Origin of the sequence: Thermococcus aciditolerans (assembly GCF_008152015.1) — an archaeon.
Lineage (GTDB): Archaea > Methanobacteriota_B > Thermococci > Thermococcales > Thermococcaceae > Thermococcus > Thermococcus celericrescens.
In genome coordinates this window covers 1,756,703-2,165,038 of the sequence record NZ_CP041932.1, presented here as the reverse complement: position 1 = coordinate 2,165,038, position 408,336 = coordinate 1,756,703, and the positions used below count along the sequence as shown (strand labels likewise).

General features: G+C 55.3%; 434 protein-coding genes, 8 tRNA genes, 3 rRNA genes, 1 other RNA gene and 13 pseudogenes (1 of these 459 running past the window's edge). 241 read left to right on the top strand and 218 right to left on the bottom strand.

Going from position 1 to position 408,336, the window contains the following annotated elements:
- Positions 1–64 precede the first annotated feature (64 nt).
- From FPV09_RS12070 to FPV09_RS11870, 3 genes are all read left to right on the top strand, one after another.
- Positions 65–214, top strand: coding sequence for a hypothetical protein (locus FPV09_RS12070; protein ID WP_167889536.1), 150 nt, complete (start codon positions 65–67; stop codon positions 212–214).
- A 193-nt stretch (positions 215–407) separates the two neighbouring features.
- On the top strand, positions 408–557 hold the full coding sequence (locus FPV09_RS12065; RefSeq protein ID WP_167903534.1) for a hypothetical protein: 150 nt from the start codon (positions 408–410) through the stop codon (positions 555–557).
- 242 nt (positions 558–799) lie between these two features.
- Positions 800–985: a hypothetical protein gene (locus FPV09_RS11870; RefSeq protein WP_148883550.1), complete on the top strand. Its 186-nt coding sequence runs from the start codon at positions 800–802 to the stop codon at positions 983–985.
- Positions 986–1,101: 116 nt separating this feature from the next.
- On the opposite strand, the gene FPV09_RS11865 is transcribed toward FPV09_RS11870, so the two are convergent.
- The 3 genes from FPV09_RS11865 to FPV09_RS11855 all read right to left on the bottom strand — a co-directional run bounded on the left by FPV09_RS11865 (position 1,102) and on the right by FPV09_RS11855 (position 5,337).
- Complete coding sequence (locus FPV09_RS11865; protein ID WP_148883549.1) at positions 1,102–3,489, bottom strand: CDC48 family AAA ATPase; 2,388 nt, start codon at positions 3,487–3,489, stop codon at positions 1,102–1,104.
- A gap of 113 nt (positions 3,490–3,602) precedes the next feature.
- Positions 3,603–4,088, bottom strand: coding sequence for an Hsp20/alpha crystallin family protein (locus FPV09_RS11860; RefSeq protein ID WP_148883548.1), 486 nt, complete (start codon positions 4,086–4,088; stop codon positions 3,603–3,605).
- A 364-nt stretch (positions 4,089–4,452) separates the two neighbouring features.
- A complete protein-coding gene (locus tag FPV09_RS11855) occupies positions 4,453–5,337 on the bottom strand; it encodes an MBL fold metallo-hydrolase (RefSeq protein ID WP_148883547.1) in 885 nt (294 codons plus the stop codon).
- Between the two features lie 64 nt (positions 5,338–5,401).
- On the opposite strand from FPV09_RS11855, the gene FPV09_RS11850 reads away from it, so the two are divergent.
- The 8 genes from FPV09_RS11850 to rpl18a all read left to right on the top strand — a co-directional run bounded on the left by FPV09_RS11850 (position 5,402) and on the right by rpl18a (position 12,432).
- Entirely contained in the window at positions 5,402–6,340 is a 939-nt protein-coding gene (locus FPV09_RS11850) for an ABC transporter ATP-binding protein (protein WP_148883546.1), read from the top strand.
- Positions 6,337–7,152, top strand: a complete 816-nt coding sequence (locus tag FPV09_RS11845; protein WP_148883545.1) for an ABC transporter permease — start codon at positions 6,337–6,339, stop codon at positions 7,150–7,152. The genes FPV09_RS11850 and FPV09_RS11845 overlap by 4 nt, the downstream gene beginning before the upstream one ends.
- Before the next feature lie 87 nt (positions 7,153–7,239).
- Positions 7,240–8,928 (top strand): acyl-CoA mutase large subunit family protein, encoded by a 1,689-nt coding sequence (locus tag FPV09_RS11840; protein ID WP_148883876.1) that lies wholly within the window; start codon positions 7,240–7,242, stop codon positions 8,926–8,928.
- Positions 8,929–8,999: 71 nt separating this feature from the next.
- Positions 9,000–10,940, top strand: a complete 1,941-nt coding sequence (locus tag FPV09_RS11835) for a CGP-CTERM sorting domain-containing protein (protein WP_148883544.1) — start codon at positions 9,000–9,002, stop codon at positions 10,938–10,940.
- A gap of 94 nt (positions 10,941–11,034) precedes the next feature.
- Positions 11,035–11,190, top strand: a complete 156-nt coding sequence (locus tag FPV09_RS11830; RefSeq protein WP_014013574.1) for a 50S ribosomal protein L39e — start codon at positions 11,035–11,037, stop codon at positions 11,188–11,190.
- A 10-nt stretch (positions 11,191–11,200) separates the two neighbouring features.
- The gene (locus FPV09_RS11825) at positions 11,201–11,470 is read left to right on the top strand and encodes a 50S ribosomal protein L31e (RefSeq protein ID WP_148883543.1); all 270 of its coding nucleotides are present in this window, start codon (positions 11,201–11,203) and stop codon (positions 11,468–11,470) included.
- Positions 11,471–11,497: 27 nt separating this feature from the next.
- Positions 11,498–12,184 (top strand): translation initiation factor IF-6, encoded by a 687-nt coding sequence (locus FPV09_RS11820; RefSeq protein WP_148883542.1) that lies wholly within the window; start codon positions 11,498–11,500, stop codon positions 12,182–12,184.
- A gap of 17 nt (positions 12,185–12,201) precedes the next feature.
- Complete coding sequence (gene rpl18a, locus FPV09_RS11815) at positions 12,202–12,432, top strand: 50S ribosomal protein L18Ae (protein WP_014013577.1); 231 nt, start codon at positions 12,202–12,204, stop codon at positions 12,430–12,432.
- A 77-nt stretch (positions 12,433–12,509) separates the two neighbouring features.
- Here the strand turns inward: rpl18a and FPV09_RS11810 are convergent, their stop codons facing one another.
- The gene (locus FPV09_RS11810; protein WP_148883875.1) at positions 12,510–13,115 is read right to left on the bottom strand and encodes a DUF7411 family protein; all 606 of its coding nucleotides are present in this window, start codon (positions 13,113–13,115) and stop codon (positions 12,510–12,512) included.
- Between the two features lie 87 nt (positions 13,116–13,202).
- On the opposite strand from FPV09_RS11810, the gene FPV09_RS11805 reads away from it, so the two are divergent.
- The 8 genes from FPV09_RS11805 (at position 13,203) to FPV09_RS11770 (ending at position 17,523) form a co-directional block, all read left to right on the top strand.
- Positions 13,203–13,457, top strand: a complete 255-nt coding sequence (locus FPV09_RS11805; RefSeq protein WP_246112353.1) for an AbrB/MazE/SpoVT family DNA-binding domain-containing protein — start codon at positions 13,203–13,205, stop codon at positions 13,455–13,457.
- Positions 13,454–13,852, top strand: a complete 399-nt coding sequence (locus FPV09_RS11800) for a type II toxin-antitoxin system VapC family toxin (protein WP_148883541.1) — start codon at positions 13,454–13,456, stop codon at positions 13,850–13,852. The genes FPV09_RS11805 and FPV09_RS11800 overlap by 4 nt, the downstream gene beginning before the upstream one ends.
- A 62-nt stretch (positions 13,853–13,914) precedes the next feature.
- Complete coding sequence (locus tag FPV09_RS11795) at positions 13,915–14,331, top strand: YhbY family RNA-binding protein (RefSeq protein WP_148883540.1); 417 nt, start codon at positions 13,915–13,917, stop codon at positions 14,329–14,331.
- A 3-nt stretch (positions 14,332–14,334) separates the two neighbouring features.
- Positions 14,335–14,787, top strand: coding sequence for a 30S ribosomal protein S19e (locus FPV09_RS11790; protein ID WP_148883539.1), 453 nt, complete (start codon positions 14,335–14,337; stop codon positions 14,785–14,787).
- 126 nt (positions 14,788–14,913) lie between these two features.
- Entirely contained in the window at positions 14,914–15,891 is a 978-nt protein-coding gene (locus tag FPV09_RS11785; protein ID WP_148883538.1) for a hypothetical protein, read from the top strand.
- 59 nt (positions 15,892–15,950) lie between these two features.
- A complete protein-coding gene (locus FPV09_RS11780; RefSeq protein WP_014013581.1) occupies positions 15,951–16,289 on the top strand; it encodes a DNA-binding protein in 339 nt (112 codons plus the stop codon).
- A 17-nt stretch (positions 16,290–16,306) separates the two neighbouring features.
- Positions 16,307–16,585 (top strand): hypothetical protein, encoded by a 279-nt coding sequence (locus tag FPV09_RS11775; RefSeq protein ID WP_058938945.1) that lies wholly within the window; start codon positions 16,307–16,309, stop codon positions 16,583–16,585.
- Between the two features lie 38 nt (positions 16,586–16,623).
- On the top strand, positions 16,624–17,523 hold the full coding sequence (locus tag FPV09_RS11770) for a transcription initiation factor IIB (protein WP_014013583.1): 900 nt from the start codon (positions 16,624–16,626) through the stop codon (positions 17,521–17,523).
- 14 nt (positions 17,524–17,537) lie between these two features.
- Here FPV09_RS11770 and fen read toward each other — a convergent pair whose 3' ends face one another.
- The gene (gene fen / locus FPV09_RS11765; protein WP_148883537.1) at positions 17,538–18,563 is read right to left on the bottom strand and encodes a flap endonuclease-1; all 1,026 of its coding nucleotides are present in this window, start codon (positions 18,561–18,563) and stop codon (positions 17,538–17,540) included.
- A 48-nt stretch (positions 18,564–18,611) separates the two neighbouring features.
- Positions 18,612–19,100, bottom strand: coding sequence for a phosphate-starvation-inducible PsiE family protein (locus FPV09_RS11760; RefSeq protein WP_148883536.1), 489 nt, complete (start codon positions 19,098–19,100; stop codon positions 18,612–18,614).
- Positions 19,101–19,218: 118 nt separating this feature from the next.
- Here FPV09_RS11760 and FPV09_RS11755 point away from each other — a divergent pair, with 118 nt between their 5' ends.
- The 5 genes from FPV09_RS11755 (at position 19,219) to FPV09_RS11735 (ending at position 23,836) form a co-directional block, all read left to right on the top strand.
- On the top strand, positions 19,219–20,529 hold the full coding sequence (locus FPV09_RS11755) for an RNA-guided endonuclease InsQ/TnpB family protein (RefSeq protein WP_148883535.1): 1,311 nt from the start codon (positions 19,219–19,221) through the stop codon (positions 20,527–20,529).
- 217 nt (positions 20,530–20,746) lie between these two features.
- Positions 20,747–22,141, top strand: coding sequence for an acetate--CoA ligase alpha subunit (gene acs / locus FPV09_RS11750; RefSeq protein ID WP_139681176.1), 1,395 nt, complete (start codon positions 20,747–20,749; stop codon positions 22,139–22,141).
- Between the two features lie 78 nt (positions 22,142–22,219).
- Positions 22,220–22,741: a hypothetical protein gene (locus tag FPV09_RS11745; protein ID WP_148883534.1), complete on the top strand. Its 522-nt coding sequence runs from the start codon at positions 22,220–22,222 to the stop codon at positions 22,739–22,741.
- Positions 22,675–23,088, top strand: a complete 414-nt coding sequence (locus tag FPV09_RS11740) for a hypothetical protein (RefSeq protein WP_148883533.1) — start codon at positions 22,675–22,677, stop codon at positions 23,086–23,088. The genes FPV09_RS11745 and FPV09_RS11740 overlap by 67 nt, the downstream gene beginning before the upstream one ends.
- Before the next feature lie 40 nt (positions 23,089–23,128).
- On the top strand, positions 23,129–23,836 hold the full coding sequence (locus FPV09_RS11735) for a metallophosphoesterase family protein (protein ID WP_148883532.1): 708 nt from the start codon (positions 23,129–23,131) through the stop codon (positions 23,834–23,836).
- A gap of 11 nt (positions 23,837–23,847) precedes the next feature.
- On the opposite strand, the gene FPV09_RS11730 is transcribed toward FPV09_RS11735, so the two are convergent.
- The 3 genes from FPV09_RS11730 to FPV09_RS11720 form a co-directional block, all read right to left on the bottom strand.
- Positions 23,848–24,168, bottom strand: coding sequence for a PRC-barrel domain-containing protein (locus FPV09_RS11730; protein ID WP_148883531.1), 321 nt, complete (start codon positions 24,166–24,168; stop codon positions 23,848–23,850).
- A gap of 77 nt (positions 24,169–24,245) precedes the next feature.
- Complete coding sequence (locus FPV09_RS11725) at positions 24,246–26,759, bottom strand: CDC48 family AAA ATPase (protein WP_148883530.1); 2,514 nt, start codon at positions 26,757–26,759, stop codon at positions 24,246–24,248.
- Positions 26,756–27,523, bottom strand: a complete 768-nt coding sequence (locus tag FPV09_RS11720) for a hypothetical protein (RefSeq protein ID WP_148883529.1) — start codon at positions 27,521–27,523, stop codon at positions 26,756–26,758. The genes FPV09_RS11725 and FPV09_RS11720 overlap by 4 nt, the downstream gene beginning before the upstream one ends.
- Positions 27,524–27,653: 130 nt before the next feature.
- Here FPV09_RS11720 and FPV09_RS12060 point away from each other — a divergent pair, with 130 nt between their 5' ends.
- The 3 genes from FPV09_RS12060 (at position 27,654) to serS (ending at position 30,514) form a co-directional block, all read left to right on the top strand.
- Complete coding sequence (locus FPV09_RS12060; protein ID WP_168194771.1) at positions 27,654–27,806, top strand: hypothetical protein; 153 nt, start codon at positions 27,654–27,656, stop codon at positions 27,804–27,806.
- A 64-nt stretch (positions 27,807–27,870) separates the two neighbouring features.
- Entirely contained in the window at positions 27,871–29,073 is a 1,203-nt protein-coding gene (locus tag FPV09_RS11715; RefSeq protein WP_148883528.1) for a molybdenum cofactor synthesis domain-containing protein, read from the top strand.
- A 73-nt stretch (positions 29,074–29,146) separates the two neighbouring features.
- A complete protein-coding gene (gene serS / locus FPV09_RS11710) occupies positions 29,147–30,514 on the top strand; it encodes a serine--tRNA ligase (RefSeq protein ID WP_148883527.1) in 1,368 nt (455 codons plus the stop codon).
- 69 nt (positions 30,515–30,583) lie between these two features.
- Here the strand turns inward: serS and FPV09_RS11705 are convergent, their stop codons facing one another.
- The 3 genes from FPV09_RS11705 to FPV09_RS11700 are packed head-to-tail and all read right to left on the bottom strand — an operon-like array spanning position 30,584 to position 31,941.
- Positions 30,584–31,030, bottom strand: a complete 447-nt coding sequence (locus tag FPV09_RS11705) for a type II toxin-antitoxin system VapC family toxin (protein ID WP_246112273.1) — start codon at positions 31,028–31,030, stop codon at positions 30,584–30,586.
- Positions 31,023–31,193 (bottom strand): hypothetical protein, encoded by a 171-nt coding sequence (locus FPV09_RS12055; RefSeq protein WP_168194770.1) that lies wholly within the window; start codon positions 31,191–31,193, stop codon positions 31,023–31,025. Before FPV09_RS12055 ends, FPV09_RS11705 begins: the two co-directional genes overlap by 8 nt.
- Positions 31,194–31,236: 43 nt before the next feature.
- A complete protein-coding gene (locus FPV09_RS11700; protein WP_148883525.1) occupies positions 31,237–31,941 on the bottom strand; it encodes a nucleotidyltransferase domain-containing protein in 705 nt (234 codons plus the stop codon).
- 81 nt (positions 31,942–32,022) lie between these two features.
- Here FPV09_RS11700 and FPV09_RS11695 point away from each other — a divergent pair, with 81 nt between their 5' ends.
- Positions 32,023–32,445, top strand: a complete 423-nt coding sequence (locus FPV09_RS11695) for a hypothetical protein (RefSeq protein WP_058938562.1) — start codon at positions 32,023–32,025, stop codon at positions 32,443–32,445.
- Positions 32,446–32,460: 15 nt separating this feature from the next.
- On the opposite strand, the gene FPV09_RS11690 is transcribed toward FPV09_RS11695, so the two are convergent.
- The 7 genes from FPV09_RS11690 to FPV09_RS11660 all read right to left on the bottom strand — a co-directional run bounded on the left by FPV09_RS11690 (position 32,461) and on the right by FPV09_RS11660 (position 39,747).
- Positions 32,461–33,633, bottom strand: a complete 1,173-nt coding sequence (locus FPV09_RS11690) for a hypothetical protein (protein WP_148883524.1) — start codon at positions 33,631–33,633, stop codon at positions 32,461–32,463.
- Positions 33,634–33,717: 84 nt separating this feature from the next.
- Positions 33,718–34,737 carry an L-threonylcarbamoyladenylate synthase gene (locus FPV09_RS11685; protein WP_148883523.1) on the bottom strand — a complete coding sequence of 340 codons (1,020 nt, stop codon included), beginning with the start codon at positions 34,735–34,737 and terminating at the stop codon, positions 33,718–33,720.
- A 44-nt stretch (positions 34,738–34,781) separates the two neighbouring features.
- Positions 34,782–35,819 (bottom strand): glycosyltransferase family 4 protein, encoded by a 1,038-nt coding sequence (locus tag FPV09_RS11680; RefSeq protein ID WP_168194769.1) that lies wholly within the window; start codon positions 35,817–35,819, stop codon positions 34,782–34,784.
- A 38-nt stretch (positions 35,820–35,857) separates the two neighbouring features.
- The gene (locus FPV09_RS11675; RefSeq protein WP_148883522.1) at positions 35,858–37,066 is read right to left on the bottom strand and encodes a hypothetical protein; all 1,209 of its coding nucleotides are present in this window, start codon (positions 37,064–37,066) and stop codon (positions 35,858–35,860) included.
- 142 nt (positions 37,067–37,208) lie between these two features.
- Positions 37,209–38,651 (bottom strand): asparagine synthase (glutamine-hydrolyzing), encoded by a 1,443-nt coding sequence (gene asnB, locus FPV09_RS11670; protein WP_148883521.1) that lies wholly within the window; start codon positions 38,649–38,651, stop codon positions 37,209–37,211.
- Between the two features lie 176 nt (positions 38,652–38,827).
- A complete protein-coding gene (locus tag FPV09_RS11665; protein WP_148883520.1) occupies positions 38,828–39,397 on the bottom strand; it encodes an ASCH domain-containing protein in 570 nt (189 codons plus the stop codon).
- Positions 39,398–39,402: 5 nt separating this feature from the next.
- Complete coding sequence (locus FPV09_RS11660) at positions 39,403–39,747, bottom strand: ASCH domain-containing protein (RefSeq protein WP_058938569.1); 345 nt, start codon at positions 39,745–39,747, stop codon at positions 39,403–39,405.
- A 90-nt stretch (positions 39,748–39,837) separates the two neighbouring features.
- On the opposite strand from FPV09_RS11660, the gene FPV09_RS11655 reads away from it, so the two are divergent.
- Positions 39,838–40,005: a class III signal peptide-containing protein gene (locus FPV09_RS11655; RefSeq protein WP_083500618.1), complete on the top strand. Its 168-nt coding sequence runs from the start codon at positions 39,838–39,840 to the stop codon at positions 40,003–40,005.
- A 9-nt stretch (positions 40,006–40,014) separates the two neighbouring features.
- Positions 40,015–41,229 carry an A24 family peptidase C-terminal domain-containing protein gene (locus tag FPV09_RS11650; RefSeq protein WP_148883519.1) on the top strand — a complete coding sequence of 405 codons (1,215 nt, stop codon included), beginning with the start codon at positions 40,015–40,017 and terminating at the stop codon, positions 41,227–41,229.
- Positions 41,230–41,385: 156 nt separating this feature from the next.
- Here FPV09_RS11650 and FPV09_RS11645 read toward each other — a convergent pair whose 3' ends face one another.
- The 15 genes and pseudogenes from FPV09_RS11645 to FPV09_RS11575 form a co-directional block, all read right to left on the bottom strand.
- Positions 41,386–42,015, bottom strand: a complete 630-nt coding sequence (locus FPV09_RS11645) for an HAD-IB family phosphatase (protein WP_148883518.1) — start codon at positions 42,013–42,015, stop codon at positions 41,386–41,388.
- A 39-nt stretch (positions 42,016–42,054) separates the two neighbouring features.
- Complete coding sequence (locus tag FPV09_RS11640) at positions 42,055–42,708, bottom strand: protein-L-isoaspartate(D-aspartate) O-methyltransferase (protein ID WP_148883517.1); 654 nt, start codon at positions 42,706–42,708, stop codon at positions 42,055–42,057.
- 46 nt (positions 42,709–42,754) lie between these two features.
- A complete protein-coding gene (locus FPV09_RS11635) occupies positions 42,755–44,689 on the bottom strand; it encodes a CARDB domain-containing protein (protein ID WP_148883516.1) in 1,935 nt (644 codons plus the stop codon).
- A complete protein-coding gene (flaJ, locus tag FPV09_RS11630) occupies positions 44,686–46,416 on the bottom strand; it encodes an archaellar assembly protein FlaJ (RefSeq protein WP_148883515.1) in 1,731 nt (576 codons plus the stop codon). Before flaJ ends, FPV09_RS11635 begins: the two co-directional genes overlap by 4 nt.
- 12 nt (positions 46,417–46,428) lie before the next feature.
- Positions 46,429–48,066: a type II/IV secretion system ATPase subunit gene (locus FPV09_RS11625; protein ID WP_148883514.1), complete on the bottom strand. Its 1,638-nt coding sequence runs from the start codon at positions 48,064–48,066 to the stop codon at positions 46,429–46,431.
- 1 nt (position 48,067) lies between these two features.
- Positions 48,068–48,766, bottom strand: a complete 699-nt coding sequence (locus FPV09_RS11620; RefSeq protein WP_148883872.1) for an ATPase domain-containing protein — start codon at positions 48,764–48,766, stop codon at positions 48,068–48,070.
- Positions 48,767–48,820: 54 nt separating this feature from the next.
- A complete protein-coding gene (locus FPV09_RS11615) occupies positions 48,821–49,303 on the bottom strand; it encodes a flagellar protein G (RefSeq protein WP_148883513.1) in 483 nt (160 codons plus the stop codon).
- Complete coding sequence (locus tag FPV09_RS11610; protein WP_148883512.1) at positions 49,303–49,827, bottom strand: flagella; 525 nt, start codon at positions 49,825–49,827, stop codon at positions 49,303–49,305. The genes FPV09_RS11615 and FPV09_RS11610 overlap by 1 nt, the downstream gene beginning before the upstream one ends.
- A 27-nt stretch (positions 49,828–49,854) precedes the next feature.
- Complete coding sequence (locus tag FPV09_RS11605) at positions 49,855–51,201, bottom strand: FlaD/FlaE family flagellar protein (protein ID WP_210411134.1); 1,347 nt, start codon at positions 51,199–51,201, stop codon at positions 49,855–49,857.
- A 3-nt stretch (positions 51,202–51,204) separates the two neighbouring features.
- Positions 51,205–51,684 (bottom strand): flagella accessory protein C, encoded by a 480-nt coding sequence (locus tag FPV09_RS11600; RefSeq protein WP_148883511.1) that lies wholly within the window; start codon positions 51,682–51,684, stop codon positions 51,205–51,207.
- 13 nt (positions 51,685–51,697) lie between these two features.
- Positions 51,698–52,486: a flagellin gene (locus FPV09_RS11595; protein WP_148883510.1), complete on the bottom strand. Its 789-nt coding sequence runs from the start codon at positions 52,484–52,486 to the stop codon at positions 51,698–51,700.
- 9 nt (positions 52,487–52,495) lie between these two features.
- A complete protein-coding gene (locus FPV09_RS11590; RefSeq protein WP_058939668.1) occupies positions 52,496–53,161 on the bottom strand; it encodes a flagellin in 666 nt (221 codons plus the stop codon).
- Positions 53,162–53,209: 48 nt separating this feature from the next.
- Positions 53,210–53,932: a flagellin gene (locus FPV09_RS11585; protein ID WP_148883509.1), complete on the bottom strand. Its 723-nt coding sequence runs from the start codon at positions 53,930–53,932 to the stop codon at positions 53,210–53,212.
- Positions 53,933–54,702: 770 nt separating this feature from the next.
- Positions 54,703–55,012 (bottom strand): annotated as a pseudogene (locus FPV09_RS12305) (archaellin/type IV pilin N-terminal domain-containing protein); the annotation flags it as partial.
- A 37-nt stretch (positions 55,013–55,049) separates the two neighbouring features.
- Positions 55,050–55,817 carry a flagellin gene (locus FPV09_RS11575; RefSeq protein ID WP_148883507.1) on the bottom strand — a complete coding sequence of 256 codons (768 nt, stop codon included), beginning with the start codon at positions 55,815–55,817 and terminating at the stop codon, positions 55,050–55,052.
- A 174-nt stretch (positions 55,818–55,991) separates the two neighbouring features.
- Between FPV09_RS11575 and FPV09_RS11570 the strand changes: the two genes are divergently transcribed.
- Entirely contained in the window at positions 55,992–59,561 is a 3,570-nt protein-coding gene (locus FPV09_RS11570) for a CARDB domain-containing protein (RefSeq protein ID WP_246112351.1), read from the top strand.
- An 89-nt stretch (positions 59,562–59,650) separates the two neighbouring features.
- Here FPV09_RS11570 and FPV09_RS11565 read toward each other — a convergent pair whose 3' ends face one another.
- A complete protein-coding gene (locus FPV09_RS11565) occupies positions 59,651–60,604 on the bottom strand; it encodes a class I SAM-dependent methyltransferase (RefSeq protein ID WP_148883505.1) in 954 nt (317 codons plus the stop codon).
- 11 nt (positions 60,605–60,615) lie between these two features.
- Positions 60,616–60,945: a helix-turn-helix domain-containing protein gene (locus FPV09_RS11560; protein WP_058939671.1), complete on the bottom strand. Its 330-nt coding sequence runs from the start codon at positions 60,943–60,945 to the stop codon at positions 60,616–60,618.
- A 378-nt stretch (positions 60,946–61,323) separates the two neighbouring features.
- Between FPV09_RS11560 and FPV09_RS11555 the strand changes: the two genes are divergently transcribed.
- Positions 61,324–62,403 carry a hypothetical protein gene (locus FPV09_RS11555; RefSeq protein WP_148883504.1) on the top strand — a complete coding sequence of 360 codons (1,080 nt, stop codon included), beginning with the start codon at positions 61,324–61,326 and terminating at the stop codon, positions 62,401–62,403.
- A 9-nt stretch (positions 62,404–62,412) separates the two neighbouring features.
- On the opposite strand, the gene FPV09_RS11550 is transcribed toward FPV09_RS11555, so the two are convergent.
- Positions 62,413–62,853 carry a chemotaxis protein CheW gene (locus FPV09_RS11550; RefSeq protein WP_139681210.1) on the bottom strand — a complete coding sequence of 147 codons (441 nt, stop codon included), beginning with the start codon at positions 62,851–62,853 and terminating at the stop codon, positions 62,413–62,415.
- A 5-nt stretch (positions 62,854–62,858) separates the two neighbouring features.
- On the bottom strand, positions 62,859–64,085 hold the full coding sequence (locus FPV09_RS11545) for a methyl-accepting chemotaxis protein (RefSeq protein WP_246112272.1): 1,227 nt from the start codon (positions 64,083–64,085) through the stop codon (positions 62,859–62,861).
- A 242-nt stretch (positions 64,086–64,327) separates the two neighbouring features.
- Here FPV09_RS11545 and FPV09_RS11540 point away from each other — a divergent pair, with 242 nt between their 5' ends.
- The 10 genes from FPV09_RS11540 to FPV09_RS11495 are packed head-to-tail and all read left to right on the top strand — an operon-like array spanning position 64,328 to position 74,897.
- Positions 64,328–65,191 (top strand): CheR family methyltransferase, encoded by an 864-nt coding sequence (locus FPV09_RS11540; RefSeq protein WP_148883503.1) that lies wholly within the window; start codon positions 64,328–64,330, stop codon positions 65,189–65,191.
- Positions 65,166–65,528 carry a response regulator gene (locus FPV09_RS11535; protein ID WP_148883502.1) on the top strand — a complete coding sequence of 121 codons (363 nt, stop codon included), beginning with the start codon at positions 65,166–65,168 and terminating at the stop codon, positions 65,526–65,528. Before FPV09_RS11540 ends, FPV09_RS11535 begins: the two co-directional genes overlap by 26 nt.
- Positions 65,529–65,540: 12 nt before the next feature.
- Complete coding sequence (locus tag FPV09_RS11530; protein ID WP_148883501.1) at positions 65,541–66,653, top strand: protein-glutamate methylesterase/protein-glutamine glutaminase; 1,113 nt, start codon at positions 65,541–65,543, stop codon at positions 66,651–66,653.
- Positions 66,625–68,955: a chemotaxis protein CheW gene (locus tag FPV09_RS11525; RefSeq protein ID WP_148883500.1), complete on the top strand. Its 2,331-nt coding sequence runs from the start codon at positions 66,625–66,627 to the stop codon at positions 68,953–68,955. Before FPV09_RS11530 ends, FPV09_RS11525 begins: the two co-directional genes overlap by 29 nt.
- Positions 68,945–69,577 carry a chemotaxis protein CheC gene (locus FPV09_RS11520; RefSeq protein ID WP_148883499.1) on the top strand — a complete coding sequence of 211 codons (633 nt, stop codon included), beginning with the start codon at positions 68,945–68,947 and terminating at the stop codon, positions 69,575–69,577. The genes FPV09_RS11525 and FPV09_RS11520 overlap by 11 nt, the downstream gene beginning before the upstream one ends.
- Positions 69,574–70,281, top strand: coding sequence for a chemotaxis protein CheC (locus FPV09_RS11515; protein WP_148883498.1), 708 nt, complete (start codon positions 69,574–69,576; stop codon positions 70,279–70,281). Before FPV09_RS11520 ends, FPV09_RS11515 begins: the two co-directional genes overlap by 4 nt.
- Positions 70,282–70,284: 3 nt before the next feature.
- Positions 70,285–70,773, top strand: coding sequence for a chemotaxis protein CheD (locus tag FPV09_RS11510; protein ID WP_148883497.1), 489 nt, complete (start codon positions 70,285–70,287; stop codon positions 70,771–70,773).
- A 30-nt stretch (positions 70,774–70,803) separates the two neighbouring features.
- Positions 70,804–73,047 carry a methyl-accepting chemotaxis protein gene (locus FPV09_RS11505; protein ID WP_148883496.1) on the top strand — a complete coding sequence of 748 codons (2,244 nt, stop codon included), beginning with the start codon at positions 70,804–70,806 and terminating at the stop codon, positions 73,045–73,047.
- Positions 73,048–73,094: 47 nt separating this feature from the next.
- Positions 73,095–73,847 carry a hypothetical protein gene (locus tag FPV09_RS11500; protein WP_148883495.1) on the top strand — a complete coding sequence of 251 codons (753 nt, stop codon included), beginning with the start codon at positions 73,095–73,097 and terminating at the stop codon, positions 73,845–73,847.
- A gap of 24 nt (positions 73,848–73,871) precedes the next feature.
- Positions 73,872–74,897 (top strand): CheF family chemotaxis protein, encoded by a 1,026-nt coding sequence (locus FPV09_RS11495; RefSeq protein ID WP_058938775.1) that lies wholly within the window; start codon positions 73,872–73,874, stop codon positions 74,895–74,897.
- Between the two features lie 17 nt (positions 74,898–74,914).
- Here the strand turns inward: FPV09_RS11495 and FPV09_RS11490 are convergent, their stop codons facing one another.
- Positions 74,915–76,195 (bottom strand): CGP-CTERM sorting domain-containing protein, encoded by a 1,281-nt coding sequence (locus FPV09_RS11490; RefSeq protein ID WP_148883494.1) that lies wholly within the window; start codon positions 76,193–76,195, stop codon positions 74,915–74,917.
- A gap of 70 nt (positions 76,196–76,265) precedes the next feature.
- Here FPV09_RS11490 and FPV09_RS11485 point away from each other — a divergent pair, with 70 nt between their 5' ends.
- Positions 76,266–77,012, top strand: a complete 747-nt coding sequence (locus FPV09_RS11485; protein WP_148883493.1) for a PH0542 domain-containing protein — start codon at positions 76,266–76,268, stop codon at positions 77,010–77,012.
- Here the strand turns inward: FPV09_RS11485 and FPV09_RS11480 are convergent.
- Together FPV09_RS11480 and rrf are read right to left on the bottom strand one after the other, a co-directional pair.
- Entirely contained in the window at positions 76,977–78,020 is a 1,044-nt protein-coding gene (locus FPV09_RS11480) for a hypothetical protein (RefSeq protein WP_246112350.1), read from the bottom strand. The genes FPV09_RS11485 and FPV09_RS11480 overlap by 36 nt on opposite strands.
- Positions 78,021–78,103: 83 nt before the next feature.
- A 5S ribosomal RNA gene (gene rrf / locus FPV09_RS11475) occupies positions 78,104–78,225 on the bottom strand.
- A 55-nt stretch (positions 78,226–78,280) separates the two neighbouring features.
- Between rrf and FPV09_RS11470 the strand changes: the two genes are divergently transcribed.
- Together FPV09_RS11470 and FPV09_RS11465 are read left to right on the top strand one after the other, a co-directional pair.
- Positions 78,281–79,816 carry a hypothetical protein gene (locus FPV09_RS11470; protein WP_148883492.1) on the top strand — a complete coding sequence of 512 codons (1,536 nt, stop codon included), beginning with the start codon at positions 78,281–78,283 and terminating at the stop codon, positions 79,814–79,816.
- 4 nt (positions 79,817–79,820) lie between these two features.
- Entirely contained in the window at positions 79,821–80,195 is a 375-nt protein-coding gene (locus FPV09_RS11465; RefSeq protein ID WP_148883491.1) for a ribonuclease P protein component 4, read from the top strand.
- 48 nt (positions 80,196–80,243) lie between these two features.
- On the opposite strand, the gene FPV09_RS11460 is transcribed toward FPV09_RS11465, so the two are convergent.
- Positions 80,244–81,404: a cell wall-binding repeat-containing protein gene (locus tag FPV09_RS11460; protein ID WP_148883490.1), complete on the bottom strand. Its 1,161-nt coding sequence runs from the start codon at positions 81,402–81,404 to the stop codon at positions 80,244–80,246.
- Positions 81,405–81,633: 229 nt separating this feature from the next.
- Positions 81,634–82,203, bottom strand: a complete 570-nt coding sequence (locus tag FPV09_RS11455; protein ID WP_058938768.1) for a cyclase family protein — start codon at positions 82,201–82,203, stop codon at positions 81,634–81,636.
- A gap of 142 nt (positions 82,204–82,345) precedes the next feature.
- Here FPV09_RS11455 and FPV09_RS11450 point away from each other — a divergent pair, with 142 nt between their 5' ends.
- Both FPV09_RS11450 and tsaA read left to right on the top strand, forming a co-directional pair.
- Entirely contained in the window at positions 82,346–83,611 is a 1,266-nt protein-coding gene (locus tag FPV09_RS11450) for an adenosylhomocysteinase (protein ID WP_148883868.1), read from the top strand.
- A 29-nt stretch (positions 83,612–83,640) separates the two neighbouring features.
- On the top strand, positions 83,641–84,312 hold the full coding sequence (gene tsaA, locus FPV09_RS11445) for a tRNA (N6-threonylcarbamoyladenosine(37)-N6)-methyltransferase TrmO (RefSeq protein WP_148883867.1): 672 nt from the start codon (positions 83,641–83,643) through the stop codon (positions 84,310–84,312).
- Here tsaA and wtpC read toward each other — a convergent pair.
- From wtpC to FPV09_RS11420, 5 genes are all read right to left on the bottom strand, one after another.
- On the bottom strand, positions 84,284–85,318 hold the full coding sequence (gene wtpC / locus FPV09_RS11440) for a tungstate ABC transporter ATP-binding protein WtpC (RefSeq protein ID WP_148883489.1): 1,035 nt from the start codon (positions 85,316–85,318) through the stop codon (positions 84,284–84,286). The two genes, tsaA and wtpC, sit on opposite strands and share 29 nt — an antisense overlap.
- Entirely contained in the window at positions 85,311–86,063 is a 753-nt protein-coding gene (gene wtpB / locus FPV09_RS11435) for a tungstate ABC transporter permease WtpB (protein WP_058938764.1), read from the bottom strand. The genes wtpC and wtpB overlap by 8 nt, the downstream gene beginning before the upstream one ends.
- A 40-nt stretch (positions 86,064–86,103) precedes the next feature.
- Positions 86,104–87,141, bottom strand: a complete 1,038-nt coding sequence (gene wtpA / locus FPV09_RS11430) for a tungstate ABC transporter substrate-binding protein WtpA (RefSeq protein WP_148883866.1) — start codon at positions 87,139–87,141, stop codon at positions 86,104–86,106.
- A gap of 66 nt (positions 87,142–87,207) precedes the next feature.
- Complete coding sequence (locus tag FPV09_RS11425) at positions 87,208–87,765, bottom strand: HD domain-containing protein (protein WP_148883488.1); 558 nt, start codon at positions 87,763–87,765, stop codon at positions 87,208–87,210.
- A gap of 2 nt (positions 87,766–87,767) precedes the next feature.
- Positions 87,768–88,082: a hypothetical protein gene (locus tag FPV09_RS11420; protein ID WP_058938761.1), complete on the bottom strand. Its 315-nt coding sequence runs from the start codon at positions 88,080–88,082 to the stop codon at positions 87,768–87,770.
- Positions 88,083–88,131: 49 nt separating this feature from the next.
- Here FPV09_RS11420 and FPV09_RS11415 point away from each other — a divergent pair, with 49 nt between their 5' ends.
- Complete coding sequence (locus FPV09_RS11415) at positions 88,132–88,689, top strand: Era-like GTP-binding protein (RefSeq protein ID WP_148883487.1); 558 nt, start codon at positions 88,132–88,134, stop codon at positions 88,687–88,689.
- Positions 88,690–88,696: 7 nt separating this feature from the next.
- Here FPV09_RS11415 and FPV09_RS11410 read toward each other — a convergent pair whose 3' ends face one another.
- Genes FPV09_RS11410 through FPV09_RS11400 form a run of 3 tightly spaced genes read right to left on the bottom strand, consistent with a single transcriptional unit; the run spans position 88,697 to position 90,673 of the window.
- Positions 88,697–89,119 (bottom strand): secondary thiamine-phosphate synthase enzyme YjbQ, encoded by a 423-nt coding sequence (locus FPV09_RS11410; RefSeq protein WP_148883486.1) that lies wholly within the window; start codon positions 89,117–89,119, stop codon positions 88,697–88,699.
- Positions 89,120–89,123: 4 nt separating this feature from the next.
- Positions 89,124–89,411, bottom strand: coding sequence for a hypothetical protein (locus FPV09_RS11405; protein WP_148883485.1), 288 nt, complete (start codon positions 89,409–89,411; stop codon positions 89,124–89,126).
- Positions 89,390–90,673, bottom strand: a complete 1,284-nt coding sequence (locus FPV09_RS11400) for a prenyltransferase (RefSeq protein WP_148883484.1) — start codon at positions 90,671–90,673, stop codon at positions 89,390–89,392. The genes FPV09_RS11405 and FPV09_RS11400 overlap by 22 nt, the downstream gene beginning before the upstream one ends.
- Positions 90,674–90,792: 119 nt before the next feature.
- Between FPV09_RS11400 and FPV09_RS11395 the strand changes: the two genes are divergently transcribed.
- Positions 90,793–91,893 carry a TRM11 family SAM-dependent methyltransferase gene (locus tag FPV09_RS11395; protein WP_148883483.1) on the top strand — a complete coding sequence of 367 codons (1,101 nt, stop codon included), beginning with the start codon at positions 90,793–90,795 and terminating at the stop codon, positions 91,891–91,893.
- Here the strand turns inward: FPV09_RS11395 and FPV09_RS11390 are convergent.
- The gene (locus FPV09_RS11390; protein WP_148883482.1) at positions 91,890–92,318 is read right to left on the bottom strand and encodes a CoA-binding protein; all 429 of its coding nucleotides are present in this window, start codon (positions 92,316–92,318) and stop codon (positions 91,890–91,892) included. The genes FPV09_RS11395 and FPV09_RS11390 overlap by 4 nt on opposite strands.
- A gap of 67 nt (positions 92,319–92,385) precedes the next feature.
- Between FPV09_RS11390 and FPV09_RS11385 the strand changes: the two genes are divergently transcribed.
- Positions 92,386–92,823, top strand: a complete 438-nt coding sequence (locus tag FPV09_RS11385; protein ID WP_148883481.1) for a hypothetical protein — start codon at positions 92,386–92,388, stop codon at positions 92,821–92,823.
- On the opposite strand, the gene FPV09_RS11380 is transcribed toward FPV09_RS11385, so the two are convergent.
- Together FPV09_RS11380 and FPV09_RS11375 are read right to left on the bottom strand one after the other, a co-directional pair.
- On the bottom strand, positions 92,795–93,190 hold the full coding sequence (locus FPV09_RS11380; protein WP_342781715.1) for an NfeD family protein: 396 nt from the start codon (positions 93,188–93,190) through the stop codon (positions 92,795–92,797). The genes FPV09_RS11385 and FPV09_RS11380 overlap by 29 nt on opposite strands.
- 2 nt (positions 93,191–93,192) lie before the next feature.
- Positions 93,193–93,843 carry a M48 family metallopeptidase gene (locus tag FPV09_RS11375; RefSeq protein WP_148883480.1) on the bottom strand — a complete coding sequence of 217 codons (651 nt, stop codon included), beginning with the start codon at positions 93,841–93,843 and terminating at the stop codon, positions 93,193–93,195.
- 38 nt (positions 93,844–93,881) lie between these two features.
- Here FPV09_RS11375 and FPV09_RS11370 point away from each other — a divergent pair.
- Positions 93,882–94,058 (top strand): annotated as a pseudogene (locus FPV09_RS11370) (radical SAM protein); the annotation flags it as partial.
- Positions 94,059–94,092: 34 nt separating this feature from the next.
- Here the strand turns inward: FPV09_RS11370 and FPV09_RS11365 are convergent.
- On the bottom strand, positions 94,093–95,409 hold the full coding sequence (locus FPV09_RS11365; RefSeq protein ID WP_148883479.1) for an RNA-guided endonuclease InsQ/TnpB family protein: 1,317 nt from the start codon (positions 95,407–95,409) through the stop codon (positions 94,093–94,095).
- Between the two features lie 78 nt (positions 95,410–95,487).
- Here FPV09_RS11365 and FPV09_RS11360 point away from each other — a divergent pair.
- Positions 95,488–96,099: pseudogene (locus FPV09_RS11360) on the top strand (radical SAM protein); the annotation flags it as partial.
- A gap of 3 nt (positions 96,100–96,102) precedes the next feature.
- Here the strand turns inward: FPV09_RS11360 and FPV09_RS11355 are convergent.
- Entirely contained in the window at positions 96,103–97,425 is a 1,323-nt protein-coding gene (locus FPV09_RS11355) for a glycerate kinase type-2 family protein (RefSeq protein WP_148883478.1), read from the bottom strand.
- A gap of 29 nt (positions 97,426–97,454) precedes the next feature.
- On the bottom strand, positions 97,455–97,874 hold the full coding sequence (locus FPV09_RS11350; RefSeq protein WP_058938749.1) for a DUF371 domain-containing protein: 420 nt from the start codon (positions 97,872–97,874) through the stop codon (positions 97,455–97,457).
- Between the two features lie 108 nt (positions 97,875–97,982).
- Here FPV09_RS11350 and FPV09_RS11345 point away from each other — a divergent pair, with 108 nt between their 5' ends.
- Positions 97,983–98,186: a 30S ribosomal protein S17e gene (locus FPV09_RS11345; protein WP_058938779.1), complete on the top strand. Its 204-nt coding sequence runs from the start codon at positions 97,983–97,985 to the stop codon at positions 98,184–98,186.
- 59 nt (positions 98,187–98,245) lie between these two features.
- Here the strand turns inward: FPV09_RS11345 and FPV09_RS11340 are convergent, their stop codons facing one another.
- The 3 genes from FPV09_RS11340 to rbcL form a co-directional block, all read right to left on the bottom strand.
- Positions 98,246–98,842: an ArsR/SmtB family transcription factor gene (locus FPV09_RS11340; RefSeq protein WP_148883477.1), complete on the bottom strand. Its 597-nt coding sequence runs from the start codon at positions 98,840–98,842 to the stop codon at positions 98,246–98,248.
- An 81-nt stretch (positions 98,843–98,923) separates the two neighbouring features.
- Positions 98,924–99,505: a thymidine kinase gene (locus FPV09_RS11335; protein ID WP_148883476.1), complete on the bottom strand. Its 582-nt coding sequence runs from the start codon at positions 99,503–99,505 to the stop codon at positions 98,924–98,926.
- A 97-nt stretch (positions 99,506–99,602) separates the two neighbouring features.
- The gene (rbcL, locus tag FPV09_RS11330) at positions 99,603–100,937 is read right to left on the bottom strand and encodes a type III ribulose-bisphosphate carboxylase (RefSeq protein WP_148883475.1); all 1,335 of its coding nucleotides are present in this window, start codon (positions 100,935–100,937) and stop codon (positions 99,603–99,605) included.
- A 391-nt stretch (positions 100,938–101,328) separates the two neighbouring features.
- Between rbcL and hpkB the strand changes: the two genes are divergently transcribed.
- Positions 101,329–101,532 carry an archaeal histone HpkB gene (gene hpkB / locus FPV09_RS11325; RefSeq protein ID WP_014013473.1) on the top strand — a complete coding sequence of 68 codons (204 nt, stop codon included), beginning with the start codon at positions 101,329–101,331 and terminating at the stop codon, positions 101,530–101,532.
- Between the two features lie 46 nt (positions 101,533–101,578).
- On the opposite strand, the gene FPV09_RS11320 is transcribed toward hpkB, so the two are convergent.
- The 3 genes from FPV09_RS11320 to FPV09_RS11310 are packed head-to-tail and all read right to left on the bottom strand — an operon-like array spanning position 101,579 to position 103,321.
- Positions 101,579–102,073 carry a YfcE family phosphodiesterase gene (locus tag FPV09_RS11320; RefSeq protein WP_148883474.1) on the bottom strand — a complete coding sequence of 165 codons (495 nt, stop codon included), beginning with the start codon at positions 102,071–102,073 and terminating at the stop codon, positions 101,579–101,581.
- A 9-nt stretch (positions 102,074–102,082) separates the two neighbouring features.
- Positions 102,083–102,994, bottom strand: a complete 912-nt coding sequence (locus FPV09_RS11315) for a transcription initiation factor IIB (protein WP_058938745.1) — start codon at positions 102,992–102,994, stop codon at positions 102,083–102,085.
- A gap of 6 nt (positions 102,995–103,000) precedes the next feature.
- On the bottom strand, positions 103,001–103,321 hold the full coding sequence (locus FPV09_RS11310; RefSeq protein WP_058938744.1) for a Gar1/Naf1 family protein: 321 nt from the start codon (positions 103,319–103,321) through the stop codon (positions 103,001–103,003).
- Positions 103,322–103,443: 122 nt separating this feature from the next.
- Between FPV09_RS11310 and FPV09_RS11305 the strand changes: the two genes are divergently transcribed.
- The 3 genes from FPV09_RS11305 to FPV09_RS11295 all read left to right on the top strand — a co-directional run bounded on the left by FPV09_RS11305 (position 103,444) and on the right by FPV09_RS11295 (position 105,266).
- Positions 103,444–104,274 carry a carbohydrate kinase family protein gene (locus FPV09_RS11305; RefSeq protein ID WP_148883473.1) on the top strand — a complete coding sequence of 277 codons (831 nt, stop codon included), beginning with the start codon at positions 103,444–103,446 and terminating at the stop codon, positions 104,272–104,274.
- Between the two features lie 121 nt (positions 104,275–104,395).
- Positions 104,396–104,905 (top strand): NUDIX domain-containing protein, encoded by a 510-nt coding sequence (locus FPV09_RS11300; RefSeq protein WP_148883472.1) that lies wholly within the window; start codon positions 104,396–104,398, stop codon positions 104,903–104,905.
- Positions 104,906–104,909: 4 nt separating this feature from the next.
- Positions 104,910–105,266: an Mth938-like domain-containing protein gene (locus FPV09_RS11295; protein ID WP_148883471.1), complete on the top strand. Its 357-nt coding sequence runs from the start codon at positions 104,910–104,912 to the stop codon at positions 105,264–105,266.
- Here the strand turns inward: FPV09_RS11295 and FPV09_RS11290 are convergent.
- Positions 105,256–106,698, bottom strand: a complete 1,443-nt coding sequence (locus FPV09_RS11290) for a hypothetical protein (RefSeq protein WP_148883470.1) — start codon at positions 106,696–106,698, stop codon at positions 105,256–105,258. The genes FPV09_RS11295 and FPV09_RS11290 overlap by 11 nt on opposite strands.
- Positions 106,699–106,707: 9 nt before the next feature.
- Positions 106,708–107,469: an ABC transporter ATP-binding protein gene (locus FPV09_RS11285; protein ID WP_148883469.1), complete on the bottom strand. Its 762-nt coding sequence runs from the start codon at positions 107,467–107,469 to the stop codon at positions 106,708–106,710.
- Positions 107,470–107,638: 169 nt separating this feature from the next.
- On the opposite strand from FPV09_RS11285, the gene FPV09_RS11280 reads away from it, so the two are divergent.
- Together FPV09_RS11280 and FPV09_RS11275 are read left to right on the top strand one after the other, a co-directional pair.
- Positions 107,639–110,149 (top strand): hypothetical protein, encoded by a 2,511-nt coding sequence (locus FPV09_RS11280; RefSeq protein WP_148883468.1) that lies wholly within the window; start codon positions 107,639–107,641, stop codon positions 110,147–110,149.
- Between the two features lie 86 nt (positions 110,150–110,235).
- The gene (locus FPV09_RS11275) at positions 110,236–111,153 is read left to right on the top strand and encodes a hypothetical protein (RefSeq protein WP_148883467.1); all 918 of its coding nucleotides are present in this window, start codon (positions 110,236–110,238) and stop codon (positions 111,151–111,153) included.
- A gap of 6 nt (positions 111,154–111,159) precedes the next feature.
- Here FPV09_RS11275 and FPV09_RS11270 read toward each other — a convergent pair whose 3' ends face one another.
- On the bottom strand, positions 111,160–111,834 hold the full coding sequence (locus tag FPV09_RS11270; RefSeq protein WP_148883864.1) for a diphthine--ammonia ligase: 675 nt from the start codon (positions 111,832–111,834) through the stop codon (positions 111,160–111,162).
- 60 nt (positions 111,835–111,894) lie between these two features.
- Between FPV09_RS11270 and FPV09_RS11265 the strand changes: the two genes are divergently transcribed.
- From FPV09_RS11265 to FPV09_RS11235, 7 genes are all read left to right on the top strand, one after another.
- Positions 111,895–113,589, top strand: a complete 1,695-nt coding sequence (locus tag FPV09_RS11265; protein ID WP_148883466.1) for a prenyltransferase/squalene oxidase repeat-containing protein — start codon at positions 111,895–111,897, stop codon at positions 113,587–113,589.
- Between the two features lie 3 nt (positions 113,590–113,592).
- The gene (locus FPV09_RS11260) at positions 113,593–114,336 is read left to right on the top strand and encodes an MBL fold metallo-hydrolase (RefSeq protein WP_148883465.1); all 744 of its coding nucleotides are present in this window, start codon (positions 113,593–113,595) and stop codon (positions 114,334–114,336) included.
- A gap of 77 nt (positions 114,337–114,413) precedes the next feature.
- A complete protein-coding gene (locus FPV09_RS11255) occupies positions 114,414–115,562 on the top strand; it encodes an inositol-3-phosphate synthase (protein WP_148883464.1) in 1,149 nt (382 codons plus the stop codon).
- Positions 115,563–115,629: 67 nt separating this feature from the next.
- Positions 115,630–116,232, top strand: a complete 603-nt coding sequence (locus tag FPV09_RS11250) for a DUF4443 domain-containing protein (protein ID WP_148883463.1) — start codon at positions 115,630–115,632, stop codon at positions 116,230–116,232.
- Positions 116,233–116,236: 4 nt separating this feature from the next.
- On the top strand, positions 116,237–116,884 hold the full coding sequence (gene pyrF, locus FPV09_RS11245) for an orotidine-5'-phosphate decarboxylase (protein WP_148883462.1): 648 nt from the start codon (positions 116,237–116,239) through the stop codon (positions 116,882–116,884).
- 2 nt (positions 116,885–116,886) lie between these two features.
- The gene (locus FPV09_RS11240) at positions 116,887–117,405 is read left to right on the top strand and encodes an RNA-binding protein (protein WP_148883461.1); all 519 of its coding nucleotides are present in this window, start codon (positions 116,887–116,889) and stop codon (positions 117,403–117,405) included.
- A 1-nt stretch (position 117,406) separates the two neighbouring features.
- A complete protein-coding gene (locus tag FPV09_RS11235) occupies positions 117,407–117,865 on the top strand; it encodes an adenylyltransferase/cytidyltransferase family protein (protein ID WP_148883460.1) in 459 nt (152 codons plus the stop codon).
- Between the two features lie 133 nt (positions 117,866–117,998).
- Here FPV09_RS11235 and FPV09_RS11230 read toward each other — a convergent pair whose 3' ends face one another.
- The 4 genes from FPV09_RS11230 to FPV09_RS11215 form a co-directional block, all read right to left on the bottom strand.
- On the bottom strand, positions 117,999–118,343 hold the full coding sequence (locus FPV09_RS11230) for a CopG family transcriptional regulator (RefSeq protein ID WP_210411132.1): 345 nt from the start codon (positions 118,341–118,343) through the stop codon (positions 117,999–118,001).
- Complete coding sequence (locus tag FPV09_RS11225; RefSeq protein ID WP_058938729.1) at positions 118,330–119,100, bottom strand: ParA family protein; 771 nt, start codon at positions 119,098–119,100, stop codon at positions 118,330–118,332. The genes FPV09_RS11230 and FPV09_RS11225 overlap by 14 nt, the downstream gene beginning before the upstream one ends.
- Positions 119,101–119,135: 35 nt before the next feature.
- Entirely contained in the window at positions 119,136–120,389 is a 1,254-nt protein-coding gene (ftsZ, locus tag FPV09_RS11220) for a cell division protein FtsZ (RefSeq protein WP_058938728.1), read from the bottom strand.
- Positions 120,390–120,454: 65 nt separating this feature from the next.
- Positions 120,455–120,646 carry a ribbon-helix-helix domain-containing protein gene (locus tag FPV09_RS11215; protein WP_058938727.1) on the bottom strand — a complete coding sequence of 64 codons (192 nt, stop codon included), beginning with the start codon at positions 120,644–120,646 and terminating at the stop codon, positions 120,455–120,457.
- 209 nt (positions 120,647–120,855) lie between these two features.
- Here FPV09_RS11215 and cgi121 point away from each other — a divergent pair, with 209 nt between their 5' ends.
- The 5 genes from cgi121 (at position 120,856) to FPV09_RS11190 (ending at position 124,335) form a co-directional block, all read left to right on the top strand.
- Positions 120,856–121,263: a KEOPS complex subunit Cgi121 gene (gene cgi121 / locus FPV09_RS11210; RefSeq protein WP_148883458.1), complete on the top strand. Its 408-nt coding sequence runs from the start codon at positions 120,856–120,858 to the stop codon at positions 121,261–121,263.
- A gap of 85 nt (positions 121,264–121,348) precedes the next feature.
- Positions 121,349–122,527 (top strand): pyridoxal phosphate-dependent aminotransferase, encoded by a 1,179-nt coding sequence (locus FPV09_RS11205; RefSeq protein WP_148883457.1) that lies wholly within the window; start codon positions 121,349–121,351, stop codon positions 122,525–122,527.
- A gap of 10 nt (positions 122,528–122,537) precedes the next feature.
- On the top strand, positions 122,538–122,801 hold the full coding sequence (locus FPV09_RS11200; RefSeq protein WP_058938724.1) for a TMEM165/GDT1 family protein: 264 nt from the start codon (positions 122,538–122,540) through the stop codon (positions 122,799–122,801).
- A gap of 12 nt (positions 122,802–122,813) precedes the next feature.
- A complete protein-coding gene (locus FPV09_RS11195; protein WP_148883456.1) occupies positions 122,814–124,016 on the top strand; it encodes an MFS transporter in 1,203 nt (400 codons plus the stop codon).
- Positions 124,006–124,335 carry a hypothetical protein gene (locus FPV09_RS11190; protein WP_058938722.1) on the top strand — a complete coding sequence of 110 codons (330 nt, stop codon included), beginning with the start codon at positions 124,006–124,008 and terminating at the stop codon, positions 124,333–124,335. The genes FPV09_RS11195 and FPV09_RS11190 overlap by 11 nt, the downstream gene beginning before the upstream one ends.
- 272 nt (positions 124,336–124,607) lie before the next feature.
- Here FPV09_RS11190 and FPV09_RS11185 read toward each other — a convergent pair.
- Positions 124,608–124,695 (bottom strand) — tRNA-Leu (locus tag FPV09_RS11185).
- Positions 124,696–124,796: 101 nt separating this feature from the next.
- On the opposite strand from FPV09_RS11185, the gene FPV09_RS11180 reads away from it, so the two are divergent.
- From FPV09_RS11180 to FPV09_RS11155, 6 genes are read left to right on the top strand one after another with little or no spacing between them, the layout of a single operon-like run.
- Positions 124,797–125,177, top strand: a complete 381-nt coding sequence (locus FPV09_RS11180) for a DUF2178 domain-containing protein (RefSeq protein WP_148883455.1) — start codon at positions 124,797–124,799, stop codon at positions 125,175–125,177.
- Positions 125,178–125,546: a DUF2178 domain-containing protein gene (locus FPV09_RS11175; protein WP_148883454.1), complete on the top strand. Its 369-nt coding sequence runs from the start codon at positions 125,178–125,180 to the stop codon at positions 125,544–125,546.
- Positions 125,547–125,756: a helix-turn-helix transcriptional regulator gene (locus tag FPV09_RS11170; protein ID WP_148883453.1), complete on the top strand. Its 210-nt coding sequence runs from the start codon at positions 125,547–125,549 to the stop codon at positions 125,754–125,756.
- Positions 125,746–126,114: a hypothetical protein gene (locus tag FPV09_RS11165; protein ID WP_058938718.1), complete on the top strand. Its 369-nt coding sequence runs from the start codon at positions 125,746–125,748 to the stop codon at positions 126,112–126,114. Before FPV09_RS11170 ends, FPV09_RS11165 begins: the two co-directional genes overlap by 11 nt.
- Entirely contained in the window at positions 126,101–126,859 is a 759-nt protein-coding gene (locus FPV09_RS11160) for an ABC transporter ATP-binding protein (RefSeq protein WP_148883452.1), read from the top strand. The genes FPV09_RS11165 and FPV09_RS11160 overlap by 14 nt, the downstream gene beginning before the upstream one ends.
- On the top strand, positions 126,856–128,142 hold the full coding sequence (locus tag FPV09_RS11155; RefSeq protein WP_148883451.1) for an ABC transporter permease: 1,287 nt from the start codon (positions 126,856–126,858) through the stop codon (positions 128,140–128,142). The genes FPV09_RS11160 and FPV09_RS11155 overlap by 4 nt, the downstream gene beginning before the upstream one ends.
- 53 nt (positions 128,143–128,195) lie before the next feature.
- Here the strand turns inward: FPV09_RS11155 and FPV09_RS11150 are convergent, their stop codons facing one another.
- On the bottom strand, positions 128,196–128,609 hold the full coding sequence (locus tag FPV09_RS11150; protein ID WP_058938715.1) for an RNA-binding domain-containing protein: 414 nt from the start codon (positions 128,607–128,609) through the stop codon (positions 128,196–128,198).
- A 72-nt stretch (positions 128,610–128,681) separates the two neighbouring features.
- Between FPV09_RS11150 and FPV09_RS11145 the strand changes: the two genes are divergently transcribed.
- On the top strand, positions 128,682–129,491 hold the full coding sequence (locus FPV09_RS11145) for a ZIP family metal transporter (protein ID WP_148883450.1): 810 nt from the start codon (positions 128,682–128,684) through the stop codon (positions 129,489–129,491).
- Here FPV09_RS11145 and FPV09_RS11140 read toward each other — a convergent pair.
- The 4 genes and pseudogenes from FPV09_RS11140 to FPV09_RS12260 form a co-directional block, all read right to left on the bottom strand.
- Positions 129,477–130,034, bottom strand: a complete 558-nt coding sequence (locus FPV09_RS11140; protein ID WP_148883863.1) for a dephospho-CoA kinase — start codon at positions 130,032–130,034, stop codon at positions 129,477–129,479. The genes FPV09_RS11145 and FPV09_RS11140 overlap by 15 nt on opposite strands.
- Positions 130,035–130,079: 45 nt before the next feature.
- Positions 130,080–131,267, bottom strand: a pseudogene (locus FPV09_RS12270) (helix-hairpin-helix domain-containing protein); the annotation flags it as partial.
- Positions 131,268–131,447: 180 nt separating this feature from the next.
- Positions 131,448–132,131, bottom strand: a pseudogene (locus FPV09_RS12265) (LAGLIDADG family homing endonuclease); the annotation flags it as partial.
- A 324-nt stretch (positions 132,132–132,455) separates the two neighbouring features.
- Positions 132,456–133,469 (bottom strand): annotated as a pseudogene (locus tag FPV09_RS12260) (DEAD/DEAH box helicase); the annotation flags it as partial.
- A gap of 72 nt (positions 133,470–133,541) precedes the next feature.
- On the opposite strand from FPV09_RS12260, the gene FPV09_RS11125 reads away from it, so the two are divergent.
- On the top strand, positions 133,542–134,105 hold the full coding sequence (locus FPV09_RS11125; protein WP_148883449.1) for a globin family protein: 564 nt from the start codon (positions 133,542–133,544) through the stop codon (positions 134,103–134,105).
- 5 nt (positions 134,106–134,110) lie between these two features.
- Here FPV09_RS11125 and FPV09_RS11120 read toward each other — a convergent pair whose 3' ends face one another.
- The 5 genes from FPV09_RS11120 to FPV09_RS11100 all read right to left on the bottom strand — a co-directional run bounded on the left by FPV09_RS11120 (position 134,111) and on the right by FPV09_RS11100 (position 140,539).
- Entirely contained in the window at positions 134,111–135,091 is a 981-nt protein-coding gene (locus FPV09_RS11120) for an ABC transporter ATP-binding protein (protein ID WP_148883448.1), read from the bottom strand.
- A gap of 9 nt (positions 135,092–135,100) precedes the next feature.
- Positions 135,101–136,081: an ABC transporter ATP-binding protein gene (locus FPV09_RS11115; RefSeq protein WP_148883447.1), complete on the bottom strand. Its 981-nt coding sequence runs from the start codon at positions 136,079–136,081 to the stop codon at positions 135,101–135,103.
- Positions 136,074–137,252 carry an ABC transporter permease gene (locus FPV09_RS11110; RefSeq protein WP_148883446.1) on the bottom strand — a complete coding sequence of 393 codons (1,179 nt, stop codon included), beginning with the start codon at positions 137,250–137,252 and terminating at the stop codon, positions 136,074–136,076. The genes FPV09_RS11115 and FPV09_RS11110 overlap by 8 nt, the downstream gene beginning before the upstream one ends.
- A gap of 15 nt (positions 137,253–137,267) precedes the next feature.
- Complete coding sequence (locus tag FPV09_RS11105) at positions 137,268–138,269, bottom strand: ABC transporter permease (RefSeq protein WP_148883445.1); 1,002 nt, start codon at positions 138,267–138,269, stop codon at positions 137,268–137,270.
- An 80-nt stretch (positions 138,270–138,349) separates the two neighbouring features.
- Positions 138,350–140,539 (bottom strand): ABC transporter substrate-binding protein, encoded by a 2,190-nt coding sequence (locus tag FPV09_RS11100; protein ID WP_148883444.1) that lies wholly within the window; start codon positions 140,537–140,539, stop codon positions 138,350–138,352.
- A gap of 226 nt (positions 140,540–140,765) precedes the next feature.
- Here FPV09_RS11100 and FPV09_RS11095 point away from each other — a divergent pair, with 226 nt between their 5' ends.
- Positions 140,766–141,011, top strand: a complete 246-nt coding sequence (locus FPV09_RS11095; protein WP_014789277.1) for an Lrp/AsnC family transcriptional regulator — start codon at positions 140,766–140,768, stop codon at positions 141,009–141,011.
- Here the strand turns inward: FPV09_RS11095 and FPV09_RS11090 are convergent, their stop codons facing one another.
- Complete coding sequence (locus FPV09_RS11090) at positions 141,012–141,359, bottom strand: signal recognition particle protein Srp19 (RefSeq protein WP_058938710.1); 348 nt, start codon at positions 141,357–141,359, stop codon at positions 141,012–141,014. It lies immediately after the preceding gene.
- A 48-nt stretch (positions 141,360–141,407) separates the two neighbouring features.
- Here FPV09_RS11090 and FPV09_RS11085 point away from each other — a divergent pair, with 48 nt between their 5' ends.
- Positions 141,408–142,055, top strand: a complete 648-nt coding sequence (locus FPV09_RS11085; protein WP_245610418.1) for a DUF257 family protein — start codon at positions 141,408–141,410, stop codon at positions 142,053–142,055.
- Positions 142,036–142,797: a tRNA (adenine-N1)-methyltransferase gene (locus FPV09_RS11080; protein ID WP_148883861.1), complete on the top strand. Its 762-nt coding sequence runs from the start codon at positions 142,036–142,038 to the stop codon at positions 142,795–142,797. Before FPV09_RS11085 ends, FPV09_RS11080 begins: the two co-directional genes overlap by 20 nt.
- Here the strand turns inward: FPV09_RS11080 and FPV09_RS11075 are convergent.
- On the bottom strand, positions 142,784–143,008 hold the full coding sequence (locus FPV09_RS11075) for a hypothetical protein (RefSeq protein WP_148883443.1): 225 nt from the start codon (positions 143,006–143,008) through the stop codon (positions 142,784–142,786). The two genes, FPV09_RS11080 and FPV09_RS11075, sit on opposite strands and share 14 nt — an antisense overlap.
- A 202-nt stretch (positions 143,009–143,210) precedes the next feature.
- Here FPV09_RS11075 and FPV09_RS11070 point away from each other — a divergent pair, with 202 nt between their 5' ends.
- Entirely contained in the window at positions 143,211–144,044 is an 834-nt protein-coding gene (locus FPV09_RS11070) for a sulfide/dihydroorotate dehydrogenase-like FAD/NAD-binding protein (protein WP_246112349.1), read from the top strand.
- Positions 144,044–145,486: an NADPH-dependent glutamate synthase gene (gltA, locus tag FPV09_RS11065; protein ID WP_148883441.1), complete on the top strand. Its 1,443-nt coding sequence runs from the start codon at positions 144,044–144,046 to the stop codon at positions 145,484–145,486. Before FPV09_RS11070 ends, gltA (FPV09_RS11065) begins: the two co-directional genes overlap by 1 nt.
- A gap of 256 nt (positions 145,487–145,742) precedes the next feature.
- Here the strand turns inward: gltA (FPV09_RS11065) and FPV09_RS11060 are convergent, their stop codons facing one another.
- On the bottom strand, positions 145,743–146,084 hold the full coding sequence (locus tag FPV09_RS11060) for a DUF7132 family protein (RefSeq protein WP_139681345.1): 342 nt from the start codon (positions 146,082–146,084) through the stop codon (positions 145,743–145,745).
- A 46-nt stretch (positions 146,085–146,130) separates the two neighbouring features.
- Positions 146,131–146,535, bottom strand: coding sequence for a glycine cleavage system protein GcvH (gcvH, locus tag FPV09_RS11055; protein WP_148883860.1), 405 nt, complete (start codon positions 146,533–146,535; stop codon positions 146,131–146,133).
- 195 nt (positions 146,536–146,730) lie between these two features.
- On the opposite strand from gcvH, the gene FPV09_RS11050 reads away from it, so the two are divergent.
- The 8 genes from FPV09_RS11050 to FPV09_RS11015 are packed head-to-tail and all read left to right on the top strand — an operon-like array spanning position 146,731 to position 150,521.
- Positions 146,731–147,336: a Na+/H+ antiporter subunit E gene (locus FPV09_RS11050; RefSeq protein ID WP_148883440.1), complete on the top strand. Its 606-nt coding sequence runs from the start codon at positions 146,731–146,733 to the stop codon at positions 147,334–147,336.
- Positions 147,312–147,584: a monovalent cation/H+ antiporter complex subunit F gene (locus FPV09_RS11045; protein WP_058938702.1), complete on the top strand. Its 273-nt coding sequence runs from the start codon at positions 147,312–147,314 to the stop codon at positions 147,582–147,584. The genes FPV09_RS11050 and FPV09_RS11045 overlap by 25 nt, the downstream gene beginning before the upstream one ends.
- The gene (gene mnhG, locus FPV09_RS11040) at positions 147,577–147,891 is read left to right on the top strand and encodes a monovalent cation/H(+) antiporter subunit G (protein WP_058938701.1); all 315 of its coding nucleotides are present in this window, start codon (positions 147,577–147,579) and stop codon (positions 147,889–147,891) included. The genes FPV09_RS11045 and mnhG overlap by 8 nt, the downstream gene beginning before the upstream one ends.
- The gene (locus FPV09_RS11035) at positions 147,872–148,102 is read left to right on the top strand and encodes a hydrogenase subunit MbhD domain-containing protein (protein ID WP_148883439.1); all 231 of its coding nucleotides are present in this window, start codon (positions 147,872–147,874) and stop codon (positions 148,100–148,102) included. Before mnhG ends, FPV09_RS11035 begins: the two co-directional genes overlap by 20 nt.
- Positions 148,099–148,341 carry a hypothetical protein gene (locus FPV09_RS11030; RefSeq protein WP_148883438.1) on the top strand — a complete coding sequence of 81 codons (243 nt, stop codon included), beginning with the start codon at positions 148,099–148,101 and terminating at the stop codon, positions 148,339–148,341. Before FPV09_RS11035 ends, FPV09_RS11030 begins: the two co-directional genes overlap by 4 nt.
- Entirely contained in the window at positions 148,338–148,739 is a 402-nt protein-coding gene (locus FPV09_RS11025) for a Na(+)/H(+) antiporter subunit B (protein ID WP_148883437.1), read from the top strand. Before FPV09_RS11030 ends, FPV09_RS11025 begins: the two co-directional genes overlap by 4 nt.
- Complete coding sequence (locus FPV09_RS11020) at positions 148,732–149,022, top strand: cation:proton antiporter subunit C (protein ID WP_058938698.1); 291 nt, start codon at positions 148,732–148,734, stop codon at positions 149,020–149,022. The genes FPV09_RS11025 and FPV09_RS11020 overlap by 8 nt, the downstream gene beginning before the upstream one ends.
- The gene (locus FPV09_RS11015) at positions 149,019–150,521 is read left to right on the top strand and encodes a proton-conducting transporter transmembrane domain-containing protein (RefSeq protein WP_148883436.1); all 1,503 of its coding nucleotides are present in this window, start codon (positions 149,019–149,021) and stop codon (positions 150,519–150,521) included. The genes FPV09_RS11020 and FPV09_RS11015 overlap by 4 nt, the downstream gene beginning before the upstream one ends.
- Here FPV09_RS11015 and FPV09_RS11010 read toward each other — a convergent pair.
- Positions 150,504–150,911 (bottom strand): ACT domain-containing protein, encoded by a 408-nt coding sequence (locus FPV09_RS11010; protein ID WP_148883435.1) that lies wholly within the window; start codon positions 150,909–150,911, stop codon positions 150,504–150,506. The genes FPV09_RS11015 and FPV09_RS11010 overlap by 18 nt on opposite strands.
- 61 nt (positions 150,912–150,972) lie before the next feature.
- Here FPV09_RS11010 and FPV09_RS11005 point away from each other — a divergent pair, with 61 nt between their 5' ends.
- Positions 150,973–152,121 (top strand): cation:proton antiporter, encoded by a 1,149-nt coding sequence (locus FPV09_RS11005; RefSeq protein ID WP_168194768.1) that lies wholly within the window; start codon positions 150,973–150,975, stop codon positions 152,119–152,121.
- Between the two features lie 166 nt (positions 152,122–152,287).
- Positions 152,288–152,761 (top strand): pyruvoyl-dependent arginine decarboxylase, encoded by a 474-nt coding sequence (locus FPV09_RS11000; RefSeq protein WP_148883433.1) that lies wholly within the window; start codon positions 152,288–152,290, stop codon positions 152,759–152,761.
- Positions 152,762–152,770: 9 nt separating this feature from the next.
- Here FPV09_RS11000 and FPV09_RS10995 read toward each other — a convergent pair whose 3' ends face one another.
- Positions 152,771–152,962, bottom strand: a complete 192-nt coding sequence (locus FPV09_RS10995) for a hypothetical protein (RefSeq protein WP_210411130.1) — start codon at positions 152,960–152,962, stop codon at positions 152,771–152,773.
- Positions 152,963–153,154: 192 nt separating this feature from the next.
- On the opposite strand from FPV09_RS10995, the pseudogene FPV09_RS10990 reads away from it, so the two are divergent.
- The 10 genes and pseudogenes from FPV09_RS10990 to FPV09_RS10950 form a co-directional block, all read left to right on the top strand.
- A pseudogene (locus tag FPV09_RS10990) lies at positions 153,155–153,241 on the top strand (IS607 family transposase); the annotation flags it as partial.
- On the top strand, positions 153,238–153,636 hold the full coding sequence (locus FPV09_RS12200) for a hypothetical protein (RefSeq protein ID WP_246112270.1): 399 nt from the start codon (positions 153,238–153,240) through the stop codon (positions 153,634–153,636). The pseudogene FPV09_RS10990 and the gene FPV09_RS12200, both read left to right, overlap by 4 nt.
- Positions 153,636–154,643, top strand: coding sequence for a transposase (locus FPV09_RS10985; RefSeq protein WP_246112269.1), 1,008 nt, complete (start codon positions 153,636–153,638; stop codon positions 154,641–154,643). Before FPV09_RS12200 ends, FPV09_RS10985 begins: the two co-directional genes overlap by 1 nt.
- 40 nt (positions 154,644–154,683) lie before the next feature.
- Positions 154,684–155,550: a polyamine aminopropyltransferase gene (speE, locus tag FPV09_RS10980; protein ID WP_148883859.1), complete on the top strand. Its 867-nt coding sequence runs from the start codon at positions 154,684–154,686 to the stop codon at positions 155,548–155,550.
- Positions 155,551–155,582: 32 nt separating this feature from the next.
- Entirely contained in the window at positions 155,583–156,368 is a 786-nt protein-coding gene (locus FPV09_RS10975; protein WP_148883432.1) for a UbiA prenyltransferase family protein, read from the top strand.
- On the top strand, positions 156,369–157,511 hold the full coding sequence (locus FPV09_RS10970; protein ID WP_148883431.1) for a glycosyltransferase family 4 protein: 1,143 nt from the start codon (positions 156,369–156,371) through the stop codon (positions 157,509–157,511).
- A 9-nt stretch (positions 157,512–157,520) separates the two neighbouring features.
- Positions 157,521–158,234 carry a creatininase family protein gene (locus FPV09_RS10965; protein WP_148883858.1) on the top strand — a complete coding sequence of 238 codons (714 nt, stop codon included), beginning with the start codon at positions 157,521–157,523 and terminating at the stop codon, positions 158,232–158,234.
- The gene (locus tag FPV09_RS10960) at positions 158,231–158,887 is read left to right on the top strand and encodes a hypothetical protein (RefSeq protein WP_148883430.1); all 657 of its coding nucleotides are present in this window, start codon (positions 158,231–158,233) and stop codon (positions 158,885–158,887) included. Before FPV09_RS10965 ends, FPV09_RS10960 begins: the two co-directional genes overlap by 4 nt.
- A gap of 40 nt (positions 158,888–158,927) precedes the next feature.
- Positions 158,928–159,740 carry a hypothetical protein gene (locus FPV09_RS10955; protein ID WP_148883857.1) on the top strand — a complete coding sequence of 271 codons (813 nt, stop codon included), beginning with the start codon at positions 158,928–158,930 and terminating at the stop codon, positions 159,738–159,740.
- A 64-nt stretch (positions 159,741–159,804) separates the two neighbouring features.
- Positions 159,805–159,957, top strand: coding sequence for a DUF7128 family protein (locus FPV09_RS10950; protein WP_240703224.1), 153 nt, complete (start codon positions 159,805–159,807; stop codon positions 159,955–159,957).
- A 153-nt stretch (positions 159,958–160,110) separates the two neighbouring features.
- Here FPV09_RS10950 and FPV09_RS10945 read toward each other — a convergent pair.
- The 3 genes and pseudogenes from FPV09_RS10945 to FPV09_RS10935 form a co-directional block, all read right to left on the bottom strand.
- Positions 160,111–161,419, bottom strand: a pseudogene (locus FPV09_RS10945) (RNA-guided endonuclease InsQ/TnpB family protein).
- Between the two features lie 113 nt (positions 161,420–161,532).
- A complete protein-coding gene (locus tag FPV09_RS10940; protein WP_148883429.1) occupies positions 161,533–162,537 on the bottom strand; it encodes a cell wall-binding repeat-containing protein in 1,005 nt (334 codons plus the stop codon).
- A 45-nt stretch (positions 162,538–162,582) separates the two neighbouring features.
- Positions 162,583–163,257 carry a metal-dependent hydrolase gene (locus FPV09_RS10935; protein ID WP_148883428.1) on the bottom strand — a complete coding sequence of 225 codons (675 nt, stop codon included), beginning with the start codon at positions 163,255–163,257 and terminating at the stop codon, positions 162,583–162,585.
- Positions 163,258–163,494: 237 nt separating this feature from the next.
- Here FPV09_RS10935 and FPV09_RS10930 point away from each other — a divergent pair, with 237 nt between their 5' ends.
- The 4 genes from FPV09_RS10930 to FPV09_RS10915 all read left to right on the top strand — a co-directional run bounded on the left by FPV09_RS10930 (position 163,495) and on the right by FPV09_RS10915 (position 169,056).
- Positions 163,495–164,979 (top strand): sodium/proline symporter, encoded by a 1,485-nt coding sequence (locus FPV09_RS10930; protein WP_246112268.1) that lies wholly within the window; start codon positions 163,495–163,497, stop codon positions 164,977–164,979.
- A 134-nt stretch (positions 164,980–165,113) separates the two neighbouring features.
- The gene (locus tag FPV09_RS10925) at positions 165,114–166,493 is read left to right on the top strand and encodes an acetate--CoA ligase family protein (protein WP_148883855.1); all 1,380 of its coding nucleotides are present in this window, start codon (positions 165,114–165,116) and stop codon (positions 166,491–166,493) included.
- Positions 166,494–166,504: 11 nt separating this feature from the next.
- Positions 166,505–168,451: an indolepyruvate ferredoxin oxidoreductase subunit alpha gene (gene iorA, locus FPV09_RS10920; protein WP_148883427.1), complete on the top strand. Its 1,947-nt coding sequence runs from the start codon at positions 166,505–166,507 to the stop codon at positions 168,449–168,451.
- On the top strand, positions 168,448–169,056 hold the full coding sequence (locus FPV09_RS10915) for an indolepyruvate oxidoreductase subunit beta (protein ID WP_148883426.1): 609 nt from the start codon (positions 168,448–168,450) through the stop codon (positions 169,054–169,056). Before iorA ends, FPV09_RS10915 begins: the two co-directional genes overlap by 4 nt.
- A gap of 214 nt (positions 169,057–169,270) precedes the next feature.
- On the opposite strand, the gene FPV09_RS10910 is transcribed toward FPV09_RS10915, so the two are convergent.
- On the bottom strand, positions 169,271–169,843 hold the full coding sequence (locus FPV09_RS10910) for a TATA-box-binding protein (protein ID WP_048152114.1): 573 nt from the start codon (positions 169,841–169,843) through the stop codon (positions 169,271–169,273).
- A gap of 202 nt (positions 169,844–170,045) precedes the next feature.
- Here FPV09_RS10910 and FPV09_RS10905 point away from each other — a divergent pair, with 202 nt between their 5' ends.
- A complete protein-coding gene (locus FPV09_RS10905) occupies positions 170,046–170,468 on the top strand; it encodes a DUF356 domain-containing protein (RefSeq protein ID WP_148883425.1) in 423 nt (140 codons plus the stop codon).
- A gap of 1 nt (position 170,469) precedes the next feature.
- Here FPV09_RS10905 and FPV09_RS10900 read toward each other — a convergent pair whose 3' ends face one another.
- Positions 170,470–171,015, bottom strand: a complete 546-nt coding sequence (locus FPV09_RS10900) for a multiprotein bridging factor aMBF1 (RefSeq protein WP_148883424.1) — start codon at positions 171,013–171,015, stop codon at positions 170,470–170,472.
- 70 nt (positions 171,016–171,085) lie between these two features.
- On the opposite strand from FPV09_RS10900, the gene FPV09_RS10895 reads away from it, so the two are divergent.
- Together FPV09_RS10895 and FPV09_RS10890 are read left to right on the top strand one after the other, a co-directional pair.
- Entirely contained in the window at positions 171,086–171,586 is a 501-nt protein-coding gene (locus FPV09_RS10895; protein ID WP_148883423.1) for a GNAT family N-acetyltransferase, read from the top strand.
- Positions 171,587–171,603: 17 nt separating this feature from the next.
- Positions 171,604–171,897 (top strand): hypothetical protein, encoded by a 294-nt coding sequence (locus FPV09_RS10890; protein ID WP_148883422.1) that lies wholly within the window; start codon positions 171,604–171,606, stop codon positions 171,895–171,897.
- Between the two features lies 1 nt (position 171,898).
- Here FPV09_RS10890 and FPV09_RS10885 read toward each other — a convergent pair whose 3' ends face one another.
- The 7 genes from FPV09_RS10885 to FPV09_RS10855 all read right to left on the bottom strand — a co-directional run bounded on the left by FPV09_RS10885 (position 171,899) and on the right by FPV09_RS10855 (position 177,984).
- The gene (locus tag FPV09_RS10885; protein ID WP_148883421.1) at positions 171,899–172,753 is read right to left on the bottom strand and encodes a DMT family transporter; all 855 of its coding nucleotides are present in this window, start codon (positions 172,751–172,753) and stop codon (positions 171,899–171,901) included.
- Between the two features lie 63 nt (positions 172,754–172,816).
- On the bottom strand, positions 172,817–173,221 hold the full coding sequence (locus FPV09_RS10880; protein ID WP_148883420.1) for a Zn-ribbon domain-containing OB-fold protein: 405 nt from the start codon (positions 173,219–173,221) through the stop codon (positions 172,817–172,819).
- A gap of 1 nt (position 173,222) precedes the next feature.
- Positions 173,223–174,383, bottom strand: coding sequence for a thiolase domain-containing protein (locus FPV09_RS10875; RefSeq protein ID WP_148883419.1), 1,161 nt, complete (start codon positions 174,381–174,383; stop codon positions 173,223–173,225).
- Positions 174,384–174,393: 10 nt separating this feature from the next.
- Positions 174,394–175,446 carry a hydroxymethylglutaryl-CoA synthase gene (locus tag FPV09_RS10870; protein WP_148883418.1) on the bottom strand — a complete coding sequence of 351 codons (1,053 nt, stop codon included), beginning with the start codon at positions 175,444–175,446 and terminating at the stop codon, positions 174,394–174,396.
- Positions 175,447–175,557: 111 nt separating this feature from the next.
- Positions 175,558–176,001 (bottom strand): hypothetical protein, encoded by a 444-nt coding sequence (locus FPV09_RS10865; RefSeq protein WP_148883417.1) that lies wholly within the window; start codon positions 175,999–176,001, stop codon positions 175,558–175,560.
- A gap of 19 nt (positions 176,002–176,020) precedes the next feature.
- A complete protein-coding gene (locus tag FPV09_RS10860) occupies positions 176,021–176,701 on the bottom strand; it encodes a fibrillarin-like rRNA/tRNA 2'-O-methyltransferase (protein ID WP_148883416.1) in 681 nt (226 codons plus the stop codon).
- 5 nt (positions 176,702–176,706) lie between these two features.
- Positions 176,707–177,984 (bottom strand): C/D box methylation guide ribonucleoprotein complex aNOP56 subunit, encoded by a 1,278-nt coding sequence (locus tag FPV09_RS10855; protein ID WP_148883854.1) that lies wholly within the window; start codon positions 177,982–177,984, stop codon positions 176,707–176,709.
- Between the two features lie 284 nt (positions 177,985–178,268).
- Between FPV09_RS10855 and FPV09_RS10850 the strand changes: the two genes are divergently transcribed.
- On the top strand, positions 178,269–179,555 hold the full coding sequence (locus tag FPV09_RS10850; protein WP_148883415.1) for a cysteine peptidase family C39 domain-containing protein: 1,287 nt from the start codon (positions 178,269–178,271) through the stop codon (positions 179,553–179,555).
- Complete coding sequence (locus tag FPV09_RS10845; RefSeq protein ID WP_148883414.1) at positions 179,555–180,397, top strand: hypothetical protein; 843 nt, start codon at positions 179,555–179,557, stop codon at positions 180,395–180,397. The genes FPV09_RS10850 and FPV09_RS10845 overlap by 1 nt, the downstream gene beginning before the upstream one ends.
- A gap of 59 nt (positions 180,398–180,456) precedes the next feature.
- Here FPV09_RS10845 and FPV09_RS10840 read toward each other — a convergent pair whose 3' ends face one another.
- A complete protein-coding gene (locus FPV09_RS10840) occupies positions 180,457–181,425 on the bottom strand; it encodes a ribose 1,5-bisphosphate isomerase (RefSeq protein WP_139681838.1) in 969 nt (322 codons plus the stop codon).
- Between the two features lie 238 nt (positions 181,426–181,663).
- Here FPV09_RS10840 and FPV09_RS10835 point away from each other — a divergent pair, with 238 nt between their 5' ends.
- Together FPV09_RS10835 and FPV09_RS10830 are read left to right on the top strand one after the other, a co-directional pair.
- The gene (locus FPV09_RS10835; RefSeq protein ID WP_148883853.1) at positions 181,664–182,920 is read left to right on the top strand and encodes an aminotransferase-like domain-containing protein; all 1,257 of its coding nucleotides are present in this window, start codon (positions 181,664–181,666) and stop codon (positions 182,918–182,920) included.
- Positions 182,921–182,986: 66 nt separating this feature from the next.
- Positions 182,987–183,874, top strand: coding sequence for a gamma-glutamyl-gamma-aminobutyrate hydrolase family protein (locus tag FPV09_RS10830; protein ID WP_148883851.1), 888 nt, complete (start codon positions 182,987–182,989; stop codon positions 183,872–183,874).
- On the opposite strand, the pseudogene FPV09_RS10825 reads toward FPV09_RS10830, so the two are convergent.
- A pseudogene (locus FPV09_RS10825) lies at positions 183,801–184,642 on the bottom strand (radical SAM protein). The gene FPV09_RS10830 and the pseudogene FPV09_RS10825 overlap by 74 nt on opposite strands.
- A gap of 59 nt (positions 184,643–184,701) precedes the next feature.
- Here FPV09_RS10825 and FPV09_RS10820 point away from each other — a divergent pair.
- The 4 genes from FPV09_RS10820 (at position 184,702) to FPV09_RS10805 (ending at position 187,156) form a co-directional block, all read left to right on the top strand.
- Positions 184,702–185,118, top strand: a complete 417-nt coding sequence (locus FPV09_RS10820; protein ID WP_148883852.1) for an OsmC family protein — start codon at positions 184,702–184,704, stop codon at positions 185,116–185,118.
- 40 nt (positions 185,119–185,158) lie between these two features.
- Positions 185,159–185,800 carry a neutral amino acid NAAT transporter SnatA gene (snatA, locus tag FPV09_RS10815; RefSeq protein ID WP_148883413.1) on the top strand — a complete coding sequence of 214 codons (642 nt, stop codon included), beginning with the start codon at positions 185,159–185,161 and terminating at the stop codon, positions 185,798–185,800.
- A gap of 171 nt (positions 185,801–185,971) precedes the next feature.
- Positions 185,972–186,826, top strand: a complete 855-nt coding sequence (locus tag FPV09_RS10810; protein ID WP_148883412.1) for a hypothetical protein — start codon at positions 185,972–185,974, stop codon at positions 186,824–186,826.
- A 48-nt stretch (positions 186,827–186,874) separates the two neighbouring features.
- Positions 186,875–187,156, top strand: a complete 282-nt coding sequence (locus FPV09_RS10805) for a family 4A encapsulin nanocompartment shell protein (protein WP_148883411.1) — start codon at positions 186,875–186,877, stop codon at positions 187,154–187,156.
- On the opposite strand, the gene FPV09_RS10800 is transcribed toward FPV09_RS10805, so the two are convergent.
- From FPV09_RS10800 to FPV09_RS10775, 6 genes are all read right to left on the bottom strand, one after another.
- Positions 187,140–188,066, bottom strand: a complete 927-nt coding sequence (locus FPV09_RS10800; RefSeq protein WP_148883410.1) for a triphosphoribosyl-dephospho-CoA synthase — start codon at positions 188,064–188,066, stop codon at positions 187,140–187,142. The two genes, FPV09_RS10805 and FPV09_RS10800, sit on opposite strands and share 17 nt — an antisense overlap.
- Positions 188,067–188,294, bottom strand: coding sequence for a hypothetical protein (locus tag FPV09_RS10795; RefSeq protein ID WP_148883409.1), 228 nt, complete (start codon positions 188,292–188,294; stop codon positions 188,067–188,069).
- A gap of 1 nt (position 188,295) precedes the next feature.
- Positions 188,296–188,733, bottom strand: a complete 438-nt coding sequence (locus tag FPV09_RS10790; RefSeq protein ID WP_342781739.1) for a PspC domain-containing protein — start codon at positions 188,731–188,733, stop codon at positions 188,296–188,298.
- Positions 188,734–188,767: 34 nt separating this feature from the next.
- On the bottom strand, positions 188,768–189,487 hold the full coding sequence (locus FPV09_RS10785; RefSeq protein ID WP_148883407.1) for a DUF4097 family beta strand repeat-containing protein: 720 nt from the start codon (positions 189,485–189,487) through the stop codon (positions 188,768–188,770).
- 77 nt (positions 189,488–189,564) lie between these two features.
- On the bottom strand, positions 189,565–190,065 hold the full coding sequence (gene pfpI / locus FPV09_RS10780; RefSeq protein WP_148883406.1) for a deglycase PfpI: 501 nt from the start codon (positions 190,063–190,065) through the stop codon (positions 189,565–189,567).
- A gap of 74 nt (positions 190,066–190,139) precedes the next feature.
- Entirely contained in the window at positions 190,140–190,592 is a 453-nt protein-coding gene (locus tag FPV09_RS10775) for an Lrp/AsnC family transcriptional regulator (protein ID WP_148883850.1), read from the bottom strand.
- 119 nt (positions 190,593–190,711) lie between these two features.
- Here FPV09_RS10775 and FPV09_RS10770 point away from each other — a divergent pair, with 119 nt between their 5' ends.
- A complete protein-coding gene (locus tag FPV09_RS10770; RefSeq protein ID WP_148883405.1) occupies positions 190,712–191,878 on the top strand; it encodes an OBG GTPase family GTP-binding protein in 1,167 nt (388 codons plus the stop codon).
- Here FPV09_RS10770 and FPV09_RS10765 read toward each other — a convergent pair.
- Entirely contained in the window at positions 191,875–192,360 is a 486-nt protein-coding gene (locus FPV09_RS10765; RefSeq protein WP_148883404.1) for a hypothetical protein, read from the bottom strand. The two genes, FPV09_RS10770 and FPV09_RS10765, sit on opposite strands and share 4 nt — an antisense overlap.
- Positions 192,361–192,540: 180 nt before the next feature.
- Between FPV09_RS10765 and FPV09_RS10760 the strand changes: the two genes are divergently transcribed.
- The 5 genes and pseudogenes from FPV09_RS10760 to FPV09_RS12095 form a co-directional block, all read left to right on the top strand.
- On the top strand, positions 192,541–192,720 hold the full coding sequence (locus FPV09_RS10760; protein WP_148883403.1) for a hypothetical protein: 180 nt from the start codon (positions 192,541–192,543) through the stop codon (positions 192,718–192,720).
- Positions 192,717–194,336 carry a sodium/proline symporter gene (locus FPV09_RS10755; RefSeq protein WP_148883402.1) on the top strand — a complete coding sequence of 540 codons (1,620 nt, stop codon included), beginning with the start codon at positions 192,717–192,719 and terminating at the stop codon, positions 194,334–194,336. Before FPV09_RS10760 ends, FPV09_RS10755 begins: the two co-directional genes overlap by 4 nt.
- Before the next feature lie 148 nt (positions 194,337–194,484).
- Positions 194,485–195,972 (top strand): FAD-dependent oxidoreductase, encoded by a 1,488-nt coding sequence (locus FPV09_RS10750; protein WP_148883401.1) that lies wholly within the window; start codon positions 194,485–194,487, stop codon positions 195,970–195,972.
- Between the two features lies 1 nt (position 195,973).
- Positions 195,974–197,134 carry an NAD(P)/FAD-dependent oxidoreductase gene (locus FPV09_RS10745; RefSeq protein ID WP_148883400.1) on the top strand — a complete coding sequence of 387 codons (1,161 nt, stop codon included), beginning with the start codon at positions 195,974–195,976 and terminating at the stop codon, positions 197,132–197,134.
- Between the two features lie 34 nt (positions 197,135–197,168).
- Positions 197,169–197,656 (top strand): annotated as a pseudogene (locus FPV09_RS12095) (family 4 glycosyl hydrolase); the annotation flags it as partial.
- On the opposite strand, the gene FPV09_RS10735 reads toward FPV09_RS12095, so the two are convergent.
- The 14 genes from FPV09_RS10735 to FPV09_RS10670 all read right to left on the bottom strand — a co-directional run bounded on the left by FPV09_RS10735 (position 197,653) and on the right by FPV09_RS10670 (position 211,937).
- The gene (locus FPV09_RS10735) at positions 197,653–198,906 is read right to left on the bottom strand and encodes a glycoside hydrolase family 1 protein (protein WP_148883398.1); all 1,254 of its coding nucleotides are present in this window, start codon (positions 198,904–198,906) and stop codon (positions 197,653–197,655) included. The pseudogene FPV09_RS12095 and the gene FPV09_RS10735 overlap by 4 nt on opposite strands.
- Positions 198,907–198,908: 2 nt before the next feature.
- Positions 198,909–200,183 carry a C69 family dipeptidase gene (locus tag FPV09_RS10730; RefSeq protein ID WP_148883397.1) on the bottom strand — a complete coding sequence of 425 codons (1,275 nt, stop codon included), beginning with the start codon at positions 200,181–200,183 and terminating at the stop codon, positions 198,909–198,911.
- Positions 200,184–200,233: 50 nt separating this feature from the next.
- Positions 200,234–200,743: an RNA 2'-phosphotransferase gene (locus tag FPV09_RS10725; protein WP_148883396.1), complete on the bottom strand. Its 510-nt coding sequence runs from the start codon at positions 200,741–200,743 to the stop codon at positions 200,234–200,236.
- A 65-nt stretch (positions 200,744–200,808) separates the two neighbouring features.
- Positions 200,809–202,554, bottom strand: a complete 1,746-nt coding sequence (locus tag FPV09_RS10720; RefSeq protein WP_148883849.1) for an endonuclease/exonuclease/phosphatase family protein — start codon at positions 202,552–202,554, stop codon at positions 200,809–200,811.
- Between the two features lie 152 nt (positions 202,555–202,706).
- Positions 202,707–202,964, bottom strand: a complete 258-nt coding sequence (locus tag FPV09_RS10715) for a hypothetical protein (RefSeq protein ID WP_210411128.1) — start codon at positions 202,962–202,964, stop codon at positions 202,707–202,709.
- On the bottom strand, positions 202,965–204,284 hold the full coding sequence (locus FPV09_RS10710) for an NAD(P)/FAD-dependent oxidoreductase (RefSeq protein ID WP_148883848.1): 1,320 nt from the start codon (positions 204,282–204,284) through the stop codon (positions 202,965–202,967).
- A 58-nt stretch (positions 204,285–204,342) separates the two neighbouring features.
- Complete coding sequence (locus FPV09_RS10705) at positions 204,343–207,033, bottom strand: potassium channel family protein (protein WP_148883394.1); 2,691 nt, start codon at positions 207,031–207,033, stop codon at positions 204,343–204,345.
- An 18-nt stretch (positions 207,034–207,051) separates the two neighbouring features.
- Positions 207,052–207,519 carry a putative toxin-antitoxin system toxin component, PIN family gene (locus tag FPV09_RS10700; RefSeq protein ID WP_148883393.1) on the bottom strand — a complete coding sequence of 156 codons (468 nt, stop codon included), beginning with the start codon at positions 207,517–207,519 and terminating at the stop codon, positions 207,052–207,054.
- Positions 207,495–207,761, bottom strand: a complete 267-nt coding sequence (locus FPV09_RS10695) for a ribbon-helix-helix domain-containing protein (RefSeq protein ID WP_148883392.1) — start codon at positions 207,759–207,761, stop codon at positions 207,495–207,497. The genes FPV09_RS10700 and FPV09_RS10695 overlap by 25 nt, the downstream gene beginning before the upstream one ends.
- 51 nt (positions 207,762–207,812) lie before the next feature.
- Positions 207,813–208,490, bottom strand: coding sequence for a UMP kinase (pyrH, locus tag FPV09_RS10690; protein ID WP_148883847.1), 678 nt, complete (start codon positions 208,488–208,490; stop codon positions 207,813–207,815).
- 73 nt (positions 208,491–208,563) lie between these two features.
- Positions 208,564–209,730, bottom strand: a complete 1,167-nt coding sequence (locus FPV09_RS10685; protein ID WP_148883846.1) for an NAD(P)/FAD-dependent oxidoreductase — start codon at positions 209,728–209,730, stop codon at positions 208,564–208,566.
- Complete coding sequence (locus tag FPV09_RS10680) at positions 209,723–209,995, bottom strand: (2Fe-2S)-binding protein (RefSeq protein ID WP_148883391.1); 273 nt, start codon at positions 209,993–209,995, stop codon at positions 209,723–209,725. Before FPV09_RS10680 ends, FPV09_RS10685 begins: the two co-directional genes overlap by 8 nt.
- Positions 209,996–210,000: 5 nt before the next feature.
- Positions 210,001–210,504, bottom strand: coding sequence for a 4Fe-4S dicluster domain-containing protein (locus tag FPV09_RS10675; RefSeq protein ID WP_148883390.1), 504 nt, complete (start codon positions 210,502–210,504; stop codon positions 210,001–210,003).
- On the bottom strand, positions 210,501–211,937 hold the full coding sequence (locus FPV09_RS10670) for an FAD-dependent oxidoreductase (protein WP_148883389.1): 1,437 nt from the start codon (positions 211,935–211,937) through the stop codon (positions 210,501–210,503). Before FPV09_RS10670 ends, FPV09_RS10675 begins: the two co-directional genes overlap by 4 nt.
- A 124-nt stretch (positions 211,938–212,061) precedes the next feature.
- Here FPV09_RS10670 and ffs point away from each other — a divergent pair.
- The 7 genes from ffs to FPV09_RS12030 all read left to right on the top strand — a co-directional run bounded on the left by ffs (position 212,062) and on the right by FPV09_RS12030 (position 214,884).
- Positions 212,062–212,375, top strand: an RNA gene (gene ffs / locus FPV09_RS10665) — signal recognition particle sRNA.
- Positions 212,376–212,437: 62 nt separating this feature from the next.
- A complete protein-coding gene (locus tag FPV09_RS10660; protein WP_148883388.1) occupies positions 212,438–213,343 on the top strand; it encodes a dihydroorotate dehydrogenase in 906 nt (301 codons plus the stop codon).
- Between the two features lie 2 nt (positions 213,344–213,345).
- Positions 213,346–213,492, top strand: coding sequence for a hypothetical protein (locus tag FPV09_RS12035; protein WP_168194767.1), 147 nt, complete (start codon positions 213,346–213,348; stop codon positions 213,490–213,492).
- Between the two features lie 5 nt (positions 213,493–213,497).
- Positions 213,498–214,217: a 7-cyano-7-deazaguanine synthase QueC gene (queC, locus tag FPV09_RS10655; protein ID WP_148883845.1), complete on the top strand. Its 720-nt coding sequence runs from the start codon at positions 213,498–213,500 to the stop codon at positions 214,215–214,217.
- An 89-nt stretch (positions 214,218–214,306) separates the two neighbouring features.
- Positions 214,307–214,383, top strand: a tRNA-Phe gene (locus FPV09_RS10650).
- Positions 214,384–214,393: 10 nt separating this feature from the next.
- A tRNA-Gly gene (locus FPV09_RS10645) sits at positions 214,394–214,471 on the top strand.
- A gap of 266 nt (positions 214,472–214,737) precedes the next feature.
- Positions 214,738–214,884: a hypothetical protein gene (locus tag FPV09_RS12030; protein WP_168194766.1), complete on the top strand. Its 147-nt coding sequence runs from the start codon at positions 214,738–214,740 to the stop codon at positions 214,882–214,884.
- A 984-nt stretch (positions 214,885–215,868) separates the two neighbouring features.
- Here the strand turns inward: FPV09_RS12030 and FPV09_RS10640 are convergent.
- A tRNA-Val gene (locus FPV09_RS10640) sits at positions 215,869–215,946 on the bottom strand.
- A gap of 42 nt (positions 215,947–215,988) precedes the next feature.
- Positions 215,989–216,783, bottom strand: a complete 795-nt coding sequence (gene dph5 / locus FPV09_RS10635) for a diphthine synthase (protein WP_148883844.1) — start codon at positions 216,781–216,783, stop codon at positions 215,989–215,991.
- Between the two features lie 103 nt (positions 216,784–216,886).
- Between dph5 and FPV09_RS10630 the strand changes: the two genes are divergently transcribed.
- Complete coding sequence (locus tag FPV09_RS10630) at positions 216,887–217,618, top strand: helix-turn-helix domain-containing protein (protein WP_058938382.1); 732 nt, start codon at positions 216,887–216,889, stop codon at positions 217,616–217,618.
- 2 nt (positions 217,619–217,620) lie between these two features.
- On the opposite strand, the gene FPV09_RS10625 is transcribed toward FPV09_RS10630, so the two are convergent.
- Positions 217,621–218,406 carry a 4-phosphopantoate--beta-alanine ligase gene (locus FPV09_RS10625; RefSeq protein ID WP_148883387.1) on the bottom strand — a complete coding sequence of 262 codons (786 nt, stop codon included), beginning with the start codon at positions 218,404–218,406 and terminating at the stop codon, positions 217,621–217,623.
- Between the two features lie 179 nt (positions 218,407–218,585).
- Here FPV09_RS10625 and FPV09_RS10620 point away from each other — a divergent pair, with 179 nt between their 5' ends.
- Together FPV09_RS10620 and gltA (FPV09_RS10615) are read left to right on the top strand one after the other, a co-directional pair.
- Positions 218,586–219,428, top strand: coding sequence for a sulfide/dihydroorotate dehydrogenase-like FAD/NAD-binding protein (locus FPV09_RS10620; protein WP_148883386.1), 843 nt, complete (start codon positions 218,586–218,588; stop codon positions 219,426–219,428).
- The gene (gene gltA, locus FPV09_RS10615; protein ID WP_148883385.1) at positions 219,429–220,865 is read left to right on the top strand and encodes an NADPH-dependent glutamate synthase; all 1,437 of its coding nucleotides are present in this window, start codon (positions 219,429–219,431) and stop codon (positions 220,863–220,865) included. It begins immediately after the preceding gene.
- 13 nt (positions 220,866–220,878) lie between these two features.
- On the opposite strand, the gene FPV09_RS10610 is transcribed toward gltA (FPV09_RS10615), so the two are convergent.
- The gene (locus FPV09_RS10610; protein WP_148883384.1) at positions 220,879–221,343 is read right to left on the bottom strand and encodes a hypothetical protein; all 465 of its coding nucleotides are present in this window, start codon (positions 221,341–221,343) and stop codon (positions 220,879–220,881) included.
- 388 nt (positions 221,344–221,731) lie between these two features.
- On the opposite strand from FPV09_RS10610, the gene FPV09_RS10605 reads away from it, so the two are divergent.
- Both FPV09_RS10605 and FPV09_RS10600 read left to right on the top strand, forming a co-directional pair.
- Entirely contained in the window at positions 221,732–222,250 is a 519-nt protein-coding gene (locus FPV09_RS10605) for a hypothetical protein (RefSeq protein ID WP_148883383.1), read from the top strand.
- Between the two features lie 92 nt (positions 222,251–222,342).
- A complete protein-coding gene (locus tag FPV09_RS10600; protein ID WP_148883382.1) occupies positions 222,343–222,702 on the top strand; it encodes a hypothetical protein in 360 nt (119 codons plus the stop codon).
- Between the two features lie 47 nt (positions 222,703–222,749).
- Here FPV09_RS10600 and FPV09_RS10595 read toward each other — a convergent pair whose 3' ends face one another.
- Positions 222,750–223,172, bottom strand: coding sequence for a hypothetical protein (locus tag FPV09_RS10595; RefSeq protein ID WP_148883381.1), 423 nt, complete (start codon positions 223,170–223,172; stop codon positions 222,750–222,752).
- Positions 223,173–223,333: 161 nt separating this feature from the next.
- On the opposite strand from FPV09_RS10595, the gene FPV09_RS10590 reads away from it, so the two are divergent.
- Both FPV09_RS10590 and FPV09_RS10585 read left to right on the top strand, forming a co-directional pair.
- Positions 223,334–223,882 (top strand): site-specific integrase, encoded by a 549-nt coding sequence (locus FPV09_RS10590; protein ID WP_148883380.1) that lies wholly within the window; start codon positions 223,334–223,336, stop codon positions 223,880–223,882.
- A gap of 281 nt (positions 223,883–224,163) precedes the next feature.
- Positions 224,164–225,435, top strand: coding sequence for an AAA family ATPase (locus FPV09_RS10585; RefSeq protein ID WP_148883379.1), 1,272 nt, complete (start codon positions 224,164–224,166; stop codon positions 225,433–225,435).
- A gap of 147 nt (positions 225,436–225,582) precedes the next feature.
- Here FPV09_RS10585 and FPV09_RS12025 read toward each other — a convergent pair whose 3' ends face one another.
- The 6 genes and pseudogenes from FPV09_RS12025 to FPV09_RS10560 all read right to left on the bottom strand — a co-directional run bounded on the left by FPV09_RS12025 (position 225,583) and on the right by FPV09_RS10560 (position 229,207).
- Positions 225,583–225,759, bottom strand: a complete 177-nt coding sequence (locus FPV09_RS12025) for a hypothetical protein (protein ID WP_168194765.1) — start codon at positions 225,757–225,759, stop codon at positions 225,583–225,585.
- Between the two features lie 94 nt (positions 225,760–225,853).
- Positions 225,854–226,938, bottom strand: a pseudogene (locus FPV09_RS10580) (RNA-guided endonuclease InsQ/TnpB family protein).
- Between the two features lie 219 nt (positions 226,939–227,157).
- Complete coding sequence (locus FPV09_RS10575; protein ID WP_148883378.1) at positions 227,158–227,487, bottom strand: hypothetical protein; 330 nt, start codon at positions 227,485–227,487, stop codon at positions 227,158–227,160.
- Between the two features lie 66 nt (positions 227,488–227,553).
- A complete protein-coding gene (locus FPV09_RS10570) occupies positions 227,554–228,105 on the bottom strand; it encodes a hypothetical protein (protein ID WP_148883377.1) in 552 nt (183 codons plus the stop codon).
- 48 nt (positions 228,106–228,153) lie between these two features.
- On the bottom strand, positions 228,154–228,522 hold the full coding sequence (locus FPV09_RS10565; protein ID WP_148883376.1) for a DUF302 domain-containing protein: 369 nt from the start codon (positions 228,520–228,522) through the stop codon (positions 228,154–228,156).
- 223 nt (positions 228,523–228,745) lie between these two features.
- Positions 228,746–229,207, bottom strand: coding sequence for a hypothetical protein (locus FPV09_RS10560; RefSeq protein ID WP_148883375.1), 462 nt, complete (start codon positions 229,205–229,207; stop codon positions 228,746–228,748).
- Positions 229,208–229,410: 203 nt separating this feature from the next.
- On the opposite strand from FPV09_RS10560, the gene FPV09_RS10555 reads away from it, so the two are divergent.
- The 13 genes from FPV09_RS10555 to FPV09_RS10495 all read left to right on the top strand — a co-directional run bounded on the left by FPV09_RS10555 (position 229,411) and on the right by FPV09_RS10495 (position 246,053).
- Positions 229,411–232,212 (top strand): minichromosome maintenance protein MCM, encoded by a 2,802-nt coding sequence (locus FPV09_RS10555; RefSeq protein ID WP_148883374.1) that lies wholly within the window; start codon positions 229,411–229,413, stop codon positions 232,210–232,212.
- A gap of 466 nt (positions 232,213–232,678) precedes the next feature.
- A complete protein-coding gene (locus tag FPV09_RS10550) occupies positions 232,679–233,125 on the top strand; it encodes a hypothetical protein (RefSeq protein WP_148883373.1) in 447 nt (148 codons plus the stop codon).
- Positions 233,126–233,300: 175 nt separating this feature from the next.
- Positions 233,301–233,735, top strand: a complete 435-nt coding sequence (locus FPV09_RS10545; protein ID WP_148883372.1) for a hypothetical protein — start codon at positions 233,301–233,303, stop codon at positions 233,733–233,735.
- An 81-nt stretch (positions 233,736–233,816) separates the two neighbouring features.
- Positions 233,817–235,676: an HsdM family class I SAM-dependent methyltransferase gene (locus FPV09_RS10540; RefSeq protein ID WP_148883371.1), complete on the top strand. Its 1,860-nt coding sequence runs from the start codon at positions 233,817–233,819 to the stop codon at positions 235,674–235,676.
- Complete coding sequence (locus FPV09_RS10535; RefSeq protein ID WP_148883370.1) at positions 235,669–236,988, top strand: restriction endonuclease subunit S; 1,320 nt, start codon at positions 235,669–235,671, stop codon at positions 236,986–236,988. Before FPV09_RS10540 ends, FPV09_RS10535 begins: the two co-directional genes overlap by 8 nt.
- Positions 236,989–237,017: 29 nt before the next feature.
- Complete coding sequence (locus FPV09_RS10530; RefSeq protein WP_246112267.1) at positions 237,018–238,166, top strand: AAA family ATPase; 1,149 nt, start codon at positions 237,018–237,020, stop codon at positions 238,164–238,166.
- A gap of 573 nt (positions 238,167–238,739) precedes the next feature.
- Complete coding sequence (locus tag FPV09_RS10525; RefSeq protein ID WP_148883369.1) at positions 238,740–239,681, top strand: MarR family transcriptional regulator; 942 nt, start codon at positions 238,740–238,742, stop codon at positions 239,679–239,681.
- Positions 239,656–240,414, top strand: a complete 759-nt coding sequence (locus FPV09_RS10520; RefSeq protein WP_246112266.1) for a hypothetical protein — start codon at positions 239,656–239,658, stop codon at positions 240,412–240,414. Before FPV09_RS10525 ends, FPV09_RS10520 begins: the two co-directional genes overlap by 26 nt.
- Positions 240,398–243,724, top strand: coding sequence for a type I restriction endonuclease subunit R (locus FPV09_RS10515; RefSeq protein ID WP_148883367.1), 3,327 nt, complete (start codon positions 240,398–240,400; stop codon positions 243,722–243,724). Before FPV09_RS10520 ends, FPV09_RS10515 begins: the two co-directional genes overlap by 17 nt.
- Positions 243,705–244,022, top strand: a complete 318-nt coding sequence (locus FPV09_RS10510; protein ID WP_168194764.1) for a M48 metallopeptidase family protein — start codon at positions 243,705–243,707, stop codon at positions 244,020–244,022. Before FPV09_RS10515 ends, FPV09_RS10510 begins: the two co-directional genes overlap by 20 nt.
- 9 nt (positions 244,023–244,031) lie before the next feature.
- The gene (locus FPV09_RS10505; protein WP_148883365.1) at positions 244,032–244,580 is read left to right on the top strand and encodes a hypothetical protein; all 549 of its coding nucleotides are present in this window, start codon (positions 244,032–244,034) and stop codon (positions 244,578–244,580) included.
- Entirely contained in the window at positions 244,531–245,625 is a 1,095-nt protein-coding gene (locus tag FPV09_RS10500) for a transglutaminase domain-containing protein (protein WP_168194763.1), read from the top strand. Before FPV09_RS10505 ends, FPV09_RS10500 begins: the two co-directional genes overlap by 50 nt.
- Positions 245,622–246,053 (top strand): EVE domain-containing protein, encoded by a 432-nt coding sequence (locus FPV09_RS10495; RefSeq protein WP_148883363.1) that lies wholly within the window; start codon positions 245,622–245,624, stop codon positions 246,051–246,053. The genes FPV09_RS10500 and FPV09_RS10495 overlap by 4 nt, the downstream gene beginning before the upstream one ends.
- 42 nt (positions 246,054–246,095) lie before the next feature.
- Here FPV09_RS10495 and FPV09_RS10490 read toward each other — a convergent pair whose 3' ends face one another.
- Both FPV09_RS10490 and FPV09_RS12195 read right to left on the bottom strand, forming a co-directional pair.
- Positions 246,096–246,596 carry a putative toxin-antitoxin system toxin component, PIN family gene (locus FPV09_RS10490; protein WP_246112348.1) on the bottom strand — a complete coding sequence of 167 codons (501 nt, stop codon included), beginning with the start codon at positions 246,594–246,596 and terminating at the stop codon, positions 246,096–246,098.
- Positions 246,511–246,915: a hypothetical protein gene (locus tag FPV09_RS12195; protein WP_246112265.1), complete on the bottom strand. Its 405-nt coding sequence runs from the start codon at positions 246,913–246,915 to the stop codon at positions 246,511–246,513. Before FPV09_RS12195 ends, FPV09_RS10490 begins: the two co-directional genes overlap by 86 nt.
- 652 nt (positions 246,916–247,567) lie before the next feature.
- Between FPV09_RS12195 and FPV09_RS10485 the strand changes: the two genes are divergently transcribed.
- Positions 247,568–247,957 carry a hypothetical protein gene (locus FPV09_RS10485; protein WP_148883361.1) on the top strand — a complete coding sequence of 130 codons (390 nt, stop codon included), beginning with the start codon at positions 247,568–247,570 and terminating at the stop codon, positions 247,955–247,957.
- A 92-nt stretch (positions 247,958–248,049) separates the two neighbouring features.
- Here the strand turns inward: FPV09_RS10485 and FPV09_RS10480 are convergent, their stop codons facing one another.
- The 4 genes from FPV09_RS10480 to FPV09_RS10465 all read right to left on the bottom strand — a co-directional run bounded on the left by FPV09_RS10480 (position 248,050) and on the right by FPV09_RS10465 (position 254,500).
- Positions 248,050–249,402, bottom strand: coding sequence for a site-specific integrase (locus FPV09_RS10480; RefSeq protein ID WP_148883360.1), 1,353 nt, complete (start codon positions 249,400–249,402; stop codon positions 248,050–248,052).
- Between the two features lie 294 nt (positions 249,403–249,696).
- The gene (locus FPV09_RS10475; protein WP_148883359.1) at positions 249,697–250,497 is read right to left on the bottom strand and encodes a TrmB family transcriptional regulator; all 801 of its coding nucleotides are present in this window, start codon (positions 250,495–250,497) and stop codon (positions 249,697–249,699) included.
- Positions 250,498–250,600: 103 nt separating this feature from the next.
- Complete coding sequence (locus tag FPV09_RS10470; RefSeq protein ID WP_210411126.1) at positions 250,601–251,968, bottom strand: MFS transporter; 1,368 nt, start codon at positions 251,966–251,968, stop codon at positions 250,601–250,603.
- Between the two features lie 6 nt (positions 251,969–251,974).
- Complete coding sequence (locus FPV09_RS10465; RefSeq protein ID WP_148883358.1) at positions 251,975–254,500, bottom strand: PEP/pyruvate-binding domain-containing protein; 2,526 nt, start codon at positions 254,498–254,500, stop codon at positions 251,975–251,977.
- 228 nt (positions 254,501–254,728) lie between these two features.
- Here FPV09_RS10465 and FPV09_RS10460 point away from each other — a divergent pair, with 228 nt between their 5' ends.
- On the top strand, positions 254,729–255,628 hold the full coding sequence (locus FPV09_RS10460; RefSeq protein ID WP_148883357.1) for an MBL fold metallo-hydrolase: 900 nt from the start codon (positions 254,729–254,731) through the stop codon (positions 255,626–255,628).
- Between the two features lie 516 nt (positions 255,629–256,144).
- On the opposite strand, the gene FPV09_RS10455 is transcribed toward FPV09_RS10460, so the two are convergent.
- The 4 genes from FPV09_RS10455 to FPV09_RS10440 all read right to left on the bottom strand — a co-directional run bounded on the left by FPV09_RS10455 (position 256,145) and on the right by FPV09_RS10440 (position 260,602).
- Positions 256,145–256,936 carry an SDR family NAD(P)-dependent oxidoreductase gene (locus FPV09_RS10455; protein WP_148883356.1) on the bottom strand — a complete coding sequence of 264 codons (792 nt, stop codon included), beginning with the start codon at positions 256,934–256,936 and terminating at the stop codon, positions 256,145–256,147.
- Between the two features lie 46 nt (positions 256,937–256,982).
- A complete protein-coding gene (locus FPV09_RS10450) occupies positions 256,983–257,546 on the bottom strand; it encodes a TetR/AcrR family transcriptional regulator (RefSeq protein WP_148883355.1) in 564 nt (187 codons plus the stop codon).
- Between the two features lie 163 nt (positions 257,547–257,709).
- Complete coding sequence (locus FPV09_RS10445) at positions 257,710–260,148, bottom strand: efflux RND transporter permease subunit (protein WP_148883354.1); 2,439 nt, start codon at positions 260,146–260,148, stop codon at positions 257,710–257,712.
- Position 260,149: 1 nt separating this feature from the next.
- A complete protein-coding gene (locus FPV09_RS10440) occupies positions 260,150–260,602 on the bottom strand; it encodes a flavodoxin family protein (RefSeq protein WP_148883353.1) in 453 nt (150 codons plus the stop codon).
- Positions 260,603–260,697: 95 nt separating this feature from the next.
- Here FPV09_RS10440 and FPV09_RS10435 point away from each other — a divergent pair, with 95 nt between their 5' ends.
- Positions 260,698–261,870, top strand: a complete 1,173-nt coding sequence (locus FPV09_RS10435; RefSeq protein ID WP_148883842.1) for a nicotinate phosphoribosyltransferase — start codon at positions 260,698–260,700, stop codon at positions 261,868–261,870.
- A gap of 68 nt (positions 261,871–261,938) precedes the next feature.
- Here FPV09_RS10435 and FPV09_RS10430 read toward each other — a convergent pair whose 3' ends face one another.
- From FPV09_RS10430 to FPV09_RS10420, 3 genes are all read right to left on the bottom strand, one after another.
- On the bottom strand, positions 261,939–262,142 hold the full coding sequence (locus FPV09_RS10430; RefSeq protein ID WP_058938348.1) for a ferredoxin: 204 nt from the start codon (positions 262,140–262,142) through the stop codon (positions 261,939–261,941).
- Between the two features lie 131 nt (positions 262,143–262,273).
- The gene (locus FPV09_RS10425) at positions 262,274–262,804 is read right to left on the bottom strand and encodes a metal-sulfur cluster assembly factor (RefSeq protein WP_058938347.1); all 531 of its coding nucleotides are present in this window, start codon (positions 262,802–262,804) and stop codon (positions 262,274–262,276) included.
- Between the two features lie 63 nt (positions 262,805–262,867).
- On the bottom strand, positions 262,868–263,608 hold the full coding sequence (locus FPV09_RS10420) for an ATPase (protein WP_148883352.1): 741 nt from the start codon (positions 263,606–263,608) through the stop codon (positions 262,868–262,870).
- 109 nt (positions 263,609–263,717) lie between these two features.
- Between FPV09_RS10420 and bpsA the strand changes: the two genes are divergently transcribed.
- On the top strand, positions 263,718–264,773 hold the full coding sequence (gene bpsA / locus FPV09_RS10415) for a N(4)-bis(aminopropyl)spermidine synthase (RefSeq protein WP_148883351.1): 1,056 nt from the start codon (positions 263,718–263,720) through the stop codon (positions 264,771–264,773).
- A gap of 17 nt (positions 264,774–264,790) precedes the next feature.
- Here bpsA and FPV09_RS10410 read toward each other — a convergent pair whose 3' ends face one another.
- The 5 genes from FPV09_RS10410 to FPV09_RS10390 all read right to left on the bottom strand — a co-directional run bounded on the left by FPV09_RS10410 (position 264,791) and on the right by FPV09_RS10390 (position 272,910).
- Positions 264,791–266,560 carry a prenyltransferase/squalene oxidase repeat-containing protein gene (locus FPV09_RS10410; protein ID WP_148883841.1) on the bottom strand — a complete coding sequence of 590 codons (1,770 nt, stop codon included), beginning with the start codon at positions 266,558–266,560 and terminating at the stop codon, positions 264,791–264,793.
- A gap of 42 nt (positions 266,561–266,602) precedes the next feature.
- On the bottom strand, positions 266,603–268,570 hold the full coding sequence (locus FPV09_RS10405) for a S8 family serine peptidase (RefSeq protein ID WP_148883350.1): 1,968 nt from the start codon (positions 268,568–268,570) through the stop codon (positions 266,603–266,605).
- Positions 268,571–268,869: 299 nt separating this feature from the next.
- Entirely contained in the window at positions 268,870–270,687 is a 1,818-nt protein-coding gene (locus FPV09_RS10400; protein WP_148883349.1) for an aldehyde ferredoxin oxidoreductase family protein, read from the bottom strand.
- Positions 270,688–270,850: 163 nt separating this feature from the next.
- On the bottom strand, positions 270,851–271,975 hold the full coding sequence (locus tag FPV09_RS10395; RefSeq protein WP_148883840.1) for a tungsten cofactor oxidoreductase radical SAM maturase: 1,125 nt from the start codon (positions 271,973–271,975) through the stop codon (positions 270,851–270,853).
- Between the two features lie 857 nt (positions 271,976–272,832).
- A tRNA-Arg gene (locus FPV09_RS10390) sits at positions 272,833–272,910 on the bottom strand.
- A gap of 138 nt (positions 272,911–273,048) precedes the next feature.
- On the opposite strand from FPV09_RS10390, the gene FPV09_RS10385 reads away from it, so the two are divergent.
- The 3 genes from FPV09_RS10385 to FPV09_RS10375 are packed head-to-tail and all read left to right on the top strand — an operon-like array spanning position 273,049 to position 274,745.
- Positions 273,049–273,414: a BlaI/MecI/CopY family transcriptional regulator gene (locus tag FPV09_RS10385; RefSeq protein ID WP_148883348.1), complete on the top strand. Its 366-nt coding sequence runs from the start codon at positions 273,049–273,051 to the stop codon at positions 273,412–273,414.
- Between the two features lie 5 nt (positions 273,415–273,419).
- Positions 273,420–274,202 carry a M48 family metallopeptidase gene (locus FPV09_RS10380; RefSeq protein ID WP_148883839.1) on the top strand — a complete coding sequence of 261 codons (783 nt, stop codon included), beginning with the start codon at positions 273,420–273,422 and terminating at the stop codon, positions 274,200–274,202.
- 6 nt (positions 274,203–274,208) lie between these two features.
- Entirely contained in the window at positions 274,209–274,745 is a 537-nt protein-coding gene (locus FPV09_RS10375; protein ID WP_058939592.1) for a deoxycytidylate deaminase, read from the top strand.
- Here FPV09_RS10375 and FPV09_RS10370 read toward each other — a convergent pair.
- Positions 274,742–275,107 (bottom strand): DUF2304 domain-containing protein, encoded by a 366-nt coding sequence (locus FPV09_RS10370; protein ID WP_148883838.1) that lies wholly within the window; start codon positions 275,105–275,107, stop codon positions 274,742–274,744. The two genes, FPV09_RS10375 and FPV09_RS10370, sit on opposite strands and share 4 nt — an antisense overlap.
- A 5-nt stretch (positions 275,108–275,112) precedes the next feature.
- Positions 275,113–276,435, bottom strand: a complete 1,323-nt coding sequence (locus tag FPV09_RS10365) for a glycosyltransferase (RefSeq protein WP_148883347.1) — start codon at positions 276,433–276,435, stop codon at positions 275,113–275,115.
- A 57-nt stretch (positions 276,436–276,492) separates the two neighbouring features.
- Here FPV09_RS10365 and FPV09_RS10360 point away from each other — a divergent pair, with 57 nt between their 5' ends.
- Positions 276,493–277,401, top strand: coding sequence for an MraY family glycosyltransferase (locus FPV09_RS10360; RefSeq protein ID WP_148883346.1), 909 nt, complete (start codon positions 276,493–276,495; stop codon positions 277,399–277,401).
- Here FPV09_RS10360 and cas6 read toward each other — a convergent pair.
- The gene (cas6, locus tag FPV09_RS10355; protein WP_148883345.1) at positions 277,358–278,107 is read right to left on the bottom strand and encodes a CRISPR-associated endoribonuclease Cas6; all 750 of its coding nucleotides are present in this window, start codon (positions 278,105–278,107) and stop codon (positions 277,358–277,360) included. The genes FPV09_RS10360 and cas6 overlap by 44 nt on opposite strands.
- Positions 278,108–278,324: 217 nt before the next feature.
- Here cas6 and FPV09_RS10350 point away from each other — a divergent pair, with 217 nt between their 5' ends.
- On the top strand, positions 278,325–279,521 hold the full coding sequence (locus FPV09_RS10350; protein ID WP_058939597.1) for a proteasome-activating nucleotidase: 1,197 nt from the start codon (positions 278,325–278,327) through the stop codon (positions 279,519–279,521).
- Here the strand turns inward: FPV09_RS10350 and FPV09_RS10345 are convergent.
- The gene (locus FPV09_RS10345) at positions 279,508–280,641 is read right to left on the bottom strand and encodes an MFS transporter (protein WP_148883344.1); all 1,134 of its coding nucleotides are present in this window, start codon (positions 280,639–280,641) and stop codon (positions 279,508–279,510) included. The genes FPV09_RS10350 and FPV09_RS10345 overlap by 14 nt on opposite strands.
- 83 nt (positions 280,642–280,724) lie before the next feature.
- On the opposite strand from FPV09_RS10345, the gene FPV09_RS10340 reads away from it, so the two are divergent.
- From FPV09_RS10340 to FPV09_RS10330, 3 genes are read left to right on the top strand one after another with little or no spacing between them, the layout of a single operon-like run.
- Positions 280,725–281,276, top strand: a complete 552-nt coding sequence (locus tag FPV09_RS10340; RefSeq protein ID WP_148883837.1) for a hypothetical protein — start codon at positions 280,725–280,727, stop codon at positions 281,274–281,276.
- Between the two features lie 42 nt (positions 281,277–281,318).
- Positions 281,319–282,248 (top strand): serine/threonine-protein kinase RIO2, encoded by a 930-nt coding sequence (locus FPV09_RS10335; protein ID WP_148883343.1) that lies wholly within the window; start codon positions 281,319–281,321, stop codon positions 282,246–282,248.
- Positions 282,248–282,739, top strand: coding sequence for a hypothetical protein (locus FPV09_RS10330; protein WP_148883342.1), 492 nt, complete (start codon positions 282,248–282,250; stop codon positions 282,737–282,739). Before FPV09_RS10335 ends, FPV09_RS10330 begins: the two co-directional genes overlap by 1 nt.
- Here FPV09_RS10330 and FPV09_RS10325 read toward each other — a convergent pair.
- The 4 genes from FPV09_RS10325 to FPV09_RS10310 form a co-directional block, all read right to left on the bottom strand.
- Entirely contained in the window at positions 282,729–283,676 is a 948-nt protein-coding gene (locus FPV09_RS10325; RefSeq protein ID WP_148883341.1) for a radical SAM protein, read from the bottom strand. The two genes, FPV09_RS10330 and FPV09_RS10325, sit on opposite strands and share 11 nt — an antisense overlap.
- Positions 283,673–284,848, bottom strand: a complete 1,176-nt coding sequence (locus tag FPV09_RS10320) for an MFS transporter (RefSeq protein ID WP_148883340.1) — start codon at positions 284,846–284,848, stop codon at positions 283,673–283,675. Before FPV09_RS10320 ends, FPV09_RS10325 begins: the two co-directional genes overlap by 4 nt.
- A 3-nt stretch (positions 284,849–284,851) precedes the next feature.
- A complete protein-coding gene (locus FPV09_RS10315; RefSeq protein ID WP_148883836.1) occupies positions 284,852–285,772 on the bottom strand; it encodes an isoaspartyl peptidase/L-asparaginase family protein in 921 nt (306 codons plus the stop codon).
- 66 nt (positions 285,773–285,838) lie between these two features.
- Positions 285,839–286,753: a phosphate signaling complex PhoU family protein gene (locus tag FPV09_RS10310; RefSeq protein WP_058939604.1), complete on the bottom strand. Its 915-nt coding sequence runs from the start codon at positions 286,751–286,753 to the stop codon at positions 285,839–285,841.
- 88 nt (positions 286,754–286,841) lie between these two features.
- Here FPV09_RS10310 and FPV09_RS10305 point away from each other — a divergent pair, with 88 nt between their 5' ends.
- Positions 286,842–288,008, top strand: coding sequence for an MFS transporter (locus tag FPV09_RS10305; protein WP_148883339.1), 1,167 nt, complete (start codon positions 286,842–286,844; stop codon positions 288,006–288,008).
- 9 nt (positions 288,009–288,017) lie between these two features.
- Here FPV09_RS10305 and FPV09_RS10300 read toward each other — a convergent pair whose 3' ends face one another.
- Complete coding sequence (locus FPV09_RS10300; protein ID WP_148883835.1) at positions 288,018–288,602, bottom strand: indolepyruvate oxidoreductase subunit beta; 585 nt, start codon at positions 288,600–288,602, stop codon at positions 288,018–288,020.
- Between the two features lie 123 nt (positions 288,603–288,725).
- Here FPV09_RS10300 and FPV09_RS10295 point away from each other — a divergent pair, with 123 nt between their 5' ends.
- Positions 288,726–289,412, top strand: a complete 687-nt coding sequence (locus tag FPV09_RS10295) for a class I SAM-dependent methyltransferase (RefSeq protein ID WP_148883338.1) — start codon at positions 288,726–288,728, stop codon at positions 289,410–289,412.
- Positions 289,413–289,414: 2 nt separating this feature from the next.
- Here FPV09_RS10295 and lysS read toward each other — a convergent pair whose 3' ends face one another.
- On the bottom strand, positions 289,415–290,995 hold the full coding sequence (gene lysS, locus FPV09_RS10290) for a lysine--tRNA ligase (RefSeq protein ID WP_148883834.1): 1,581 nt from the start codon (positions 290,993–290,995) through the stop codon (positions 289,415–289,417).
- Between the two features lie 131 nt (positions 290,996–291,126).
- Here lysS and FPV09_RS10285 point away from each other — a divergent pair, with 131 nt between their 5' ends.
- Together FPV09_RS10285 and FPV09_RS10280 are read left to right on the top strand one after the other, a co-directional pair.
- Positions 291,127–292,011 carry a PhoI gene (locus tag FPV09_RS10285; protein WP_148883337.1) on the top strand — a complete coding sequence of 295 codons (885 nt, stop codon included), beginning with the start codon at positions 291,127–291,129 and terminating at the stop codon, positions 292,009–292,011.
- A 32-nt stretch (positions 292,012–292,043) separates the two neighbouring features.
- Complete coding sequence (locus tag FPV09_RS10280) at positions 292,044–292,655, top strand: diacylglycerol/polyprenol kinase family protein (protein ID WP_148883833.1); 612 nt, start codon at positions 292,044–292,046, stop codon at positions 292,653–292,655.
- On the opposite strand, the gene FPV09_RS10275 is transcribed toward FPV09_RS10280, so the two are convergent.
- From FPV09_RS10275 to FPV09_RS10235, 9 genes are all read right to left on the bottom strand, one after another.
- Positions 292,649–293,215, bottom strand: coding sequence for a DUF366 family protein (locus FPV09_RS10275; RefSeq protein ID WP_148883336.1), 567 nt, complete (start codon positions 293,213–293,215; stop codon positions 292,649–292,651). The two genes, FPV09_RS10280 and FPV09_RS10275, sit on opposite strands and share 7 nt — an antisense overlap.
- 4 nt (positions 293,216–293,219) lie before the next feature.
- Positions 293,220–293,696, bottom strand: coding sequence for a magnesium-dependent phosphatase-1 (locus tag FPV09_RS10270; protein ID WP_148883335.1), 477 nt, complete (start codon positions 293,694–293,696; stop codon positions 293,220–293,222).
- A gap of 165 nt (positions 293,697–293,861) precedes the next feature.
- Positions 293,862–296,890 (bottom strand): 23S ribosomal RNA (locus tag FPV09_RS10265).
- Positions 296,891–297,010: 120 nt separating this feature from the next.
- A tRNA-Ala gene (locus tag FPV09_RS10260) sits at positions 297,011–297,087 on the bottom strand.
- Positions 297,088–297,140: 53 nt separating this feature from the next.
- Positions 297,141–298,626 (bottom strand): 16S ribosomal RNA (locus FPV09_RS10255).
- The 16S and 23S rRNA genes sit together here with 1 tRNA gene alongside, the layout of an rRNA operon.
- A 378-nt stretch (positions 298,627–299,004) precedes the next feature.
- Positions 299,005–299,232, bottom strand: coding sequence for a hypothetical protein (locus FPV09_RS10250; protein WP_148883334.1), 228 nt, complete (start codon positions 299,230–299,232; stop codon positions 299,005–299,007).
- A gap of 37 nt (positions 299,233–299,269) precedes the next feature.
- Positions 299,270–299,497, bottom strand: a complete 228-nt coding sequence (locus FPV09_RS10245) for a hypothetical protein (protein WP_148883333.1) — start codon at positions 299,495–299,497, stop codon at positions 299,270–299,272.
- A gap of 59 nt (positions 299,498–299,556) precedes the next feature.
- Entirely contained in the window at positions 299,557–300,396 is an 840-nt protein-coding gene (locus FPV09_RS10240; protein ID WP_148883832.1) for a ribose-phosphate diphosphokinase, read from the bottom strand.
- 56 nt (positions 300,397–300,452) lie between these two features.
- Positions 300,453–301,157: a DUF1614 domain-containing protein gene (locus FPV09_RS10235; RefSeq protein ID WP_148883332.1), complete on the bottom strand. Its 705-nt coding sequence runs from the start codon at positions 301,155–301,157 to the stop codon at positions 300,453–300,455.
- Positions 301,158–301,355: 198 nt separating this feature from the next.
- Here FPV09_RS10235 and FPV09_RS10230 point away from each other — a divergent pair, with 198 nt between their 5' ends.
- Together FPV09_RS10230 and radB are read left to right on the top strand one after the other, a co-directional pair.
- On the top strand, positions 301,356–301,991 hold the full coding sequence (locus FPV09_RS10230) for an MBL fold metallo-hydrolase (protein WP_148883331.1): 636 nt from the start codon (positions 301,356–301,358) through the stop codon (positions 301,989–301,991).
- 11 nt (positions 301,992–302,002) lie between these two features.
- On the top strand, positions 302,003–302,683 hold the full coding sequence (gene radB, locus FPV09_RS10225; protein WP_148883330.1) for a DNA repair and recombination protein RadB: 681 nt from the start codon (positions 302,003–302,005) through the stop codon (positions 302,681–302,683).
- Positions 302,684–302,688: 5 nt separating this feature from the next.
- Here the strand turns inward: radB and FPV09_RS10220 are convergent, their stop codons facing one another.
- On the bottom strand, positions 302,689–304,104 hold the full coding sequence (locus tag FPV09_RS10220) for a DUF402 domain-containing protein (protein ID WP_148883329.1): 1,416 nt from the start codon (positions 304,102–304,104) through the stop codon (positions 302,689–302,691).
- Positions 304,070–304,813: a hypothetical protein gene (locus FPV09_RS10215; RefSeq protein ID WP_148883328.1), complete on the bottom strand. Its 744-nt coding sequence runs from the start codon at positions 304,811–304,813 to the stop codon at positions 304,070–304,072. Before FPV09_RS10215 ends, FPV09_RS10220 begins: the two co-directional genes overlap by 35 nt.
- A 139-nt stretch (positions 304,814–304,952) precedes the next feature.
- Between FPV09_RS10215 and moaA the strand changes: the two genes are divergently transcribed.
- The 3 genes from moaA to taw22 are packed head-to-tail and all read left to right on the top strand — an operon-like array spanning position 304,953 to position 307,814.
- Complete coding sequence (gene moaA / locus FPV09_RS10210; protein ID WP_210411188.1) at positions 304,953–305,876, top strand: GTP 3',8-cyclase MoaA; 924 nt, start codon at positions 304,953–304,955, stop codon at positions 305,874–305,876.
- A gap of 47 nt (positions 305,877–305,923) precedes the next feature.
- Positions 305,924–306,832, top strand: coding sequence for a DUF835 domain-containing protein (locus tag FPV09_RS10205; RefSeq protein WP_148883327.1), 909 nt, complete (start codon positions 305,924–305,926; stop codon positions 306,830–306,832).
- Positions 306,798–307,814, top strand: a complete 1,017-nt coding sequence (taw22, locus tag FPV09_RS10200) for a tRNA (guanine(37)-N1)/4-demethylwyosine(37)-methyltransferase Taw22 (RefSeq protein ID WP_148883326.1) — start codon at positions 306,798–306,800, stop codon at positions 307,812–307,814. Before FPV09_RS10205 ends, taw22 begins: the two co-directional genes overlap by 35 nt.
- 9 nt (positions 307,815–307,823) lie before the next feature.
- Here taw22 and FPV09_RS10195 read toward each other — a convergent pair whose 3' ends face one another.
- Together FPV09_RS10195 and FPV09_RS10190 are read right to left on the bottom strand one after the other, a co-directional pair.
- Positions 307,824–309,308: a replication factor C large subunit gene (locus tag FPV09_RS10195; protein WP_148883325.1), complete on the bottom strand. Its 1,485-nt coding sequence runs from the start codon at positions 309,306–309,308 to the stop codon at positions 307,824–307,826.
- Between the two features lie 5 nt (positions 309,309–309,313).
- Positions 309,314–312,118, bottom strand: coding sequence for an AAA family ATPase (locus tag FPV09_RS10190; protein ID WP_148883324.1), 2,805 nt, complete (start codon positions 312,116–312,118; stop codon positions 309,314–309,316).
- Between the two features lie 138 nt (positions 312,119–312,256).
- Here FPV09_RS10190 and FPV09_RS10185 point away from each other — a divergent pair, with 138 nt between their 5' ends.
- Positions 312,257–313,444: a glycine C-acetyltransferase gene (locus FPV09_RS10185; protein WP_148883830.1), complete on the top strand. Its 1,188-nt coding sequence runs from the start codon at positions 312,257–312,259 to the stop codon at positions 313,442–313,444.
- Between the two features lie 21 nt (positions 313,445–313,465).
- Here the strand turns inward: FPV09_RS10185 and endA are convergent, their stop codons facing one another.
- Together endA and rimI are read right to left on the bottom strand one after the other, a co-directional pair.
- Positions 313,466–313,981 carry a tRNA-intron lyase gene (gene endA / locus FPV09_RS10180; RefSeq protein WP_148883323.1) on the bottom strand — a complete coding sequence of 172 codons (516 nt, stop codon included), beginning with the start codon at positions 313,979–313,981 and terminating at the stop codon, positions 313,466–313,468.
- A complete protein-coding gene (rimI, locus tag FPV09_RS10175) occupies positions 313,978–314,481 on the bottom strand; it encodes a ribosomal protein S18-alanine N-acetyltransferase (protein ID WP_148883322.1) in 504 nt (167 codons plus the stop codon). Before rimI ends, endA begins: the two co-directional genes overlap by 4 nt.
- An 82-nt stretch (positions 314,482–314,563) precedes the next feature.
- On the opposite strand from rimI, the gene FPV09_RS10170 reads away from it, so the two are divergent.
- The 6 genes from FPV09_RS10170 (at position 314,564) to thrC (ending at position 320,975) form a co-directional block, all read left to right on the top strand.
- Positions 314,564–315,577, top strand: a complete 1,014-nt coding sequence (locus FPV09_RS10170; RefSeq protein WP_148883321.1) for a FecCD family ABC transporter permease — start codon at positions 314,564–314,566, stop codon at positions 315,575–315,577.
- Between the two features lie 2 nt (positions 315,578–315,579).
- Complete coding sequence (locus FPV09_RS10165; protein ID WP_148883829.1) at positions 315,580–316,299, top strand: ABC transporter ATP-binding protein; 720 nt, start codon at positions 315,580–315,582, stop codon at positions 316,297–316,299.
- Between the two features lie 141 nt (positions 316,300–316,440).
- On the top strand, positions 316,441–317,889 hold the full coding sequence (locus tag FPV09_RS10160) for a hypothetical protein (RefSeq protein WP_246112264.1): 1,449 nt from the start codon (positions 316,441–316,443) through the stop codon (positions 317,887–317,889).
- 196 nt (positions 317,890–318,085) lie between these two features.
- Positions 318,086–318,688, top strand: a complete 603-nt coding sequence (psmB, locus tag FPV09_RS10155) for an archaeal proteasome endopeptidase complex subunit beta (protein ID WP_148883320.1) — start codon at positions 318,086–318,088, stop codon at positions 318,686–318,688.
- A gap of 54 nt (positions 318,689–318,742) precedes the next feature.
- A complete protein-coding gene (locus tag FPV09_RS10150) occupies positions 318,743–319,834 on the top strand; it encodes an eCIS core domain-containing protein (protein WP_148883319.1) in 1,092 nt (363 codons plus the stop codon).
- Between the two features lies 1 nt (position 319,835).
- On the top strand, positions 319,836–320,975 hold the full coding sequence (gene thrC / locus FPV09_RS10145; RefSeq protein WP_148883318.1) for a threonine synthase: 1,140 nt from the start codon (positions 319,836–319,838) through the stop codon (positions 320,973–320,975).
- Here thrC and FPV09_RS10140 read toward each other — a convergent pair.
- Complete coding sequence (locus FPV09_RS10140; RefSeq protein WP_148883317.1) at positions 320,959–321,240, bottom strand: hypothetical protein; 282 nt, start codon at positions 321,238–321,240, stop codon at positions 320,959–320,961. The genes thrC and FPV09_RS10140 overlap by 17 nt on opposite strands.
- Before the next feature lie 125 nt (positions 321,241–321,365).
- On the opposite strand from FPV09_RS10140, the gene FPV09_RS10135 reads away from it, so the two are divergent.
- Complete coding sequence (locus FPV09_RS10135) at positions 321,366–322,151, top strand: DODA-type extradiol aromatic ring-opening family dioxygenase (RefSeq protein ID WP_148883316.1); 786 nt, start codon at positions 321,366–321,368, stop codon at positions 322,149–322,151.
- Position 322,152: 1 nt separating this feature from the next.
- Here FPV09_RS10135 and FPV09_RS10130 read toward each other — a convergent pair.
- Positions 322,153–322,607 (bottom strand): annotated as a pseudogene (locus FPV09_RS10130) (alanyl-tRNA editing protein).
- 246 nt (positions 322,608–322,853) lie between these two features.
- Between FPV09_RS10130 and FPV09_RS10125 the strand changes: the two are divergent.
- Both FPV09_RS10125 and FPV09_RS10120 read left to right on the top strand, forming a co-directional pair.
- Complete coding sequence (locus FPV09_RS10125; RefSeq protein WP_148883315.1) at positions 322,854–324,197, top strand: cyclic 2,3-diphosphoglycerate synthase; 1,344 nt, start codon at positions 322,854–322,856, stop codon at positions 324,195–324,197.
- A 38-nt stretch (positions 324,198–324,235) separates the two neighbouring features.
- Positions 324,236–324,742, top strand: coding sequence for a magnesium-dependent phosphatase-1 (locus FPV09_RS10120; RefSeq protein WP_148883314.1), 507 nt, complete (start codon positions 324,236–324,238; stop codon positions 324,740–324,742).
- Between the two features lie 16 nt (positions 324,743–324,758).
- Here the strand turns inward: FPV09_RS10120 and FPV09_RS10115 are convergent, their stop codons facing one another.
- Together FPV09_RS10115 and FPV09_RS10110 are read right to left on the bottom strand one after the other, a co-directional pair.
- Entirely contained in the window at positions 324,759–325,517 is a 759-nt protein-coding gene (locus tag FPV09_RS10115; RefSeq protein ID WP_168194762.1) for a GNAT family N-acetyltransferase, read from the bottom strand.
- A gap of 57 nt (positions 325,518–325,574) precedes the next feature.
- A complete protein-coding gene (locus FPV09_RS10110; protein ID WP_168194761.1) occupies positions 325,575–326,444 on the bottom strand; it encodes a GH12 family glycosyl hydrolase domain-containing protein in 870 nt (289 codons plus the stop codon).
- 131 nt (positions 326,445–326,575) lie between these two features.
- Here FPV09_RS10110 and FPV09_RS10105 point away from each other — a divergent pair, with 131 nt between their 5' ends.
- The 12 genes and pseudogenes from FPV09_RS10105 to FPV09_RS10050 all read left to right on the top strand — a co-directional run bounded on the left by FPV09_RS10105 (position 326,576) and on the right by FPV09_RS10050 (position 335,157).
- Positions 326,576–326,761, top strand: coding sequence for a hypothetical protein (locus tag FPV09_RS10105; protein ID WP_148883311.1), 186 nt, complete (start codon positions 326,576–326,578; stop codon positions 326,759–326,761).
- Positions 326,762–326,776: 15 nt separating this feature from the next.
- A pseudogene (locus FPV09_RS10100) lies at positions 326,777–327,427 on the top strand (DUF6544 family protein); the annotation flags it as partial.
- An 89-nt stretch (positions 327,428–327,516) separates the two neighbouring features.
- Positions 327,517–328,260, top strand: a complete 744-nt coding sequence (locus FPV09_RS10095; RefSeq protein WP_148883309.1) for a CPBP family glutamic-type intramembrane protease — start codon at positions 327,517–327,519, stop codon at positions 328,258–328,260.
- A 629-nt stretch (positions 328,261–328,889) separates the two neighbouring features.
- Positions 328,890–329,147 carry a hypothetical protein gene (locus FPV09_RS10090; RefSeq protein ID WP_394343823.1) on the top strand — a complete coding sequence of 86 codons (258 nt, stop codon included), beginning with the start codon at positions 328,890–328,892 and terminating at the stop codon, positions 329,145–329,147.
- The gene (locus tag FPV09_RS10085; RefSeq protein ID WP_148883307.1) at positions 329,144–330,385 is read left to right on the top strand and encodes an MFS transporter; all 1,242 of its coding nucleotides are present in this window, start codon (positions 329,144–329,146) and stop codon (positions 330,383–330,385) included. The genes FPV09_RS10090 and FPV09_RS10085 overlap by 4 nt, the downstream gene beginning before the upstream one ends.
- Positions 330,386–330,493: 108 nt before the next feature.
- Entirely contained in the window at positions 330,494–330,691 is a 198-nt protein-coding gene (locus FPV09_RS10080; RefSeq protein ID WP_148883306.1) for a hypothetical protein, read from the top strand.
- Complete coding sequence (locus FPV09_RS10075) at positions 330,681–330,929, top strand: hypothetical protein (protein WP_148883305.1); 249 nt, start codon at positions 330,681–330,683, stop codon at positions 330,927–330,929. Before FPV09_RS10080 ends, FPV09_RS10075 begins: the two co-directional genes overlap by 11 nt.
- Before the next feature lie 46 nt (positions 330,930–330,975).
- Complete coding sequence (locus FPV09_RS10070) at positions 330,976–331,755, top strand: nucleotidyltransferase domain-containing protein (protein WP_246112263.1); 780 nt, start codon at positions 330,976–330,978, stop codon at positions 331,753–331,755.
- A 71-nt stretch (positions 331,756–331,826) separates the two neighbouring features.
- Positions 331,827–332,132, top strand: coding sequence for a DUF3795 domain-containing protein (locus FPV09_RS10065; RefSeq protein ID WP_148883304.1), 306 nt, complete (start codon positions 331,827–331,829; stop codon positions 332,130–332,132).
- A 33-nt stretch (positions 332,133–332,165) separates the two neighbouring features.
- Positions 332,166–332,954: a class I SAM-dependent methyltransferase gene (locus tag FPV09_RS10060; protein WP_168194759.1), complete on the top strand. Its 789-nt coding sequence runs from the start codon at positions 332,166–332,168 to the stop codon at positions 332,952–332,954.
- A 127-nt stretch (positions 332,955–333,081) separates the two neighbouring features.
- Positions 333,082–333,834: a hypothetical protein gene (locus FPV09_RS10055; RefSeq protein ID WP_148883302.1), complete on the top strand. Its 753-nt coding sequence runs from the start codon at positions 333,082–333,084 to the stop codon at positions 333,832–333,834.
- 573 nt (positions 333,835–334,407) lie between these two features.
- A complete protein-coding gene (locus FPV09_RS10050; protein WP_168194758.1) occupies positions 334,408–335,157 on the top strand; it encodes a class I SAM-dependent DNA methyltransferase in 750 nt (249 codons plus the stop codon).
- A 41-nt stretch (positions 335,158–335,198) separates the two neighbouring features.
- Here FPV09_RS10050 and FPV09_RS10045 read toward each other — a convergent pair whose 3' ends face one another.
- Positions 335,199–335,954: an MBL fold metallo-hydrolase gene (locus FPV09_RS10045; RefSeq protein WP_148883300.1), complete on the bottom strand. Its 756-nt coding sequence runs from the start codon at positions 335,952–335,954 to the stop codon at positions 335,199–335,201.
- Positions 335,955–336,269: 315 nt separating this feature from the next.
- On the opposite strand from FPV09_RS10045, the gene FPV09_RS10040 reads away from it, so the two are divergent.
- On the top strand, positions 336,270–336,683 hold the full coding sequence (locus FPV09_RS10040; RefSeq protein ID WP_148883299.1) for a hypothetical protein: 414 nt from the start codon (positions 336,270–336,272) through the stop codon (positions 336,681–336,683).
- 322 nt (positions 336,684–337,005) lie between these two features.
- The gene (locus tag FPV09_RS10035; RefSeq protein ID WP_148883298.1) at positions 337,006–338,133 is read left to right on the top strand and encodes a hypothetical protein; all 1,128 of its coding nucleotides are present in this window, start codon (positions 337,006–337,008) and stop codon (positions 338,131–338,133) included.
- A 75-nt stretch (positions 338,134–338,208) separates the two neighbouring features.
- Here the strand turns inward: FPV09_RS10035 and FPV09_RS10030 are convergent, their stop codons facing one another.
- The 3 genes from FPV09_RS10030 to FPV09_RS10020 are packed head-to-tail and all read right to left on the bottom strand — an operon-like array spanning position 338,209 to position 339,786.
- Positions 338,209–338,622, bottom strand: coding sequence for a secondary thiamine-phosphate synthase enzyme YjbQ (locus FPV09_RS10030; RefSeq protein WP_148883297.1), 414 nt, complete (start codon positions 338,620–338,622; stop codon positions 338,209–338,211).
- Positions 338,573–338,899: a VanZ family protein gene (locus FPV09_RS10025; protein ID WP_148883296.1), complete on the bottom strand. Its 327-nt coding sequence runs from the start codon at positions 338,897–338,899 to the stop codon at positions 338,573–338,575. The genes FPV09_RS10030 and FPV09_RS10025 overlap by 50 nt, the downstream gene beginning before the upstream one ends.
- Entirely contained in the window at positions 338,896–339,786 is an 891-nt protein-coding gene (locus tag FPV09_RS10020; protein ID WP_148883295.1) for a thiamine-phosphate synthase family protein, read from the bottom strand. The genes FPV09_RS10025 and FPV09_RS10020 overlap by 4 nt, the downstream gene beginning before the upstream one ends.
- 119 nt (positions 339,787–339,905) lie before the next feature.
- On the opposite strand from FPV09_RS10020, the gene pyrB reads away from it, so the two are divergent.
- The 3 genes from pyrB to FPV09_RS10005 are packed head-to-tail and all read left to right on the top strand — an operon-like array spanning position 339,906 to position 342,581.
- Complete coding sequence (gene pyrB, locus FPV09_RS10015) at positions 339,906–340,841, top strand: aspartate carbamoyltransferase (protein WP_148883294.1); 936 nt, start codon at positions 339,906–339,908, stop codon at positions 340,839–340,841.
- Complete coding sequence (gene pyrI, locus FPV09_RS10010) at positions 340,842–341,297, top strand: aspartate carbamoyltransferase regulatory subunit (RefSeq protein ID WP_058938801.1); 456 nt, start codon at positions 340,842–340,844, stop codon at positions 341,295–341,297.
- Between the two features lie 54 nt (positions 341,298–341,351).
- Entirely contained in the window at positions 341,352–342,581 is a 1,230-nt protein-coding gene (locus tag FPV09_RS10005) for a D-glucuronyl C5-epimerase family protein (RefSeq protein WP_148883293.1), read from the top strand.
- Here FPV09_RS10005 and FPV09_RS10000 read toward each other — a convergent pair.
- Complete coding sequence (locus tag FPV09_RS10000; protein ID WP_246112347.1) at positions 342,552–343,148, bottom strand: ECF transporter S component; 597 nt, start codon at positions 343,146–343,148, stop codon at positions 342,552–342,554. The two genes, FPV09_RS10005 and FPV09_RS10000, sit on opposite strands and share 30 nt — an antisense overlap.
- 108 nt (positions 343,149–343,256) lie before the next feature.
- Between FPV09_RS10000 and FPV09_RS09995 the strand changes: the two genes are divergently transcribed.
- From FPV09_RS09995 to FPV09_RS09970, 6 genes are read left to right on the top strand one after another with little or no spacing between them, the layout of a single operon-like run.
- Positions 343,257–344,057 (top strand): hypothetical protein, encoded by an 801-nt coding sequence (locus tag FPV09_RS09995; RefSeq protein WP_148883292.1) that lies wholly within the window; start codon positions 343,257–343,259, stop codon positions 344,055–344,057.
- Complete coding sequence (locus FPV09_RS09990) at positions 344,054–344,632, top strand: AAA family ATPase (protein WP_058938810.1); 579 nt, start codon at positions 344,054–344,056, stop codon at positions 344,630–344,632. The genes FPV09_RS09995 and FPV09_RS09990 overlap by 4 nt, the downstream gene beginning before the upstream one ends.
- A 33-nt stretch (positions 344,633–344,665) precedes the next feature.
- Complete coding sequence (locus FPV09_RS09985; RefSeq protein ID WP_148883291.1) at positions 344,666–344,863, top strand: antitoxin family protein; 198 nt, start codon at positions 344,666–344,668, stop codon at positions 344,861–344,863.
- Positions 344,850–345,311 carry a type II toxin-antitoxin system VapC family toxin gene (locus FPV09_RS09980; RefSeq protein WP_148883290.1) on the top strand — a complete coding sequence of 154 codons (462 nt, stop codon included), beginning with the start codon at positions 344,850–344,852 and terminating at the stop codon, positions 345,309–345,311. The genes FPV09_RS09985 and FPV09_RS09980 overlap by 14 nt, the downstream gene beginning before the upstream one ends.
- Positions 345,312–345,314: 3 nt before the next feature.
- A complete protein-coding gene (locus FPV09_RS09975; protein ID WP_148883289.1) occupies positions 345,315–345,911 on the top strand; it encodes a hypothetical protein in 597 nt (198 codons plus the stop codon).
- Positions 345,908–346,474, top strand: coding sequence for a metal-dependent hydrolase (locus FPV09_RS09970; protein ID WP_148883288.1), 567 nt, complete (start codon positions 345,908–345,910; stop codon positions 346,472–346,474). The genes FPV09_RS09975 and FPV09_RS09970 overlap by 4 nt, the downstream gene beginning before the upstream one ends.
- Positions 346,475–346,491: 17 nt before the next feature.
- Here the strand turns inward: FPV09_RS09970 and FPV09_RS09965 are convergent, their stop codons facing one another.
- Together FPV09_RS09965 and glmM are read right to left on the bottom strand one after the other, a co-directional pair.
- A complete protein-coding gene (locus FPV09_RS09965) occupies positions 346,492–347,571 on the bottom strand; it encodes a hypothetical protein (protein ID WP_148883287.1) in 1,080 nt (359 codons plus the stop codon).
- A gap of 50 nt (positions 347,572–347,621) precedes the next feature.
- A complete protein-coding gene (glmM, locus tag FPV09_RS09960) occupies positions 347,622–348,971 on the bottom strand; it encodes a phosphoglucosamine mutase (protein WP_148883286.1) in 1,350 nt (449 codons plus the stop codon).
- Between the two features lie 52 nt (positions 348,972–349,023).
- On the opposite strand from glmM, the gene FPV09_RS09955 reads away from it, so the two are divergent.
- Complete coding sequence (locus FPV09_RS09955; RefSeq protein ID WP_168194756.1) at positions 349,024–349,443, top strand: hypothetical protein; 420 nt, start codon at positions 349,024–349,026, stop codon at positions 349,441–349,443.
- 13 nt (positions 349,444–349,456) lie between these two features.
- On the opposite strand, the gene FPV09_RS09950 is transcribed toward FPV09_RS09955, so the two are convergent.
- The 4 genes from FPV09_RS09950 to FPV09_RS09935 form a co-directional block, all read right to left on the bottom strand.
- Positions 349,457–349,843: a hypothetical protein gene (locus FPV09_RS09950; RefSeq protein WP_148883284.1), complete on the bottom strand. Its 387-nt coding sequence runs from the start codon at positions 349,841–349,843 to the stop codon at positions 349,457–349,459.
- Positions 349,844–349,847: 4 nt separating this feature from the next.
- The gene (locus FPV09_RS09945) at positions 349,848–350,525 is read right to left on the bottom strand and encodes a hypothetical protein (protein ID WP_148883283.1); all 678 of its coding nucleotides are present in this window, start codon (positions 350,523–350,525) and stop codon (positions 349,848–349,850) included.
- The gene (locus FPV09_RS09940; protein ID WP_148883282.1) at positions 350,522–352,057 is read right to left on the bottom strand and encodes a hypothetical protein; all 1,536 of its coding nucleotides are present in this window, start codon (positions 352,055–352,057) and stop codon (positions 350,522–350,524) included. Before FPV09_RS09940 ends, FPV09_RS09945 begins: the two co-directional genes overlap by 4 nt.
- A gap of 176 nt (positions 352,058–352,233) precedes the next feature.
- On the bottom strand, positions 352,234–353,016 hold the full coding sequence (locus FPV09_RS09935) for a BtpA/SgcQ family protein (protein ID WP_148883281.1): 783 nt from the start codon (positions 353,014–353,016) through the stop codon (positions 352,234–352,236).
- A gap of 114 nt (positions 353,017–353,130) precedes the next feature.
- Here FPV09_RS09935 and FPV09_RS09930 point away from each other — a divergent pair, with 114 nt between their 5' ends.
- The 6 genes from FPV09_RS09930 to FPV09_RS09905 are packed head-to-tail and all read left to right on the top strand — an operon-like array spanning position 353,131 to position 361,005.
- Positions 353,131–356,352, top strand: coding sequence for a transglutaminase domain-containing protein (locus FPV09_RS09930; protein ID WP_148883280.1), 3,222 nt, complete (start codon positions 353,131–353,133; stop codon positions 356,350–356,352).
- On the top strand, positions 356,345–357,337 hold the full coding sequence (locus FPV09_RS09925; protein WP_148883279.1) for a hypothetical protein: 993 nt from the start codon (positions 356,345–356,347) through the stop codon (positions 357,335–357,337). The genes FPV09_RS09930 and FPV09_RS09925 overlap by 8 nt, the downstream gene beginning before the upstream one ends.
- Complete coding sequence (locus FPV09_RS09920) at positions 357,334–358,308, top strand: AAA family ATPase (protein WP_148883278.1); 975 nt, start codon at positions 357,334–357,336, stop codon at positions 358,306–358,308. The genes FPV09_RS09925 and FPV09_RS09920 overlap by 4 nt, the downstream gene beginning before the upstream one ends.
- Positions 358,305–359,558 (top strand): DUF58 domain-containing protein, encoded by a 1,254-nt coding sequence (locus tag FPV09_RS09915; RefSeq protein WP_148883277.1) that lies wholly within the window; start codon positions 358,305–358,307, stop codon positions 359,556–359,558. Before FPV09_RS09920 ends, FPV09_RS09915 begins: the two co-directional genes overlap by 4 nt.
- Positions 359,555–360,421, top strand: a complete 867-nt coding sequence (locus tag FPV09_RS09910; RefSeq protein ID WP_148883276.1) for a hypothetical protein — start codon at positions 359,555–359,557, stop codon at positions 360,419–360,421. The genes FPV09_RS09915 and FPV09_RS09910 overlap by 4 nt, the downstream gene beginning before the upstream one ends.
- 5 nt (positions 360,422–360,426) lie before the next feature.
- Positions 360,427–361,005: a PH domain-containing protein gene (locus FPV09_RS09905; protein WP_210411186.1), complete on the top strand. Its 579-nt coding sequence runs from the start codon at positions 360,427–360,429 to the stop codon at positions 361,003–361,005.
- Here the strand turns inward: FPV09_RS09905 and FPV09_RS09900 are convergent.
- The 5 genes from FPV09_RS09900 to FPV09_RS09880 all read right to left on the bottom strand — a co-directional run bounded on the left by FPV09_RS09900 (position 361,002) and on the right by FPV09_RS09880 (position 367,210).
- On the bottom strand, positions 361,002–363,170 hold the full coding sequence (locus FPV09_RS09900; protein WP_148883274.1) for an alpha-amylase family glycosyl hydrolase: 2,169 nt from the start codon (positions 363,168–363,170) through the stop codon (positions 361,002–361,004). The genes FPV09_RS09905 and FPV09_RS09900 overlap by 4 nt on opposite strands.
- Positions 363,171–363,215: 45 nt before the next feature.
- Positions 363,216–363,878, bottom strand: a complete 663-nt coding sequence (locus FPV09_RS09895) for a DUF257 family protein (RefSeq protein ID WP_148883273.1) — start codon at positions 363,876–363,878, stop codon at positions 363,216–363,218.
- A gap of 64 nt (positions 363,879–363,942) precedes the next feature.
- Positions 363,943–365,232, bottom strand: a complete 1,290-nt coding sequence (locus FPV09_RS09890) for a TldD/PmbA family protein (protein ID WP_148883272.1) — start codon at positions 365,230–365,232, stop codon at positions 363,943–363,945.
- A gap of 46 nt (positions 365,233–365,278) precedes the next feature.
- On the bottom strand, positions 365,279–365,776 hold the full coding sequence (locus tag FPV09_RS09885) for a ferritin-like domain-containing protein (RefSeq protein WP_168194755.1): 498 nt from the start codon (positions 365,774–365,776) through the stop codon (positions 365,279–365,281).
- Between the two features lie 72 nt (positions 365,777–365,848).
- Positions 365,849–367,210, bottom strand: a complete 1,362-nt coding sequence (locus tag FPV09_RS09880) for a TldD/PmbA family protein (RefSeq protein WP_148883270.1) — start codon at positions 367,208–367,210, stop codon at positions 365,849–365,851.
- A 94-nt stretch (positions 367,211–367,304) separates the two neighbouring features.
- Here FPV09_RS09880 and FPV09_RS09875 point away from each other — a divergent pair, with 94 nt between their 5' ends.
- Together FPV09_RS09875 and FPV09_RS09870 are read left to right on the top strand one after the other, a co-directional pair.
- On the top strand, positions 367,305–367,814 hold the full coding sequence (locus FPV09_RS09875) for a winged helix-turn-helix transcriptional regulator (protein WP_058939789.1): 510 nt from the start codon (positions 367,305–367,307) through the stop codon (positions 367,812–367,814).
- Complete coding sequence (locus FPV09_RS09870) at positions 367,811–368,065, top strand: hypothetical protein (protein WP_148883269.1); 255 nt, start codon at positions 367,811–367,813, stop codon at positions 368,063–368,065. The genes FPV09_RS09875 and FPV09_RS09870 overlap by 4 nt, the downstream gene beginning before the upstream one ends.
- Here the strand turns inward: FPV09_RS09870 and FPV09_RS09865 are convergent.
- Genes FPV09_RS09865 through FPV09_RS09855 form a run of 3 tightly spaced genes read right to left on the bottom strand, consistent with a single transcriptional unit; the run spans position 368,062 to position 370,367 of the window.
- Positions 368,062–368,511, bottom strand: coding sequence for a universal stress protein (locus tag FPV09_RS09865; RefSeq protein ID WP_058939791.1), 450 nt, complete (start codon positions 368,509–368,511; stop codon positions 368,062–368,064). The two genes, FPV09_RS09870 and FPV09_RS09865, sit on opposite strands and share 4 nt — an antisense overlap.
- Positions 368,512–368,515: 4 nt before the next feature.
- Positions 368,516–369,802 carry an ArsB/NhaD family transporter gene (locus FPV09_RS09860; RefSeq protein WP_148883268.1) on the bottom strand — a complete coding sequence of 429 codons (1,287 nt, stop codon included), beginning with the start codon at positions 369,800–369,802 and terminating at the stop codon, positions 368,516–368,518.
- A gap of 13 nt (positions 369,803–369,815) precedes the next feature.
- A complete protein-coding gene (locus FPV09_RS09855; protein WP_058939802.1) occupies positions 369,816–370,367 on the bottom strand; it encodes a universal stress protein in 552 nt (183 codons plus the stop codon).
- Between the two features lie 175 nt (positions 370,368–370,542).
- Between FPV09_RS09855 and FPV09_RS09850 the strand changes: the two genes are divergently transcribed.
- Positions 370,543–372,480: a S16 family serine protease gene (locus FPV09_RS09850; RefSeq protein WP_148883267.1), complete on the top strand. Its 1,938-nt coding sequence runs from the start codon at positions 370,543–370,545 to the stop codon at positions 372,478–372,480.
- Positions 372,481–372,503: 23 nt separating this feature from the next.
- Here FPV09_RS09850 and FPV09_RS09845 read toward each other — a convergent pair whose 3' ends face one another.
- Together FPV09_RS09845 and FPV09_RS09840 are read right to left on the bottom strand one after the other, a co-directional pair.
- Positions 372,504–373,610 carry a M20 family metallopeptidase gene (locus tag FPV09_RS09845; RefSeq protein ID WP_148883266.1) on the bottom strand — a complete coding sequence of 369 codons (1,107 nt, stop codon included), beginning with the start codon at positions 373,608–373,610 and terminating at the stop codon, positions 372,504–372,506.
- 277 nt (positions 373,611–373,887) lie between these two features.
- Positions 373,888–373,965 (bottom strand) — tRNA-Ala (locus FPV09_RS09840).
- A gap of 139 nt (positions 373,966–374,104) precedes the next feature.
- Here FPV09_RS09840 and FPV09_RS09835 point away from each other — a divergent pair.
- Complete coding sequence (locus FPV09_RS09835) at positions 374,105–375,391, top strand: NAD(P)-dependent malic enzyme (RefSeq protein ID WP_148883265.1); 1,287 nt, start codon at positions 374,105–374,107, stop codon at positions 375,389–375,391.
- On the opposite strand, the gene FPV09_RS09830 is transcribed toward FPV09_RS09835, so the two are convergent.
- The 6 genes from FPV09_RS09830 to FPV09_RS09805 form a co-directional block, all read right to left on the bottom strand.
- Positions 375,363–375,887 (bottom strand): FumA C-terminus/TtdB family hydratase beta subunit, encoded by a 525-nt coding sequence (locus FPV09_RS09830; RefSeq protein ID WP_148883264.1) that lies wholly within the window; start codon positions 375,885–375,887, stop codon positions 375,363–375,365. The genes FPV09_RS09835 and FPV09_RS09830 overlap by 29 nt on opposite strands.
- Positions 375,878–376,732, bottom strand: coding sequence for a fumarate hydratase (locus FPV09_RS09825; RefSeq protein WP_148883263.1), 855 nt, complete (start codon positions 376,730–376,732; stop codon positions 375,878–375,880). The genes FPV09_RS09830 and FPV09_RS09825 overlap by 10 nt, the downstream gene beginning before the upstream one ends.
- Positions 376,733–376,766: 34 nt before the next feature.
- Positions 376,767–378,044 carry an ATP-binding protein gene (locus tag FPV09_RS09820; RefSeq protein WP_148883262.1) on the bottom strand — a complete coding sequence of 426 codons (1,278 nt, stop codon included), beginning with the start codon at positions 378,042–378,044 and terminating at the stop codon, positions 376,767–376,769.
- A 160-nt stretch (positions 378,045–378,204) separates the two neighbouring features.
- A complete protein-coding gene (locus FPV09_RS09815) occupies positions 378,205–379,119 on the bottom strand; it encodes a hydroxyacid dehydrogenase (protein ID WP_148883825.1) in 915 nt (304 codons plus the stop codon).
- 13 nt (positions 379,120–379,132) lie between these two features.
- A complete protein-coding gene (locus FPV09_RS09810; protein ID WP_148883261.1) occupies positions 379,133–379,780 on the bottom strand; it encodes a TIGR00153 family protein in 648 nt (215 codons plus the stop codon).
- A 16-nt stretch (positions 379,781–379,796) separates the two neighbouring features.
- Complete coding sequence (locus tag FPV09_RS09805; protein WP_148883260.1) at positions 379,797–380,711, bottom strand: 2-dehydropantoate 2-reductase; 915 nt, start codon at positions 380,709–380,711, stop codon at positions 379,797–379,799.
- A gap of 53 nt (positions 380,712–380,764) precedes the next feature.
- On the opposite strand from FPV09_RS09805, the gene otg reads away from it, so the two are divergent.
- Both otg and FPV09_RS09795 read left to right on the top strand, forming a co-directional pair.
- A complete protein-coding gene (gene otg / locus FPV09_RS09800) occupies positions 380,765–381,301 on the top strand; it encodes a methylated-DNA--protein-cysteine methyltransferase (RefSeq protein WP_148883259.1) in 537 nt (178 codons plus the stop codon).
- Positions 381,277–382,305 carry a tetratricopeptide repeat protein gene (locus FPV09_RS09795; RefSeq protein ID WP_148883258.1) on the top strand — a complete coding sequence of 343 codons (1,029 nt, stop codon included), beginning with the start codon at positions 381,277–381,279 and terminating at the stop codon, positions 382,303–382,305. The genes otg and FPV09_RS09795 overlap by 25 nt, the downstream gene beginning before the upstream one ends.
- 7 nt (positions 382,306–382,312) lie before the next feature.
- Here FPV09_RS09795 and FPV09_RS09790 read toward each other — a convergent pair whose 3' ends face one another.
- A complete protein-coding gene (locus FPV09_RS09790; RefSeq protein WP_246112262.1) occupies positions 382,313–382,525 on the bottom strand; it encodes a hypothetical protein in 213 nt (70 codons plus the stop codon).
- A 58-nt stretch (positions 382,526–382,583) separates the two neighbouring features.
- On the opposite strand from FPV09_RS09790, the gene FPV09_RS09785 reads away from it, so the two are divergent.
- Positions 382,584–382,919 carry a nascent polypeptide-associated complex protein gene (locus FPV09_RS09785; RefSeq protein ID WP_058939900.1) on the top strand — a complete coding sequence of 112 codons (336 nt, stop codon included), beginning with the start codon at positions 382,584–382,586 and terminating at the stop codon, positions 382,917–382,919.
- A 39-nt stretch (positions 382,920–382,958) separates the two neighbouring features.
- Here the strand turns inward: FPV09_RS09785 and FPV09_RS09780 are convergent, their stop codons facing one another.
- Together FPV09_RS09780 and FPV09_RS09775 are read right to left on the bottom strand one after the other, a co-directional pair.
- Entirely contained in the window at positions 382,959–383,330 is a 372-nt protein-coding gene (locus FPV09_RS09780) for a carboxymuconolactone decarboxylase family protein (RefSeq protein WP_245610478.1), read from the bottom strand.
- A 54-nt stretch (positions 383,331–383,384) separates the two neighbouring features.
- Positions 383,385–384,923, bottom strand: a complete 1,539-nt coding sequence (locus tag FPV09_RS09775) for a hypothetical protein (protein ID WP_246112346.1) — start codon at positions 384,921–384,923, stop codon at positions 383,385–383,387.
- A 161-nt stretch (positions 384,924–385,084) separates the two neighbouring features.
- Between FPV09_RS09775 and hflX the strand changes: the two genes are divergently transcribed.
- Positions 385,085–386,395 (top strand): GTPase HflX, encoded by a 1,311-nt coding sequence (gene hflX, locus FPV09_RS09770; protein WP_148883257.1) that lies wholly within the window; start codon positions 385,085–385,087, stop codon positions 386,393–386,395.
- Here the strand turns inward: hflX and FPV09_RS09765 are convergent.
- Positions 386,351–387,313, bottom strand: a complete 963-nt coding sequence (locus FPV09_RS09765; RefSeq protein WP_148883256.1) for an inorganic phosphate transporter — start codon at positions 387,311–387,313, stop codon at positions 386,351–386,353. The two genes, hflX and FPV09_RS09765, sit on opposite strands and share 45 nt — an antisense overlap.
- Positions 387,314–387,536: 223 nt before the next feature.
- Here FPV09_RS09765 and FPV09_RS09760 point away from each other — a divergent pair, with 223 nt between their 5' ends.
- From FPV09_RS09760 to FPV09_RS09695, 14 genes are all read left to right on the top strand, one after another.
- On the top strand, positions 387,537–388,094 hold the full coding sequence (locus FPV09_RS09760) for a pyruvate/ketoisovalerate ferredoxin oxidoreductase subunit gamma (protein WP_058939904.1): 558 nt from the start codon (positions 387,537–387,539) through the stop codon (positions 388,092–388,094).
- Positions 388,095–388,136: 42 nt separating this feature from the next.
- Positions 388,137–388,454: a 3-methyl-2-oxobutanoate dehydrogenase subunit delta gene (locus FPV09_RS09755; protein ID WP_058939905.1), complete on the top strand. Its 318-nt coding sequence runs from the start codon at positions 388,137–388,139 to the stop codon at positions 388,452–388,454.
- Between the two features lie 10 nt (positions 388,455–388,464).
- Positions 388,465–389,652, top strand: a complete 1,188-nt coding sequence (porA, locus tag FPV09_RS09750; protein ID WP_058939906.1) for a pyruvate ferredoxin oxidoreductase — start codon at positions 388,465–388,467, stop codon at positions 389,650–389,652.
- Between the two features lie 5 nt (positions 389,653–389,657).
- Positions 389,658–390,593, top strand: coding sequence for a 3-methyl-2-oxobutanoate dehydrogenase subunit beta (locus FPV09_RS09745; protein ID WP_148883255.1), 936 nt, complete (start codon positions 389,658–389,660; stop codon positions 390,591–390,593).
- Between the two features lie 61 nt (positions 390,594–390,654).
- Entirely contained in the window at positions 390,655–390,972 is a 318-nt protein-coding gene (porD, locus tag FPV09_RS09740) for a pyruvate synthase subunit PorD (protein WP_058939969.1), read from the top strand.
- 11 nt (positions 390,973–390,983) lie between these two features.
- The gene (gene porA / locus FPV09_RS09735; RefSeq protein ID WP_148883254.1) at positions 390,984–392,168 is read left to right on the top strand and encodes a pyruvate synthase subunit PorA; all 1,185 of its coding nucleotides are present in this window, start codon (positions 390,984–390,986) and stop codon (positions 392,166–392,168) included.
- A 10-nt stretch (positions 392,169–392,178) separates the two neighbouring features.
- Positions 392,179–393,174 (top strand): pyruvate synthase subunit PorB, encoded by a 996-nt coding sequence (porB, locus tag FPV09_RS09730; RefSeq protein WP_148883822.1) that lies wholly within the window; start codon positions 392,179–392,181, stop codon positions 393,172–393,174.
- Positions 393,175–393,287: 113 nt separating this feature from the next.
- Positions 393,288–393,869, top strand: a complete 582-nt coding sequence (gene mobA / locus FPV09_RS09725; protein ID WP_148883253.1) for a molybdenum cofactor guanylyltransferase MobA — start codon at positions 393,288–393,290, stop codon at positions 393,867–393,869.
- A gap of 107 nt (positions 393,870–393,976) precedes the next feature.
- A complete protein-coding gene (locus FPV09_RS09720; RefSeq protein ID WP_148883252.1) occupies positions 393,977–394,681 on the top strand; it encodes an FmdE family protein in 705 nt (234 codons plus the stop codon).
- Positions 394,682–394,694: 13 nt separating this feature from the next.
- A complete protein-coding gene (locus tag FPV09_RS09715) occupies positions 394,695–395,822 on the top strand; it encodes an iron ABC transporter substrate-binding protein (protein WP_148883821.1) in 1,128 nt (375 codons plus the stop codon).
- 5 nt (positions 395,823–395,827) lie between these two features.
- Positions 395,828–396,862 carry a FecCD family ABC transporter permease gene (locus tag FPV09_RS09710; RefSeq protein ID WP_148883251.1) on the top strand — a complete coding sequence of 345 codons (1,035 nt, stop codon included), beginning with the start codon at positions 395,828–395,830 and terminating at the stop codon, positions 396,860–396,862.
- Positions 396,859–397,623: an ABC transporter ATP-binding protein gene (locus tag FPV09_RS09705; protein WP_148883250.1), complete on the top strand. Its 765-nt coding sequence runs from the start codon at positions 396,859–396,861 to the stop codon at positions 397,621–397,623. The genes FPV09_RS09710 and FPV09_RS09705 overlap by 4 nt, the downstream gene beginning before the upstream one ends.
- 84 nt (positions 397,624–397,707) lie before the next feature.
- A complete protein-coding gene (locus tag FPV09_RS09700) occupies positions 397,708–398,613 on the top strand; it encodes an Mrp/NBP35 family ATP-binding protein (protein WP_148883249.1) in 906 nt (301 codons plus the stop codon).
- 84 nt (positions 398,614–398,697) lie between these two features.
- Complete coding sequence (locus FPV09_RS09695; protein WP_148883248.1) at positions 398,698–400,065, top strand: hypothetical protein; 1,368 nt, start codon at positions 398,698–398,700, stop codon at positions 400,063–400,065.
- Here the strand turns inward: FPV09_RS09695 and FPV09_RS09690 are convergent.
- The 4 genes from FPV09_RS09690 to FPV09_RS09675 all read right to left on the bottom strand — a co-directional run bounded on the left by FPV09_RS09690 (position 400,049) and on the right by FPV09_RS09675 (position 402,869).
- Complete coding sequence (locus tag FPV09_RS09690; RefSeq protein ID WP_148883247.1) at positions 400,049–400,783, bottom strand: DUF2110 family protein; 735 nt, start codon at positions 400,781–400,783, stop codon at positions 400,049–400,051. The two genes, FPV09_RS09695 and FPV09_RS09690, sit on opposite strands and share 17 nt — an antisense overlap.
- 36 nt (positions 400,784–400,819) lie before the next feature.
- Positions 400,820–401,356, bottom strand: coding sequence for a transcription factor E (gene tfe / locus FPV09_RS09685; protein WP_058939939.1), 537 nt, complete (start codon positions 401,354–401,356; stop codon positions 400,820–400,822).
- Positions 401,357–401,498: 142 nt separating this feature from the next.
- Positions 401,499–401,786, bottom strand: coding sequence for a hypothetical protein (locus FPV09_RS09680; RefSeq protein WP_058939940.1), 288 nt, complete (start codon positions 401,784–401,786; stop codon positions 401,499–401,501).
- 159 nt (positions 401,787–401,945) lie between these two features.
- Positions 401,946–402,869: an ADP-dependent ribose-1-phosphate kinase gene (locus tag FPV09_RS09675; RefSeq protein WP_246112261.1), complete on the bottom strand. Its 924-nt coding sequence runs from the start codon at positions 402,867–402,869 to the stop codon at positions 401,946–401,948.
- A 77-nt stretch (positions 402,870–402,946) separates the two neighbouring features.
- On the opposite strand from FPV09_RS09675, the gene FPV09_RS09670 reads away from it, so the two are divergent.
- Entirely contained in the window at positions 402,947–403,540 is a 594-nt protein-coding gene (locus FPV09_RS09670; RefSeq protein ID WP_148883246.1) for a regulator of amino acid metabolism, contains ACT domain protein, read from the top strand.
- Here FPV09_RS09670 and FPV09_RS09665 read toward each other — a convergent pair.
- The gene (locus FPV09_RS09665; protein ID WP_148883245.1) at positions 403,530–403,805 is read right to left on the bottom strand and encodes an acylphosphatase; all 276 of its coding nucleotides are present in this window, start codon (positions 403,803–403,805) and stop codon (positions 403,530–403,532) included. The genes FPV09_RS09670 and FPV09_RS09665 overlap by 11 nt on opposite strands.
- A 70-nt stretch (positions 403,806–403,875) precedes the next feature.
- Between FPV09_RS09665 and cutA the strand changes: the two genes are divergently transcribed.
- On the top strand, positions 403,876–404,187 hold the full coding sequence (gene cutA, locus FPV09_RS09660; RefSeq protein ID WP_058939944.1) for a divalent-cation tolerance protein CutA: 312 nt from the start codon (positions 403,876–403,878) through the stop codon (positions 404,185–404,187).
- Positions 404,184–404,771: an endonuclease dU gene (locus FPV09_RS09655; RefSeq protein ID WP_148883244.1), complete on the top strand. Its 588-nt coding sequence runs from the start codon at positions 404,184–404,186 to the stop codon at positions 404,769–404,771. Before cutA ends, FPV09_RS09655 begins: the two co-directional genes overlap by 4 nt.
- 91 nt (positions 404,772–404,862) lie before the next feature.
- Here the strand turns inward: FPV09_RS09655 and FPV09_RS09650 are convergent, their stop codons facing one another.
- Positions 404,863–405,699 carry a universal stress protein gene (locus tag FPV09_RS09650; RefSeq protein ID WP_058939946.1) on the bottom strand — a complete coding sequence of 279 codons (837 nt, stop codon included), beginning with the start codon at positions 405,697–405,699 and terminating at the stop codon, positions 404,863–404,865.
- 102 nt (positions 405,700–405,801) lie between these two features.
- Between FPV09_RS09650 and gcvT the strand changes: the two genes are divergently transcribed.
- The 3 genes from gcvT to FPV09_RS09635 all read left to right on the top strand — a co-directional run bounded on the left by gcvT (position 405,802) and on the right by FPV09_RS09635 (position 408,078).
- Positions 405,802–406,998, top strand: coding sequence for a glycine cleavage system aminomethyltransferase GcvT (gene gcvT, locus FPV09_RS09645; protein WP_148883819.1), 1,197 nt, complete (start codon positions 405,802–405,804; stop codon positions 406,996–406,998).
- A 131-nt stretch (positions 406,999–407,129) separates the two neighbouring features.
- The gene (locus FPV09_RS09640) at positions 407,130–407,960 is read left to right on the top strand and encodes a DMT family transporter (RefSeq protein ID WP_148883243.1); all 831 of its coding nucleotides are present in this window, start codon (positions 407,130–407,132) and stop codon (positions 407,958–407,960) included.
- A gap of 40 nt (positions 407,961–408,000) precedes the next feature.
- Positions 408,001–408,078 (top strand) — tRNA-Gly (locus FPV09_RS09635).
- 21 nt (positions 408,079–408,099) lie between these two features.
- Here the strand turns inward: FPV09_RS09635 and FPV09_RS09630 are convergent.
- A protein-coding gene (locus FPV09_RS09630) for a class I SAM-dependent methyltransferase (protein WP_148883242.1) crosses the window boundary here: on the bottom strand, positions 408,100–408,336 show its final stretch. It continues 363 nt past the right edge of the window; the window shows 237 of its 600 coding nt (coding positions 364–600); its start codon lies off the right edge, out of view; the stop codon is at positions 408,100–408,102.

Below are 408,336 nucleotides of genomic sequence, written 5' to 3'. Positions count from 1 at the left end.
GATTAAAATTCCCCCGTTAGACTTATAAAGCTTGGAGATGTGACGAAGTTCTGCCGGTGATACGATGAAATGGGCCCTTACCCTCCACGGTGGGGAAAACCACGGCGAAACAATAATCCTTCACGCCGACAGCGCCGATGAAGCCAGGAGGATGGCGGTAAGGGAAATGAAGCGGAAGGACGCAAGGGTCTTCGAGCTGGAGAAGATCGAGTGATTCTTCTTCCCCAAATTATTCTTTTTGGCATTCTCCGCGGCGGAGCGACACTTGTGACTATCGTGACAATATTGTACATCGATGCCTATTTTGGTCTGGACTGTTGTGTACTTTGATGTTAAAATCGGTGCAACAATGTTTTTAAATCCTCCTGATTTTTCTATCACTCGCAGTGATATACTGGGGTGATGGCATGCTCGTGAGAATTGTCTACTACATGAACAACACCCTCCCCAAAGAGAGGATAGTCGTCACCAATGACATAAAGAAGGCGGAAAGGATAGCGAGGGAAGACATGGAAAAGCTTCGCGCGAGGGGCTACGAGCTCGAGTGGGTCGCTTAGCCTTCCCTTTGCTTCCCCTCCCTTGACGTTTATCGACGACTCCCTGACGTCGCAACTGTAGATTGTTCCTTCTAAAGGCTGACCTCCTCCCCGCCCTAAAGGGCGAGGGTTCCAGCGAGTTAACCCCTCGCCGGCGGGCGGTTCGGTTCGCGGACCCATTACTTACTCCCGTTGCCGGTTTCGGTTCAGTCCGCAGGCCGGGTCTTCGGCCCGTTACCCCTATCACAAAGCGGTTCGGGGTTATGGTTCAAAGGCCACCACTCAGAGTTTTCAACCGCTCGAAGGCGGTTCTTGAAAGGACGCCCTACGGCGTCAACCCTCCAACGCTGGAGGGTAACGTGAAACCCTTTGGAGAGGGGGTTGTTTTACAGTGGCCTCTTCGAGGCCTTATTACGCTGGCAGGACTTAAAAGGGTTTCGGTGATTTAAGGCTCATTGGGCAGTTTACTGCATCCCCACCATAAAAGGCGAGACTTTCAAAAGAAAAATGTAATGTGGGGCATCCGCCCCGACCCCGCGCGAACGTTCGTTCGCTGGTCGCGCTGTCACCCACGTGACTGTTTGAACTGCTCCTGTATCCTCCTGTAGTACTCCATGGTCTCCTCGCCCACGCTCGGGCCTATCTTCTTCATGGCCTCCTCGAAGTCCTTCATCGTTACCTTGACCCTCCCCCGTATCTCGTCGGCCTTCATGCCCGGCCTTATTACGCCTTCCTGCAGTCCCCTGCGCATGGCAAGCATCGCTGCTTCTCTGACCACTGCCTCGATGTCCGCTCCGGTGTAGCCCTCCGTCCTCTTCGCCAGCTCCTCCAGCTTGACGTCCTCTGCGAGCGGCACGTTCCTGGTGTGCACCTTGAATATCTCCAGTCTGGCCTTCTCGTCCGGTGCTGGAACGAGTATGAGTCTGTCGAACCTGCCGGGCCTGAGCAGAGCCGGGTCTATGATGTCCGGCCTGTTCGTTGCAGCTATAACGACCACTCCACTGTTCTCCTGGATTCCGTCCATCTCGGTGAGGAGCTGGTTGATGAGCCTGTCGGTGACGTGGTTGACATCAGTTCCCCTGCGCGGAGCAATGGCGTCAATCTCGTCTATGAATATGACCGTTGGCGCAGCCTGGCGAGCCTTCCTGAATATCTCCCTGATGTTCTTCTCGCTCTCACCGACCCACTTGCTCAGCACCTCGGGACCCTTGATGGCGATGAAGTTCGCTTCACTCTCGTTCGCTACAGCCTTTGCTAGGAGGGTCTTACCGGTTCCGGGCGGACCGTAGAGGAGTATTCCCTTCGGCGGGGTTATGCCGAGCCCGAGGAAGGCCTCCGGATACTTGAGCGGCCACTCAACGGCCTCGCGGAGCTCCTCCTTCACGCTCTCAAGGCCACCTATGTCGTCCCAGTGGACATTCGGAACCTCCAGGAGCACCTCCCTCAGCGCCGACGGCTCGACCATCTTGAGGGCCTCGTAGAAGTCCTTCCTGGTGACCCTGAGCTCCTCAAGGACCTCCTTGGGTATGTGCTCGGCCTCGAAGTCAATCTTGCCCTCCTTGATGAGCCTCCTCAGAGCGGCCATCGCCGCCTCTCTCGCCAGTGCCGCCAGATCGGCACCAACGAATCCGTGGGTGACTTCAGCCAGCTCCTCCAGCAGGGCATCGATGAGCCTGGCCTTGACCTCGTCGTAGAGCTTCTCGTCTATGCCCCTGAGTATCTCCGGAATCTCCTCATCCTTCGCTCCTTTGACCTTCATTAGAGCCCTCTCGGCGCTCTCGCGGTAGGCGTCGTTCCTCTCCAGCTCCTCGAGTATCTCCATGACCCTGCCCTTTCTGAACTCGGGCTCGATGGGCATTCCCCTGGTGTGTATCTGGAGTATCTCCTTCCTGCCGGCCTTGTCGGGAACACCGACCTCAAGCTCGCGGTCGAACCTTCCGGGTCTCCTAAGGGCCGGGTCGATGGCGTCTGGCCTGTTGGTTGCACCTATGACTATGACCTTTCCGCGGCTCTTGAGACCGTCCATCAGGGTCAGGAGCTGGCTCACAACCCTCTTCTCGACCTCGCCGTGGGTCTCCTCTCTCTTCGGGGCGATTGCATCAATCTCGTCGATGAAGATTATCGCCGGCGCGTTCTCTTCCGCCTCCTTGAAGACCTCTCTAAGGCGCTCCTCGCTCTCGCCGTAGTACTTGCTCATTATCTCGGGTCCGTTGATGGCTATGAAGTGCGCGTTGGCTTCGTTTGCCACAGCCTTGGCGAGGAGGGTCTTACCCGTTCCGGGCGGGCCGTAGAGCAGGACACCCTTGGGCGGTTCAATGCCGAGCTTCTCGAATATCTCCGGGTGCTTGAGCGGGAGCTCTATCATCTCCCTGACCTTCTGGATGACGTCCTTGAGGCCGCCGATATCCTCGTAGGTCACCCCTAGAGCGGCAGTCTTGGAGACCTCCTTGACCGGCTTCTCGCTGACCGTGAACTCGGTGAACTCGGTTATCTGGACTATTCCCGCTGGGGTCGTAGCGGTGACCACGAAGGTTAGCTCCTGGCCGAGGATGCCGACCTTGATGTAGTCGCCTCTAACGACGGGCCTGCCAACGAGCCTGCTGTGGAACCACTCAACGAAGTCGTGGCCGAAGCGTATGGGCTCTGTCGGGGCCACGATAACCTTCTTCGCCTCTTTGACCTCAGCCCTCCTCACAGTAACCTCGTCACCGAGGCCGACACCGGAGTTTTTCCTTATGGTTCCGTCCATTCTTATGATGCCCAGACCCTCGTCCTCTGGATAGGCCGGCCAGACAACGGCAGCGGTGTTCTTGGTTCCGATTATCTCGATGATATCACCGCTCTGGACTCCAATATCGCGCATTGACTTGCGGTCTATTCTTGCTATTCCCCTTCCAACGTCCCTCTGGTAAGCAGAGGCGACCTTAAGCTTAACTTCCCTCTTTTCGGTCATCTTTCACCACCTCCAAACTTCTCATGACCGATGATCGTGAGTTGTCTGATTTTACCGGGTTGCAGGGGCAAAGCCACGTCGGGTTTGAGTGGCAAATGGAAATAACGAAAGGGTTACTCAATCTTGACTTCGAAGCCCTCTCCCTCCTCCTTCTTGGGGGCCTTCTTGGGTATCTCTATCTCGAGGACGCCGTTGTTGTAGCGGGCCTTGGTCTTCTCCGGGATGACCTCCTCCGGCAGTCTGATGACCCTCCTGTAACCGCTGTAGTAGCGCTCGATCCTTATGGCTCCCTCGGTTTCAAGCTCCTTCTCGCGCTTCACCTGGGCCTCGAGATAGACGGTGTCCCCCGTAACGCGGAGCTTGATGTCCTCCTTGCGCACTCCCGGCAGTTCAACCGTTATGACGAATCTATCTCCCCTGTCGAAGATGTCCACGAAGGGCTCGCGCCAGGTCTCGCTGACGAACTCGTAGCGCTCGGGCTCCCGGGTGCTCCAGAGCCGCGGTCCATGGAAGACGTCCCTAAAGATGGCGTCGATCTCCTCCTGTATCTCCCTCATCAGGTCAAAGGGGTCCCAGTAGCGGTCCCTCCTCCAGACCATACTCCCACCCCCTCAACCTTTTGGTTACCACTAGTAACTAAAAGGAAGAAGTTTAAAAAGTTTTGTGTTCATAAATGGACATTAAAGAAGAGCCAGAGACATAGCGGGGATGTGGAAAAACTACAACATTATATGGACTGTGATTGGAAGAAGTACAAAGAGGGAGGGGGGAAGCTTGGGGCACCACCCCCTTCGTTCTTTCTTGAGGGAGACCTCAAGCTTCCGGGCAGCGGGCGTTCCTACCAGGGCCCGCAACGCTGCTACGTACAAACTTAAATGTTGGTCGTCCACTTCTCCTGCACTGTAATGTAGGTGTAGGATATATATTAATCTTTCGCGTTCTTTATTGTACATGCAACAACGATTAAAAAGTTTGGTTAAAAAATTTCCAGCACCCCGAGAATGTTGTGGTGGATTCGATAGCCGTTGATTCATATCCAATCCCATTAAGAATCCTTGCAAACTCCTCGGCGAAGCCGTAAACTGTGAAAACCCTCTCCGGGTTTACCCTTTCCACGATCCTCATCAGCTCCCAGAAGTCGGCGTGGTTGCTGAGCTTGAGGGTTCCAAAACCGGAAACCGTCAGCTCCCAGGGCGAGAGGGAGTTCTCAACCTTGGGCGAGCGGTAGGAACGGAGGAGGACTTCACCGTCGGCTGAGATGTTGCCGAAGGAAAGGCCGAACTTCGAATAAACGCGCGCCACTTTAACCATCTCCCGCGAGGCCTTGACGGTGTAGCCGTGAAGGTCGAGTATCTTCATGACTTCCTGGGCTTTCCCCATCTGGTTGACGTAAAGAACCGGTTTTTTGCCCCTCTCCAGCGCCTCCTCGACGAAGGCGATTAGCTTTTTCTCGGCTTCCCGCGGCGTTGGAAACGTGAAGTGCGGAACGCCAAAGGTGGCCTCGATTATCAGAAAGTCCGCCCTCGGGAAGCGGCTCTTCTCGGCCGTTCTGAGCTTGAACCACTTGGTGTCGCCGGTGTAGAACAGCGTCCCGTTTTCGAGCCACAGCTTTATTCCGGCCGAGCCGAGCATATGGCCGGCTGGATAGAGCTTCGCCTTGAAATCGCCGAGGTAGAAGGTCTTTCCGAACTCGATTTCCCTGTAGAAGCCGCCCTTTCGGAGGTGGCTGAGGAACTTGGTCGCCTTGGTGGAGTAGATAACCTCACCGCTGACGAAGTGGTCCGTGTGGGCGTGGCTCTGGAAGGCAAAGCGGGCCGAGCTGTCGAGGCCGACGTTACCTATTATCATTAAATGAATATACGCTCCCGAAACACTTATTTATCTTCGTTTCGACATTCCTCTGGGTGTTGAGATGTCCACTTACATCATCGAGACTGAGAAGCTCACCAAATTCTTCGGCAGGATGAACGTTGTGTACCATCTCAACCTTAAGGTTCCCAAAGGTGCAGTCTACGGCTTTCTCGGCCCCAACGGCGCCGGAAAGACCACCACAATAAAGATGCTTACCGGAGCTCTGAAGCCGACCTACGGCGAGATAAGGATTTTTGGCCTCGATATGCCGGGTGAGAGGGTTGAAATAATGCGGAAGGTCGGCTACATGCCCGAGAAGCCCCTTGCCTATGAGGACATGACGATTTTCGAGTTCCTGACCTATATGGGCCGTCTCTTAGGTCTTCCCAAGGAGGAGGCCGTGAAGCAGGCGAGGGAGCTGATGGCCTACACCGGAGTTGGAAAGCTGGCCTTCAACAGGATACGGGAGCTCTCAAGCGGTCAGAGGCAGAGGGTTACCTTTGCCATGGCCCTCCTTGGAAACCCTGAGCTTCTAATCCTCGACGAGCCGACGAGCAACCTCGACCCCCTCGGGAGAATGGAATTCATCGGCAGGGTTTTGGAGCTGGCCAAGGCTGGAAAGACCATCTTCATAAGCTCACACATAGTCAGCGAGATAGAGAGGATGTGCAACCACGTCGGCCTGATCAAGGACGGCCAGCTCATCGAACAGGGGCGCGTTAGAGACCTGGTGAATGTTGAGGGGACAGATTACGACGTTGTTGTCTCGGACAACGCAAAGCTCCTGGAGTTTCTGAAGGATAAAGTCTACGTCAGGGAGGCCTGGGAAGAGGAGGGAATCCTCCGAGTGAAGCTCGACGAGAGGTTCGCGGAGCGGTTCTTCGTTGAGCTACCTGCCTTTCTGGCCAAAGAGGGACTCGCCCTCAAGCTCTTCAAGTCCCACACGAGTCCGCTGGAGAGGATCCTGATGAAGCGCTTCAACGTGGGGTGGAAGGAATGAGCGATAACGGCATGAAGCCCTTCCAGAGCGCCCTCTGGGTGGTCTTTGAGAGCGAGTTCAGGAGATTGATCCGCTCAAGGAAGCTCAAGGTCCTCTTCCTCGTTACGTTCTTTCCTGCGTTCATATACCTTCTCAGCCCAAACGCATCGGGAACCGGCATTGATGCTATGCTCAAGGCGTTTCAGGCTCTCATGCTTGATCTGGTCCCCAACTACTGGCTGGGTATAATCGGCCAGCTCATCGCGATAATCCTCATGAGCGACCTCCTCGCGGGTGAGATAGACCGGGGAACGATAAGGGTACTGCTTGCGAGGCCGGTGAGGCTCAGCGAGGTTGTAGCCGCGAAGTTTTTCGCTGGACTCGGCGCCCTTGCGATTCTCTTTGGAGTTCCCTACACCGTTATCTGGCTCTACAACCCCCTCGTTTACGATACCGGTGCGAACGGACTCTGGAAAGGCCTGCCCGACTTTCTCCTTGCCCTGGGAGCGACGCTCCTCGTTCTGGCCGCCCTCGGCGCCCTGGCGATGCTGGTTTCGGTCATCATAACGCGCCCGCTCTACGCCTCGCTGGCGACCTTTGGGATAGTCTTTCTCCTTCAGTTCCTCCTGCCCCAGATTCCCTACGTCAAAAACCCGGAGCGCTACACCCTCGGCTATCAGGCGGTGGTTCTGCTGAAGGCCGGGTTCGATAAGGTTGACCTGGGCGCCTTCATCGGGAACTCCGCCTACACCACCGTTTTCTTCGGCGCCGTTGGGGCCATCTTCCTGGCCGTTGCCTGGGCGGTGCTCGTAGGCCGCGACTTCCCCGACTGATGGATAATTTATCCGATGTCAAGCACAACCTTTAGTTATGTAAAAGCTTTTTATAGGCCGGCGCCCAAATAGGGGCAGGTGGTAGGCATGACTTTCGATAAGGAGAAGCTCGCGAAGATTGGGGAGGAGGAAAAGCGCTGGGACGAAACGACGGTTAAAAAGTTCATTGAGAAGAGGCCCGAGAGAAAGGAGAAGTTCATGACCGACGACGGTTTTGAAATAAAGCGCACCTACACTCCCGCTGACCTCGGTGAGGACTGGGATTACCTCGAAAAGCTCGGCTTCCCCGGTGAGTACCCGTTCACCCGCGGAGTTTATGCAACCATGTACCGCGGCCGCTTCTGGACGATGAGGCAGTACGCCGGTTTCGGAACCGCTGAGGAGTCCAACAGGCGCTACAAGTACCTCCTCGAGCAGGGACAGACCGGTCTCAGTGTTGCCTTCGACCTGCCGACCCAGATAGGCTACGACTCCGACCACCCGATGAGCGAGGGTGAAGTTGGAAAGGTCGGTGTCGCCATTGACTCCCTCTGGGACATGCGCGTCCTCTTCGACGGAATCCCGCTCGACAAGGTCTCAACCTCGATGACCATCAACTCGACCGCCGCTAACCTCCTCGCCATGTACATCCTCGTCGCCGAGGAGCAGGGTGTTGCCCAGAACCAGCTCCGTGGAACGGTCCAGAACGACATCCTCAAGGAGTACATAGCTAGAGGAACCTACATCTTCCCGCCGCAGCCGAGCATGAGGCTCACGACCGACATCATAATGTACTGCGCCGAGAACGTCCCCAAGTGGAACCCAATCTCGATAAGCGGCTATCACATCCGCGAGGCCGGAGCCAACGCCGTCCAGGAGGTAGCGTTCACCTTGGCGGACGGTATTGAGTACGTCAAGGCTGTCATAGACAGGGGTATGGACGTTGACAAGTTCGCCGGAAGGCTGAGCTTCTTCTTCAACGCCCACAACAACTTCCTTGAGGAGATTGCCAAGTTCAGGGCCGCCAGAAGGCTCTGGGCCTACATAATGAAGGAGTGGTTCAACGCCAAGAACCCGCGCTCAATGCTCCTGCGCTTCCACACCCAGACGGCCGGTTCCACCTTGACGGCCCAGCAGCCGGAGAACAACATAGTCAGGGTTGCCATTCAAGCCCTCGCAGCGGTTCTCGGAGGAACTCAGTCCCTGCACACCAACTCCTACGACGAGGCTCTGAGCCTTCCGACCGAGAAGAGCGTCAGGATAGCCCTCAGAACCCAGCAGATTATCGCCTACGAGAGCGGCGTTGTGGACACGATAGACCCGCTCGGAGGCAGCTACTACATCGAGTGGCTCACCGACCACATCTACGAAGAGGCCCTCAAGTACATCGAGAAGATTCAGAAGATGGGCGGCATGATGCGGGCCATAGAGCGCGGCTACATCCAGAAGGAGATAGCGGAGAGCGCTTACAAGTACCAGAGGGAGGTCGAGGAGAAGAAGCGCATCATCGTCGGTGTGAACGAGTTCATCGTCGACGAGCCGCTCGACGTCGAGATACTCAAGGTCGACCCGAGCATCAGGGAGAAGCAGATCGAGAGGCTCAGGAAGCTCAGGAGTGAGAGGGACAGCAAGAAGGTTGAAGAAGCCCTCGACAGGCTCAGGAAGGCGGCCGAAACCGACGACGAGAACCTCATGCCCTACATCATCGAGGCCCACAGGCACCTCGCGACCCTTGGAGAGGTCACCGACGTCCTGCGCGAGGTTTGGGGCGAGTACAGGGCGCCGCTGATATTCTGACGCATCGTTTCATTTTCTTCTTCCATTCCAAAACGTTTTTAATTCCATGCGATAGTTAAATCGGTGGTGGTATGAGAACCTCCCGTTTCCTTGTCCTTCTGCTCCTCATCGGTGCCATTCTCCCCCAGCAGGTTATTGCCGAACCTGCACCCGGGTATCGGTTTCCAGACCATCCGGTTATGATGCGCCTCAGCGTCGCCAGCAACGGAAGTTTCGCCCTCATTGGGATTACTGTGTCCGAGTACGGAAAACTGCCCGACTATATGTGCCCAATAGACTCTCCCGACGCTTACATCGGCTGCCGCGAGCTCTCCGGAAGGGAATATATCCTCTTCGAAGTCGGTGACGGCGTGAAGTACGTTAATGTCACGGACTCGTTGGCGAGGTTCAACTTCACCGTCCTTTCAGTTGCTCCCCTCGGGAGGGAGTGGTTCCTCATCGGTGTCCGCCACCTTTCCCCCTGCGAGTTCGACGTCTGCACCAACGTAAGCTACACCGTCATGGAGTACCTCCCGGAGGAGGAACGGATTGGGAGGCCCGTTCGCCTTTCTCAAATTGACTCGGACGTTCTCTTCAACCTGCCCGATGCCATGGCTGTGAGCGGGACACTCTCCAACGGCTCGTTGGTCTTCTCCTTCCCCTACGCCAACGAAACATATTCCGTTCCGGTTGAGGCCTTTGAGAAGTACCTCCGCCTTCTGAACTTCAGCGACTCCAGCGGCCTGAATGCGGAGAGCCTGCTGAAGCTCTTCCGGGCGGTACCCTTCCGCGGAGGAATCATCCTCTACCTTCCAAGCTACGGGCTTGAGGCCTACACTCCAGAGCCATACTCCGTCAGGGAATATCTCCTCATCGGGAACTGGTCCAGCGTTTACTTCCCCCACATGTGGGTTGGGCACTCCGGTTTCGTCTGCTCCCCCAATAACGCCAGCGCGACGCCCTTGACGGGACGGCTCTTCCCGCCTTTGCTGTACTACCACAACGGAAAGCTCAGCCCCCTTCTGAACCTCTCGGTTGAGACCTATGTCTGGGCCTCCGACGGTTCCGGTGAGGCGTTTACCTGTGCTCAGCCAGTTCTGAAGCTTCCAAACGGAACCATCGCGCGGGTTGGGGGAAACTCTTCCGTTCCTGAGCTGGAACTCCCCCCAGATGAAAGCAGGGTCTATATCTCCATCGTCCGCACCGTACCCCATTACTCCCCCGAAAACTTCACTTTCGTGGATCTCTGCGTTAACAGAGAGGAAATCCTCCATGCTGGGCTTGGTGAGTCATCGGTGTCCTTCCTCCAGACACCGTTTCCAGGGCTGTTCCTCAACGTCAATGGCTCGTGGGTGTACGGGAGGCTGAGCAGTGGAGGATTCAGAAACTTCTGCATCTATTACTGGGGACCAGCTTTCAACGAAACCTTCGTCTACGACCCCGTTGGGAGGATTCTCCACCCCATTGAAGTGAGCACGTTGGGGCGTGATTCCTCCCATGAGTTCCGTGCGTGGAAGGCCAACCGGAGCGCCGTTAGTTTCATAACGCCCTCCCTCGACATCTCCAGGATCCCTCTGGAAAACCTCTCTCGGTGTGTCCCCTCTTCAAAAACTGCGTCAATGCTCCGCGGGGTTAAAGTGGGGGAGGGGATACTCTTTTATTACCCATTCTACGTTACGGGAATCGCGCTCGAGGGGCACGGCTGGGCAACCGTCTGGGGCGACTACTCCTCAAACGCCCCTACCACACTCGACGGTACCTGCCTGGCATTCTACTACTCAGACGGCAGAATAACTTCCGCTCTGAAGGCCGAGACCGCCGTTGTAACGGTGCCAGTCGGGAACTGGAGCGTTAAACTCGGCATTCCGTATATTGATACGGGCAACGCCCTCAACGTCTCCCCGGAGCTCCCGGAGGAAAGCACGCCCACTCAGACCCTGCCAGGGGAAGAGGGTTCGGGCGTTTGCGGTCCGGCCGCGATAATCGGGTTCTCGGTAATCCCCCTCCTCCTGATGAGAAAACGCCGGGGATAGCTCCGGGTGGAAAACCTTAAAACCCCACGAAAAAGCTTAAAAAAGGATAGCCAAAGCATCAACAGGCATCATGATAATCCCGGGAGGTGTAGTTATGGCGAGAAACAAGCCGCTTGCGAAGAAGCTCAGACTTGCCAAGGCCGCCAAGCAGAACAGGCGCATTCCGGTCTGGGTCATCGTCAAGACCAACAGGAAGGTCATGACCCACCCGAAGAGAAGGATGTGGAGGAGAACTAAGCTCAAGGAGTGAGGTGATTTAGATGATCAAGCCCGGAGAGGAAGTCATATTCGTCGTTCCCATCAAGAAGATAAAGAAGCGCGTTCCGCGCTGGAAGAGGGCCCCGAGAGCTGCCAAGTTCGTCCGCGAGTGGATAGCCAGGCACGCCAAGGCCGACGAGGTCGTCATCGGCACCGACGTCAACGAGAAGCTCTGGGAGAGGGGCGCCCAGAAGCCGCCCAACAAGCTCCGCGTTAAGGTCGTTGTCGAAGAGGAAGAGGGCAAGAGGATTGCCAAGGTCTCCCTCGCCTGATTACTTTTAATTTAACGAGGTGACGAGATGCACATAGAAAGGCTCGATTTTGAGAACTCTCCATACCTGGGCGTTTACGGCACTGCCACCGACAGGCTAGCCCTTATCAGGGAGGGCCTCGGCGAGAAGAAGCTCGAGGTTCTCAGGGAGGTTCTCAAGGTTCCGCTCATTGAAACGAGCATAATGAAGTCGCGCATAGTGGGTATATTCGCGGCCGGAAACTCCAACGCAATGATCGTCCCCTGGTACGCGTGGGACGCCGAGCTGGAGAGGATAAACGGCCAGCTCAGAGAGCACGGGATTGACACCGAGATAGTCCCGTTCCAGAGCACCCTCACCGCCTTCGGCAACCTCATCCTCGCCAACGACAGGGCGGCGCTGGTGAGTGCAAAGTTCAGCCGCGAGGAGGCCAAGAGGCTCGAGGACCTACTCGGCGTCGAGGTCGAGAGGGGCATGATAGGTGACTTCCACGCCGTGGGAAGCGTTGGAGTGGTCACCAACAGGGGCGGACTCGTTCACCCCGAAGCGACCGACGAGGAGCTCGAGTGGCTCCGCGACCTGTTCAAGGTTGACATATACGTCGGAACGGCCAACATGGGCGTTCCCTTCGTTGGCTCCTGCATGCTGGCGAACTCTCACGGTGTCGTCGTTGGGCACCTGACCACCGGACCCGAGATAGTGAAGATTGAAGAAGCCTTGGGCTTCCTTGACTGATGATGGAGGTGTGAGCTATGGAGGTTAAGGTCTTCCGCGTTAAGGGCGTTTTCGAGAGGAACGGAAAGAGGGAGAGGTTCACCAGGGAATACCGCGGCCTCAAGGCCGAGGACGTCGTTGAGATACTCTACTCCGAGGTCGGCAGCAAGCACCGCGTTCCGAGGAACAAGATATGGATCGAGAGCGTCGAGGAGATAAAGCCCGAAGAGGCCGAGAACCCGATAGTCAGAAAGCTCAGCGGGCTCTGATTTCCTTTTCTCTTCTCCCCAGTCCGAACTCAATCCGGGGATTTCTTCGCGGGAGATTTTGGAAAAAAGATAGGGAATTAGGTCTCCCGCCCCCTCCAGCCGAGAACCCTCGACTGATAGTGCCTCTTTGGGAATATCTCCAGCGGGTCGATTCCCCTCTCGCGTAGCAGGTGTCTCAGCTCGACTTCGTAGTCGGCCTTCTCCAGTTCTTCGCTCTCCCTGATTTCAACGACGAAGAGCCTCTCGGTCAGCTCGCGTATCGTCTTGTAGCCGAGTCCTAGGAGAGGTCTTATGTACGCCACGTTGAAGCGGTCCTCCAGCGAGCGGGCCTTCGGCAGGTCAAGGAAAGGAACCCTGTCATCCCTCCTCGTTCCGTCGCTCACGCGCTCGACTTCCGGCATTGAAGCCACCGCCTCGAGGGCCCTCTCGTGGATGAACTGAATCGCGTTGTTCGGATGGCCGTCTTTGATTGCCATATCCGCCGCCCTCTCCAGAATCTCCCTCGGCAGATAGACGACCTGGTGCTCGAAGCCCAGCCTCTCTGCCGTTTCTCTGGCGAAGCTCCAGTTGTCGAGGAGGCCGAAGCTGACGGTTACCAATCTCACCTCGTAGCCGAGTCTGGTTAGAATCCACGCGCTCAGGCTTGAGTCCTTGCCGCCGGAGTAGAGATGATGGACTTTCATGGGGATCCCCATTTTGAGTGCCTAGAGTGCCTTATTAACCTCACCCCGAAAGGGTTATTAGATTGGATGTGTAATACTCTTTTGGTGATGGTAATGCCAGTTGTGACGAAGAAATACCAGGTGACAATCCCCAAGGAGGTGCGGGAGGCGCTGGGAATAAAGGCCGGGGACGAGGTGGTTTTCGTCAGAACCCGCGAGGGTTACGTGATAAAGCCCCTGGATGAGTTCCTTAAGGAAATGGCCGAACTGACGGCAGATATAGAGGAAACAGTCGAAGAGGTCAGGCAGGGACTTGCAAGGGGCATAGAGCGCTCTCTCAGCGAGCTGGAGGGAGGGAAATGAAGGTCGTCCTGGACACAAACGCCTTCAACAACTGGAAGTTCCTCAAGTGGCTGAAGTCTTCAAACCTTGAACCGGTGATAAACACGGTGGTTTACACCGAATACCTCTACCACACCGTAAAAAAGGTGGGGAACTTTCAAATTGCCCTGGAAAACTTTGAAACGCTCCTTTGGACTGTGGGGGTTGATGTCGTTTCCTTTGACGTGGAATCCGCCAGGTTTTCTGCTAAAAGTGCCCTTGGTCGCTGGGACTTCTCCAAAAACGCGAGGGACTACATGATAGGTGCCCTGGCGCTGAAACTCAACGCCCCACTAATTACTTACAACAAGAAGCACTTCGGATGGCTTCCTGAGGTCTTCACACCGGAGGAGGCCATGGAACGCTTCGGCAAATAGCTTTAAAAGGCCAACTTTTATAAGGCCTTCAGCAAACCGCGAGAGGCTTAGAGGTGAGAGAGATGGAGAAACGCTTACCGGGTAAGGTGAGACGCGCCGTGCGGGCGAGATACTACGATATCCCTCCACGGGCGTGGATAGGTAAGAGGGGACTTGATGAGGGGGTAATAGAGGAGATAAACACCCAGCTCGAGAAGGACGGCATCCTCAAGGTTGAGATAAGGAAGGGCGCCCTTATCAACACTGGACTCGACAGGCAGGCCCTGGCCAGAAAAGTCGCGGAGATGACCGACAGCGAACTCATCGACGTGCGCGGCAAAAGGTTTATATTGTTCAAACCGAGGGAAGGTTGGGAAAAGTATTTAAGGAAGCTCCAGAGAAAGGAGCTTTCGAAGGAAAAGCGGGAAGAGAAGCCCGTTAAGAAAGTCAGGCTCGATATCGCTCAATTCAGGAGGAAATTCAAGAAGGGGAGGGATTGAAGGATGGCGACTGTTTACGACGTTCCCGGTGATTTGCTCGTTGAGAGGGTTGCGCAGAAGCTCAAGGAGATAGAGGCTATAAAGCCGCCCGAGTGGGCCCCGTTCGTCAAGACCAGCAGGCACAAGGAGAGAATCCCGGAGCAGGACGACTGGTGGTACTACAGGGTCGCCAGCGTCTTCAGGAAGGTCTACGTCGACGGCCCGGTCGGCATCGAGAGGCTCAGGACCTGGTACGGCGGCAGGAAGAACCGCGGCCACGCTCCGGAGCACTTCTACAAGGCCGGAGGAAGCATCATAAGGAAGGCCCTCCAGCAGCTCGAGGCTGCCGGCTTTGTCCAGAAGGTTCCGGGCGAGGGAAGGACCGTCACCCCGCAGGGACAGAGCTTCCTCGACAAGATCGCCACCGAGCTCAAGAAGGAGCTTGAGGAGCAGATCCCCGAGCTCAAGAAGTACTGAGCTCGGCCTTTTTTCAAACCTCTGTCCCTTCTGCCGGCTTTCTATGCCAGGAAATGTTTTTTAGGGCCGCCTCAAATTTTTCTATGGGTTCCGGTTGATACTCCAAACGCTACCTCAGGTGAGAATATGCCACTGAGAAAAACCCTCACTGTCTTTGTTGTGATGTATCTGCTCATCCTCCCTCTTGCGAGTGCCGGAGAGTTCCGTCTGGGCTCCATAACGGTTATTTCCAACGGCGAGGATGCTTTCCTGTTGGCCACCTGGTGGCTCTATGACCATCAGTGCCAGTGCCCGGGAACCGAGCCGTGCTGTTCCCCCTCACCGGTCTCCGTGTGGATTGACATTTATCACTTCAACGGCACCTCCCTGAGCTACGTTGGGAGATTAGGATACGCCGAGGACTTGCCGGTTGCCTTCGTATCTTCGGGTTCCTCCAGCCTGCCCCCCAACGCCTGGCTCGTCTTCAACGGCACCCATCTGTTCTGGTTCATGCCTGGAGAGAAATGCGTTCGCACGCTGGGTGAACTCCACCCGGGTTTCGGAAGCGTGAGGCTCAGTCCACCGGACGTTTACGTCATCCACCGCAACGGGACGTTCGAGGTTTACCGCGTTACCGAATCTTCCTTCTTCATGGTAAACGAACCTGCCAAGGAGCACGTTTCTTACGTTCCACCCAGGTTCAGCGTCAGTATCTCCAGTCAAAGCCTCGTGGTTGAGGGTAACGGAGAGCGGTACGAGATACCCATCGTGGAGCTGGAGGAATACTACTCCCGTCAGGATATCGAGCATCTCGCCGCAGTTCCGGTCGCCGGCGGAGTGCTCATCTACTACGTTCCCGGTCACCACTTAGACAACAGCTCGACTCCCATTGAGAACCCCTCCGAAGTTCCATTGCTCTTCTATCGCGGCGGGAGTCTCACGGTGTATACATTCATAGAACCCGCTCATACGTGGCCGTCAGCCTCCTGGCCCGGGCGGGTCAGTTTCAGCTATCCCCAATGTTCTGACGGCTCTGAACCCTCTGGAGACTTCACAACAGCGGTGTGGCTCGCCGTGGCAATCCTCGGGGCGGCGGTTCTCATCCGGACCCTGGGGAGAAAGTGAAGCCCTGAAACGCAAAGCCTTTTAACCCCCTCCCCAATCTTAACCCGGAGGTGAGGGCCATGGCTGAGGACATAGAGGAAATCAGGAAGCGCAAACTCATGGAACTCCAGAAGAAGTACCTTGAACAGCAAAAGGCCCAGGAGGAGGCTTTGAGGCAGGAGATGGAGCTTGAGGCCCAGCTCGATGCCATAATGCGGAGAATCCTTACCCCCGAGGCCAGGGAGAGGCTCGGCAGGGTTAAGCTCGTCAAGCCAGAGCTTGCGAGACAGGTTGAGCTCGTTCTGGTTCAGCTCTACCAGGCGGGCCAGATAAGGGAGCCCATCGACGACGCCAAGCTCAAGAGGATTCTGGCCCAGATAGACGAGAGAACGCGCAGGGACTACACGATTAAGTGGTGAGCCCGGAAGGTGACCCAATGGACGCCAAGCAGATAGTGGAGATCCTTGACGAAAAGGGAGAGGTTAGTCTGGACACCTGGAAGGCCGTCTCGGTGAAGAAGAACAAGGACGGGACGGTCGATCTTCTCTACCGCAACCTCCACGTTGGGACCGACGACGACCCCGTTTTCCTCTGGATTTACGCGAATATCGTTGAGGAGGACTGGGACGTCCGGGTTCTGGAGAGGATAACCTTCAAGCGCGAGGACCTCGCCTGGTTACTCCGCTACGTGGTTAAAAAAGGCGAAGGTTTATAAGGGCTATATAAAATAGCCGGCCGGTTGGGGGTGTTGGAGTGAGCAATCGTAGGGTTTGCCCGGTCTGCGGCTCGACGGAGTTCATATACGACCCGGGTAGGGGCGAGATAATCTGTAAGGTTTGCGGTTACGTTATTGAGGAGAACGTCGTTGATACGGGACCGGAGTGGCGCGCTTTTGACGCCAGTCAGAGGGAGAAGCGTGCCCGCGTTGGAGCCCCGGAGAGTATTCTCCTTCACGACAAGGGACTCTCAACCGACATCGGCATCGACAGGAACCTCTCCGGACTGATGCGTGAGAAGATGTACAGGCTCAGGAAGTGGCAGAGCCGCCTCCGCGTCAGCGACGCCGCCGAGCGTAACCTCGCGTTCGCACTGAGCGAGCTGGATAGAATCGCCTCCCAGCTGAAGCTCCCGAGGCACGTGGAGGAGGAGGCCGCGAGGCTCTACCGTGAGGCCGTGAGAAAAGGGCTTATAAGGGGTCGTTCAATTGAAAGCGTAATAGCGGCATGCGTTTACGCATCCTGCAGGCTTTTGAAGGTTCCGAGAACCCTCGACGAGATAGCCGACATCTCCCGCGTTGACAAGAAGGAGATAGGAAGGAGCTTCCGCTTCATAGCCAGGAACCTGAACCTGACCCCCAAGAAGCTCTTCGTCAAGCCGACGGATTACGTCAACAAGTTCGCCGACGAACTCGGCATGAGCGAACGTGTCAGAAGAAGGGCCATCGCGATACTGGAGGAGGCCTACGACCGCGGACTCACAAGCGGAAAGAGCCCGGCCGGCCTGGTCGCGGCTGCACTCTACATCGCCGGCCTGCTGGAGGACGAGAAGAGAACCCAGCGCGAGGTGGCCGAGGTAGCGCGCGTCACAGAGGTCACCGTCAGGAACCGTTACAAGGAGCTCGTGGACAAGCTCAACCTGAAGATTCCGGTTTGAGGAAAAGAAAAGGGTCAGCGCTTCCCGAACCAGCTTTCCAGTGTCGCCTGCTTTCCCGCCTTTACCGCCTTTTTCAGCCTCTCAAGCCCGTTCTTCACCCTCTCCTCGCTGAAGTCGTGCTCGTCGCAGAGGAACTTGAGGATTCCCTCTTCGTCCGGTTCGCGCCACTTGAGCTCGTATTCGTCCGTGGCCGGCGGGTTCAGGAAGAACTCCTTTATCGCGTAGAGGTCAACCTCACTGTCCTTGTTGTACTTCTTCAGCGGGTCTTTGCTGAGCTTGACTATCGTGAGGGCCTTCTTAGGCCCGATGCCCTTTATCCCGCCAGGGTTGTAGTCCGTGCCCACCAGTATGGCCATCTCTATGAGCTTCTCCCTGTCTATGCCGAGCTCCTTGAGAACCTCCTCCAGAACTATCAGCTCCGGCCTGACCTCAACGTAGACGTTCTTCCCTGGGAGCTTTCTCCGGCCGGTTATCGTGACGTTCCTCACCAGCCTGGGCGCACCGAAGAGGAGCGAATCGTAGTCCTGACTGGCCGAGGCGTAGACCTTCTTTCTGGCGGCCATGTATGCCGCCTGGGCCTCACCCTCGCTCGGCGCCTGGATCACGGGGATCCCCATCAGTTCAAGGAGCCTCTTGGCGTCGTTTATGAGCCCTTCGTTTACCCTGGTTGCACGCATCGCGTACTTCTTGGCCTCCTCAAGGTCGCCGCGCTCCAGGGCCTCGTACCACTTCTCCTCGGCCTCTTCTCTAGCCTCGCGGCGTTTCTCTATCTCCTTCTTCTTGAACTCCGGCGGTTTTCCGTCGAACACGTACGCGGGCTTTATTCCTGCCTCCATGAGGTTGATGTTCCGGTAGAAGAGGCCGCTGAGGTGGGAGGTTATCCTTCCGCGGGAGTCCATGAGCGGCGTTCCATCGCGCTGTCTTATGGTCGATAGGAACTGGTATATGGCGTTGAACGCGTCTATGGCCACCTTTCTCCCGTAGAGGTTCTCCAGCTCTATCTCCTTCCTCGGAACGAGCTCGCCTATCTGTACGCCCATACAATCACCCCTTGGAGAAAGAAAGTCATGGGCCTATTTAGGGTTTGTCTATTCCCCGGCCTCACCCAGGGTCTTTGTGAGGTCGTCAACGTCCTTCTCAGTAATGCCTTGTTCGATGAGGAACCGGTTGTAGCTGTCCTCCCGCTGCCTTTCCCGCGTGTACACCCAGCCCATCGCGGCTATAAGAGCTGCCATTCCAAGGAGCACCTGCCAGCCGAGTTCCGTGAGGTCGAGTGTTATGAGGAGTTCCTTCACGAGCGCCAGCACGCCTATCTCCACGACGTTCTTCATCGGGACGTGGTGGTAGATGATGTACATGACGATTATCTCGAAGATTTCTAGGAATATCAGGATGAGAACTATGCCCTGGAGAGCCTCCTCCGGAGCAAAATTGATGAGCGAATTTACCGCGAGATCCCATATCATTCTGACGACGTAGAGCATGGTCAGGGTGCCCAGGGCTATCACGACGAAGTCGAAGAGAACGCTCAACAGGCGGAGGGCTCTGCGCTCTATCCTGTTTCCAAAAGTCCGCACGTTACTTTTTTCTCTCGAAAGTCTCGCTCTTTAGGACGGAGATGCAGTAAACAACCCAACCACCTCTGAACAGAAAGCGACACTCTTTTAAAGCCTAAGAACAATACCATACTTTGAAATGAAGCGAACGGTAACACTAAAACTCCACCCCTCAAAAGAGCACGAGAAAATCCTCCACGAGTTAGCCGACGCTGGAGCCAAAGCCTGGAACCGAGTGAATTATCTAAGACGACAACAATACTTCCAAGAGCAAATCGTGGACTTCAATAAAACCGAGAAAACCGTTTATGATGAATTCAAAAGGGGAATAGGCTCCGCCACAGTCCAACAAATAGCCAGAAAAAACGCGGAAGCCTGGCGGAGTTTCTTTTCCCTCCTTCGAAAAAAGCGGAACGGAGAACTCCCCGACTGGCTTAAACCAAAACCACCAAACTACCTCAAAGAAGACGGGAAGAGGAAACCAATAATCATCCTCCGCAACGACCAGTACAAAATCGAAGGGAACAAACTCATCCTCAAGGGCCTTGGCAAGTTCAAACGCTTGGAAGTTCAATTCAAGGGTAGAATACACCTGAAGGGCAAGCAAGGGAGGTTAGAAATCCAATACAACCCCGTAAAGCGGAAGTGGTACGCTTACATCAGCTTCACAGTTGAGAAAAAACTTGAGAGTGAAGAGTGGGTAAACGTTCCAAGACAACCGAAAGGGAACCTCTCAGCGGGAATTGATTTGGGAGTGAACAACTTGATGGCCGTCTACCCCGAGAACGGAGAAAGCTTCCTCGTGAACGGGAGGCCACTCAAGAGCATTGACTTCTACTGGCGGAAGAAGATTGCCGATTACCAATCCAAACTCAACAAGAGCGGAGCGAAAACGAGTAAAAAACTCAGGAGAATGCACGATAAGGCCAAACTTCAGGCGAAGAACTACATTAACTCCGCAGTCAGACAAACGGTTAAGAGGCTCTACGAACTCGGCGTTTCGAGGATTGTTGTAGGTTATCCGAAGGGGATAGCGAGGAATTCTGATAAGGGGAAGAAACAAAACTTCATCCTCTCCCACGTCTGGCGGTTCAATCACGTTATCAAACGTTTAACCGAGGTTGCCGAGGAGTATGGTATTAAGGTTTTGGTTGTTGGTGAGGCTTTCACTTCCAAGACCTGCCCTGTCTGCGGGAAGCCTCATGAAGGGGCGAGGTTTGTTAGAGGATTGTTTAAGTGTCCCGCAACGGGGCTTGTGTTTAATGCGGACCTTGTTGGAGCGTTTAACATTTTGAAAAAAGCAGTAGAAACCATAACCCCGAACTTGGGTGGTTTGTATGCCCAGGGGAGGGGTAACGGGGAGAAGGCCCTCCCCGAGGGGCTGAAAGCCCGTTTTGAATTGGGCTTCAATGAAGCCCCTCAAACCTCCCCGTCATTGGCGAGGGGTTGAACCCTTCAGGGCGGGGAGGAGGTCAGCACCTGGGCCATATATTTGGACGAGGAACCTAATAAGTATTTCGAGGTTCCCGTGGGTTCTGAATCAACGGTGTCCAACCTCTGGTTCTTTAACGTCCGTCGAGTTTCCTATCGTCAAAAAGAGAGGAGAAAAGTTATAACCGCTTTTACGGACGGGAAAATGTGACTCTCATCGGAGTGAGGTGATTGAGATGGACAGGAACCTTGAGGCACTTTTCAGACCGAAGAGCATCGCCGTTATCGGCGCTTCGGAGAAGCCGGGCAAGATTGGCTACGCTGTTATGAAGAACCTCGTTGAGTACGGCTACGAGGGCAAGATATACCCGGTCAACGTTAAGGGTGTTGAGATAGAGATAAACGGGAAGAAGTTCCAGTCGTACAAGAGCATCCTCGACGTTCCGGACGAGGTTGACATGGCCGTCATAATCGTCCCGGCCAAGTTCGTCCCGCAGGTCGTTGAGGAGTGCGGCCAGAAGGGTGTTAAGGTTCTCCCGATCATCAGCTCGGGCTTCGGCGAGCTCGGTGAGGAGGGCAAGAAGGTCGAGAGGCAGATAGTCGAGACCGCCCACAAGTACGGCATGAGGATCCTCGGCCCGAACATCTTCGGCGTCGTCTACACCCCGGACAAGCTCAACGCCACCTTCGGCCCGACCGACGTCATGCCGGGCAACCTGGCCCTCATCAGCCAGAGCGGTGCGCTGGGAATAGCCCTCATGGGCTGGACCATCCTCGAGAAGGTCGGCCTCTCGGCCGTCGTCAGCGTCGGAAACAAGAGCGACATAGATGACGCCGACCTTCTCGAGTTCTTCAAGGAGGACGACAACACCAAGGCCATCCTCATCTACATGGAGGGCGTCAAGGACGGAAGGCGCTTCATGGAAGTTGCCAGGGAGGTCAGCATGGAGAAACCGATTATTATCATCAAGGCCGGAAGGAGCGAGCGCGGTGCCAAAGCAGCTGCTTCCCACACCGGTTCGCTCGCCGGCGCTGACAGCATCTACACCGCCGCCTTCAAGCAGAGCGGCGTTCTCAGGGCGCTCACCATCGGAGAGGCCTTTGACTGGGCCAGGACTCTGAGCAACCTCCCGGAGCCGGAGGGGGAGAACGTCGTCATCCTCACCAACGGTGGTGGAATAGGAGTTATGGCCACCGATGCCGCCGAGGAGGAGGGACTGCACCTCTACGACGACCTCGAGGAGCTCAAGGTCTTTGCCAACCACATGCCGCCCTTCGGAAGCTACAAGAACCCGGTTGACCTCACCGGTATGGCCGGCGCGGAGAGCTACGAGGGCGCGGTCAGGGACGCCCTTGCGAACCCGAACATGCACGCCGTGGCTGTGCTCTACTGCCAGACTGCCGTGCTTGACCCGCGCGACCTGGCTAAGATCGTCATCCGCGAGTACAACGAGAGCGGCAGGAAGAAGCCCCTCGTCGTTGCAATCGTCGGCGGCATAGAGGCCAAGGAAGCCATCGACATGCTCAACGAGGAGGGCATTCCGGCCTATCCGGAGCCGGAGAGGGCCATCAAGTCCCTCGCGGCCCTCTACAAGTGGAGCAACTGGAAGGCCAGGCAGAGGAAGGAGTGATTTCCTTCTTCTCCTCTGTTCAAATTTTACGCCGAAAAGTTTTTGGGAACTTTGTCCAATTCTGGAACGGCGGGTACCATGAAACGTCCCATGTTGATACTGGGTGTTGTTCTGGTTATCATCGGAGGCCTGTTCATCGCGAGGGATTACGGCTCCCGCCCCGCATGCACCTGCGCCACGTTGCTTCCTATCCCCAACGTCGAAGTCGGGGTCATGAACGTGTCCAACGGGGGCGAGGTGAACGGTTACATTCTGGCGTTTGGGGCGTCCATGGATTCGTCCGGAGTCACCGTTACGGATCTTGAAACGGGACGCACCGTATATTACCGGAAAGAAGGCGAGCTCTACGTTCCGGCCGATCCGCCCCTGCCATTCAGGCGCTTTCGGGTGAATGGCCTCGGAAACGTGACGGTCGAGGTTCACTGGCAGAACCCACTCACCACCGTGGTTCTGGACACGCCCGAGTTCAAACCGGTTCCTGGGGGTTTTGAGTACGTCCAGACCTTTGAGTACCCCTCTGGTCCGGCCCCCACATGGAGATACACGACCCGAGGGGAGTCATTAGGATATCCCCGAACGGAACGTCCGAGATCATCCTGACCGATGAGTCCCTGAGGGTGACTTCCATCAATAAGACTCTCCTCGGCACTCCGCGGCTTCTGAAGCTCGTGTACTCCCCGGAAGAGCCCTCGAAGCTGTGGCTGGATGGCTACGTGGAAATCGACGGAAGAAAGGTGGGCTACACCTACGGCATCCCCACGGGAAGGGATGAGCCGGTGCGGGTGGAGAGGGGCTTCAGATTCTCCTCGATGCTCCGCTATGCCCGCTATCCCTTTGAAAACGAAACCGGGGAATGCACGGTAACACACAGCATCGGGCCCGAGGGGCCGCTCTTTCTCTTCATCGGTCTTCTCTTGATCCTCGCGGGCGTTCTCTGGAAGGGCTAAACCTTTTCAACTTTTCATTCCATTGGTTTCAGGTGGTCCCATGCTCATCGCCCTCATCTCAGACATCCACTCCAACCTGGAGGCCCTGAAGGCTGTCTGGCGGGAGGTAAGGCGTGCCGACGCCGTTCTCTGCATGGGCGACCTGGTCGGCTACGGGGCTTCGCCAAACGAGGTCGTTGAGTTCGTGAGGGAGCGGATGGAGAAAAGAACCTTTCTCTGCGTCCGCGGCAACCACGACAACGCTATAGCCTTCGGGGCAGAGTGGGGCTTCAACCCCTACGCGCGGCAGGCGGTTCGCTGGCATCAGAGAATCATGACCGTGGAAAACTTCGAATTTCTCAGAAGACTCCCCGTGAGGCAGCTCTTTACGGACGACGCTGGGCGGAGTTACCTCCTCATCCACGGCTCCCCGAGGGCCCCGCTGGACGAGTACCTCTTTCCATGGCTCCAGGATGAGGAATTCAAAGCGGTTCTGAGCTACGTCCGTCAGGATGACCTCCTGGTCGGCCACACCCACGTGCCCATGCTGAAGGTGCTGGGGGGCAGGAGAATCATCAACCCCGGCGGCGTCGGCCAGCCCAGGGACGGAGACTGGAGGGCGGCATATGCGCTGATAGATACCGACGAGAAGCCGCCAGATAACGTTGAGTTCCGCAGGGTGGAGTACGACGTTCAGGAAGCGGCGAGAAAGATACTTGATGCCGGCCTGCCCCGCTTCCTGGCGGAGAGGCTGTACGATGGGTATTGAAAAGGAGGGAATCACCGTCCGAGGCCAGAGGATCCCCCTGAGACCTTCACGGAGGAAGGCGGCCTCCTGAGCTTGGATTTGACGGCGAGTTTGCTCGAGTCGATGATTATGACCTCGCCGATGCTCTTAACGGCGCTGACGGGAATGAGGAGCAGACCCTCGTGATCCGTGACGAATTCGCTGGTGTCGAGGTCCTCATCCGGCTCGGCCACTATCACGAGTATGTCCCCGGTCTCCTCGTCAAAGCTGAGGTCGTAGACCCAGCCGAGCCTTACACCGGTGTCGGTTATCAGTTCCACGTCCCTAAGCTTGGAAGCCATTATCTTGACCATTTTCGCCACCCCTCGGTTTAATCGTGTAAGTTCTTGGGCACCAACGTATAAAACCTTTTCCAAAAAAAGGAGGGAAATCAGAAGGTGTAGTAGTCGGGTCCCTCCGTTTTCTTTCCAGTCCTCTTCTTCCTGTTCTCGTCGAAGTTCTGGTAGTACTCGACCATGTAGGGCGTTATGCTCGGGCGTACCTTCTTGAGGGCCGCCTCGAAGTCCTTCCTGGAAACCCTGAGCCTCTCAAGGAACTCCTCGCTCTCCTCCTCGACGACCTCCGCCGGCATCTCCCTCATTATCCTGCGCATCGCCAGCAGGGCCGCTTCTCTCACGAGGGCCTCTATGTCCGCACCGCTGTATCCCTCGGTCTTCTTTGCGAGCTCCCTGAGGTTGACGTCCCCTGCCAGGGGTACGCGCTTCGTGTGGACCCTGAGTATCTCCAGCCTAGCTTTCTCGTCCGGCGCTGGAACGAGTATGAGCCTGTCGAACCTGCCGGGTCTCAGCAGAGCTGGGTCGAGGATGTCCGGCCTGTTCGTTGCGGCTATAACAACCACGCCGCTGTTGCGCTCTATGCCGTCCATCTCGGTGAGGAGCTGGTTGATGAGCCTGTCCGTAACGCGGTCGCCCTCCATGCCCCTGGCGGGGGCTATCGCGTCAATCTCGTCTATGAATATCACCGTCGGAGCCGCCTGCCTGGCCTTCCTGAATATCTCCCTCACGCGCTTCTCGCTCTCGCCCACCCACTTGCTGAGAACCTCCGGACCGCGGATGCCGATGAAGTTGGCCTCGCTCTCCGTCGCCACGGCCTTAGCTAGGAGCGTCTTACCTGTTCCGGGCGGGCCGTAGAGGAGCACACCCCTCGGCGGTTCAATGCCGAGCCTCTGGAACGCCTTGGGATATTTCATCGGCCACTCGACCGCCTCTTTGAGCTCCTGCTTTACCTCCTCGAGGCCGCCTATATCCTCCCAGCGGACGTTTGGCATCTCGATTAGCACTTCCCTGAGCGCGCTTGGGTCCACCATCTTGAGGGCCTCGTAGAAGTCCGCCTTCCTCACACGGAGTTCCTGGAGAACCTCTGGGGGTATCTTCTCGTGCTCGGGACTTATCTTGCCCTCGTTTATGAGCCTCCTGAGGACGACCATTGCGGCCTCCCTGGCGAGGGCGGCGAGGTCGGCGCCGACGAAGCCGTGCGTCTTCTCCGCGATTCTCTCGAGCATCCTGTCGATGAGCCTGGTTCTGACCTCAGGGTAAACCTCGCTCGCGCTCTTCAGAATCTCCTTCACCTCGTCGCTGCTCCTGGCCCCCTCAACGCGCTCCACCAGCTTTTTAAGAACCTCCTCGTCAAAGGCTTTCTTTTTGAGGAGCTCCTTCAGGACCCTGAGGACGGTCTCCCTGTCGTAATCTGGCTCGAGGGGCATTCCCCTCGTGTGTATCTGGAGTATCTCCTTCCTGCCCTTCTTGTCGGGAACCCCCACCTCTATCTCCCTGTCGAAGCGTCCGGGCCTTCTGAGGGCTGGATCCAGGGCATCCGGCCTGTTGGTAGCTGCTATGACTATGACCTTCCCGCGTCCCTTCAGGCCGTCCATCAGAGTAAGCAGCTGGCTGACAACGCGTTTTTCAACCTCCCCAACGACCTCCTCTCTCTTGGGAGCTATCGCGTCAATCTCATCGATGAATATGATGCTGGGGGCGTTCTCTTCGGCCTCCTTGAATATCTCCCTCAAACGCTCCTCGCTCTCACCGTAGAATTTGCTCATGACCTCGGGGCCGTTGATGGCTATGAAGTGCGCGTTGGCCTCGTTGGCAACGGCCTTGGCCAGGAGAGTCTTACCTGTTCCAGGCGGGCCGTAGAGCAGAACACCCTTCGGCGGTTCAATTCCAAGGCGCTCAAAGAGCTCCGGGTGCTTGAGCGGAAGCTCCACCATCTCGCGTATCTTTTGGATGGCGTCGTTCAGGCCGCCGATGTCCTCGTAGGTGACCTCTGGGATGGCCTCCTCGCGCACCTCAACCGCCTGCGGGAGGACCTCAACCTCGGTGTTGTAAGTTATCTGGACGACGCCCTTGGGGTTGGTGCTGACCACCACGAACTTCAGCTCCCCGAACCCGAGAGGCATTGTCTCGAAGAGCCCCCTGAGCAGCTCGTCAAAGGGCGAGCCGCCGTAGTAGGTCTCCCCCCTGCTGCTGGCGACCACCAGGTCTCCCTTCACCACGGGCCTTCCCAGGAGGTTCTGCTTCACCATATCGCCGGGTATCTGGATGAAAACGCCCTTCTGGGCCGGGGCGAGGGTGACCTTCTTTGCCTCCTGCACCTCGGCCTTCGCTACCGTCACGTAGTCGCCTATGCTGACCCCGGCGTTCCTCCTGATGTAGCCGTCCATTCTGATGATGTCGAGTCCCCTGTCGTCCGGGTGGGGGTTGGCCACTATCGCGGCGGTTGTGCGGTCACCTATCAGCTCCACGATGTCACCCGGCTCCACTCCAAGCTGCTTCTGGAACTTCCTATCGAACCGGACTATTCCTCTGCCAACATCCCTCTTCAGGGCCTCTGCAACGCGGAGCTTAATCTTCTCGTACCTCTCCTCATCCTTACCGAAGATCATCTTGACCGCCTCCTCCTCTTCTGCCTGTCTATCGCCTCATCCAGCGTCAAGTTGCCCAGCGCAACTTCACGAGCCAGTCTGGAGGATATCGTGATGTTCCCGCTCAGCTCGCGGCTCCGCCTCTTTATATCCTCTATCTCGCGCTTTGTCGGCTCCTTAACGTCGAGCAGCTCGCCTATGGGAACTTCCTTCCCCTCGCGCAGGCCTATGTTTATGGCCGCCACGATGTCCTGCACCTGGGACACCTCTATGCCGCCCACCTTGGGGGTGGTCCTCGACTCATTCACGACGATGAGGGGATAATCGTAGCCGAGCACGTCCGCGAGGGCCTTGAGCATGAGCACCCTCTGCCTCTTGGCGCCGTGGCCGATTTTGATTTTAGCACCGGGGTACTTATCCAGCAGGTCGAGGATTATTCCAACGTCGCGCGGGCTCTTCAGGTGGTGAACCTCGAGCACACGGTTATCTGCGACGACGCTCAGTCCCGGCCTTTCCCCAGGGTCTATGGCGATGTAAATCCTCTTAAACCTCTCCCTGCCTTCGAGCTTCGCCAGGAGTTCGTCTATGAAGTTCTCGTCCCTAACAACGACTTTTACAGGAAACCTGACCCTCCCGTAGTCCCGTTCACCCGTCAGGACCACCTCAACGTCGAAGGGTATCTCCTCACCCACCTGAAGGCTGTGGAAGGGTATGCCGTACTCCTTCAACACTTTGGTGGCGGTGTAGTAAACGCGGGCGTCGCTCGTTACGATGGCTACTCTCATGATTTCTACTTGGCCTCATCAATTAAAAACCTTTCTAACCGGCCGAATCACAGAATTTGGCCACGAAATGCTTTAAATTGGTAGAAAAAAGTTTATAAGCCATTATCGGGAGATAGAAACGGGGATCGGGATGCAGCCTCCTAAGAAAAAGAAGAAGGTCGAGGAGTTCGAAGGGGAAGAGCTTTTCGAGGAAGAGGAGGAGTGGGAGCTGGAGGAGGACGAGCTTGAGGACTGGGAGGAAGAGTGGGAGGAGGAAGACTGGGAAGAGGATGAGGAATGGTGAGTTAAACGTTTTCTTTTACGCAACCCATTTATAGAACGGTGCTCTCTTTTCTCCAGGTGATAGAATGGCGTTCCTGAAGGTCATCCCCCTGGAAAAGGCCCTCGAGGTCATAAACTCATTCCCGCTGGAGCCAAAAATCGAAAGCGTCCCCCTGAGCGAAGCCCTGGGCGGGGTTCTGGCGGAGGATGTGGCCTCCCCCGTGGACGTCCCTCCCTTCGACAGGGCCACCGTCGACGGTTATGCAGTTCGCGCGGAAGACACCTTCATGGCGGGCGAGAGCGAGCCGGTGAGGCTGAAGGTCGTTGGGGAGATAAACGCAGGAGACACTCCGACGGTGGAGCTCAAGCCCGGTGAGAGCGTTTACATCTCCACGGGCGCACCCCTGCCCAGGAATGCCGATGCGGTGGTACAGTTCGAGGACGTGGACAGGGAAGGGGAAGAGGTCATTATCTACAAGCCGGCCTACCCCGGCCTCGGCGTCATGAAGGCCGGAGCCGACATCCCGAAGGGGAAGGTCCTTCTCAAACGTGGAACCCGGCTGACCTTCAAGGACACCGCACTTCTCTCGGCGGTCGGCTTCTCGGAAGTCAAAGTCTTCAGGAAGCCCAGGGTTGCCGTGATAAGCACAGGAAACGAAGTGGTTCTCCCAGGGACTGAGCTGAGGTACGGTCAGATATACGACATAAACGGCCGCGCCATAGCGGACGCGGTTAGGGAGCTCGGTGGCGAGGCCGTTTTCCTGGGAATAGCCAGGGACGACCGCGAGAGCCTCAAGGCGCTCATCGAGAAGGGAATCGAGTGCTGCGACATCGTACTCCTCAGCGGCGGTGCGAGCGGTGGAATAAGGGACCTGACCAGTTCGATAATCGAGGAGCTCGGCGAAGTGAAGATTCACGGCATAGCGATTCAGCCGGGTAAGCCGACGATAATCGGCCTGATCAACGGAAAGCCAGTCTTTGGTCTGCCCGGCTACCCGACCAGCTGTCTCACCAACTTCACCCTGCTCGTTGCACCGCTCCTGAGGAGGCTCCTCAGAAGAGAGAGCGAAGTCAGAAAGGTTAGGAAGAAGCTCGCCCACAAGGTCTTCTCCGTCAAAGGCAGGCGTCAGTTCCTCCCGGTCAGGATAGAGGGCGAAAAGGCGGTGCCTATACTCAAGGGAAGCGGAGCGGTCACGAGCTTCGTAGATGCCGACGGCTTCATCGAGGTTCCAGAGAACGTCGAGATACTGGAGGCTGGCGAGGAGGTTGAGGTCACGTTCTTTGGCTGAGCTGACACGACGCCGGCTGGCTCATCAAAACCTTTTTTAAACTCCTTCACCTTCTTTCCCCAGGTGGAAGACTATGCTGGACATAAAGCTCATCCGTGAAAATCCCGATATCGTCAGGGGCGACCTCATAAAGCGCGGGGAGATAGAGAAGCTCAAGTGGATAGACGAGATTCTGGAGCTCGATGCCAGATGGCGCGATAACCTGAAGAGGATAAACGCCCTCAGGAAGGAGCGCAACCAGTTGGCGGTTCAGATAGGCAAGCGCAAGAAGGCGGGCGAACCGATAGACGACCTCCTGGCAAGGAGCAACGAGATAGTGAAGCAGATTGAGGAGCTCGAGAAAGAAGTCGAGGAGCTGAGGAAGAGGATAGACTACTACCTCTGGCGCCTCCCGAACATCACCCACGAGAGCGTTCCCGTCGGCAAGGACGACACCGAGAACGTCCCCATCAGATTCTGGGGTAAGGCTCGCGTCTGGGAGGGCTTCCTCGAGAGCTTTAAGGAGGGGAGCCTCGGAAAGATGGAGTACGAGGTTCTCGACTGGAGGCCGAGGCTTCACGTGGACATGCTCGAGCTCCTAAAGGGCGCGGACATTGAGAGGGCCGCGAAGGTCAGCGGTGCGCGCTTTTACTATCTCATGAACGAGCTGGTCATCCTCGACCTGGCACTCCTCCGCTTTGCCCTCGACAAGCTCATCGAGAAGGGCTTCGTCCCCGTCATACCGCCCTACATGGTGCGCCGCTTTGTTGAGGAGGGCGTCACGAGCTTCGGCGACTTCGAGGACGTCATCTACAAGGTGGAGGGCGAGGACCTTTACCTCGTCCCGACCGCCGAGCACCCGCTGGCCGGGATGCACGCCAACGAGATAATCGAGGGCAAAGACCTGCCGCTCCTCTACGCCGGCGTGAGCCCCTGCTTCCGCAAGGAGGCTGGAACGGCGGGCAAGGACACGAAGGGAATCTTCCGCGTTCACCAGTTCCACAAGGTCGAGCAGTTCGTTTACGCGAGGCCCGAGGAGAGCTGGGAGTGGCACGAGAAGCTCATAGCCAACGCAGAGGAGATATTCCGGGAGCTTGAGATTCCCTACAGGGTCGTGAACATCTGCACCGGCGATCTGGGCTATGTCGCCGCCAAGAAGTACGACATCGAGGCATGGATGGCGGGCCAGGGCAAGTTCAGGGAGGTTGTTTCGGCGAGCAACTGCACCGAGTGGCAGGCGAGAAGGCTGAACATCCGCTACCGCGACAAGACCCACGAGAAGCCCAAGTTCGTCCACACGCTCAACTCGACGGCCATAGCCACCTCGAGGGCAATCGTTGCCATCCTCGAGAACTTCCAGACCGAGGAGGGCGTCGTGAAGCTCCCAAAGGCCCTCTGGAAGTACACGGGCTTCAAGGAGATTCTGCCTGCTCACATGAAAGAGAAGTGCTGCGGGGAGTGAGCCTTCCGTTTTTCCTTCTCCCTGTTCTTGTACCGTACACAGTACAGGGGTTGTACTGTGTGCTGTCCATTAGAGGTTCAACAGTTCCTCCTTTGAAGACACAATCAAAAGGTTCTCTTTCTGGCCCATTTCGGCAAAGTCTTCGTCGAGGGTTATTATCCCATCGAGGTTGTAGAAGATGGCCGTTGCGCCGATGATAGCATCGTTGGGAAGAAGGCCGTATTTTCCAATCAGCTTTTTGGACAGGGAGAAGACGAACTCATTTGTTTCAAGGAATCTGAAGAGTGAGAGAAGTTCGTAAACTGGCTCTTTTTGAACCGCCCTGACCAATTCTGGTTTTTTCTTCAGCGTTCTGAAACTTTTGCCGGTTTTAAGCTTCAGGTATATGAAAATAACTTCGGACACAACGGTTTCGTTTATATATCCTGTCACGCTCTCTTCGATAAGGGCCTCAAGGATGCCTGTGGCCTTGGAATTCCCTTTTAAATGCTCAACGAAAACCGTCGAATCAACCATAAAGCTCCTCATAAATTTCCACCTTGAGGTCTCTCGCGGATTTCTCCGTTTTTAGTATCCCTGCGGTCTTTTTTAAAATCTCCCTCCGTTTCTCGAGTTTCTGAAGGTAGGCCCTAACCTTTTTCTCAAACTCCTTTGGGACCCTCACGTTAACGGTCTCCACGTTCTCACCGTATCAATCTTCTCGCCGAACAATATAAGGGTTGCTAAACCCCTCCCCGCTCCCGCACCTTTCTCCTGACGTTCGGGTCGCGGTCGGCTATCACCTTCAGCGCTTCCTCGAAGCTCATCCAGTCGGGAACTTCCTCGTTGATGTAGATCCCGGTTCTTCCTATCGCGTCCCTCCTCGTCAGAACGTGGACGCGCTCGGTGACGATGTCCACACTAACTCCGAGGATTCTGGCGACCTCGCTCTCCCGCCCAGCGACTTCCCTCTCGATGTGTCCCCTCTCGGTGGGGACTATGAGTATCAGCTTCTTATTGACGCCTGGGACGCGCTCCTTCGTTTTCACGCCCCACAAATCAACCGCCCCGCCCCACCGGTAGAACTCAAGCTCCCTGTCGGTGGGGTCGATTAACGGGAATGTGACGGTTGTTTCGTCGTCTATCTCGATGACCCCCTTGATGAGGTGCCACGGAGTTGCCATGACTATCTTCCTCTGCCCCACGAGCCCCTCAAGGGCGAGTTCGATAAGGTAGCTCGGCACCCTGTAGGGTATGAAGATGTCCACGTCGCTGTCCTGCCTGACGTCCCCCCTGGCGACGCTGCCGTAGAGAAGGGGATCGAACTGGCTAAGCCTCTCCATTATCTTTAGCGCTCTCTCCCTCTTCTCCTGGAGGTAGCGCCATCTCTTTGGGGAATAGACCACTTCCCGTTCATCCCATATCCTGACGACTTTTTCCCTCGGCATCTGAGGGAGTTCGGGGGAAAGTTTAAAGCCCTACCGATAGCGTTTTATACAAACCCATCGACTTCGAGGTGGTGAAAGAAAATGCCAGTGCTCGGGTTCAACATAACCAAGGTTGAAATGAAGAAGGTTTCCTTTTCCGTCCCAGCCGGCCAGATTGAGGTCAGGCTCTCGCCGAAGATTGAGGAGATTCGCCTCGGTGAGATCAGGACCCCAACCGGTAAGCTGAACGGCATAGAAATCCTCTTCAGATACGAGATAGAGTACAACCCCAAGATCGCCGACGGTGCGATCGATGGCGTCATACTCTACCTTCCTCCGCGGAAGGAGAAGATGGACGAGATACTCAACCTCTGGGAGGATGAGAAGAAGATAGACCCCATAACCTTCGCGGAGGTCGTCAACTTCATAACCAAAGAAGTCTCCCCGATGCTGATGCTTCTCGCGAAGGAGATGCGCCTGCCGTACCACGTACCCCTCCCGAGGGTCGAGGTCAAGTCATCCTAATCTCTTTTAATTCTCTCAGAGTGAGCGATAGACTCCCTCGGCCTCATGGATTTTTTCCAGAACCTCAACGAGTCCCTCCCTCTTCATGGCGTTCTCTCCGAGTTCCAGGGCTTTCGTGTGTTTTCCCCTGTCGGTGTAGTACTCTATGTTCTCGATGTCCTCCAGCACATCCACGCGGCTGTTTAGAGCAGCGAACTGCTTGAGTGCGGCGAGCCTCACCCGCACCCTGAACTCCATACCGCTCCCCGTCTCGAGGGCGCTCTTGTACGTCCCCATGGCATCGTCAAGCTTCCCTATCCCCATGAGAGCCTCGGTCAGCTCCACGAGCTTTTCCGTCGCCATCTCATCGTTGCCCTTTGAGCGGTGGGCACTTATCACCTGGTACAGTATTCTGGCGGCGTTGAGGCCGATGAGCTTGGCCCTGTTGAAGTTCCTCGCCAGCATGTACGCGTACTGGGCCTTGACGAGGCAGGTGGTGGTGCCGTCCAGGTCACCGTCGGAGTAGGCTATCTTGCTTGCCCTCTCAAAGTTCTTTGCAGCGGTGTCCATCATCTCAATGAAATGGATGTCGTAGCCAAACAGCGCTCGTATAAAGGCCGCGAGGCGGTAGAACGCTTCCGCCGCCCTTTCGATATCCCCGCTTTCCAGCCTGCTTTCCGCGACCTGGCCGTAGAGGGTTATCATTGTCTCGGCTATCCTCTTGTACGCCTCGATGTTGTCCACCAGCTTGTAGTACCTGTAGGCGGACTCGTACGCCTTTATTGCCATCTCTATATCATCATTGTCCTGATAGGACGCCCCAAGGTCCTCGTAGATTCCGGCGAACTCCTCAGCGTACCTTGTCAGGCCCCTGCGATCGTCCAGGGTCGCGAATATCTCAAGGACACTGAAGCAGTACTCATCGAGAAGGTCGACGTCAACCTCGGGTCTGGATATCTCACCGTCTATAAGGTCGAGGTATAGGTAGGCGCTCTTCAGAAGAGAGGGCCGGGCCTTTTCAACCGACTTCGTTCTCTCCAGAAGAACGTAACCGAGGTATTTGTACAGCCTGGCCGCGTCCTCACTCATTCCAGCCTCCTCATAACCCTTCGCGGCCCGCAGCATAAGTTTGAGCCCCTCTTTCACCTGACCGCCGTTGATTTTTTTGATGGCGAGCTGTTCGAGGTCCTCTGGCCCTTCCAGCCCCATGCTACCCACCAAATTTCTCACCCCATATGATTCAAGTCCCTGACGGTTGCCTAAATCTTGACCCTCCAGATATTTAAGCGTTGTCTATGCCCAGACTATTCTGTACCCTGCTGCCTTTCTCAGTCTGTTCATCACCGCGAATCCCAGTCCCCTCTCCTCGATTCCCTCCGCGATTATGACGTCCACACCGCGTTTATCCAGCTCCCTGAGCGCCCTGAAGAGGTTCCTCGCCACTTCCTCCTCGGTACTCCCCAGGTGGAAGAACTCGTCCGCGTCGTACTCCTCCGTGGCCATCACTCCAACAGTGAGGCCGTCCGCGCGGTACTCGTGCACCAGCTCGGTTATCTTACGCCTCACGTTCTCCCTCTTTCCCTCGACCACTATAACCTGGGCGTTCGGCGAGTAGTGCTTGTACTTCATCCCGGGGGAGCGGGCGACGTCCACGAGCTTGCCCCTGACCGCCGGATGTATCTCTACCCCTCCGATGACCTTCTCGATCTCTTCCAGTGGAAGACCGCCGGGCCTCAGCAGGGTCGGCCTCTCCGAGCTGAGGTCTATCACCGTTGATTCAACACCTATCTTGGTCTCACCGCCGTCGATTATGCACTCTATCCTCCCGTAGAAGTCGTCTATGACGTGCTCCGCCAGGGTGGGGCTCGGCTTTCCGCTTATGTTCGCCGAGGGTGCTGCCACTGGAGTGCTCGCCCTTATAAGCGCGAGGGCTATCGGGTGCGCAGGCATTCTGACGGCCACGGTGTCGAGGCCGCCGGTGGTGACGTCCGGGACGTTCCCATTCCTTGGCAGGACCATCGTCAGGGGGCCCGGCCAGAACCTCTCGGCGAGGAGCCTTGCTTCGCGGGGAACGTCCCTCGCGAGCCGCCCCAGATCGCTGAAGTCCGCTATGTGAACGATGAGCGGGTTGTCCGCCGGCCTGCCCTTGGCCTCGAATATCCTCCTCACGGCCCGGGCGTTCAGGGCATCTGCACCGAGGCCGTAAACGGTCTCGGTCGGGAACGCGACCAGCTTCCCCTCCAGTATGAACCTGGCGGCTATCTTTATGCCCCTCTCATCGACTCCGTCTCGCATGTTGATTACCACCGTCATGCTCTCACCCCTCAGCCTTCACGGAGTCGGGGCCGTTAAAAACGTTACCCAATCACTGAGGAGTACACCCCCTCGATTCTCGCCGCGACGGCCTCCCACGAGTAGAGCGCCGCGACCCTTCTCGCAACGGCCCCGGCTTTCCGGTTCTTTTTCGGTTCGGTGAGAACCTTTACGGCCTCAACGAGCTCATCGAACGTCTCGAAGGTGAGTCCGTTCTTTCCCGCTCTGATTAGCTCGGGAATCGCGCTCACGCGCCTTCCCACCGCCGGGACGCCCAGGCTGTTGGCCTCTATGATGACGAGGCCAAAGCCCTCCCTCCTGGAGGGCAGGACGAGGAGAACGCTCTCCGACAGGATCCTCCCGACGTCTCCTCTGTGCCCCAAGAACCTCACGTTTCCGGGTGCACTCGCTTCCAGACTCCTCCTGAGCGGGCCGTCACCCACCACAAGGAATTCCCTCTCTGGAAGCGCCCTCGCCAGCTCTATGAAAGTCCCAGGGCTTTTGTATTCGCGGAGGGCGCCGATGAACGTGATGTACCTCCTCCCGTTCCCCGGTTCCCCGGCCCCTTCGAGTTCACGCACCCCGTTGGGTATGACGCTCACCCTTCCCGCCCCGAGGGCCAGCGCCTTCCTTGCCAGCCAGTGGCTGACCGCTATTACCGCGTCCGCCTCGGCGAGGGTTTTTTTCACGTAAAACCTTCCGAGGGCCAGCTTTGCCGTGTGCTCCAGGTCGCTTCCGTGGGCCGTGACGACGAGGGGAAGGCCGGTTTTCTCCTTCGCGAGAACGCCCGCGAAGCTGGTCGTTCCAACAAAGTGGGCGTGGATCAAATCGAACCCCAGTTCCCTGTGGAGCCGGACGATTTTCCTGGAACCCAGAAAGGCGAAGCTCGTCCCCCTCAGTCCGTAAACCTGCGGAACCTTAACCTGGTGGACGAACTCCCGCTCGAACTCCCTCGGCTCAACTGGCCCGTAGGTCAGGACGTGAACCTCGTGGCGTTTTCTGAGCTCCCTCACGAGGCTCTCGAGGTGGTTGGCAACGCCACCGGCGTGGGGGGGATAGTGACCGACCATTAGAATCCTCATTTTGACCGGGAAGAATGGAGAAGAGGCGTTAAAAAGACTTATGGTCTGCCCCTGTCCCGTCCCTCGGAGCGGGGTGGATGGGGCACGCCGTGCTTCCAGACGGTTTTTTCTGCCAGCATCTCCTTTATACGGGGTATGAGATCGTTGATTACCTCGGAGTAATCCCCCCTCTGGAGGGCATCCTCCGCCTGCTGGAGCAGGTTTTCTATCTCATCCACATCGTAGCCCTTTGTCCTGAGGACGTTTACCATGACCTCAAGCTGTGAAAGCCTTCTCTGGAGCCTCACCTCCGCCGAGCCCTGGTACACGGTCCTTATTTCCACGTACGTCCTCGCTATCACAAAATCCGCCTCTCCCCCCGCACGTATGGCCAGCAGGTATGCTCTGGAGTAGTCGCCCGCGTTGTACGCACTCCACGCCTCCTCTAGCAGGCCCCTGGCGGCTTCGAGCTTTCTTCTGGCGGCGGGTATCTGGAGGCCGTCGAGCAGCTTCTCCGCCCTGTCCGTCTTGTTCTGGACTGCCGTGAGAACCTCGAGGGTGTCCCTTGGCCCCGGCGAGGTCGCTTTCTCTTCGGTGCCTATGTCGTTCCCGAAGCGCTCCCTGGCAAATCCCAGAACCTTCCCCTGGTTCAGGGGAAACAGGGGCCCTCCCCCGTCAGACGTCGTCATGTACACGACTCCCCTCAGCCCGCTGAACTTTGCCAGCGCCTCAAGTGTCTCGTTGGTTTTCCCTTCGTCCGTCAGGATGAGGATGGGCCTTCCATGCGTCCCGGAGGGCCCGATTTTAACCGTCCTGGTGTACTCCCTCAGCGCGAGTCCGTCCCTGCCGTTGGCGATTACCACGGTCTCGATGCCCTCGAAAGCCTCCGGAAACTCCTTCTTCAGTCCCTCTATCACGGCCAGATTTGTCTCGTACCTCGTCTCCCCGTACCAGCGCTCATAGGGGATTCCGAAGTCGTCCAGATCGCCCGTGTAGTCCTCGGGGATTGCGACGGGTCCGCCGATTATTATCACCCTCCCCGGCTCCTCGCTGAGAATCTCCGCGCTGATCTCCGGACTGTACGTTCCCCAGGGACTTACGATAACCCTGGCATCCAGCAGGGCGGCCACGCTGTACGCCAGCGCCGCGTCAGCCTCGTTGTCCGTCACGAGGATAACGATGCCGGGGTCCGCGGCGCTCCCCCCTGGGAGGGCGGCCAGGATGAAGATGAGTCCAATGAAAATGACGGCAGGTTTTTTCAGCTCCACGTTCTCTCACCGGCTTACTGTTGGAAAAGGACCTATTTAAGCCTTTTTCACGAAACCGTTCGGCAGCGTTAGCCCCGCTGGCAGGAAAAAACGTGGAGGTGCCCCATTTGGGGCGGGACTATTAAAGAACGTTCAGGAACGTTTATTCCCGTTTAAAAATCTCCCTGAAGACTTTCTCCGCGTATTCCCTCAGTCCCAGACCCTCACTCTTTGCGAGTTTCTCCAGGAGCTTCTGGGAACCGCTGCCGTACTGGGCGGCTTTCTTCTCCCTCATGGCGATCTCCTTCGGCAGACCCAGCTCCAGCGCCGCTTTCCTCAGAACGGCCTTCCTCACACCCCTGGATATCTTCGCATCGAGCGGTGTGTTAATTGCCGCGGAGACGACGGACAGGCTCAGGAAGGGGAAGCGCCCCTCCACCGAGTTCAACATGGCTATCTTGTCGTCCCTGGCAAGGTTCCTCTCACCCAATCCCTTCAAATCTTCCTCCATAAGCTCGGGCCTCTCCAGGTACTTCGCGTAGCCGCCGAAGAGCTCGTCGGCCCCCTGGCCGCTCAGGAGAACCCTGACACCGTCATCCCTCGCGAGCCCAGTGGCGAAGTACAGGGGTATCCCGATGGCCAGATTCATGGGGTTCGGCTCCTCTATCGCGAAGGCAACCCTTGGAACCGCTTCCCTCACATCGTCCAGGTCGAAAACGTACTCCCTGAGCTTCAGGCCGAGCCTGTCCGCGGCCCTTCTGGCCCATTCGATGTCGGGGCTTCCCTCCACCCCCGCGGTATAGAGGACGACGTCGGAGTACTCCGAGGCGATGAGAGCAACGAGGGAGCTGTCCAGTCCCCCGGAGAAGAGAACCCCTGTTTTCTTTCCCACCCTGTGGCGGACGGAGCAGGTCAGGGCCCTGCCGATGGCCTTAACCGCCCTCCCGGGGTCGAGGGGCTTCCTCCTCAGCTCTTCCAGCTGGAGGGCTTTCCTAACTTCAACGCCCTCCCGCGAGATTGTGACCAGCTCACCGGGCCCCACCGGAATGGCCTCCTGCCCGATGGCCCACAGCACCTTTTTCTCGCTCGCGAAGAATCCCTCCGGGGAGCGGTACAGCGGTCTTACACCCAATGGGTCGCGGAAGAGGTGAATCCTCTCCCCGTCGGAGAAGGCCACGGCGTAGTCCCCCTCCATCATCAGCATCGCCTTCCGAACCGCCCCGAAGGCGTCCAGCCCGCGGTCGAGGAAGAACTCGATGAGCCTGAGGATTACCTCGCTGTCCACGTCCGTCTCGAAGGATACCCCCCTTCCCTCCAGCCACGCCCTCAGCTCGCGGTGGTTGTATATCTCGCCGTTGTGGATGAGGGCCAGCTCATTGACGAAGGGCTGGGTAAAGCCCAAGGAGCCAGTCATGGCGAGCCTGCACTGTATGAGACCTATCTTCCCGTCGGGCATTTCGGGAACCTTTGAGAAGTCGCTCGATTTCAGTACGCCCTCGTCCGTCCAGACGCCGAAGCTGTCCTCTCCCCTATGCTTTCCGGCGTTTATCATGACGATGAACCTGTCCCTGAGATTTGAACCGAGTCCACCCGCCACAAGGCACATGCTCTCCCACCGCTGAAAGTTGGTCGTCGTTAAGAAAAGACTTCCCGCTTTCGAGGTGGGATAGTGATAGGAAGCGGCCGGAAATTCTGAACATCCGTCCAAATTTGTGCCGGATGGCTGAACCATGGGCTCCGGGACGTCACAGGGAGAAAAATCCGGAGGGCAGCTCACGGGCATCAGAGCTTTGGCCCCATGATGCCCCTCCTTTTCAGCTCTTTGTAAGCCCTCCTGAGGGCGTCCCTAATCAGATACCTCTTGTTCATGCCCCCCAGCCGGTGGGCGGCCTTTCTGAGACTTCCCGCCTGGAGGAAGAGTTCGAGGAGCTCTCTGTCTTCTTCGGAGAGGTCAAGATGTTTGAGGGCCTTCTCGGCTATCTCCACCGGGAGGTTGCCCTCGTAGGCGTAATCCGAGCTCATGACCGGCTTATCGAACTTCTCCACGAGACGGAAGACTATAACGTGAGCGATGGAGTCGTCGTCCACGTGTTTGTAATGGCTTTTGAGGGCCCTTATAAGCTCCTCCCTGCTCGAAAAACCGTCCCGAAAAGCGTCCTCGTCGGTAAGCTCGCCAACCGTTTTACTCTCAACCCTCTCGATAACCGCCTTCCCTATCGCGTAGCCGCCCGAGTGCAGGAGAACTTCATCTCCGGGCTCCAGATTCGGCCTCCTGCCGAGCCTCACCGTTGCCCTCTTCCTTCCGCTCAGTATCGCCTCGGCGTAGCGTCCGTCGAACTCCAAGTGGTGCACCGGGATCACCGCCCGCTTTTCTCACCCACGAGCTTGAACCTTATGGCGATGACGCCGTAGCGGTTCTCCTTCCACTTTGGGTACATGCCGTGGAACCGCTTCACCGCCCTCTCAAAGCTCGGCTCATCCGGAAAGATCTTCTTTATGGGCTCTTCCCTCAGAACCTGACGGAACGTCTCGTATTCCTTCACGCCCGTGATCACGGCGGGAACCTGATCGTTGAAGATTATCTTGTCGCCGGGCTTCATTCCCCGGAACTGGGGGTAGGCAACCCTAACCTCTATCCTCTTCTCGCCGGACTTTATGTAGTCCAGGTATTCCTCGCGAACCCTCAACCTGTACACTCTCATCTTCATCACGACCCAGATTCCATTTCCCGTTTAAAAGGCTGATGGAAACTTTTAAATCCTTTAGCGCCGAATTAAAGTCAGGTGTAAACGATGAGGCACAGGGGGCAGGGAGCGCTGGAGTACCTTTTCATGCTGGCTGCTGTTCTGATACTGGTCACGATGGCAATCCGGGTCATCATGAGTAGCGTCCACGATCTCAACAGTGCGGTCTCCAACTACACCAAGGAGGTTCGGAAGCAGATACTCGAAGACCTGTGAGGTGAAATCATGGAGACGGTCCCCCTGATTCTGGGTCTTTTAGCGGGAGTACTGACCTCTTACACCGATATTAAGACGGGGTTCATCTTCGACAACCACGCTTTTCCAACCCTCACTCTCATTGGACGTCTCCTCGGGTGGGAGGAAGAGGAGGAAGAGGAGAGCGAGCTTCCCACCTGGCTTGGCAAGATCGTGATTCCGGCCGCCGAAGTCGGCGTCCTGTACTATCTGTACCTGGGAATACAGGCCCATGATGGCCTGCTGGCCGCCTCCGGATTCATCGGACTGATACTGGGCTTTATCCTCGGTCTTTTGCTCTACTACATCGGGGCCTGGGCCAGCGGTGATGTGGTCCTTCTGGCGGCGTTCTCCGCCCTTCTGCCCCTCGCCCCAGCCGCCGCGGATGTCGTCCCCCCCTACGGAACGACGTACCCCCTGTACCCCCTGGCAGTGCTTTTCAACAGCATCCTGGCGGTGTTTCCCTTCATATTCATATACTCCCTGGCCGTCCTCGTGCTCAGGAAGAGGTTTCACGCCCTGAGGGAGGTCTTCGTGGGAGGACTGCGCACTACCGTTGAGTTCACCCTGTGGATAGTTGCCGTCATAACCGTTCAGGCAATCATGGGAAGCGCCGGAATCTCAAGTCCTATAACCGGAATCCTCGTGGCGCTCGTCCTGCTGCCCGTCTTTATGAGGCTCCGCCACCTCGGCAACGCCGCCGGCATTCTGTCCCTAGGATACCTCATGTACCTGGATCCAACGGTCGCACTCTTAACCTCCGGGAGGGTTTTTGTCCTTGTCTACCTCCTAAAGGTGCTCCTCTCCACCGTCAAGTTCATGCGCCTGGAGGTGCTGATGGAAGAGGTCCCCGTGGAGGAGTTGAACGAGTGGGACATACTCGGTGAGGTCATCCACGAGATTAACGGTGAGGTAATGCGGGACAGGGAGGACGGTCTTGAACGCATTAAGCGCACCCTAGTCTCATGGGACCCGGGATCGCTGAAGCCCAAGCGGGGACGGATCATAGCTTCCCCCACAGCGGAGGGGCTCAGAAAAGAGCAGATAGAAGAGCTCAAGCGCCTCGTGGAGGAGGAAAGGCTTGAGAACTCCTTCCTCAGGAAAAAATCAATGCCCTTCGCCCCGGCGCTTTTCATAGGGTTCCTGATGGCGTACTTCTGGGGGGACATCTTCTGGTGGCTTGTACTCAAGGTGGCGGGGCTGTGAGAAAAGGATTTAAAACCGTCGTCGAAGTTTTATCCGGCCCGGCGTCCGCCCACCCCGCGGAGGAGTGAGGCGGGGATTCCGGCCGGGCCGACAGGGGAATGAGGAGCTTTTGCTTTGCTGATACCGCCCCTGCGGGCGGCGTGATGAACACGCCCTTCACTGACCCCGCTCCAGCCCCGCTATTATCTCCATCACCTCGTGGAGGCTCTCAACGTTGTGGTCGCCTTCCACCCCCTCGTGGGGGTTTATCGCTATGCTGACGTCGGCTTCTTTAAACATGCTCAGGTCGTTGTATCCATCACCGACCGCTATTGTTACCTCGGGTTCAAGCTCAGCCTTCAGCTCCCGGAGTATGGTCCCCTTGCTCTTGAAGTCGACGGTGGGGTTGACCTCCCCGGTAACGACGCCGTTCTCGTCGAATATCAGCTCGTTGGCGAAGACGTAGTCAACCCCGAGCTCCTTCGCTATCCTTCCGGCGAGGCATATGAGACCGCTGCTGAGTATCGCTATCCTGAAGTCGTTCTCCCGGAGAAACCCGATGAGCTCCTTCGCTCCCTCCATGTACTCAACCGAGTTCGCCCATTCCATGATCTCCTCCCCCGTGTGACCTCTCCAGAGGGAGGCGTCGAGTTCGGCCCACTTCACGTAGTCTATTTTTCCCGCAAAGAAGAGCTCGGCGTATTCCTTCCCCTTCTCCCAGGTTCCAAAGCGCTTGTGAAGTTCAACCCAGCTGGAGATGGATTTGACTAGGGTTCCCTCGAGGTCAAAGGCTATGAGCTTAACCATCGTACCACCTGAAAAGAGAGCGAGGAGAAACTTAAAAGCCTACCCCCTCCAGCCGTGCTCACCCATAAGGGGGACGAAGGCAACCCCGCCCCATCTTTTCTTCCGGACCTCCCCGTCCTCGGTCTTGGTCATAACATACAGCTCCTGCCAGAGATGATGGCTTCCAACCGGGATGATGAGCCTCCCGCCCGGCTTCAGCTGTTCGATCAGGGGTTCCGGAACCTTCGGTGCCCCCGCGGTGACGATCATCCTGTCGTAGGGAGCTTTGGGGGGAAAGCCCTTCGTGCCGTCGCCGAGGAAAACGTGAACGTTCTTCACTCCCGCTCGCTCGAGGTTTCTCCTCGCAAACTCGACCAGCTCGGGAATCCGTTCGACCGTGTAAACATCACTCTTCACGAGCTCCGCGATCAGAGCCGCGTTCCATCCGCTGCCCGTTCCAATCTCAAGGACGTTCATTCCCCGCTCAAGCTCGGCCAGCTCCAGCATTATCGCCACCATGTGGGGAGCCGAGACCGTCTGCCCCGCGGGAATCGGAAGGGGCTCATCAACGTGGGCATAGCTTTGATAGCGCTTTTCAACGAAGAGGTACCGTGGATACCTGAGAAAAGCCCTCCTAACGGCCTCGCTCCTGATGATGCCCTCTTCCACAAGGGAAGCCACCCTCCGGCGCCACAGCCCATCCAGTTGTTCCATTGGTGTTCACTGGATAAACAAAGAGAAAAGGGCGTATCAACCTTTCTCATGATCTGTGGGCCTGATACCACGCCAAGATTATGATGGTCAAGGCACCGATAACAATCCCGATTACCATCCACACAACCTTGGAGGTTGTTGGTGTGTACGGAACCGTTTGGACTTCGGTCACAGTGCTTTCGATGGACGTGGTCTCTGTACGGGTCTCGGTGACGGTCACGGTTCCGTTGGAAGGTACCGTGGTCGTCACGGTGATGGTCTTCGTTATCACCGCGGTGTCGTTCCCGGTTGGGGCCACGATGTCAAGCACAACCCTGCTTGAATTGACGGTCCCCGCGATGGTGTTTAGGGCAACCCTGAACGTCTTTTTCCCGGGGGAGTAGGGGATTACCATGACGCTGAAGGTCACGTTTTCACCGGGTGCCAGGCTCAGAGGGGCGACCAATCCACCCCCGTAGGACCCAAAGACCCCGTCGGGCTCAATAGTCACGCCCTCCGGGACGCTCACCGTGAGGTTAGCTGGTACAGACACGTCTCCGGCGTTCCTGACGTGGAACCTCAGGGTCACGGGATGATACACCGCAGGGTCCCCTTCCCACGATGCGTTGAGGAAGTAGGCAACCCTCGACGGCTCCACGTACGCGGTAACGGGGTTGGATGAGAACGTGAGCCTGGTGTAGCCCCCACAGGCCAGTTCAAAGGGAGCAACAACATCAGCAACTACCCTTCCAAGCGTAACGTTGCCGTCGTCCGTCGGCATGACGGTTACCTTGAAGGTTTTTTCCTCACCCGGTTTCAGGAGGGCAATCTCTAGCGCACCCCCAGAAATAACCCGCACTCCACCCTCCGGAAAGAAGCGGAGCGTGACGTTCGAAAGGGCCACCGTGCCGGTGTTCTTTACCCGGAAGGCAATACTCATCGGAAGGTACCTCTTCCCGTCCTCGGCGGTACCCTCGATCAGGAGGTTGGCCACCTTGCCCGCGTCGGGAATCTTGGACGTGTCGAGAAAGACCTCAAAGGTGGCCTTTCCGTCGTCCTCCACGCCGTCCAGGATTACGGTTGCCCCCTTGTAGTACAGGCCCGTCGCCACGGCACCGCTTGAGAGCTTGGAGGTGGCCAGAACCGCGCCGCACGAGTTGAGCAGGGACGCCCTTATCGAACCATCGAATTTGTAGTCGTAGCGGAGCACGTAGGGACCAACGTTCCGGGTCTGACCCAGGGAGAGTGAGAACACCGCATCTGGAACCGTCTCAACGTCGAGCGACGCCCCCCTGAAGAACACCGTCACCTTGGCGTATTCAACCCCGACCAAATCCTCCGCCTTGACGTGGAACGGGCCGATGTCGGCCTCCTTTCCAACGACCACGGAATACTCATCTCCGCCGTATTCAAAGTAAAGCGTTTCGGTGAAGCCGTCCGCGGATTCCTCAACGGTGGCGTTGGTGAAAGTCAGCACGTGGTCCGAGATTGTCACGTTCTGGCCCCTCTGGAGGTATCCCTCAAAGACCTTCGGATAGGCGCTCACGGCAACCTTGAGGTTGCCGAAGGTGAACGTGCCGGAGGTGAAGTCCTTGGACTCGTTTCCCCGGGAAACGCGCACCTTCGCGCCCTTGCTCCCCACAGAGAGCAGCTCAATCGAGTAGTCTCCCAGCCTAACGGTCTCGCCCTCAACGATGTGGGGAAATGTCACGTTCAGGAATACGAGGGGCCCCTCGACCGCGGTGACCCTGACGTACCGCACCACAACGTCCCCGGCGGTGAAACCCTCCCCCGGGCTGAGGGAGAAGTCATAGTATGACGACCCTGCGTACGCGGTGCCAACCAGGACACCGTCCAGCGAGACGTCCCTGAACTCCAGGGTCACGTTCCCGATGGAAATCGAATCCGGCAGGGGGAGCCATCCGCTGAAGGACGACGCCGAGGCGAAACCCACCGGAAGCAGAAGCATGAGCACCAGCGCGAACACGATGGCCCGTCTCACGGTATCACCCCCATAAGGTGGAGAAACATCTGGGCGGTTTCACCGCCCCCTCCCATTCCCATCATCCTCTCCATGAGTGTCTGACCCAGGTACATACCAACCGCGAATATCCACGACATTATGACGAAGTACCTGGCGGTGCCGAGCACGTGACCTCCGTCCGCGAGCTTGATAACGAGGGAGGAGAGGAAGGAGTGCATCACCATCATCACCAGCATTATGTACAGGAGGAACCTCATTCCCGACGGCGGGATGACGTGGATTATATCCCCTATGTACTCGGTGGGTATCTGCATCTGGGCGAACATCTGGCTTATCGAAACGGCGACCTGGAATGAGGCGGCGAGGGAAAACGCAAACGCCCCGGTCAGACCGTAGATTATTCCGACGAAGCTCGCTATGCTCTGCTGCCTCTTCCTCCTGAGACGAACGAGCCGCTCAAAGTTCCTGCTGATGATGAGGCCAACGTAGTCAGGTTCCGCACCCATGCGGAGGCTTTCACGGAATATCTCCGAGAATATACCGATGAGCCAGCTCCCGGTTCCTGTTATAAAGAAGTCCCACGCCCTGTCCCTGTCAACCCTGATGGCGAGCCTCCTGTAGAGCGCCCTGATGTCCTCAGTGAGGGAACCGAAGTCGTGGGCACTGAGGTATTTGAGAACCAGCACAAGGGAGGCGCCGCTGGCGGCAAGGGATGAGCTCAGACTCCTTATGAACGCGGGAAAATTCTCGTCCTTCCTGAATATCCTCTTTTCCTCACTGTTGACAACGTGTCCGAGGTAAAAGAGGGGCGTCAGGATGAGGGCGAGAACGAAGGGCTCTGGTATATCAAACCTCACCCTGATGACGGTGAAGTAAAGGAGTGCAACTATAACAACTCCCATAACCGAGTAGACCGCGGCCCTCGTTATCCTTTTCCGCCTCACGTCATCTATACCCCTGTTCTCGGCCCAGAGGGGATCCTCGGGCATCCTGAACTTAACAACGAGCAGTATACCAACCTCGGCGGCGAGAGTCATCGCAACCGCGTACAGCCCCATCTTGCCGATGTCCATGCCGGTGATGAGGGGGCCTATGATGACGAACGCGGCGATGAACACGACCGAGATAATTATCGACTCGTATATCTCCTTGAATATATCGAGGTCGTAGAGCGCACCCTCGTAGAAGGTCTGGTAGTCGTCCATGACCGTCTGCTGCTCCTGGAAAAGGTACTCCTTGAGGTCAACACCGCTGTCGAGGGAGTAAGCCAGCCTGTCGAGGAAGTCGGCGAACATTACACTGGGCGTCCTCCTCGCGAGGAATCGGAGGGCCTCGGGCATCGAGAGGTGAAGTCTGTTGACCACGGTGTGGACCTTTTTGAGCTCGCTCGCTATGGCACCCAGCTTGGGGTCGTTGGCGAGGATTTTGATGAGGTCGCTCCTCCGCATTTCACTCGTCGAGAGAACCGCGAAGTACGTGATGAAGTACGGCATTTTTGAGTTTATCGAAATCTTCTTGGTATCCGCTATCACGTATGGATACACCGCGGCGTAAATCAGGAGAACAACGGGAATCAGGAACATGAGAACCTTGAGGGCGCTGGGGAGGTAGAAAATTCTTCCGATTACGCCCACAGCGAGGAACAGAACCGCCGAGATAGCCATGTACGGCAGAAGAACCTTCCTGAGGTACGTGCCCATATCCAGGTCAGCCTTCGTGAAGATGCTGATGCCCTCCTCGGCCATGCCATCACCCCGTTAGATTCTGAAGCTCAGGCCCTCGATTCCACGCTGGTAGAACGCCTTGATCTCGCGGTAGACGTCCCAGTAGTTCGTTATGCCCAGCTCGACCATCCTCTGGAGGATCCTCGCGCGGAGGAACAGCTCGTTGTAAATCTCCTTGGGATCCTCGTAACCGGCTATCTCGGCTATCTTCCTCTCAAGGATGTAAGAGTTGTTGAAACCGCGGAACACGTGCCTGTCCGACACGGGGTCCCACTCGAAGACGTTCCTCGTAGCGACACCACCGAGCTCCTCGTAGTAGCCTTCGATCTCGACGACGTTGACCGTCCTTCTCAGGAACTTGCCCTTGATGTAGACAGCCTGCTGGAAGACCGCTATGTTGAGGTTGTCAATGAAGGTTATCGGGACGTTGATGGGATGACCGGTGAAACGCTGTATCATCTTCTTGATATCACCGGCGTGGAAGGTGCTCATAACGGGGTGGCCGGTCTGCATGGCCTGGAATGCGATGGCACCCTCTGCACCACGGATCTCACCGACGATGATGTAGTTCGGCCTTGAACGCAGGGCGGCCTTCAGGAGGTCGAACAGAGTAACACGGCTCTCCTCGGGACCCCTTTCGCGGGTTATGAGTCTCTGCCATGTGGGGTGCGGCACCTGAACCTCGGGGGTATCCTCCGCGGTGTAGATTTTGGACCCCGGCTTGATGAATGGGACTATTGAGTTGAGCAGGGTGGTCTTACCGGAAGCGGTCTCACCACAGACGAAAACACTCATACCGTACTCAAGAGCTATCCAGAGATAGGCGGCAACCTCGGCGCTCAGCGTTCCCCATGAAATGAGCTGAATGATGCTGATGGGGGTTGCCGAGAACTTACGGATGGTGGCGCTCGGACCCTTGATGGAGATGTCAGGGGAGTAGATGATGTTGATACGCGAGCCGTCGGGGAGGGCACCGTCAACTATCGGCGTCCTGTCGCTGATCGGCCTTCCAATACGCTCGGCAATGTTCTTGAAGTAGTCCGCGAGCTTGACGTCGTCGCCGAAGGTTATGTTGGTCGGCATCATCTCGAATATCTTGTGGACGAGGGAGATGTTGTTGGCGCCGATGATGTGGATATCCTCGATGTAGGGGTCGCGGGCGATGGGCTCAAGCGGGCCGATACCGATGATGTCGCGCTTGATTAGGTAGCGGAACTTCTCCATCTCCTCCTTGGTGATCAGAAACTTCTGACCCTTGCCCATTAAACCGCCTTTGCCCGATTTAACCAGCGCGAGCACGGCTTCATCAAAGAGGGCATCCAGAAAGCGCTCAAACTCTTCCTGCTCCTCGGGAATATCCCTGGTCGGCGCGAGCTCCAGGATTTTGTCCCTGATCCGGTTGTACTTCTGCTCTTCCTCGCGGCTCTCGATGCGGGGCTCGATGACGATGTACTTCTTGTCGGTCGTCATGTCCCCGTAGATGTGGATGAAGATGGGGTCACCTACCGGGTAGAGGATGTTGGGGTACATTATGTCCTTCATGTCCCTGGTGAGCTGAGGATGAAACTCTGGGAGCTTTCCGTACTTCCTCCTGAACTGATCAACGTACTTTCTAAGGTGGGGGTTTCTCGCCATTGCCTCCTCAAGGGTGTCGCTGACCACCTGCGCCATGTCACACCACCGCCGCAATCTCTACTATCAGCCCGACCTTCGGCTCGACACGGAACGGGATAATCTTCTGAAACAGTCCCTTGGCGTTGTTGTACTTGACTATCGTGGCCGAGTTCTTCAGGTCGCCACCGAACACCTTGACGCTCAAACGGATGAGCATGCTTGCCGCTTCCTCAAGGACGAAGAGGGAGTCCCTGTCGATCTCTTCCGTGTTCGCGGTAAGGATGATGACCTTATCCAGGGAGGCCATTTTCTTGACGTACAGCAGAAAATCCCTAACCGCGCTCGGCTCCTGCTCACGGGAAAGGAGTGATGAGAATGAATCGATTATCATTATGTCCGGCTCCCACAGCCTGGGCTCACCGAACAGCCGGCTGAGGAACTTCCTTTTCTCGCTGACACCGGTGAGAAGGGGGTATAGTGAGACAAACATGAGCTTCTTCCTGATTAGAAAAGGGATTATATCGTAGCCGAGGGACTCCATCTGCTTGATGTATTCAACCGTGGTGTACTGGCTGGAGATGTAGCTGGCGGTGTACCCGTTCATGAGAAAGCCGTAGAGAAGGCGCTGGACGAAGATGGACTTACCGCTACCCCTGTCTCCCTCGATGAGCATAATCGTCCCGGCGGGGATGCCGCCACCGAGACGCCGGTGCAGTTCATCGCCCTTGAGCTCTATCTTGAGGAGTTCCTCGACCAAGATGACCACCACCGTCTCGCGTTATTTTAACCGCCAAAGGCGCGTCCCTTCAGGTCAGGGCGCCCTGAAGACAAAGCTCCTGCGCTCGCCGTTCTCAAGCACAACGGTGAGGGTGTGATAACCCCCCTGCGTCAGGGCCGTACCCAGGGTGACCTTTATCACACCAACCTCGTAGGCGTCGAGTGAACTTATCGAAGCCCCATTAACGTCGGTGAACGTGAGGTTGGCCGCGGGCACCATCGCCCCATCTATGAACACCTGGACGGCGTCGGGGGTAAATGCAATGGGCTCCTTTCCAATGTTTTTTATGTAAAACGTATAGTTGTAGGAACTGGTTCCGGTATCAACAGGAACGTTGTTCGGGTCGTTTATTATAGCGAAGTCCGTCCTCAGCTGGTCGGCCAGCATGGCACCCCTGTCGTTCATGCCGTGGGCTATGTCGGTGGTCACGTAGGCGAGACCGCCGGCGACACTGCCCGCGACGATAACTGCAACTATGAACAGTATGAGCTCGCTCGCCGGCCCTCCTGCGGCCATCAGCTCACCTCCAGTGGACAGCCGGTTGATGTATAGTCGACCACAACGGCAGAGCCGTTGTAGTACCAGCCAATGACGAAGTAGCAGCCGTTTTCGAATACAGTTTTCAATGCGTGAGGGGTCGAATCAAGGGGGATGTAGGTAACGTTAACATAAATGACATCCCCAGGCAGGACATAGGTATAATCACCAAGGAACCCAACGTTGTCGTCGGAAACATTATACAGAGTGACATACTTACCGTCGTATATACCTGTCCAGTGCGGTGCGTAGAGTGTGATTCCCCTGTCCTCCAAATGGAAGGTCACGTTATAGTAGTTGTTAGTGTTGTCAACAATGTATGTGCCTGTGCTACCATTGAGGGCAAATCTCGTATTGAGTTGGGAGAGCCTCAGATTATACCACTCATCCTGGGCGGCCCGGACATTGGCGTAGCTGTTGTCCCACGCCGTGTAGAGGGTGCTGGCCGCTATTAAAAAGGAAATAAAGATGATCGCAGCGCTCGCCGATACGCTGAACCCCATAGGCCGCCCCCCATTTTTCTCAGTGCTTCAGATGCCGTAGAACTCGTCGAGGGTCTTCTCCAGCATTTTGATTTCCCTTTCGAGCTTGTCGAGGACGTTCCTGTTTATCCTGAGTCCCCTGAGCCTCTCGATGAAGAGGAGGCTTATGAGGTGGTCCTGAACGGTGAGCTTCTCCGCCGGCTTCCACTCAGGATCCCTGTGGTGCGGCCTGGTGCCCTTGGCGTAGTGCAGGAGGTTGTTGAGGACCCCCTCGCTTATCCAGCCTATCTCGTAGTAGAACTCAAGGACGCGCTCGAGGTTCTGGATGCCGACCCTGTCGATGAGGAACCCGAGCCACTTGAGTGCAATCATTGTGGAGACGATGTCATCGGGCAGCTTCTCCAGCCGGGCCTTCCTCGGCTCCTCCTCGAAGAGCAGGCTTGCGATGTCCTCCGGAATCTGGAACTTCTCAGCCATCTTAACACCACCTTCCTCCTTTTCAACAGATTCTTCCTCAATTTCAATCTCGTGAGCAGGAACCTCTTCAAGGGCTTCAACCTCTTCGGCCTCCACCGCCTCAGGGGCGGCCTCTTCAAGCTCCTCGTGAGCCTCCTCCGGGAGTTCCTCAACCGGGGCCTCTTCGACCTCGATGGTCTCGACTCCCTCCTCGGGGAGTTCCTCGATTTCTTCCTCAACGGTGACCTCGGGAACCTCTTCCACCGGTGCCTCCTCAACTGCCTCCTCCGCCTCTTCCTCGGGCGGCACTTCAAGGATGGTCTCCTCGGCGGCGGTTTCGGCCTCCGCGACGGCCTCCTCAGCGGCCCTGAGCTCCTCTTCCGAAACGGCTTCTCCGGCCTCTATCTTCTCCTGAAGCTCCTCAAGCTTCTCCTGGGCTTCTTCGAGCTTTTCGGCGGCGGTCTGTGCCTCCACCTTCTCGGCTATCTCCTCAACCTTCTCCTGAAGCTCGTCGAGCTTCTGGGTCAGCTCCTCCGGAACCTCCTCCTTCTCCTCCTCTTCGAGGAGCCCCTCGAGCTTCTCGATCTTCTCGTGGACTTCCTCAACCTTCCTGGAGACCGTTTCGGCCTTCTTCTCCTGGACGTCAAACTTGGCGCCCTCAAGGGTCTCAACGAGTCTACCCAGCTGCATGCTGAGGTCGGTGAGCCTCTTGCCCAGCTCATCGACGCGTTTGTTGAGCTGCTCGTATTTGGCCGCCTGACTTCCGTAGGTGTCGAGCACCTTCTGAACGATCTTGTCGAGCTGGTCGTAGGTCAGATTCTCCTTCCTGGCGATGAGCTTCTCCCTGAGGTCGTTGATGACCACCGTTGGAACCCTGCCCTTGAGCTCCGCGAGCTTGGCGTTTATGTCGGCCTCCGTGACCAGCCTTGTCATCTCCACGCCTCACACCTCCGCGAGCACCTCGTAGATTATCGAGTCAAGGTCAAGGCCGTAACCGGCGAGCACCTTAATGTCGTTCTTCAACTGCGCTATCTCCAGCTTTAAGTCTTCCAGTTCCTTTCTGAGGTCCTGAATCTCACTGGTGAGCGGGTTCTCCTGGCCCATCTGTTCCTTGAAGGGGTTTATCTCCTGGCTGATGACCTCGTAGAGCATCATGACGTCCTTGATGGTCTTGTCGAGCCTGTCGATGTCGTCTCTAAGTTCCTGAATCTGCTTCTTGAGGGTGTCGATGCTTATCTTTATCCTCGGGATGTCGTTCTCGATCTCGTTGACGCGCTCCAGCACCTGGGTCAGCTGCTCGTTCTCCTCCCTGTTCTCCACGCGCTCCTCAAGCTCCTCCTCAAAGACGGGCTCCACTGCCTCAGGGGTGGCCTCCTCCTTGGGCTTTTTCTTGAATAATGACGAAAGGAAATCCAGCGCCACCTACGCCACCCCCTCACTGAAGCTCCATCAGGTTGTCGGTGTACGTGCTCGGCGAGGTGAAGTCTATGACCCCACCCGCACCGTTCTCGGGTATGACCTTGCCCGTGACCTTGGTGCCGGGGCCGATGCCGTAGCCGGTGGCAGGGTTGTCATCATCGTCGAAGGGTATCGTCCATATGGCTATCCCAGCTATGTCCCCCCAGCTGAGGCTGGGGTGTTCCTTGCTCCCGCTCAGGCTCCCGTCGGCGTCAGCGACGACGACGATGCCGAAGAGCATCTTGGGGGTACTCTGGTTCATATAGTAGTAAAGGTTCTTCCAGAGAGTCGCAAGGTCAGCGGCAGCGACAGGAGTGTAGGTACTCACATCAACCGCCCCAGTGGTCGGGTTCTCCCCAACGTCCGGAAACACGTTGCTGACGTCCCCGGAGTAGAGGAAGTAGTCCGCCTGCAATCCCGAGTCCTGGTTAGGGTCGTAGTACCTGTAGACGGCCATCCTCTTCCCGTCGCTGAGGACGACCCTGACGTGGGCGAGGTCTATGCCGCCGCTGCCGGCGTTCGGGGAAACGTAGATCACCATCCTGGTTATCCTGCCGCTTCCGGGTGGGTCGGCCGGGGTGTAGCCGTAGATGTTCATCACCTTGATTCCGCTCGCTACCTCCTGGGTGGTCTGCCTGCCGGTGGCCATGGCCTTCTGCTGGAGGTAGCCGCTGGTGCTGATGAGCACTCCCGCGGCAACCGCCGCCACTAGCACCATCGCGATGAAGACGATGAGCGTTCCAATACCGATGGCACCGCGCCTCATGTTCTCACCTCACTGGAGCACCATCACGTTGTAGTTATACGTCGCGGGGGTCGTGAAGTCTATAACTCCCGCGGAACCTACCTCGGGTATGACCTTGCCGACCATCTTGGTGGCTGGCCCTATTCCCTTCTCTCCGTTCTCGGCCTTAAATACTGTGGTCTTCACGAGGAGTGCCACCATGTCACCCCACTCGAGGTTCGGGTGGTTCACGTCCATCTCGCTCGCGCCGTCGTGGATAACCACTATCGCGAAGTTCGTATCGGTGAAGGTGGTGTTGTCCCAGATTTTGCTCGATATCTCCGTGCTGTTGAAGAGGTCATCGACGACACCCTTGTAGAGTATGCCGCTGTAGTTGTACACCACGAGCTTGGCGCCGTCGCTGAGGACTATCTTAACGTTGCTGAGGTCTATGCCCTCACTCCCGGAGTTGGGGGCTATGAATACCGCCATCCTGCTTATCGTCCCCTTGCTCGGCGGGGTCGCGTTGGTGTAGCCGTAGATGTTGATGACCTTAAGCCCGCTCGCGACCTCCTGGGTGGTCTGCCTCCCGGCCGCCTGGGCCTTCTGCTCAAGGTAGCCCGCTGTTCCTATGATGACGCCCGCTGCAACCGCTGCCACGAGGACCATTGCAATGAAGACGATGAGCGTGCCGATGCCTATTGCTCCCCTCCTCAACGTATCACCTCCCAAAAATTATCAAAGAACGAAAGGGAAAGAAGGGCCTCACTGGAGCTCCATGACGCTCTGGGTGTAGGTTGATGGGGTGGTGAACTCGATGACGCCGGGGGCACCGAACTCCGGAACGACCCTACCCACAATCTTAGTGTTGGGCTGGATACCGCTGGTGGTGCTAAAGACCGCATCAGCCTTAACGGCGATTATCGCAAGGTCACCCTTGGTGAGGGTTGGGGTAAGGGGCTTGAGGCTTCCGTCGCTGTCCTGGACGACTATTATTCCGAAAGTGGTGCCGGTGAGCTGACCCCAGTTGATGTACTCATCACTATCGTAGACGATTGCAGTATCGTCGGTGAAGACATTGTCGGGCATGCCGACGGCGAAGACGTCGGTGTCAAGGACTCCATCGCTGTCGCTGTCCACGGCAGGGTACTTGAGCACGGCCTCTGCGCTTCCGTCGCTGAGTATGACGCGAACCTTCTTCATGTCAATGCCGGCGCTGCCGGCGTTCGGGGAAACGTAGATGGCGAGCTTGCTTATGGGGTCGTATGTTCCAGTTCCAGAGTTGTATGCGGCGTAGCCGATAACGCTCTCGACCTGTATTCCGCTGGCAACTTCGTTGGTGGTCTGTCTTCCGGTGGCCTGGCTCTTCTGCTGCAGGTAGCCGCTCGTGTTGATGAGCACCGCAGCGGCAACTGCGGCAACCAGCACCATGGCAATGAACACTATCAGGGTACCGATCCCAACGGCACCTTTCCTCTTCCTAAACATCTCCTCTCACCTCCTCAAATAAATTTGGAAGGGACATCACTGCAGGGTGATGATGTTCGTTGTGAAGCTCGTCGGGGTGGTGAACTCAATGACGCCCGGAGCACCAAACTCCGGAACGACCTTGCCGGTGATCTTCTGCCTCGGCTGGAATCCGTCGCCAAAGACCGCTGAGAAGCCCACCTTTTGGATGGTGATGGCGGGGGTACCACTGACGTCCTGAACGGTTATGGTGTTCGCGGAAACATCAAAGTCGGTGGTTCCACCGACCGGGACGGTGAGGACGACGAGGTCACCGGCGTTGAGAGTCGGGTAGGCCTCCTGAACGCTGTTGTCAGCATCCTGGAGGGCTATGATACCGTACTCGGTCGGGGCAACGATGTACTTCCAGGCATCAAGGTTGGTGCTGTCAAAGATGTTGTTCACAACACCGCTGTCGTGGGCGGCCGAGCTGAAGGTCTCCAAGGCACCAGGTATAATGATAGTGACCTTGTTGGTCGATGATGCAACGGCTGATATTGTAACGTTTCCAGAGGCGGGGATAGTATCGTTAGCATTGCTGATGGTAAGATTCGCAGTAGTACCACTGTAACTCAGGCTTATATCAGTGGCGCTGAAGTTGCCGATTATCTTGACCCACCTGTTGTTGGTGGTGTCGTAGAACACTATGTAGTTGGAGCTGCTTCCGGAGGTCAGGGTCTTGTTTATGAGGGTGGTAACGTTGATGCTGTTGGTGGCCCTGTACTGGAAGATAGCCTGGGAGTCACCGTCACTCATAATTATCTTGGTGCTCCTGAGGTCGATGCCGGCGCTGCCGGCGTTCGGGGAAACGTAGATACCGAGCTTGGTTATCTTACCGCTGGCCGGCTGGCTGGCCGGGTCGTAGCCGACGACCTTGACGACCTGTATCCCGCTCGCCACTTCCTGGGTGGTCTCTCTTCCAGTGCTGGAAGCCTTCTGCTGCAGGTAGCCACTCGTGTTGATGAGCACTGCAGCGGCCACTGCCGCCACTAAAACCATGGCTATAAACACTATCAGGGTGCCGATACCAACCGCACCCCTCTTCTTCAGCCTCCTAAACATGGCCTCTCACCTCCTCAAATAAATTTGGAACGGAAACTCACTGGAGCTCCATAACCTGCTCGGTGTAGGTGCTTGGGGTGGTGAACTCGATGACGCCAGGAGCGCCGAACTCCGGAACGACCTGACCGGTGATCTTGGTACCGGGCTGGATTCCGTTGGCACCGAAAACACTGGATATAACGTCTGAGGTGTCAGTATCACCATTGAAGTCAACCCCAAGAGCAGTCTCGTTCCAGTTTCCTACAAGGACTGTCAGGACGACGAGGTCACCGGCGTTGAGGGTCGGGTACTGGGCGCTGAGGCTGTCGTCGGCGTCCTGGAGGACTATGATACCAAACTCCTTGCTGGCGTCGTTCTGGGTGGAGGTAGTGGTACCAACAAGGTTCTTCCAGGCATCAAGCCCAACGGAGAAGATGTCGCTTCCCAGAGCGTTGGTGTCGGTGAACGCGGCACCGGTGGCAGTAGCGTTGTACCAGAGAACAGCCTCCTTGGTTCCATCGCTCAGAACAACCTTGGTGTTGCTGAGGTCGATGCCGGCACTGCCAGCGTTCGGAGAGACGTAAATACCGAGCTGGAGTATCTTGGTCGGGGTGGTGGCGCTGTCGGCCTTACCAACAACCCTGTCCACCTGTATTCCGCTGGCGACTTCCTGGGTGGTTTCTCTTCCAGTGCTGGAAGCCTTCTGCTGCAGGTAGCCACTCGTGTTAATTAGCACGGCCGCCGCAACAGCGGCAACCAGCACCATGGCAATGAACACTATCAGGGTTCCAATACCAACCGCACCTTTCCTGGTCCTGGCCTTCATTTTCCATGCACCCCCTGGGGGTTCTTTGCGCTGGAGATTACGTTGGCCCAATATAAAGCCCTTTTTTGTTTTTAGTAGTGTAGGTGGTTGTGTAGGTGCATGTGTAGGTACCGGCCAACATGACCACCGAAAATTGTATATACCCTGAACGTTCCATGGGTTTCGGTGAACACCATGGTGAATGGCAGAAACGTTATCTCGGCGGCGCTTCTAGTAGCAATACTAGTAGTGAGTACAGTGCCTGTGGGTGCATGGATTTCGATGTCCTACAACAGCCAAGAGAAAGTCCAGGTGTTCGGGGGTACGCTGAGGGACTGGTACGGGGTGAACGACAGCATCACAGTCTTCGCCCTCCTGTGGAGACCCTACGGCGGCCCCCTGGAAGGCAGGAACGTGACGATCACAGTGCTCAGGGACGGCGAGGTGATCCTCAGCACAACCGCCGTGACCGACGAAACCGGGCGGGCGACCGTGACGTTCCGCCCGGAGACAGCGGGAGAGTACGAGGTAATTGTGCGGTACGGCGACACCGCCGTGGAGAAGTGGTTCAAGGTCATAGCGGTTCCGCCCTACTACTTCGCGGGCAAGGAGGCGGCGACGGTTCCGGGCAGACCGGTGACCCTCAGATGGACCCTCATGAAACCCTACACAAGGAGGCCGTACACCGGGAACGTCAACCTCACGGTTGAGTTCAACGGAAAGACCGAGAGCGTTACCCTAACGCCCGTGAACGGCACGGTTGAGTACACCTTCACGCCCGGTGAAACGGGAACGGCATACCTCCGGCTGGACGGCAGGGAAGCGGGCACGGTTTACGTCGCGCCTGCCGCGGTCGAGGCCGTCATCATCGCGCCCCACGACGTGTACAGGGGGGAGAACGTTACCCTCAGCGTCTTCGCGGTGGACTTCGACGGAAGGCCCTACACGGGTAAGCTGAACCTGAGCGTCCACTACAGGGCCGCGGGAGACTGGGAGCTCAGGGACGGCGGAAGCTACACCGTCGCGCTGGACGGCGGGTACGGCAGCGTCACCATCACCATCCCTGAGAACGCAACGGAGCTGAACCTGCGCCTCACCATCGGGGACTACACCCTGGACTCGGTGTGGGTGAGGGCGGTCGACAGGCCATCCACGTCCACAGGTTCAGGAGGGGTTACTTTAAGGATCAGCCCCGAGAGGACGCTGGCAAAGCCCGGGGAGAGCCTGTCGCTCGAGATAACCGCGTCTGAGAAAATCACCGGGGACTACAACGTCATGGTAACCTGGTACAGATGGACAGGAAACGGTTGGAACCTGCCGGAGGAAACCAACGTCACGCTGGTGCACTTCGAGGACACCGACTCGGTGTACAAGAGGATAGAGGTGCCCGACGATGCATACTACGGAAGGGTTTCCCTCGGGGGTGCGGTGGCGTACATCTACGTAATCCGGCCGCGCCTGTGGGCGGACTTTGACTACGTGGACTTCATCTACGACCCCACGACCGGGGAAATCGTCACCGCCAACAACGTCACCGTGAGGGCATGGCTCCAGAACCGCACCAGGGACTGGATACCCGAGTGGAGTGATCTCTACCGCGGGCTTCCCAACGAAACCGTCCACATCTACACCCCAGAAGGTGTCTTCAACGCGACTACCAACAAGTATGGAATGATTGAGACGACAGTTCCATACAGCCCCAGCAGCCTCCCGGTTGGGTTTGGGGAGGAGATGAACAAGGAGTGGGCGCTCATCATCCACAGGTCCGGGGCCTACGACCTGGATTCAATCGAGGTGAACAAGATACACGTCCAGCTCAACCTGACCCCCGAAGGCATCACTGCGTCCAAGTACTACGACTGGCACGGGAGACCGATTTCGATACCGGTCGTCCTCGAGCTGTCGCGCTTCGTCACCAGGGAATGGGATGAACTCTCCATAGGAGACACGGCTTCCTGGTACTGGAACGGAAGCGAGCTGAGGGAGGAAACGAAGCTCGCGCCCGGAAAGTACCTGGCGTCAATACTGCCTGCTGGATGGCTCTGCAATGAAGGCTCGTGCGGCACCGGCGATGGGGTGTACTCCACACACGAGTTCTACCTCCTTCCGGAGGGGCTGGAGCTGAACCACATGTACAGCGCCCCTGACCTCAACAACATAACGATACCCATCAGGCTCCCGGGAAGGGGAGTGTTCTACTTCCGCACCTACGACGGGGTCTACGTGGGGACGACGGACGATGAGGGCAACGGCGTCCTCAGGCTGGAGGCACCCTACACCTCCGACTGGATACACTACGACGGCACCTTTGGGTTCGTCACGGAGAACGTTTCCATCCTCGGAATCGACTGGTGGTTCGGCGTTGAGATAGGAAAGGACGTGCTTCCTCCGGCGGTCGATGTGTCAGTGAGCCCGAAGGTGCAGGAGATAGGGAAAAACGTCACCCTGACCTACCGCGTCTCCGACGACTACGGCCTCAAGACCGTGAACATAGCGGTGACCAACGTCACCGACGTGCTGCTCAACAGGACGATCGAGGCCAGCGGAAGCCGCAGGGTGGAGGGGACCATAAACTTCACCGTGAGAGGCCTCGAGGACTATATGGTCACCGTAACCGCGGTGGACGGAAGCGGACACGTCTCGACCAAGACGGTTAACTTCTACGGCAAGGCCGTCAAAAGCTCCGTTGTGGACTTCTCCGAGAACGAGACCCACGAGATAAACGTCGAGAACGAGACGGAGATTAAGGTTGCCGCCAACGAGACGGGGCAGGTCGAGGTGAACGTGACAGTCGCATCGGAGATAGAGAACGACACCGCGAAGTTCAAGATGGAGAGCAGCGGGTACGAGGACCTGAAGTACATAAAGGTCGAGACCAACGACACCGTTAACTACCGCTGGGTCGTGCTCAACATCACGTACACCGACGAAGAGCTTCGGAAGCTGGGCGTGGCCGAGAGCGCGATAAGCCTCTTCTACTGGAACGGAAGCGAGTGGATAGACCTGGCGAAGCACGTTGGGGAAACGGTAAAGGACAGCTCACCCTACGGCAACATAACGGTCTACGGCTTCGGAAGGGACACGGACAGGAACTACGTGTGGGCCAACGTGAGCCACCTCAGCGAGTACAGCCTGGGCGTCATGCTGCCCGACCTGAAGGTCGTGGAGATAAGCGCAGCGAACGCGGTGGCCGGGAGGGAGACCGAGGTGAGCGTAACCCTGGCCAACGATGGTGGGGCCGTTGACGGGGACTTCACGGTGTCCCTCTACGCAAACGGTACCCTCGTGAAAACCGAGAGGGTCAGCGGGATTGGTGCAGGGGAAGAGAAGACAGTGAAATTCACGTGGACGCCGGACAGGAGCGGCACCTACACCCTAAAGGCCATCGTCGATGAGGATGGAGCCATCACCGAGAGCAACGAGACGAACAACGAACTGTCCGCCGAGGTTCGGGTCGCCCCCGCACCGAAGGTGAACAAGGGCACGGCGGTCACGCGTATGAACTACATCGGCTACCTGTACTACCACAGGCTTTCAAGGAGATTCGATGAACTGTACAACGAGTCCCTGCGGAAGGGCGTGGACAATGAGACCCTAACCGCGGCCCTGGAGCACAGGAAGCTGGCCGAGGAGTACTACGAAAAGGCGGAGGAGTTCGGCCCGGTGCTCCAGAACCTCAGCAACCCGCAGGTACTCGCCCCGCTCAGGAGGGCGTACCTTGAGATGCTGAAGGCCGTCAGGATACTGGAGGAGGCCCTCGGATGAGGGCCTCAAACCCTAATTTTTCCGGAATTTTTGAGAGCCTCCGCTTAGAACCGGCACCGTCGGAAATTAGAAACAGAAAAGGAAAGTTCTCATCTCTTTCTGATGACCATTATGCTCCTGGCGGGCCGGCTTATCTCGACGTCGAAGCCCTCCTCCAGGATAACGTCCCTAATCTCCCCCGCGGAGGGGAAGCCAATGAAGTCCTTGTTGAGGCTCTCGAAGAACTCAAGGGCCTGAATGTGGGCAAAGGCGTCCCTGAACGGCTCAAGCACCACCATCTTCCCACCGGACTTGAGCGTCTCAAGGGCACCCCTGAGAACCCTCTCCCTGTCCTTGGCATACTCAAGGACGAAGCTCATGAGGACCACGTCGTACTCGTTAACCGGACGGATGAGCTTCGCGTCCATCTCCTTCAGCTCAACGGGCAGGTTTTTCATCTCCACCCTGGCCCTTGCTATCTCCAGAAGCGCCGGGGAGTAGTCGATTCCCAGATAGAAACCGTTGTAGCCTATCATCTCGGCGAACTGGACAGGAGACACCGAGCCGCAACCGATGTCGAGCACGTGCATACCCGGCCTTAGGCCCGCGGCCTGGGCCATGGCGTTGCGGTACACTGCGGAGAAACGGGTGCTCATGCGCATGTCCCAGAAGTCGGCGTCCTTATCGAAGTCCATGAGAACGTGCGGATGGACGGGGGTTATGAACGCGTAGTCAACCATGCGGTATATCTCCTCCAGAACGGGCACCCAGTCATGAATCAGGAGGTCGTACCTCTCCCCAGGGACATGCACGGTGTACGTAAAGCCGTTGAGGTGAAGCCTGCCGTCCTTCTCGGCCACTATTCCCAGGCGCTCCAGCGTGTCGATAAAGTCCAGAAGAAGGCGCCTGTTGGGCAGGCCCACACGGTCAACCAGCTCCTGCACCGTTGGGGCCCTGGAGAGCAGAGGAAATATTCCGTGCTTTGTTCCGAGTCCGATTATCTGGAGCACGGAAAACTTGACCATCTGCTCGATGTTGGCATCGACGATATCGGCGGGATTCATGGCACCACACCTCACATGAACCTCCGGTAGTAGCGGTAGTACTCCTTAAGATAATCCACGACCTTTTTACCGTAGTCCGTCAGACGGTAATACTTGAAGCCATTGTTTGAGACTTCCTCCACAAGACCCAGGTAAACAAGGGAACTCTCTCCGTTGTACCTGTTGCCCAAACCAACCAGTGCTCCCCTAACGTTGGATGGATCAGAACTGACGACCCTGGCGATCTCAGAAAGGTACGTCGCTGACGGGTATATTTCGCTCAGGTACATCAGTATCTTCTTCCTGAGTTCGCTACGATGAAGGGAGCGCAACACCTGCGGGTCCACGATTACTGTGTCCATACTCCCCCCTCCCAAAGTCAGTGGTTCCAAGATCAATCACTGTGATTATAGCAAGGGCAGCCACTGAAACCCCTCCTGGATATCAATGCCTCCATGTGCAGGGTATGGTTGTAGCCCCATACATTAGATATGGTTGTAGAATATATAACGTTTTTGGTTTATCCCTGGGCATAATTCCGCATAAATTTGCCCCATTTGTAGAATCTCCACCCAAAAATTGTATAAATCGGGCTAACGGACAAAGAATCCAATTGGTTGAAAATTATCCAACAGGCGGCAATCCGGACAAAGGTTTTCGCCCCCTCCAGCCGGAGAACATTCATAAAATCTTAAATACCATCGAAACAAATTGGAGTACGTTGAAGTCAGGTGAGAGTAATGCTGGTCGAAGTGACAATCACCGCGGCGGTCGCAGTGGTTCTGGCGTATTACGTCAAAGACGTCACGGGCAAAGTTCTGGCCAGGCACTTCGAGCTGAAGGAAGAACTCGGGGAGCTGGAGTCAAAATTCTCAAAGCTCAAAGAGGAGCTTGAATCGGAGATCCGGGAGGTCCGGACCAACGTTTCTTCCGGGGAGGAGGACGTACGCGGGGAGCTCATCCAGAAGCTGAACGAACTCCAGAAGAAGCTCAGGGGAGTGGAAAAGGGGCTCAGGGACCTCCAGAAACTCGAAACCAAGGTGGACTACGAAATCGGCAGCCTGAAGAGGGAGCTGGACAGAACGGGGCGCAGGGTGGAGGAGCTGGAAGACGCGGTGATGGCCACAAAGGACGAGCTTAAGGAGGAGCTTAAAAGGGAGATTCTGGCGGAGCTTGAGGAGGAGATAGAACACCTGGAGGACGTCATTGAGAGGCGGAAGCAGTCCGAAGTTGAGGAGTTCCTGGAGATTATAACGGCCGCCGTGACGCTTCAGCCGGAGAAGCTCAAGGATGGAATGGCCGAGGCGAAACGGGCCCTCCTCTCAATGCGGGATATAGCCAAGGTCTACGTGCTCACCGGGCAGGGGCAGAGGGAGTTCCGGGGGTTGAAAGAGAACCTCATAGAACTCCTCAAGAACCTCCGCAAACTGGCGGTTGTCTCGGTTCCGGATGAGAGCGTTTACTCCACTTTCAACGAGATAGTGGTTCGCGTGAAGCGCCTCGATCTGCCAATGAGGGTTGTGAGGGACGGCAAGGAGAAAGAGCTGAACCCAGAGAAGAGCTTTATTTACATCCACCGGGCGGTCTACGAGCTGGCGGGGGAGCTGGACAAGATAGCGGAGGGGCTTCAGGAGCCGATACCGGTAACCCCAGTTGAGAAAGAATTCTACGAAAAGCTCCGGCACCAGTTCGAGGAGCTGCGGAAGCTGGAGGAGCAGGTTCAGAGGCTCATGCTGAAGCTCGGCGCGGAGAAAGAGGAGACGGAAGACACGAAAGACCGGGACGTCGAAGACCTGCTGAAAGAGCTGAACCTGCTGTGAGTCCCGGGATTAGAACTCCTCCCCCAGGAGTTTGTCAAGGTCGACCATTATGAGGAGCCTCTCTCCATCGTTTATCTTCGCTATGCCCTTTATGTAGCGGATGTCCACGCGGCTTGTGAGGGTCTTGGGTGGCTGGTCGATCTGGTCGTCGGTCAGGGTTATGACGTCCGAGACGGAGTCGACTATAATGCCTATAACCTCGTCCTTAACCTCCGCGATGATTATCTTCTTCGTGGAAAGGTCCTCGTCCATGTCGTAATACCCGAGGAGTTTCTTGAGGTTAACGACTGTGGTGATCTGACCGCGGAGGTTTATGACGCCCTCAACGAAGTCCGGGGAGTTGGGCACGCGCGTTATGGGCATCATTTCCTTGATTTCCCTGACCTTCGAGATGTCCAGACAGAACTCTTCGTTTCCAACCATAAAAGCCACTACCTGAATTTCGGCCATTCACCTCACCTCCGGGCACTCCTAACGTTTTCCAGCAGGGTTCTGGATTCGTCTATAGATTCCTCAAGGGCCTTAAGACCCTTTCGTATTTCATCCAAACGCAGCTGGAGCGTTGAGAGGAAGTCCACGAGGGGCAGCATCACGTCCGAGATGTCGTTCTGGATGGCGTAAACACCGTCTATGGTGTCCATGAGCATCTGCACCGACTGGGCCTGCCCGTCTATGCTGTCCGAGAGGTCTTTTATCATGCCCGCGGTCTCATTGGCGCGTCTGGCGATGTCGTCAAAGGCGGCTATGAGTTCCTGAACGGCATCCTTTATTTCCTCCGTGACACGGAACTCCTGTTTGATGGAGCTGACGACGGTGTCTATGCTCTCCTGCATATCCCTGATGAGTTCGGTTATCTGGTCGGTGGACTTCTTGGACTGGTCGGCGAGCTCACGGATGTTCTCTGCAACAACCGCGAAGCCCCTGCCGTGCTCCCCGCTCCTGGCAGCCTCAATGGCGGCGTTGAGTGCCAGAAGGTTGGTCTGGTCAGCGATGCCCCCTATGACCTCAACTATCTCCCCGATGCGCTTGGAGTGCTCGACGAGAATGGAGACCGCCCTCTCCATGTCCTGGTTGACCTCGGTTATGCTGGCCACGTTGAGGGCAACGTTGTCGGAAATCTTCTTGCCCCTCTCGGCCATGTCAGCAGTTTCGAGGGCGTAGTCGGTCAGCGCCTGGGCCTGCGTGTTCATCTCCTCTATCCCCGCGGTGAGGGTCTGGATGTAGTCCCCCAGCTCGGCGATGCTGGAGCGCTCCCTCTCCACCAGACTGGCCAGGGAATCGGGATCCGCCGAGGCATCCATCTCGAGCATGGGGAGGAGGGAGGAGATCTTTTCCCGGGCGTCTTCAAGATTTTTCAGGGCGGTATCCATCCCCTCGAGGGAACAGGGCTGTGAAACAGTCACCCTGCGTTTTCTTATGGCCTCAGCCTTGTGTTCGATGGAGATGAGACGGGCGGCAATTTCCTCATCGATGCCCCTTACATCGGGATGTCTTCCCTCCAAGATGTCCTCAACCGCCCCGAGAATCCGGAGGGAGTTATCCCTCGTTCTTGAGACGTACGCGCCAACGACTGCGGATGCACCTAGACCCAGAATGAGACCCACGGATGGAGCCACCAGGGTACCGGCGAGAGTTATCAGAGGGATTGAGCCAACCGCCACTATGGCAGCGATGCGATTCACTGGCCACACCTCCCAGCAGCACTATTTAACCATGGAGACAGGGAGATAAAAGAGTTTCGCATGTAGGTAATAACCCTTAATACGCGTTACAATAATAACCGGGGAAGTCGTAACGATATACCTATGCACCTACACAACCATCTACACACAAAGATTTTTTATGCCAAAAGCGCAAGGCTTTTGTGGAGTCTGCAATATCCAGTCCAGCACCTAGGAGACCCCCCAACGGATGTGTGAGATAGATGATGGATGTTAAGGATCCCGGCTATATAAGGATCAAGCGGGAGCTGTTCCGCCACCTCAAGGTTAGCAGTGACGCCTACAAGGACACGTACCTCTTAAGACGCATACGGGCAAGGATGAGAAAACTGGGAATCACGAGCTATACGGAGTACTACCGGCGCATAAAGGCCGACAAAAACGAGCTCGACGAACTCCTGCTGACCGTGGCCATCAATGTCACGGAGTTCTTCAGGGACCCGGTGGTCTGGAAAACCCTGGAGAAAAAAGTCCTGCCCGAGCTGGTCAAGTACAAACGGGAGATTCACAGCAGTTCCATCAAGATATGGAGTGCAGCCTGCTCAACGGGACAGGAGCCGTACTCAATCGCCATGACACTGTACGAGACGCTGGGCGAAAACCTCGGTGGATTCCGGGTCAGCATACTGGCAACGGACATAGACCGGGAGGCCCTGTCGGTGGCAATGAAGGGGGAATACCCCGTGGATGTCATTGAGAAGCAGGTGCCCAGGAGCATGATACCAAAGTACTTCACCCGGGTAAGCGAAGAGCGGTACCGGGTCTCGCCAAAGGTAAAGCGCCTGGTCAATTTCCGGCAGTTCAACCTCTTCAGCACCACGTACCCGAAGGGGTTCGATATCATATTCATCCGCAACGTGCTCATATACATAAAGCGGGACGCCCAGGAGGAGATATTTGCCAAACTTTATGATTCACTGGAGGATCACGGGTATCTCGTGCTCGGCAAGACCGAGACGATCCTCGGCAATGCCGCGAAGATGTTTAAGCTGCATGACCTCGTCGCAAGGATCTATCGCAAAAATCTGGAGGTGAAAAAACATGGCAAAGGTTTTGGTGGTGGATGATGCCGCTTTCATGCGCATGCTGCTGAAGAAGATACTGACCCAGGGCGGCCACCAGGTCGTTGGGGAGGCGGGCAATGGAAAGGAGGCGGTCCAGAAGTACCAGGAGCTGAAGCCGGACGTGGTCACCATGGACATCGTCATGCCCGAGATGGACGGCATTACGGCGGTTCAGGAGATAAAGAAGGTGGATCCAGACGCCAAGATAATAATGATCACCGCGGTTGGGCAGGAAGGAAAGGTCATGGAAGCACTCAAGGCAGGAGCTTCAGGGTACATAGTCAAGCCGTTCCAGGCCCCCAAGGTGCTCGAGGAGATATCAAGAGTACTGTCCGGCTGAGGGTGGAGATTGATGCCACTGAGTTCCCCCTCCCGAAAAATCCGGGTAATGGTTGTCGACGACTCCGCGTTCATGAGAAAAATACTCCGAGACATCATAAATTCGGATCCCGAGCTGGAGGTCTGCTGCGAAGCCAGGGATGGTATTGAGGCCATCAGCTTAGCAAAGCTCCACAGGCCGGACGTCGTGACGCTTGACATTGAAATGCCCAAGATGAACGGCCTCGACGCCCTCCGGGTTATAATGAAGCAGGCCCCCCTCCCGGTCATAATGGTGAGCGCCCTGACCCAGGAGGGCGCCGAGGCCACCATCAAAGCCCTGGAGTACGGGGCGATAGACTTCATCCCCAAGCCGAGCTCATCCATCTCCATCAACATGAAGGAGATGCGGGAAGAGATAATAGCGAAGATCAAGGAAGCGGCAAGGGTCCCAAGAAGGTTCCTGGAACTCAGGAGAACCAGACTGCTCAGGGCACAGAAGATCAAAACCAGAAAACCCAGCGTCCCGGCAAAGACCGTTGTCACCATAGCGTCCTCCACGGGAGGCCCCCAGTCACTGCTGAGGGTCTTCCCAAAGTTCCCCGAGAACCTGAAGGCAGCGGTACTGCTCGTCCAGCACATGCCGCCGGGGTTTACAAGGTCCTTTGCGAAGAGGCTCGACAGTCTTAGCAGGATAGACGTCAAAGAGGCTGAAGACGGGGATCCAATAGAGGAAGGGAAGGCCTACGTGGCGCCCGGGGATTACCATATGGAGGTGCAGATGAGGGCCGGAAAGCCCGTCATAACGCTCAACAAGAAACCGAAGATACACGGCGTGCGGCCTGCCGCCGACCCCATGATGATAACCGCCGCGGAGGTGTTCGGGCGCAGGACGGTCGGCATCGTCATGACGGGAATGGGCAAGGACGGGGCTCAGGGAATAGTCGCCATCAAGAAGAAGGGAGGAATCACGATAGCACAGGACAGGGAGACTTCCATAATCTTCGGCATGCCCAAGGCCGCGATTGAGACCGGCATGGTGGACCATGTCGTCCCGCTGGATAAAATTGCAGAGACGATGGTGATGGCAGTAAACAAAGTTAACCGGGGTGGTGCCGGTGGAAGATCTTTCGCAGTATCTAGATGAGTTCCTCGCCGACGCGAGGGATAGGATAGACAGCCTGAGCAACGCCATACTAACGCTGGAGAAAATCGTCAGGGACGGGGGCAGCGAGGAAGAGAAGAAGGCAATGATAGACCAGATTTTCCGCGATGCCCACACGCTGAAGGGCACAGCCGCCACGATGGGCTTCATGAAGCTCAGCGAGGTTGCCCACAAGATGGAGAACCTCTTTGACCTCGTGAGGAGCGGAAAGGTGGAGCCGACGCCTGAGCTTATCGATGTACTTCTGGAGTTTCTCGACGCCATTGAGGGAATGGTCGACAGCATAGAGGAGAACGGCAACGAAGGAGATTTTGACGTGGAGGACCTATTCGCCAAGGCGGAGAGGTTCTTTGGCGAAGGGGAAGGTGCCAAACGCGAGAGTGGTTCCGCAGAGGAGGCAGCGTCTCCGGCGGAACCGCCCCAGATGGAGGAGGGCGAGGGAGGAGGCGAAGCCCCCGAGGAAGGCGTCCCCGGCAGGGTATACCGCGTTAGGGTTCACTTCCACAAAGACGCCCAGCTTAAGGGAGTCAGGGCGTTCCTGATACTCTCGGATCTGGAAGACATAGGGGAAGTCCTTCAAACCAGTCCCGACAGGAAGATAATCGAGGACGGAAAAGCCGACGTGGGCGTACTCGAGTTTGTAATCGCGACCGAAGAAAGTCCAGAAAAGATAAAAACTATCGTGACCCGGCATCCCGAGGTCGAGGATGCCGAGGTCGAGGTGCAGGGACAGGCCGCGGGCGAGGGTGCGAAAACGTACACGGTCACAGTGTACGTGCAGAAAGACGCCCCCCTCAAAGGGGTGCGCTCGTACCTGGTTCTTCAGGATCTTCAAAAGATGGGAGACGTTCAGAGAACCATCCCCGACCCCATTGCGATTCAGAACGGAGAGCTAATCGACGGGCACTATTTCAGGGTTCTGCTCGTCTCAAACGTTTCTCAGGAGGAGATATCCAAGGCGGTTCTCAAGCATCCCGATGTTCAGGACGTTGAAATCATCGAGGGCGATGTCATCGATGCCCAAAGGCCCGTCCAGGAGAGCCCATCAAAAGAAAAAGCCCCCCGCACTGCGGAAACCAAGGCCGCCAAAAAGAAGAAACCTCCCTCGACCCCCAAGGTGAAGGTCTCCAAGATAATCAAGGTCGACGTCGGCCATCTGGACAGGCTGATGAACCTCGTCGGTGAGCTGGTCATCACGAAGGGCCGGCTGGAGCAGATAGCGGAGAGGCTCGGAGACCGCGAGCTGCTCGAGACCCTCTCAACCCTCTCAAGGCTCCTCACCGAGCTTCAGGACGAGATCATGGAGATGCGCCTCACGCCGGTGGCGGAAGTCTTCAACAAGTTCCCGCGCATGGTTCGCGAGCTGGCGAGAAAGATGGGCAAGGAGGTCGAGTTTGTCATAGAGGGCGCCGATATAGAGGTGGACAGAACGATACTTGACAAACTCGGTGATGTCCTCGTCCACCTCCTGAGGAACGCCATAGACCACGGAATAGAGGCGCCGGAAGAAAGGGAGAAGTCTGGAAAGCCACGCGCGGGCAGGCTCGAACTCATTGCGAGGCGCGAGAGAAGCCACGTTGAGATCATAGTAAAGGACGACGGCCGCGGCATCGATCCCGAGAAGATAAAGAGGAAGGCGCTGGAGAAGGGCCTCATCACCCCCGAGCAGGCCATGGAGATGAGCGACGAGGAAGCGATAAACCTGATCTTCCTGCCCGGATTCAGCACAAAGGAGCAGGTCACCGACGTATCCGGAAGGGGCGTGGGCATGGACGTCGTCAAGGACGTCGTCAAGAGCCTCAACGGAAGCATATCCGTCCAGAGCAAGGTGGGCAAAGGTTCCGTGTTCGTGCTCAAGCTGCCGGTGAGCATGGCCATCATCCAGGCGCTGCTCATTGAGGTCCAGGGGGAGGTCTACGCGGTTCCGATAAACAACATACTCGAGAGCATAGAGATAAGGCGCGAGAACATGAAGAGCATAGGCGGCAAGGAGGTAATAGTGCTCCGCGGCGAGATAATACCCGTCGTAATGCTCCACGAGCTCTTTGGACTGCCGGTTCCTGAGAAGGACGAGTTCCCGGCGATAATAATAGACCTCGGCGCACAGAAGGTAGCGGTCGGCGTTGATAAGCTCCTCCACAAGAAGGACATAGTCATCAAGAGCCTCGGAAAGATGCTCTCACACATCAGCGGCTTCGCCGGCGCCACTATACTCGGAGACGGCAGTGTTGTTTTAATCATCGAGATAAACGGACTGCTCGGTGGTGGTAGGGGTGGACTCTGAGAACTATGAGAATTACATCAAAGACCTCGATGAGTTCGCCAGGAGCGCACTCGTTGAGACCTTCAACATAGGCGCTTCCAGGGCAGCCGACGCGCTCAGCGAGATGACGGGTCTCACCGTCAACATTACAGTACCGGAGATAGAGATAGTGCCAATCAGGAGCGTGCCCGAGAGGGTGGGCGAAGACGTGAAGGTAGCAGTCTACATCGGACTCAGCGGTGGCTTTGATGGCCACGCCTTCTTCTTTCTGGATTTTGAGGATGCGCTCAGGATGTTTGACCTAATGACAGGGATGCCTCCGGGTTCAACAACGGAGTTCGATGATATGGTTCAGTCCGCTGTCCTGGAGGCAGGCAACATCCTAATCTCCGCCTTCGCCAACGCCCTCAGTGAGTTCCTTGGAACAAACATAGACCAGACCCCACCGGATATGGCGGTTGACTTCACCCCTGCGATACTGGACTTCGCACTCGCGGACATCGGCCAGTACTGCGATTACACCATGCTCCTCAAGACCACCATCCACATGGAAACAGTCCAGTTCAGGGAGCACTTCATGATACTGCCCCACCCCGCCTCCATGAAGAAGATCATCGAAACCCTTCTGGGGGGATTTGCATGAGCGAGCACAAGAGCTGGTCGTCGGAGTGGTATCAGGACATATTTAGGGAAGCGTCGAACATAGCAATGAGCCACGCGCTCACGGCACTCTCAAACATGATAGGCGAGATTGAGATGGAACCTCCGGCCGTGGAGGTTCTTCCGAGGGCAAAGTTTCTGGCGATGATAGCAAGCAGGGGTATTCGGGACAGCTTCGTCGTGATGTTCGACATAACGGAAGGACTGAGCGGCCTCACGATACTCCAGTTCCCGAAGAAGAGCGTCAGGGCGCTGGTATCGCTCCTGCTCGGAATGGACCCGGAGGACGAGGGTATGGACGATATGGGGCGCTCCGCCATCATGGAGATAGGCAACATACTCATCTCCGTATACACAGATATACTCGCCCAGCTCATCGGAGAATCCGTCTCGCTCAGCCCGCCCAAGCCCGTGGAGAGCCTGTACGATGCCGAGAGGGAGCTGGCGAGGCCCGACCTCAGGGATGTCACCGAGGTGCTGGCGTTCAAGACAAGGTTCTACCAGGCCAACACCGACGTGGAAAGCTTCTTTTACCTGATTCCAACCAAAGATGCCTTTGACAAGCTTGTGAGCAGACTCGAAGCCCAGATAGAAAGCATTGGAACGAAGGGGGACATCCCCGGGAGCGAGGGGGCGGAAGCAGGGATGAATACCGACCCCGAGGAAAACGGTTCCGGCGAGGGTTGAGTCTTGGGGGAGAGAAAGGTTGGAATCGGAGATTACGCCGTGGGCAAAAAGGCAGGAATAATCAGCACCTACGGCCTGGGCAGCTGCGTTGGCATAACCATCTACGACCGCCTGACGAAGATAGGCGGTCTGCTCCACGCCCTCCTGCCGGAGGCGAGCTACTACGGCAACAAAGGAAATCCGGCGAAGTACGTGGATACTGGGCTTGAACTCCTCATATCTGACATCCGGAAGATGGGAGGGAACCCCCGACGCGCTGAGGCCAAGATATTCGGCGGCGCCCACATGTTCACAAACGTCACCAACGAGAAGCTCATGATAGGCAGGAGAAACGTCGAAGTCGCAAAAAGGGAGCTTAAACGGCACGGGATAAAGATAGTGGCAGAGGATACCGGCGGGAAAGGCGGAAGGACAATCTATCTCGATTTAACCACGGGCAAGGTTAGAATGAGACGGGTCTCCAACGGGCAGATAACCGAGAGGGTGTACTGACAACCTAAGAAACGTCGGGGAGGGTTACGGATGGAGTTTAAGAAAAAAGTGATAGGTATTGTGGTTGTGGCGCTTTTGCTGGTAACCGTGATAGCCGGAGGAATGATGCTGTACACAGGCAACAATACCGCCAAACTGATTGAAACAAAGATGGCACCCCTCGTTGAGGAACAGGCCCAGGACGCGGTGATGGCCCAGGCCACCGCCATAGCCATGGAGTTTCAGGGGTTCTTCAGCACCGTGGAATCCCTCGGCAGTGCCACTGAAGGCTCCGTTGAGCTGTCCCTGAAACAGCTTCAGCTGGATGGAATAGACTTCGGCGATCCCGGCTACGCCGACAAACTCCAGCCGCTTCTCATGGAGCACTTCGCGGTCATAGCCGACTCCGAGGCCTCCCTCAGCGCAGTGTATTTTGGCGATGCGAATGGCAACATGTTCATATATCCCAAGCAGGAGCTCCCAGAGGGCTACGACCCGAGGGTCAGGCCGTGGTACCAGGAGGCGGTTAAGAGGAACGGCCCGACGTGGAGCGAGCCGTACCAGGACGCCTCAAGTGGGAAGTGGGTTATTACCTATGCAATTCCCGTTCACTACAACGGCAGGCTCGTCGGTGTCGTCGGCCTGGACGTTTTCATAGACACCCTGACGAAGAGGATAGACGGGGTCACCATAGGGGACACCGGCTACGTGACCGTGGCGGGAGCCAATGGAATGACCTACATGCACCCCAACCACGACTACATAATGAACCTCAACGTCTTTGACGTGCCGAGCCTCAAGCCAGTTGCGGACATCATACGGAGCGGTAAGGACAAGGATGTGGTGACCTACACGTTCAACGGAGTCCAGGCTGTCGCTGCCGGCGTCAGAATACCCAGCACCGGATGGTACGTCTTCGCCAAGGTTCCAGTCAGCGAGGTGAGTGGAGGGGTAATCAAAGTCATAGAGGACACCAAGGAAACCACCTCAAAGTCCGCCCTCATGCTCAGCGTCATCATCCTCGTAATCTCGGCCGCGCTCATCGGTGTCTCGTACAGGATGGTGTCAAACTCACTCAGGCCGCTTGAGGAGCTTAGGAGTGTTGCGCAGGCTTTGGCCGAGGGGAGATTAAGCGACGTGAGCAATCGGCTCAAGCAAATTCACTATATTGAGGACGACGAGATTGGAGCCCTCATAAAAGCCTTCGAAGCAGTGGGCAAAGACCTCGTAGGAACACTCAACACCATAGGAGAGAAGCTTGAGCGCCTGGCGGAGGGTGATTTGAGCAACGGCATGAGCATGGAGGCCAAGGGAGAGCTTAAAGAAATCCTGGAGGACCTGAGGGACACAACCCACAAACTCAAGGGTTTAATCAGTGAGATAGTCAACGTTACCAACGAACTCGACAAAAAAGCCAACGTCCTCGCCCAAATCACAACCGACGTCACCGAAGCCATCAACCAAGTAAACGAGGCAGTACAGCAGGTTAGCATTGAGGCCCAGAGGCAGCAGGAGCACATCAACGAAATAACCGAAGGAATGCGCTTTGTTTCAGAAACAAGCGCCGAAAGCGTCAGAGCAATGGACGAGTTTGAAGCAGCAGTAAACGAAGTCGTCACAATAGCCAACGAAGGCAGACAAAAAGGCGAAACCTCAGCCAAACAAATCGAAAGCATCCAAGAAATGATGAACGATATCGAAGGAGCAGTCAAAAAAATCGCCGAGATGAGCAGGAGTATTGAAGAGATTACGAATGTGATTACGAACATTGCCGAGCAGACGAACTTGCTCGCCTTGAACGCGGCGATAGAAGCTGCTCGTGCTGGAGAGGCAGGAAGGGGCTTCGCGGTCGTCGCCCAGGAGATCAGGAAGCTTGCGGAGGAGAGCAAGCAGGCTGCGGACAACATCAAGAACATTATCGACCAGATCACCGGCGAAATCAAGGACGCAGCCGAAAGAACCGACAGAGGCGTCAGCGTCGTCAGTGAGAGCGCCGAGACTCTAAGGGAAACGGTAACGTACCTAACCAACATAGCGGAGTTACTACAGGATGCCAGTTCGAGGATGGGCGAGGTTAAGGAGCAGATTGTTAAGACGCAGGATGAGGTTGAGAATGCTTTGAGGTCTCTGGAGAATTTAGCCGCGAGCGCCGAGGAAACCACGGCTTCGGCTGAGGAGGTAAGCTCAGCGGTGGAAGAACAAACCGCAGCAACCGAAGAACTCGAAAGAGCCGCCAAAGACCTCAAAAACATCGTGGAAAACCTGAGGGACATCATCGGCAGGTTCAAACTCTGAGGCTCTTTCATTGTTTTCCTTCTTTACACAGCATCGGGGGTGGGAAGATGGACTGGGTGATGATAGCGGTCATAGCCGTCGTGGTGCTGCTCGGAACCGTGCTTTCGGCATACATCATATCCAACACACTCAACAACCAGATGGGTGAGCTCTACGCCGTACTGGTGGAGCGCGAGCTGAGGGAGAGCAGTGCGGCCTCCCGGCCAGGAGGAACGAAGCAGCAGAAAGCAGCGACCGTGGTGGAGCAACCGAAAAAGATGAGCGTCTCCGGCGTCAACGAGGAGGAGCTTATACAGAAGCTCCGTAAGGTGATAGACGAAAAGGTGCAGAACGTGCTCAACGAGGCCAAGAGAGAGAAGGAGAGGCTCGGCATGTTGCTTGACGTCGCCAGGGGTTACACCCTGGGATACGTGAGCGAGGAGGAATACAACGCCTTCCTCATGAAGGTGCTGGCGGAGCTGGATGAGTTCAAGCGCCTGTGGCTGGCCCGTTTCCCGAGCCAGAGGGACAGAGAAAAGCTGAACCTCATGATGAACTACGTTGCAAAAACGAAACTCCCAGTTGTGGTCAGGAGTAAGGACGGAAAGAGCCAGATGACGCTCCCACCCGAGGAGGCCCTCATCAAAATCACAAGCAATATAAACAGTGCCATAAATATCATCGACGAGCTCATAGAGGGCAGGGGCGAGAATCCCGCCGTGACTCCTCTGGAGGTGAAGCTCACCCAGGAATGTGAGAAGCTCCGCTCCAAGCTGGAGAGGCTGGAGAGGCAGCTGGAGGAGTACAACGCCCTCACCTGAGGGGTACCAAAAAGGGGATGAACTATGGCAGTGACGGAAACAAGGGTCAAAGCAACCATAATCTCATCATGGAAGGGATCCGGAAGGGCAACCTGGAGGGACGCGATAGGTGGGATACACAACGACAGGCTTATCCTCAGGTACCTCAAGATGGGAGAGGTCGTTGGAGAGGACAATTTCCCGTTTTCATCACTCACCGACATTGGCGTGAACGTCCCGGATAATTACAAGCTCAACCCCGAGAGGGAGCACTTCGGGATGAAGTTCTACCTGCCGGGCAGGGGAGAGCTCACCCTGATCCTCACGATAGGGGACAACCTCCTTATATACGATGAGAACAAATTCCGTGAATTCATCCACACACTCTTCGAGACGCTCATAAACGGAAAGGCTGTGAAGGTGCAACTGGCCAGGATGAAGGGTGGAGCGATAAACATGGAGTCCTCATGGCAGGACGGTTCCCTGCGGATAGTTTCAGTAAAGTCAGCCAAGAGGGGCAAAACCGAGCGCAACATTGTCATCCTTGACCAGGACAGGAGGCCAATACCGGTGTTCTCCGACGTCGAAGACATGGACATAGAGCAGGTCGACCTGAACGGGAAGAAAATCGAAGCGTGGAAGGTGAAGCATTTCTACATCAACGAGACCGTTACCTCGTATCTGCACATACCCGAGAAGAAAACCCGCCTGTTCGTACTGCGCTACCTGCTCAAGTACATCCCGAGCTATTTCGAGTTCATACTCAAGGTCTCAAAGGAGTTCCCAACGCTCCAGGCGGAATTCAAGGAGGTCATGGAGAAGGAGTTGAAGGAGCTGGAGAGCCTCGACGAGACCGAAAAGCAGATACTCATGGCGCTGTACTCGGGACTCAACCCCCTTGAGGTCCACCAGTTCCTCGGGTTAAGCGAGAGGGAGATAGAGGAGATATACGACAGGATGATAGACAAGGGGCTTCTAAAAATCGTTATGATAAGAAAGGTTGTGGACCTGACCAGGGACGGCAGAAAGATAGTCAACAAGCTCATAGAGTACGGACTCGTGGCTATGTAAATAGAAAACAGGGAGAATCAGCGCCTTCTCACGAGAAGGCCAAGGAGTGCCAGTGCCACAATGGCGGCTGGCCCGCAGATGCTCTTCTCACCCCCATTTCCCGCAAGCTTCTCAACATCAACTGCATAGAACGCCGAGCTGGCGGTTCCAACCACCGCGGTTCCTTTCTCAACCGCAATGCTGCGAACGTAGCCCAGATTCGGGAGCTCTCCAAGGATACTGCCGTCGGCGGGGTCAACTGCGTAGAGGGAGCCAACACTGTAGATGACCGTGGTTCCGTTCTCGTCCCTGCTCTCGAACTTACCCGTACCCACCAGGAGCACACCGTCAGCGTATTTAACCACCTTAACCCTGTACGGGAAGCTCTGGTTCCACAGAACGTTTCCAGAGGAGTCCAGTGCCACGAGTTCTCCACCGGCGGAGCCCATTCCCCCGATGTAGGCGGTGTCACCGTTCACTTCGATGTCCTCGGTGTAGAACAGCTCCCGTTCCCAGAGTACCTTCCCATCGGAACTTATCATGTATAGGCGCCCCTCTGAGGTACCGTTTCCGGTCCCCGCCAGCACGCCGCTCCCCCAGGACTCCATGTCCCTGACCCACTGGCCCGTCTCCACAGTCCAGGCAAGGGTCCCGTTGGGCAGAACGCCGTAGACGTAGCCGAACTGCCAGGGGCCAACGTACCCTGAGGGGAATCCAGCACCAACGTAGATAATCCCATCCCCGACTCTGACCCTGCTGACGAGGGAGGTAAAGTTGAGAGTCCAGCCGTTCAGTATTACGGTATCGTTCACAAGGGTTCCGCGGTACAGATGACCAACGTACGACTCGCTGCCGTTCTCAAGGAAAAAGTCGCCGTCAACTGCGTAAACATCCTTCCCAACGATCTGAAAATCGTAAAGCTTGTTCATCGTGAGGTTTCTGGCCGCAAACCTGCCGTCCAGGTCAAAGGTTATGAAACCCCCCATGCTCCCCACCAAAACGCTCCCATCCGGCAGGGGGTACAGCTTCACGACGTAGCCGGAGTCGTTCTGCCACAGGAAGGTGCCGTTGGACGAGTACGCGGCGGTGGTTCCCAGGTAGTAGATACCCACCATGCCACTGGCGTTGGCCAGCTGCCTGTAGGAGCATCCCGCGTAGACCCTGCCGCCGAGGATCGCGACTGCCTCAATGCTTTTCTGGTACTGGACGTCACTGCATACCTCACCTTTCCACAGCACGGGACTCTGCTCCGCAAGCGCCTGCGCAGACAAAGAAAAAGCCAGCAACAGCATTAGAATCACTGGAACTCCCCGTTTCATGGTTTATCCCCCGAAGAGGCTAAGTGAAAAGCTTATATAAACCTTTGCAGTAACCTACAATGGTGATTGAATGGACGGGGAGCTGGACATCAGGGAAGCATTGGCGACGGGGGAGGGCGTGGAAGAAGTACTGATCCGCGCCACCGCCAGCAAGGAGACCCTCAAAGAGGTTCTTCTCCTTCTCGACGATGATCTATGGACAGTACAGAAAAACGCCCTGAGAGTAATTGTGGAAGTGGTAAAAGACATGCCTGAGCTTCACGAGTCCCTAATAACCAAGCTCATGGTGATGCTGAGAAGGAGCGAGGCCGTTCCCCTCACACAGGAGATAGCCAGGGCATTCGGAGTCCTCGCGGAGGTCGTGCCCGACAAGGTATCCCGGGTTCTACCGGCAATATTCGCCAACTACCGCGTGGGAGACCCCAAGATAAAGGTGAACATGGCCTACGTTCTTGAGGAGATAATGAGGGTCAAACCCGCGCTGCTCGGCAACATCTTCAGAGACATCGGGTACATGCTGACCTCCAGGGACACCACCGACAAACTGACGGCACTGAACTTCATCTCGGCGCTCGGTGAAAACGGGATAAGGTATGTGAGCCCGTTCCTGCCCAAACTCTTCAGCCTGCTCCACGACAGGGACGAGGTCGTTAGGGCCAGCACAGTTGAGACCCTGGTCCGTATAGCTGAGCTGAACGAGAAATTAAGGAAGATTATACGGGCCAAACTTGAGGAGGTAGACGACAGGAGCGACCTCGTAACAAAGAAGGTGGAGGAAGGGTTAACCAGACTCACCATCCTCGACAGGGAGGGATGAATCCTCCAATCTCTCCTGGAGAAACGTCTTCAGCGCCTCCTTGAGCTTCTCATTCTCCTTGCGGAGTCTGGCGTTCTCCTGTCGTATCCCCTCGACCTCCTGGAGGATGTTCTTAACCTCATGAAGGGTGCTCTCGAACTTGGACTTGGGGATGAACTGCGTCTTCAGGATAGTAAGCGCGGCATCCATGTCACTCGTGCCCGTTAGCGCCGCGAGTTCCTTGCGGATATGGTTGATCTCGGCAAGTTTTGCCTCGTATTCCGACAGTCTCTTACTGAGGACATCCACTCTCTGGGACATGTCCCTAAGAGCAGCCAGTTTTCGTTTCAGGTCCTCAATCTCCCGATCTTTTTCGATGAGGGCTTTCTGGAGCCTCTCTTTCTCATGAAGGGCGGACCTGAGACGAACGTTCTCCGCAACAAGCTCCTCGTACCTCTGCTGTATCTTTAGAAGAGTGTCAGCGAGATCCACACTCACCCCAAAAACGTCCTTCTTCATCTGCTCCTCAAAGGTCTTGAGACGCTCCTCCACGTACGCCCTTACAAACTCATCCATTTTCCTGCCGTACCGCTCCTCGAGGCGCTTCATAATCTCGCCAGGGAGGCGCTCCATGCGCTCCTCCATCTCGCCGAGGCGGGGCACGAGCATCTCAACGCTGTCGAGGAAAAGGGTTCTGCGTTCAAGTTCCATCAGCTGGTCTTCCAGGCTCTTAATACGTTTCTCCAGGGAATGGGAGGATTCCCTGCTGGACGCACTTAGCTCCTCGAGCTTGCGGTTGAGAACCTCAATACGCTCGCCAAGCATCTCCCTGTCCATACGAAGCTCCCTGATGAGGGCGGCTATGGCTTCCAGCGCAAGAATGGAGTAGTCTGAAGCGGTCTCGGATTCGGGAATCGCAGACTTAACGCTGTCCCAATCGCGGAGGGTTTTCAACTCGTCGATGACGCCGGGATGCCTCTCCTTGATGTAATCCCAGTTGACACTGCCCCTTTTGGACTTCTTGAGCATAACCACCAACCGTTAAAAAATACCCCGGGATATTTAAATAACTTTTGTGTAGGTGATTATCCAGAGAACAGGTAATGGTTAGCGGCCGGCGGCGTCCCCGGTTTCCCGCCCCCTCTCGGAGGGCAGTACACCCGGGATCGCTGGCGGGCTTAACTTCCGGGGTCGAAACGAGACCGGGTGTGACCCCGCCGCTATGACCGCCGTACCGATACATACCTGCCGCGGAGGGTTTATAAACTTTACGGTCAATAGAACCGTCGATGGAGAGGGAGATACTGGAACTGCTGAGACTGGAGAGGGCAAGGGAGCCGCTGAGTCCCGGCAGACGGCTCAGGGAGTTTCAGTTGAGAATCCAGCGGCTTAAAAACGGTGAGGGCGTTGAGATAGCGGGTTTTCTGCTGGGCAGAAAGCCCCCCAACGCCCCAAGGGACGCCGCATACTACCTCCTGTCCCCCCTCTCCCCCTCAGAGCTGGCGAGACTCGGGAGGGACGAGTTCAGGACGTACCTGGTGATACGGGCAACGGAGGGCACGATGGTCAGCGGGGACGTCAGGCCCGGGAGCTACGTTGCGGTGAGGGGAACCGCGGACGCGTACCGCTGGGGAAACCTGAGGATGGTTCACGCCGCTTCAATCGAAGGAAGGGACTACTCGGAGTACTGGAAGGACTACCGGGAGTTTGCGCTGAGCAGGCGCGAGGTGGTTGACCTGTTCGAAAGGACCATCTACGTCCGCAAGGACATGATGAAGGCCCTTATCTATTCACTCTACGGCGTCCCGTATATCCTCTGGGGAAGCGAGGCCCCCCAATGGGGCGAGGGTTTTGAGTACACCGTCTACAAGTACGGGGAAAACATGGGGCTACTCGCCCTCTGGAAGGCCCTGAAATACTTCCAGTCGAGCCTGCCGTGGGAGGTCCGCTTGAGGAAAGAGACTGCCCTTGAAATAAGCGACCCCGTACTGGACATCGATTTCCGGATACGCAACCCCAACGGGACAGACATGAGATACTACACCCCCTCCTCCAGGAGAGGGCTGGTGAGAGTGCCGAAATGGAGCGAGGGGCATATAGTGAACAAAAGGGCGATCGGTCTGCTGCCCCGGGATGTCGAGGCAAACCCAACAGACCCCCTGGCCAAAATCTCCGAAACCCCCTTTGTGCTCATGCCGTGGGATGAAAAGCCATACTTCGAGGAGAACCGGGAATTCCGGCAGCTGATTCCCAATCTGCTCGTGACCATTTTCATCAACAGGGAACGCTATCTCTCAATGAGCCACGAGGAACTGAGCAGACTGAGGGACGAGCATCTGAAATGGAGAAGATGGGGCAGGAGAGAGTACAGAGAAACGTTTGAGAAGCTGACAACCCCCAGCGGCGTGCTCCACCTGGGGATGAGGTTCTATCTTGACAGCAGGCTCTTTGGAGCTATCACTCGGTTCTACGGGAAAGTAACTGACAGGGCGGTTAAAGACGTCAGAGAGATCGACGATACGATACTGAACGAGTGGAGCGTGTTTTTTGGCGAGCTCATTAAAAAGCGGCCTGAGGTCATAATGAAGCTCGAAAAGGAGTACGAGCGCTACATCCCCTACGATGTCCGTGCCCAGAAGGCCCTCCAGATCTTCCACGACCTCGCCTCCACAAGCCCCTTCGGAGAAGTTACCCGGGAGGAGTTCCTGAGAGAGATGCTGAAGAACGGCTTTAACGAGCGGGACGCCCTCAACCTGATTGAAAAGTTTATAGCCACCGGCTACATTTACGAGCCGTTTCCGGGAAAGCTGATACTGATACGGTGATACCATGAGTAAGAAAAAGTTCATCCGCCAGAGGGAGCAGAGGGAAAAGCGCAGAATTGCCCGCGAGAGGATTGAGACCCTCTTCACCCTCGCGGAGAGGGTCTTCCCCTACGAGCCCGAGCTGGCCAACCGCTACGTGGAGATAGCCCTCGCGGTTCAGCAGAAAGCCAGGATAAGGATGCCCAGAAAGTGGAAAAGACGCTACTGCAAACGCTGCCACACCTTCCTCGTCCCGGGCGTCAACGCCAGGGCGAGGCTCCGGAACGGCCACGTTGTCATCAAGTGCCTCAACTGCGGCCACATAACGAGGTATCCGTACATCAGGGAGCAGAAGAAAAGGAGAAGGGAGCGGCAAAAAGAAGCTGATTCAAGCCGCTGATTTTATCGCCCATACCGGGTTGGTGGTGCCCAACGTGTGTTAACTTGTTCACGGCCGAGATGAACCCATTCCGTGGGTTTTTTGGGCGCTGTTCTTAATGTCCTGCCTCCCTTTCTGATAGGCTTCCTTTATCATGGCCGTTATCTGGTTTACGAGCCCCCTGGCCTCGTCGTACTGGCCGTTCTGAATCGCAACCTTGAGCTGCTCCATCAGCGCGTTGATGGCGCTAACGTCTATTCCCGCCTTCTCCATGACGCTTATCTGCGCCTCAAGCTTCCCTATCTCACGCTCAAGGGCAGCCTTTTCACCGTTCTTTATCGCCATCCTCATCTCGCCGTTCGCCGCTTTGAGGCTGAACTCCGTCCGAACCTGGAGCTCAAGCACCATCTGGTACGCCTCGGTGTAGTTTCCGGCCTGAAGTGCCCCGTTGGCCTTCTCCATCGTCATCTCCATGACCCTAACCTGCTCCATGAGTGCGGTTGAGTTGGTTTCGTTTGCCATCTTCTCGATAGTTTTGAGCCTCTCCTGAACCTGAACCATCAACTGGAGAACCGTCTCCTTGGTGACGTTGGCCTGAACCTCCATGGCGGTACAGTTGCACTCGTGGAGCTGCTCCCTAACGTGCTCCATGACCCTCTCAGATGCCTGCGTCTTGACCATGGCCGCTTCCTTTATCTCGAACTTCTCCATGAGCTTTGTGACGTTGGTGCTCTTGTTAACGTAGACCATCACTGCCCCGTTCTGAACCGCGAGCTGAAGGGCGTTCTGAATGGCCAGGGTGTCGTTTCCAGCGACGAAAACGCTGTTATTGAACTCGAGCTTGAATTTAACTTTGGCCCGCTCCATGACCATGAGGTTGGTCTCGTACCTGTTCTGGCCACCCCAGCGTTCGACGGTGATGTTGAGTTCCTCCAAGTCCGCGACGTATTCATCGACCACGGCGTCAGGACCACCGATTATTATCACCTCGTCTGGAGCGTAGCTCATAATCTCTGCCGTAACGTTCGGATCGTAGACGCCCCACGTTGTCGTGACTATCACCGCACCCGTTTCGTTGGACAGGTACTCGGCGATTGCTTTGTCGGCCGCGTTGTCGCTAACCAGTATCACCGTAACGCTTCCTTCCGCCGCACTGACGCTTCCAACGGTCAGTGGCATCCCCAACATCAGCAACCCAAACAGGATTGCCGCTACTTTCTTTCCCAGCATGGCTCTTCACCCCGTTGTCTCTATGAAAAAAGGCATATTTAAGCTTTTTTCAGGAAATCGTCCACGTACATTGGCAATTGTTTAGAAAAAAGTCTTGAGAGCAGAGTTTTATCTTTTAACTGTTAACAAAGGTTTCACAACGTTTAACTCTGTTTAATCAGGATTAAGGCGGCATGAACAGGCGAATAAGGGGGCAACAAGCCCGCATCAAACAAAACAAGTGCGCATTTCACTCCACAAAGGCCACTGCCCTGACGGGGCTTCCCGAACCGCCCTCGATTTTGAGGGGAAACGCCACGAACGTGAAGTCTTTTCCTACGAGGGCCTCCAGGTTGGTCAGGTTCTCAAACACCGGCACCTCCTCGCTGAGGAGTATTCTGTGGACGGCATCGTCCCCGATGCTCATGGAGTCGGTGCCAACGGCCCTAACGCCCTCAGCCACAAGAAACAGCGCCACCTCTGGAGAGAGCTCCCTACCGCTCGTCAGGAAAAGCACTATCTTTCCAAAGTAGCCTCCATCCGGAATCTCGTCGAGCCTTATAGGCCCCTCCCCATCCCTGACGTCCAGAACGATGCCCTCCCCGATGAACTTCTCAAGCGGCATCTCATCGATGGTCTTCCCCCCGGGCACGAAGTGCGCCGGCGCATCAACGTGGGTGCCGGAATGCTCCCCCATCTTCAGAACGTTCATGTAGTAGCCGTCCCTGTCGATGACGGCCCAGAGCCTCACACTCACGGGCGGGTCGTCCGGGTAAACCGGGGTGTTTTCCGAGATAGGGGCAGAGAGGTCGAGTATCATGGGAACACCAACAGTTATAGCGCCATCAACCTAAAAACCTTTCCGGAGATTGAATGAACCACTTTAAATATGAAATTGAATACACAAAAATGGTAGCCCAAGTGTTTTAAGGTATGGCCCTAAAGGTTCACCGGTGATGAGGATGAACTGCACGAGGGATTACTGCGTTAAGGACATCAACCTGGCCCCCAGCGGTGAGAAAAAGATAGACTGGGTCTCCAGGTTCATGCCGGTTCTCCAGGCAATAAGAAAGGACTTCGAGGAGAAAAAGCCCTTCGAGGGAGTCAGGATTGCGACGACGCTGCACCTTGAGATGAAGACCGCCTTCCTGCTCCTCACGCTTAAGGCGGCCGGTGCAGAGGTCTCGGCGGCGGCCAGCAACCCGCTCTCAACCCAAGACGACGTTGTCGCCGCCCTCGCCAAGGCAGGAGTCAAGGTCTACGCGATCCGCGGGGAGGACAGGGAGCAGTACTACGAGTTCATGCACAAGGCGCTCGACATAAAGCCGAACATCATCATAGACGACGGCGCCGACATGGTCTCGACGGTGCTGAAGGAGAGAACTGAGCTGATAGACGAGCTCTGGGGAGCGAGCGAGGAAACGACAACGGGCGTCATAAGGCTCCGCGCCATGGAGAAGGACGGCGTTCTGAGGTTCCCGATCATAGCGGTGAACGACTCCTACACCAAGTACCTATTCGACAACAGGTACGGCACCGGCCAGTCAACGTGGGACGGAATCCTGAGAACCACCAACCTGCTGATAGCGGGTAAGAACGTCGTCGTTGTCGGCTACGGCTGGTGCGGCAAGGGTATAGCAATGAGGGCGAGGGGCCTCGGCGCGACGGTGATAGTGGTGGAGGTTGACCCGATTAGAGCGTTAGAGGCGAGGATGGACGGGTTCCTGGTCATGGACATGATGGAGGCGGCGAAGGTGGGCGACATCTTCGTCACCTCCACGGGCGACATCAACTGCATAAGGAAGGAGCACTTCGAGGTCATGAAGGACGGCGTGATAATGGCCAACGCCGGCCACTTCGACGTGGAGATAAGCAAACCGGACCTCGAGGAGCTGGCGGTCGATATAAGCGAGCCGAGGCCGAACATAACCGAGTACAAGCTGGCCGATGGAAGGAGGCTCTACCTCTTGGCCGAGGGCAGGCTCGTAAATCTCGCCGCGGCGGACGGCCACCCGGCCGAGATTATGGACATGAGCTTCGCCCTGCAGGCGAAGGCGGCTGAATACATACTGAACAACCACGAGAAGCTTGAGCCAAAGGTCTACGTGCTCCCGAGGGAGATAGACGAGATGGTGGCGAGGATTAAGCTGGCCTCGATGGGGATAAAAACCGAGGAGCTCACCGAGGAGCAGAGAAGATACTTGGAGAGCTGGGAGCACGGGACCTGAGTCCCTTTTTTTCTTTTCGGGTGGTGGCCATGAACTTCGAGCCCTTCAAACTCGTTCCCGTCGGCTACGTGAGGAAGAACGGAGAGACCTTTATCGAAATCCTCCCGGAGTTCAGCGATGCCGTCCACGGCCTCAACGAGGGGGACTGGATAAAGCTGATCCTCTGGTTTCACGCCAGCGACACCCCGGGGAGGAGGAGCGTCCTGAAGGTCCATCCATACAACAACCCCAAAAACCCGCTCAGGGGAGTTTTCGCCACGCGCTCACCGATAAGACCCAACCCCCTGGCCATCTACGCCGTCAGAATAAACCGCATCGAGGGAAACCGGCTTTACATCGACTGGATAGACGCGATAGACGGAACGCCGGTCGTGGACATAAAGATACTCGTGGAGAGGCTGGACTGCCCGAAGGAGACTCCGATTCCGGAGGAGGAGCTTGAGGTACCCGCATCGAGGCAGGTGGGGGAGGTCAACCTGATACCAAGGAAGGGAGAGTACCTCGATGAGCTGGAGGAGGTTTCACCCGAGGAGTACGAGGCGCTGGTTCTTGAGCTGGGACCGAAGACGGAGGTGCTGACGGCGAGGGAACTGGTCGAACTGATCAGCGCCCTAGAGGAGATATACGAGAACCTGCCCGTGGAGATAAAGGACAAGCTGAGGACGGAGGGCCTCAGAAGACGTGAAGGGCGCTCGCCTTGAAGCTGACGTAGACCTCCCGTCCCTTCGTTATTCCCATCTCCAACATCGAGGAGCGGGTTATGAACGCCCTCAGATGCAGGCCGCCGATTCTCAGATGAACCCTGACGAGCGGGCCGAGTTCTTCAACCGACTCAACCAAGGCTTTGAACTCGTTCCTCGCGGACGTTCTAATGGGCCCCAGGGAGAGGATTATGTCTTCCGGCCTTAGACCAACGCGAACCCTTCCCCTCGCCTCCGCCGGAAGCTCTATCTCGACGCCGTTGCTCCTCAGAACCCTTCCCTCCGCGGTGCCCTCTATGATGTTCTCGAAGCCGAGGAACCGCGCCACCTCCTCGCTCGCCGGTCTCGAAAAGACGTCCCGAACGGAGCCGGTCTGGACGAGTCTCCCATCGAGCATAACGCCCACCCTGTCGCCCAGGCTCACCGCTTCCTCGAAGGAGTGGGTAACGTGCAACGCGGTGAAGCCGAGCTCCCGTCTCCAGCGCTTCATCTCGCCCAGAAGCTTCGAGCGGGTCTGGACGTCGAGGTTCGCGAAGGGCTCGTCCATGAGCAGAAGCTCGGGTTCCACAACGAGGGCTCTCGCTATGGCCACGCGCTGGCTCTCCCCGCCGCTCAGGGTTTTTGGCTTTCTGTGGAGAAGGTGGGCTATGCCCAGAACCTCGGCTATTTCCTTAACTTTCCTCTCGATTTCCGCCCTCGGAACCCTCCGGAGCCTGAGCCCGAAGGCTATGTTATCGAAGACGCTCATATGGGGGAAGAGGGCGTAGTTCTGGGGGATGTATGCAAGACCGCGCCTCTCCGGCGGCCAGTGGGTTATGTCCTCACCGTTGAGAAGGACCCTCCCGGCGTCGGGTTCGATTATGCCCGCTATTATCTCAAGGAGCACCGTCTTCCCTGCTCCGCTCGGGCCGAGGATTATGAAGTGCTCCCCCTCGCTCACGTCAAAGCTTATCTCCCTCAGCCGGAACTCCTTCCAGTCCTTGGAAACGGATTTTACCTCAAGCATTGGCCTTCCTCCCCACGAGCCAGCGCAGGATAACGAAAACTGTGAGGCTCATCACGATGAGGATAACGGAAATCGGTCTCGAGGATCTCAGGCCGTAGTTGTTGAAGTATTCCATGACGAGAACCTGAGCTGTCTTGGGGTAGTACGCAACGATGAGTATCGCACCCACCTCGCTTATGGCCCTCGCCCACGTCATTATGGCCCCGCTCGCTATGGCCGGAAACGCCATCGGGAGTGCCACGGAGAAGAACGCCCTTAAGCGGGAGGCACCGAGGGTTCTGGCAACATGCTCCAGCCCCTCGTCAACCGCCAGAAAGCCATCGCGCGCGGCGTTTATCGCAAACGGTGCGGAGACGAAGAGCATCGCGGCTATTATCCCCGTGTAGCTGTCGAGGATTGCGTTCGAAAAGGTAACGAGGAGCATTATTCCGACGACTGAGTGGGGGATGACGATGGGAACATCAACTAGGGCCTGGACGAGGCTTTTCCCGGGAAATTCTTTCCTCGCGAGAACGTAGCCAAGGGGAACGCCGAAGAGAAGGGCGATCAAAGCTGTCGCCGTTGCGGTCAGGAGGGAGTTCCTGAGGGCCTCGATAACGTAGGCGTCGTGAAGGGCCCGGAGCAGCATGTCGAAGTCCGAGGCCTGCTTCGCCAGTATGACCAGCAGGGGCAGGGCTATGTAAACCACGAGGAAGCTCCCCAGGGCTGCGAAGAAGTAGAGCGTGTAGTCGTGCCTCGTCCCCATGGCGATCCCTCTGGATTTAGGGGGGAGGGGAATAAAAACCTCACCCCTCCACCTTAACGAGGGGCTTTATCTCATCCGGAACGTTGCCGAAGGCAACCGGCGGCCAGATGAAGTCCTGGTGGTTCTCCTGGAAGACCCGCCTGCCGTTCTCGCCCAGGAGATACTTGAGGAACTCCATCGCCAGCTCACTGTTGGGCGCGTCCTTAGGAACGGTAACGCCGTAAACGATGGGCTTGGCCTTGATGACCTTGCCGGTAGAACCGATGTAGATGCTGACCTTCCCGTAGAAGTCGGCCTTGTTGAAGTCCTTGAGGTTTATCTCGTTCGGGAGGGTGATGTAGCTGAGGTTGTGCTGCTCGGCCACGCTTTTGTAGATGAAGAAGTAGTCGAGGCTTCCGCTCTCGACGAGGGCCGTTAAATCGGTCTCCTTGGGCCTTATGACGACCCTGTCGTTCTTTATCTGGATATCCTTGGGGGCGACCACCATGCTTCCGTTGAAGTATATGTTCGTGTTCCTCTCGACCAGGGTCTCGAATATCGGTTTGTCGTAGTAGTAATCGGCCAGCTTCATGACCATGACGGAGCGGTAGCCGCAGGGGTCCTGGTTCGGGTCCGAGAAGCCGAAGGAAACATCGTCCCTCGCCAGTATCTCGTACCACTTCTCTGGGTGGGCCTTCATCTCGTCCGCATACTTGCTCTCCTCGGTGAACGCTATAACTATCTCGTTGGTGGCGAAGATGACGTAGAAGTCCGTGTAGTTGGGAACCATGAGCTGGGGAATGAGGGTGTAGTCAGCAACGCCGACCACGTCGGCCTTCTTGCCCAGGTCGGTAACCTTCCTCACCGCCGCGACGCTACCGCTGGCCTCGTCCTGGAAGGTCACCTTGTAACCGAGGTTCTTTTCCGCGTAATCCGAGAACTCCTTCTCAAGCTGCTGGAAGGGTATGCTCAGCGAACCTGCGTGAAATACCACGAGGGTTGCCTCTTTGAGCCCTGAGTTCTCAGAGCCGTTTATGCAGCCCGCCGCGATAACGGAGAGCACGAGAAGCGCAATCAGAGCAATGCCTTTCCACCTCACTGGAACCACCAATGGAATGGGCAGAAGCGTGTATTTAAACGTTTTGAGCAAACAAAAGAGTTAACGTTAACGGTTTTGTTTTCTCAACCCGGCGAGTTCCTCCACAAGCTCCCGGAAGTGCTCGTAGAACTCGCTCTCCATGAGGGAATCCAGCGCGCTCCAGAACTCGTCGAGGTCTTTGAAGCCGGCATTTTCATACTCGTGAGCCTGGACCAGCATCTCCAGCTTGTCGGCGAACTTTACGAGCCTGCCCTCGAGGCTGAGGCCCTCCTCGTACTCGCGCCAGAGCCGGAAGTACTCCCTCGGGTTTGGTGTTTTGATGAAAAGCTCCATCGCGGCCTTCTTCTCGGCCTTGCCCTTGTCGAGGTAGTACTGCGCCGTCAGGGGTATGTCAGTGACCCTCGCCTCGGCGAGGTCGTGGAGAACCGCTATCTTGAGAGCCCGCTCAACGTCTATCTCAACGCCCTTCGCCCTCAGTTCGTCGGCCAGGAATAGGGTTATCAGGGCAACACGGTAGCTGTGGTCGGCTATGCTCTCTGGGTTTGAAACGCCCCGGAGGAGCCAGCCGGTTCTGGGAAGTTTTTTCAGGTTCCCAGCCTCGATAAAAAGGTCGATGATGGACATTTTCATTCCTCCGTTGTGAAAACCGCCCTTTCGGTTTCAATGGCGCTCGCCATTATGCAGTCTCCCAGGAATCTGCCGTAGACCTTCACCCATTCGCCCTTTCCGAGGCACGGACTTCCCGAGAACTCCACCCTGAGGCCGGAAACTTTAAAGGTCGTCCTGTAACCAGGTAACTCCATGGGAAGGAACTCCACAAGGGGCTTGTCCTCTATGGTGCCCTCGATTACGACGTTCTTACCGCGAAAACCGCCGGAATTCAGCTCATCAACCGTAACGATGTAATAGTAATGATGACCGAGTTTGACCCGCTTGGGCATGCTCATCACCTTTATAGGCCAATCTTGCAAATATCTGTGGGGTGAGGGTATGATAAAGGTTGCGATTATCGGTGCCGAGAACGCCGGCAAGTCAACGCTCATGAACGCCCTCATAGGCGGCAAAATATCGGAGGTAGAGAACCTCCCAGGAACAACCAAGGGGACGATAAGACGGCGCTTCGGAAAGCTCAAGATACCGAAGAGCATGAAGAACCCCCTCGGAGGAGCCGATGAGTTCGTGCTCATAGACACCGCTGGCCTCTTCGACCCCCAGAGGGAGCTGAGGGGGAAGGTCCTGAGCGAGGAGAAGTTCCGAGAGATAATCGACGAGATAGTCTCCGCGGACATAGTAATTCACATGGTCGATGCCACCGTCGGCCTGCATAGGGGCATGGAGAAGCTCCACCACATGCTCAAGTTCCGCTACGAGAAGCCGATAATCGTCGTCATCAACAAGATAGACCTCGTGCCGAGGGAGCGGGTCGAGGAAGTCAGGGAAACGATAAAAAAGCGCCTTGAGCAGGAGGCGATACCGCTGTCCCTGGTCACCTACGAGGGATTCAACGACCTGCTCGAGAGGCTGGCGTACTACGCCCAGTACGTTTGAAGGCGCGTTACTCCCCTGGGAACTCCGAACATGGACACACCATGACCTGAATCTTCCTGCGCCTCGGGCCGTCCAGCTCGATGAAGAGTATCCGCTGCCAGGTCCCGAGCTGGAGCTCGGCCCCGTCTATGGGGACGACAACCTCGGGGTTCAGGAAGAGGGTCGCCCGCAGGTGTGCGTGGGCGTTGCTGTCTATGAGATCGTGGGCGTAGCCGGCACCCTTCGGGACCAGCTCTTTCATCTGGGCCCTGATATCTTGAAGAAGCCCGCTTTCAGCTTCGTTTATCAGGAGACCAGTGGTTGTGTGTCTGACAAAAACGATGACGATGCCATGCTTGACTCCGGAGCGATAGACGAGCGTCTGGACCTCGGAGGTTATATCAACTATCTGGAACTTCTCCCTCGTGGAAACCTCGATCTCAAAGAGCATGCCATCACCCAGGCAGGTTCTTTCTAATCTCCACCAGCAGCTCCTCGGTACCCTTAACCCTGCCAGACACGACCGCCTTGAGGAGAACCGCCAGCTCGTAGGCCTCGACGAGGTCTTTTCTGCCGTTCTCCGTGACCTCCGAGCGCAGGGTGGAGTATATCTCCTCAACCGCATCCCTGAAAAGAACCTCGTCGGAGTACAGCTCCTTATCTGCCAGGAGCAGGGAGATCATATCGGCTATAAATCCCACCCGATTGCTCCTCGCCTTCCTCAGTGCTTTGAGCCGTTCCACTGCTTAACCCTCCCCGGAAGCTCCTGTTCGAGAGCTTTTATCAGGATTTCAGAGACCAGGATCGACGAGAATTTGGGATCGCGAACCTCGAGGGCGGCATCGATGGCACGCTCAACATCCCCCTTCTTGACCAGATGGTGGGCAATGTCGGCCATGACTATCGAGCGAAGCCTCTCGTCCCTCAGCAGGCCTCCAACCTTCATAGCGCCCTCCAGCTCACCCGTGATGACGTAGTAGCGGGCAATCTTGGCCCATACCTCCTCGCTGGACGTGCTCTTACCTATGGCCCTGATTATCTCCCATCCCCCGAGTTCGGGCCTTTCCAGAATGCGATTCATCACGGCCCTCCCGACGAGTTCAGCTTCATCATCCTCAAGGGGAGAGATGAAAGCTGGGAGAACGTTGTGGTCCCTTTCAAGGAGGTCGAGGGCGATTTTAACAAACACCTCCTCGCTGTTCTTCAGGCGTCTTATGAGTTCAGCGGCGGAAACCCCCTCGCCACTCAAGGCGAATGCGAGGGCAAGCTCCTCAGTGAACTCCTCCCCAAACTTCTCAATCAGCCCGTTGGCGACGGCCTCAAGGGAATCTATGTAGTGACCGAGTACCTCCCTATCCTTCAGGTAGAAAGCCACCTCCTTGAAGGCATGCCTCGCCCACTCCTTCACCTCTATCTCCAGTATCATCGATATTCCGTTTTCGTAGCTCCCGAGGGCGAGGTAGGCCTTGATCAGCTCGAGGAGGGCCTTGGAGCGGTAGGGCTCACCGTCGATGTACTCAAGGGCAAGCTTGCTCTTTCTGATGCGGGAGGCGGCCTTTAGCTGCTCCCTTCCGATCATCTTTGTGTTGGCCCTGATAACCTCAAGAAGGATCTCGTTCCGGAGGGTGCGGTTCTTCACCTCCAGCGCGTAGAGGATTGCCTCGGCCACCTCCCCCAGGGCGAGCATGTAGGCAGCGGCAGTCCTCATTATGACATCCCTTTGGGGTGCGGGGAGGACGCGGGAGTCCTCAAGAACACCCTGATATATCCTTTTGGACGACTTAAGACCCGCCCTGCCGAGGGAATACCCAACCGACAAAAGGGCCCGGAACATCTTCACGGGATCCTCTATTTCCTTCGCCGTTTCGAGAGCCTTCAGAAACGCGGTTTTATAACTGCCCTCTCTGGCCTTGGCAAGCCTCTCACCTATTTTAGCATACGTTACCGATTTTATATAGGGGTCTGGAATCGCCTCAACTGAGGCGAGAATTTCCTTGACAATCATGCCGCCTATCCCCCGTACGGTTGTGGATTTTACACACCGTTCTTGTTCTTTATTGCACCTCGCATCTTATTAACCTAACCCTCGGAATGTTTTTAAGGGCTCCCTCGAAGAATGCGACCATGTACGCGGTGATATTTGGCAAAAATCCACGCCTCAGCGAGGCAGAATTTTATGCATTCACCAGAAGGTTCGACCTTAAAGTTAGAGTTATCGAGTCCGCGCGAGACTGGCTGATATTTGAGTCATCACCCACTGTGGAGAGGTACTTCCGCTGGCTGGGGGGTTCACTCAAACTGGTCAGGATAGTCGGCGAGGGCGAGGATGCCATAGGCGACCTCGAATACGCGAGGCTCTTCACCGTCAGCCTCTACGGTGAGGGCGACTGGAAGCTCTGGCGGAAGATGGGGAGCGCGGTAAAGAGAGAGTTCAAGGTGGAGGGCCCCTCAAAGTTCTTCAAGCCCGCCAAAGTTTACGCCATGCCCGCTGAACTAATCCTCAAGGGCTTTCCGGAGGTCAAGGACTTCGTCTTCCTCTTCCGCGAGGACGGGAGCTTCTGGGTCAGCGAGACGGTGAAGGTTACCGACCCGTTCGAGCTGAAGAAGCTCGATGTGGAGAGGCCGGTTCAGAGGCCGATACTCTCAATTCCGCCCAGGCTCGCGAGGATAATGGTGAACCTGACAGAGGTGAGGAAGGGCTCCTTCCTCGACCCCTTCTGCGGAATAGGGACGATAGTTCAGGAGTTCGTCCTCCAGGGGCTCAGCGCTTATGGGGGCGACCGCGACCCTGAGAGAATACGGGACGCCAAGAAGAACCTCGCATGGCTCAGAAAGGAGTTCCGCCTGAAGAACTCAGCACACCTTGAGGTCTGCGACGCGAGAAAGCTGAAGCGCTGCTTCCGCCAGAGGTTCGACGCGGTAGTTACAGAACCCTACCTCGGAAAGCCTCTCAGGAGGAACCCGAGCAGGGGAGAGGCGATAAAGCTTGCCAACGAGCTGGACAGGCTTTATTATCCCGTCTTTGAGAGCTTTGGCGACGTTCTCAAAAGGAACGGACGGGTTGTCTTCGTCTTCCCGGCCTACAGGCTGAGCGGCGGGGGAATATACAGAAAGGAAAGGAAGTGGCTGGGCAAGCTCGGCTTCGAGGTCGTTGGAAGGTACACCGACTACGAGGAGAGGCACAAACTCGTCAGGGACATCCACGTGCTGAGGTATCGGAGCTAACCAATCAACCTCGCATGCTCCTGCTTTATGCAGCGGTGGGCAACTGCAGTTAGGCCCGCTTCCTTGGCCTTTTTGAACGCTTCCCGGTTGTACGTGTTGAACTGGAACCAGACGACCTTTGCGCCCTTCTTTATCGCCTGCTCGACGTAGTCCATCGTGAACTCGGGCCTTACGAAGAGGTCGACTATCTCGACGTCATCGGGAATATCGAGAACGCTCGGATAGCACTTCCTTCCGAGGACTTCGGAATAGCGGGGGTTGACTGGATAGACTTCGTAGCCGTGTTCGAGGAGGTAGCGCATCACATCGTTGGAAGCGCGCTCTGGTTTCGGTGAAGCACCCACAAGGGCGATCTTTCTGTACTTCGTCAGGATCCCTGTAATCTCCTCGTCGCTCAACCTGTCAATGGGCATTATCCTGACCATGCTATCACCGGAGGGGTTTGGAAGCCAACCTTTAAAGCTCTAACCGAGAAGTTCCTTCGGTGAGAACATGGCGCTCTACGAGGAGACCCTGACGAGCAGGATTCTGCAGGTCGTTCTGCTTGTTCCTATAATCTCAATGCTCGCAGGCCTTTATGCAACGTATCAGGCTGAAGAAGGCTTTGAAATAATGCTCGCGACCACGGTGGGGGTTGCAATCCTGCTCCTCGACGTCATGGCAATCAGAATCGAGATAGACGAGCGCGAGCTGAGGATAAGGGGCATCCTTGGGCTTATAGTCAGGAAGACGGTACCCATCGAGAATATGGCGAGCTTCCGGGTCGGGGAAGGCTGGACCTCCTGCTACGGGACGATACACTTCAACCTGCCGGCCAGGGGCTGCGTCACGATACATCAGAGGAAGGGCTGGACGGTTTCGTTCACGACCAACAACCCGGAGGAGGTTGCGAGGGTTCTGGCTACCCTCGGCGTTCTACGAGAACCTTAGTGCCCCGGACTGATATTATTCTAACCCTCTCACCCCTTTCGGCGACTCCGTCCAGGCATTCTGCCTTCCAGAGTTCGCCATCGAGTTTAACAACTCCCTCTGGGGAGAGGTCTTCCACAACGAGGGCGGTTCTCCCTATCAGTCCCTCTGGGCCTGCACGGGGCTTTTTGTCCGCTCCCCCTCCGAGAACGAAGGGCGCTATGAGGAAATCCTTGGCCAAAAGAAGAGACATCACAAGCAAGCCCGCCCAGAGGGGAATTTCCACACCTATTTCAGGGAGTATCAGGAAGATGAAAACGCCAACGATGATTTCATCGGCCATCAGTGCGAGGAGCTTGAGTAGATTCCCTGCTTTTATACGCCACATCTCTAGACTTCACCCCGCGCCAGCCATTTCCAGTGGGGGTTCAGCTCGACTATCGTCCACCACTTCTTGAGCTCCCTTCTGGCGGTTTTGTAGTCAGGGTAAAACTCCCCGACGAGCTCCCAAAAGGCCTTCGAATGGTTCATGTGTTTCAGATGGACGAGCTCATGGATTACAACGTATTCCCTCAGCTCCCGGGGAAGGGCTATGAGGCGAACGTTGAAGTTCAGGTTTCCCTTGGGGGAACAGCTTCCCCATCGGCTCTTCTGATGCCTGATGTAGACCTTCCCGGGCTCGACACCCATCCCCCAGGCGTAGGAATCCACAAGGGGTAGGAGCTCCTTCCTGAGAATCCTCTTCAGGCAGTCAACCACGTCATTGGGGTTGGGGGATAGGACGACGGTCTTGAACCGCTCGTGAACTTTGGGCTTCCTTCCGTGAATGACCTGGTAGAACTCGCCGTTGATGGGGAAACCGGACTCCGCAATCTCTCTGAGCTCACCTATCTTGGCCAGCTTGTCCTCAAGCCAGCCCCGGTGCCTCTCGATCAGGTTATCAACGTCGAAGCCATCCGGGGCAGTGACCAGAACCGTTCCGTCCGGCCTTACCTCAAGCCTTGCATACTTAACCGGCCGACGGCGGACCCTCAACCTCATGCCGCTCACCTTTTAAGGAGAATGGACAAAAAGTCCTTATGAAGGTTCGGGTTATAGAGAGGCACACCAAGAGCATCTACACCAAATCGAAGATTCCGGGAGTGGAGTGGACGATCAACCAGTACGTCGGCTGTGCCTTCGCATGCGAGTACTGCTACGCCAAGTTTCTGATGAGGTGGAAGGACTACGGGAGATGGGGAAGCTGGGTCGAGCTGACCTCCTCCCCGCTTTAAGCCGGGTTCCAACGAGTTAACCCCTCGGCAATGACGGGGAGGTTTGAGGGGTCTTCATAAGAACCCTCTCAAATTTGGGTTCTTCGAACCCCTCGGGGAGGGCCTTCCCCCCATTACCCCTACCTCCCGATAAGGCTGGAAGGCTCGGGGTTATGGTTCTCACAACTTTCTTTAAAATGTTAAACGCTCCCACCAAGTCCGCATTCATCACAACGCCCTCTCTGTGGCACTCAAACAAACCTCTAACAAAACGAGCATTAATGTGGCGTTGGCCACAGAGGGGGCAAACCTGAGAAGTGAAAGCCTCATCAACAACTTCAACCTCAATACCATACTCTTCGGCAACTTCAGTCAAGCGTTTAATAAGATAATTAAACCGCCACACATGAGAGAGAATGAAGTTCTGCTTAATGCCCCTCTTTGAATTTCTCGCAATGCCTTTAGGATAACCCACTACAATCTTAGAAACACCCAAATCGTAAAGCCTCTTAACAGTCTGTCTAACGGCAGTGTTAATGTAATGCTTAGCTTGTAGCTTGGCCTTCTCATGCATTCTTCTGAGTTTTCTACTCGTTTTAGCTCCGGATTTATTAAGTTTTGACTGATAATCGGCAAGTTTCCTCCTCCAGTAAAAATCAATGCTCTTGAGTGGCCTTCCATTCAGGAGGAAGCTTTCCCCATTTTCCACATAAACGGCCATGAGATTGTTTACTCCCAAGTCGATTCCCGCCGAAAGGCTTCCTTTTGGGATTCTTGGGAGTTCAACCCACTTGTCCTTCTCCAGTTTCTCTTCAACTTTAGAGAAGCTGATGTGAGCGTACCATTTTCGCTTTATGGGGTCGTAGATTATTTCCAACCTGCCCTGCTTGCCTTTCAAGTGTATTTTCCCCTTGAACTGGATTTCGAGTCTTCCAAACTTGCCGAGTCTTCTCAACTCAATAATGTTTCCCTTGATTTTGTACTGGTCGCTCCTGAGAGGAATTACAAAGAGTTTTCTGCCGTTCTTTTCTCTAACGAATTTTGGTGGTTTCGGTTTGAACCATTCGGGAAGTTTTCCGGTCTTTTTCTTTTTGTTGAGGGAGAAGAAGCTCCTCCAGCTTTCGGCATTCTTTCGGGCTAACTGTTGGACTGTCGAGCCACCAATCCAGTTTTTGAACTCGTGGTAAGCTTCTTTTTCCGTCCCATTAAAGTCGATTTTGCCGAATTCTTTGAATTGCTTGAGCCTCTGGTAGTTGAGTTTGTTCCAGATTACTGCGGTAGCATAAGCTAATTCAAAAAGGATTTTCTCCTGCTCCTTTGAGGGCTGGAGTTTGACCGTTACTGCACGCTTCATTCCAAAGTATGGTATGGGTTTTATGCTTTAAAAGAGTGTTGCTTTCCTGCTTAATGACTAATCCATCAAGACCAACGCCCCGACCTGGAGAGAAAGCACGTTTCTGGGAGCGTCGTCATGTCAACGGTGAGCGACCCATACCAGCCTATAGAGGCCGAGTTAAAGCTTACGAGAAGCGTTTTGAGGTACATGGACAAGAAGAACGAACTTTCGGTGCTCACCAAGTCCCCTCTGGTAACCCGGGACATCGACCTTTTCAAGGAGTTCCGGACGATAGAGGTCGGCCTCACGATAAACGGCTTTACAGGGAGAGAAAAGAGGCTCTTTGAACCGCTGACGCCGGTTCACGAGGCGAGGGTTAACGCCCTTAAGGAACTCCACGAGGCGGGCTTGAAAACATACGTTTTCGTCAGCCCAATAATTCCGGAGATAACGGACGTTTCTGCCATAGTCGAGGATACGAGGGACTTTGCGGACTACTACTTCTTTGAAGTGCTCAACCTCCGTGCATCGGGAAGGGAATTCCAGGAACTCCTCTGCGATGAGTATCCGGAAAGCTACGAGGTTCTGACCGATGATGAGGCCTTTGAAGAGTTCCTATGGGGACTAAAGAAGGAGATAAGGCCCCTACGTGTGAAGGCGGAGGGAATAGAGACCCACAGGGAAGGCTGGGAGTTCGTGGAGCTGTAAAATTTATTGGCGTCCCTTCGGGATGACCGCTATCACCATCGAGTTCACGTTGGTTCCCGTCGGCCCCATCTTGAGGAGCGCACCCACTCTTTCCAGCGCACCGTAGGCGTCGTGCCTCCGGAGGACTTCCTCGACGTCCACCCCGGATTCCCTGAGAAGTTCAAGCGTTTTCCCGTCCACTATCCCGCCGGCCGCATCCGTCGGCCCGTCGGTCCCGTCGGTATCAACCGCTAAAACCACAGCGTTCAGTCCATCTATCTTTCTGGCCACACTTAGCGCGAACTCCTGATTCGGTCCGCCGAGGCCGGCTTTTCCCTCAATAGTCACCGTCCACTCGCCGCCGGCTATTAGAACCGCCGGCTTTGGAACCGGGCGGTCGTATTTGGCGATCTCCTGGACTATCGAGCCTATTGCCAGGGCTATCTCCCTTGCCTCACCTTCGAGGGTCGTGGTGAGCAACAGGGCATTGTAGCCGAGTTCCTCCGCCTTCGCCAGGGCAGATTCACAGGCGAGGGTGTTGCTTCCGACTATGAAGTTGTGGACGTTTGGGAGATCCTCCTTGAGGGTCTCCTCTGCCTTCCCTTCAAGTCCCAGCTCGATGTGCCTCTTAACGCTCTCGGGCAGCTTCTCCCAGACGCCGTAGAGCTTCAAGATTCTGAAGGCATCCTCGAAGGTGGTGGGGTCCTTTACGGTCGGGCCCGATGCTATGGCCTCGAGCGGGTCGCCGACGACGTCCGAGAGGATCAGGCTTACAACCGTCCCCCTCACGCGCTTCGCCAGCTTGCCGCCCTTGACGGCCGAGATGTGCTTTCTCACTGTGTTTATCTCGTATATCTTTGCCCCGCTTTTCAGGAGGAGCTCGTTTGTCCGGATTTTGTCCTCCAGGGTTATTCCCCTCTCGGGAAGGAGGAAGAGGGCGCTTCCGCCACCGGAGATCAGGACGATGAGAATGTCGTTCTCCCCAACCTTCTCGGCCAGCTCGAGGCCGAGTTTTCCAGCCAGGAGGGAGTTCTCGTCTGGAACAGGATGCCCCGCCTCGATAACCTTCAGCCTTCCCATTTTAGGACAGTTTTCGGCGTACCCGTACTTGGTGAGGATTACTCCCTCTTCGACTCTCTCCCCGAGGAGGTCAACGACCGCCCTTGCCATGGAGCAGGCGGCCTTGCCGAAGGCCAGAAGATAGATTTTCCCCCGAACAGGGAACCTCTCACCAGAAACGACCAAGTGGTTCCCCTCAATCCCAAGGTTCCTTTTCACCGCGAGGTACGGGTCAGCGGCTTTCAACGCCGCATCCATCAGGGCGAGTGCCGTTTCTTTAGGTGTCATGTGAAAAGATAGTTTGCGAAGCTTAAAAATCAGTCGAACACCACCAGCTCAATCTCGGCAATCGTCTCGGGGTTCTTCAGAAGCTCCACAATGCGCCGGTCTATGTCCCTGGCGGCCTTGTTGGCCCTTATCGCGAGGGTTCTGGCGTCCACGTAGGTGCTCTTCCTGATGACCATCGAGTACTCGTGCTCGAGAATCAGCTCCGGGCTCCCCTCGGCCAGGACCTCGTCAGTGAGGTCGCCCACCCTGATGCGGATCAAGAGCTTCTTTCCAGCCCTGAGGGCACGTTTAAAATCCTCGCTCAGGTCGTTTATGCCCCTGTCCGCTTCGATGCACAGTATGCAGTCCCCCCTTGGGGTGAGGTAGTTTTCCTTCGTGAACTCAAGCGTCGATTTGTGGGTTGCCCTGACGTTCTCGTGTCCCCTGCAGCGGATGATTTCCCTCATCATGGCCATGAGTTCGAGAGAGGGTTTATAAGTTTGAAGAGGGAAAAGCTTTAAAACGGCTTTCGAGATTGGGGTATGGTTGTCAGAGTCAAGATAATGGGGGGATTGATGATGGGAAACATCAAGCAGACTTTCATCAAGAGAATCGCCCGCGAGCTGTTTGACCGCTACCCGAACGAGTTCACCAGGGACTTCGAGCACAACAAGAAGAAGGTCGATGAGCTCACCAACGTCACCAGCAAGACCATCAGGAACAGGATAGCCGGTTACATGACCAAGCTCGTGAGGATGAAGGAAGAGGGCAAGATGCTTTGATGCCCCTTTTCTAGGATTTATTCTCTTCGGACCCTTCCAGCCGATTCTTAAAAGGATTCTTAAAAGCTTTCCAGGTCCTCAAGTATCTTTCTCGGCAGCCTGGGGGCGAACTCCTTCAGGAGCCTCTCGAACTCCCGTTCGTTTTCCTGAGCCACCCTTCTGAAGAAATTCTCTATGTACGTCTCCGTCAGCAGGCGGACTTCCTCCAGCTCCTGCTTTGTCCGGATTATCTCATTTATCCTCTCCTGTATCTCAGTTAGAAACGTCAGGAGCTCGTCTATCTTGGCGTCCGCGGGCTCGGTGGATTTTATGAGCGCCCTGGCCTGGTTGTACTCCCTGGTTCGCCTGGGGGCCTTCGGTTCGTACATCTCAGTGCCGAAGGTGTACGGAGTGAGCAGTACCTCCATTCTGAAGCCCCTCTTTATCGTGTAGTACTTCCTGGGCCTGCCGCGCGGTATCTTCTCAGTCCTTCCCTCTATGAGCCCAGCGCTCTCGAGTATCCTCAGATGCTCAAGGACCGCCTTCTGACCCACCCCAAGCTCCTGGCTGAGCTCGCTCACAAAGTAGGGTCTCCTGGTGAGCAGGATGAGTATCCTCCTTCGCGTCTCGTTTCCCAGTATGTCAAGCAGCCTTCCCATGTTCTTATTTGACTCCATGGTCTCACCCCCTTTCCCTAACCTGATGTAAGAAAAGATTACTTTAAGCTTTTCGGTGGATCCGGGAGAAAAATTGGAGGATTATGGAACAACGTGGTGCTCCCTGCAGCGTGCCTCATAGCTCTCGTTGCTCCCGACGAGGATTATCGGGGAGTCCCTCGGGGCCGGCTTCCCATCAATAAGACGCTGACTCCTGGTCGCGGGCTTCCCGCAGACCGTGCAGACCGCGGTGAGGTAGACGATGTTGTCAGCGCGGACAAGGAGGTCCCCGGTCACCGGGAAGGGGTCCCCCTTGAAGTCGAGGTTGAGGCCGCTCGCAATCACGTAGATTCCCTCGTCGGCGAGGCGGTTCAGCGTCTCAACTATTCCCTGCGGAAAGAACTGAACCTCGTCCACCCCGATTACCTCGAAGCCCTCATCCAGGGTAATCCTCTCAATGAGTTCAACGCCCTCCTCATTCGTGGGGACGACGAAGGCCTCGTACCTGAGACCGTTGTGGGCAACCACGTCATCCTCGGAATATCTGTTGTCGATGCTGGGCTTGAAGAGGGCGGCCTTCCTCCTGGCAAAAGTCTGCCGCTCTATCCTCTTTATAAGCTCGGTGGTTTTGCCCGCGAACATCGGCCCCGTTATGACCTCCAAGAATCCACCAGGGTGAACCATAACACCACCGGGGGAAGAACATTCCCACCCGTTAAATCTCCTCCGGGTGAAAAGTTGAACGAAAGACGAAAATGGGGGAGAAAAGCCGTCAAACCGGTCAGACCGGAGTGACGTGACCCCACTTCTCCAGGGCGCGGGCAAGCTCCCTGTGGCTCTTGGCATATTCGTCGAGGGGGATTCCCTGCATGATGGCATCTATCGCCTGCCTGGCAGCTCTTGCACCCGCAGCGGGCCCATCGGGGTGTCCGAGGGTTCCTCCACCGAGCTGGAAGACGATGTCAGTTCCGAGGGCATCCACAACGGGCTGGATGTTGCCGGGGTGGAGGCCGCCGGAGCTCGTCGGGAACGCAGCCTTTATGCCGTAGAACTTCTGCTCCATGTGGAAGACATCGTTCTCGTCCGGCTTGTAGTGCTTCTCCCTGAGGATCCTGGCGTTCTGAATGACGTCCCACTTTCCTCCCTCGAGCTTGCCGGCTCCGGCCGTTCCAACGTGGAGCTGGTCGATACCGACGAGCCTGTAGAGCTTCGCTAGGACGAACATCGAGATGCCGTGGTGTGGGTTCCTGGTGAACGCGGCGTGCATGGCCCTGTGACCGTGGACGGCTAGACCGTAGTCCGCCGCCAGCTCGGTTATGTACTCGAGTGCGCCCCAGCCGGTTATGACGACATCGACCATCGCGTGCTTGAGGCCAAGATTGGCCAGAACCTCAAGCCTGCGCTCCATCTCAAGGAGCGGGGCAGTTATGTTGGCGAACCACGTCTTCTTCTCACCGGTCTCGTTCTCAACCCTCTCTATCACCCTGGCCATTATCTCGGCGCGCTCATCAAAGCGGTTGTACCAGGGGCTCGTGAGGTTCTCGTCGTCCTTCATATAATCGGCGCCGTTTGAGAGCAGGTCGTACGCGAGCTTTTCGAACTCCTCAGGGGAATAACCCACCTTGGGCTTTGGAACGACACCGTAGAGCGGCCTGTCCTTGATATCGAGCATCTTTCTGACGCCCTCGATACCAAAGGCCGGACCGTTAAACTCCCTGATGAGCTTCTCGGGGAAGTACATGTCCTCAAGACGAAGTCCCTTGACGCGCTTCATCCCGAAGACGTTGCCCGCTATGCTCGCCAAGAGTCCGGGAAGGTTTGCCTCCTCAAAGGCGTGGAACGGGTAGGCTATCTTGACTATCCAGCTGCCGTCGCCCATGTCGTGGAAGTCGTAGGCCTTGGCGGAAAGGTCCGCCCATCTCTCCTTCTCATACCACTCGTAGAGGGTGGTCCAGGTTCCGGTCGAGCTCTCGGCGGCGACTGCACCGGCGGCCGCCTCGATGGTGTACCCCTCGGCAGGGGTTACGCGGAACACGGCTATGATGTCCCTCTTTTTATTGGGCTCATAGGCCTTGTCCACGTAGTAGTCGTATATCTTGTCAAACTTCTCTACCATGCTTTCACCTCCTGAGTAACTTGGAGATTATACGGCCACCTATAAAAATGCTATGGTTCATTATTGGGACACTCCTGCCCCCATATGAGTATCGGGGACACTTTTACCGCACCAACGCCCCAAACTTCCGCCCCGCTTTTAAAAATCAAAGCTGTGTCCCACCGGCAAACGGGGTTTCAAGTGCGGATAGACCTTTTCAAAACTTTGCCCTCGGGTTTGTATTGGGCCGTTCATAAGGTGGCAGGCGAAGGATGCCGAATTTCTAAACACCCCACCTAAAAACAGCCGATTATCGCCCCCAGAAGCCCCTGTTTCCGAAAAGTTTATATAGGCCTTCCTTCCTAGAATAGAACGCAGATACCTGCAAAACAACGTTTAGGAGGTTGGGAAAATGGCTGAGTTGCCGATTGCCCCAGTTGACAGGCTGATAAGGAAGGCCGGCGCCGCCCGCGTCAGCGAGGACGCCGCCAAGCTCCTGGCCGAGCACCTCGAGGAGAAGGCCATGGAGATCGCCAGGAAGGCGGTCGACCTTGCCCACCACGCCGGCAGGAAGACCGTCAAGGCCGAGGACATCAAGCTCGCCATCAAGAGCTGATGGCCTTTCTTTTCCTTCCTTAGCTTTTCTGGGAGTTGATGTGAACCTACCAGAAAGTAATCCTTTCAACACGGATGTTTTCTCCCTTAATCTCGAGAAACGCAAAGCCGGCCGAATCCATCCTAGGGAACGTCGGCGAGCCAGGGTTGAGGAGAACCACCCGTTTCCCATGGATTGAGTAGGTATCGTGGTAGAAACGGTGCGTGTGGCCGAATATGAGAACATCGACCCCCATGTCGAGGGCTTTGAGCGTCAGAAACTGGGCGTTGAGCGAGAAGAACCGGTGCCCGTGGAGAAGGCCGATTCCAATATCCGCGGCATCGACGACCCTCTCCTCAGGGAGGTTGAGGTGATCAGCGTTTCCCCGAACGGCTATGACCGGTGCGAACCTCTCAAGCTCCTCCAGAAGCTCATGGGATGTAACGTCGCCCGCGTGGAGTATCAAATCCGGCGTTCTCTCCTCAAGGTGCTGGAAAAGAAGGGAGAGGGGGTTTCGGGTCTTATCGCCGTAATGGGTGTCGCTCGTCACCGCTATAAGCACGGCCATCCCTCATATCGGGACGTTTATGTTGAGCTTCTCCACCAGCTCCTTGTAGCGGTTCCTCACGGTGACCTCGGTTACGTGCGCTACCTCCGCCACCTCGCGCTGGGTCTTTTTCTCACCCTCGAGGAGAGAGGCAACGTACAGGGCAGCCGCCGCAAGTCCAGTAGGACCCTTGCCGCTGGTTATGCCGCGCTTTATGGCCTCCCGGAGTATCTCCTTGGCCCTCTTCTTCGTCCGAACACTCACGTTTAGAGCGTCGCCGAAGCGGTCAACGTACTCAATCGGGCTGGTCGGGCGGAGGTTGAGGCTGAGACCGCGGGCAAGGAAGCGGTAGCTCCTTCCTATCTCCTTCTTCGTGACCTTTGAAACGGCCGCTATCTCATCGAGAGTCCTTGGAATGCTCTCCATCCTGCACGCCGCGTAGAGTGCCGCGGAGACCATTCCCTCAATCGAGCGCCCGCGGATGAGCTTCTTCATGACTGCCTTTCTGTAGAGCGAGGCCGCAACCTCCTTGACGCGCCTCGGGAGACGCATCTGGGCAGCCATTCTGTCCAGCTCGCTCAGGGCGAAGGCGAGGTTACGCTCGGCCGCGTCGTTTATGCGCATCCTGCGCTGCCACATCCTCAGGCGGCGCATCTTAGTCCGGTACATGCCGGTTATCTGGTTCCCGTGTATGTCCTTGTCGCGCCAGTCTATGTCGGTGGAGAGGCCCTTATCATGGATCATCAGCGTCATGGGCGCACCGGTCCTGGCACGCTTGGCCCTCTGATCGGGGTCGAAGGCGCGCCACTCAGGACCCTCATCGACGACATTCTGCTGAACAACGTAACCACAGACAGAACAGACAATTTCGCCTCTCCTCGGGTCGTAAAACAGCTTATCGGAGCCGCAAATCGGACAAACATTCTTATCAGCCAAAAGCTCTCACCCCCTCTTTCTGGGGGCAGGGCGTCTTGCCTTTCCGCCCTTGGAACGCTTCTTCCCGGACCGAGCTTTTCTGCCAGGCCCGGATTTCTTCCTCGAGGAATCAACGTACAGCAGTGCACCGATGTAACTCTCGGGATTCTTGACTCGTGGCTTGACGGCCACGTAGGGCCTCTTAACCGGCCCGAAAACATCCTTTACTACCCCGACCACGGTGAGCTTTTTGTCAACCACCGGGTCGTTGAGTGAAGGAACCCAGTCAGTCCTGAGAACCAGGAACCCCTGCTTTGCATAGTGAGAAACTTTACCCAGGCGCTTCATAGCCCCACCCCAAAAGGACATATCCTTTTAAGCTTTTCGTTTTTGCCCTTATAAACTTTTCGGAAAATTTCCAAAAGGTTTTTATGGAAAGTGTAGCTAATAACAAGGATTGGGCTGATAAAATGAAGTGTCTAGTCGTCGGCCATCTCGTGCAGGATATCATCGTTAAGGGTTCCGGAATCGAATACCGCATCGGGGGTGGAGCGTACTATTCTGCGATGGCCCTGTCCGGATTCTGCAGGGTCGAGATTCTGACCAGTGTTGGGGAGGACTTCCCGGGAAAATGGCTTGAGGAGCTCGAGGCTTCAGGGATAAGGCTCCACGTAATCTCCTCACGGAACAGCACTTCCTACCGTCTCCGCTATCTCGACAGGGACAACCGGGAGCTGACCCTCCTCTCCGTTGCGGAGAGGATAACCGACATACCACACAGGGGCTACGATATAATCATCCTCAACCCGGTTGCAGGCGAGATTACACCCGAAACCGTTGCACTCGCCAAAAAGAGGGGCGACTTCGTTGTCGCAGACGTTCAGGGGTTCACCAGGTCCCCCCACCCAGGAAGACTGAAGCTGACGGGGGTAGACGGCGGCATCTTTAACGGACTGAAGGTTCTCCACGCCGACGTCTCCGAGGCCCAGCTCGTAAGAAACCTTAATCCGGACAAAATAGAAGTGCTGCTGGTCTCCCGGGGTGCCGACGTGGGACAGGCATACCTCCGGGGACGAAAATACACCTACACTCCGGCCAGGGTTGCGGTGGAGGAATCCACCGGCGCGGGCGACGTTTTTCTGGCATCCTTCTCCCTGTTCTACAATGACTGCTCATTCATTCAAGCACTCAAGAGGGCCGCCGCATTCACCGCGCTCTTTCTCCAGCGCAGAATCTTCGACTTCCCTATGGACGAAGTGAATGAGATGGCGATGGAGGTTGATGTTAAGCCCGCTCGCTAAAAACCCACGACAGACAGACCCCAAGCATCAGGAATATAAGGGAACTCCGCGAAGTTCAATCACCGATGACGAAACGTCAGCATGCTGAGTCGTGATGAAAAGCGGGAGCCGAGGTGATCCTATGGACCGTTACGTCCTTCTCGTAAAGGCACCAAGGGACTACAACGTTGAACCGGTTAAGAAAGAGCTGATGGAGTTTTTATCAAGGAAGCACCTGGAGCTGAAGGTGGAGATGCACCGCTGCATAGGTCTGACCGCGGACGTTGTGATACTTTACAACAACGGTGTCGTCCTCATCAAAAGGAAGCACGAGCCCTTCAAGGACAGCTTTGCTTTACCCGGAGGCTTCGTCGAGTACGGAGAAACCGTCGAGGAGGCGGCCCTTCGTGAGGCGAGGGAGGAGACTGGTCTCGACGTGAGGCTCATCAAGCTCGTTGGAGTTTACTCCGACCCGAACCGCGACCCGAGAGGACACACCGTAACGACGGCCTTTCTGGCTATCGGAACCGGAAAACTGAAGGCCGGGGACGACGCCAAGGAAGTCCACGTTGTACCTGTGGATGAAGCGCTGAAGCTGCCGCTGGCGTTCGACCACGCGAAGATTCTGAGGGACGCCCTGAGCCTGAGGTGATGTCATGAGGGTCGAGTTTCCAGAATTCGGCAGGATAGTCGTGGACGGGAAGGTTTACGAAGGCGACATCGTGATATATCCGAGCGGAAAAATCGAGGAGCGCAAGAAATGGCTCAGCAAGAACAAGCACGGCACGAGCCATAAGCTCGACCCGGATGAGCTGAGGGAGTACCTCACGGAGGACTTCGACGTTCTGCTCGTCGGCACCGGTGCCTGGGGAAAGCTCTCCCTTCTACCGGAAAGCAGGGAGCTGGTGACGAACAAAGAGGTCATCGAAAAGCCGACCGGCGAGGCGGTGGAGCTCTTCAACGGGCTCTGGGGAAAAAGGAAAGTCCTTGCGATATTCCACGTCACCTGCTGAGGAAGGCCTGAACCGCCGCGAAGCCGACGGTAGCTAGAGCCAGCGCGTAGGGGTAGCCGAGGAAGTACCAGAGGCCGGCGATTGCTCCGAGGGTAACCCCGTTGATTATCATCAGCACCAGGACGTGGCCGAAGTTCGTCTCCGGCACGGATAGCTCGCTTTCGCCGTGGTAGAAGAAGGCCAGCGCCACGGAGGACGTCAGGAGCGGAAGGATAACCGCGGCGGGGAGCAGGGCAAGGGTTTTAACGTCGAGGTACGAAACCGCTAGGACGAGACCAACGCCGGCAGTAACCGGAACGGCGTTCATCACCAGGAGCTTCGCCCGAACGAACTGACCGACCGTTATGGGCAGACTCCTCAGGAACTCGAACTCCCTACCGTCTATTTTGAGAACCGTGTCGATTCCCACGGAGCTCATCCAGGCTATCATGAGGAGGACCGATGCGAGCGCCCAGTCCTCAACCTTTCCGGACGTGAGAATGCCAACAGCACTCGGCAGGATTATGAAGAGAGGAAAGACGAGACCGACGAGGAGGGCGCTCTTTCTGAAGACTATTCTCAAATCCTTGAGTGCGAGTGCCAGAACAGGGGGGTGGGTTTCGGCCTTGAAGCGAACGGTTCTGGAGCGGGAAACCTTCGCCCCCTCCTCCAACCCGCTCCAGAGTCTTCCGAGGATGAACCGGTAGAGCGGAACGAGGATGACGAGATAGCCGAGGAGAATGAGGGAGGAGTGGGATGGATCCGTTATCGAGGCGACGGAGAATGGATAGGCCAGGGAGTACTTCGAGAAGAGCTCGTTGACGTACCCCTGGAAGTAGTTGAGGGCGTAGAAGATGCCGATGAAGAGGATAACCCCCAGGGTCCTCGCCAGCGTCCTGAGCTTCGAGAACCTGCCGCCAACGCTCGCCGAGCCGAAGAACGTGAAGACGACCAGCCCGAGGACGTGGCCGAGGAAGGCCCCGGTGAGGACCCAGAGAAGGCCGAGCAGGCCGGAGGTTCCGTACTTCACCATCATCATGATGGCCGCAGGAAGGAGCGCAATGACCGCGGGAACGTTGTCTATCGCCAGGAGAAGGCTGAGATACTTTGAGCCGGTCCTTATCGGCAGGGGTTTGAGCGGCTCGAAGATTCCCATCGAGACCGCGTAGGATGCGTTGACAGCCGTGATGTAAAGGCCCATCACAAAGGGAAGCAGGGCGTAGGTGGCGAATATCACCGCCGCCCGGGTTTCGTCCTCGGCTCCGGCAATCGCCCCCGCCATCATGACGCCAAAGAACAGAAAGGCAACTGCCTGAAGGGCCATCCCCCTCTTTATGTCGCCCGCGTTCTTGAACTGCTTCCTGAACCTCTCGGGGTCGGCCGCTATCTGGGGGTTGCTCTTCAAACGCCTGTAGTGGAGCTCCTTGTAGAGGATTTTGACTATCTCCCGCATGCTCCCACCCTAAAGGGTCTCCTTGAGGGCCCGGACTATTCCAGCAACCTCCTCCTGGCTCTCTGTAAGTTTGAGGAAAACGTCCTCGAGGCTCTCCTCGTGGGCGAACTCCTTGAGCTGCTCGACGGTTCCCTCGGCGATTATCTCGCCGTTGTAGATGACACCAACACGGTCGCATATCGTCTCGGCCAGAGCCAGCACGTGGGTGGAGAAGACTATGCTCCTCCCCTCCTCTCGGAATTGGAGCAGAAGCTCCCTCAGAATCCTAGCGCTCTTGGGGTCGAGGCCGTTCATGGCCTCATCAAGGATCAGAACCCTCGGGTCGTGGAGCATGGCCGCTATGAGCGACACCTTCTGCCTCGTGCCAAAGCTGAGCGAACCTATCATCTCGCCGAGGTAGCTCTCTATGCCAAAGGCCCTGACGAGCGTTTCAACGCGCTCCTGGAGCTCTTCCTTCGGAATCCCCCTCACGCTCCCCACGAAATTGAAGAACTCGACCGGTGTGAGGCTCTCGTAGAGAACCGGCGTTTCCGGGACGTAGCCGACTATCGGCCTGACCCCCAAAGAATCCTCGGTGACGTCAACCCCGCCCACAACAACGCGCCCCGAGGTGGGTTTCAATATCCCAGCAAGAATCTTCATCGTCGTGCTCTTTCCACTTCCGTTCGGCCCAAGAAGGCCGTATATCTCGCCATCACCAACGGTGAACGTTATTCCATTGACTGCCCTCGTCGGGCCGAAGCTCTTGGTGAGGTTCTCAACCTCGATCATTCTACCACCGGATGTGAGAATAATCCGCGCTTAATAAATTTTGTCCCCTGAATGACTCTTCATCGAAGAAACTCTTAAATAAAATAAGGGACATAATTGGATAAAATCCAGACCCCTGCATGGGCTTCAATTTCTTTTCTTGCCCGAGGTTTGGCCCGGAGGTGCCGGTATGAAAAAAACCTCACGGATTTTGATTTTCCTGTTGGTGAGCACGTTAGTCATCATCAGCGGGTGCATTGGCAACACCCCTTCATCCACGGGCACAAGCCCAACAACGAGCGAGAATCCAACGAGCAACAGGGGCGAGACGTCTGAGATAGAAATCTCGCCGACGGAAGCTGGGAGTGAAACCGGAACCGAAACCCAAACGGAAACCTCGACCGAAACCCCCGTCCAGAACGAGAGCCTCCAGTACGATGAGGACGGGAACGTTGTATGCGAGGGCGACGCAGACCCGGACCTCGGCTGTGAAGCCGGGGAAACCAACGAAGAAGGAACAGGGCCGGGCTTTTCCCTGCCTGAGACTCTAATAAACGTCACCTTGGAGCCTGTAATAATACCCGTTTACAAGCTCACGGCAAACTTCACCTACGTCGGACCGATTGGAAGCGAAGCCTTTGAGCCGAACGGCGAGAAGATAGAGCGGGTCTCGATTATTACGCAGTCCACGAATCCCGGAAAGAACGTGAAGTTCACTATAACATTTGAAAACGAAAGCCTTGCGGCAGCATACGTCCACATTCCCTCGTTCATCGACATGTTCTCTGGCAAGAAGTACGTGTACGAGCCGACGGTCATAAAGTTCGACGAGGGGGATGAGTTTGGGAGAAACTGGGAGCTCCACCTCTACTCGACGGGCTTCACACTCTACGAGCTAACCGATGATGGCCTTGAGGAGCTCCAGAGCGGTGAGGTGGAGCTCGACGGGAGGCGCGTGAGCTTCACCGTCGAAAACTTCTCTGAAATCTTTCCGGAGAAGGTTTACCTCAGAATCTACGGCAGAACGATAAACGATGACAACCCCAGCCTCACCTATCCGAGCGTTGAGAAGTTCATGATGGAGGCCGGAAGGGGCTGGATTGACTACTACTCGCCCGCCTGGTTCGGCCTTCCTGATGAGAGCGTTGAACTCTACATGGAGGCGACGGGCCACGACGTTCTCATGAGACTCTACTTCAAGGACGAGAGTACCTACAAGCTGATGATGCCCATCAAGGCCTTCATAGACAGCAGCGACAACGGTGAGGCGGACTGGATAGCCATAATAACCGCCAACGGCTACGAACTCAAAGACCGCTCCGGCAGTGTTTTCCGCTCAGGAAACGTGAAGGTTGAGCAGCTCGGGGACGGCAGGTTCATGGTCGAGTACAACATCAGCAACTTCTTCTCCCTTGTCCCCTGGCGCTACTTCCGCCTCTGGTTCGCCCCTTCAATCGGCTTTAATCGCTTCCCGTCGCACAGCAACATCTGGGTGAACGCGACCAACGGACTGAGCCTTGACAAGGACGTTGAGCGCTATCTGGTCATCGTCGTTGAGGACGTTTACATAAAGGGCAACAAGGACAGCGCAGAGGGCGAAATACAGCTCGTCTCGTGGGCCTTCCCGGTTTACTGGGAGCACGAGAACGACCTCGACTGGGAATACGGGCCTATTTATGCAGTCGGCTATCCAGCCAAGCGCTGGGTCGAGGCGAACGACCACAGCAGACTGCTCTACCACGACGAGAGGGCGATAAGCGTGAGCTTTCCATTCATCAACGGCTATCCGATTTTCGTCATGCCCCTCGATGAGGTCAAAAAATACAGAAAGGTTTACGTCCAAACCGCCGGCTGGGACTTGGACGACCCCGGTGAATACATCACCCTCGGCGTCGGCCTCCTGATTGACGCCGCCATCGGCCTCGCCACCGGAGAAATAGGAACCGCGATGAAGTACGGCTACAACGGCGTTATGTTCATCAACCAGCTCGTTACTGGCCAAGGTGCGGGCGAGTGGTGGAGATCAACGATAGTCAAGGACCTCGGCGGAGACCCCGACCCAGTCGGCTACAACGGTTATACGATAGAGGCGAGCGACAACTACCGCGACGGCGTTCTCGTTGAGACCTGGTCCGCCGATGGCAACATGAGGGTGACATACCTCGTTCAGGAGGTTGAGGTCCCGAGGACGCTCCGCTACACCGATATGAAGGCCTACCTCAGCACGGTGAAGTTCACGACGGACACGGAAATCGGGGACGACGAGTACTACATCCACCTGAGGGCTTTTACACACTTCATCGAGGGGGAGGAATACTACGGAACCGATGTGGCAGAGGGGGTAAGGGTAACGCCGATGCTCCCGGTTTTGGCGGAGCACAGGTATCCCGAGGGCAGGAGGGTCATTGATGGCAACAAACTCATGGTTGAGCCGAACCTTTTGATAATCGAGCACGCGAGGGCAGACGTTCCCTTCCTCTACCTTGAGTACAACGCCTGGGAAGAGGATTCGGGGAAATGGGGAAACGACGACGACCCAATGGGACAAGTGGCGATAACGATTCTCTTGGACGATGACTACTTCACCTGGGATCCCTTCTCTGGAATCCCCGAGAAGGAGTGGAGCCTTGAATTCCCGAGCTGTGGAGTCTCCGGTGGCTGCTCAAAGGCCTGGTTCTGGGTGAGGATAAAGGCGGACTGACCCTTTCTTTTACCGCCCACAAAAGCAACTCTTTTAAAGGAGGACACCATTTTAGTAAGAAACTCAAGTTAGGTTGGTGAAGAATAATGCGAAAACTCCTCTCAATGGCGGTTCTTCTTCTGGTTTTTGCCGCGGCACTCGGCTCCGGGTGCATCGGTTCAAGTTCGGAAGAAACGAGGGAGGAAGGCGATACATACACAGCAAGCACCGTTAGCCTCTTCGATGCGGACACGCTCCACGTGATAGTCACGCCGGACATAGAGTACTCACACGCCGCTGTCATAAGATATGCCAACGGTTCGGTTCTCTACATACTCGCCGTGCCGGATGAGGACTACGTGAGCGTTGAGGACGGCAAAGTCTACATAGACGACGACTGGATAAGCCTCTCAACCGTTGAGGAGCGCGATGGGGCGTTCTACTGGGACGTATCGTTCAGGGAAAGCGATGACGGTTTCAGCATAGCCACCTCAGATGGAAGCGTCTCCTACCACGTGGAAAACGGGAACTGGGATGAAACTCCCGACGTTGGGGATGCCCAGCAGTTCTACAACTACCTCGTTGGCATATTCGACAGAGCGCTTTCAAGCGAGGCTACCGTTTACGACATCGAATACTCGTACAGCGATGGCGAGCTGATATCACTCGACGACCTGAGCGCCCAGAACGTCGGCAGGGGGGACGTCGAGATGATGGCGGATGAGTTCATCACGGACGATTACTACTACTTCTACATCGGGGACAGTACCGGCTACGAGGGCATGGATGGCTACTACATGAAGGGAAGCATAGCCCCAGTTCTCGTGGGCTTTGCCATGGGACTCGCCGATAACGACGCCAACGGCAATTCATACGTTCTGGCGGTTCCAGTCGAGTACAAGGACGCGATAACGCTCCACACCGACGAAAACGGAAAGATAGACGGCATCTACGTGGACATAAACACCGTCCCGGAGGGAACGCACGCATACGTCGCTTACATGGAGAACGGGGAGTTCAGCTGACTCCCCTTATTTTGGTTCCAGGTGAGCCCTCTTAACCTCAAGCACTCCCGAATAGTTGCATTCACTCCACTTCTTCTCGACCTCGTCGAAGACGATCCTCGCCTTAAAGAACGGCGCATCCCTGACGAAGGTCTCGAACTCACCGCCTTCGCCAGCGACGTGGATTTTATACTTTTCATGGAGATTCACCAGCTCCTTCAAGGCATTCTCGTCTATCCTCCTTCCGAGCCAGCTCTCATCTAAGCCGTAAGCGGCGGTGCCGACCATCACTATATCAAAGATTCCGATTAGCTCGCGCATGTAATCGATTGGGTCGCGATGCCACGCTGGAGCGAAGCTCTCAAGGCCAAGCTCTTCGGCAACCCTATCAACCCTTTTCTTCTGATATTCGCTCGCCAGGGCGCCTGCGATGATTCCGTCAACTCTAAGGCCCTCGAGGACAGCTTTCATGTCCTCTACCTCTTTCTCCTTCTCGCCGCTCGTGAATCCCTTGACGAGGGGAATTCCTATCGCTTTTGCCTGGAGCTCGGTGAGGTGAATGTTCGGCACGTGGTACATGTAGCTCTCGTCGCTCTCGCTCACCATGCTGACGAGGTACTTGACCTCAAACCCCTGCCTCAGCGCCCAGTAGAGGGCGTAGTTGGAATCTTTCCCGCCGGAATAAAGCACAGCGACGCGCATTTTCACCACCGTTCAGATTATAGAAAGCAATAAAAGCGCTGCCTTAAAAGTTTAGTCCGTATGGGGAGGATAGAGACCAACGTTCCCCACCTTAAGATCAACCTCGGGGTGTGGCGGAAGCTCTACGCCCTGACTGGGGGGTACATAGATAATATCGAGGACGTTAGCAGGGGCTATCTGTGGAGCGTTGGATTAAGTCCTGACTTCTGGGTAGTTATAGACGCTATGAAAAGCTGGAAGGTACCTTTTCATGTAGTTATGATTCTATGGGCACTGCGGGAGAGGCAACTTGATAACGGCGGCTTTCTAAGACTTGGGGAGCTAAGCAGGTACGTGGAGACGGGGAGCGTTTACCGCTACGTTGAAATTGCCGCTCTGGCCGGGGAGACGTTGAAAGATGATACCCACATGCGGAAAGCCATCGACTGGCTTCTGGAGCACCAGTTAGAGGACGGTTCGTTTCCAACGCACGAGATGTCCAGCATCGGCGAGGTGGGAACAACAGGACGGACGGTGAGGATTCTGGCAATGGCAATTGAGAATGAAGAGGGGCAATCCACTGAAAAGATACCCAAAGCCATCGAAAGGGCCCTAGCTTACCTGAAAGAAAGGCACCATAGGAGTGGAGACCTTGGTTGGTGGCCCCGAACCGAGCGGGATAATGGGAGAGGCATAGTCGGAGCGTCTTCCCTTGCCGTCTTAGCAATTCTCAAGGCGAGGGAGCTCTCCAAGAGATTCCCCCTTGAGGTTCCCCTTGAAACCGTGGAGCCGACGTTAAGATGGCTTTTGAATGACTTTGTGGAAGTAGTCGGTTGGCCAGAATCTAGGGGAGATGTTTCAAAAATAGACACGACGTTCTACGCTTCGTGGGCCCTGCTGTGGGCCTGGGAAAGCGGACTGCCCGTGGAGAAGGGGAAAGTCCGCTCAAAGATTCTCGATGCCTTTGAGAGACTTCAATATTTGACGAGAGATACCCTCTACGACACGAGCTTTGTACTCCGCTTTCTGGCACTCCTGGTTCGATACAGGCGTTTGCTTGGGATTAAAGAGGAGCGGTTGAGGGCATTGATAAGAAAGTACCTTCGCCGTCTAATGAACGAAATCGGAAGGGTTTTCAAAAGCGATTCAGATACTTACCTTATGGAACTCGTTGGTATATCCCTCATCGAAGCAAGCAAAGCTATGAAAGAGCTTGGCATGAACGATGAAGTTCATGAACTCGGGCGGTTTCCGGGTATGCCACCGAGCTTTATGTTAAAGGAGATACTTGAGAAGTCCAGCAACGCCAGCGACGTTCTCTACCTCCTGATTGGTCCGAAGACGAAGTGGAAACCCTTCGTGAGTCTCATCGACACTCTGGTGAAGATGGACATATTAACAACTCTTATCGGCGTTACCCTGGGCCTCCTTGTCATCATTAACGACTTCTCCGAGGCGTTCTTTAAGGTGATGCTGTCCCCCCACTCCTTCTTCACGGGACTGCTGTCATTTCTCATGGCGCTGATGCTAACCGTGATTTGGATAGGGATAAAGGTGGTGCCCGAAAAATCGAGGCTTGAGGCGGTCATGAGCTACACCCTATCCATGCTTGCGGCTTACTTTTATCTCGGCATGTTCCTGGGGGCTTCGGGCGTTGAGGTGCCCCCCGGAGACGCATTCACGCTCCTCAAGGTTCTGCTCCTGCTGGCAATAATAATAGACGTCACCGTTAAACTTCTCGATACAGCCGTCTTCAGCAAAATATTGGGGGGATAACTTGTGATAGTCAATCTGCTCGGAACCGGAGGCTCTGAGGGCATTCCGAACTACCTGTGCAGATGTCCCGCCTGCCAGGAGGCCAGGAGGTTAGCCTTCGCGAGAAGAAAGCCCACCTCGGTTTTGGTTGTTTCTGAGGAAGGAACGACGATTTTGGTGGACGTTGGCTTTGACGTGACACCCTATGTGGAGGAAAAAATCGACGCTATACTGCTGACTCACTGGCACCACGACCACATAGCTGGACTCTTTAAGCTTCGCTGGACGTCGGAGAGGATAGAGCTCCACGCACCCTCCGGCAGTGCCAACAGGGAGATAGTAGAAAGTCCAAAGAACCTTCGAGTGGTTCTCCACGAGACGCCTCCAAGTCTAAAAATCGGGGACGTCAGGATAAGGGCTTTCCCCCTCAACCACAGCGTTCAGACCTTTGGATACCTTATAGAGGACGGGAGCGGGACTCTAGCGGTGGTCTTTGATACGAAGGGTCTGCCACCCAAAAGCCTAGAGTTGCTGAAAAATAAGAGCCCTCACGTAGCACTTATAGATGCAACCTTTTCCCCGGGAGTACATGACGAGAACCACAACAACATCGATGAGGCCATTGCCCTAGGGGAGAGGTTTGCTGAGCTAACTGTTCTGGCCCACATAGCTCACCACAACCTGCCCTTCACGGAGGCGGTGAAATACGTCAGGGATAGAAGTGAAGGGGCCGTTCTCTCTTACGACGGAATGGTTATAGTCATCTGATTTTTGCAAAAATTTCATGACCAAAAACTATTTAACTATTATAAAATATCTTAGAGCAACTGAGGAGGTGGAGAAAGATGGTGAAGGTTGTCATACTCGGACAGGGCTACGTTGCTAGCATCTTCGCGAGCGGCCTTGAGAAGATAAAGGCCGGAAAGATGGAGCCGTACGGAGTCCCCCTTGCCGATGAGCTTCCAATCAAGATTAAGGATGTTGAGATAGTCGGTTCATACGATGTCGATGCAAACAAGGTTGGCAGGAGCCTCTACGATGTCGTCAAGGCCTACGATCCGGAGGCGCCGGAGAGCCTCAAGGGCATCACCGTCAGGAAGGGAATCCACCTGAGGAGCCTTAGGAACCTTCCGCTCGAGGCCACCGGCCTCGAAGACGAGATGACCCTCAAGGAGGCCGTCGAGCACCTCGTGAACGAGTGGAAAGAGCTCGGCGCCGAGGTCTTCATAAACGTCTGCACCACCGAGGCCTTCGTTCCCTTCGGAAGCAGGGAGGAGCTTGAGAAGGCCATCGAAGAGGACAACAGGGACAGGCTCACGGCGACCCAGGTCTACGCCTACGCGATAGCCCAGTACGCCAAGGAAGTTGGTGGTGCTGCCTTCGTCAACGCCATACCGACCCTCATAGCCAACGACCCAGCTTTCGTCGAGCTCGCCAAGGAGAGCAACATGGCCATCTTCGGCGACGACGGAGCCACCGGAGCCACCCCGCTCACCGCGGACGTTCTCAGCCACCTCGCCCAGAGGAACCGCTACGTTCTGGATATAGCCCAGTTCAACATCGGCGGAAACAACGACTTCCTGGCTCTCACCGACAAGGAGAGGAACAAGAGCAAGGAGTTCACCAAGAGCTCGGTCGTCAAGGAGCTCCTCGGCTACGACGCTCCGCACTATATCAAGCCCACTGGATTCCTAGAGCCTCTCGGCGACAAGAAGTTCATCGCCATGCACATCGAGTACGTCAGCTTCAACGGCGCCCACGACGAGCTCGTCATCACCGGCAGGATAAACGACAGCCCGGCCCTGGCAGGACTGCTCGTTGACCTCGCCAGACTTGGAAAGATAGCGGTCGAGAAGAAGGCCTTTGGAGCCGTTTACGAGGTCAACGCCTTCTACATGAAGAACCCGGGACCGAAAGAGAAGGGCAACATACCGCGCATCATCGCCCACGAAAAGATGAGGATGTGGGCAGGTCTGGAGCCGAGATGGCTCTGAGACCTTCCAACTTTCTCTAACAAACCTTTTAATCCCCTCTCGCCATATTATTCTTGGAGGGAAAACAATGAGCTGGAAGAGGGGAGCCTATCCTGAGTTCACGCTCGAGGATGCCGTTGCGGTTCTGTTCATGCTCCAAAACCCGACCGGGAGGAAGGCCATATCAGAGGCCCTGAACCTCGGCGAGGGCAGCGTCAGGACGCTCCTGAGGAAGCTTAGTAACATAGGTGCAATATCCTCCGCCCAGCGCGGCCATTCTCTCAACAAGAGAGGAATGGGGCTTCTTGAGGGGATTTCGAGGCATTTCTCAGAAGTCCGCCGTATAGGGGAGATTGAGGGCTACCCCGCATTCGCACTGACCGTGAGAGAGCCAGGGGAGTTCAAGAGCATCGAGCTCAGGGACGAGGCGATACGGTTCTTCGCAAAGGGTGCGATGATACTGGTAGTGAGGAACGGGGAGCCGGTCTTTCCGGAGGACGGAAGACCGCTGAGCGAGACCATGCCCGAGCTGGCGGAGAGGGTTAAGGAAGCGTTCAAGCTGGAGGACGGCGAGCTGGTGGTAATCACGTGGGCGGAGAAGGAAGCGAACGCCATGAAAAGCGCCTACCACGTGGCACTCTCCCTGAAGGAGGAGGTTCTTCCGGAGGAGATAAAGTCCCTCGTGAGGTGACGAAATGAGCGGGAGTGAAGACCGCAAACTAATCCTGGCCCTTGACGTGTACGAACGAGAGAGGGCGCTTGAGATAGCCGAGTGCACCGCCGATTACCTGTGGGCGGTGAAGGTTAACTGGCCGCTGATAATCGGCTCGGGGTTGAGCATCATCACCGAACTCAAGCAGGTTACGGGGCTGCCGATAATAGCGGACCTCAAACTGGCCGACATCCCAAACACCAACCGGCTGATAGCGAGCAAGGTTTTTGATGCCGGGGCGGACTATATCATAGCCCACGGCTTTCCCGGGAGCGACAGCGTTGGGGCCGTCATGGAACTTGGGAAGACCATAATAGTCGTCGAGATGAGCCATCCTGGCGCGAAGGAGTTCATCCAGCCGGTCACAGACAAACTCATCGAACTGGCCAACGAACTTGAGCCCTTCGGCGTCATAGCTCCCGCCACCAGGCCCGAGCGCGTTTCGTACATACGCTCGAAGCTGAAGCCGGGAATCAAAATCCTCACCCCTGGCGTCGGTGCCCAGGGCGGCAGGGCGGGTGAGGTTTTAAAGGCAGGGGCGGACTACATAATAGTCGGTCGCTCAATCTACGCGAGCGAGAACCCGAGGGAAAGCGCCAGAATGCTGTACGAGGAGACGTTGGGGGTGTGAGAATGGAGCTGAAGGTCAAGCACCCGCTCAGCAAGAAGGAAGTGAAGGAGATAATCCGGGAGATGAGCGAGACTTTCGGCGAGGAGATAGCGGGGAAGATGCTGAACAGGAAGGACAAGGTTGAGGTCGCGGAATTCGATAAGACGACGGAGATACTCCTGGTTAACGGGAAGCCATTCTTCATAAGAAGGAAGGGACTCATCTTCCCGCTGGTTATAGCACTCTACGAGCTATCCAACGAGGAGGACCTGAGGGCGTGGCCCAGGCGCGTCGTGGTCGATGCCGGCGCCGTCCCGTTTGTCCTCAAGGGTGCAGACGTCATGGCCGCGGGGATAACGGACGCCGACGAGAGCATCAGGGAGGGCGATTTCGTCTTCGTGGTCGAGGAAGACTACGGAAGGCCCCTCGCAATAGGCATAGCTCTGATGGACGGAAGGGCTATGAAGGAAAAACCCAAGGGGAAGGCAGTGAAGAACATTCACCACGCTAAGGACAGGATCTGGGAACTGACGGTGGGTTGATATGGACGGGGAAACGGAGGGGAGGAAAAGAATTCGCGTCCTCGTCGGCGGGGTTTTTGATCTCCTGCACATCGGCCATATTCACTTTTTAAGTCAGGCCAAGGCCCTGGGGGACGAACTGGTGGTTATAGTTGCCCACGACGAAACGGTGAGAAAACGGAAGCGCAGGGACCCCGTGAACACGGCGGAGGACAGGGCGGAACTTCTAAGGGCACTGAAGATGGTGGATGAGGTTTACATCGGCTCCCCTGGAGGTATAGATTACGAGCTGGTGCGCAGGATAGACCCGGACATCGTCGCGATAGGCCCTGACCAGGACTTCAACTGCGAGCGCCTCAGGGATGCGCTGAGGAACCATGGAATCGAAGCGGAGGTCATACGGATCCCCTACCTCTACAGGAGCGACAGGGCGAAGACGAGCAAAATAATTCAGAGGATAGTGGAGGCGTACTGCGACTGATTTCAGGGTGTTATTCCAGAGCCTGGTTCTAGCAGATTATTCCATGGTTGCCACTAGGTGTCTATCCACCGGGAGTTGGGGCATGATTTAAGCGGGCTTATTCAACGGGTGAATCTAGGCATCTGGGTTAACGTTAAAGTTTGAACCTGCCCATGTAATCCCGAAGGAACTCCGGGTCTTCTCTCCTCACGGCGCTCAGAAGCTCCTCGAACTTCTTCTCGCCCAGTGCCATTCTAAGGTAGTAGTAGAGGTTCACCGCATCTTCCACGATTGTGCTCTGCCTCCTCCCCTCCTCGCCATACAGCTCGATGAGCTTCCGGTTCATGTCCCTGCTTATGTAGAGGGTCTTCTGCATCTTTTCTTTCTTCATGTCCTTGGATTTTAGGGCGCCCTTCTCATCCTTCTTCCTCGGCCTGGAAGGCCTCGTGAGCTCGTTAACGGAACCGTCGAAAAGCTTGGGGATTTTATCCTTCGACAAGCTCAACCACCTCGCGGGCAAGCTTTGAAAAGGCCTTCGCGGCCCTTCCATCACCCTCGAACTCGAATATGCTAACCCCCTGGCTCTGAGCCTTCTCAAGGGCTATGGCCTTTGGAATGGTCGTCAGAATCGGAGCATCGGGGTAGGTCTCCTTAAGTTCTTTGAGGCGCATCTTTGGAACCTTCGTCTGGCGGGTGAACTTGTTGGGAACCAGGCCGAGGAGTTTAAGGTTCTCGTTGGTCTCCTGACGTATCATGCGCATCAGATTGAACATCAGCTGCATTCCTATGACGCCAAAATAGCTGAGCTCTAGAGGTATGAGAACGTAATCTGAGGCCGTCAGTGAGTTAACCAGGAAGATGCCCATGCTCGGCGGGTTGTCAATGAGAACGTAGTCGTAGTCCGGCAGAACAGGAAGGAGGGCCTTTTCAAGCCGCCTCTCACGGTTGTAGGTGTTGATGATCTCAATCTCCTTGGCCGAGAGATTCAGGTGGCTGGGTACCAGATGGAGGTTCTCCCGGACTTCCACTATGGTATTGTCGATGTCGCTCTCCCTCGTCATCAGCGTCCCCACGTTGCTGTCACCGTGCTGAAGGACGTCCATGCCTATAAGACCAAAAGTGAGGTTAAACTGGGGGTCTATGTCCACCACAAGAACCCTTCTGCCCATCGAGGAGAGAGCGTAGGCGAGGTTCATCGTCAGGGTGGTCTTTCCGACCCCGCCCTTCTGATTGGCTACGCTAATAACCACTGCCATAGAACCACCTGTGCCCAAATGATAAGGGAAGAAATTCAGGCAATATCCAGGAAGTCGTCGAGAACCCTCTTCGCGTAGGGCGGAAGCTCCCTCTCCTTCTTCTCAGGTCTGCCCGATATCATGTTGAGTATCCTGTCGAAATCGCCCTCTTTGGACTTGAACGGCTTGACCGGCTGTGTGGTGATTATGTTGTCCTTCATCGATGAGCCGACCTGGAGGGCGTGCTCGCCGCCCAGGATGTGCGGGCTTTTAACGCCGGTCATGATGACCATCGCCCTGACGACCTTGCCCATGTCCTCGTCTATCCTAGCACCCCACTTAATCTCACTCTTCTCGCCGAGCTTCTCATAGACAATGTTCATGGCGTCGTTTATCTCACCGAGGCTCACGTCGGGACCAACGGTGAAGTGAACCAGAGCCCTGTCGCCGCTGCCGTACTCAACCTCAAGCATCTTGTTCTCAAGGGCGTTCTTGACGGCATCGACTGCCCTGTTGCTGGAGTCGCTCTCACCGATTCCTATCAGAGCCGCACCGCCGTTGTGCATGACGCTGTAAACGTCGGCGAAGTCGATGTTGACCATGGACGGGAGCTTTATGGTCTCGGTGATGCCCTTGACCATCCTGGCTATTATCTCGTCGGCGAAGCGGAAGGCCGCGTTTATCGGAAGCTTCGGAACGAGCTTGAGGAGCTTGTCGTTCTCGATTATGATGACGGTGTCGGAGTAGTACATGAGGGCCTTTATGCCCGCCTTGGCTTTCTCAATCCTTATCTTACCCTCGTTCTTGAACGGGTAGGTTACAACGCTGACGACGAGCGGTTCCCTAAAGCGACCGTTGTGCCTAGCACGCTCCTTTATGACCTTGGCAACAACGGGAGCAGCGCCCGTACCGGTGCCGTTACCCATACCAGCGGTTATGAACACAAGATCGGCGTCACCGATGGTCTCGGCAATCTCATGGGCGCTCGCCTCGGCGGCGCGGTAACCTATCTCCGGATTTCCGCCCGAGCCCTTGCCCTGCGTTATCTCCTTACCGAGGAGAAGCTTCCTGTGAGCTTTCGTCCTGGCAAGGTGCTGGGCGTCAGTGTTCATGGCTATGAGCTCCGCGCCCTGGACGCCAAGCTCGTAGAGTCTGGTTATCGTGTTGTTTCCAGAACCGCCAACACCGACGATGACGATCTTTATGAGATCCTCCAGGTTCTCGTCGGAGAACCCATCAACCTGCGCTGCTCTCGGCCCATCGTCCAGATCGAGTTTTATTCCGGCCTGTTCTAAGAGTTTAAATACCATTGCCCCAACCCCCAATTTAGGTTTGACTATTGCAGGATTTTGATTTTAACATTGATTTCAGCGGCTTATTTTAGGATGTACTCAGGCGTTGAGCGTTCTCCCGTCTCAAGCTGATAAAGCTCCTTCTTCAAAAGCTCGCGGATGGCCTCTCTGATTATCTCACTCCTGTTGGGATAGACTCCCTTTCTAACGAGCTGATCCATGGCATTGATCAGTCCCTGGGGGAGCTGTACACTGATGATACGCATTTTGGTCATCCCTGCACCACCCAGTTCAGCAAGCCGCTGGGATAAATAGTGATTTAATTAGTTAAATACTTTGCGCTTACTTAATATTATCGTGATAATATGATTTTCAAAAAATTTTTTGAAAATCTTGGATTTACGAAAAATTCATAAACAACCCCACAGGAAGGGCTCAGAAAGGGTTTTAACGTCGAAGAATCCACCGGGGATGGGGTGGCCCGATGAAAGAAATAACGGAAAATCTCCACATCACGAAAATATTCGTAAAAAATGCCGGGGAACTCATACCCTTGATAGGCGGTGACTTTCAGATAGTGAACGGCGAATGCTGGGAAGAAGTGGCGTTTGCGGCGCTTTTAGCGCTCCGTTCATTTGAGAGGGGCACCAACCATGCCAGAACCCTCGGCGGCGAACTCCTCCTCCGCCTCGCCGGAACACTCCAGATAAAAGATGCAATAGTAAAGCACGGCGTCAGGGATGGAGAGAATTACCTGGTGGTCTTTGGAAGCCGCAATAGGGCAGGGGGGATTCTTGCGGAGCTGAACCTGGAGGAGCTGCCCATGACCGACTGCGGGGCAGAAAAATCGAAAAGATTTTTTGAAAAGGCGGCTCTCGTTGAAGTTTTATAGGCAGCCAATGGCCATTCACGTGCTTTATGGTGGATAGGTTTATAAAATCCCTCCATCATTCCCGACTGCCTGAGGTGATGTCCTCATGAGATATAAAAAACGCAAATACTTCCTTGCGGGCAGAATAAACCTCATCCAGCGCTCAAAGATTAGGGAGCTCTTCGAAAAGGCAAAGAAGATGGAAAACGTTATCTCCCTTGGAATAGGAGAGCCAGATTTTGACACCCCTGACGTCATAAAGGAGGCCGCGAAGAGGGCGATAGATGAGGGATACACCCACTACACCCCCAACGCGGGCATCCCCGAGTTCCGTGAAGCGATAGCTGAGTACTACAAGACCCACTACAAGGTTGATATCTCCCCCAATGATATAATCGTCACCGCGGGTGCCTACGAGGCCACCTACCTCGCGTTCCAGACCCTTCTGGAGCAGGACGATGATGTTATCATTCCAGACCCGGCCTTCGTCTGCTATGTTGAGGACGCAAAGATCGCCGAGGCCGGCATCTTAAGGATACCCCTCCGCGAAGAGAACGAGTTCCAGATCGACCCCGATGAGCTCGTTGAAGCAATAACCAAGAGAACGAGAATGCTTGTTATCAACTATCCAAACAACCCCACCGGTGCAGTTCTTAAAAAGAAGACGGTGAAGGCCATAGCGGACATAGCGGAGGATTACAACCTCTACATCCTGAGCGACGAGCCCTACGAGCACTTCCTGTACGAGGGGGCGAAGCACTACCCGATGATCAAATACGCCCCGGACAACACGATTCTGGCGAACAGCTTCTCCAAGACCTTTGCCATGACCGGCTGGCGCCTCGGCTTCACCATAGCCCCAACCCAGGTCATCAGGGACATGATAAAGCTCCACGCCTACGTCATTGGAAACGTCACGTCCTTCATTCAGATAGCAGGAATCACCGCCCTCCGCGACAAGCGCAGCTGGGAAGCTGTCGAGGCCATGCGCCAGACCTACGCCGAGAGGAGGAAGCTGGTTCTCCACCACCTCAACAAGATGCCCCACATAACCCCGTTCAGACCCAAGGGTGCCTTCTACATCTGGGCCAGGATAGACCCCGAGCTTGAGATGAGCAGCGAGGACTTCGCGGAGTGGCTCCTCGACAACGCCGGAGTGGTGGTGATCCCTGGAACTGCTCTCGGAAAGGCTGGTGAGGGCTGGATAAGGATAAGCTACGCCACCAAGAAGAGCCAGCTCACAGAGGCAATGGAGAGAATGCACGAGGCCCTTTCAAAGCTCTGAGGGAGGTCCGATGGACGGAATTCTCGCCATATTCTTTGCCATTTTCCTGGCGGAGCTGGGAGACAAAACCCAGCTGGCAACCATGGCCTTCGCGGCTAAATACGGGTGGAAGGTAGCGTTTGTGGGGGCCATTCTGGGCCTGGCCGCCGTGAACCTCATCGGTGCGGTTCTCGGCGACAAGCTCGGCGACTTCATTCCCCTCGAACTGGTCCACAAGTTCGCAGGGGCGCTCTTCATAGTATTTGGCATCTTGATGCTGTTTGGAAAGCTATAAGGAGGGAGACCCATGGAGAAAAGATGGATTACCGTGCTTCTAAACACGCTCGTCGTCGCGGCGGGCTTTGGAACCATGCACATGCTTGAAAAGTTCGCGGGGATTGTGATAGACCACTACGGTATAACCGAAGCGGCCATGGGCTACCAGCAGACCGCTTACGTCGTCGGTCTGTTCGTTGCGTTCCTCCTCGGTGGGACGAGCCTGTTCAAGGGCTCCTTCAAGAGGAGCGTTGCCCTTATAATCAGCTTCGCGGCGATACCGCAGTTGCTGATCCCGTTCATGCCGAGCTGGGGTGGAGTTGTGGCGCTCCGCTTCTTCCAAGGTTTTATAGTCGCGCTCATAGCTGTCTTCAGCAACCAGATTGGAAGGCTCTTCGTCGCCGAGAGGCCCTTTGCCAAGGGCATAATCCTCTCAGGCATATTCTGGGGTGGAATCTATGGCATAAACCTCGCCAAATGGGCCTCCCACAACTACTCCGATTGGGGAGCCGTCAAGGTTGCGTTCCTCGTTTCGGCCGTTGTAATGTACGCTGTGCTTGCCCTCTGGTGGCTCTTCATTGAGGACTTCGAGATTCCAAAGGGGAAGCACTCCTCAGGCTCAAACGTCTGGAAGATGTCCTTCACCTGGGTCTTCGGCTTTACGTTCTTTCCCGCACTCTGGATAATCTTTACCCTCGGCTCATTCACGCTCCACAACGTCAAATTCAGCGATGCCCAGGTTGCGAACCTTGTTATGACGCTCGAGGTCTCAATGGCACTCTGGTCCATAATAATGGGCTACCTCGGCTACCGCCTCTCAGTCAAGAACACCAGCAACAGAGGTCTATTCAAGGCCATAGTAAGCGTCATGACGCTCTCCTACGCGGTGACCTTTGCGGGAATCTTCATCGTCTGGAAGGCAATCTCGGCGAACGACTACAGGCTGGCACTCCTAGGAATCGCGATTACCGGAATAGTCCAGGGAACCGGACCTGCCTTCTGGACGACGGCACCGGCAACGTACCCGAAGAAAATCTATCCGGAGGCCAGCTTCGCCCTCGGCCTCATCTCCAACTCCGCCAACGCAGTGGCCCCCAACGTAATGTTCGTCCTCGTCCACGGCGTGACTACGGGGATGCTGATATACCTCAGCATGGCAATCCTCGGAGTCCTTCTGCTCCTTGCCTCGGCAAGGATGAAGCTCCCCGTGGAGGAGCTCGGCGATGCGGCCTAAGCCCCTCGTCGTTTCTTTCTTTACATTCCTCGCGGTTTTCTTCTACGGCATAGCCGCGATGAGTTTCGGGGAGAGGTACACGTTTTTTGGCTACATCCTCGTTGGGAGCGTGCACCTGCTCTTCGCCTACGGGGTTTGGGTGGGACACGAGACAATCGTGGACCTCTCGGCGTACATAGCCCTCCTGGACCTGCTCTTTGGACTCCTCTGGGTGATGGTGGGACTGTCCCTTCCAGCGGCAACGCTGACCCTCCTCTCGGCGCTGATTCTCTTCGTCCTGATGGATGAAGACGTAAGAATCGAGCTCAAACTGCCGTGAGGAAACTTTTCTAGCGAAAAGTTTCATCAAAAGGTCATTCCATTAAACTGGCAGAAAAACAGTTGTGCGATGCTCAAGTACAATCAAAAAGCGGGTTTGACTTTTAACTCAAGCCTCCAAGCAGTTTCACATTTTTATCGGCGCCCGAAGGGCGCCTTTAGAGAGTGAAACACTGTAAAACCATCAACTGAAGAATAAACCCCGACAAAAACAAGCAATTTTAGAATTGCACGCCATTTTCCGTCAACGCTTTGCGAAGCAAAGGGTTGATGTGGTGCGGGGGACGGGATTTGAACCCGCGAACCCCTACGGGACGGGACCCTAAATCCCGCGCCTTTGGCCAGGCTCGGCAACCCCCGCGCGGATTGAACTTCTCCCCGGCGCTTTAAAAACTTTGAGGGAAAAGGTTTATAAGGATGTAAAGGAAGCTTTACGTAAAGGAAACTTTACATGGTGAGAGCATGGAGAGATGGAGAATTATAGGCTACGCAATCCCTGCAACAACGGCCTCTTTACTGATCGTTGCCCTGCGGATGGGAAACGTTGCACTAGCTTTTGGCGTTCTAGCGGCGGCAATCGCGGTTTCGTTTCTCTACGCTGACTGGCTCAAAAAACGCGGGGAGATTATAAGCGACGAGAGAACGCTCCGCATCGAGGAGATGGCCTCACGGAGAACCCTCCAGGTGCTGGTGTTGGCCCTGGCCTTTGCGGTCGTGGTGCTTTCTGTTCTCTCCGAGAATGACCCAAACCTGAGAAGTGCCTATTACCTGGCCCTCGGCCTGATGGTTCTGACCTCGGCCCTAAAACTGTACCTGAAGCATCACTACGCGAGGGTGATGTGAGTGAACTTAAAGTACGAAGGCCTGCTCGCGGGTTTAATCGCCGTGATGGTCATCGGACTTGCATACTCAACCAAGTCGGGAAAGGCATCCCTAGCCGTGGGGATATTCCTCCTGGGCGTTCTCCTGGTCTACGCCCTGAACCGGTACTACAACTCCAGGGTGGAAAGGGTAGAGGACGAGAGAACCGAGCTGATAAGTGCCAAAAGCACGAGAAACGCATTTGCCGTGGTCAACGTCATCCTCTTTGCCGAATACCTGTGGGAATACTCAAACGGGAACACAGAAACCGCCACAAAGCTCCTGATTCCGCTCGCGGTTGGTGTGGTTGCCCTCGTGGTCTCGCAGTACTACTACGAAAGGGTGATGTGAGTGAAGAACCGCCTGCGTGAGCTGAGGGAGGCAAGGGGACTGACGCAGGAGGAACTGGCGAAAGCCCTCGGGGTTACGAGACAGACGATAATAGCCATTGAGAAGGGAAGATATGACCCCTCCTTGAGACTGGCGTTCAGGATAGCTCACTTTTTCGGCGTTAAAATCGAGGATGTTTTCATCCACGGGGGTGATGGGGATGAAGGCTAGAACGGTCGCTGGTGGGCTGGCCTATCTCCTCGGAATAGGGCTCTCCCTGGTCAGACCACCCATCGAAAGGCTGGCCTGCGTGGAGGTGCCGAGCGGCAGGGTCTGCACTGGGGTCAACACACCCCTGCTCCTTATCGAGCTCGGGCTGGTTGTGGTTGGGGCGCTGCTCCTGGGGCTCGACCACGGCTTTAAAAACGATCACGAATTAAACGGCTGGCTTGGAGTCGCCATCGGGCTTGGAACTGCATTCATCGGGGGATACTCGGGAATCTGGGTGGTTTTTCTCTTTGGAGTTGCGCTCGCCACCCTTGGACTGCTCGTTTACAAGGTGGGGAGGGTCAAGCATGGCCATGGTTGAAGTTTTGAATCTGGAGAAGGACTACGGAAAGGTGAAGGCCCTCAGGGGAATAAGCTTCTCCATCAGCGAGGGCGAAATATTCGGGCTCATCGGTCCCAACGGCGCCGGAAAGAGCACGACTCTCAAGATACTCTCGACGCTTCTCAAGCCGACGGGCGGGAGCGCGAAGATAGACGGCCACGACGTGGTGAGGGAAGCCGACAAAGTCAGGGAGATCATCAGCTACCTGCCTGAGGAGGCGGGGGCGTATAAGAACCTCACCGGCTACGAATACCTCCAGTTCATGGCTCGGCTCTACTCCAAAGATGATGAGAGGGCAAGGGAGATGCTCGAGCTGGGGGTTGAGCTCAGCGGGCTTGGGGAGAGGCTACACGACAAGGTGTCGACGTACTCCAAGGGAATGACGAGGAAGCTCCTCATAGCGAGGGCGCTCATGGTGAAGCCGAAGCTGGCCATATTGGACGAGCCGGCGAGCGGGCTGGACATAGTTAACGCGTACGAAATACGGCAGACGATAAGGCGCTTTGCAAGGACCGAAGGGGTCACATTCCTGCTCTCAAGCCACAACATGCTTGAGGTAGAGTTTCTCTGCGACAGGGTGGCGATGATAGCAGGGGGGAGGATAGTTGAGCTCGGAACCCCCAAGGAGCTGAAGGACAAGTACGGCGCCGAGAACCTGGAGGAGGTCTTCATGACCGCGGTGGGGGCGGAAGCGAACGAGCCGGTCGGAGGTGAGGGGGCATGAGCGATTTCTGGGTGATGGCCAAGAAGGAGCTCAAGAACCTCTTCAGGGACAGAAAGCTGCTCTTCGGTCTCATAATAGTCCCCCTGATAATCTACCCCATGATGGGGAAGTTCATACAGGTGGGAATGGAGCAGGCAACCGGGACGACGCACGTGACTATAGTGAACTTTGACGAGGGACGTTACGGAGACGCCCTCGTGGATGCGCTCAAGACGGCCCCCAACACCAGCGTAACCCTCGTAAACGCCACAACTCTCGAAGGAGCGCTTCAATGGGCGGTGGAGAATAAACAGAACGTTCTGGTGGTTATCCCCAGGGACTTCTCCGCCAAGCTGACGGCGAACGAAACGGCCACGGTCGAGATATACGGCATCTTTCTGAGCGTGGGGACGGGAATGAAAGAGAGCGTCAGTGAGGGCAGGATAAGCGCCGTCATAGGGATACTGAGCGAGGAGATAGCGCGCCTTAAGGTGACCGCACTGGGTGCCGAAAATCCGGACGCGGTTCTGCATCCTATAACCGTGCAGAGCAGGTCTTACATAAACGACAGGGTGGTCGATGTTCCACCGGGGGTTGTCTCGGGAGTAATAGCGTCCCAGGCATTCACGATACCCCTGATAATATTCCTTATGGTCATGATAACCTCCCAGATGGCCGCTGGAGCCATAGCGAGTGAAAAGGAAAACAAAACGCTGGAAACGTTGCTGACACTTCCGGTTCCCAGAACCCATATAGTCGGGGCCAAGATATTCGGAACCGCCATGATGGGCCTGGTCGCGGCGGTGGCGTACATGATAGGAATGCGGCAGTACATGGGCTCCTTCATGGGGGGAGACCTGGGGGTCAGTCTTGGGGACCTCGGCCTCGTGGTAACGCCGACGGGCGCTGCTTTGTTCGCCCTCGTGGTGTTCCTGACGATAATAATCTCCCTCAGCCTGGCGATGATAGTGGCAACCTTCGCCGAAGACGTCCAGAGCGCAACAACGCTGGTAAGCGCGGTAATCCTGCCCCTGGCGTTTCCGGCGTTCATACTTATGTACACCGACATTGGGGACCTTCCGGTGGTCTTTCAGTACGTCCTTAAAGTGATACCCTTCACCCATCCGATACTCGACTACAGATACGTGCTGGTGGAGAACTACAGGGCAATAGCGGTCAGTGCCATCTACCTGGCCGCAATAGCGGTGGTTATACTCTACGCCACGGCAAGGCTGTTCTCCTCCGAGAGAATCCTAACGGCCCAGATAAGCTGGGGCAGGAGGAAGAAAAAAGCGGCCGAATGAGCTTTCCTTTTTACATTTTTCTTTTGAAGCCCCGCCTTCAGTGCAGGAGGAAGTCACTCTATCGGCACCCCGTCCTTGGTTCTCGGCGCGAGCCACTTCATGAGCTTCCCGGGGTCTCTGGTTCTGATGATTATCGTTATCGGGCCCAGCGGCGACTCCTCGTTGAAGTTGACGACGCCGGCATAAGCTGCCTGCTTGTTGACTCTGATGATTATCTCCTCGCCGAAGTACCCCTCCTCAAGGAACGAGCGCGCAGTGTCAAGTATAGCCTGTCCGCGGAAGAGCTCGTAGAGCCTGCTAAGGGCCTTTCTGCTCTTCGTTTTGCCGGTCAGAATGACGTAATCGCCCCTATCGAACGCCTCGAACTCCAGGTCATGGATCAGGTTCAGCATGGCCCTCTTAACCTTCTCGATGTCCTCGGTCGGATAAACGTAAGCCTCAACCTCAACTTCCTCAAAGAGTTCCATCTTCTCACCCATGAAGAAGCTCGCGGGAAGGCTTATAAACCCAACCGCCCAAATAGTTAGGGTGGCCTAATAGTGTTAGAGAACTTCGTGGCCAGTCTCGCGGAGTGGATACTGAGCATCTCGAACGGCGAAATCATGTGGGTTGCTTTCTACGCCGGACTTTTCGTCGCACTCATGACTTCTCTCGGAGCTATGGTGGCGATATTCGCCAAGAGCCTCCCCGAGGGAGGCGTTGATTTTGCCCTCAGCTTCGCCGCCGGCGTGATGATAGTGGCGGCCTTCACGAGCCTCATCCTGCCAGCGATAGAGAGCACCGGCTCCTTTGCACCGGCTGGAATCGGGATAGCCCTTGGGGTGCTGCTCATCTACGCCATAGACCGCTTTCTCCCACATGAACACCTCGTCAAGGGCTACGAGGGCCCCAAATCCATGAAGGACAAGCTGAGGAAGGTCTGGCTTCTCGTCATAGCGGTGATAATCCACAACCTGCCGGAGGGCCTCGCGGTCGGGACGTCCCTCGTCTACAACCTGGAGGTGGGCCTCGTCACCACCATAGCCATCGGAATCCAGGACTTCCCGGAAGGGACGGTCGTTTCGCTGCCCCTCGCGACAATACAGAAGAAGCGCCTCCAGCCAATAGCGATGGGCGTGCTGAGCGGCTTCGCGGAGATGGCAATGGTTCTCTTAGGGGCGTATTTCCTCACACTCTTCGCCTGGCTCCTGCCGTACGGCCTCGGTCTGGCCGGCGGGGCGATGCTCTACGTGACCGTGAAGGAGATGATACCCGAGATATACAGGGGAGAAAATAGCGACACGCTGATAACCCTGGGATTCTTCCTGGGCTTCTACGTGATGCTGTTCCTGGATTCAATGCTGGGTTAGAATCCTATCGACCAGCTCCTTTACCCTTTTATCGTACTCGTCCTTCGTTTCGTCGTTCACTATCATGTGGTCGGCCATCGCGATGACGTTGCCTATGCCGAACTTCAGCTCCTTCCAGTCGCGCTCCTCGAAGTCCTCCCACGTCCTCGGGTCGTCGTGTCTGCCCCTGGCTTTGAGCCTCTCGAAGCGCGTGTGTGGCGGCGTGTGAACGGCCAGTATTATTATCTCCTCTGCTGGAAACGCGCTCCTGAAGGTTCCAACCTCGTCGAGGGAGCGAACGCCGTCTATAACGACGACCCTGCTGCCCTCAAGGAGGCGCCTCACCTTCTCGACCGTCAGCTTTGCAACGGCGTTCTGACCCAGCTCCTGCCTCAGACGGATGCTCACCTTGGCAACGTTCTCCTTGGTCAGCTCCAGCCCGCGCTTTACGGTCTCCTCCCTCACGACGTCTCCCATAGAAACGCTCGGAAAGCCTCTCCTTTCGAACTCCTTGACGATCCTACTCTTTCCCGAACCGGGCATTCCAGTCACGATGATTATCATAGTGCCCACGCCCGAGTAAAATAGGGGGATTTAAAAAGATTGGCCCTACTTCAGGAAAGCATCGAGGGTTCCCTTCCGCGCTTTTTCCACCTTTTTGGAGTCCTTTTTAGCACCCTTCGGCATCTCCACGCCGAAGTGCCGGAACAAACCTTCAACCACCTTCATTCCAATGCCCTCAACCTCCAGGAGGTCCCTCACCTTGGCGCGCATTATATCCTCCTGGCTCCTGAAGCCGGCGTTGTAGAGCGCCCTCGCCCTCTTCCTTCCGATGTTGGGGAGCTTAACCAGCTCGAGGAGCTCCTCGCGAACGCCGTGGCGCAGGCGGAGGTGCAGATCTCTCAGATAGTTCAGCACGTCTTCCTCCGGCTCGAAGAGCCGGTACAGCTCGATGAGGGAGTACATGAGCCAGTCCGCGAGCTCCAGAATTCTGTAGAGGTCCCCGGGGTCTATGTTGTAGGTCTCGTATATCCTCGTCTCCGGAACCTCGTTTATCCAGTCGAGAAGCACCTTTGCCGTTTTTATCTGGCCCAAAAAGCCCTGGAAGCGCGAGTCCTCATAGTAGGGGATGTTCGTGTAAAGCTTATCCTCCATCTCATAGGCCAGATCGAGGTAGTCCTCCATCTCCCGTCTCCGGGCGTTCAGCGTGGCCATGTCCGGCGTCGAGGCTATCAGCTGGAAGATTCCGAAGGGATTTGGGTTGTTCTCAATTGCCGGAAAGGCGTCTTTGAATTTCTTCGCCGTGAGGGGGTCTATGTAAAGCTGGGAGGTGCGTTTTCCAAAGGGCAGGGGCATGAAGCGGTCGTTCATGTCCATGTCGATGAACCCGTTTTCGATGAGGAAGTAGACGACGTTCTTGGCCTTGTACTCAAGAGAGGCTATATCCCCGCGCTGGTGGGCGTAGAAAGTCCTCTCAAGGAAAGAAACCAGCTCACGGAAGTTACCTATTCCGAAGTTGGTCACGAGCGCCAGAATCTGGCTCCTGAAGGCCTGCTCGTTGGCGAGCATCGAGAAGAGCTTCTCGGGCTTTCCGTGGATGTATTTCTCCATCAGCCTTCTCGGTTCCTCAGTCCTTGCGACGATTATCGCCTCTCCGACTTTGTCGTACTTCGGCCTTCCGGCCCTTCCCATCATCTGCTGGATTTCGAGGACCGGTATGTCCGTCCAGCCGAAGCCGGCGTAGCGCTTGGTGTCGCGGATTATTACTCTGAACGAGGGCAAATTCACACCAGCCGAGTTGTGGACTATGAAGCCAACGCTGTAACTCTCGTCGTCCTCGACCTCAAGATTATAGACGTCACCCTCGTAGAATTCCTCCTCAACGGAGCGAACCTTAAAGAGAAGATAGCCGTTCCAGATCGTGTTCACGTTGTAGGTTCTATTTCCTTTCGGAGGAACCTTAAGACCGAGTTCTTCGAGCAATCTATAGTACGAGCGTCCGCTGATTTTAACTTCGTAGATTGGCTTCCTGCTTTTTCCAATTCCAGACTTCCTCACGCTTCTCGAAATCGACGATACATATCCAAGAGAGCCAAGGAGAAGCTGAAGCTGATAGGCCAAGGTGGGCGAGACCGTGGTGTAACTTACATAGTTGGCCCTACTGCTATTGTCTCTTCGTATATAACCATCTCCCTCAACAAGACCTCTTAAAAGTCCAAGCCGGACTTCCCTGTTCTCGTTGAAGAGAAGAACATCGGGAATCCTTTTCTCGTATGCCCTGTGACCGATGTTCCCTCTGAGCCATTCGGCAAATCTCTTGTTGCAGAAGCGGACGACTCTCCTGTTCCGCTCGTGGTCCTTCACAACGACGTTAGCGTGTGGGAAATACTTTTTGATAGTTTGTACAAGGAATTCTGTAATCTGGTTTTCATGGGAGCCAATGGCGAAGTTTACGGCCCCTGTTTTTGAGGTAGACCCCTCAGCAATCCACAGGCCCAACAACCTTGCGGTTTCAAAGTTTAGAGGCAAGAATTCTGGTGTTCTCCTTATAGAGGGGTGTAATTTATCTGTTGTTCCGAACTGATTTGAAACATAGATTGGTTCCCGCAGAGGGATTCTGTCTACTGTAACTTTTGGCTGTGGAATCGGCTGAAGGAGCATATAGGATACCTTTTCGTCCTTATTGGTTTCAACAAGTTCCTTGAGTTCCTGAACGGTTATCCACTCCGGTCCTTTGAACTCCCACCAGATTACCTGTCTACCATCCGAGTAATGGGACTTATGGCGGATTCTCTTAACGACCCACACCATGTGTTCGGGCGTTACCCTCACCGGAACGGTTCCTCTCGCTTTGATTACGAGCATTCTGCCCCTGTGGGGTCTTCTTAGCGGTGTTATGACTTTCTTAAAACGACCGCTGTGAGTCAGAACTTCATCCCCTTCTTCAAGCTCGCTTACTTTTTTAACGCCGTTTTTTGTGATTACCGGGGTCTCTGGATGCATGCACAGCGTTGGGGTGGCCGTTATTACCTTAACCAACCCCTCCCTGAATGCATCCTCTATCAGGGTCCTCTCAGCCCTGCTCAGGCCCGCGTGGTGGAATGCTACACCGCCCCGCAGCGCCCTCTTGAGCTTCTCCGTCGTAGGGTTGTCCTCGATAGAGGAAACTAGCTCGTCTAGCTGCCTGGTCTCCGGCTTCGTGAGAAGACGGGCTATCTTGGAGGACAGCGAGAGGGCCTCCTTCTCGGCAGAGCGGCGGGTGTTGACGAACACCAGCGCCTGCTTGCCCCTCTTGACCGCGTCAATTGCCAGACTCTCCCAGTTCTCAGGGTAGCGGTCTATTTTGCCGTCCTCCCAGAAGAGCTGCCCGATGTGAAATACCCCCTTCCTGAGCTGAACCGGGCGCCAGTCGCTCATAACCAGCGCAGCATCGAGCCACTCGGCGAGCTCCTCGGCGTTTCCAACGGTGGCACTCAAAGCCAGGATCTGCGCCCTGCCCAGCATGTGGCTGAGTATCATCTCGAGCGTGGCCCCCCTGTCGTAGGAGCCTATGAGGTGAACCTCGTCCGCCACGACCAGTTTGACGTCCCCGATCCAGTTGGAGCCGTGCCTCAGGAGGGAGTCGAACTTCTCGGCGGTGGCGATGATTACATCGTAACGCCCGAGCCACTCGTCGGTGGAGTCGTAGTCACCGGTCGTTGCAGCCACGCGGAGACCCAGAACCTCCCATTCCTTGAACTCGCGGTACTTCTCCTCCGCAAGGGCCTTCAGGGGGACGAGATAGACCGCCTTGCCCCCATCGCGGAGGAGCCTGTTGACCATGACTATCTCGCTCACAAGGGTCTTTCCGCTCGCCGTGGGAATGGCGAGTACAAGGTTTTTTCCCTCCAGGACGCCGCTCATCAGGGCCTCCGCCTGCGGCGGGTACAGTTCCTCTATTCCCCTCTCACGGATTATCCTCTTTATCCTCTCGTCCACTGGAAGCTCATCAACCCTCATAGCCCTCAGCTCCGGGACTATTCCTCCGGCGGTTTTATATGCTTATCCCACGTACTCAACGGGGGGAGAGGCATGAGGCTGAGGGTTCCCTACGTGCTCTTCGAGACAAGGACCGGGATGTACGGCGTGGACGCGTACTTTTCGCTGAGGGTGGAGAAACCCGAGAGGCGTGCAACGCTGATAAGAAAGGCCGAAGACCTCCAGCGGCTCGAGGCCAGACCTCAAGGGGCCCTGCTGGAAGAGGACTCCCTGAGGAGCTACCTGACTTCCCTTTTCGTGACCCTCTACGACCTCAGCGGCGAGAGGTTCAACGAGAGGGCACGGCACATGAGGCGCTGGAACATCTGGAGGATCATCGGCATACCAACCGGCCACCAGCGGCACGTGGACAGGGACGAGGAGCTGGCCAAGAAGAACCGGGAAGCCCTGCTGGCCCTGGCGATAATGAGGAAGGTCCTCGGGATAAAGAGTCCCGCGGAGCTCGGGGAAACTGTGGTGAAACCCCGGGGCTATGCAGTCCTCGAGTTTGAGGTGAACGGTGGGGAAGTCAGCGACCCCGTTTACAGGGAACTGTTCAAAATAGACTCCAACGCAGGAATGGCACTCCAATGGCTGAGAACGGAAAAGATAGAATAGAAAAATCATGCCTTTCCGTAGAGCCAGCAGGCGACGTAGTGGCCGTTCTCGACCTCCACCAGCGGGGGCTCTTTCTTGTCGCAGAGTCCCGCCTTGGCAAACGGACATCTCGGGTGGAAGCGGCATCCCTGGGGCGGGTTTATCGGGCTCGGCGGCTCCCCCTCAACCTTCATGCGCTTCGCCTTGAGCTCCCTCGACAGCTCCGGGTCGGGAACGGGTATGGCAGATAGCAGGAACTTGGTGTACGGGTGGAGGGGGTTTTCGAAGATCTCTTCCGCCGGCCCGACCTCAACGAGCTTTCCAAGGTACATAACGCCCATCCTGTGGCTCATGTACTTGACGACGCCAAGGTCGTGGCTGATGAACAGGTACGTGAAGCCGAACTCCCTCTGGAGGTCCTTGAGGGTGTTGAGGATGTTGGCCTGAACCGAAACGTCGAGGGCGGAGGTGGGCTCATCGAGGACTATGAACTCCGGCCTGAGGGCCAGCAGTCTGGCGAGGGCTATTCTCTGCCTCTGACCGCCGCTGAACTCGTGGGGATAGCGGTAGAGGTGCATCTCGTTGAGGCCGACGCTTTCCAGGAGCCTTATCACGAACTCCTCGGGGTCATCAACGGGTATCTTGTGGAAGCGGACGGGCTCCATGATGACCTCGAAGACCGTCTGCCGGGGGTTGAGTGAGGAGTAGGGGTCCTGGAACATGATCTGGGCCTTCCTGCGGAACCACTTCATCTCCTCGCCCTTGAGCTTCGTGACGTCCTTGCCCTGGAAGATGATTTGACCGCTGGTGGGTTCGATGAGGCGGAGGATGGTCCTTCCGGTGGTGGTTTTTCCACAGCCGCTCTCTCCGACGAGACCGAAGGTTTCACCCCGGTTTATCGTGAAGCTGACGTCGTCAACGGCCTTGACGTAGCCCTCAGTTCTGAAAAGGCCTCTGATGGGGAAATACTTCTTGAGGTTTTTAACTTCGAGTATCGGCTCGCTCATGGTATCACCTCAGTAAAGGTGGCACGCCACGAAGTGACCGGGCTCTATCTCCTTCAGCTCGGGGACCCTATCCTTGCAGACGCCCATGACCCTCGGGCACCTCGGGTGGAAGCGGCATCCTCCGGGCGGCTCTATCAGGTTGGGAACCGTTCCCGGGATGGTCTCGAGCCGGTCTATCTTGGCCAGCGGGTTGGGAACTGCCCTAAGGAGACCCTGCGTGTACGGGTGAAGCGGGTTCTTGAATATCTGGTCAACGGAGCCTATCTCGACTATTTTACCCGCGTACATGACCGCCACACGGTCGGCCATCTCGGCGACCACTCCCATGTTGTGGGTGATGAGTATCACGGTGGTGTTGTACTCGCGCTTGAGCTTGTTCATCAGCTCGAGTATTTGAGCCTGGACCGTGACGTCGAGGGCGGTCGTTGGCTCGTCAGCGATGAGTATCTTGGGGTTGTTGGCGACGCCCGTTCCGATGACGACACGCTGTTTCATTCCTCCGCTCATCTCGTGGGGGTAGTTCTTTACCCTGTTCTCCGGGTCGGGGATGAGAACACGGCGGAGAATATCAACGGCCTTCTTAAAGCCCTCTTTCCAGTCCTTGACTGTGTTGTGAACCACCATTCCCTCGGCTATCTGATACCCCACCGTGTAGAGCGGGTCGAGGGAGGCGTGGGGGTCCTGGAAGATGTAGGCTATCTCCTTGCCCCTTATGTCCCTTATCTCCTCAGTGCTCAGCTTTAGTAGATCGACGATCGAACCATCCTCCCTGTGGTAGATCACGCTGCCCTCCACGATCTTTCCGGGGCTCTCGATGAGCTGGGTGAGGGCGCGCGAGGTGACGCTCTTTCCACAGCCGGTTTCACCGACGAGCGCGAAGGTCTCGCCCCTGTAGACGTCGAAGGAAACCCTTTCGATGGCCTTAACTATTCCAGCGTAGGTGTAAAAGTGGACGGTCAGGTCGCGAACCTCAAGGATCGGCTCAGGCATTGCTCTCACCCTCCTTCTTGGCCTTCTTAACCTTGAACTCTATGCTCCTCCTCGTCTTCGGGTCGAGGATGTCCCTCATCGTGTCACCGAGGAGGTTCCATCCGAGGGCCACGAGCATGATCATGAAGCCCGAGAACGTAACGAGCCACCAGTGCTCCGGGAAGTACTGGGAGCCGTCGTAGACTATCCTACCCCAGTCGGCTATTGGCGGCGTTGCACCAAGGCCGAGGAAGCTCAGGCCGGCCTCCATGAGGATGACGCCTCCAAAGTCGAGGGTTATGTAAACTAGTATCGGGCCGATAATGTTGGGCAGGATGTGCCTGAACATTATCGTTCTGGAGCTGAGTCCTATGGCGCGGGCGGCTTCAACGTAGAGGCTCTCCCTCTCGGTGAGGGTCGAACCGCGTGTTATCCTGGCGTATGCCGGCCACCAGACTATGATCATGGCGAGTATGACGGCGAGGAGCTTTCCGAGGTTGCCGGCGTCCTGAGGTTCAAGCGCGAAGAGCCACAGCACGAAGCTCTGGACGGACTCATGGGTGGAGATGAAGTTCTGAAGCCTCTGCGGGAGCACGGCGGAGAAGGCCATGGCGAGGATGAGCGCCGGGAAGGCCAGGAACACATCGGTGATGCGCATGACGAGCTCGTCAACCTTGCCGCCGTAGTACCCTGCGACGAGGCCCAGGATGATGCCCAGGGGCACACCGAGGACTATGACGACTATCGATATCACCAGGGAGACCCTGGCTCCGTAGAGGATGAGGCTGACGAGGTCCCTACCGAAGTTGTCCGCACCGAGCGTGTAGTGGATGTTCGTGGTGTACTGGATGATGTTGTCCCCCCTAAGCTCGGTAACGTTCAGGAAGTACGTCGAGCCGGGCGGGGCGAGGTAGGTGCTCATGTTGTAGTTGGTCGGGAAGAACCTGTAGTTCCACGTGGCGAGGCTGGGGCCGAATATGCCGAGGAGCACGAACATCAGCACGAGCGCCAGTCCTATGAGGCCCGGCGGGGAGCGGTTGAGGGCGTAGAGCATGAGCTTCCATTCTTCCATCTTGGAGCGGTTTTTCTTCTTCCAGTCCTTCTTGAATAGGCTTATGAAGCTTCCAAATCCCTCAACGAGCTTGTCGGAGAGCTTGTCAAGAATGTTTGATTTGTATTCTTCCCTGCCCATTTTATCACCCCAGCGTCAGTACCTCACCCTCGGGTCTATCAGGGCGTAAAGTATGTCCACGACGAGGTTCGTTATGAGGAATATCAGGGCGAAGATCATGGTTATGGCCACGACCGCGGGGAAGTCGAGGTTCCTGATTGAGTCGATGACGTAGGAACCCATTCCCGGGAGGCCGAACACCGTCTCGGTGATCGGAGTTCCGCCAAGGAGGCCTCCGAACTGAAGGCCGAGAACGGTAACTATCGGAACCATGGCGTTCTTGAGGGCGTGGCGGTAGATTCCCCTCTTGGGAACACCCTTGGCCTTGAGGAACCCAACGTAGTCGCTGCCTATGGCCTCAAGGAAGCTGTTCCTGACGAACCTGGCGAGAACGCCGGCACCCATGAATCCCAGCGTGAAGCCAGGGAGCCAGAGCCTGTGGAGGTGCTGGCTGAAGGTTGAGAGGTCCCCGGTGATGAGGGCGTCTATCATCGGGATGTGGGTTATCTGGTGCTCGGGCGGGGCCGGGAAGCCAGCGAGCGTTATCCAGTGAACCTCGACGAAGAACACGTATATGAGAAGGTAGCCCAGCCAGAAGACCGGCATTGAAACGCCGGTGAGGGCGAAGAACCTGATAACGGTGTCTACCCACGTGTTCCTCTTAAGGGCCGAGATTATACCAAGGGGAATACCTATTATCAGGATGAAGAAGAACGCCACCAATGCCAACTCAAACGTCACGGGGAAACGATCTCTTATATCGTCAAGGACGTAGTTGGACGTCCTCGGGTCGATTATGCTGTTCCGCGCCAGTCCGCTCACAAGGAACCAGTACTGGTCGTACCAGGGCTCGTCGAGGTGGTACTCCTTCTTTATCTGCTCCATGTACGCCTGACTCGCCTTCTCACCGCCAGCCCATGCCCTGGCAACGTCCGCAGGAATGACGTAGGCGATCAGAAAGACTATGAGGGTGACTCCGATGAGGGTGGGGATAAACGTGAGGAGCCTTCTTATTAGGAACTTCTTCAGGTTCGCCAATCCGATTCCCCCCTGTGCCGTTGACTTTATCCTTTAGATCTCCGCCAAAAACCACGAACAGAAAAAAAGAAAGATCAGAATCAGCTGACACTTACCTCGACGCTCGTAAACTCGGTGGCGCCGTAGAGGAACGGGCCAACCCAGTTGTCGGAGTCGAGGTAGTCCGGGACCCAGCCGACGATGTAAACGTCGTACTCGCCGTGCTCGGTCTTGTCAAGGTAGGTCGGCCAGTTGTAGCTGTTGATGGTAACCTGGAAGCCGAGCTGGCTCCAGACGTTCTGCAGGAGGGTCATGATCTTCTCACGGGCGCTGTTGCCCTCGTTGTAGATGAGCTCGATCTTGTACTTGGTCGGGTCAACGCCCGCCTGGTTGAGGAGCTGCTTGGCCTTGGCAAGGTTGTAGTTGTACTTGATTATTCCCTCCTCGGTGTAGCCCGGCCACGGCTTCGGTATCGGACCGTAGTTCCTGGCGAGAAGTCCCTGGTAAACGACCTGGGAGATCTGGTCGTACGGAACGGCGTAGGCCATGGCCTCCCTGACGAGCGGGTCGTTGAAGGGCTCCTTCTGGGTGTTGAAGACGAGGAAGGTCAGTATCGGCTGGAGGATGTCGGTCTTAACGACGGACTTGAAGCCCTGAAGCTCGAGGCCCTTAACCGTGTCCATCTTCTCGGGCGGTATGGCAACGACATCGGCGGTGCCGGTCTTGAACAGGTTGATCCTGGCCATGGCGTCGCTGTTGATGACGTAGATGACCCTCTTGTGGCCTGGGTTGGCGGTGGCGTTCCAGTAGTGCGGGTTGTACTCGAGGACTATGTAGGCGTCCTTCTGGTAGTCGGCGATGTAGAACGGTCCGGTTCCGACGGGCTTGTTGTGCATGAGCTGGTGGGTCGGGTCGCTCTTGCCCTCGCTCAGGTAGCTCCACCAGGCGCTCGGGTTGTGGCCGTTGTCGCTCGCCTGGAGGGCCTCCTGGTACTTGTCGCCGAGGAGGTACTCCATCGGGACGACGCTGAGGAACGGGTCGGCGAGTATTCCGAGAACCGGGGCGTACGGGGCCGGGAGAACGAGCTTGAAGACTCCAGCGGTCTCACCGCTGTAGCCGAAGAACTGCTTGAGCTCGTCGAGGCTCTTGACCTCGGTGCTCTTGCCGTTGAACTCAGCTATGAGCGGGTGCTCTTTGAGGTACTGGTCGAACTCGTCCTCGGTGATGGCGGCGGAGTTGTTAACGTCTATGAAGCTGTCAACCATCCAGCTGACGCTGTGACCGAGCCTCTCAACGCGGAGGAAGGTGAAGGCAACGTCGGTGGCGTCGATCGGGTAGGTCTTGTCGTCCCACGGGTCGTAGGCCTGGACACCGCCGCGGATGAGGAAGTACCACTCGGTACCGTCCTCGTTGTGGGCCCATGCAACGGCAAGGTCCGGGCTGACCTCTTCGGTCTCCTCCTTCCAGTAGGTGACGAGGGTGTCACCGACCTCGTGCCAAATCTCCCATCCGAAGGTCTCGTAGGTCATGGCCGGGTCAAAGCTCTCCGGCCAGCCAATGGTGGCTATGGTGTAGGTCTCGGGGTCGTTCTTGTAGTCCTTAATACCGATCTTGACGGAGGGGGCGTTCTGGTCCTCGCTCAGGAGGTCATAGCGCTCCGCGAGGGTCGGGTGGTAGTACCTGCCCTTGACCCAGTCCCAGTAAACACGGAGCTGCTTGTTCTGACCGAGGATAACCTCGGGGGCAAGCTTGTTTCCGAGCATGTAGACAGCTTTGAAGAGCTCGGTTCTTATGGTCGGGTCGGTCTGGCGCCTGGCGGCCACAACGAGGGCATCGACGTGCTCATCGCGGAAGAAGGCCGGATCGATGGCACCGAATCCCTGACCCTTCTCCATGAGGGTCTTGACGTCCGGGGTGTTGGCGGTGTCAACCTCGTACTCGACCTTTATGACCTTCCTGTCGCTCGGGATGTCAACGGTCGGGCTGGCACCCTTCGGGCCGACGACCACGACGCTCTTGTCGGTGACGACAACGTAGACGTCACCCATCTCCAGTATCCCGGGCTTTACCTCCGCGGGGGCCTGCGTCTGGGTGGTCGACTGGCTTGATGTCGTGGTGGTACCGCCGGAAGTCGCCTCAGAAGACGTGGTCTGGGTACCCGTCGGACTTCCCGTGGTGCTCTGCGGAATGGTGGTTGTCTCACCGCTACTTCCACCTATACAGCCGCTGGCTGCAACAGAAAAAACCACCAAAAAAACCACTAACAGGGCTATTGAACCCTTGACCTTCATTAATACCCACCCCTATACATTAAGGGCATATACCATAGGATTGATGAGGTAATAAATCTTTCGATACCACTTTTAGTGCCGTGTAAGCCTCTTAAGCGCACTATTGGTTACTTATAGGCAGCGTTCTCAATATGCAACTCCCCAAAGATATCCGAAAAAACTACGAAAAGCTTAAATGAGTTGGAGGGCTAGATAGAGACGTAAAGCCTTTCCGCGGTGATGAAAAATGGTTAGGTCGTACGTTTTACTGACCGTTGAGATTGGGAAAGTCGAGAGCGTCATAGAGGCGCTCAAACAGATTCCGGGCGTTACCAAGGCCGACGCCGTCACCGGCCCCTACGATGCTATAGTCCACATCGAGGCGAAGGACCTCGGCGAGCTCACCAGGAAGATACTCCACGACATACACAACATCGACGGCGTTATCGATACCACTACCGCCATAGTCGTAGAAATGGAAGAAGAGGAGTGATCACCTCTTTTTCTTCCCGGATTTGCGTTTCTTCTTGCCCCGGGGCTTAACCTGGGTCTTTCTGATTTCCCTGATCTTCTGCCCAAGCATCCTCAGGGATTTGCCCTTAGGGTGCCTGCTCTCGATTCGGAGCATTCCCCTGAGCCTGTACTCATCGTCGAGACCTGCCAGCCGGGGGTTGAGTTTCTCCTCATCGAGCTCGATCACCTTCATCCCGAGGGCCAGCGCGGCATCGGCTATCTCCTGAACCTTCGGTCCGTCGATGGCAAGTTCCCTGCTCACAGCCCTCCCGTAGCGCCTGCTGAGCCTTGCGTCGAGCTCGCTGGGCCACACCACGAACTTTCTCATCTTCCCACCTGACAAGATTTAAAAGAAGTGTCATTAAAAACCCTTTTGGTGAGTCGCGTGGACATCCCCATCTTCGAGAAGTACATCTTCGGCAAGGCCAACCGGGGAGACGTTATTCTGCTCGAGTACGCCCCCACGTATCCAGTGGAAGAGTTCTCGTGGGGCGTCCTTCTGCCGGCACTCGTTGAGAGGGACGGGGTCGTCGTGGCAGATTTCTTCGGCATTGGGGGTATTCTCTTCAGAAACTACACCCGAAAGGTCTCCGGAAAGGAGTACTCGGGAGTGATAGAACTCATTAAAAAAATAAAGGTCGTGAAGATTGGCCCCGGCTCCACCAGCTACGGCGACGTTATAGGGGAGGTGGTTCCGGCCTACGATTCACACACGTTCCTGAAGAACTACTACACCATCGTCAGCAGGATAAGCCATTCCCCCACAAAGCCGGAGTACTTCATCACCTTCGGGCTCGGCCACTACATACACTTCGGTGGGGACGAGGCGATAAAGGCCATACTAACCGGCATCAGCACGATACCCCTGGAGGACTGGGTGGGGATACACTTTATAAACGCGGGCGTTCTGAGAAGTGAACACCTAGCGATGCTCGAGGAAATCGCCTCGATGGTGTTCCACATATCACGGGACGGCCTGAAAGTAAAAAAGGAAGGTGGAGCGATTGATCAGGGAAGGGGATAAGGTTCTGCTCATCGATAAGAGGGGCAAGCGCTACCTGGTGACGGTATCGGAGAGGGAGTTCCACACCGATCTGGGAATACTCAAGCTCGGCGAGCTCATAGGGAAGGAGTACGGCGAGACGATAGTCAGCCACCGAAACGAGGAGTTCAGGGTCCTCAAACCCGACATAAACGACATAATAGCCAAGATGAAGCGCGGACCGCAGATAGTCCACCCCAAGGACGCCGGCATAATACTCGCCTACGCTGGTATTTCCCCCGGCGATACGGTGATAGAGGCGGGCGTCGGGAGCGGCGCGCTCACGATATTCCTCGCCAACGCCGTCGGGCCAAACGGAAGGGTTATCAGCTACGAACGCCGCGAGGACTTCGCCAGGATAGCCCAGAAGAACATCGAGCTGGCTGGATTCTCGGACAGGGTAACCATAAAGCTCAAGAACATCTACGAGGGCATAGATGAAGAGCACGCCGACCACATAGTCCTCGACCTGCCTCAGCCAGAGAACGTCCTCCCTCACGCCGTTGAGGTTCTCAGACCCGGCGGCTACTTCGTGGCGTACACCCCGTGCATGAACCAGGTCCACAGATTCTTCCAGGCGTTTCAGGAGTACAAGGAGCACTTCTACAAACCGAGGGTCGTCGAGGTCCTCGTCAGGGAGCAGGAGGTAAAGAAGGAGTGCATGAGGCCGAAGACGACTATGCTGGCCCATACGGGATACATAACATTCATCAGGAAGCTGTGAGCCCTTCTTTTTCTCCAATCCCGCCGGTCTCTTCTGCGGTCTCGTCGAAAGTCATGTAGGCGAGTCCTCCAAAGAGCACGAGCCCCACGATACCCTGAATCACAGGGTTCCCTGGGAGCACCCTCAGGGCCGGAACGCTGCCGTAGATCACCGGCCAGAAGAGGGCGACTGCCGCCAGCAGTGTTGATATGTAATAAACGAGACGCTTCATAGCGTTACCCCCAACAGCCCTTTTTGCGAACGTTTTTTAATCTTTTCCCAGCACGCTCGAGGATCCTTCCGCTCAGCAAACCTTTGGTTAACAACATCTTTATAAACACCACAGGTTGCAAACCTTTAGATGACCAAGTTTGAACCTGTGTACGGAGGTGTTCATTGTGCCATACAAGATACTTGAAAAGAAAGAGATCGCCATGAGGAACATATGGTACAGGATCCACGCGCCTCATGTGGCTAAGAAGGTCCAGCCGGGACAGTTCGTCATAGTCAGGGCCTTCAAAAACGGGGAAAGGATCCCGCTCACACCCGTCATGTGGGACAGGGATGAGGGCTGGATAGTGCTCATAACGTTCATCAGGGGAAGGACCACCATGAGGATGGCCAACGAGCTGAAGCCGGGCGATGAGATACTGAACATCGCCGGCCCGCTCGGAAACCCGGCCGAGATGGAGAAGTTCGGAAAGATACTCGCCATCGGTGCCTACACCGGAATAGTCGAGGTTTATCCGATAGCCAAGGCCTGGCAGGAGCTCGGGAACGACGTTACGACGCTCCACGTCACCTTCGAGCCGATGGTCGTCCTCAAGGACGAGCTCGAGGAAGCCGTCGGCAGGCACATCCTTGAGACCGTCCCGATCGACCCGAACCTCGACTTCCCGACCAACATGAAGAACGTCACCAAGAGGCTGACTGAGAAGGTCAGGGAACTCCTCGAGAAGGAAGAGTACGACATGGTCTTCATGGTCGGCCCCGCCGGAGACCAGAGGGCCGTTTTCAACGTAGTCAAAGAGTTCGGCATCCCCATGAAGTCCGACCTCCACCCGATAATGGTGGATGGAACCGGAATGTGCGGCGCCTGCCGCGTCACCGTCGGCGGCGAGGTTAAGTTCGCCTGCATAGACGGGCCGGAGTTCGACGCGTACCAGGTGAACTGGGACGAGCTCATAGCGAGGAGCGGCTACTACACGGATATGGAGCAGAGGGCCATGCAGGAGTACATGAAGGCCCTCCAGGGGGGTGAGCAGTAATGGCGGTTAAGAGGAAGATCATCAAGGAGCGCGTTCCGACGCCGGAGATGCCGGCGGAGGAGCGTATTAAGAGCTTCGCGGAGGTTAACCTCGGTTACACCTTCGAGCTTGCCGTTAAGGAGGCCGAGCGCTGCCTCCAGTGCCCCTACAACTACGCGCCCTGTATAAAGGGCTGTCCCGTCCACATCGACATTCCAGGCTTCATAAGCAAGCTCGTCCAGTACCGCGACGATCCTGACAAGGCCGTTAAGGAGGCCCTCAACGTTATCTGGGCCTGCAACTCCCTTCCCGCCACCACCGGAAGGGTCTGCCCGCAGGAGGACCAGTGTGAGATGAACTGTGTCATGGGCAAGGTCGGTGACAAGATAAACATCGGAAAGCTCGAGAGGTTTGTGGCCGACTACGCCCGCGAGAAGGGCATAGACGAGGAGCTCCTCTTTGAGATAATCCCGAAGATTGAGAAGAAGGGCCAGAGTGTGGCCATCATCGGAGCCGGACCGGCAGGACTCACCGCCGCCGGCGAGCTCGCCAAGCTCGGCTACGACGTTACCATCTACGAGGCCCTTCACGAGGCGGGCGGAGTGCTCATGTACGGCATCCCCGAGTTCAGGCTGCCCAAGAGCATCGTCGAGAGCGAGATTGACAAGCTCAGGAAGCTCGGTGTCAAGATACTCACCGACCACGTCGTTGGAAGAACCGTCACCATCGAGGAGCTCCTGGAGGAGTACGACGCCGTCTTCATAGGCTCCGGTGCGGGAACCCCGAGGCTCATCAACGCGCCCGGCATAAACCTCAACGGAATCTACACCGCCAACGAGTTCCTCACGCGCGTGAACCTCATGAAGGCCTACCTGTTCCCAGAGTACGACACCCCCGTCAAGGTCGGCAAGAAGGTCGTCGTCATCGGTGCCGGAAACACCGCCATGGATGCCGCGAGGAGCGCGAGGCGCTTCGGTGCCGAGGTCACCATAGCCTACCGCCGCGGCCCGGAGGACGTCTCCGCCAGGGTTGAGGAGGTCCACCACGCCAAGGAGGAGGGCATAAAGTTCGAGTTCTACATCAACCCGGTCGAGTTCATCGGCGATGAGAACGGCAAGATCAAGGCGGTTAAGTTCGAGAAGATGAAGGCCCTCGACGAGAGGGACAGCAGGGGCAAGAGGAAGATAGTCGGAACAGGAGAATACGTGACTCTCGAAGCCGACACCGTCATCATAGCCATCGGAAAGCACCCCAACAGGCTCATCGTCAACACGCCGGGCCTCAAGGTCGAGCGCGGAAGGATAGTCGTTGACGAGAATCTCATGACCAGCATCCCAGGCGTCTTCGCCGGTGGAGACGCGATAAGGGGAGAGGCAACGGTTATCCTCGCCATGGGAGACGGAAGGATGGCCGCAAAGGCCATACACGAGTACCTCACGAAGAAGAGGGAAGGCAACGTCTGACCTCTCTTCCTTTCTCCTCAACTACCACCCCAGTAGTTAACTTCTGCCCCAGTAGTTGCGGTACGTTTTTCAACCCATAGCACGGATTTTCCTTGGCGATGAGGAGCCTCACGATAGCCGAAGGGTGACGAGGGGCATACTGGCCGAGCCGCTGGGTTTTTAACTTTCCCCTAGAAAACATTGAACGAGCGATGACGAACTCTAGGGTATCTGAGACTGCGCCTCGCGCAGCGGTGATGATGGTCAAAGCCTGAGCTCACTCCTCCTCCATCTCCTCGATTTCCTCGAGGATCTCCTCAAACTTCTTGAAGTCCTCCGTCTTAGCGAGCAGGGTGACGAACTCGTCTATCTCCTTCTTCTCCAAGATCGCCCCGGCAAGGAGCTTGCCGGTGTAGCGGTTGTTCTTTATTTCCCAGAACATGTAGAACTCGGGGAAATTCTCCTTTATCTTCCTGTAGGCGACACCGTACTTTGAATCCTTAAGCGGGTTCTGCTCGAGGTAGAAATGGCCCGGTTCAAGCTCGATCATGTGCAGAACAGCGCCCCTCTTCGTCCTTACGAGCTTTACCTTCACGTCCCACTCCTTGAGAACCTTCATGGCCAAACACCAGAAGGAATAGAGTAGAAAAGTATTAAAGCCTTGCTCAGAGGCTCTCAAGGTACTCAGCGTAAGCGCTGGCGTCCATAAGCTCCTTGAGCTCCTCGTCGAGGTTGCTCGGCTTGAGCTTGACTATCCAGTTCTCGTAGGGGTCCTCGTTGATGAGCTCCGGGCTGTCCTCGAGCTCGGCGTTGACCTCAGCGACCTCGCCGCTGACCGGGGCATAGACCTCGGAAACGGCCTTGACGCTCTCAAGCTCGCAGAGAACGTCGCCCTTGCTGAGCTCAGAGCCGACGTCTGGAAGCTCGACGTAGGCCAGGTCGCCGAGCTCCTTCTGGGCGTAGTCGCTTATTCCGACGAGGACCGTCCCGTCCTCAAGAACCTGGACCCACTCGTGGTCCTTCGTGTAGTAAAGGCCCTCCTTAACCCTGTATTCTCCGACTTCAATCATGAACATCACCGGTTCTCGTAGGAAGAGCAGAGATTTAAACCTTTCCATGAGTGAAGGATTCTGCATTCGCCGTTTTCACTTCGGCTGCACAAAGTTTCGGTGTTTCCCAAAGAACTCCGAACGAATTTCACAGATCTGGGCAATCCTTTGGCCAATTGCAAAAGCGTTATAACCCCTCGTACCCTAAACCACCACATGAGCCGCGTCCCCTTCTACCTAAAGGAGAGGCTGAAGACCCTCAACGAGAGGGTTCTCCACGAAACCTCCGGGGCGTCCGGCCTGCCGCCCTGGGAAAGGGTGGCCCTGACCTGGCTCGCCCTGATGGCGTTCTGGGTCGTCATAACCTCCAGCGTGGAGCCGAGGGACCTCATCACCGGCGCCGTGGTTACCCTCCTTGTGTCGCTCTTCATGCGCGATCTCCTGACCGGAGACGTGAGGAGGAGCGGCCACGTACTCGAGAAAATCCTCTACTTCGCCCTCATCTACCTGCCCCAGTATCTGGTGATAATGGCCTTCCGCCTGCTGGAGAGCAACGTGAAGGTGGCCAGGAACGTAATATTCATGGACATCAACCCGGGCATCGTCAAGATAAGGACCGACCTGCACTCCGACACGGGCGTAACGATACTCGCGAACTCCATAACCTTGACGCCTGGCACCCTTACACTGGACGTCAAGAAGAAGCTCGACGAGACCTACCTCTACGTTCACTGGATAGACCTAGAAACCCTCAACCGGGAGAAGGCCGGGGAAAAAATAAAGGGGGACATAGAGGAATGGCTCAAGAAGGTCTTCTGGTGAGCGCATTCTATCTGCTCGTCTTCACGGCGGTGCTGATAACATACCGCGTGCTCAGGGGACCGACCCTTCCCGACAGGATAGTGGGCCTGAACACCATAACGACGAAGGTGGTGGTGATAATAGCACTGGTCTCCGTCATGAGGGGCGAGTACTACCTGATAGACCTCGCGATAGTCCTGCTCATGGTGAACTCGGTCGGGGGACTGATTCTGGCGAAGTACATGGAAAGGAGGGGTGCCGGTGCTTGAGGTTCTGCTCCTCCTCTTCGGGGAAGCTGTAATGCTCTTCGGGGCCCTCGGGATACTCAGATTTCCCGACGTTTACACCAGACTCCACGCGGCCACAAAATGCGACACTGGAGGGGCGATGAGCATAATCCTCTACCTCATCATCACCATGAACGCCCCCGCCCTGGTGAGGGCCAAACTCCTCGTCCTGGCCTTCCTTATAGCCATGATGAACCCCATGGTGAGCCACGCCCTCGCGAGGGGTGCCTATCGCTACGGGGTCAAGCCAAAAGTCGTGGTGGACATGTATGCTTGGGACAATCCTTGATGTGGTCTTCCTCGCGATGATGATCCTTGCCGTTGCGGTGGTTGAGGAGAGGAACCTGGTCAGTGCGGTCGTTAAATACTCCCTCCTCAGCCTGCTCTTCATCCTGGCACTCTTCGAGCTGAACGCCCCCGACGTAGCCCTCTCCGCAATAGTGGTGGGAGCAATAGTCATAGGGGTGTTCCTCTTCACAATAAAGGGGGTGACGCAGTGAGGGCCGCTGCCGCCGCCCTGACGCTCGCACTGGGCGTTCTGCTCCTCTCGCTGAGCTACTCGCCGCCCTACGGAGGGAGCTACACGTACTACGTCACCCACTGGACGGAGATAAACGTTCCCAACTTAGTGTCGGCGATACTCGCTGGATGGAGGGCCTACGACAGCCTCGGCGAGGCGAGTCTGCTCTTCACGGCCGTCATCGGCTTTTACGTCCTCCTCGGGGGGAAGAAAAAGTGAAGATGAGCACCGTTGTGAGGACGACGACCAAGATGGTGAGCCCATTCCTCGTCACCTACGCGGCCTATCTGATGCTCTACGGCCACGTAAGTCCCGGCGGCGGCTTCCAGGGAGGGGTTATCCTGGCGGTGGCGGTGATACTGCTCATCACCTCACACGGCTACAGCAAAGTCCGGAGGAAGTTCCACTTCAACTGGGCTGGCCTCATAGAGAGCTCCGCCGGTGCGCTGCTGGTGCTCCTCGGAATCGCAGGCCTCGGGCTGGGGGCGTTCTATTCAAACTTCCTGCCGACGGAGGGAGGGATAATCCTGCCTTTCAACGTGATCGTGGGGCTGGAGGTCGGCGCGGCTTTCACGTTCGTCTTCTACATCCTGCTGAGGTGGGTCGAAAGTGATTAGTCCGGAGCATGCTGGAATCCTGATAATGCTCGTTGGAATCTACGGCCTGATGGCCAAAAGGGAGCCGATAAAGCTGGTCCTCTCGATAAACATCGTCTCCCTCGGGCTTGTCCTGTTCTTCATAGGCCTCGCGTACTCCCCCGAAAAGGACGTGCCGATAATGCCAACGGACCCCGTTGACCCGCTCCCGGCAACGCTCATGCTCACCACCCTCGTCGTGGACGTCGCGATAACCTCCCTCGCTCTCGCGGTTATAATGCGGATGGGGGGTGACGGCGAATGATACCCCTGCTGGCCGCGCTGCCCCTGCTGGCTGCTTTCATACTCATGCTCCTCGATGTGCTGAAGGTCAAACGGACCGTAATCAAGGGAGTTTTTCTGCTCGGGGCCCTCCTACCGGTTCCGGTCGTTCTCTTAAATGGGCTTGGTTCGGAGATCGTCGGGGGCTGGGCGCGGGAGGCGGGAATAGAGGTCGCCCTGACGCGGACGAACCTGCCATTTATCGCGGGTGAGCTTGTGCTCTTCATCTTCGTCGCCCTGTACTCCCTGTACTACTTCGATTTCAGGAACAAAAAGACGCCGAAGGTTCTCGCGCTCCTTCTGCTCCTCCACACGGGGCTTATGGGAGCGTTCATAGCACGGGACTTCTTCAATTTCTACATATATTCCGAGATAGCATCTGTATCGGCCTTTGCGCTCGTGGCTTTCTCGGACGAAAAGGGCTCCAAGAGGGCCGCGTTCAGGTACCTCATAATGTCCCTGCTGGCATCGTACCTATTCGTCTTTGCGGTCGGGATAATCTACATGGAGACCGGCTATCTCAACGTCGATCTCGTCAGAGAGAGCGCCGGGCCGTCCAGGGAGCTGAACACCGCCCTGGCACTGGCGTTTACCTCGCTTCTCCTCAAGGCAGGCATCTTCCCGCTCCATTCCTGGCTCCCGGACGCCCACTCGAGCGCGCCGACTCCCGTGAGCGCGGTTCTGAGCGGCGCCGTTGTTAAGGCCCCCGCCTACGGGATGATACTCCTCCTCTCCGCCCTCCCCTCCGGGGAAACCTTCAGGGCGGCCGTGATGGGGGTGGCGGTGGCGTCGATATTCTTCGGCATCGCCGGGGCGCTCTTCCAGCAGAATGCGAAACGCTTCTTAGCGTACTCCACGGTCTCCCAGATGGGCTACGTCCTCCTCGGCGTTGGGAGCCTCAACTTCCTCGGCGCGGCGTACTACGCGATGGCACACTCCATATTCAAGGGAGGCCTGTTCCTTGCGGTGGGTTCGCTCGGGAGGGAGAGCAGAAAGCTCGGGGAGTTCGGCTACAGGAACGCGCCCGTTATGGCCGTTTCAGTCCTCACCCTCAGCCTCGCGATAGGGGGCATCGGACCATTCGTGGGAGCCTACGGCAAGGAACTGCTCTACGAAAGTCTGTCGGGCCCCTGGAAGCTCGCCGTCCCATTGGGAAGCATCGGGACACTCACTTCCTTCGCAAAACTGAACCACCATCTGAGACGGGGTGAGGCCCCGGGAATGCCCGCGGCATGGAAGCTGTCGTCGCTTGGCCTGGCGCTGGCGGCCCTCCTAACCGGCGTTTACCTTGGAGCAAGAGTAAATCCCCGGGACGTCCTGTATCTATCCTCCGCGCTCCCCCTCTTTGCACTCCTGAAGTGGCTAGGGGTTCTCGGCAGGAGCCCAGGGGTCGGCCCCAGGGAAATCGGGAGGGATGTGAACATCCTCACCGCGGTCTTCGTGATGATGACCATAGCCATGATTCTACTCCAGGGGGTTTAGATGAACCTCCTTCACCTCGGACAGGGAGGCGAGCTCATTTTTCAGGCCGTCCAGGGTTGTGCTCATCCCGCTCACGTCCACTACCGCGACGATGCCGGCCAGTCCGATGGCACCGAGCTCCTCCGACTCGCTGAAGAGTATGTTGACCCCGTGCCTGCCGAAGAGACCGCTGATCCTTGCCAGAACCCCCGGACGGTCCTCCACAACGAGCTCAACCTCTACGAGCTTCTTTCCAGGCAGGGCCACCCTTTCCAGGTGAACCTCCTTGAGGTCGGTGTCTATCTCGAGGAGGAAATATGCGCCCTCCACCACGCCAAGCTCGTAGGCGTAATCCCGGGGCAGCTCAACCTTGCCGTTCTCCTTGATCCTGACTATCTCATAGTGCCTCATGACAGCTAATTCGCATGGGACAATAAAAGGATTTTTAAAATCCGCCGCCCATAAGGGAACCATGGAAATCATAGGCTACGTCTTTGTAATCATAGCTTTCGCAAGACTGCTCGCCGAGGGATTCGAGAGGCTGGGCTACCCGGGCTTCCTCGGTGAAATCACCGCGGGAATGATCCTGAGCGCCATCCTGGTAAACATGCCCAGGGACCAGATGGCCCTGCTGGCGGAGCTGGGCCTGTTCTTCCTCATGATATCCGCGGGCCTGGAGGTGACCCCCGAGGAGCTTCACTACGCGGGGAGGAGAACCCTGCCTCTCTATATCCTCACGTACGGGGTGATGTTCCTCACGACGATTCCATTCACCGGGGGACGCGTCGGCCCGGACAACGTCATAACCGCGGCAATACTGTCAATAGCATCGGCCCCGATAGTGCTCCGGCTCAAGAGGTTCTTCGGGAGCGACTTTCTCCACGTGGCTCTCTCCTACGCGGTGATAAGCGAGATATTCGGGCTGTTCCTCGTTTACATGGTCATAAGGTTTAACGAGAACCCCGGCGACTACGGGCCGATACTGTCGAGCGTGCTGAAGGACCTCGCCTTCGTGGGGACCCTGCTCTACATCAACTACCTCCTCGGCATAAAGCAGAAGGTCCGCATAATACGCTTCCTCCGCAGGCTCAAGAGCGATGAGGCCGTTTTCGGACTGTTCATGGTGTTCTCCACATCCCTCGCATTCATCAGCGAGGAGATAGGAATGCACTTCAGCATAGGCGGCTTCCTCGCCGGTTTGATGATGCACAGCGACCTCGTCGGTACCAAGCAGTACGACAGGCTGACCACGATAGTCAGCGGAGTCACCTACGGAATCTTCGCCCCGATATTCTTCGCCTGGCGTGGTTTGAACTTCGAAACAGAGCTGTCCTTCGTGGTGATAGAGTTCTTCGCCGCGATATACGCGGTGAGGCTAACGCTGTCGGTTCTGGCCGTGAGAAAGACAGATCTCTCCACGAGCCTCGTCAGGGGCGCTGGCATAGCGAGCTTCGGTGTCCTCGGCCTCCTCATCGGCGAGATAGGTTTCGTCTCGGGAGTTCTAAGCGAGCACATGTACGCCATGGCATCCCTCGCCAGCGTGCTCGGCATATTCGCCTCCGCAACCCTCGGAAGGGTCGTGAACCACCATCAGAAAAAGAGGTCCAGCAGTGCCGCATAGTGCTCAATCCTGCTTCACCTCTGAGGTCTGGCCACGAGGCGGGCCATCAGAGGTTCTTTCAGATATAGCGAAACGTTTTTAAGCCGCCCGCAGAGTAGCGAGTAAGTGAACCATTGCTTTGCCGTATAATCGCCATATACGTGAGAGAAGAAAGGAGGAAGCTGAGATGAGCTGGACAACTCCCAAGAGGGCTTTTATAGGTGCTGCCGCCGCAGAGGGCGGAACCAAGCTGAACGCATTTGACAACGCACTCCTCAAGCTGGGCATAGGGAACGTTAACCTCGTCAGGCTGAGCAGCGTCATTCCGGCGCACATAGAGTGGATCGACGAGGTTCACGACGTGCCGATAGGCATGCTCCTCCCGACGGTCTACGCCCACATCGAGAGCGACGAACCCGGGATGACCATAAGCGCTGCCCTTGGAATCGGCATCAGCGAGAACAACGAGGGCGGTCTCATCTACGAGTACAGCGGCTACTGCACGAAGGAAGAGGCCGAAGAGATGGTAAGGAAGATGGTTGAGGAGGGCTTCGCCGTCCGCGGCTGGAAGCTGGCGGAGTTCAAGGTCGCGAGCGCCAGCGCAACCGTCAAAGACAAGCCCGCCGCGGCGCTGGCCGTCGTGGTGATGTTCCCCTACTGAGCCCTTTTTTCATACTTTCTCAATTTCCAGGAGGACGTACTCTCCGGGGGAGATTTTCTCGAAAAGCATGTTGTACCTGGCCCTATCCTTCGTTGCCCAGACGTCGATGTACTCACCTCTGCCGACAGGGCGAACGTTCATCCACAGAACCTCAAACCCAGCCCTCTGAACGGCACTCCTCAGTATTCCCCTGATGTGCATTCCCGGCTCAAAACGACCTCCACTGTGGCCCTTACTTTTTTTCTTTTGAAAGCCTCGCCGTTCACGACGGGGATGCAGTAAACTGCCCAACAAGCCTTTGAGCAGGAAAGCAACACTCTTTTAAGGCTTAAAATCCATACCATACTTTGAAATGAAGCGAACGGTAACCCTAAGACTCTAGCCTTCAAAGGAGCAGGAAAACTCTATGGAATGCGTTCGCACAAATACAAAAAACTCAAGGAAGGCGTGAAAAAGCTCATCGAGGAGGTTGAGGATTGAAAATAGTCCTTACCTACAGGATGATGCACGACTGGAACGTTGGGGAACTCCTCACCAAGTATCAAAAACTCCTCCAGAGAGCGATTGACAAGATTTGGGAGAACACGACTTGGAAAGAGAAGAAAGTTAAACACCGTTACTCCATCGGAAAGAAGGGATACAAGTATTACGAGACAACCCGAGTAATCCCCTACTTTCCAAAGTCCAGTGAGTTCAAGAGAGAACTGAGGAATGAACTCCTCAAAAATTGGCCCTTCGCAAAACACTACGTTGATTCTGCGATAAAGACAGCATGCTCAATCCTTGAGAGCTGGAGACAGAACTATCTCAAGGGAAGGCGGAAGATGAGAAAACCAGTCGTGAAGAGAAAGTTCGTGCGAGTTAAAACAACCTAATGAAGGTTGAAGGTTCAAAAATCAGAGTAACCGTCAAACCAAGGGAAGAATACCTTGAACTCGACTATTCTGGCGAGTGGTTCTATGAGAGGATTAAAGACTGGAAGGTTGGCGAGTTAATAATCAGAGGAAAGGACGTTTACCTGACTTTCTCAAAAGAGGTTGAATTTGACAAGAAAATTAAAATCGGAATTGACAGCAACCTGATGAGTCTCGACGTTTACCACTCTGAACGGGGCTGGATTAAGGTTGACTTGAGTGAACTGCACAGGATTTCGGAAACCTATGACAGGATTATTGACAGACTCAAGAGCGTCCAGAGGAAGGCTCCAAAGAGGATTTCAATACTCCTCAAGAAGTATTATGCCCGCAGGAGAAACAGGATTGAGGATTTCCTCAACAAGTTGGCTGTTCAATTAGCGAGGGAATTCCCCGATGCGGTTTTCGTCTTCGAGGATTTGAACAAGTTTAAAATGCTGGAGAACGGTTCGAGAAAGTTCAACCGTAAATTATCCCGTTCGACTTGGGGTAAAATTGTCCAAAAACTCTCTTACCGTGTTCCAATTGAACTGGTCAATCCTGCTGGCACTTCCTCCACCTGCCCGGTGTGTGGGAGTAAGTTGGAGTCCCGAAACGGGCTGGTGGGGTGTTCCAACTGCGGGTTTAAGGCCGATAGGCAGTTCGTTGGGGCGTTTAATGTTTTCCTTCGGGGACTTGGGGTCGCCCTGAGCGGGGGTGAGGCCAGTGATTTACTCCCCGATGAACCCGGAGGGGAGTTGAGGCTGATGAACCCCAAGTCCGTCGTGAGGGTGGACTTAAGGGGGAGGACTTTTACTCATGTTCCCCCTAAAAACTCACGACGGACAGACCCCGTATCTGATCCATCCTCGATTCCATCCCTCGCCAGCTCGAGTTTTCGAGCCAGCTCGCGCCTTATCCTCGGATTCATCACCCGTAGTCTCCAGGGGAGCTCTTATAAAAATTTCTTCGGTGGGGAAGAACCTTAAGCTTTAAAACCCCGTGCCCTACCTAAGGGCGGTGAGACTCATGGGATACAACGAGAAGGAAAGGGCTTTCATCGAATGGTACCCTCGCGGTTACGGCGTTGGCTTCAAGGTCAAGCAGCGCATCTTTGAGACGCAGACGGAGTACCAGCGCCTCGAAATTTATGAAACAGAGGGTTTCGGCAAGCTGCTCGTCCTCGACGGTACGGTTCAGCTCGTCGAAGTTGGGGAGGAGAGCTACCACGAGGCCCTCGTTCACCCGGTCATGCTCGCCCACCCGAACCCGAGGAGAGTGCTCGTCATAGGGGGAGGCGACGGCGGCACGTTGAGGGAAGTCCTCAGGCACAAAACGGTTGAAAAGGCCACGATGGTGGAGATAGACGAGGGCGTCGTCGAGGCCTCCTACCTCTACCTTGACGTTGCCTCGGAACTCCTGGACAGGCTCATAAAGAAGGAAGAGCCAAGGGGAGAGCTCATCATCGGCGACGGGGTGAGGTACCTGAAGGAGACCGACGAGCGTTTCGACGTCATAATAGTTGACTCCACAGACCCCGTCGGCCCAGCGAAGCTTCTATTCAGCGAGGAGTTCTACAGAAGCGCCTACGAGAAGCTCAACGAGAGGGGCCTCTACATCACTCAGGCGGGAAGCGTCTATCTCTTCACGAACGAACTCCTCGACGCTTACAGGGCGATGAAGAAGGTCTTCGACAGGGTTTACTACTTCAGCTTCCCAGTTATAGGCTACGCATCACCCTGGAGCTTCCTGGTCGGTGTGAAGGGCGACATCGATTTCAGGAAGGTCGACGTCGAGAGGGGAAGGGAGCTCGAGCTCTACTACTACGACCCGGAGAGGCACGAGACCCTCTTCCAGATGCCCAAATACGTCAGGGACCTCCTTGAGAGGGCCTGACGACTTTTCTAAAACTTTTTGGAGGTACTGCCATGTTCCGTGCGGTTATCAGAAACGCTCGAATCCTCGATGGGAGGGCATTCATAGGCATGGGCCTCCTGGGTCTCGCGTTCAGTTTGGGGGCCACCCCCGATGTCACCCGTGTGCTCGTGTTCCTGATTTCACTCGCCCTCTACGTGGCCTATGCCTTCGCGATAAACAACTGCTTCGACGCGGATACCGACTCGATAAACCCGAGAAAGAGGGAGAAAAACCCCATCGCCAGCGGCGAGCTGAGCTTTAGGGCGGGGATTGCCTCTTCCATCGCCATGGCACTGCTGGGGCTGATGCTTGCTAGCAACCTCGGGACGGGGGAGCTGGTGGTGTACGCGTCGATGATCTTACTGGCGACCGTCTATTCGGCTCCGCCGAGGCTCAAGGCGCGGCCGGTGGCGGACGTTCTCTCCCACGGCATCTTCTTTGGAGCCCTGCCCTTCCTCTACGGGGCCTACCTCGACGGCTCAGTCACGGCGGAGGAGTGGAGCATCGCCGCCGCGGTGTTCCTCTATTCCCTGGCCCTCGAGCTCAGGAACCACCTGGAGGACTACGAGAGCGACCTTAAAGCTGGCCTCAGGACGACGCCGATAGTCATCGGCAGGAGGCTCTCGGAGACCCTCGTTGCCATCTTTTCGGCGGGGGCAGTGGGGCTGGCCCTCGCGGGAGCACAGCCCACCCTGGGTCTCCTCGGAATCGCCGTCTACGGTCTCCGCACCAATTACCGACTCATAGACGCTGCGATGGTTGCGATCCTGGTTCTCAGGGCATCAGGGGTGGTGTGATTGCGGATAGCACTGGTGAGCGACTGGTACTACCCCAAGATAGGCGGCGTTGCAAGTCACATGCATCACCTGGCCCTAAAGCTCAGGGAGAGGGGATACGAGGTTGCCGTGGTCACGAACGACAAGAAAACGGGGAAGGAAGAAGAGCTGGAGGCGAAAGGAATCGAACTCGTAAAAATCCCTGGAGTCATCAGCCCGGTCCTTGAGGTAAACCTCTCCTACAGCCTGAAATCCACAGGGGAACTCAACGAGTTCCTGGAAGATTTCGACGTTATCCACTCGCACCACGCATTCACCCCGCTGGCCCTGAAGGCCGTGAAGGCCGGCAGGGGAATGGGGAAGGCGACTTTACTCACAACCCACAGCATATCCTTCGCCCACGAATCCAGGCTCTGGGAGGCCCTCGGCCTGACGTTCCCCCTCCTCAGCAGGTACCTGAAGTATCCCCACGAGATAATAGCCGTCAGCAGGGCTGCGGAGGCGTTCATAAGGCACTTCACGGACGCTCCGGTGAGAGTCATCCCTAACGGGGTTGACGATGACGTCTTCAGGCCCCTCAGCGACAGGGAAAAGGAGCGTGTTAAGGAGGAGCTCGGCATCGAGGGAGACGTTGTCCTCTACGTGAGCAGGATGTCGCCGAGAAAGGGCCCCCACGTCCTCTTAAACGCCTTCTCAGGAATAACCGACGCAACGCTCGTCATGGCGGGTTCCGGAGAGATGCTCCCGTTCCTGAGGGCACAGGCGAAGTTTCTCGGGATAGAAGACAGGGTTCGCTTCCTGGGATACGTCGATGGCTCCCTCCTCCCGAGGCTCTTCGGCATGGCCGACGTTTTCGTCCTTCCCTCCACCACGGCGGAGGCCTTCGGGATAGTAATCCTGGAGGCCATGGCCGCGGGGGTTCCAGTGGTCGCCACGGACGTTGGAGGAATCCCGGAGATAATCAGGAACAGCGAGAGCGGGCTTCTGGTTTCCCCGGGCAACGAACTCGAGCTGAGAAACGCCATTCAAAAGCTCCTCCTTGACGAAGACCTCAGGAGACGGTTCGGAAACAACGGCAGAAGGGCCGTCGAGGAGCGCTACTCATGGAAAAAGGTCACCGAGGGCATAGAAAAGGCTTATGAGAACGTGATGCAAAACCTGTAGGGGATGAGAATGAGGCTCGAAGAACTCACCTGGCCGGATTTTGATGAGGTTAAACGACGGGTTGATACCGTTGTTATCCCCGTTGGGAGCGTTGAAGCCCACGGGAGACACCTCCCACTGGGGACCGACACCTTCGCCCCGCTCGAGATAGCGAAGCGCGTGGACGAGAGGGTCAGGGAGCTTGGCCGCGATGTTCTGATAGCCCCTCCAGTCTGGTACGGACACACGTTCGTTCTCAACGTTTACCCCGGAACGATAAACGTGGGGGGCGATGCCTTCAAAGCATACATGCACGGAATAATGCGCGAGTTTGCGGCCGAGGGGTTCAGAAGGATAGTCCTCCTCAACGGGCACGGCGGCAACTACTCGCCGCTGGTTCTGGCGGCGGAAGAGGTGGCCGAGGAGTTTCCCGATGTTGAGGTCTGGCTCATCAACTGGTGGATAGACTTCAGGGAGGACGTTCTTTCGATATGCTCGAGCCAGGGGCACGCTGGCCAGGACGAGACCTCAGTCATCCTGGCCATAAGGCCAGAGCTCGTTAAGATGGAGCGGGCCACAGGAGGGAAGAGCAAATCAAAGGTAAGGCGCATAAGGAGAGACATCGGTCTGGAGCTGTTCCCCGACGGGGTGAACGACGACCCATCCCTCGCCACCGCCGAGAAGGGAGAGGCCATACTCAGCGTGGTGAGTGAGAAGATAGCCCGCCTGCTGGTGGGTGAATGATAATGGGGAAGGAAGAAGTCCTCGCCGAGATAGACAGGCGCATAAAGCGCCTCGAAGCAGAAATTCAAATGGCGGAGGACAGGATTAGATACCTGGAGGAGATAGGCGCTCCCGTGAGGTACCGCGCCCTCCAGAGGAAGGACTACACGGTGTACTACCTCGTCTTCATGGGGATCTGGATGCTCATCGGAACTCTGGCCCTGCTCCTCATGAGGAACCGCCTCCCCTACTCCTTCAACGTCCCCCTGCTCCCTTACATCGTCATCGCCCTGGTTCTCCTGGCCGCGCCCGCGGTGTACCTGCTCTGGAGCGGGAGGGAGAAGCCGAAAACCCCGATGGAGGAGTTCGAGGAGAGGGAGCGGCTCGCAAGGGACGTTCTAACGCGGTTCTACCGGCCGCTGAGAGAGGCCGTCGAAAAGGATGACCGGGAGACGATGCGGGCCATAGCCGAGGAGCTGCTGAACAACCCGGTTCTTGCGGGCTCTGTGGAGGAGATGGCCGAGGGGGACCCGAAGCTCATGGCCTACGCACTCTACCTCTATTCAAACTACTCCCCGGAGCTGGTGGAGGAGGTTAGGGAGACGGCGGGGAGGCTCAGCAACAAACCCCTGAAAGCCCTCCTCTCCGGACTGGTGGAGGGAAGCGAGGGCTAAAGGTTATAACCATTTCGCCGTTCTTTTTTCGGTGAGGCGATTGAGGCTAGAAGTCCTTAGCAGGGAGGATATGAACGCCCTCTCCAGGGAGCTGAGCAGGGCGGGGATAATGAACAGAACCAGGGAGGATGTCCACCCACAGATATCACACTACGTCGTCATAGAAGGAACTTACGCCGAGCTCCTCGAGAAAGCGGAGGGGATAGAGCCCGTTGAGGCTGCCCTGGATGAGCTCAGATTCGCGTATGAAGAGATAACCCGAGACTGGAAAGTAGGGGAGAATAAGAGCCTGGAGAAGCTCTTTGACGAGTCGGACCTCGGAAAGCTGATAGTTGTCACGGCTCTTATAGAGACTGGGGCCGTTGCCGAGGAAGACGGAACGCTCGTTCTGAACGAAATGGTGCCCCTGGACGTCCTCAGAGTGGAGCTGCGCTTCCCCATAGACGATATCGAGGAGTACCTGGAGGACATAGAGGAGCGCTTTAAAACGGGCATGGTGACGGAGTACACCCTCGAAAAGAGATACTTCGTCGAGGTTATGGAGGTTGACAGGGAGCTGGTCGAAGAGGCGCTTGAGATAGCGAAGGAGTACGCCACGGAGGAGAGCGTGGTCGAGGCGATGTTCGACGGCATAGCCCGCTCGGTTCTGGCGGACGTCATACTCGAGCTGGCCGAGAGGCACAGACGCAAGAACGAACTGATGGAGGCCATAATGGAGAGGGAGCCGATAGTCGTTGAGGGCGAGCGCGAGAGGGTGAACATATACTTCGACGAAGATGCCATAGAGGATTTCCTCAAGGAGCTCCAGAGCCTCGGCTACCTGAAGGTGAAGGGCAACAGGATATGGGTCTGATTCCCCTCTCCTCCCCTATCCCTCCGTAAAATTTTAAAATGACTTTTCTCACCTAGGTCCGGAGGTGGTGGAAGTGGCGGAGCTGAAGGCGGTTATCTTCCACGACCGCGACGGCACCCGCTACTACCGCTGCCCGCGCTGCGGAATGCTCTTCAGAACATCCAAGGACTACACCAGGCACGTGAACAGGGCCCACGGGCACCTGTTCCGGAAGTGATCCCCTATTCTCCCGCCATTTTCTCAGTTTCGGTTCTTTAACATCCCGCGGGATGAGGAGAACGGCCAGGACTGAAAAAAGTGATGAGCGGCAGGGCTTTCCGACCCTGACCTCCTCCCCGCCCTGAAGGGCGAGGGTTCCAACAAAGAACCCCTACCCAACTGGCGAGGGGGTTTGAGGGGTCTCATTCAGACCCAAGGTAAAGTGGGTCTTCGACCCCTCTGGGGCGGTCTTGCCCCAGTTACCCCTCCTCTGAGCGTGAAGACCGCTCAGATTCGGGGTTATTGTTTTCACAGCCTTCTTCAAAATGTTAAACGCTCCAACGAGGTCTGCATTCATGACAACGCCCTCTCTGTGGCACTCAAATAAACCTCTAACAAAACGAGCGTTAGAATAGCGTTGGCCACAGAGAGGACAAACCTGAGAAGTGAAAGCCTCATTCACGACTTCAACACGAATACCATACTCTTCGGCAACTTCAGTGAGGCGTTTAATCACGTAATTGAACCGCCATACATGAGAGAGGAGGAAGTTCTGCTTACTGCTCTTGTCAGAATTCCTCGCTATTCCCTTTGGATAACCAATTACAATCTTCGAAACTCCAAGCTCGTAAAGTCTTCTCACGGTTTGCCTTACCGCCGTGTTAATGTAGTGTTTTGCCTGTAGTTTTGCCTTTTCATGCATTCTTTTGAGTTTTCTACTCGTTTTGGCTCCATTTTTATTGAGTTTGGACTGATATTCAGCAATCTTTTTCCTCCAATAAAAATCAATGCTCTTGAGTGGCCTTCCATTCACGAGGAAGCTTTCTCCGTTTTCAAGGTAGATTGCCATTAAATTGTTTACCCCAAGGTCTATCCCCGCCGAAAGGTTTCCTTTTGGAGTTCTTGGGAGTGTAACCCATTCTTCACCTTCGAGTTTTTCCTCCACCGTAAAGCTCAAGTGGGCATACCATTTTCTCTTAACGGGGTCGAAAGTGATTTCTAACCGCCCCTGCTTGCCCTTTAAGTGGATTCTTCCTTTAAACTGGATTTCGAGTCTTCCAAACTTACCAAGTCTTCTTAACTCGATAACGTTTCCCTTGATTTTGTACTGGTCGTTTCTTAGGGGGATAACGAAGAGTTTTCTGCCGTTCTTCCCCCTGACGAATTTTGGTGGTTTCGGTTTCAGCCAGGAGGGTAATTCTCCCTTCTTTTTCTTCCTGTTGAGGGAGAAGAAACTTCTCCACGCTTCGGCATTTTTTCTTGCTAATTGTTGAACTGTCGAGCCTCCAATCCAGTTTTTGAACTCGTGGTAAGCCTCTCTTTCTGTTCCATTAAAGTCTATTTTACCGAATTCTTTGAACTGTTTGAGCCTTTGGTAATTGAGCCTGTTCCAGATTACTGCTGTGGCGTAAGCTAATTCAAAAAAGGATTTTTTCCTGCTCTTTTGAGGGTTGAAGTTTGACCGTTACTGCTCGCTTCATTTCAAAACATGGTATTGTTCTTAGGCTTTAAAAGAGTGTTGCTTTCCTACTTAATGGTCGATTTGTTGGACACCGTACCTCACCCTAAAGGGCGAGCTTGAAAAAGAGAAAAGTCACTCTCGGATTATTATTTCCTTCGTGAGCTTCACGATGAAGGTCTTCCCAACCTTTTCCCTCTCAACCAGCTGCTTCTTCTCCAGCTCCTGGATGATCCTGCTTATCGTCGGCCTCGAGTAGCCCGTCAGCTCCGGCAGTTCCTCCTGCTTGACAGTACCGCCTTTCTCAAGTATGGCGTTCACGACTATGCGCTCCTTCTCGGTCAGCACCTCTATGGGCACCCTGTTGGCGAACCACTTCTTCTTGGCGTAGTAGAGCGAAACCGGAACCGCCACGGCCAGTGAGAGCAGCACCGCGGCCGCTATCATCACCCAGTTGGTCTCCTTGGGCTGGGCGGGTATCTCTATCTCAAGGTTCTCACGGACCCAGTAGGTCTGGTAGCCCATCGCCTCTATCTTCCTCTGGACGTCCTTGGACATGCCAGCGCCCATGAGCTCGACGAGGTCCGGATGGAGCTTCTGTATGGCGTCGGCGGTTGAGTCGGAGAGGGCATCCTCCTGGGTCAGGAGGAAGGGGTATCCGTATATCATGGCCCACCTCGCGGCAGCGAGGGCCGAGCCGTAGTCGCTGGAGCTGGCGACGACGACCGTGTCGTGTCCGTTGGGATAGAAGTGCAGCGCCAGCTTTGCCGCCGTTTCCGTCCTAACCGCGCCGCCTATCCTCTCGACTATGAAGCCCATCTTAAGGAGCTCATCCTGAACCTTGTCGCTGATGGCCTGTGAGTCACCGATTATAAGGACGTGGTTCCAGCCGAACTGGGCGTAGCTCTGGAGCTGGGCGATTGTTCCGGGATCGAGTTCCTCGCGGTTCACGGGCAGTATCGGGACGTCCAGCATCTTGGCGTAGGGGAGAGCAATGATATAATCGATTAAATCATCGTTTCTCACGATTATAAGGTCGTACTTTGGCCCCTCCTTCGTATCCTGTGCGGAGGAGAGAGGAAGCATGAAGGATGAGAACACTAGCAGGATGAGCGTCAGAGCAACGGCCCGTTTAACCATTCCATCACCTGAAAAAAGGGTAGGAAAAGGCCCTTAAAAGGTTTTTCAAAGCTCCAGGGTTTCGCCGGGTTCGAGAATTACGACCTGCGCTTTGTCCCCAACCAGCCTCCTGAACTCCCCGGGGTCCGCCGCTATCGGGGGCCAGGTGTTGTAGTGCATCGGCACGACCTTCCTCGGCTTCAGGAACTCCACAGCCTTGGCGGCCTCGCGCGGTCCCATCGTGAAGTGGCCGCCTATGGGAAGCAGGGCAACGTCTATCGGCCCGTAGAGCTCGGCGAAGAGCTCCATGTCCCTGAAGACGAAGGTGTCGCCGGCGTGGTAAATCCTGACGCCGTCGAGCTCGATTATGTAGCCGCAGGCGCTTCCTATGCTGTACTTGCCGTCGCTGCTGGAGTGCCAGGCTGGAACCTGGACGATCTTGACCCCGTCAACCTCCGTCGGACCGTAGTTCATTCCGATGGTAGTTATGCCGCTCTCGCTCTCAACGAGATAGTTGGCTATGTCGTACATGGCGACTATCTTCGCCCCGGTTCTCCTGGCTATCGCCGCCGCATCACCGATGTGATCGCCGTGGGCGTGGGTCACGAGTATCAGGTCCGCCTCAACATCCTCAGGCTTGGCGGCAGCTGCAGGATTGCCCGTCAGGAACGGGTCTATCAGAATCCTCTTGCTCCCCTCTATCAGAAAGGCAGCGTGGCCCAGAAACCTCACCTTCACCATGAAACCACCCCCGCGGATATAATAACCTGGACTAACTTAAGTCTTTCGGGTTGTGGCCGGGACAAACATCACCAAACGGTACGGCCACTCGTCCCCAGCTCAAATTACGAGGGCTGTAGGGTATGATAACGTAGGTAGTAACATGGATACAATGTAACGGAACGTGCTTTAATGAGGCATAAAAATACATTCCTGTACAAAAAAGAGCAAAGTTTATAAACATGAACAGTGTTGAATATGAGTGGTGATTCAATAGTGGAGGGCCAGACTCAAATACTGATTGTTCTGGTTCTGTACCTTTCGTTTTTGATAGGGTTCGGAGTTTATCAGGGAAGGAAGGCAAAGAGCGGCAAAGACTTCGCCATCGCGGGCAGGCAGCTTCCGGGCTGGATAGCGGCGCTCTCAGAGCGCGCCACAGGTGAATCCGCGTGGGCACTCTTGGGTCTCCCCGGTTTCGCCTATGCCGCCGGTCTCTCAGCGATATGGGTCGCGGTTGGATGTGTGGCCGGAATCATCGTGGCGTGGACTGTTTTCGCCGGACGGCTGAGGAGAGAGGCCGAGAAGTACGACGCGACTACCTTTATTGACTACATCGCCAGGCGCCACTCCGACGCCGAGAAGTGGATAAGAATCCTCGGCAGCGTTACTGTGGTGTTCTTCTTTTTCTTCTACGTCGGTGCCCAGTTCCTCGGCGGCGGTAAGACCCTTAACGCTCTATTCGGCGTTGATCCAAAGATCGGAATGCTGATAACCGCGGTGATAATCCTGCCCTACACCGTCCTCGGAGGCCTCAAGAGCGTCGCGTACACGGACACCGTCCAGGCGATAGTCATGATACTCACCCTCACCATAGCGCCAATAGTCGGCCTCATCTACATCGCCAACCACCCGGATGTTTTCGCCCACTCCGTTTCCAGCGCCCTAGAGATGTCCGGGCCCGAGTACTCCACAATCCTCGGCGGCCTCGTCGGCGGCGCCGCGTTCGTCTTTGTCATAGCCGAGTTCTCCTGGTTCTTCGGCTACCTCGGTGGAATGCCCCAGCTCAGCATCAGGTTCATGGCAATCAAGGACGAGAAGAACGCCAAACTCGCCAGGAACGTCGGCGTCAGCTGGACCATACTGGCCTACATCGGTGCCCTCCTCATAGGATGGATTGGAATAGCGATCTTCGGCCCGACCGGCCTCGAGGACCAGGAGGCCGTTATGCCCTCGGTCATGCTGAAGCTGTTCCCGCCATTCCTCGCGGCGATATTCATAACCGGCGCGATAGCGGCCATGCTCTCGACGGCTGACTCGCTGCTCATACTCTCCGCCACCGAGCTCTCGGAGAACCTGCTCAAGCCCTTCGTCTACAAGGAGGACTTCGACCCGAAGAGGAGCCTCAAGCTTTCGAGGATCACCACCGTCGCCCTGGGTGTCATAGCACTCGTTACCGCCTACCTCGTGCCCTCAAAGCTCATCTACACCATCGTCGGCTACACCTGGGCTGGAATAGGCGACACCTTCTCTGTGATAGTCATAATGACGCTGTTCTGGAAGAGGTTCCACGGAAGGGCCGTCCCGCCGACCATCGTAACGGGACTGCTGTTCACCATCTTCTGGATCAGCTCGGGGCTTGAGAAGGTCGTCTCGGCAAGGCTCATGACCTTCATCGTGACCGCTGTGGTTGCGGTGATAGCGACCTACACCCTGAAGCCCAAGGAGGCAGCCACCACCGCCTGAGTTTTGTTTTTATCCATTGATGTCCTTTTTAGCCCATCGGGGCTTTACTTTTCCTCTACCATGCCCATATTTACCTCGCTGTCCTTTTTAGGAAAGCTTATATAGAATTCCGCCGAGTTTAGGCCGGTGATGTGATGACGTTTGATTACTTCTTCAAGCCAAAGGCTATAGCGGTTATCGGAGCATCCAACGACCCGCTCAAGCTTGGCTATGAGGTCTTCAAGAACCTCAAGGATTACAAAGACGGCAAGGTTTATCCTGTGAACGTCAAGGACGAGGTCGTTCAGGGCGTCAAGGCTTACAAGAACGTGAAGGACATTCCGGACGAGGTTGACCTGGCCGTTGTCGTCGTTCCGAAGCGCTTCGTCAAGGGTACCATAGAGGACTGCGGAGAGAAGGGCGTCAAGGGAATAATCCTCATCACGGCGGGCTTCGGTGAGGTCGGCGAGGAGGGCAAGAGGGAGGAGCACGAGCTCGTTGAGATAGCCCACAAATACGGCATGCGCATAGTCGGCCCCAACTGCGTCGGTATAATGAATACCCACAACGCCATGAACGCCACCTTCGTGACCAACGCGAAGAAGGGCGACATAGCCTTCATAAGCCAGAGCGGCGCCCTCGGAGCGGGAATAATCTACAAGACGGTCAAAGAGGGAATAGGCTTCTCCAAGTTCGTCAGCATAGGCAACATGGCTGATGTGGACTTCGCCGAGTTCATGGAATACTTAGCGGACACCGAGGAGGACAAGGCAATCGCGCTTTACATCGAGGGTCTGAAGGACGGAAGGGCCTTCATGGAGATAGCCAAGCGCGCCACCAAGAAGAAGCCGGTCATAGTTCTCAAAGCTGGCAAGAGCGAGAGCGGAGCGAGAGCGGCATCTTCCCACACCGGTTCACTCGCCGGCTCGTACAAGATATACGAGGCGGCCTTCAAGCAGAGCGGAATAATCGTCGCGGACACGATAGACGACATGCTCAGCATGGCTCGCGCTTTCACCCAGCCCCTGCCGGAGGGAACCCGCGTCGCCATAATGACCAACGCCGGCGGACCGGGAGTTCTCACCGCGGACGAGATAGACAAGCGCGGGCTGAAGCTGGCCAACCTCGAAGAGGAGACCATCGAGGGACTTCGCTCGTTCCTTCCGCCGATGGCGGCAGTCAAGAACCCGGTCGACATGATAGCCTCCGCCAGGGGAGAGGACTACTACAAAACGGCAAAGCTTCTCCTCGAAGACCCCAACGTTGACATGCTCATAAGCATCTGTGTCGTTCCGACCTTCGCGGGCATGACGCCGACTGAGCACGCGGAGGGAGTCGTGAGGGCGGTTAAGGAGGTCAACAACGGCAAGCCGGTTCTCGGTCTGTTCATGGCAGGCTACGTGAGCGAGCCCGCGAAGGAGGTTCTCGAGAAGGCAGGCATTCCGAGCTACGAGAGGCCGGAGGACGCGGCCGCCGCGGCTTATGCCCTCGTGGAGTTTGCAAAGGCTAAGGGAGTTTTGAAGGAAGAGGAATGAGGTGATTTTGGATGGCGAAGGTTACCGACATGGTTTTGTGGGACAAGCCAGGGGAGAAGGTCATACTCCTCGGCAACCAGGCCATAGCCAGGGGTGCCCTCGAGGCCAACATAGCCGTTTTTGCGGCCTATCCCGGAACCCCGAGTTCAGAGCTTACCGACACAATGGCCATGGTCGCCAAGAAGGCCGGCGTCTATATGGAGTACTCCACCAACGAGAAGGTCGCCTTTGAAACTGCCCTTTCCGCGGCCTGGAGCGGCCTCAGGGCCATGACGGCCATGAAGCACGTTGGACTGAACGTCGCGGCCGACACCTTCATGAGCGCCGTCGGAATGGGCGTTGAGGGCGGATTCGTCATAATGGTCGCCGACGACCCGAGCATGTGGAGCAGCCAGAACGAGCAGGACACCAGGGTTTACGCGAAGTTCGCCAACGTTCCCGTTCTCGAACCCAGCGACCCGATGGAAGCCAAGGAAATGACGAAGTACTCCTTCGAGCTGAGCGAGAAGTTCAAGCACTTCGTCATCCTGAGGACGACCACCAGAACGTCGCACGCCAGGGGAGACATCGTCCTTGGGGAGCTGCCCGAGGAGATAAAGCAGGGCAAGAGGAAGTTCGGAAACTTCAAGAAGGACCCAAGCAGGTTCGTCGACATACCCGCCAACTCGAGGCGCTTCCACCCGCAGATACTCGAGAAGATAGAGAAGATCCGCGAGGAGCTCAACGAGTGCCCGTTCAACTGGATAGAGGGCGACGAGAGCGCCAAGGTCGGTATCATTGCTCCGGGACTGGCATATTCCTACGTGAAGGAGGCCCTTCACTGGCTCGGCGTCGAGAACGTAAAGATCCTCAAGCTCGGAACCCCGTTCCCGGTCCCGTACGGCCTGCTTGAGAAGTTCCTCGACGGTCTTGAGAAGGTTCTCATCGTTGAGGAGCTCGAGCCGGTCGTCGAGGAGCAGGTCAAGACCTGGGCCTACGACAAGGGCCTGAAAATCCCGATCCACGGAAAGGACCTCGTGCCGAGAGTTTACGAGATGACCACCAGGAGGGCCGTTGAGGCAATAGCAAAGTTCCTCGGCCTTGAGACCCCGGTGAACTTCGAGGAGCTCGATGAGAAGTACGAGAAGGTTAAGGGAATGGTTCCGCCGAGGCCGCCGAGCCTCTGTCCGGCGTGCCCGCACAGGAACACCTTCTACGCCATAAAGAAGGCCGCCACGCCGCGCGCCATATTCCCGAGCGACATAGGCTGTTACACCCTTGGTGTCCTCCCGCCGCTCAAGGCCGTTGACACGACAGTCGCGATGGGCGGTTCAATCGGAGTTGCCCACGGCCTCAGCATAGCCCTCAACGGAAGCGTCGCGGAGGACGAGCACAAGACAGGTAAGGAGAAGAAGGTCATCGTCGCCACTATAGGTGACTCGACGTTCTTCCACACCGGCCTTCCCGCCCTGGCCAACGCGATCTACAACCGCTCCAACGTCCTCATAGTCGTCGTTGACAACCTCGTCACGGCAATGACCGGTGACCAGCCGAACCCGGGAACCGGCGACACCCCGCACGGACCCGGCAAGCAGATAAAGATCGAGGAGGTCGCCAAGGCGCTCGGCGCCGACTTCGTCGAGGTCGTCGACCCGTACGACATCAAGGCGACCGTCGAGACCATGAAGAGGGCCCTCCAGGTCGAGGGAGTGAGCGTCGTCGTCACCAGGCGCGTCTGTGCCCTCCACAGGATAGGGGAGCTCAGGAGGGCCAGGATACAGTGGCCCATCTACCAGGTCAACGAGGAGAAGTGTACCGGCTGTAAGATATGTATCAACGCCTATGGCTGTCCGGCAATCTACTGGGACGCCGAGACCGGAAAGGCCAAGATAGACGAGCTCATGTGCTGGGGCTGCGGCGGATGTGCGCAGATCTGTCCGTTCGACGCCTTTGAGAAGGTCAGGGAGGGAGAGATATGAAGGAGTACAACATCGTTATCACCGGAGTTGGCGGCCAGGGAATCCTCACCGCCGCCAACCTTCTCGGCTGGGCCGCCCTCCGCGCCGGCCACAAGGTCAGGATGGGAGAGGTCCACGGAATGAGCCAGCGCTTTGGTTCGGTCATCGCCTACGTCCGCTTTGGGGAGGAGGTTTACGGCGCGATGGTTCCCGAGGGGAAGGCAGACGTCATCCTCTCCTTCGAGCCGGTCGAGGCGCTCCGCTACATCAACTACCTCAAGAAGGGCGGGCTGGTCTTCACGAACGCCAGGCCGATACCGCCGGTTCAGGTTTCGATGGGCCTGGCCAGCTATCCGAGCCTCGATGAAATAAAGAAGGTCGTCGAGGAGGACTTCCAGGCCAAGTTCATGGCCTTCGACGCCGAGGATCTCGCGGTCAAGGCCGGCCACGTGATAACGACCAACGTCGTCCTCATAGGCGCGCTGACCCAGACGCCCGGCTTCCCGCTCTCGGCGGAGCACGTCAAGGAGGTCATCCGCGTCAGCGTCCCGCCGAAGGCCGTTGACGTCAACATGAAGGCCTTCGACCTCGGTGTCCAGGCCGCAAAAGAGATGCTGGGGCTCTGATGCCCCTATTTTTAACTATTCTGAGTGCACTTTCCTGACAGCCCTTTTCGAACATCCGCCAAAACCCTTATAACTTACCCCGGGGTAAGCCAACATCCCCGACACACAGTGTTCCAGAAATGCAGAAGACCCAGAAACCAGGCGATCAACCAAAGTGTTTCCAAAATGGACCCGAAATGAGGGGGAGTAAAAGATTCCAAGGGACAAGAGGGTTTCACCACTCTTCCTCTTCCTCGATGAGGCCGTACTTCTCCAGCTCGCGGAGGAGCTTTCTAACGGCTTCCCATGCGTCGTGCTCACTCTTCGCTCCGGAGCAGACTATCTTTCCGGATGAGAAGAGCAGTATCACGGCCCTCGGCTCCTTAACGCGGTAGATAACGCCGGGGAACTGCTCGGGTTCGTACTCACAGTTTGGCAGACTGAGGGCAACGGCATCGAGGTTGAACTCCATACCGATGTCGCCACTGAAAACCATGTTCTGGATGTCTATCTGCGGGGCGCGGCCGAACTTGGCGCCTATCTTCTTGAGCATCTGGATGAGCTTGTTGACGGCGCGCTCTATGTCCTCAACGCTCTTGGCGCCGGTGACGACGAGCTTGCCGGAGCTGAATATAAGGAGCGCCACCTTGGGCTCCTCGAAGCGGCAGATGATGCCCGGGAACTCCTCGGGGTTGTACTTGGAGTTGGGGCAGATTTCAATGACCTTCTCAAGGTTGAGCTGGGTGAATAAGTCCACAGAAGCGACAATATTCTCAATCCTGAGCTTTACATTGCTCATGTCGACCAAGGCTTACACCTCCAGATGGTGGGTTTAAAAACCCTTTATAAATGAGGCGGGTTGAGTTTTTAAAGGTTTAGGTCACGATGGCCAGGGGAGCGGAGAAAATGCACACAAGTGTTCAGGCAGGAGTTAGAACTTTCTTAAGTGTCGGTAACTAAAAAGCAAGAAGGCTTAAAAGGTGTTAGGCAGAGCTGGGGGTGGTGAGACCATGAGAAACACGATGGTTTTAGTAAGGACCGACAACTTCCAGAAGGCCAGCATCGCTCTGGCTGACCTGGTGCGCTACGGAGGAATGCAGATACGCGGCGACCCGAGGATTATTCCCCCTGCCCTGTCAGACTGGGCCTTTGAGAAGATAAGCGGCGAGAGGCCAAGGAGACGCTTCAGGGCACACGTGATTGCCCAGATAGACCTCCCGCCGGCGAGGGCAATCGGGAGGCTTATGGACATACATCCACCTGCGCACGTTCTCGTGATTCCCCCCGATACCAAAGTCTGGGAAGAGCTAATGCGCCTCTGGGGAACTTTTAAGAAGCTCAAAGGCTTCCATCCTCCAAAGAGGACCCGGACGGAGGAGCTAAGGAAGAAGCGCGAGAAAGAGAGGGAGAACGAAGGATTGGAGGAACTCTGACTCACTTCTTCTTCCGCTTCTTGATCTTGATGTTGGCTATGTCGCCGAGCGTCGGCTCGTAGTCCCTCGGAATGCTCTTCTTCTCCAGAACCTCCTCCCCGGAGGTCTCGATGAGTTTTATCTTGAAGTACTTCTCCAGCTTTTTCGCTTCCTTTATCGTCGGCTCGCGGTGGCCGTGGGCGATGGCGCGGAGGTCGTTCATGGAGAGCCCAATCTCATGGGAGAGCTCCTCGTAGCTCTTCCCCGAGCGCTGTATCGCCTTGTAAACCCTCTCGGCGTAATCCTCAACTATCTCCTCCGTGTACAGCGGCCTCTCCGTCCTCGGCTTCGGAGCGGGCCTGGGCCGGGAGGCCGGCCTCGAGTACGTCCTTCTCACCGGCCGCCTTCCGGTGGGCATTATGCTGAAGGTTCCGGGCTTCTTTCCGCCGTATTTCTCATAACAGCGGTCGCAGACGAGAACTTCCGCCCCCTCGATCCTTATCCTGTGACCGGGACCGCTTATCGGCGCCCCACATACCTCACAGTACCTTGGCTTGGCCTTCCCCATCTCAATCACCTTCTTACTCCACTTAAGGCTGGGAGTCATGCTTTTTAAACCCCACGATGAGCTTATATCGATGGCGGAAGTGAAGATAGAGCGGCTCCCCAAGCTTGACCAGGAAACGCTGGAAAGGCTCATCGAGATATACATGAGGGGCTACGAGGGCATGCGGGAGTACGGCGGTGAAGGGGAGAGCTACGCGAAGCGCTACCTTCGATGGTGCTGGAACAAGGCGAAGGACGGCTTTTTCATCGCGAAGATCGGCGACGAGATAGCGGGCTTCATAGTCTGCGACGCGGACTGGTACAGCAAGTACGAGGGGAGAACCGTCGGGGCAGTCCACGAGTTCGTGCTCGACAAGAAGTTTCAGGGACACGGCATAGGCCACGTGCTCATGGAGAAGTGCCTGGAGTACCTGGGGAAGCACAACGACAGAATAGAGCTCTGGGTGGGCGAGAGAAACGAGAAGGCCATCAAGTTCTACGAGGACTACGGCTTCAGACGCGTCGGCCAGAGCGGCATATGGGTACGCATGGTGAAAGACCTGAAGAGAGAAGAGGGGAACGCTTCCGAATGAAGTGTGGAGGAGTGTGGATGCCCTGCATAAGCCCCCCAAGTCCCGAGAAGGTGGTGAAGTTGAAAGAGGAGAGTTTCATACGTGAGGGTAAAGGCAAGCTGAAGGTCGTCATAGAGAGTGAGGGCGAAAAGCTGGAAACGACCGTTAAAGGCTCTCTGAAGAGCGTTGAGGAAATAGCCGAGATGCTGGGCGTCGAGGCAAAGGACGGGAGGTTGGAGGCCACCGTTGATGGCGTCATGGTCAGAATGGAGCGCGGAAGGCTGGAGATGGAGTTCAAGAACGGGGACAGGCTGAGGATAGAAAGGGCATAACTCAGCCCGTCGAGATGAGGATTATCCCGACGCCCGTGAGGATTATAGCGTAGAAGAGCCTCCTCGTGAAGGGCTCCTTCAGGAAAAGCACAGCCAGAACCGCCGCGAGTATGGGGCTCGACTCGGCCGCGGGAGCGGCGATGCTGGAGCCCGCCTCTTTTATTGCCGTCGTGAAGAAGCAGTGGCCCAGGAAGGTTCCCAGGAACGCGACGAGGAAGACCGTCACCCAGTTCCTTGCCGCCATCCTCCTGACGTCCGGCAGTATCTTCGGCACAAAGACAACAGCACCAAGGGCCCCGAAGCCTATCCTGAGGCCCGCTATGACAAGAGGGTTGTTGCCCGTGACGAGCCAGTCTGTCATGACGACCGCGGCCGCCCAGAGAACCTGCGCGCCGGCGCTGAAGAGGACTCCCCGGGGGTCGAGCCTCCCCTCGCTCGACTCGCCCATGAGTATCGTCACCGCAAGGATTATCAGAAAGGCCCCGGCACCGATCTGGAGGGTCAGGGGCCTTCCAAGGAAGAGATGAGCCAGGAGCATCGTGAGTATCGGGTAGGGCGTCACGAGGAGGGCCGCCCTAGAGACGCCGAGTATCTTAATGGACTCGAAAAAAAGCCAGTCTCCGAGTGTGAAGCCGATCAGGGCCGAGGCAACGAGGACCAAAAAGCCCCGGGTTCCGAGGGGAGGAAGGCCGTAGATCGCCAGAACCACGAGGTACAGAGCCGCCCCCATGAAGAGCCTCAGAACGTTGAGGGAGAGCGAACTGATGCCCCGCATGGAGACCCTGGCGAGCAGCGAGCCAACAGCCCACAGAAGGGCCGCGGAGAGTGCAAAGACCACGCCAAGGATGACGCCCATGGTGGGGGATGGCGCACCGGAGCTAATAAGGGTAACGATTGAAAAAGGAGCAGAAAAAAGACCTCACTTCACCGGAGGCCTGAACTTGTAGCCGTAGAGGATTATTCCGTCCTCCTCGAACTCCCTTATCTTCTTGGTGACGACCTCGACCTCCATGCCGAAGTCTATCTCCTCCGGGTCGACGTCCGTCAGCTGGGTAAGGACGACGGGCCCCTCCTCGAGCTCCACGAGTGCCAGCGGGAAGGGCTTGTAGTACTCGAAGCCGCTGGGCGGGTTCCTGACGATGGTCCAGCTGAGGACCTTGCCCTTGCCGCTCAGCTCGATTTCCTCGATCTCCCTTGAGCCACAGACCGGGCAGACCGACCTCTTCGGGAAGTGCACGTGGCCGTTCTCGCACTTTCCACCTATGAGCATGTACTTCTCATGGAAGTGCCTCCAGTAGCGGGAAACCTGCATCGGGCGCGCCATTTCAGACCCTCCTAAAGACGTTGACCGTTATGTTCGAACCGGTTCCACCTATGTTCTGGGTCAGGCCGATTTCCGCATCGGGCACCTGGCTCGGCGCCTCGCCGCGGAGCTGAAGGACGGCCTCAACCGTCTGGTAAACGCCGGTGGCTCCGACCGGATGTCCCCTCGCCTTGAGACCTCCCATGGTCTGTATCGGATAGTCGGCGTCAATGGCTATCTGTCCCTCCTTGGCCAGCTTCGCTCCCTCTCCCTTCTTCGCGGCGCCGAGGGCTTCGAGGCTGAGCGCCGCCATGACGGTAAAGGCGTCGTGAACCTCGAAGAAGTCGATGTCCTTTGCCTCGACGCCCGCCATCCTGTAGGCCCTCTCGGCGGCCACTTTGGCGGCCTTGAGGCTGAGTAAATCCTCTCTGCTGGCGAGGCTTATGGTGTCTATGGCGCGCCCCATTCCGGCAACCTCGACCCACTTCTCCTTCGGAACGCCAAGCTCCTTGGCCTTCTCCGGTGTGGTAATTATAACCGATGCCGCACCATCGCTGACCGGTGAGGCGTCGAAGAGCTTGAGCGGGTCGGCAACGTAGGGGCTCTTGAGGACGGTCTCCACCTTAATGGGGCGCTTGAACATGGCGTAGGGGTTCTTGGCGCCGTTGGCGTGGGCGTTGACTGCGAAGAGCGCCAGATCCTCCTCGGTGTAGCCGTAGGTCTTCATGTAGTAGCGCATCACGAGCGCGTTTAGGGCTACAAAGCTCGCGCCGTGGAAGAGCTCCCACTCGGCATCCGCCGCGTAGGCGAGGTATCTGGTGGCGTCGCTCGGCCAGGCGTCGGTCATCTTCTCGACGCCGACGACGGCAACGACGTCCTCCAGGCCGCTGAGGACGGCCTTAACGCCCTCCTGAACCGCGGCACCGCCGCTGGCACAGGCGGCCTCGATTTTAACGGCTGGAATGTTTCCAAGTCCGGCCCAGTCGGCTATGAGCGCGCCGAGGTTTTCCTGCTCCACGAAGGGGCCGGAAACCATGTTTCCAACGTAGAGTGAGTCAACCCTGTCTATCCCGGCATCGTCCATCGCGTTGAGGAGCGCCTCAACGGCCAGGTCCCTCAATCCGAGCTTCCAGTGCTCACCAACAGGGGTCATACCGGCACCGATTATGACTGCCTTCCTCATCTCAACCACCTCACATGATGAACTTTCTCCTCGCCTTCGCGTAGAGGGCGTAGTCGATGTACTTCTTCCTGTTCACGTAGTCCATGGTCTTCGGAGCCAGCTCGCGCTTCTCCTCGATGGCGTCCTGAACGACTATGCTGAAGGCGTCGCTTCCAGCACCCGAGCCGAAGCTGACACACAGAATCCTGTCCCCGGGCTTGGCTATGTCAAGAACGGCAGAGACACCAACCATCGTGGCGCCGCTGTAGGTGTTTCCGATGATTCCGGTGAGCAGGCCGGGGAGAACCTTCTCCTTCGGAATGCCGAGGATTTTAGCAACGGTGAGCGGGAACTTGACGTTCGGCTGGTGGAAGACGGCGTAGTCGAAGTCGTCCACCGTGAGGTCGAGCTCCTCCATGAGGGTCTTAGCCGCGTTGACTATGTGGTGGAAGTAGGCCGGCTCGCCGGTGAACCTGTTTCCGTGCCTCGGGTAGTGCTCGTGCTGGCGCCTCCAGAAGTCCGGCGTGTCGGTAACGTATGAATAGCTGCCCTCGAAGTAGGCAACGGTCTCGCTGCTCTTCTCGCCGACTATGAAGGCCGCTCCACCGGCTCCCGCGGTGAACTCAAGGTGGTCGCCGGGCCTTCCCTGGGCGGTGTCCGCTCCAATGGCCATGGCGTAGTCGGCCATCTCGGAACCGACGAAGCCTATGGCGGTCTGCAGAGCCTCGGTTCCGGCCTTACAGGCGAACTCAAAATCGGCGGTGCTGACGTCGGGAGTTGCACCGATTGCCTCGGCTATGACCGTACCGGTGGGCTTGACCGCGTAGGGCTTGCTCTCGCTTCCGAACCAGACGGCCCTGATGAGCGCCGGCTCTATCCGGGCCCTCCTGAGTGCGTTTCTCGCGGCCTCAATTCCTATCGTGAGCGCGTCCTCGTCGAGACCGGGAACTGCCTTCTCCTGTATCGGGAAGCTGGAAACTCCCCAGACCCTTCCTATCTCTTCGGCCTTGATTCTATACATCGGGACGTAGGCACCGTAGCCGACGATGCCGACTTCGCGCCTTGGCTTCAGGAGCTTTTTCATGGGGCATCACCTACAAAAGCTGAACGTAACTTCGGCTAAGGTTCATGAGCGAGTTATAAAAGTCTTTCGGTGAAAGTAAAAGGTTTTTTCGACGATTAGCGATAGAAACGTTCATGACTTCACGGAGATAACTCCTCCAGTTCCCTCTCCAGTTCCCAGCATTTCCACGAGCTCCCCAACGTTCTTGAAGGCAAGAAAGTACCTCTTTCCCTCCTCACCGTCTATTAGGATTCCAGAGTCCGAGGTGGCATACGACTCGACGTAGCCGTAGGGGCCCTTGTAGAGACCGAGCCTGTACTTCCCGAACGAGAGGCCGTTGATCCTGACCTCCAGAACCTCCTTTGAAGAGGCCTCTCTGAAGTCCTTCACCGCTATCTCAAAGCGTTTCTTCCGGGTCTCTATCAGCACTTTTCTGTTCTCCCCACCCATTCTGACGGCAATCCTCATGGGGACGTATTCATCGAACTCCCTCTTTATCCTGAGGACCACAAAGAGGGTTATGAACAAAAAGGGCAGCAAAACGGGAAAGATGGGGGTAATCAAACCCCAATCCATTCCCTGCTCCCCCGAAGAATCACGGTTTCCTCACGACGAACAGCGCGTGGTCCTTCTCGTAGGGCTCGAGTGAAAGCCTCTCAACGACCTCGAAGTACTCGGAGAGCTCCCTCTCGACCTCCTTGAAGACCTGCTCGGGCTCCTTCGTGACGTCGATGCTCCTGCTCTTGACGCTTATCATGGCGTAGCCGCCGCTCTTCAGGAAGACCCTGGCGTTGTCTATGAGGATTTTCGCCTGCGTCGGCTGGGCGACGTCCTCGAAGATAACGTCAACCTTCGGCACGAGTGCGCGGTAGCCCTCCGGCTTGGTGGCGTCGCCGAGTATCGGGACGAGGTTCCTGCGCTCCTCCACAAGGGGCACCAGCTCCCTCAGGACGCGCGGGGAGAACTCAACGCCGAATACCTTACCCTCCCAGCCAACAACGTCGCTGACGTGGCTGGCGGTGGTTCCGCTCGCGACTCCGAGGTAGAGAACCTTTGAGCCTGGCTTTATCGGGAAGTTCTCGAGACCGTTCAGTATGGCCGCACCGAGCTTCGACCTGCTCGGATTCCATATCCTGTACTCCTCACCCTCGGACTTTATCAGCCTCTCGCCGTAGACCTTCTGGCCCGGAACGAGGTTCTTGGTGGCTATCCTCTCGCTCCCGTCCTCATCAACGAAGACGTAAACACCGGGGAACTTGTGCTTCTTAATCCTCATCTACCTCACCTCTTGCCGCCCTTCTTATTTTTCTTTCCACCTTTCTCGCTCTTCTTACCCTTTCCGGCCTTTTCCTTCTTCTTGCCGCCGAAGCCCTTGCCCTTCTTCTCCTTGCCCTTGAACTTCTTCTTTTTCTTCTTCTTTTCCGGCTTGGCCTTCCTCTTGGGCGGGTTCGGGTACTTCTGCTTTATCTCCTGGATGCGCTGCTCTATCTCCTGCTTCAGCTCCTCGGCTATGTACTCGCCGGAGAAGTAGTCAACGCGCGCCGCTATGGCGAGCTTTCCTGCCAAAGCTCTCGCGATCTTACCCCTCTGCCACCACGGCGAGCGGTTTATAGCTGGATACTGGAAGATGACGCCGTGCTTTGGAGGTTTAGCACCGCTCCTCAGGTGCCTGAAGAGGGCCTTCTCAGCACCGAGGACCTGTATCGTCGAGGCGGGCATTATGGCGAGCTCCTTGAGACCTCCCGCGAGGCTCATAAGGCGGGCGGCGAGCTTGGCGCCGACTAAAGCTTTCAGGTTCGGTGCGACCTCGTCCATGGCCGTCTCCAGGTAGTCCTCTATCTCCTTCCTGAGCTTGTAGAGGTCGTTTATCTCGCTGGCCAGCTTCATTATGATGTCGCTGTCGAACTTGCCGAGCGGAGCACCCATTGACGTTTCCGCAGCCTTCAGTATCTTCTCCACCTTGGAATCCGGGAAACCAAGGCTCCTGAGCCTCTCCTCGCTGACGTTGTCCCTCGAGCCAACGGTCTTGACGAACGCCACGTACTGCTCGTGCCTCGGGAGTATCTCATCGAGCTCGGGGAAGTGCAGACCGTACCACTCCCTCAGCCTGGAGACGAGAAGGTTGGTGACCTTGTCTATGTCGTCAAGGGCCTCGATGGCCTGGATTATCATCTTGTCCCTTGCCCCGCTCTGCTCCTGTATGCGGAGCCTGGTCAGGGCAACGCCAACCCCGAAGTACTCGTCGAACCAGTTCTCGCCGAGGAACTCCTCCGGGCTTGAGCGGAGCTTCTCTCCGGCGATGTTCGGGAACTCGGCGGTTGCGTTGTAGCCGAGCTCCTTCAGCGCCCTTCCCAGCTCAGAGTCTTCCACCACAAACTCGTCGTAGCCCCTCTCCCTAAGCTCGTCGAGGAAAGAAACCAGCTCGTCGCTTGGCTCGCCCCTCAAAAGCCTGTCGAGGATCCCCTCCGGCCTTCCGGAGAAGACCTTCTGATCAATGAGATTACCGCTCTCGTCAAAGGCATAGATGCCCCTGACGTTCTCAGCCACGTAAGCTTTCATTATCATCACCCTCTCGGTTTTTGTTTCCGAAGTATAAAAGGGTTAGGCGTTTTAAACCCTTGCGTGTATTCGTTTTGCATCAACTTCCGTGGAGACCCCTGGCAGTCAATGAGCATTGTTAGCTTGAGAGTTTTAAGAACCCCGTGTAGGGGTGTTGTATAAAATTGTATGTGGTTCGCCATAATATAACTTGGTTTGGCCGGATTTTCACTTTTAGTGATAGAAAGGGTTAAATAATCCAACGGCATATTTTGTAATGCAATCTCTCATTGGAGGTGCAAGTTGTGAAATGGAAACCCCCACTAGCGTTACTCTTGGGAATCCTCCTATTGGGGGGAATCGTGACGGCGGCACCAGTTGACAAGCCAGAAGCAGTACCTCTAGCGACAGTCAAAGCACTGGCAGTCAGGGAACTTCACAAGTTCCCGGAGTTCAACGGGGCAGTCCCAACCAATCCAACACCCCTCTACTTCCCCGACGGTAGATTAGCAGCTTACGAATTCAGAATGGTCAAGAATGAAAAAACCATAGGCTACATCATAGTATCAGCCAACAGGAACCTACCACCGGCAATCCTAGAGGCAGGCTTTGGCGAGAAGACCCCAAGCGACCTGATGAAAGAACTCGCCACAAGAAAAGGAGTGAAAACCTACCGCTTCGCATACTTCAGCGGACTGAACTACGGCCTCTTAGCCGGAGACAAGGTTGTGGACATGAAAGGCAAAGAATACAAAAAACCAGAAAAATACGAACTTCCTCCAGAGGCCAAAGTAAATAAAAACCAAGACGAATGGAGGTCAACAGAATCCACACTATTCACAATTACAAAAACGGGATATCCAATTATCCCACTAGCAACCATAACGTCCGAGAAGATAATCTATGACGTCCCTGCGTGGACCGAAACGGATCTTGGTAATGGATCCTGGCAATATCCATCTAACGTAGGACCAACAATAGACCCATGGGCTAAATGGGACGGTTGTGCTCCCATTGCAGGTTCTATGGTAATAGGGTATTACGAATCCCAATATCGCACTGACTGGTATAGAGAAGCTCTCATAGATATTCTCCATAAGACAATGGGAACTTCAGATTCAGGTTCAACAGATGATAGGGACGATGTTGTAAGAGGCATGGAAAACTTTTATTGGGAAGCGTCTGAATTGTACCACCTAGGAGTTATCCAAAACCACCCAATATATGGATACGACGCAGAGGGAACATCAGGGTCTTTTAACTGGTTGTTTAGTGTAATTAAAAGTGAAGTAGATAACAACAAACCCGGATTGCTTGGTACTGTAGAGGGGATATTTTGTCCCATTATTGGGTCCCAGGAATGCATAAAAACAACTGGGGGACATGTAACAACGTTTGTCGGATATCGTACGTACAGCGATGGAAAGAAGTACATTTATGTTCACACCACCTGGAAAGATGATCCAAAAGCGTGGATACTTTTTGATGTCGGGAACATGGTCTCTGCATGGGTAGTCACCATAACTCCGATACAAATGTGCGATTCAGGAGAAGAGTGCCCAACTCCGCAATCAGTACCGGAGGTGCCTTAATGAGATCTAAACTCTTGGTTCTTTTCTCTACTGGATTCCTCGTCATCTTGTTGCTTTTTTATTTTGCAAGGGAGGAACGGGGTCAAAAAAGCTGTCTTCTGGAGAAGTCAGAGACAAAAATCGAGTGTCCGGCGGTTCACGTTATGTTCGCGGACGAAGGAATGGACGTCGTAGAGTACCACCAGAACGGAACGGCCGTGCATTTCGCAGAGATGTACCTGAGGGGAATGGTGATAAACGAAACCCCACCCCAGGGAGGCCCTCAGATATTCACCGAGGAGAGCAACTGGACCGAGGAATTGGGTATTAAACCCCCATGTGTGCTCCAGGGACAGAGCGGGCTTGTCGAGCTTATGGAACCGGGATACGTACTCCTGTGGCCCGTACTCAACCATGTGGACTGCAACGGACCGCGTGAAGTGACCCCACAGGAACTAAAAAGCTCCCCGGCCCCCGCCGGCAAAGTTTATCTCGCATACTATGTTGTCCCAACCAAAGAAGGGGAATTTAGAGTTTACAAGTCGATAGCGTGGGGCGGCCCTGTGAAGTTCGAAGACGTTAAAGTGGGGTGCACATGTTCAATTGAAACACTAATGGCCAAGGTCGATGATGCCGTAAAGTCAGCAGGATTTGTACACGTCTCTTTGTGGGATATATCTGGTGGCAATGAGCATCTCATGCCTTTAGGGGCAACAATGTATCGCAGAGGCGACGATTACCTCTACGTGGAATTCGCCAAAGTCAAGGGCATGGATTTGGTGAGGGTTCTCATGCTAATGGGCGACGAGAAAACCGTGAAAGCCTACGCGGAAGCCTTCACCGCGGGAAGCATCGAGGGTTAAGGCCTTTTCATTTTTCACGGTCGAAAGGGCAGAGAATAAAGGGGACAATGAGAAAACACTCAGTCCTCCCAGGGCTCGGTGTACTTGAGGGCCCAGCCGAACTCCTCCTTGAGTATGTCTATCGCCGCGCTCGGCGGGATTATCCCGCGCTCGGTTATGATGACGTCCACGTACTCAGGCGGCGTGACGTCGAAGGCCGGATTCCAGACCTCGATGTTCTCCGGCCAGGTCTTGAGCTCCTCCTCGGGAATGACCTCGGTCGGGTCGCGCATCTCTATCTCGACCAGCTGGCCGAGCATCGTCTCGGGGTGGAACTTGTAGGTTTCCGCGGCAATCATCGTCCAGACCCTGTGCTCCTTGGCGGTGAGCGCTATCAAAGCCGTTCCAATCTTGTTTATCACCGCGCCGTTCACCGTTATGCTGTCCGCGCCCATAACCACCTTGTCGGTCATCTTCATGTAGTGTCTCGCGGCACTGTCAACGACGTAGATTACCGGGATACCGTAACTCGCCAGCTCCTTGGCGGTGAGCTTGCCCTGCCACTTCGGCCTCGTCTCGGTGACGATGACCTTTATGTCCTTGCCCTGCTCCCAGGCGGTCTTCATGACGCTTATGGCAGCCTTGCTGTGGCAGTGGGTCATTATGACGTCCCCGTCCTCTATGCGCTTCGCTCCCATCTCGCCTATCCTCTCAAGGGCCTTCTCGGAGTTGTGAATGAACTCCTTCGCGGCGTTTATGACGATGAACTTGAGCTGTTCAAGGTCCGCCCCGCCGGCGTACGCCACTTTCCCGCGGTGCATGACGTAACGGAGCGCGTTGGGGAGTGAGACGGCGGTGGGCCTCGTCTCATAGAGAAGCTTGGCGGCCTTCTTCATCTCGTCCCAGAACGCATCAACGTCCGTCGCTCCGCTCTTCTCAGCCTGAATCTGAAGGGCGTAGGCCGCGTATCGCCCTATCTTGCCCGCACCCCTTATCCTCATATCCCTGATCTCCTGGGCAATCTCGAGCACTTCATTCACCACAGGCATTTCCATCCCCCCTTGCTGGTAACCCTATATTATGTCGGGAGGGTTTATAGAGCTTTTTATGTTCATCGATGAAGATTTTAGTTCCTTGATGTAAGGAAAAATACTAGGATGGTATCCTTTACATTTGTAAATGGGCCTAACGACCATTGCAGAAAGATTTATAACCAATCGCCGCCATCGTTAAGTGTATAGAATTGGTGACGTGCTCAAAAGTGTGCATTTAATGGGGGGAACGGAAGTGGAGGAAAAACTCATGCGCAAGCTGGGTTCAGGTTCACTGGACTTTGAAACGTACTTCTCTGACAAGGCCAAATCTATGAAGGCATCCGAGATCAGGGAGCTCCTCAAGCTCGTCGAGAGCTCGGACGTTATCTCCCTCGCCGGGGGACTCCCCGCCCCGGAGACCTTCCCGGTTGAGAAGATCAAGGAGATAGCCCAGGACGTTCTCACCCACCACGCCGACAAAGCTTTGCAGTACGGTACCACCAAGGGCTTCACCCCGCTCCGCCTTACCCTCGCGGACTGGATGGAGAAGCGCTACGGCATTCCAACCAGCAAGGTTGAGATAATGATGGTCGCCGGCAGCCAGCAGGCCCTCGACCTCATCGGAAGGACGTTCATCAACCCCGGAGACATGGTCGTCGTCGAGGGACCGACCTACCTCGCAGCACTCAATGCGTTCAAGTATTACGACCCCGAGTTCATCAGCATCCCGATGGACGACAGCGGAATGATGGTCGATCTCCTCGAGGAGAAGCTCAGAAAGCTCAACGCCGAGGGCAAGAAGATCAAATTCGTTTATACGGTCTCAACTTTCCAGAACCCGATGGGCGTCACCATGAGCCTCGACAGGAGGAAGAGGCTCATCGAGCTCGCGAGGGAATACGACTTCCTCATCGTTGAGGACAGCCCCTACGCGGAGCTTCGCTACTCCGGAGAGCCCATCCCGCCGATCAAGCACTTCGACGACGAGGGAAGGGTCCTCTACCTCGGAACGTTCTCAAAGATACTCGCGCCAGGATTCAGGCTCGGATGGATAGCCGCCCACCCGCACTTCATAAGAAAGATGGAGATAGCCAAACAGGCCGTTGACCTCTGCGCCAATACGCTCGCGCAGCTCATCGCCTGGAAGTACGTTGAGGAGGGCTACCTCGACGAGCAGATACCGAAGATAATCGAGTTCTACAAGCCGCGCAGGGACGCGATGCTCGAGGCCCTCGAGGAGTACATGCCCGAGGGTGTCAGGTGGACCAAGCCCGAGGGAGGAATGTTCATCTGGGTCACCCTCCCGGAGGGCATCGACACCAAGCTCATGATGGAGAAAGCCGTCTCCAAGGGCGTCGCCTACGTTCCCGGTGAGGCGTTCTTCGCCCACCGTGACGTCAAGAACACGATGCGCCTGAACTTCACCTACGTGCCCGAGGAGAAGATACGCGAGGGCGTCAAGAGGCTCGCCGAGGTCATAGAGGAAGAAATGAAGGCCCTCAAGGGCTGACCACTCTTCTTTTCCTTCCGCAAAGCTTTTTATCCCCTTCTTAGAACTGCAGTTAAGGTGATAGTCATGAAACCGCTGATCGGTATAATTGGTCAGATTGACCACTCGAGGAACAGACTGTTTCTGGACAAAACTCACATCGAGAAGATCGCGGCGGCCGGCGGAATCCCCGCGGTTTTCAACACCGCCGCCTCACCGGACGAGGTTCTGGAGCACGTCGATGGCATACTCCTCATAGAGGGGCCCGACGTTCACCCCCACTTCTACGGGGAGGACCCCTCCAGTGCCATCAAGTACGTCGATGTTGACAGGGACGAGTTTGAGATAAGCCTCGTGAAAAAGGCCGTTGAGAGGGGTGTTCCAATACTCGGTATCTGCAGGGGCATGCAGGTCATAAACGTGGCCCTGGGCGGAACCCTCTACCAGGACCTCAACGAGATACCCAAGGCAATAAAGCACGACTGGGAGCTCAAACTCATAGGGCCAAGCCAGCGCGTCCACGGGGTCAGGATAAAGATGAGCTCAAAGCTCTACGGGATACTCAAGGACGAGCTGGACATAGAGGGCACCAACGAGGTCTATCTCCGGGTGAACAGCTTCCACCACCAGGCCGTCAAGAGGGTGGGCGAAGGAATCCGGCCGGTTGCGTACGCAGTCGATGGGCTGATCGAGGCAATAGAGGGCGCCGAGGATGCAGAGGGCTTCATCATGGGGGTCCAGTGGCAGCCCGAATACCTTCCGGAGATGGAGAGACTGTACGAGGCCTTCGTAAGGGCCGCGGCCGAGTACCGGGCGAAGAGGCTCGAGCTTGAGAGAGTCGAGATAGAGGCGGAGCTCAAGGAAAAGCTCGGGAAGGCGGAAATCGAAGAAGCCCCATCCATTACGGAGGAACAAGGTGAGAGCCATCGCAGCTCGGAAACGACCGATAACCCTCCCGACACGACCCAAACGTGATTCCCCTTTCCAGAATCTTTCTCTCCGCTTCCCTTAGGATCTCAACCCTCAGCTCGCGAGGCAGGTAGTGGTATCCCCCAATCTTCTCCCCCTCTCGTAGAGGGGCCAGAGCCTCTCCATCAGCTCCGGAAACTTAGCGAACATCCTCCCCTTTGAATCTGGCCTCAGCTTGAGGGTCGAGACCGTGATATGGCTCACGAAGCTCAGGGCGTCGAGCGTCTCCTCGAAGTCCTCCCAGGTGTAGAACGGTATTATGGGGTCAATGCGGGCGTAAACTGGAATACCAGCATCCTTGGCCCTCTCAAGCGCCCGGATTCTCGCCCTTGGGGAGGGAGCATTCGGCTCCAGCAGCTTCGCCTTCCTTTTATCCACCGTGGTCACCGTTATCCCGACGGCACACTTAAGCTCGCTCAGAACGTCCAGGTCGCGCTCAAAGACCTCCGACTTCGTGAGGAGCAGGCAGCGGACGTCGTAGCGTTTGAAGAGCTTGAGAACGCTCCGGGTTATGCCCAGCTCACGCTCAATCGTCGGATACGGGTCCGAGGAGTAGGAGAGCGCTATTATGTAGCGCCGGTCAAAACGCCTCAGCTCACGCTCCAGTTTTGGAAGAAGCCCATCCTTTGTCCGCACGCGGAAGGCGTTGGGGATGTAGCCCGTTATGTAACAGTAAACGCACGCGTGGTCGCAGCCGGTATAGACGTTCAGCGTGTACTTGAAGGGGCAGGTGCAGAGCTTCGCCTTCCAGGGGTCAAAGGGACGTATGTACATCACCTCAAGTTTCAGAAACCCCTTTAAAGGCCTTGCCCGAGGTGGAACCGGTGATGCTCATGACCGAACCTGTGAGGGGAAAGGTTGAGTGGTTCAAGGACTATCAGTTCATCGGCAGGGTGGAGAGCGACAAATGCTCCGTCATACTTGGGGAGGGCGGGATAAGCCCCATGAAGCTCCTCCTTCTGAGTGTTGCCGGCTGCACCGCCTACGACGTCGTCATGATTCTCCAGAAGATGCGCGAGCCGATCGAAGGGCTGGAGGTCGAGATCAGCGGCGAGAGGAGGGAGGAGCACCCGAAGATATACCGGAAAATTCACCTCCACTACAGGATATATGGCGACGTGAAGGAGGAGAAGGCCAGGCGCGCGATAGAGCTGAGCCAGGACAAATACTGCTCGGCCTCTGCCCAAGTTAAACTGAGCGGTGCTGAGGTCACGTACTCCTTCGAGATTATCCGCGGGGGGAAGGATTAACTTTTTAACCCCCTCTTCTCCGGCCCGGAAGGGTGGTAGCTTGCTCGAGTACCTGAAGTACTTCGTCATACTCTACGGCGGCCTGTTCGCGATAACGAATCCGGTCGGAGCGGTTCCAGTCTTCCTCGGGGTCACCCACGACCTTTCCTGGAGCCAGAGAAGGGAGATAGCACAGAAAACCGCCACCACCGTCATCGTGACCCTCATCGTCTTCGCCCTCATAGGGGAGTGGATATTCAAGTTCTTCGGCTCGAGCATCGATGCCTTCGCCATAGCGGGCGGCATACTGCTCTTCAAAATGGCGATGGACATGCTCTCGGGCCGGCTCTCGACGGTCAAGATAAGCAAAGAGGAGACGGAAGAGTTCAGCGAGGAAGTGGTTACGCTGGAGGAGGTTGCCATAATCCCGCTCGCCATACCCCTAATCTCCGGCCCGGGTGCGATAACAACCGTGATGCTCTACATGGCCAAAAGCACTTCCGTTCCGGAAAAGGCGACGGTGGTGGCGAGCATTCTCGCGATAGGCCTGACCGTCTGGCTTGTACTCTGCTCGTCCAACAGGATACAGGAGAGGCTCGGCAGGGTGGGAATAAAGGTCATGACGAGAATGATGGGTCTGATACTGACCTCGATGGCCGTTCAGATGATAATCAACGGCATCAAGGGGGCGTTCGGGCTTTAACGTTTCACGATTTTATTGTTTGAGACCTAAATTTTTATAACTTGATTTTGGCCAGGTTTTCACTTTTAACGGTAGAAAAGGTTAAATAATCCAGTGGCATATTTTGTAATGCAATTCCCACTTGGGACATGCCAAGTTACGCATGTCCATTATCAATCGGAGGCGATGTGATTGAAAGGTAGCAGGTGGGCGTTCCTCCTTTTGTTTTTGATACTCGCCCTGGCCGTGGTGGCGTGGAAGCTACCTCAGGACGAAAGCTCCAATCCAAATTATCACTGCTCGCTCACGAGCCAGGTAAAGTACGTTCCCGGAACACCAGGGGCAGATGTTGAAAGGTACCTGGAAAACGGTTCAATCCTGATATTCTCCGAAATGCCCGGAGTATGGCCCGCCGAGGGAAACGGGACGATGAGAATAGCCCCCTGGGCAACGGAAATGGGAATCTCCCCCCCGTGTGCAATACAGAAAAGCGAGGTCCTGGTAACGCTCAACGGCAGGGGAAGCACCTGGCACGTTGGAATGCTGAAGTGGAAGTGCGAAAACTCCAGTGAACCAAAGTGTGGAATCATATCCCAAAGCTCCCACCGGGACAGCGTGCCGGCGGGAGAAGTCAGAATGGCCTACTACCTCATCCCAACGGGCGAAGGAAGATGGTTCCTCCGAGACTACCCGTTATGCGGCAACGAGACCGACTTCGAAAAGGTCTGTGGCTACCCGCCTGTACCCAAGTGGTTCAACGGAACGTGCAACTGCAGCCTGGAGAACGTGATAAGGGCAACCGAGGGAAAAATACGGGACGCGGGCTTTCGGGAGGCTTCGGAGGTAGAACCCCCTGAGGGAGACATTCTGCTGGGCCTCTACTCCAGGCTCTACCGCAGGGGTGATGAGTACCTGTACGTGGAGTTCGCCGAGGTAAGGGGAATGAACCTGGCAAGGGTTCTTATGATAATGGGCGACGAGGAAGTCGTGAAGGCCTACGCGAAAGCGTTCACCGCCGTCGAGGAGAACGGTTCCGGTGAAAGTTAGAACCGGCACATTTTTAGTCCCTCACGACAACTTTTTCCGGTGTAAGCCATGAGAGGCGACCTGATCCGTGTTCTCAGCTCCGTTGAGGAGAAGGCAAACGAGCTGAAGCTCGACGGATACGAGCCAGACGTGGTCCTTCTAGGAAAAGAGGCCTACGAGTTCATAAAGGCGCAGATAAACGAGGAGTTCGGCGACGAGGAGGAGGTTTTCGAGCTCTCCGGTCTAAAGATACGCATGCTCGACGAACTCGGCGGCGACGCCGTCGTCATTGACAGCAAGGCGCTGGGCCTCGGTCTGGGCGGGGCGAAGCGCTTCAAGGTCGTCCTATAACTCCCCAGACCCTTCCGTTTCTCAATTCTATCCTCAACCCCCTGAGAACGAGCAGGCTGAGCGATACTGCCATGATGTCCGCCAGGCTGCCCGGGTTTCTCAGGTCGCCCCTCTCGCGCATAAAGGCATCGAACTCCTCAACGCTGAGTTCCCCGGCGAGAACCTTCCCGGCGTTCTCCCGAACGAGCTTCGCCTCCTCCGGGCCGGCCTTTCTGACTATTAGCGTGTCGATGTTTGTTGCGAGAAGCTCAACGAAGGCTCTTACAACGGCGTCCTCCAGCGGAAGCTCTTTTATCAGCTCGTAGAGCCTTCCGAAGGTGGAGTAGCTCAGCTCGTATTCCTTGAGCCACTCGCAGAATATCAGCTCGCGTTCGCAGCTTATCTCGGCGAGCCTGGCGAGGTTGATCCCGTCCTGGAAAAGCTCCCTGAAGGAATCGTCGGAATAGACGTCGTATTTGACGCCGCTGGGGATTCCCTTGGGGTTGGCGATCCTTATCGCCCGGTAGAACTCCATCGTGTCCCTGACGGTTGATTCCTCTATCAGAAACCTCGCCTTTTCCCGCGCATCCAGCATGTTCCTCCCCATCGTCATTCCCATGATGAGGGGAAGCGAGAGGGCCACGACCCCGAAGTTGGGGTTGGCGTCCTGGGCCTCGCGCGATGCCTGAACCGCCCGCTTTATCAGCTCGCCGAGTCCCGCTTCCCGGGGCTCAAGGATGCCCTTCCTCAGAAGCTCCGCCGTCTTCACGGCCTCGTAGTAAACCCCTGTGACGGCTGTGTCGGCGAAGAGGAAGTGGTAGAAGGTAAGGTCGTCGAAGTCCCTGAGGCGGCTCACGTTGCCCGGTTTTGGAACGGCCGCCTCAAGGAGGGGGCCGAGGGTGAAGGCGCGGATTATTCTCCACCTCTCCATTCAGACCACCAGGTAGAGGAGCAGATAGAGTAGGTACAGGAGCAGCACAAGCTTGCGGGCGGTTCTCCTGGTCAGAGCGTAGAGTCCGAAGGCTATAAGCGTGATTCCCCAGAAGGCGTCCTTTATGTACGGCGCGTACGGCCTGAGCCAGTCCAGGAAAGCGGGCTGAAACTCCCTTAGGAGTAAAAGGAGACCGAGGAAAACGAGAATCCAGCCAAAGGTTCTCATCTCAATCACCCCCCAGGAGCAGAATGATTCCTATAACCAGGAATGCAACAGCCAAGAGCGTCCGGAAGTCAAGGGCCGGCAGGAAGAACGGCATGAACGGCCCCGCCAGCAGTATTGCACCCAGTAATATCAGCAGGAGGGCTATTGCCTTGGAGTTTTCGTTGCCCGAGAACACCTCCCCCAGCCTTTCTCCTGTCTCGTCTATCAGGTCGTCGATTCTCTCGGAGAAGGATTCTTCCGTGTCCGTTTCCTCCTCGGGTATCACGAGAGCCGCAAGGAAGTAGAGCAGCGTCATAGCTGCCGGATTGAACACCAGGAGAACCACGAATATCAGCCTTACAAGGGTGGGGTCAACGTTGAGATGCTCGGCTATTCCACCGAGGACACCTAGAAGGATCCTGTCTTCCCTAGAGCGCGTAAGTTCCTTCGCCATGGTCATCACCAGAGGAATGAAAAATCAGGGGCTTAAAAAGTCACCTCTTTATCTCCACATCCCCAACAACGTCCGTCACAATCACCACAACGGTGCCGTTCTTTCCTGCGGCGGTGTTCGTTACGTCCCCAACGATGTCCTTGGCCGTTAGCGCCGCACCAAAGCCCTCCGGAACGGCTATCTTAACGTCCCCGACGACGTCGCTTATCGTCGCCCCTTCCGCGACGTTGAGATACACATCGCCCACGATGTCCGAGAGGTGGTAATCGTTCCGGGAAGTGCCCCTAACCTCACCCACAACGTCCGTAACGTCCACTCCGGTGGACTCAGCAGCCACGAGAACGTCCCCGACGACGTTATCAATTCTCAGGCCAAGCAGTTTTTCCGGCACCTCCACTACCACGGTACCGTTCCGGTAATCGTTGCAGACGTTTCTGTGGCTGATACCTACCTTTTTCGTTGGACAATAAACAGTCAGAACACCGTTCTCAAGGCTGACGTTTATCGGCAGGTTGCTCTTAACAGTGATTTTGCTCACGTTGGCGCCGACGATCGAGACGTCGCCGACCACATCTCTGACCTCCAGCGCGGGGGCATTGAACTCCCCAAACTCAACGACCTTTCCCGCCACTTTCTTCGGGGTTATCCCGTCTATGCTGATGTCTCCCCTGATGGCCAAGACGGTGAGAACCGCACCGATCAGGAGAACCGCGAGGGCCACGCCGAGCACTACACCCAGGGCACCACCTTTTCGCCTCATGCATCACACCAATGAAAATATCCTCATTTTCCGTATAAAGCTTACGCCCGGCAAGAGTCACAAAGAAAAGTTGAAGGTCAGCGAAGGAGCTTAACAAACTCCCTCATCCAGGCGTAGAGGTCGCCGGGGTGCCTCGAGCTAACCCAGTTGCCGTCAACGACTACCTCCTCGTTCACCCACTCGGCTCCGGCGTTCCTCACGTCGTCCCTGATGGTTATCGTGCTCGTTCCCTTCCTGCCCCTCAGTACGCCGGCTGAGATGAGTATCTGCGGGCCGTGGCAGATGCTGGCGACCGGTTTACCAGCCTCGAACATCTTCCTGGTTATCTCAACTGCCTTCTCGTTGAGCCGGACTATCTCAGGCGCCTTTCCCCCGGGCAGGACGAGGGCGTCGAACTCGTCCGGATCGACCTCCTCAAATGTCAGCTGAACCTCGACGGAATAGCCGTGCTTGCCGGTTATCTTGCCCCTCTCGAAGCTCGCCACATAGACCTCGTGTCCCTCCTCCTTGAGCCTGTGAAGGGGGTATATAAGCTCAAGATCCTCGAAGCCGTCGGCGCTCAGAAACAGCACCCTCATTCAGAACACCTCCATCCAAACGCTTAGAGGGAAATAGAAAGGGGATATTTATAATCCTTTCTGGACAGAAATAGTCAGAGAGGAAGCTCCGTGGTCTCCTTGTGTATCTTAAGGACGACCATGGTGTGGGTGGCCTCAACGCCGTTTATTTCCCCTATGGTGTCAAGGAACTCGTTGAGCTCGTCGCTCCCTCCGGTTCTGATTTTGACCAGCATGTCGTAGTCGCCGGTGGTCTCGTATATCTCGACGATCTGGGGGTGCTGCTTGAGCTCGTTGGCGACGTGAGCGTACATGCCGGCCTTGGATTTTATGAGGATGAACGCCAGGATCTGGAAACCGAGGGAGTCAGGGTCAAGTATGACCGTGAACTTCTTTATTATGCCCCGATCCTTCAGTTTCTTGATCCTCTCATAGACCGTTGACTCCGCCAGCCCGACCTCCTTGGAAATCTCCCTCAGGGGCGTTCTGCTGTTCTTCTGGAGGATGGAGAGGATTTTCTTGTCGGTATCGTCCAAACCCATTCGCATGAGCATCACCGCCGGTAAAAAATTTTCGAAAGGTTATATAAACTTGCCGATTTTGGAGAACCATACTTTTATAAAACGCCGCTCACCTTTTACCTCTAGAAGTTCTGGGAGGGTCAGCGATGCCAACGAACGTCACAGCGGAGTATCTGGCGGCGGAGGAGGAGTACAGGAACGCCAAGACTATTCCAGAGAAGATCCGCGCCCTTGAGAAGATGTACGCCACCGTCCCCAAGCACAAGGGAACGGAAAAGCTCAGACTCCAGATAAAGCGAAAGCTCGCCGAGCTGAGAAAGGAGCTGGAGAAGCAGCGCCAGATGAAGAAGGGCGGTGGCGGCCCATCGCTGAGCGTCAGGAAAGAGGGCGCGGCACAGATAGTCCTCGCTGGCCTCCCGAACGTTGGAAAGAGCTCCCTTATGAAGGCACTCACAAACGTCGACGCCGACGTCGCAGACTACGCCTTCACCACCGTCGAGCCCATCCCTGGAATGATGCACCACAAAGACGTTCAGATACAGCTCGTCGAGGTCCCGGGCCTTGTTGAGGGCGCCGCCCTTGGAAAGGGCATGGGGCCGCAGCTTCTCAGCGTTATCCGAAACGCCGACGCCGTGGCCATAGTCGTTGACCTATCCCAGGATCCGGTAAAGCAGCTGGAAACCCTCCTCAAGGAGTTCGAGAGGGCGGGAATAAAGCTCAACAAACGCCGCCCGAGGGTTGAGATAAAGAGGACCGCGATGGGCGGAATCGTCATCAACGGCCAGGAGAACATCAAGGGCGATATAAGCGAAGTCATGAAGATGCTCCGCGAGGAGAGGATTCACTCCGCGGAGATAACGGTGAAAGAACCCGTGACGCTCGAGGACTTCGCGGATGCGCTCGACGAGAGCCTCGTCTGGAAGAGGGCTATAATCATCGCCAACAAGGGCGACGCCCCGGGGAGTAAGGAGAACTACGAGAAACTCGTTGAAGCCTACGGGGACAGGTTCAAAATAATCCCCGTCTCGGCGAAGAGGAAGATACAGCTGGACAAACTCAAGGACGAACTCTACGAGCTGGCCGGGATTATTCGCGTCTTCACCAAGAGTCCCGGCGAGGAGCCTGCCTATCCACCGGTGCCGCTGAAGAAGGGCTCAACGGTTATGGATCTAGCAGAGAGGATTCACAAGGACTTCGCCAAGAACTTCCGCTACGCCCGCGTCTGGGGCAAGAGCGTGAAGTTCCCTGGCCAGCGCGTTGGGGCCGACCACGTGCTCGAGGACGGGGACATAGTGGAGATTCACGCCCGTTAGCGGCAGAACGGCCCCCTGCACTTCCTCCCGCCCTTTCCGGTTACCGCGTCGAGGCTGAACTCCTTTCCGTCGAGGCTGTCCATGATGAGCTTTTCCCCATCCTTTTCGTAGAGCCAGAACACCTTGTAGGCCCGCGCCTCCCGCACTATCTCTATTCTGGGAAGCCACCAGGAGACGATCCTCGAGTTCCCCCAGGTTATCGCGCTTTCAAAGGCTTTCATCCTCGCCTCCTCGTAATCAACGAGCGGCTCCATGACGCTCCTCTCCTCCACGTCCCACTCGTAGAGGTCTATGAATCCGTCCCCCCTCTCCGCCCCGAGACGGTAGAGGTCCACATAGGCAAAGTAATCGAGAACGCGGTCGCTTCTGCCCAGACGCTTGTAGAAGAGCTTTAGGTGGAAGATGTGGTACGGATATAGCACAAAGCTGGGATTCGAGACATCCTCCGGTCTGAATATAGGTCTCATTATGCTGACCCTCATATTCCAGCACCGTTCAATATACATTGGATATATTATTAACAGTTGCGCCGGTTTTTGTCACAATTTCAGAACGCCACATCTATGATTCGGAATAATTAAACCAATAAATTTATATTCGTCAATCACATATTAGTGAGCTGATGTCCTTTAATCGACATCGGTGTATTGAGGTGGGTTAGAATGGGATTGAGTGGTGAAGCCTGGGCAACGCTGCTTGTGCCAACGTTTCTTGGAATTTTGACAATGCTGCTCTACGGCTACTGGGACAGAATAACCGGCAAGGAGTACTACGTGGACGACGAGATTCTGGCCTACGACGAGGACCTTATAGAACAGCTCAAGGAGGAGGGTAAGGCATGAACAGCGGAATTCTCCTCGGATTCCTGGTGTACCTCGCCCTCCTGGCCTACATAGGCTGGTGGGCCAACCGCTACACCAAAACGGAGGACCAGTACTTCGTTGGCGGGAGGAAGGTGCACGTCCTCGCCGCAACCCTCTCGGACAAGGCGAGCGACTTCTCGGGCTGGTTGATGCTCGGTTATCCAGGTGCAGCGTTCTCCAGCGGTCTCGGTGCTTTCTGGGCCGGAATCGGCTGTCTCTTTGGTACCCTCGCCGATTACGTCCTTATCGGGCCCAGATTGAGGATATACGCAGGTAAATTTAGGGCAATAACCGTCCCCGACTACCTCGAGGCAAGGCTCAAGGACGACACCAAGCTGATAAGAATTCTGAGCGCACTGATAATCGTCATCTTCATGACCGCCTACGTTGCCGCTCAGTTCACCGCCGGAGGAAAGACCTTCGCGGAGGGCTTCGGCATAAGCGACAACACCGGAATCATCATAACCGTCATCATCCTGACGGCATACGTTATCACCGGTGGATTCTTCGCGGTCGTCTGGACCGACGTCGTTCAGGCAATGTTCATGCTGCTGACGCTCATTATAGTGCCGTTCCTTGCGCTCTCGGAGATAGGCGGCTTCGATAAGGCCACGGCGATAATAGCCAGCGCGGATCCCAATCTGCTGCACCCATTCGGCGGCGCCACCGGAATGGCGGCAATAGTTTTCGCAATAGGCTACGCCTCCTGGATAGTCGGCTATCTGGGCCAGCCCCACATCGTCACCCGCTACATGAGCGTTGAGGACCCGAGGAAGCTCAGGAGACCGGGTATCTTCATCAGCGGTACCTGGACCATACTCGTCCTCTGGGGCGCGTTCTTTGCAGGATTCCTGGGCTTCGCGATGTACCACGCCGGAATGCTCCAGGTCAGCGACCCCGAGAAGGTCATCCCTGCCATGGCGGTTGAGCTCATGCCGAGCTGGCTGGCAGGTTTCGTCATCGCGGGTATAATCTCAGCAGTCATGAGCACCGCGGACTCCCAGCTCCTCGTCGCGTCCTCGGCCATAGCCAGGGACTTCTACCACAAGGTCCTCGGAAGGGAGCTCGGCAAGAAGCAAATGGTCAACATCTCGAGGCTCGTCGTCGCTGCGGTTGCCCTCGTCGGCCTCTGGTTCGCCATAAGCGGCCCGAAGGTCATCTACCAGATGGTCGCCACCGCATGGGGCGGTCTCGCGGTCGGCTTCGGCCCGATCCTTGTCCTGAGCCTCTGGTGGAAGAGGACGACCAAGGAGGGAGCGATAGTCGGAATGGCCTACGGTCTCATCAGCGAGGTCATCTTCGAGGCGAAGATATACGGCTGGGCCTTCAACCCGGACGCTCCGGGCTTCTTCGGCACCATCGGCGGCTGGTTCAACGGCATACCGGTGTTCTTCATCAACTTCTTCGTGACCCTGATAGTGATCGCGATAGTCAGCATGTTCACCAGGCCGCCGGAGGACGTGGTCAAGCTCCACGAGGACATCTTCAAGAAGGTTTCCATCGAGGGAACCGGCAAGAAGAGCATCACCGAGACCAGGGCCAAGAGCCAGGTCGAGAACGTTGTTGATTTCGTTCTCACCAAAGGGACCGCCTGAGTTTCCTTTTCCTTTTCTGCATGTACTTATCGTCCCAGTCCGCAGGAGTATTTAACCAGTGGTTTTACACCATTTTTGGTCAACCTAACGTTTATAAGCATCAATGTATAAAGAAGGGCGCCAATTGTGAAATCCTAGAGGTGGGAGCATGAGACCGCTCGACCTGACCGAAAAGGAGCCTTCCAGGAAGGTCACAGTTTATTTTGAAGGCAAGGCTTACGAAGCCTATGAAGGTGAAAAAATAACCGTCGCCCTTCTTGCAAACGGGATTTACTGGCTCACAACCAGTACCGAGGGCAGAAAGCGCGGCGCCTTCACCTTCGGTCCGGTCCCCATGGTGGTGAACGGAACAAGGAACGTCAACGCCAGAAAGACCAAGGTTCGCGACGGGATGAAGCTGGAGAGGCAGGGCTACGGGGACTTCCAGGAAACCGTGGAGATAGACGAGGACAAACCTGTTGAAAGGCTGGTCGTTGATGTGGCCGTCATCGGTGCCGGACCGGCTGGAATCGGAACCGTTCTTGAGGTTCAAGATCACATGACCGTCGCCCTGGTGGAGGAGAGGGGCTGGCTCGGAGGCGACCTCTGGCTCAAGGGCCTCCCCCAGGAGGGCTTTGGGGAGAAGAAACCCCAGGATGTTGTTAGAGAGCTCACCGGAAAGTTCAACGAGAACGTTAGGGTCTTCAAGGGCACAATAGCCCTCGGCGTCTTTGACAAGGGTGAGTACTTCCTCGTTCCGATCGTCAGGGGGGACCAGCTCATCGAGATAATGACCAAGCGCGTCGTTCTGGCAGTTGGAGCCGTTGACAACATCCACCTCTTCGAGAACAACGACATGCCGGGTGTGTTCAGGCGCTCCGACCTCCTGGAGGTTCTCAACGTCTGGGGAGTTGCGCCTGGAAGGAAGGTCGCGGTCGTGGGTAGCAAGCCGGAAGAGATAACGGCGGAGCTCGACCGCTGGGGCATCGAATACATCGTCGTCCCGAATCCCAAGCGCGTTGAGGGAGATGAGAAGGTCGAGAGGCTCATCGACACGAACGGCAACGTCTACGAGGTTGATGCCGTCATCATGGCCGAGGGAAGGAGACCCGACATCAACCCGCCGACCCAGGCAGGTGGAAAGCTGGTCTTCAAGCACGGCTACTACACCCCGGTTCTCGACTCACAGCACAGGATCCGCGACGGAATCTACGTCGCCGGTAGCGCCGCTTCAATAAAGCCGCACTACGCAAACTACCTGGAGGGCAGGCTCGTCGGGGCATACATCCTCCGGGAGTTCGGCTTCGACGCCGAGCCGTGCATCTACGCGGAGAAACTGGAGGAGTACGAACCGGAGGCGGTGCAGGTTCAGAGCATAGACTTCGGAAGCCTCAACCTTGAGGACGTCCAGATATGCGGCTGCGACGTCTCCCTGAGGAAGGTGGATGACGTGGTCAGGGCCGGAATAGCGGACCTGCAGATAATCAAGCGCTTAACGCACCTCGCAATGGGCTTCTGCCAGGGCCGCTTCTGCCTGTTCAACGGCGCGGTGGTCGTCTCCCAGAGAACCGGAACGCCGATGGACAAGCTCGACATACCCGTCGCGAGACCGCCGCTGAAGAACGTCAGGATGAAGGTCACCGCGGGGAGGGATTGAAATGCCGAGCAAAGAGCTTCCCGAGAGGAGTGAAATCGTCATCATCGGTGGGGGAATAATCGGAGTCACCATAGCGCACGAGCTCGCCAAACGTGGGGAGGAGGTCACCGTCATAGAGAAGCGCTTCATAGGTTCCGGTTCCACCTTCCGCTGTGGAACGGGCATAAGACAGCAGTTCAACGATGAAGCGAACGTCCAGGTCATGAAGCGCTCCGTGGAGCTCTGGAAGAAATACAGCGAGGAATACGGCTTCTCCTTCGAGCAGACTGGCTACCTCTTCCTGCTCTACGACGACGATGAGGTCGAGGAGTTCAAGCGCAACATAGCGATACAGAACCGCTTCGGCGTCCCGACGAGACTCATAACACCGGAGGAGGCGAAGGAGATAGTCCCACTCCTCGACATCAGCGAGGTCATAGCCGCCTCCTGGAACCCGACCGACGGAAAGGCGGACCCCTTCCACTCCACGGCCAAGTTCGCCCTCAACGCCGAACGCTTTGGGGCCAAACTCGTCGAATACACAGAGGTCAAGGACTTCATCATTGAGAACGGCGAGATAAAGGGACTGAAAACGAACAGGGGAGTCATCAGGACCGGCACCGTCATCAACGCCACCAACGCCTGGGCCAAGCTCATAAACGCGATGGCAGGGATAAAGACCCAGATACCCATAGAGCCCTACAAGCACCAGGCGGTCATCACGCAACCAATAAAGAAGGGCTCGATAAACCCGATGGTCATCTCCTTCAAGTACGGCCACGCATACCTCACCCAGACCGCCCACGGCGGTGTCGTTGGAGGAGTCGGCTACGAGCTGGGCCCGACCTACGACCTGAGCCCGACCTACGAGTTCCTCCGCGAGGTGAGCTACTACTTCACCAAGATTATCCCGGCACTGAGGGAGCTCCTCATACTGAGGACGTGGGCCGGCTACTACGCGAAGACGCCGGACAGCAACGCCGCCATAGGAAAGATAGAGGAGCTGAGCGACTACTACATCGCGGCTGGCTTCAGCGGGCACGGATTCATGATGGCGCCGGCGGTTGCCGAGATGGTGGCGGACCTGGTGACGAAGGGAAGAACCGACCTCCCCGCCGAATGGTACGACCCGTACCGCTTCGAAAGGGGAGAACTGAGAACGACGGCGATTCAGATGGGCTGAGCTTTCCTTTTCTCTCGTTATATCTCTCTTTTGAAAAGTTCAATTTAAGGGCAGAATACACTTGAAGGGCAAGCAAGGGCGGTTAGAAATCATTTATGATGAAATTAAAGCAAGTGGTATGCTCACGTGAGCTTAACCGTCGAGAAGGGGCTTGAGGGCAAAGAAAAGCCCCATGAGGCGATTAACGTCCCCAACAGAGGCTACATAGACCTGCCGAAAGGCACGATAGTCGAGGTTCCAGCCGAAGTCTCGCCGAAGGGGATAAAACCGCTCCACGTCGAGCTCCCGAGGGAAGCCCTGGTTCCCCTCAGGGTTCAGGCGGAGATACAGAGGCTTTCGAGCGAAGGGGCAGCCGAAGGAAACGTGGAGAAGGTGATAAAGGCGGTGCTCCTCGACCCGGTTGTTCACGACGCTGAGGCAGGGCTGAGGGCGATGGCCGAACTCATGAGGGCCCACCTCGATGCCCTACCCCAGTTCGACGAGGGTGATGTGGAAGAGATAGAGGGATGGATACGGGCTTAAATCTCCCCAAGGCCGTACTTCTCAAGCAGCTCGTCGCTTACCTCTCCATTCTTTGCGATTTCGCCGTAGACGTGGGCGCTCCTCCTCGGCTTCCTCTCGAACGTATCGTAGTCAACCTCTATGAGTCCAAAGCGCGGTCTAAAACCCTCAGCCCACTCGTAGTTGTCTATGAGCGACCAGTAGAAGTAGCCCCTCACGTCGATGCCCTCTTCCAAAGCTCTGTGGACATACTGGAGGTGTTGGACTATGAACTCGATGCGCCACTCATCGTCGAGCGTCGCTATCCCGTTCTCGGTGACGTAGAGCGGAAGGTTATACCCCGAGAACGCCTTCAGCCCCTCGTAGATGCCCCTCGGGTAGACGCTCCAGCCCATGTCCGTTTTCCTGCTCACGTTGGCGTCCTCGACGGCGAAGCGTTTGAGCGGGTTCCTCACAGCTTTGACCTTTATGATGTTGTAGTAGTTCATCCCGAGCCAGTCGAGGCCGCTCGGGGGGACGTCGAAGGTTCTCATGAATCCCCTGAATTTTCCAGTCATGATTCCGTCCAGCATGGAGCGGTTGAAGGTGTAGTCTATCTCCTCCGCCGCCTTCCTGTCCCTCCCGGAATCGCTCGCCGGAATGAAGTGCGGGCGGTTCTTCACTATTCCGACCCTGAACTTCCCGTGGAGAATCTCGTAGGCGATGGCATGGGCTTTGATCAGGTTTGCCGCGACTTTCTCGGCCTTCAGCGGGTTCTTCCTGAAGGGCGGCCACATGCCTTCCACGTAGGAAGCGACCGCATAGACCATCGGCTCGTTGAAGGTCGCCACCAGCTCAACGCCCTCGATGTTATCCGCTATCAGCTCAACGTAGCTCCTCCAGTGCTCCAGGTTCTCCTCCCTTTCGAAGCCCCCCTTGAGGGCAAACCACGTTGGCAGGGTGAAGTGGTGGAGAGTGAGCATTGGGGTAATCCCGTTCTCGTTGAGCAGGTCTATTATCCCCTGGTACCGCATTAAGGCCTCTTCGTTCGGCCTTCCCTCCTCCGGAAAGACCCGTCCCCATTCGACGGAGAAGCGGTAGGCCCTGTAGCCCAACTCGGCCATGAACTCGATGTCCCTCTCGTACAGCTCCCAGGAGTTGCAGGCCTTTCCAGCTGGGGGAAGCTTCCCTTTCTCCGCCCAGTACCACCAGTCGCTCCAGACGTTGCCGCCCTCTATCTGGTAGGACGAGGTTGCCGTTCCGAGGAGAAATCCATCCGGAAACCTGAGCATCTTCAACCCTCCAGCTTGAGTCCTGCCTCTTCGTTGACCTTTCTCCAGCTCCGCCCGAAGAGGAAGGAAAGCCTTCCGGGCTTCACCAGCTTTTCCCACCTTTCGAGGAGCTTGGCTTCTTCCCTGAAGGCCCACTCCGCCAGTGCCTTCAGATCCTCCGGTGTCTTCTCAATCTCTCTCGCCTTCTCGATTATCTCGGCCTGCAGTCTATCCCTCTCGCGGGCGAAGTCCTCGATGTAGTTCAGGTAGTTCGTCAGAAACTTCCTGTGAAATGCCTCAAAGCGCCACCAGTAGGTCTCGGGGCCGTATTTGTCCATTGGAGTTCTCCCGAGGTCCGGAAGGCCGCCCTCGAAGGTCACCGGCTTGAAGATGCTCAGGCAGGGGTTTGATGTACCTGTGAACCAGTGGAGGCCCTTTCCAAGCTCGGAAACTTGAGATGAAGCCGTCTGAGAGGGTCTCGTTAAGCCGCCGTAGTGCATGCAGATGTCCCTCATCGAGCCCTTCTCCGGGCGGTAGGGCTCAAAGGAGTGGGAGCGCAGAAGGAATATCATGTATTCGAGCGTTATCTCGCCCTCACGTTCCTTCAGCTTCTTCAGCGTGAAGGCCCTCCTCTCCCTGCCGTGGGCGAAGTGGGTGTAAAAGCGGTCCGAGAAGTGCCTCGCAAAGCTGAAAGAACCCTTTCTCGCGAGCCTCTCGACGCCCTCCGATGCCATGTCCCAGTCATTCTCAATCGTCAGCGCATTGGAGATGGAATAAACACCCTCGATTCTCTTGGCAACCCACTCCTTCCCAACCGTCTCAAGAACCCACGCCTCCTTGGGGTCGGCTATTATGAAGGAGCTGAAGTAGTAGAGCTTGTGGCTTTTGCTCCCGTTTCCACCCTGCAAACCCTGCTCAACGATGCCGGTTATGAACTCCAAAGCCTCTTTCGCACTCTTGGTCCTCTCAAGGGCGAGGCGTATCATGTCCATTCCGGTTATTCCTTTCTCTGGCACCTTGGCCTTCGTGAAGACGGCGGTGTTGCCTATCGCCAGCTCGAACTCGTTTACGCCCATCTCCGCCCCCCACATCCACCAAGGGCGGGAGAGAATTACCGCGTAGGTTTCCCTGACCTGGGGAAAGTCCACGTAGGTCAGCCTGACCTTCTCCTCCTCGTGCTCCCTTCTCGGTATGAACTCAAGGATCTGAGCTTCGTTCGGCTCGCGGTCGCTGTTCTTGGCGAAGAGAGTTATTCCTTCCTTGGTGGCCCCGGGAGTGGCCACGAGAATATCGCACATGGTTCCACCCGTAAAACATTGGGCGGCTAGATATAATAGGCTTTCCTCCATCACGCCTCAAGAATTATGCACTCGGGCGGGACTTTCTCAACTATCCTCACGTTCTTTCCGGCCTTGTAGACTTTCAAGCCCTTCCTCCTCAGGCAGTCCGCGTCGATGAGGAGGAGAACAACGTCCCTTCCGTGCCTCCTGCCCGTTTCAAGGGCCTCACTCTTACTTGTACTCAGATGGACGAACTGCCTTTTCATCGGCTTCAATCCCTCCCTCAGAATCCGTTCGAGGTTCTTCCTCGGCGTGCCGTGGTAGAGAACCCTTGATTCGGTGTCCTCCTCGTGGTTTAAGGAGACGGGGAAACTGTGACCGTAGCGGGCGCGGATTTTGTCTCCCCGTATTTCGTAGTGCCCCTTCGCGTCCCTCTCGACTATCTCCCTCACGAGTTCCTCCGTAACGTCGGGATAAACCGTTCGGAGCGCCCTGACAAGCTCGCCGAGCGGGACGAAGCCCTCAACGTTCGGCCTGAGTCCGAACTCCTCGGGCGAGTGGCGCAGGATGTATGCCATCAGCTGCTGACCCTCACCCTCGACGGCATGGAGAAAAGTTGGGGAAAGGAGTTAAAAACCAAACCTCACGGCAGTTCGATGACCGCCCACACCGGCCTGTGGTCCGAAACCTCCACGTCGCAGAGGCAGCCGTGGTCCTTAACCTCGGCCGGCCAGTCCTTCTTGAGCAGGATGTAGTCGATGTTCTCCTCGTCACTGACACCGTTGCGCTCCCAGAGGAACGTGTAGGGCGGCCTCTCGGGGAAGGCATCGCGGTAGTCGCGCGTGAGTATCCCTATCGCCCTCTCGTCCGGCTCGGCGTTGGTGTCGCCCGCTATTATCTGGGCCACCGGCGAGTTCTCGGCAAACTTCAAGAGCTCCTCCGCCTGCATGGCCCTCTCCTCCTCGCTGAGGCCCATGTGGACGTTCACCACCGTTATGCCCAGCTCCTCGATGGAGACCTTCTGAGCCGGTCTCGCCTGGCCCACGCTCTCGAGGTTCAGCTCGGCCTCGGTCTTCATGTGCCAGTGGGAGAAGACCGCTATTCCGTAGGTCCCCTCAACGGCCGGCTTGTACTCGTAGGCATAGCCGAGGTGGGCGGAGATGAAAAGGGGGACGTCCTGGTAGCCGTTGCCTATCATTCCGCCAACAACTTCCTGGGCGAGCCACACGTCGGGCTTCTGCTCGGCGAGGAGGTTAACCATTTCATAACCGTTGAACGTTCCGTCGTACGGCCCGAACCCCTGGTGGACGTTGTATGTCCAGATTAGGATGTCTCTCTTGGCCTCGTCGTAGGTGGGACCCGCGTTGAAGATGGCCAGGACGATGACCGAGGCCAGGACGAGACCGATGAGCGGGCCGGCGATCTCCTTCGCGCTTGGAAGGCTTACCTCGGCGCTCTTCCCGTAGGCGCTGAGGGCGTAGACCACCGAGGCGGCCAGGATAAGGGCCTCAAGCCGGTCCTCCATGAAGGGCAGGCCTATATCCCTGCCGACGTAGGCCCCGAGGGCGAGCGTGGCTACAAGGAACAGGTAAACGGCCCCGATGACTCCCCCTCTGCTGCCCTTCGCGCTTTCAACGAGGGCAATGGTCGATGCCAGGGCGAGGGGAAGACCAACCAGCGAGAGGGGCTTGAGGAAGAGCGTCGCCGAGCCGATTATTAGGAGTGTCATCGCGACCGTTGGCTTCCTCGCCAGGTGCGGGCCAAGGAGCAGGGCAAGGGCAAGGAGCAGGGAGAAGCCGATAAACTCCGGAAGATAATAGACCGTCATTCCGGAGTAGCGCATCACCGCGTTGGGGTAAATCAGCCCCAGCTCGAGCAGGGCCGCGAAGGCGTAGAGGCCGAAGCCTGGCTTCTTCAGAGTTCCGGGCTCCTTCCAGAGAGCATAGGCCCCCAGGAGCAGGAAGAGCGCCATGACAACCCTCGTGTGGGGGAAGTCAGCAGGCTCGCCGCCAACAGCCAGGACGCGGAGTGAAAGGTCGGCAACGAGTCCCATGGCAAGGTACTTGACGTCAAGCTCCTTGACGAGCGCAAGGGCCACCGGCAGGGCAAAGGCCGCTACGAGGTGGACGTACTCTGTGGCATCGGTGGCGAGGAGTGCGAGGGCGTAGGCGACCATTATTGCCGCCCCGACCTTCCGGCCAATTCTCCCCACGAGGAAGGCCGCCAGGAGGAGCAGGAGAATTCCCAGCCCGGATGGAAAGTTCATTCCATAGAAGAAGGTCTTCTCCAGACTCGAGTACGCTCCGGCCACAAAGACCCTGAGGGACGATGCCAACAGCACCCCCGTCCCAAGACCGAGCAGTATTTTATCCCTCTCACCCACCTTCATATCAATCACCTAAAACCCAAGTTGTTGGGAGAGCACTTAAACTTTGTTGATGTTCCAACGGCTCAAAGGAAGAAGGGTAGCAGGAACGCCAGCACGCCAAGGAGAAGGGCAATTTCCATCTTCATGAACCGCGAAGAGAAGCATTCCGGTCTTTATCCCCCTCTCCCGCCCAAGTAAAGCCGCCGAAGTCCTTGCACCGAGCGAAAGGTCTTCTCTATCGTGGGAATGGCCAGGAGCATGTGGCCGGCGGAGAGGAGAACGAGAAACACCACGAGCATCGCCATGAGGAAATCCAGAGTGAAGAAAACGCCGTAGTGGTAGCGCGCTATGGTAAAGGCCACTAACCCGGGAAAGATTGAAGGGAGGGCGAACTTGGGGCGAAGAAGGGAGAAAAGAGCCCGGGGCTCCACTCAGCGGAATCTCCTGAGGGCCATCTCGGCGGCAACGGTTATCGGGTCTATCGTCGGGCTTATCGGCGGGGCGTAGGCCGTTTCGAGGTAAACGACGTCCTCCACCGTTGCATCCTTCTGAGCCAGGGCAGAGAGGGTCATTATCCTACCCCAGACGCGCTCGCCGCCGACTATCTGGGCGCCGATGAGCTTCCTGTCCGACTTCCTGAAGATTACCTTAACCGTTATCGGCTTTCCACCGGGGTAGTATTCAGGTTTTGTGCTTCCCTTGAACTTGCCGACGGCTATCTCAATGCCCTCCTTCTTTGCCCTCTCCTCGGTTATTCCGAAGGTGCCTATCTCAAGGCCGAAGAGTTCGGTTATTGCGGTGTTGAAGACGGGCCTGAAGGAGACGTCCTTTCCGGCTATGTGCTCCGCTGCTATCTTTGCCATCCTCACCGCGCTCGTTCCGAGCTGGCTGAGGGTTCTCTGACCAGTAACGGCGTCGATCACCTCGGCGCAGTCGCCTATCGCATAGATGTCCGGGTCGCTCGTCTGGAGGTACTCATTTACAACGATGCCCCAGTGCACGTCGAGGCCTGCCGCCTTTGCGAGGTCGACGTTTGCTCTAACTCCAGTAGCGACGAGAACCAGCTCGGCCGGAACTTCCTCGTCGCCGATTTTGACAGCCTTAACAGGACTGCCTATTATCTCGCTGACCCCAACTCCGAAGCGGAAGGAAACGCCGTGCTTCTCCATCTCGGCCTGGACGAGCTTGGCGGTGTCTTTGTCGAGCATGGTCGGCATGAGCCTGTCCATGAGCTCGACAACCAGAACCTCCATGCCGAGCTTCGCGAAGGCTTCAGCCCCTTCGAGACCGATGAGGCCGGCGCCGATGACGACCGCCTTTTTCGGCTTCCTCTCGGCGATGTAGGCTTTTATCCTCCTCACGTCGTCGAGGCTCTTGAGCGTGAAGACGCCTTCGTTCTCGACGCCCTTAATCGGCGGGACGAAGGCCTTCGAGCCCACAGCCAGAACGAGCTTGTCGTAGGGAACCTCACCCTTGTCGGTGATCACGACCTTCCTCTCGCGGTCTATGGATTTGACCTCCGTTCCGAGCATGAGCTGGATTTTCTGCTTCTCGTAGAACTCGTTCGGGAAGACGATTACGTCCTCCGGCTTCTCTATTGTGCCGCTGATGACGTGCGGCAGGGCGCAGGGGGAGTACTGCATGGTCTCCTCCTTTCCGATGACGGTTATCTCGGCCTTCCTGTCGAGCTTGCGCATGAACAGCGCGAAGTTGCTTCCGGCAGTTCCAGAACCGACGACCACGATTTTCATGAGCACCACCGGAGGGAGAAGGGCGAGGAGGTATAAAAAGTTGGCTTTAACCTTAGGTTCAGCGCATCCACTTACGGGCAATCACCGCGACGATGAGCGCCATGAAGACGGCTCCAGTTAAGGCTTCGATTGCACTGAGGGCTTTGAGCCAGCCAGTCGGGTGCATGTCGCCGTAGCCGAGGGTCGTGAAGGTGACGAGGGAGTAGTAGAGGGCGTTGAGGAGAGTACCAAGAACGCTTCCAAGATTCTCGGGATTTAAGGCAACTATTGCATTACTCGAGAGCTGAATTGTCGCTTTGTCCAATACCCTTGCACTAAAGGGTAGGGGAAGGTTAGATAGTACAATCCATGCTAAGTATGCTGGGCTTAATACAATTACCCAATATTTCCAATAGTGTCGAATTCCACTAATGAGTTCCTCCAAGGTAGTTATGTCTTCAAAAATGCCACGGGAATACAAAACTACCAAGTATGAAACTCCAAAAAGCGTCCAGAACATACCCAAGTCTAACCACTTAAACCACCCAATATCCCATTCAGCATAAAAACTATAGCTTAGTATCTCGAGCCAATATGCGATACCAAAATACAAGACAACTAATAGGCTCCCCCAGATAATTCGCCTCCAGTTTGTGCCATATTCCGAAGGCAGATCACCAATAAACCACTCAAGGAAATTATGAATTTTCATATTCGCTCTCTCGGATCTAGCTCTCCTTCTGACACGCATTTCGAGGACGAACATTCTGTCGGCTTCGTCGCGTTTGCCTTCTTTTTCGAAACTTACTCTTTGGATGCGAGCAGCTTCAATTTTTGAAAGAGGTTCCTTAAAGAGACTCTCAAGTTCATTGATATCAAATTCTTCCAGTTCCTCTCTGCCCCTAAGACTTACGAATGAGACAGTACCTGAAATTGAAACACCATCAAAGCTCAAAGATTTATAAAATTTATATGGCCTATCCTGCTTTCCTGCAAAATCCCAAATTCCAGAAAGTAAACACCTATCAAATACAGCATCTCCCTCAAAAATTGTATCCTTGAACGATATTATCGACTTAAAGAAGTTTCCAGAAAGATCACAATTATTCCTAAACACAGATTTATCAAAGTGAACATGACTATTAAATGAGCACTCGATAATTTTAACAGAGATTTTGAACTCAATATTACGAAAGTTTACTGAATCCTCGAAAGTAGCCCCCTCTATAACAAAGGATTTCGCACTTTCACTAAAGGTGATCGGAGAATAATTTTCCTCTTTATATCCGCCTTTTCCGAACAAGACTTCTCGTTCGAATGTTGAGTGGATTATTCGAAAATCTCCGGTTAGTTTTGCCCCACTAAAAACAACAACTCCATGAAAGCGGGAACCTTCTATATCGACATTGACAAAACTATAAGCAGAAAATGCAACAACGTTTTCAAAAACTGCTTCCCTAATATGAAGATGTCCATTGAATCTGGTTCCCTGAAAACCTACTTGACCCAAGAAACGTACAAAATTAAAAACAACATTTCCAAACGTTGCAAAGTTAAAGTGTGCTGAACCCTCAAAGCGAGAACGAGCAAAATTAGCTAGTGGGTACTCTTTGAATGAATAGCCCTCCCCCGAATTTCCTGGAGACTTGTAAAAGGCACTCCACTGAAAATCAGCCTCCTTTTCAAAAACACACTCTATAAACTCAACTCCCCGATGAAATATACAATTCCTCGAATTTGCCCCTATGGTCCTAGTAAATGCTACAAAGCCCCCAAAATGCGCCTTCGAAAAATTGGGCTTGGAGTAAAATTCAACGCCCCTGAATGACACGTCTTTTTTGAAATGTGTTCTCCGAAAGTCGATTGGGGAGAACCCGAAATAACCTACGTCTTTGGATTCAACATCAACCAAGAACTCGCTACGATCAAAGTATGAAGACTGTTCAAAAGTGCTTCCTTCAAAATTCACATATCCCTTAAACTTCGCGTTTATAAATAACGTCCTAGCAAAAAATGTGCATCCAGCAAACTTTGTTGAGGATCCCAGAAACTTAGCGTTTTCAAAATTAATTGAAGCAGTATGAGAGTCCCTCTCAATATTCATCCCAAATTGTGAGGAGCCAAATCTAACAGCTCCCTGAAATTCAGCGTTATTAAAACTCACAAGATTCATAAATTTGGCATTAATAAATGTAGCTGAAAACTGGTAAAAACAGTTTAAACAAGATTCATTAGCACTAACAGTCCGACCTTTCGGTTTTGACGGATCCTCGTGACCGACCCTTACTTCAGGAGACACCTCCTCCCAGAAACGCAGTTGCTGATCAATATCATCGGGATGAAATACATCATTAACGTTGTTGAATTTTGCCCCTTTAAACCGAGCCACTCCATTAAACACAACAAGATCAAATGACACATATCCCTCAAACGTTGTGTTATCAAAGTAAGCATCATCTTCAAAAATAGCACCATAAAAAGATACTATTCCCTCAAACGTAGCTCCAATAAAGGATGCACCCTTTTTAAACAATGCATGTTTGAACGGGAACTTTCCAACCCATTTTAGTCCCGTCTCTTTGTCATAATACTCCAAAACAACCTCTTCGTTTTCGTAGGTTTGCGGGAATGTTATTCCCTCTGCATTAACATGCTTCTCAAAAACAAGTCTCTTTATTTTCTTTCCATCGACCTCAATTTCTTCTACTCTAGGTTCAAGGTCTCTCAAAAAAGTCATCCATACGTTTGCATTCTCATCGCCCTTAGGCATAGACGCTCACTAAACGAACTACGCTTTGAAGCTTTTATCCCTTTCGACGACCTCAAGGAACTCGGCCGGTGTCAGAATTAGAAACTCGTGCCCATTTAGAGAAAACCTTCTCTTCCCATCCCTCAGCTTCAGCACGTGCCTCTTGTCGAGGCTTATTAGAAAATCTGCCTTGGCTGAATACACCACGTCAAAAAACTTATCGTCATCTGGATCAGGCGAAACCTCAAAATGCTTAGCTGGTTCAGCAAGGATTGACGAGGCTCGGAAGATCCTGTAAACCCAAAGGGCATATACCTTGCTTTCAAGATACTTAAGAACCTTCTCGCTCGTCAGCTTGAAGCGAAGCTCCTCAAGTATCGCCTCCGAGGTGTAAGAGATAACTTTCTTCCCGACGACCAAGTCCATGACCTTTCCTGAGCTCCCGAAGGGATTTATCGCGGCCGTTATGACAACGTTGGTGTCTAAGACGACCTTGAACGCTTCCATTCCTCGTCCACTTCCTCAAGGAGCTTTTCGATTTCCTCCTCCGGCGGAATCCTCCGCCCCCTCGCGAGGAGCTTGTAGGTCTCCCAGAGCTCTTCGGGGGATTCGTAGTGGAGCAGGAAGAACCTCACGGCTTCCTTGATAAGCTCGCTCCGGCTTGAGAACTCACCGCTCTCCACGAGCTCGTCGATTTCCCGCATTAGGCCCTGTGGAAAACGGACCGAGACCTTATCGGTGGTGGACATTCAATCACCGTAGGACAATAGTCGGACAAAATATATAAGGGTTGCGAAAACTCACGGCTCAACAACAGTCCCGTTGTGCCTGCCCTTGACCACCTCGAAGAGGTGGTAGGCGTCCTTCTTGCCCACGATGTAGGTCTTTATCTTGCCGCGCTGGATGAACTTGGCGGCGAGGGCATCAACGACGCCGCTTCCGCCGGCTTTGCTCTCGGCCTGCATCGCTATCTCGACGAGCTGATCGAAGGTTATCCTGTCGAGCTTCTTCGCGTTCGGGTTCTTCCTCGGGTCGCTGTCATAGACGCCGTCAACGTTGGTGACAACCACCAGAAGGTCGGCCTGGAGGTACTCAGCGAGGAGAGCCGAAACCGCATCGGTCGTGTGGCCCGGATGCGTTCCGCCCATTATGGGTATCTTCTTGAGCTGGATGACCTCCCACGCCTTACGGAAGTCCTGGATTACGAAGGGATAGGCCTTCTCGCCGAGGGCGGCGATGAGAAGCATTGCGTTGGCGCGGGTGATGTGTATGCCGATGTAGTCCTTGAAGGTCTCGTTGGGAGTGAAGGTCTTCGCGGCCTTGATGTACTTGCGCGCCACCTTTCCGCCGCCGACTACCACGGCCACCTCGTGATCCTCGCTTATCTTGATGAGCTCGTAAGCCACCTTCCCGATAAAATCAACGTCCGGGTCGTCGGGAACGAGAACCGAACCGCCTATATCAAAGACTATCCTCATGATGACCCTCACGATGCTAATCGGGGCTCCTTTATAACCTTTTTCTTGCCGGGAAGATGATAAAGAAAAGGGGTCAGCCTATCTGGAAGGCCGAACTCCTCAGCTCTCCCCTCTCGAAGCGGTAGGGGTCGTACCACTCCCAGTCGAGCGGAACCTTCGAGCGGCCCTTTGAAATCAGCTCGGCCATCGCCTCCCCAACGGCCGGTGCCATCATAAAGCCGTGGCCAGAGAACCCCGCCGCTATGTAGAAGTTGTCAAGGAGCTTTCCTAATGCAGGGTTGCTGTCAGGAGTTTTCGCGTAGAAGCCCGCCCACTGGCGGACTATGTGAGCGTAGCGCAGCGGCGGGGCGATTCTGACGGCATACTCCAGAACGCCGCGCAGGAAGTCATAGGTCGGCTCGTAGTCGTCGAGGCTCTTGGCTTTGTGCTCTATCCCGGCACCGCAGATTATTCCGCCGTCCTCTCCGTCCTGGATTATATAGGCGTCGTTCCAGCTCGGCGGGCAGACCAGCGGTTCGGCCTGTCCGGGCTCCAGCGGTTCGGTTTTGACGAGCTGGTGCTTGTAGGCGGTGATGGGAACGAGGTCCCGCTTTAAGCCAGCCATCTCGTTGATGAGCGGCGCCCAAGCGTTGGCCGCGTTCAAAACGGCATCGACCTTAACGCTCTCGATCCTCCCGTTGCTCCTGAACTTCACGGCGGTTATGGCATCTCCCTCGCGCTTGAAGCCAACCACTTCCGTATGCTCCCTCGCATCAACGCCGAGCTCCTTAGCCCGGAAGAGGTAGGCAAAGAGCGTCTTGAAGGGGTTCGCCTTGCCGTCCTTCGGGTTCCACGCTCCAGCTAAGAAAGGCTCTGTGTTGAGGATCGGCACTATATCCTTGGCCTCGTCCATATCGATGAGCCTCGTTGGGACACCGAACTTGTTCTGGAGCTTTATGTTTGCCTTGAAGGCTTCAACCTCCTCCTCGCTCGTGGCCAGGAACAGGTAGCCGGTCTGCCTGAAGACGATGTCGCTCTCCAGCTCCTCCTCAAGCTTTTCCCAGCGCTCAACGGAGTACTTCATGAGCCTGATGTTGGCCTCGTCCGTGAACTGCGCCCTGATTCCCGTAGCGCAGCGGAAGGTGGAGCCCGAGCCGAAGTAGTTCTTCTCGAAGAGGATTACCTCCTCCCCCAGCTTCGCCAGCTCGTAGGCGGTGGCGACCCCTATTATCCCGCCGCCGATGATGGCTATTTTACTCATCGGCACCACCCACTATGACCTCTACGCGAACGGGCCTCGTGGGGACCCTCGCCTTTGGAAGCGGTATCTCCTCCTGCCTCTTTCCAGTTTTCCTCGCGAGGATCGACAGCACTATAGGAATACAAGTCCTTCCCTGGCAGGGGCCCATTCCTATGCGGAGAAGCCTCTTGAGCTCCTCGATGTCAGTGACGCCGGAATCGATGAGCGCCTCAATTTCCTCAACGGTGACGTCGTTACAGCGACAGACGATTTTCTTTCCCCCCATTTCAATCACCTCTCAACCCTCACGGCGCGGACGTCCCAAGCCAGCTCTATCGGCACCTCGACGATGAGTATCGGCGTGTCACCCTTGCTCTTCTCCCTCGGCACGATCGTGAGCACCTTCCCCTTTCCAACAGGCTCGCCGACCCTGTTGAGAAGAACGACCTCCTCCCCCTTCTCGGGAACCGGAAGGAGTTCGTGGGGCATCGTTATGCGCGCTTTGTCGCCGACGTAGTGCACCATGAAGAAGGCCAGACCAGGGCAGATCTGGACGCATAGGGAGCAGCCAATGCACTTGTCGTAATCGACTATCGGCAGGTCGTTCGGGGTGGGCATGCTTATGGCCCCGGTGGGGCATATCTCCCTGCACGGGGCGCAGGGTATCTCCTGCGGGCACTCCGGAACTGCTACCGGCCGCTTCCTGAGTCTCTCCTCGCTCGGCAGGGGAATGAACTTTTCAAGCTCCTCCGGGGTGATGTAACCGTTTCTGAGGTAAGAAGGAATTTCACTCATTCTCTCACCACCAGAGCCTTCTTTATGCCCTCGAGCACGTGCCTGCCGAAGGGCCCGGAGCGGAACTCCAGAAGGTCTTTTTGAGCCTTCTCCATCTCCTTAAGCCAGCCCTCGTCCGCTATGCCCAGCCGAAGCGCGGCTGCAATTCCGGCGACCTTGCCCTCAAGCATCGCGGTCGTTGCCTCCTCTATCCCGGCCGAGTCGCCCGCCACGAAGATTCCTCTGACGGTGGTCTCCATCCACTCGTCGCGGACAGCCACGTGCCCGCTGAGCTCGCGGACATACATGATCTGGCAGCCGGCCTGGTGGAGGAGCTCGATGCTGGGCCTCAGTCCAACGGCGAGGGCTATGACGTCAACCTCAAAGGTTCTCTCCGTTCCGGGGATGACCCGCCAGTTCTCATCGAGCTGGGCAACGATTGCCCTTTCGACCTTCTCCCTGCCCTCGGCGCGTAGGATGGTGTGCCTCGTGAGTATCGGAACGCCCAGGCGCCTAACCTTGGCCGCGTGGACGAAGTAGCCGCCGACCTTCGGCATGGCCTCGACTATCGCCTTCACCTCAACGCCGGCCTGAATGAGCTGATACGCCAGAATAAGTCCCACGTTTCCGGCTCCAACGATTAGAACCTTATCGCCGGGCTTGACGCCGTAAGTGTTCATGAGCGTCTGAATCGCGCCGGCACCGTAGATCCCCGGTAAATCGTTGTTCTCGAATGGTATCATCTTCTCCATCGCGCCGGTTGCCACGATAACCGCCCTTCCGCGGAACTCTATCAGCTCGCGGTTGTTCTTGACTGCCAGGACGAGCTTCTCGTCGCCCTCCTGAAAGATGCCAACGGCGGACGTTTCAAGGAAGATTTCAACGTTTTCCCTCTTCCTGGCTTCATCCTCAAGAATTTTGGCTATCTCCACGCCCCTGACTCCCGCGAACTGCTCGCGCTTGCCGAAGAACTTGTGGGTCTGCTTGACGAGCTGGCCGCCGAGCATGGGGTTCTCATCGAGAAGAACGACGCTCGCTCCTGCGTCAGCCGCGTGGATAGCTGCCATTAGGCCGGCTGGACCGCCGCCCACTATAACGACGTCCGCCCTGACGACCTTTGCGTCCTTGAACTCAGGCGGCTTTGCTTCCTTCGGCAACTTGGCCTTTCCGCGCTGGGGTTCGATCCTCATGCCGTCCTCGACGAGGGTTATGCAGGTTCTGACGTTCGGGATTCCGTTCACGACCATCAGACACGAGGAGCATTTGCCGATGGCGCAGAAGAGACCCCTTGGGCGTCTCTCGTTGGCGGAGTAGTTTAGAACCCTGATTCCAGCGGCGTGAAGGGCCGTCGCTATCGTTTCCCCCTCGTATGCCTTGATCGGCCGTCCTTCAAAGTATATTGTAACCTCCCTGCCACGCTCAAAACGCAGAACAGGATGCTCAGTTAAGCGCATGGTGTATCACCCATGCACCTATTCGTTCATGCATTTATGAAAATTTTTCAATCCGAAGGTTCTTCACCTTTGGTTTCAGGGATTACCAAAGCTTTATATATCAGGTGGAGGATAAGTTAGCTGGCGGCGGGCTAGGCCGGGGGGTTCGGCGTCCCCTGCAACCGGAAACCGTCGATATGCCGGGGCCGAAGCCCGGGGGGCGGTTCCCAAAGCCGCCCGCGGAAGCCGGGGCACAACGGTGATCCCTCGTCCCACGGGGCCGGCGGTGGGTGGGGTCCGGCTGGAGGGCCGGACTAACGCCCTTTGCCCGCCGAACCCCGCCAGGCCCGGAAGGGAGCAGCGGTAGGCGGGACGTTCGGCGCTCGTGGGGTAGCGGGGGTGAGCGAGCCCCGGTGGAAACGGGCGGTGGAGGGTTCCCACCCCCGGGCGCGCCCGCCGCCACTAGAATTCCGGCAAAAACCTTAATAGTGGACGGCTTCTTTTGCCTTTGAGGTGTCAAGATGGCCAGCCTTGAAGTGGAGCTTTTCGGGATAAGGTTCAAGAACCCGCTCATTCTCGCATCCGGAATAAACGACAAGGTCCCCGAACAATGGATTAGAGCGCACGAGGAGGGCGCCGGAGGGGTGGTCACCAAATCAATCGGAATCGAACCGAGGAAGGGCTACGACAACCCCACAATCGTAGAGCTTCCCTACGGCCTGGTAAACGCGATGGGCCTACCGAACCCAGGCTGGAGGGGTTTCCTCGAGATGGTCGAGGGTTACACCTTCGACTTTCCGCTCATAGTCTCGATTTTCGGTGGAACACCAGAGGAGTTCGCCTTCCTGGCGGAAAAGCTGAGCGACGTCGCCGATGCATTCGAGCTGAACCTCAGCTGTCCCCACGCGAAGGGCTACGGCATGGAGATCGGCCAGAAGCCGGAGAACGTCCACGAGGTCGTCAAAGCCGTCAAAGATGCAACCGACAGGCCTGTGATAGCAAAGCTGACCCCGAACATAGACGACATAACGAAGCTCGGTGTAGCGGCGGAAAAAGCTGGGGCGGATGCGGTTTCGGCGATAAACACGCTGAAGGCTGTGGCGATTGACGTATACGCGAGGAGGCCCATCCTCAGCAACCGTGTCGGCGGCTATTCGGGGCCCGGGGTGAAGCCCGTGGCGTTAAGAGCTGTGTACGACCTCGCGAGAACGCTTGAAATCCCGGTTATTGGAATCGGCGGTATAACCACCTGGCAGGATGCTGTGGAGTTCCTCCTGGCCGGAGCCTCGGCCCTTCAGGTTGGTACTGCCGTCTCGCTCCGCGGGTGGAAGGTGTTCCAGGAGATAAACAAGGGAATAGCTAGATACCTCGAGGACGAGGGCTTTTCGAGCGTGAGGGATATAGTCGGCCTAGCGCTGGAGGAGTAAACATGAAGAAGTGGAAAACATTCTCATTGGGCAGAGATTTGAGTCCCGAAGAAATAGAAAAAGCCACAGAAGAAGCTCTCAATGAGGCTACAAGTGACATCGAACTTCCAGAAAACTTTAAGCCATCAAAATTGGATTTGAGCTGGTGAGAAAAATGAAGCGCGCTGTGGTGTTGTTCTCGGGGGGGCTTGACTCGACGGCCTGCCTGTACTGGGCGAAGAGGAACTACGACGAGGTCATAATGCTCACCGTGAACTACGGAAGCAACGAGGAGAGGGTCACGAACAGGGTGGCGGAGTTCTTCTCAAAGGAGCTGGATGTTCCGCTGAAGGTGGTACAGCTCAACTTCCTTGAGGAGTTTTCGAAGCTGAGGGGAACGACCCTCGTTGGAGGGGAAACGCCGAAGGTTACCGCCAAGGAGCTTGAGGACATGAGCGTTGCGCAGGAAACGGCCAAGAGCGTCTGGGTTCCGGCGAGAAACGTTGTCCTCATAAGCGCTGCCGCCTCGCTCCTAGATGCGCTCGGCGGCGGGGACATAATAGTCGGATTCAACTCCGAGGAGGGAGCCACCTTCCCGGACAACACGCCCGAGTTCGTGGAGAGGATGAACGAGATGCTGAAGTACGGCACAATGGCCGATGTGAGGGTCGTTGCACCGCTCATAGACCTCGACAAGAAGGGAATAGCGAGGCTTTTGAAGGAGCTGGACGCGAAGTACGAGTACTCCAACTCCTGCTACATGCCGAAGGGCTTCACCGAGGACGGAAAGCCGATACACTGCGGCGAGTGTGAGAGCTGTGTGCGGCGCCATCGCGGTCTGATTGAGGCTATCGGGGAGGACAGGACTGTTTACGCGGTTAAGCCCAAGATATGACGTCCGCTCAAAATCCCCACAGCAGTGCAGTGTCGCCCCGGCCCACCGCAAGATTTATAAATCTCTGCCTGCCCCTTATCTTTGGGCGTGGGGCGGTAGCTCAGCCTGGGAGAGCGCCGGACTGAAGATCCGGGTGTCGGGGGTTCAAATCCCCCTCGCCCCACCACTTCTCGCGTGCGGTGGTAGTCTAGCCTGGTCTAGGACACCGGCCTTCCAAGCCGGTGACCCGGGTTCAAATCCCGGCCACCGCACCATTCCAGTTTTACGATGATTTCTGAAACTTCCTCACCCAAGAATATCCTTTTCGGGCGATCAGACTCTGGAGCACATCATGAAGTTTCAGGTTTGGCTCTACAGCCTCTTCTGGGGTCAGCCCAAAGATATCCAATCTAACTTCCATTGGTATCGTTCTCCGCGTTAAACCTGAAGCGGAAGATTTATTAGCTATTAAAGTAATCCTTCAAAAGAAATAAACGCATGTGTGTCTGGGTAGCCACACAGAGAAATGGGGAGGTGCACCATGGGAGAAGAGAAGAAGGGGCTGTCGTTTGGAGACGGATTCAAGTTCGGACTTGGATTTTTTACGGCCGCGCTGATATTTTATCTCCTGATACTGATATTGACGCTGGTTCTGATTGGGGTAATGGGATGGTCAATGCTCAGTTAGGGCAGTGCTCCCCACCATAACGCCCCAACCCATTTCATTTTTGTGAAGTACTGCCAAAGAAACACGCGAACTTGGTCAAACCTCGCGCAGGCGAACAAACTTTTAGAAAAAGCTTGACCAAAGAAACTTTGCTTTCGCAAAGTTTCATCAAAGTTTGTGATTCTTCCTCCCAAAGTGCAGTTGAAGAGAGTTTGCACTGCCAAACTACCATTTTTGAGCAAGGAATTCACTCTCAAAAGCTCCCGAAATGCAGGTTTAACTCCAAAAGCGCTCCACAGGAGCGCGGGAGAAGTAAACCCACTCAAACAAAGCAACTTCAAAAGGAATTCCTCACCAAAACACACGTCCAAAAAGGCAAACCATCTCAAAAAACACCTCAAACAAGAATCACGAACCTTGATCAAACTTCGCGCAGAAGCTTTTGGAAAAAGCTTCACCAAAAGTTCGTAGCTCATCGCTAAAGGCGTCATTACAAGCCAGTTTTTCAAATTAAGGCATTCCTTTTTGAGCGAGAACAAATTGCAAGGAGTCCCTTGGAATGGGTTTGCTTTCTTTTGACGCCCTACGGGCGTATTTTTAGGGGTAAACCCCTTTACAAGGAGTCCCTAAAGGAGTTCTCACTCAAAACAATTGATTTCAAGTAGAAAACCTCTAGAGAACTTGCACTTCAAGAAGGAGCTACCAACTTTGATGAAACTTTGCGCAGGCGAGCAAACTTTTAGAAAAAGTTTGACCAAAAGAATGCCCTTCTCATAAGATGGCAGAAATCAATCATGCGCTAACCAATGACAACTTTAGAGGGGGTTTCACCTTATAAATAACGCCTTTCAAATCAGTTTCAACTTTGTTTTTGGCGTCCGAAGGACGCCTTCTTGAGTGAAACACTCTCCAAAAAGCACGTGGAAAAGAAACCCAACTCAAAATGGACACTTTTAGAAAATGCATCTTGTTTTCCGCCAGCGCTTGCGCAAGCAAGGGCTGTTATGGTGGGCCCGCGGGGGTTCGAACCCCGGACCTCCGCCGTGTGAGGGCGGCGTCATAACCAGGCTAGACCACGGGCCCGTCCCCGGGATAATGAGTGGGGAGAGAAATATAAAGCTTTCGCTAGATTCCGTCGAGTATCTCTTTCGGGGCCCCCGCGAAGGCCACCAGGTACTCCGCCTCCACTATGTGGAGCCTACCCGGAACGACCATCACGTGGGGCTGCCTTCCGAAGTCCTCCTTGAGCATGTCCCTGACGTATCCCGCCCTGAGCGTCGGGTTCAGGGAGCCAGCCCTCGCCAAAACCACGACCAGCGTGTCTGGGGTGAAGACGTTTTCTTTCTTCATCTCCTCTACCTGGAGCAGTATCTCCATCGCCTCGTTGGCCGTCATGTAGCGGTTCTGCTCGGCCTTTATGTCGAGGAAGAGCATCGTGTGCAGGTTTCTTTCCATGTTCTCTTTTATCACATCGTAGTGGCTCGTGGGGAACCAGTTCTTCTCCGGATAGGCGACGGTTGCGCTCTTGCCAAACTTGTATATCTGCAGTCCGGTTATCGCTATCGCCGAGTAGATGCTCGGGGCGTGGATGACGTAGCTCTCGATTCCGAGCTCCTTGGCCCTTATCCTGAGGTCGGAGTGCGTCGTCGCCACCATCGGATCGCCGGCGGTGAGGAATGCCACGTCTCTCTCCTTCGCCTCACTCAGCACGATGCGCTCGAAGTGGAGCTCAACCTCCTCCCTGCTGAGCCTTCTTATGGGCTTTCCGATGAGCTCCTCAACCCTGTCCAGCGTTGTTCCGGCCAGAAGGGACGTGTAGAACTCGGCAAAGACCAGGTCGCACTTTCTGGCCACCTCGAGGCCTTTGAGCGTGATGTCCCTCTCGTCGTAAAGACCAAGCCCTATGAAGTATATCGCCATGAGCCTCACCGGGGAGCGTAGGGCGGGGAGTTTTTAAGCTTGAGGGCGAGGATGTTAGGCAATTGCCGAAAAGCTTATAACGATTGACGAACACTTTACCAACATGCTTGAAAAGGAGAAAGAAGCCCTGGCAAAGAGGATAGCGGGGGAAATAACCCTCTCCTCCGACCCCGGTAAAACCATGCGCAAATGGCGTGAGATATTCGGAATCAGCCAGACGGAGCTGGCCGAATACCTCGGCGTCTCTTCTTCGGTCATAAGCGACTACGAGGGTGGCAGGAGAAAGAGCCCCGGCGCGTCCACGATACGGAAGTTCGTCGAGGCCCTCCTTGAGATAGACGAGAAGCGCGGTGGAAACGTGATCCGCGCGTTCAGCAAGACCCTCGGCAGCGAGCTTCCCACGAGCGCCATACTTGACATCAGGGAGTTTGCCCTTCCGATAACCATAAAGGACCTCGTTGGGGCCGTCAGGGGGGAGGTCGTCGCCAACATGCACCTCCTCGACAGGCGCATCTACGGCTACACGGTCGTCGACAGCATAAAGGCGATCCTCGAGATGAGCAGCGAGGAGTTCCTCAAGCTCTACGGCTGGACGACCGAGAGGGCGCTGATATTCACCAAGGTCACAACGGGAAGGAGCCCGATGATAGCGGTTCGCGTTCAGGGACTCAAGCCGGCCGTTGTTGTTCTCCACGGGGTCAAAAAGCTCGATGAGCTCGCTGTAAAGCTCGCCGAGCGTGAGAGGGTTCCGCTGGTGATATCGAACGTTGGAAGTGAGGCAGAGCTCATTGCTGGCCTCAGAAGGCTGGTAGAAAAGACGGAGAAGGAGTTCTGAGTTCACTCCAGCGTCTTCTTCCTCCAGACCCCTCCTTCGGCCAGCTTGGTCAGCCTGCGCTCCATGTGGATGAGCACGTCGCCCAGCGTTTTTTCGTTGTTGTACCCCTTCAGAATCGCGAGGAGCTCTCCGCGGCTGTAATCCTTCATCTCCCTCGCCAGCTCAGTCATTCTCGGATACGCGCGGACTATGTTGTCAACGATGGTTATGTCGGCCATCCTGGCGGAGCGGGAAAGCGGGTTGAGGTCAACGGTGATCACGAACTTGCCCATCCTCACGAGGGCCTCCGTTCTGTCGCCGTCCTCCAGCGGGACAACCACCACGTCGGCCTTCCATATTCCCCCCTCGTCAACCTTCCCCCTCTCATGCTCCAGGCCGGGGATGCGCTTCGTGGGGTTTATCCCGAGGAGCTCCACATCAGGATCGTGCTTCCTCAGCTCCTCCGCTATCGCCTTAACGCGCTCCTCCGTGCGGTAGAAGAGGTTTATCTCGAGCTTGGCGTTTAGCGCTTTTGCCAGCTCTATCGTTTCCTTTGGAACAAGTGCCGCGACGTTGCCGTTGACCGAGATAACCGGGTGCTTCGCCAGGATCAGCTTCGCGACGGCGGCGCGCATGGCCCTCTCGGCGGGTTCTATCGTCTTCTCCCCGATGAGGTAGTCAAAGGCCTCACCGCGGCCGTGGGCTATCAGCCCGGCCTTGGCGGTCATGCCCTTCTCCATTCCCTCGATGATCTTCTCCCGGTAGTACAGGCTCCAGTAGCGCGGATGGCTCTTGGGTATTTCGACCATTTTTATCCCCCCGGTTACTTAGGGTCGGGGCGTAAAAAGCCTTTCTCCCGGCACGGGGCTTATACGCCGTCTTTCAAGTACGGCCGTTCTCAACCTTTGGTTTAAAAAATCTATATAAAAGCCATTTGTCCTAAACCAAAAGTGAACAAACTTGAACAAATGCTCAAGGTGATGCATCCATGTATCGGATAACTGCTAAAGAAGAGCTCGACGTGAGAGACTTTTTTATTGAGGTTGAGGCTCCTCACGTGGCCAAGGCTTGGAAACCCGGCCAATTTGTCGTTTTGCTCATACATGAGAAGGGCGAAAGGATTCCCATGTCCATCTATTACGCCAACAGGGAGACCGGAAGGATAGGAATGTTCATCAGGAGGCACGGAAAGACCACCTTCGACCTCTGGGACAACTTCGACGTTGGAGATTACCTCTACGCGGTCGCGGGACCGCTCGGAAAGCCCATCGAGGTCAAACACTACGGAAACGTCGTCTTCGTCTCCGACGCCGTCTGCGGTCAGGCAGAGAACTACGCCACGCTCAAAGCGATGAAGGAGGCCGGGAACTACACGATCTCAATTCAGACCTTTGAGGACAAAGCCCACTCCTATCCCGAGAAGTTCCTGGCGAAGCCCGTGGCCGACGAATACTACCTCACCACTGAGGACGGCTCGCGCGGAATCAAGGGACACTACCTCGACGTTCTCAGGGAGCTTATCGAAAAGGACAAGGTGGACATAGTTTTCGGCGGGGGAAAGCTGGGCTCGCTCAAGAAGCTCGCCGAGCTGACCAAGGAGTACGGAATCCCAACCATCGTCACGGTCAGGCAGATAATGGTGGACGGAACCGGCATGTGCGGCTCCTGCAGGATACTCTACGACGGCGAGATAAAGTTCGCCTGCCGCGATGGGCCGATGTTCGACGCCCACAAGGTGGACTGGGACGACGTCATAAGGCGTGACGGCAGATTCGTCCGCGAGCAGGAGATGGCCAAAAAGCACTACCTCGAGTCCAAGGGGGTGGTCTGAATGGCGAAGCCAAAGCTCATCAAGGAACGCGTTCCTACACCCGAGAGACCCGTTGAGGAGCGCGTCAAGAGCTTCGTTGAGGTCAACCTCGGCTATGATTTCGCTTCGGCCGTCAAGGAGGCGGAGCGCTGCATACAGTGCCCGCCGGAGTACGCCCCGTGCATCAAAGGCTGTCCGGTGCACATAAACATTCCGGGCTTTCTAAAGGCCCTCCGCGAGAACGCGGACAAGCCGGATGAGGCCGTTAAGAACGCCCTGCGCGTTATCTGGAATGACAACACGCTGCCGGCTGTTACCGGACGCGTCTGCCCGCAGGAGGAGCAGTGTGAGGCGCCGTGTGTCATGGGCAAGGTCGGAGACCCGATAAACATCGGCAAGCTCGAGAGGTTCGTTGCCGACTACGCCCGCGAGAAGGGCATAGACCGGGAGCTTCTCACGGAGTTCATGGCCGAGACCGATGGAAAGGGCAGGGTGGCGGTCGTTGGTGCCGGACCGGCTGGCCTGACCTGCGCCCTCGAGCTTGCAAAGATGGGCTACAAGGTCACCATATTCGAGGCCCTTCACGAGGCGGGCGGAGTGCTCATGTACGGCATCCCCGAGTTCAGGCTGCCGAAGGACATCCTCAAGACCGAGCTGGACAAGCTGGAAAAGCTCGGAGTCGAGGTCAAGACCAACTACATCGTGGGCAAGACGGTCACCATTGAGGAGCTCCTCGGGGAGTACGATGCAGTCTTCATAGGCACAGGGGCTGGAACTCCAAAGCTGCTCAACATACCCGGAATCCTTCTCGACAGGATTTACAGCGCCAACGAGTTCCTCACGCGCGTGAACCTCATGAAGGCCTACAAGTTCCCCGAGTACGATACGCCGATAGCCGTTGGAAAGAAGGTTATCGTCATAGGTGCCGGAAACACCGCCATGGACGCGGCACGCTCTGCCCTCAGGCTCGGCGCGGAGGTTACAATCGCCTACCGCCGTGGAAGGGAGGATATGACGGCCAGGGTAGAGGAGATAGGCCACGCCGAGGAGGAGGGCGTCAAGTTCGAGTTCTTCCTCACGCCGGTCGAGTTCATAGGCGACGAGAACGGCAAGGTCAAGGCGGTTAAGTTCGAGAAGATACGCCCGCTTGAGGAGAGGGACAAGCGCGGAAAGAGAAAAATCGTTGGAACTGGAGAATACGTAACGCTCGAAGCGGATACAGTCATCATAGCCATAGGCCTTGAGCCGAACAGGATACTCCTCGAGGAGAGCGGCTTTAAGGCCAACCCTGACGGAACGCTGATCGTCGATGAGAACCTCATGACCAGCATTCCAGGAGTCTTCGCCGGTGGCGACGCGATAAGGGGAGAGGCAACGGTTATCCTGGCGATGGGAGACGGAAAGAAGGCCGCGAAGGCGATAGACGAGTACATAAAGGGCAAAAAGGCCAACGCATGAGTCCTTTCTTTTTTCACCACTGTCTTTTCCTATCTCCAACGAAGAACTTCATGAAGCCTGAGAAGTCCTCGCCGCGGAAGGCCGCGTAGAGGCTCTGGGTTTCCTCTGGTGTTAGCCACTCGATCCTCTCTGGAATTCCTTCCTCGAAGAGGTATAGTATCTCGTCGTCCTTTCGGGCCACGTCGAGAGTGTAGATTTTCTTTCCATGCTTACGGGCTATCTCGATTTCTCTAACGACCAGGGAGGTGAACTTGCCGATTATGGCTATCGCCACGAATATCTCGGCCTCGGGAATCAGATGGTCGGTGGTTCTGAGGCCATAGTCGGACGGGATAACAAAGTTGTTGGAACCGAGCTTCTCCTCGAGTATCTCCAGGATAACCCGCTCTGTGTGGGTGTGGTAGAGTATCGTCGGCTCGCTCAGATAGACGAGCGGCCCGTGGGTTTCCTTCTTCTTTTTCTTGAAGAATCCAAACATGGAATCACCTCAGGTGGGGATAATGTCATCATCTGGACATCAGGAGGGATGACACTCATCATCGGTTTTCGACTCAAAAAGCCCTGTTCGGGCTTTATTTTCGAAACGGGGCCCGCAGAGCGGACTTGATGTCATTGGTCAGACCCCCACGTCATCCCTGATTTTCGAAGTTGGTTCTGAAACACCCTTAATAAACTTTCGTTTCAAAAAACAAGGCGAAATAACCCGTGTTTGTTTACGTCATCGGTTAAATTTAAAGGTTGCGAAAAACTCACAACTCAAATATCGCAAAATCCGAGCCCTCACAGCACTCCGTTTCAATTTTTGCATGCAGCATCAGAAAAATGCATGCAAAACTTATTAAGCACCAGACACCACCATGATATTGGTGATATTCATGAACGAAAAAGACGCAATTTCAATAAGACTCAGCTTAGATGCTCACCGGGCACTCCAAGAACTGAAAGAAACCCTAAGAGAGTCGAGGAACTCTTATTCCCTCTCAGACGTCGCGATTACCGCGGCACTGATCACAGAAGCATTCTTCCGAAAGAACCCCCGTCTCGTTCGCAACGTCGCAGGTGCCGCAAAATACCTAAGACTTCAAAAGCTTAGAGAGTTTGAGCCAGTTGACATATTCGAGGCACTCAAGTCGGAATATGAGGAAGAGATACTCAAGTACATCGCCGACTCCGAGTGGGAAACTGCCAGGAACATTAAAGAAATCATTGAGGCGCTAATAAATGATGGATACGTTGATGCAGCTGCCGACGTGCTCTTCATGAACAAAAACAGATTCCCTGAGGAGGAATTTAAAGAGCTCAGCGCCAAAATCCTTGAGGCGCAGATTAAGCTCAAAAAGTCAAAAGAAGTCCGTGTCTCCTCGCCTGATGATACAGACATATAATGTCCCTTTTTTGGACACTTTTTCTGGGGAGTTCCTCGCCGGGAGTTATGTTAATAAATTCGAAGTTTACTTCCAAGTGATGGGTGCATGCGATGGAGTGGATGGTGTACTGCTCGGGTAATACCATAACTCTAATGAAGGTCGAAGCTGGAAGCGTGGGGATAATAAGCCGCAATGGATTCAAACTGGTGGAATTCAAACAACAACCGGAGCACATTTGGACAATAACCGTGCCCCAGGAACTGAATGCAGAGGACATTTTAGCAGAGCTTGTTATCCACAAGGACGTGGGGAAAATGGGATTCTCAAAGAATCTCGCGGGCGAAGACAGAATAATCTTCATGTTTGCTGAGGAAGAGCTCCCGATAATCCTCAAGAAGCTGTTTGGAGTCAAATGCGACATTAACATCGATGTAAATTCAATGCAGTTAGTTCCTGAGGCTGTCGTTTGAGCTGCTTTTTTTGGTTTGTTCACTCCATTGGGACATCAGAAACCGGTTTAAAAATTGAAATTGGGAAGGAGCTTAAACTCCAGGCCCTTCGTGGCGTAATTGAGTATCTTTAAGAAGATCCTCTCCCTGTTGCCATCGCTTAGGTGCAAGGTTAGCTGGATGATGTTTCTGGCTTCAGGAGCTTTTATCAGGACGTTTCGTCGTCGGTTGTGCCCATCTCTGGTGCCTTGAACTTTCCATATTCTTGCCTCAATGTGAGTATCAACCCTGAACGCTTCGGCGTATATGATTAAGGTGTCAAACTCTTTGTCCTGAATGGCGCTGGCGAGGGCAGTTACTGATTCTGGCGGCAGGCGCAGGGTGGTTACTCCTGCGAAGTACTCAGGCAGGTCAGTTGCCTCCAGCACTGCAGTCGGGCCATGTTCAAGTTCGAGACTTAGCGAACCAATCTTCCGAACCCACTTAACCATCATACCACCTCGGCCCCGAGCGGGAGGACACGAATTAAAACTAACGGATCACTCAGCTGTTGAACTTACGGCCATAAGCCAGCAAAATAAACACCAACAAGTAAAACTTAAAAGCATAATTTGCATTTAAATCAAACTAAAAATCCGATTAGGTGAACAGTATGGGCTGGGATATGGGCCTCGATTATGAGGAAACATACAAGCTCCTCCTCAGAGACCTCAACGATGCGAAGAGAAAAGACGGCATAAAAGCACTCAAGAGGAGGCTTTACCTGATAATCCTCCTCACCCAGCTCCGAAACGGTTCCAGGATTGGGGAGGCGATTGAGTTCATATCGAAAGTCTCGCGGGAATACTCGCGGGAGGCCCTTGTAACGGTGGAAAAGCGAACGGACGAATATCAAAGGCTGATGGTGTTGCCCAAAGAAATCAAGAAGGCAGATTTATTGACCGTCAAAGGCATTCTCGAAGAAGAACTCCAAAGGCATGGCAGAAAGGGTATGGTTGCCAAAATCTCAACTTGGGTGAAAAAGACATACGGCTTCAACACCCACAGCCTAAGGTATGCCTTCGTGAGTTATCTCGCACAAAAGAAGTATCCTCCTCAGATTATTGCGAAAATAACGGGGCACAAGAGGCTTGATTACATTCTGCATTACACTCAGGAGAAGGCCGCTCAAGAGTTGCTCGTGAAGCTGGATTTGATTTGAGCAACACTAGTCCCCAGGTAACCCAAAATTTCGTTTACTTTTTTTAATCATAATGGTCATCAATGGTCTTCTTTGTCCAACATATTGGGCAATCTCCGGAAACCAATGATTAAGTATTGAAAGAGTAATTTAAAATCCCAATTTAATCAGCATTTTGAAACTTAGTTCATTTATGCAAATGTAATTTGACATATTGCTCAAACAAACCCAATTAAATCGACGTATGTTCCAAATAATCTTGGTAAAATATTATAAATCATCAGATACCCACTGGGTATTAGGTGATTCCTGTGACGAGATGCAATTATATTGATGCCGAGATTCTGCCGTCGGAGTGTCTTTTTGGGAGGGACAAAGAGCTAAAAGAGCTCAATACTAAGATTAAGAACAATCGATGGACGGTTGTGTCTGGGAAACGCCTTGTGGGCAAAACCACCCTTACAAAAACAGCGGCAAGTGAATCTGGAAGACCTTTCATTTATATCGACCTCTCGACAGTAGCCAAGCAGAGTACTGCAAAAAACATCGCGACCATGGATGCCCTCCTGATACAGCTAATTCGCGAGGCAAAGAGGAGAAATCTAATTGACTGGGACAAATTGAAAAACGAAACAGAGAGCCACTGGAAGGCACAGTTATTTCTCAATGTGCTCCACAGTAACATTGAATACAGCAAAACAAAAGGTGCGGATTTAAAGAGCCTCAACTTATACGAAGTTTTCACGGCCCTGAAGTCAGATACTCCTCCAATAATAATCCTTGATGAGATACAGCTCCTTGGAGTTGAGATATACGCGCTTGCATCTCAGTTAAGAGGGGCATTCCAGCAACAGAAACCAAAGGAACGGCCCATGGTAATTCTAACAGGATCCACAATGAGCATAACCAAACTCTTCTCGAACCCCGAGGAGTATGGATATGAATGGATATTTGATAATGAAGGGTATCACAGCAAACCCAATCCATGGTTCGGGCGGAACTGGCCTGAAATCTTCCTAAAACCCCTCAACCATGATGAGCACGGGAACGAAATGGCAATGGGGTTACTTTCAAAATGCTTGGAAGAGTCAGACAAAAAAGGCTGTCTAAAATCATGGATAATGAAAGAGGTCATACAACAATCCCTCGGCCTCCCTGGTGTCATTGTGAACTTCTGCGCTAATGTAAGTCCCGGATGCGAGAACGTTGAGAAAATAATCCAAATTACGAGAAACATAACTCGCGGGGCGTTACTTATGGAGTTAAGGGATTTAGGATACTCAGCGTATATTCTGGCAAGGGCAAAAAAGGACTTTCGGTTAAGTATTAGAGAGCTTTCAGAACGGCTGGCCAAAGCGTACAGGGGTATGGCTCAAAAGGGCACTTTCTCCAAACGAAACGTCAGGACATGGTTGAACGAAGACAAAGTGCTTACCGGGATGGTACTCAAGGTTCTCCTTGACAGTGGAGTCATTAAAGAAAAGCATGGGAAGTTTATATTTGCACATGACGCATACCGTGATGCTGCAAGAGTAATCAGAGTCGCGTTCCCAGATTTCGTGTTTTCCCGCTAACGCTCACCTTTACATTATTAACTCTCACCTGAAGTAATTCAGTGTAAGGCGAATGCCTTACAGAAAAAATTTTTAAACCCTGCCGGCGTATATTATGTCGGCGGCCCGTAAGGGTCGCACAGAAGCAGAAGAAATGAGAAGAAAGAGTCACCCAGTCCAGAACCAATCATCACGAGCCTCCTGCTTGCGGGTCCTGCTGGTGCGTCCAGCACCCCTCGTGCTGATTGCCGAACCCCTCAGAACCGCGTCCACCGGGTCTAACAAAGCACCTGCCGCGTCCACAAGCCTTGCAATGGCTTTGGCTAATCCAGTACCTCCTCTCATTCCCTCATCACCTCTTCCACCTTGTTCAAAAGAGACCCACGTCATTTTCTCTTTCATTATCTAACCCGGTTAAAGGTTTCGATTCCCGTTCTGGTTAGCCGTAACTTGCGTAAAGTTTGTACATCTCGTTACGGCTAACCTTCCAGCCTCCCGTCTTCATCGGCTGGCGTTCGGGGGGAACGGTGACTCCCCACATCTTCAGGGCCCTCAAGCGGATATTCCAGCTCCCGACCACATCACGGTCGGCTTCAAAACCACAGTCTGAGCACTTCAAAACCCTGCCCCCATTCGGGCTTAATTTCCCCCACATACCGGGCACAGGGAGGAAGTGTGAGCAGGATTCACAAAAACAACCCTAATTCCCCTCAATTTAGCCTTGTATTCGATAATTGACTGGAGCTTGCGAAAACTCCAGCGATGAAGTCTCCCATTCATTTCGGCCGAATACCTGATTGATTCTCTAATTTCCGTTAAATCCTCAAGAGCGAGGCCACCGTATTTTTCCGCCAGCTCAACGATTTTATTGGCGAGCTTATGGTAAATGTCGTTAAGCCTGTTCTTCTCCCTCTCACAGTATTTTTCGAGAAGTTCTCTCTTCCTCTTTCCAGCCTTAAGTTTCTTCTGGATTTTCCTCCTCTTCACGAAGTAACCCGTTCTGATTTCTCGCTCGTGAGTGATGATTTGAACGAATTCCCCGTTTGGAAGGGAAAGGGTTACATTGTTCTCATTCAAATCCACTCCAACAAAGGCCTTAGGCTCTTCAACCTCGACTTCCCTTGAGAAGACAACATTGAGAAAGACTCCTTTTGGCGTTCTAACCAACCACGCTTGGCCAACCTTCCAGTCCTCGAACTTCTCGTGGTATTTTGCAGGATAAAGCTCCAACTGAATCCTCCCGTTTGGAGTGGAGAGTTTTATGGTTTTGTTCTTTAAATCGAGTTTGAACAGGGTGGCGTCAAGCATAATGACTTCCTTCTTAAAAACGGGCTTCCCCTTGGCTTTCCCCTTCTTCCGCTTCCTAAAGCTTTTGAAGATTGCAGTGGCCATTTGACAGGCCGTGTAAATGTAATGACTTGGGAGCTCTGGATACTCCCTGCGTAAACCTTTGTAAGTTTCCTTCCTCAGCCGGTAAAAGCTGGTAACGTTGTTTTTGAAAGCATAAGTGATTAGAAAGTTCACAATCTCCCGATAAGTTTGGAAAATCCCATCTAATCCTTCGGGTGTTTCTTTGAGCTTGAATTTTGCCGTCAGCTTAATCGTCTCTGAGGGCATTCTTTACCGCCCCGATAAGGCGTTTTTTCTTATGAGAACGTGATGATGATTAATTCCCCAACTTTGAAGCCCACCAGCCTCTCCAACCGCCCCGAAACCGGAAGAAATCAGCGTAAGGCACTTGCCTTACACTGGTTCCACCCGCTTTATCTCTCCGACCAGCATCTCCACGAGCTCATCAACACTCTTACCCCTGAACTTGAGAGCATCCTCCTTAGAGTGAACTTGAATAACGTGCCGTTGAGCACTCTCAAAGTCATCAAAAGCATCAAGACAGGCCTTGCAGTAAAACTTCGAGCTTGATGGAACCTCAAACACGAGGGCGCCAATGGCAATGTCCTCGTCAAAGCCCAACTCCTTAAGTTTCTCTGTCGTTAAACTCATCTCCTTTTTGACTGCCTTGAGCAAGACATCATAATCCTCGCTTGCCAGCCCAGACTCCACGTGAAGGAACATACACCCCACCTCGTTGCTGATAAACAGACTGGAGATAAAATTCAAAGCACAGAGGAAGCAAATGAATTAATTCAATTCCCCATTCTCTTCTGGGAGCATTTTTGTTGAAATCTCGAATACTTGACCGTCTGTTATTAGGGTGACTTTTGTGTTGGGCCCGTATTCCGATGCCAGTTGAACAACATGAGTTAATCTTGATTTTATTTCCTCCATTGGCGCCTCTCGTTTGAGGAGGAGTGCCACTTGCAATAATTCAATTAGTGCCTCAACACTGGGTTCTTCCCACTCACCCCAAATGTTGAGGACTAAACTGCCCCAAGAGGGGGAGTATATTCTTGTTTGATCCTCAGAATGAACTGCAATTATCCAGGGGTTACTTTTATCCCCACTCCCAGTTCCAATTGTGCCTCCAATAATAACTTCTTTAATGCCAACTGCATCAGTTTCAAGTCTTAGGATAAAACCACCTCTAACAGGTATGCTAATGGCACCTCCCTGAGAGTTGGGTGGAATACACCTTAGAGAAATCCCCTCCGGAGTTTCATCTGAAATCTCCTCGATGCATCGTCCCCACAGGACGTGGATTTCTTGCTCATCCAAATAAAGCTTGAACACCATTTTTCTCCCCCTCCACTAGTGTTTTATGAAAATTGAAAATTAGAAAACTCAATTGAACCCAATCTCTTTGAGGAGTTCAACGACCCTGTTGAAGGGCTCTGCCAGAACCTCCTCGTCCCAGAACTCCTCGGGCACAGCCATCTTCGCGTGAACCTTACCGTCCTCCTCGTACAGAAGCAGGTGGCAGGGTGCAACCATTCCGATTTCCTCATTCCTCTTCCAGAGGTCGTAAAAGATCTTAGCGTTACAGAGGCCGAGGGTCTTATACTTCGGCATGTCAATGCCCAGCTTGTTTTTCACGACCGCCGTGAAGTCCTGCTCCCAAACAACCGCAAAGCCGGCCTGCGGAAGAACCTCCTTGACCTTAGCCTCAGCCTCATCGAAGGTTCCGTTGAACACCAACTTTGCCTCAATCATTCAATACACCCTCCACTAACCCTTTTTAGCTTGTGGAAAGGTTGCTTATCGAGTAAACGGTCAAACGGCAGAGAAAAATCGGGATTTCTGACTTTATAAAATTTTCGTGTAAGGCATTTGCCTTACACCGATAAAGGATTTTTTACTTAACACAATTTAACAGAATGGGTCCTAACAATCCCGCTTGTTGGGTTTGAAAATGGAACAAAACGCACGGGGAATTTTACTCATCTTGAACGGGCGCGAGGCTTCTCTCCCCATAATCTTTGAGGAATATCCCTGCCGCGTGGAGGAGCGCGTCGATGAACCACTCGCTTGGCTCAACTTCAAAGTAAGCAAGTATGGGCTTCCCGTTAAGTGTGCCCTTCAGGAAAACCCTGTCTTTAGAGAGTTTAATGAGAATTAAATCAGCAATTGCACCCGTTTTGTGGTTTCTTATGACCATTCCTCGGGAGATGGGCATAAAACCGTTGATCCAGAAGGCCTTGATGTCTTCTCCGTCGTGAACTTTGAATATTTTGACTTTTTTGATGTTGATGCTGACGTTGAGGTCTGGTGAAAAGTATCCGTCTGCAATCTGGCCCATATCTAGGTCCTCTGGCTGGGCCTCTTCGAGCTTGAGCTGTTGATTTTCTTTGATGAGCTTGGTAATGATTTCGGTGGGGGTCATGTTGTCTGCATTCATTGACACCACCCCCTTTGGCCCTAAAGAAGACTGTAAACGGTCAAAGTTTTAAAAAGACTGCGTCAGGCTTTTGCCTGACACCGTCTGTGTGATGCAAAAACCTGGCACTAACCACTGGACATCAGTGTAAGGCATTTGCCTTACACCAGCAACCAGCTTGTTTTAATTGCTCATACCTAACTCCCTCTTTTCGGGTGGATAATATGGTAATGGAAGTCGAGAATGTCAACATTAAGGACGTCCTTTCAAGGGCTGAAGAGCTGGGCCTGCGTGTTGAAGACCTCTTTGAGAGTTATGAAGAAATTAAAAAGAAGATTGATGAGAAAGGTGCTTTAAACATTGGGAGCTTTAGCTTTCTTGCCCGGAAGGCCGTAAAGGCGGTTTTTGGCGAGGAAGTTGGAGTCATTACCCAGGAGCACCTTGATGTTTTTGCAAAAATTTTGCACAAGCTAAACAAGGAACATATTAGCAGAAATTTTTTAGAAAACAATAATTTTCTGACTTTCTCCCGTGCAGAAAATGAAAATAACGGCACCAGAGAAATTTCTGAAGACTTAGAAAAAAATGGAAAGCTGGAAACTGAATTAGAAAAGAATAGAAAAGAGTTTTACGAGGTTCTTCTCGACGCGATTAAATTGACAATTAACCCTAGCCTGCCCAAGTTTTCAATCGCTGTGGCAGCGCTGTACCTTCTGCCACCTTACATTGAGGGTGGAAAGGAGGCGTTCTTTTCAAGAACTGAGATCCTGAATAAAGCACGAGAAATAAACAGGGAGCTTGACAACAGATATAAGGAGTCATCAATTCAACAAGCAGTTTCAAAAATCATAAATGACGATGCTCTTGTTGATTACAAGAGAAGTGAAAATGGATACAGACTCCTTGACTCGGTTCGGAAGGACATAGCTCACACCTTAGAACGGCTGTGGACAGCTCGATTGGAAAAACAAAAAGTATCTGGGTCAATGGACGTTTCGGATATGACCAAAGACTTCAAGAGATTCTTTTTATCGTATGTTGATAATAACGGGAAGAGAATTTACAGGGAGAAAATCATAAACCTTCTGACAGAAGATAATTCAAGAAGTCTGCCAGTCGATCTTGCCCACGTAAATTCGTTTATGCCCTCCATTGCTGAGAAACTCTTGGAAGAACCCGAAGAAGTCATCTTGGCTGCTGAAGACGCCGTTGCACTTGTACTAAAAGAGGAATTCTTCGAGGACAACCCACCTCACATTCACGCCAGGTTTTACAACCTCCCCAAAACGCTCGAACCACGATTCGTGAGTCCAGAACACATAAACCGCTTCATTCAAGTAAGAGGAGTCGTCACGAGGCTTTCAAGCATTGAGCCGTTCATTTCAAGGGCAGTCTTCATCTGCAAAGACTGTGGAAACGAGATGATTAGAGTACAGCGCGAGTATTCACTAAGGCTTGTACGGCCAAGGAAGTGTGATGCCTGTGGCTCCAAGAACATCGAGCTCGACCCGGAAAAGAGCACCTTCCGGAGGTATCAATCCGTCACAGTCCAGGATCCCCCTGAGAGGCTCAAAGGAGGACAGTTGCCCCGCCAACTCAATGTTATTCTCCTCGACGACCTCTGCGACACCATAACCCCCGGCGACAGGGTCGTCATGACCGGAACCCTTCGGCTCATCGAGGGCGAGGAGGAGAACAGGCCCGTCCGAAAAGTTGTGCTAATCGTGAACCACGTCGAGAAAGAGAACAAGGACGAGGAAGACATCAAGATAACACCGGGGGAGGAACAGAAAATCCTTGAGGAGGTGAAGTCGCCAGATTACACGGAAAAGCTAATCCAGTCATTTGCCCCGACCGTGCACGGATATGAGGACGAGAAGCTTGGCATATTGCTCTCCCTCTTCGGAGGCCATGACGAGTATTCTCCAGCTGGAGAAAGGAAGAGGAAGCGGATTCACGTCCTCCTCATTGGAGACCCGGGAACGGCGAAGTCTCACATGCTCGACTTCACGGCCAGAATTGCGCCGAGGGCTGTTAGGGCCTCTGGAAAGGGGGCAAGCGGTGTCGGACTGATGGCCGCCGCCAAAAAGGACAACATCACCGGGCGTTGGACCGTTGATGCCGGAACCCTCGTGTTGGCAGACAACGGCTTCGCGATTATTGACGAGCTGGACAAGATGAGTAAGGAGGACAGGAACAGCCTTCACGAACCCATGGAGCAGGGCAGTGTTTACTTCGCCAAGGCAGGCCTCAATATGGTCCTCAACGCGAGGGCAACGGTCATTGCCGCGGCAAATCCGAAGTTCGGCAAGATTAACAGGAACAAGACGATTCCCGAGCAGATTGACCTCCCGCCGTCGCTGATGAGCAGGTTTGACTTGATATTCACCTTCATAAACACGGTTGATAAGGAGAAGGACCAGCTGGTGGCTGAAGCGATTCTGAAGAGGTGGTATGAGGGCGAGCGTGTTAGGCCTCCTTACTCGCCAGAGTTCATGAGGAAGTTGATTGTTTACGCCCGGAAGAAGATTAAGGCGCTGAAGCTTGACCCTCAGTTGAAGGGGGAGATTCAGAAATATTATGCGGAGTTGCGGAAGCGGTTGAAGAACAGGGAGGGCTTTTCGGTGACGCCGAGACAGCTGGAGGCGGTTTTGAGGCTCGCTGAGGCTCACGCAAGAATGCATCTTCGCGATACGGTGACGAAGGAGGACTTTGAGGTGGCCGTGAAGTTGCTGGAGTATTCCCTCCAAAGAGCGGCGATTGATGAAGAGGGAGATATTGACGTCTCGATACTTGAGGTTGGACAGTCTTCGAGGAGGTTGAAGTTGAAGCAGAAGGTTTTAGAGGCCATTGAGAAGCTTGAGGATTCCAGCGACTGGGGGGCGCCAAAGGAAGACGTTATTGAGGGGGTTCAGCAGTTGGGCTTTAAGCGGGTTGAGATTGAGGAGATGCTCAGCGAGCTTATGGAGTCCGAGGAGGTTTACCAGCCGAGGGGCGGATATTACAAGATATTATCACAGGACTAAAAGCAGGTTAAAACATTACGACACTGTTTACTTTCAGTGTGTGAGGGTTCTCTTGCCCTTTCTCCACTTTTTCTCTTTTCAACACACGATAACCCGTCAGTGAGGGTTTTTCGTGATTTGCTTCGTGCCGGCTTCGTTGGATGCATGTTCAAAGCATCGTTTTCAGAAATACTGTCCCAAAAGCAGTTCTGGCATGAGGAGAGTATTTTTATGAGAACGCTCTGAGTCGCGCCACTCATGAGACTTTTTAATCCAAATCCCAAAAACGCATAAAAAATGGGGTTTTCGAGGCCGTTTTACGAAAGTATTTCAATCATCATGTACAAAATAAGCCATTGGAAAAATGGCAATCGGTGATTATCTGCAAGAATTTTTGAAAACGTCATTTATATGCCCCAAGATGCAAAAGTGGTAACCATCGAAAGCTTCAATTGCCGTTCTGGCACTCACAACTGGGTGTTAAGTCATGACGCAATGGCAGGTAAATCCCCGAATATTGGCCACGCCCAAGGTGAATAAAGTCGTTAGGTATCTTACCGTGCTCGAAGATGCCGAGGAATGGAAGCAACGTTTGGCCGAAAACGGAGGGGCCTGCTCAAGATGCTCACGACCCTGCCAAAGAGATGAACTGTGCATAAAGGCCCTCTCGGAGATCTTTAAAATTCACCCTGGCATGGCATCAAGAGAGCTAAGGCAGGTTGCTGAATATTTGAACGACGAAATAAGCGATTTCTTTTTTAATGACGAAGAGGAGAACAAGGCCATTATAATACGCCGCTCCCGAACCGAGGACCCGGGCATCCCCAGAGTGTTTGCTCGTTCGGCTTTTGGAATTGATGAAATCGCCCTTATCTTGGCCAGTGTGGAGGAGAAAAGGCTCCTGAAGAAACACAGAGTGGCGACACGAGGATAACTAACAATCACGGCTCGAATTTGGATATTTGATATTCTTCTTGCCTTTTTGAGCGCTCGTACAAATATGAGGATGTCCAGCGAGAAACTGAGGTGTCAAGCAGTTACTTGACACTCTTTGCCACAATTCACATCATTACAAAGTGATAAAAAGCCCGGCATCCATACACACAATCATGAGACCAGTCGCCAAGAAAAGACTCCCCCAGGAACTAGTAACACAAGAACTCGTTCAGAACCTTCTGAAGGTATCCCTGAGGAATCCTTACTTGAAGCGTCCACACCTCATGATAAAGGACGAGAAAACGACATTCATGGTGAACAGGAGTTGGCATGTCCTTGAGAATGTCGCCAAATCACTTCCAGCCCACGAGGAGGTTGAATTACACGAATACTGGGTTGAACCAGAAGAACCATTGGAACTGAAGTCAGTCGCTTATGAGAACATGGACATTGAAGGCAATGAAGCTCGTAAGCTGAACAACCAAGAATTGCGGAGACTCTTCGAAAAGACAATCGTGTCTCCGGGTGCCCTTATTCTGATAATTTTTGACAGCTCAAAGCTTAAACTTTTCATTCCAATTAACGATGAACTCGAATGGAACCAATAATAAATAAGCTAAAGTATTTTAACTTATCAATTAAGTTCAATCGAAACCACAAAGTTTTTAAGTTAAATTGCTTAAGATATCATGGTGATTTCCATGGCAAGGTCAAAATCCGGACCTAAGAATGGCGCCGACGAGTGGGCGATTCTCGAAGAACTCCAGCCCTGGGTCGTGAAAAGGTATTTCTTGATAAAGGATGCATTCAAGGACAGAGAGTTCACACAGGAAGACGTTGAGAGGCTCTTCGAGGAGAAGCGGAAAGAACTCCTTGAAAAAGGTGTTAAAGAGCCGGAGTTCACGACCAAAAACGTGGGCGAAGTCCTCTCAATCCTAAGGAAGACCGGCCTGATAACGGCCAGAAAAGACATTTATGACTTCAGGAGGACTTATTACCGTCTGAAGTTCCCTGCCGAGAGCAAAGTCACCCGCGACAGGCTCATCTCACTCCTAAAAGCTGCCGCTGACCAGATAAGGGGTGGCCTTGATTACAAAGCTTTACTCGTGTTCCTGTTTTACAAAGCCATAAGCGACAGGTGGATGAAAAGGGCCCAGGACCTTATGAAAGAAGGCAAGCCCAAGGTCCAGGCTTACATCATCACAAACAAGAGGTATTACAAGCTCTTCGACGAGGAAACCGGAAAGCTTTACACTTGGCATGAGGTCGTGAAGAGCAGGGAGAGCATCAAAGAGCTGGCAAATGCGCTCATAAAGATATCGGAGATGAACCCTGAGCTTAGTGACCTCAAGAAGCTCGTTGAAGTTCTCGGGCTGATCGGCTTCATCAAGGAGGACAACCTCCACACACTTGAGGAAATTATGAAGATATTCAACCGCGTTGATTTCGCCGAGTTCAACAGCGACATACTTGGAGACGCATACGAGTGGATTCTCTCATACTTCGCCCCCCAGAAGGCCAAGGAGGGCGAGGTTTACACGCCGAGGGAGGTAATAAGGCTCCTCGTCGAGTTGCTCGACATCGAGGATGAGAGTGACGTCCTCGACCCGGCCAGCGGTTCCGGCGGAATGCTCATCGAGGCTTACCGCTACGTGAGGGAGAAGGTCAAAAAGAAAAACCCCGAAGAAGAACCAGCGGTTATGCTCTACGGCCAGGAGCTCAACGAGACCACCGCGGCACTCTCAAAGCTCAACCTCATCCTCCACGGAATCCAGGAGTTCAAGATATTTGAAGGCGCCAACAGCCTTACCAATCCGCGGTGGGAGGAGGAACTGAAGAGGAACGGAGTCGAAGACGGCAAGGTTGATTACGTTATTGCAAACCCGCCCTGGAACCAGGACGGTTACGATGAGGCAAGGCTAAGCGACAGGAGGATAAAGCACATCTACAAGTACGGATACACCACGAAGCAGTCCGCAGACTGGGCTTGGGTTCAGCTGATGCTTTACTCCTCAAGGAGAAAGGTGGGAATTGTTCTGGACAGCGGGGCCCTCTTCAGGGGCGGGGCTGAGAAGGCGATACGGCAGGGCATCGTCGAGGACGACCTCATCGAGGCGGTAATCCTTCTTCCGGAGAAGCTCTTTTACAACACCGGCGCTCCTGGAATAATAATGGTCCTCAACCACAACAAGCCCGAGGAGAGGAAGGGGAAGGTACTCTTCATCAACGCCTCGAAGGAGTTCAGGAAGCACCCTGAGGTGAGGAAACTCAACCAGCTCGGCGAGGAGCACATAAAGAAAATCGTCGATGCTTACAGAGATTTCAAGGAGATTGAGGGCTTTTCGAGGATTGTGGGCTTGGAGGAGATAAGGAAGAACGACTACAACCTGAACGTCAGCCTCTACGTCTTTCCCGAGGAGGAGCGTGAGCAAATTGATCTAAAGAAGGAGTTCGAGGAGTTCAGGGAAATCGAGAAGAGGGAGAATGAACTCGTCGAGAAGGCGAAGGCTTACATCGAGGGCATAATAAGGGTGATGGGCGATGAGTGAGGCCCCTTTTACCTTTTACCGCGAGACCAACCTCAAGGAGGTCGAGCTGAACGGGCGGAAGGTCGAGATTCCGAAGGAGTGGGAGGTTGTTAAGGTTGATAACATTATCACAGAGGCCAAGCCTGGCTTTGCAAGTGGAAAACGAGACGAGAACGGTATAATTCAGCTCAGAATGAACAACATAACAACAGACGGGCGAGTCGTACTTGACCAATATCTGAAAGTTCCAATACCCAAGAACAAGAACATTAACGATTATCTCCTGAAGCCAGGTGATGTGTTGTTCAACAATACTAACAGCGTTGATTTACTGGGTAAGAGTGCCGTCTTTAGAGGAGAATGCGAGTTTTGCACATACAGCAATCATATAACCCGTCTCCGCGTTAAAGAAGGTGTTACAATACCCGAGTGGCTCGTTTACAACTTCATCAGACTTTGGCAAATGCAGTATTTTAAGCAAATCGCCATAAGGCATGTGGGACAGGCGGGAATACGAAAAACAGATCTTCTGAACATCAAGCTTCCCCTCCCGCCCCTCGAAGAGCAGAAGAAAATCGCCGAGGTTTTGAGGACAATTGACGAGGCAATCCAGGCCGTTGATGAGAGCATCGCCAAGATGGAGAGGCTCAAGAGGGAGACCATGGAGAGGCTTTTGACGAGGGGCATAAACCACACCCGCTTTAAAACCGTCGAGCTGAACGGCAGGAAGGTCGAGATTCCGGAGGAGTGGGAGGTCGTTGAGCTTGGAGAAATTGGAAAGCTCCAGTATGGATATACTGCATCAGCAATGGAAGAGGACACTGGAGTTAAGTTCCTCCGCATTACTGATATCGCCGAATCCGGAAGAATCCTTTGGGAGAGGGTTCCATATTGTGAAATCTCTCCAGAGGATTACAAGAAATATAAACTTCAGAGAGGAGACATTGTATTTGCGAGGATTGGGGCAACCGCAGGGAAGGCAGGATTTGTCGATAAAGATGTTGATGGTGTTTTTGCTTCGTATCTCATACGACTCAGGATAACCAGAGACACAGCCGATCCACTCTTCGTGTTTTATTTCACACAATCCCCGTTGTATTGGGATACGGCCCTGAGGATAAGAGACGCTCAACTTAAGAAGGGGATAAACTCAACAATGCTATCCGGAATCCAAATCCCCCTCCCGCCCCTCCCCGAGCAAAAGCAAATCGCCGAAATTCTCAGAACAATTGACGAGGCCATCGAGGCCAAGAGGGCAAAGAGGGAGAAGCTCGAACGCATGAAGAAGGCCGTGATGGAGAAGCTCCTCACGGGGGAGATAAGGGTCCGCTGAACATTTCCTTTTTTCGCATATGGGTTTTCTTGTGGGGGCAAAGTTTATCAAGGAACCCCCCCGAAGTACTTCGGGGGGTATCAATGCCAAGATCCAAGAGAAGGACACCACTCTTCTTTGACCAGAGGCCTAGAACACTGCCCGAGCAACTGTTCGGAAGGGAAGAAGAGGTGGAAAAGCTCTTCCGCGCGCTGGAGGCTGGAAGCTGGGTGGCCGTTCTCGGCCCGAGGATGGTCGGAAAAACGAGCTTGGCTTTGGCCGGGGCCAACGAGTTTGCTCGGAAAAAAGATTACAATGTCGTGCTGGTTGACCTACGCGACACAGAAACTTTCAGGGAGGCAACGGAGAAGATACTAAGCAGACTTCCAAGGTCCGTTCTCAATTCAATTTCCGAGTACATTTCGCGCATTTCCGAGGTCTCCGCCACAAAGGGAGGTTTAGGCCTAACGGTGAAGCTTAAGAAAAGCGCTCCTGCCAGAAGAGCCCTGTCCGATGCACTGTTTAGGGTTCGTGACACTATCCTGATCCTCGACGAGGTGCAGGGGATACAGCAGGGTGTCCCTCATTTCCTTAAGGCTCTCGGTGCGGTCTTCAATGAGAACCCTTCACTTCAGATAATCTTCACCGGGTCGTATTCTGGAGTTGTTAGAAGGCTTTTCGAGGCAACTTACAGCGATGAGAGTTATGGAAGACCGCCCATAAGTATAATGCTCTCTCCCTGGAAGGAGCCCGTTGCTGAGGACTTTCTGAGGACGGGTTTCGAGAAGCTCGGAGTGCCGTATGAGGAGTGGGAAATAAGGGACGCGATTAGGAATCTTGGAACGCTTCCTGGGTGGCTCAACCTTTATGGAGTTAAGCGTTACGTTGAGAGGAACCATGAGAGGGCCCTTAAAATGGCCGTACGCGATGCCGTAAAGGAGGCAAAATCCGAGCTTGAGAATATTCTCAGGGGAAGGAGTCCGAAGGCCAGGGAAGTTGTCAGGCTCCTTGCTTTTGGGGCATCTTGGAGTGACTTAATAAAAACTGGAATTTCTGAGGATGCCCTCAGCAGACTTCTGGGGATTTTAACGGAAGAGCTTTTCATTCTCAGCAAGGATGAAATGGGAATTTATTATTTCGCGGACCCTGTTTACCGGAAGGCTGCCATGAATATCTCTCTCGTGGTTGGGAGTGAGTGATGTTGATTCAGAGAAACTTACTTAAGTTACATTTTTCTTTTTCAAGCCTCGCCCTTTAGGGCGGGGATGCAGTAATCAACCCAATAGCCATTAAACAGTTGAAACCCTTAAAAATATCTTCCCGGTTAATAAGGGTCTTGAAGAGGCCACCGTAAGATAGCCCTTTGAAAAGGGGTTTCACGTTACCACTCCGCCTTGGAGTGGTTGACGCTGTTAAGCGTCCTTTCAAAGACTGCCCTCGGGCAGTCAAAAACTCTGAAGGGTGGCCTCTAAAGCAATAACCCCAATCCGCTCTGCGGTAGGGGTAACGGGCCGGAGGCCCGGCCCGCGGGCTGAGCCGAAACCGGCGACGGGAGTAGGTGATGGGCCCGCAAACCGAACCGCCAATTGGCGAGGGGTTAACTCGCTGGAACCCTCAGCCAAGGCGGGGAGGAGGTCAGAGTTAGGTCAGACGGCTAGTCCCAACTGGCGACCACCGTCTTCATCCCGCTCCAATTTTTTCAATTTATGTTATCAGTTTTTCGTGTCTCAAAAACCCAAACGTTTTTATAAAATCGTTCGGAAGTTTGAGACATGACACTCACGAAGGCCGAGCTTAAAACCCTCCTTGCAATTGAAGAACCAATCAAAATGATCAAGTTAGCCAGTAAGCTCGGCCTCTCAAAGGGCACGCTCTCCGCTCTCCTGCACTCGCTCGAAAAGAAAGGCCTCGTCGAGCTTGAGGGAAAGAAGCCGATGGTCGTTAGGCCAGCGAACAACAAGGTAACCCAGCTCCTCCGGAGAATCGCCATCGATTTTCCCCACGTTAATCCTGAAGTCCTCACTGGCAGTAACCTTAAGGTAATATCCGCCCTCGATGTGAAGCCCCAGCCCCTCTGGGTCATTCAGCTGAAGGCCAACGTGAGTAAAGCCACGCTCTACAGGGTTCTCAATGAGCTCATGGAGAGGCTCATCGTGGGGAAAAAAGAGGAGGGTTACTTCGTAAGCGAGCGTTTTGCCCTTTTCAAGGTCTTCGCCGACGAGTACTTTTACCTGCAGAACTCGATTAAAGTGAGGGGGTTCGACCCAAACGCTTCGCTCGTCTGGAGTGGTGTTGAAGAGCTCATACTCGCAACTGGAACCTTCAAAGGCAAAAGCCTCGGCGATTTTCAGCTCACCGGTTTATCCCGCTTCTCTGACTTTGGGCTTCCTCTAATCTCATCAGGGGTTTATCATTATTACTGGCCGGCCAGAGAGCTTAGCCTCGAAGAGGTCGTTGTGCACGCGTTGAGGCTTGGCAGGGATGCGAGGGAACTGCTTTACACCATCGTCCTCCTCAAGGGGAAAGGCTTCAATGAGGGAAAACTTAAACGGCTCGCGGCCAAGTTTGGCATCTCCAATACCGTTGATGATCTGCTCGAATACCTTAAGGGCATGAATAAGCCGTATCCCTTCCCGTCGAGGGAAGAGGTTGAGGAGCTCTGCCGTCAGTATTTCGGAGGTTGTGACTATGATAACGAGGGAAAGGCTGATTGAGGAGTTCGCCCTGCTCGATGAGAAGGCTCGGCTCATGGGCTCGGAAGTGATCCGCCTTTACCTCATCGGCGGTGGGAACCTCGCCCTGAGAGGCATCAAGCCGGCAACCGCTGATGTTGATGTCGTCCTTGAGGATTACAGAACATTGAGGGCTTTTGAAGCAGTTCTTACAAATCCTTCTTCCGAGCTGAGAACGAGCGGCGGAATCCTGGTTTACCTTAAGGTCTTCGGGCACGAGTATGAGAAAAAGCTCGGTGCTGACGCTGTTTATCAGAAGATTGACCCAGAGATGAACAATTTTAACCTCGATGTCTTCGTGAAGCGTGTTATGAGAGGTATTCAGCTAACGGAAGGGATGAAGGAAAGGGCAATTATTCCGGAGGAGTTCAAAGACCTGGAGAAGCTTAAAATTCATCTCGTTTCCCTTGAGGACATATTCTTGTTCAAGGGGGTTACATCACTCGGCCGTTCAAAGGATATCGATGACATCTTACAGCTCCTTGAGGCGGGAATTGATTTTGATGTGGTTCTCGATGAGGTTAAGGTTCAGAAAGAAGCCATCGAGCCCGAGAGGTTTGAACGGCTTGCTGACATTCTCCTGGAGAAGATGATAAGCATTCAAAAAATCCTTGAGGAGAGGGGCTTGAGGAGTTCGGGTCTGGATAAGTTTATTAATTCCCTTGAGGAGTTGTTATCTGAGTTAGAGGTGAGTGGGTATGGCCCTGATACCTGAGTCTGCTGTTCACCAGGAGATTAAGGAGAACCTTCTCCGGATTGGGTGGGATGATGGTAACAAGAAGTTTGGGATTGAGGAGCACAAGATGGTCTCTGAGCACAGCGGGCTTGAGGGTTCGCTCGGTGGCTTCCTTCTCTGGAACGTTCTTGAGGAGAAGATACGCGAGCTTAACAGGGCGTTCTTTACCAACCTGACCGAGGATGAAGAGGAAAAGGTCTGGGAGGAGATAAGGAGCAAGCTCGAATCCTCAAGCGAGGTTGAGATGCTAGAATACATTAAATACGGTGTCCCCCTTACATCCCTCGGAAGACATGACAGGGTTATCCTCATTGATTACGACAATCCAGCTAACAACCTCTTTTTCTTCCTCCACGAAGCAAAGTTTCCCGGTTTTCCCGAGAACATCAAGCCCGATTTTAGTCTTTTCATCAACGGGGTTCCCATCGTCATCATCGAGGCCAAAGCTAAAGGCATCATCGAGCTTGAAGACCTTGACTGGCGGAGATGGTCGAAGGTTCACGGCACGGAGGAAGAGGCCCTAACTCAGATACGGAAGTATGAACGGTATTCAAAACCCCTCTTCTGCTTCGTCCAGTTTGGAGTGGCTTACGGGGACAAGCAGCTTTACACTCCCACAATGCCCAAGGAGAACGTTGAAAGCGCCCCTGCCTTCGAGTGGAGGTATCCCAACGAGGAGAAACCTGACATTTTCGACCTTCTCACTCCTGAGAGACTCCTCGACGTGCTGAGGTATTACACCTTTTTCTTCAAGAAGAACGAGAAGGGTGCGAGGAGGATTAAGGTCATTGCCAGGTGGAACCAGTACAGGGCGACGAGGAGGATTATCGAAAGAATTGAGGAGTACCTCTCTCAGGAGAGCGAGAAGAAGAACGGCCTTGTCTGGCAGTGGCAGGGGAGTGGGAAGACGTTCATAATGTTCTTCGTGGCAAATTGGTTCCTCAACAAGTACAAGGGGCGGAACCCCGTTGTGTTCTTCGTCGTTGACAGGACCGACCTCAAAGACCAGCATTCCGGCGTTTTCGAGGCGGTCGAAGACAGGGAGTTCAGGGAGCACTTCGATAAAATAAGGAACATATCTGAGCTGAGGAAACGCATTGAGGAAATGATGAAGAGCGAGGAAACTGGAAGGGTTATTCCGACTGGTCTGTACATAACGACGGTTCAGAAGTTCCAGTATGGGAAGTTCAAGGATCTTGTGAGGGTGAAGAAAGTCCAGAAGGAAGAGACGTTCGAGGCTGAAAAGGCCGTTAAAAAGCCTGAGGTCCTCTTCCTTATTGACGAAGCACATCGCACGCAGTACGGCAGGCTTGCCGCAGTGATGAGGGCACTCTTTCCAAAAGCCATGTTCTTCGGCTTTACCGGAACGCCGATCTTCAAGAGGGGCAGGAACACCTTCCAGGAGTTCGCTTATCCCAAAGACGGAGAATACTTCCTCGACGTTTACTTCATAAGTGACTCCATTAGGGACGGCTTCACCCTTGACATAACCCACGAGGTCGTCGAGGAAAAGGGCGTTTCAATTGCCCTTGACGAGAACAAACTCAAGGCATTTATCGAGGCTTACCAGCTCAACGACCCTGAAGAAGTCGAAGCATTTCTCATGGGAAGGAGAAAGAGCCTAAAGATGAGTTCGAAAGAGCTCGCAGAGGAGCTCAGGAAGTCAAGGGTCTTCCTTGAGAGTCCAAAGGAAATTGAGCGCTTCGCCGAGTACATTGCCAAGAGGATTTATGATGACACCATGGGCTTCCAGTTCAAGGCAATGGTCGTGGCAGTGAACAGGGAGGCCTGCGTGCACTTCAAGAGAGCTTTAGACAAGGCCTTTAAGGAGCACTTTTGCTCCAAGGTTAAAGAGCTTGAAAGAGAGAGCAAGGTTGAGATCGCGGAACACTTCAGAGAACTCTGTGCCAATGCTGAAAGGCTTTCCGAGGTGGTAATGACTTATCAGCACAACGAGAAGAGCGAGGTAATCGAGGAATTCAAGAAGTGGCTCAAAACCAGAAGGGAGTTCCAGAAGAAGGATTATGATGGCATCAACAGTCTCATTGTTGAGTGGTTTCAGGAGAGGGATTACCCAAAGGTTCTGATCGTCACGGACATGCTCCTCACGGGGTTTGATGAGCCCAAGCTGAGGGTTATGTATCTTTACAAGCCGATATTTGAGCACAGGCTCCTTCAGGCAGTCACGAGAGTGAATCGGCCATATCCAAACAAAGAGACCGGACTCGTTGTTGATGGCGTTGGCTTGTTACCTGCGGTAATCAGGGTGAAGAGCATTTACGAAATGTTGGCGAAGCAAGACCCCAAAGTGCTTGAGGACTTCCAGAGAAACTTTGCAAAGAGTATTGAGGAAAAAGTGAAGGAGTTTGAGGACAAACTTTCCAGTGTTAAGGAAAAGCTTTCAGCGATTGGAATCGAGACTGACATTGTTAAGGCATTCAGAAAGCAAGGAAGATGGAAGGAACTCGAAGTTGAGATGGACAGAATCAGGAACATTCTCGCCCCGGTTGCTCTGGACTTCAAAGGAAACGAGCCGAGAGCGGTGAGGCTCTTCAACGACCTCCGTGAAGTCGTTTCAATGTACCGCTCCCTGGGTGCACACCCGGCGAGGCTCGCGTACATGGACGATATGATGGCGGTTGGTGCGATTTACTCGACCTTTGTCAGGCTAATCGGCTTCACCGGAAAGAAGAACAGGTTCTGGGACGACCTCCTTCGCTTTGTCCACGAGCACATGGAAGTCGGGCCGATGAGGGAGCTTCTCAAAGTACGGCTGGGTGAGCTCTCCGGCAGAGAGGCATCCTTTGAGATTGTTGCGCGCTTTTACAAGCTGTATTACCAGGCCGAAGACAATGCCCATGATCCTGTGTATAAGGCGATTCTTGAGAGGCTTAACCGTCTCCTTGAGGAGTGGCTCAACAGGAACTTGGACCTTAAGGCACTCAAAAAGCAGGTAAAGTTCCTCGAAGAGCAGGCAGAGGAGTATGAAAAGAAGAAAGCCGGAAGAACGTGGCAGGAGTCTCTCGTTGAGTCGGTTAAGTTTTATGCTGTGAATTATATGGGACTTGATAACGTTGAGCTCAGGAGATTCAAGCGTGAACTCAGGTGGCTCAGGAAGTTGAATCCGAGAACAATTAAGAGACTCACCAGTGCTCTCTTTGAGGACATTATGGAAGCCGTCACTGTTGATGATCTTGAGGAATATCATGAACTTTCAAGGGAAATTGACAGGCTTGTGGAAGAGTCCATCGTTCCAGAGGTGCGCCGGCATGTTAGAGGAGCTGCTTGAACGGGCCAAGGAACTCTTAGAGTGCCGGAGACCAGTAAAAGTTAAGGTCAGACCTCTGAAGACTTCCGTTGCCAGGATTTCCTTCAAGTACGGCACGATTACCCTTGACCCTTCAGTCCTTGAGCTGGAAGAGGAAGAGATACTTTACGTGCTCGTCCATGAGCTTGCACACTTGAAGGCGGAGACAACGTATCATTCCTCTGCCTTTTGGAAGGAGATGGAAAGAGCATTTCCAGAGGGGAAAGCCAAAGAATTAGAAGACAGGGTGATGATGAAGCTTCACGGGAAAATGGTATGAGGTGATGGGATGGAGAAGAGGATGATATCCCTGACGTTTTTGATTTTGCTCCTTTCTGTGTCTTTTGTTCTGGCTGGGGATCCGCAAACTCCTCCGCAGCAGAGTTTTCAGGCATTAAACAATGAGATTGCAGAGTGTGAAGCGAATTTATCCCTCCTCCAGCAGCAGTTACAGGAACTGAATCAGACCTTAGAAAACGTTACCCGAGAGCGGGATTATTACAGGACTCTTTACGAGAACATGACCGTAAACGTCACAAACTTGGAGCTTATTCAGATAAAGCAGAATATAACGATCCTCAATCAGCAGATACAGCAGTTGAACGTCTCGATTTCAACGCTTGAGCGCAAGACTGAAAACATTCTTCTCAAAATGTGGCATCTGGAGCTTGGATTTGGGGCACTTGTTAGTGTGACCCTTATTGAGACCTTCGTTAAGGTTGCAAACGAATACAAGAAGAGGAAAGAGAAGAAAGATGAAAAGCCAAAAGCGAGCCAGAGTGGAGAAAATGTCGCTAAGAAAGAAAACAAAAACGAGGGGGACCGTAAAGAGGAGTAAATTCCTCAGGAGCACACTTGCCAGGGCGCTTATCCTTAGTCTCCTTATCGTTATTGGAGTGAGTTTAGTCCTTTTCGTAATCCCTAAGGCTTACGTGGCTGTTAGAGGCGAGGAAATTACACGGCAAGTTCTGAGCCAGTTCGAAACAGGGGCAGATAATACAAACCAGATGGCGATGGGAATTTACAGATGGGAGCAGGATAATTTCCTCTCTCCTTATTCAATTAACCTGGAAGATCTGACTTTCTTTGAACAAGTTCTTGCAGGTTGGGGATTTTATGAGAACAAAGATGGGGAAATACATCTTTTCCGCCCAGGATTTGGCCATTATTCAGTCCCACCTCAATGGGTACTCCACTCAAAGCTTGCAAACTGTAAAGAGTATGCGGAAGTCTTTGTTTACCTTCTGAATCAAGCGGGGTTTAGGGCGAGGGTTGTGAGAGCACCTGGAGAGGACCACACTTGGGCCGAGTATTACGTTGGAGGTTACAAGATAATCTTCGACCCAAGCAATTCCGTAAATCCGGTTATTGTAAATCCCAAGGGCTTTGGGAAAAAGAGGCATTTTTCATATGTTGAGGCTTATGATCTCAATAATCCCAACCTGCGGGAGGATGTCTCAGATGAGTACATCGAGAGGGGTATCCTCGTTGTTAAAGTCGTCAAGGATAACAGACCCGTTTCAAGTGCAACGGTTGAAGTTCTAAGTACGTATCTGATCGAAAGGTATCCTGAGAGATACAAAAAGCCGAGACCAGTTATATCCAATAAGACACACAAAGATGGACTCGTTCAGTTCAAGCTTGGGCCCAACAATTACACTCTCATTGCCAAAAAGTGCTCTCTCCTCGTATGCTGGAAGGGTGAAACCTCTGGAAACGTTAGTGTGGGTGCAACGACTCATGTACTTATTGAGCTTCATATTGATTACCTGAATACCGGGCTGAGATTTGCTTCTGTGCTTGGTGTGCTGGGTGCGGTCTTGGTTAAGTTCCGCAAAAGATATTGGGATAAACCCCTAAGTGAAAGTGGTGACTCAAGATGAGGTACTGGCTGTGCATCACCAACCGCGACAACTGGGAGGTTGTGAAAAAGAAGAACGTCTGGGGCGTGGCGAAAAGGCATAAAAACACCATTGCCAAGGTTAAACCGGGTGACAGGCTCGTCTTTTACGTGAAGCAGGAGCGGAGGGACAAGGAAATTTTGGAGCCAAAGGTTGTGGGTATCTTTGAGGTCATTAGCGAGCCTTACACGGACTCAACAAGGATTTTCAAGAGTCCTCCGCACCTCAACGAGACTTATCCGCTCAGGGTCAAGATCAAGCCCGTAAAGCTCGGTGAGCTTGAGTTCAAGCCTCTCATCCCAAGGCTGAAGTTCATCACGAACAAGAAGAAGTGGAGCGGGCACTTGATGGGCAAGGCGATGAGGGAAATTCCCGAGGAAGATTATAAGCTGATTGAGAATTCTCTCTAATGGGTCAGCGGGGAATATATTAGAAAAGAATCCCCATGAGCGTTAAATTTTTCCTTTCTCTTGGAGTTCCTCTAAGAACTCTCTCGGGGTTAGTATCTTAAGCCTGCAGACTTCGTTTCCATCCTCATCTTCAATGATGACTTCCTTGGTTTCGGGATTTCTCAGTGAAAGGAGATCATTCCAATCTTGGGTTATTACATACTCAACACCTGCGTCACAAGCGACTGACAGTACTTCATTATCCTCATAATCACCGCTGGCCTCAACCCAGACTTTTGGATCGATTATCACGGACTTCTTTCGGTATGCTTCCATAATTGCGTACGGCTTGTATCTTAGCAGTTCGCCGGTTTCGCCGTAAGATTTGTTGGCGAGATACCGTTGAATGCGCCAACTGCTCAACTTAGCCACAAGGCGTTCCAGCATCTGACTTGATGTAAAGTTTACAAGTCTGCCCTCAATCAGCAGTTGCATTATTCTCGCTGGTGCTGCGGTTGGTCCTCCTAACGCGGAGGATACGACGACGTTCAGGTCGATTACCACCAGAACTAAGCTTGGCTTTGACCTCTCGCTCGACATCAGCCAACACCTCTCTAACCTCGTCCTCGCTGGGAGGTGATTCTGGCCCTAAGGCCATCATCTTTAGCAGGTTATCATCGGATATCGGGAGATTTATTGAGGCGAGTTCAAAGAGAGTTTTTTGAATTGCATAATTTATGAAGTCGGTCCTGCTTGAGAACACTCCAAGCTCGACCAGGGCTTCGATTTGCTCGTATGCGAACTCTGGAATTCTGACACTAATTAACTTGGTCTTGGGGCGGTTTTTATTGGTCTTCTGAGTTATCTTGATGGGATATGCCATACTAATCACCCTCCAAAAGGTGTTCCCCTTTCAATTCTCGGCGGGTCTTATTTAACCCAAGCTTTTGTATTACGTTTGTGATACACAACTTAAAAATATTTTGGTCAAATTACTGTCAATTCCCTCTTGGATTGTGGGCGTTATTGTCTTTGCTGACAATCTGGTGTAAGGCAAATGCCTTACACCGGCATCTCCAGGAGTACATTTCTGTACACTCACTTAAAAAAGAGGCTTTCAGAGGTTCCATTCACTCCAACGTCGTGTCGCAAACCGCCGGGCGTGGTCGCCCAAGAATTATGGGAAAGCGCATTATCGAACCCTCCATGAGACTTCTTATTTTTACATTGTTTTTAGGCCAATCTGAGCTGTTTCGTGCCTTCTTCTCTGGGTGTGATTTAGTGAATGTACAAGTTTATGCGTTGCATTTTTTGCAACTCGCGTTTAAATGCAAGAATTAATGAAAATGAGTGGGTGAAAAGAAGCCCTCTCATGCCTTCTTTTGCACTTCACGAGTTGCAAAAAATGGAACTCGGAGGCTTCCGAGTTATCAAATTTGCTAACTCGGCCAAATGCAATTTTCTTAATGACTCCACCTGATGGTCGGGAGTTAATTTTAATTGCCCGTACCCCCGCTGGGTGAGCGGTGGTAGGGATGGAGGATGTAACGGCCGTGCTGTACGGAATCTTCAACGAAATTAGGGCCATGAACTTAGAAGAGGTCAATAAAAAGGTGGCTGTGACTTTAGTTGGGTCTTTAGGCGAGCTTGGAGTGCCGAAGGAGTTCTGGCGGGAGGTTTACTCCCTGCTGATTGGGACTTATGAAGACCGTGAGGCTCTCCTTGATGCTGGGGGTCTCTTCAATCACGTCCTCGATGACTTTGTGGAGAGGGGGTTGGTCGATGCGAAGAGTGCTCTCAAGCTGCGTGTATTCGTTGATTACTTCGAGGACGTGTTGTTTCCGAGAAGGCGGGACTGTGTGAGGGCGCCTTCCGTCATTGCCCTTGAGGCGTTCTTCATCCTCGCTTACGGCGAGGCGGACTAATGCCCTTTTATCATTTTTTTATATCCAAAAGGCCCCACGTGGTCAAGAATAAAGAAATGCTAAAGCCATGAAGGTTAACAAAGTTGGAATGCTCAATACGAGGTCACTTTGCTTTTCTGTGTGGCCGCTTGTGTTTCAGAGGATTTTCCGTAAAGCTTTGATGCAACTTCTGGGCTTAAGACATGACCGAACTCGGGCATGAGCCTGTCAATGAGCCCATCAAAGAGCATGTTCGTGAATCTCTTGTATCTGGCGACGTAACGGGGGTCTTCTGTGGTCGAGATGTAATGCATGAAATCCACCCCTTCAGCACGTCCAAGGAGGTAATTCTTGTATCTTCGCATGTTGTCGAGTCCGTAAAGCCCCTTCCCGAAAAGGGAGCTCCCCACACCCTTGTCTGCGAGCTCGAACATTCTGGCCTGAAGGTAACTGTCAACGTATTTTCTGATTTGGCGCAATCCGATGATTGGCTTTTGCGGTGGATACTTCTGGAGCCATTTGTTGTTCTGGTACAGGGTCTCAAGCTTTTCTTTACTTCTGAATGCTTTTGCTGGGGTGTAATAATTGTAAAACAGTTTGTCAATCTCGTAATATCCGAAGAGGGGTTTCGTGGGATCCGGCAGGTATTTTCTTCGGTATGCCTTGAGTTCCTCAATGAGGACAGGGTGGATGAACACTGGTGTGAAGCTTTTTGTGGCGTCTTCTTTCAGCTTTTTGCGGTGGAAATATATGATGCCCCTGTTGAGGTCAATTTGATTTATGGTTTCGCCGTCAACGATGACTTGGAATTGGAGGTCGTTAATTTCTGAGCCTCGCGCTCCTGTTAAGAGGGCAATTATCGTTGCCAGCCTGAGGTTTTCAACTGTGCGGGTTTTCTTTGTGTGGATTAGTATTTCGAGCCATTTTAGGGCGTCTTTTACTCTTTCGTCACTTATGACTTTGTTTCTCTCGTTGAGCTGGTATTCTTTTAGCTGGCGGCCTTTTGTCTGGAACGTGGATTTTGAAAGCTGTGATACGTAAAACTCGGGGTTAAAAACTTCGAGCCCGATTGTTCTGGAAAGAAGAATGTTGTATTTGCTGAGCAAAATGTGCTCCAACGCCTTTTTCGTTGAGTAAAGGTATGTACGCAAAGTGTGGACTGCAGGTCTTCTCTCGTGAATGAATATTGTAAAGGCATTGTAAATGTCCTTTGTCGTGATTTTTATCTCGTTCGTGCCGGGTTCGATGCCTTTGGTTTTGATTAGGTATTCGAGGAACACGTTGACGGCGGTGGATCTGTTCTGGAACTTTCCGACTGTCATTTGGCCTTCGTTTCTCATTCTTACAAGTTCCTCCTTGTACTCGTCGAAGTCGCTCAGTTTGAGTATCACGGATCCATTGTCGGTGGTTATTGCGGCTGTTTGTGCTGGGGGAGTATAAAATACCTTCCTTCTCACTGTCCCCACCAGCAATATATATGTATTTTTGGCTTTTTAAGCATAACGTTTTCACATGCAATTAACCGATGATTGCATGTATTTTATTTTTAATGGTTGAGAATGCATGCAAAAGCTCATTTACTCGCATAAATATTAAGAAAATGCATGTAATATGACTGTCAGTAATGGCACTCTTCATCGGTTGGCAACGGAAACCACTCCACAGCACCATTCATCATCCGCCTACTTTGACCTCTTTTCGAGGCCCCAAGGAATACCAACCTTAGCATTCAAAGACTTTTTGGTTGTCCCCGCTTTTAGTTATTGTTGTGATTTGTCAGTCAGGTGAAGGAGAATCATTCTCTGAAACGTCGGTATGAACGGGAGCCTGACTATCAAACCTTTTAGTATATCTCCCTCTCTGTAGACCATAATAGACTCCCTCCCGTCCCGGATAAAGATACCCTCCACTTTATACGACGCATCACTGGTGAATAGTGCCTTTGTGAGCAATTTGTAATCCTCATCCTTCTCGTCCATAGCTTCTTCGAGGGATATAAAAACCAAGTCCCCCAGCTGGCTCAAGGTTTCGATGTAACGTTTGTTCCGCCTGGGCCTGGGTAGGACTATTTTTGTATCCAGTCCTTTACGCTTTGCAATTTCGAACGCTTTCTTGAACTTAAACCCTAATTTCCAGTCAACAAGTGCTGAGATGAACTCCTCCTCCGCCCTCTCTGCTAAATCCTCAACGTTACGTTTTATGTTCCACTCGCCCTGTAAATACCAGATTGGAAACCATTCTTGTCTCTGTTCCTTTTGATAACTCTTCAGCTTGATTATGACATCTTCTGCCGATTTAATGTACATATCCCTAAGCGAGGCAACCACTTTTTCAGGATCAGTAGCCTTAAAGTAGGTAGGGCTCCCCTCGCTTATATCCACAAAACCCTTCTTATGAAGCTCTTTTAAGACATCGTAAACCTTTGGCCTCGGAACTTCACTTTCCTTAGCTATCTCACTCGCTTTCGACGGCCCAAGGATTACTAAAGCGGCATAGACCTTCGCCTCGTACTCCTTGAGACCAAGAAGCTTAAGCTTCTCAATAATCTCCCCCTCAATCACCGTAATCACACACCCCTAATTCCTGTACCTCCCCAGCTAAATATATATCTTTGCTTGAGCCGCTGGCGTTTGCATAAGCAAAAAATAAACGCAGAGAGTTCTTTTAATCCTTCAGAACTTCTTCTGCAAAAAATATCGGGATGAGCACTACCAGAAACATCGCAATGACTATTGAGAAATTCACATAGTATGCTGTGGGCGAGGGTGCAGTACCAATACGGTATATCGTGAGAATCACTCCGCCCACTGGGGGAGCTATGGAGGAGCCTATGTTTCTAAAAGTGGTAAAAAGGCCCGTTGTTAATCCCAGCCTCTCCCTGGGAGCGGAGAACGTTAACAGGTTAATTAGGGACACGTTCAGGAGAGCCATTCCCATAGAGCCCACACTCATAAATCCTAACACATACGTAACTCCATCGTAGAGGTGGAGAACGGCCAGCGAGTAGCCCAACACCGCCGTTGAGATTCCAAAAACGGAGAGGGTTTTTGCCCCTACCCGGAGTATAACGCGACCTGCTATAGGAGCGGTTATCAGATATGTCAAAACAAGGGGTGTCATATAAAGGCCGGCCTTAAATACGGGAAGCCCGTATCCATAGGGTTCAGGCATCTGCAGCAAATACGTCAGAGTCAGCGAGTTTATCTGAAATGCAAATGCCACGACAAAAGTCGCAAAGACAGCGGCCTTAACATTCCTGTTAAAGATATCGCGAGGGATGAAAGGATGCTCAATTTTGGCCTCATGGAAAAGAAACGCAAAAAGGGAAACGGCGGAGAACATTATCAGAAAGATAACCTTTCCAGATGTCCATCCCCACTGAGGACCTTTTGATAAGGCTATCAAAAAGGACACCAGAAAGATTGCGAAAAGAGCTATTCCCGCCAAGTCTATCCTCTTATCATGCTGAATGAACTTGCTTTCCCGCACGTATAGAGCGATTAACGCAACCAGCAGAATAGCAAAAGGAGCAACCGTGTGGAAAGTGGCCCTCCATCCGTAGTTTTGCGCAATCAACGCCCCTACCGGAAACGCAATGATAATGCCCACTCCATTCATGGCGGAGATGAGCCCTTGAGCCATAGGTGCAAGCCGCCGGGGGAACTGCTCCCGGACTAGAGAGTAAGCTAGTGGCAGCATAGCCATGCCCACACCTTGTACGGCCCTTGAGAGAAGCAACGCTCTAAAGGTAGGGGCGTATCCATTGAGTATCAGGGCAAGGGTGTAAAGAGAAAGGGCTGTTAAGAGGAGCTTCTTTTTCCCGTACATATCTCCCAGAGTCCCAAAGACCAGCGCACAAATTGTCCCGGTGATTAAATAGGCCGTGAGGATCCACGACACATCGGCCTGCGTTATGTTGAATTCCTGCTGGATATAAGGTAAGCTTGGTATTAACATTGCCTCGGTGTAAAGAACAAGGAGGGATGCAAGGCTAAAGGAGAGGGGTGACTCTCCAGGCGTACTTGGTATCATAGTCCGTCATTTGCTCACCTCCTCTCGCTCGGTCTCAACGGAGAAGACCAACCCCCTGTTGCCGTCGACCCGGATGTACTGCCCGTCCTTGAGCACTTTCGTTGCTACCCCTGCTCCCATAACTGCAGGAATGCCGTACTCGCGTGCAACAATTGCGGCGTGGGACAACGGCCCGCCAGTATCAACCACCACCGCTACCGCCAGCCGGAAGAGGGGTGTCCAGGCTGGAGTTGTGTAAGGTGCCACCAGCACATCTCCAGGCCGGAGCTTGTGGAACTCCGAGCTGTCTCTGATTATACGGGCATAACCTTCTGCCACTCCCGGACTGCCGGGTATGCCGACCAGCAGAGCCCTCTGTGCATCCTCAGAGGTATCTTGGACGTACAATAGCCGCGGGTCTATGAAGGGCTTGTCCTTTAGGCTCGCCCATTTTTCCTTCCTCCGAGACACGAGAGCACGGAGTTCCTCTGCAGTATCTTCTGAAAGTGGCCACTTCTTTATCTGCTCTATTTCGCTTAGCTTTAGGTAGAAGATGTCCTGAGGAACCTCCAGTACTCCGGCTTCTACTAGGCGTTTGCCCATTGTCAATAGAGCGCGTCTTAGTATCGGTATTGGCATCATAGCGTAAAAGCGCCCGTCCTCGCGGAGCCTGTGGAGCTGGCGCGCTTCTTCAAGAACGCTCAGGAAGGTGGAGCGGAAAGGCCTTAAACGCAGCAGTGGATGGGTCAGTACCTGATCGAGGGCCTCTCTAAATCTCGCACACGAGCTATGTTTCACCTCCGAGGTGGCGAGACTTGCGACTATTCCAAGCACGACTTCCGGCTCCTCCTTCCACGTTCCATGGGAAATCAACGCCGAGCCCCTGGCTTCACGATGCCCGTATTTTTCGAGGAATGCCTCGAATTCAGATAGGAACTCTTGACCTGCTGGCGTTTTTTCAAGAACGGAAATCAGCTGTTTCGGCTCATATTTACGGAAGAGCTCCATGAGTTCAGGGTTTTTCCTTACCATCTCTGCGAGCTTCTCCAGTTCAGCATTTGCCTCGGTAACTTTTGTGTTGATACATGTAAAGAGGAGGGTTGAGAGCAGGTGCCTGCGCCTAAGCGTCCGCAGTGAGAGGGATATTATCCCGGCAGATATCAAGGCTCTGGGGAGGTAACGCTTACGTATTTCACCCGCTAATGACGGTATTGAGAGCGCCTCGTGCACCGTATCAAGAAGCTCCTCCCACGTGCTTCCTTCCGGATCGCGCTTTTTCAACGAATCAACGCGGGCTTGAATCTCGGAGAGGAGCGGGTCGGATTCCCATTTTGCTGAGTCGTACCGTAAAGCCAGCCATATCAGCCGGAAGGGTGCCAGCAACACTCCCCATGAGGGACGTATGGAGAAGTCAGGGCGAACTTTTACAGCTATACCGTCTTCCTCCACGAAGATCTGTTCCAAAGCAGGCACTTTGATGCCGAAATAACGCGCAATCTTGCCTACTGCATTGGAGAAAATGGTCTCAATCCACACCATGTCCAGCGGATAGGGCCTCTCCGGGATTATCTCTGCTAGAGTCCTTATGAGCATACTGTTAAGTTTACCCACTCTTGGCATGGGCTCGGGGAGTGTAGTAATGGGACGTGCTTGGAGGATGAATATTTCCCCGTTGGCCAATGCCCACTCGATGTCCTGCGGCCTGCCAAAATAGCTCTGGATTTTAACGCCGAGGTCTGCAAGCTTTTTTAAAATATCGTCCGACACAACCGGTTGAGTGACATTCGATGTTTTGATCTCTTCAACTCCCCCATCGGCCTTGGGCTTAACAACAACTTCTCTCCGACCAAGACGCCTCTCTACAATGCGCCAGCCAAAACTGGTTTTGCGAAGGACGTAGTGATCCGGTGTCACCAAACCAGATACAACAGCTTCGCCGAGTCCAACGTTCACGCCTATAACCACTTCGTCCCGTGCCCCAGTGATGGGGTTGGCCGTGAACATAACGCCCGAAGCCTCAGCCGGCACCATACGTTGAACTATAACGGCCATTTTTGCCATTCTGTGGTCTATTCCCATCTTCTCACGGTAGGCTATTGCACGGTCATCCCATAGAGAAACCCAGCACCGGCGTACGGCCTCTACAACGGCATCGACACCGACTACGTTAAGAAAAGTCTCATGCTGTCCAGCAAACGCAGCATGAGGCATGTCTTCAGCCGTTGCAGTCGAGCGCACGGCAACGGACCCGGATCCCATAGTTTGGTAAGCAGCACGAATAGCTTGCGCCACCTCTTCAGGTATTGGGGCGCTTAGGAATGCTTTTCTAATGGCCTCACCATCAACGGGTCTCTCTTTCAGGGCGCGCTCAATGACCTCGTCCAGATGGTTTCTTGAGACAAAGAGATCATAGGCAAGAGTCGTTACAACGAAACCAGGTGGAACTGGAAAACCTGAAGCCAACAGCTCGCCAAGGACGGCAGCCTTGCCGCCTACAAGAGGGATATCTTTTCTGTTAAGTTCTTGTAGGTTTAAAACATGACGCTTGTTCATACAGCACCCCCATGAGAACGTGAAAAAAGTCTGAGATATAAAATTTATGTAACTAGGGTAGTTACAGTTTTTGATTTTTAACTAAAACCGCAGAAGGAGTTTAGTTTTCTCACAGACCGAACGAATAGCTTTTGTGTTACCGTAAGTCCCCCGTCGTCCTAGAAATCAAAATGCCTCAAAGTGTGCGCACGAGAAGCAACCTTTAAAGGAAAACCTCGAACTAAGACCATGCGCATCGTTCCTCTCGCGGCCGAAAGTCTTGGGGTGAGGAGCCTGGCAACGTTCGTAGAGGCCTCTGGAATAAAAATCCTCATCGACCCCGGTGTCGCCCTCGGGCCGAAGCGCTACGGCCTTCCACCAGCGAAGGCTGAAATGGATGCCCTCCGACAGATGAGGAGAAAGCTTCAGGGCTACGCGCGGAGGAGTGACGTCGTCGTTATCTCCCACTACCACTACGACCACTACACACCATTCTTCGAGGGACTCTACGAGAGCTCAAGCGAGAGCTACGCGAGGGAGATATACGAGAGAAAGCTCCTTTTCATAAAGCACCCGAGGGAGAACATCAACTTCAGTCAGAAAAAGAGGGCATGGGCATTCCTTAAGAAAGCGGAGCCGATAGCCAGGGGCATCGAATTCGCCGACGGAAGGAGCTTCGACCTCGGCGGCGTTGAGTTGGAGTTCTCTCCAGCCGTCCCCCACGGAAGCGAAGGTTCCAGGCTCGGCTTCGTTGTGATGACGCTCATAGATGACAGCTCTAGGAGAGTAATCCACGCGAGCGATATTCAGCTGCTCAACAAAAAAGCTGTAGAGTGGATAATCGAGAAGGCCCCAGACCTGCTCATAACTGGGGGACCGCCGACATACCTCGGTAAGCGCGCTGAGGGAAGCTGGGAGGCAGGCATTAAAAATCTCAGCGAGATAATCCGCGAAACAGGAGCAGAAATAATACTCGACCACCACATCATCAGGGATAAGAACTACCCGAGGTTCTTCGACGAGCTCGAGGAGAGACCAAAGACCTTCGCGGGCTACTTGAAGGTTGAAGACCGACCGCTGGAGGCTTACAGGCGGGAACTTCACAAAATTGAAAAAGGTGAGGAGGTGGAGCTTCCGTTCAGTTTCTGACTCATTGCAGCCTCTCAGCCGGCACCGTCGTCTGGAACATCCCCTGAGAGAAACCTGGGGCCAGGCTCTTCAAGAGAACCGTGTTCTCTATCAGGTTCTCTCTGTCCACTATGCCCTCTGTCAGAATTACGTAGTCACTGGCACTGATTATCCATGAGTGGAGCTCCTTGGGTATGGTGTCCCTGTTGATATGAATATCGTCCAGTGGTCGTAGCCTTCCTTCAGGAGTCTCTCTGACCGGATCAGGTACTGGAGCATCATGTTCTTCAGGAACTTTCCTCCGAACAGCTCGTAGAGGCCGTCAAGGTGTTCATGATGATTCCAAAGGCGCCCCTCTCTATTTCCCTTCTGAGATACTACACACCTATCTTCCAGCCGAGGCTGTACTGGCCGTAGGAGACCAGAAGAACCCCTCCAGGAATCACCTCACCGATATCAAAATCCTTGCGCATCGGCCTCACTGGAGAAAACTCAGAAGCTTGCGTTAATAATGTACTGGTACAACGCTCTAATGGCTCACGTCGAGAGGAATCCCCCGTCCACGGGGATTATCGCCCCGTTGACGTAGCTCGCCAGGTCGCTCGCGAGGAAGAGCATGACCCTGGCCACCTCATCCGGCTGACCGAAGCGCCCCATCGGGAGGCGTGCGTTGAAGTTGAAAGATATGCCTATCTTCTCCATGTCGAACTTCATTATCGCCTCCTTCTTGAGCTTCTTTACCCCTTCCGTTTCTATGCCCCCCGGGACCACCACGTTGGCCCTGATTTTCTTCCCGTAGTCCCTCGCTATCGCCCTGGTGAGGGCAACCACGCCCAGCTTGGCCGCGTCGTAGTGCGCCAGTCCCTTGGCAAAGGGCAGGAACGCCTCTATCGAGCTCACGTTGATTATCACTCCCCCTTTGTCCTTCCTCGCCCGGACGAAGTGCTGACACATCCAGAAGACGGAGTCAAGGTTTATCGCCATGACCTTTTCGTAGAACCCTTCATCGACCTCAGTGAAGTCCTTGAACCAGTAGACGCCGGCGTTGTTCACGAGGATATCCGGTTCCCTGCCCTTCAGTGACTCCCACAGGGTGTCTATCTCTATCTTCCTTGAAAGGTCAACGCGGTGGACCTTAACCTCGACGCCGAACTCCTCGGCGAGCGCCTTGGTTTCCTTCAGTCCGAACTCGTCTATATCCACAAGCTCCAGGTCGGCGCCGGCCTCCGCAAACCTCAACGCCGTCGCGCGGCCTATTCCAGATGCCGCGCCCGTTATCAGGGCCCGCCTCCCTTTCAGGGAGAGGAGCTCACCAATGGGGACATCCATACAATCACCAATTTATCTCTACGCTTTCCAGCCATAAATAGGTTTCTCACGACCGTTTTGTGCAGGTAAAGATTCGGAACGCCTCTTTTTTGGCCTCTTCAACCGACACCTCGTCCCGGAATACCAAGTAGTCCAGGGCAAACCCATCCACCAGCGCCCCGAGGAGGAACGCCCTCACCCGGGGATTTTCGGCCCCAATCTCCCTGAAAATGTCCTCCAAAATCCCGAGGTATTCGCTTCCGAAGGCCTTCCAGATGTCCAATCCGTTTTTTTGCTTTAAGCTTTCCTCATAGACCTCAAGAAAGAAGCGGGAGAACTTAAGGCTCTGTATGACAAAGTCAAAGGACGCGTCTATTATCGCCCAGAGCCTCTCCTCCGCGGATTCCAGCGGTTGAATCCTGGAAATAACCTCCCGCCCCCATATCTCAAGGCCGTAGAAGAGGGCCTCCTTTGCGAGTTCGTACTTGCTCGGGAAGTGGTGAAAAAGACCGCCCTTTGAGACACCCGCCTTTCTGGCTATCTCCTCCATTGAAACGTCGTGATACGACCTCTCGCTGAACAGCTCAAGGGCCGCCCTTACTATCCGCCTCCTAGTTTCCTCGCCCTTCATGATACCCACCTTGTTTTACTATCAACGGTACGTTACCACCCCCGCGACCACCATCATATTGAACCCACCCCTCAAATACTTTTCTTGGGATTCGTACAAACCGGTTACCGGATTTCCGGAATCCAAAAAGAAAAAAGAAGATTCTCGCTATCATTCCACGGTGTCATGCCTCCGCTCCGGGGCTTCGGTTTTCGTGGCCATGTTCCTCTGTACCCCCGTGCCAGAATAACCGTATCAAAATCGGAAGAACCAGAACGGCACCCAAAAAGCTGTAAATCAGCCCAAAGAGGGTGGTAGTTGCAAACTGAGTTATAATGGGAATTGGAATCGTCACGAGAACGCCGAAGGCTATTAGGGTCGTCAAAGCTGAGTAGAGGACCTCCCTGCCCGTGCTGGAGAGGGAAATCGAATAGCATTCACTGAAGTTCCTCCCCGCCCTTCTCTCCAGGGCCCAGCGGTTGGCTATGTGAATCGGGTAATCTATGCCAATCCCCACGATTATCGCCCCGACCATGGCTGTCATCGTATTGAGCGGAATGTTTAGTAGTCTCATGGTGAGGAAGAGCCATCCCAGCACGAGGAATGGTGCAACCGCCACGAGCAGTCCGAGGAGGGGTGAGCGGTGCGCGAGTCCAAAGGCCAGCGGAAGGACGATGAAAGCGAAGAGGAGGCAGAGGAACATGGAGTTGAGCATGGAATCCCTCACGTCGTCGAGCCCTTTGGCCCAGATTATGGGCTCTCCAGTGAAGCTAACGTTGGCCGTTACCCCTCCGAAGTCATCCCGCAGTTCCTTCAGGAGTTCCTTTCCGTGGTAACCGAAGTCGGTTCTGGTGGGAACCACGAGTAACAGACCATTGAAGCCCCCATTTTTGTTCCGGTGAAGGTAGTACCTGCCCATGGGTGTGCTGTACACGGCACTTAGAAAGTCTTTCAGCTCCTCCGGCGATGCATCCCCCCCAATGAACCCATCACCATTCCTGTCAACGGCGGCGTATGTTTTCAAGACCTCTGGGTTCTCCATCGAGAGGAACGGGACGAGCGTTAGAATCCACTCAACCTTGGCGGTGCCGTTAGACCCGACGACGTACTTGTCATCATTCATTCTCCGTACTGCGTCCTGGAGTTCGTCCCAGAGTGCTGGATTCGTTAGGTCTCCGTCCACCCGGATGTAGACACGCTCCGTGCCAACGCTGAACTTCTCGTTGAGCAGATCGTAGGCCCTTGTAACGCTTAGGTCCCTTGCCAGCTCTCCCGTCGGGTCGTAGGAGGCCTTCATGCCAAGCCCCAGATACCATCCGGCAGCACCCACCAGGAGGATGGCGAGGAATAGAACTGCGGCTATTATCTTCCCGTTGATGAACCACGGAACCCTAAGCGTACGATGTTCGCCCCTGGCCTTTTTGGCCGGGACCGTTCCTTTTTCCCTTCTACCGTCAATCAGCACCCTAATGGCGGGGACGAAGGTTATGTTCAAAACAAAGACCGAGAGTATGGAGAACGCCGAGAGGAAGCCAAAATGCCTCATGCTGGGAAGGTCCGAGATGCCGTTGGAGGAAAAGCCGACTACCGTCGTTATCATCGCCAGGAGAAGTGCCACGCCGACTGTGGAGAGCACGACTTTCATGGCCTTTCTTGAGGTTCCCGTCTCGCGGAGTTTCTCGCGGTAGCCCATTAGCACGTGGAAGGAGAAGTCTATTCCAAGACCCAGGATTAGTATGGGAACCATTCCAGCCATCAGGTCGAACTTCCATCCAAGCGCCCCTGCAAGGCCAAACGTCCAGATCATAGCCAGGAAGAGGGCGAGGAGGGAAAGGATAACATCACTGATATTCCTAAAGTTAAAGAACATAAGCGCCAGTATCAGAATCAAGGCCAGAACAAAGGCCGGAACCAGACGTTCCTCTGTTTTTACGTAATAGTAATTGAGCAGTTGAAAGCCATACGTTAGAGAGCTTGCGTCTACCCCTCTTGCGACCGTTTCTATTTCACGTTCAACCCTCTCAAGCTTGCTCTCCGGCAGGCCGGCGTTCAGCGATACGTAAACCCCCATCTCCCCGCTCTTCATTGTATCATCGTTGAAATCCTTCGGCAGGAAGGAGAGCGCGTAGTCCTTCATGTCCCTGGGAACGTTTGGATCGGAGAGAAATGCCCTGAATGTCCCGGTTATTTCCTCTTGTGATTTGAAAGAACGCATCTCCTCCAGAATCATGGACTGTGAAGGATGCATGTTGCCCTCCAGGGAAAGCCGATAAAGTGCCAGGATTTCCGGGAGGGATTCTATACTTTGCTCCTTTGGGTGAATTAGGGCATCGCTGATGGAATCGCTGTTCAACAGTCTGGAAGTTATCTCCGCCACCCTTGAGAAGTATTCCGGGGTCAGGACATTGTCCCCCTGGAGTATTATGACAACCGGTTCAGCGTTTCCAAAATCGTGCTGGATGTCCGTCATCAGTTTGGCCTCTGGGTAGTTGGGAAACATGGCGTTCAGACTGGTCTCTTCCTTAAGCTGCGACGCAAAAGCCATAAAAAGGAGCGTCGCAAGGAGAACAATCACAACGGTTCTCTTTGGCTTCTCCACAACAAATTCGATAAGAGCTCTCAATTCATTCACCTCCTTTGCACAGTCTTGCCACCTCAACCGCCCAGGCCCCAGCCTCGACGATTGTTGCCTCGTTTTCCCTGAAGAGCCAGCCGTCGAAGGCTCTGGCAGAAACGACCCTGCCTTTAATAGGCTCCATCATCAGGCGCAGGTATCTCCTCTCAGTGTATTCCTTCCCGAGCTTCCCGAACTTCTGTGCCATGGCAAGGATGAAGACGGCAACTCTTTTTCCCTCCAGGCCGCTCTTTTCTTCGATGAACCTCACCACTTGGGGAAGCGGTCTCTCGTAGTAAATCGGCGTCCCGATGATCACGAGGTCGCAGTCATCAACCTCTGGATTCTGCCCCACGCTCCATGTCTGAGCATCAAAGCCATTATCTCTGAGGGCCTTTTCAATCGCCCGTGCTACCATCTCTGTGGAGCCCCTCCTGGACTCATAGACGATGCAGACCCTCACAATTCCACCTACCGACCGGTCGGTTTTTAACCTTATAAGCCTTTCGCTGGAAAGCCTTAAATCCAGGAGGGGGAAAGTTGTCCCAGGTGAGGAAGATGAGAGATTTCTACATCGCCCACGAGGAGGATATAAAAGCCGGAAAGACCACTGACGTTTACTTCATCAGGACAAAGAAGATTCTGGAAGAAAAGGGCATCCACAAGAAGGTCTTCGCCGATGTCACAACGACGAGCCTCCCGCACGGCTGGAAGTGGGGTGTCCTGGCGGGGATCGAGGAGGTTGCAAAGCTTCTCGAAGGGCTGCCGATAAATGTCTACGCCATGCCCGAGGGGACGATATTCCACCCCTACGAGCCGGTTATGCAGATCGAAGGCTTTTACGAGGAGTTCGGAATCTATGAGACCGCCATGCTCGGCATGCTCAGCCAGGCGAGTGGCATAGCCACCGCGGCGCTCAGGACGAAGATAGCGGCGAAGTTCAAGCCGGTTTACTCCTTCGGGATAAGGCACATGCATCCCGCTATCGCCCCGATGATAGACCGCTCGGCATTCATAGGCGGATGCGACGGTGTTTCCGGCGTTCTTGGGGCCGAGATGATCGGCGAGAAGCCCGTTGGAACCATGCCCCACGCGCTCATCATAACCGTAGGCGACCAGGTAAAGGCCTGGAAGTACTACGACGAGGTAATGCCGCCCGAGGTTCCGAGGACGGCCCTCATTGATACCTTCTACGACGAGAAGTTCGAAGCGTTAATGGCCGCGGAAGCCCTCGGAGAGAGGCTTGATGCTGTAAGGCTCGACACTCCCAGCTCAAGGCGCGGCAACTTCAGGAAGATTGTTGAAGAGGTGCGCTGGGAGCTTGACCTCCGGGGCTACGGGCACGTCAAGATATTCCTCAGCGGCGGGCTCAACGAGGAGAGCCTCAAGGGGCTGGCCGATGTTGCCGATGCCTTCGGCGTCGGTGGAAGCATAGCTAGCGCCAAGCCGGTTGACTTCTCCCTCGACATCGTGGAGATCGAAGGGAAGCCTATGACCAAGCGCGGAAAGCTCAGCGGAAGGAAGCAGATATACCGCTGCGAGAACGGGCACTACCACCGCGTTCCAGCCGACAAGAAGTTCGAAAATTGCCCCGTCTGCGGGGCCAAGGTTGAGCCGCTTCTCAAGCCGCTCATTGAGAACGGTGAGATAGTGGCGGAGCTGCCAAAGGCGAGAGAGATAAGGGAGTACGTGCTGGAACAGGCGGAGAAGTTCGGGCTTAGCCTGGAGTGACCTTTTCTCTTTTATCTTCTAAATCTCTCAGAAAAGCGGCGTGTAATGAAGGGGAAAAAGAAGAGGCTTCAGGCCTCCTCAACGGTTATGCAGCTGACCGGGCAGGCCTCAGCGGCCTCAACGGCGCAGTTGTAGAGAGCCTCGTCCTCGATAACCTCGACGATCGGCTGGGCCTTGCCCTCGTCGCCCATCTCAAAGACGTCCGGGCAGAGGCTGGCACAGATGGCATCTCCGATACAAACGTCCTGGTCAATCTTAACCTTCCACGCCATGGAACATCACCGGACTTAGATGAACCCAGGCGAATATAAACTTTTCGTCGGAGGAACGGACGCTGAAAGACGAAAATACGTAGAAAAAGGGAGCAAACCGCCCGTTGATGAACAAAAATTGACAGAATGGGTCAGTAGAGTCCAAGCCTTTTCTTGTACTCCGGGCTGATTCTGTCGGGCGTCCAGGGCGGGTCGAAGGTTAGCTCGATTTCGGCGTCCTTGACGCCGGGGATTTCGAGAACCTTGTCCTCAACGGCCCGGAGAATCCACATCGTGAGCGGACAGCCTGGGGTCGTCATCGTCATCTTCACGTACACGGTTTTATCCGGCCTGACATTTACCTCGTATATGAGGCCAAGGTTGACGACGTCCACACCTATCTCCGGGTCGATAACTTCCTTGAGCTTTTCCAGTATCATATCTTTGTTCAGCTCGGCGTTCTCTTCGGCCTTCATCTCCCTCTCGCGGTTTATCGTTATGGTGCCCACTCCTCCAATCTTTCCGAGCTCCGCGTTGAGCCTTATCAGCACGTCATCGATGTTCGGGGTGTCCTTCGCGAGGGTGACCGCCACGTCCCCCTTCTCGTTCACCTCAACGGATTTTACGAACTTCTCGTCAACGACTGCTTTAACAACGTTCTCAACTTCCTCTTTCGTGACCATTATTCACCACCTGGGTGAAGTTCAGGATGACAGATTTAAACCTTTTGGGTCAGAAATGGGTAGCTACTGGGATAGGATGTCGAATATCAGCCTCTCCGCCATCTCGGGAGTAAGTGCCCTTGCGCGGAGCTCCCTCAAGACCCTCTGAATGCCGAACCTCTTCAGGACCGGTGAGTTCTTCGCCGCGGACTTCCAGAGGGTGCATCCGAAGCCGAGGGCATACTTTCGTCCGAGGGTTGCTATTGCCTCGCCCTTGTCAAGGGCCAGAAAGGCAGGAAGGTTCAGGATAACCACGTCCCCATTCCTGTGGATTGATATAAGGCCGGAGCTCAGGAGGTCGCCTGAAGCGACGATTTTTATCCCGTTCTTCCTGGCGTAGTCTTCGATGGCGTCCATAACCATCGTGTGGCAGCGGCCGCAAACCGGTGCCCCCTTCCTTATCTGCTCCCTCATCTCGTCCATATATCCTGGTATCTCCACGAAAACCGCACCCTGCGTCATGGCATTGAGGAGAACCGGCTCCCTCATCTGGGGGAGCTTTGCCATCACTGGAACGACGTTGAAGCCTGCCCATCTGAGTATTTTGAGGGACGCCGTGCTGTCCGAACCGGCAGAAAAGGCGAGGGCTATCTTCACGTCAATAGGTGAGCGGTCAAACTCCTTCCCGTAAAGGCGGTATTCTACCAAGGCTTTCAGACGGGAATAGGCTTCTTCGCCGATATCTCCCCTAACCCGCTCAAGGGCATCCAGGTTGTACTCGAGGCGGTACCTTTTGACGAAGTCGTCTCCCACGGGGCCTATCATCGGAGACCCAATCGGGGGATGGTTTATTAAACTTGCCGCTGGGAAAACCTTAAAAGAGACCCACCTTAACCCCGTTCACGAACAAAAAATGCTTCTGGAGGTGCTTGCGATGAGGGAGATAGTGGAGAAGGTTAGGGAGAAGACGAGCATCCCCGTTTACGAGAGAACGGTCGAGAACGTTCTGAGCGCCATCCAGGCGAGTAGAGACGTCTGGAGAATCGTTGACCTCAGCGAGGAGCCGCTCCCGCTCGTCGTTGCCGTCATTACGGCGCTCCACGAGCTTGGCTACGTGGCCTTCGACGGCCCGAGCGTCGTCCTCACCCAGAGCGGCAGGAAGCTGGTGGAGAAGTATGGGATTGGCGCCAGAAAGGACTACACCTGCTCCCACTGCGAGGGCAAGACGGTCGAATTGGATGCCTTCAGCGACCTTCTCGAGCAGTTTAAGGAGATAGTCAAGGACAGGCCGCAGCCTAAGCATGACTTCGACCAGGCCTACGTTACCCCCGAGACGACCGTCGCCAGGATAGCCCTCATGCACACGCGCGGGGACCTTGAGAACAAGGAGGTCTTCGTCCTCGGCGATGACGACCTGACCAGCATAGCCCTCATGCTTAGCGGCCTGCCGAAGCGCATTGCCGTCCTCGACATAGACGAGCGCCTTGTGAAGTTCATCGAGAAGACCGCCGACGAGCTCGGCTACGAGAACATCGAGATGTTCACCTTCGACCTCCGCGAGCCGCTCCCGGACTACGCGCTCCACAAGTTCGACACCTTCATCACAGACCCTCCCGAGACGGTTGACGCCATAAGGGCATTCGTCGGCAGGGGAATAGCGACGCTTAAAGGGCCCGGCTGCGCCGGCTACTTCGGCATAACGAGGCGCGAGAGCTCGCTCGACAAATGGAGGGAAATCCAGAGGGTTCTCCTCAACGAGTTCGGAGTCGTCATCACCGACATCATCAGGAACTTCAACGAGTACGTGAACTGGGGTTACGAGGAGGAAACGCGCGCCTGGAAGCTCCTCCCGGTCAAGGTCAAGCCGTCCTACAACTGGTACAAGAGCTACATGTTCAGGATTCAGACCCTCGAGGGCTCGAAGGGCTTCGAGGGCAGGATTACCCTCGGCGACGAGCTCTACAACGACGAAGAGGCCTCGACGACATGAAAAATTAAAAGAGCCGTTTATTTCTTCTCCCTCTCCCCTCCGCGTTCTTTTCTTCTCATGATGAGCACTGCCATGGCTATCAGAAGGGCACCCGCACCGATGTACAGGTACGCGATTTTGTCGTTCTCTCCGACCCCCTCTGCCGCCCTAAAGCCTTTTACCACGTAGGCACTTATCATTACTGGATTCTGGGAGGGGTATATCACCACGTAGCCGTCCAGCTCGGACACCTTGGCCTCGTCCGTTAGATTCCCAACGTACCTTCCGTCCCGGATTAGCAGGAAGGTGGCGTTGGTCAGCCTTGCCACGCCGCCCTCCACGGTGGTCTTTGGAATATCGGCGTAGAGGACATTCCTGAGGAATGAAACACCCTTGGTGTATGCGGTCGTATTCGCAAGTCCCGCCCGCTGGAGTGCCCAGACGGTCTTTGCGGTGGAGGTTAGTCCCGCCACCGAGCCGGGAGTGTATGGAAACGCGCCGTTGGGATACTGCCTTTCCGCGAGCAGGTTCAGGGTTTCGTTGAGCTCCTTCTCCATTCCAAACTCGCTGAAGACTATGAGGGCATAGGCGAAGTAGTATGTGGGGACGTTGTAATAAACGGGGTTTCCAGTTTTTGGATCCTTCGTTTTGAGCATCCAGGTAAGGTTGTTTGAGAGGTAGCTGAGAGAGGCGCCGTAGTCGTGGCTGACGTTCAGTTTCCTGAGCACCCACACCACGTACGCGGTGTTGTAAAAGTCCTTCCAGACCCCGTTTCTGGCAGTGCTTAGAAGATAGCCCACCTCGTCCGAGTAGTTTTCCCCGAGGAGGGCTTTCACCCGGGCAATCTCGGCAACCTGCCACGGAAACAGCCCGGAATGATTGGAGGGAAGCTCTGGGGTCATGTTGCAGAGCAGGTAGTAATCGGCCAGGATTACCCTTTCCCAGTCGTCTCCAGGGGTTATCTTCCCGAGATACGGACACGCGATGTCCCTCAGGTCTTCAAAGCCCCCTACCTTGGAAGCGCTCAGCAGGTCGAGAACGCGGTAGTGGAGAACGCCCCAGAATCCAAAGTGTTCCTTTTCGAGCAGTTCCCTGCGGTACTTCTCATCCCCGGTGGAGTACAGGGCCATCGCCATAGCAACGGTGGATTCAAAATCGTCGCTGAGCTCAACCTTCTCCCCGAGGTAAGCCAGGGCAAAGGCGCGGTAGGCTTTCAGCTCACCTTCAGCACCCATCTTTTCAAGTTCGTCCTTTTTTCCAAGGGCGAGGTAGCCAAATATCCGTTCTGCATCGGTTTTTGGCTTGGCCTCTATCAGCCAGCCCTCCCCGCGGTTTATGGCATCTCTCACCTGCTTTTCGAACCCCGTAAGGTTTTCGTTGATGTACCCGTTCAGGAATTCCTTGAGCGCAATAACCGCAAGCGCCGTTCCGGTGTAGTCCTCCCACGAGCCGTCGGGATTCTGCTTGTATATCAGCCAGTATGCGGCGCCGTTAAGAACATCACGGTAACGGCCTCTGGCGATGTTTTCACCGCGCATAAGGGCCAGCATGGCCATTGCGGTGTACTTTGCCATGTGTTCTTCCCCGTAGGCCATTCCCCATGAATCAAAGGGCGTCTTCAACGCCACGAGCCATTCGCACCCCTCAAGAACCTTATCATAGTCCCCGGTTTGGTAAAGGGCAAGAACCGCAAAGGCAGTTTCGGGAACGGTGGGCTTGTAAACGTACGGCTCGATTTTAGCGCTCCCCATCGGGAGGGATAATCCGATGATCATCAGGATGAGCGCTGCCCCTAGAATCCGCCTCATTTCAACCACCTCAAAGAGAAAAGAAAAGGGTGTTAAAAACCTTCAGCCGTAGTAGACAACGACGTCGAGCTGGTAGCTGGCCCAGCCTGAGGTGCTGTAGGCGTAAACAAGGAACTTCCAGGTTCCCGGTGCTGGGTTGAGGTATTCAACGTGCTCGTAGCTGTTGGAGGTTTCAGAGCGGTCAACAATGCTACCATTGGGGTCATAGAGGTAGAGGTCGAGGTCGTGGGCGCTGGTGTCGAAGGTCAGGTCTCCGGTTATCTTGGTCGCGCCGCTGTTGACGGTCATGGTGAAGCTGTCGCTGGTGTCCCAGAAGTCATGGACGGAACCGGTGAAGGTCTGGCTGTCGGTGGTCGGTGTCGGGCTGGGGGAGGGAGTGGTCCCGCTGGACTGGCTCAGAGAGCCGTCGCTGACGACGTCGACCTGGTAGTTGGCTGCACCGCTGTAGCTGACGACCTTAATCGTCCAGGTTCCCGCGGCGGGGTTGTAGTAGCCGACCTTTTCGAAGCCGTAGTAGGCGGTGTATGAGTAGTCCACCTGGTTTCCGTTGGGGTCGTAGAGGTAGAGGTCGAGGTCGCTTGAGCTGGTGTCCCAGTAGAGCGTGGCCGTGACGAAGGTCGCACCGCTGATGTCGAAGGCATGGGTGGCGCTTCCCTTGTTGGCAACCGAGCCGGTGAAGACGAGCTTGGCGTAGTTGTCGTAGTTTATGGCCTTGTAAACGTTCACCCTACCGGCACCGTAGGCGATGTCCGCTATCTCGTCGGGCTTGACTATGTCGGCGGTCTCGATGAGGGCGGTCTTTATCTTGTCCGGGCTCCAAGTCGGGTGGGCCTGGAGTATGAGGGCCGCAAGGCCCGCAACGTGGGGAGTGGCCATGCTCGTACCGGAGGCCTTGGTGTAGTAGTTGTCTATCGGGGTGCCCATGCTGGTTCCGCTGGCGCGGGGAGCTATGATGTCAACACCCGGGGCAACGACTTCTGGCTTGAGCCTGCCATCTGCCGTCGGTCCCCTGCTGGAAAAGCTGGCTATGGTGTCGGTGCTGTCGACTGCTCCGACCGTTATGACCTTGTCGGCGGCTGCCGGAGAACCGACGGTGTAGGTGTTGGGTCCACTGTTACCGGCGGCAACGGCAACGACAAGCCCGGCGGCCCAGGCGTTGTTAACGGCCTGGCTCAGGGAGTCGGTACCGTCGGAGCTCTGGCTTGAGCCGAGGGAGAGGTTGATGACCTTGATTCCGTACTTGTCCTTGTTCTGGACGACCCAGTCAACGCCCGCGATTATATCCGAGATCGTTCCTGAGCCATCCGCGGCGAGAACCTTGACACCGACGAGCTTCGCTCCGGGGGCGACGCCGATGTACTGGGAGTTGACCGCGCCGGTTCCGGCAACGATACCGGCCACGTGGGTTCCGTGTCCGTTGTCATCGTAGGGGGTGGTCTTGCCGTTGACGACATCGTACCAGGCTACGACTTTACCCTGGAGGTCGGGGTGGCTCGCATCTATACCGGTATCAATAACCGCAACAACGATACCGCTGCCATCGTAGCCGAGGGAGTTCCAGACGGTGTCCGCTTGTATCTGGGCGACGGAAGTAGCATCTGAGACCCGAACCTTGTAATCTTCCTGAATGAACTTTATTCCAGAGATCTCAGTGTTGCCGAAGAAGCCGGTGTCGATCATGCCGGCGATGAGCAGGAGGTCCCTGACCTTCATTTTAACCGCGACGGCGGGGATTATCTTGTAGGAGTATTTAATCTGCGCTCCCATGGTTTCTAGTACCCTCACGGCCATATCCCTGTCCTGTGGACTGCCGAACATTATAACCGTGCTGATCTCCTGGTTCCAGTCCATCCTCTGGACCTTTTTGAACAGTCCAGGAGTCATAAGACCGTAGTTCTTCTGCTGGGTGCTGTTATTCCGAACGATGGGCTTTGTCGGTGCCGCAGCGGCCATTCCGGCCATAATGCCTATCAGGAAAAGGGCCAATACCACAGCCTTCCAACCCTTCATTTCTAGACACCTCGATTCATGGTCTGGTTTATTTCAGCATCGGGGCACTACGCCCGTCATCGGAGCACTGTATTGTACGTTTACAATATAAATATTTCGATTTTAAAACGTATTATTGCATATGGCATTAACAGAGAAATCTTTCTGGATCTATTTGTAAACATTAAATACAACAAATCGTAAGTTGTGAGACGAAAAAATCACAACAAAAAAGTGGATTTACAAGATTAACACTACATTACGCACATAAGTTCCGCAGGATAAAAATCCCAACAAAGAAATGAAAGGCAATAACTGGGTCAGAGTTCCTCGATTCCGAGCTCCTTCATCTTCTCCTCGGTTATCTTTCCGTCCTCGGTCCAGCCGCGGAACTTGTAGTACTTCGGAAGCATCAGGTGTAGCCTGACGACGTGGCCCTTGTTCGGCCCGTTCCTGACGGGCTCCTCAAGCAGTCTCTTCGGCAGGGTGTCCTCCTTGAGCGGGTCGAGGCCGGCTTTCAGGTTGAAGAGCCTCTCGGCGTTCCAGATGCGCTCGCCTATCTTGAGGTACTCCTCGGTCGAGAGGTCCCAGCCAAGGGCGGCGTTCAGCAGGTCGCGATAGTCATCGGCGCCGAGTCCGAAGGTCGTAAACACACAGAGTCCGGCGGCGTCAATTAGAGCCGTGAGGTCCTGGAAGAGGATGACCATCTTGACCTTCTCGTCACCGATGTCGTGCGGGTCCATCTTGTACGGATAGCCGAGAATCTCAGGGCTGATCATGTACTGCTTGATGTGGCAGCCGCCGCGGTTGTTGGTGGCGTAACCGAGGCCGTGTCCCTCTGCTCCACGCGGGTCATACGCTGGAAGCTCCTGCTTCTTGACGCCCATGAAGTACTCGGTGTGGCCGTACATCTCGGCGAGGCGGTAGCCGCCCTCGGCGAGCTTGTCTCCGAAGCCCTCCCTCTTGGCGATCTTCTCGATGTAGTAGTGAAGGACCTCGCTGTTGCCCCACCTGAACGGGGGCGCCTCCTCTCCGAGGTCCTCCTGCTTGAGGATGCCCTTCTCGTAGAGCTCCATCGCCGTTGCGAGGGTTCCACCGAGGCTTATGGTGTCCAGACCGTACTCATCCGCCATGTGGTTGGCGTGGATTATGCTCGCGAGGTCGTTTATGCCGTTGTGTGCTCCGAGCGCCCAGATGCTCTCGTACTCCGGCCCTTCGGTTATTCCAAGGGTTGGGAGCTTGTTGACCCTTCCACAGCCAATCGGACAGGCGTAGCACGGCTTGTTTCTGATGAGATACTTCGCCGCCATGGCCTCACCGCTCTGCTCCTCCGCGTACTCGAACTGGCTGTACTGGAAGTTCCTCGTTGGATACAGACCGTTCTGGTTGATGATGTTAACGAGAACGGCCGTTCCGTACTTCGGCAGCCCTCCTCCGGCTGTCGGGTCGTTCCTCAGCTTGTCGGTCTTCTCCTTGACGACGCTCGTGAACTTCGCCCTGTCGGCAACCTCGACGCGCTTGTGGCCGCGGACGACGATGGCCTTGAGCTTCTTGCTCCCCATGACGGCCCCAACGCCACCCCTAGCGGCGGCGCGGTGCTCGTCGTTCATAACGGCAGAGAAGCGGACGAGGTTCTCACCGGCCGGTCCGATGAGCGCCGCACGAATCCTCTTGTCACCGATTTCTTCTTTGAGTGCCTCCTCAGTCTCGCTCGAGGTTTTGCCCCAGAGATGACTCGCGTCCCTTATCTCAACGCTCTCATCGTTGATGTACAGGTAAACCGGGTGGTCAGAGGCGCCCTCAACTATGATGGCGTCCCAGCCCGCGAACTTCAGCTCCGCACCGAAGAAGCCGCCGGAGTTTGCCATGGCGATGTAACCCGTCAGTGGGCTCTTGGTTATGACCATGTACCTTCCGCCGGTCGGGGCGGTAGTGCCGGTCAGTGGACCGGTGGCGTATACAATCTTATTCTCGGGGCTCAGCGGGTCCACGGTGGCGTCCATCTCCTTGAGGAGATAGTAGATGCCAAAACCCCTCGTTCCCAGCCATTTCTTCGCGAATTCCTCGTCAAAATGCTCCTCTTTTATGGTCCCGTTTGTCAAGTTCACTCTCAAAATTTTTCCCCAATACGCAAACATACTTTGAAGCCTCCAGCAGTTCTTGGAAACATTTTTGTACATTGATGTTAATAAATTTGACGAAAGCAAAAGAATGCAACATTGATGAACAAATTAACTCCTTCTGTTTAACAAAATTCTCCAGGGAAAGGTGAATTCAATGCACGATATCGATGGAACGACCTCACCAGAATCCCTTCATGCCCTTCTCAGGAATCGGACAGAGAACTATACGCCTTGACCAGAGGCAGTCCGCGCAGCTTGGTGTGTTGCTCCAGCAGTCATAGTTTGTATCCTGAACGAAGGAACAGGACTCGTTAAGGGGACAATCCGTACAGCTCGGATAGAGGGAGTTCTTAACAACGAACCTAAACCAGCTGTACTCCCTGCTCGTCCATATATCCTTCAGACTCCTCTCCCTGACGTTCCCAAATGAATATGCATAAACCTGCTTTTTCCTTCCAAAAACGATCTCGGGATATGTGTGGAGGAAGCGATAGCACGGGGCGACCTCACCGTCCCATCGAATTACGGCAACCTTCTTGTCAACGAACTCACACTTGCGCTCCGTCCTCAGGGAGAACTCGGCTATCTTGTGAAGGTAGCCGTGATAGATCGCTTCGAGTTTGTCAACGATTGGTTTCATGTCAACGCTCCCGTCGTAGACTATCAACTCCGCATGCTCCTCGGCGATGGGTATGAGGTTGGAGATCAGGAGTGTATCCACACCGAGGGAGCCGACGTAGTGCGCTATCTCCGGCAGTTCCAGGTAGTTCTCCTTCGTGGCAACGACTTCAACGCCTATGTGTGGAACATCGCTCCCGAGTTCCCTCTTGACCTCCTGTATCTTCCTTATGCGCGAGCTTGTGTAGTCGGGCTTTATGTGGCCTATATCAACGGGCTGGGTTGGGATGGAGTCTATTGAAAAGTATATCAGATCAAGGCCAATTTCAACAAGCGTCCTTATGCGTTCATCCGTTAGAAGGAAGCCGTTGGTGCTTATTCCCAGCGCAAATCCCCTGTTCTTGACTTCCCTCACCATTTCCATGAAGCGCGGGTGAACGGTGGGCTCGCCAATTCCCCCAAAATATATCATCTCCAGCTCAGGGAGCTCCTCGGCGTCGTCGAGTATCTTCATGAAAAGCTCCCAGTCCATATCGCCTTCGGGGTCCTCCCAGTACTGCTTGAAGCACATCTCACAGCGGAGATTACAACGGTTGGTTATCTCAAGGTAGAGGTATCTAAGGTCCGGTTTCTTGGGGATTAAAACCTTGTAGTCCGACAAATCGAAAAGGTGGTGGTCCTCCATATCCGACACCTAAAGGCGAAGTTTTAAACAACCCCTTATAACGGTTGGTGGACATTATTGGGCAATAGGTTATGGCCGGAGGGCACCCTCTGGCAGGCAAAATCCAGCCGAGTGCACCGCCAAAGGAGAACTATCAAGAGCCATTCTCTGGTTAGGATTGGGGTTAAGAAGCAAACTAAAAATCATCAACATTAATCAAACTCAACGGGACTATCACCCCTTGAATCGAGCAAAGCTCGACATCGCGCAGGCGAAGTTTTCGGGGACGTATGGGCGGAGCCGCCCAGCAACCTTTGCTCGTGCAAAGCTTGACCAAGGGAACTTTGCTGGACAAAGTTTCATCAAAGTCAGTGATTCTCTTTACATAATCTGGTTTCGAAGTGGTTTTATATAGATGTTGCCCTTTTGATAGAATTGGATTCTGCTTTCCAGGGCTTGTTTAAAAAGGGTTCAGAGCTTTAGCGCTCCCTTGGAGCGCGGGTTGGAGTTGAACCCTCACGAGGAGAACCTATGCGGATAATCCAAGTTTCAAAAGCAGGCTTTAAACCCAAAACTCCCTTCTCAAGGAATCAGCGTTGAAAGGAATCACAATCCTTTAACAAAGTTTGATCAAAAGTCCCCTTTCTGTTAAACTGTCGCAAGATAAAGCGTGCACTCTAAAATTCGCTTATAAAGGAGAGTTTACCAACAAAACTAGCCTCTTGAGCAGTTTCGCTTTTATTCCGGCGTCCGAAGGACGCCTTGTGGGGAGTGAAATACTGTAGAACTGCCAATTGACGAGTAAACCACATAGAAAACAAGCATTTTTAAAATTGCACGCACTCCTTCCGCCAGCGCTTGCGTAAGCAAGGGCTGAATGGCGGGCCGGGCGGGATTTGAACCCGCGACCTTCGGCTCCGGAGGCCGACGCTCTATCCATGCTAAGCCACCGGCCCATGCCCATAGTTATTCCAGGCAGGGATTTAAAAATCTAATTCTTTCCAAAATGGAGCACTGTACACAGTGGTACCCAAGTGCACAAAAACTTTTTAGCCCCGACACCCTATCATACATTAGGGAAGGATGGTGGTAACATGGAGCCGCACGAGTTCAAGCTTACCGAGGAGGGAATGAAGGCCGTTCTCCCGCCGCTCGAGGCGGAGATAATGGAGCACATGTGGAAGGTCAAGGTGGCAACGGCCGGCCAGGTCTACGAGTACATGAAGGAGAAGCACCCTGACATAAGGCGTTCTACCATAAGCATACTCATGAACCGCCTCTGCGAGAGAGGGCTGCTCAAGAGGAGCGTTGAGAAGGGAAGGGGTGGAATGAGGTACGTCTACGCTATAACCGCCACCAGAGAGGAGTTTGAAGAAAAGGTTGTCCAGAGCATACTGGATGCCCTTATGACGAACTTCAAGGAGGCGACCTACGCTTACCTGTCCAAGATTAAGAAGTGATGACGATGCTGTTCATCGTAATAGCCCTTGAAGTCCTGCTGGCAGTGATAGCACTGGCCGAACTAGGCCTCGAAATATCGCTGGTGGCCTTCGGGACCGTGCTGGCGCTCTACGTGTGGGCCTCAACCCACGACATCAAGGGCGAGTACGTTCCCCTCCAGCGGAGCGAGATGCCCTGGCTCTACGACGGCATCGCAGAGATGGCCAGGAAGGCGGGCCTGCCGATGCCAAGGGTATACATACTGGACGAGTACATCCCCACCGCGTACTCATTCAAGAACACGATAGTGCTCTCCCTCGGCCTGTTCGAAGTCCTCGATCAGGAGGAGATACTGGCGGTGGCCGCACACGAGCTGGGGCACATAAAGAACGGCGACACCAGGACCTTCCCAGTTCTTGCCTACGGGAGGTACCTTATGGTGATGTTCACAGTGGTCCTGATGCTCCTGACCAGAAGCCCGGTTATCAGTACCGCCTCACTGACGCTCCTAGGTCTCTATGAGGTGACCCGCGCGAACTTCCACAAGGAGCGGGAGTTCCAGGCGGACGAGACCGCCCTGAGGCTCCTCGACACACCGATGAACCTCAAGCGCGCCCTGGAGGAGCTGAAGTACTACGAGGACCTCCGCGTCGGCATCAAATCAAGCGTGCTCCCGAGCATCGAGCCATCAATCGAGAGGAAGCAGAAGGTTCAAATAATCGAGACCCACCCAAGCTACGATGAAAGGATATTCCGGATCATCATCGAGATAGACGGAAACAACATGTTCAATAAGCGCATGCAGTGATGAACCATGCCGGTTGAAATCTTCCTGGACAGGGAGAAGGCGGACAGGATAAAGCGGATACGGCCGACCAAGGACGAGTACTTCATGCTTATAGCGAAGCTCGTATCGCTCCGCGCGACGTGCCCGAGGCTCCGCGTTGGGGCCGTCGCCGTCAAGGACGGCTACATCCTGGCCACTGGATACAACGGGGCCCCGCGCGGAATGGATCACTGCATCGACGCCGGCTGCCTGATAGTCGATGGACACTGCCACAGGGCTGTTCACGCGGAGCAGAACGTTATAGCCATGGCGGCCAGGAAAGGCATAAGCCTCGAGGGGGCAACGCTCTACGTCACCCACTTCCCCTGCGACATCTGCTTCAAGATAGTCATAAACGCCGGAATAAAGGAGATAGTCTACGAGGAGATGTACCCCAACGAAGCGACGGAGATTCTGCTGAAGGAGGCCCAGAGGAAGGGGATAGTGAAAATACGACAGTTCAAACTGCCAAAGGAGCGCGTTAAGGCATTTCTGGAGGAACTCTTTGGGGAGTTCAGGGTTTAGTGCTTCTTTTCCATCTCCTCAAGCCTTCTGTTTATTTCCTCAAGCTCTATCGCTATCTTCCTCGTCAGTTCGGTTATCTCCCGCTCGGTTTTATCGACCGTGAGGTACACCCTGAAGATGAGTATGTAGGAGAGACCGATTCCTATGACGAACAGGGCGTCGAGACCCCTCCCAAGGCCGAGGAGTTTCCTGATCTCGTTGGCTATCTGAACCGGGAATATCGAGACTACCAGCAGACCGATGAGAATGGCCTCCCAGAAGAGAAAGTCGCCCCACTCGAACTCCCCGCGGCCGTACCTGCCCAGGACGTATACCATCAGGACGAGGACGACCGCTATGGCTATGTACTGAACCGCATACATATCCATCACCTCAGCTTATCGAACAGCAGGTTGAGCGCGATTTTAACGCCCTCAAATATGTTGGTGCCCTTTTTCATCGAGTACTCCGTATAGACGGCCTTTATTGGAACCTCAACTATTCTGCACCCGCTTTTGGCGGCCTCAATGATGATTTCGCTCGAAACGGCGTATCTGTCGCAGGTTATCCTTATCCTGGCCGCGCAGTCGCGGCTGAAACACCGAAGTCCGCTCTGGCTGTCGCTGACGTACTTCCTGGCAAAAACTGCTGTTATCGCGTCGAGGACGAAGTTGCCAAAGCGCTTGACAAACGGCATCTGGCTGGTGTCGCCCCTGAGGCGGGAGCCGACCGCGAAGTCCGCTTTACCCTCTGCAACGGGCTTCATTACGCGGAGGGCGTCGCTCACGAGGTGCTGACCGTCGGCATCGAAGGTGAGGATCAGCCGGGCGTTTTTCCTGAGTGCGTAGGCGATGCCCGTGCCGAGGGCACCGCCGAGCCCCCTGTTGACCAGGTGCGTGAGAACGTGAACGCCCTTTGAGCGGGCTATCTCCTCGGTCCTGTCGCGGGAGCCGTCGTTGACAACGATTATCTCGTCGCGCCTGAAGTAGCGCAGCAGATCCTCCAAAACGGTGCCCACCATGCGCTCCTCGTTGTAGGCAGGGACGACGATATACGTGTCCAGAAGGGCCTCAATTAGACTTCTGAACTCCTCCATCGTTGGAACCTCGAAGTCCGGCTCCACATCGACGGAGAAGCTCATCCTTCCGGACTCGTGAGAGGTTATCATGACCGAGAGCGCTCCAAGCTTCTTCGTCGGCAGTATATCGTAACCGTGGTCGCCGACTACGAGGGTTCTGGTCGGCTCAACGCCGAGGGCTTCGATTATCCGCCCCAGCTGACCGGCGTTCGGTTTAAGTTCCCCTGGGGGGACATCGTCCCGCGTGGACACCACGCTGAAATATCCAGCTATGCCGTGCATCTCAAGGGCCCTGAGGGCAGCCTTCCTGGAGCTGCGGGTCATCACCGCCATCCGGATACCCCTTTCCTTGAGAAACTCCAGGGTTTCCCTGACGCCCTCAAAGAGAAAGCTCTCAGATATGCGCTCGGTTTCAAGCTCCACCATATGAGAATAGAGCTCTCCGAAGTCCCTGCCCATTTCCCTCGCTATCCTCCAAAGGCTCTCGTACATCGGAGTGAGGTCCCCGAGGGTCTCCCTGGGTATTCCCTCGGCCAGGAGCCTGGATTTCAGCTCCTCCTTGAGTTGAGTAAAGGGTTTTGGAGCACCAACGAGCGTTCCATCGAGGTCGAAGACTACGAGCCTTACGTCCATGCCGTCCACCGAAGGGTTTATTTTTTGGGCGTTCCTACAAGCAGAGGGTGCCTGGATATGATAGAGGTTGCTCCGCTTATAGGTTTAACCCTGACGCTCATCCTCACCCCTTACCTCGCGGGGAGATTGAAGCGAGCGGGCATCATCGGAAGGGACATACACAAGCTCGACCGGCCAGAAGTTGCCGAGATGGGCGGACTGGCGCTCCTCGTTGGCATCCCCTTGGCGCTGGCACCGTCCCTCGATCCCGAAACCGCCCGGGCCCTCCTTGTATTCCTGCTCTTCGGAGTCGTTGGAATCGTGGACGACCTGACGGCACTCAGACAGTCCCACAAGGTGGCCCTCTCCCTCCTGGTCGCAGTTCCGACTGTGTTCTTCGGGGTATCTTCGCGGATAGACATCCTCGGCCACACCATCGATCTTGGAATCCTCTACCCCGTCTTCGCGGTGCTTTTCGTTACGGGCTCGGCAAACCTGGTGAACCTGCTGGCCGGCTTCAACGGCCTTGAGATTGGAACCTCCGCCGTGGCCCTGGGCTTTCTGGCTGTGGTAACCGACGGACCCGCCAGGGGTCTGGCGCTGGCGGGATTCGGCGCCGCCCTGGGGTTCCTGTGGTGGAACCGCTACCCTGCGAGGGTCTTCCCAGGCGATACCGGAACGCTGAGCATTGGGGCGCTGATTGGGCTCGTTGGAATACTCGGAAAGGTCGAACTTTACGCGGCGATACTCCTCGTCCCGCACTTTCTGGACTTCGTGATAAAGGCGGTTGGAGTTAGGTTTGGGGTCAGGAAACATGGAAGAACGGAAGTCCTGCCCGACGGGACGCTGAGGGCACCGCCGTACCCCAGCTTTCTGGGAACGATAATGAGAACGGTCAGGGTGAACGAGCCGAGGCTCGTCGCGATAGTCTGGGGGATAGAGTTCATTCTCGGGCTTCTGGTTCTTGCTCTTCATCTATCACCTTGACCATCCCGAAGCCGTACCTCGTTTTTTCCCCAAAACCGTTCTCATAGCCGAAGCGGGCGATCTCGGAGGAGCCGGTGTAGCGGAATATCATGAGCGAGCCGCGGTAGTATGTGTCCTTAACGAGTATCCTGACGGGCTTGAACTTGACAACGTCTATTGAAAAGTCCCTCTCCTCGGGCATCTCCCCCATTATGGCAGAATAGCGCATGAGCATTACCTTGCGGAGCTTGTCAAAGAAGCTCTCCTCGTTGGGGTAGAGGTCCCATATCTTCATCCGGTTGCCGCTCAGCTTAACCGTCCTGACCATTATCGGGCTCAGCGTCGAGAACAGGGCGCTCTCCTTTATCCGGGGTTCCTTGAGAACCTTTATGTCATCGGCGATGAAAGTGGCGTCCCCAATCTGCAGAATCGGACTGTCGATGAAGCCCTCAACGACCGCCTTTATCAGCTCGTTCGAGGAGGACGAGATGTAGAGCGAGACGTCGTCCGAGAGAACCCTAATCCCCCTGTCCGGGATGAGCTCGCGCTTCCGCACCATTATGCGGGAAAATGTGAAGTAGTCAACATGACTCACTTCTGCTTCCCTGGCTATTTCAGGGGAAACTACGGCCATTTTAGCCACAAGCTGAGTGTAAACGTCGTAATTGTAGTTAAACGGCAGAATCGTGCCCTCCTCCGCGGGCCTGAACTTTATCTCCACCCTCATTACAACCCACCCCTTGATACAGCCTTTCTATACTCCGCGTTTAAAGTTAATAAGAATTTCGCAGATTAAACCACCGGAGGATTACTTCAAAGAGATGTCGGGAGAATCCGCACGTTTTGTACCAACAAGTATATAAATCGCCCCGCCAACCCTCTTGGGAAGGATAGAGTTAAAAAGACCCTTCTACAGAAACCTTAATTGTGAGAGGTGAAAGGTTATGAGCGTTGAAAACGTCGATATCAAACCAACGGACGAGTACGATGATTACGTCATATATCTGAAGAGACGCATAAGGCAGCTTGAGCTCCAGGTGAGAACCCTGGAAGCCGACAAGGAGAGACTGGAGAGAGAGCTTTCCCGCCTGAGAATGGAGATGTCCAGGCTCAGACAGCCGCCGGCCTTCGCGGGGACGCTTCTTGAACTGCTCGACGAGGACAGGGCGATAGTCCAGAACTTCAACGGACCGCGCTTTGTCGTCAGGATAGCGCCATGGATCGAGCGCGAGAACCTTAAGCCGGGTTCGAGGGTGGCCCTCGATCAGAGGACGATGGCCGTCGTGGAGCTCCTCCCCAGCGAGAAAGACCCAAGCGTCCTCGGATTTGAGGTCATCGAGAGACCAACTGTCAGTTACAAGGACATAGGGGGCCTCGAGAAACAGCTGCAGGAACTCAGGGAGGCAATAGAGCTTCCGCTCAGGCACCCGGAGCTCTTCGAGAAGGTCGGAATCGAGCCGCCGAAGGGGGTTCTCCTCTACGGTCCACCCGGCTGTGGAAAGACCCTCATGGCCAAGGCCCTGGCCCACGAGGCCAACGCGACCTTCATCCGCGTCGTTGGCAGCGAACTCGTGAGGAAGTTCATAGGAGAGGGCGCCAGACTCGTCCACGAGCTGTTTGAACTCGCCAAGGAGAAGGCGCCGACCATAATTTTCATAGACGAGATAGACGCAATAGGAGCGAAGAGGATGGACGAAACCACGGGCGGCGAGAGGGAGGTCAACAGAACCCTCATGCAGCTCCTGGCGGAGATGGACGGCTTCGACCCAAGGGGCAACGTCAAGATAATCGCCGCCACAAACAGGCCGGACATCCTCGATCCGGCTCTGCTGAGGCCCGGCAGGTTCGACAGACTCATAGAGGTCCCGCTCCCGGACTTCCGCGGCAGGCTGGAGATAATCAAAGTACACACGAGGAAGATGAACCTCAGGGACGTCGACCTGCGCGTCATAGCGGAGATGACGGAGGGAGCCAGCGGTGCGGACCTCAAGGCCATAGCGACCGAGGCAGGAATGTTCGCCATAAGGGCGAGGCGCGAGTACGTCACCCAGGAGGACTTCATGAAGGCCATCGAGAAGGTCTTCGGCGCGGAGCAGAGGCTCGCCCAGCAGATAGCGATGCACGAAGTCATGTACGGCTGAGCCGTCCCTCTTTTCTTCCTTCCATACCTTCCTCCAGTTTTACGACCGCCCACGCCAGCATGTACATGGCGGGTATCGACAGGAAAGCCTTCTCGTAGCCGAAGTGATCTATCAGGAGACCGACGAGATAGGGCCCCACCGTGGCCCCAAAGAAGCCCACCATGTTGACGAAGCCCATAACAGAACCGAGGTTCTCTCCTGTGGCCTTTTCAGAGGTGTAGGCGGTGACTATGGCGCCGACCGAGTAGAACGTGATGCCCAGCGGGACGATAACCCACGGGGATGCCGTCACAGCCAGGAGGAGCGTGAGGAGGGCGTTGAGGCCGAAGACCACAGCCACGCTGCGCCTCCCAATCCTGTCGTACAGTCCGCCCCCAACGAGCGAGCCGGCGATTCCAATAACCGAGAGAAGGGAGAACAGCAGGGACGCAGTTTCAAGGGAGACCCCCGCGTTCACCAGGAAGGACACAAGGAACGTGAGGAGACCAAAGAAAGCCGCCAGGACTATGAAGTTCGCCGCACTGAGAAGGAAAACGTTCCGCGGGATGGAGAACGTAACCCGGGAGGGCCTGGACACCTCTCCCCGGACAGCAAGGGCCAGTGCGATTCCGATCGCCGTGCTCAGCGCGGAGAGCACCAGGAAGGCGTAGCGCCATTCGAGGTTCACCGCTATGGGAACGACTATCAGAGGCGCTATCCCGCTGCCGACGGGTGGGCCCACCATAAAGACGCCCAGCGCGGAGCCCTTTCTCTCGCGATAGACCTCACTTATCAGGGCAGTTGCGGGGGCGTAGTACAGGCCGGAGAAGATTCCATAGACGGCCCGGATAGCGAGGAGGTCCCAGTAGCCCCGGGCAAAGATTATGAGGGCCGAAGAGAGCGAATAGCCGATTATGCTGAGGGTGAGGAGACGTTTTCTGCCGATTCTGTCGCCGAAGTAGCCCGCAGGAACCTGGACAAGGGCGTAGGGCAGGAGAAGGGCGGTCATCAGGAGCCCGGCCTCGGCGTTGTTTATTCCCAGCTCGGCCTTTATCATGGGGATGAGGGGAGGGATCGCCATTCTGTGGGCATAGTTGAATATCCAGCCGAGCGAGACCAAGAGGAGGAGCCTCTTCCGCATGGTTTCGATAAAGGACTAAGCGTTTAAAAAACTGTCTGTCCAAAGGCTTAAGAACAATTATGAATAGTAATTTGCGGATAGTTATGACAAAGAAAGGACTATTCCTAACTATTGGGATCATTGCAGTAGCCATAATTGGGATGCTATATCTGAGAGCTCCAAGAGAACTGACCACCAAAGGAGACCCAAGTGGAGCGGTAGAGTTCGGCAACCGGACAACCAAATTGCTCTATTACAAGGAAAATGAGATCGCCCACGTCAGCACCATAGCAGAGATGAACGGGCATGTTCTTATCTCGATCTCCCATTCGGGAGATACAACGATAACTTCCATTAAAGTGGTTATCAAAAGCCCAGGAGATGGAACGGTGTATTTCCTCTTTCCGGAGGGAGGCCCATGGAAAAACATTAGAATGGAAAAGCAGTTTGAAGACTATCTTACAATCAACACAGTAGAACTTCACGACCTAGGCATTCTAGGAGAAGGAACGATTACACTTGAATATTCAATCACCCCAATTTGTGATTTCGCCCACCCAGTTGAAGCCAGTGTAGAACTTCATCTAAGAGATGGACTACAAAGATACTCCGGAAGAGTACATTTCATCTACAACTTCTGCTCCCAGAGCAACTAATGTTTATAAATGCCAGCAGGGAACCGATTTTAGGGAAGGGAGATGGTGAGCAAGCTACTGGCACTGGAGGCCTATCCCAACCTGCGGGACCTCGACTTCAGGATACTCAGAGGGGTAGAGCTGAACATGCGGCACCACCGCTGGGTGCCCCTGGAGGACATCGCGCGCTTCACGAGAACGGACATTGAGACCGCCTCGTTCAGGCTCGGAAAGCTCGACGATTGGGGGCTCGTGGCTAGGAGGAGCGACATCGGCTACATAGGATACCAGCTCACGATACACGGCTACGATGTCCTCGCCATAAGGGCGCTCGCGAAGAAGGGCGTTATCGAGGCGATAAACCCCGCCCATGTGGGCGTGGGAAAGGACGCTGACGTTTACATCGGAATGACCCCCTCCGGCGAAAGGGTCGCCGTCAAGTTCAACCGCATCGGTGGAAGAACCGCATCGCGGAGGGCTGGCTACCACGGCCACGTCTTCCAGGATAAGCGCCACACGAGCTGGCTCTACGTCTCGAGGCTCATCGCGAAGAAGGAGTACGAGGCGCTAACTCTTCTGAGCCCGATAGCCCGGGTGCCGAGGCCGGTAGCATGGAACAGGCACGTGGTCGTCATGGAGTTCATAGAAGGAACCGAGCTGGCGGAGCTTCGCGACACGGACCTGACGCGGGAAGAGGCGGCGGGGATACTCGACCGCGTCCTGGAGGAGTACCTCAAGATAGTCCGCTTCGGCATCGTCCACTCGGACATGAGCGAGTTCAACGTGGTTCTGACCCACGGCGAGGGCGAGATACTCATAATAGACTGGGCCCAGCACATAACGACCGCCCACCCAGAGAGCTATGAACTTCTGAAGAGGGATCTGCGGGTGGTGCTGAACGCATTCCGGAGACGGTGGCGTGTGGAGAAGAGGTTTGAGGATGTCTGGCCGGACTTTGAAAAGGCCTGGCTCGAGAGCCGGGGTGAGGGATGATGGTTATAAAATACGAACCTCTGAACAGGCGTGAGAGGATCATGAGGCTCTTCCGGGAGGCCATAGAGGCAGAAAATGCCAGAGACCTCGAGACCGCCAAGCGGAAGCTGGACGAGATAATGGAGCTGGCGAGGGACGAGGAGCCGGAGTTCTACTTCGAGGCCTGCTTCAGACTCGCGGATATATTCCTTCAGGAGGACAACTACAGGGGAGCCGTGAAGTGCGCCATACGCGGGGTACACCGCGCGCCCAACGAAGACCTCTATCGGCTCGGGATAAAGAGGCTCGGGGACGTTCTGTTCATAATGAAGGAGGAGAACCGGCTCGGGGAGGTCTCCGAGGACATGGACGTTACGCTGAGCCTGGTGAAGAACGACGAGGAGCTTTACCGCTTCGTTCAAACGCTCGTGAAGATAGCGAGGGGAGAAAAGGTCGAGGAGCGGTTCTCGCTGGAGGAGTTCAACGAGATAATCGGGCTCCTCAAAGGATAGAGTCAAGAACACGCCCCACGTAGTCCCCCACCGGCCTCTCTGGGAAGTTGTATGGCTCTTTCTTTGGTCTTTCGTTGTAGTACGGCCTGTTGCAGCCGGGGCAGCCGTGGGTGGTGAAAACTTCCGGGGGAATAAGCTCGGCAAGCTCCTCTCTGTCGATTCCAAAGCCGATTAGGGAGCCGTCCCCATCGAACTCGAAATCGCCGGGCGTGGCAAGCCTCTCCTTTATGAGGTAATGGGCCACCTGGATTCTCCTGTACCTCGTGAGGCTCGGAGGCTTCGCGTTCTCAAGGCGGGTTCCCCTTATGGGCGTGAAGGCGAAGAGGGAAACCCAGGCGCCCATCGAGTACGACCTCCAGATGGTCTCGACGGCTTCCCTGTCGGTCTCTCCGAGCCCAATTATGAGGTGCACGAGGGCCTTTCCATCGCCGAAGACGTCGATGACGTCTTTCGTGAAACGCCACATCTCGTCCCAGGAGTAGAGGGAGTCCTTGATCTCCGGGTAGAGCCTCTCGCTGGCCACGTCGAGGCCAACGCCGATGTAGTCGACCCCCTTTGATTTGAACTCCTCAAGGACCCCCCTATTCACTGGGGTTATCGAGACCGAGACCGGAAGGCCCAGCGGCTGGAAAAGGTCGAGGAGTTCGATGACGTCGGAGACCAGTTCGGGATAGTCAACCGTCTGGAGGCATATCCTCGCAAAACCGCCCCCTGGAAGGCTTTTAATGACTTCCTCCACGCCGAAGGCCGGCCAGGTTATGCGGGACAGTCTCTTGAGATCCGCCCCGCTTCCCCTCGCCTGGGGACAGAAGGCGCAGTTGTTACGACAGCGGCCGTCGTGGTACGTCATGAGGTACGCGGTGGTTGGTCTGGCCAGCATCCTGGCCCTTACGAGTCCCATCGCTATGGCAGTTCCGTAGGAGACCCTGACTTTCATCTCTTCCTACCTCCTAGTATGAGAGGCGCGTGGACTATTATAAGTGATGCGGCCGCTATGAATGGGAGCAGTGGAAAGATCCCGGCGTAGCCTCTGATGCCGGCGACGTAGCCGAGGGTTACCTGACCCCCAAGCATTCCGAGGTCGAAGAACATCGTGTAGACGCTCGAACCCATCGTCCTTATCCTCTGAGGGAGGTTTCCAAGGGCCATGAGCTGCATCGCGGGAACAGAGAGGCCGAAGCCCGCGCCGATTAGGAGTGCGCTGACGTAGGAGTAGGGCGGGAGCCTGTAAAGGATCAGCACGATGTAGCCGAGGATAACGAGGAGCATGCCGGCACGTATGACGGGAATCGGGCCCATCCTGTCGGCACTTCTGCCACCCACGAGTCTCATTATGAAGCTCGATATCCCGATGACCATCATGTAGAAGCCGAACAGGCTCTGGGGCATCCCCAGTACCTTGTAGAGCGCGGGAAGGTAAGTTATGACGCCGGCGTAGGAGAAGGAGAAGAAGAACAGCGCCAGCGACGCGGCAACGAAATAGCTCCTGAGGAGCTCTGAGTAGCTGACATCCTCGTGCCTCTCCTCCCTCCTGGCAACGGCCCTTCTGCCATCGAGCCAGACCGGGACTACGAGGGCGAGGCCAACGAGGGAAAATATCACGGTGAAGGAGAAGGCCCCAACGAAGCCGAGGAGGTCGGAAAGGTAGCCGCCGAGGGCCGGGCCGATTATGTTGCCGAGGGAGAACATCATACCTCGCCAGCCCAGCGTCTCGCCGACGCGCCCCTCCGGTGCAAGGTCAACGGCGGTTGAAAGGCTCGAGGGGAAGAATATCCCCATGGAGAAGCCGTGGATCGCCCTGGCGAAGGTGAATATCCACAGATTTCCGAGGAGTGCCGAGGTTATGTAGAGGAGCCCGGCCAGCATTCCGAGGACGTTGCCGGCCATCATAGCCTGGAACCGATACCCCCTATCCCCGATGAGGCCGCCGATCGGTTTCGAGAACAGAGAGACGACGGAGGCAACTCCCGCGACCAGGCCAACTAGGAATGGGGTGGCGTTGAGGGTTATCGCGAAGGGCGATATTATGGGGTTGACTACGCTTATTCCTAGGAAGAAAAAGAAGGTCGAGAAGTTGAGGAGCCAGATGTCCCGGAGCGCTCTGTCGATGGCTCAAACCCCCGCTGTGGGTTTGTCCATTCCCTCTTTCATGAAGGCGTGGCTCATGTGTTTCGTATTTTTCGCGAAGCCCACGTTGCCCCTGGCGTCAACCATTATTATGCCCATGGTGTCGGCGCCGAAGTACTTTGTGGCGAGACTTATCGCGGCCTCGCTGGCGGACTGGGCGTCCATTCCGAGGCGGACGAAGTCGGTGGCGCTTTTGGCCAGGGCGAGTTTTATCGCCACTTCGCCGAGACCGGTGCAGGAAGCCCCGGCAACTTCGTTGGCGTAGGTTCCGCCTCCGATTATCGGGGTGTCACCAACCCTGCCGAACATCTTGAGGAATACCCCGCCGGTGGACGTTCCTGCCACTACCTCCTCGCCGTCGAAGGCAACAGCCCCAACGGTACTCCTCAGCACCTCCGGGTACTCCTTGATGAGCTCGTTGAGCTTCTTCCAGTGCCTCGTTTCTCCGCTTTCAACGAGCTTCTTCCTCAGCTCCTCCCACTGCTTCAGCCTCTCGTCGGTCACTGGGTTGTACTCCTCGAAGCCCATGAGCCTGGCGAACTTTACCGCTCCCTCGCCGTTGAGGAGCACGTGGTCGGTCTTCTCCATCACCTTCCTCGCGACGCTTATGGGGTTCTTGACGCCCCAGATTCCGGCAACGGCGCCGGCTTCGAAGGTTCTTCCGCGCATTATGGCGGCGTCCATCTCGACCTTCCCATCGAGGGTAAGAACGCTCCCCGTGCCCGCGTTGAAGAGCGGGTTGTCCTCGAGGGCTTTGACGGCCTCCTCGACCGCATCTAAAGCAGAACCCCTCTTGAGTTCGCGCCAGCCGGCCAGAACAGCCTCTCTAACGCCTTCGATGACCTTTGGAATGCGCTCCTCCTTCCTTATCGTGCCGGCACCGCCGTGAACTATTATCGCAACCATGAGAACCACCGTAATAAAAAGTCCTCGAATGGTTAAAAGAGTTGTGGAAACGAAAAGATATGAACTTCAGCTCAGGGCCATGTTGATTATCGTCTCGCCGATGTTCTCAAGGTACTCGAGAATCCTGCGGTAGCTCTCAAGGGCTATTGACTGGCGGTAGTCGATGGAGCGTATCTCCCCCTTGAGCTCAAGCATCAGCCTGTCGATCTTCGTGAGGTCGCGCTCCTCAATCTGAGCCATCATCTGGCCGAACTTCTCCTTGAGATACGGAACGTTTACCTCGCCCGGGTTCTCGGCGATGCGCGTTATGTGGTCTCCGATGCGCTCGATGTTCCGGACTATGAAGAGTATGCCGAGCAGGTCAAAGGTCCTCCTGATTATGCCGCTCTCCTCGGTGACGCCGCGCTTGGTGAGGATCCTGTTGACCGCGCGGATTATGAGGAAGTAGAACCTGTCCAGCTCGTTCTCGAGGTCGTTGATATCTCTGAGTATCTCCTCCTCACCGGGGTTTTGAATGAGAAGCTCAAGGTCACCGAGCATGGACATTATGAGCGAGCGAATCCTGTTGAGGAGCTCGGCCAGGTTGACCTCCTCCTCGTCGAGGAGACTCTTGGCCACCATCCTCTGGGGTTCGTCGAGGATTATCTCAACGCCGGGAAGGCTCTGGAGAACCTTGCGCATCCTCACCTTGTAGAGGGGCATCTCGCCGGAGAGCACAATCTCAAGAACGTCGTAGCCCTGGATGTAGGCCGAGATAACGAGCCTGACCGCCATGTCGGGGGAATATTCGCGAGATATCGTAAGGACCTTCCTCTCACTTATCTCCTTCGGCTCCTTGGGGAATATCGTTATGCTCCCGTCAGGGTTTATTGAGAGCGGAACGACGTCTCCTTGGCTGAGGCCGTGTTCCCTGACCCACTTCTTGGGGAGGGATATTATGTATGAACTCCTGCCGGTAAATTGGATTTTCCTGAACTCCATAGATATCACCGCCGATATATAGACGAGGAGCGGCGTATAAAAGGCTTCGGTTCGACAGACTTATAAACGCTAAGATTAACGTTAGCACATGTTCCAGGACTACAGCAGGGACGCGAAGATACTCATAGCGGCCAACGCGGCGGGCCAGCTCTTCCTCCAGTTCTCAATATTCATCATGCCATTCTATCTGGCAGTTTTAGGCTACGATATGGCGGCAATGGGAACGTTCTTCTCGATACAGACGTTCACGGGGGGACTGTTCTTCCTGATAGCCGGCCAGGTCTCACTGAGGCTTGGTTACCGGAGAACCCTCCTCATCTCCGCCCTCCTCGGACTGGCCGGGAGGCTCCTCCAGGTGGCCGCGATAAACGACTACGTCCTCGCCCTCGGCTTCTTCCTGGTCGGTGCGAACATGGGGCTGAGACAGCCGAATTTCACGGCACTACTCAGCGAGGAGGTTGGTGAGGAGAGGCGCCATCATGCATTCTCGATAAGCTTTGGCTTAGGAACGATATTCAACGCCCTGGGAGTCCTCATAGCGGGCTTCGCGCCCGGCTTTTTCGTGGGGCTCGGGCTGACCGAGGGAATAGCCTACAGGCTGGTCATCTCGCTGGCGCTCCTCCAGTTCGCCCTCGTGATTCCGGCGCTGTTGATGATACGGGACGTTCCCGTGAGGAACCCGAGGATAAACTGGAACCGTGAGCTGGTCGTCAAGATACTCAAGTTCTCCCTTCCGAGCGCGCTGATAGGCTTCGGGGCAGGAATAACGATACCCTACATGAGCCTCTACTTCAAGCTCCAGTTCGGGCAGACGCTCGCGGCTATAAGCGGGATATTCTTTTTCCAGCAACTGGCGATGGGCCTCGGTTCCTTCGGCCTTCCAAAGCTGGTTCACAGGATAGGGCCGGTCAAGGTGATAACGTCCTTCCAGAGCATAGCGGCCTTTCTCTTCGCGATATTCCCCTCGATAGAGACCTTCCTGTTAGCGGCACTGCTCTACGTCGTCCGCTCCATCCTCATGAACATAGTGTGGCCCATAAACGACTCCTTCATGATGGGCTTCTTCTCGACCGAGGAGAAGGCAACGGCCGCCGGAATAAGAAGGGCATTCTCGACCTTCATGCGCGGCGGGGGAAACTACGTCGGCGGTCTGCTATTCGGCATGTCCCTGAGCTATCCGTTCTACGCGACTGCGGCGCTCTACGTCATAGCGACGGCGATATTCTACGCATTCTTTATAAAGCACAACAAGTGAAAAGAAAAGTCAGCCCTTTGCGAGCTCGATTCCCCGCTCAAGGGCCCTGAAGTTGATCTCCCAGAGCTTCTCCCTGAGGGTGAGCCTTACCCCCTCGTAGAGGGACTCCTTCTTGAGGGGTACGAGACCCTTCCCGTAGGTGTAGCCAAGCATCAGGACGCCGAGGGTTCTAGGGCTTATCCTATCGGCCTCGCACTGGAAGTCCATCATGTACACGGGGCAGATTTTGCCGATGGCTTCCTTTATCTCCTCCAGCTCTGGATACTTCTCCTTCCCGACGAGGGTCGTTGCCGTGTGGATCGGATAGGCGTTTATCACGGCCGTGCTGTTTTTACCCAAAAACCGGGCGTTTCTCAACGCCTCGGCAGGTTCAAGGGCGAGCATGAGGTTTGCTTTACCCTCCTCAATGAGGGGTGAGTAGACCGCCTCGCCAAAGCGAAGGTAGCTCAGAACACTGCCATAGCGCTGGCTCATTCCAAGGGTTTCACCTATCCTGACATTGTATCCCTCATGCATGGCGGCGTTCCCAACGATTCTTGAAAGTGTCAATCCACCCTGGCCGCCGACTCCGGTGATTATGAGGTTAAACTCCATCGGCACCACCGAGATGCATTGGAGGGAGCGGATAAAAACCTGTTGTCGAGAAAATTCGGAAAAAGTAGAAAACCACACAAACTTTTGCGGCAAATATTTAAAGACACACGAGTAAGTAAAAACATGGGCTTCGAAAAGTACTACGAGGCGTTTCCGGCATACACGGACGTATACTCGGAGGAGTATCGAAAGCGTATTGAAGCACTGGAGCCGCTCCTGATGAAGCACATGCCGGCGAGGGGAAAGGTTCTCGACCTGGCCTGTGGGACCGGGGGGTTCTCCTTTCTCCTTGAAGACCTGGGATTCAACGTCGTTGCCCTCGACAACAGCGACGTCATGCTCTCCAAGGCAAGGGAATTCGCAAAGGACAGAAGGTCAAAGGTCGAGTTCGTGAAGGGAGACGCCAGAAAACTGCCCTTCGAGGAGAACAGCTTCGACTACGTGGTTTTCATAGACAGCCTCGTTCATTTCGAACCGATGGATCTAAATTCAACCTTCAAAGAGGTCGCAAGGGTTCTCAAACCGAGTGGGAGGTTCATCCTTCAGTTCACCGACCTGAGGGCCCTTTTACCGGTTCTCACGAACGGACAGGTAGTAGGCACGGAGTACTGGATAAGCAGGGTTTTACCAGACACCGACGAAAAGACCGTGGTTCTGGAGTTCCAGAGCGAAAAAGAGCATTTCCGCGTCAGATTCAACGTCTGGGGAAAGACCGCAGTGGAACTGCTGGCAAAGCTATACTTCAGGCAGCTCCACAGTGAAAGGATGAACGAGCACAGCTACTTCCAGGTTTACGCGCCGAAAAAATGAGATTAAGCCTCCAGGCAGAGGCGCCTGATAACGAAGTCCCTGTCGAGGGAAGCCAGGAAGCTCGCGAGCCTCGGGCCGCGATCCTTGCCGATGAAGACGTTGTAGAGCGCCTTGAACCACTCCTTGCTCGGGATCTCACGCTTCTTGGCGATATCAAAGAGCGCGTTGTTGAGTTCGTCAACGGTGAAGCTCTCACGGGAGCTGAGCCACTCCGCGACCTCGAGCATGGCCTCCCTGATTTCAGGCCTAAGTTCGATTTCTGGGGGCTTTTCCAGGATGCTGAACTTCACGTTGTCGGGGGCATACTTCTCAACCCAGTTCCTGGCGAGCCTTATGCGGAGCCTTATGCGCTCGACGTCATCTTCGCCGAGCTTCTCTGGGAGATGACCCTGCTCCAGGAGAACGCGGATTATGCCCCCCTCGTCGAGATGCGGCATCTGGACGAGCGTAACTAGGAACCTGAATGGCGCCTGCGCGGTCAACCTGTCGGGAACCTTCGGCATCGAGAGCTCGTAGGTTCTCTTGAGTTCCTCTTCCTCCTCCGGGTTCTTCGCCCGTTCAATGCCGAAGTAGATGCGCTCCACCTTGTCGAACTCGTCGTAGAGGTTGAGCAGGCCCAGGCCGAGGTCTATCTTGAGCTCCTTGTTCGGCCTCGCCTTGGCGTATATGAAGCGGATTATTCCCGGCTCGAGCACCTCGTAAAGGTCGCTGAGGAGTATAACGTTGCCCTTGCTGCCGGACATCTTGCCCTTCTGCCCCTTGATTCCGACGAACTCGTACATCAGGTCTATGGGTGACGGCCAGCCGAATATCTTCTCAACTATCTCCCTGCCGGTGTCGTACGAGCCGCCCGCGGCGAGGTGGTCCTTTCCGGCCGGCTCGAAGTCCACCTTGAAGTGCGCCCAGCGCATCGGCCAGTCGACTCTCCACCTGAGCTTGACGTTGCCCTCCCTTATGTCGGTCTCGCCCTCGCCACCGCAGTGGGGGCACTTGTAGGAGACCTTCCACTCGCCGTCCCACGAAACGAACTCCGCCTCCTTCCTGCACTTCGGGCAGTAAACCATAACCGGCTGCCAGCTCTCTTCGAGGGGCGGCTGCTTGGCCCTCTCGCGGTATTTGTCGAGTATGGCCTTTATCTCTTCGCGCTTGGCCAGGGCGGTCCTTATCTCCTCGGCGTACTCACCGGACTTGTACAGCTCGTAGGCGTGGAGGAAGTCCACCTCTATGCCGAGCTTCGACACTTCCTCTTCGAATATAGCCATGAAGTGCTCCGCGTAGCTGTCGTGGCAGCCCCACGGGTCCGGAACCTCGCGAACCGGCCTCGTGAGGTGCTCCTTCCACTCGGGCGGCACGTTCTTTGGAACCTTCCTGAAGCGGTCGTAGTCGTCCCACATGTGGATGTGGCGAACCTTCTTCCCCCTGTCCCTGAGGGCGTGGCCGACTATGTACGCCGTGAAGAACTCCCTGAAGTTCCCTATGTGAACGTAACCGCTCGGGGTTATTCCGCTCTCCACAACATATTCATCCCTGTCGCCGCGCTCCCGGATAATCTTTTCAGCCATGTAGTCTGCCCAATGAACCATTCTCACCACCGCGCTTAGGTCTGCGGAGGGGCTTTTAAGCTTAAGCTTGGCATGGGAGACAACTCCAAGGGAGAAAATTTTATAAATTCTGATGGTAAAACTACAGACAAAAGTAACATGGAGGCATCCCTATGGAGTTCGAGATGAAGAGGATGCAGGCGTTTTTCCCGGCGTCGCTGGAGATTCAGGAGGAGCTCCTCAAAGCCGGTTTTAAGGTTCCATACGACAAGGAAAATGGAAGGAAAACCCCCGTCCCGGTGGTGGTTAGCTCGGGGATGGAGAGGAAGCTCAGAAGGAACAGGCTCCTGAAGGCCAGAGATTTCGAGAGCGATGGGAAGTTCGCGCTGGTGCCGGGTGAAAGGGCACTCCTGGAGCTGGAGCTCACGGAAAGGGGCTTTCTGGTGCTCAGGCCGAAACCGATCGAGTACCACCTCGAGGAGATGGGCTTCGTCTCCGTCCCTCCCAGGGTCTGGGGAACGTGGGCGAGCTTTTCGCTCCCGTTTTCGGCGTACGATGAACTGGTGGATTTTCTGGGCGATTTCAGGAACGATAACGGAAACGGATTCTACACCGCCTCCCGGGGCTCAGGCGGAAGGATAGAGGTTTACGCCTACAAGGGGAGGAAGGGAAAAGACCTCGGAATTCCTGTTTTTGGCTACGCCCTCGGGCTCCATGGCTTAACCCTCGCCGAGGAGTACTTCAGGGAGAAGGCCAAAGAGAACGGAGTTCCCGAGGAGAGGCTCCGCTACCTCAGGCTCGGCCTGAGAAAGAGGAGGGAAACCAAAGCGGGCCTCAAGGTTGGCCTGGTCTGGGAGAACGGGAGGCCGGTCGAGATAACGCTCAAGCTCTCGACGACGGAGCCAAGGGTTAGGATCCAGGGGCTCTACGGCGAGCTGGTCGGCAAATCCAGGGGAGAGCTCGCGAGGACGGATGAGTGGTATATCGTCGTCCACGCGGGCGATTTCATCACCGCACTGGAGGCCGTTGGAAGGGCCTTCGGGGACAAGTCATATTAACCCCAACTCCCTCTCATTTTTTGGTGGAACACATGCTCCCAAGTTGGGGAATCTACGCGGGCACCGCCGCTGCTTTCATACTCATCGCCATAGGCCTCACGAAAAGGCTCGGCCCCGAGTGGGCCTGGGTGAACAGGAAGATAATCCACTTCAGCATCGTTCCGGCCGTTCTAATGTTCTACTACGGGAAAATACCCGCGGAGGTCTTCAGCGGCGCGGCTCTCGTCTTCGGGCTCTTCCAGCTCTGGCCACACCTCAAAAAGAGGGAGTTCTCGTGGTACCAGATAGAACACAACTACGGGGAGGTCTTCTTCGCTTTCTCCGCCTCCGCCGTCCCGATGGTTCTGCCGAGGGGATATGCCACCGCCCTGCTCCTGGCCATGGCGGTCAGCGACGGGATAACCGGGATAATCAGGCACTTCTACTTCAAGCGGCACGGCTTCAACGTCAAGCTGAGAAAGCACTGGACTGGAAGCCTTGGCTACCTGGCGACGGCGCTGGCGATAGCGTTCCTTCTCCTTGATGCTGGTGCGATGGGAAAAATAGGGTGGGCAGTCATCCTGACCCTAGCCGAGTACCAGGGCTGGCTCGACGATAACCTGGCGGTTCCTCTAGTGGGAAGCGTTCTCTTTCTCATCTATTGAGCCCACCTGACCTTCAGGCTGTCCTTCTTCACCTTGTTGAACTCCTCCACGAGGGCCTTTCCGGTCTTCTCCATGAAGCCCTCTACGTCCGTTATGCCGAGCTCCTTCAGGCCGATGGCATCAACACCCTCAGGAATTCCCTTCGCCTCAACGTTTATCCCGATGTGGATCTTGACGCTGACCGGGGAGACCGTTGCTATGGAGATGCTGAGCTTTCTGCCGTTCACGTATATGTCGTCGCCCTTCCTGTGGGTTTTCACACCATATTCAGCCAAAACCTCGCAGAGCCGGGCTATGAAGAGCTTCTGGAGCGTTGAGGCGAAGAGTGCATTGACAAGGTCAAAGACCTCGACGATGTAGTGAACCATGTCGTCGCTCTTGATTTCCTTGCTCGCGCGGAGGTCTTCGATGTCAATCATCTCCTCAACCTTGACGTCGCACTTTCCACGGAAGACTATGAGAGAGTTCCCGAGTATCCCAAAGTTCCTGTAGGCCCAGTGACTTCCTATCGCAGAACCGTCGTAGTCTATGCGCCTATCCTTCACGATGAGCAGCTCCATGATATCACCCCATCCCTTCAAGGAGTTTCCTCAGCTCCTCAAAACTTTTGGCATCTTTCCACATATGGATGAACTGAATAGACGGGACGGTGGTTTTAACGTCTTCGATGTGTATATCCCTGTCATCCACGTAGATGACTCCCCCAACATCGTATCCCGAAAGCTCCAGCTCCCGGAGCGTTCTCGCTATCATATCCGCCTTGTCCGGGTGGTTCTCTATCTTTGGAAACCTGAAGTAGTCCCAGAGGCCAAAGCCTTCGAGGATTGGCCCAACCTTCTCTTCAACGTTCCAGCTCGCTATGCTCAGAACGAACCTCTCACTCGACCATTCGAGGAACTCCCTGATCCCGGGAAAGAGATGGAGTTCCTCGCCTGTAGAATCAACCAGATAATCGCCGTGGAACTCGTATGGCGGCGTAAGCCTGGATGCATCCTCGTGATCCCAGAGTGTGCCATCGAGATCAAGTATCAGTACTCTCATTTCATCACCAAGAAAAGCTCCGCTGGTGGGTTTTAACAATTGTGGAAAAGCATCATGACTGGAAGTTCAATATTGCGATGCAATCAATCAGACAGAAACGAGATTTAAGGGCTTGAGGACCGTGCACAGGCCGATTGACCTATCAAATGCCCAGCCCCCCTTTCAGAGGCAGAAACCTCGGGCTATTGGGAGCGGCAGACTGAACGGGTCGGTTTCCCTTCCCGCTTACATCCCCGCCCCATCAAACGGGTCTTCTTCCCGAGCCCTCGTCCCAGGCAAAGGACCGGTCGCCCGACCCCCTGCGCCTGGGAGTGGGTGCCTATTTTCGGGGACCGCTTCGGCCTTAGATGCTTTCAGGCCTTATCGGACGCGGCGTAGCTGCCCGGCTGTGCCCTGTAGGACAACCGGTAGACCAGAGGCCGCGGCTCCCTGTTCCTCTCGTACTGGGGGAGCCTTCCCCTCAGGCACCCAGCACCTCCGGTAGATAGCATCCGACCTGTCTCACGACGGTCTAAACCCAGCTCACGTTCCCCTTTAATGGGTGAACACCCCCACCCTTGGCCCCTGCTGCAGGACCAGGATGGGAAGAGCCGACAGCGAGGTAGCAAGCCTCGGGGTCGATATGGGCTCTCGCCCGAGACGACTCTGTTATCCCCAGGGTAGCTTTTCTGTCATCCCTGGCCCCCACCGGGGAGGCTCAGGGGTTCGCTAGGCCACGCTTTCGCGGCTGGACCCGCCTCTGTTACGGGTCCAGTCAGGCCGGCTTTTGCCCTTGCACTCTACGGCGGATTCCTGACCCGCCTGAGCCGACCTTAGGGCACCCTCGATACCTTTTCGAGGGTGTGCCGCCCCAGCCAAACTGCCCACCTACCGCTGTCCCCCCATCGGAGGTTAGCCATACGGCAGAGGGTGGGCGGTGTCTCATGGACGGCTCCACCCGCCCCGGAGGGCGGGCTTCGACGCCTCCCGCCTACGCTGCGCACCCCCCGCCGTATGGCAACGGCAGGCTGCAGTAAAGCTCCATGGGGTCTTCGCTTCCCACCGGAGGTCCCAGGCATATGCGCCTGGCAGTGGTTTCGCCGGGCCCCAGCCGGGGACAGTGAGGACCTCGTTACGCCATTCATGCAGGTCGGCATTTAACCGACAAGGAATTTCGCTACCTTAAGAGGGTTATAGTTACCCCCGCCGTTTACCGGTGCTTCACCCGGTTGAACCCGGGCTTCACATACCGGCACTGGGCAGGCGTCGGCCCCAGTACAAACCCTTTCGGGCTAGCTGGGACCTGTGTTTTTACTAAACAGTCGGGTCCTCCTAGTCACTGCGACCTGCGGGTTACGCACCCGCAGGCACCCCTTATCCCGAAGTTACGGGGCCAATTTGCCGAGTTCCCTCGGCTGGGTTTCCCCCGACACGCCTTAGGCTTCTCACCCAGGGGCACCGGTGTCGGTTCTCGGTACGGTCGCGGTGGATCGTTCCCAGAGGGCTTTTCACGGGCCCCAGGGATCAGCGGAACCCCCCTTACGGGAGGCCATTCGCGCTTTCATCCGGTTCTCGCCATTACGGCACTCCCCGGACTTATACGCTTAGCCGGCCTTGTGGACCGGTCCGCTTACCCCAAGGCGTCACCCTCTGGGCTTGCGTTGCCGCGCCTACCACCGCGGTACGGGAATATAAACCCGTTTCCCTTTCGCGGGCGCCGAGTTACGGACCCGCTTAGGACCGACTAACCCACGGCTGACGAACATTGCCGTGGAACCCTGGCCCCTTCGGCGGCCGGGATTCTCACCCGGCTATGCTGCTACTCCCGGCAGGATCCACAATACCGACGGGTCCACTGGACCTTACGGCCCAGCTTCCACCCCACCGGCACGCCCGCCTACCCGATCACGGACCAATCGGTCCGTGCGCCGGGGTCTCGGCAGCCGGCTTTAGCCCCGTCCATTTTCGGGGCCCCTGACCTCGACGGGTGAGCTGTTACGCACTCTTTAAAGGATGGCTGCTTCTAAGCCTACCTCCCCGCTGTCTAAGGCCAGGGACACCCTTTGGAGTAACACTTAGCCGGCATTTAGGGGCCTTAACCCCGGTCTGGGTTGTTCCCCTCTCGGTTGACGGCTTACACCGCCACCCTACTCCGGCCATCTACGGCGGCAGTGGGTTCGGAGTTTGACAGGGAGCCGGGGGATTTCTCCCCCTAAACCCCCAATCAGTGCTCTACCCCACCACCTACCTCCGGCCGGGCTATCCTGAGGGATAATTCGGCGGGAACCAGCTATCGCCGGCCTCGATTGGCCTTTCACCCCTAGCCCGAGGTCACGGGAGCGAATTGCACGTCAGCATCCCTAGCGGGCCTCCATCCCTCTGTTGAGGGACTTCACCCTGCCCCGGGCTAGATCGACCGGCTTCGGGTCTCATCCGAGCGACTCCGGGCGCTTTCACACCCCGTCCCTCACCCTTACGGGCTGCGGACCTGTCGGTTTCCCTGCGGCTTCGGGGTTGACCCCCTTAACCTCGCCGCTCGGATGAACTCCCTGCCCCGTGATCCAAGACGGACGGTGCAACCCTGGTCGCCTCCCCTCGTACTCCACGGTCGCCCGTGTTTCCTTCGGGGAGGGTCAGCCCTTCTGGGCCGCACCCACCTATCGCCGCCTGGTTTCAGGCTCTTTTCACCCCCTGCCAGGGGTGCTTTTCAGCTTTCCCTCACGGTACTAGTTCGCTATCGGTCTCGGGACGTATTTAGGGTTGGGAGCCGATGCCTCCCAGCTTCCCGCCGGATATCCGACCGACGGTACTCAGGGACACCCCAAGACCCACCGGGCTTGCGCCTACGGGGCTTTCACCCTCTACGGCGCCGCGTTCCAGCGGACTTCGGCTTCACCCGGGAGGGTCTTTCGGGGGCCCTACTACACCACATCCCCTCCGGGTTTCCCCGAAGGGTTCAGTTTGCCCTGTGCCGCTTTCGGTCGCCCCTACTAACGGCATCGCTTTTGCTTTCTTTTCCTGCGGGTACTAAGATGTTTCAATTCCCCGCGTTCCCCCTCCCGACTGGGAGTGCGGCAAGAGCCGCGGGAGGTCCCATTCGGGCATCCCCGGTTCGACGGCTGCCTGCGCCTCGCCGGGGCTTATCGCAGCTTGCCACGCCCTTCGTCGGCGCCCCGAGCCGAGCCATCCACCAGACGGCTTAAGTTTTCTGCCCCCTACTCAGGGGGCTGGGCATTTTTTGGGTCAATCGGCCTGTGCACGGTCCTCATCGTGATCCCTGTTCGGGATCTCGGACCCTTCCACCCCGAGCCGGGCTCGGGATGTGCATCTCTTCGTGGTGGACCGGCCGGGATTCGAACCCGGGGCCTTCGGCTTGCAAAGCCGACGCTCTCCCAGGCTGAGCTACCGGCCCACGGAAGGCAGGCCCAACACCTCTTAAACCCCCCGGACGGATTTTCCGGCGATAGGAGGTGATCGAGCCGTAGGTTCCCCTACGGCTACCTTGTTACGACTTCTCCCCCCTCACGGAGCCCAGACTCGACCCGGCCTCCCCGAAGGGAGATCAGGCCTCATCCAGACCCCGCTCGGGTGGAGTGACGGGCGGTGTGTGCAAGGAGCAGGGACGTATTCGCCGCGCGATGATGACACGCGGGTACTAGGGATTCCAGCTTCACGCGGGCGAGTTGCAGCCCGCGATCCGAACTGGGAGCGGGTTTAGGGGATTACCTTCCCCTTTCGGGGTCGGATCCCATTGTCCCGCTCATTGTAGCGCGCGTGTAGCCCGGGGGTTTCGGGGCATACTGACCTACCGTCGCCCGCTCCTTCCTCCGGCTTATCGCCGGCGGTCCCCCCAGAGTGCCTCCTCCCCAGCGGGGAGGACTGGCAACTGGGGGCGCGGGTCTCGCTCGTTACCACACTTAAGTGGACGCCTCACGGTACGAGCTGACGGCGGCCATGCACCTCCTCTCGGCGTGTCCGGCAAGACCTTCAGCCTGGCCTTCATCCTGCCGTCGCCCCCGGTGAGGTTCCCGGCGTTGAATCCAATTAAACCGCACGCTCCACCCCTTGTAGTGCTCCCCCGCCAATTCCTTTAAGTTTCAGCCTTGCGGCCGTACTCCCCAGGCGGCGGGCTTAACGGCTTCCCTTCGGCACCGAGCGAGCACGAAGCTCGCCCGACACCTAGCCCGCATCCTTTACAGCCAGGACTACCCGGGTATCTAATCCGGTTCGCTCCCCTGGCCTTCGTCCCTCACCGTCGGACCCGTTCCAGCGGAGCGCCTTCGCCACTGGCGGTCCTCCTGGGATTATAGGATTTCACCCCTACCCCAGGAGTACCCTCCGCCTCTCCCGGTCCCAAGGCCCGCAGTATCCCCAGCAAGCCCCACGGTTGAGCCGTGGGATTTCGCCAGGGACTTACGGGCCCGGCTACGGACGCTTTAGGCCCAATAATAGCGGCCACCACTCGGGCCGCCGGTATTACCGCGGCGGCTGCCACCGGCCTTGCCCAGCCCTTATTCCCGGAGCTCTTTACACTCCGGAAAAGCCGTGGCGATGCCACGGCACTGGGGGTCCCCCCGTCGCGGTTGCCCGCATTGCGGAGGTTTCGCGCCTGCTGCGCCCCGTAGGGCCTGGACCCGTGTCTCAGTGTCCATCTCCGGGCTCCCACTCTCATGGCCCGTACCGATCTTCGGCTTGGTGGGCCGTTACCCCACCAACTACCTAATCGGCCGCCGGCCCATCCTCGGGCGGGCAGAGCCCCTTTCGGCCTGAGGACCTTCCAGTACCTCAGGCCTATGGGGGATTAGCCCCAGTTTCCCGGGGTTATCCCCCTCCCGAGGGTAGGTTACCGACGTGTTACTGAGCCGTCCGCCGGTGCGCGCAAGGCGCCCCATGACTCGCATGGCTTAGTCGGACCCCCATAGCAGTGGCCTCCGGCAGGATCAACCGGAATTGAGCAAGGAGTACGGCCGGTGGGACTTCCCTCAGGGGGAAGTACCAATATCCGTCCGGGGTTTGGTCGAGGTGTTGGGCCTGCCTTACCCCCGAGGGGTCCGCCTTTCGGCGTTTCCTCGGGAGCGCACATTGCTGTGACCCGAGCTGGAGGGCGGGGTTCATCGTGGGTGCTTTGCACCCTGTCCCCCCGACGCCGCCGTCTTGGCGCTCGGGTTTTGTCGCGCCCTGTTCGGGCGCTCCATCCAATAGGGGTGAACCCCACCGATACAAAATTTTTGCAAAAACCCTCCCCGGGCAGATTCTTAAAAAAGAAGCTGTCAAAAAGCGCCGATAAAATGCACAATTTTAGACATAAAAACGGCAAAAATTTTTGCAGTCAGAGAAGGAAAAGGATGAGAAGCAGAGAACCCGAGACCACCGAAACAATGACACTCAGGTTGAGTGCACCATCGTGACTCAACCCACGACCCCCTCCAGTTGCCCACCCAACGTAGCCACCGAGGGCCACCATCGGAAGGGAGGCCACGAACGGCAGCCAGCGTCCCCCAAGCGGTATCAACCTGTCCACGAAGAGAACGAAATCAATGGATGCCAGAAGCGTCATAAGGATGAAGCCTATGGTGTAGGGATGATTCTCTTCATCAGCGGCACCACCCGCAGGCCCTTGGTATGGTCATGTAGAACACCAAAACCGAGAGGAGGCCGACCAAGAGGGTAAGCTTTCTGGATGAATCCTCGTCCAGCCCAAAGACCATGAGGAGACGCTTCGTAAGTGGGAGGAGAACCATGAGCGACAGGACTATGGTGAGATTATCCGCGAAGGGAATCACCGAACCCAAGCCACCAATCACGAGGAAGGAAACCACCATGAGAAGTCCGGCTCCAAAAAACGTCAGAAAGGTTAAGAGGGCGGCGAGGGGAGACGCCCTCACAGCTTCAGTATCTCGGGCACCACGCTTATCTTCGATACCGGCGTGGGTATCGTGTTGGTGACCGCCAGCTCGTCAACGGCTTTGCTTACGCGCTCTATGGCACCCTCAGCGAAGACACCGTGCGTGGCCGCGACGAAGACCTTCTCCGCCCCCATCTCCCTGAGCAGGTTTGCCGCCCTGATCATAGTCCCGCCGGTGCTTATGATGTCATCGACTATGAGAACGTTCTTCCCCTTAACGTCCACATCGACCGGCTCCATCCTAACCTCCGTCGGGGAGACGCGGACCTTGTGGAAGTGGCTGTACTCAAGACCAAGCCTCTCCGCAACGGCCTTCGCCCTCATCAGCGCACCCTTGTCGGGGGCGAGAACAACGCCCTCACCGAGCTTCTCCCCGAAGTAGTCCGCAATGACCCCCGCGGGGGAGAGGTTGACCGCCTTACCCTGGAAGAACTTGAGGGTCTCGGGGTTGTGGAGGTCGAAGACGTAGAGCTCGTCGTAGTAAACCGCGAGGGTTCTCATCACAGCCCTCACACTCACCGGCTCACCTTCCTTCGTGACCCTGTCCTGTCTCGAGTAGGCAAAGTATGGAACGACCGCCCTGAGCTTCCGGGCCCCCCTCTCGCGCAGGGCATCGGCGAGGAGAATCATCTCGACCAGGTGCTCGTCCTGAGGCCTGAACGTGGACTGAACGACAGTAACCTCTTCCGAAGAGCCAAGGACCCTGACGTATTTCTCACCGTCGGGGAACCGCTTTATCTCGGCATCAAGAATCCTGCCGCCGAGGGCCTTCATCTCGTCCTCCAGATGCCTGGCACCGCTTCCAATCACGAACATGAGCATCACCCCTATTTGCCACTGGAATGTTCAATACCTCCCTTAAAAACCCACCGTTATACCAGGAGGACGGCAATTATACCCGCGAGGAAGATGCCGTCGAAGGTGCCGGCGCCGCCTATGCTGACCATCGGTGCGCCGAGGTTCTTGATCCTGTTCCAGTTCATCAGGTCGGCACCTATCAGGACACCGAGGGTCCCGCTGATGTAGGCAACGGCGTTCGGATTGCTCCCGCCGAGGAGCCAGCCGAGAAACATGGCCATCAAGGGCGGCAGGAAGAGGGGCATGGCTATTCCAAGGCCCCTGACAGGTCTGGCAACGGCATGGCTGAAGAAAGAAGCTATGAGAACCGCCAGGAGGGTGTTGAAGAGAAGGGTCCACCGGCCGAAGTACACCATCCTGAATATCTCATAGACGGCCACGCTTATGGGAACGATGGCCCCTCCCACGTTTATGGCGATGATTATGCGCCTCTCCTCCCAGTCAAAGAACGGAACGGGGTAGGCTATTCCAAAGAACCGAACCTCCCTCACCCTCACGACTGGCTCGTAGGACGTTTCCTCCGCGATTGGTATGTTTAGGAAGCTCCCCACGAGCGCGAAGATGAAGAGCGCATAGGCGACGTCCGGGGGAATCCCGAGCTTCTCAAATGCGGCCATAACGACACCGGAGAAGAACACGAAGATAATGACGAAAAGAACCCCCATAACCAGGAGCACAGGAAGTGAAACGGGCGGGATTATGAGGCGACGTCTGTTCATCCTGCACCACCGTGATGGACTACCACCTTTCCGGGGCTCGAAATTTCCGCGACCACCAATGAAAGGGCAGAAATGGGGTATATAAAATCTGCGCCGGCTTTCCGGGAATCGGAGGATACAGAAGGAACTTCGAAAAAACGGACGACGGGGAAAAACTTTAAGTCTACCTTACCCAAACCAGTTGAGGAGGTAGAGCCGATGAAGATTATCTGGTATGGACACGCGTGCTTTTGGGTCGAGACCAACGGTGTGAGACTCCTCATCGACCCGTATCCCGAGGTGGACGATGACAGGATAGGCGAGGTTGACTACATACTGATAACCCACGAACACGTGGACCACTACGGCAAGGTGGAGCTTCTCTCGCGACTCCGCGACGCTACCGTGATAGGGCCCAAGCCAGTTTACATGACCGCCATCAGCGATGGTGTGACGAAGGTCAGGGAGATCGAGGACGGCCAGACCATCGAGCTCAAGAACGGCGTTAAGGTGACCGCATTCTACATGGAGCACCCCTCGAGCCAGTACCCCCTGGGCTACCTGATAGAGGGGGACAAGGCCCTCTTCCACACTGGCGACACGTATTCCACACCGGTCCTCCAGAGACTCCGCGGAAGGGTGGACGTTCTCTTGGTGCCGATAAGCGGCCGCTCAACGGCCAACGAGCGCGAAGCAGCCCAGATTGTCGAGGATATGCGCCCACGCCTCGTTATACCCATGCACTACGGCATCTACGGGACGGGAAGCCCCGAGAAGCTCAGGGATGAGCTCCAGAAGAAGCGCATCTGGACCCTCGTCAGGCCCCTTGAACTCTACGAAGAGTTCACCCTTTAGCGGTGAAGCGGATGCTCTCAACGGGGGTCAAATCACTTGACGAGCTTCTGGGTGGGGGCATAGCCCCCGGCGTCCTGACCCAGATTTACGGAGGCTTCGCCACGGGGAAGACAACGCTGGCGGTTCAGATAGGCCTTCTCAGCCGCGGAAAGATTGCCTACATCGACACGGAGGGCGGCTTCTCTCCGGAGAGGCTGAGCCAGATGGCGACCGCAAGGGGGCTGGATCCGGAGGAGGCCCTTCAGCGCTTCATTCTATTCACCCCCTCGGATTTTAAGGAGCAGCGGCGCTCGGTTGGGGGCCTGAAGAAGATCGTTGATGGGACGTTCTCCCTCGTCGTTGTTGACTCGCTAACCGCCCATTATCGCGTCGAGGAGAACAGGAGGGGCCTGAGCGCAGAGCTGGGCAAGCAGCTCCAGGTGCTCCTCTGGATAGCGAGAAAGAACAGCATACCCGTAATAATCATCAATCAGGTTCACTTCGACAGCCGGGCGGAGAGGATGAAGCCCGTTGCCGAGCACACGCTCAACTATCGGACGAAGGACATTCTCCGGCTGGATAGACTGAACGTCCCTGGCCTTCGGGTCGCCGTTCTGGAGAGACACCGCTTCAGACCGGAGGGGGGCATGGTCCACTTCAGGATAACGGAGAAAGGAATCGAGGAAGCCCTGAGCAGCGAGGAGGATAAATAAAAAGGTCAAACCCTCTCATATACCTCCTGCACTATCCTAAGCACCGCCTTGTAGAGCTTCTCGCTTATCGTGCCTTCCTCGTAGTGCTCGGTGAGCTTCTCCCTGTCGATTATCTCCTTCTTTCCGTCCGGCCATCTGACTATGTCCACCTCGAGGTCGATGTAGCGGGCCCTGTCCGGGTAGATCTCCACAGGGGTGTTTATGTTGTAGTACTCGCCCTTTAGGTTGCCGTCACGGTCGTAATAGCGGTGCACAAACCACCACTTTCCTTCCTCTATCTCCGTGATGACGTAGTCGCCAAACTCTATCGGCAGGTCGAGACCGTCGTAGAACTTCCCGGGCTTGAGGTGGCGCTTGAAGGTGACCCTGAGCGGGTTCATGGAGACCTCCTGAACTTCACCGGGCCCTATCTTTATCCTCTGGCCATCGGGTTTGTTGTGCTCGAGGCTAAAGAGCCAGCCCCTCTTCGGCCCCTTGTTGGCAACGACTGACTCCCAGAAGCCCTGCCTGACCTTCTCCCGCTGGCCCGGCACCTTGGCTAGTATTCCCTCTGCTATCTCCACCGCGAACCCGAGTTCAAGGTCGTGGGCCTTCAGCTGGTGGTGGCCCTCAACTGTCGGAACCACCCTGTTCCGTATCTCGTCGAGCTTTTTCTTCGCCCCTCCACCGAACTCGACCTCGTAAATACTGCGTCCCTCGATTAGGAGGGATGGAGCCGCGTAGGAATCCGCCCTCGCGAGGGTGTCGGCCAGCTTCGAGAGCGCCACTATCTCATCGCGGAGAATGTTCCAGTCCTTGTAGGCAGCGGCCGTCCTCCACAGGATGCCCCACTCCCCGAGGTCAACGCTCAGACCCAGGATGCGGAGCCTCTCACGCTCGCTCTGGTCCCTTATCTTCCGGGATATCTTGACGTGCCTCTGGGCACCAACGGGCTTCGGAATCAGAACCGCGTAGTCGCCGGGGATCGTCAGGGTGACGCTCAGCTGGGGGAGCAGGTTGTGCTTTTTGACCTGGACGAGGAGTTCGTCGCCCTCCCTGGCACGGGGAAGGTCCTTAACCGGTATCGTACCTATGGCGCTCCCAATGTCCACGTAGACGTATCTCTCGTCCCTCTGAACGACTATTCCCTTGTAGATGCCATACAGCTGATAGGGAAGCTTCCGGAAGAAGACGTCTATGAATTCGTCCTCGAGAACCTCCCTAACCTCCTCAACTTTCGTCCCGACGAGGATGACCCCATGGTGGTCCTTCTTGTCATAGACGTCAACATCGAACTCGTCGTAGGTCTTCTCGAGGTTGAAGCGCTCGACGATCCTGTTGCTCGGCTGTGAAATTCCGAATCCCCTGTCGAGGAACAGCTTGGTGAGGGCAGTGCTGTATATGCCCCTAACCCGGACTGTAACTCCTGTGTCTGTAGACACCTTCACCACCCCTCATCTTCTTTTCCACCACTCCTATGAGCGTGAGACCCTCGAGTATCTCGCCGGCGTCAGCGACACCGCTCAGCTTCTCAACGTTTCTCGCCTCAACCCAGAGCAGTCCCCTGGAGTGCCAGTCTCTCAAAGCAGCTTCAACCTTGTGAACGTCACCTGGATGAGTATAGAGCCTGAGGAGGAACCTTTTAAGGGTACCGAGTTCGGCCTCGAGCGTCTTGACCTTCCTAAGCTCCTCCATTATACCCGCGGGTACCTTTTTTTCCTTTTCGCCTCCAGCAAGGAGCGCCATTCCTTCGACCTCTGAGGTCAGCTCGCCGAGGGCCTTTCTAACGGCGTAGTCGTAGACCCTGTGAAACTGAACGAGCCTCTCCATCGCGGTCTCCAGCTTCACACGGGAATCGTAGTCGTCCCTCGAGAGGAGGGACAGAAGCTCCTCGAGCCGGAACTTCATCTGATGCTCGTTCCGGTAGAGCTCCTTAGCCTGCGCCTCCGCGTAACTCCCGACCCCGCTCATCTCGCGGTAAAGACCCGCAGCCACCTCAAGTTTCTCCCGGGATACAGTGTGAAGGGCCTTAACGGTCTCCAGAAGAGCCTCCCTGTCCCTCTCACCATAGATGGCAGGGAATTTGTTCTCAAAAGCGGAATGAAGCGATTCCAGACGGGAAAGCCGGGACTTAATCTCCTCAACGTTCATGGGAAAACCCCCTGGCCATAACTTGCCCCCTCCCCCTACTTGTAGTTTTCGATGCAGTCCCCTCGGGCGTGTTAAACGAAAGCGCTTACCCAAAATCTTTTTTTAAGCCGAAAGGCTAATCCAAGCGGTGCTTCAGATGGTGCTCTACGACCGCTTCGGCAGACCCGCGACCAACCTCAGGATATCCCTCACCCAGGACTGCAACTTCCGCTGCTTCTTCTGTCACCGCGAGGGACAGCACTTCAACGCGAGCCTTGAGCTGACCCCCTCGGAGATAGAGAGGCTCGTCAGGGTGGCGTCGCGCCTTGGAATAAGAAAGGTCAAACTGACCGGAGGGGAGCCCACCGTCAGGAACGACATACTTGAAATAGTGAGGCGCATAAGGCCATACGTGGTTGACCTCTCCATGACCACAAACGGGAGCAGGCTAAAGGAGCTGGCGAAGCCGCTCGCCGAAGCGGGCCTCAACCGCGTCAACGTATCCCTCCACAGTCTAAAGCCCGACGTTTACCGCAGAATCACCGGTGTCGATATGCTCGACACGGTCCTCGAAGGCATAGGGGAGGCGGTGAAGTACCTCAGCCCGGTGAAGCTCAACATGACCGTTATGAGGGGACTGAACGACGGCGAGATACGGGACATGGTGGAGTTCGCCGCGAAGACCGGGACGATACTCCAGCTCATCGAGCTCGAGGCCCCGATGGAGATGACGGAGACCAGGTTCTTCAGGAAGTACTTCTACCCTCTCAAGCCCGTGGAGGAGTGGCTGGAGGAAATGGCCGTGGAGACTCGCGAGAGGAGGATGCACAGAAGGAAGAAGTACTTCATTCACACCGACCACGGCGTCGCAGAGGTTGAGGTGGTCCGGGCGATGCACAACACGGTATTCTGCGCCAACTGCACGAGGCTCCGCGTCACGTCGGACGGGAAGTTCAAGACGTGCCTGCTGAGGAAGGATGACCTCATCGACTTCGCGACGGCCCTCAGGAACGGCGTAAGCGACGGAGAGCTCGTGGAGATATTCCGCCGGGTCGTCCTCATGAGGGAGCCGTACTGGAAATGAAGGAAAAGTTTTTTGGGAAGTTGACATCTATATGATTAGGTGAAAGCGTGGGGCATGGGAATGAAATCCAATATCTCTCCGCTGCAATTCTGATCGGCATAGGCGCATACGGCGTCGTACGTTCCCTTGAGGAGTATAAAAGACACGGAGAACCCGTAAAAACCCTGGCTAGGACACTGTTGGTATCCTTTTTCCTGTTCGGTATCGCCGGAGGCCTCGGAGTACTGGCGACTACAGCCGTTTCCCTCAAGTTCTGGATGCTCCAGGCGGTCAGCATAACGCTCGGATACATAATCCTGGCAAGCTCAACATTGAATCTGCTGGGCAAACTGGAGAGATACTGGCGGGCACCGTCCGTCCAGAGGGAGAAGTCCCAGGGCAGAAAACCACCCCTACCCCCAGCCGCGATGCTCACATCAACCGAGGATGCAAAGGTTCTGCTGAAAACCATCTTCGGGTATTTCAATGTTCCCATCCTTGCCATAGGTAGGGAACACCCAGAATCATGGGCCGAGAAGATGGGGGTGGAGCCCGCGGAATACATCTGGCTCACCCGCGTGGAGCATCCCCAGTCCGTGAGTCCCAGTGCACTTCACATCCTGAACAGCAAGATAACCACGTTCCTCAAGAATAACCCCAACGGGATAGTTTACATCGAGGGAATCGAGTACATAAGCTTCTATGTGGACTTTAAATCCATAGCGAAGTTCATCCTCGCGGTTAGGGACGCGGCCATAATCCACGGGGGACACATGATACTGCTCGTCACCCCCGAAACGCTGGAACCCCAGCAGTACGCAATATTCAAAAAGGAACTCGAAACCATCGATGTTCAGAGAATCATCAACAACGTAGTGGGCGTTGCATTGTTTGGAACACTGCCCCCCGGAAGCGCGCCCAAATCCCCGGAGAGGAATGACGATGCCGGCACTCAGAGTCCCCAAGAGGAAAGCTGAACCCGTGAAGAGGAGGCTGAAGAAGCTGGGCCTCTACGACGGGAAGAGGCGTCCGAAACGGGAGGGGGAGTTCGTTCTCCTCCCCGTCATCGAGGACCCCATTCTTCGCTCACTCGGCTACGAAGTCCTGCCCTCCGAACTTCCCCTCCGGCCCGAACGGCAGCTTTACAAGAACCTCGAGAGCGTCCTCGCCGGGAGGCTGAGCGAGGAGGAGCTGAAACACCTCAGGCGCTACGACATCGTCGGGGACATAGCGGTAATCCAAGTGCCGAGGGAGCTTTCCCACAGGGTGGACGATATCGTATGGGGCCTCAGAAAGGTCCACCCCTTCATCAGGGTCGTGGCCCAGAAAGGCTTCCACGAGGGGGCGTTCAGAATAAGGGAATACTCGATAATCTGGGGGGAGAGACGGCTGGAAACCGTCCACAGAGAAAACGGAGTGCAGATAAAGGTGGACCTCTCGAAGGCCTTCTTCAACCCGCGGATGAAGGGCGAGCGCTACCGCCTGGCCCAGCTCGTTCGGGACGGCGAGAGGATTCTGATTCCCTTCGCCGGCGTTCTGCCGTATGCGCTCGTCATAGCGCGCTATAAAAGGGTCAAGATCACCGCGGTGGAGCTGAACAGGGAAGCTTACGAACTCGGCCTCGAGAACATCGAGCTGAACCGGGAAAGGCTGAAGGGCGAGATAGAGTTCATCCACGGCGACGTTTTCGACGTTCTCCCCGAACTTCCGACCCACGACAGGGTGATAAGCCCCACCCCAAGGGGCGTTGATGCCCTGGCTCTAACGCTGGGCAGGGCCGAGAAATGGCTTCACTACTACGATTTCGTCCACGAGACCGATGTCGGGGCGTTCAGGACCAGGATAATGGACGCGTGTACCATGCTGGGAAAGGAGTGCAGGGTCCGCGTAAAGAAGGTGAGCGACTTCAAGCCGCACGTTTTCAAAGTGTGCGCGGATGTGGAGATAAAGGGGAAATAATGAAGATCCTCACTTCTTCCCCAAAAAGTCGAACAGCGTCGCCTGTTTACCCTTCTTCTTGGGCTTGTCCACCTTTCCGGACTCTTTCGGCTCTTCCACGCTCTCCATCTCTTCCTCAGCCTTCTCAAGCTCTTCCTCGCTTATCTCCTCCGGGGCTTCCACAGCCTCCTCCTTCGGCCCGGTCTCCCCGGGCTCCTTCTCGACCGCGGCCTCCACGTGTCCCTCCAGTTCACCGCGCTCCTTGAGCTTCTTGTGGATGTTGAGGCTCTTGGCCCAGATCGTCCTCGCCCTCTCCCTGTCGCCGGCGATGAACTCCACCTCTTTCTCCGTCAGCTCGAGGTAAACGACGAAGTGCGCCGCAACGTCCGCGCTGTTCTCAAATATTGCCCTGAGGTAGTTGAGGGTCTCCAGAGCCTCCAGCTTCGCCATGTGCATCTCGCTCATTATCTTCTTGACGACCGAATCGCGGAGGCCCCTCTCCGCCTTGCTCTCCGTGAGGAGCTTTATCGTCTTCGGGGGATAAATCCTCACGAAGCCCTTCTTTTTGACACCCGCCACGGCAACCCCCGCGGTCATCATGTCGGTGGCGTACTTCCAGAGGCCGTAGTTCCCGGTTCTCTGCGCCCTGCCGAGGTATATGTCAGCCCTGCTGAGCGCCTCATAGGCCCTCGCTATGTCCTCGGGCTTGTAGTAGACGTAGGGAAGGTTCTCGTCTATCCACTGGAGGAGTTCGTGGGGGAACATGTCAACACCGAGCGTTGCCATCCTGGCTTTCTTCGCGTTGTCCGTGGCAAAAATCTGCGCCAGTGCCTGGAAAACGCTCTTCTCGGTGTCGCGGTAGGCCAGAACCTGGGCCGCGTCCTCGACCCCGCCCGTGACGACGGTCTGCAGATCGTTCACCGCGGCACGGAGGTCGCCGCCCGCGTGCTTGGCGATGTCGTAGAGCAGTTCCTTTGGAACCCTCTTACCCTCGTGGTGGAGTATCCTGGCGAGGGCTTTGATAATATCGCGCTGGGTCAGGCGCTTGTACTCCACTATCTGCGCCCTGCTCCGTATCTCCCTGGGAACCTCCCAGTAGTGGTTGGCGCTCATTATGATGGGGTTTCTTGCCCTGTCGATGAGCTTCGCTATCTCCCTCGCCCCCGTTGGCTCGATGTTGTCGGCCTCATCTAGGAATATGAGCTTCCGCCTCTTTCCGAGGATGTCCATAGTGTAAGCGGCCTGAACGTAGCGCTCTATCTTCTCGTACGTCCTCTCGTCGCTCGCGTTAAGCTCTATGACCTCGAAACCGTACTCTCGGGCCAGGGCATAGACAGTGGTCGTCTTACCGGTCCCGGGCGGTCCCGCGAGGATGAGAGCCTTCTTCTTTGGAGGTTTCCCCTCCAGCCACGCCCCTATCCAGGCCTTGACCTGCTCTATAGCCTTAGTCTGACCGACTATCTCATCCAGCCGCCTCGGCCTGTACTTCTCGACCCAGGGCACTTCCCTCGGCATGGCCATCACTTGCCCATTATGGTGAACTGCGCCAAGAGAGCCTCGAGCTGTATCATCTCGTTGGCGCCCTCAACGAGGCGGAAGTTGTACTCCCCTATCTTGTCCGCCAGTGCAACTTTCCTGTCCTCGGGAATCGGCAGGTTGAAGACCTCCCTGTGCATCTGGATTAGCACATCTTCGCCGCTGAGGCCCTGCTTGAGGAGAATCTCCCTAAGCTTCTCCCTCGCCTTGAGGAAGTTGCCCTCCAGTGCCAGGTTCATCATATCACGCACATCCTCCGGCCTGGCCCTGCTCGCCACGAGAAAGACGTTCTCATCGGTTATCGTTTTATCGAGCGCCGCGGCCGCCTGCAGGACGTTTATTGCCCTCCTGAGATCGCCCTCGGCAACGTACAGTATGGCCTGAAGGCCGTCCTCCGTCAGCTCGAGCCCCTCGTTCTCCGCTATGTACCGTATGCGCTCGGCCACGTCCTCGTCGTTGAGCGGCCTGAAGCGGAAGATTGCACAGCGGCTCTGGATGGGCTCGATAATCTTGGACGAGTAGTTGCAGTTGTGGCTCACAAGGCCGTTAGAGATGAAGCTGTGGTCCCTGGCACAGGTAACATCGTAAACGTCAAGGTAGCCGAGTTCTTCCTTCTTAATGACCTTTTCGACGACATAATCACCGAGCGTTCTCTCACTCAGGAACTCCTCAAAGGTCATGAAATCCCTGGTTAAGCCTATTGGAACGCCCTTAAGCCTGTTGACCACGAAGTCCCTCTTCACGCCCAAAACCTTGGCGGCTTGAGTTGGGTTAGTAGCGGCGGCAAGCTCAACGGCCCTCTCGGCAATCTGCGGAAGGACGAGCTCTTTGTATGCTAACTTAATCCTAAGGTATTCACCAACGAGCCTCGCGTAGGAGTCTTTAGCGTAAGCGTAGCCGACCCTCATGAGGAAGTTGATGTAGTTGGCGTCGTTGGGCGTAACAAGGAGACGAACGATGAACTTTCCATCGGCTGGGGAAACTACTATCTTTGACTCCACATCAAACTCCCTGAGGAGCTCGGCCAAATCGTTGAAGAACTCTGTTGTCTCCTCAAGGCTTTCCCTCGTTGCGCGCATCTCAAGCTTTATCCCGTTGAAGTTGTAGCGGTTCCCGTTCGGCTTTGTTCCGTCCGCTCCGAAGAGCCCCCTCAGAAACTCCCTCTTGACGAAGAGGTTGCCCCTCTTTATCCACTCTGGAACTGCGTAGCCTTTGGCAGTTTTGTTCCCGATTTTAACTCCCCAGAAGCGCATGAGCGCGTGGAAGGCCGAGCTGTCCACGTAGAGCATGTGTATTTTGCCCTCAACCTTTCTTCCGCGGATTTCCGAGCTGGTTTCCCTCTCGATTATTTCAGAGGGCTTTAAGCCAAGCCTCCGGAGGTCTTCTGCAAGGGCCTCAAGTTCCTCCCTGCTTGAGTTGAACCAAATCCTGACCCCACCCTTAGCCAAGTGACCGTCACCAAGAATGAAGCCAAGAACCCCCGCAAGAATTCCGGCTTTCTCGTCGTCGTAGCGGACGAGCCACTTCTCCTTGACCTCCCTAAGGATGCTGTAGGCGATTCCGCTCAGCTCGCCGTTGAGGAGATTTCTAACGGCGGAGTAGCTTATCCTTATTCCAAACTCCTCCTCTATGACCTTCTTCACGTCCATTGCATTTCTCAAGGGCTTACCATCGCGAATCTTTCTGATTAGCTGTTTTTTGCCCTCAATCCTTCTCTCAACGTAGCCCTTCTTTTCAAGGCTCTGCAGGAACTGGTTGAGCCTCACCCTTGATAGGCCGACTTTTTCCTGCAGTTCTCTCCTCGAAATCCAGTCCCCTGGGATCTGCCCCAGGATTTCGGCCTCTCTAACCGTCAAACCGTTCTCCATCTCGGCCTTAAGCTCCAGAACCCTCGCGAGGATTTTCTCCTTATCCCTCGTGAGAAGTTCACGGAAGGTTCTCGCCTCGCCAAGCGGCTTCAATCCGTGCTCGCGCTCGATTTCTTCAAGGAAGGCAAAGAACCCCCTAAGGTCAATTATCTGCCTCGGGTCGGGCTCGTAGGGAGTTCCCTCCAGTGTAGGCCTGACGAGGACTTCCGAGTCTTCCTTAAGATCGTAGGTCTGAACCCAGCCCGTCGGCGTGAGAAACATGTGGTCGCCAGTTGCCTCTATTACCCTTCCACTCTCAAGGGTAAGCCTGTAAACGGGGTGGCCGATTATCTTTGAGTTGAAAGCCACCGCAGCAACAACAGTGTCCCTTCCGGCCCTGTTGCTGACTTCCTTGATGATGCCCTCCTCGAAGTGCCTGAGGAAGTCCCTAATCTTCACCTCCCTCTCGTCGGGGGTGTAGATTTTGGTGTCCCCCGTGACACAGCTGAGGATAAACCTCACGTTGTTCGAGAACATCTCCATCGTTCTCCTCAGCGCCTGCTGGGCGTCCTGGGTCAAAGCGTCTGCCTCGTCGAGGAAGATTATCTTGAAACTCGCCCCGCCTATCGGCTTGGTTCTCGCGAACTCCTTCACCTTCTCGCGGATAACGTTTATGCCGCGCTCGTCGCTCGCGTTCAGTTCTAAGAAGTTGTGGCGCCAGTTTTCGCCAAACAGCTCCCTCGCGAGGGCCAGAGCGCTAGTCGTCTTCCCAGTACCGGGCGGACCGGCGAATAGAAGGTGCGGCATGGAGCCGGTTTTGGCGTAGTGCTTGAGCCTCTTAACTATGTGAGCCTGACCGACGATGTCATCGAGCCTCGCGGGCCTGTACTTCTCAACCCACGGCTTTTCAAGGATCCTAACTTCCTGAACTTCATCCGGCATGGTCATCACCTACCCAAATCTAAACGGCACTTGGGAATATTAAGGTTACCGGTGAGTGACGTCCCATCGCGGGCTGCACCAGAACGGGCACTGCAAAACTTTTATACCTCGATGACCAAAAAACGACCGGTGGTTCTCATGGCAAAGCTGGACTGGATTAAGGAAGAGCTCAAAGAGCTCAAGGACAAGGGCTTGTATGTAACCATAAGAAAGCTCGAGAGCTCCCAGGGTCCCTGGGTCGTCGTTGACGGAAAGCGCGTTCTCAACATGTGTTCGAACAACTACCTCGGCCTGGCCGCCCACCCCAAGATAAAGGAGGCCGCGATAAGGGCCATCCTCGACTACGGCGTCGGTGCCGGAGCTGTTAGAACCATCGCCGGTACCATGGAGCTCCACGTGGAGCTCGAGGAGAAGCTCGCCAAGTTCAAGAAGAGGGAAGCCGCTATACTCTTCCAGAGCGGCTACAACGCCAACCTCGGAGCTCTCAGCGCCCTCCTCACCAAGAAGGACAACGGCGTGTTCATCAGCGAGGAGCTCAACCACGCGAGCATCATAGACGGAATGCGCCTAAGCGGCGCCCCGAAGGTCATCTACAAGCACCTCGACATGGAGGACCTCAAGAAGCGCCTCGAGGAGAACAAGGACAAGGAGAAGAAGATAATCGTCAGCGACGGTGTTTTCTCGATGGACGGTGACCTCGCCCCGCTGCCGGAGATGGCGGAGCTGGCCGAGCAGTACGATGCCATGCTCTACATAGACGACGCCCACGGTGAGGGTGTCCTCGGAGACAGCGGAAGGGGTATAGTTGACCACTTCAAGCTCCATGACCGCGTTGACTTCGAGATGGGTACGCTGAGCAAGGCCTTCGGTGTCATCGGCGGCTACGTGGCCGGACCGGAGGAGGCCATCGACTACCTCCGCCAGCGCGGAAGGCCGTTCCTCTTCTCAAGCGCCCCGAACCCGCCCGACGTCGCCGCGGCTATAGCTTCCGTCGAGATACTCCAGCACAGCGACGAGCTCGTCAGGAAGCTCTGGGACAACACCCACTTCCTCCAGAACGGGCTCCGCGATTTGGGCTACGACCTCGGCAACACCAAGCACCCGATTACTCCGGTTATGCTCTACGACGAGAAGACGGCTCAGGAGTTCTCAAGGAGGCTCTACGACGAGTACAACATCTTCGCTCAGGCCATCGTCTATCCGACCGTCCCGCTCGGAACCGCAAGGATAAGGCTCGAGCCTTCCGCGGCCCACAGCAAGGAGGACCTCCAGTACGTGCTGGATGCCTTCGAGGACCTCGGAAAGAAGACCGGGTTCCTGAAGTGAACCCCATTCCATCATTTTCTTTTAGAACTTCACCCACTCAACCTTGTAGTACACCACGTCGTTGTCCTCATCGACGACTGCCATCACCATGTTCTTCCTGACGCCGTGGGCAACCCTCACGCGGGCGGTGATGTCGTTCGGGGAAAAGCGGAGGTTTTCTGGAACCACCCATATCAGCCACTGGGAGTGCTCGTCCATTCCACGCCTGTAAACGCGGAAGTGGGAGCCGAACTTGAGGGCGGACTTCACCGTGTACCCTCTGTCGCGCAGGTCGGTGTAGACGAGGAGATTTATGTCGAACTGGTCGTCCCTCTTCCTCCCGAGTTCGACCAAATCCTGAAAAGAAAGCTCTTTTTCGCCGTTGAAAACCCGTATCTTGCCTTTCTCCATCAGATAAGCCGCCTCTATGAGCGAGAGAAAGAGCTTTCCGTTCACGACCTCGCCGAAATAGCGCTTGTTGTAGAACTGGTTTATCGCCTTCTCCCTCTCGCTGAAGACCCTATCCCCGCTGAACTGAAAGATTATCGGTTCCTTCAATTCCTTCCACCCCACTCGTCGGCAGGCAGGAGCATGTAGTACGCATCCTCCCCGTCGGCGTAGTAGCCGATTATGCGCTTGATCCGCCTGAAGCCAAAGCGCTCGTAGAGCTTTATGGCATTTTCGTTGCCCACGCGAACCTCCAGGCCTATGTAGCGGGCCCCCTTGTTTATGAGCCTTTCGATGACCTCGGTGAGAAGGGCGGAGCCTATGCCGTTGCCCCGATACGCCGGATCGACGGCTATGCTCATGATGTGGCCCTCAAGGTCCGGTCTGAGGTAACCCATGACGTAGCCGATGACCCTTCCGTTGTACTCGGCGACCAAAAAGGTGTCCGGGTTGTTTTCCAGGAAAACCAAGAAGACACCCCTTGGGTAGTCCTCCCTGAAGGACTCGCGCTCTATCCTCATGACATCGGGGATATCGAAGAGCCTGGCCGGCCTTATAGCCACCATGGCTAGTGGGACCCTCCCCCCAAACTGACGGATGGAGACGCTCATATCATATTCTACGCACCAGAGCTTTTAAGGATTGAGTAATGTAACCAAAAGCTTTAAACGCCTGGACAAATAATCCGACCCCATGAGGAGATGGCTCCCCGCGCTGGCACTGCTCTCAACAGCCGCACTGTTCCTGGGGGTCTACGTGGGCTCCGTGGGCATAAGCCCGTCCGACGTCACCGCCAGCATAGCCTACGGAATAAAATCGACGCTCTCGCACTTCACCCAGACCAACCCGGGTGAAAAGCCGCGGTACTTCGTGATAATATGGGAGCTCCGCCTCCCAAGGGTTCTCCTGGCGTATCTTGTTGGGCTCTCCCTCGCCTCAGCGGGCGTCGCTTCCCAGGCCCTCTTCAGGAACCCCCTAGCTGACCCCTACATCATCGGTGTTAGTGCCGGCGCCGGAATCGGGGCTGCGCTGGGTGCCATCTACGCCCCCTCCCACATGGGCTCCCTTGCCCTCGCCTCTGCCCTGCTCTCGGTCTTCATAGTTTACTCCGTCTCAAGGGTCGATGGCCACGTCCCCGTTGACACCCTCCTCCTGGCGGGAATAGCATACGGTTTTCTGGCGAGCGCGGTAACGTGGTACCTCATCATAAGCCAGGGAGAGAGGGCCCACGTCACCTGGATGTGGCTCATGGGAACGTTCAACGGTGCCGGCTGGGGCGACGTTGGTGAAATGTTCATCGTCTCCGCCCTAGGGACGGGCTTCCTGATATGGAAGTGGCGCGAGCTGAACCTCATCCTCCTGGGCGAGGAAAGCATAGCACTTGGCCTCGACCTGCACCTCTACAGAAAGCTCTTCATCGGAGCGATAGCAGTTCTAACGGCCTTCGCCGTCTCAACGGCTGGAATAATAGGCTTCATTGGCCTGGTCAGCCCCCACATAATGCGCCTCCTCCTCGGTCCAAACCACCGCGAGCTGACCCCCGCGAGCGCGCTCTTCGGCGGGACGCTCCTCGTCGTTGCAGACCTCCTTGCGAGAATCCTCGCGAGGCCAGCGGAGCTCCCCGTGGGCATAATCACCGCCCTGATGGGCGCGCCCTTCTTCCTCTACCTCCTGATGAAGCACAAGAGGGGTGAGCTGTACTCATGACGATGAGGCTGGAGGTTAGGGTTTCCTTCGCCTACGGCGAGAGGGAGGTCCTGAATGGCGTCGAGTTCACGGCGGAGAGGGGTGAGCTCCTCGCGATAATCGGGCCGAACGGTGCCGGAAAAAGCACCCTGCTGAAGGCCATGGTTGGGATTCTGAGACCGAGGGGGAGCGTGAGGCTCGACGGAATGGACCTGCTCTCAATGAGACCGCCGGAGAGGGCAAGGCTCATAACCTACGTCCCCCAGAGCTCCTTCCCCGAGTTCGCCTTCACCATCGAGGAGTTCGTTGAGATGGGCGCCTATGCAACAAGAGGCAACGTTGAAGCGGCTTTAAAGCGCGTCGGGCTCTGGGAGCGCAGGAGAGAGCCGGTTACAAACCTGAGCGGCGGCGAGTACCAGCTGGCCCTCGTGGCCAGGGCGCTTGCGCAGGGGAGCGAGGCGATACTCCTCGACGAGCCGACGAGCCACCTGGATATAAACCACGCCCTCATGGTGATGGAGCTGCTGAAGGGCCTCAAGGAGGAGAAGATAATCGTGGCTGTTCTCCACGACCTCAACTTAGCCCTCCGCTACGCGGACAGGCTGATTCTGCTCCACAGGGGCGGCAAATACTGGGAGGGAACCCCCGGAGAACTAGAACCAGAGGTTCTTGAGGAAGTCTACGGGGTAAAGGCAAGGATAGCGGAGGTCGATGGCCACAGGGTTCTTCTGGCTGGGATTTGAAGGCTAGTATGAGAGATAGCCGGAAGGATGTCAGTTATGTTCTTTTTCTACCTATTACTCAGGCTCCAAACGAACGAAAGGCCCATTAGGTTTTCCAAGCTTCAAGAGTAAATTTTATAAGTCAACATTGGGCAATAGCATGTGAGGTCCACAATGGTGAGAAAGAAACCCCTGTTAGTGGTCTTACTGCTGATTCTCCTGGGAGGAACCACAGTAGGGGCCTTAAACTACACGGCAGGCAACGAAGACTCCGTAACCAGGGTACTCGGCTACGACGTGTACAGGATCGAAGGCTCAGGCAACTACATCATCTACTACCCCCTGCCCAACGGAAGCGTTAAAGTTCTGAAGAAGGGAAAAGCCGGCGGCTTCTTTCCGACCTTCGTCAAAGTACCCAGGCACGAGTGGATAAAGGAACTCTCAACGGCAGAGAAAGCCCTCTACGCCCCACCAACCCCGCTAATACTCTACATCACGGAGGACGGAAAGCTGGGAGTGAAAAGCATAACCTCAAGCAGAATCAAGCTCGAAAGCGAAAAGACGCTGAACCTGAAGGAAAGCTACCAAGTCCAGGCAACGAGTTCATGTCCAAGGGGCTGGATAGACTTTGGGGGAAGGTACTGCATCGACCCACAGTGGAGTCTTCATTTTGACAGCAGGGCAAAGTCAAAAACCTTCGACGAGTGGGTTTCAGTGATGGGATTGAAGATTGAGAACAGGGTCGCAGAAAAAGTTGATTACCACTGGCTCCTCCAGCTCAGCAGGAGCACCTACAGCTACTGGACAGTTGGAATTGATGTGGGACCTTTCAACGTAATCACCGTGTCCCTTGGAAACCACTTCGAAGGCTGGGGACTAGACATTGGATACGAAGTTGATGGACCTCTCCAAGTTCGTTCAAACACCTGGGAGCGGTATCTTAATATTAAGGTGGAGTACATTGTGGCCCACGCCAAAGTTCCGGCATACGACAAGCTCACAAGGAAGTACATGGACATAGAGATAGTTCAAACTTACCCCATCAAAATCCACAGCACCGGAAGGTACACAATACTAGAATCTTCCAATGGCCAAATCAAGTTCACCGAATCTTACGGGAGCAATCCACCAAGAATAACCAAGACTCCAAACCTCTGGACAATTCCTGAGAACGTCGAGTGGACAAGAAGCTGGATCGGTGTAAGCACATGGAAACGGGCCATATACCTAAGACAGAACCAGAGCAAAGAATTTAGCTCAAGCTCTAGCCTGAACATCCCACTCGGCTATGCAGCCGGAAAGTACCTGACAAGGATAAGCCCCAAACTCGGAAAATTAGCCAACACGATAAGCATAACCGTTGGATTCCACCATAGCTCAGGATACCGTTCAATGGCAGAATACAGCGTTAAAATCAAGCCAAGGAAGAGTTGCTATGCGATGTACAGTGTTCTGGGAGTTAATGTCGGCACGAGTGGAGCAAAGACAAAGGTAAACGTCTCACTGGTGTTCGGTGTCATAACCGACGGCAAGGTACCTTCACCACCGTGCAACCCAAGAACGGGTGTATGTGTGGACTCCACAAACCCATGGGGAAGAGAAGGAGACTAAATCTCCATTCCCTATTTTTAGGGTGCAGAAGCACCGGTAGAGACGGTCCAGGGAGATCAGAAACCAGATAATTGAAGATTGAAGACGTCTACAGGGCAAAGACCAAGATAACGGGGGTAGATGGCCACAGGGTCGTTCTGCCAGAACTCGCAAAGGTTTAAAACGTCGGGTGAGAAGATGGGTCAGGGGTGAGAGAATGGAAACTAAGAAAACCGGTACCACCACCGTGGGAATAAAGGCCAGAGACGGCGTTGTTCTGGCCGCTGATACGCAGGCTTCCCTCGACCACATGGTCGAGACCCTCAACATCAGGAAGATAGTCCCAATCACCGACAGGATAGCGATAACCACCGCGGGAAGCGTCGGCGACGTGCAGGCCCTCGCAAGGACTCTGGAAGCAGAGGCGCGCTACTACCAGTTCACCTGGAACAGGCCGATGACCACAAGGGCGATGGCGAACCTTCTCAGCAATATCCTGAACGAGAACAAGTGGTTCCCCTACCTCGTCCAGATAATCATAGGTGGCTACGTTGACGAGCCCACCCTGGCCAACCTCGACGCGATGGGCGGTCTCGTCTTCGATGACTACACTGCCACTGGCTCGGGAAGCCCCTTCGCCATAGCCATCCTTGAAGACGGCTTCAAGAAGGACATGAGCGTAGAGGAGGCGAAAGAGCTGGCAGTCAGGGCCGTGAGAACCGCCGGAAAGCGCGACGTTTACACCGGTGATAGGAAGATCCAGGTCGTCGTCATAACGAGGGACGGCATGAAGGAGGAGTTCGTTGAGTTCAGGGAGTGAACCGTTCAACGGTCGCACCAAAGCCCTTTTTAATTCTCTTTTCGAGTTGGTAACATGCGAAATCTCCCTGAAAAGCTGGCGGTTCTCGGGCTGATAGTCCTGCTCATCTCGGCGCTCTACGCAGTGGAGAGGCTAACCGTCAACCCGAGCGCGGTTCTCGGAGAGGTAAACGGGATACTCGACCAGGTTCAGGGGATAAGGAAACTCACCTTCAAGGAGAGGCCCGAGATAGTGGTTCTCACGAAGAGCGAGGCTCTAGTTAAATGGAAGCCCGGCAAAGCGGACATCGAGAGTATGAGAACCGAGGAGCTGACCTACAAGATGACCCTCCTCCTTCCGCCGGACTACCAGTACATCAAGAAGGAAACTGAGAGGAGCGCAGGATGGATAGCAGCAACGGTGGGAGATACCATCTACATCATCCAGGAGAACTTCATGTCTGACCCGGACACCGCCAGGAGGACGATAGCCCACGAGAGCGTTCACGTGCTCCAGAAGCAGTGGTTCAACGCGAAGTACGGTGCCGACACCTACGACGGCACCATAGCGGTTCAATCCCTCATCGAGGGCGATGCCGACCTCGTTGCAGACCTCTACTGCGAGAAGAACGGGATACCCATCCACAAGATACGCTCGCTGAGCGGGGATCCCCTAACCGACCTCCACATCTTCCCCTACGTCTTCGGCGACCGCTTCGTGAGGTACCTCTACGAGAAGGGAAACTGGAGCCTCGTTAACGAGGCCTACAGCCGCTATCCGGTCTCGGCGCAGCAGGTCATGCACCCCGAGCTGTACCTCGAAAACGTTACCCCCCTCAACGTCACCCTGAACGCACCGCCAAACTCACGCGTCCTCAAGGAAGACAGGCTCGGTGAGTACTACGTCTACCTCCTTTTCAGGGACGTTGCGAAGCTGGAGGACGAAACCGCCTGGAACGTCTCGAGTGCGTGGCGCGGGGATAGGCTTCTCCTAACCCAGAACGCGACGGACTACCTCCTCCAGTGGAAGGTGGTCTTCTCAACCCCCGAAGCCGCGAAAGCCTTTGGAGAAACCCTCTCCAAGCTCGCGGAGGGCAACACCTACGCGAACTACACGATAAGAATTGACGGAAGCTCCGTTCTCCTGATCGCCGAAAGGAGGGACTGATGTGAGGCTGGTCTGTTCAATCTGCGGGAAAACCTACGACGAACCGGTTCAGAGGTGTGAATGCGGCGAGCCCGTGGAGTTCGAAAGATTCACGGGCGAGCCATACATAGGAAAGAGCGTCTGGGAGCGGTTCTGGGACTTCTGGCCGGTGGAACCGGTTCTGGAACTTTCCCTCGGCGAGGGCGACACGCCGCTCATCCACTCGAAGCTCGGGGAAGAGCTCGGAATCCGGCTCTACCTCAAGAACGAGACCGTAAATCCAACGTGGAGCTTCAAGGACAGGGGGACGTTTCTGGCCATCAGCCATGCCCTTAAGGCCGGCTACAGAGCCGTCGGAACGGTATCGACCGGCAACATGGCGGCGAGTGTTTCGGCCTACGCTTCCCGCTTTGGATTAGGGGCCAAAATCCTCGTCTCCGAAAACGCGAGCGACGAGAAGCTGAAGGCAGTTTGGGTTTACGGCGGCGAGGTCATCAGAGTCCACGGCGACTACGGGAGGCTCTACTTCGAGAGCCTGAAGCTAGGAGAAAAGCTCGGGGTCTATTTCATCAACTCGGACAACCCATTCCGGATCGAGGGCTACAAGGGCATAGCGTTCGAGATAGCCGAGGAACTGAGCCCGGACTACGTTCTAATCCCGACCAGCTCAGGCGGCCTTTTCCGCGGAATCGCCAAGGGCTTCATCGAGCTCCACGAGAGCGGACTTATCGATGAGCTTCCAACCCTTATCGCGGTTCAGGCCGAGGGCTGCTCACCGATATGCAGGGCTTTTGATGAGGGCAGGGCAAAAATCGAGCGCTTTGAGAGTCCCAAAACGGTAGCCAAGGCCATAGCCAACCCATATCCGCCGAGCGGGAACACGGTTCTGAGGCTCATGCGGGACTTCGACTGGAAATGTATGGCCGTTTCCGACGAGGAGATACTCGAAGCGCAGAGGAAGCTCGCCGGTGAAGGCCTCTTCGTCCAGCCGGCGAGTGCTACGGGTATAGCGGCGCTGGAGAAGCTCGACCTTCCAAGCGGAGCCAAGGTCGTCTCGATACTCACTGGCTCCGGGCTGAAGACTCTCTCGACGACAGGGCAGGGTAAGGTGAGGGAGTGTCATCTTGAAGGGCTGGAAAACTGCATCAAAAACGATTCATAAAGAAGCGCTTTGCCCGCTGCCTGTTCCCCTCATTTTTCTCGGACAGCAGATCAGGGTTCTCCGCAAATAGGAACTCATAAAGGCGCTTCAGGAGGAGCATGACTCCAGCATAAAGCCACACAAAGAACGCGGCGATACCTTTGGTAAAGTAACCCCAGAAGAGTAGCGTCCCGACTATAACGCCGAACGAGAGGGCAATCATGAGCCTAAGCAGGAGCGCATAGCCGTAGCGCTCCATCAACAGCCCAAAATCCACACCACTCACCAAACATTTACAACGATGTAAATGTTTATAAGCCTTACTCTAAGCAAAAATTCAGAAAGAAACGGCGAACGGTAAAACCGAGCAAAGCGTATAAACGGGAAAGATGTAGCAACACCGGTGATAACATGCTGATCGGAGCCGCGATGATGCCCCATGGAAACCCCGTCCTGGAGCCGGAAGACGAGGAAACGAAGAGGCTCGCCGAGGTTCTCGGGAAGATAGGAAGGGCCCTCAGTGACGCCGATGCCTACGTCCTCATAAGCCCACACAACGTCCGGATGAGCGACCACCTCGGCGTGGTCATGGCCAAGCACCTCGTCTCGTGGCTTGGCTTCGAGGGCAAGGAGCTCCCCGGCGAATGGGAGACTGAGAAAGAGCTCGCGAGAAAAATCTACGAATCGGCAAAGAGCGCCGGCCTGCCTGTGGTGGACATGAACTTCGCCGCGCTGAGCGGAGACTACTCCCGGTGGCCGCTGAGCTGGGGCGAGCTGATACCCCTGCACTTCCTCGAAAAGAAGCCGCTCGTTCTCCTGACGCCGGCCAGAAATGTGCCCAGGGAGGTGCTCGTTCGCTTCGGAGAGGTTATTGGAGACGTCACAGAGGGGAGCGAGAAGAGGGTGGCGTTCATAGCCAGCGCCGACCACGGGCACGGGCACAGTGAGGAGGGCCCGTACGGAAAGGTAAAGGAGAGCGAGGAGTACGACAGGCTCGTCATGGAGCTGATAAACGAAAACCGCCTTGAGGAACTTCCAGATATCCCAGAGGAGCTCGTGAGGAAGGCACTGGTGGACAGCTACTGGCAGCTCCTCGTCCTCCACGGCCTTCTGAAGAGGGTCCCGATGGGGGTGAGGGAAACCGCCTACGCCCGCCCAACCTACTTCGGCATGGCAGGAGCGCTGTGGGTTAGGTGAGCTACAGCACGTCAAAGCTTATCTCAAGCAGCCCCTTGCTCCTCCTGAACCTGACCTTCCGGATTTTTATCTCCCCGATTTCTCCCGTCGTTGTGGTATGCTCCTTGTTGCAGGCGTTGACGTTCCAGCCCTCGATGACGACGACTTGAGGGTTCTTACCTCCGGCGGAATCGGGAAGAGGTCGTACATATCCTCGCCGAAGCGCTCCTCGGCCTCCTCCCTGGGCAGCTCATAGACCCTAACCGGAACGTTCTCCCTAACCTTCTCGCTGGCGAGGCGCTCTATCTCGGCAACCGCCTCCGGCGTTGGCTTCCTGCCGAACTTGACGGTTAACCTTCCGTGGCTTCCGTCCACGTAAACGCTCGCCGTCCACTTAGCGTTTTCACCCAGAACCTTGATGACGGCGCCCTTGACCACATGCAAGGCCGTGTGTGTTCTAACCTCCACCGACGGCATAGGTATCGCCCCATCTTCTCGGAGGAATTATTAACGGTTGCAGACGTTGGGGAATGGCCCGGCGGGTTATTAATCCCACAGGTAAATTCAAACGGAGATTATCCAGCGGCGCTTGAATGTTTTTCAGTCCACTGATGGCCGTACCGAATAATCCACACCAGGAGCTTGCACCATTAAACAAAAACCGTTATAAATGCCAAAAACGATACACCAGTGCCTGATTAAAAACTTTTGAGGTGGTCAAAAATGGCCGAGAAGAGGAAGAAGAGGGTTCTCATTTTGGGCGCCGCCGGAAGGGACTTCCACAACTTCAACACGTTCTTCAGGGACAACCCCGACTACGAGGTCGTTGCCTTCACCGCCACTCAGATTCCGGACATCGAGGGTAGGGTCTACCCGCCCGAGCTCGCCGGTGAGCTCTACCCGAACGGAATTCCAATCTGGAGCGAGGATGACATGGAGAAGATAATTAAGGAGCACGACATCGACGTCGTCGTCTTCGCCTACTCCGACGTTCCGCACGAGCACGTCATGCACCTCGCTAGCAGGGCCCACTCAGCCGGTGCCGACTTCTGGCTCCTCGGCCCGAAGAGCACCATGCTCAAGTCCAGCAAGCCGGTCATAGCGGTCACCGCCGTCAGAACCGGCTGTGGAAAGAGCCAGACCAGCAGGAAGGTCGCCCAGATCCTCCAGGAGATGGGCTACAAGGTCGTCGCCATCAGGCACCCGATGCCCTACGGCGACCTCAGGAAGCAGATTGTCCAGCGCTTCGCCAGCTACGAGGACCTCGACAAGCACGAGTGCACCATCGAGGAGCGCGAGGAGTACGAGCCCTACATCGACAGGGGCATGGTCGTCTACGCGGGCGTTGACTACGAGAAGATCCTCCGCGAGGCTGAGAAAGAAGCTGATATAATCCTCTGGGACGGCGGAAACAACGACTTCCCGTTCTACGAGCCCGACCTCTGGATAGTCGTCACCGACCCGCACAGGCCCGGCCACGAGCTCAAGTACCACCCCGGTGAGACTAACTTCAGGGCTGCTGATGTCATAATCATCAACAAGATCGACACCGCCAACAGGGACGACATCCAGAAGGTTCGCGAGAGCATCGAGAAGGTCAACCCGAACGCCGTCATCATCGACGGTGCCTCACCGCTCTACGTCGACCAGCCGGAGCTCATCAAGGGCAAGCGCGTTCTCGTCGTCGAGGACGGTCCGACCCTCACCCACGGCGGCATGAAGTACGGTGCCGGATACATCGCCGCCAAGAAGTACGGAGCCAAGGAGATAATCGACCCGAGGCCCTACGCCGTCGGCTCGATCATCGACACCTACAAGAAGTACAGCCACCTCGACGTCATCCTGCCGGCCATGGGCTACGGCGAGAAGCAGATTAGGGAGCTTGAGGAGACCATCAACCGCGCCGATGCCGACGTCGTCATCATGGGTACTCCCATCGACCTCCGCCGCGTCATGAAGCTCAACAAGCCGGCCGTCAGGGTCAGGTACGAGCTCGAGGAGATCGGCGAGCCGAAGCTCAAGGACGTCCTCAAGGAGTTCGTCGAGAAGCACGTCAAGAAGGAGTGAGCTCTTCTCTTCTTTTATATCCTGTTTTGGTGGTAATTATGAAGAAGCTTTTGGTTCTTGATTTGGATGGAACACTTTGGGAACAAAAAGATATGCCACAAATGGTTCTTAAATTTGAAGTTCTTCGATTTAAAGATCCTCAATTTAAGGTTGAAAGGAACCTGTTCATAGATGTTTACGGAAGAGAGGTTAGGCTTTTTGAAGGAACTAGGGAGTTTCTTGAATGGGCAAAGGAAAGATTTATCTTAAGCATCGCAAGCTGGAACGTAGAAGAAATAGTACAGCCAATTTTAGAAGCATTTGGAATTTGGGAGTGTTTTCTCTTTCCAAAAATGGAGAATCATCCAGATAAAGCGGATATGATTAGGAGAACAGTCAAACAGCTTGAAAGTCTGGGCTATGAGATTAAAGAGGTTGTTTATGTTGATGATAAAGCTTCCCATGTAGAAGATGTAAAAAGAGAGATCCCAAATATAAAATTCATCCATATGTGGGCTGATGTCAAGAACTTTGAAGAGCTGAAGGAATTTCTTGATAAAGATTAAACAAGCATTTGTAATCCTAGCCTTTCTTGATTAAAAGCCACCACACATCATCCCCTTGGAATCCGCACCGCCTATAAAGGATTTCTGGCTTGGTTTTATTGTTAACCTCTCCTGAGACCGTAGTAAATGCCGCACGGTCTTGGAGACGCCTGAGCAACTCCAATACAATGGATTTTCCTATGCCTTTTCCTCTGTACTCTGGAAGAACTTGTATCCACTCAAGGGAACCCTCCCGAATTGTGGGATCAAACTCTGCAATTCCTAAACCTGCCGGAGTGCCTTTCTCACCATCAATTACCCAAATCCACAAATTTGGGTCAAATACGGGGTGTTCAGTCCAGCTTTTCACGATTTCTGGATTTACATTTATGTTTTCATAGCATTTTTTAATAACTTCAGCAACGAGGTCACTCTCGCTTTTTGTGTCTACGTTAGCTATGTGAAAACCCTGTGGCAATTTCACTCCACTTATCCGCCGGTGCTTGTAAATAAGCCGGAAGTATGGCCTTTGTATGTCAAAATTTTCAGCAGGAAAAGCCCTCAAAAAGTCTTGGTGCACAAGAGCAAACTTTAGGTTGTCTAAGCGTTTTTTGGGAATTTTCGGTGGGGTTCTGTCTCTGCTCCAATAGATGTATAAGCTTTCGTCATTCCACGCCTCGAGGTGTGTTACTAAGCCATTTTCAACCTTAAAAGATGTCTCAAATTTGTTAATTTCTTTTAGAGTTTTCCATAATGCATTCGGCAGAACTTGGCAGGGATTTTCACGATATGCCAAAATGAGAGCGTCGCGAAACGTTTCTAAAGGCAATATATCAAACCTCCCAAAATATAATCACTCCTTTACCCTAATCTCAAATTCAAATATTTGCCATCCAAAGTTAGCACTCCTTTTATAAGGGCTCCCAAACTCCGTTCCAACTTCCCAGTCCTCCAGATAAAGCTCCTCAAAGTCTTTGACTCTGCAGGAATTTTCTTCAAAAACTTCTTTAGCTGTTGCAATAAGTGGTAAAACGCTCAACTTAACCTTCCCACTTTTAATAGGCTCTTTTAAGCGGAAAGTTATTAAGTCCCAAGGCAGAGCATTGCAGTAGAGCCAAACTTCCCATTCTGCCTCTCTTAGAGTGTCGTTTACAACTATAGGGGCATTTATAGTCTTAATTTTACTTCCCGCCGGTCTAACAAGCGAATTTGAATAGAGCCACACCATTAACTCCACATCGCCCTCTTTAGCTTCCCTCGCTTTCTCCTCCGCAGTTATCCAAGTTTCCATGGCTAAGTTTATAGGAAGGTTTCTTTCGTGCCAGAGGGCGTAGTTCAATGTCACCTCAATGTCTCCAAGCTCCTTTATCCTTTTAGGGAGCTTTCCATTAGTTCCATGACCAATCCACGGTTTATATCCATAGAATATCTCAGGATAGCCTTGAATGTAACGTTGAGGTTCTTCCATCACAATATCACTCAAATTTGCGTAAAACCCTATTGTATAATTGTTTTTGTGATAAACTAGTTTAGCGCTTCCATTAAACTCTTTGATGTTCCAAAAGTTAAGCTCCATTATGAGCTCGGTGCCATTGTAATCTATCTTCCTATGTGAGCCAGGTTCGACTAGAGTGACATCTCCTCCACCTCCCAAACATCCGGACAATAAAGATGCAAAAATTAATAAAATCATCACAAAGAATTTTGTTTTCATTAGATACATCTCCTCGATTTTCTTTGAATATTTAGCCGAGCCACTCTTGTTATACGGCCCAACGGTATATAACATCTATGGTCAATGAACGTTATCATCGCAAATTACGGTGACGAATTTTTCAGAACAAGGTGAAACAAATGATAAAAAGTGTGTTAGTTGTATCAGGAATAATTGCCCTTCTACTGGTCTCAACTGCTGTCCTTGGTGGCATTGCATTCACCAAAAGGACAAGGAATGAGGCAAAAGAACTTTTTAAAGATGGAGGATATGACAAAACCCAAAGTCATTACCAAGTGAAGATATACAAGATCTGGCTAAGCTGATCCAAAAGATATTTAAGACATACCCAGATCATCGGCAAGGAAGAAATCAACACCGTTAGATTGAAACAAGGCGGATACTTCCGTATGAAAGAAGATCAAAAGTGGATGCCGATAACAGCAGAGCAATATTTTAGGGTGGATTCCGCTGAATTCATCTGGATAGCAAAAGTGAGAGCTGCTCCACTGCTATCAATACATGCGAAGGATGAATTTGTTGGTGGTAAAGGCAATTTGGTGGTAAAATTATTAGGGTTAATTACGGTTGTCGATGCAGAGGGGTATGAGATTGATCACGGAGAGCTTTTGAGATTTCTCGCTGAGTGCATCTGGTTTCCTTCAGCGTTTTTAAGCAACTACATCACATGGGAAGCCATAGACAACACCTCAGCAAAAGCCACAATAACTTACGATGGAGTTTCAGCCTCGGCAGTTTTCCATTTTAACGAAAATGGCGAAGTAACAAGAATCACTGCAAAACGGTACATGGAGGTTAATGGGGAGTTCGTTTTAGAGGACTGGAAAGGACAGATTGTAGAATACAAAGTGTTCAACGGCGTTGTTGTCCCAAGCAGGGTCAACATAATATGGAAACTAAAAACAGGAGACTTCTGCTATGACCAAATTGAGATTGTAGACATCGAATATAATATTTTATCAACCTACTGATAGCCGCTTTCACAAAATTTCCAGCTGAGCAAAGGCTTTTATATGGCTAAATGTAACTCGATTTATTTAAACGCAATGGGGGAAGCTAAATGCAGACGGCTCTTCAAATGGCACTTGGTGCCTTTGGAACAATCCTCTTTGTACTCCTCGCGCATAAAAAGATTGGAAGCTATCCTTCACCCTTGCCAAAAAGTGAAAACCCAACAAGGGAACTCCTTGAAGCGGTTACCATCTGGCTGATTGTGTTTGCATCGATCACATACATTGTACTTTTTGGTGCCGAGTCGTATCCGAGCGTGGAGATAGGTGGGATAAAGTTCTCCCTACACTTCTTTCTCGTCCTTCTGCTCCCATTCGTGGTTGAGGTCGTGATCCACAGGCGGGACGCGAGGGAACTCGGCTTTAGAGCTCCAGTAGCATGGAAGCCCGCCATAGCGCTGGTGGGATTCGGAATATTCTTTGGCTTTTTTGCATTCCTTTTTGAGGGTCACGTATCCATAAGCACTGAGGCGCTGATAATCGGACTGTTATCACCTTCATTCAAAGAGGAGTGGTTTTACCGCGCTACACTCCAGTCAAAACTTGAGCGGGCCATGGGGCAGAACAGGGCTTGGCTACTTGCAGGGTTGCTCTTTGCACTTGCCCACATACCGACGACATTCTTCGGTCCGCTATGGGAGGCTTCAGGACACAGTATTTCAGCGGCAATATTCCGGTTCATTGGACATTGCACCTTCGGCTGGCTCTGGGGCATACTCTACATGAAAAGCCGTAGCGTTTTTCCGGCAACACTTGGCCACTACTTCGCAGACTTCCTGCCGGCACTGTTGTGAGGGAAAAAGCGAGAATATCGAACTTGATGGTAGGCATCATACATAGAAAGTACCTCACCACAAACGCGAAGCTTTACCCTCTCGACTTCAAAATTATCCATCTCTAGCATGGATTCAGGGAACCATCTCCGGGGTTGATTGACACTCAGAGGGTAGGCTCCTCATAAAGCGGACTCTATAAAAGAGCGAGTTGAACTTTTAGAGTGGCTTAAAAACCAAGGATACTCAATAGCCCGCGAATCCCACTATGTGTTCTGCAAACTTCAACTTCTTGATGAAAAACTCGAAGAGGAACTTGTCCACTTACCCAAGGTCATTTAGGGAAAAGTTTTTAAATCCTTGCGGAGTTGAGTACATAAAAGTGTACTACAAAAATCTGTACCCAACATGGAAGAGAAGTACATCATATCATACACGGCACGGAAGCAGCACTTGAAGGATGGAGGTGAAGAAAATGTTTGATTTCGAAGCCCTGAAGTTTTGGAAAAAGGTTGGACACAGCGGAAGCGAGATTATGAGGGAATGGGCATTCAAAGAAGCCCACGATGTCAGCAACAGATGGTGAGTGACCGTTTCATTTTTGCTGCCCTTATGGGCACCATCTAAAATCAGAACAAATCCCACCGGAGTTGAAAAGGATGTCATACATTGGAACCGAATTTAGCGCCTTCTGGGCGATGTGGGTATTAGGAGTGGTTGCAACGGTATGGATAATCCTCGACATAGTTGTGCGGCAGAAAGCCATGCCCCGGGGTGAGAAAACTGCATGGATACTGGCGGCTATGTTGTTTAACCTTCCGGTCATTCCAGTAATTGCAGGATCAGTGGGCAAACTGGGCCTGGCATTGGTGTATTACCTCACCTCGAAGCGGAGGGGAAGGGAATGATGCTCAACAGGAACTTCTGGCTCTACGCCGTGGGCCGCTTTGTTTCGCAGATTGGGTGGGCCGTGCAAAACGTCGCCCTTCCGCTGTACGTTCTCGACACCACAAAAAGCGGTGCGATGATGAGCGTTTTTCTCATGGCAGGGATGATACCGAGTCTGGTACTTTCGCCAATAGCGGGCGTTGTTGGTGACAGATACAACAGAAAAACCATAATGGTGTGGCTTGACATAGCAAGGGGGGCCCTGCTCCTTGGGATTGTACTTTCCGGACTTTTAAGCCTGAATGCGCTTCTCGCAGTGCAGGTGCTGATGAGCATAATGGGGACATTCTTTGGAACGGCAACGAGTGCTATGTTTGCAGATCTTGTCGAAAAAGAAGAACTAGCTAAGGCAACATCAACAGTTCAGTCGCTTTCAATAGCTGCCAGGATAGCCGGACCCCTGGTGGGGGGAGTAATCTATGCTTTTGGGGGTATCACGCTTGCAATACTCATAAACGGGCTTTCCTTCCTAGGTTCGGGGTTGTTTGAGATGCTCATAGAGTACAAATGGCAGACCAAAAAGCTCAAGCATTTGGGAGAGGTCAAAGATGACCTCTTGGAAGGGGTAGCCTTCCTCAAGGACAACAAACCATTAAAGCTCATAATGGGCTACGCCTTGATGATAAACTTCTTACTGACACCAGCACTGACGGTAGTCCTGCCCTATGTGTACAGAGTTAGCATAGGGTTTAACTCGGAAAAGTTTGGTGCCCTTCAGACGGCGTTTATGGTTGGAATGCTTCTGGGCAACGGCATTATACTGGCAAAGCTCGGTAATAAGGCTGAGAAGCTACTATTTAAAATGCTCTTTATTGAGGTCGGACTGTTCATAGTGCTAGCACTCCTCGTATCCCCAGCAGTGGCATTTGGAACATCGACACTGTTTTCAATTTTCATTGGAATGAACATTGTATGGGGAGCATCGAACGCGCTCGTAAACGTGCCGTTTTTCACAAAAATGCAGAAGCTCGTGCCAAGCGAGCTGAGGGGCAGGGTGTTTTCGGTGTTTGAACTCCTAGCACAGGCGTTAGTTCCAATAGGCGTGGCAATTGCAGGCATAGCACTCGAGTACTTCACCCCGTATTCACTCCTGATGGCATCAGGCGTTGCGGGGTTTGCCGTGACCTTGTACTACTTCCTGCGGCATAAGAAAGCAATAATCAACGTGGGCACGGAAATAGATGCATCAAGGGCATGAATGGAAGGTGTCCAGAATGAAGAAACGGGAAAATCTGGAAGGGAAAAAGACCCAAAGCTAACTCTGGGGGCAGAGTTCTGAAGAGTGATGAACCAGAGGTGGTAAGATATGAATGGATTCAGAAAAGCCTTGGTGGTTTCAGCGGCAGTTGTCTTTGTCCTTTTGGTTTTTGCAATAGTTGGCGTGCCATATTTGCTGAAAACGACTCCATTATCGGGAATTTTGATTTTCGCAGTCCCGGCAGGTGTAGTGGCAATCGTCCTTGCAGTCATTTGGAGAGGGGAGCGGAAGAAAGATGGAAGCTGAATATCAAGGCGTCTTGAAGAGGGGGATTGCTTATATCATAGACAACATCGTGCTGTTCTCCATTTTTGGAGTGGCACACGTTTTTATTTCCGGCGCTTGGATAGGGCATCCTCCAAACATGGAAGAACTTGAAGTTCTGGCTTATCGTGAAAACACGACGCGTTCACTGGTAGCAGCCTTGAACAAAAAGCTGACCGAGGTAAAAACCAGAAACCCCTCGGATGTATGGTATAGCTGAGGAGTGGGAAAATGAAACTACAACTATATTGGCGTAGGGAGGTTGTATGAATATGAACATCCCCCAAAACAAAAACAACTGGCAGTTCGCTTTGGAAATTTTCCTTGAGGAATGGAAGGAAAAAGACTTTGTTGAGGCTGCCCTGCTCACGGGAAGTCGAGCGATAAACACCCAAACCGAATATTCGGACGTAGATGTTTACATAATCCTATCTGAAGATGTGGATTGGCGTGAGCGGGGAAACAAAGTAATTAATGGTGTTTTAATTGAATACTTTGCAAATCCGCCCAGACAGATCAGACACTACTTTAAGAAGGAATTCAGGGAAAACAGCAGGTGCACCGCGAGAATAGTCGCGGTTGGAAAAGTCCTCTTTGATAAAACCGGCATAGCCGAGGAGCTCAAAAGAGAAGCGCTGGAGCACATGGAAAAACCTTTCCAAAAGCCAGATAAGGTTTGGATCGAGGTTGCGAAATATGGTCTATGGGATATGCTTGACAGCGTAAAGGATGCGAAGGAAAGAAACGACCCGAGCTTCCCATATTTGTATCACCTGACCTTAAATGAAGTCCTTGGGGTCTACTCCCAATTCCTCTCAGTTGAAGCCCCTCCGGCCAGCAAGGTTTACCGTATGTTTGCCGATGGGGAGTTTAGAGAGGCATACATGTTTGAACCTTTCCCGGATGGGGAGTTTATGGCACTGTTCTTGAGCGCCATAGAGAGGGAACAGGTTGAAACGTTGGAGAAACTAATCCTGCATGTTTTTGAGAGGATGGGAGGGTTTAACATCGATGGCTGGCGACTGAAAACGGAGACGGAGGTTTAGGTGCATCCCTGTGAAAAGAGAAAGTTTAAGATGAGGATTAAACATACATTAAAAACCTAGGAGGTATCGTTATGGAAAAAGTTATTGGGGTATGTGGATGTATATGCAGCGACTGTGGAATGTATGGGGACGAATGTGGAGGGTGTTATGCCATAGAAGGCAGGCCATGCTGGCTGCATGAAGTGGGGCTTAAGGTTTGTGATTTTTATAAGTGCTGTGTAATTGATAAAGGGCTGGAGCACTGCGGGCAATGTAATGAGATCCCATGTGATAGATTCTGGGAAAACAAAGCCCCTACATTGACGGAAGAAGAGCACAAGAAAATCATGGAAGAGAGGGTTGCTTTACTTAAAGGATTAGCGCAAAATAAAGTTTGATTCATGTTTGTTAAACCAACCGAAGGGAGATTTATGGAAATTAAACAGTACAGTAAATATTTGCACCATTGGACAGTGGAGTTATATGAACAGACAGTAACTGAGATAGAAGATGTTCAGATGATTAAGAAAATGATTGGTGACCGCAAGGAACAGCATATTTTTGAGGTATGCTGTGGCAGCGGTCGCATACTCGTCCCTTTGGCAAAAGATGGACATATAGTGGTTGGACTGGATATGGACAATTTGATGCTGGCAAAACTCTTTGAAAAAACCCAGGGATTAGAAAACATCACAGTAATCCAGGCGGATGCTATTACCGCCAATTGGGGTGAAGAATATGATGTCGTGATCCTAGCCGGCAACGTTCTGCTTAACATCATATCCAATAATGACAATAAAGTTGCCCAGCAGAAACTTATCGAGAAGTCTTATTCCGTACTCAAACCCGGTGGACACATATATTTAGATACCCACTTAGTTGCCCATCCCGAACAATTTTTCGGTCAACCAGGAGAACGTGTAATTTTTGAGGGCATTGATAGTTGGGGAACTTATGGACGCTATATCCTTATAGACGAAAAATATAACGCACAAAAGCAGGTAGTATCGGGTGTGCGCAGGTTTGAGCTTAGACTAAAATCAGGCGAAACTTTTTGTAAAGAAGAGAGCTATGTTAAACATATTCCCACAGCCCAAGAAATCGAAGGATGGATAACTGCTGCAGGGCTCGTTATTGAAAGGAGATATGGAGACTATAAAGGCAATCCAATTAGTGAAACCACAAATCGTGCTATTTACTGGGCAAAGAGAAACTTTTGAGCCTCGGCGGGGTTTTCAGAGCCGTCGATGTTCTAAAGGAAAAAGTTTGGTGTATCACGGTATAACCACATATGTGCGGCACAACTGATATTACTGCTCGATATATAAGCCGATTGGAGCACAAAATATGAAGAAAGGACCACTCTCCGAACTGTGCGCCGCAGTATTGCTCGCGGCTATAGGGTACCTATGGCTCGTAAATGCCAAGAGGCCCATAGTTGTTGACCTTATTATCGAGACGGTACTTTTTGGGGCCATTGGCGTGATGGCACTTACAATGGTCATCAGCTCACCATGCAGTAACAGGAACTTCAGGAGATTTGAGCTGTTTTTTGGTGTCACGTATACTATCGTGGCGATAGCCTTTGCTCTGGGGTTGGTATACCTCTTCCAGAACCCTTCAGTCAGGGAAATAACCATAGAAAACATACGCGCCAGCGGGCTCTTGCAGGCAATGGGAGGCTTGAAGTCCCTTTCCTTCGTCTTTATGCTCCTGGCATGGTACTTCTTCTACCGCTCCCTCGGAATATCCATGGGGTTCAAGAAGAAGATAGCGGTTTTCTCGGCAGGGTTTCTGGGATACTTTATACCCTCCGTCATAATAATGTCTGTGACAGGCGACGCGACCGTCCTCAGTCTGGGGCTTATTGTGGGGGTTGCCATAGGACTGTTTGCACTAATAGCACAAGCGCCCTCTGCCAGGTACCTCGGGATTATATTCCTCCTCTTCAGCATTGTTCACCTGTGGGAGTTCTATATAATGGGGACAGGGAGCAACCTCTACACGGGACTTAACAACCCCGCATACTGGGCGCTGGTCATGCTGTACGGGCTGGAAATCAGAAGGTGGATTCAGGCTAAAGGAGGGGCACCTTCATGAACATCCACGCGCTTCTAGATGTACTGACGATAGAGCTGTCCTCTTTATTCCTACGAAGTTCAAAATTTTTCAGGGAAGGAACAGACAGCCCTACCTCAAGGAGCTTCTTAGAGAAATATCTGTAGATATACCATATCCCACAGGGAAAAATGAATACACCGTCCCAGCAGAGACCCTTATAGGAAAGCTGGAGGCAGCATTTAAGATTGCTCGATGGAAGGGCAAAGAGTACCCCACAGTGATATACCACCATGGAAGCAATGAAAATCCGTATGATAAAAGCTTCAGAAAGAGTGAATCACAGGAACACCTTGCTGAGAATTTGGGGTTTGACCTTAATTTTGACATACATTTTATTCTGGATTCCCACTCCGGGAATACGGGAGCCATCTGAGGCTGACGCTCTAGTGTACTGGCTTAGTCGCGTTCCTTGATACGTTGGTGCTAAGCTGAGCGAGGTTCATTGAATTTCTATGCAACCAAGAAAGAGAATTGCTGACAGATATAAAGGCAATGTTTTATAAGATCCGAGCAATGGAATAAGAATTATAATTAACATCAGGGGCAATGCTGATGAAAGTTTATGAGCACTTTGCATATCTCTATGTAAGGGGCCGTTATTCTCGCTTCAGCGAGAAAATGGCTGAAATACTTCCTATGATACTTGAGAAATTCGATGCACGGCCACATAGGATTTTAGATGTTGCCTGTGGAGAGGGCACGTTTGCAGTTGAAATGGCCAAAAGGGGTTTTCAGACTGTCGGTGTGGACATTTCCAGTGAAATGCTAAAGTTCGCTAAAGAAAAAGCCAAAAAAGAAAATGTGGACGTGAAGTTTATTTGCCAAGATATGCGCTCTTTGGATTTTGATGAGGAATTCGACTTAGTTACCTGCTGGTTTGACAGTCTAAACTACTTGCTAACTATAGAAGATTTAGAAAAAACCTTTGCAGGGATATACAGAGCACTCAAGGAAAAAGGGCTGTTTATTTTCGACATGAATACAAGATATGGCCTGGCCGTCGGATGGTCACGCTATTCGTGTCACATTGAACAGGAGACGGAGGACATTCTCGAGATCCACCAAGCAAGCTATGACTTCGAGACGGATATAGCCACCCTGAGGATCATTGGATTTATCAGAAACGGAGAGACATGGATCAGATTAGACGAAGAGCATAAAGAAAAGGGCTACACTCTAAGGGAGATTAGAGAGCGCCTAAGACATGTAGGATTTAAGGAGCTCGCCTGTTGGGGAAACATAAAAGATATGAGCGAACCTCAACCAGACAGTCGTAGGGTATTCTTTGTAGTCCAAAAATAATGTGAAGATGACATGAACAAAAGTTCGACTGTGATGAGACATCAAATATGCACATGCATAAAGTCCCTTGCCACTATATATGGCCTTACCATTTCTTCAAGCTCTTCATGCGTGTAATTTGCATGACTTATGTGAGCAAAAACAGCCTTCTTTGGTTTGACAGTTTGGGCGAGCTTTATCGCATCATCAACCCCCAGATGAGCCTTGGGAATTGAATGCCTGTGCGTCATGTCCGCCACGAGTAAGTCAGCGCCACTCATCTCTTCCAATGTCTTCTTGTCATCAAGTATTTCTGGCCCGGTATCGCCGGTAATCACTATCTTTTTGTTTCCAATTTGAATTATAAATCCTCCCGCGACTTCTATTGGCTGATGGACAACTTTAAAATAGTAGACCCTAAAGCCAAAGTCATACCACCTGCTAAACTCCAATGGAAAATACTCCCAGCGCCATCTGCTCTCTCCTACAAAACGCTTTTGCAGGTATCTTGCCACCTGGAGGGTTTTAGGATGCCCGTAAAGCCTAATGTGCTTAAAAATCTGAAGTTCAGGAAGTCCACCTATGTGGTCAAAGTGGGCGTGGGTAATGAAAACGTGCTCAATCCGCTCATTCAGATGCTCCAAGTGGTAGTGCAGATCAGGTGATGGATCTATCAGTGCCCTAATTTTGGGAATGTAAATTGAGAAGCGCGTTCTTCGGTATAGTGGAAACTTCCTAGCTTTAGAACAGTTCTCGCAGTTGCATAGAGGTTTAGGCGTACCGCTATATACTCCAGAGCCGAGAATTACCACTTCCATTCCAGAACTTCCCTCCAAGTTAGTTGATATTGGGAATAATTAATTCTTACAAGACATTATATATTTATTGGACAATAATCAGAAAGTTAATATACGTAAAAATCCCACGGATTGATGAATTAATTGGTAGTGCAGATGAGGGAGCTCAGGTGACAAAGAGCTTTGAGGTGTTTGCCCTCTCTGCACAGCATCATTGACAACTTTGAAGTGAATAATGGAGGAATATTACCAATGAATGGAAATACCAACAAAACCGATGCGTTTTTAAAAAATACTGGCATCTGGGAAGGGGAGTTTTCAAACTACGTTAACCAGATGGGGGGAATCACACAGCGCGGAAAGATGATAATCGAGGTTGAAACCACTCCCGAGGGCACTATAATCCAGAGAAACTTCTTTGTGAGACCAGATGGGACAAAGAGCGATTACGTTGGGATTGCACAGATGAGAATCGAAGGGAACCGGCTGTTATGGGCAGGAGAAGCGGTTGAGGACCCGAACACGGCCGAGGAAATCAGAAACCACTCCTTTGAGGGCATCATTACCGACGACCAAATATACATAGTGGAGCTCTACGAGGCAGTTGGGAAGGACAGAACCATCGAACGCAGGCGCAACACCACGCACTACTACTTTCTGAGTGATAAAGAAGCCGTGATGACCGGCAGCGTCTACGTAAACGACGAGCTGCTTGTGTTCGCGAGTACAAGGCTGAGGAGAGTAAGGTAACCAGAGCAGATACCCGTCCACATCCGCCGCGGACCAAACCACCGGAAGCCTTTTAGGGATAACGTCCAACTTATCCTACCCGGGGAGTGCCGCCGAAGGCGGAGCCGATGAACTTGGGCGGGTTATTACCCCCTTATTCTCGCAGAAAGAAGAGGTAGTCCCATCGTTCCGCGGGTTTTACGGGAGACGAATGGGAAAATCCTCCGCGGTGCTATTCTCTGACGACTTCCCTGTGGGAACACTCTCAGGTTACGCTCAAATATTGGGAAGGTTTAAATATAATTCAGCGTAATCCATCACACCCGGCAGGGGAGGACTGAAAATGGGGCCACGGATCAGAGGGCTGCTCATCGGGCTGGCCGTTCTGCTGGCCACGCTGAGCCTCGCGACTCCCATACTCAATAATCCGGAAACGGATTTCCAGGGCCAAGACGTAGTCATCTCGGAGTCCGCTCAGGGGCTTCTAAGAGGTAATCCCGTTTACTTCTATGGAGACGACGCTCCAGAGAATGCCCAGAGGCTGGTGGATTCTCTCAGAACAAAATTGGGCATCGTCCTGGACTTCAAGGGACTGAAGGGGTCCAACGTAAAGTTCATCGGAATAGTGACCAAGCCAACCCCTGGGGGCAGGTGCTACACGGTATACTACATTGTCGAAGGCCCGGGGATAGACCCGCAGCGGGAGGTACGCGAACTCCAGAAGATAAGTGATGACATAAAAAGAACGGACATTGAAATCCTATCCGCCAGGTCCAAGTTATCGCCTCTAAGCCTTCAGGTCTCCTATGAATGGAATCCCATAGGAAGTGTTCAATGGAAGAGGAGCGCGCTGGACTCTGCCTCCCGCGCCTATCTGGAATTCAAAGCGGACTACAGTTACGTGACAACCACCTCCGGCCAGTACTGGTATCTCGTTCACACAGTAACCCAGGGCAGGGCGGCGACATCTACCGTGGCCGTAAAAAGCCTGGAGACGATAATAGACGCCAACCATCCGCAGAACCCGTGGCAGCAGATAGAAGACTGGTGCCCCAAAAACAACGGAGGCCCCAAGACGGTTTACAGTTACACATTCCAGATCAACAATGCAAAAGAAGGATCTGTAAGTGCCACCGTCAGTTATGAAACTAGCGATGGATATTACATGAAATGGAAAGACCGCACCAGCGGATACGAGAGCAGGCTCGATGTCATTCATGAGTACTACAAACAACATTATCTCCGTCCCGACATAGCCTGGGTATCACAGCTGACCGTGGAACCCTCGGCGATATTCTCAGCGGATCCATCAAAGGGAATGGAGCGTACATATTATTTAAGCCTAGACCACGTTGTGAAGGGAAACTTCCGGGTCAGGGGTGGAAGCGGGGCCATCTACACCATGAGCGCGCCGCCGATAGAGTTCCACGTGACGGTTTATCCCTGGAAGATTGTTGAGTACGATCAGTGATTTCGTTTTTCAATTTTTGAGATGCTGAGAACTCGCACTTCTCAACCTTTATAAAGGAGTGAAAACCGGAAGTTCTCACTCCCCCATAACCTGCACCACGACCCTCCTGCGCCTCGGTATCACATCCAGCTCGACGAAGAAAATCTGCTGCCACGTCCCCCTCACGAGCCTGCCGTCAACGACGGGGAAGCACTCGCTCGCCCCGAGGAGCGTAGCGCGGAGGTGGCTGTGGGCGTTGTCGTCTATCCTGTCGTGGAGGTAGCCTTTGCCTTTGGGGATAAGCTCCCTCAGTGCCCGCTTGAAGTCCTCCAGAAGGCCGGACTCATGCTCTATCGTGACTATCGCGCCGGTGGCGCCGGGAACAAAGACCAGAACCTGGCCGTTCTCGATTCCGGATTCCTCAACGATTCTCTCCACCTCACGGGTTATGTCGATGAGGTCAATCTCCCCCTTCGTTTGAAACCTCAGTTCCCTCGTGAGAACCGTCATACCACCACCCCGCGGTGACTCCGAGGGTGAAACCTATTAGGTTTGCGCACATGTCGGCGAAGGAGAACGTTCTTCCGGGGACGAAGAGCTGGAGGAACTCCAAGAGGAAGGGCAGGGGCAGGAGGTAAGTCCATAAACGCCATCCAAGAAAGCCCAGAGCAGCAAATTCTACCAAATGGGCCAGTTTATCCCCGTTGGCCACGGGCGACGACGGAACCCTCGGCGTTAGGTTCAGAAACAGAAGAAGGAGCACGTAGAGGAAGAGAAATCTCCTCAAAGGTTCCCCACCAGCCTCTTGAGCTTCTCAACGACGTCGAAGGGCGTCTCGCCGAATATATAGACCAGCGGTTCGACCCCAAGGCCGCCCACGTCAACGACCGCGTCGTAAGAGTCGCGCCTGAAGGCCTCTGCTATAACCCTCACGGCCTCATCCTCGCTCAGTCCACCGGTTTTAACCCTTCCGACCTCGAACCCCGCGGCAGTCAGGGCGGATTCTATGTCCTGCCCATACCTGATGTTGAGAACGCTCCGTATTTCGGGCCGTATCGCGGCCAGCTTAACGAGTATGCCCGCGGTAAAACCGCTCGCCCCGAACTCGGGCGGGAGGGCGAAGGCTTTACCCTTGGCGGCGGTTATCCTTCCCGGAATCGCCGCAACGTCTTCGATGCCCCGCGGGGACGGAAGGGAGTAAGCGAAGTTGCTCCTGACCTCCGGGATGAGGGAGGGGAACTTTTCATCCCTGAGGAGTTCGTTGAGGGCCATGTTCAGAACCTCAAGTACCTCGCTCCTCAGCGGCTGGACCTCAAAGAGCGACCTGCAGGAGTCCTCGCTCACACCGGCGTACTCGGAATAGAACCTGCACAGAAAACCGGTTTGAAACAGATCAAAAATGTGCTTCGCCACGAGGAGTATCGCATCCTCCCTGCTCCCCCCGAAGAGTATGAAGGAAGACACGTCGTTGGCCATGTCTTCGAGCCTCTCGGCCACCTCCGCGGGGGGCATCTTATACTTCCCGGCAAGATATTTGCTAACCATCGCCTGGGTTATGCCGAGGTACTCGGCTATCTGGGACTGCTTCATGCCCTCGCGGTAAAGTCTCTCCGCTATCTTGGCCCTCAGAAAAGGCATCAGCTCCTCGGCTACGTACACGCTGGGCGTCCTCATGCTACCACCCTAAAACCAGGTTATGGAAATTTTGAACCCAGCTTTAAAGGGTTACCGTCGACAAGTTTATGTTAAAAAACGTTTAAAAACCCTTCGAAATTTACACGAGAAGGGCTTTTATGGACTGGAAAGGACGCGACGTGATAAGCGTTAGGGACTTCTCCAAAGAGGACATCGAGTTCGTTTTGAACGTTGCCGAAAGGCTTGAAACGGAACTCAACGAGAAGGGCGCACTCGACTACGCGAAGGGAAAGATACTCGCGACGCTCTTCTTCGAACCATCAACGAGAACCAGACTGAGCTTTGAGAGCGCCATGCACCGCCTCGGCGGCTCGGTCATAGGCTTCTCCTCCGCCGCCAGTACGAGCGTCAAGAAGGGCGAGAGCCTGGCCGACACGATAAAGACGGTCGAGCAGTACAGCGACGTGATAGTTATACGCCATTCGATGGAGGGAGCCGCGAGGCTCGCCGCGGAGGTGGCGGAGATACCGGTGATCAACGCCGGCGACGGCAGCAACCAGCACCCGACGCAAACTTTGCTCGACCTCTACACGATAAAACGTGCCTTCGGAAGGATAGACGGCCTGACCATAGGTCTGCTCGGCGACCTCAAGTACGGGAGAACCGTCCACAGCCTGGCGGAGGCTTTGGCCTTCTACGACGTCGAGCTCTACCTGATTTCGCCGGGTCTCCTGAGGATGCCGAAGCACATCGTTGAAGAGCTCCGCGAGAAGGGGGTTAGAATTCACGAGACGACCGACCTGGAGGGAACGATCCCGGAGCTGGACGTTCTCTACGTCACCAGAATCCAGCGCGAGCGCTTCCCGGACGAGCAGGAGTACCTCAAGGTCAAGGGTAGCTACCAGGTTAACTGCGCGGTTCTGAAGAACGCGAAGGAAAGCCTCAGAATAATGCACCCTCTCCCGAGGGTCGACGAGATACACCCAGAGGTCGATAGGACGAAGCACGCGCTCTACTTCAGGCAGGTCTTCTCCGGAGTTCCCGTGAGAATGGCCCTGCTCGGACTGACACTTGGCGTTCTGGAGGGGGTTTGAATGGCCGAGCTCAAGGTTACCGCCATCAGAGAGGGAACCGTCATAGACCACATCCCTGCCGGAAAGGGGCTGAAGGTCATCGAGATACTCCGCCTCAACAGGCCGAACGGCGGCGTTCTCCTTCTCGCCTCGAACGTCCACAGCGGGAAGCTCGGAAGGAAGGACATCGTCAAGATAGAGGGCAAGTTCCTGAGCGAGGAGGAGGTCAACAAAATAGCCCTCATTGCCCCGAGCGCGACCGTGAACATAGTGCGGGACTACAAAGTGGCGGAGAAGTTCAAGGTCGAAATTCCCGACGAGATAACCGGAATCCTTCGCTGCGCGAACCCCAACTGCGTCAGTAACCACGAGTACACAGTCTCCAAATTCTACGTCGTCTCAAGGGAGCCCCTTAAGGTGCGCTGCCACTACTGCGAGAGGACGATGGAAGAGGAGGAAATACTCGGGAATCTCTAACTATTTTTTAAAATCTTTCGAAAAGCTTTTTAACTCTTTCATATAGTGTTAACTATGAGTTCCATGAGAAAAACAGCAATGGCAATTTTGGTAACGCTCCTCATCATAGCCTCCGGTTGCTTGGGAACGAATGAAAAAGAAAAAGACCAAACCTCGTCCAACCCGGTGAGTAGTACAGCCACGCCCATTCACACACCTCCGATTGAACCCCCGCCCGCCGGACCGGGGGACTACGAACTCCTCATTGAGGAGTATCCCTCGCTACGGGAGGTCATAGGGAAAGCGTTCAATGCCTCCCTGGAATTCCCGGACGTCCACTATCCCATCGAGGTGTTCTCCTCAATCGCAGGGAAACGACGTCTTACTCGGGCCGAGCTGGAGATACTGAACCTCACCCTCCGCGCCAACCTCTGCTACTTCTCGAAGAGCGAGCCGCCGGGTACCGATTACCACGTCGTCTCATTCTCCAGGGAGCGGCCCCTCGAAAGCATCCCCTACGTGGAATGTCAGAACTTCACGAGCACGCTGCCCTTCGTGTACTACAGGGGCAGGGGGTTCCAGTACTATCCGGTTACGGCCTCCAACTGGGCGTACCACTACCTGAAGACGGGCCAGGTTGAAAGGGCGGAGGCGCTTCTAAAGGAAATGCTCCCCCTTATGGAGGTGGTCAATCAAAGCACCGGCGAAGCGGGCATCTTCAACGTGTATTTCGAGCCACCAGGCACCAGGGAGATCAGGCTACCCTGGGTCTCGTCGTTTTCACAGGGAATGCTCGCCGGCCTCTACGCGTGGTTATACAACGAGACCGGCAACGAGACATACCTGCGCGCGGCCCATCGGCTCTTTAACTCGTTCTACCTGTCCCCCGAGCACGGCGGTTTCGTCGAGAACACGGACTACGGGATCTGGTTTCTCGAGTACCCATACCGCCCGGACTTTCTCGTCCTCAACGGCCACATCATCACTATGAAGGGGCTGTGGCTCTACCACAGATTCACGGGCGATGAACGGGCACTGGAGCTCTTCAATGCGGGCGTAGAAAGCGTTAAACGGGCCCTTCCAGATTGCGATAGTGGTGAGTGGAGCCTCTACTCGGTTAAAGGACCAGAGGCCAGAGAAGACTACCACCGGCTCCACATCAAGCTCCTCGTCTGGCTCTACACCCGGACGGGGGATAGAACGTTCATGGACTACGCAGAGAGATGGAACGGCTATCTTGAAGAAAGAGGGCTCAAAAAAGAAAACCTGGAAGCACTAATCCAGCAGGTGCGGAAGGCGCCTTAACACAGGTATCGTCGCGGCAAGCCCCACGAAGACGTCGATGGCACTCTGGATGGCATTCGGGAGGCCTATTGCAACCCAGAAAGGAACGCCCGTCCAGCTCTCGACAGCCTGGATCACCTGCTCCCTTGGAAGGCCGAGCCATATCTCAAGGGCAACGTAGTAGTTGAGGGCCAGCATGAGGGGTATCCTTATCGCGATTCCGGCCAGGTATGCAACCACCGCAAACAGAAGGAGCCTCTGCCTCGCCCCATCACCAAGGTCAAAGCGCGTGAGTCTCCTGGCCGCTTCAAAGCCCACGATGACCGAGAGGGTGGCTAGGGACTTCATCATGGCCCCGAGCCAGCTGGCCGATGATACCACGCTGAGGCCCGCAAACAGCAGCAGAACCGCGGTTAATCCCCCGGCGAACCCAGTGAGGAGGTAGGCCATCACTATCGGAACCGCCACGAGGTCTATCTTCATCCCCCATACGGTGGGCATCTCTATCGGCATCACATCAAAGAGCAGCGAGAGTCCCAGCATCATACCGATTAGAGCTATCTCCCTCGAACTCATCCTCACCCACATCACCGGAGGGAATTTGTTCCATGTTTTATAAATTTTTGTTCGTGTTTTGGAACAAACCTCCCGCCGAGAACCTTAAAAGTCCACCCTTTGAGGTAGGAGGGAAGAACCATGTTCACGGTCGGGGAGATATCAAAGCTGGTCAGAGATATAAGGCGCGAGAACGGCTTTCCGGAGAGCCCGTTCAGGATAGACGAGGTTCGCTACGACCCCGAGGGCGACAAGCTCTTCATAATCGCCCACGACAGGACAGACAAGAGCGTCGTCATAGGCAACAGCTTCGTCATCGGAAAGCTCCGCGAGAGGCTCGGAGTTAAACAGCTGACCGTTTACTCAAACCTCGACCTAGAGATAAAGCGGAGGAAGCTCGAGGAAGCCGAAAAACTCGTTGAGGGAACGGAGCTTGAATTCCTCCTTCCGATAATCGAGGCGGAGAAGAGGTTCCCCCCACGAAAGTGGCCGGATGTCAGAGGGAACTTCAAAACGCTCGTCTTCATGAGCTTCAACGCGAAAGCCCTGCTCGGCTTTGCTGAAAGGCTGAACCTTCCCCACGAGGCCGTTGGAATCAGGTACGCGTTCCCAAGGCTGAAGTACGAGCCGATAGAGGCCGGGCCGGAGGAGCTGTTCTTTCCGGACGAAGGAAAACTGGTCGCCCTCGCGGAGGATCGTGGGGCAAAGCTCGTTCTGGCGGATTTTCCCTTCGGTCTAAGATTCGAGAAGGAAATCGCCCTCCTCAACCCCTTCCGGCTGCTGCACATAGGCTTCTTCGAGCTGAAGTACCTCTTCGGCTTTGAGAGGCCCGTAGTGTACGACAAAAAAGCCTTAATTCGGTTCATCACAGACTTAACCTACGAGGGACTTATGGAATCGACCGACGGGGCCAATCTAATCTGGAGGATGTGGAGAAAATGATAGTCGGTGTCGTTGGAAAGATCGCCGCCGGAAAGACGACGGTTGCGGAGTTCTTCGAGGAGAAGGGATTCTGCAGGGTTTCCTGCAGCGACCCGCTGATAGACCTGCTCACCCACAACGTCTCGGACTACTCGTGGATTCCCGAGCTGCCGGAGAAGGCCGAGCCGACACGGGACAGACTCATAGAGTTCGGGAAGTACCTCAAGGAAACCTACGGCGAGGACATACTCATAAGGCTCGCCGTTGACAAGATGAGGCACTGTAAGAACATCGTCATAGACGGCGTCCGCTCCGAGGGGGAGATAAAGGCCGTCAAGAGGCTCGGCGGAAAGGTCATCTACGTCGAGGCAAGGCCGGAGGTAAGGTTCGAGCGCCTGATGAGGAGGAAGGCGAGCAAGGACAAGGGCATCAAGAGCTTCGAGGACTTCAAGGCCATGGACGACGCCGAGGAGCGCTTATACCGCACGAGCGAGCTGAAGGGTTTAGCTGACTACGTGATAACCAACGAGGGAACGCTGGAGGGGCTGAGGGAGAAGGTCGAGGGGATAATTGAAGAAATCACAGGGAAGGTTTAAAGGAAGTTTCACCAAAGGATATTGGGTGGAACCATGGAGGAGATCATAGAGGCCGTGTACGAGAACGGCGTTCTGAAGCCTCTGAAAAAGCCCCATCTGCGCGATCATGCAAAGGTGAGGATAAAAATCATCGAGACAGACTTAGATGAACTCCTTGACTCAATGGTCATCAGAAAGGTTGGAAAAATCGACTACAAGCGCCTGAAGGAGGCGTACTATGAGTCGTTCTGAGGTCTTTGTGGATTCATCGGTTTTCGTTGGTCTGCACCTTGGGGATCCAAGGGCAAAGGCGCTCGTCAAGAAAGCCATAGATGAAGGACATATTCTGGTCACGAACCCGGTAGTGTTTTCAGAGACAGTTTACAAGGTCATGTTTACCCTTGCCATTCAGGACGGCCTTAAAGGGGCCTATGACCTCAAAAAGCATTTGAAAGAATACACTTTTGTGTATGGGAGGGTCAAGACAGCGCTTGAGGAACTCAGCGAGGCAGGTTTTTTGAAAATCGTCCCCATAAGCGAAAACATGATAAAGTTCGCATCCCAGCTTGGAGAGGACTACGAACTCCTACCAAACGATTCTCTCATCGCCGCGACGTGCAAAGAGCGTGGAATTGAGCTGATTCTGACGTTTGACTCCGACTTCGAGAGGATTCCCTTTCTGAAAACCTTCGAGGGATGAACCATGAAGCTCCTCATCATTGCCCCCTGTCTCCTAAGCCCATTCTACGTCTACCGCGGGGCCAAAGGGAAGGAGTACAAGACGGCGAGGCTCCTGAGGGAGCTGATTGGAGAGCTCGGCGAGGACTGGCAGGTTTTAGCCTATCCGTGCCCCGAATACGAGCTGATGGGCTGGCCGAGGGCACCGGCGAGCAGAGAAGTTTACGAGAGGCTCGGCATGCGCGAGAGGGCCAAGATAATAGCCGACTTCATCGGAAGGGTTCTGACCGAGGAAAAGCCCGAGAAGGTCGTCTTCGTTGGGGTCAAAGGCTCCCCGACCTGTGGGGTCTTCCACACGAGTTCGAGCGATCCGGAAAGCTATCCATATTCCGCCATGCAGGAGTTCTTCTACCTGAGCAAGGAGGAGAGACTCAGCCGTTCGAAGGAGATAGTGGGGGAGCAGGGCTTCAAGCTCGTGAAGATGCCCGGGATACTCTTCGAGATACTCATGGCGCGGTTTCCGGAGGGAACTTACATCGAGTTCGACAAGGACGATATTGAAGGGAGCATGGAAAGGGTTAAATCGGCTCTCGCCGAATTGGGGCCAGATGATGCAGCATGATGTGGTACACGCACGTGGTTTTTGGGGTCCTCTTCTACCTGATAGCGGTTCTCTTCGGCGCGCCGATGAACTTTCTGGACATCGGCATGGCCGCCTTCGGGGCTTTAACGCCAGACATAGACCACCCCAAGTCCTACATCTCGACCAAGCTACCCGGCGGAACAGTTATGCCCAGGTTCGTGGAGCACAGGGGCGCGACCCACACGATAGAGGCGGCTTTTTTAATAACCGCCCTCGTTGGCGGCCTGGCATACTGGATAACTGGCAGCTACTGGCCGGCGGTGGCGTTCTTTATCGGTTACATCTCCCACCTCTTCGCCGACACGCTGACGATTTCGGGCATCAAGTGGAGTCGCTTTTCAAAATTCCACCCGAAGGGAAAGATAAGAACTGGAACCAAAGGCGAGGGGCTGGTTCTGATACTGGTGACCTTCACCACGGTGATGCTCTTCGCCTACATCGTCATGCCGGAAGAAACGAGCAAAAACCTCGGCTGGGCCATGCTGATAGCCCTGATGGCGACCTTCGCGATAATAGGGAAGAAGCTGAAGAGACTGAAGTGAGTAAAAACATATCCAAACTAACAAAATCTCCGGCGCAGTTCGTTATCAATTCTCCTCACTGGATTCCTAATACAGCCTTTAATCCATAATCCAAATTTCTTAAAAAGCCCCCAGAATTTTACAATAGTATTTTTGAACAACCAAGAGACCATACACCTAAGACCACTTTTCTCTTTACTACTATCCCCTCCTCTATATTGATTAGTCCGTTGAGCATATAACCCACTTTCAACAATTTGGAGAGTTTCTATCTCATCCCATGGGATCAAGAAGTAGTTTCCCTGCTTCTCATGGGGTACTGCGTGAGAAATGACCTTTCCAAGCGTGTCTGCTACATCTTGCCCGCCATGAATAACAAGCTTCGCTTTCCGGAGGATGAGAAGCTTATCATCGAGGGGATCGTACAGCTGGCCGAAGAATATGTTGCCTGTTTTGGTTTTCACAAGGAGATGAGGTAGTTTTTCAGCCAAGGGCCTATTACTGTCTGAAACATAAATTTTCCATAATAATGCAGTTCCTATATCGATGATGCTGGAGAACAAGATAGCAGATAATATGGCACCAATACCCGCAACAGCTACGGACAATGAATAAAGGATAGAAGAGGATGTAGGAGAACCAACCGATAAAGACCTTAAAACCACAATTATAAACATCACAATAGAGGCCAGAAATATCCATGTCGATCCATTTAACGCATTTTCCACCTCTTTAGGATTCAATTTTACTTCAGGGATTGAGGCTTTTTTAAGGAGAATAAACAAGAGATTTAAGGAAATCCACCATCCCACAATGACAAAAAATAAGGAGGCTGCCTCTTCACTCCCCGCACTAAATCTTCCAACCACTAACGCAAGGAAAAGTAATCCGTTAACAAAAATTGTAGCACAGAGAAGAGACTCCTTTCTCTTACTTCTAGAGTACTCTAATGCTTGTTCTTTCAATGACTCATACTCTTGTTTCACAACAGAATGAGATAGTAAGTTCGGTTTAAAGAACCTCCGCCTACCTAAACTCCTACCTTGCACTACACTATATCCAAAGCTCAAAGCTCCCACAATTGCACTAAGTACAGTTGCCGCCACTTCCAAACCCATCTCAACTACCCGAAATAAATAAAAAACCAACTACTTAAAAACGTTACTTCTCAAGCCCTCACTATCGCCTCCCTCACCAGCCTCTCCGCCTTTTCCATGAGCTCCTTAGCCTTCTCCTCGGTGTGGGCTTCCAGCGTTATCCTCATTATCGGCTCGGTTCCGCTCGGGCGGAAGAGAATCCACCAGTTGGAGTTCTCTATTCTAACGCCGTCTATGTCTATGAGTCTCTCGTAGTCGAAGCTCCTGAGGGCCTCGTGGGCGATTATCTCCATCGCTCTCGCTTTCTTCTCGTTGGAGCAGGGTATTTTAGCCCTCAAGGTTACGTAGCGCGGAACTTCCTTGGCGAGTTCGCTCAGCGGGCCGAGTTTATCAATCATCTCAAGAACAAGCGCTCCAGCAAAGATGCCATCAGGCGTCAAGTTCCACTCGGGCATTATCCAGGTTCCGCTCGGCTCGCCGCCGAAGACCCCGCCGTGCCTTGCCAGTTCGTCGGCAACGGCAACATCACCAACACGCGTCCTCAGAACTTCGCCGCCCAACGGTCTAACGTAGTCATCGAGGGCAAAGCCGGCATCGACCGTCGTCACGATTTTGCCCTTTCCGAACTTTCTGAGCATGTAGCCGGCTATGAGGCTGAGCATGACCTCGTACTCGATGAAGTTGCCCTCATCGTCCACAACTCCAATCCTGTCGGCGTCGCCGTCGTGGGCTATGCCGACGTCGGCCTTCATGGCCTTTACAGTCTTTGCCAGCGCGGACAGGCTTCTCGCGTTCGGCTCAAGTTCCCTCACGAAGAACCCGCTAGGGTGGGAGTTGAGGCTTATCACGCGGTTGCCCATCTCCCTCTGGAGGTAGGGGCTCAGAATCGAGCCGGCCCCATTGCCGGAGTCGAGAACGACGGTGTAGGAACCGTCCAGGTGAACCATCTCAAGGGCTTTTCTTATGTACTCCTCCCGCGGGTCGGCTTTTCTGAGTGTTCCAATCTCGTTCCAGGGGGCTTTTTTGAAGTTCCCGGACTCCAGAATGGCCTCAAGTCCCTTCTCCATTTCTGGGGTGTAGGCCATTCCGTTGGCCTGCCAGACCTTTATGCCGTTGTACTCGGGCGGGTTGTGGCTTGCCGTGATAGTAACGCCGGCATCGGCACCGTAAAGCTTGATGGCGAAGCCTGTCAGGGGCGTGGGCGCGAGGCCGATGTCTATTACGTCTATTCCAGCCGACAGGAGCCCGCTCACCAGGGCCCTCTTCAGCATTTCGCCGCTCGTCCTCGTATCCATGCCGACGACGACCGTTCCCCCGCCGAGGTAAGTCCCCAGGGCCCTGCCGACGCCTAAGGCTAGCTCCGGGGTTAGCTTTTCGTTGACGACCTCTCGAATCCCGCTGGTTCCAAAGTACTTCCCCATGGGCACCACCTGGCTAAAGGCGTATATACGATGGGCGAATATAATCCTTTGGGTGATGGCCATGGAGGAGAGCTTCCCCTACGCAAGGGCGGCGCTGCTGTTTTCCCTCATAGCCGTCGCGGTACTAACCTTTGCAGGCCTCTACTTCGACGTGAGGATTACTCTGATTTCCCTGCCCCTGCTCGTCTTCCTGGCGGTTATCTTCATAGGCTGGAGCGGCAACCGGTGTCTGAACAAGGGGGAGATGAGGCGGGCCATAGCGGCGACCCTCGTTGCGACGTTCATCGTCCTCGTTCTGGGAAGCGAGTACATCACGATACCCTCCGAGCTCAGGAACTACTTCCTCGGCGTTCTCTCGACGATAATAGGCTTCTACTTCGGCTACCGCGGCAGGGAGACCGAGGAGGAGAGAATGGAGCGTATAATCCGCGGGCTAAGCTCCAACGGAGCCAGAGAAGAAAAGGGAAGTTAGGAGGGACGGTCTTTCACTCTTTTTCCACAAGCTTATAGATGCCGACCGAGACGCTGTAGGAATCGACATTGGCTGGGCTCTTGTAGTCAACCCTCACCTGGAACGGTTGCGTTGAGCCGTAGATGAGCTCGTTGGTCTCGGATTCAGTCAGGACGTTGCCGTTCTCGTCGAGGATGGTTATCTTTTCCACGGTTCCCTCGCCCCCGGCGGTTATCTTGTACTTGCCAGGCTCAAGGACGTGGCTGAGGTAGAAGACGTCCCCGGTAACAGTTTCGCTCTTGACCTCGACCGGAACCTTCGTGTAGGCGGTATCGTAGTAGTACTGCATCCCAAAGACCGCGACTACCCCGATGAGCACGAGCAGGAAAAAGCCCACCATGAGTTTCTTGAGCAGTCCCATTTTCTCACCTCCCTTCAGTTTTAGAAACCGTCACCAGTCCTGGGAGTTCCTCCGAAGTAACCTCCCCGCTCTGGAGCCGTATTATATCCTCGGAGGACATCGAGAGGGTCACCGTCCCGTTCTCGGTTAGGTAGGTTATCGAAACGGTCTCCACCCAGGGAGCGTCCTCCAGGACGACGAAGGCCATCGCGAAGTAGTCCTTCCAGAAGCCTTCCCCATCGGCGAGGTACTCCAGGGTTACTGCAGCGGTCTCGTTGGTGGCACTGACATCAACGATGTTTACGTCAAAGAGGCCGAGGTCGCTCCTGATGCGGAACTCCGGTGTTCTGATGTCCTCGAAGAAAGCGCTCCCGTTCTCTAGAGTGAGTCTTAGAACAGGTTCCCCAAGGTAGTATGCATCGACAATCGTGGCGTTGTTCTCTTCCGCAAGGGTGTACAGCAGTCCGGGAAGGTTTTCGTTAATAGCCGGGGCATCAAACCGGACGTAAACGCTCCCGTTTGCACCTGAAACGCTGACGTTGCCCGGGATCGTTGAGGAGTAGCTTCCTGAGACACCACTACCGTTCCTTTCGCCGCTCAGTCGGTCAACGGTCGAATGAACGTCCTCCGGTGAGAGGTAGCCGTTGACGTAGGCGTAAGCCCCAAGGAGCAGTAGGACTAGAAGGAGGGCCTTCCCCTTCATATCCTTCCCTCCTCGAAGAGCTTGTTCAGGTAGAGCCTTATCCTCGCCTCCTGATCCTTGTAGGGACCCTTGGACTGGGCGTTGAGGGTCTGAACCTTCCTGTCTTGGCTCGTCTCCTCCATGACGTCGTATATCGTATTCCTGATGATGTCCCTGTACTTCATGCCGGCCTTTTTGTAGTACATGGCCCTCTCCGCCGTCTTCCTGAACTCCCAGCCGTAGTCCTGGGCGACCGACTTCTTGACGGCTATTCCCAGGGACTGAACGATGAACTCCACGGGCTTCGTTTCGGGACCCGTGGGAATCGAATTCTTCGCCGGCGAGAGCTTGAGCTCCCTCTCCTCGATGCCGCTCATGTCGTTGTACAGCGACGCGCTCCTCCCGTCAACGTGAAGGTCGAGGGCCGTCTTCCTCACCGCATCCTCCCCCTGGAAGAGCTCGCTGTCCTTGTAGGCCTTGACGTAGTCCTTAAAGAGTCCAAGGGGAGAAACACCGTACTTCTCCAGTAGGCCGTCAAGGGCGTCTATGCTTGAGTCAACCGTCTTGTCGAGGACGTATTTGTTGCCGTAGTACTTCAGCTTGAAGCTCAGGGCCGTCCCTTTGGCCCCTCCGCCCTTGTTGATGACCTTGACCAGCTCACCCTCTGGAGTCTTGATGCGCACCACCTCGATGTTCCCGCCGCTCAGTCCCTCAAGCTTTCCCAGCGTTTCCTCCATCCTGGCCTTTGCCTCCGGGCTGAGCACCACGTTCGGCCTCTCAAAGCCCGAATCACTGTTTTGAGCCTCCCCAGGTCTAGTCGTGGTTGTGGTGGTCACATTTTCCGAGCCTCCAGACGGGGCACCGGGTCCGCTGGTTATGGGTATCGAAACCATGTTTCCAGGAATCGTATTGAGGTAATGGTTGATTAGAGTTGGAAGGGCCGCCTCAACGTCGCAGGAGGAATCGTCGTAGTACCACCCCTTTGCGAGGATAACATACGGCCCCTCCCTGACGATGTACCTAACCGTGACCTGGAGCTGGGAGGACTCATCGGGATGGGCCTCAACCCAGCTCTCGCAGCTCGCTGAGATGCACTCGTAGGTTATGACCTCCCTGAAAACGGCCCACTTGGAGTCAGATGAACCTCCAGTCTCATCCACCGTGTAGCGATAATGAGTTGCCACGTAGGGATTCCCGTCGAGGTCATTTCCCACCTCGTCTCTGTCCTCATAGGAGCGCCAATCCGCCAAGGTCTCCTCGTAATAACTCCTTTCGGCGTTTGTATCCGTGAAGTAACCCATCCAGAGGTCAATGTGGTAGGTGGCGTTGAGCTTGCCCTGATTCCTGCAGACGAAGACGAAGTCGGCGACGCTTGATGCATCGCCGTTTCCCATCATCGTGCCCCACCCTTTTACCTTCAGATTGAGCGAGAGGAGTTCCGAATCGCTTGGGGGCGAGCGCACGTACGGTTCCACAGCCTCACCGTAAGCCAACATGGAACCGAAGAGAAGGCCCGCTACCATGAGCACGATGAAAAGCTTAGGTACCCTCATGCCATCATCTCCAGAACCGCCCGGAACGCGGGCTTTTCCTTTCCAACCATAATTCCACTTCCACTACCACCCATCTCGCGGAAAAGAAAAGCGGGACTGGGTCATACGTTTCAACAAATTACGCGCTCATGAGTAATAAGCCTTTCGGAGAAAAAGGTTCGAAAAAGGAGTCATCCCTAGAGAGCTCCCCGAAGTTTATTCGCCAGCTCGACCAGTTTTCTCGCCCTTTCGAGCGAGACCTCGTTCTCGACCTTTCCATCGCGCTTGATCCACGTGCCCACTATGAAGGCATCGGCGTATTTCCAGAGCTCCGGGAGGTTGTCGTAGGAAGTGCCCGAACCCACCACCACCGGCACCGGCGAGATTCTCTTAGCCAGGGCAAGCTTTTCAACATCGACGGGCGTTCCGGTGGCTTTGCCGCTGATTACAACAGCGTCGGCAAGGCCGCGCTCGACGGTGTCCCTTATCGCGTCCTCGAAGTCGAAGAAGTGGACCGCGTGCTTGACGTGGACATCGGCGAAGACCTTTATTTTGCTCGGGAGGAGCTTCCTCAGCCTTGCCAGCTCGTGGGCGATGCCCTCTATAAGGCCCTGATCGGTGTAAGCTACACCGCTCAGCACGTTCACCCTTATGAAATCCGCCTTCACCGCGTAGGCTATGGAATAAGCGGCTATTCCGTCATTGCGGAGAACGTTTATTCCGAAGGGAAGGCTCACCTCATCGCGGATTGCCTTAGCGACGGCGGTAAATGCTGCAACTGTGGTTTTGTCCACGTACTTCGGGAAGGGAACGTCGCCGAAGTTCTCGACCATTACCGCGTCGAAGCCCGCTTTTTCCAGTGTCTTCGCGTCCCTCAGGGCAGACTCGATCACGTCATCAAAGTTCCCGCCGTAGAGGTAGGAACCGGGGAGCGGTCTCAGATGAACCATGCCTATGAGGGGTTTCCTCTCGAATTCCATACCACCACCAACTCAAAGACGACCCGCCGGTAGTTAAGGGTTTTGGGCAAGAATGTTCAATGTAATACATTAATGCAAAGCCTTATATAACCCGCGGTTGAAGTAAGGAACATCATGGTGAGGCGGAAATACATCGCCTTTCTCACGCTAACACTGCTCTCCCTCCTCCTTGTCTCCATCGTGCTTGGACCAGCCCTCATCGAGGCCCCACCCGGAACCAAGAGCATCGAGGAGATACTCTCTCCGAAGCTTCCGCCCGGAAACGAGACCAACGAAACCGGGCCGCCGGCTGAGGTTCCGGCTTCGCCCCACTTCGTTCTCCTCGTAACGGGAGCGGCCCACACCCACTACCTCAGGCTCAACGTGTACACCGACTACACCGACGGGAGATGGACGACCAGAAACGCCACGAGGGTTCCGAGCGGCGTCATCGCCCCCCCAGAAATAAAAGCCCCCCATCACGCCGAAAGGGACAGAATAACCGTCGTCTCGTTCCTTCCCCTCAGCGGGAACCTCTTCACCTCCCTCTACACGACCCGCGTTGACGGTGCCGGGGCGGAGGTGGTTCCGGAGTACAACCTCTTCAGAACACCCCTGAACGTGACCGCGTACTCCCTCTCAGCGGTGGGCTACACCTTTGACATGCCCTACCTGGTCAACCTCACGGCAGGAAACCAGACGGAGTATCTCTCGGCCCCCAACGACACCCGGCTGGCGGCCCTGGCGGGGAGCATAACGATGGGGGCACGCTCGGACTACTGGAAAGCGCTCAGTATAGTCAGGTACCTAGCCAGCAACTACAGGCACGTGGAAAACGTGACTCCCCCCGAGGGGGCGGACAGGCTGACGTGGTTCCTGTTTGAATCAAAGGCAGGCAGCTCCTACGACTTTGCCTCCGCCTTCGTGGTTCTGGCCAGACTGAACGGCCTTCCCGCGAGGCTCGTCGAGGGAGTTTACATCGATGCAATCCCCCAGACCCAGGTCGTGACCGAAAAGAACAGGCACTTCTGGGCGGAGGTTTACTTCAAGGATGCGGGCTGGCTGGTCTTCGACCCCCTGCACCCCACGGATCAGAACGTGTACATGCCCTTCGAACTGGAGGCACCCGAGGTTCTGATGCCCCTGGAGCCCGGTTCCTCCGGAACGGTTACGATAAAGTTCGAGCGGGTCGCGAGCGGCGGGAACGCGAGCGTTGCCGTGGACGTTCCGGTCCTCGGGAGGATAGTGCTCATCAGGGAGTCCAGGATATACAACCTGACGGTGGGTCCCTTTGAGGAGCCCGGCTACTATCCCGTCATGGTTAGGGCAACGGATATGGAAGGAAACTCGCTGACCAGGATTGTTCCGGTGACTGTCCCGGGAAACGTGAGCGCCCTGCCCGACCCGGTCACGGCGTACCTGCGCAAGAACGATGCACTTACTGTGGAGCTCACCGTGCCAGGCACCGGGGAGGTGGGCCTCAAAACGGAATCCCCGCTGGTGGATTCCTGGTTCTCCATCGAAACCCTGCGGAACGAGACCAAGGTGTACGTCAGGCTAATTCCACCCGACGACTACCCAAACGGCTGGCACATCGAGAACCTCACGGTCATGCGGGGCGCGGATGAATACAAACTCCACCTCCCGGTTTTCGTCATGGAGCGAACCGAAATAAAAGCGGAGGTACCGGAAGCTGTGACCGCTGGAGACTCGTTCGTTATAAACGGAACCGTAGAGGGCAGTGTCACGGGTGAACGACCACGCCGGGGAAGCGTGGCGGCGTTCATAAACGACGGGGAAAGGGATGTCCTGATAGGCTACGCAAACGCATCCAACGGGACCTTCACGCTCCCCGTTAAAATCCCGGTGTACCTCTCTCCCGGGACTAAGCAGGTCTTCATATACTACCTCACTCCCCTCGGATACCCCTACCTCCCCTCCGGGGCCACATTCACGGTCGAAGTCAGGGGGCTGGCCAGATTCTCGATGCCCGGGCTGATCCTGGCCAGACCCGGCAACGTCACGGTCATCGGCAGCCTCCTCAGCGGGGCTGGGAGACCGATAGCCAATGTCAGCATCGAATACTACCTCGATGGAAGGCCCCTCGGAGAGATCACCGCCCTCGCGGACGGCAGGTTCTCCCTGGTTCTCCAGCTCCCCACGATTGAGAGGCACGTGCTGACCGTGAGGTACCCCGGAAGTCCCGTTTACTCCCCGTCCGCCATGAACGTCACGGTGGCGACCGTTGAGCTGGAGGTTCCAGAGAGGATAACCGGAGAAATCGGGGAGCCCATCAGAATCAGCGGAAAGGTCGTTGGGATTGAAGGTGCGGCCCTTCAGGCCTACGTGTTTCCGGGGAAGACATACCCGATAGACGTGATCAACGGAAGCTTTGAGCTGACGATCGAACCCTTCCAGACGGTCGGGGAAAGATCCGTGGAATTCCGCCACGGCACCAGAACCTTGGGGAGAACAACGGTGGCGGTTCTTTCACCGGTGGAAATAGAGCTCCTGACGCCGAGGGCGGAGGGCGAAAAAACCGCGGCGCTGAGGTTCAGGGTCGTTGATTCCGCCAACAATCCGGTAAGCGGGGTTTACCTCAACGTCAGCGTGGACGGCTTCGCGATGCGAGTAATGACCAACGGCTCCGGAACAGCCACCCTCGAAGTTCCTGTGCCGGAGAAGGAAACCAACGCAACGGTGGTTGTTGCTTTCGACGGCTCCTCCTACTACCTGCCCGCGAGCGGGAGGTTCCACGTCGTGATAGCCAGAAGACGGGGAATCCCCTGGACCTACATTGCCATAGCTCTGGTCATCGGCGCACTGATAGTCAGATACCGTCTCGTGAGAAGAAGACCTGAGAAAAAGGGGGCAGAGAAGGTTCTGAAGATTATCTTCAACAACGGCATTCCCGTATTCAGGGAGGGGGAAACGGTGGAGCTGAGCATCGAGTGCGAGGGAAAGGCGGAGCTTTACATTGATGGAAAGCCGGTAGGGAGGGGCAGGGACTTTACCCTGGCCCTGAAAGTTGGGGAACACACCATAGAAGCCCGCTGCGGGGAGCTCATCGAACGTGCGACCGTGAGGATAGTGCCCCGCTACGACGACGCCGTGGTCGATTACTACGAGAGGTGCTTCCTGCCGTGGGCCAGAGGTGTAGGCCTGGACGTCGAAGGGATGACCCCCCGGGAGATAGCCGCGGCCCTGACGGACATGATGTACCCATGGGAGCCCCTAGATACTCTAACGGAGGTCTTCGAGAGGGCCAAGTACAGCACGGTCGAAGTGTCGCGGGGGGAGTTCATCAAATTTTACCGCTCGCTCCTCGAGCTGGTTGGAGGTGGTTGCATTGTTTAAGCTCAACTGGGGACGGATAGGCATTTACTTCGGGGCGGTTGCCCTCATCTATGCCCTTTCACCCTGGGCGGAGCCCCTCAGCGCCATCAAGGAGCCATCGGTAATTTTAGCGCTGTTTATGACCACACGGGAGGTGGCGAAGGGGCTGGGGAGGGAGCTCCTCGCTGGGTTTCTCGTGCCGCTCGGCCTCTCGGCCGCGGCCCTTCTCATCCCGATCCCGGAGTGGCGCCTCCCGCTGGCCCTGATTTCATTCGGCGCGGGGGTTGCACTCACCGCGCCGAATCTGGAGGAACGGGCCAGGGTCGTTAGGGGGGTTGGGGTCTTCCTGGCCCTCTACGGCCTGTCCAGAACGCCCCCGCTGATGGCCTACGGAAGCGTCTTCAGCTACGCCGGGGCCGCATTCCTGCTCGGCTACGCCGCCTCAGAACTCGTCGAGAGGTACCCCTGGGTGGAGGTCATCGAGAGAAACCTGCTTGGAATAGGTGCCCTCGGCAGTGTTTTGGGCCTTTACGTTTCCGTTAGAGGGGAACTCAGCGAGAGCCACCCAGAGCTGGTCTTCTACGGGGAGTGGCTGGTGCTCGTTCTGGGAGTCTTTCTGGCCGGATCGATGGTGTACTCCCACGTGGCGAGGCATGACCCAGAGCGCTACCTCCTCGAGCAGTGGCGGAGGCACGAGGCAAAAACGCTGGAGAGGCTGGGCCCCGAGATGATGGAAGCCAGAAGGGCCGTTGAGGATTTCGTCGTGCGCGGCAGGAGGGGACCGCTGGTGGCGTTCGTAACCTATTACGGTGCGAGGCTCTTCGGGGACAGGGAGGAGTTCGGAGCGCTCATCTCGAAGGTGGCGGATTACGAGGGAAAACCGATCTCCCCCCTCATGCCGCTCTGGATAAGGCGGCGCTATGAGAGGGCCGAGCTTGAGAGGAGAACAAAGATCGTGGAGGAAGTTTTTGAAGGATTGAGGGACCTGATGGGGTGGAAGCCATGACTGAGATTGAGGAAGCCTCCAAGAAGCTTGAAGAGATTGTGGAGAGAATTTCAACTGTCTACATCGGCAACGAGGAAGTCATAAGGAAGACCCTGGCGGCGGCTCTCGTCAACGGGAACGTCCTCTTTGAGGACTACCCCGGCTTGGGGAAGACACTCCTGGCCAAAGCCTTTGGGAGGGTCCTGGGCCTGAAATACACCCGCGTTCAGTTCACCCCGGACCTGCTCCCCGCGGACATACTGGGAACGAAGGTGTGGCGCCAGAACCTTGGAACGTTCGAGCTCATAAAGGGGCCGATCTTCACCCACGTCCTTCTGGCGGACGAGATCAACCGCGCTCCCCCCAAGACCCAGTCCGCGCTGCTCGAGGCAATGGAGGAACGGCAGGTGACCATAGAGGGTGAGACCTTCCCCCTGGAGCGGCCGTTCTTCGTCATCGCAACACAGAACCCGATAGAGTTCGAGGGAACCTACCCCCTCCCCGAGGCCCAGCTCGACAGGTTCCTCCTCAAGTTGCGCGTGGGCTATCCTAAGAGCCTGGAAGATGAGATGGCAATCCTCGAAGCGCGTTTGAGCTGGAGAAAGGACGACCCAACGGCGGACATGGAACCGATGATCGACAGAGAGACGTTCGTAAGAATCCAGGACCTCGTGGAGGAGAGAATTTTCACCAGCAGGGACATCGTGAGGTACATCTCGGAGCTCGTGAGGAACGCCCGGGCGGATTCCAGGGTGGAGGCCGGCTCGAGTCCCAGGGGCGGAATCGCATTGATGAAGGTGGCAAAGGCAAACGCCCTTCTGGAGGGCAGGGACTACGTTCTCCCAGACGATGTCAAGGTCTTCGCCATCGATGCCCTGGCCCACAGGGTCGTCATCAGGGCGGAGTACTCCTTCGAGGGCATCAGGGGCGAGGACGTTATAATGGAAGCCCTGGAAAAGACCCCCGTTCCCAAAGGGGCGGAACGAAGATGAGGAAGAACCTGACGGGCTACCTCCTATGGGCACTCCTCATGGGGACGCTTTTTCTCTCCCCCGGGATGATAGGCCTGGCCACGGTGCCCCTCTCCATCCTGGCCCTCGGGACGCTGATCGAACCGCCGAAGGGCATAACCGTGGTGAGGAGGATATCCCGGAGGGAGGTGCGGATCGGTGAGGAGGTCGAGGTCAGGGTGCGCGTCACGGTCGAACGCGGTATGGGTATAGTGGTCGTCAGGGACCCCCTGCCCGGGAGCGTGGCGCTGACCGGGGGCAGCAGCGTCGGGGTATTCTTCAAGGGGCCCAAGCCACTGCAGGTTGAATACACATACAGGATAAAGCCCGTCCTCAGGGGCGTTTACACCCTGCCCGGGAGCGAGGTGACCACAAGGAGTCCCCTCGGGACCCGCTATCTGTGGGGGCTCTACGGGGAGGAGCTGAGGATAAGGGCCGTTCCCAGGGTGCTGAGAGAGGTATCGGTGATTGAAACCCGGAGAAAGGCCAGAATAAGCGTTCCAGAGACGAGCTACTCCATAAGGGGGCCCATCTCAACGGACTTCAAGGAGATAAGGAACTACCAGACGGGGGATCCGATGAAGCTCATAAACTGGAAGGCGACCGCGAGGATGGGGGAGGTGCTCGTCAACGAGTTCGAGAGGGAAGGAAAGAAGACCGTGCTCTTCATTGTGGACGCCCGGGAGGCGATGAAGATAGGAAAGGAGAGCGAGAGCCCCTACGAACACGCCATGAACCTCGTGGCCTCCATGGCCCACCGCTTCCTGAGAAAGGATTACCACGTGGGGCTCTATCTGCTGGGAGCGGGAAAGTTCATCCCACCTGCCACGGGGCCCAGACAGCTCCACGAAATCGTTAGAACCATGATGAGCTTTGAAAGGGTCCAAACTGGGGAGGAAAGGCTTGACGACGCGGTGGAGAGGCTGAGGAGGATACTCATCCAGTACACCCCCCTTGTGGTCTACGTCTCCAACATCCTGGAGGGAACGTGGGCCGAGACGAGGAGGGGAATGCTCACCGTGAGGGCCATGGGGCGGGGCGGGACGAGGCCGATGGTGATAGACATCTCGGTCTATCCGACCCTCGACCCGGGGGCAGGGACGCTGATGGAGATGGAGAAGAGGGCGATAATGGAGGACCTGGAGAAAACCGGAGCCTACGTCATCCGCTGGCTGCCCGGCGAGGAGGAAACGGGCAGGATAGTAACCAGGCTTCTGGGGGAGATAAGATGAGCCTCACTGCCGCAAAATTCGCGGTTGTTCTCCCCGCGGCGGCTCTGACCGCGCTGGCGTATTCCAGCGTCGCTGGGGTGAGCGGCTACGCACTTCCCGCCGCGCTCGCGGCGATCCTGCTGGGGGTCTTTCTATCCAGCGGCTCCGCCAGCAGGGCCGTCTCCCTCTCGATGACCCTCTACGCAGTCCCATACACGATCGGGGCGTCGCAGTTCCTGCCCGTGGCATTTCCAGAAGCCTACAGGAACCTGGGGGAGGCAATACTGGCCAGCCCGTACTTCTCATCGGCGATCCCGATATTCGCCCTCGTTGCCCTGGGAATCACCGCGGACTACGTGGAGACCGCCGAGGAGTGGGAAAGCGTTCTTAATGAGCTGGGCGGGCAGGAAGTCGGAAAGAGAACGCTGCTCTACGGCCTTCTCTTCCTGCTGGCAGCATTCGTTCTCTCCCTGGCCGTCTTCTGGCTGGGCGGCCGCATGGGAATCTCGGCGGCTGGCTCTCTGCTGCCGCTGATTCTCCTCACGGTGGGGCTGGTCGTCGCATACTCCTCCATCGAGAGCGGGAACCACAGGAGGGTGGTCGTTGCAGTGGAAACCCCCCCGTTCAACGGGAGCGTGGTTATCCAGACCCCAAAAAGGACGCTGACCCTGCCGGTGAGCCGCTCCATGGGCTTCGAGTGGGAGACCGTGAGACTGGAGGCCGAAACGGGGGAGAGACCAAGGAGGGTCCTTCTCAGAACGGAGGAAAAAGAAGAAGCCCTAAGCCCCCTGATTGAAAGCGTCGATCAGGGGACCCTCTTCCTGCTCTACCGGGTGGAAAAAGAGAAGGTTAATATACACCGGCGCCGAAGAATAGGAGGGTGAGAGTAATGGGCAACAACCTTCCAAAGTCCGTTTTGAGACACCTGGAGCCGAATGAGGATGTTCTGTTCACCGTCCGCAAGAAGATAAGCGTGGAGAAGCCGAAGTGGCTCATAGTAACTAACAGGAGGATAATCTACCTCGACGAGAAGATACTCGGGAGGTACGAGATAAAGGCCATACCGTATCAGAAGCTCGAGGAAGTCACCGTTGAGCTGGGAGTCATATCCTCCGAGTTCCTCATAAAGGGCGAGGAGAACATAAGGCTCAAGCTCGGCTGGATGAACAAGGAGCAGGCGAGGAATACAATAAACGCCATAAAGGACGCCCTGAACGCGATAGCCGTCGAGCCCGTGACGATAGAGGTCAAGAAGGGCCTGACCCACGAAACGTGGGTTCTGAAGAAGCCCAAAGAGCTCGTGAGCAGGGTGGTTCCCGGTGGGGCAACCATTCAGCACACGGCGGGGGCTGAGAAGAAGGAAGACCCCCTTGAAAAGCTCAAAAAGCTGAAGGAGCTCTACGACATGGGCGTCATAAGCGCCGAAGAGTACGAGGAAAAGAGAAAGAAGCTTCTTGAGCAGATTTAACCCCTTTTCTTCCAGATTATCAGAGCCGCCCCGAGCAGGAGAAGGGCGGCGAGGAGGTAGGGGAGAGGGTTCTCTCCAATGGGCCTGTGGACTATCGTCGTTGTTGGCATCGCTGGAGCCGTTTCGGTTTCAACGATGGGAGGCTCATCCGTTAGAACCACAACCATGGAGTTCACGAAGCCGTAGAGGGTCACGTTGAGCGGTTCAAGCTCCCCCCATGAAGAGCCCCGGTAGAGCTCCACCGAAAAGGCCGTTCCGTTGGGGAGCGGAGCGACGGTGAAGTAGTAGCCCGTTGAGGACCTGAGCAGGGGTCTTGGCTCGGCCAGCTCCGATAGGTTACCCTTAATCCAGAGCCGCCCGGTGAGGTTTGTGGCGTTGATGGCTATAAGCGCTGGAACATCGTTCCCCGAATAGTAGCGCAGCTTTGCCGGTTCACTGGCCTTTCCCCCGGTTTCGACCACGACGTCGAGCCAGGCATTCTCAGTTTTCACCTCCGGAACCTCCACGAGTATCTCGGTTGAATTCCACGAGAGAACCCTCGCCTCAACGCCGCCGATGGTGACCCTTCCGGAGGAGCCGAAGCCCGCACCTCCAATGAGGATTCTCTGACCGGGCTCTGCGGTGTAGGGAGTTACCGAGCCGATGAGAGGTTCGTTCTGCTCTCCCTCGACGTGGAAGACATAGAAGCTGTTGTGCCGGAGTTCCAGGAAGGCCTTTCCACCGGAGACCCTCATCTCGGCGCCGGTCAGGGCGTCGCGGTAGGTCCCATTCTCCCAGTCCAGGGGAAGCGTGAGGTTCCCAGGCGAGCCCTTGTTCATAACCACGAGGAGCCCGTGGCTTCCAAAGGTTCTCTCAAAGGCCCATACGGAGTAGTTGGCATAAACCGTTCTGAAGTCTCCAAAGGCCAGGGCATCGTTGGTCTTTCTCAGCTCCGCCAGCGTTCTGATTATCCTTGCCGCCTCGGTGGTGTTGTTGAAGACCATCATGGGCCTGTTGTAGGGGTCGCCCTTTCCGTCCCCGCTCACCAGATAGCTCTCGTCGCCGTAGTATATCACCGGAATCCCGGGCAGGGTCATGGTCAGGGCTAAAGCCATGTGGAAGCGCTCGATGGCATCCTTTCGTTTTGCCTCGTTAAGGAAGCGAACCAGGTCGTGGCTGTCGAGGAAGTTCAGCTCCTTATTGGGGTAAACGAAGAGGGAATAGTACTCCTCAAGGGTTCTGGAGAGTGTTTCAAGGCTTCCCACGAAGCCGAGAGTTCTCACGATATCTTCCCTTACGGGTATGTTGAGAACCGGCGAGACGTTGGAGTAGCGGTAGAGCTCGTAGAGGTCGTCCGTTTTATCCGGCGAGAGTGAGTAGTACTCCCCGTAGATGAAGAGCGGGGCTTTGGAGTAGAGGCGCAGATAAAAGGCCTCAAGCCAGCCGAGTTCCATGTGCTTGACGGCGTCGATCCTGAAGCCGCAGGCCCCGGAGTTAACGAAGAGGAGCGCACCCTCGGTGAGGTATGAATCGACCCACGGATCGAGCTGGTTGAAGTCGGCCAAGCCAAAGAGGTTGGCATACTTGAGGGGAATCCCGGCCCAGGTGAATATGTTGCCGTTGTGGTGGTACACGTTCTTCCTGATTCCTGTGTACGGGTTTACCGTAGCGTTCTTGGTGTCCCGATAGTAGTCGGTTACAAAGGTGCCGTTGTCGTAGAGGGAGCCGAACTCACCGTCCGTTGATGGGTTTGAGTGGTTGGGGACGTAGTCGACGATTACGCATATACCCCTCTTTTCGGCCTCCTTCACGAGCCTCCTGAAGTCTCTCCAGGTTCCAAAGTGCTCCTCGATGCGTTTATAATCGCGCGTCCAGTAGCCGTGGTAGGGGGCAGAGCCGTGTGCCATTCTGTTTATGTTGTCGTTGAGCGGAGAGACCCATATCATTGAGACACCGAGGCTCTGGATGTAGTCCAGCCTCTCGGTGAGGCCTTCCAGGTCACCGCCCCAGTAGAGGCGGTAGTTGCTCTTTGATGGATCGTAGAAGGGCCCGTTGTTGCTCTGGTTCCCATCATAAAATCTGTCAACCATCACCTGGTAGACAACGTTTCGCTCGGGTACCGCATGGGCCCCTGCTGGAGGCAGTACCAGAAGCAGCATCAAAATCACGGCCAGGGCTGCCCTCATTATATCACCAAAAGTGATAAGGAAGGGGGTTTAAAAATCTTAACACTACGGTCTTGATATGTCCCTGAAGCCCAGGGAAACCGTGGAGCCCATTATAGAACTGTTCGCGGCCTTGACAACCCGGAGTCGGTACTTGCCGCCCTCGAAATCCCACCGGAGCACCGTGCTGGCAGTTTCCTCAAAGAAAGAGAGCAGCTCCGGGGAGTACCTCTCCATGATGTCCAAGTTGAGGAAGTACAGCGCCACGCGGCTCTTCTTCCCGACGAAGGTCGAGATGTTGCGGATCAGCTGTATAACCTCGTGCCGATCAAGGGCGATAAAGAGCTTGTGGATTCCAAGGACCGGATTGAAAACAACCTCCTCGGGGACTATCTTCTTGTAGATCTCATTGTAATACCTAAAATCGAGGAAGTACTTATCCACCTCCACCCTCCCGAAGACGCTTCCGATGTCCCTGCTACCTCCAATCTTTATAACCGGGACATTCCTGAGGCCCTCAAGCTCCAGCCCCATGAGGTCCAGGCGGATGACGCTCTCCGCGAAGGCATCGGAGATATCGTCGATCAGGAGCGGTGTCCCCCGGGCCCTGCACCTGCGGCAGACCAGGTAGAGGAGGAGTTCAGGGGAGGAAACCGCACTGTACTCAATAAGGACTGTCTCACCGGGTCTAAGTCCGAAAAGAATCGAGTCCACAGCGTGAGCGGCCATTGTGACATCACCGGATACATTTTACAATGGCAAAGTATAAAAGGTTACCGCGGCGGCCGCTGTTTCACACTATTCTAGCCACCGTCAGGACTCTCGGAGAGACGAAGGATCCCCTGCGAACCGTCTCCCGCCCAACGGCGAGGATTGACCGCAGAACCTCGAAGGCGTTTCCTACAAGCATGTTGTCCCTGAAGGGCTGAAGCTCCCCGTTCCTCACGACGTACCCCAGCTCAACCGTCAGGGAGAAGTCGCCGCTGACAGGGTTGGCGGTGTGCTCGCCGAAGACCTTCTTAACCACAACCCCCTCGAAGTCGCGGAGGCTCTCCCCTCCTGGCTTGACCAGCAGGTTGCTCGTCCCTATGTGGGGCATGGTTCTGAAGTCCCGAACCGCGTTGCCCGTGCTCTCCATGCCCAGAAACGAAGCGTACGTGTGGTCAAGAAGGAAGGACTTCAGCACACCATCCTCAACGAGAACCGTCCTTCTGGAAGGAGTCCCCTCACCGTCGAAGGAGTAGCTCCCAGGGAAGCCCTCGATGGAGGGGTCGTCGATGAGGGTAAGCTCTCCGGCGGTCGCAGGCTCACCGGGCCGCGAGAGTCTGCTCCTGCCGAAGTAAACGCTGTCGCCGTAGAGGTTCTCGAGCAGAATCCCTAGGATCGCCCCAAATGCCTCGGGCTCAAGAACCAGCGCGCCGGAGTATCCCCCAAGCTTTCTGGCGGCGCCGCTCAGCTCCGCCTCCTCGATGGCAAGAGTTATAGCCCGCTCAAGCTCCTCAAATGGCTGAAGCGAGCGGTACGACTGATAGTATGAGCCGGTTCCCGTTCTCCCGCCGCCCTTGACCGCGTAGGCGGAAACGCTCATTCCAGTGGAGCGCTCCTCGAGGAAAACACCGTTCGAGTTCGCAACGCCGTAGGTGTTGACGCCGAAAGCCAGCGAGCCGGAGATGGTAATTCCCTCGCCCTTAAGCTCCGCCATCCTGGACGCAAAGTCGCCCGCGAGGGCGTAGGCGTCTTCAAAGGGAATCTCGTCGATGAGCCTGTCGTAGAGTCCACCGACGGGGCGCGGCTTTCCCCCGGAGGGGAACCCCGCGAAGGGCACCTCACTTATCCTCGCGAGCTTTATCGTTCTTTTCACAAAATTTTCAAGCGTTTCGCGGTCGTGGGCTAGTCCCGTGATGTAGGAGAAACCGAGTTTGCCCCTGTAGCCGATGCGGAGGCCTATCCCTGAATGGAACTTTCTCTGGGAGCGCTCCAGTCTCTCGCGCTCTATCCTAAAGGAGCCTCCCCTGCCCCTCTCCCAGTAAAGCTCCCACTCCACGTTCTCGCGCTCGAGGATTCCAATAAGTTCATCTATCATCGGTTCACCGGGGAGAGTTCGAAGGGGAATTTAAAAGGTATTCTGCTCACTCTCCAATGACCTCGTTGTACAGCCCGAGGAGCCGCTCGTAGGCGTTTTCCTTTATTGCGGCCAGCTCCCCAAAGAGCGCCGCAACCTCCTCATCGCCCGCCATCCTCTGGAGCTTTCTGTAGATATCCCTGCCTATTGCCTCGGAAATCAGGGCCAGTGCCAGGGCGTTTTCGACGTCCCCCACCCTCATCATCTCATCACACACCGGCAGGGTGTCCAGCGGAGGGGCATTGAACTCCAGGGGTTTCATACCGGGATAGAGCCTCTCGAACAGCCCAGACATCTGGGCCGCGTGCTTCCTCTTCTCCCCCGCCAGCTGCAGGAACTCGTCGGCAAGCATTCCTTCAACGCGCTTGGCCAGCCACTCATAGGTCTCGGCCCCGCACTTCTCGTTGCATATGGCGTAGCTGAGGAGCTCGTACCCGTTCAGGTTCTTCAGCAGAATCTCCACATCTTGTATAATATCAACGTCTATCGCCATTTTCGTCACCATACATAAAATTGAAGGTTGATGTATATACGCTTTGCTTTCAAGTCTCGCGAATCCAAAACAGAAACCCATCCTTCAGCGAAGCCCACCCACCAGAGCCCTCGTGAGGACGTGCGGGCCGCCGTCGTCAACCGGAACCCACTGCCCCTTACCGCAGTAGCCCGGAAAATCGACCTTCAGGTCGTTCCCGATGGCGCGGATGTTTTTCAGGACGTCGAGTATGCTCCCGGACAGGGCCACATCGCGAACCATCTCCTTCACCTCGCCGTTTTCAATTACATAACCCTCCCTCGCGCCGAAGGTGAAGGTGCCGCCGGCGGTATCAACCTCGCCGCCCTTGTCGCCGACCATGTAGAGGCCGTTCTTAACCTCCTCGACCATCTCCTCAAAGCTCCAGTCGCCGGGCTCAACGTAGGTGTTGCTCATCCTCACGAGGGGCTGGTAGTTGTAGCCCTGGGCACGGCCGTGGCCGTTCGGCTCGAGGCCGAGGAGCGCGCTCGTCTCACGGTCGTTGAGGTAGTTCACCAATACCCCGTCCCGGATTATCTCGACGCGCCTCGCCCTGATGCCCTCGTCGTCGTACACGTAGGAGCCAAACCTGCCGGGCAGCGTCGGGTCATCAACGACCGTGAGCCCCTCAACGGCTATTCTCTCCCCCAGCCTGCCCGCGAGTATGCTGTCGCCGTTCTTGACGGCGTCCGCCTCGGCGGCGTGACCAAGGGCCTCGTGGATGAAGACTCCGGTAAGCTCCGGGTCCATTATCACATCGAACTCGCCCGAGGGCGGCGAGCGGGCGTGGAGGAGAGAGACGGCTTTTTCCTTAATGAGGTCCGCCCACCGGGGGAAGTCTATTCCCTCCAGCAGCTCCCAGCCAGCCGTCCCGCCGAAGCTCTTCCAGTAGCCCTGCATCTCGCCGTTCTCCCTGGCAGTAACCGAGAGGGCGATTCGAAGGCGAGGGGTCACCGTCTCTATCTCGCTTCCCAGGGAGTTGAAGTAGAAGGTCTCCTTGAGACCGTCCCCGTAGTGGACGCGCCTGCTTGAGATGGCATCCCCGCTCAAAAGGGAATCGATCTCCTTCACCAGGGCGAGCTTGTCCTCGATGTCGATGTCCGTGAAGGGCTTTTTAACACCGATCGCCGCCCTGTCCTTCACGGGGTCACCGAGGTAAATCTCCGATTTCCCTCTTGAGAGCCTCGCAATTTTCATCGCCGTTTTTATAGCGTCCTCCGCCCGTCTCATGTCGTTCGCGCTGGAGAAACCCCAGGCGCCGTTGAACGCCCTGACACCTATTCCCATCTCGGTGTTGAGGGAAAGCTCCTCCAGATGGCCGTTCTGCATGCCGAGATGGGCTGCCGTGACACGGGTTATCCTGATCTCATAATATGGTATACCGTAACGTCCCGCCAGTTCCTCGGCCTTTCTCACCAGTTCCTCCATACGCACACCGATGGACATAAAAGGGAGTTCCTTTATATGGGTTGTCATAGAGGACGGGTATAGATGGATGAACCACAGGGTTTAAGGGTTGGCCATGGAGCGACGTAACGAGATACTCGAAACTATCACGGACAAGCCGGGGATAACCTTCCGGGAGCTGGCAAGGGAGCTCGGGATAGGAATAGGCGACCTGCAGTACCATCTCCGGAAACTCGAAAAGGAGGGCAGGGTGTTCTCAAGGAAAACGGGCAAGAGGCGCTACCTGTTCCCGAAGGGCTTTGAGGAGAAGGCACAGAGGTTGCTCATAGCCATATCCACTGAGACGAGGAGAAGGATACTACTGCTCCTCATGGAGGGGCCGAAGAACCAGAAGGACATGGCGAGGAGCCTTGGACTCAGCCAGCCGACGGTGAGCTACCACATGAACGAACTGATAAAGCTCGGTGTCGTGACCGCGGAGAAGGAAAGCAGGAGCGTCATATACACCCTCTCCTACGATCCCGAGCTGATAGCAAGGCTGATAAAGGAGTACCGGCCGAGCCTGTGGGAGAAGCTGGCCGACAACCTGATAGACCTGCTGACGAGCGTGGGTGATGGAGAATGATGGAAACCCTACTCGCTATCATGGCGCTGATCCTTGCGCTGACGCTGGCGGGAATCTCATTCATCGCGTACAGGAAGAGCCATCTGCGCCCGGCAATGTACCTGGTGATAGCCTTCCTCCTGCTCGCAATCAAAAAGACGATAGAGACCGCCAAACTGGCGGCGTGGATAGAGCGGGACGTGGGGCTGGTGGTGGGCGCCCTGGAGGTGGTCGTTCTGGCCCTGCTGATGCTCTCTCTCTGGAGGCGCTAACGAACCACCATGACCGGGGGGCCTATCAGACCGACTACCTCCTCGAGAAGGCTCCCTATCCTCGTTTTTCCGCTCCTGCCGTAGGCACCCATGACGACCAGACTGTAGCCCCCGGAGTTGGCCTCTTCGAGGATCTTTTCCTTGGCAGAACCCTCGACTATCCTGAAGGAGCAGTTCACGCCCTCCTCCTGACAGAGCTCCAGGAGGTTCGTCATCAGGTGCTTGATGCTCCTCTTCATGTCCTTCCATATCTCCTCCTCAAACCTCTCAACCTCCGAGAGGTTCTCGCTGAACATTCCCAGGTTGAAGGCCATGGCCCTGGCTTCCCTCCTGTCCAGGACCGAGAAGAGTATGACCTTTCCCCTCTTCTTCTTGGCTATGGCGATGGCGTGAAGCGCCGCCTTCTGGCTCCACTTCGAACCATCAACGAGGACGAGTATCCGCATGACATCACACCCCTATATACCTTATCCAGAGCAGCCCCAGTCCTATAGCAACGGTGACGAACATTATAACAAGCCCAACCTTGAGGAAGTCCATAAACGTTATCCGAACGCCCTCCCTGCTGGCGATACCGATGACAACCACGTTGGCGCTCGCACCTATTGCAGTTCCGTTGCCGCCGAGGCAGGCTCCGAGGGAGAGGGCCCACCAGAGCGGGTAAACGTTCATCGAACTCCCCATTGCCTTTATGAGGGGTATCATCGCCGCAGTGAGGGGGATGTTGTCCACTATGGCGGAGGAGACCGCGGAGAACCAGGTTATTATAATCAGCGCCTCGCCGGTGTTCCCGATGTATCCCAGTATCCAGCGGGCAACCCCGTCGATGATGCCGGTCTCCACGAGGGCACCGACGAGTATGAAGAGGCCCATGAAGAAGAATATTGCCGTCCACTCGACCTTTTCGAGTATCTCCTCCGGGTCCATCCCGCTCCACAGGAGGAGAACGGAGGCGCCGGTGAGGGCAACGACTGCCGGCTCAATCCCAAGCCGATCGTGGATGAAAAAGAGCATGACTACCCCGAGTATAACCGCCACGGACTTCTTGAAGAGGGAGTAGTCCCTTATGGCATCCGCCTCATCGAGCTCACCAAGGGTCGAGAGTATCTTGTCCCTCTTGGCGTCGCTGATCTTCATGGCCTTCCTGTAGACCAGGTAGATTATCCCGAGGGAAGTGAATAGGTCCACGAGCGCTATTGGGCCCATGTTGAAGAGGAACTCGTTGAAGCTCAGCCCGGCCGCGGAGCCTATCATTATGTTGGGGGGATCACCAATGAGGGTGGCAGTTCCACCTATGTTGGAGGCGAAAACCTCCGCCAGGAGAAACGGGACAGGATTGATGTCCATTAGGCGCGTTATGTAGAGGAGCATCGGGGTCAGGAGCAGGACGGTTGTAACGTTGTCAAGAACCGAGCTTATGACGGCGGTGACGACGGAGAACAGCAGAAGAACCTTCATAGGACTCCCCCTGGCAAACTTGGCGGTCTTTATGGCTATGAACTCGAAGAGACCGCTCTCCTTGGAGGTGTTGACGATTATCATCATGCCGATGAGGAGGAAGAGCGTGTCGAGGTCGAGGTGTTCGGGAAGCGCTTCCCACGGCACTATGCCGAGGAACAGCACCACGGCCGCACCGAAGAGGGCCGCGACCGTTCTGTGAACCCTCTCGCTGATTATCATGGCGTAGGTTACCAGGAACACTGCGACGGCTATTCCTGCTGCGATGGTCTGCTCCATGGTCACCACCCAACTAGTAGATTATAACCGGGCTCTCAAGATGCTGGACTATCTTCAGAACGACGGGGCTCACGGGGGACGTCTTGGTGACCTCCGAGCCGTAGCTCCTGGACACGACGAGGAGGTCGAAGTTCTCGTTCTCCATGAGTCTTATGACGTCGTCACTCTTGCTCCCTATGAACTGCCTCCGCTCTATTCTAAGGCCCAGCTCCTCAAGCCTCGGAGCTATTTTGAGAACGAGGGCTCTGGCAAATTCCATTTTGGCACTTCTAAGCTTTTCAGCCTCCTTCCTGCCAAGGGTCTGCTCAATGAGCGCCAGGGTCCGTTTCTCCGAGATGTAAACGAGCGTCACGGACGCACCGCTGTAAGCGCTTAGCGTGTCGTAGAGCTCCTCCGGTATCTCGCTGGAGAATCTGTCGATGGGGATCAGAATCGAACGAACCTCCGGAAGCACGAACTCCTCAGGAAGGAGCAAAAACTCCCGGTACCTCCGGGTTATCTCCTCGTACCTGTCCGCGGCGATGTTCTGGAACTTCCTCTGGATGAGCTTGCTGAATATGTCCATTCCCATCCCCACCTTCTGAAGGAAGAAGAGGAATATATAAGCTTTTTCTGGCTCCCTGCCCATCTCAAGGGGCCGGACTCTGAAAAGAAAAAAGGTCACCCAAACGAGATTTCATTAAACGGATGAACCACAAACCCTTTATTAAAAGCCGCAGAGATGAGTGCGGGGTGAGAGTATGAAGCGAACAGCGGCCGTGCTTCTCATAGCCCTGCTGATTCTGCCGTTCGCAGGATTTGCAGCGGCCCAGTGTCCAGGAGAGGGACACACGGTTGTTCTGAAGGCACCGGCAGTCTCAAAAACTTCCAACGGAGAGCTCATCGGAGTGGCCACGGACTTCGTGATAACAGTCGCGCCTGGAACGGGACACGTCTACGTGGAGACCTGGCCCCTGGCGGAGGTAGATATGCAGGCCAGCGCGAGGCTTGCCGCCCAGATAGCGGGCAAGGTTCTCGGCGTGGATATGAACAAGTACGACGTCTTCATTCAGATAAAAGCCGATTCTCCAATTATCGGCGGCCCATCGGCCGGGGGAACCATGACCGTCGGAATAATCGCGGCCCTCAAGGGATGGAAGGTCAATCCAAAGGTCATGATGACGGGAATGATAAACCCGGACGGCACCATCGGCCCGGTTGGCGGCATACTGGAGAAGGCATCCGCCGCCCACGGCGTCGGGGCCAACGTGTTCCTCATCCCCGAGGGACAGCGGGTTCAGTACGTCCAGGAGACCCAGAAGAAGGAGATAGGGGGCATAGTGGAGATAAACACCCAGACGAAGAAGGTGGACGTGGTAGATTACGCAAAAGAGCGCTGGGGTCTGACGGTTATTGAGATAAAGGACATATACGACGCCGTTTACTACTTCACAGGGCGCAGGATACCGAGGCCCGAGGCCCCCTCCTACGTCAGCGTCGATACGTCATTCCTCAGAGACGACGCTCTGAGCGACTACGACAACACTACCGCATACTACAGGGAGACCCTCCAGAAGCTCAAGGACAGCGACGTCAGCTACGCGACGTACACCACACTGATGGAGGCCCTGAACCAGGCCAGTGTCGTCCTCAACCAGTCCAAGGAAGCGATCGATGACGGTATGTACTACACCGCACTCAGCAAGGACTTCCAGGCAAGGATAATGATACGGCACGTTGACTGGTACCTGGACGTGAAGTCCCAGGACGATGTTCAGAGGCTCCTCAAGATCGCGGGGAGCCAGATAAACGCATCGGAAAGCACCGTCTCTGGGATAACCATAAAGGGCGTCACGATGCTCCAGGCCGTGGCGGCCGCGGAGGAGAGGGTGGAGCAGGCCAAGGGGCTACTTGATGAGGCGTGGAAGTACTACTACAGCGGCGACTACTGGGACGCCGTGGGTGATGCCGCATACGCCTACGAGAGGGCCAAAACCGCAGAGCTATGGGCGCACCTTGGGGAGAGGTTCGCCGGAAAGGACGAGATAAGCAGAGAGGTCGTCAAGGCCACAGCGAGGGACTACATCGACGAGTCCAACCTCATCGTGACCTACATCGAGTCGATGTACGGCACCGTTGGGGGCGACCTCAGCCAGAGTATCCAGCAGGCGGAGCAGTACTACGAGGACGGCAAGTACTCGGCGGCACTCTTCACGGCGATGGAGGCGCGAGTGAGGGCGCAGGTTTTCCTCGACACGCTGGGTATAGACAACCGGAGCGTGCTGATTGACAAAATGAAGGCAATGAAGGACGACGCTAAGACGGCCATAGGGGTGGCCCAGAGCCAGGGCGTCACGCCCGTCCTCGCGATGGCCTACTACGAGTTCGCCGAGAGCTACGAGAAGAGTGCGGAGGAGAACGGAAGTATCGAAGACCTGCAGACCGCGATGATATTCTACCAGTACGCCAGGGAGACGGCCGGCCTCTTCCTCAGCGCGCCGTCCCAGCAGACCCCACTGCCCCAGGACAACTCAACCGACGTACCGCAGATAATCATACCCCCCGGCGCGTCCACTCCGACCGATGGCTCCACCAGCACCCGGTCGGAAGGTACGTCGGAAGGACTCCCCGCCGCGGTCCTGGCGGCAGCGGCAGTGGGGGCGTTCCTGGTCGGTGCCCTAGTTGGAAGAAAGCTCTGACCACCACTTTCTTTTTTAGGCAGTTAAACCAGCGCTTTCAGGAATTCAACGTAGACGCGCTTTACCCTCTTCAGGGATTCAACGCTCACCCACTCGTCGCTCCCGTGCCAGTTGCCACCGACCGGTCCATAAACCAGCGTCGGCTTGTTGAGGTAAGTTCCAAAGTAGTTGAAGTCCCCCACGCTCCGGCCGTAGATTATCTCGGGCTCCCCGCCAAGGACGGCCCTGTGGGCGGACTTGAAGATGTTCACAAAGCGGTCGTTCTCCCTGACGACGTAGGGGAGCATATCCGGCGTCGGTCTCTCAAACTTCGAGACCCTGATGTCCCCCTTCAGCTTTATCCTCCCCGCAAGGTTGAGAAGCTCGGAGCTGACCCTCTCCCAGTCCTCACCGATGACTATGTGCCTGTCTATTATCGCCCTGGCGTAGTCCGGGACGCTCAGGCCGTCGGCGGAGCCCTCAATACTAAGGGTGCAGTACGAGCCTGCCCCCAGCTTCCTGTGGTTCCTGAAGCGTATCTTCCAGAGTGAGCCGACGAACCTCCCCAGCTCCTCTATGGCGTTGAGCCCCTCGTGTGGCCTCGCCGCGTGAGCCTTCTTCCCGAAGACCTCCACCTGAACAACGAAGCGCCCCCTCGCACCGAGCATGAGCCGCTCGTTCGTCGGTTCAGCGACGAGAACAACGTCAGTCCTGTCCAGCTTCCCGCTTCGTATCAGCTCCCAGGCACCCCTGGAGTAGCCCTCCTCATCGACGACTGCGGTGAAGATCACGGTGGGCCGCTCCTTTCGGGGAAGCTCTGCCATCTCAACGAACGCGGCCAGGAGCGCCGCAAGGCCCGCCTTCATATCCGCACTGCCCAGGCCGTAGAAGCGGTCGCCCTCCAGCTCTCCCTTGGGATTCTTCGTCCAGCCGGGGGACAGGTTGACGGTGTCCATGTGGCCGTTCAGAACGACGGTGTAGCTCCTCCCAGGAAGATGGGCTATCACGTCGCTCCCAAAGCCCTCAACGGGAAGGAGCTCTACATCAAAGCCGTGCTCCTCGAGAAACGAAGCGATGAATCGGGAGATTTCCTCCTCTTTCCCAAACGGGGAGCTTATGGACACCAGTTCCTTCAGGAGATCAAATTCCATATAACCCTCACCGAATGATAAAAACGACAAAGTACTTAAGTAATTTTCCCCAATGACATTGAACAAAATTTGACCAAAGTCCCAGTTTTTTTCAATAAATGCCAAAGAAATCCCTGAATTTCACGGGACAGTATTATACCTCTATCAAGGCGAGTACTAAGCCCACAGCACCCACGAACGGATGTGTCTCCGTTCAATATGCTATCGCGTGGAGCGGTAGATGCGGCAGGTGAAACCAGAAACGGCGAGTGTATTAAAAACAGGAAGGTTTGTTTTCTGGTGGACCGGGCGGGATTTGAACCCGCGGCCTCCGCCTTGCGAGGGCGGCGCTCATACCAGGCTGAGCTACCGGCCCACACCCGGTATTAGGAACCGGCCCTTGGGTTTAAAAGCTTTTGGTTCCTTCAGCTTCTTCTGTTTCCATATCAATGTCAAAGACTTAGAATCACCAAAGCCCTTTTAACTCATACATGCCAACAAACCCCGGTGGTTAGATGGACCCCCTAACGTTTCACAGGGACAACTTCATAGGGAACGGAAAGATAGAGGTAATACCCAAGGTTCCCCTCACGGGAGAGAGCCTCAGCCTCGCGTACACGCCAGGCGTAGCGGAGGTTTCGCGAAGGGTAAGGGAAAATCCCGAGGACGCCTTTGAATACACCAACCGGGGGAATACGATAGCCGTCGTGAGCGATGGAACGCGGGTCCTGGGCCTCGGGGATACAGGGCCCCTCGGGGCACTCCCGGTCATGGAGGGGAAAGCTTTGCTCTTCAAGGCCTTTGGGGGAGTTGATGCGTTTCCCCTAGTGGTGGACGAGAAAAACCCGGACCGCCTCATCGAAGTTATAAAAGCTGTTTCACCCTCCTTCGGGGGAATCAACCTCGAGGATATCTCCTCCCCAAAATGCTTCTACATCCTTGAGAGGCTGAGGAAAGAGCTCGAAATTCCCGTCTTCCACGACGACCAGCAGGGAACCGCGAGCGTCGTCCTAGCGGCGCTCATAAATTCGCTGAAGGTGGTTGGAAAGAAGCCTGGCGAAATCACGGTCGCGCTCTTCGGGGCGGGGGCAGCGGGATTCGCCACCCTCCGGCTGATCACGAAGGCTGGAATACCCCCTGGGAACGTCCGCGTTGTCGAGCTTGTGAACGGGGAGCCGAGGATTTTAACACCGGACCTTCCGCTTGAGGAGATCTTCCCATACCGCGGCGGGCTTCTTGAAAAGACCAACGCCGAGGGGGTTGAGGGGGGTCCGGAGGAGGCGCTGAAGGGTGCGGACGTGATGATATCGTTCACGAGGCCCGGGCCGGGGGTGATAAGGCGGGAGTGGGTAGCGGGCATGGCCGACGACGCAATAGTATTCCCGCTCGCCAATCCAACGCCGGAGATACTCCCGGAGGAAGCCAAAAAGGCGGGCGCAAGGATCGTGGCCACCGGCAGGAGCGACTACCTGAACCAGGTGAACAACCTCCTGGGCTTCCCGGCGATTTTCAGGGGGGCCCTCGACGTGAGGGCCAGAACCATAACGGACGGGATGGTCATCGCCGCCGCACTGGCCATGGCGGAAACAATCGAACCCAACGAGGACGAGATAATCCCCTCCCCGTTCCACCCCGACGTCCACCCGAGGGTCGCGAGGGCGGTTGCCGAGGAAGCGATGCGCGAAAACGTTGCAAGGATACACGTGAGCGGGGAAGAGGTGGAGGAGAGGCTGAGGCGCTGGAGGGAGTTCTACGAGCGGGAGATAGCGCCCCTCAACGACCGTAGAGGGAGCTACCGTTAGCGTCTATCGCCACCAGCAGCGGGAAATCCTTGACTTCAAGAACCCACACCGCCTCCGGCGTGCCAAGCTCGTCGAGCCAGAGCACCTCCCTGACGTTCTTTATGCTCTTCGCCGCGAGGGAGCCAGCCCCACCTGTGAAGGCGAAGTAAACGGCGCGGCCTTTAAAGGGCCCCGGATTCATCCCTCCCTTTCCAATTATCCCGCGGACGCCAAGGGAGAGAATTCCCTCAAGGTAGCGGTTCATTCTCGCGCTGGTTGTGGGGCCCGCCGAGACAACCTCATAGCCCCCACCACCTTTCCTTACCACAGGCCCGCAGTGGTAGATCACGGCCCCCTCAAGGTCGAAGGGAAGCTCCCTCCTCGCGGCGAGCTCCAGAATTCTCCTGTGTGCCGAATCCCTGGCGGTGTAAACTGTCCCTGAGAGGTGAACCACGTCGCCGGCCCTGAGATTCAGGACGTCCTCTTCACCCAGGGGAGTTCTCAGCCTCACTGCCAAACCTCAACCCTCCCGTCCGGCTTTATCCTGAGGAAAGCCCTCCTGTTGGCCCAGCACTGGACGACCAGACCGACCGGAAAGCTCGCGGGGTGCCTGTGGGCGACTTCGATTTTGACATCCAGCGCGGTGGTTTTGCCCCCCATACCCATCGGACCTATTCCGAGGGCGTTGACCTCCCCCAGGAGCTCGGCCTCGATTTTCGCTATTCTACCGTCGGGATTCCTCTCGCCCACCCTCCTGAGCAGGGCCCTCTTGGCCAGACTCAGCGAGAGGTCCGCGCCCCCACCGACACCTATCCCAAGTATCACCGGCGGACACGGCTTGCCACCGCATTCCCTGACCCGTTCAAGGACGAAGCGCTTCACCCCCTCCCATCCTTCGCCTGGGGTCAGCATCGCGAGGGCGGAGCAGTTCTCGCTGCCGCCCCCCTTGGGGAGGACGGCTATCTCGATTTCGCTCCCTTCAACCAGCTCCCAGTGAACCACCGGAACAAACCGGCCGGTGTTGTCCCCGGAGTTCTTCCCGTTCAGAACATCGACGGCGTTGGGCCTGAGCGGGACCTCCCGCGTCGCCCTCCTCGCCGCCTCGACTATCGCCCCCTCCAGCCCGCGAAGGTAAGGACTCTCAACCCCTGCCCTCACGAAGAACGTGAGCGTTCCCGTGTCCTGGCAGACGGGGATTGAGCCATCCCTCCCAATTTCTACGGCCTTCAGGATGTTTTCGAGGTTGAAGCGCGCCACCTCGCTCTCCTCAAACTCGTAGGCCTTTCTGAGAGCCGAAACAACGTCGTCCGGGATCCTCGTGACGGCCAGCCTTATCGCCTCGACGATGGCATCGGCAAGCAATTGGCATTCACCTGTCTAAAGGTTCGAGTCTTGATTAAAAAGTTTGACTTTTAAAATACAAAAGCCACCTCCAGAGCGGAATGAAACGTATCCTCCTGCCACCGACATCAAGCACGTCCTCATAGCCCCATGTGATAACGGTGCCCTCCTTCACTCCGAAATCTTCCAGGGCTTTCAGAAGGCTGCTCACTTCCCTGGAAGGAACCTCATCCCTCTCAGAAGCGTATGTAACCTGGATGAAGTTAAACTCCGAACCCCGTTTAAGCAGGAAATCAACTTCGTGACCTCCCACTGAGCGATAGTGATAAATCTCAAGGCTCTGTTCAAGGTAGCTCTTTCTCCTCAGCAGGTCGAGGAATACAGCGTTCTCCATCAGCCTGCCGATGTTCTCGGATACCTTCGGCACGACGGCGTTGAGCATTCCGGTATCGATCGCGTAGATCTTTTTATCACCCCTAAGAACTTCCTTCGGCTTGAAAGAGAACTTGGGAAGCTCAAAGAGTAGGTATGCAGATTCAAGGTACTCCACGTAGTTCTTCACCGTCTCGACGTTCCCGATTCCGAGGACGTTCTTCACCTTCCTGTATGTGAACCGCCCGGAGAAGTTCGAGAAGAGGTAGAAAGCAACCTCCTTCATCTCGCGGACGTTTCTAACGCCGTAGCGGACTATGACGTCCCTAGTGATGATGTCGTTGTAAAGGTTTACGAGGTACTCCCTGCCGAAGCGCAGGGCCTCCGGAAAGCCGCCGCGCTCGATATATTCAAGTAAAGCCCTCTTTATCCGCGCCTCGTCCTTTGTCGTCTTAACCTCCGGCTCAACTCCACTGTAGGCCAGAAACTCCCTGAACGAGAAAGGCAGGAGAGTGTAGCTCATATAACGACCGGTCAGATAAGTAGAAAACTCCCTCGAAAGCAGGCGGGCGTTGCTCCCGGTAACAACTGTAGGATAGCTCTCCCTTAAAGCTGAAACCATCCTCTCCCAGCCCTCTACCTCCTGAACCTCATCGAGGACTATGTAATCGAAGTCTCCAAAAAGCTCGTAGCCCGCCTGAACGAGTTTTTTGTAGTCCCCAATCAAAAAGCCCGCCATCGCGGGGTCTTCAAAGTTGGTGTAGAGTACCTTTCCCGGAAGGGTTGCCGAGAGAACGGATTTTCCGGAGCGTCTTGGTCCCGTTATTATGTGGGCCGTTGGGCTGAAGTTTTCCAGAATCTTTCCCCTCAGCTCCCGCTCGACGATGTTCTCCCTTTCGAGCTTCTCGCTCAGGGTCTCCCACTGGTCGGCCAAAACCCTCTTGAGTTCTTCAACGTTCATAGGACAAACTAGTTCAAACTCCCTATAAAGTTTACCACTATACTGGCAAACTTCTCATCAAAATCGTACCACCATACTGGTAAACTTTTCTAGCGAACTTTACCAGTATGCTGGTAAAGGTTTGCGAGAAGTTGAAGATGAACTAAAGGGAAGAAGGGCATCAGCCCTTCAGAACCTCGACTATCTGCTCCACGACCTGAACACCTGCCCTCATCTGGGCCTCGACGGTCGAGGCGCCGATGTGGGGGGTCAGGACAACGTTGTCGAGCTTGGTGAGCGGGTGGTCGGCCGGGAGCGGCTCCTCCTCGAAGACGTCGAGGCCGGCACCGGCAATCCAGCCTTCCTGAAGGGCCTTAACGAGGGCCTCCGTGTCAACGACGGCTCCCCTCGCCGCGTTTATGAGTATGGCGGTCGGCTTCATCAGCCTAAGCCTCTCCTCGTTTATTAGGTGGTGGGTAGCCTCGATGAGGGGAACGTGGAGCGTAACAACGTCGCTCTCCCTGAGGAGGTCCTCAAGGGAGGCGAAGGTTCCACCGACTTCCCTGGCCCTCTCTTCGTTCGGATAGGGGTCGTAGAGCAGGACGTTCATGCCGAGGGCGCGGGCTATCTTGGCGACCTCGTAGCCTATCCTTCCAAAGCCGACGACTCCGATGGTCTTGCCCTCAAGCTCGATTCCCATGGCCTGCTTCTTGGCCCAGGTTCCCTCGCGCATCTTCCTGTCGGCAAAGGCAACCTTCCTGGCCACGTTGAACATAAGCGCAACGGCGAGTTCGGCGACGCTCCTGCTGGATGCGCCGGGGCTGTTCACGACCTTTATTCCGCGCTCCTTGGCGGCCTCAAGGTCGATGTTGTCCAGACCGACGCCGGCCCTTCCGATGACTTTGAGCTTCGGGGCAGCCTCGATAACCTTGCGGGTCACCTTCGGCTTGCTCCTGACGACTATAGCCTCAACGTCCCCGACGAGCTCCAGAAGGCGGGCCTCATCGGGATACTCTTCGTAAACAATTTCAAAGCCTGCGTTCTTCAGAACGTCGATTGCCTTCTCGTGCAGCGGTGCCGCAACCAAAACCTTCACCATTTCCATCACCTCATCCTCTTCTCTTTATCGCCATGAGCATGACCTGATCCGACGCGTCCTCGGCGCGGTCGGCTATGTCACCTATCTTCGTCAGTATCTGGTTCCAGACGAGCTTTGCGTAGGTCGTAACGGTCTCGCTCTCAAAAACCTTGCCCTTGACGTCGTACTCAACCTCGTCGGCTATCTCCTCGGCATCCTCCACAGCCTTGGCCAGCTCTATCGCCCTGTCAACGTCCGAGTTCATGGCGTTCACCGCCTGAACGAGAACCCCGTAGGTCTCAACGGCGGACTCCACGAGCCTCAGGATCTCCGCCCTCAGCTCCTTCGGAACCTTCGGCTTGGCCAGTATGAGGGTGTGGGCCGCGCTCTCTGCGGCATCGGCGACCTGGTCAATGAGCTCGCTCAGCCTTACATAGTCCCCCCTGTTGGCGGGCAGAAAGGCACCCTCGTAGAGCATCGTCTCTATGCCCCTCCTGAGAGTGTCGGCCTTGCTCTCCAGCTGGTCAACCTCCCTCTCAAAGGCCCTGGCCCTCTCAAAGTCACCGTTGAGGTAAGCATCAACCAGCTCCCTGAAGGCAACAAGAGACTCGCTGACGACCTCAAGGTGCTCGTCTATGGCTTCAAAAACGTCGCTCTCCTTACCCCCAAATATGGGCATCTTCGACCCCTCCAGTCTAAACTTCACCGCCCGGTTTATTTAGATTTTCCTTGGCCTTGATCAGGGCCCACAAAAGCTCGTTTCTGGGGGCCTCCAGACCCACGGAGTGGGCGTACTCCACTATCTTTCCATGGATGTAGTCCACCTCGGTCCTCTTACCGCGCCGTATATCCTGGAGCGTTGAGTTGTAGTTCTCCCGTGTCCGCTCTATCGTATCCCAGAGGAGCTCCAGGGGGTGTATTTCGAACTCCACACCCAGCTTCTGGGCCACGAGGCACCCCTCGCGCGCCAGGTCCACTGACACCGCTTCGAGATAGGGGTCGTCCTTCAGCGCACCGTTCTTCACTTCCAGAACCGTCCCGAGGCCGTTGATGACGGAGTTGACTATGGCCTTCGCCCACTTCCAGCCGATAACGTGCTCCGTAACGGACGTTTCAAGGCCCGCAGCTCTGAAAACTTCGGCCACCCTTTCCACGAAGGGATCGGCCCCCGTCGGGTACCTCCCAATAACCGTGAGTCCGCGCCCGGTCCAGCGCACGTGGCCCCACTCAACGAGCATGGCACCGTTCGTGGTCACCCCGCCGATGACCTTTCCTGTAACCTTAAGGGCCAGCTCCTCGTTGCCGAGGCCGTTCTGCACGCTGAGTATCCACGTATCTGGCCCTATGCATCCCCTGGCGCACTCCAGGGCTACCTTCGTAGAGTACGACTTCGTGGCCAGAATCAGCAGGTCCGGTGGCTCATCCGGGGCGGTGAGGCTGGCCCGGGGATGAACCGTGAACTCCTCAACCCCCGAGACGTGCAGACCGTTCTCGTTTATCGCCCTCACCTGGTTTTCCCTTCCTATCAGGGTGACCTCGTTCCCCGCCCGCGAGAGGAGCGCGCCAAAAAGAGAGCCTATGCTTCCGGCCCCGAGCACGTAAATCTTCATCCCACCACCGCAACCGTTTAAAGCCCTACCCTTAAAGCGTTACCGATGGGATTATGTTGAGCGTTGAGAAGTTTCGGATAGCAAACAGGGACGTCTGGATAGCTGTGCTTTTTGAGGACGGGATTCAGGGGATAACCTTCGCGCTGGATGGGGAGCAGTTCGAGAGGAACCTCGACCGCCTCACGGGCTTTCTGAGGAAAAGGGGTGTGGACATCAGTACCGGACGCGGAAGGTCGGACTACCCCACCCTCGTCAGGGACGTCATCATCGGCAGGGTGGGCAACGCCGAAATTCTACCGGAGCTCTCCTTTGAGGGCGTAACGGCCTTTGAAAGGAGAGTTTACGAGTGGCTCACGAAAAACGTTAAAAGAGGGAGTGTTATAACGTATGGTGGCCTTGCCAGGGCCATTGGTACGTCACCGCGGGCCATAGGCGGGGCGATGAGGAGGAACCCCTACCCCATCGTTGTTCCCTGTCATCGCGTCGTTGCCCACGACGGCATCGGCTACTACACGCCACGACTGGACGAAAAGGTCTTCCTGCTCAAAATCGAGGGGGTGGAAGAATGGACAAGCTCAAAGCGTACCTGATCGGTTTCCTGATAGCAGTTGTAGCGATAGCCGCTGGAATAGTCTGGTACGGCGGCTGGAAGCTGCTGCTCCAGGTGATACTCACCCTCGGCTTCCTCGGCGTCACTCTGATGCTGCTCTTCTTCACCGGACTGACGCTCTACGCCGAGAGCTGGAAGTACGGGGCGATACTCGCGATATTCACCGCTGTGAGCGGCTACGGCCTCTACCTGAGCGCCACTTGGCGGAGCCTCAACGTCGTCGCCGGAATAATCGTCTTCTTCATAGCGATCGTCGCCTTTGGAATCTGGTACATCAGCGAACCCGATTTAAGTTTAACTGACCGCTTCCGCTCTGCCGAGAAGCTGGAGAGGGCGGGCAAGTACAAAGCCGCGGCAAGGAAGTACGAGAAGGCCGGTAACTACCTGAAGGCGGCCGAGATGTACGAGAAGCTCGGCTGGATGGAGAGCGCCGCCTGGGCCTACGAGAAGGCTGAGAAGTACGAGAAGGCCGCCGGGATATACGAGGCCCTCTACGACAAGGAAAAGGACACCTACTACCTGAAGGAGGCCCACGAGTACTGGAAGAAGGCCGGGAACATGGAGCGCGCGGCCAAGGCCCTCGAGCGCTACGCCGAGGAGGAGCCCTGGTTCTGGGAGGACGTGGCAAAGCTCTACGAGGAGCTGGGCAACGAGGAGAAGGCCAGGGAGGCATGGGAGAGGGCCCTGGAGTACTACCAGAAGGAGGCCGGGGAGGAGGGCATCTTTTACGAGGACGTCGGTAACATCGCCAGGAGGCTCGGGAAGGAGGAGCTCGCCAGGGAAGCCTACGAGAAGTTCCTTGAGTACTGCCTGAAGGAGGCGGAGCAGGACCCCATGTGGTGGAAGCACGTGGCTGAGGCCTATGACTACCTGGGCGAGAAGGAGAAGGCGGAAGAGGCCAGAAAGAGGTACGAGGAGTACAGGCAGAAGATCATGAAAGCCAACGAGGAAACCTCGAATTTCCCGGGGGAGAAAGAGGAGTAATCCCTGACTAGTACACCTCTCCCGTTTCCTCCAACTCTTCGAGTTCTTTCGCTATTTCCCTCTCCTTTTTCTCCGCGTACCGCTCCATCCAGTCGAAGAAGAGCCAGGCCGCTAGGAGAATCAGGGCTACCGCCAAGAAGCCGAATACAACCTGGAAATCCGTGGGAACGGTTCGAGGGATGTACGGCATGCTCCCCCCGGGAAGGATTTTGCGGAGCACCTGAAAAACTTTGCCAACCTTTTTAAAATCAGAGTGGAACTCTCCCCAGGTGGTAGCGATGATGGGGATGAACCCGCGGCAGATGAAGAAGCTCATGCGCCAGATGGGCATCAAGATGGAGGAGCTCGAGGGGGTTGAGGAAGTCATAATCAGGATGGAGAACAAGGAGATAGTCCTCAAGGAGCCGGTCATCACGATAATAACCGCGCAGGGTGAGAAGAGCTATCAGATCGTCCCGGGAAGTGAGGAGGTCAGGGCCATAGTAAGGGTCTCGGAGGAGGACGTCCAGCTCGTCATGGAGCAGACCGGCGTCGATTACGAGACGGCAAAAAAGGCCCTCGAGGAGGCCAACGGCGACCTTGCGGAGGCGATACTGAAGCTGACGGAGGAATGAGCCGGAACAAAGAAGAGAACAAAACGAAAACGTCGAGGTTCACTCCTCTCCCTTCTCCTTCTGGAAGGTCTCTATGGCCTTCATGAGCGGTATGAGGTGCATCAGGGCAGGACCACCGGCCATGAGAACCGCAACGAGACCCGCCTCGATAAGCTCCTCGGGCTTTGCACCGGCGGCCAGGGCCTTCTGAGTGTGGAGGTATATGCACCACTCGCAGCCCGCGGATATGCCGAGGGCGAGGGCTATGAGCTCCTTCTCGCGCGTCGTCAGGGCCTTGTTGTCGAGGGTCTCCCTGAGGAACCTCGAGAAGGCCGATATCTCCTTCGGGTGCTGTTTACCCAGCCTGTCGAGGAGCTCCTCTATCTCCCCAAGTTTGACGTTAACATCGTCGTAATCCATAGGGATCACCATATAAAGCTAAAAAAGGACTATCTTAAAGGCATTTCCAAAACGAAAGGTTCAGAACTAGGTGTGGACCACGACACCGCTCTGACGGAGGCGGAGGATGTCATCAATGACGTCTATGAGGGAAGCGATTATCTCATCGTACTTCCCGCCATCCATACCGTACACTGTTTTAAGCCGGTCTTTAAGCTCGAAAAGCAACTCCTCATCCAGATCCACGAGCCGCTGGGCCTCCCTGGCGAGGAACCTAAGCACAACCCCCCTGGCATCGTCCCGCTCAAGGAGCTGAAACATGACCCCCATTGTTGACCTTAGGAAGGCCTCATCCTGAACCTTATCGGTGATTCTGGAGAGGAGTTCCAGCGCACCCTCTATATCTCGTGGATGGGTCGATTTAAGGAGCACGTTAAGGAGGGACGCGAAAAACTTCTGGGTTCCCGGGTAAAGCGTGTAGATATCCGCCAGAACCTCCGCCGCGGTTTCCCTGGCCCACGGGTTTTTGCTCTTCAGAAACTCCCCCAGGACGGGCAGTATGCTGTAGGCATCGGAGGGGGTCAGGTACTGGGCAAGTCTGGAGACTATCCACAGGGCGTCCATTCTTCTGGTGTAGTCCTCGTCCTCCAGCATCCCGAGAACCCGGCCCATAACCTCCGGATCCATCTTGGCGAGTTCAGCCACAATCTCGGGTTTTCCAGCATCGAGAAGCCGGTCGATGTCTTTCGCGCTGTACTGACTGGCGGTCATGCTCTTTGTAAGGTCCTCAGTGTCCTTTATGGCCTTATCAACACCCGCTGACTTCTCAAGCTTTTCGAGGACCTGAGCCGCACGGATACCGAGTTTAACGTCTCCCCTGAGCCGTTTAATGCCGTTGATGGCCTTCAACTTATTTCTCATGCTGAGCTTGTCGGAGCGAGACAGAAGTCTGTCCATGGACATAACCGCCCTCTCGACAACGTATGGGTCTGGATGAGAAAGAAGGTCCGCCATCTTATCGAATACCTCGTTTAAAACCTTGGTGTCTTCAGTCTTGCTGGCCATCTCGGTCAGGGCAGTTATCGCGGCACCCTGGACTTCACGCTTTTTGCTTGAGCCTATGAGGGAGAACAGCCAGCCTATCAAACGATAGGCCAGCTTTGCAAACTTTGCACCCACCTTACCCAGTCCCTCTGAGGCGTATTCACTGAGTATCGGAATGCCTGATTTGATGACATCCATAAGCGCATCTGTGATTCTACCGTACTCCTCCTCAGTAAGCTGACCCCGCTCAAGAAGGGCGTTCAGAACCTCCAGCGCCTTGAGGGCAACCCTCTCATTATCGTCCCTAGTCAGGGAGATTATTCCATCCAATGCAGCGGAGAGCCGACTCTGGGAGAGTCCCTCTTCCCCGACCATGTCAAGAAGAACCTGAAGGGCGTTGGCCCTCACATGAGGGTTATCGTCCGACAGCAGCTCCAGAAGAACCTGAAAAGCGCTGTCGTACTCGGATGCAAGTTCACGAACCTCCTGCAGGTGCCAGGCCAGGAGGTCTTTACGCATACCCGCCTTGTTAACCACAAGCTCCCCGCCGCCTAAAGCCATCAAGGTCAGCCAATACACCATCAGCGTCACCCTGGAATATTAGATTACACTCCGATTTAAGGGTTCCCTCAACGCCCGCTACTCAAATCGAACCTGTCGTGCGGGAAATGGTGCCATAATCAAACATCAAACACAGCCGGGAGGCGCAAAACTATTAACCCCCAAAGAAAAGTGGGAACAGAATGAAGGCTATAGGCGTAATAAGAAAATCCAGGCGGGACAGGGTCAGCCGCGAGGAGTTCGAGGAGCTGCTGAGAAGCGCTGGCTATGAGGTAGTGGCGATACTCGAGCAGAACAGGGAGGAGCATCCGAAGTACAACATCGGAAAGGGGAAGCTGGAGGAGCTCAAGGAGCTGGTTCGGGAGCTGGAACCGGACAAGGTGGTGTTCGCCAACAAACTCAGTCCGAGCCAGGCGTACAACCTCTGGAAGGAGCTCCACATTGAAGTCATCGACCGCTGGCAGCTCGTTCTCGAAATCTTCGAGAAACGCGCCCACTCAAAGGAGGCCAAGCTCCAGGTGGAGCTGGCGAGCCTCCAGTACGAGGTTCCGCTCGTGAAGGAGGCCATCAGAAGGATAAAGCTTGGCGACAGGGCGGGTTTCAAGGGAATGGGCGAGTACCAGACCCGGCAGTACCTCAAGCACATCCGCTACCGAATGGGCCGGATAAGAAGGGAGCTGGAGAGGGTCAAAGCCGATAGAGAGGTGAAACGGAAGCGCCGCGAGGAGATCGGCTTCATACTGGTGGCGTTGGCAGGCTACACCAACGCAGGGAAATCGACCCTTCTCAACGCCCTCGCCGGGGAGGAGATAGAGGCGAGGAACCAGATGTTCACCACCCTGGACACGACGACGAGGCGCTTCAAGCTCGGCGGAAAGAGGGTTCTCGTCACCGACACGGTGGGCTTCATCGACGGCCTGCCGCCGTTCATAGTCGAGGCCTTCCACTCAACGCTCGAGGAGATAGTGAAGGCGGACATAATCCTGCTCGTCCTGGATGCGAGCGAGCCCTGGGGGGAGATAAGAAGAAAATTCATGGCGTCCCTGGGCGTCCTGAGGGAGCTGAAAACCCTGGACAGACCGATGGTGGTCGCACTCAACAAGATGGACCTGACCGGCAGGGAAGACGTCCGCGACAAGGCCGAGAGGGTGAGAGAGATAGCGGAGGAGAGGGGCATAAACCTCCGCCGTGTGGTGTCGATCTCCGCGAAGCTGGGGGAGCTTGAGGAGCTTTACGGTGCACTCGAGGATGCCGTGCTGACCCTGCCGAAGTACGGGGCCTTTGAGATAAGGGTGGGCGAGCCGGAGAAGGTGCCGGGGGTCATGGCCCTGATAAACGCCATCGGCGAGGTTCTAAACGTGGAATACGGCGAAGAGACCAGGATAGAGGCCTACATACAGACGGGGATGATAAAGGAGCTGACGAGGCTCGGCGTGGGGATACGGAGATTAAACCAGCCCCACAAGGGCGAAGGCCTTAAAGATGGCCAGTGAGAGTATCACTGCCGTGAGGGGGGTCGCGACCCACCCGAAGACTATATCCCTGATAACCGATTTCTCAACGCCCCGGCCGGCGAGGAGGCCCACTCCCACCACGCCCCCGACTATGGACTGGCTCGAGCTTACCGGAAGGCCGAAGAAGTTGGCGAGGCTGACTGCGATGGCGGAGCCAAACTGGGCGGCGAAGGCTGAGATCGGGCCAAGGGCTGTTATCTTCTTCCCAACGGTGTGCATCACCGCGTAGCTGAAGGTGAGGGCACCGAGGGAGAGCGCTATCGCCCCGAATATCCCGGCCACCTTCGGCTCCATGAAGCCCGCGCCGACGAGGGGTCCGGAGGCGTTGGCCACCTCGTTGGTTCCGAAGTTGAAGGCCATGTAGGAGCCGCCGAGTATCGCCAGGGCCTTGTAGAGGGATTCGACGGTCGAGACGCTCCTGATCCTCGACACCACCAGAGAATAGAACCTGTACAGAACTATCGCAAGCAGACCCGAGAGCACGGGGGAGACGACCCATGCGGCGGCGATTTTGGTGAGGGTGTACCAGTTCACAGGGGCGTGGGTGGCTAGGCCGACTCCGATGACGCCCCCGACTATGGCCTGGGTCGTGGAGACCGGGAGCCCCTTGACCGTCGCTATCGTGACCCAGACCCCCGCCGCGAGGAGGGCTATGACGGCCATCTCCATCGTGAGGTAGCCCTCCGGCACTATGCCCTTCCCGACGGTCTTCATAACCTTGTATCCCCTGAGGTAGGCCCCCATGAGGACGAATATTGCTATCGTGAGCGTGGCCTGGCGGAAGCTCAGTATTCCAGCCCCAACCGCGGTGCCCATGGAGTTGGCGGAATCGTTGGAGCCTATGTTCCAGGCAATGTAGAAAGCCACCGCAACAGCCGCCACCGCCAGGCCATCCATTTTAACCACCACTATATAGACTATATACCTGCGTGGGGTTTGCGGACTTAAAAATTTAGCGGGCGAACTTTTTTCGAGAAACGATGACCGCTTTTTACCATTGACGACTGACAACGTTCACGCCTACCCAAAGACAGCTGCCGAAGGGAGCTTAAGCCAATACCGAAACTTAAATAAATGCATTGGATGAATAAACTTTGACAAATTTAAGGAGGCAGAGAAGATGATCGAGATTCGTTTTCACGGTAGAGGTGGACAGGGTGCCGTTACCGCTGCCAACATACTAGCCTCAGCTGCTTTCCTTGAGGGCAAGTACGTCCAGGCGTTCCCGTTCTTTGGTGTTGAGAGGCGTGGAGCGCCGGTTACGGCTTTCACCAGGATCGACGAGAAGCCGATAAGGATCAAGACCCAGATCTACGAGCCGGACATAGTGGTCGTCCTCGACCCGAGCCTTCTCGACACCGTCGACGTTACCGCCGGTCTCAAGGACGGCGGAATAGTCATCGTCAACACCGAGAAGAGCAAGGAGGAGGTCCTTGAGAAGCTCAAGAAGAAGCCGGCCAAGCTCGCCCTCGTTGACGCCACCACCATAGCCCTTGACGTCCTCGGACTGCCGATCACCAACACCTCGATCCTCGGTGCGGTCTCCAAGGCCACGGGTGTCGTCAGCCTCGAGCACGTCCAGAAGGCCATCCAGGACGTCTTCTCCGGCGCCCTTGGAGAGAAGAACGCCAAGGCCGCAGAGGAAGCCTTCAACAAGACCGTCATCTACGAGCTCTGATCTTCTTTCCTTACCCTTAATCCAAGCAAGGTGGTGATAAGGTTGAACACGCTGTTCGGTGAAAAGAAAGAAGGGGCCACCAAAATCGTCCTCAAGAGCGTGGACGAGTATCCCGAGGCCCCAGTGAGTCTGGGAACAACTCTCAGCAACTTCACGGGAGACTGGAGGACCTTCATCCCGGTCATTGACGACGAGAAGTGCGTTAAGTGCTACATCTGCTGGAAGTTCTGCCCGGAGCCGGCCATATTCATCCGCGAGGACGGCTACGTGGGAGTTGATTATGACTACTGTAAGGGCTGCGGCATCTGTGCGAACGAGTGCCCGACCAAAGCAATAACCATGGAGAAAGAGGAGAAGTGAGGTGTTGAGCATGGAGTACAAGCCGATTAGGAAGGTTGTGAGCGGCAACTACGCGGCCGCTTACGCCGCCAAGCACGCCCGCGTTGAGGTTGTGGCGGCTTACCCGATCACCCCTCAGACGAGCATCATCGAGAAGATAGCCGAGTTCATAGCCAACGGAGAGGTTGAGAACCTCGAGTACGTGGCCGTTGAGAGCGAGCACTCGGCCATGGCAGCGTGCATTGGAGCGAGCGCGGCAGGGGCGAGGACCTTCACCGCCACCTCGGCCCAAGGTCTGGCTTTGATGCACGAGATGCTCCACTGGGCGAGCGGCGCGAGACTTCCTGTGGTCATGGTCGACGTCAACCGTGCCATGGCTCCTCCGTGGAGCGTCTGGGACGACCAGACCGACAGCCTTGCTCAGCGCGACACCGGCTGGATGCAGTTCTACGCCGAGAACAACCAGGAGGTCTACGACGGCGTCCTCATGGCCTTTAAGATAGCCGAGACCGTTAACCTTCCCGCGATGGTGATTGAGAGCGCCTTCATACTGAGCCACACCTACGACGTCGTCGAGATGATACCGCAGGAGCTCGTTGACGAGTTCCTTCCGCCGAGGAAGCCGCTCTACACCATCACGGACTTTGACAACCCGATATCCGTGGGTGCCCTCGGAACCCCGGCCGACTACTACGAGTTCCGCTACAAGATACAGAAGGCCATGGAGGAAGCCAAGAAGGTCATCCACGAGGTCGGCAAGGAGTTCGGCGAGCGCTTTGGAAGGGACTACAGCCAGATGATAGAGCTCTACAGGACTGACGACGCAGACTTCGTCTTCATGGGTATGGGTTCACTCATGGGAACCGTCAAGCAGGCGGTTGACGTCCTCCGCGAGGAGGGCTACAAGGTAGGCGCCGCCAAGGTCCGCTGGTTCAGGCCGTTCCCGAGCGAAGAGCTCTACGAGCTTGCCAAGAACGTGAAGGGAATAGCTGTCCTCGACAGGAACTTCTCCTTCGGCCAGGAGGGCATACTCTTCAACGAGGCCAAGGGAGTCCTCTACAACACCGACGCCCACCCGATCATAAAGAACTACATCGTCGGCCTCGGAGGCAGGGACTTCACGGTCGCCGACGTCAGGAAGATAGCCGAGAACATGAAGGCAATCATCGATAAGGGAGAGCTTGATGTAGAGGTGGACTGGTACCACCTTAAGAGGTGAGAAAGATGGAGATTCCCGAGAACGTTAAGAAGAGGTTGAGCATTCCAGCTGATGAGCACTTTTACGCAGGCCACACCGCCTGCCAGGGATGTGGCGCTGCCCTTGGACTTCGCTACGTGCTCAAGACCTACGGCAAGAAGACCATCTTCACAATCCCCGCGTGCTGTTCGACCATCATAGCCGGTGCGTGGCCGTACTCAACCCTCGACGCCCCGCTCTTCCACACGGCCTTTGAGACCACCGGTGCCGTCATGAGCGGTATCGAGGCAGCCCTCAAGGTCAAGGGCTACAAGGTCAAGGGCGAGGACGGTGTCATGGTCGTCGGCTGGGCCGGCGACGGTGGTACCGCGGACATAGGTCTGCAGGCCCTCAGCGGATTCCTCGAGAGGGGCCACGACGCGCTCTATATCATGTACGACAACGAGGCCTACATGAACACCGGAATCCAGAGGTCCGGTTCGACCCCGTACGGTGCCTGGACCACCAACACCCCCGGTGGAAAGAAGCACTTCCTCGAGAAGAGGCACAAGAAGAAGGTCATCGACATAGTCATAGCCCACGAGATACCCTACGCCGCCACCGCAAGCGTCGCCTATCCGGAGGACTTCGTGAGAAAGCTCAAGAAGGCCAGGGACACTCCGGGACCGAGCTTCATCCAGCTCTTCGCCCCGTGCCCGACCGGCTGGCGCTCACCGACCGACAAGAGCATTGAGCTCGCAAGGCTCGCGGTCCAGACCGCATACTTCCCGCTCTTCGAGTACGAGAACGGCAGGTACAAGATCAACATGCCCTCACCGAAGAAGGAGCCGAAGCCGATAGAGGAGTTCCTCAAGTTCCAGGGCAGGTTCAAGTACATGACCAAGGAGGACATAGAGATCCTCCAGCAGTGGGTCAACCACGAGTGGGAGAAGCTCAAGAAGCTCGCCGAGATCTTCGGCTGAGCTTTCCATCTTTACCCCAAGGTTTAAGTTTCCATCTGATAAGTCACCCGAGGTGATAAGCATGGCCGAGAGTCCGTTTAAGGCCGACATTGAGAGGGTTCAGAAGGAGTATAGCGAAAAGATGACCCCCGGAGCGATAGCCACCATCCCGGGGAGCAGCGTCATAAACAAGACCGGTTCCTGGCGTGTTTTCATGCCCGAGTTCAACCGGGACAAGTGCGTCCGCTGCTACCTCTGCTACGTCTACTGCCCGGAGCCGGCTATCTATCTCGACGAGGAGAACTACCCCGTCTTCGACTACGACTACTGTAAGGGCTGTGGAGTTTGCGCGAACGAGTGCCCGACCGACGCCATCATAATGGTTAGGGAGACCAAGTGAGGTGGTGAAAGATGCCGATTAGGAAGGTTATGAAGGCCAACGAGGCTGCCGCTTGGGCGGCCAAGCTCGCCAAGCCGAAGGTCATAGCGGCGTTCCCGATTACCCCGTCAACGCTCGTTCCGGAGAAGATCAGTGAGTTCGTTGCCGATGGAGAGCTCGACGCCGAGTTCATCAAGGTCGAGAGCGAGCACTCGGCGATTTCAGCCTGTGTCGGTGCCTCGGCGGCCGGTGTTAGAACCTTCACCGCGACCGCTTCCCAGGGTCTCGCCCTCATGCACGAGATACTCTTCATCGCCGCCGGCATGAGGCTTCCGATAGTCATCGCCGTTGGAAACCGCGCGCTGAGCGCTCCGATCAACATCTGGAACGACTGGCAGGACACCATCAGCGAGCGCGACACCGGCTGGCTCCAGTTCTACGCCGAGAACAACCAGGAGGCCCTTGACCTCATACTCATCGCCTACAAGGTCGCCGAGAACGAGAAGGTCCTTCTCCCGGCGATGGTTGGATTCGATGCTTTCATCCTGACCCACACCGTTGAGCCGGTTGAGATACCCGACCAGGAGCTCGTTGACGAGTTCCTCGGCGAGTACGAGCCGAAGTACGCCTACCTCGACCCGAGCAGGCCGATAACCCAGGGTACCCTCGCCTTCCCGGCCCACTACATGGAGGCCAGGTACACCGTTTGGGAGGCCAACGAGAACGCCAAGAAGGTCATAGACGAGGCATTCGCGGAGTTCGAGAAGAAGTTCGGCAGGAAGTACCAGAAGATCGAAGAGTACAGGACCGAGGACGCCGAGATAATCTTCGTCACCATGGGCTCACTCGCCGGAACCGTCAAGGAGTACGTTGACCACCTCCGCGAGCAGGGCATCAAGGTCGGTGTGGCCAAGATGACCGTTTACAGACCGTTCCCGGTTGAGGAGGTTCGCGCGCTCGCCAAGAAGGCGAAGGTTCTCGCGCTCCTCGAGAAGAACGTCACCTTCAGCGTCGGTGGAGCCCTCTTCCAAGACTTCAGCAGGGCGCTCATCAACGAGAGCGAGAAGCCGAAGATCGTTGACTTCATCCTCGGCCTCGGAGGCAGGGACGTCACCTTCAAGGACCTTGACGAGGCACTCGCGATTGCCCAGAAGGCCCTCAACGGAGAGGCCGTTGATGAGGTCAACTGGATCGGCCTGAGGAAAGAGATTCTGTGAGGTGATGAAGATGGCCGTTAGAAAACCCCCGATTACCACTCGCGAGTACTGGGCACCCGGTCACGCCGCCTGTGCCGGCTGTGGCTGTGCCACCGCTCTGAGGCTCGCCACCAAGGCCTTCAGCGAGGCCATGGAGGAGAAGTACGGCGATCCGAACGCCTTCGCCATAGCCCAGGCCACCGGATGTATGGAGGTCGTTTCAGCCGTCTTCCCGTACACCGCCTGGAAGGCTCCGTGGATCCACGTCGCATTCGAGAACGCGGCCGCTGCTGCAAGCGGTGTCGAGGCCGCCTGGAAGAAGCTCGGAAGGAAGGGCAAGATACTCGCCATAGGCGGTGACGGCGGTACCGCCGACATCGGTATGCAGGCCCTCAGCGGTATGCTCGAGCGCTGGCACAACGTCGTTTACCTCATGTACGACAACGAGGCCTACATGAACACCGGAATCCAGAGGAGCTCCTCAACCCCCTATGGTGCCTGGACCACCACCAGCCCGCCGGGCAAGTACTCCATCGGTGAGGACAAGCCCAAGAAGTGGGTCGCCCTCATCGCCGCCGCCCACCAGGTTCCGTACGTCGCAACCGCCAGCATAGGCAACCCGTTCGACTTCGTCAAGAAGATGAAGAAGGCCGCCAAGGTGGACGGCCCGGCCTTCGTCCAGGTCCAGTGTACCTGCCCGACCGGATGGAAGAGCCCGCTCGAGAAGGGCGTTGAGATCGCCAAGCTCGCCATCGAGACCGGCGTCTGGCCGCTCTTTGAGATCGAGAACGGCGACCTTTGGAACATCAAGATACAGGCTCCGGGAGGAGGCGCCAAGGTCAAGCGCGAGGGCGGTCGCGTAGTCGCCATCGAGTTCAAGAAGCCCATCGAGGAGTACCTCAAGCTCCAGGGCAGGTTCAAGCACCTCTTCAAGCAGCCCGAGGCCATCGACGTCATGCGCGAGCAGATAAAAGCAATGTGGAAGACCATCGGCGTCGAGGTCACCCTCCCGAAGCCGGAGGAGTGAGTTCCTCCCCTTTTGTTTCCTATTTTGATGCCGTTGATAAAAGAGAAGTGACGTCAGCCGGCGGTTCTTTTAGGTTAGATACCCTTGAAGCGACCCGTTCTGAGGTGTAAGGCGTGATCGGGGCGGTCCTAGCAGGAGGCAGGAGCAGGCGCTTCGGAGGCGACAAGCTCCTCGTCAGAATCGACGGGAAGCCCCTCATTCTCCACACCATCGAGAGGGTTGAACTGGCAAGGGGGGTCGACGAGATAGTGGTAATCTCATCTAGGGAGAATGCGGACATGATTGAAGCGCTCGGCTACGACGTCCTCGTCGATACACTCATGATCGGCCCAATAGGCGGCATCTACACCGCGCTGAGCCTCGGTGATGCCTTCGTGGTGGCCGGGGACATGCCGCTCATCCTCCCCGAGTTCATTGATTTCATCATCGATAGGTTCCTGGAGGCAAAAAAGCCAGCCTGCGTGCCGAGATGGGCAAACGGCTACCTCGAACCGCTCCATGCGGCATATTCTCAGGATTTCCTCCCGCTTCTTAGGGAAAAGATTGAGGAGGGAAACTACGCTATAAACAGGGCTGTGCGGGAAAGCGACGCCTGTTACGTGGATATCGAGGAACTGCCAGAGGAATGGCGGGAGAGCTTCTTCAACGTGAACACCCGCGGGGACGTTGAAAAGCTAAAGGGAAGAAACGTTTAGATCGCCTTGTCCCGGGCCAGAGACTCGGCTATCCAACCTTTTGTTTATAACACACATATCAAAAAAGTGTTAAAAATCGTGCTACTTGACCTGAAATTGGTGATACAATGCTTGAGCTCAACAGGTTAGTGGCAGAGAGAAACGTCGATGGAATACTGGAATACGCGAGAGAGTTCCACGGCCACGTTTGTCCCTACCTCGCCCTGGGGATAAGGGCATCGCTGATAGCGATGGAGGAACTCGGGGTTGGGAGGCTCGACTACTCCGGCAGCGTCGATGAGTCCATACTCGCGATAGTCGAGATCAACAGCTGCTTCACAGACGGCGTCCAGGTCGCCACGGGCTGCACCCTCGGCAACAATTCGCTGGTGTACATCGACCTTGGAAAAACCGCCCTGACGCTCGTCAGGCGCTCCACGTGGGAGGGCGTCAGGGTTTACGCAGACGGGGAAAAGCTGAGGCGGCACTACCCACCCGGGGCCCTTGAGCTGTTCAACAAGGTCGTCCGGGAGCGGAGGGGAACCGAGGAGGAGAGAAAGCGCCTGTGGGAACTGTGGGAGAGGGCGGCGAGAACCATGCTGCACCTCCCCAAAGAAGAATTCAAAATCGAGGGCGTAAAGGTTCCACCCATAGAACAGGCGCCAATAGTTGAGAGCGCCCGCTGCTCGAAGTGCGGCGAGCTGTTAATGGAGTCGAAGGCGGTTTACATAAACGGCGAACCCTTCTGCCTCCGCTGCGCCGGCGAGGCGTACCTGGGGGTCGTCGGTAAGGGCATAGTGGAGATCAACCAAACCGCTCCAAGGGGGTGCTGACATGGGGAAAGTTATGAAACGGCTGCTCACGGTTTTCCTCATACTGCTAACCGTCTCTCTGAGCGGATGTATCGGAAACACCGCGGAGAAGGGCGGATCAGAAACCACGACTGGAACCATAACCGTCACCGATGCCCTGGGAAGAACCATTGAGGTTCCGGCCCACGTTGAAAGGGTCGTTGCGGCGGGGCCGGGTGCGCTCAGACTGGTTGTTTACCTCAACGCAAGCGACATGGTCGTTGGGGTGGAGGACTTCGAAAAGCGCTACAGTTTCGGAAGGCCGTACATCATAGCCCATCCCGAGCTTAAAGAGCTCCCCAGCATAGGTCCTGGTGGCCCCGGAAAGCTGCCGGATTTCGAGGCCCTGATAAAGCTCGAACCAGACGTGATATTCATCACCTACGTCGATATCAAGACCGCAGACGAGATAGGGGAGAAGACGGGAATACCCGTCGTCGTGCTCAGCTACGGGGAGCTGGCAACATTCGATAATGAGGAGCTGTTCAGATCGCTCGAGCTGGCCGGGAGGATTCTCAACAGGGAGGAGCGCGCAGGGGAGGTCATAGCCTTCCTCAAATCCGCGCAGGAGGACCTCTTGAAGCGCACAGAAGGCGTCGAGCCGAGGAGCGCATACGTGGGGGGCATCGGCTACAAGGGCGCCCACGGGATAGAGAGCACGGAGGCAGGATACCCACCGTTTGCGGCAGTTCATGCAAAGAACGTCGCCGATGAGCTGGGAAGCGGCCACAAATCCATCGACGTGGAAAAGCTCCTCGAATGGCAGCCGGAGTACATCTTCATAGACGAGGGTGGTCTAAAACTCGTCCTCGACGACTATAGAAAGAACCCCGACTTCTACAACTCACTCAGCGCCGTGAAAGAGGGCAACGTTTACGGCATACTGCCGTACAACTTCTACACTACCAACATAGGCACGGCCCTGGCGGATGCCTACTTCATAGGAAAAGTCCTCTATCCCGAGCGCTTTAAAGACATAGACCCGGCTGAGAAGGCGGACGAGATATACAGGTTCCTCCTCGGAAAGCCCGTTTACGCCGTCATGGCGGACCAGTTCGGAGGCTTCGGGAGCATAGACCTCTCCAACGGAACTGTGAAGCACTCACTACCGACGTCACCGTGATCACCATGGACTACGAGAGGTACACCGCCAAAAAGCTCTCCATTGGCCTTTTCCTCTTTCTCCTCACGGCCCTGGTTAGCCTGTACTCTCTCTCCCACGGCTCGTATGAACTCACACCCCGCGAGGTTCTGGAGGCGCTCCTCGGGGGAGGGAGCGGGGGCGCGGGCCTCGTCGTCTGGAAAGTCAGGCTTCCCCGCATAACCGCGGGCCTCCTCGTGGGGGCCACCCTGGCCGTGGCCGGCGCCGTCATGCAGGGCTTCCTCAGGAACCCACTGGCCACGCCCTTCACGATGGGGGTTTCCCACGGCGCGATGTTCGGGGCCTCCCTCGCGATACTTCTCGGAGCCGGCTACGCCGAGAGCTCCGGCAGGATATCCCTTGACAACCCCTACGTGGTCGTCCTCTTCGCCTTCATGGGGGCGATAAGCGCCACGGCGGTAATACTGCTCCTCGCGAAGCTGAAGGGACTGAGCCCGGAGGCGATAATCCTGGCGGGCGTCGCCATGAGCTCCCTGTTCGTGGCCCTGACCACCCTCGCCCAGTACTTCGCCGACGAGCTACAGCTCGCCGCCATGGTTTACTGGAGCTTTGGGGACCTCGGCAGGGCCACATGGAGGGAAGATGCCATAATGGCCGCCATCTTCATCCCGGTCCTCGGGTACTTCATCGTCAAGCGCTGGGACCTGAACGCCGCCGCCATGGGCGACGAGGTGGCGAAGAGCGTTGGCGTTGATGTTGAGCGGGTGAGGCTGATCTCCACGTTCCTCGCGGCCCTGATAACCGCAGTCAGCGTTGCCTTCGTCGGGGTCATCGGCTTCGTTGGCCTGATAGCCCCCCACGCGGTGAGGCTGGTGGCGGGCGGGGACCACCGCTTCCTGATTCCCCTATCGGCGCTGGCGGGGGCGCTCCTCCTTGTAACCGCCGACACCATCGCGAGGCTCATCCTGTCGCCGATGATACTTCCGGTGGGCATAGTGACGTCCTTCCTCGGCGCGCCGACGTTCATCTACCTGCTGGTGAAGATGGAGGGAAGGAGATGAAGCCGTCATCCGAAAAGCACGTCCTGAGTGCCAGAAACCTGCGGTTCTCATACAACGGTTCCGAGGTGCTCAGGGGGATTAACCTGGACGTCGGGGAGGGCGAGTTCGTGGCGGTGCTCGGGCCCAACGGTGCCGGTAAGAGCACCCTCGTGAAGTGCCTGGCGGGGATACTGAACTGCGGGGGAGTGGAAGTCTTTGGACGGCCCCTCCGCGAGTACTCGAGGGACGAGCTCGCGCGCCTCATCGCCTACGTCCCGCAGAGAACAGAGCCCGGGTTCATGACAGTCTTCGACACGGTGCTCCTTGGAAGGAGGCCCCACATGGGGCTGAGGCCATCAAAGAGGGACATCGCGGCTGTCAGGGCAGCCCTGAGGACGCTCGGGATAGAGAACCTGGCCACCAAAACCACGAACAGACTGAGCGGCGGTGAGCTTCAGAAGGTGGGGATAGCGCGGGCCCTCGCCCAGGAGCCCAAAATACTCATCATGGACGAGCCAACGAACAACCTGGACATAAGAAGCCAGCTAGAGGTTATGAGACTCGCCAGCGGGTTCTCCAGGGAGGGAGGAACCGCGATAGTGGTGATGCACGACGTCAATCTGGCGCTGCGCTTCGCGAAGAGATTCATCTTCATGAAGGGGGGTAGGGTCGTGGCAGATGGGGGTCTTGAGATTCTCGACGGGGCGCTCTTCAGAGAGGTTTACGGCGTGGACGTTGAGATTGGGGAGATACGGGGCATACTCGCCGTCGTCCCCCTTTAGAGTACCCAAACCTGGGTAATACTGTCAAATTTTTGGACAAAACTTTTAAGTTCCTTAGGGCAACCTAAGCCGGAGGTGAATGAGATGACGATCAAAGCTCCCACACTCAACATAGGAGGACTGGGCGCTGACCCACTCACCCAGAGGATAAACGAGAAGCAGGAGAAGTGGACGTACAAGATAGCCGTCCTGAGCGGCAAGGGCGGCGTCGGCAAGAGCACCGTGGCGGTTAACCTCGCCGCCGCTCTGGCAAAGAAGGGCTACTTCGTTGGAATACTCGACGCGGACATACACGGGCCGAACGTCGCCAAGATGCTCGGCGTTGACAGGGCGGAGGTTCTGGCCGAGAAGATGGAGGACGGCAGGTTCGAGATGATACCGCCGATGAACGACTTCCTCGGCCAGACGACCCCGATAAAGGTCATGAGCATGGGCTTCCTCGTTCCGGACGACCAGCCGATAATCTGGCGCGGGGCCCTCGTGACCAAAGCCATCAAGCAGCTCCTCGGCGACGTCAACTGGGGTTCTCTCGACTTCATGATAATCGACTTCCCGCCCGGAACCGGCGACGAGATACTGACCGTCACCCAGACCCTCAAGCTCGATGCGGCGGTTATCGTCACCACCCCGCAGGAGGTTGCTTTGCTCGACACGGGCAAGGCGGTTAACATGATGAAGAAGATGGAAGTGCCCTACGTTGCGGTCGTCGAGAACATGAGCTACCTCATCTGCCTGCACTGCGGCGGCGAGATAGACATCTTCGGCAAGGGCGGCGGGAAGAAGCTCGCCGAGAAGGAGGGCGTTGACTTCCTCGGCGGCATACCCATAGACCTCAAAGCCAGGGAGGCAAGCGACGCCGGCATGCCCATAGTCCTCTACGAGGACACGGTTGCCGCCAAGGCCTTCATGGAGATAGTTGACAAGCTCGTCGAGAAGCTCGAAGCGATGAGGGGCGGGAAGGAAGCCCCGGATGAATCCAAGGAGGAGTAATCCCCCGTTATCCCCTCCTTCTTTATCGGGTTTCCCTGCATTAACTTTTTAACCACCTCTGGGTATCTCATCGGGAGGGAGAGCATGAAGAGGGTTCCCGTTCTAATCGCGCTCATCCTCCTGCTGGCGGTTCCATTCGTTTCTGCCGGCGAGCTGGCATATTATCCAAACCCCGAAGCGTTCCAGGCGTTTCTGGGCTCAAATTCCACCTACACCGTCGTCCCGGGCAACGAGACATGGGCAATAGGCTGGGCATACTACGTGGACGAAAAGCTCTACACCGTCAAGCGTCATGGAAACGACACCCTGGTTCTCGTCGGCAACGTTTACAACAACGGGCTCATGGCGTCCGTCTGGAACCGGACGGGACTCCCCGCGAACGCCTCCCTTCTCCCCTCCATCGTCGTCCTCAACGGCACCGTTCTCATAACGGGCTCGGAGGACAGCATCCACCTCACGGAGAGGGCATTTGAGGGGCTGTGGAACCCTCCCAGAGGCTCAGTGGCCACATTTCTGACGCTGGTGTTCACCATAATCATCGTATTCCTGGTCCTCCTCAGCGGCGACGACAGCCACGCGGGAAGGTTCTACGCGCTGGCCGCCTCCCTCTTCCTGCTCTGGTACCTCACGGCGGAAAGACCCGGACTCACTGACGAATTCCTGGCATACCTCTCGTCCGCCCTAAAATTCGCGGCCGGCGGCTCCCCGGACTCCCCCCTGAGCGCCATCATGGGAGCAGTCTTCAGAACGGTGCCCCCCATCGAGGAGAACATAATCTTCGTCCACTGGCTCCTTATACTCCTGATAATGTCTTTCGCGTTCTACCTGGCCCCGAGGAGGTCCCGCGAGCTGGGCTTTCTGGTCTTCGGGCTGACCTTCGTCGCCCCGATGTTCAGGGAGAGCTTCTGTGAGGTAAGCGGGGATGCCCTGGGCCTCGCGGGTTTCATGATAGCCCTCGCGATAGTGAGCAACGTGACGTTCTCGCCCGAGAAGTGGAAGGCGCTCCTCCAGACGGGGGTGCTGTCCCTGTTCACCCTCCTGGCGGTGGCGATAAACCCCTACCTCGTCCTGATGCCGCTGATATTTGTGATAGCCTTCCCCAAGAGACACCTCAGAAACTACGCGTACCTTCTCATAACGGGCATTGGAGTCTTCCTGCTCTACGGGGCCTTCGGACTGCCGCCCGACATACCATCAAACATGGACCCCAACACACCTGCACACGTCAGGGACTTCCTGCTGAACGGCTCCCTCACGATCGCAACTGCGGTTTACGCGATCGCGGGAAGAGAAAAAGGCATAAGAATGAAGGGACAGACGGCATTTCTGCTCCTGATGACCCTGATCTACATCCCTGTGGCGCTCTTCGTGCCGGCCATGTTCCCCTACTGCTTCGTCCTGCTGGCAGCCCTCGCGGTCCGCCTAATCCACGGGCTCACTCCCCGAACTTGATAGCGCCGATGAGGGTTCCCTTCAGATGGGGCCCTATCTCCTTGATTATGCCCGGCGCCTGGGTGTCCTTCTTGAGTATGAGGAGCGTCTCCATGAGGCCCAGCTCCTCGACGCGCCTGACATCCCTGCCGTGGCCGGTCTGGATGAGGGCTTTCTCAACGTTCTCGCTAACCGTCCCGGTTATGAAGAGCTTGTCGTGACCGTCGTTGAGCCAGGATTTCATGCGCCTCAGCTGGGAGTCGCTGAAGGCCAGCTCAACCTCCCTGGCACCGAACTCTACATCCCTAACGGTCACCTCGACGGGGAGGTTGTCAACCCAGCCGAACCTGCCTATCATCTCCCTGACCGGAATCTCACCGAAGGTCTCCTTCAGGTAGTAGAGGGGCAGGAGGGCATCCTTCGGCCTCGGGCTGAAGATTCCAACGTCAACGTAGGCGCCGTAGCCAACCTTCCCGAGGTCTATGAAGCGGCCGCGGTAGGTCTCTCCCTCCTTAACCGCGCTCAGCCTGTACGGAACCTCGCCGAACTCATCGCGCACCAGGTTCGCGCTTATCTCCTCGTCCTCCCCGGTAAGGGAGACCTTCACCCAGTTCTTTTTGACGGCGGAGAGCTTCCACTCAACTTCCAGATCGCCCAGAAGGGCCTTCAGTCTCCTGTCGAGTTTAAGAAAACCGCTCCTGTCACCGTAAACTTTCTCCAGAATAACCACTTCTTCCATTCTCACCATCCCCGAAGTTCATTAAAGGAAAGCCATTCAGTTGGACTTCTTTCTGGGCTTCTTCCTGAGGCCGAGTTCTATCTCAAGCTCCTCGATGCGTCTCTTAAGCTCCTCCACGACCTCGGTGTTGTCGTACTGCATGAGCATCGCACCACATATCGGGCACTGGAACTCGTACTCCATGGCCTCGTCGAAGGTAAGCTTTGGATGACCCGGTGTGCCGCAGTGGTAGTATATCTCGCTGGTCTCCTCCTCCAGCATCTCCCTGAGCTTCTTGAGCTCCGCCATCTTTTTGGAGCGGATTATCTCGGGGAGGCGCTTGGTCTCAAGGCGCCAGTAGTAGTAATACCAGCCGGTCTCCTTGTCGCGGATGCGCTTGAACTCCGCCAGTCCCTGGTCGTAGAGCATGTAGAGAACCTTTCTCACCGTATTAACGCGTATCTCCGTTATCTCCGCAAGTTCCTCGTCCGTGGCTTCCTTCTTCTTCTCAAGAGCCTTAATTACCTCAACGGCCTCCTCGCCGCCCATGTCCATTGCAAGTTCGAGGAGCTCCTTGTTCTTCCGCCTTGCCACAGTAACGACCTCCAGAGAATATTCGATCCCCTGACTTCACGCCCACAAAGCTGTCCAATATTAAACTATGTGGACTGCACTATATATAGGTTTTTGTCATATTTCCAACCCCAATGAACAGAAAAGAACATCAGATGAGGGGTCACTCGGTGAAGTACTCGTTGAGGAGCTCCTTTGCCGAGGGCTTGTAGAGCTCTATAACTTCTATGTGCTCTATGACGTTTCCCTCGCGGAGCTGAAGCTTGACCTTCCCGCCGTAAACCTGAAGGTCATCAAGCATACCGTATATGGCATCCTCCGCCTCCAGGGGGGTCTTGAACTTCATTATGTACTCCTCTCCCTCCGAGAGAATGAGCTTGACCCAGTACTCGTTCTTCCTCTTGAACGGACGGGTGATCTTGGGCTTGAAGTTGTCGATTATGATTTCCAAGCGCGCCACCTCCACTCTAAGGACTTTTGGCCCCTCTAAGACTTTTAGGGCACGGATTTTTAAGGGTTTCTTAACAGGAAGCTTAAAACAAGTACATCGACAGGTATTTAAACGTTATGAAAGGGGCCCCTGCCCACGGGGAGGGGAAAAAGAGCCCGCTCAGTTTCTGCCGAAGGGCAGGTTGAGACCCACCTCCCCGGCAGCAGCTATGACGTCCTCAAGGGGCATCACCGCGCTTCTGGCTCCAACCTTCTGAACGGTGAGGTACGCCAGAAGCATCCCGAGCCTCGCGGCGTCATCCAGCCTCCATCCGTTGAGAATACCGTAGATAACGCCCGCGTCAAATGAGTCCCCGGCACCGGTGGAATCAACGACCTCCGCGCTGAGCCCCCTGATCTCATGAACGTTTCCAGAGGCGTCCCTGACCAGCGCCCCTCCTCCGTTCAGAGTAACCACGAGGTTTTTGGCCCCCGAGAGGGAAAGGTCGAAGGAACCGAACTTTCTCCTGTACTCATCCTCGTTCATCATCAGGTAATCCACCTTTCTCTCAACCTCGGGAGGAAGCTCCGCCTCGCCTATGTCGAGGGAGACCGTGATGCCCCGCGAGTTGGCAAAATTGACAACGTCCACTATCGTCTCCCTGGGGTTCGAGGAAAGGTGAACGTGCCGCGCCCTGGAGAGGTAGTTGAAATCGAGGTCTTTGAGGAGGTTCGCACCGGGGTACTTCACTATCCTCTTGTCCTCTCCCCGTATCATCGCTATGGCCACGCCCGATGGGGCATCGACGACCCTTATTCCGCCCGTGTCAACGCCTATCCTCCTGAAGTACGAGAGGTGGGCCTCACCTATCTCATCCCTCCCGACGGCGCCGATGTAGCCCGTTCTCAGGCCGAAGTGCGCGAGCCAGCTTATGGTGTTCGCGGCGGCGCCGCCGAGGCCGAAGAAAGCCTCCTCCGCGTTGACCTTCTCGTGAAATTCCGGAAAACGCTCGATGAGCATTATGATGTCGTAGTTAAGGTTCCCAATTCCCACCACATCGAAGTCCGCCATCCTCTCACCCCTGCGGTGGAAGCTACGGGGCATCCGTTAATAACCTTGCGCCGCGGGGGAAAGATTTAAATATCCATTCCTACTCATATGTGGGTAAGAGGTGAACAAAAATGATGCTCATACTCGAGGCCTACTTCAAGAACTACCCCGCCAGGAGAAAGGTGGCCGAGTTCCTTTTCGAGAACGGCCTCAGCGTAAAGAATGGCAAGATATACCTCCGGAACGTCGAGGTTCCAATAAGCGAGCTCGCCAGGATAATCGGGGTCAACAGGAAGATAGTCTACCACACCATCGAATACATAGAGAAGACCTACCCGCTCAAGCTGATATTCGAGAAGCTCAACCCGCTGCCGAGCCTCATCGACGTCGCCCCGCTGATGGGATGGGAGGTTCTCGAGATAGAGCTGGACAAGGAGAAGTACCTCCAGGGTTTCTCACAGGTGCTCGGGCTCCTCCACCAGAACGGGGTTCCCGTCATGGAGGTCTTCAGCAGGAACCTCCGCGAGGAGCCGACGAAGCTCTACATAGTCATTGACGGAACGCTCCCCGTCGAGGTCTTCGTGAGGATCAAGGAGATGCAGGGCTTCAGGAAACTCATACTCCACACGCCCGAGAAGGATAAGGAGAAGTACGTCTGCAACTACTGCGAGGTCAAGTACTGCCCCAAGAGGATCCTGATGGAGCGCCTCGCCGCTACCCAGTGACCCTGAACCCCTCAAGCCCCTCCGGTTCTTCCCATTTTACCTCCACACGGGTTACCCTCGCGAGGGCCGACCCCTGGTGTGCCCATCCTATCAGGGCTTCGACCCTCTCCTCGTCCCCCTCCACAACGGCCTCAACAGTGCCGTCGGGCAGGTTCCTCACCCACCCGCTGACGCCGAGCTTCCTCGCCTCCCTCTGCATGCTCCAGCGAAAACCAACCCCCTGAACGCGCCCGTGGATTCTAAGGTGCGCCCTCACCCGTTCCATACCACATCCCGTCCTTACTACTCCCGCAACCGATTTAAGCTTATCCGTTGAGCTTAAGACGGGTGGGAGGATGGAGATGATACTAGTTTACACAACCTTCCCCGACTGGGAGAGCGCCGAGAAGGTGGTGAAAGCCCTCCTTGAGAGAAAGCTCATCGCCTGCGCCAACCTCAGGGAGCACAGGGCGTTCTACTGGTGGCAGGGGAAGATCGAGGAGGACACCGAAGTCGGCGCCATACTCAAGACAGAGGTCGAGAAGTGGAGGGAGCTGAGGGACGCCATCAAAGAGATGCACCCGTACGAGGTTCCCGTGATAGCCAGGATAGAGGTGGACAAGGTAAACGATGAATACGCGGAGTGGCTCGAGAAGGTGCTGTCATGATAAGGAAGGTCAAGCCCCAGATACGCGTCGTTGGGTTTGACGATGGGACGTTCTCTTTCTCTTCCAAACTCCAGCGGGAGAAAACAATTCTGATAGGCGTCGTCATGAAGGGCTTCCAGGAGGTTGTTGGAGTTCTCTCGCGCTGGATAACCGTCGACGGAAAGGACGCCACGGAGGCCATGATAGACGCCATCAGATCATCCAGATTCAAAGATTTGAGACTGATTCTCCTTAAGGGCATAACCTACGCCGGCTTCAACGTCGTTGACCTGGAGAAGCTCCACAGGGAAACGGGACTGCCGGTTATAGTAGTCGTCCGGAAGAGACCGGACATCGGGGCGATGGAGGCCGCGCTCAGGAAACACTTCCCCGATGCGGAGGAGAGGCTCGGGCTTCTTAAAAAGGCACCCCCACTGGTTGAGATGATACCCGAAAAGCTCTATTTCCAGGCCGCAGGTGTGGACGAGAAGACCGTGGTCGAGATAATCCGGGCCACCACGAGGACCGGCCTAACCCCCGAACCCCTCCGGCTGGCACACATGATAGCCTCCGCAGTGATGACCGGCGAGAGCAAGAGGGAGTAGATTTATAAGGCGAAAATTGGAGAAAAGAACGACCGATGATGGCAACAGGGTAGCTACCGAATCCTGATGTGGAAGCCGTTCCAGACTGAGGTCAATCACACGGAACCAGCAGCACAGGAACTTTTGAGTCCCTTATGACACGCTCCGCAGTGCTGCCAAGGAGTAGGTCCTTGATGAAGCTCCTTCCCTTCTTGCCGATGACTATGAGGGTCGAGTTCTTGGCGAGCGACGTCCCTATTATCGCCTGGCTCGCCGAGCCCACCATCACCTCTGCCTCGAACCCCGCCCTCAGTCCCCTCGCGGACTTCTCGAGGTTCTTCTTCGCCAGCTCTATGTTGTGCTCCAGCTCGTCCATGCTGCCATAGTCAACCGAGTGCAGAAGGAGCCCGCTCTCCACCAGCTCCTCAAACTTCCGGACGGTCTTAAGAACCTTTATAGAGCAGTTTGAGAAGTCCAAAGTCACCAGTGGGCGCCTGAAGACCTCGGAACAGTCCCCGGACAGCTCAAATTTACCGTCCCTGTTGACGTACTTGAGGAGCAGGACCGGCCGCTTCGTGGCCCTCGCAAGGTTCGAAGCGGTGCTTCCGACGAACATCGTCCTCCATATGTTCTCGCCCATGCTGGGGATGACCACCAGATCCACTCCCTTCTCCTCGGCGGCCTCGGCTATCTCCATCGAGGGGATTCCTATCCTCACAATCGCCTCGACCTTCACACCGTCCCCCTTGAGCTCCTCAGCCAGCCCCTCCAGCCTCTCGCGATACACGTCCTCGAGTTCAAAGGCCTCGAACTCGGCTATGGTTATATCGACGACGTGGATGAGGTAGAGCTCCCTAACACCCATGGAAATGAGCTTGGGGATGCAGGTGCGCAGGGCGTGTATGGACACGTCCGAAAAGTCGGTCGGGTACAGTACCTTCTCAAACATCTCGAACACCTCAGTATTAATTTGGACGTTGATGCTTATTATCGTTGCCCATGTATTGGAAAGGGTTATAACGCCCCGATTGAAGTTTGAACGGTGATAGCTATGGTCAAGAGGGTCCACATATTCGACTGGCATAAGGAGAACGCCAAGAAGGTCGAGGAGTTCGCGGGCTGGGAGATGCCCATCTGGTACTCCAGCATAAAGGACGAACACCTCGCCGTTAGAAACGGCGTCGCAATCTTCGACGTCTCTCACATGGGCGAGTTCATCTTCCGCGGGAAGGACGCCCTCGAGTTCCTCCAGTACGTCACGACCAACGACATCTCAAAGCCCCCCGCCATAAGCGGAACCTACACCCTCGTCCTCAACGAGCGCGGAGCGGTTAAGGATGAAACCCTCGTCTTCAACATGGGGAACGACACCTACATGATGGTTTGCGACAGCGATGCATTCGAGAAGCTCGAGGCCTGGTTCAACGCGATAAAGCGCGGAATCGAGAAGTTCGGAGACCTCGACCTCGAGATAGAAAACAAAACCTACGACATGGTCATGTTCTCAATCCAGGGTCCGAAGGCGAGGGACCTCGCAAAGGACCTCTTCGGCATCGACATCAACGAGCTCTGGTGGTTCCAGGCGAAGGAGGTCGAGCTCGACGGAATTAAGATGCTCCTCTCAAGGAGCGGCTACACCGGCGAGAACGGCTGGGAGATTTACTTCGAGGATGCCAACCCCTACCACCCGGACGAGGGCAAGCGCGGAAAGCCGGAGAAGGCCCTCCACGTCTGGGAGAGGATTCTCGAGGCCGGCGAGAAGTACGGCATAAAGCCGGCCGGACTCGGGGCGAGGGACACCCTCAGGCTTGAGGCAGGCTACACCCTCTACGGAAACGAGACCAAGGAGCTCCAGCTCCTCAGCACCGACATCGACGAGGTTACTCCCCTCCAGGCCAACCTCGACTTCGCCATCTTCTGGGACAAGGAGTTCATCGGCAAGGATGCCCTCCTCAAGCAGAGGGAGCGCGGCCTCGGAAGGAAGATGGTGCACTTCAAGATGGTCGACAAGGGCATCCCGAGGGAGGGCTATAAGGTCTACGCGAACGGCGAGCTCATCGGAGAGGTCACCAGCGGAACCAGCTCCCCACTCCTCGGAATCGGCATCGGAATAGCCTTCGTGAAGGAGGAGTACGCCAAGCCAGGCGTCGAGCTGGAGATAGAGATAAGGGGCAAGCCCAAGAAGGCCGTGACGGTAGCTCCGCCCTTCTACGACCCCAAGAAGTACGGGGCATTCAGGGAGGAGTGATTCTTCCTCTTCTTTTCTCCAAAAACCTTTTAGGTAATGGGGGCGTTACCTGGTAACGGGGGCAGAACCAAATTTTATTCGGAAAGCCAAAATCGCTGAATTTATATATGTCCCTAAAATGAGTTGAAGCAATGTCCAAGAAACACGCCGTCGGTGCGGTGCTGCTGTGGGCAACTGTTGCCTCGGCCTTCAAGCTCTCCCTGCGCTACATGAATCCACTTCAGCTCCTGTTCTACGCCTCTCTAACCTCGCTCATACTCTTCGGAATCCTCTACGCGAGGGAATTCACCCCCAGAAGGGAAAACCTCCGCTCGGCCTACCTCGGCCTGATAAACCCCCTCCTGTATTACACCGTGCTCTTCTCGGCCTATGACCGCTTACCCGCACAGGAGGCGCAGGCGCTCAACTACACCTGGCCGCTGATGCTTGTCCTCCTCTCGATTCCGCTGCTGGGAAAGCGGCCCGGGGCGAGGACGGCCTTCGGCCTGCTCCTCGGCTTCTTTGGGGCCATCCTCGTCGCGACGAAAGGGAACGTTGCCGGTCTGAACTTCACCGACCCCATAGGCGTTGCCCTCGGCCTGGGAAGCGCGGTGGTCTGGGCGAGCTACTGGCTGCTGAACCTCCGGGACGAGAGGCCCCTCGCCGAAAAGATGTTCTGGAACTTCCTCTTCGGCTTCGTCTACGTCTCCATCGTTGTGGTTGCAACCGGCAACTTCACAGTACCACCCGTGGAAGGTCTCGCGGGGGCGATCTACGTCGGCCTCTTCGAGATGGGGGTCACTTTCCTGCTCTGGTACAGGGCCGTTGAGGGGGACATGGCCTTTGCATCCAATCTGGCCTACCTCGTGCCCTTTATGAGCCTGTTCTTCATCTCCCTCGTCGTCGGAGAGAGCATCGCGCCGGCAACCGTCCTGGGGCTGGCGATGATAGTGGGCGGCATAATCCTCGGAAGAGAACAATAAAGCTTTTAAATGGGGAACGGCTTAATTATAGCGGGCTAGGGCGGTGGTAGTCTAGCCTGGTCCAGGACACCGGCCTCCCAAGCCGGTAACCCGGGTTCAAATCCCGGCCACCGCACCACCTTCTTCTCGCGGACGTTGCTCATACCTTCCTGCCCACGAGGAGCCTGACTATTCCGCGGTAGTGGCTCTCATCATGCTCGATTTCGAAGTAGTTTCTGGCCAAAAGGTGTGTTTCCCTCAGCGTGTTGTCCTCAAGCAGAAAGCCGAGGAGAACGTCGAGGGGCTTGAGAAACAGCCAGTTCAAAAGCCGGCAGTCGCTCTTCGTGTGCTCCAGCAGGATCACCCTCCCACCGGGCTTAAGGACGCGGTGAATTTC

Coding starts and splice junctions, on each gene's coding strand:
- FPV09_RS12070 (WP_167889536.1), top strand. CDS start 65: ATGAAATGGGCCCTTACCCTCCACGGTGGGGAAAACCACGGCGAAACA.
- FPV09_RS12065 (WP_167903534.1), top strand. CDS start 408: ATGCTCGTGAGAATTGTCTACTACATGAACAACACCCTCCCCAAAGAG.
- FPV09_RS11870 (WP_148883550.1), top strand. CDS start 800: ATGGTTCAAAGGCCACCACTCAGAGTTTTCAACCGCTCGAAGGCGGTT.
- FPV09_RS11865 (WP_148883549.1), bottom strand. CDS start 3,489: ATGACCGAAAAGAGGGAAGTTAAGCTTAAGGTCGCCTCTGCTTACCAG.
- FPV09_RS11860 (WP_148883548.1), bottom strand. CDS start 4,088: ATGGTCTGGAGGAGGGACCGCTACTGGGACCCCTTTGACCTGATGAGG.
- FPV09_RS11855 (WP_148883547.1), bottom strand. CDS start 5,337: ATGATAATAGGTAACGTCGGCCTCGACAGCTCGGCCCGCTTTGCCTTC.
- FPV09_RS11850 (WP_148883546.1), top strand. CDS start 5,402: ATGTCCACTTACATCATCGAGACTGAGAAGCTCACCAAATTCTTCGGC.
- FPV09_RS11845 (WP_148883545.1), top strand. CDS start 6,337: ATGAGCGATAACGGCATGAAGCCCTTCCAGAGCGCCCTCTGGGTGGTC.
- FPV09_RS11840 (WP_148883876.1), top strand. CDS start 7,240: ATGACTTTCGATAAGGAGAAGCTCGCGAAGATTGGGGAGGAGGAAAAG.
- FPV09_RS11835 (WP_148883544.1), top strand. CDS start 9,000: ATGAGAACCTCCCGTTTCCTTGTCCTTCTGCTCCTCATCGGTGCCATT.
- FPV09_RS11830 (WP_014013574.1), top strand. CDS start 11,035: ATGGCGAGAAACAAGCCGCTTGCGAAGAAGCTCAGACTTGCCAAGGCC.
- FPV09_RS11825 (WP_148883543.1), top strand. CDS start 11,201: ATGATCAAGCCCGGAGAGGAAGTCATATTCGTCGTTCCCATCAAGAAG.
- FPV09_RS11820 (WP_148883542.1), top strand. CDS start 11,498: ATGCACATAGAAAGGCTCGATTTTGAGAACTCTCCATACCTGGGCGTT.
- rpl18a (WP_014013577.1), top strand. CDS start 12,202: ATGGAGGTTAAGGTCTTCCGCGTTAAGGGCGTTTTCGAGAGGAACGGA.
- FPV09_RS11810 (WP_148883875.1), bottom strand. CDS start 13,115: ATGAAAGTCCATCATCTCTACTCCGGCGGCAAGGACTCAAGCCTGAGC.
- FPV09_RS11805 (WP_246112353.1), top strand. CDS start 13,203: ATGGTAATGCCAGTTGTGACGAAGAAATACCAGGTGACAATCCCCAAG.
- FPV09_RS11800 (WP_148883541.1), top strand. CDS start 13,454: ATGAAGGTCGTCCTGGACACAAACGCCTTCAACAACTGGAAGTTCCTC.
- FPV09_RS11795 (WP_148883540.1), top strand. CDS start 13,915: ATGGAGAAACGCTTACCGGGTAAGGTGAGACGCGCCGTGCGGGCGAGA.
- FPV09_RS11790 (WP_148883539.1), top strand. CDS start 14,335: ATGGCGACTGTTTACGACGTTCCCGGTGATTTGCTCGTTGAGAGGGTT.
- FPV09_RS11785 (WP_148883538.1), top strand. CDS start 14,914: ATGCCACTGAGAAAAACCCTCACTGTCTTTGTTGTGATGTATCTGCTC.
- FPV09_RS11780 (WP_014013581.1), top strand. CDS start 15,951: ATGGCTGAGGACATAGAGGAAATCAGGAAGCGCAAACTCATGGAACTC.
- FPV09_RS11775 (WP_058938945.1), top strand. CDS start 16,307: ATGGACGCCAAGCAGATAGTGGAGATCCTTGACGAAAAGGGAGAGGTT.
- fen (WP_148883537.1), bottom strand. CDS start 18,563: ATGGGCGTACAGATAGGCGAGCTCGTTCCGAGGAAGGAGATAGAGCTG.
- FPV09_RS11755 (WP_148883535.1), top strand. CDS start 19,219: ATGAAGCGAACGGTAACACTAAAACTCCACCCCTCAAAAGAGCACGAG.
- acs (WP_139681176.1), top strand. CDS start 20,747: ATGGACAGGAACCTTGAGGCACTTTTCAGACCGAAGAGCATCGCCGTT.
- FPV09_RS11745 (WP_148883534.1), top strand. CDS start 22,220: ATGAAACGTCCCATGTTGATACTGGGTGTTGTTCTGGTTATCATCGGA.
- FPV09_RS11740 (WP_148883533.1), top strand. CDS start 22,675: ATGGAGATACACGACCCGAGGGGAGTCATTAGGATATCCCCGAACGGA.
- FPV09_RS11735 (WP_148883532.1), top strand. CDS start 23,129: ATGCTCATCGCCCTCATCTCAGACATCCACTCCAACCTGGAGGCCCTG.
- FPV09_RS11730 (WP_148883531.1), bottom strand. CDS start 24,168: ATGGTCAAGATAATGGCTTCCAAGCTTAGGGACGTGGAACTGATAACC.
- FPV09_RS11725 (WP_148883530.1), bottom strand. CDS start 26,759: ATGATCTTCGGTAAGGATGAGGAGAGGTACGAGAAGATTAAGCTCCGC.
- FPV09_RS11720 (WP_148883529.1), bottom strand. CDS start 27,523: ATGAGAGTAGCCATCGTAACGAGCGACGCCCGCGTTTACTACACCGCC.
- FPV09_RS12060 (WP_168194771.1), top strand. CDS start 27,654: ATGCAGCCTCCTAAGAAAAAGAAGAAGGTCGAGGAGTTCGAAGGGGAA.
- FPV09_RS11715 (WP_148883528.1), top strand. CDS start 27,871: ATGGCGTTCCTGAAGGTCATCCCCCTGGAAAAGGCCCTCGAGGTCATA.
- serS (WP_148883527.1), top strand. CDS start 29,147: ATGCTGGACATAAAGCTCATCCGTGAAAATCCCGATATCGTCAGGGGC.
- FPV09_RS11705 (WP_246112273.1), bottom strand. CDS start 31,030: ATGGTTGATTCGACGGTTTTCGTTGAGCATTTAAAAGGGAATTCCAAG.
- FPV09_RS11700 (WP_148883525.1), bottom strand. CDS start 31,941: ATGCCGAGGGAAAAAGTCGTCAGGATATGGGATGAACGGGAAGTGGTC.
- FPV09_RS11695 (WP_058938562.1), top strand. CDS start 32,023: ATGCCAGTGCTCGGGTTCAACATAACCAAGGTTGAAATGAAGAAGGTT.
- FPV09_RS11690 (WP_148883524.1), bottom strand. CDS start 33,633: ATGGGGCTGGAAGGGCCAGAGGACCTCGAACAGCTCGCCATCAAAAAA.
- FPV09_RS11685 (WP_148883523.1), bottom strand. CDS start 34,737: ATGACGGTGGTAATCAACATGCGAGACGGAGTCGATGAGAGGGGCATA.
- FPV09_RS11680 (WP_168194769.1), bottom strand. CDS start 35,819: ATGAGGATTCTAATGGTCGGTCACTATCCCCCCCACGCCGGTGGCGTT.
- asnB (WP_148883521.1), bottom strand. CDS start 38,651: ATGTGCCTTGTGGCGGGTGGACTCGGTTCAAATCTCAGGGACAGGTTC.
- FPV09_RS11660 (WP_058938569.1), bottom strand. CDS start 39,747: ATGAGAGTGTACAGGTTGAGGGTTCGCGAGGAATACCTGGACTACATA.
- FPV09_RS11655 (WP_083500618.1), top strand. CDS start 39,838: ATGAGGCACAGGGGGCAGGGAGCGCTGGAGTACCTTTTCATGCTGGCT.
- FPV09_RS11650 (WP_148883519.1), top strand. CDS start 40,015: ATGGAGACGGTCCCCCTGATTCTGGGTCTTTTAGCGGGAGTACTGACC.
- FPV09_RS11645 (WP_148883518.1), bottom strand. CDS start 42,015: ATGGTTAAGCTCATAGCCTTTGACCTCGAGGGAACCCTAGTCAAATCC.
- FPV09_RS11640 (WP_148883517.1), bottom strand. CDS start 42,708: ATGGAACAACTGGATGGGCTGTGGCGCCGGAGGGTGGCTTCCCTTGTG.
- flaJ (WP_148883515.1), bottom strand. CDS start 46,416: ATGGCCGAGGAGGGCATCAGCATCTTCACGAAGGCTGACCTGGATATG.
- FPV09_RS11625 (WP_148883514.1), bottom strand. CDS start 48,066: ATGGCGCAGGTGGTCAGCGACACCCTTGAGGAGGCAATGGCGAGAAAC.
- FPV09_RS11615 (WP_148883513.1), bottom strand. CDS start 49,303: ATGGCCGCAGGAGGGCCGGCGAGCGAGCTCATACTGTTCATAGTTGCA.
- FPV09_RS11610 (WP_148883512.1), bottom strand. CDS start 49,827: ATGGGGTTCAGCGTATCGGCGAGCGCTGCGATCATCTTTATTTCCTTT.
- FPV09_RS11595 (WP_148883510.1), bottom strand. CDS start 52,486: ATGAGGCGCGGTGCCATCGGTATTGGAACGCTCATCGTCTTCATCGCG.
- FPV09_RS11585 (WP_148883509.1), bottom strand. CDS start 53,932: ATGTTTAGGAAGAGGAAAGGTGCCGTTGGGATCGGTACCCTGATAGTG.
- FPV09_RS11575 (WP_148883507.1), bottom strand. CDS start 55,817: ATGAAGGCCAGGACCAGGAAAGGTGCGGTTGGTATTGGAACCCTGATA.
- FPV09_RS11570 (WP_246112351.1), top strand. CDS start 55,992: ATGGTGAATGGCAGAAACGTTATCTCGGCGGCGCTTCTAGTAGCAATA.
- FPV09_RS11565 (WP_148883505.1), bottom strand. CDS start 60,604: ATGAATCCCGCCGATATCGTCGATGCCAACATCGAGCAGATGGTCAAG.
- FPV09_RS11560 (WP_058939671.1), bottom strand. CDS start 60,945: ATGGACACAGTAATCGTGGACCCGCAGGTGTTGCGCTCCCTTCATCGT.
- FPV09_RS11555 (WP_148883504.1), top strand. CDS start 61,324: ATGCTGGTCGAAGTGACAATCACCGCGGCGGTCGCAGTGGTTCTGGCG.
- FPV09_RS11550 (WP_139681210.1), bottom strand. CDS start 62,853: ATGGCCGAAATTCAGGTAGTGGCTTTTATGGTTGGAAACGAAGAGTTC.
- FPV09_RS11540 (WP_148883503.1), top strand. CDS start 64,328: ATGATGGATGTTAAGGATCCCGGCTATATAAGGATCAAGCGGGAGCTG.
- FPV09_RS11535 (WP_148883502.1), top strand. CDS start 65,166: ATGGCAAAGGTTTTGGTGGTGGATGATGCCGCTTTCATGCGCATGCTG.
- FPV09_RS11530 (WP_148883501.1), top strand. CDS start 65,541: ATGCCACTGAGTTCCCCCTCCCGAAAAATCCGGGTAATGGTTGTCGAC.
- FPV09_RS11515 (WP_148883498.1), top strand. CDS start 69,574: ATGAGCGAGCACAAGAGCTGGTCGTCGGAGTGGTATCAGGACATATTT.
- FPV09_RS11505 (WP_148883496.1), top strand. CDS start 70,804: ATGGAGTTTAAGAAAAAAGTGATAGGTATTGTGGTTGTGGCGCTTTTG.
- FPV09_RS11500 (WP_148883495.1), top strand. CDS start 73,095: ATGGACTGGGTGATGATAGCGGTCATAGCCGTCGTGGTGCTGCTCGGA.
- FPV09_RS11495 (WP_058938775.1), top strand. CDS start 73,872: ATGGCAGTGACGGAAACAAGGGTCAAAGCAACCATAATCTCATCATGG.
- FPV09_RS11490 (WP_148883494.1), bottom strand. CDS start 76,195: ATGAAACGGGGAGTTCCAGTGATTCTAATGCTGTTGCTGGCTTTTTCT.
- FPV09_RS11485 (WP_148883493.1), top strand. CDS start 76,266: ATGGACGGGGAGCTGGACATCAGGGAAGCATTGGCGACGGGGGAGGGC.
- FPV09_RS11480 (WP_246112350.1), bottom strand. CDS start 78,020: ATGCTCAAGAAGTCCAAAAGGGGCAGTGTCAACTGGGATTACATCAAG.
- FPV09_RS11470 (WP_148883492.1), top strand. CDS start 78,281: ATGGAGAGGGAGATACTGGAACTGCTGAGACTGGAGAGGGCAAGGGAG.
- FPV09_RS11465 (WP_148883491.1), top strand. CDS start 79,821: ATGAGTAAGAAAAAGTTCATCCGCCAGAGGGAGCAGAGGGAAAAGCGC.
- FPV09_RS11460 (WP_148883490.1), bottom strand. CDS start 81,404: ATGCTGGGAAAGAAAGTAGCGGCAATCCTGTTTGGGTTGCTGATGTTG.
- FPV09_RS11455 (WP_058938768.1), bottom strand. CDS start 82,203: ATGATACTCGACCTCTCTGCCCCTATCTCGGAAAACACCCCGGTTTAC.
- FPV09_RS11450 (WP_148883868.1), top strand. CDS start 82,346: ATGAACTGCACGAGGGATTACTGCGTTAAGGACATCAACCTGGCCCCC.
- tsaA (WP_148883867.1), top strand. CDS start 83,641: ATGAACTTCGAGCCCTTCAAACTCGTTCCCGTCGGCTACGTGAGGAAG.
- wtpC (WP_148883489.1), bottom strand. CDS start 85,318: ATGCTTGAGGTAAAATCCGTTTCCAAGGACTGGAAGGAGTTCCGGCTG.
- wtpB (WP_058938764.1), bottom strand. CDS start 86,063: ATGGGGACGAGGCACGACTACACGCTCTACTTCTTCGCAGCCCTGGGG.
- FPV09_RS11425 (WP_148883488.1), bottom strand. CDS start 87,765: ATGTCCATCATCGACCTTTTTATCGAGGCTGGGAACCTGAAAAAACTT.
- FPV09_RS11420 (WP_058938761.1), bottom strand. CDS start 88,082: ATGCCCAAGCGGGTCAAACTCGGTCATCATTACTATTACATCGTTACG.
- FPV09_RS11415 (WP_148883487.1), top strand. CDS start 88,132: ATGATAAAGGTTGCGATTATCGGTGCCGAGAACGCCGGCAAGTCAACG.
- FPV09_RS11410 (WP_148883486.1), bottom strand. CDS start 89,119: ATGCTCTTTGAGATCGAGGTTTCCACGAGGGAGAAGTTCCAGATAGTT.
- FPV09_RS11400 (WP_148883484.1), bottom strand. CDS start 90,673: ATGATTGTCAAGGAAATTCTCGCCTCAGTTGAGGCGATTCCAGACCCC.
- FPV09_RS11395 (WP_148883483.1), top strand. CDS start 90,793: ATGTACGCGGTGATATTTGGCAAAAATCCACGCCTCAGCGAGGCAGAA.
- FPV09_RS11390 (WP_148883482.1), bottom strand. CDS start 92,318: ATGGTCAGGATAATGCCCATTGACAGGTTGAGCGACGAGGAGATTACA.
- FPV09_RS11385 (WP_148883481.1), top strand. CDS start 92,386: ATGGCGCTCTACGAGGAGACCCTGACGAGCAGGATTCTGCAGGTCGTT.
- FPV09_RS11380 (WP_342781715.1), bottom strand. CDS start 93,190: ATGTGGCGTATAAAAGCAGGGAATCTACTCAAGCTCCTCGCACTGATG.
- FPV09_RS11375 (WP_148883480.1), bottom strand. CDS start 93,843: ATGAGGTTGAGGGTCCGCCGTCGGCCGGTTAAGTATGCAAGGCTTGAG.
- FPV09_RS11365 (WP_148883479.1), bottom strand. CDS start 95,409: ATGAAGCGTGCAGTAACGGTCAAACTCCAGCCCTCAAAGGAGCAGGAG.
- FPV09_RS11355 (WP_148883478.1), bottom strand. CDS start 97,425: ATGACACCTAAAGAAACGGCACTCGCCCTGATGGATGCGGCGTTGAAA.
- FPV09_RS11350 (WP_058938749.1), bottom strand. CDS start 97,874: ATGATGAGGGAAATCATCCGCTGCAGGGGACACGAGAACGTCAGGGCA.
- FPV09_RS11345 (WP_058938779.1), top strand. CDS start 97,983: ATGGGAAACATCAAGCAGACTTTCATCAAGAGAATCGCCCGCGAGCTG.
- FPV09_RS11340 (WP_148883477.1), bottom strand. CDS start 98,842: ATGGAGTCAAATAAGAACATGGGAAGGCTGCTTGACATACTGGGAAAC.
- FPV09_RS11335 (WP_148883476.1), bottom strand. CDS start 99,505: ATGGTTCACCCTGGTGGATTCTTGGAGGTCATAACGGGGCCGATGTTC.
- rbcL (WP_148883475.1), bottom strand. CDS start 100,937: ATGGTAGAGAAGTTTGACAAGATATACGACTACTACGTGGACAAGGCC.
- hpkB (WP_014013473.1), top strand. CDS start 101,329: ATGGCTGAGTTGCCGATTGCCCCAGTTGACAGGCTGATAAGGAAGGCC.
- FPV09_RS11310 (WP_058938744.1), bottom strand. CDS start 103,321: ATGAAGCGCCTGGGTAAAGTTTCTCACTATGCAAAGCAGGGGTTCCTG.
- FPV09_RS11305 (WP_148883473.1), top strand. CDS start 103,444: ATGAAGTGTCTAGTCGTCGGCCATCTCGTGCAGGATATCATCGTTAAG.
- FPV09_RS11300 (WP_148883472.1), top strand. CDS start 104,396: ATGGACCGTTACGTCCTTCTCGTAAAGGCACCAAGGGACTACAACGTT.
- FPV09_RS11295 (WP_148883471.1), top strand. CDS start 104,910: ATGAGGGTCGAGTTTCCAGAATTCGGCAGGATAGTCGTGGACGGGAAG.
- FPV09_RS11290 (WP_148883470.1), bottom strand. CDS start 106,698: ATGCGGGAGATAGTCAAAATCCTCTACAAGGAGCTCCACTACAGGCGT.
- FPV09_RS11285 (WP_148883469.1), bottom strand. CDS start 107,469: ATGATCGAGGTTGAGAACCTCACCAAGAGCTTCGGCCCGACGAGGGCA.
- FPV09_RS11280 (WP_148883468.1), top strand. CDS start 107,639: ATGAAAAAAACCTCACGGATTTTGATTTTCCTGTTGGTGAGCACGTTA.
- FPV09_RS11275 (WP_148883467.1), top strand. CDS start 110,236: ATGCGAAAACTCCTCTCAATGGCGGTTCTTCTTCTGGTTTTTGCCGCG.
- FPV09_RS11270 (WP_148883864.1), bottom strand. CDS start 111,834: ATGCGCGTCGCTGTGCTTTATTCCGGCGGGAAAGATTCCAACTACGCC.
- FPV09_RS11265 (WP_148883466.1), top strand. CDS start 111,895: ATGGGGAGGATAGAGACCAACGTTCCCCACCTTAAGATCAACCTCGGG.
- FPV09_RS11255 (WP_148883464.1), top strand. CDS start 114,414: ATGGTGAAGGTTGTCATACTCGGACAGGGCTACGTTGCTAGCATCTTC.
- FPV09_RS11250 (WP_148883463.1), top strand. CDS start 115,630: ATGAGCTGGAAGAGGGGAGCCTATCCTGAGTTCACGCTCGAGGATGCC.
- pyrF (WP_148883462.1), top strand. CDS start 116,237: ATGAGCGGGAGTGAAGACCGCAAACTAATCCTGGCCCTTGACGTGTAC.
- FPV09_RS11240 (WP_148883461.1), top strand. CDS start 116,887: ATGGAGCTGAAGGTCAAGCACCCGCTCAGCAAGAAGGAAGTGAAGGAG.
- FPV09_RS11235 (WP_148883460.1), top strand. CDS start 117,407: ATGGACGGGGAAACGGAGGGGAGGAAAAGAATTCGCGTCCTCGTCGGC.
- FPV09_RS11225 (WP_058938729.1), bottom strand. CDS start 119,100: ATGGCAGTGGTTATTAGCGTAGCCAATCAGAAGGGCGGGGTCGGAAAG.
- ftsZ (WP_058938728.1), bottom strand. CDS start 120,389: ATGGTATTTAAACTCTTAGAACAGGCCGGAATAAAACTCGATCTGGAC.
- FPV09_RS11215 (WP_058938727.1), bottom strand. CDS start 120,646: ATGACCAAAATGCGTATCATCAGTGTACAGCTCCCCCAGGGACTGATC.
- cgi121 (WP_148883458.1), top strand. CDS start 120,856: ATGAAAGAAATAACGGAAAATCTCCACATCACGAAAATATTCGTAAAA.
- FPV09_RS11205 (WP_148883457.1), top strand. CDS start 121,349: ATGAGATATAAAAAACGCAAATACTTCCTTGCGGGCAGAATAAACCTC.
- FPV09_RS11200 (WP_058938724.1), top strand. CDS start 122,538: ATGGACGGAATTCTCGCCATATTCTTTGCCATTTTCCTGGCGGAGCTG.
- FPV09_RS11195 (WP_148883456.1), top strand. CDS start 122,814: ATGGAGAAAAGATGGATTACCGTGCTTCTAAACACGCTCGTCGTCGCG.
- FPV09_RS11190 (WP_058938722.1), top strand. CDS start 124,006: ATGCGGCCTAAGCCCCTCGTCGTTTCTTTCTTTACATTCCTCGCGGTT.
- FPV09_RS11180 (WP_148883455.1), top strand. CDS start 124,797: ATGGAGAGATGGAGAATTATAGGCTACGCAATCCCTGCAACAACGGCC.
- FPV09_RS11165 (WP_058938718.1), top strand. CDS start 125,746: ATGAAGGCTAGAACGGTCGCTGGTGGGCTGGCCTATCTCCTCGGAATA.
- FPV09_RS11160 (WP_148883452.1), top strand. CDS start 126,101: ATGGCCATGGTTGAAGTTTTGAATCTGGAGAAGGACTACGGAAAGGTG.
- FPV09_RS11155 (WP_148883451.1), top strand. CDS start 126,856: ATGAGCGATTTCTGGGTGATGGCCAAGAAGGAGCTCAAGAACCTCTTC.
- FPV09_RS11150 (WP_058938715.1), bottom strand. CDS start 128,609: ATGGAACTCTTTGAGGAAGTTGAGGTTGAGGCTTACGTTTATCCGACC.
- FPV09_RS11140 (WP_148883863.1), bottom strand. CDS start 130,034: ATGATAATCATCGTGACTGGAATGCCCGGTTCGGGAAAGAGTAGGATC.
- FPV09_RS11125 (WP_148883449.1), top strand. CDS start 133,542: ATGAGGCTGAGGGTTCCCTACGTGCTCTTCGAGACAAGGACCGGGATG.
- FPV09_RS11120 (WP_148883448.1), bottom strand. CDS start 135,091: ATGAGCGAGCCGATACTCGAAGTTAAAAACCTCAAGAAGTATTTCCCC.
- FPV09_RS11115 (WP_148883447.1), bottom strand. CDS start 136,081: ATGCCTGAGCCGATCCTTGAGGTTCGCGACCTGACCGTCCACTTTTAC.
- FPV09_RS11110 (WP_148883446.1), bottom strand. CDS start 137,252: ATGGGCAGGGAAGAATACAAATCAAACATTCTTGACAAGCTCTCCGAC.
- FPV09_RS11100 (WP_148883444.1), bottom strand. CDS start 140,539: ATGAAGGTCAAGGGTTCAATAGCCCTGTTAGTGGTTTTTTTGGTGGTT.
- FPV09_RS11095 (WP_014789277.1), top strand. CDS start 140,766: ATGGTTAGGTCGTACGTTTTACTGACCGTTGAGATTGGGAAAGTCGAG.
- FPV09_RS11090 (WP_058938710.1), bottom strand. CDS start 141,359: ATGAGAAAGTTCGTGGTGTGGCCCAGCGAGCTCGACGCAAGGCTCAGC.
- FPV09_RS11075 (WP_148883443.1), bottom strand. CDS start 143,008: ATGAAGCGTCTCGTTTATTACATATCAACACTGCTGGCGGCAGTCGCC.
- FPV09_RS11070 (WP_246112349.1), top strand. CDS start 143,211: ATGAGGAACATATGGTACAGGATCCACGCGCCTCATGTGGCTAAGAAG.
- gltA (WP_148883441.1), top strand. CDS start 144,044: ATGGCGGTTAAGAGGAAGATCATCAAGGAGCGCGTTCCGACGCCGGAG.
- FPV09_RS11060 (WP_139681345.1), bottom strand. CDS start 146,084: ATGAAGGTTCTCAAGGAGTGGGACGTGAAGGTAAAGCTCGTAAGGACG.
- gcvH (WP_148883860.1), bottom strand. CDS start 146,535: ATGATTGAAGTCGGAGAATACAGGGTTAAGGAGGGCCTTTACTACACG.
- FPV09_RS11050 (WP_148883440.1), top strand. CDS start 146,731: ATGAGCCGCGTCCCCTTCTACCTAAAGGAGAGGCTGAAGACCCTCAAC.
- FPV09_RS11045 (WP_058938702.1), top strand. CDS start 147,312: ATGGCTCAAGAAGGTCTTCTGGTGAGCGCATTCTATCTGCTCGTCTTC.
- FPV09_RS11035 (WP_148883439.1), top strand. CDS start 147,872: ATGCTTGGGACAATCCTTGATGTGGTCTTCCTCGCGATGATGATCCTT.
- FPV09_RS11015 (WP_148883436.1), top strand. CDS start 149,019: ATGATACCCCTGCTGGCCGCGCTGCCCCTGCTGGCTGCTTTCATACTC.
- FPV09_RS11010 (WP_148883435.1), bottom strand. CDS start 150,911: ATGAGGCACTATGAGATAGTCAGGATCAAGGAGAACGGCAAGGTTGAG.
- FPV09_RS11005 (WP_168194768.1), top strand. CDS start 150,973: ATGGAAATCATAGGCTACGTCTTTGTAATCATAGCTTTCGCAAGACTG.
- FPV09_RS11000 (WP_148883433.1), top strand. CDS start 152,288: ATGAGCTGGACAACTCCCAAGAGGGCTTTTATAGGTGCTGCCGCCGCA.
- FPV09_RS10995 (WP_210411130.1), bottom strand. CDS start 152,962: ATGCACATCAGGGGAATACTGAGGAGTGCCGTTCAGAGGGCTGGGTTT.
- FPV09_RS10985 (WP_246112269.1), top strand. CDS start 153,636: ATGAAGGTTGAAGGTTCAAAAATCAGAGTAACCGTCAAACCAAGGGAA.
- speE (WP_148883859.1), top strand. CDS start 154,684: ATGGGATACAACGAGAAGGAAAGGGCTTTCATCGAATGGTACCCTCGC.
- FPV09_RS10975 (WP_148883432.1), top strand. CDS start 155,583: ATGTTCCGTGCGGTTATCAGAAACGCTCGAATCCTCGATGGGAGGGCA.
- FPV09_RS10965 (WP_148883858.1), top strand. CDS start 157,521: ATGAGGCTCGAAGAACTCACCTGGCCGGATTTTGATGAGGTTAAACGA.
- FPV09_RS10960 (WP_148883430.1), top strand. CDS start 158,231: ATGATAATGGGGAAGGAAGAAGTCCTCGCCGAGATAGACAGGCGCATA.
- FPV09_RS10940 (WP_148883429.1), bottom strand. CDS start 162,537: ATGGTTAAACGGGCCGTTGCTCTGACGCTCATCCTGCTAGTGTTCTCA.
- FPV09_RS10935 (WP_148883428.1), bottom strand. CDS start 163,257: ATGGTGAAGGTGAGGTTTCTGGGCCACGCTGCCTTTCTGATAGAGGGG.
- FPV09_RS10930 (WP_246112268.1), top strand. CDS start 163,495: ATGAGTGGTGATTCAATAGTGGAGGGCCAGACTCAAATACTGATTGTT.
- FPV09_RS10925 (WP_148883855.1), top strand. CDS start 165,114: ATGACGTTTGATTACTTCTTCAAGCCAAAGGCTATAGCGGTTATCGGA.
- iorA (WP_148883427.1), top strand. CDS start 166,505: ATGGCGAAGGTTACCGACATGGTTTTGTGGGACAAGCCAGGGGAGAAG.
- FPV09_RS10915 (WP_148883426.1), top strand. CDS start 168,448: ATGAAGGAGTACAACATCGTTATCACCGGAGTTGGCGGCCAGGGAATC.
- FPV09_RS10905 (WP_148883425.1), top strand. CDS start 170,046: ATGAGAAACACGATGGTTTTAGTAAGGACCGACAACTTCCAGAAGGCC.
- FPV09_RS10900 (WP_148883424.1), bottom strand. CDS start 171,015: ATGGGGAAGGCCAAGCCAAGGTACTGTGAGGTATGTGGGGCGCCGATA.
- FPV09_RS10895 (WP_148883423.1), top strand. CDS start 171,086: ATGGCGGAAGTGAAGATAGAGCGGCTCCCCAAGCTTGACCAGGAAACG.
- FPV09_RS10890 (WP_148883422.1), top strand. CDS start 171,604: ATGCCCTGCATAAGCCCCCCAAGTCCCGAGAAGGTGGTGAAGTTGAAA.
- FPV09_RS10885 (WP_148883421.1), bottom strand. CDS start 172,753: ATGGGCGTCATCCTTGGCGTGGTCTTTGCACTCTCCGCGGCCCTTCTG.
- FPV09_RS10880 (WP_148883420.1), bottom strand. CDS start 173,221: ATGGCGCGCCCGATGCAGGTTTCCCGCTACTGGAGGCACTTCCATGAG.
- FPV09_RS10875 (WP_148883419.1), bottom strand. CDS start 174,383: ATGAGGAAGGCAGTCATAATCGGTGCCGGTATGACCCCTGTTGGTGAG.
- FPV09_RS10870 (WP_148883418.1), bottom strand. CDS start 175,446: ATGAAAAAGCTCCTGAAGCCAAGGCGCGAAGTCGGCATCGTCGGCTAC.
- FPV09_RS10865 (WP_148883417.1), bottom strand. CDS start 176,001: ATGGATTGGGGTTTGATTACCCCCATCTTTCCCGTTTTGCTGCCCTTT.
- FPV09_RS10860 (WP_148883416.1), bottom strand. CDS start 176,701: ATGAGGATTAAGAAGCACAAGTTCCCCGGTGTTTACGTCTTCGTTGAT.
- FPV09_RS10855 (WP_148883854.1), bottom strand. CDS start 177,984: ATGAAAGCTTACGTGGCTGAGAACGTCAGGGGCATCTATGCCTTTGAC.
- FPV09_RS10845 (WP_148883414.1), top strand. CDS start 179,555: ATGAGATCTAAACTCTTGGTTCTTTTCTCTACTGGATTCCTCGTCATC.
- FPV09_RS10840 (WP_139681838.1), bottom strand. CDS start 181,425: ATGCCTGTGGTGAATGAAGTGCTCGAGATTGCCCAGGAGATCAGGGAT.
- FPV09_RS10830 (WP_148883851.1), top strand. CDS start 182,987: ATGAAACCGCTGATCGGTATAATTGGTCAGATTGACCACTCGAGGAAC.
- FPV09_RS10820 (WP_148883852.1), top strand. CDS start 184,702: ATGACCGAACCTGTGAGGGGAAAGGTTGAGTGGTTCAAGGACTATCAG.
- FPV09_RS10805 (WP_148883411.1), top strand. CDS start 186,875: ATGAGAGGCGACCTGATCCGTGTTCTCAGCTCCGTTGAGGAGAAGGCA.
- FPV09_RS10800 (WP_148883410.1), bottom strand. CDS start 188,066: ATGGAGAGGTGGAGAATAATCCGCGCCTTCACCCTCGGCCCCCTCCTT.
- FPV09_RS10795 (WP_148883409.1), bottom strand. CDS start 188,294: ATGAGAACCTTTGGCTGGATTCTCGTTTTCCTCGGTCTCCTTTTACTC.
- FPV09_RS10790 (WP_342781739.1), bottom strand. CDS start 188,733: ATGACCATGGCGAAGGAACTTACGCGCTCTAGGGAAGACAGGATCCTT.
- FPV09_RS10785 (WP_148883407.1), bottom strand. CDS start 189,487: ATGAGGCGAAAAGGTGGTGCCCTGGGTGTAGTGCTCGGCGTGGCCCTC.
- pfpI (WP_148883406.1), bottom strand. CDS start 190,065: ATGAGGGTGCTGTTTCTGAGCGCCGACGGCTTCGAGGATCTTGAGCTT.
- FPV09_RS10775 (WP_148883850.1), bottom strand. CDS start 190,592: ATGCGAATGGGTTTGGACGATACCGACAAGAAAATCCTCTCCATCCTC.
- FPV09_RS10770 (WP_148883405.1), top strand. CDS start 190,712: ATGCCAACGAACGTCACAGCGGAGTATCTGGCGGCGGAGGAGGAGTAC.
- FPV09_RS10765 (WP_148883404.1), bottom strand. CDS start 192,360: ATGAGGGTCAGCATAATGAGACCTATATTCAGACCGGAGGATGTCTCG.
- FPV09_RS10760 (WP_148883403.1), top strand. CDS start 192,541: ATGGGATTGAGTGGTGAAGCCTGGGCAACGCTGCTTGTGCCAACGTTT.
- FPV09_RS10755 (WP_148883402.1), top strand. CDS start 192,717: ATGAACAGCGGAATTCTCCTCGGATTCCTGGTGTACCTCGCCCTCCTG.
- FPV09_RS10750 (WP_148883401.1), top strand. CDS start 194,485: ATGAGACCGCTCGACCTGACCGAAAAGGAGCCTTCCAGGAAGGTCACA.
- FPV09_RS10745 (WP_148883400.1), top strand. CDS start 195,974: ATGCCGAGCAAAGAGCTTCCCGAGAGGAGTGAAATCGTCATCATCGGT.
- FPV09_RS10735 (WP_148883398.1), bottom strand. CDS start 198,906: ATGCTCAGGTTTCCGGATGGATTTCTCCTCGGAACGGCAACCTCGTCC.
- FPV09_RS10730 (WP_148883397.1), bottom strand. CDS start 200,183: ATGTGCGATATTCTCGTGGCCACTCCCGGGGCCACCAAGGAAGGAATA.
- FPV09_RS10725 (WP_148883396.1), bottom strand. CDS start 200,743: ATGGCATACATCCTGCGCCACTCGCCCGAGGAGTTCGGACTCAGGCCG.
- FPV09_RS10720 (WP_148883849.1), bottom strand. CDS start 202,554: ATGAAGGTGGGTGAGAGGGATAAAATACTGCTCGGTCTTGGGACGGGG.
- FPV09_RS10710 (WP_148883848.1), bottom strand. CDS start 204,284: ATGAAAATCGTGGTCGTCGGTTCTGGAACTGCCGGAAGCAACTTCGCG.
- FPV09_RS10705 (WP_148883394.1), bottom strand. CDS start 207,033: ATGCCTAAGGGCGATGAGAATGCAAACGTATGGATGACTTTTTTGAGA.
- FPV09_RS10700 (WP_148883393.1), bottom strand. CDS start 207,519: ATGGAAGCGTTCAAGGTCGTCTTAGACACCAACGTTGTCATAACGGCC.
- FPV09_RS10695 (WP_148883392.1), bottom strand. CDS start 207,761: ATGTCCACCACCGATAAGGTCTCGGTCCGTTTTCCACAGGGCCTAATG.
- pyrH (WP_148883847.1), bottom strand. CDS start 208,490: ATGAGGATAGTCTTTGATATAGGCGGTTCGGTTCTCGTTCCCGACGAC.
- FPV09_RS10685 (WP_148883846.1), bottom strand. CDS start 209,730: ATGAGTAAAATAGCCATCATCGGCGGCGGGATAATAGGGGTCGCCACC.
- FPV09_RS10680 (WP_148883391.1), bottom strand. CDS start 209,995: ATGGGGGGAAAGAAAATCGTCTGTCGCTGTAACGACGTCACCGTTGAG.
- FPV09_RS10675 (WP_148883390.1), bottom strand. CDS start 210,504: ATGAGTGAAATTCCTTCTTACCTCAGAAACGGTTACATCACCCCGGAG.
- FPV09_RS10670 (WP_148883389.1), bottom strand. CDS start 211,937: ATGCGCTTAACTGAGCATCCTGTTCTGCGTTTTGAGCGTGGCAGGGAG.
- FPV09_RS10660 (WP_148883388.1), top strand. CDS start 212,438: ATGGCCAGCCTTGAAGTGGAGCTTTTCGGGATAAGGTTCAAGAACCCG.
- FPV09_RS12035 (WP_168194767.1), top strand. CDS start 213,346: ATGAAGAAGTGGAAAACATTCTCATTGGGCAGAGATTTGAGTCCCGAA.
- queC (WP_148883845.1), top strand. CDS start 213,498: ATGAAGCGCGCTGTGGTGTTGTTCTCGGGGGGGCTTGACTCGACGGCC.
- FPV09_RS12030 (WP_168194766.1), top strand. CDS start 214,738: ATGGGAGAAGAGAAGAAGGGGCTGTCGTTTGGAGACGGATTCAAGTTC.
- dph5 (WP_148883844.1), bottom strand. CDS start 216,783: ATGGCGATATACTTCATAGGGCTTGGTCTTTACGACGAGAGGGACATC.
- FPV09_RS10630 (WP_058938382.1), top strand. CDS start 216,887: ATGCTTGAAAAGGAGAAAGAAGCCCTGGCAAAGAGGATAGCGGGGGAA.
- FPV09_RS10625 (WP_148883387.1), bottom strand. CDS start 218,406: ATGGTCGAAATACCCAAGAGCCATCCGCGCTACTGGAGCCTGTACTAC.
- FPV09_RS10620 (WP_148883386.1), top strand. CDS start 218,586: ATGTATCGGATAACTGCTAAAGAAGAGCTCGACGTGAGAGACTTTTTT.
- gltA (WP_148883385.1), top strand. CDS start 219,429: ATGGCGAAGCCAAAGCTCATCAAGGAACGCGTTCCTACACCCGAGAGA.
- FPV09_RS10610 (WP_148883384.1), bottom strand. CDS start 221,343: ATGTTTGGATTCTTCAAGAAAAAGAAGAAGGAAACCCACGGGCCGCTC.
- FPV09_RS10600 (WP_148883382.1), top strand. CDS start 222,343: ATGGAGTGGATGGTGTACTGCTCGGGTAATACCATAACTCTAATGAAG.
- FPV09_RS10595 (WP_148883381.1), bottom strand. CDS start 223,172: ATGGTTAAGTGGGTTCGGAAGATTGGTTCGCTAAGTCTCGAACTTGAA.
- FPV09_RS10590 (WP_148883380.1), top strand. CDS start 223,334: ATGGGCTGGGATATGGGCCTCGATTATGAGGAAACATACAAGCTCCTC.
- FPV09_RS12025 (WP_168194765.1), bottom strand. CDS start 225,759: ATGAGAGGAGGTACTGGATTAGCCAAAGCCATTGCAAGGCTTGTGGAC.
- FPV09_RS10575 (WP_148883378.1), bottom strand. CDS start 227,487: ATGTTCCTTCACGTGGAGTCTGGGCTGGCAAGCGAGGATTATGATGTC.
- FPV09_RS10570 (WP_148883377.1), bottom strand. CDS start 228,105: ATGGTGTTCAAGCTTTATTTGGATGAGCAAGAAATCCACGTCCTGTGG.
- FPV09_RS10565 (WP_148883376.1), bottom strand. CDS start 228,522: ATGATTGAGGCAAAGTTGGTGTTCAACGGAACCTTCGATGAGGCTGAG.
- FPV09_RS10560 (WP_148883375.1), bottom strand. CDS start 229,207: ATGAATGCAGACAACATGACCCCCACCGAAATCATTACCAAGCTCATC.
- FPV09_RS10555 (WP_148883374.1), top strand. CDS start 229,411: ATGGTAATGGAAGTCGAGAATGTCAACATTAAGGACGTCCTTTCAAGG.
- FPV09_RS10550 (WP_148883373.1), top strand. CDS start 232,679: ATGACGCAATGGCAGGTAAATCCCCGAATATTGGCCACGCCCAAGGTG.
- FPV09_RS10545 (WP_148883372.1), top strand. CDS start 233,301: ATGAGACCAGTCGCCAAGAAAAGACTCCCCCAGGAACTAGTAACACAA.
- FPV09_RS10540 (WP_148883371.1), top strand. CDS start 233,817: ATGGTGATTTCCATGGCAAGGTCAAAATCCGGACCTAAGAATGGCGCC.
- FPV09_RS10535 (WP_148883370.1), top strand. CDS start 235,669: ATGAGTGAGGCCCCTTTTACCTTTTACCGCGAGACCAACCTCAAGGAG.
- FPV09_RS10525 (WP_148883369.1), top strand. CDS start 238,740: ATGACACTCACGAAGGCCGAGCTTAAAACCCTCCTTGCAATTGAAGAA.
- FPV09_RS10520 (WP_246112266.1), top strand. CDS start 239,656: ATGATAACGAGGGAAAGGCTGATTGAGGAGTTCGCCCTGCTCGATGAG.
- FPV09_RS10515 (WP_148883367.1), top strand. CDS start 240,398: ATGGCCCTGATACCTGAGTCTGCTGTTCACCAGGAGATTAAGGAGAAC.
- FPV09_RS10510 (WP_168194764.1), top strand. CDS start 243,705: ATGTTAGAGGAGCTGCTTGAACGGGCCAAGGAACTCTTAGAGTGCCGG.
- FPV09_RS10505 (WP_148883365.1), top strand. CDS start 244,032: ATGGAGAAGAGGATGATATCCCTGACGTTTTTGATTTTGCTCCTTTCT.
- FPV09_RS10500 (WP_168194763.1), top strand. CDS start 244,531: ATGTCGCTAAGAAAGAAAACAAAAACGAGGGGGACCGTAAAGAGGAGT.
- FPV09_RS10495 (WP_148883363.1), top strand. CDS start 245,622: ATGAGGTACTGGCTGTGCATCACCAACCGCGACAACTGGGAGGTTGTG.
- FPV09_RS12195 (WP_246112265.1), bottom strand. CDS start 246,915: ATGGCATATCCCATCAAGATAACTCAGAAGACCAATAAAAACCGCCCC.
- FPV09_RS10485 (WP_148883361.1), top strand. CDS start 247,568: ATGGAGGATGTAACGGCCGTGCTGTACGGAATCTTCAACGAAATTAGG.
- FPV09_RS10470 (WP_210411126.1), bottom strand. CDS start 251,968: ATGATACCAAGTACGCCTGGAGAGTCACCCCTCTCCTTTAGCCTTGCA.
- FPV09_RS10465 (WP_148883358.1), bottom strand. CDS start 254,500: ATGAACAAGCGTCATGTTTTAAACCTACAAGAACTTAACAGAAAAGAT.
- FPV09_RS10460 (WP_148883357.1), top strand. CDS start 254,729: ATGCGCATCGTTCCTCTCGCGGCCGAAAGTCTTGGGGTGAGGAGCCTG.
- FPV09_RS10455 (WP_148883356.1), bottom strand. CDS start 256,936: ATGGATGTCCCCATTGGTGAGCTCCTCTCCCTGAAAGGGAGGCGGGCC.
- FPV09_RS10450 (WP_148883355.1), bottom strand. CDS start 257,546: ATGAAGGGCGAGGAAACTAGGAGGCGGATAGTAAGGGCGGCCCTTGAG.
- FPV09_RS10435 (WP_148883842.1), top strand. CDS start 260,698: ATGAGAGATTTCTACATCGCCCACGAGGAGGATATAAAAGCCGGAAAG.
- FPV09_RS10430 (WP_058938348.1), bottom strand. CDS start 262,142: ATGGCGTGGAAGGTTAAGATTGACCAGGACGTTTGTATCGGAGATGCC.
- FPV09_RS10425 (WP_058938347.1), bottom strand. CDS start 262,804: ATGGTCACGAAAGAGGAAGTTGAGAACGTTGTTAAAGCAGTCGTTGAC.
- FPV09_RS10420 (WP_148883352.1), bottom strand. CDS start 263,608: ATGATAGGCCCCGTGGGAGACGACTTCGTCAAAAGGTACCGCCTCGAG.
- bpsA (WP_148883351.1), top strand. CDS start 263,718: ATGAGGGAGATAGTGGAGAAGGTTAGGGAGAAGACGAGCATCCCCGTT.
- FPV09_RS10410 (WP_148883841.1), bottom strand. CDS start 266,560: ATGAGGCGGATTCTAGGGGCAGCGCTCATCCTGATGATCATCGGATTA.
- FPV09_RS10405 (WP_148883350.1), bottom strand. CDS start 268,570: ATGAAGGGTTGGAAGGCTGTGGTATTGGCCCTTTTCCTGATAGGCATT.
- FPV09_RS10400 (WP_148883349.1), bottom strand. CDS start 270,687: ATGTTTGCGTATTGGGGAAAAATTTTGAGAGTGAACTTGACAAACGGG.
- FPV09_RS10395 (WP_148883840.1), bottom strand. CDS start 271,975: ATGGAGGACCACCACCTTTTCGATTTGTCGGACTACAAGGTTTTAATC.
- FPV09_RS10385 (WP_148883348.1), top strand. CDS start 273,049: ATGGAGCCGCACGAGTTCAAGCTTACCGAGGAGGGAATGAAGGCCGTT.
- FPV09_RS10380 (WP_148883839.1), top strand. CDS start 273,420: ATGCTGTTCATCGTAATAGCCCTTGAAGTCCTGCTGGCAGTGATAGCA.
- FPV09_RS10375 (WP_058939592.1), top strand. CDS start 274,209: ATGCCGGTTGAAATCTTCCTGGACAGGGAGAAGGCGGACAGGATAAAG.
- FPV09_RS10370 (WP_148883838.1), bottom strand. CDS start 275,107: ATGTATGCGGTTCAGTACATAGCCATAGCGGTCGTCCTCGTCCTGATG.
- FPV09_RS10365 (WP_148883347.1), bottom strand. CDS start 276,435: ATGGACGTAAGGCTCGTAGTCTTCGACCTCGATGGAACGCTCGTTGGT.
- FPV09_RS10360 (WP_148883346.1), top strand. CDS start 276,493: ATGATAGAGGTTGCTCCGCTTATAGGTTTAACCCTGACGCTCATCCTC.
- cas6 (WP_148883345.1), bottom strand. CDS start 278,107: ATGAGGGTGGAGATAAAGTTCAGGCCCGCGGAGGAGGGCACGATTCTG.
- FPV09_RS10350 (WP_058939597.1), top strand. CDS start 278,325: ATGAGCGTTGAAAACGTCGATATCAAACCAACGGACGAGTACGATGAT.
- FPV09_RS10345 (WP_148883344.1), bottom strand. CDS start 280,641: ATGCGGAAGAGGCTCCTCCTCTTGGTCTCGCTCGGCTGGATATTCAAC.
- FPV09_RS10340 (WP_148883837.1), top strand. CDS start 280,725: ATGACAAAGAAAGGACTATTCCTAACTATTGGGATCATTGCAGTAGCC.
- FPV09_RS10335 (WP_148883343.1), top strand. CDS start 281,319: ATGGTGAGCAAGCTACTGGCACTGGAGGCCTATCCCAACCTGCGGGAC.
- FPV09_RS10330 (WP_148883342.1), top strand. CDS start 282,248: ATGGTTATAAAATACGAACCTCTGAACAGGCGTGAGAGGATCATGAGG.
- FPV09_RS10325 (WP_148883341.1), bottom strand. CDS start 283,676: ATGAAAGTCAGGGTCTCCTACGGAACTGCCATAGCGATGGGACTCGTA.
- FPV09_RS10315 (WP_148883836.1), bottom strand. CDS start 285,772: ATGGTTGCGATAATAGTTCACGGCGGTGCCGGCACGATAAGGAAGGAG.
- FPV09_RS10310 (WP_058939604.1), bottom strand. CDS start 286,753: ATGGAGTTCAGGAAAATCCAATTTACCGGCAGGAGTTCATACATAATA.
- FPV09_RS10305 (WP_148883339.1), top strand. CDS start 286,842: ATGTTCCAGGACTACAGCAGGGACGCGAAGATACTCATAGCGGCCAAC.
- FPV09_RS10300 (WP_148883835.1), bottom strand. CDS start 288,602: ATGGAGTTTAACCTCATAATCACCGGAGTCGGCGGCCAGGGTGGATTG.
- FPV09_RS10295 (WP_148883338.1), top strand. CDS start 288,726: ATGGGCTTCGAAAAGTACTACGAGGCGTTTCCGGCATACACGGACGTA.
- lysS (WP_148883834.1), bottom strand. CDS start 290,995: ATGGTTCATTGGGCAGACTACATGGCTGAAAAGATTATCCGGGAGCGC.
- FPV09_RS10285 (WP_148883337.1), top strand. CDS start 291,127: ATGGAGTTCGAGATGAAGAGGATGCAGGCGTTTTTCCCGGCGTCGCTG.
- FPV09_RS10280 (WP_148883833.1), top strand. CDS start 292,044: ATGCTCCCAAGTTGGGGAATCTACGCGGGCACCGCCGCTGCTTTCATA.
- FPV09_RS10275 (WP_148883336.1), bottom strand. CDS start 293,215: ATGGAGCTGCTCATCGTGAAGGATAGGCGCATAGACTACGACGGTTCT.
- FPV09_RS10270 (WP_148883335.1), bottom strand. CDS start 293,696: ATGAGAGTACTGATACTTGATCTCGATGGCACACTCTGGGATCACGAG.
- FPV09_RS10250 (WP_148883334.1), bottom strand. CDS start 299,232: ATGACGCTTCTGGCATCCATTGATTTCGTTCTCTTCGTGGACAGGTTG.
- FPV09_RS10245 (WP_148883333.1), bottom strand. CDS start 299,497: ATGGTGGTTTCCTTCCTCGTGATTGGTGGCTTGGGTTCGGTGATTCCC.
- FPV09_RS10240 (WP_148883832.1), bottom strand. CDS start 300,396: ATGTTCGTGATTGGAAGCGGTGCCAGGCATCTGGAGGACGAGATGAAG.
- FPV09_RS10235 (WP_148883332.1), bottom strand. CDS start 301,157: ATGAACAGACGTCGCCTCATAATCCCGCCCGTTTCACTTCCTGTGCTC.
- FPV09_RS10230 (WP_148883331.1), top strand. CDS start 301,356: ATGAAGATTATCTGGTATGGACACGCGTGCTTTTGGGTCGAGACCAAC.
- radB (WP_148883330.1), top strand. CDS start 302,003: ATGCTCTCAACGGGGGTCAAATCACTTGACGAGCTTCTGGGTGGGGGC.
- FPV09_RS10215 (WP_148883328.1), bottom strand. CDS start 304,813: ATGAACGTTGAGGAGATTAAGTCCCGGCTTTCCCGTCTGGAATCGCTT.
- taw22 (WP_148883326.1), top strand. CDS start 306,798: ATGCCGGCACTCAGAGTCCCCAAGAGGAAAGCTGAACCCGTGAAGAGG.
- FPV09_RS10195 (WP_148883325.1), bottom strand. CDS start 309,308: ATGCCGAGGGAAGTGCCCTGGGTCGAGAAGTACAGGCCGAGGCGGCTG.
- FPV09_RS10190 (WP_148883324.1), bottom strand. CDS start 312,118: ATGCCGGATGAAGTTCAGGAAGTTAGGATCCTTGAAAAGCCGTGGGTT.
- FPV09_RS10185 (WP_148883830.1), top strand. CDS start 312,257: ATGGCAAAGCTGGACTGGATTAAGGAAGAGCTCAAAGAGCTCAAGGAC.
- rimI (WP_148883322.1), bottom strand. CDS start 314,481: ATGAGCGTCTCCATCCGTCAGTTTGGGGGGAGGGTCCCACTAGCCATG.
- FPV09_RS10170 (WP_148883321.1), top strand. CDS start 314,564: ATGAGGAGATGGCTCCCCGCGCTGGCACTGCTCTCAACAGCCGCACTG.
- FPV09_RS10165 (WP_148883829.1), top strand. CDS start 315,580: ATGAGGCTGGAGGTTAGGGTTTCCTTCGCCTACGGCGAGAGGGAGGTC.
- psmB (WP_148883320.1), top strand. CDS start 318,086: ATGGAAACTAAGAAAACCGGTACCACCACCGTGGGAATAAAGGCCAGA.
- FPV09_RS10150 (WP_148883319.1), top strand. CDS start 318,743: ATGCGAAATCTCCCTGAAAAGCTGGCGGTTCTCGGGCTGATAGTCCTG.
- FPV09_RS10135 (WP_148883316.1), top strand. CDS start 321,366: ATGCTGATCGGAGCCGCGATGATGCCCCATGGAAACCCCGTCCTGGAG.
- FPV09_RS10125 (WP_148883315.1), top strand. CDS start 322,854: ATGGCCGAGAAGAGGAAGAAGAGGGTTCTCATTTTGGGCGCCGCCGGA.
- FPV09_RS10120 (WP_148883314.1), top strand. CDS start 324,236: ATGAAGAAGCTTTTGGTTCTTGATTTGGATGGAACACTTTGGGAACAA.
- FPV09_RS10110 (WP_168194761.1), bottom strand. CDS start 326,444: ATGTATCTAATGAAAACAAAATTCTTTGTGATGATTTTATTAATTTTT.
- FPV09_RS10105 (WP_148883311.1), top strand. CDS start 326,576: ATGATAAAAAGTGTGTTAGTTGTATCAGGAATAATTGCCCTTCTACTG.
- FPV09_RS10095 (WP_148883309.1), top strand. CDS start 327,517: ATGCAGACGGCTCTTCAAATGGCACTTGGTGCCTTTGGAACAATCCTC.
- FPV09_RS10085 (WP_148883307.1), top strand. CDS start 329,144: ATGATGCTCAACAGGAACTTCTGGCTCTACGCCGTGGGCCGCTTTGTT.
- FPV09_RS10080 (WP_148883306.1), top strand. CDS start 330,494: ATGAATGGATTCAGAAAAGCCTTGGTGGTTTCAGCGGCAGTTGTCTTT.
- FPV09_RS10075 (WP_148883305.1), top strand. CDS start 330,681: ATGGAAGCTGAATATCAAGGCGTCTTGAAGAGGGGGATTGCTTATATC.
- FPV09_RS10070 (WP_246112263.1), top strand. CDS start 330,976: ATGAATATGAACATCCCCCAAAACAAAAACAACTGGCAGTTCGCTTTG.
- FPV09_RS10065 (WP_148883304.1), top strand. CDS start 331,827: ATGGAAAAAGTTATTGGGGTATGTGGATGTATATGCAGCGACTGTGGA.
- FPV09_RS10060 (WP_168194759.1), top strand. CDS start 332,166: ATGGAAATTAAACAGTACAGTAAATATTTGCACCATTGGACAGTGGAG.
- FPV09_RS10055 (WP_148883302.1), top strand. CDS start 333,082: ATGAAGAAAGGACCACTCTCCGAACTGTGCGCCGCAGTATTGCTCGCG.
- FPV09_RS10050 (WP_168194758.1), top strand. CDS start 334,408: ATGAAAGTTTATGAGCACTTTGCATATCTCTATGTAAGGGGCCGTTAT.
- FPV09_RS10045 (WP_148883300.1), bottom strand. CDS start 335,954: ATGGAAGTGGTAATTCTCGGCTCTGGAGTATATAGCGGTACGCCTAAA.
- FPV09_RS10040 (WP_148883299.1), top strand. CDS start 336,270: ATGGGGGGAATCACACAGCGCGGAAAGATGATAATCGAGGTTGAAACC.
- FPV09_RS10035 (WP_148883298.1), top strand. CDS start 337,006: ATGGGGCCACGGATCAGAGGGCTGCTCATCGGGCTGGCCGTTCTGCTG.
- FPV09_RS10030 (WP_148883297.1), bottom strand. CDS start 338,622: ATGACGGTTCTCACGAGGGAACTGAGGTTTCAAACGAAGGGGGAGATT.
- FPV09_RS10020 (WP_148883295.1), bottom strand. CDS start 339,786: ATGAGGACGCCCAGCGTGTACGTAGCCGAGGAGCTGATGCCTTTTCTG.
- pyrB (WP_148883294.1), top strand. CDS start 339,906: ATGGACTGGAAAGGACGCGACGTGATAAGCGTTAGGGACTTCTCCAAA.
- pyrI (WP_058938801.1), top strand. CDS start 340,842: ATGGCCGAGCTCAAGGTTACCGCCATCAGAGAGGGAACCGTCATAGAC.
- FPV09_RS10005 (WP_148883293.1), top strand. CDS start 341,352: ATGAGTTCCATGAGAAAAACAGCAATGGCAATTTTGGTAACGCTCCTC.
- FPV09_RS10000 (WP_246112347.1), bottom strand. CDS start 343,148: ATGTGGGTGAGGATGAGTTCGAGGGAGATAGCTCTAATCGGTATGATG.
- FPV09_RS09995 (WP_148883292.1), top strand. CDS start 343,257: ATGTTCACGGTCGGGGAGATATCAAAGCTGGTCAGAGATATAAGGCGC.
- FPV09_RS09990 (WP_058938810.1), top strand. CDS start 344,054: ATGATAGTCGGTGTCGTTGGAAAGATCGCCGCCGGAAAGACGACGGTT.
- FPV09_RS09985 (WP_148883291.1), top strand. CDS start 344,666: ATGGAGGAGATCATAGAGGCCGTGTACGAGAACGGCGTTCTGAAGCCT.
- FPV09_RS09980 (WP_148883290.1), top strand. CDS start 344,850: ATGAGTCGTTCTGAGGTCTTTGTGGATTCATCGGTTTTCGTTGGTCTG.
- FPV09_RS09975 (WP_148883289.1), top strand. CDS start 345,315: ATGAAGCTCCTCATCATTGCCCCCTGTCTCCTAAGCCCATTCTACGTC.
- FPV09_RS09970 (WP_148883288.1), top strand. CDS start 345,908: ATGATGTGGTACACGCACGTGGTTTTTGGGGTCCTCTTCTACCTGATA.
- FPV09_RS09965 (WP_148883287.1), bottom strand. CDS start 347,571: ATGGGTTTGGAAGTGGCGGCAACTGTACTTAGTGCAATTGTGGGAGCT.
- glmM (WP_148883286.1), bottom strand. CDS start 348,971: ATGGGGAAGTACTTTGGAACCAGCGGGATTCGAGAGGTCGTCAACGAA.
- FPV09_RS09950 (WP_148883284.1), bottom strand. CDS start 349,843: ATGGGACTGCTCAAGAAACTCATGGTGGGCTTTTTCCTGCTCGTGCTC.
- FPV09_RS09945 (WP_148883283.1), bottom strand. CDS start 350,525: ATGAAGGGGAAGGCCCTCCTTCTAGTCCTACTGCTCCTTGGGGCTTAC.
- FPV09_RS09940 (WP_148883282.1), bottom strand. CDS start 352,057: ATGAGGGTACCTAAGCTTTTCATCGTGCTCATGGTAGCGGGCCTTCTC.
- FPV09_RS09935 (WP_148883281.1), bottom strand. CDS start 353,016: ATGGAATTCGAGAGGAAACCCCTCATAGGCATGGTTCATCTGAGACCG.
- FPV09_RS09930 (WP_148883280.1), top strand. CDS start 353,131: ATGGTGAGGCGGAAATACATCGCCTTTCTCACGCTAACACTGCTCTCC.
- FPV09_RS09920 (WP_148883278.1), top strand. CDS start 357,334: ATGACTGAGATTGAGGAAGCCTCCAAGAAGCTTGAAGAGATTGTGGAG.
- FPV09_RS09915 (WP_148883277.1), top strand. CDS start 358,305: ATGAGGAAGAACCTGACGGGCTACCTCCTATGGGCACTCCTCATGGGG.
- FPV09_RS09910 (WP_148883276.1), top strand. CDS start 359,555: ATGAGCCTCACTGCCGCAAAATTCGCGGTTGTTCTCCCCGCGGCGGCT.
- FPV09_RS09905 (WP_210411186.1), top strand. CDS start 360,427: ATGGGCAACAACCTTCCAAAGTCCGTTTTGAGACACCTGGAGCCGAAT.
- FPV09_RS09900 (WP_148883274.1), bottom strand. CDS start 363,170: ATGAGGGCAGCCCTGGCCGTGATTTTGATGCTGCTTCTGGTACTGCCT.
- FPV09_RS09895 (WP_148883273.1), bottom strand. CDS start 363,878: ATGGCCGCTCACGCTGTGGACTCGATTCTTTTCGGACTTAGACCCGGT.
- FPV09_RS09890 (WP_148883272.1), bottom strand. CDS start 365,232: ATGATAGATGAACTTATTGGAATCCTCGAGCGCGAGAACGTGGAGTGG.
- FPV09_RS09885 (WP_168194755.1), bottom strand. CDS start 365,776: ATGGTGACGAAAATGGCGATAGACGTTGATATTATACAAGATGTGGAG.
- FPV09_RS09880 (WP_148883270.1), bottom strand. CDS start 367,210: ATGGAGGAACTGGTGAGAAAGGCCGAGGAACTGGCGGGACGTTACGGT.
- FPV09_RS09875 (WP_058939789.1), top strand. CDS start 367,305: ATGGAGCGACGTAACGAGATACTCGAAACTATCACGGACAAGCCGGGG.
- FPV09_RS09870 (WP_148883269.1), top strand. CDS start 367,811: ATGATGGAAACCCTACTCGCTATCATGGCGCTGATCCTTGCGCTGACG.
- FPV09_RS09865 (WP_058939791.1), bottom strand. CDS start 368,511: ATGCGGATACTCGTCCTCGTTGATGGTTCGAAGTGGAGCCAGAAGGCG.
- FPV09_RS09860 (WP_148883268.1), bottom strand. CDS start 369,802: ATGGAGCAGACCATCGCAGCAGGAATAGCCGTCGCAGTGTTCCTGGTA.
- FPV09_RS09855 (WP_058939802.1), bottom strand. CDS start 370,367: ATGGACATATTCAGCAAGCTCATCCAGAGGAAGTTCCAGAACATCGCC.
- FPV09_RS09850 (WP_148883267.1), top strand. CDS start 370,543: ATGAAGCGAACAGCGGCCGTGCTTCTCATAGCCCTGCTGATTCTGCCG.
- FPV09_RS09845 (WP_148883266.1), bottom strand. CDS start 373,610: ATGGAATTTGATCTCCTGAAGGAACTGGTGTCCATAAGCTCCCCGTTT.
- FPV09_RS09835 (WP_148883265.1), top strand. CDS start 374,105: ATGGACCCCCTAACGTTTCACAGGGACAACTTCATAGGGAACGGAAAG.
- FPV09_RS09820 (WP_148883262.1), bottom strand. CDS start 378,044: ATGAACGTTGAAGAACTCAAGAGGGTTTTGGCCGACCAGTGGGAGACC.
- FPV09_RS09810 (WP_148883261.1), bottom strand. CDS start 379,780: ATGCCCATATTTGGGGGTAAGGAGAGCGACGTTTTTGAAGCCATAGAC.
- FPV09_RS09805 (WP_148883260.1), bottom strand. CDS start 380,711: ATGAAGATTTACGTGCTCGGGGCCGGAAGCATAGGCTCTCTTTTTGGC.
- otg (WP_148883259.1), top strand. CDS start 380,765: ATGTTGAGCGTTGAGAAGTTTCGGATAGCAAACAGGGACGTCTGGATA.
- FPV09_RS09795 (WP_148883258.1), top strand. CDS start 381,277: ATGGACAAGCTCAAAGCGTACCTGATCGGTTTCCTGATAGCAGTTGTA.
- FPV09_RS09785 (WP_058939900.1), top strand. CDS start 382,584: ATGATGGGGATGAACCCGCGGCAGATGAAGAAGCTCATGCGCCAGATG.
- FPV09_RS09780 (WP_245610478.1), bottom strand. CDS start 383,330: ATGGTGATCCCTATGGATTACGACGATGTTAACGTCAAACTTGGGGAG.
- FPV09_RS09775 (WP_246112346.1), bottom strand. CDS start 384,923: ATGGTGTATTGGCTGACCTTGATGGCTTTAGGCGGCGGGGAGCTTGTG.
- hflX (WP_148883257.1), top strand. CDS start 385,085: ATGAAGGCTATAGGCGTAATAAGAAAATCCAGGCGGGACAGGGTCAGC.
- FPV09_RS09765 (WP_148883256.1), bottom strand. CDS start 387,313: ATGGATGGCCTGGCGGTGGCGGCTGTTGCGGTGGCTTTCTACATTGCC.
- FPV09_RS09760 (WP_058939904.1), top strand. CDS start 387,537: ATGATCGAGATTCGTTTTCACGGTAGAGGTGGACAGGGTGCCGTTACC.
- porA (WP_058939906.1), top strand. CDS start 388,465: ATGGAGTACAAGCCGATTAGGAAGGTTGTGAGCGGCAACTACGCGGCC.
- FPV09_RS09745 (WP_148883255.1), top strand. CDS start 389,658: ATGGAGATTCCCGAGAACGTTAAGAAGAGGTTGAGCATTCCAGCTGAT.
- porD (WP_058939969.1), top strand. CDS start 390,655: ATGGCCGAGAGTCCGTTTAAGGCCGACATTGAGAGGGTTCAGAAGGAG.
- porA (WP_148883254.1), top strand. CDS start 390,984: ATGCCGATTAGGAAGGTTATGAAGGCCAACGAGGCTGCCGCTTGGGCG.
- porB (WP_148883822.1), top strand. CDS start 392,179: ATGGCCGTTAGAAAACCCCCGATTACCACTCGCGAGTACTGGGCACCC.
- FPV09_RS09720 (WP_148883252.1), top strand. CDS start 393,977: ATGCTTGAGCTCAACAGGTTAGTGGCAGAGAGAAACGTCGATGGAATA.
- FPV09_RS09715 (WP_148883821.1), top strand. CDS start 394,695: ATGAAACGGCTGCTCACGGTTTTCCTCATACTGCTAACCGTCTCTCTG.
- FPV09_RS09710 (WP_148883251.1), top strand. CDS start 395,828: ATGGACTACGAGAGGTACACCGCCAAAAAGCTCTCCATTGGCCTTTTC.
- FPV09_RS09705 (WP_148883250.1), top strand. CDS start 396,859: ATGAAGCCGTCATCCGAAAAGCACGTCCTGAGTGCCAGAAACCTGCGG.
- FPV09_RS09700 (WP_148883249.1), top strand. CDS start 397,708: ATGACGATCAAAGCTCCCACACTCAACATAGGAGGACTGGGCGCTGAC.
- FPV09_RS09695 (WP_148883248.1), top strand. CDS start 398,698: ATGAAGAGGGTTCCCGTTCTAATCGCGCTCATCCTCCTGCTGGCGGTT.
- FPV09_RS09690 (WP_148883247.1), bottom strand. CDS start 400,783: ATGGAAGAAGTGGTTATTCTGGAGAAAGTTTACGGTGACAGGAGCGGT.
- FPV09_RS09675 (WP_246112261.1), bottom strand. CDS start 402,869: ATGCCCCGTAGCTTCCACCGCAGGGGTGAGAGGATGGCGGACTTCGAT.
- FPV09_RS09670 (WP_148883246.1), top strand. CDS start 402,947: ATGATGCTCATACTCGAGGCCTACTTCAAGAACTACCCCGCCAGGAGA.
- FPV09_RS09665 (WP_148883245.1), bottom strand. CDS start 403,805: ATGGAACGGGTGAGGGCGCACCTTAGAATCCACGGGCGCGTTCAGGGG.
- cutA (WP_058939944.1), top strand. CDS start 403,876: ATGGAGATGATACTAGTTTACACAACCTTCCCCGACTGGGAGAGCGCC.
- FPV09_RS09655 (WP_148883244.1), top strand. CDS start 404,184: ATGATAAGGAAGGTCAAGCCCCAGATACGCGTCGTTGGGTTTGACGAT.
- FPV09_RS09650 (WP_058939946.1), bottom strand. CDS start 405,699: ATGTTTGAGAAGGTACTGTACCCGACCGACTTTTCGGACGTGTCCATA.
- gcvT (WP_148883819.1), top strand. CDS start 405,802: ATGGTCAAGAGGGTCCACATATTCGACTGGCATAAGGAGAACGCCAAG.
- FPV09_RS09640 (WP_148883243.1), top strand. CDS start 407,130: ATGTCCAAGAAACACGCCGTCGGTGCGGTGCTGCTGTGGGCAACTGTT.